The organism is Nonlabens sp. Asnod2-A12 (genome assembly GCF_045063745.1).
Classification (GTDB): domain Bacteria; phylum Bacteroidota; class Bacteroidia; order Flavobacteriales; family Flavobacteriaceae; genus Nonlabens; species Nonlabens xylanidelens.
In genome coordinates, this window is record NZ_JBEFOB010000003.1 from 576716 (window position 1) to 1038088 (window position 461373).

A 461373-nucleotide genomic window follows, 5' to 3' on the forward strand; every position below is an offset into this window, starting at 1 on the left:
CGAGAACACAAAAAACTATAAAAACTAAATATTTCATTTAATGAGAATTAAAAAGCCTATGTAAAATACATAGGCTTTCATTTATTAATAAGTCGCAGATAGATTATTTACCTAACATACCGTCTTTAAGATCATCATCTGCAGGGTCTTCACCTAACCAGATACCGAATAAACCTTTCTTAAATTTTAATCCAGCGATAGTACCTAAGTCTTTACCGTTTTTAGAAACCTTAGTTCCTGTTCCTGGAGCATAAGCGATTTCAAAATGATCGCCCTTTACGATTGCTTCACTAAAAAGACCGATAAATTTATTGATTTCAGATTGAATAGCTGCTCTTTCACTATCGGTACAGCTATCGCCGAAACCATCTTCTACAGCACTTTTCATTTTACTTTGTGTTACTTTACTATCTGTAATGTCCAGGGTAATTGCCATAGCCTGATCTGCACTTACTAGAGTAGATCCATTACTACTCTTTGTTGTAGTGTATAAAGCACCTACATAAAGCTCAAACCATAATTTCTGTCTTACACCAGCTCCATTTAAAGAAAGCTCTTGACCAGATACAGTTAAGTTTTTTTCTATAGATACGCCTTCGATAGTTTGCTGTGCAGTTGCAGTATATGTTCCTAAAAGAGCCATAACTGCTAAAAGTAATTTTTTCATTTTTAAATATTTTAGTTCTTAAATATACTACACAGATTTCAAATTCCGTGCCTTTAATGATCTAAGTGATGCATTTAATTCAAATCCTAGTAATAAAAGATTAGAATTGAGCCATATATAAACCATAAGAATAAGTAACGCTCCTATCGATCCATAGATCTCGTTATAAGAAGAAAAGTTATCTATATAAATACCGTATAGATATGAGAATATTATAATTAAAAATGTGGTTACTAGCGCGCCTATAGATAAAAAACTACTGGTTCTTCCATCTTTTGTACCGGTGTAATAGAGCGTACATATAAACATGAATAACATGATTATTAAAGTTACATACCTCAATAACTTAAGCCATATCTCCATAGAATCTTCGGTCATGAAATCTCTACTGCGCAATTCTGATATCCAGTACTCTACCACACCAGCTAATACAACACCTAGAAAAAGAAAGACAACTAACATAATAGAAACAGCAATGGCTACTACATACTGTCTAAAGAAACCACGGTTTAACTCTGAATGAAAGCTGCGCTCAAAACCATTAAATATCGCATTGATACCGTTTGCCATTAGAAACAAAGAGGTTAAAAATGCTACGGTAAGTAAACCGCTATTCCCTTGTAAAGCAATTTCTTTAAAAATGTTATCAAATGCACCTGCTGCCTGTGCCGGTAACAAATCATTTACAAAGAGTAATACCTCTTCTTGAAAATTATCTATTTCTATAAAAGGAATTAAGTTAAGTATAAATAGAATAAAAGGAAACAGTGCCATGAAAAAGCTATAAGAAATAGCACTAGCACGGGCAGAAAATGCTCCTTGAACAATACCTAAGTAGTAGGTCTCGCATAAATCCCAAGCGGTCATTCCTTCAAATCCAGGAAGTTTCCACTTGTCAATTAATGCCACTATCCACGATACTACAGGTATGCGGTCTACTATCTTTTTTACTTTACTCATGCACCGCTTTAAGACTTAAATCTAGGTTATACACACTATGGGTAAGCGCACCACTAGAAATAAAATCTACACCACATTCTGCATATTTTCTTGCAGTATCTTGTGTTATACCACCACTACTTTCTGTCAGACATTGATCACCTATTAACTCTACCGCTTTTCTAGTATCTTCATAATTAAAATTATCTATAAGAATGCGGTAAACACCGTCATTAGTAAGGATTTCCTTAATCTCTTCTAGATCTCTAGCTTCTACGATAATTTTAAGATCGCGATTTGTATCTTTTAGATATTGTTTTGTTTTCTGAATGGCTTTTGAAACACCGCCAGCAAAATCGATGTGATTATCCTTGAGCATTATCACGTCGTATAATCCATATCTGTGGTTAACGCCGCCACCTATTACTACCGCCCATTTTTCTAGTATACGTATTCCAGGTGTGGTTTTACGAGTGTCTAGAATCTTTGTTCCTGTACCTTCTAATAGGTCTACAAATAATTTAGTTTTTGTAGCAATCGCACTCATACGCTGCATGGCATTTAACGCCAGACGTTCTGCTTTTAAGATGGATTGTGAAGAACCGGTTACATAAAATGCCTCGTCACCATATTTTACAGGGCTACCATCTTCTATTCTAACGTCTATCTGTAATGTAGGATCTACTTCTTTGAATACCGCTTTCGCGAAAGCGACACCTGCCAAAATCCCATCGTCCTTAACTAGCAATCTTGCCTTACCTACAGCTGTAGCAGGTATACAGGACAAACTACTATGATCTCCATCACCTACATCTTCTCTCAATGCATTTTGGATAATGCGTTTAATTTCTTCTTGTGCTTCTTTTGAATTGTAGTCCATCGTGTTTATTTACATATCAAAAATAAGGCATTCCTTTATTATGTTAGAATATTTGGTCCATGCTTTTCATAGTTCACTCAATCAAATGGGCAGTTCACTCATTTAAGCTATAAATTAATGCTTAAAGGTTAGAAATTGTATCAAAATTAAACGGCATGTTAATTGAGAATCTTATTTCTCTACAAAACCTAACCTTATGAAAAAGTACTGCAATACATTTCTCGCGTTTTTATTCTTATTCTCACTTTACACTACTGCACAGCAATCTCCTGTTCTTAAAGTAGGTGATAAAGAAGTAGGTCTCTCAAAATTAGATATAAATGTTAAGGTCACCGGTAACCGAGTGGTAACTACTTTTGATATGTTGTTTTACAATCCTACTTCTCAAATACTAGAAGGAGAGCTTAATTTCCCACTAGGTGATGGTCATGAAGTGTCGCGTTTTGCCCTAGACGTAAATGGCAAATTAAGAGAAGCCGTAGTGGTAGATAAAGAATTGGGACGTATAGCCTTTGAAGAAGTGGTACGTCGCGGTGTAGATCCTGCATTATTAGAAAAAGGAACAGGAAATAATTATAAAGCACGCATCTATCCTATTCCTGCAAATGGTCATAAACGCGTAATTCTAGCCTACGAACAAGAACTTACCTATGAAAATGAAGCACATTATTACCAGCTACCGCTAAGATTCAAGAACACTATAGACGATTTTCATTTAAGAATAGAGTTTCTAGACCAGTCCAAAAAACCTTTATTAGTAGATGGACAGTTATCTGGGTTAAAATTCACGGACTGGCAACATAATTATGTGACCGACCTGAGATTAGAAAAATTTAAGGCAGATACCAACCTTAAAATCAAAATACCTACAGATATTCAAAATGATCAACTAACGGTATCTGGAGATCATTTCTATTATTACCAGACATTTTCTAACTTAAAAAAGAAACGTGCCTCTATGAAGGAAGTAACTCTTTTATGGGATGCATCACTATCTATGAAAGATCGTGAGATAGAAAAAGAGCTCGCTTTTTTAGATCTTTTCTTTAAAGAAAATCAAGATATTAAAGTAAACCTAGAGATTTTTAGTAATAAAATAATGACCAATTTATCTGGTATCAAAATTAGAAATGGAAAATGGAATAATATAAAAGAGATCTTAAAAAATCAAACTTATGATGGTGGTACAGATTACGGCACAATAGTTAAAACATCTAAAACAGATGCTTACCTCCTATTTACCGATGGTTTAAAAACACTGAGCAATTCTGACTTTTATCAAGATGCACCAGTATTTGTGATTAATAGTTTAAAAAAATCTAATACACCATTATTAAAAGAGTGGACTCGAGCATCTAGTGGTAATTACATAAATCTTGTTACTGATGATACTGCAGCTGCTTATGATATGATTAAATATCAGTCGTTAGAATATTTAGGTTATGCGTCAAATAATAAACAAATAGAAATATTACCTAGAGCGACTCAGTTTATTGATAATAACTTCAGTCTTTATGGTAAAAATGTAAATGCAGGAGAATCTATAGATCTACTTTATGGATATAATGGAAAGGTAACCTTAAGAAAAACCATTAAAATAAGTAAGGATTTAAATAACCAAAACCAGATTAAAAAATACTGGGCACAGCAAAAAATCGCAGAGCTTGCTTTAAATAAAAAAGAGAACAAAAAAGCAATAACAGATCTTGCTGTACAGTACCAACTCGTTACCGATTATACTTCTCTTATCGTTCTAGAAGAAGTACGTGATTACCTAAGGTATAAAATAGAACCGCCTGCCGAATTAAAGCAGGAATACGATCTAGCCATCGCACAAATGAAAAGAGATTCTATAGCTATGGCAAATAATAAAGTTCAATTTAAAAGTAAGAAAGAAGTCAGTGACTGGTCACCTCGAGATGCTCCTATACAAAGTGAAATTGTAGACAGACCTAACTCTAGCGTAATCCAAAGATTACAAGGTCAAGTATCAAGGATACATGTTGAATCAAGTTCTGGACAGCCAAGAGCTAATAGTAATATTCAAGTTAGAGAAACGAGTACAATTAGCGGATTAATAAATTCAGAAGACTACGAAGCTGCTCCAGACATGCAAGCTCCAAGATCGTTAGAAACCGAGCCAGAGTTAGATGAAATAGTTGTCGTTTCAGGGCAAGATGAGAACACCGGTAGAACCAATAGACAGAATCGATTTAGAGCAGAGCAAGAACGCAAAAAGCAAGTATTAAAACAGCTGGTAGTATCCAATAGAAAAGTGCAAGTTCCTTATTTAACAGCATTGAGAGCTACTAACAGTATAGAAGCAGCCTATCAATTGTATTTGACTAACAGAGAAGATTATAAAGAACAGCCTGCATATTTTATAGATGTAGCTAACTTTTTTAGAAAAGAAAGAAACAATACCCTTTTTGCAGACCGTATTCTATCCAACGTGGCAGAGATTGATTTTGACAATTATGAATTGCTAAAAGTTTATGGTTATCAGTTAGAAAAGGAAGCAAAATTATATGAAGCTATTTTTATCTTTAATCGTGTATTAGAATTGCGTCCAGAAGATTCTCAATCTTACAGAGATCTCGCGATTGCATATGAAACTGCTGGACTTTGCAATAAAGCATATGCTTTATACCACGATATTATTACTGGTGAAATCTATGAAAATGGAAATCGCAGAGTATTTCCTTCTATGGAAAGCATCTCTAGGACAGAGCTTAAAAGGCTAGCAAGCAAATACCAAGACGATTTAAAAGATGTAACAGTAAATAAAGAACTTTTAAAAGAAGAAACCTATGATCTTAGAATCTTAGTAGACTGGAATCATAACGATACCGATATAGATTTACACATCGTAGATCCTAATCTAGAAGAATGTTTTTACAGTCATCCTAATACAAAAATGGGCGGACAGTTAAGCAAAGACATGACTCAAGGTTTTGGTCCAGAGCAATTCACACTAAGTCAAGCCAAAAAAGGAGATTATTACATCAAAGTAAAATACTATGGAGATCGTTATCAAAAAGTAGAGAATCCTACTTTTATGAAAATCACACTAATCAGAAATTATGGGAGACCTAACGAAACTAAAGAGCTTAAATTAATACGTTTAACACACAAAGACGATATAGAAGTTGTTGCGAAAATTACTATTTAAGGTATTTGATTCAGCTTATTAAATAGGTTCTCCATAAAATATTGACATCACCAATTACTTTTTAAAAGCTCCTCGCCTTAGAAAAGGCGAGGACAGATTTATCAGCAAAGCTGCAAATCAGGAGTGGTTGAAAGGTGGTAGTACATAACTTAACAATTTATATTTATGGATAAAATTTGTTTGGATTCCAAAAATCACCGCATCAACCTTTCCGTCTTTGTCGCTGCGCGCCAAATCCACCTTTCCTTTCTAAGGAAAGGAGCTTTTAGAATTGTAATTAAAAAAAACTATTCCATTAACTTTGCAACATGAAAATTACACTTCTCGCCGTAGGTAAAACAGACGATTCTCGCATAGACCAACTCACTCAAATGTATGTAGACCGATTAGGTCATTACATTAATTTTGATCTTGAGATCATACCAGATCTTAAAAAGACTAAGAATCTAAGCGAAGACCAACAAAAGAACGAAGAAGGAAAATTGATCTTAAACAAGCTAGAAAAGAGTGATTTTGTAACCCTACTAGATGAAAAAGGCAAGAAGTACACCAGCATGCAATTTGCAGAGTTGATCAATAAAAGAAGTGTTTCTGGTTTAAAGAGATTGGTATTTATAATCGGTGGTCCTTATGGTTTCTCTCCAGACGTTTATTCTAGGGCAAATTCTAAATTGTCCCTAAGCGACATGACTTTCTCTCATCAAATGGTCCGTTTATTTGCTGTAGAACAAATTTACAGAGCATTTACCATTTTGAGAAATGAACCTTATCATCATGAGTAGGTTTACAGTATTGAAATTTTATCATCCCTGAAATCATGAAAATAAAGTTTTTAAAAGGTATTATTTTGAAGTCTACTATCTAATTATTTTAAATATCAATAATTTCATATCATAATCATGATACCACAATTCAAAAATTTTAATCTAATAATCTGGGGAGTTTTATTAGTGGCCTTAGATTTTTCCTTCTCGTCAACGAGAAATGGAGTAGGTATCAAATTTGACATCTTGAATGATTTTATAGGTAGTATTATGATCTATCTGAGTCTGTTGAAAATTTCTAAAATCAAAGTAGAAGAACCTTCTTTCAATAACAAAATGAACTATATCTTAACTATTTCTATATTATATATTTTTTATAGTATTTCAAATTTTTTGATATTTCCAATGATTGCATGGGTAAGTTTTTTCAAAAATGTTCTTTTACTAGTGTTTTTATCAGGTACTATATTATTCTTAGATGTTATGACTATAATTAGCAAAGAGAAATCTTTTAATTTATCAAGGGACAATTTTATCCTTACTAAAAAATTGTTTTTTTGGATAAATTTATTACCACTTTCTATTTATATAATTTTTGCAGTTTTGAACAATTTAAATAGAAGTTATCAATATAATTTACTTAATGAGATAAATTTTAGAGCAGGAATAATTATCATTTTAATATTATTTATACCGAATATTCACTTAATATTTTCATTAATTAGGTTGAAAAAAGAAAATAAAGAAAAGTATTAAACCTATAATAATGATATAATGTTTCTTAGAAACTTATTATTCTATATTTCTTAATCAATATTGGAAATTATTTTCACTCAAATATTCTATAACTACTAAGTCTTAAGCCTTCACTTTTACTGCCCATAACCTTACTGTTTAATCAAATGCCATTAAACTTCAAAATTCATTATTCAATATTCGACATTCTTTAAAGTTCGAGTTCATTTTCTCAACTCTTTACTTAATTTCTTGTAAAATGCCGCTAGAACCATTCCTTCCTAGCTTATTTTTGTAAGACTTTTATGAGAAAAATATCTAACAAAACAATTCAGGATTTAGAATTTGATGTAGTACTACAGCAGGCTAGCACTTATTGTATTACAGAAGATGGTAAAACTGCCATTACTACTTTAAAACCTTTTACAAAACGCTTCTTAATAGAAAGAGAACTAGCCTTTACTAATGAGTATTTATGGTCTTTTTCTAGCGAGCATCGCATACCTAATCATGGCTTTGATCTGATAGAAAAAGAGCTACAGTTATTAGGCATCGATAACAGTACCCTGGATAAAGAAAGTATAAGAAGACTAGCCGTATTACCACGTACCGTAAACGAGCACATTAAATTCTTTAAGAAACTACAAGAGTTTTTCCCACAATTATACAAGCGTCTAGAACACATTACTTATAACGATATGATACCTACACAGGTAGATCTCGTTATGGACCGTTTTGGTGATATTAAAAATGACGCATCACCACATTTAAAAAACATTAGACGCGAGATGAATACCGTGCGAGGCCAGCTTAACGGTAGCTTTGGTCAGGCACTAAGTCATTATGGACAACTGGATTATCTAGATGAAATAAGAGAATCTGTAGTAGAAAACCGCCGTGTACTGGCCGTAAAAGCCATGTACAGACGCAAGGTAAAAGGTAAAATGATGGGTAGCTCTAAGACTGGAAGCATCTCCTACATTGAACCAGAACGCGTGTTAACGCTTTCGCGAAAGCTGTCAGAATTAGAAATAGAAGAACTAGAAGAAATCCAGAGAATTCTTAAAGAACTGACTGATTTTTTACGTGCCTTTATCCCAGAATTTGAAGAGTACAGAACCTATCTTACTCATACAGACGTCATAGCTGCAAAGGCTAAATATGGTCGTAAAATAAAAGGATGTTTACCCATGATGGTAGACCATCAAGAACTAGAACTGGTAGACGCTTATCACCCTTTATTATGGGTAGCAAATAATGAGCGTGGCGAGACTACCTATGCGCAAACCATAAGACTAGCTCCAGATAATAGAATTATAGTTATTTCTGGACCTAACGCAGGTGGTAAGTCCATTACTTTAAAGACTATAGGTTTACTTCAATTAATGATACAGACTGGTATGTTAATACCGGTACATGAAAAAAGTAGAATTTGCGTTTTTGAGCACGTACTTACAGACATAGGTGATAATCAAAGTATTGACAACCATTTAAGTACGTACAGTTATCGTTTAAAAAACATGCGCGGTTTTCTTAAAACGGCCAACGATAAAACGCTTTTCTTAATCGATGAATTCGGTACAGGATCTGACCCAGAACTAGGTGGCGCCCTGGCAGAAAGTATGCTAGAAGAGTTAAACAGCCGCAAGTCCTATGGTATCATTACCACGCATTATACAAATTTAAAGATGCTTGCAAACGAGTTGCCAGAAATGACTAATGCAAACATGCTCTTTGATTCTAGAACTTTGGAGCCTATTTATCAGTTACAATTAGGTGAGGCCGGTAGCTCATTTACCTTTGAAGTAGCACAAAAGAATGGTATTCCTTATTCGTTAATTAATAAGGCAAAGAAAAAAGTAGAACGAGGCAAAATACGTTTTGACAAGTCTATCGCAGCTTTACAGAAAGAAAGATCTAACCTGCGACGCAATAATGAGAGCCTACAAAATAAAGAGGTAAAAGCAACGCAGCGTGCTAATAAACTAGAAGATACACAAGAACGTGTGCAGCAAAAACTGCAAGATTTTCAAGAACTCTATGACGGTTACCAGCGTTATATTCAACTAGGTAAAAAATTTGATGGCCTGGCAGAAGCTTTTGAAAACAACAAAAAGAAAAAGCTATTACTAGACGAGCTTATGAAGCTGGTCATTACAGAAAATGTAAAACGTAAACCTGCAAAAAAAGAGGCTGCTCCTAACCGCAAAGCTGCAAAACAACAAAAAGGGAAACAAAAACAGGTAGAACACGAAGTAATACAAAAGGTTCAAAAAATAAGAACCGAAAAGATAAAAGCCAAAGTATCTCAAGTAAAAGAAGAAAAGGTACCAGATGTAGTCTTAAAATTAAATGACCGCGTGCGACTTTCTGGTTCTAAATCTATAGGTACCATAGACCAGATTGAAAAAGGAAAAGCAACGGTTAATTATGGCTTTTTCACGACTTTAGTTGCTCTAGAACAACTAGAAAAAGTAGGGAAATAAATGGAACGCAATCATGATATAGTATTATTTGATGGGGTTTGCAATCTTTGCAATAGTGCCATCTTATTTATTATAAAACGTGATAGAAAGGATCGTTTTAGATTTGCACCATTAGATAGCGATATAGGAAAAGAGTTACTTTCTCAACATCATATGGATTCTTCTAAGATAGATTCTATCGTATTGGTTAGTGGTGATTCCGCTTTCGCGAAAGCGGATGCCGCATTAAACATTGCAAAACATTTAAATCATTTGTGGCCAATACTCTACGTGTTTAAGATCGTACCTAGTTTTATATCTGACAAAATTTATGATTTTATTGCTAGAAATCGCTATAAATGGTTTGGTAAAAAAGAGAGTTGCATGATTCCTACACCAAATTTAACATCTAAGTTCCTATAGAAACTCTTCTAAACGTTAATTATTTAACGGTTTGATAGTATATTTAGCGCAAATATATTTACGTGAAAAATTTTTGGCCTGGATTATTAATATTCCTACTCTATTGCATGGGCTGCCTACTTGTATTGGGTTATTTCTTAGGTGATTTAAAAAGCGATGGTGTGCATGTACCAGCATTAAATGATACAGTAAATAAAAGCACCTCTATTTCTACAAATCCTATTGAGATTACCTCTTTAAAACCAAAAGAAGAAACAACTTTTAAAGAAGAGCTAAATACAATAGATACTGTAGTTGTAAAACCTAGTATCGTTACAAATGATTCTGTAAGTCTTTCAACTAAAACAGACACTAAAAACGATTTAAATATAGAACAAACCTCTACCGAATATGAGGCATTACCGTTCTCTGTATTTAATGAAGCAAAAGAAGTGCTCGTACCTTGTAATCTATTTGCTTTAATTTATGAAAATCGCAATAAAGTAAAAATTCCATACGGTTGTATAAATTATGGCGTGGAGATCAAAAAAATATTAAGTCTACACAAAGAATCTTCACTTACCATTACCGGCTATAGCTCTCCAGAAGAACCGTCTACTCTAGGTAAACAGCGTGCAGAGTATCTAAAAAAGTTACTGGTAGGAATAGGTATCGATAGATCTAGATTACATACTAATGCTTCTTTTCAAGATATCAATTATGTAAATGGTAAAGCAAATGGTGGTATTTTAATGCGCATAAACAATAGCGATTCCTTACCTATTACTTCTAGTATTTCTACTGCGCCTGCAAATAAAGAAATAACTGTCCAGACTACACGACCTACTGGTCCTTATGCTTATAAGAAATTCACCTCTGGTTATCAAGGAGATTACTTTTATGGGAACCAGTCTTTTACTTCTTATGTTAGTCAAATTAAAACCTATCTTAAGGATAACCCAAGTAAGAAAATTGAAATATATACTTATACAGATTCTGTAGGTAACGCTATCGATAATATGTCTATATCAAAAGCAAATTCTGCAACAGCGCAACGTATAGTTGCTCAATCTGGTATACCTGCTTATAAAATTAAATCAATATCTATGGGTGAAAAAGCCGTAAATGCCAGCGGTAGTAGTAAGTGTGTTATTTTAAAAGTTAAATAAAGTAGTTATGGAATTTATAGAAAATAACAGCAGTCTACTTCTGGTCATTTTTTTAATGATGTTAGGCGCATTTATAATAGGTTTTCTTTCTGGAAAATCTGGTATAGATACTACTGCTGCCGTTGTGAACAAAGAGTATACTCAAGAAAAGACTATTACCAGCACTATTACTACAGCTAAGAACACGATTACAAATCCAGATGACACCGACTTGCATCGTGTAGAAATAGCAGATATAAGTGAACCTGGTAAAATAAGAGCTATGAAAACCAGAGAACGTGCTGGTAGATTGAGCCAAGAAGTAAAAACGGAAATGGCTAATAAAACGATAGACTTCTCTAACATAGGCATAGGAGATAAATCACAAGCAGATGATTTTAAAAAGATAGTAGGTATAGGCAGCTTTGTAGAAGAGAAACTAAATACAATAGGTATTTATAACTACTCACAACTAGCTCAAATGACTGATGCAGATATCAATGCAATAACTAAAGTGATTGAGTTTTTTCCTGGTAGAATACACCGCGACGACTGGAAAGGACAGGCTAGAGATTTAATGACAAGTAAACAGAGCAGTACGGAAGTATAACTTTAAATACATCTACTTATTAAAATCCAAGTACAAAATAAACAAACTCTATGGATACCTACTAATAGAGCTAGTTTTCTCATTACTAGGTATCTCAAACTTATTCTATCAAGATAACATCTGGTGGACGCATTATATGCAACTATTATTTGGGTTATTATTTATAAGCTATTTTCTATACGGCTTATGGGGTCAGTATCTTACTATACAAAGTAAATCGGTAAGCTAAACTCCTTTGGGATTCCTATAAAAATGAATCTAAGCGATGTCATCTGGATTAAAAAATTCAATAAAGATTACACCTTAATTACCGAAGATAAAGAGTTTAAAATTAAAACAGACTGGATAGAAAAGTCCTCACTTTTAAAATTAAATAATGTGTTGCAGCAACTGGATTTACCTGTAGATAAAACTCCTTTTCACAGTAAATAGAAAGTACTACTTTTCTGTTTTCTTATTTTGCCAGTAATAGTAAACTCCTACTAGCTCGGTGAGAAAGCCTATTATTATCATACCCTTTGCTCCTAATATCTCAGTAAGGTACATGACAACACCTAATAAAACTATGATGCTGCCTAGAGCGATCATATAAATAGATCCTTTTTTATTCATACGGTAAAAATAAAGCCTTCTCGATAATTACCGAGAAGGCTTTGTTATAATTTTAAAATTCTGAATCTAGAAACTAAATCCTACTTGAAAACTAAACCTCAGTCCATCTTCTCCAGTAAATAAATTAAATGTGGCACCTATTGCATTAGAACTGTTTACCCAAAAACCACCACCGAAATCGTTATGCCATTTATCACTACTCTCACCATCTTGCCACACACGACCTACGTCTGCTCCACCGAATATTCCAATTTGCAACGGTACAAATCCTGTCTTAAACTCGTTAAAACTATATCTTACATCTGCACTACCAGCAAGAGCACTCTCTCCAGAGAATCGTTGTGTACGATAACCTCTTAAACCATTATTTTGTCCTACTTGAGCACTTTGATAAAACTGGTAATCGTCACCTATATTAAAAGTAGCTTGTGTAAGCGTTTTAAGAACTAGACTACGGCTGCGGTTTAATGCATTATAGAAACCTAGTTTAGGTTTAATAAAACCAAATGTATTTCCTAAGTCATCTTTATCTGCATTTATTCCTGCTACTATGTCAAAAATCATCCCTCGTGTTGGGTTCAATTTATTATCATAACTCTCATAATTGTAACCTCCATTTAATTCTAAGAACCACTTACGTTCAAAAAACTCAGGATCTTCCTCTGGCGTAGCAAATTGAGTTTCTAAGAATCTACCTTCATCTTCTTCTATTTCAAAACTCTGTATTTCTATACCACCTTTCACATTAGAACCGTATTCTCCTTTATAGCTAACACCTACTCCACCAGAGATCTCACTTAATCTCACACGATTAAAGTCAAAGTCTAAATCATCGTCTAGGTTTACCGTTTCATTTCCAAAACCGAAGAAATTCTCTGCAAACGTTGGGTTCGAGAACCTTGCTTTTACCGTAAGATTCATTTGATTAAATACACCTGCAAATGTTCCATTATAGTTGATATCAAAACCTTCTGTAGCAAAGTAATAACCTGCTCTTATTTGATGTACTCTAGTATTAGGGTTGCGGTTAAAGCCGTTTACAGTAAATGTATTTTGAACACCTATTTTAAAACCATCATCAGGATTAAAGCCTATAGCTGGTGTTAGTACATTTGATTTTAAAATACTCTTGCGTGGGTCGTACAAGTTTCTGTTATAACTGTCAGATAATCTAACTCTAGCACCGCCTTTATCTGTAAAAGTGTTCTTCTTAGTTTTATGATCATAAATAGAAATAGACTTTCCATTTTCTAGGTTATAAATATCATTATTTTGTCCACCTATTATTCTAACTTTTATACGGTCTTTACCACTTCCTACGGCCTCTATTATATCATCATCATCTAGTGCATATACCCAGATCTCTTTTGTGTCTTCCGCAAGGAATAAACGATCTACAACGACATCAGCTTTTTTACCATCTTTATTTCTAAAAATAGTTACTCTAGTCTTTCCGTCTTCTACTCTATCTACAACTACAAAGTCATCCTTATCTGTACCTGTTACAATAGCTAGATCTGATAAATAGTCATAATAACGCTCAGCAATTTTCACAATATTACCACGACGTATTTTCATGTTATTGATAATCTTCTGTGTGGATTCATCCGGATAAATTTCGGCAGGAAGTTCCTTAAACGCAGCTTCTATAGCCTCGTCACTTAAATTATCTTGTATAAATTGTGCTTGTTCTATCCACATGTCTCTGTCTGCTTCTTGAGCAAGACTGCGGTCTAGGTAAGATGCTGCACTATTGAACCATTTTACATTATCTAACTCTTCGTCATAAGTAGCAAACTGTTTAGTTATACCTATCATAGTTCTTAAAGTTGCAAATAAAGCACCATCAAAGTTAGAAAACACCTGATCCCTATCTCTAGGAATAGGTTTAAATGTACTGTTTCCATCCTTTTTAAACTGTGCCCATCTCCATTGATCCTGGTGTCTGTCCCAGTCTCCTAATAACATATCAAACATACGCGCTCTCACAAATGCTTCTTGATCTATTTTGTATTTTTCGTCCTCTCTTATTTTCTCAAAAATATCTGCGGTACTTTCTATATCGTCAGATTTCCCAAAACTAGGAATGTCTTTTTGATTCTCTTCTGGTCGTTCTACAAGCATATAAAGCTCGTCTCCATAATCGTTATTGTAATTTCCTAAAGCCTCTTGTTTAGGCACAAAATAAATTTCTGGATTGGTATGATACACGCCTATTGCATCACTTAATTTAGGCAATGTTAATGCCGCATATGGATGGGCAGCGGTATAGAAGTCAAAAAGAAGATCTTCGGCCGTCGTGTCTTCAAAAGATTCTGCTACGGTGTTTTCTTTAAAAACCGTAGTCTGTAAAAACTGCACGGCACTTTTCTTAAGTGCTCTTAGATTATATTCTTTTCCATCTTTTGCAACGAGTCTCAAAGAGCGAGTTTGGTGACCACCACCAGCTCTTTCTACTACTAGCCCACCTTTTAAGGTATCTAAAATTGCAACCTTTGCATTGATTTTAGTTCCGTAAAGATCTCTATATTTATTACCCCAGACAGATTCAAACACTGCGCTTTTTTCTACTCTTTCTTGATCGTATATACTCGCTTTCGCGAAAGCGGGATACTCATCTGGCAATGTCTCTAAATCAAACTCTACTGGTTTTTTAATAGCCTCATAAGTGAAAAGCAACTTTTCTTTTCCATTCTCAAAACCATAGTATCGCACCCAGCTACTGCCATCTTTCATAACATCTAGTCGAGCAAATCCCATACCACCGTAAGAAAATAAACCGTCATTACTTAGGGTTGCATAACTCTCCTTTGCACCACTACCAGAAACTATCTGTCGTATTCCATCATTTTCTATGTACTGTAAAGTATGCTCATGACCACTAGCAAAAATTATTCTAGGCGCAGCAGATGCTCTCGCTAGAGTAGTAATTCTATTAGTCATTTCTTGATATCTCTTATTCTGTTTATCTTGAGCACTAACACCACCACTAGTTCTAATTTGTGTGGCTAGTGAACCTAAAATAGGAATAGGTAATGCAGACTGTGATGGATATAAATGCTTAATTGCTGCATACTGCCCACCGTGTACACCGTTAGTAAATAATGGATGGTGTAATGCAAAAACTATAGTCTTATCCTGATTTTTCTTTAACTCGCCTTCTATCTCTAAGAAAAATTGCTCTCTTGTCTTAATTTGATCGCAGTTATCATTAATAGTTGGGTGATCATCCCATTTTGCAAGATACCACTGGCTGTCTACTATAATAAGTTGAATTTGCTTATTAATGTCAATACTATTAATAGGACAACCTACTTTAGGTTCCCAAATATTTTTATTATCCAGCGCCTTTTCTATGTAATCTTTTTCTCTATTTACATTATCTAGTCCTTCATCGTACCAGTCATGATTACCTGGTATAAAAACTGTAGAACCTTGAAATACTTTTGCCACATCTATTTGAGCATTCAGATGATTTTCGGCAACAGGTCTAAACTCGGTATCCTTTTCTGGCATACCTACTGGATAGATATTATCACCTAAAAATATAAGATGATCATTCTCTGTTTTTTGAGATTTAATATAACTTTCTAGCGCTATTAAACCATCACTTTTACCACCTATGGGAGACTTACCTACATCACCTATAAGATAGAATGACTTTTCTATTTCTAGCCCAGAAGGGAATTGCTCTTGAATCTCTTCTTTATATTGAGCTTTAAAACTGGCACATCCAGTAATAATTATTGCTATTAATAATAAAAGAATGTTATTTTTAGTCATAAGTTTGAGAATCATATTAATTTTAGCCCAAACAATAGGAATGAGCGATATTTTAAAAATTACTGACGATTTTGTATTAAATCTGTTAAAAAACCATCTCGATGAAAAATATGTGTATCATAATTATACACATACTCGACGAGTTGTTAAAAGTACACAGGAAATAATCGACAATTCTGAAATCAATGTTAAAGAGCAAAAAGGACTTCTACTTGCAGCATGGCTGCACGATACCGGTTATATTAAAGGTGCTGAAGGACATGAAGAAGAAAGCGCGCGCATCGCTGAGGAGTTTTTAAAAGAACAAAATGAAGATCAAAACTCTATAGACCTTGTTAAAAGACTTATTCTAGCGACTAAATTTAGCGGTGTTCCTGAATGTCCTCTAGAAGAAATTATTAGAGATGCAGACGCATCACACTTTGCTAAGGATTATTATAATGAAACTAGTGAGTTATTAAAACGCGAACTTAAACTAAGAGGTCGCGACTATACTGGTAAACAATGGCGCAAAGAGAACATAAAGGTTTTTACAGAAAAGCACCGTTATTACAGCGCTTATGCGATTAAAAACTGGAATACCGCAAAAAATAACAACCTACTTGACCTTATTAAAGCCAAAAAGAAAAAGAAAAATAAGATTGAAAAGGAACAGGTAAAAGTAGACCTTAAAAACCAGAGTCCAGAAAGGGCTATACAGACTCTTTTTAGAACCACGTTACGTAATCACATCAAGTTAAGTGATATTGCAGACACTAAGGCAAACATACTGCTGTCGGTAAATGCTATTATTATATCTCTAGCTCTAGCAAACATTATCCCTAAGCTGGATCAAATATCTAACCGTCATTTATTATGGCCTACTCTAGTTTTGATATTATTTTCTGTTGCGAGCATTGTTCTTTCTATTATGTCTACACGTCCTAATGTAACGAGTGGAGAATTTACAGATGAGCAAGTTCAAAAACGCGAAGTAAACCTACTCTTTTTCGGGAATTTTCATAAAGTCCCTTTTAAGAGATATGAAAAAGCAATAATGGGCTTACTAGATAATAAAGAAGAAGTTTACCAGTCTTTGCTTAAAGACTTATGGTTATTAGGTCTGGTATTGAACAGAAAGTATACTTTATTAAGATGGACGTACACCATCTTTATGGTAGGTATCATAACAAGTGTAATCGCTTTTATACTAGCTTTCTACACAACAGATTTTGAACAATTTACAAATGCAATTCCTTAACAAGGTCTTCATAAGTAAGTGTCCCACTGGCTACCTTCACGTCATAAAGTACATTTACTCTTAACGCTTTTAATCCTACAACACCTTGAACATCTTCTAGTTCGAGGTGTTCTATTTCTTTACCTAAAAGATTATTGTACTGTAAGAAACTAATATAACGCATGTACTCACGTTCTGTTTCTTTATTCGTATAAACGATAGCGATTTTACCTTTTTGGGTAATGCGCTCATCGGTTCCTTTAATATTAGCTTTATCTATACGCTTTTTGATCACCTCATAACGCGCATTGTAAGCACCATCTACATCAAAACGTTTTTCATCAATACGATATCTGATGCTTAGTGTGTTATCAAAAACTAAAATCATACTAGCCGCCTCTATTACGGTAGGCAAATTTTCTTGAACCGAATAGAATTTGTTCTCCATCTCTATCATGGTCTGTAATTGCCATAATCTCAAGTTGTATAAATAAACAACGTTAAATTCTTGATCTACAGCAACACTACTACCTACATAAATATTATGTTCTACACCATCGGTTTTAAAACGCTCAAAAAAGTGAGGGAATATTTCTTGAGCTTCTAACTGTCTTCTATCTATACATGCAGACAGAGATTCATTAATCGCTTGTACAGTGTTATCATAATCGTTTCTAGTTTTATAAATAACACCACTAGATTCGTCTATTTCTAATTGATAATCACCTACCATCTCTACAATTTTAGGAGATAATTGCATGAGGTGTTCCATTACAGGATTTATTTCTTCTGTAAGCAACTTAATGATATCTCTTTCAGAATTTGCATCTATACTGCCACTTTCTAATTCTTTGCGATATTCTAGTACACGATACGAGATTTGATCGTAGATGGGTAATTTTTCATACGCTTTCGCGAAAGCGAATATTTCACAAACCTTATCGAGTTGATTAAGTAAATCAAATTTAATAGCCTCGTTGCGAGCGTCACTACTACCTACTATATCAATCTGGCCGTATAATGGATGTACATCTTCAAATTTTACATCTTTAAAAGATTCACTTTGAGAATTGCGAGCACGAGCTTTTAATATTCTACGAGCTTCTCTCTCAAATTTCCATTGTACACTAGAATGTATAGAAGTACACTCTGTCTGTATTAACGCTTTTACACTGTTTTCATATTCCTGCTCTGTACGTATCAAAGCTGCTTTAATATAGCCAGCAATACTGTCTATTTTTATGACATTAAAACTGTTAAGAGCAAATTTCTTTTTACTGACTATTTCTAGTATTCCTATTAACTTTTTTGACTTTGTAATAGGATAAAAAATAGCACTTTTAATATCGTTTTTAAGCAGATTATCTGTTAGAAATTTATTTTGAATTTTTGCTCCATAATCTTCTACATCAGTGATAACTAACGGCTCAAATTCTTCTATTAAGAGTTGATAACTATGTGCACAAAGAGCGTTATCACAGTGTTTCTCATGACTGTCTGCAAGTAAAAAACTTTCTGAATCATGATAACCTACAGACTCAAATGTTTTATCATAATTATCATAAGACGTAAATCCTACACGTAGATTTTCTAAGTTAAAAATGTTTCTAAAAATAGATTCCATTTTTTCTGTCTGGTCCTTCTTACTATTAGTAGAATCTAAGAGAACCGTTTTTAAGTCAGAAATTGCGGCATCCATAGTAACGTCAGTAAAATTAACGATACCAAAGCCATTAAAAGTATAACTACCTTTAGGAAAACCTTTTTTCCATAACTCTTCATCATCAGGAGATCTAAGGAGGTTTTTTATGTCTTTTTCAGATAATCGATAACGTTCATCGTTTAATTCTATATCTACAAAATCTGCATTATAAGCGACGCGATATGTTCGGTTAACACCATTTGCGTCAGGTATTTTTATTAATATAGGTCTACCTAAATCAATAGATTTACCATATAACTGATTGAGTATAACACCACAAGACATTCTAAAAGTGTCAAATGAGTTATCTGTCATGATGAGCAGCTTAAAATCTTCTCCAGCATCTTTAAATATATTTTTAAGACGCTCTGTTTTATTAAATAAAATATCAGAAAACGGTATGGTTGCTGCTTTTATCTCATTAAGAGTCAGGGCTGCTGGAAAAAGATCTGAGAGTAAAACATTAATAGACTCTTTATGTATAGCAAGCTCATCTTCTTGAATACCATTAACAAGCTCTTCATGCTCATCTACATATTGAAGTATAGACGAGATGTATAATTTCTTAAAATTACTCTCTTCATGCTGTAAACGAGTGACATACTGATCTACAACCTTTTTAAAGGTTAAGTTCACATTCATATATCCACCGTCGTAATTTCTTCTCATATTACAAAGATACCTTATCTCTTTAATCACCATAGATTATGGTGTTAATTTTTGATTTCTTTAACCAGTACTTTACACATAAATCAATTATTTTAGCCGAAAATCCAATTTCATGAAGTACGCACTGATTCTTTTCACCTTTTTTGCCATAAACCAATGTAATGAAAAAGCAAAAGAAACGCATTTTATAGATGGTAACGCACCTGGAGTAGCAAACGGTATGCGTGTTTACATGAATGCACTGGATGAAAACGGTCGTTCCATTCCTGTAGATACCAACATTGTAATGAACGAGAAATTCTTCTTTGACAAAAAAGAAGAATTAGAATCAGAACAAATGAGGTTCCTTACCATAGATGGTAGTGAGGGAAACATCGTTCTTTTAATTAAAAATGAAAATATCCAAGTAAACGTAAAGAAGGATTCTCTATTTGCTAGTGAAGTAACCGGTAGTGCCTCTAACAAGGCTCTAGAAGATTTTAAATCTAAACAAGCTGCGTATACTGTAAAAGCAAAGTCTTTTAATACACAAAGATCTACAGCTATGAAAAGTCAGGATGTAGAATCCATGACTAGTGTTAATAATCAATGGATGGCGGCAGAGCTAGATTTTAAATCGTACTCTACAAATTTAATAACTACTAATAATAAGAGTATCGTTGCTCCTATGATTTTAGGTGAATTACTTAAAAACAAATTAGTAGATTCTAAAGGTGCTCGTGAACTTTACAACACCTTTGACCCTAGTATTCAAAATTCTTTAATGGCTACTAGAATTGATATGTATTTAAGTAAGGAAGAGTCTGTAGCTATAGGAGCAAAAGCCCCTGACTTTGAAGGAGCAGATCCTGATGGTAAAATGATCAAACTTAATGAAGTATTAGGTAAAGTTACATTGATTGATTTTTGGGCATCCTGGTGTGGACCATGTAGACGTGAAAATCCTAATGTAGTGGCAGCTTATAACAAATACCACGACAAAGGTTTTAACATCATAAGTGTATCTCTAGATCGTAAAGGTGGTGATAAGGCATGGAAAGCTGCTATCATTAAAGATAAAATGGACTGGAATCACGTTTCTAGGTTGCAGTACTTTGGACCGATAGCACAATTATATAATGTAAGTGCTATTCCTTCTACCTTTTTACTAGATGAAAATGGAATTATTATAGAGACCAATCTTAGAGGACAGCAATTACACGATAAACTAGAGGAGCTTTTAAACTAATAGAATCTGGGTATCTAGCGATTTCCTGTAAATCGCATTAAAATAAACAATACAATTATCGCGGCTAGTAAACCTATCGCGGTGATGGTATTGGTGTACACTACATCAAAATCGTAAACTAATGTTAGTATAAAACCGGCTACTGCTCCACCAAAATGAGCATCGTGCCCTATATTATCGTTTAATTTTTTCATTCCATAGAAGGAGTATATTAAGTATCCAATTCCAAAAACATAACCTGGTACAAAATATATAGTCATTCCTGGATCTAGAAGAATACCGCTATAAATAATTCCTGAAACCGCACCACTAGCACCTAGCGCGCTATAGTGATACTCATCTTTATGAAATAAATAGCTCAAAAAATTACCTCCTAGAAGACTGACTAAATAAATAATTAGAAATTTTATATCGCCTAATTCCTTGACTACTGCACCAGAAAAGAAAAATAGTGTCAACATGTTAAAGAAAAGATGACGCTGGTCTGCATGCAAGAAACCACTCGTAAAAAAGCGCCATTGCTCACCTCTCTCTATTCCTGCAATATTGAAAAGGTATTTACTTCTAAAACTATAATCTTGAAATCCTTTGAAGCTAATAATTAAATTAGCAGCTATTACAACTATAGTGACTATATCTAGATTGTACATGTTTAAATTTATAAGATACAAGATAGTATATTTGTTTAAAATTCATAGATGCAAGCCTTGGCTTTTTACCTTATATACCCCATTCTTTGGGTGATCTCTAGATTACCTTTTCCTATAGTCTATTTAATAAGTGATTTCTTCTACTTTATCACCTATTATGTAATCGGTTACCGCAAAGAGGTTATTAGGAATAATATCAAAACTGCTTTTCCAGAAAAGGACGATAAAGAGATCACTAGGTTAGCTAAAAAAAGCACCCAACACTTTTGCGACATTTTTATAGAGATGATAAAATCTATGGGAATGAGTAAAGAATCTATGAAAAAGAGATTTACTTGTAGCAATCCTGAAATGGTTAACGCTTTCGCGAAAGCGAAACAACCCATAATAATAATGTTCGGACATCAAGCTAGTTATGAATGGACTATGGTTCTAGATGACGTGTTAGATTATAAAGTTTATGCGGTATATAAACCTCTTAAAAATAAGAAGTTCAATGATCTTATAGTTAACATAAGAAAAAAGTTTAATAGTGAAATGGTAGCAATGAAACAAGCTACGGCACTTATGAGCAAATCTGTAGAAAATGAAGCAGCCTTATTTGCATTAATTGCAGACCAATCTCCTAAAGCTGGACGTGCACAATATTTTACTAATTTCTTTAATAAACCTAGTGCAGTTTTTAAAGGCGCAGAGCGTATTGCTATAGAGCACGGTACTGCAGTAGTATTTCTTAAAGTAAAGAAAGTTAAACGAGGTTATTACGAGACGGAATTTGTGACCATATCAAAAAATGGATCAGATACAAAGGACTGGGAAATAACCGATAAATTTTTCCAGTTGCTTGAAGAACAAATCGTCAAGCAACCAGAATATTATTTATGGTCTCACAAGAGATGGAAATCTACTCTTGAGAATACTAAGCGTGCTGTTGAGCTATCACCTCTAATTCAGCAATAAAACGATCTGCTAGATCATCTGCTGTTTTTTGAGATGGTGCTTCTGTATAGATACGTATAATAGGTTCTGTATTTGATTTTCTCATGTGTACCCACTGGTCTGCAAAATCTATTTTTATACCGTCTATGCTTGTTACCTCTTCGCTCTTATATTGAGTATGAATATCTTCTAAAATAGCATCTACTGGCATTCCTTTTACCAGCTGTACTTTTTTCTTACTCATAAAATAAGATGGGTAACTAGCTCTTAATTCACTTACTTTCATTTTCTTTTCTGTAAGTAAAGAGAGAAACATAGCAACACCTACTAATGCATCGCGACCGTAATGAGAATCTGGATAGATAATACCACCATTACCTTCTCCACCTATAACAGCGCCTTGATCTTTCATTTTTTGAACGACGTTCACCTCTCCTACTGCAGCAGCATAATAGATACCACCGTGCTTTTCTGTCACATCTCTCAATGCTCTGGAAGAAGACAGGTTAGAAACGGTATTACCTTTATTATGTCCTAGAATATAATCTGCACAAGCTACAAGTGTGTATTCTTCTCCAAACATTTCTCCAGTCTCATCTACAAATGCCAGCCTATCCACATCTGGATCTACCGTTATACCAAAGTGTGCGTTGTGTGTCTTTACCGCTTTACATAAATCTCCTAAATGTTCTTTAAGAGGTTCTGGATTGTGAGGGAAATGCCCGGTAGGATCGCAGTACAACTCTACCACTTCTACTCCTAGCGCTTTACATAGTGCAGGGATAGCAATACCACCTGTACTATTTACACCATCTACAACAACTTTAAAACCAGCTGCTTTTATAGCATCTATTTGTGTAACTGGCATATCCAGCACCATTTTGATATGTCTGTCGATATAATTTTCTATGACTTCTACCGTTCCTAGGTCATCAACATCTGCATAACTGAAATCTTCTTTCTCTGCAGAATCTAGTATTTTCTGTCCTTCAGCACCGTTTAAGAATTCTCCTTTATTATTTAATAATTTTAAAGCATTCCATTGCTTAGGGTTATGACTTGCTGTTAAAATAATACCACCATCGGCATTTTCATTAGGCACAGCCAGTTCTACTGTAGGCGTGGTACTTAAACCTAAATCAACAATATGGCATCCCATACCTATTAAGGTATTTTGCACCAGTGACTGTATCATCGCACCACTTATTCTAGCATCTCTACCTATTACAACTTTAGGGGCTGATTTTCCAGAATTTTCTTTGATCCATATAGCATATGCACTGGCAAATTTTACAGCATCTAGTGGTGTAAGGTTATCGCCAGGTGCACCACCTATGGTACCACGTATTCCTGATATAGATTTTATAAGAGTCATTATATATTACTTTACATTTACAACAAAAGTAATCTTTCTAAAAAGCAATCCCCAATTAAGCCTATGAATTATCTCGCTCACATATATTTATCAAAAGAAGACAAAGAGTTAAGAATAGGAAATTTTATAGCAGATTCTGTCAGAGGTAAAAACTTTAGCATGTTTCCTGATCGTGTGGCACAAGGAATTATACTGCATAGACATATTGATACTTTTACAGACACACATCCTATAGTACGACAAAGTAAGGATTTAATAAGAGGTGAATATGGACACTGGAGCAGTGTAATAGTAGATATTTATTACGATCATTTTCTAGCTGCAAACTGGTCAGATTTTCACAACCAGCCTCTAGATGAATATGTGCAAGGTTTTTACAAGGACTTGCATGATAGTTATAGTATTTTACCAGATAAAGTACAAAAATTCTTACCTTATATGGTAGAGCAAAATTGGATTAATAGTTATGCAACTGTAGATGGTATTTCTAGAATTTTTCATCAAATGAATGAAAGAACTAAAGGAAGAAGTAAAATGAACTTTGCTCCCATAGATTTAATGAAGTATTACAATGAACTAGAGCGTCACTTCAGAGCATTTTTTGAAGATCTAGAGTTTCATGTTAAGCAACGTATGTTAGAGTTGTAAGAAAGCAAGCGTTTTAAAACGTATCTCTTTATTTTGGAGATTACTTTAATGAAAATATGATTTTGTTTACTCTTTTACTCGTACTCGGTACTAGTTACAAACTAGCACTAGCCGTTGTGTGTATTGGCGCCAGCAAGGGATTTTAAACCATCAACTATTCTGATCCATTACCAATCATCCTCAATATCTTCTATAATCGGACATTGTTCAGAAAAATCGGAATCCCTTTCGATTATAAAAGGGTTTTCAAGTTTATTACTCATATAAAAACTACCATGTTTTATTAAGTCTGTTAATTTTTCTATTTCCCATTCGGTTTTATCAATATTAGATCCAAAAAAGAAAGCATCTTCTTCTCCATTAGATATTTCAAAAGTATTTGAATAATTTTTATTACCTAAAAAAAGAGTGTCCTTATTATGTGTTATAAATAAATTTTTGTGCTCATTTTTTATAATTACCGTCTCATTTGAAAAATTACTTACGCCAATATGAATTTCTATATATGGGCTTGAAAACGGAGGAGTATTTTCGCCATAATTCCTAATTTGTAAACACTTTAAACTATAGTTAACTTTACTTCTATTACAAGAAACTAGGGCCAGTCCAAAAATTAATATAAAGATGTATTTCATAATTTACCTATTTTAACTACAAACTCTTTTCTTTTTGATTCTCTCAACTCTTGGTCTTCAATTCCCTTAATCATATCAAAGATTGCATTAGTTGTATTAGTCTGTTAATTCTCAGCTGTATTTTATAGTATTCTGAGAAAATTTCTGTATCATAAATATTTAAATGTATTAATATAGCCCTTGCTAGCGCTAGTGCTCGTTTCTAACGAGTACCAAACCAACCAATTAAGAATAGAGTTTAATCAATTCTATAAAACGCTACATAAAAGTAAAACATAAATTTAGACTTAAAAAAACATTACTAACTTTCTTTACTTTACTCTTTTGCTAATGCTCGATACCAGTTAAAAACTGGCACTAGCGGCTTTGGATACTGGTGCCAGCAGGAGACAAAACTATTAATGGAAAGCAGTTGTTGTAAAACAGTCTCTAGTTCTTACTAAGTTTCTAAAAAAAACACATGTATCATTTCTTAGAGATAGATCTTTGGAGTATAGATTTACCATGACATCTATCTCATCCATTTGCATTCTGTTATTTACATCGAATTGAAAGTTTAAATTATTCTTCCTTTGTAACATAAACGTGTCTACATCTTTATATATAGGGTATATATTTATGCTATCTATGTACAAATTTCTCAAGTCTAAAGACCTAATTCTAATATTTAATGAACTGTTCGTTGGATGATCATGTAATTCGCAGTCTAACTCCATAAAAGATGATTGATATTCTTTATTTAGATAATAAACATTACATTTTTCACAGGAAATCAATAAAGTCAATAATACAAAAATTAATAAGGAACTGAATTTACGCATATTTCATAGTTGTTTTGAAAGTCAAGCCGTCAGGCGATTAATTTAGGTAGGATTATCTTATCAAATTATTTCTGTGGCTTTATTTTTCTTTTTTCAACAGTCGTATTATCAATATTAACTTCATTTCTTTCAGGCTCTATTTTTTTATTATGCACTTCAAGTATTACATTTATAATAGATTTAGTCATAGCTTTAGTATCCTTTCCCTTGCTAGCGCTAGTGCTCGTTTCTAACGAGTACCAAACCAACCAATTAAGAATAGAGTTTAATCAATTCTATAAAACGCTAGATAAAAGTAAAACATAAATTTAGACTTAAAAAAAACATTACTAGCTTTCTTTACTTTACTCTTTTGCTAATGCTCGGTACCAGTTAAAAACTGGCACTAGCGGTCTTGTATAGTTGCCTATCAGAAATATTATTACAAAGTGATTTTTGTATCTAGAGTTTAATGTAAAGTAACCTATGTTAGAATTATCACTTTAAAAAAACAGAACAAAAAAAAGGGCTGTCTTGCGACAGCCCTTTTAATACATTTTTTTGAAACTAACTAGTGACTAGTTGTTGATCAAACGGAATTCAGTACGACGGTTTGCTCTGTGCTCACGCTCAGTACAAGAAACACCATCAGCACATCTGTTCTTTAAACGAGTCTCACCATAACCGTTAGCTACGATACGAGATGCGTTGATACCTTTAGAGATAAGGTAGTTTGCTACAGACTGTGCACGTCTTTCAGATAGAGCTTGGTTAGAAGTTCTAGATCCTTTAGAGTCAGTATGAGAAGCAACTTCTACTTTAGAACCAGCAGTACTGTTAAGAGCAGAAAGAAGTTTAGCGTCGATTTCTCTTTTGTCAGCAGCAGTTAATGTAGAGCTACCAGTTGCCCAGTTGATCGCAAGACCATTGTACTCAACTAATTTACAGTCTACCTCAGACCATACAGTAAGACCACCTTTAGAAACTAATCTCTCACGAGATACAGACTTAGATGTAGAAGGAACAACGTTTTCAGTTGTAGAAGCATCAGACTTTAATACAGTCTTAGTAATGTTAGCATATTCTGCAGGAATTTCAATTTCTTCAACTCTAGCTGGTTGATCAACAACACGTACAGTATAAGTACCTGACTGCTCAGCTACTGGAGTACGGTTAAAAGATGCATCACTTGCAAGAGTAGTTAAAGATACAGTAGTATACTCAGCTGGGTAACCTTTATAACACCAGTAACGACAGTCATCTGGGTTAGAAGAAGTACATTCTGCTGGTGGTACTGAACTCATTTCCCATTGTGCATAAGCTGGCTTCACCTCTACAGTTTCAGTAGTTTTACCAAAAGTAGCTGGAGTAATAGAAATAGTAGAACCTGCTTGTTTCTTAAGGTAAGTTCTAGTTTCAGTCTTATAAGTTGCAGGAATTACTCTTAATTTCTTAGAAGCTTCTTTTACAAGAACTCTTTCTGTAACAGTTTCATAAGTTGCAGGAACAACTTTTAATGTCTTATAAGCTGGTGTTGCCACTAAACTTATAGTTTCATTTTCATAAACGTCAGGCGTTGTACAACGTACATAACATTTACCTGGCTCTGGGTTAGTAGGTAAATCTTGAGCAAAAGCAAAACTTCCTGCCGCGATAGCTACTAAGGATAGTACTAATTTTTTCATTTGGAATAAATTTGATTAATAATTATGGTTCAAAGGTCTTTTAAATTTAGAGTAATCCAATTAAATACCTAGTAAAAATAACCCCTCTTAGATGAAAGCACTAATATTATCGATGAAACACATTTTAACAGTGTGTCTTATAGTTTTGTTATAAAATTCTTAAATAATTGGATTACCGCAATATGATCCTTATGAGTGTAATCTAAATGCGTTACTAATCTCAATTTACCTTGCCCCATATTGCTAATAATCAAATTATTACTACTACAGTAATCCATTACTTGCAATTCATCTTCTACCTCAAAGATCACTATATTAGTCTCTACCTCTTCTACTTTGATAACATAAGGTAAAGTTTTAAGTACCTCTCCTAATTCTTTGGCTCTATCGTGATCTTGTTTTAATCTATCTATATTATGGTCTAATGCATAAATAGCTGCTGCTGCCATATACCCTACTTGTCTCATGCCACCACCTAGTACTTTGCGCACACGCATCGCTTTTTTCATGATCTCCTTCTTACCAGTGAGAACGGTCCCTAGCGGTGTCCCCATTCCTTTAGAAAAACACACAGAAATAGTATCAAATATTTCTCCATATTCTTTTGGATCCTGACCGGTCGCTACCAGAGCATTCCATAAACGAGCTCCATCTAGGTGCAGTCCTAGATTATGGTCGTCACACACTTTTCTTACCTCCTTAAATGTGCTCATATCATAACAGGCACCGCCACCTTTATTGGTTGTATTCTCTAAACAAACTAACGTTGTTAAAGCACTGTGATAAAAATCTGGCGGATTTATAGCCTCCATTACCTGAGCTGCCGTAACCATACCACGATCGCCATCTAATAATCTACAAGAAACACCACTATTAAAAGAAGCGCCACCACCTTCATAATTAAATACATGAGCATATTTATCACATATCAATTGCTCTCCTGGCTGAGTATGCATTTTAATAGCCGCCTGATTTGCCATACTACCAGTAGGAAAAAACAAGGCATCTTCCATACCGAACATTTCTGCAACACGTCTCTCTAATTCGTTAACCGTAGGATCTTCCTTATACACATCATCTCCTACTTCCGCTTGGAACATGGCTTGCATCATTTCTTTGCTAGGTTTTGTTACGGTATCACTTCTTAAATCTATCATATGTTTATGTTCTAGTTACGCTTTCGCGAAAGCGAGATAAAAATAATATCTATACCATATATATGTATCTATAATGGCAAAGAATTTAATTCTATTTTTGCAATCGCCGAAAATAGAACTATGATTACTGCCGAACAGGTTAAAGAATTACAAGAACGTGTTGAAAAACTGAAGGATTATCTACAAATTGATGCCAAACAAATTGAGATAACTAACCTAGAAGAGAAGACCTTTTCACCAGATTTTTGGAATACGCCCAAAGATGCAGAGGTCATCATGAAACTATTGCGTACTAAAAAGCAATGGACTACAGATTATGCTACCGCAGTAACTCTTACAGAAGATCTTGAAGTACTCTTTGAATTCTTTAAAGAAGGTGAGGCTAGTGAAGAAGATGTAATGGCAAAGTACAATGCCACAAATGACCTGATTGAAAAGCTAGAGTTTAAAAACATGCTTTCTAACGAGGGTGATGACATGAGTGCTGTCCTACAAATTACTGCCGGCGCTGGTGGTACAGAGTCTTGTGACTGGGCAGAGATGCTTATGAGAATGTACATGATGTGGGCAGAGAAGAATGGTTATAAGGTTAAGGAACTTAACTTTCAGGCAGGTGATGTGGCCGGTATTAAAACCGTTACTCTAGAGATAGAAGGTGATTATAGTTTTGGCTGGTTAAAAAGTGAAAATGGTGTACATAGATTGGTACGTATATCTCCTTTTGACTCTAATGCAAAACGACATACCTCTTTTGCATCTGTATATGTATATCCTCTTGCAGACGATTCTATAGAAATAGACATTAACCCAGCAGATATTAATTGGGATTTTGCTAGATCTAGTGGTGCTGGTGGTCAAAACGTGAATAAAGTAGAGACTAAGGCCATACTTACTCACCACCCATCTGGTATAGTAATTCATAATTCTGAAACGCGCTCTCAACTAGAAAACCGTGAAAAAGCGATGCAAATGCTTAAATCACAACTTTTTGAAATAGAATTGCAAAAACGTAATGCCGCGAGACAAGAGATAGAAGCTGGTAAGATGAAAATAGAATGGGGTTCTCAAATACGTAATTATGTATTGCATCCCTATAAACTTATTAAAGATGTGAGAACAGGACATGAAACTGGTAATACAGACGCTGTTCTTAACGGTGATATAGACGCTTTTCTTAAAGCTTTCTTAATGGAAAGTAGTAAAGAAAAGCCTAGTGACGAGCTTTAACGTAACTTTAGCAAAGTCTGATTAACCCTTCAGATAGATTTGCCGTCTTAGAAGAAACTTTAAGATTGTTATGAAAAAAATTATTACGTTACTCCTGTTGTTAACGGCGACATTGGGTTATTCACAAAATTCAAATCCCATTACCATTAAGGGTAAATTAGTAGATAAAACTTCTGGTGAGGCGCTAGAATTTGCTACTATTTCATTTATTAGTGCTACTCCTGATAAATCTCCACAAGGTGGTGTTACTGACCTAGATGGTAATTATCAATTTAATGTTACTCCTGGTACTTATACTATTAAGTGGGAATACATCACTTTTAAAAGTCTTATTAAAACAGGCCAGGTTATTGACGCAAATCAAGATTATGGAACTATCGCTCTAGAACAAGACGTTGCAGAGTTAGATGGTGTACTGATCGTAGCAGAAAAAACTACTGTGGACATACGTCTTGATAAAAAAATCTACAACATAGGGAAAGATTTAACTGTACGTGGTGGTAGCGCAAGTGATGTGCTAGATAACGTGCCGTCTGTATCTGTAGATGTAGAAGGAAATGTGGCGTTGAGAGGTAATGATGATGTTACTATTTTAATAGATGGTAGACCGAGTGCTCTCGTAGGATTTAACGGTGCAGAGGCATTAAGACAAATTCCAGCAGATGCGATTGAAAAAATAGAAGTTATAACAGCACCTAGTGCAAGGTATGATGCAGAAGGTACTGCTGGTATCTTAAATATAATTCTAAGAAAAAATAAACTTTTAGGTTTTAACGGTACCCTGCAATTAGATACTGGTTATAACCCACAATTAGGCCTTTCTTTCAATGGTAACTACCGTACTGAAAAATGGAACTTTTTCACCAACACTGGTTTTAGATACAGAGAGACTCCTGGTAACTCTACAACAAATACAGAATATCCAGTCGGTACGGCATTAAATACGTTTGTGAATGAAGAGCGTGATTTTGACCGATTAGGTAGAAACTTCTTTACAAGTCTAGGTGCTGAGTATTTTATAAATGACCAGTCTAGTATAGTTGCAAACATCGTTTACCGTCTAGGTAATGATGACGATGTGAACACAAACGTTATTGAACGTCTGGATGAAAATGGAAATTTAAATGAAGCTACCACACGTGTAGAGGCTGAAGCTGAAGACGATACTAGAGTACAATACTCTCTTGATTACAAGAATGATCTAGATGATAATGGTCAGAAAATTACAGCTAGCATACAGTACTCTACTTCTATCAGTGATCAAAATGCAAACATTCTAGAAACTGAAACTACTACTAACACAATTAATGATGTAGAACGCACATTTACTGATGAAGATGAGCAAAATGCTACAGCGCAATTTGATTATGTTTTACCTATAGGAGAAGACACGCAGTTTGAGGCTGGTTATAGAGGTAACTACCGTGATATTAGCAACTCTTTTTTCTTAGAAGAAATAGCACAAGATGACTTACCTAATGGACCGCTACTTCCAGATGCTGGACTTAACAATACCTTTGATTACGAAGAGTTAGTAAACGCAGTTTATAGTCAGTACGGTAAAGAATTTGGTAAATTTTCTTTCCTTGCAGGTTTGAGATTTGAGCAAACTAATGTTACTATTAAACAAGCTACTAGTAATACAGAAGATAAGAAAGACTACAGCAGCCTCTTCCCTACTCTGAACTTAGGATATGAGTTACAAGACGGTGAAAATATTACTTTAGGGTATAACAGACGTGTAAGAAGACCTCGAGGACGTTTCTTAAACCCTTTCCCAAGTAGATCTAGTGAGTCTAACGTGTTTCAAGGAAATGTAGATCTAGACCCTACTTTTACTAATTCCATAGATTTAGGTTATTTAAGAAGATGGAGTAAATTTACTTTTAATACCTCTATCTATTATAATCGTAGTGATGATAATTGGGAATTTATTCAAGAAGACACAGGTGCTGTAACCGATAATGGTGACCCAATCATAAGACGTACACCAGTAAACCTATCTACACAAGAACGTATAGGTTATGAATTAACTATGATGTACAGACCTTTTAAATGGTGGACTATTAATACAGACTTCAATTTATACAGAGCAACTACCGATGGAGATTTTGGAGGTCAAAATTTTGATTTTGAAAACACTTCATACTTTGCTAGACTGAACCAAAAATTCAGTATCCCATCTGGAATTGATCTGCAGACTAGATTAAATTATCGTGGTGCTTCAGAAAATGCACAAACGACTACCGATGGTATTTTTACTATGAATCTAGCAGCAAGTAAAGACATTTTAGGTGACGATGCTACAATATCTCTTAACGTAAGTGATTTATTTAATAGTCGTAAAAGACAAAGTACTACAATCACTGACGACTTCACAACAGACAGTGAATTTCAATGGAGAGAGAGACAAGTGAATTTAAGCTTTGTTTATAGATTTAATCAAAAGAAGAAAAATGCTCGTAATGGCGGTGCCAACGGTGGTGGCGGTGAGGATTTTGAATTTGAAGGATAAACCTTAACTTCTTTTAAGAACATATCGTATTTAATTAACAATATATAAACTTAACCAATAATTTAACTAGTAGATATTTGTAAAAAATTAAATCAATTATGAAAAAAGTATTTTTTACAGTGATGTTAGTAATAGGTGCAGTAGCCATGAGTGAAGCACAAGAAGTTTCTAAAAATGCGATAGGAATACGTACTGGTGATGGTGACGGTTTTGGTACTGAAATTTCTTACCAAAGGGCTTTAAGCGATAACAATAGATTAGAAATAGATCTAGGTTATGAAAGTGGAGATAATTTTGATGGTTTTAAAGCGACAGGATTATACCAGTGGATGTGGAACATAGAAGGTGGTTTTAACTGGTATGCAGGTGCTGGTGGTGGACTAGGAACTATTAGTCTAGACGACGATTTCCCTGGAAGAAACAACTTTGATGATGATTCTGAAACTTTCATTTTTGCAGCTGGACAAGTAGGTATAGAATACAACTTTGACATTCCATTACTACTTTCTCTAGACGTACGACCAGAGTTTTACTTTGGTGATTTTAGAGATGGAAATGATCTAGATATCGCCTTAGGAATAAGATATCAGTTCTAGAACAGACGTATGATAAACATACTAAAAACGGCGATCATTTCTGATCGCCGTTTTTTTTTATGGTATATATTTCCTGTTACTATTTAACAGTCACCTTTATGGAGTCGGCAGGCTGGTTAGCTAGTAGTACTATTCCTGGTGTTGTCATTCCCATGGTTACCATATCTTGTGGTGCAGGAGATTGAGTATAAATTATATATTTGACTACTTCACTCTTGTTCACCTTTACTTTGGTAAAAGAAAAGCCTCCAGTAGATTTCTGCCCCATTGCAGCAACGATAACAGACTGCTTTTTAAAATCTATAACCGGTAGTTCTAAATGTGGTGATCTCGTTTCATTTAATTGCTCATAAAGTGCTACTAACTCTTTTTCATTATCAATCACATAAGCACTTTCTACTGTAATATTAGTATTGCTTTCTTTAAGAATAGTAATAAAATCCTCGCCGCCAGATTTAAGAGTCTGGTTCACTAATTCTTTTTTGCTACAGCACGAGCTTAGACTAATTAGGCTTAGTGCCAGCAAGCACGTTTTCATATAATTTTTCATATTGTGGTATTATATTTAGTATGTCGTATTGTTCCGCTTTCGCGAAAGCGGCATTCTTAAAATCACTTAAAACCTGATCATCTTTTAAGATCTTAATAGCATTTGCTGCCATCTCATCTATATCACCTACATTGCTTGTAAAACCAGAAACACCATCTTCATTCACCTCTGGAAGACCACCGGTGTTAGAAGAAATTACTGGTGTGCGATTTGCCATAGCTTCTAGCGCTGCGAGTCCAAAACTTTCTTTTTTTGAAGGCAATAAAAACAAGTCCGAAAAGCAAAGGATGCGGTCTATTTCTGTACTGTTTCCTACCCACTTAATTTTCATTTTTAAGCCTGCTTTATTTGCATATTCTTCTGCAGCAAATCGTTCTGGGCCATCACCTACCATAATGAGTATAGAAGGGATTTCTTTTTGAACCTTCTCAAATATTTTGATAATATCCATCACCCTTTTAACTGGGCGCATGTTAGATACATGAGTGATAATGCGCTCTTCTGGAAAAGCCATTACAGACCTGTCACAATCCTTAAACTCGGTCTTATACAAAGACATATCTATAAAATTGGGAACTACATCTATCTCCTTCTTTATGTCAAAAAGCTTTAATGTATCTCTCTTTAAACTAGCTGATACAGATGTAACCGCATCACTATTATTAATACTAAAAGTAACCGAAGGCTTATAAACAGGATGGTTACCAACCAGTGTAATATCTGTACCATGCAACGTGGTGACCATAGGTATTATGATGCCTTGTTCTTTTAACATTTGTTGCGCCATGTAACCTGCATAAGCATGCGGTATGGCATAATGTACATGAAGTAATTCTATGCCATATTCTTGAACTACATTAACCAGTTTACTAGATAATGCAAGGTCATAGGGCTGGTAATGAAATAAAGGATACTCTTCTACATTTACCTCATGAAAGAATATATTTCTAGATAACAACTCTAGTCGTACCGGTTGTTTATAAGTAACAAAATGAACTTCGTGCCCACGTTGAGCGAGTGCGGTACCCAACATGGTAGCAACTACTCCACTACCACCGAAGGTAGGATAACAAACTATAGCTAGTTTCATTAGTATATTTTTAGTCTATGATCGAGTCATAGATTATTTGCTGTATGTTAGTTCTTATATTTTCTTTAATGATAAACCTGTTTCCAGCATCTGGATGCACGCGGTTAGATAAAAATACATAAACTATTTCTTCTTCAGGATCTGCCCAGGTGTAAGCACCGGTAAATCCACTGTGACCAAAACTACTTTTACCTACACAACCACAAGTAGGTCCAGATACTTTTAATTGTGGTTTATCAAATCCTACACCACGTCTCACATCGTTTTCACAGTAATAACAGGTATTAAACTTATCTATGGTTTCTGGTGTAAAATACTGTCTACCACCATAGGTACCGCCTTGCATGTACATTTGCATCATTTTTGCCACATCATTTGCTGTAGAAAATAATCCTGCATGACCACCTATTCCGCCCTGCATGGCAGCGCCTTGATCATGTACATAACCATGTACGAGTTGTCTTCTAAAAAGGGTATCGTTTTCTGTAGGAACAATTTGATTCAAAGGAAATTTGTCACGTGGTAAATATCCAGTACGATTCATACCCAGAGATTCATAAAAATGATTCTGAGTTAATTCATCTAGGTTTTTATTATAATGCTTTTCAATATATTTTTTCATTAAGTAATAAGGAAGATCACTGTACTTATATTCTAGCTTTTTTCTTAAATCACTTGTTTTAATACGATTAAATATCGTGTCTTGTACCTGTATATTTGTGTACATTCCATTTGCCACCTGTATATCAAACCCTTGCTGCGGTCCATTGCTGTAGTATTTTGATAACGGCAGTTTAGTTAATGAATCTAGCGTGTAGATATAAAACGGTATCCATGGCTTAAAACGACCATAATGTGACAGCATTTGTTTTACCGTGATTTGTTCTTTATTAGAACTAGTCAAGTCTATATCTAATTTAGAAATAGAATCGTCTAGAGATACTACATGAGACTCTTCTAACTCCATAACCAGCGGTAATGTTCCCAGAATTTTAGTAACCGATGCGATATCGTACACATCACTCTCATTTACTTTGCTTTTTTTATTATAAGTATGGTAACCATATGTTTTATCTAGAATCACTTTACCGTGTCTAGCCACTAAAATTTGCATACCTGGCGCTCCTTTTCCATCTATGGTATACTTAGCAATACTATCTATTTTTGCCACCATACGAGAGTCTAACCCTACACTAGATGGATTATGTCCATAAGAAAGTCGCTTCACATTCTTTACTTTAATACCATCATTAACATTAAATAATCCAGAACTTACTGGCAATGTACCTACAGCATCTCTCGCGCCAAAAATAATTTGCGCACTCACCTCTTGGCTCATTTTGCTATTTTGATAAGACATGACTATACCCTCAAAGTTTTCGGTAGTTTTAATCTGATCTAGCATATAGGGTCTCACAAAACCATCAAAAACTACATCGTGTTTTCTTGCTATTTCATACAACCACGTTAGCTCGTGCTGTTTTAATCGGTATGATTTCCATGGATTTGCATTACTTCTATGCAGCCCTATAATAACCGTATTGTATTTTTCTAGCATAGTAAGTAGCACATTTAACTTATCTGCTACTACCTTATCGACATTAGTATACCTATTCAATTCTTTAAAAAACACATCTCCACTATCATCTCCTAATTCCACATAAGCGATTTTTTTAGTTTCTAGGTTTTGAAGAGGTAAGATATTATTCTTATTTTTCAGTACTGTAATTGCCTTAGATATAGCATTTTCATACACCACGTCATCTTGCTCTGTATTTAAATCCTTTACTAGATTAGAAATAACAATAGGCTTGTATTCATGAAGACCTACCACATACTTAGACATTAAAATTTTCTTTACAGAATAAGCTAGGCGTTCTTCTGTTACATCACCACTTGCAATTGCTTCTGTGATTTTTGCGATAGACTTCGGTATATTTTCAGAAATAAGCAAGACATCATTACCAGCTTTAAAAGCTGCAAGATCAATCTCTCCAGGTGCGCTGAAGTTACTTGCACCCTTCATATTAAGAGCATCAGTAAAAATAAGACCGTTAAAACCTAATTTAGTTTTCAATATATCGGTCACCACTTTATGGCTTATGCTTGTAGGATAACCAGCACGAGGTTCTAGACTAGGTATATTTAAATGTGCTATCATCACACTAGCCATACCTTCCTTAATCAACTTTCTATAAGGATATAATTCTACACTATCTATACGCTCTGCACTAAAATCTACCGTAGGCAACGTCTTGTGACTGTCTTGATCTGTATCTCCATGACCAGGAAAATGCTTTGCACAAGCTAGTGTACCAGTACTTTGCATTCCTTTCATAAAAGCACCAGCTTTATCCGTCACATTGTACATGTCTTCACCAAAACTTCTATTCCCTATAATAGGGTTCTTAGGATTTGTATTGATATCTACATCAGGAGCAAAATTGATATGAACGCCCAGTCTTTTACAGTGCTCACCTATACGCTGTCCCACTTCATAACTAGAAGTATTACCTGGCGTTGCACCCAGCGTCATATTCCATGGGAAAGCATACGTATCTTCTAGACGCATGGAGAGACCCCATTCTGCATCCATTGCGATTAACATTTTAGTCTTAGATTTTGCTTGTAACTCGTTAGTTAAATAAGCTTGTTCTACAGGACCACCTTTAGAAAAAATAACACCACCTATTTTATGTTTCTCTACCAGATTGCGCACATGGTCTTCATGAGCTTTTCCTTTATTAGAAAACATATCTACCATAAACAGCTGCCCTATCCTTTCTTTTTGAGATAGACTGTTATAAACACTATCTACCCAATGCATTTGGGCGATAGAATCTGCAGCAATAAGAGGCTTGTTATTAGTTAATTGCGCTTGTGATGTGTACGCTTTCGCGAAAGCTAACACTACCAAAAGCAATGATGCATTTTTAAATTTCATATAATATATCCAGAATTTTAAATAAGGAAACCAAGAATCGTTCCTTACTCGAAAGATACCGAAAAACAAAAGGACTGCATAAAAAAACCAGCTTAAAAGTAAGCTGGTTTTTAACTGTTTTATGAACTAAAATTATACCTTAAAGACACTCACAAGTGCAACTATCTCCTTCAAAAAAATCACTGCTGTGATGATAACTCGCAATACCGTCTGGACAGATAAATTGTGCTGTTTCTAAACACTCTTCAGAACTTTTAGCATTCAGGTAACTGAAACTAACTGTCGATATCATGATCAATATCATGGAGATCGCTATAACCACTTTAAATTTATCGATAAAGGCGATTACTCTAGTCATAACAAAAGGAGTTTTCTAGAAAAATCTAGAATGCCAGCTATCGCTTGCCGGTACTTCCCAGTGTTCTTTATATTCTCCTACTGTTTCTACTAGATTATTAAAAACTATGGTTTTAGGAGAAACCGATTTTGCTTTACACATTTTTTTAAAATCTGCTAGATCTTTATGTGCGACATACTGCCCATTTTTAAAAGTAACATTCATCTTATCCATTAAATCCACACGATATGCTTTTTCTATAGACTGTATAAAACGCACACTTGCATCTATAGAACAACCTGTCGCTCCAGCCTCTGACTGGTCCAGACCTATCACTATAAATCTATTATATGGATAGTCTACACCTGCTCTAAGATCTTTACCATGAGCAGTCCACTTCTGTAAAAAATTATCCATTTGTGGTTTTAGCTCATTGATCTCATCAGTTGTAAAAGGTCTATTTGCTTGGTAAATCCATACTCTAGCATCGTCTGGAAGATCTTTGAAATTTGCGTGCATAATTTATTTTTTTGCTTTTAAAGTAAAGTAACTCATTAAAAATAATAAAACCCCAAACAAAAGAGAAGAGAGCAAAGAAGCCTTGAGGTTAAAGGGCTCGTCATCAAAAAAGTAATCATACGACTCCATAATACAAGTAAATATTACCGTAACCGTAATGGTATAAATCAATCTCGCTTTAAGAGATGCTCTATTCTGTTTATTTGTAAACATTACTTTTTCTTTTTATTTATGGAATAACCAGAACTAAAAAAGCCAAAGATAAACATCGCTATGAAAAAGAAAATGTAGTATCCCCAATCAAAGTCTGCCATATCAAAAACGGTAAATATGATGTAACAAAATAAAGTAGTTAAACCAGAGCTTAATAATGCGTAGATAAAACGTGTCTTTACTGGCACTCTATCAAAGTTAAATAAACTCATTATTTTTTATTTTTACTGCTATTTCTCATGGACCACCATATAATACCAGCTACTAATAAACCGAACATTATAAAATCTACAGCAAACTTGAGAATGCTAAAACCTGTATCTTCAGTAATTTGATAAAATATAGACATGATTATGGCATACACAAGACCACCGAATGCTCCTGATAACACAATACTTTTATAATCTAATTTCTCTTTCAATTACTCTTCTATTGTATCAATTCTATCCAGAACTAACATGTTGCGGTATTCCCCTATACGTGGGTCATAAATATCGAGTTCCATTGCGGTAAATACATAAGATTTCTTACCCTTTACAGCGTCTTCTAGTAACTCGTCATTATCCACATAAGTAAGCCATAAAACTTTATGTCTGCGGCCGTCTTCATCTTTTATTTCAAAAGTGGTGAATTTCTTATCGTCAGATTTTACTATTTTACCTGTAAACTCGATGTATTCTTGCTCATCGTATTCTTCTTCTTCAGATGATACTTGTGCTTGTCTAACATCTCTAGCTATCATCATAAAAATAGGTAAAGCCTCTTCACATGTTGATGCTAGTGTTACACCTACCTGCTTTCCTATGTTAAGAGATTTCTGCGGATTTGTTATATCAAGTCCTTTTTCATTAAAATATTCCTGATCATTTGAATACACTTGCATGATACAACGACCAAATTCTAATTCTGCTTTTTCTCTTGTATCAAGACCTTCTTTACCTTCAATACATTCACAAACACCATTAGATAGTTTTGTTATTGCTTCTTTGTCAAATTCCTGTGCATTTACAACTACTGTTGCAAGAAATGCGATACTAAGTAATAATAAATTTCTCATTTATAAATCTGCTGCGCTTGCTATTAATTCTGCTACATCCATTACCTCTACCTGACCTTCTTTTTCTACTGCCTTAACACCGTCTGTAATCATTGTGTTACAGAAAGGACATCCTGCAGCAATAATCTCTGCACCAGTATCTACCGCTTCTTCTGTACGTTCTACGTTTATGTCTTTATTACCTTCTTCTGGTTCTTTAAACATTTGTGCACCACCAGCACCACAACATAAACCGTTGCGACGGCTGCGTTTCATTTCTATAAGTGCTGCGTCTAGTTTTTCTATTAAATCACGTGGCGCTTCATAAATCTCATTTGCGCGGCCTAAATAACATGGATCGTGATATGTGATTTTTTTACCTTTAAATTTCCCACCTTCGATAGTTAATTTACCGTCTGCGATTAAATCTTTAAGAAAAGAAGTGTGGTGTACTACTTCATAGTTACCGCCTAATTCTGGGTATTCATTTTTAAGCGTATTAAAACAGTGTGGACATGCCGTTACTATTTTTTTAATACCATATCCATTCAACACCTCGATATTCATCATGGCTTGCATCTGGAATAAGAACTCATTACCAGCACGTTTTGCAGGATCTCCAGAACAACTTTCTTCTGCTCCTAAAACTGCAAATTCTACACCTGCCTTATTTAAAAGCTTTACAAAAGCCTTTGTTATTTTCTTTGCTCTATCATCAAAACTACCGCTGCATCCTACCCAAAACAAAACCTCTGGTTGTTTGCCTTGCGCTATAAATTCTGCTGCTGTAGGTACTACTAAATTATTACTCATATCTTAAAAATTAAGAATCCAAACAGTATGAATTCAGAATAGGTATAAATTTTTATTATTAATTAGAGGGATCTCGCTTTCGCGAAAGCGAATCCTACAAATTATTTATGGTTTTTAAAAACCTCTATAGTCACTTCTTTTTCTACCAGGTGTGTAAACTCACCTGTATAACGTGTCGCTCTTACCATGTGGTTATCTATCCAGTGGTAATTACCTCCTCTAGGTTTACCCATTAATAAACTATGAAATTTAAATCCATGTTTATTTAACCAGTCTGTAGTCACCTCGCGGTGTTCTTCTGTTCTAGAAGTAAAGAAGCAAATCACATGACCTTGATCATACCATTCATTAAGCGTTTTTAAAGCATCAGGAAATGGTGCACAAGTCGCCATTCTTTCTGGTTCTTCATTAGGCACATCTTCTGTAATGGTACCGTCTATATCGATTAAATAATTCTTTACTCCTTCTGGAAGTACTGGACTAGCTAGAGATCCATCTTCATTAAGGGCTTCATTAAACTGTTCTTCACTCATAATTTACTCTTTTGACCAGTTTAAACGGTCCATTTGGTTATACGGCCATGGCGCACCATTGTTCTCTATGTTACCCATAGTAACATTAAGTTCTGTAGGTGCCGCACTATTTTCTAATACTAAATATCTTCTCATCTCCATTATGATACTTAATGGATCGATACCTATAGGACAAGCCTCTACACATGCGTTACATGTAGTACAAGCCCATAATTCTTCTGGTGTGATGTAGTCGTTTAACAAGGTCTTACCGTCATCTTTCCACTCACCTTCTTTATTTATTACCGCACCTACATCTTCTAGTCTATCACGAGTTTCCATCATGATTTTACGCGGGCTTAATTTCTTACCAGTAATATTTGCTGGACACTCTGACGTACAACGTCCACATTCTGTACAGGTATATGCGTTAAGTAATTGTACTTGATCGAGATCAAAAATATCATTTGCTCCTAGCGCTGCAGGAACTTCGTCTGCCTCACTTGGATCTGGTGCTGCAAATGGATCTGCATCTGGATCCATCATCATTTTTACTTCTTTAGTAACAGCCTCCATGTTAGTCAACTGCCCTTTAGGGGTAAGTTTTGCAAAATATACATTTGGAAAAGCAAGCATAATGTGTAAATGCTTAGACCAGTACAAGTAGTTTAAGAAAATAAGAATACCTACGATGTGCAACCACCAGCAAGTTCTTTCAATAATATGTAAAGTTTCAAAACTTAGACCATCAAATAACGGCGCTATAAAACCACTGATAGGAAAACTACCTGCGTTGATATAATGTAATGCTGCCTCGCTAGTAAACTGTCCTGCAAGAACACCTTGTTGTATGGTAAAGTCTGCTGCGTTCATGGTTAAAAACAACGACATTAAAACTACTTCAAAATAAAGAATATAATTGGCATCATTTTTAGGCCAGCCTTTAAGCTCTCCCATAATGAAACGTTTAATGTTCATTACATTTCTTCTTATCCAGAAAACGATAACAGATGCTAGAACTAAAAATGCAAGGATTTCAAATGTTGCTATCAAGAAATCGTACACACCACCTAAGAAAGGTGCAAATATTCTGTGCTGTCCTGTAATACCATCGATAATGATTTCTAGAACCTCTATGTTAATAATCACAAAACCTACATAAACTACTATATGCAAGAAACCAGCAACTGGACGGCGCACCATTTTAGATTGCCCTAAAGCGATACGTGCCATTTGTGCAAATCGTTCTCCTTTACGGTCAGAGCGATCTACTTCTTTTCCTAGCTTAATATTGCGAATCATTTTTTTAATATTGCTCGCAAAAAATCCTACTCCAGCAATAAGGAGTAATGTAAAAATAATATTAGGTATATATTCCATGGTCAATTATTGATCTCTATCTTCTGGTTTTTCATACTCTCCAGGCTTTTTTCCAAATACAGAAAAATGCACATAACGCTTAGGATTCAATTTGATATCCTGCATCAACATTTCTGCCTGTCGTGTGGTTCTTTCTAAGTTGTTATAAAGTTTATCATCGGTCATTAATTTACCGAGACTTCCTTTACCTGATGCTACATCATCTAAAACTACATTAAATTTAGAAATTGCATTTTCTAATTCTTTTACCGTACCAGCTATTTCCACTTGTGCTAGTGTGTCAGATATAGCGGCAAAGTTTCTGGTAGTCACATCTAGATTCTTAATCGTACTATTAAGTTCTGTTTTATTATCGGCTAGTAAAGAGCTTGCATTTTTAGAAAGTCCTCTTATTTCTACAAGCGTTTTATTTACTTCGTCTAGGCTGTTAGTAATCGCAAGTCTAGTATCTGGATTTAGTGTTTGATTTACTGCAGATAGAACAGAGTCTGCATTAACAATCATGCTTTCTATCTTATCCTTTAAAGGTAAAAATTCTTCCATAACCTTACCCTGTAATCCCTCGTCTGTACTAGATTTAAGAGTATCACCAGGTTGCGCAGGTCTTGCTTTACTTTGATAATTAGGTACAATCGCTAGTGCTTTACCACCTATAATACTGGTGCTGTAAACAGAAGCTACACTTTCTGAAGAGAATTTGAAAGATTCATTTACATGAAACTTAACCAGCAATCTACCAGAACTGTCTAAAAAGTCTATGTTATCGATATTACCGACACGTAAACCGTTAATAGTCACTGGTGCAGACGACGTAAGCCCTTCTACATTATCATACACGGCATAGAAGGAACGATCATCACTCAAAAGATTGCGACCTTTTAAATATTGATACCCAAAAATAAAGAGTGCTATTGCTCCCACAGTAAGCATTCCAACTTTAATTTCCTTTGAAAATTTCATTTATATCCTTTTCTACGAAGGTAAAGATACGGCAAGCTTAATTTATATGGACTAACATTTTTTTATGAGTTATCACAACCTGCGACGTTCTCCATTCTCATAAATCACGATAAACGCTGATTTATAACCCTTTGCGATGGCTTTTTTACGCAAATCAGACGCCTCTTTTAAGCTAGAAAAATTACCAGTAAAGTATCGATATATACCACCATCCTTCTCTCTAGAGATTTCTGGCAGCTTATTAAAGTTGTAAGACTTTGCTGCAAGCCTCTTACTACTCGCACTTATTTGCACCTTATAAATAGCATTACTAGCGGCTGGTTTTATAACCGTAGGACTAGAAGTATCTATTTGTTCTACTTCAAAAAGGTTGATATCTCTATTTTTTTGATAATCCAGTACCGCGTCATAAATAGATGCTGCTACTTTTTTCTGTCCAGCGCTGCTTTTAAGAAAGGTGCGCTCCTCTTTATTAGTTAGAAAACCAGTTTCTATAAGGACACTAGGCATATAAGAAAGTCTCAGTACCGCAAATCCTGCTTGCTTCACACCTCTATTCTTGCGCTTTAAATCTTCGGCAAATCGTTTTTGAACGTTTGCACCCATTTCTATACTATTATCCAGGTATTCTTCTTGAATCATAAGATTAGTAGCAAAGCTAGATGGATCATTGGGGTCAAAACCCACATACTTTTCCTTATAATCTTCTTCTAATAAAATAACAGAATTCTCTCGTTGCACCACTTCTAGATTATCTGCATTTCTATGTATTCCTAGCACCCATGTTTCATTTCCTTTGGCCTGTGTTGCCGCAGCTGCGTTACAGTGTACCGACACAAAAAGGTCTGCTTTTGCATTATTTGCTATGTCTGCTCGTTGATATAATTCTAGAAATTTATCTGTCGTACGTGTGTAAACCACTTTAATATCGGCATGCGACTCGAGTTGTTTTCCCAGTATTTTAACAACCTTAAGCGCTATATCCGACTCTTTTGTATTGGCTACAAATTTACCAGAGTCCTTACCACCATGGCCTGCATCCAGTACAACGGTAAAAACCTTTTTAACATTAGTTTTTGTAGAATCGATGGGTATATTTGCAATCGATAACACTGGTATAATAATTAAGGCAATAATAAGATATAACTTCGTTTTCATATTAAACTTATGAGTTGTGAATGTGTTGTTTATTAATTCGCTTTCGCGAAAGCGTAATTATCAAAAAACGCTTAAAATTTATATGTAGTTTTGACATTTCAAAAACCAGACCATTTCTAACAACGAAAATAGTACAACCTAGATTGCATTTACATTTAAAGCATATAATTTTTTTAACGCTCTTTTTATTAAGTGCTGCTACTGCAATAGCACAAGAGCTACCAGAAACTGGTACACCTATACCAGCACCAGCGCCACAACCTACTGAAAAAGAAGCAGAAAAAAAGCCTGCCAAAACTGTGGTTAATATAGAGGACCTTAAAAAAGAGAACGACACCGTCGTTAACGATTCTATAAAAAAGCCCAAAGCAGTTCTAGAATACGTAGTAGAATCTACCGCAAAGGACTATAAACGCATCGATAGAAGAGCAAATACCGTTACCCTTTATAACGAGGCAAAAATCACTTATGGAGACATTACCATAGAAGCCGGTACCATAATTATTAATAACAATACTGGTAATATAACAGCCTATGGTATCGTGCAAGATTCTCTAGGTTACACACAAAAACCGGTCTTTACACAAGGTACCAATGTGGTTAAACCAGACTCTATAGTATTTAATAAAGATTCTCAAAAAGCGCTTACCTATAATTCTAGCACCACACAAGGAGAGTTTAATGTCGTGGCAGACGTGACTAAGAAGGTAAACGATTCTGTTTTCTACATGAAAAACGCACGTTTTACCACTTCTAAGAATCCAGATAATCCAGAATATTATTTCCTGGCACGTAAAATAAAATTTGTCCCAGGTAAAAAGATCGTCACCGGTCTGGTAAACATGTACATTGCAGACGTGCCTACACCGCTAGGTTTACCATTTGCTTATTTCCCTATGACTACAGAGCGCAAGAGTGGTGTCGTTATCCCATCCTTCGGTAACAACAACACGCAGGGATATTTTTTACAAAACGGTGGTTACTATTTTGCCGTTAACGACTACATGGACCTTACCGTATTAGGAGACTATTTTACAAACGGTAGTTATGGTGCACGAGTAGAGAGCAATTACCGCGTGCGGTATAAATATAACGGTAGTTTAAGATTCCTTTTTGAAAACCAACTGCAAAGCGAGCGTGGTTTTTCTGACTTTTCACAAACCTCTCGTTACAACATTAACTGGCAGCACTCACAAGACAGCAAGTCCAGTCCTAGTTCCACATTTAGCGCCAGTGTAAACCTGGGTAGTAGTGAGTTTTATAGAGAGTCCTTTAACCAGATCAACCAGAGCGCCACACTAGTAAACAACCTGAGCAGTTCCATATCCTATTCAAAATCCTTCAGTGGAGAGCCGCAAGTAAATTTGAGCGCCAGTATAACACAAAACCAAAACACCAACACAGACGTCGTTAACCTAACCCTACCTACTCTACAAGGTAGTGTCTCTAGAGTCTATCCATTTGCACCCAAAGAAGGTGTAAAAAAAGGAGTGATTCAAAATATAAATTTACAGTACAATTTAAGAGGTGAAAATCGTATTACCACAAATGGAGACGATTTCCTGACAGAAAAAATGTTTGACAACGCCGTTTCTGGTTTACAACACAGCATACCGGTAGCGACTAACTTTAAAGCAGGCTACTTCAGTTTCAGTGCCAATGCCAACTTTCAAGAAAACTGGGTGTTTGAAACCTTCAGACAGAAATTTGTAGAAGATGAAGACGGTGTTTTTGAAACCGTGACAGACACCATAAGCGGTTTTGACGCATACCGCACCTATAGTTATGGAGCCAGTGTAGGTACTACCGTTTATGGTAGCTGGAAATCAAAAAATCCAGAATCAAAAATACAGGCCGTACGTCACATCATACGTCCTAATTTAAGCTACAGTGCAAATCCTAGTTTTGACCAATACTACGACCGTATATTAACAGAGCAAGGTCTAGACGCTCCTAGCGAAGAAGAGCAATTCTTCAGCCGTTTTGAAGGAACCTTGTTTGGTGCACCAGGACGTAATTTTTCTAGTAGCGTTAGTCTAGGTATACAAAACAACATAGAGGCCAAAGTGCGCGATCGCGATTCTACAAAAACCGATCTACGCAAGGTACAAGTACTTAAATCACTATCCTTTAACACCTCATACAACATTGCAGGAGATTCCCTTAACTGGAGTCCAGTTACCCTACGTGGTGTCATACCCATAACTAAGAACATAGACCTTAACTTTGACGCAAATCTAGATCCCTATGCCCTAGATAATAATAACAACCGCATCGATACCTTTAATATAGATAATGGCGGTAGTTTATTTAGACTTACACGAGCAGGAATACGTACCAGTTTTAAACTGAGTAGTGAAGACTTTAAAAAAGGCGATAAAGACAGCGATAAAGAAAAATCTAACGAGCGCACCCAGCAAAATGGTGGTCGCGATGACGACCTCTTCGGCCAGTCCATAGACTACAGTCGCGAGCAAAAACAAGAGCCTGTAAAGCAAGACGTAGACGTAAATAAAGACCGCTATAAATTTGATTTACCGTGGTCACTCAACTTTGCCTACACCATGACCTATAACAACGCACAGCGCCAGAACGAGATCAACCAGCAAAGTCTTATGGTAAGCGGTGACCTAGAACTGTCCCCACGATGGTCCATAGGTGGTAACACCGGTTATGATTTTGCAAATAAAGGTGTGTCCTTTACCACATTACGTTTTCAGCGCGATCTAGAGAGTTTTACCATGAGTTTTAACTGGACACCTATAGGTACCAGTAACAGCTGGTTCTTCTTTATAGGGATAAAAGCAAGCGCCTTGAGCGATATTAAATGGGACCAGCGCAAACAGCCAGACCCAACATTTTAATACCCCAATAAACAGCAGCACCTACCCTACAGTCTAGACACATAAAATAACTATACTATAGATACCGCTTGCGCGAAAGCGGAACATCTAACCAACACATTACAACACAACACACACCTATAAGACCAACCAGATGCGTTGGTCTTTTTTAGGTCTAGAAATGAAAGAAACTCTAGTCGATATTAAACGTTTAATAATAAAAAGTTCTTATATACACCTAAAACCGCAATACATAAAATGTCACAAAAAAGTTCTTATATACAACCCATATGGCAGGGTTAGTGAATGGTTTTTTAGTACATTGCTCATATATAACAGTTAGCAAAAATTAGAAAGAACTATGTCATTTAAGTTAGACAGCGAATTAAATGAAAACCAAATTGAATCAGATGTAGCTTCTTATTTAGGATATGTTACACCTCTTTGGTCTCGTAGATTTCGACTTATATCAGTAGATGAACAAACAACAGGTGCTGATAAATTATTTAGAAGATTTATTCCAATTTATTTACAATTCAAAGTTTCTCAAGGATTAAACCCAAAAGCAAATATTCTTGAAAGGTATAGAAAATATCCACTTGCAAATATTATTAAATATAGAAAACGAAATGAATTAGGTGGAAATCCAATTTTATATTTTCAATTAAGAAGAATGGCAAATCGTGCGACTGATTTTCAGCACAATATACTTTTTAGACTAAATAATCAACCAAATCAATTTGCTCTTTATATTGCACCTTTGACATTAGAACTAGATGAATATGAAAAGTTAATGAACCAAGATTGGTACAGACGGTTTTTACCATATGAACCATTCAACTCTAGAAATTCTGAAATTTTCGATTCTAGTTTTGGTAGGAGTTTTGATTTAGGTACTAATCCATTTTTAAGGCATCACATTTCTATTCCACCACATAAAATCACAAATACACACAAACATCACTATTCTTATTCTAAAAGCGGAGGAAATGTAGCTTGGCACGGAGGAGAAACGTTGGAAAATGATTATAGATTATCCAATCAAATTTCAAAGATTTTAAATTATGCTAATGAAAGAAAAGATTTTGGAATAAATCAAAGGAGTTATATAAATTTTATAAATGAATTTGAAAGGAAGAACTCTGTTTTTTACAATGATGAATATGACTCAAATGAAAATCCATTTGAAAGGATATTTGAGTTTACCAGAAAACTGAAAGCTGAACATCAAATTCACACAATGTTTTTGAGTTATTACGAAAAATAACTTTTGCTAACACCGTATATAATTTATTGCTAGTTCTAGCCTACTTACGAAAATCCTCGCGGATTTTCTATTCGGTTTTTATTTGCTAAATTAGGTGCTTAAACACGCAACAAACCATATACAAACACGTTGTACAGCATTTGAACACAGATGAAAATTTTAGATAAAGAAATAGAAACCGACTACAAAAATCGAATTAACCGAGTTTTTGAATTTATTGACCAAAACTTGGAATCGGATTTATCTTTGAACACTGTTTCAGAAGTTGCTTTTTTCTCACCATTTCATTTTCATAGAATTTTCAAATTTATTACTGAAGAAACGCTAAATGAATATGTGACAAGACGGAGAATTGAAAAATCAGCTTTGGATTTACTGCATAAAAACATCACGACAACAGAAATAGCGCACAAATACGGTTTTAGTGATAATTCATCATATTCAAGAGCTTTTAAAAAATATTTTGGAATAAGTCCAACCGGATTTATAAAAGAAAACCCAAATAGACATAGCAAGATTCGTCAACTAAAAAGCAAGAACGGACAAGAATATCCTGACTATGAAAAATACATTTGCATCATTGATAATCTAAAAAAATGGACAGAAATGAATGCAAAAATTGAAATTAAAGAAACACCTGAATTGAATTTAGCTGGAGTAACTCACGTTGGAATAAACGGAATTGAAAACGCTTTTGAAAAACTCACGAAATGGGCAATTCCCAAAGGTTTGCTTAATAATTCAGAAACAAAAATGGGTAGGATTTTCTACGATAGTTTCAAAGTTACTGAACCTAATAAGGTACGTATGAGTATATTTTTAGCAACTAACGAGCCTTTTGAAACAGAAGGTGAGATTAATAAATTGACTATTAAGAAAGGGAAATGTATTGTTGGTCGTTTTGAAATTACACCTAATGAATTCGAAAAATCTTGGACAAGTCTTTTCATTTGGATGAATGAAAACGGATATAAAAAGAGCATAGAAAATCCATTTGAAATTTATCACAATGATTATAGGGAACATCCCGAGAATAAATTCATAGTTGATTTAAATATACTAATCGAATAAAAACGCTGTACAACACGGTATAAAAAACATAGGGCGTTTGTGTTAAACCGAAAGGTCTGTGAGTATTAACAAAATCCGCTAAATATAAAATTTGACGTTTATAATGGAAAAGATAAAAGCAAAATATTTATATTTAGCTAAGTAATAAACCGAAACGAAAGTGCTTATCACCTGCCCTACGATTTCTTATACTTAACGTTATGCCCAAGCAAAAACCTAGAACATATTTATGAAAATTAATGCGAAAGAATATTTAAAGGAATTTGCAGAATCACAACCTGATTGGCTAAAGTTCTTAATTTATGAAGTCATTGAATCTAATGGAAATATTTCTGATGATAAAAAACTAGAAGTATATAATAATTTAATAAATGGCTCCACTTTAACCATTAATGAGCCTAACATAAATGATAGTAATTCTAGTGAGGAAATTCGCATAATATCATTAGAACATAATAAAGGTGTAAATGCTTTAAAGCAATCTCAAACTATTAAGTTCCAAAATGATGTTACTATACTGTATGGATTAAATGGAGCAGGAAAAAGTAGTTACTTTAAGGTTTTAAATGAAATTGTAGGAGGAAATCAAAAGAAGAAAGTTTCTTCTAACATATACTTAGAGAATCCAATAACAATTGATGTAAATATATCTTTTAAAGAAAAGAACAAATCAATTCAAACAATAAACTGGGACGGGAATACTCGCTCACTTGACATCTTAAACAAGTGTAAAGTTTTTGACTCTTCATATCTCAACGGTTTGTTAGAAACTCGAAAAGCTGACAGCACTTTAATACAACCATTAGGGTTAAATCTCTTTTCAAGCTTGGTAGTTTTAATTGATAAATTTAAAAAACAACTCAATGATAATGCTGACAAGAAACGATTAGAAAAACCAACACTAGAGTTGAAATATTTTCAAAATGAAATAAAGACTTCATTTGAAAATAATCAAATTTCTGATTCAATAAAAACACAAATTGAAAATTTATTTGATTTTACAGCAGAAAGTACTGATAATCTAATCAAAGTAAAAAAAGAAATTGAAGATTTAAAACAAATAAATATTCAAGATAAAATCAAGCTTAAACAGAGTGATAAATCAGATATTGAGAGCATTAAAACATATATAGAAAATACTCACAAAAAATTATCTGAATTTCGTAACAATATTAAAATTGAATTAGAATCAATAACAAAACACAAGGAAGCTAACGAATTAGCTAAAAAACAATTCGAAATTTTATCTACAATTCCAAATAATGACAATTCTGAATGGAAAGAATTTATTCAATCTGGCGAAAAATATACATCAAAAGTAGAAGATAGTGATAAAATATGTATTTATTGTCGTCAAACTTTACGAGACGAAAATGCAACGGCATTAATTAGAGCTTATGGCAATTATTTAAAAGATGAATCTGAACAAAAATTAAATAATTCTATAAAAACAATAAATCAACTAAAAAAGAATATTGAAGCTTTCTCAACATCATTGATAATTAAAAAGAATATTCAAGATATTTTAGATAAAAACAAACTTGAAGGAAATAATGAATCGTTTTACAGTGTAATTTTAAAAACAAATACTCAGTTCACTTTAGAGAGAGAGAAATTAATCGAACAAATTAAGGTTGGAAATTTCAAACTCGAAAACGACTTACCTACTATTGAAATTATTACTAGCAAACTAAATTCTATTTCCGTATCTATAAAAAAAGAAATTGATACGTTATCGGATGATAAAACTAAAAAAGTAAGTAGGATTGAAAAACTAGAAACCTCATTAAAAAGACTTCAAGAAAACGAATCTATAAATAAACAGAAAGAGAACATTAAAAAATGGTTTGAAGCCGATATTTTAGAAAATAAAATAAGAAAAAAAGCCTCAAAAATTAACACTAGAAGTATTACAGAGCTATCCAAACAAGCACATAGTCAACTATTAACAGAAACTCTTAAAGAGAGTTTTAAAGAAGAGTTAAGTTTTCTTGGTTATAATAATTTAAAAGTAAAAATAGAGAATGCTCAAGGCGGTAAAGGAACTTCAAGTACTAAATTAATGCTTTCGAAAAGTAACGATATTAAAACTATATTAAGTGAGGGAGAACAAAAGGCAGTTGTATTAGCATTATTTATTGCGGAAGCAAAAATTCAAAAAAGTAAAAACCCAATAATACTTGACGACCCAGTCAATAGTCTTGACCATAGAATAGCAGGGAAATTCGCTCAAAGATTATTAAAGTTAGAAAATCAAGTAATTTTATTTAACCATAATCGCTTATTCCTTGATGCTTTTGAAACTTCAAAAGAAAACCATATATGTAAAACTATAGATTCAGACTGTAATAAATCTAAAGGGAAACATATAAGAGTATATCAAGTCAATAGTGAAGGTCAAAATATAAAGGGGGTTTTAAGAAACTATAAATCTAACAAGGCAAAAGAGCATTTATCGGAAATTAAAAGATTGTTGCAAAACTCTCCGTTTGAAGAAGAAATGAAAACAGCTAGTTTATTAAGAAAAACCGTTGAATGTGTAATAGATGAAGTCGTATTTAATAATCAACTACCAACAAAATATAGTAATAAAAATAGTCGAATAGCTTGGGCAGAACTTAAAAAGCTAAAGAATGATAATGAAACAATTGACAAACTCGAAAATATTCACGGCAGAGCATCTGGAGGAGAAATGCACAATGGAACTGAAAATAATGAAAACCCAATAGAACTTGAAGAATTTACAACTATGGTTTCTGTTATTGAAAACATTATGAACTAAAAAAAGCCAGGGCATAACAATGTATAAAAAACATAGGGCGGTTTAGGCTTCCCGAAAGGTCTGTGTTTATTTACAAAGTCGCCAAATATAAAATTTGGCATTTTCAACAAAAAGATAAAAGCAAAATATTATATTTGGCTTAGTACCAAACCGAAACGTATCGCTTATCTCCTGCCCTACGTTTCTTATACTAACCGTTAGCTGTAATTACCACGATTGTAAATAAATGAAGTCAAGAAATGCTTTTAAAAGTGACATTGTATATATTTTGTTAATTGATGAATATGAAAAAAATCAATTACCTTTTTTGTTTCCCCAAAATATCAATAGCTCTTCATTAGACTGTTTAAAATTCTTTCCGAAAAATCTATTTCAATTAGAAAACCCAGAATATTATCTAATCAATGAAATAAATGATATTAAATCCAAACCATATAGAATATCCTTCTTTAAAAGAACTGACACTACCGAACTATTAAAATTTATAAAGGGCACTAAAAACCTAAAAATACTACTTCTAGAGGATGAAAAAGACAAGGTTTTAAAGTCAGAGTTAGAAAAACAAAATGACTTTTTAACAAGAATCCTAAATATCGACAACTCGGAATTTGGTTACGAAATTAATTCACTCTTGGATAGATTAATTTTAGAAAAAAATGAAATATTCGGAGCTTTAAAAATTAAAAACGAGGTAAGCGAGTATTTAAGCATAAATTTAGAAACATCTCAATTAAAGACATATGATTACTTCATACCAACTAAAAATAATTATTTAATTTATAATAATCTTATTGGTAATTTCTCTTTCAACTATGATACAGAAGAAGACATTGTTGAAAAAGAGGTAGAAAAAGCACTCAAAGAAAGTAATTCATTCAATAGATTAAATTTATATTTAAAACAGATTGAAAGTTTTGATTTCCTGACTAAAACTTACAGTAGAGCTTCTTTCCCTTTACCATATACTTTTGACGTTAAACCTATTATTTTTTGTTTGCCTTTTAACAACCCTGATATTTTAGATTTCTTTCCTGAAAATAAAGATAAAGACTTAAAAAAGAGGATTGCTACTATCCAAGTTGAGCAAACAACCAATTATATTAATGTGTTTGAAACAAATAGTGATGAAAACATTACAAGTGAGCATATAGTAGTTAACGCTGGTGCTCAATTTATTAAACAAAAATTTCACTTTCTAGACAGTATTGGTTTTTTAACTTCAAGTTTCAGCTTCTCACCTTACGTAAGACTTCCGTTATTAGGCAAATCAATTTATCGAGAACTATCCTTTTTAGCGCCTCAACATTTTCATAAATTCCTCACTTTAAAATCTCAAAATAAATTAAGTGACACAATATTTAAAATTGGAGACAAAATATCTAGTAAAATTTTTAGTGAGAAATTTAAAAACAATTTAAGAAAAAGAAACTCGCAAATAATAGGTATTAGTGACCTTCCACTTGAATGGATTAGAATAAATAAAATCCCTTTATCATTCACTCACGATATCACTAGATTACCAGAGACAACTCACAACAACTTAATACAATCATATGCTTTCAATTCAGTTCTTGACTTTGAAGTCAAACAAGATATAATAAAAAGGACTTTAGTTATTGTTGGAACTGAAGATATTGAGTTTAAAAAATGGAGAGAACTAATTGACAAGTCCTCAAAAGAAAAAGGATTCACAATCAAAACTTGTTTAACAGTAAAAGACTTTGTCAAAACCGTACTTAAATTTAGGCCTGATTTTTTGATTATTGATAGTCACGCAGATTTTAATTCAACAAATAAACAGACATTTATAAAAATTGGAAATGAAGAGCTTACTCACGATGATATTATTAACAATTTAATTACAGTACCATTAGTATTTCTTTCTGCTTGTGGTACATCACCAACATATGGAACATTCAATACGATAGCGAATGCCTTTTTACAAATGGGAGCAAAATCTGTTACTTCAACTTATTTGCCTATTGATATTGACAGTTCAACAATGATTTATTTAACCATTTTAAACAACTTGGATTCTGTAGCAAAAAAAGGTAGTTTCAACAACTGGCTTGAATATATATGCTATAATGTTAGGTCATCTTTATTGCATCGAACCTTTGTTCCACTTATAGACGAAAGTCCTGAATATGAAAAGATATACCACGATTTAATACAAAAAATACTATACTTTAAAGAACGTCCGAACATATTCAATGAAGTACAAAAAATTCAACAACAGATACCTAGAAAGATATTTAATCAAAATAAGTCTAAAATTTATGAATTCTTATATTACACTAATATTGGAAGAGGAGATTTAGTTTTATTTGAGAAATATAAAGACGTATTTGAAAAAATAAACTACAGCTAACAAAGAACTGTGGTAAAAAACAAGCGAATTTCACTTAATTTCTAACCAGTACACTTCTATATCCGTCATCGTATATTAATCCTGATTTTGCTATGGCAAAAGCCTGTTTTAAGAGCTTATTACAGACAGCTATCAAAGCTAGTTTTTTACTCTTTCCTTTGGCTACTATTCGATCGTAAATTGCCTTGCATGCTTTGTTGTATTTACAAGCATTAAAACTGCACATAAACAGTAGGTTTCTTAACTTCTGGTTACCTATTTTACTTATTCGAGCTCTTCCATTTATACTCGTTCCGCTTTGCTTTATTATAGGTGTTAATCCAGAATAACTGCATAGCTCACGTAAATCATGCATAATTAATTGCTGGCTTCTAGCCTACTTACGAAAATCCTCGCGGACTTTCTATCTGTGATTATTTACTAAATTAGTTGCTTGAAACACGCAACAAACCATATACAACAACGTTGTACAACATTTGAAAAAACATCGAGAATGAAATTTAAACTACTGATTTTAAGTCTTCTTTTAGGCAATATAATTTACTCTCAAACAGAAAAAGATTCACTTTTACAAAAAGACATTATCAATTTAATTGAAGAAATGGAATTTATGTATGGTTATGACCAAACTTTGCGTGAATACATAATTTTTAAAACTTTTGACAAGTCAGAAACTGACAGAATTGAAAACCTACCTGATAGTTTAAGGGTGTCAGAAATGAATAAACGACAGTTTGAATCCGATAGCATAGGAAAACTAATTTGGAAGAAATATATCAATCCAAAAGATGCCGAACATACTGAAAGAATGATTGAAATCACAAAAAAATATGGTTTCCCCAGTTTAAATCGTATTAAGAAATATTATGACAAAGAATTTATAGACCCAGAATTTAATCCATATATCTTATTAGTTCACGCACCAAAAAAGTATTGGGATGAATTAAAGTTACTAATGAAAAATGAATTGGATATTGGAAGAATAGATAAATGTACTTACGGACATTTATTATGGCACTTTACTGGAAGAAAAAGTTTCCAGCCAATGTTAGATAATGGATACGAATTAGTTGAAGAAAATGGAAAAAAAAGATTAAAATCAACCTGTGAATAAAAAACGTTGGGTAACAAAGAACTGTGGTAAAATACAAGTGAATTTCACTTAATTTCAAACAAGTATACTTCTATATCTATTATCATATAGCAACTTACTCCTGCTCTATCATTTATACTACTTGTAAGGTGAATGAATATCAAATTTGATTTGTACTTTCACATCTACAACCAAAACAACAGCATACCAATGGGGTGCCTCACTCGCATTATACCTTTGGCTGATGTGAAATATTAGGAAAAAAGAGCATTTTTTCGGATATTTATAAAATTAAATTAATTAGAAATGGCAACAGTAGATAACATACGAAACGGATTGATTGACAAAATACTATCAATTAAAAATGAAGACTTTTTAGTCGCTCTTGACAAACTAATTACATCAAGTTCTTCAGAATCTGACACAATTGAATTAACAAAAGAACAAAAAACAATGTTGGATATGAGCGAACAGGACATCAAAAACGGAAAATTAATTTCCCAAGATGCTATGAATAAAAGGAATTTGGAATGGCTAAACGCAATGTAATTTGGACTCGAACTGCTGACATTCAATTCGTGGGAATTTTAAAATATTGGGTTGAAAGAAATAAGTCAAATACTTACTCAAAAAAACTAATAGAATTAGTATCTGAAAGAACAACTCAAATAGCGGAAGAACCTTTAATTTATAAAGAAACTGATTTTAAGGATACAAGAGTTGCTTCTTTAGGTAATTTCAGTATTTATTATAAATTTAATGACAAAGAAATCATTATCACTGCCTTTTGGGATAATAGACAGAATCCTAAAAAACTGTTGAAAATATTAGAAAATAATAAATAACATTGCCTAACAAAGAACTGTGGTAAAAAACAAGCGAATTTTACTTAATTTCTAACCAGTACACTTCTATATCCGTCGTCATCATATATTAATCCTGCTTTTGCTATAGCAAAAGCCTGTTTTAAGACTCCAAAATTACTAATCGGCCTGAACGGGCAAAGGTGTAAAACGCCTTGTCTTAAATCCGGTGCATACTTGCTTTTGTCATGCTGCCACAAATAACTGGCGTGAACAAAGCATAAAGCGTATCAAGCGTTTTAAACGCTACCTGTGAGGCTGTATAATTCATAATTAGTCTATCTTTAAAATCCTAAATTAACATCTCTAACATTGGGATACAAAGCAAAACGCCTCACACGCTTTATGCTTTGCCCGTTATGTGCAAGCTAAAATGACGAACGCACAACAAAATATCGAAACACCATTCAACAAGGAATTCTGCACTCGACTTGAATACCGAATTTGTCACGAATTGGAAAAATCGACTAACCCAGAATTAAAAGGATTTTGGTGTGATGGAGTTTCTTGGTTTCCTACCGAAAATCAGTTGACTAAAAAACACGTGAATGACAAACGGAAAATAGAAACTAAAGCGTGGATTGGAAAAACTGGACAAATGGAATTTAAGGCGACAGTTTATTTTGGAAAAAAAGCATTGAGCAAATATGCTAAAGGAATGGAATTGACTGAATGCATTCCTGATTTGGAATCTCAATCTGAATGGATTGAGATTGATTTAGAAAACAAAAACATTGAAATAAAAATAGGCTAGTTCAATGAAATTCTGACTAAACCAAGTTGGTTCAAAACAGCAATCCGAATATTTTTAGTGTGTATAATTTTAGGAACTGAATTTTCAGATTTTATACCAATTGACCAATTTTATTACGGAGTCTATAATACAGCTTGGTTTTCAACAGTAGTTGCTATCGTTTTGATTTTAGTCCGAATTGGAAAATATAGTTTCGGAAAAATAAATGATTGGAAACTGAATAAAGCCAGCAGGTAACAAAGAACTGTGGTAAAAAACAAGTGAATTTCACTTCATTTCTAACAACTACACTTCTATCCATTATTATATAGTAACTTACTCCTGCTCCACCATTCATGCTACATGTGAGAAGTATGAATTCTAAATTTGTTTTGTACTTCCACATCTAAAACTTAACCAAAACAACAGTATACCAATAAAGTGGCTTACTGGTATTGTGCCTTTGATTGTTGTAATACATTTGAAGGTGATTCGTAATTGATGTATATTTGCACCAAATAATTGAGTTATGTCAAGACAAAGTATATCATTTACAGAACCTAACGACGAATGGCTGAAAGCACAAGTCAATGGAAAAGAATATTCAAGCAAAAGCGAATTAGTAAACGATTTAATTAGGCAAGCTAGAAAACAACAAGTCGAAATTGACTGGATACGAACTAAATTGGAAAAAGCGGAAAATAACGGATTTACAAGCGAATCAAAAAATGAAATTTTAGCTCAATCAAAAACTTTATTGAATGGCTAAATATCGATTAAGTAACGAAGCTAAAAATGACTTAATCCGAATCCATCACTATGGAGTTAAAAAATTTGGAATGACTCAAGCGGATAAGTATTTTGAATCATTCTTTAAATATTTTGAAATTATATCCCAAAGGCCTTTTTCATTCGAGTCCGTTGATTATATAAAAAAAGACTACAGAAGATGTGTTTGCGGAATAGATAGTATTTACTATAAAATAAATAATGACATTGTTGAAATAATGGCAATTGTCGGAAGACAAGATTTAAACAACATACTGTAATCTCAATAAAAGAAACTGTTGCCAACAAAGAACTGTGGTAAAAAACAAGTGAATTTCACTCAATTTCTAACTAGTACACTTCTATCCATTATTAAATAGCAATTTACTCCTGCTCCACCATTCATGCTACATGTGAGAAGTATGAATTCTAAAATTGTTTTGTACTTTCACATCTACAACTTTAGGTAATACAAACAACTAAGTGAATTCATTTCTAGTTGTATCTATAGCTATTGTGTTAATTAGTTTAACCATATGGAAAATTTGAATAAAATAGAACAAGAACTTAATTTGAATTTTCCATCTATTTATAAAAAGTTCTATTTGGAATGTCAAAAATCTGTTCCAAAGGGTATAGTTGGAACTGACTTATTTCACAATAAAAGTGAGCTAAAAGAATGGGCTTTAGAATTGTTAGAAGAAGATAATGCTGAAAACTTTCTGACTGACAATGACTTTGTTTTTATGATGCACCAAGGATATATGTTTTGGTATTTTAAGATAGATGGAAATGAAAATCCAAGTGTTTATTTTTATCGAGAAATGAGCTTAAAACCAGATAAACTAACTGATTTAAAAACATTTCTATTGGAATATCCGAAAAACTAAAATGTCAAATGCAAAAAACAAATTCTAAATTCTTAAAAAATCAATTAGAAAAATTTCTATCAGAGAATGAGGTAGAAAACTTCATAATGGAAAATTTTGAGGAAATAGAATACATTATCAAATATGACCCAACTGAAAAACAAGAATCCAAAACAAATTCGGATGATATTATGAAATTATGGTCTTTACCAAACGTAATTGGAAAGCAATTAAATTTGAATGACGTTTGTGAAAGGTTAGTTACCTACAAAAATGAAATTCCTCTTTGGATAAAAATAGAATCAACGGATGACAATAATGTTTTGAAGTTATTAATAAGTAAAAGATTTAGAAAAATAAAAATAATAGATGAATGGCACAAAGACAATGAATATAAACCCATTCTAATAGATAAAACATCATACAATCGATTAGACGACTCTAATTTAAACAAATAGAAAAGAGACCATCAAAAATAAAAACACACCTTCAATAGTTCTTAGTTGTCTTTTAACCTAATCATAAATATATCATGCCTACTTTTTTCTTTAATCACATAGCGCTTTCTGTAACAGATGTGGATACATCTGTTGCGTTTTATCAAAAAGTCCTCCAGTTAGAAGAGATCGAGAATACTGCCTCTGACTCAAAAACGAGATGGTTGTCCCTTAATGAAGGCAGACAATTGCACTTGATTCCACGACCTGATTTTCAAATAAAAATTAATAAAGCCGTACATTTTGCTTTAACCACAACTGACCTAGACTCCTTTATAAATACCTTAAAAGAATTGGACGTGGAATACTCAGACTGGTTAAACACACCTAACAAAGATTACATACGCAAGGATGGAATAAGACAGGTTTACTTTCAAGACCCAGATGGGTACTGGATTGAAATTAACGAGGCTATTTAATACAGCATTTCACAGGCATCCATTTTTTAATTAGAAAATCCTAGACTTTTTAAGTAAATACTCTTCTGTAAGAAACAATTTTAGTACTACTCTACTTCTACTGCTATACTGGCGGTTCTCATACATAACGATTTAAAAACACTACTACTTTCCTGTTATGCTTTGATGTGATAAAATCAATTTTATATTCATGCCGTGCGCACACACGCTATATATTTAATTGCTTAATTTAGTACTATTATCAATAGTTGTTACTCGCTTACTTTTTTTACCAAAATAACCTTGCGGTTAAAGCCGTTACTATTCTCAGATATACCTTTAGGATTAATTATGAAAAGCAAACTGAATTTTTTACTCCTTATCACAACTATTATAATTTCCTTTTCATGTAAAAATGAAAAAGAGGTTATTTTAAAAGAATCCATAGATACTTTAAAGTCAGATGTTTCAAAGGATAAACTTCAGACTATAATAAAAAGTAACTTTACCACTACACATACTCCTCGTAAATTGAGTAGTGACTACACCATTCACTCCATAGAACACAATGATGTACTAGACGATACTGAAAAAGACACTACTTATACCATAGGTAACAACCGATACATGATAGCTAAAAAAGGTTATTTACTATTTAATAATCATAAGATCGAGCTAGAAAATGAAATGAGAATAGAAAAGGCATTTCTAACTGAAGACAAGAATAATATATTCTTATTCTATACCTATGCCGATTATGATTCTGCAGGTAGTAGAGCCTTGTCGATCGACAAAGAATCTTTAGAGATAAAATGGAATCAACATATAGGCGCTTTTAATTTATCAAAACCGGTAATAGATCATGATGTGGTTTATATTTCTTCTTTTGGGCATTTCAGTAAATTATCATTAAAAACTGGTGAGTTTTATTGGAGATTAGACGATTTATATGAAAAGTATAAAATGAATAATTTAATACAACTTATCACTTACGACAGTATAAATCTATACATTTATCCTGAACGCCATCCATCAAAAAGTTATGATAGCTTATTTGTAAACGACGTGACTGGAAAAATAATTAAGGACCACGCAATAGACCGCGCTTCTAAGAACTAAGAGTGACGCATGATAATTCTCAATTGCTATGTGCTTTTCAAAATAAGACTATAGCTATTTGTAGTATAAACTTAATGGAATGCCTTATTTGCGTTATATCTTTGACTTCTTCCTTCAATTAACAAAAGCAAAGCAAGAGGCTACAAATAATATTAATTATTACTTTATAAAAACCCCATGATCATAGAACAAGAAGAAAAATTTAAAGAAGTACATTCTAAAATAGAAGGAGAAATAACCGAACAGAGCTTCTTTAATATGTTCTTAAAGTTATATCCTGACGTGTGGAAAAAGCATAAAATTATGTTTTCTAAATTTAATAGGAGTAAACAATTCGGCCAGACTATTCCGTTACCCAAACCTGAAGTTTCGTTGAGAAAAGAAATTAGAACGTATTTATTAAAACTAAAAAAGCAGAGCTAATTCTGTTAAGACACTGATTGCGTGGGATATATAGAATTCTATTAAATTTATCGTATTAATTCTCAATTACAGGCTTTGCCCTACCTACCTAGTTCATTTATCATATAAATATTAAGATTATTCTTGTCTCGCTTTCGCGAAAGCGGAACTTAAATCATTCCCTTTACTACCCTATCTACATTCATGAAACTAATAAAACCCCATAAAAACCAGACGGTAGTTTTTATGGGGTTTCTGTAGAATTTATAAAGGAATCACTTATAACTCATATGCCATAACGATATTCTTCTCGTTCTTAACGGCTGTTTCTATTTTCATGGTTCCTTCCATTTTAAGTTGGGTATGCCAGCTCAATGCTTTGGACAGTATGTGCGGTGTGTGGCCGCCCAGTGCATAGGCTTCTTCAAAATAACTAAGAAGCTGTGTTCTATAATCTGGATGTACACAGTTTTTAATGATTAAAAGCGCTCTTTCTATAGGCGCGAGACCTCTTATGTCTGCCAGGCCTTGTTCTGTAACGAGTATATCTACATCGTGTTCTGTATGGTCTGTGTGCGATACCATAGGTACTATGTGAGATATTTTACCTTCTTTTGATATGGAAGGACAGGCAAAAATACTGAGGTATCCATTTCTAGCAAAATCACCAGAACCGCCTATTCCATTCATCATATTAGTACCTAGAATATGGGTAGAATTTACATTTCCATAGATATCAAATTCTATGGCGGTGTTGATTCCTATAATTCCTAGACGGCTTATAACCTCTGCAGCGTTGCTTATATTTTGAGGTCTAAGTAGTAGTTTTTCTTTATAATCTTCAAAATTTGCAAAGATTTTATTAGAACATTCTTCGGTCACAGTTATGGAAGAGGCAGATGCAAAGAGGAGTTTTCCTGAATCAAAAAGCTCAAAGGTGCTGTCTTGCAATACTTCTGAATACATGGTTAGGTTTTTGAACCTGCTGTTTGTAAAACCAGATAAAATAGCGTTAGCTGTTTTACCTATTCCGGCTTGTAAAGGCAATAGAGATTCTGTTAACCTGCCCTCTTCTACTTCTTTATCTAGAAAATCTAGTATATGTTTTGATATAGCCTTAGTCTTATCATCTGGTGCAGAGATTACTGCTGGACTATCTGGTACTTGTGTATAAACTATAGCTACTACTTTATCGGTATCTATTTTAATGAATGGATCTCCTATTCTAGTGTCTGAATTTACTACCGATATGACCTCTCTATTAGGTTGTTTCTTTAAGGTTTTCACATCGTGAATACCGATTAAACTTTCTGGAAAGGATGTGTTTACTTCTATAATTATTTTATCTGCATTATCTGTAAATGCTGGAGAGTTACCTACAGATGTGGTAGGTATAATGTAACCATCTTCTGTAATTGCGACAGCTTCTATAATAGCAACATCGATTTTAAAGGTATCTATTTTCTGTAGCATGTCTGCCGTCTGTCCTAGATGTTGATCTACATACAGTACCTCGTGATTATTAATGCTTTTTCTAAGTGTTGGGTCTGCCTGAAAAGGCATTCTTTTATATAGTGCGCCGTTTTTTGCAAGGTCTGCATCAGTGTCATAACCTAATGATGCACCGCTTAAAACGGTTACTTTAATATCTTCGGTAAGTGCTCTTTTTGCCACCATAGGTAAAACAGACTTACTGTCACCAGCTTTTGTAAAACCACTTACTCCTAAAATATCTTTATCATTAATTAAAAAAGCGGCCTGTTCTGGTGTCTGAATTTTATCTAAATAAGGGGCATATTTTATTCTTTCCATAATATGATGATTTTATAATTTTAGGGTTAAATAATTCTGTATTTATATAAAATAAGACTGCAAAATGAGTTTTTAATAAAATACAATCGCAATTTATGTAAGATATTCAATGTCTTTTTATTGATTAAAGACAATGTTTTATTAATTTAGTGCATTCAAGTAAAAAAGTCATTTTATGGATAACAAGTATTATTTAACCGAGGTAGATAAAGTTTCTAAAAGTATATTTTGTTATCACAATCCTATGGACTCTATTTTAATAGAACACCATAGTCATAAAAAAGGACAATTTTTATATACAGAAGGTGGTGTGGTACATGTAAAAACAGATACCAGAATGTATTATTTACCTGCTAGACATTATATGTGGATACCTGCAGGTGTGCGACATTCTATCTACCCTAGTTCTCCTAAGGTGATTATGAGAAATTTATACTTTCCTATTAAGAAAAGTGCTAATGAGTTTTATAAAAAAGAAGGCATCTATCACATTAATAACCTTTTAATGGAACTGTTGCTTTATACTAAAAACTGGAATGGCGATATAAGAAAATCTCAAAAAAATAAATACCCTATAGTAAATGCGTTTAAAACCTTGCTAGAACAAAGTGTTTCTAATTCATTACATCTAGAACTACCACACCCTACTGACACTAAATTAATAGGTATTACCACTTACCTATCTGATAAGATAGACGAAGAACATTTGTTACCTAGCCTGGCATCAAAATTTAGCATGACAGATAAGTCTCTATATCGTCTTTTTAAGAAAGATCTAGGCATGTCGTTTATTAAATATTACACGCAATTGAGAATCTTTAAATCTCTAGAATATCTAGTAAACTCTGATTATAATATATCACAAATAGCAAATATGGTAGGTTATAGCAGCTTACCTACTTTTAGTAACACCTTCAGTAAAGTTATGGGTAAGCGCCCGTCAGAATACAGAAGGTCTAATGAGATTTATATGTAGTTTTAGCTTACCAGTTGTGAAACTTATCATTTTCAAGTTGAAACGTTATAAAACTGCCAAAATATGATGCTTGTATTATTTCTGTGATAGTTTGTTTCTATTTTTCGCTTTAAGCGCTATAAATCAACAATATACTGTATATAGTATACCACCTGTTTTGATATAAAGTGTCTATATAATGTACAAAAATGAAATTATGAGTCCTACAATTAAAGCGATAAGCATCTTAAGTATCTATTTATTCCTAGCCTGTAAAACCGATAAGGATACTGCGATAGAAACCAAAACAGAAACGAAGGTTAGTAAGAATGATGTCGTTACTGATAAAGAATTTAACGATTACTGGTATTCTGGCACTGCAGAGTTGAATAGTTACGACCTGAAGCAATCACGTTATGGAGATATACGCGCGGGCGAGGTAGTTCTAGTTTTTGTAACAGAACCTTTTTCTTTAAATAAGCAAGTAAAGTTAGATCACCCACAAGAGGCTGGTGATGATAATGTGTCTGTCATGAAGCTTAACCATGTTAGAAAATTTACTACCGGTGTTTATGATTATTCTATTGTTAGTTCTAGTTTCACGCCCGTAAACACAGCAAAATATCCACATACTTTAAAATTAAACACGAGTATACAAGAATGGTGTGGGCATACTTTTACTCAATTAAATCTAGAAGAGGACTCTTATAAATTTAAGCAATTTTCTTATTTTGAAGCAGACGGTGATACAGAGAAAAATATTCCTGCTGCGATGTTAGAAGAAGAATTAATGACACGTTTAAGATTAAATAAAGGACAGTTACCTACTGGGGATATTGATTTAATCTTCTCTACCATTTACAGTCGTTTTGCATACAAGAAATTGCAACCTGCAAAAGCTAAAATAAGTAAAACTGAAACTGCTGGTCTATCTAAATATTCTATCGAGTATGTAAATTATGATAGAAAAATTACCATAGACGTACAAAAAGAATTCCCTTATAAGATCATGTCATGGACAGAAGATGATGGTGATGGACTTGTTACTGAGGCTACTTTAAAGAAAAGTATCAATGAGCCCTACTGGGAACAAAAAAAACTGTCTGATGAATCTAAAAGAGAAGAATTACAACTTAAGAATTAGATAAATATATACTTTTAATACATTTATTTTAATCTCTAGTAATCTTATTATAAGAATACTAGAGATTTTTATATAAAAATGTTAATCTATTGATTAAACCTTTAAACATTTTTACAGTCTAAACTTGAATCGAATAAATTGCTTTATGAGTATGTATAGGATGTGTGCATCAATTTTGATAAAAAACATCTTTACTGTTCAAATGCGATTCTCACTTTTCATAAAGAAGAGCAAGCAGTAATAACATTTACTAAAGCAATCGATTACCCAATAAGTACTAGTTATAATAGTATCTCAGCCCAGATAATATTATAAGTAGACAGCCTTTCTTTTCCCTATCCAAAACTAAGTTGTTTACTCTAGCCCATAGTTTCATTTTATGAAACTATGGGCTTTTGATGTGTCCGTTATGAATAAATCCACTGTTAAAGTAACTACAAAGAGACTAATGGAACTATAAAAATGTGGTAATTATGACCTTTGAAAGATTCAAAAAGTGAATTAAAACTATCCTTAACCATCAATTTTAACCCAAAACGACTATGAAAAAGCTCATTTTATTAACCGCAGCATGTACCACTATACTATTTGCTAGTTGTAAGAATAAACCTGATGAAACTACGGTTACAACCGCTCAAAAAGAAGTGACCACAGCATCTGTTCAAGAAGAAAAGAACGAATTAAAATTTACCAATGAACAATTTTATGATGCCGATGGAAATTTTCTAGAAGAAAAAGCAAAGGATGCACTTATAGAAATGCTAGAATATCATGATTACCCTATATTTGATGGATTGAGAGAAAAGATATGGTTAACAGATTATAATAAAGGTAACTATCTAGAACTAGGACTAGCGTCTGTCATGTTTGTGAATAATGAAACTGATCAATACATGTTAATGGACATCTTTTTATTACCTGGACAGATGTTAGGAGAACACATGCATTATGCTGCAAAGGGTAATCCAGCAAAAATGGAAGGCTGGTTAATAAGACATGGAAAAAGCTATATAGTAGGTGTAGGAGAAGATAACAGCGATCAATTCCCACAAGTGATAGTACCTAATTCACATTGGGATGGAAAAACGACTACTCATCATATTATAGAAGCCTTTGAAGGTGATTTTGCAAAATTAGCTGAAGTAGAATCGGCACACTGGCAAATGGCTGGACCAGATGGTGCAGTAATTACCGAGGTAGGAAATGTACATACTAATGAAGGAGTGCGTAGGTCTGATCCTGCGATGAATTAATAAAACAAAAAACTAGAATAAATGAACATCCAGAAACAATTGATAACCTTACTTTTTATAACAGTAAGTAGTATTGCGCTAGCTCAAGAAACTAAAAACCAGATTCAGGCAGATTTTACAAATTACCTGAATTCTATCGTGAATATGGAGCTAGAAAAATCTCTAGATTATATGCCTACAGAGTTTTTTGACATTATTCCTAAAGCAAAAATGCTGGAAGTAATGAAGCAAACTTTCAATAATCCAGATATGGAGATAGATATAAAGAACCCTACTATTTTAAAAATAGACGATGCTCAAAAAATAGAAAACAAGTATTATTCCCTTCTCACCTATTCTAGCCAGATGGACATGAAAATTAATGGTGAAGAACAAGAAACTGAAGAAGATAAAAAACTACGTATAAGCATGACCAAAACTGCTTTTCAACAAAGCTTTGGAGCAGAAAACGTAGTTTATAATGATACCACTGGATTTTTTGAAATTCAATCTCAAAAAGATGTTTATGGAATATCTGATAATGGTAAAACCGGATGGAAATTCTTAGTATTAGAAAAGAATCAAAAAGTTATTTTAGAAAAATTACTTCCTGCACAGTTAATTCAGGATCTATAATATTGATGATTTATAAAATTTTAAAACCTACAGTCTCTATAACTAGAAGCTGTAGGTTTTTATTTTATGATGATATGAAATATTAATTTGAGAGTTTAAATAGTATAAATTTACCTTCATAAGAACGACTCATGAATTGGATTCTTTTAATTATCGCCGGTCTATTTGAGATAGGTTTTGCTACCTGTCTGGGTAAAGCAAAAGAAGCCACTGGCACCACAGCTATATACTGGTATCTAGGTTTTGTTATTTGCCTAGCTATAAGTATGACTTTACTTATTAAAGCGTCTCGAGAAATCCCAATAGGTACCGCATATGCTGTCTGGACTGGTATAGGTGCAGTAGGAACGGTTACTTTGGGTATCTTAGTATTCAATGAACCTGCTACTTACTGGAGACTCTTTTTTATTACTACATTAATCATTTCTATAGTTGGTTTAAAATTTGTATCTAACTAGTTCCACCTACCCTATTCTCTATTGTTATTGAGATTCTACCCTATTTACGCTCATATTTTAATTACAAATTACATAAATAGCTATTAATTAAAATTTTAACTTATTTATTGTTGGTTTTATTCCGCTTTCGCGAAAGCGAGATCATTAAATAATTGTTAAACACTTTATAATAACTAAACGATAGGTTAGTTTTGTACCGTAGTTAGAACTAATGGCTAGAAAAAAAGAATATAACGAGAGTGAAGTAGTTGAAAAGGCGATGAACCTATTTTGGCGCAATGGTTATGAAACCACTTCTATGCAGATGCTTGAAAAAGAAATGGGCATCAATAAATTTTCTATATATTCTAGTTTTGGAAGTAAGCATGGATTGTTCTTGGAGAGTTTAAATTGTTACAAAACAAAGGTAAACGAGATTCTAGAGAAGTTTAAAAATGCTGATAATGGTATAGAAGATGTAAAGCAATTTTTCTATGATTCTGTAAATATTAATTACAAAGGCTTTCATCAAAAAGGCTGTCTTGTAACTAATACGTACAATGAATTTTCTGAAAGCGAAGATGAATTAATTAAAGAACAAATGGGTTCTTTTATGGAACATCTCAAATCTTTAATCATAGAAAAATTAAAAACAGATACTTCTAAAAGTGAAGAACTGGTGCTTAAACAAGCTAACTATCTATTGCTCGCAAAGCATGGCCTAGCTGCCGCTTCTAGAGTAAATAGCAAACAAGAAATTGAAGATTACATAGAAATGACTTTCTATAATTTATAACTATTTTTTTTACACTATAACTAAATGATTGTTTAGTTATAATTAACATAAACAACATAAAAATTAAAATTATGACAACTTTAAAAGTTCACAACATCGAGAGTGCTCCAGAAGAGAGTAAACCATTATTAGAAGGATCACAGAAATCGTTTGGAATGATACCAGGTTTACACGGTGTTCTTGCCGCGTCTCCACAATTACTTAAGGCGTATCAGCAACTTCATGAATTATTCATGAATTCATCTTTCAACACAGATGAGTTAACGGTGGTATGGCAAACGATAAATGTAGAGCATGGATGTCATTACTGTGTACCAGCACATACAGGAATCGCAAAAATGATGAAAGTAGATGACGCTATCACAGAAGCATTACGTAATGAAACACCACTAGCAGATTCTAAACTAGAGGCACTACGTACATTTACATTATCTCTAGTACGCAATCGTGGTAACGTTTCTCAAGAAGACCTAGACACATTCTATGCTGCAGGTTATGGAGAGCAACAAGTACTGGATATTATCTTAGGATTATCGCAAAAAGTAATTAGCAATTATACAAATCACATCGCAAACACACCTGTAGATGCTGCATTTGAAAAATTTGCTTGGAAAAAATAAAATGTAAATCCCCTTAAATACATTTTTAAACGGTAGACCTTCCTTGAGCAATTTAGGAAGGTTTGCTATTTAATAGATTTAGTAAACTTAAAAAAAACAAAATTATGAGTATTTCCATCGAGAATAAAGTAGCTTTAGTAACTGGTGCAAATCGAGGAATAGGTAAAGCAATAGTGGAGTCGTTTTTAAAACACGGTGCAAAAAAAGTTTATCTAGCTGTACGAGATATTAATTCTACTAAGGAACTAGAAGATGCTTATGGCGACCAAGTAGTTACCGTACAAGCAGATGTATCTAGTACAGAATCTATTAATGCACTTGCTCAACAAACTAGTGATGTAGAAATAGTAGTGAATAACGCAGGTATAGGAAACCCACAAGGTACTCTAGGTGAAGATGTAGAAAAAGATTTTGAAAATCAACTGCAGGTAAATGCATTTGGTTTACTACGTGTTGCAAATGCTTTTGCTCAAACACTAGAAGATAAAAAAGGCGCATTAGTACAATTAAATTCTATCGCTTCTATGAAGAATTTTTCTCAACTCTCTACCTATTCTGCTTCAAAAGCGGCTTCTTATTCTTTAACACAAGGTTTAAGAACAGAATTAGGTCCTAAAGGTGTGAGCATATTAAGTGTACATCCTGGACCTATAGATACGGACATGGCAGCAACAGCTGGTTTTGAAAATGCATCATCAACAACTGATGTTTCTGAAGGTATCATGAAAGCGTTAGAAGCTGGCGATTTTCACTTATTTCCAGACGAAATGGCAAAACAAGTAGAGAGCGCTTATGAAGGGTTTTCTGAAAATGTAGTCTTAGCAGACTTCTCTTAATATTAATAATCTCAAAAAATAAAATAATGATTAAGGTATCTGTAATGTATCCGAACAGCAAAGATGTAAAGTTTGATACAGAGTATTATAAAAACAACCACTTACCTATGGTTGCTAATAAATTAGGTGACGCATTAAAAGGTCTAGAACTAGATCTAGGTATAGCAAGTAAAACTCCTGGAGAGTTAGCTCCTTATGTGGTTATTGCACATTTAAAATTTGATGATGTAGCTTCGTTTCAAGCGGCATTTGGTCCACACGCGGCAGTTTTTGCAGCAGATGTAGAGAATTACAGTAATGTACAAGCCGATCTACAGATAAGCGAACTGGTAACTTTTTAAAGATGAAAGAAAAATTAAAAATTGACATTGTTTCTGACGTAGTATGCCCATGGTGTACCATAGGTTATAAACGATTAGAAAAAGCTATAAATGAGCTAGGAATTCAAGATCAAGTTACTATAGAATGGCAACCTTTTGAATTAAATCCTAACATGCCTGTTACTGGTCAAGATTTAACAGAGCATATTGCTGAAAAGTACGGTTCTACTCTACAACAACAAAAAGATTCACGACAGCATATGTCTGACGCTGGAGAAGAACTAGGATTTACTTTTGATTATTTTGATGGTATGAAAATGGTAAACACCTTTGACGCTCATATTCTTCTAGAATATGCAAAAGAATTTGATAAACAAACTGAACTAAAAATGCGATTTACAACAGCATTTTTTAGTGAACGTAAAGATGTATCAAAAAGAGATGTACTTAAAGAAGCTCTAATAGATGTAGGCCTAAATGCTGAAGAAGGACTGGCAAGACTAGAAAGTGACGAAGCTCGTAACGAGGTTAGAACTACTCAAAGCTACTGGCAAAATCTAGGAGTAACATCTGTTCCTACTATAGTTTTTGACAGAAAAAGTGCCGTTACTGGAGCACAACCTGTAGATACTTTTAAACAAGTTCTTAATGAATTAATGAAAGAAGATTAACACACCATGTATCTTCAAACATCTAATCATTTATAAATTAAAAATAGATCTAATCCATTTAAAATGGATTAGATCTATTATAATACTATATCAACTCATTCATAACTCCATAAAACTATTACCACTATGAAACTTAACTTACTTACTTTATCATTATGCTTTTTACTACTAGCTTGTAATGATAATAAACATGCAACAACAGCTCAAGAAATAGAGCCTGAACCAACTCAAGAATTCCAGAATAAAGGCCATGAACTGGTGTATCAAATGGTTCAAAAAGTAGGTGATTATCAAAAGTTACTGGATAAAAAAGATGTCTCTTACACTTTAACTTACCGCACAGCAGACGGAAAACTTGATGTCACCAACGAGAAATATATTTTTGATGGAGAACTTTCTTATGGATATTACCATAAACATGAAAGAACTCTTCCTGATCTAGACGGTATTATTGAGCAAGGATTTGACGGTAATGATTACTGGTTAAAGAATAATGAAGAGCAAATAATTGAGCAAAAGTATCTGGACAAAGTAAAATTTAACAGACCTACTAATTTCTATTGGTTTGCCATGATGCCTAAATTATTAGATGACAACCTTGTGTATGAATATGTAGAATCAAAAACCATAAACGATAAAGAATATGATGTAGTTAAGGTTTCTTTTAACCTAGCCGAAAAGAAAGCTACTGATATTTATCAGGTTTATATCAACAAAGAAACCGGTCTAGTAGATCAGTTTCTATTTACTGTCGCAGATTACAATGTCATAGAGACTCCAGCTTTAATGCAAGTTGAATATGAAAATATAGATGGAGTATTATTACCTACCACTAGAAAATATAAAAAATCTTCATGGGATGCTATCGTGACAGACGCTCCATGGGTACAAGTAAACTGGACTGATATTAAATTTAATAACGGTTTTACTTTAAGCGATTTTCAATTATAATTTGACAAAAGTCTAACAGTATTATTTAAGAGGTTTAATTAAATTTAAACCTCTTTCTTATTTAAAAAAAACAAGATTTATGCAACCTTTGACAAGACCCAAAGTATTATTCTTTGATGTAAATGAAACTTTATTAGATATAAGCCCTTTAAAAGTTGAAATAGGTAAAACTTTAAATGGCAGGGAAGATTTGCTATCATTATGGTTTACCACTATGTTACAGTATTCATTAGTTGCATCAGCAGGTGATCAATATGAGCATTTTAGTTCCATAGGTGCAGCAACGTTACAAATGGTTGCCGCAAATAACGATATAGAGTTATCTCAAGAAGAAGCTAGAGATGTAGTAGTAAAGTCATTAAGAAGTTTATCTGCACATCCTGAAGTTAAAGGAGCACTGTCTCAATTAAAGGAAAATGGGTACAAATTAGTTTCATACACTAATTCCTCAAACGAAGGAGTAAAAAAACAGTTTGAAAATGCTGGTCTCACTTCGTACTTTGATGAAATGCTTAGTATAGAAGATGCAGGTAAATTCAAACCATTTAAACAGGCTTATAATTGGGCAGCAAATAAAATGAACGTCTCACCAGAAGAATGTATGCTGGTCGCAGCACATGGTTGGGATGTTGCAGGCGCCATGTGGGCCGGTTGGAGAGCTGCCTTTATAGCCAGACCTGGACAACAACAGTTTCCCCTTGCTGGTAAAACTGAAATACATGCAACCGATTTACAAAAAGCAACCGATATATTAGTAACCTACAAATAGATATTAAGATCTAAAAAACAGTTGTCACCTTTACCTTAATGATCATGAATAGATAAATTAAAGTTTCCACTACCTTTACTTATCTTAATATACCATAAATCATGAATACATTTATTTCTATTTTAATAGCTTTTATAGCTTTTTTACACCTTTACATCATGTATTTTGAGATGTTTGCTTGGGAAACTAAAGGTCGTAAAGTATTTAGTGATTTTCCAAAAGAATTATTCGGACAGACTACTGCGATGGCAGCTAATCAAGGACTGTACAATGGTTTTCTCGCAGCTGGTTTAATATGGACATTCTTCATAGAAAACGAAGCATGGAAAGATAACGTGAGTTTATTCTTTCTAGCCTGTATTGCAATAGCAGGTATTTACGGAGCCCTTACAGTCAGTAAGAAAATTATATTTGTACAAACCGTTCCTGCTGCACTAACTATTATTTTAATTTTAGTATTCTAAAAGTATCGTTATTGATTAAGAAGGTTATTAATTTCACTGCAAAAGTTATTCTAGTAAGCTCCATACTTATTAGTCTTCTGTTTTTTTGCGGTTATAAATATGTAGAATACCACCTAAAAAAATCTCTTAGCACACCTTTACATCACATAGAATCAGATATTCATAAAACAAAACCCTTACCAGATAATATTCTCGACACATTTAATGAAATGTATAAAACAAAACATGTAATCAGTTACATTAATGAGTCATTATTTGAAAATCGTAGTGGTAAATATATGAGTGAAGAGACAGCACAACTAATAATAGTTCATTATTCTAGTGGGCAAAATAGATATGGATTTCCTAAACTAGTTCTAGCGCATCAATTAGAACAGCAGTTTTCAGATGATCAGTTACTCGCATTTTACGCAAGTAATTTTGACTTTTTAAATAACAATACAGGCTTTTACAGCGCATCGTTACACTATTTTGATAAGAAGTTAGAAGACTTAAATAAAAGAGAGGCTGCCACATTAATTTTAATGCTGGACAACCCTAGAATGTATCATCCACATAGAGCATCTGCTCTAGAACGACTTAACCAGCGGTTAGAACTATTAGGTTATTAGAAAGATCCTTATGTAAAAATTATATAAACTAAAAACGCCTCGCAAATTGCGAGGCGTTTTGTATAAATAAAAATCGAGAAGATTACTTCTTGAATTTTGCGTATTTGTTTTTGAACTTGTCGATACGTCCTGCAGTATCAATAAGTTTGCTCTCCCCAGTATAGAATGGGTGAGAAGTACGAGAAATTTCCAATTTGATTAATGGATATTCAGTTCCTTCAAACTCAATTGTTTCACTAGTGTTAGCAGTAGACTTAGTTATGAATACGTCTTCGTTAGACATGTCCTTAAATGCTACTAATCTATAATTCTCTGGGTGTATTCCTTTTTGCATGACTTAAATTCTTATTCTTTTGCGGCTGCAAATTTAACTGTTTTTATTTAAATAACAACCTTTTAATCCTAAATTAATTTAAAGCAAATGTAACTCATAAAACCATAGTTCCTAGCTTTATATTTGCAAACTCAATTAAAAATCTTTTTAGTGGACAAAACGATCAAAAGAAATTCCTTTATTTTAGGAACCGTAGGCGCATTAATCACGCTAGCAATTTACATATACATGTGGCAAGCACAGGATTATTTAAATCCTTTGTTAAACACTTCCATATACCTTTACCCTATTCTTATAGGTGTCCTCGCACAAGTATGGGGTAGACTCGCTTTAAAAGGTAATGTTTCTTTTAAACAAGTCGTTCTAGCCTACTTCATTTGTATTCTCATGATTTTTATAACCGAGTCTGTTACATATTACATTTTACTTAATCATGTAGACACAAATGCAAAACAAATATTACTAGACGCATGGCGTGGAATTACCGAAAAAGGACAAAACAGCCTTGCAAAAAGTGATGTATTTAAAGCCCCTACTTATTCTCTATCAGAATTTGCATTAGGTTTTGCTACTAAAACACTCATGTTTACCGTACCAGGTTTAATCACAGGTTTAATAATCAGTAAAATACCACAAACTGGTAAGTAATTATTTGATCGTTATATTTGAAACATACAACATGACACTTTTAAATGAATAATTTAATAAAAGAAATACCGGTTAAGTATGGCCTTATAGGTTTTACCTTAATTATCGTCGCTTACTTTGCTATGTGGCAAATAGATCTAGGACTGTTCTTAAATCCATTAATCACTTATCCTATATCTATTATTGTTTTCATACTAGGTGTGGTGTCACAAACACAAGCAAAAAAGCAGCTAGAAGGTTACCTAAGTTTTGGAACTGCCCTACTCTATTTCATATTCACCGTTGCCATTGCCCTTTTAGGTTATGTTATTGCTGGTTTATTAATCTTTAACATCATCGATCCTGGTGCAAAAGAAGAACTGGTAGAACTAAGTATAGAAGCAGCCATGGAAATGAGTAGTACCATATTAAGTTGGTTCGGTATGGAAGACATTTCAGGTCAGGTATCAGAAGAGCAAATACGCCAGCAAATGAAATTTAGCCCTACACCATTTGGTTATGCCAGTCTTATAATAGGCTACATAGGTAATATTATTATGTTTACCGTAGGTGGCCTAATTTCTAGTCTTATCATTAAAAAAGAAAAACCTTACGAGTTTGAATAAAATGGACCTTTCCATAGTCATCCCATTACTCAATGAGGCAGACTCCATCCCAGAATTACAATCCTGGATAAACCGTGTAATGCAAACCACGGACTTATCTTATGAAGTGATTTATATAGATGACGGTAGTACAGATAGCAGTTGGAGTATAATAAGTACGCTTTCGCGAAAGCGAGAACAAGAAAATTCTCGTAACCCAATAAAAGGTATTAAATTCCAGGCCAATTACGGAAAATCACAAGCCTTACACGCTGGTTTTAAGATGACACAAGGTAACGTAGTCATTACTATGGATGCAGATTTACAGGATTCTCCAGACGAGATTCCTGAACTTTACAAGATGATTACCGTAGGAAATCACGACCTAGTAAGCGGCTGGAAAAAGAAACGCTATGATAGTGTTATTTCAAAAAATCTACCTAGCAAATTATTCAATTGGGCAGCGCGTAAAACTAGCGGTGTACAACTTAATGATTTTAACTGCGGTCTTAAAGCATATAAAAGTGCGGTCGTAAAAAATATCGATGTACATGGTGAGATGCACCGTTACATACCAGTGCTTTCTAAAAACGCTGGTTTTACAGACATTACAGAAAAAGAAGTCATTCATCAGGCACGTAAATATGGTACTACTAAGTTTGGTTATGAGCGATTCATAAACGGTTTTCTAGACCTTATAACTATAGCTTTTATATCTAAATACGGTAAACGACCTATGCACCTTTTTGGCACTCTAGGTGTTATCACGTTTATGATAGGTTTTATAACAGCAGGATATGTAGGTGTTTCAAAATTGTACCGCATGGCTGTAGACCTTCCTTATATTCTAGTTACTGATAATCCATGGTTCTTTATTGCACTTACCACTATGGTTTTAGGTACGCTTTTCTTTATAGCTGGTTTTTTAGGCGAGTTAATTTTAAGAAATGGTAATCAAGGCGATCGCTATAAAATTGCTGAAGAAATTTAACACCACCTGTTTACTTAGAACATCGAGATTAAATTTTAAAAGCCTTTTCTATTTGATATGGAGAAGGCTTTTTACTATTCATTTAAATAATAATAAAGCAACAATAGCAGACTATGCAACAACTTAAAACAACAACAAAGACTGCTCAGTAATTCTTATCTTTGTATTTAGAATACAAGCCAACAACACATGAATAAAGAACAGATCTTAAAAACCGCACAATCTTGGACTCAAGCACCTTTTGATGAGTCTACTGTAACACGTACTCTAGCATTAATCACTGCAAATAATGACGAGTTTCAAGAATCTTTCTATAAAGATCTAGAATTTGGTACAGGTGGTATGCGTGGTGTCATGGGTGTTGGGACTAATCGTATCAATAAATATACACTTGGTAAAAACACACAAGGTCTTTCTCAATACTTAAATAAGCAGTTTCCTGACGAGCAAGTAAAAGTAGCTATAGCCTATGATTGCCGTCATAATTCTAAAGAACTGGCACAAGTAGTTGCAAACGTTTTTAGTGCAAACGGCATTCACGTGTATCTGTTTCCAGACTTGCGCCCTACTCCATTGCTTTCTTATACGCTAAAAGCAAAGGACTGTCATGCAGGTATTGTATTAACGGCTAGTCACAATCCGCCAGAGTATAATGGCTATAAAGTGTACTGGCAAGATGGCGGACAACTCGTACCACCACAAGACAAAGAAATATTAGATTTAATCGGTTCATTAGAATTTGCCGATGTGAATTTTAATGGTAATCCAGAGTTAATAGAATTACTAACTGATGCAGACGATAATGTATTTATAGACGACAGCATAAAAGCAGGTAAAATAGCAGGAGATGTAGATCGCTCTCAATTAAAAATAGTTTTTACTAGCCTACATGGTACTAGTATTACTTTAATTCCAGAAACTTTAAAACGTGCTGGATACACAAATGTGCATATCGTAGAAGAACAAGCCGTACCTAATGGTGATTTCCCTACGGTAAAATCTCCTAATCCAGAAGAGCCAGAAGCGCTTAAAATGGCAGTAGATCTTGCAAATGAGATCGATGCTGACATGGTCATAGGTACAGATCCAGATTCTGACAGATTAGGTATTGCTGTGCGCGATACAGATGGTAACATGAAATTACTTAACGGTAACCAGACCATGGTTGCCATGACCGATTTTTTATTAAAGCAAAGCGATATAAAAGCGATGAAAGATCCGTTTATAGGATCTACTATCGTTTCTACACCTATGATGCACGATCTAGCGCATGCATATGACGTAGAATGTAAAGAAGGTCTTACTGGTTTTAAGTGGATTGCAAAAATGATTAAAGACCATCCACAACAGCACTTTATAGGTGGTGGCGAGGAAAGCTTTGGTTACATGGTAGGCGATTTTGTACGTGATAAAGATGCGGTTACTGCATGTTTACTAGCTTGTGAGATGTATGCTTTTGCAAAATCAAATTCATCGACCGTTTATCAAGAGTTGATAAAACTATATCTTAAATACGGTGTGTATCAAGAGAAATTAGTCTCTCTAGTTAAGAAAGGAATCTCTGGAGCTGCAGAGATTAAACAAATGATGATAGATCTAAGAGAAAACCCTCCTAAACAAATAGGCGGACAAGATGTCATTATAGTAGAAGATTATGCTGCAAGCACTAGAGAAAACAAGCATTTGAATAAAACTGAAACTCTTGATATTCCTAAATCTAATGTTTTAATCTTTTATCTAGCAGATGGCTCAAAGATTGCAGCACGACCTAGCGGTACAGAACCTAAAATAAAGTTCTATATCTCTGTAAAAACAGCGCTGGACAAAGTGGAAAATTACACCCTAATCCAGACACAATTAGAAGATAAAATTAAAGGCATTCTTGCCAGTTTTGATATTTAATAAATGAATTATTTTAAAGAGATTTTACAGTATGCTAGGCCTTATAAGCGTCATGGAATACTGAATATTATTTGTAATATATTTTATGCACTTTTCGGCGCATTAAGTTTTGTTTCATTGATTCCTATGTTAGATGTCCTATTTGACAAAACTCAAGCAGTAAACATTGCTCCTACTTGGGAAGGTATCAACCACACAATGGATTATGTTAAAGGCTATTTAGGCTACTACATCACTACACAAACTGATGGAAAAGAACAAGCATTAATCATTGTAATATCTCTAGTATTAATTCTTTTCTTTCTCAAAAACCTTTTCGGTTACCTAGGAATGTATTTTATCGCTTACCTAAGAAATGGTGTTTTAAGAGATATCAGAAATGACTTATTTTCAAAAATAGTTCACCTACCTATTTCTTACTTCTCTGAAAAGCGTAAAGGAGATGTTATTGCTAGAACCAGTGCTGACGTGTTACAGATACAGAATAGCTTTCTTTCTATTTTAGAACTCATTGTTAAAGAGCCTCTAAATATCATTTTCACACTAGCCATTATGTTAGTGATGAGTGCAAAACTCACCGTCTTCATGTTGATCTTTTTACCTGTTTCTGGATTCTTAATTTCAAGATTAGGTAAAAAATTAAAACAACGCAGTGGTCAGGTTCAAAAAGAGCAAGGTTATTTTCTTTCCTTGTTAGAAGAAACCTTAAGTGGTTTAAAAGTGATTAAAGGTTTCAATGCCGAAGATAGATTGAGCGAAAGCTTTCAAAATAGTACCAATAGAATGTACCGATTTGCAGTAAAATTAAATCACCGTAAAGGTTTTGCAAGTCCTGTAAGTGAGTTCTTAGGAATTTTAGTTATTGGAATTCTATTATGGTTCGGTGGTCGTCTAGTGTTAATTGAAGAATCAATCGATCCTACCACATTTATTGGGTTTATGGTACTTGCTTATAATATATTGACTCCAGCTAAGGCACTTTCTAAAGCTAGTTATCAAATTAAAGAAGGTAATGCAAGTGCAGAGCGTGTTCTAGAAATACTGCATACTAAAAATGAGATTGAAGATAAAGAAGGAGCTGTTTCTATTCCCGCTTTCGCGAAAGCGGTAAACGTAAACAACATCACGTTTTCTTATCAAGATGAACCTGTTCTAAAGAATTTCTCGCTTAATATACCTAAAGGAACTAGTGTTGCTCTAGTAGGACAAAGTGGTTCTGGAAAGAGTACGATTGCAAATCTATTGACCAGATTTTACGATGTAGAAAATGGTACTATTACTATAGATGGGCAAAATATTAAGGACGTAACTCTTAAGAGTTTGCGTGATCAAATGGCTATCGTTACTCAAGATTCTATCTTATTTAATGACACTATCGCAACTAATGTAGCACTAAGTGATAAAAATGCTACTGAAGAACAGATTACCGATGCTTTAAAAATTGCCAATGCTTGGGAATTTGTCAAAGACTTGCCAGAAGGTATTCATACCAACATAGGTGACAGCGGTAATAAATTAAGTGGTGGACAGAAACAACGACTTTCTATAGCGCGTGCGGTTCTTAAAAATGCTCCTATCCTAATTCTAGATGAGGCAACTAGCGCACTGGATACGGAAAGTGAACGACTGGTTCAAGATGCTCTTGAAAAAGTTATGAAAAATAGAACCTCTATCGTTATTGCTCACAGACTGTCTACTATTCAAAATGCAGACCATATAGTAGTGATGAAAAAAGGAGAAATAGTAGAACAAGGTACGCACAGTGATTTATTATCTAAAGAAGGTCTATACCATGGTCTTGTAGGTATGCAAAGTCTTGTTTAATTAAAAATTAAAAACATGAAAAATTTAATTCTTTTAGTAACATTTCTCGTTGTCACTATTAATGTAACAACGGCTCAAGAATCTGTAGCATCTTTAATGGACAAAGCTCTTAGTGAAGCAGTAGAATCTGATAAGCATGTGATGGTAAAATTTGAGGCATCTTGGTGTGGCTGGTGTCATCGCATGACTAAGCAGTTAAAAGACCCTGCCATCGCTTCTTATATAGAAGAAAATTATGTGTTGCTACCTATTGTTGTTTTTGAAAATGGGGATAACATAAAACTAGAAAACCCTGGATCTAGAGAATTAATTACTAGTTATAAAGGCGCTAGTGCTGGTTTGCCTTTTTGGGTGATACTAGACGCGAGTGGTACAATAATAACGACTTCTTTTAATGAAAAAGGAGATAACCTAGGCTGTCCAGCATCTAAAGACGAAGTGGCTAGTTTTATTAAAAAATTAAAAGCTACATCTAATTTAACTGCTGATAATGAGGCCTTAATAACTAAGATCTTTACAAAGAGTTAATTAACTGATTTTTAAAACATACTCTTTAATGAGTTCTATTTTACGCCGATTTAATTCTGAAGAAGAAAGGATAGATGCACCTCAAAAATTCACATTCCCTTTTCTTTACGAACCACATCCACTTGCTTTAAAAGCAGCGACACAACTAAGAAATTTTTTAGATGGTCTAGATAATTGGTTTTTTGATTTAAATCTAGGTCCAGAAGATTATCAGCATCCCTTAGGGAAAATGTTTGGGGTACTTGTCGTTAGAGATAAAGAAGGTAAATTAGGACATTTATGGGCACATTCTGGGGTTATAAACGGAGAACAAAAAGAGACTGAATTTGCTCCTTTAGTTTTTAATATGTTTCAGGAAGATGGTCTTTATGCCAAAGAAAATGGTATTTTAAGTACGCTCACTTCTACCTTAGAATCACTAGAGAACGACACAGACTACCTTGCCAATAAGAAAAGGCTAGAAAAACTAAAGGTTGAAAATGAACTTTTAATTTATAATCAGCGTAAAAAACATTCAAACCTCAAAGCAGAACGTAAGAAAATAAAGGAAGAAGTAAAATCTACACTAAGTAAAGTAGATTTTCAAAAATTAATAGACAGCCATCAAACAGCTGGTATGCATGCAAAATTCTTGCTTAAAGAATATAAAGTATATCTAGATTCAAAAGTCGTCCCTCTAGAAAAGGCTATTGCTACTGTTCAAAATGAAATAGACCAAATTAAGTTAGATCGTAAAAACCTGTCTAATAAACTGCAGACTTGGATTTTTGAAAATTATAATTTTTTAAATGCAAACGGTGAGCATAAAAATGCTATTGAGCTTTTTAAAAACATACCTCCTTACTTACCACCATCTGGAACTGGAGATTGTGCCGCGCCTAAATTATTACAATATGCTTATTTAAATGATTTACAGCCGCTCGCCATGGCAGAATTTTGGTACGGTGAGTCTTTAAAATCACAAATACGTAAACATGGTCACTTCTACCCATCTTGCCGTTCTAAATGTGAACCAGTTTTAGGACATATGCTACAGGGTCTAGACGTAGACGATAATCCTATGCTAGAAAACCCTGCTATAGGTAAAGAACTATCCCTTATTTATGAAGACGATTACCTTATGGCTGTTAATAAGCCCGAAGAGTTTCTCTCAGTACGAGGTAAGGTCATAGACGACTCTGTAGAATCTAGAATGAAACAACGTTTTCCAGATGCCACAGGACCATTAATTGTACACAGATTAGACATGAGTACATCAGGTGTTTTATTACTTACTAAGTCCCTAGATATTCATAAAAAGGTCCAAGATCAATTTGAAAGACGTACGGTTAAAAAACGATATATTGCTTTATTAGACGGTATGGTAAAAGAAGATAGTGGTTATATATCTCTAGCTTTAAGAGTAGATCTGGATAATAGACCTTTTCAAATGGTCGACCCTGAATACGGTAAAAACGCTCGTACAAGATATGAAGTTATAGAACGTAAAGATGGTAAAACTAGAGTGCACTTCTACCCTATTACAGGACGCACCCACCAGTTGCGTGTACATGCATCCCATCCATTAGGATTAAACTGTCCTATTGTAGGTGATGATTTATATGGTTTTAAACAAGACCGCTTATACTTGCATGCCGAGCAGTTAGAATTTATACATCCTGTAACTTTACAGCCTGTCATTTTAAATGTTCCTGCACCATTTTAAATAATTATTCTTCTTGTGAATAACTAGCTGGCATTCCTATTTTAAGACCTATTTAGTCATCGTATTTTTACGGTAAATCTCTATTTTATGTCTCAAGAATTTAATTGGTTGTTATTTTTAATCATCGGTGTGGTGATAGGTGCTGTAGTAGCGTGGTTTTTTGCAAAAACTCGCTTTGCCGGAACTCTCAATGTACTAGAGTCAGAAAAAGGGCAATTAAATAGCCAGCTATCTCAATTACAACCTGCGATACAAGAACGTGATCGTTTAAAACATGAGAACAGTCAGTACAGTGCACAATTAGCGCAAAAACTTGAGAGCCAGCAAGAATTAAGTTCGAGACTAGAAAAACTTGATAAAGAATATCGTGAGGTAGCTATCGAGAAGGAGAATCTTAATGTATTACTAGCTGAGCAACGTACCGCTTTTGCGAAAGCGGAAGAAAAACACACAGAAGCACAAGGAGAGATTGAGAAATTAAACGAGAAATTTACCAAGGAATTTGAGAACCTTGCTAACAAAATCTTAGACGAGAAAAGCACCAAATTTACCGATCAAAACAAGAAGAATATCGAACAAATTTTGAGTCCGTTACAGGAGAAGATTCAAAGTTTTGAAAAACGAGTGGAAGATACTCACAAAGACACTATCGATAGACAAAGTTCTTTAAGACAACAAATATTAGGTCTTAAAGAATTGAATCAACAAATGAGTAAAGAAACGAGCAACCTGACCAAAGCTTTAAAAGGAGATGCTAAAATGCGCGGTAACTGGGGAGAATTAGTCCTAGAACGTGTCTTAGAAAAATCTGGCTTAGAAAAAGGATCTGAGTATGAGGTACAACAAACTATTAAAACTGAAGATGGCAGGACCCTGTTTCCTGATGTAGTCGTAAATCTACCTGGCGGTAAGAAAATGGTTATCGATTCTAAGGTATCGCTCAATGCTTATGAACGCTTTATTAATGAAGAAGATGAAGATCTACAACAACGTTATTTAAAAGAACACGTTGCTTCTCTTAAAAAACACGTCGCAGATTTATCTGGAAAAAGCTATCATGATTACCACATCGATAGCCCAGACTTTGTACTTCTTTTTGTACCTATAGAACCAGCATTTGCCATGGCGTTAAATTATGATGGAAATCTATACAGTGAGGCATTTGATAAGAATATAGTTATAGTTACACCTACCACTCTATTAGCGACATTACGTACTATAGACACGATGTGGCAAAATGAAAAACAACAAAAAAACGCACTAGACATAGCAACAGCTGCTGGTGCTTTGTACGATAAATTTGTAGGTCTTACAGAAGATTTAATTAAAGTAGGTTCACAACTAGATACGGTTAAAAAATCTTATTCTGCTAGTATGAATAAACTTACTGAAGGTTCTGGAAACCTAGTAGGTCGTATAGAACGTTTAAAAAGATTAGGTGCCAAAGCCAATAAATCTCTGAATGAAAAACTGGTAAATCGTGCTATAGAAAGTGATCCAGATTTTCTAGAAGCTAGTGACGAAGAACAACGACTAAACTTATAATATTACACTATTACGTAATAATAACCAAATATTACACAATAACGTAATAAAATACAATTATTACACTTTTATGTAATAAATACAAATATTACCTAATAATGTAATATATTTGAATTATTACACTTTTACGTAATAATTTAAAAGTAGTTTATGCAAGTAGTCTTAGCAGGTGATATAATAGGTTCTCAAAAGAACCAGCCAGATGATTATCTCAAGATCATAGAGCCTATTTTAAAAGTACATTCTAAAAATGGAATGTATCAAATATATCGTGGCGATAGTTTTCAAGTATGGATGGACAGTCCAGAGCAAGGTTTATTAACCTGTCTTAAATTAAAAACTGCGTTGAGAAAAACCGGTATGCTAGATGTAAGAATAGCAATAGGTGTAGGCGACGTACAAGTTATAGATAATGATATTGCAAAATCTTCTGGAAATGCTCTAACACAATCTGGAGAGTTATTAGATTCATTAAAGAATAAGGAGCAAAACATTATGGTAAGAAGTGGAAACCCACTGGATTATTATATGAATACTGCATTAAAAATTGCTCTTATTTATATGGATGATTGGACAGAGAATGCAGCTGCCATTTTATATGAAGTTTATAAAAACCCTACTATTACCCAACAAGAAATGGGTGATAAATTAGGTATTAAGCAAGCCACTGCTAGCCGCAGACTAGATCGTGCCCATTATAAAGAGACAGACGCACTTCTACATTTATTTAAACAATACTATAAAGACGTGAGCCATGGAAGTATTAATTAAGTTACTAATAGCACACTTTTTAGGTGATTTTATTCTACAGACTAATAATTTTACTAAACAAAAAGAAAAACACCAGCTACGCTCCTACCACCTCTATGTTCATGCGGCAATTCATGCACTGTTGTCCTGGATTCTTCTTTGGGATTTAAAATACTGGTATGTGGCCCTTATCATTTTAGTAACACATTTTTTAATAGATGCAGGTAAACTATATTTCACCACTAAGAAAAACAGCCGCTGGTTATTTACCATAGATCAAATAGCTCATATTTTAATACTCGTAGTTCTAGCAACAAATACATCGGGAATTAACTTTATTATAAATGAACAGTTTTTACAAATACTATGGCCATTAATCTTATGTGTATTATTTCTTACTAGTCCTGTAGCCATCATGCTTAAAATATTTTTTACTAGATGGACTTTAACAGAAGACGACACCGGAATTTATGGACTTAAAAATGCTGGGAAATGGATAGGTATGTTAGAGCGATTGCTTATATTCTTATTTATTATAACAGACCATTTTAGCGCTGTAGGATTATTATTAACTGCAAAATCTGTTTTTAGATTTGGTGATTTAAGTAAGGCAAAAAATATGAAGCTCACAGAGTACGTATTAATAGGTACATTGCTTAGCTTTGGAATCGCAATTCTAACCGGATTGTTATTTAAAAATTACATGATATGAAAAAGATTTTAGGAGTCATACTTACCACAATATTACTACTAGCCGTTATATGGTATGCATTTATATATTTCGCTAGCTATTCTGATGGGTACCGTAGTGGAGAATTAATTAAGTTTACACATAAAGGTTTTGTCGTTAAAACCTGGGAAGGCGAGATCTCGCAAGGTATAAGCGGTGCACAAATTTTCTCTTTCTCTGTAATGGATAATCAACCAGAGATTATCGAAAAACTCAAGGAATATCAAGGTAAATATGTGAAGTTAAAGTATGAAGAGAAATTTGGAACTTTCTTCTTCTGGGGTGATACAAAATACTTTATTACCGAGGTTACTAAAGAAAATAGCCCACATTTTAATCGAGATTAATGATGGGAATTCCGCTTTCGCGAAAGCGGAACACTTATCCAATTAATTCTCTTAACAACAAGCACATTTTATGAAAGATACTTTTAAATCTCCAGAACAATCTAGAGTCATGTTATCCTTATTAATGTTACCATCTAATGCCAATTTTTCTGGTAAAATTCATGGAGGTTATGTTCTTTCTCTAATAGATCAAATTGCATTTGCTTGTGCGTCAAAACACAGTGGTGTCTACTGCGTTACAGCAAGTGTGGATGTTGTAGATTTTTTAGCTCCTATAGAAGTAGGCGAAATGTTAACCTTAAAAGCATCTGTAAACTATGTAGGTAAATCTTCTATGGTAGTAGGTATACGTGTAGATGCAGAGAACATACAAACTGGTGTGACAAAGCACTGTAATTCTTCTTTTTTAACTATGGTTGCCAAAGATGAAAATGGTAAAACCGTACCTGTTCCTGGACTTAAAATAAGTAACGAGACTCATGTACGCAGGTTTGCTAGAGCCATAAAAAGAAAACAAATTAAACAAAAAAGCGCCCAAGAAATCGCTGCTGCAAACTTCTCTGACGCTAGTTATAAGGAAGAATTAAAAAATTACAATGTAGAGATTGTTCTTTAAAAAAAACACCTACTTCTAACTCTGTTTATTATAATTAATAGGCAACAGCTTTTTCCTGTTGGGATTCAAATACATAGCCTTGTAATTTTTGTAACGTATTTAATTTTTGATCTGTATTGATCAATAATGATATATTATTATTGCTACCACCATATGAGATCATGCGTACAGGTACATCTTGTAATACTTGAAATAAATGTGGTGTGTCTTCATGATAAATAATATTATTACCTACCAGACACACGATACTCATACCTTGATCTACATCTACACTAGCTATCTTCTCTAGTTCTTCTACTATAGCATCCAGATGTAATGGATTATCTATGGTAAGAGAAACAGCTATTTCTGATGTGGTAATCATGTCTATCGAGGTCTCGTATTTTTCAAAAATTTCAAATACTTTTTTAAGAAAACCATGTGCTTGTAACATTCTTGCAGATTTTATCTTAATGGCATAGATGCCGTCTTTTGCCGCGATAGCCTTGATTCCTTCTCCATGAACATGATGTGTTATTAAAGTACCATAAGAATCTGGAGACATGGTATTTTTTAAACGTACAGGAATGTTAAGATCTTTTACAGGTATAACCGTTTGAGGATGTAAAATTTTGGCTCCGAAATAAGCAAGCTCTGCCGCTTCATCAAAAGATATGTTTGAAATAGCAGTCGTATTTTCTACAAAACGAGGGTCGTTATTGTGGAAACCATCGATGTCCGTCCATATTTGTACTTCGTCTGCCTCAATGGCTGCTCCTACTATAGAAGCTGTATAATCACTACCACCACGTTGTAAATTAGATACATTACCCTGAACATCTAGACATATAAAGCCTTGAGTAATGTAAATATCTGCCTCACTATTTTCATTTAAAATCCTATCTAGATTTTGTTTGATATAAAAAGAATCTGGCTCGTCATTATTATCGATACGCATAAAATCTAAAGCAGGTAATAATGCAGCGTTAATACCTTCTTGCTTTAAAAATCTACTGAATAGAAAGGTAGACAATAGTTCTCCTTGAGCAACTATTTGATTATAAATCAATGTAGTATGCTCTGAGCCTACAAGCTCTATTAAATTTGTAAAAACATCATTTACATATTCTTGAGATTCCTTAATAAGCACACTATCATTTAATAATTGCTCTATAGTAATTTGATAACTACTAGCCAGTTGTTGTATAAGAATAAGTGCAGATTCTTTTTCATTTAAGCGTATCTGTTCAGATATTTCTACCAAAGCATTTGTAGTACCAGACATAGCAGATAGTACCACCACTTTCTTAGTACCATCATTAATGATGTTTTTTACATGAGTCATGTTTTCTACAGAACCTACTGAAGTACCACCAAATTTTAAAACTAGCATTTTATTAATTTTTAGGTAAAAATACAGCCACTCCTATGGTAAAAGAAAAAATATAACAAAATTAGTTTAATTTTGCACAAGCTGTTAAATAGTTAACAATATGAAAACCATAGCAGATTGTGTTGAAGAGATTTTAGTCACTCAACCATTTCTAGAAGAAGCATTATCTAGACGTATCATTAATTTCTCTGCCCTAGCAGAAGAATTACAAGAGCCCATAAGTGGCATGCTTAGAAAACCAGTGAAAACTGGTGCCATTATGATGGCGTTGCGACGTTACAATCCGCCCAAAGATTTGAGGCATTCTAATAACTTAAAGTCTATTTTAAATAATCTAGGAGATATAACAGTACGATCTAACCTTATCGATTTTACCTTTAAAAATTCTAGCACCTTATTCTTAAGTCATAGTAAGATTCTAGAGTCCATAAACACAACTATTTTTTATGGATTTTCTAAAGGAATACATGAAAGTAACCTGGTTATATCCATGAGTGAGAAGGAAAAAATACAATCTCAATTTGCCGATGAGATCATGACGAGCACACAAGACAATTTAAGCGCCATAAGTATTGCTTTACCAGAAAATAACACTCAAGTTCCTGGTTTATATTATCAAATATTTAAACGTTTTGCATGGGAAGGAATCTCATTGCATGAGGTTATTTCTACCACAAACGAGTTCAGTGTACTCGTGGAAAATGATACGGTAGACAAAGCATTTTCGGCTATTAAAAAGTTGGGATACACCTAGTACTTACCATTTAATAAATAAAATATTGACATACAAAAAATAAAAAAAAAGCCTGAATCAAATTGATTCAGGCTTTTTTTTGAGCGCTTTAAATCTACCTTTACTCTACTCTCGTTGCGTTCATTTCGTTGAAAAAGAAGTCATCATTAGGCACGTCAAAGGTGATACCAGTAACTTTACCATAAGCATCACTCTCAAATTTTACAGTGCCAAAACTAAACCATGCCTGCGGCTCGTCCCAATGGATTTCATAAGCATCATAATTAAAATGTGAGAGCGTACTATTTAATAATGGCGTGTGTTCCCATAATAACTTAAGTTCACCATTCAATTCTTTTACTTCAAAGTTTCCATAAATATCGGCATGATACCTTCCTATAATTGCTGCTTTCTTTAAAGTAGGTTGCGTTCCCTTAACTTGTTTTGCTTTTCTGTCTGCTATTCTAGTGTCGCCCGCTTTCCATTTATCATAACCGTCTAACATTTCTTTACTCCAGTCTTTCTTATCCCGATTTAAGAAACGATCAAAGACGTAATAAGCAATAGCATTAGTCGGTGCTTTTACCCCATTAGTAAGTACTACAACACCTAGGTTCTCATCTGGTAGCATTTGTACCGTAGATATCATACCATCATAACCACCACCGTGACGTACTCTAAAATTGCCCTGATAATCTCCAAGAAACCATCCCAATCCATAACCAGCATATTGAGAACCGGTAGAATTACGATTTACTTGATTTACCCCAAAGCTATTATGTAAATTCCACATGTTATTGCGATTCTGCTCAGAGAATAACGTGTCGTTTTTCTTAGTAACTCCATGATTCATATTAAGAATCATCCATTTACTCATGTCATGAACACTAGAAATAATACCACCAGTAGACTGCACATTATCCCATCCTACCCATGGAATCGTATAATTCTTATTATTCTCATCCATAGCATGTGGAGTCGCTACATTCTTATTGTTACCAAAATCCTTAACACTCACCACCGTATCATCCATCTCTAGAGGTTTCAAAATACGCTCTGTAACATTATCCTTAAAACTCTTACCAGTAACTTTTTCTATCAATGCTCCAGCGGTAATAAACATCAAATTAGAATATCCATAACCAGCCCTAAAATCATAAGCTTGCGGCACAAACTTGATGCGTTTTACCACTTCTTCTGTACTCAACTCTGACTTATACCAGATACCATCACCAGAAAACGTACCTAAACCTACATTATGACTCAATAAATCCTCTACAGTAACCATTCTACTTATTGCAGGATCATACACTTCAAAATAAGGTAAGTGATCCTGTACTTTATCCTTCCAGTTCACCTTACCTTCTTCTACCAATTGCGCCATTATTGCCGCAGTAAAAGCTTTGGTGTTACTTGCAATAGCATAAAGAGTATGCTCATCTGGTTTGCGGTTTTCATTCACATCCATCTGGCCATACCCTTTTTCAAAGACTATTTTACCATCTTTAACAATACCCACACTCAATCCAGGAATATTCCAGTCCTTTTGCGTTTGAGAAATGTATTGATCTAGCTTTTTGTAATTGACCTTTTGAGCAAATACCGCTGTAGAAACAAATAGAATAGATAGAAAGAGAATCTTTTTCATGAGTTGAATTTATGGTATGAAGATAAGGGTTGTTTCGCTTTCGCGAAAGCGTGTAAGTTTGAATAATCGTTCAAAGAATTAACAGTAAAGGCAAAATACAATTGGTTAAGTTATCTTTATGAATCGAACGGTCAATTTTAATCTCGACATGAAAAAAGGATATCTTACTCGTTACCAAGGCTATGAAAAGCATCTAAGAAAATATTTAAAACGTAAATTTTGGAAAGGTGAGCGATTTGAAGAGAAGAAGGAGATCAAAAAACATGTCAATTGAGTGTAACAGAATGAAAAACTATTTAGCAAAATATCTATCTAAATCTACATTTTAAAAAAGCTTTTAATTTTGAAAAAAAACTTTTAATACTAGCCTTAATATTTCAGGCAGGCATTTTAAACGCTCAGAAAACTCAATCTGAATTGATAATAGGAACTTGGAGGTTTGAAAAGAATTGTGATTTAAGAACAAGACAAGAAAAAGTTAAATATTCTAACATTCCCTATTGCCCTCGAGAGACAGATACCAATTCTGGAAATACAGACAGAGTCTTTAAATCAAATAATCAGTTTGAATTTTATGAAACTCAATTTGGTATTTATAAGATAAAAAATAATGTACTAATAATTGAACATAGAATTTTACAAGAACATGCAAATCTAAATCCAGATGCAATAAAACGTTATCTTAAAAGAAAATTAATTGAGAAAAAAGATGATGGATTTTATTATTACAAACCTCAAATGTTAAGTATAAAATCAATTTCAGATGATCAAATCGAATTTGGTTCTGATAAACAATATACTATATGGAAACGCATAGATTAAGTCGTGAATAAATTAACCGAATATCCCACCAATAAGATTTTTGACCGACTTATAGATAATAAGTCAACTAATAATTATTTGAACTATATCAGTGAGCTAAGAAAACGAAAAACTAAAGAAATTTACAAACGTTGCTTATTATTAATAGAAAAAGGCTCAGATAAAGAGAAAATCATAGGGATCGATGTTATATCTCAATTTGGTTTTAATCCAAGGCTGTTTCAAAAAAGAACTCTAAAGATTTATTTTGATCTATTAAAAACAGAGACCAACAAACGTGTTATAGAATCTACCCTATTTGGAATAAGCTGGAACAATGAAAATATAACAGATAAACAACTGTCTATTATTTGCTATTATGTTGAGCATAAAAGTGCATATGTGAGATATGCTTTGACATATGCACTTTGTAGAATAGAGAAAGATAAAGCAATAGATACATTGATTAAATTATCAACTGATCGAGATGTTGATATAAGGGATTATGCCACCTTTGGTTTGGGCAGTCAGAATGAACTAGACAACCATAAAATAAGAACTGCCTTATGGGATAGAGTTAAAGATAAAGATCAAGGTGTTAGACTTGAAGCTATTTCTGGACTAGCCCAGAGAAAAGATAAAAATATTATTGAGATCCTTAAAAAGGAGTACTCCAGCATTCCTTATCATAATCTTTCACATATATTAGAATGTATAGAATATTTAAACGACAAGAGTTTTATCCCTATTCTAGAGAGCACGAAATTTGAAGATAAAAGGTTCGAAGAATATGGTGAAAAATGGATTATTAAAACTCTAGAGAAGTTACAAAGTAATTGACTTTACATCTAAGACTTATGAAATAATGTCTCTTATAAGTAAATAACAAATCAAAGCAAGTACTGCAAAGAAATAAAACCTATTAGTAAAATACTTCTTATAATAAAAATTAGGCTTACTTATTCCTTTAGAACTATTCTCTAATTCATGCTCAAAAGTTCTAGGCTGCATGAGAATATCTTTGGTTAAATAAGACAACTCTTTGTCATTAACAGAATTATTTGAGATAACATAATCCTGATAAGATTGACGCTTTATTTTTATAAAAATAATAATTAAAAATACGGCTATCGCTGTAAATGTGCCAACTTGATATACCTGAACAAATCCATCATTCAAATTTGAAAATATGAAATTAAAATCAGTATATGAAGATGATGGTTCCATATACGTTTGACTTAAATAAGTATAATTTTCGTTCATAATTTACATATACTTTAAAGATAGTAAAATTTTTAAATCGTATCTCTGAAAAGTAAATAGTAAATTAAAGCAAGTACTGCAAAGAAATAGAACCTATTTGTAAAATACTTCTTAGAATAAAAACTAGGCTTACTTATTCCTTTAGAACTATTCTTTAACTCATGCTCAAAAGTTCTAGGCTGCATGAGAATATCTTTGGTTAAATAAGATAATTCTTTATCATTACTAGAATCATTTGAGATAACATAGTCCTGATAAGATTGTTTTTTTACTTTGAAATAGACGAAAACCAATAACAAAGAAATCAATACAAATATGAATGCTTAATGACTCTGTACTAAAGTAGGGTCACTAAACAAACCTCTATAATAATTACCCATACAATTCATATCAAAAATTTTAATAAAGATAAGTGTTTTAAAAATAAAGGTTAAACCCTAGATAATTAAAGATTAGGAACTAAACATCCACTTAATCCACTTACCTTTTACACTATTGGGATTTGTTTGATTGCGATTTTTAAATACTCTATATATTCTTATAGGCACTCTATTATCAATATCTTCTCCTTTCCACTTTTCTTGATTCTTAAAAGTCTTTGTTTGTTGTAAAGTATAAATAATAGTTGAATCAGAAATTTGTTTATCTGCATAAACTCTTATGTGAAACCATTCATCAATCATTTCGTCATGATCCTCTATTTCGTAATGTGTATTAGGGCGAATACTATCTTTAAAGCTTTTTATATTTGATTTCATTGAGTTCAAGTTATTTGACAATTCCGTCCTAGATATAATCGTACCGTCTGTTTTACCCATAAAAATCTTTAGTCCATACTTGGGAATTGTCTGTAAAGTCTTAACCGAATCATTTTCAGGCAAATGAAATTTAAAATTAAACTTTCTACGTAAATACTCTTCATAACTGTTTACTTTTATAAGGCTAAAATCTTGAGAGTTATAAATAGATTTCCAAGTAGCATAAATGCTATCGTTAGATTCAGATAATTTATAATTAACAAGTATACTTCTGTCTCTAAATTCCCAGATGGAATCTTCATAATAATCTAATATAGGAATATCAAATTCAATTTTTGATCTCGTTGCGTCATAAATAACCATTTCTTCATAAACATAAAGAGTATCATTTCTAAAGTTCCATTGATCATATTCATTTTCTAAATTGAACCAAGTTCCTTGAAATCTTCCCTCTGCTTCTTTTTGTCCACAAGAGCAAAGTAAGACTAGTAAAAATATTATTATTACGTAAAAGGATGTTTTCAAATTGCTGTTTTTTTTAAACTAAAAATAAGTAATTTATATAAAGTAAGATTCAAAAGTATCTATCTTTCGCGAAAGCGAAACCACAACTTAAAACAAAAAGCCCTAAAAGCTTCAAACTTTTAGGGCTTTGATTTATAATACTGTTGTCAGTCTGAGCTTGTCGAAGACGAGTTGAAATCCAAATATTAAATCAACTTCGACAAGCTCAGTTTGACACCTGCATAAGTAAATTACTTACTCAAATACATTCTACGTCTTGCGTACAAGTCATAAAAAGCATCGTCTTTAAGACTGTCTATGAATAGAATACTTTCTCCAGTAGATTTCATTTCTGGTCCTAGACGTTTATCTACGTTAGGAAACTTATTGAAAGAGAATACCGGTTGCTTGATCGCATAACCATCTAACTGCGGATTAAAATCAAAGTCAGTTACCTTATTATGACCTAACATAACCTTTGTTGCATAGTTTACATAAGGTTCTTTGTATGCTTTGGCAATAAATGGTACCGTACGAGATGCTCTAGGATTTGCTTCAATGATGTATACTTTTTCATCCTTGATCGCAAACTGTATGTTAATCAACCCTACTGTATCTAGCGCAAGTGCTATCTTCTTAGTATGATCTTTAATTTGCTGCATTACCAGGTCACCTAGGTTAAATGGTGGTAACAACGCATTTGAATCTCCAGAATGGACACCACATGGTTCTATGTGCTCCATTATACCAATAATATAAACATTCTCTCCGTCACAAATTGCGTCTGCCTCTGCCTCTATCGCTCCATCCAGATAATGGTCTAATAAAAGTACATTGTTAGGTATCTTTTTTAAAATATCTACAACGTGCTCTTCTAACTCGTCTTTATTGATAACGATTTTCATCCCTTGACCACCTAATACATAAGAAGGTCTAACTAAGATAGGAAAATCTAATTTCTCAGCTACTTGAAGAGCCTCAGCTGGTGTAGTTGCTGTTGCAAATTCAGGGAAAGGAATGTTATTCTTAAGTAACATTTCAGAGAACAACCCACGATCTTCGGCAAGATCTAGAGCTTTATAACTAGTTCCTAAAATCTTAATACCGTAACGTTCTAGTTTTTCAGCTAGCTTTAAAGCCGTCTGTCCACCTAGTTGTACGATAACACCTTCTGGCTTTTCATGACGTATAATGTCATAAATATGTTCCCAAAATACAGGTTCAAAATATAATTTATCTGCCGTATCAAAATCGGTAGAAACCGTTTCTGGATTACAGTTAATCATGATCGTTTCATAACCACATTCTTGCGCTGCATAAACTCCATGCACACAACAGTAGTCAAATTCTATTCCCTGTCCGATACGGTTAGGACCAGAACCTAGAACAATTACTTTCTTTTTGTCAGATACCACGCTTTCATTTTGCACGTAGCGCTCTCCATCTGCAGTTTCTATATCTGCCTCAAATGTGGAGTAATAATATGGTGTATCTGCTTTAAATTCTGCGGCACAAGTATCAACGAGTTTATAAACTCTATTGATTTTCATTTCCTCACGTAAATTATATACCTCTGACTCGAGACATCCTAACATATGCGCGATCTGGCGGTCTGCAAATCCTTTTTGTTTTGCTTCTAGTAGTAGCTTTCGCGAAAGCGTGCCCACATCATACTTCCCTATTTCTTTTTCTAATAAGAAGAGTTCTTCAAACTGCTTTAAGTACCACATGTCTATTTTAGTAATCTCAAAGATTCTATCTAATGAGATTCCCATAGCTACTGCATCATACAGAGCAAAAACACGATCCCAACTTGCGTTAGTTAGTTTTTCAATCACCTGATTATAATCCGTATAACCTTTACCGTCTGCTCCTAAACCATTACGTTTAATTTCTAGTGACTGTGTCGCTTTATGAAGTGCTTCTTGGAAAGAACGACCTATTCCCATTACCTCTCCTACGGCTTTCATTTGAAGACCTAGAGTACGATCAGATCCTTCAAACTTATCAAAGTTCCAACGTGGGATTTTTACAATTACATAATCTAAAGTAGGCTCAAAAAGCGCTGATGTATTACCGGTAATTTGATTATTTAACTCGTCTAGTGTGTAACCTAGCGCTAGTTTAGTAGCAATTTTTGCAATAGGGTAACCTGTCGCTTTACTTGCTAGTGCAGAAGATCTAGATACACGAGGGTTGATCTCGATAGCGATAATCTCTTCTTTCTCATCTGGACTTACTGCAAACTGTACGTTACATCCACCTTCAAATTCACCTATACTACGCATCATGTGGATAGCCATGTCACGCATTTTCTGGAAAGTGCGGTCTGATAGCGTCATGGCAGGAGCTACTGTAATAGAATCTCCTGTATGGATTCCCATAGGATCCATATTTTCAATAGTACAAATAATGACTACGTTATCATTCTTATCGCGTAGTAATTCTAATTCATATTCTTTCCAGCCCAGTAAGGCTTTATCGATCATTACCTCGTGAATAGGAGAAACCTCTAAACCTACGGTTAATAATTCGTCATAATCTTCTTCATTATGGACAATAGCTGCACCAGCACCGCCTAGAGTAAAAGAAGAACGTATACATAAAGGAAAACCAAATTCTTGAGCAATTTCCTTTCCTTTTAAGAAAGAAGTAGCAGTGGCTTGTGGCGCCATACCTACTCCTATTTCACCCATCAACAATCTGAATTTCTCTCTGTCCTCAGTAATGTTAATTGCATCGATATCTACACCGATCATATCTACGTTATGATCTTCCCAAATACCTTTTTCCTGCGCCTCAATACAAAGGTTTAACGCTGTCTGTCCACCCATAGTAGGAAGTACAGCATCAATTTGTGGGTGCTCTTTAAGGATTTGTTTAAGTGAAGTAGTTGTTAATGGTAAAAGGTACACATGATCTGCCATAGAAGGGTCAGTCATGATAGTTGCCGGATTTGAATTAATTAAAATGGTCTCTATTCCTTCTTCTCTTAGAGATCTTAAAGATTGAGAACCTGCATAATCAAACTCACACGCTTGACCTATGATTATAGGCCCGCTACCTATTAATAAAATGGATTTGAGGTCTTTTCTTTTTGGCATTATAAAGTGATTTTATGGGACTTAGGTAATTTGGTAATAGGGTACAAAAAAAGGCGTCAATTCTAATGAATTAACGCCTAAAGTATAATTAAAGATAAATCATATTATCTTTTGTGTCTTCTTTCAGTAGAAACAGATAATTTTTTACGTCCTTTAGCTCGGCGACGAGCAAGAACTTTACGACCGTTTGCAGAAGCCATGCGCTCTCTGAAACCGTGCTTGTTTCTTCTTTTCCTTTTACTTGGTTGGTATGTTCTTTTCTGTGCCATAGCTTGAAATCTGTATCTATATAATAAAAAGGCTTTAAACCTTAGATTTTAATCGGCTGCAAATATAACAACTCTTATTTTACTTACAACAGGAAATTCACTTTTTTTGAAAATATTTTTCTACTAATTCCTAATCAGTTTCATTTTCAGCTTTAAAGATAATGATAAGATCAATACCTATCTAATAGCTAAGTAATAAAATTTTAAAACTAACATTTCAGTTCTTATCTAGCAACAGCTTTGTATCTATTCCTTGTCTAGACTATTATATTTAAGACTCTTTACTATAGTTTACTATTCTGTCTATCCAATCCTATTGTATATAGTTTAAAACATAATATTACTTCTACTCTTCAAAAACGGTAATTTATATTTGAATTTACAGTAACCGACAAAAGACTTTAATCACTTTACTTTTAAAGGTTATATCCATTTACAGAATAAAACACTACCCTTTCCTGAAAACAAAAACTCCTTAAATCCTTATCTTTGCAAACTTCAAAACACACCTATAATGTTTAACAAAAACATCAAACTGGTTATCACTGCTATTATTGTAGCATATGCCATATATCAATTTACTAGAAACGAGATTCTTACAGGAATTTTCTTAATCTTATTTTCAGGAATCTTCATATTTCTTTACTTTAAAAACGAAATGATTTTACTTGCATTTAATCGTTTAAGAAAGCAAGATTTTCCAGGTGCAAAAAAATGGTTAGATAAAATAACAGATCCAGAAGCAGCTCTAGTACAAAAGCAACAAGGTTATTATAACTATTTACACGGTCTTATGATTTCTCAAGAAAACATGACCAAAGCCGAAAAATACTTTAAAAAAGCTATCACATTAGGTCTTAACATGGATCAAGATCTTGCGGTTGCCAAATTAAACCTAGCAGGTATCTCTATGATGAAGCGTCGCAAACGTGAAGCTACTGCCCTACTTAGTGAAGCAAAGAAACTAGATAAACAAGGAATGCTAGCCGATCAAATTAAAATGATGAAGCAGCAAATGAAGAAGATTTAATTTTTCTTAGAATATATTAAACAAACAAAAGCCCAATCTTGCGATTGGGCTTTTGTTGTTTACAGTAAATAATTTTACTAAAACTCAAACACCTTTCCATCCATCGCTAGCTCACTGTTCTCAAAGACTTCTCTGGCCTCTGACCTGAAGAGCTCATAATCACCATAACGTGATGAGTAATGTCCTAAAATAAGAGTTCCTACCTGCGCTTTTAAAGCAATAGTTGCAGCCTGCTCTGCAGTACTATGCTTTGTTCTATCGCAAAGATCTTCGTGCGCTTTTAAAAAGGTGCTTTCATGATACAAAGCTGTAACACCTGTAATCTGCGGTACGATATCTTCTTTGTAAACCGTATCACTACAAAATGCATAACTTTTAGGCTTATCACCATCCATAGTCAACTCTTCATTTGCAATCAGCTCGCCGTTATCTAAAGTAACATCATAACCTTGTTTTACCTTACGATAATAGGCCTGATCTACTCCATATTCTTCACAAGCGACTATATCCAGACGCCTGTCACCTGGCTTTTCTTGAAATAAGAAACCGTGTGTAAATACACGATGCTCCAGTGGTATAGTTGTTACCGTTAGAGAATCATCTTCTAGTAGAAGTTGTGGGATGTTTTCTACGCTTTCGCGAAAGCGTAAATCAAAAGCTGTATAAACTTTTGCTAACTTTAATTGGATTAAAATCAACTCTTTAATCCCTTTAGGACCATAAATAGTTAACTCAGAATCACGACTTAATAAACAAAATGTAGAAATTAAACCTATCAATCCATATACATGATCGCCATGTAAATGTGAAATAAAAATATGCTTGATACGAGCAAACTTAATACGATTTTTACGCAACGCCATTTGCGTACCTTCTCCACAATCTATGAGAAATAAATGACCTTTCATCTCTAGAATTTGAGCCGTAGGACGTGCGTTATCTCGAGGTGTTGCGCTGTGACAACCAAGTATTGTTAATTTCAAATTGTGTGTTTTAATGCTATAAATAGCGTTTTAGAGCAAATAGAAGGTACCGCTGCAGCGTCATGGCAAATAGATCTAAAAGCCTAGATCGCGTTCAATCTCTTCCATCTCTATCACATCTTGTGCTTCTTGAATAGTAGGCACAATCATTAACTCTTCTGGAATCTCATCTATAGAAATGGCAGTATTTACCATTACAAAAGATTGCTTAGAAGCCCTGTGACTATTACTCAATTCTAAAAAGGAAATTAAATCCATTAAAGATGCTTTATCATACTGTAGTAGATCAACGACTACATTCTTACCAGTAAATTGGTCATTTATTCGGTTTAAAAATGAAGCGAAATCTTTAATATCATCTCGCTCATCTTTTAGTACTATATACTTATCGTGTTCTTCACTAATCATTTCTTCTAATTTTTGCAGCTACTAAATATAAAACTGCCATTCTAATAGCGACACCATTTTCTACCTGATTCAAAATAATAGCTTGATCAGAGTCTGCGACGTCACTTGTAATTTCTACACCTCTATTAATAGGTCCAGGATGCATGATTACGATATCTTTTTTAAGACTGTCTAACAATTCTCGATTTACACCATATTGCTGTACATATTCTCTAACACTTGGGAAATAAGAAATATCCATACGCTCGTTTTGAACGCGTAGCATATTTGCTACATCACACCATTCTAGAGCTTTTTTGAGATTAAGCTCCACTTTCACTCCTAGAGATTCAATATGTTTAGGTAAAAGAGTCGCAGGACCACAAACCATAACCTCGGCTCCTAGTTTCTTAAGACAGTAAATGTTTGATAACGCTACACGACTGTGTAAAATATCTCCCACTATAACTACTTTCTTACCTTTAAGACTACCTAATTTTTCTTTTATGGAATAACTATCCAGTAACGCTTGAGTAGGATGCTCATGAGCGCCATCTCCTGCATTTACTATTCTAGCGTCTACATGCTTAGAAAGAAAGACTCCAGCACCAGGATGAGGATGCCTCATCACGACTAGATCTACCTTCATAGCTAGAATATTATTTACTGTATCAACTAAGGTCTCTCCTTTCTTAACTGAACTTTGTGCCGCACTGAAGTTAATCACATCTGCACTTAATCTTTTTTCAGCAAGTTCAAAAGACAGTTTTGTTCTTGTAGAGTTTTCAAAAAAGAGATTTGCTATGGTAATATCTCTTAAAGAAGGAACCTTTTTAATAGGTCTGTTGATGACTTCCTTAAACTGATCTGCAGTTTTGTGAATTAAATTGATATCCTCAACGGTAAGGTATTTAATCCCTAAAACATTATCAACACTCAACTCACTCATTAGTCTTCATTTTTTAAAAGGTAAACAGCATCTTCTCCTCCATTCTCTTTCCAGAGCACTTTTACTTTTTGATTATTTATTGCATCTACCTGTCTGCCATTATAATCTGGCTGTATAGGTAAATGTCTAGAAAATCTTCTATCGATAAGAGTTAACAACTCTATAGTATCTGGCCTACCAAAAGATTGCAAAGCTGTAAGTGCTGCGCGTATACTTCTACCAGTATATAATACATCATCCACAATTACTACACGCTTATTTTCTACTAAAAAATTAATCTCTGTAGAATTTGCTTTTAATGGCTCATCATTTCTTCTGAAGTCATCTCTATAGAAAGTAATATCTAACAAACCAGTTTTTAAGTTTTTAATCTTATAGTTGGTTTTTAAAATCTCAGCAAGTCTATTCAGTAAAAAACTACCTCTAGGCTGTAAACCTACAAGGGCCGTATTTTCAAATGTGTCGTGATTTTCAATTAATTGGCAAGCTAATCTGTGAAGTATAATATCCAGAGCTGCGGCGTCGAGAAGTAATTTTTGACTCATGAAACCAATTTAATTTCAAAATTATAGCAGTAAAATTACTGCCCATACTAGCAAAGATAAGTATTTTGAACTGTCCTTAAAGTCTGTATTTTATTTATTGAAATAAAAAAGGAAGTTTACATAAAAATGCCTCCTATTAACCACAAAACAAAAGCATAAATCTGGTTAAAAAACTTCGTATCTGTAAGGCCAACTATCAAATACGTGACCACATTTATATTTTAATTGTGCACTATCACACAACCAGCATCTTTATAATCGAATAAAAAAAAGAAATAAAAAAACCCTTATCAGAAAACTGATAAGGGTTTTAAAGTTTAGAATTTAAAAACTATTACTAGTTCTTACCTTCCATTCTATCTTTAAGTGCTTGTAACTTAGAGTTTGCATCACCTAATGTAGGCTTAGACTCTTCAGCAGACTTAGCAGCTGCTTGTTGTACATTCTTAGCTTCTTCTTCTTTATGAAGAATCATGTGAGAACCTACTACACGCTTAAATTCTTTGTTGAATTCAATGATCTGGATTTGCGCCTTCTCACCTTTCTTCAATTTAGAACCATCTTCTTTTTCTAAGTGACGTGTTGGAATAAACACAGAGATATCTTCATTAAAGTTAACTACAGCACCTTTGTCTACAGTTTCAGTAATTTCAATATCGTGAGTTGTTCCTACACCGAATTCACCTTCGTACTTATCCCATGGGTTAGGCATAGTTTGCTTATGACCTAGAGATAATTTACGTCCTTCTACGTCTAGTTCAAGAACCACTACCTCTAGTGTATCTCCTACTGCACAGAATTCAGATGGGTGCTTCACTTTCTTAGTCCAAGAAAGGTCAGAGATGTAAATTAATCCATCAACACCTTCTTCAAGTTCTACAAATACACCGAAGTTAGTAAAGTTTCTTACTGTACCAGAGTGCTTAGAACCTACAGGATACTTAGTAGTAATGTCAGTCCATGGATCTGGGTGAAGTTGCTTCATACCTAGAGACATCTTACGATCTTCTCTATCAATAGTAAGAACCTCAGCATCGATGATATCACCTACTTTTACGAAGTCACCAGCACTTCTTAAGTGCGTAGACCATGACATTTCAGAAACGTGAACAAGTCCTTCAACTCCTTCTTCTACTTCTACAAATGCACCGTAATCAGCAATAACAACTACTTTACCTTTTACTTTATCTCCAGTTTTGATCTTGTCAGAAAGAGCTTCCCATGGGTGAGCTTCTAATTGCTTAAGACCTAATTGGATACGAGATTTATCTTCGTCAAAGTCAAGGATTACCACGTTAAGTGTCTGATCTAGTTCTACAACCTCATTAGGGTGGTTGATACGTGACCAAGAAAGGTCAGTAATGTGAACAAGTCCATCAACACCACCTAGATCAACAAATACACCGTAAGAAGTAATGTTTTTAACAACACCTTCAAGTACCTGTCCTTTTTCTAGACGAGAGATAATCTCTTTCTTCTGCTCTTCGATATCTGCTTCGATAAGCGCTTTGTGAGATACTACAACGTTTTTGAATTCGTGGTTGATTTTCACAACTTTAAATTCCATTGTTTTATCTACGTACTGGTCATAATCACGGATAGGCTTCACATCAATTTGTGAACCTGGTAAGAATGCTTCGATACCGAATACATCTACGATCATACCACCTTTAGTACGACATTTAACGTAACCGTTTACGATTTCGCCAGTGTCATGTGCATTGTTAACGCGTTCCCAAGCCTTGATAAGACGTGCTTTACGGTGAGAAAGGATCAATTGTCCAGTCGCATCTTCACGTACATCTACAAGAACCTCAACCTTATCACCTTCTTTAAGGTTCTGGTTGTAACGGAATTCGTTAAGAGAAATAGCACCTTCAGACTTTGCGTTAATATCAATGATAGCATCACGATCAGTAATCTTGATAACTACACCTTCAATTACATCAGTATCGATAGTGTCAACAAAGTTGTCAGATACTAATTTTTCAAAAGCCTTTAATTGCTCCTCATCAACTTTTTCGATTCCTTCACTATAACGTTCCCAGTCAAAAGAGTCTAGAAATGCAGTAGGATCTTCTTGTTGTGGAGAAGTAATTACTGGAGTTTTTTTCTCAGTTTGAGCGTCTGCTACACCATCTTGTGAAGCGTCCCACTCTTTGTTTGTTTGATTTTCAGCCATAATAGGTTGCTGATTAAAATTTGTATTCTAAAAAAGTAGCGGAAACTTATAGAACCTTTTAAAGAAGAGTTATATAAATATTTGATTCCCAACCGGTTTCCTTATTCTCGATTTGGGTTTGCAAAAGTACATCCTTTTTTAATCATTAACAATACTTAAGTCTATGAAAATCTAGTTTTTAAAGCAACTTGTTTTACCCTATTACAACTACGTTACCTTTTAATCCTTTTTATAACTTGCCACCTTCTATTTTTACACCATGAGACTAGCTATTTATATCACTTTATTATTAGTTGCATGTTACATAGCATACCGCATTGCGCAGCGCATGGCAAGCGATAAAGATCCTGATGAAAAGCCTGGATGCATAATGGTGGGTTATGTCACATTAGTCTACCTGTGTATGTGCGCACTTTCTTTTACATTTTTAAGCTTAACATTATCTGGACTATATGGTAACGTGGTACATCACAGGTATGAAGCAACAGTAATTGATGTAAGAACATATGAAAGTGAAGACAGTGATGGGAACACTACAACCATGTACGCACCTACCGTACAGTTTACTACCGATCAAGGAGACGTTATAACTAGAGAATTAAACATAAGCTCTGGAGAACCTTATCAAAATGGAGAAATACACCCAGTTTCTTATAATCAAGAAACTAATGACCTAGACTCAAGATCGATAGCTAGTGTAGTACTGATGTTAGCCGGCTTACTCATGTCATTGTTCTTACTAGGCTACGTAATTATAGGTATTGCTTATGCTTTTTATATACCTATAGGAATAAACGGCATGGAATACACCGCTTTTATATTCGTTTACATTCTTATGCCGCTGGGCATGATAGGTATGAATGCTGGACTTATTTACTATGTGGTGCAGCGTCTTACCACAGGTTATAAGTCCGACCAGCCTATTTGGGTTCTTATAGTAGTTATTTTTTTCATTATTGTATTAACCCTTAGCAAAATATCTATAATCAAAATCATGCTATCTAAAAATAAAAAATAAAAGCTTTTTTTTTTTAAATTCCGCTTTCGCGAAAGCGGAACTCATAAAGGTATCTCAATTATCTTTCAATCAGAAAAGAACTACAAAAACTTCATTATTCTTGAATCTTCAACTATTATAACATGCGACAAGCCTTTATCCTACTATTTATATCTACGTTCCTTACAGTTAGCTACAGCCAAAATACGATAATACCAGATATACTTTTTGAGCAAGAGTTAATCAATAGTGGTTATGATAACATACTAGATGGACAGGTCACTACTGCAAACATAAACACTATAACTGTTCTAAATATACCTACAGGAAACATCACAGATTTATCTGGTATACAAGACTTTACTTCCCTCAGAACGTTAAGATGCACAGGTAACATGATAACTACATTAGATTTAACAAATCTTAGCTCTCTAGAAGATTTGAATGTTTCTAACAATTTAATCACATCATTACTTTTACCTAACAGTATTATCGAAGTAAATGCCGCTAATAATCAACTGACTGGGATAGACCTTTCAACTCACAACAACCTTATTGAATTAAATATTGAAGAAAATCAATTCACTAGTTTTAATTCTGGAGTAGCAGATCTGGAAATTCTTAATCTATCTCAAAATCAATTAAGCACATTAAATTTACCTATATTGAGTAGCTTGACAGACTTAGACTTATCCAATAATCTTTTTACCAGTCTAGATTTTTCAAATAACCTTGCTCTTACAGATTTAACGTTATCAAATAACGCACTTACAGCACTTGATATCTCACTAAATATACAGTTAGAATTATTAAGAGCTGCTAATTGCACTCTTAACTCCTTAGACCTATCTTTAAATACAGCATTAGTAAGAGTACTCATTAATGGCAATCAACTTTCTACAATAGATTTATTTTCTAACCTAGCACTAGAAGACATTAATATAGGAGCTAACCCAATCACTTCAGTCGGAATGGGATCTAAACCTGTCTTAGAAAAATTTAGTGCTGACAACTGTGACATAACAAACATTGATTTTACCCAAGCTCCTTTACTCGAATATATAGGTTTTGAAAGCAACCAATTAACTACCGTTGATTTATCACAAAATCTAGTTCTAAACAGGTGTTGGATACGAAGAAACAATTTGATAAATATGGATTTTTCCAACAATCCGTTGATGCGTAGTATCAACCTTTCTACAAATCAATTAACATCATTAACACCTCCTCCTTCCACAACAACACTGACTTATTTTGCTATGGGTGGAAATTTATTAAGTGATCCCGCTATTTTAAATTCTTTTAATACTTATCCCAATCTAAGTATAGTAGATATAGGTAACAATAATTTTTCTGGCACACTACCTAACCTTACCGGCTTGCCTAGTTTAAGCTATTATATTTTCAGTAATAACAGTTTTCAATTTGGGGATTTTGAAAATGAGCACATTTACTACAGAGATAATATTTCAGTAAGTCCATTTTATTCTAATGAACCTCAAGAAAAAATTAACACTATAGATATTATTAATGCAAACACTGGAGGTAACGTTACAATGACGACTACAGCTTCAGGAGCTCAAAATCATTATGACTGGTTTAAAGATGGTAACAGCATCGCAGGTGCTCCAGACAACGATACATATATTATTACCAACTTACAATCAACTGATGCAGGTATCTACCACTGCGAGGTAAGTAGCGATATAGTGGTGAGCCCTAATAATGGACAACAGCTAGTTTTAGAAAGAAATGAAATCACTCTTATAATTAACAGCTTTGTACCTAATTGTACTTCTATTATTTCTCCTGCAGATAACGACATTGATGTAACCATAGACACTAACATAGATTGGAATACAGAAGCTACTGCCACTGGTTATTTACTTTCCATAGGAACAACAACTGGCGCTACAGATATATTAAATAATTTTGATAATGGTAATTCTACTTCTTATAATCCGCCAATGGATTTTCTAGAAGACACAACTTATTATGTTACAATAACTCCTTATAACACCGCTGGAAACGCAACTGGCTGTGCAGAAACTAGTTTCACAACTGAAACTTTACCTGTCGGTTGTCCACATCCTGTATCTATATTAAATAACCAAATTAACATATCACTGGATGAAACAATTACATGGTTCCCTGCTTTTAATGCTGATAGTTATTTAATTTTTATAGGTACAGGCTTACCTGGAGCATCAAATATTTTTTCTGGAACAATTAATAATGCGACTTTTTTAAGCTTAATGTCAGATCTCCCTGCTAACACATTAATTTTAGTAGAGATACAAGCTTTTAATAGTATTTCTGGCGAGAGTGGCTGCATTAACGGATTTTCATTTACAACTGCTGAGGCAATCCCTAATTGTGCAACGCTTATCTCACCTACAGATAATGATATTGATGTAACCTTAGACACTAACATAGATTGGAATGCAGAAGCTATTGCCACTGGCTATTTACTATCTATAGGAACAACACCTGGCACTACAGATATATTAAATAATTTTGATAATGGTAATTCTACGTCTTATAATCCGCCAATGGATTTTCTAGAAGACACAACTTATTATGTTACAATAACTCCTTATAATACCGTTGGAAACGCAACTGGCTGTACGGAAACTAGTTTTACTACGGAAATTATTACTTCAGCACCTAATTGTAATTCTATTATCTCACCTGCAGACAATGATATTGATGTAGCCTTAGACACTAACATAGATTGGAATACAGAAGCAACTGCAACTGGCTATTTACTATCTATAGGAACAACACCTGGTGCTACGGATATATTAAATAATTTTGATAATGGTAATTCTACGTTTTATAATCCGCCAGTGGATTTTCTAGAAGGCACGGATTATTTCGTAACGATTACACCCTATAATGCGGTAGGAAACGCAACTGGCTGTAATGAAACTAATTTCACTACAGAGATTATTCCAACAGCACCTAACTGTACATCAATTATCTCACCTGCAGATGATGCTGAAAATATTCCTATAAACATGCCGATTAGTTGGAATTTCTCACCTAATTCTACGGGCTATTTTATTTCTATAGGAACAACAATAGGTGGTAATGAAATCGTAGACAATTTTGATAATGGAAATGACGTAACCTATAATCACCCACAGAGTTACCCAGATAATACAACACTTTATGTTACCATAATTCCATATAACAATATAGGAAATGCCATAAATTGTAATATTACATCATTTACAACAGCCAATTTAGAACTGATAATCCCCAAATATTTCACACCTAATCAAGATGGCTTTCATGATAATTGGTTAATTGAAGATCCTACTTCTAAGATAGCAACCGTCTCTATATTTGACAGATATGGGAAATTAATTAAGAAAATAGATCGCGCTCCATTTTTATGGGACGGATTATTCAACTCGCAAGAATTAGTTTCTAGTGATTATTGGCATCAAATCACATTATTAGACGGTAAGACTCTTTCTGGGCATTTTACATTAAAAAGATAATTTGAAAATTCCGCTTTCGCGAAAGCGGAACTCATAACAAACTCACTCATCGCATACGGTGTTTTAAACACTCAAAAACCCCTTTTACTAATTATCACTAGTAGTTTCTATTCTATTCGTATAGTTTTAATCAAAGATTTAATACTATTTAAATAAAATCAAACGTTTGTTGATCCTGATTGGAATCAAGGATTAAGATTATTTAAATAAAACCTCGCAGGTGACTAAAATGATTGACTTAAAAGCCAGAAGTATGATCATTATCTGCGAGGTTATTTATAGATGGAGTACCTTTAATACCTCAACTTAAGATAACACATGACCTCAACAGCAACCACACCGCAAGAATACATAATCCAATTACCGGAGGAGCGCAAAAAACCTATAAGTGATTTACGTGAAGTGGTTCTTAATAATTTACCTGCAGGATTTGAAGAAGGAATGCTTTATGGTATGCTGGGCTATTATGTTCCTAAAGAAGTTTATGAAGCAGGTTACCACGTAGGTAAAGAATGGACGCCATTACCATTTATAAATATCGCTTCTCAAAAAAACTTTATCGCTTTATATCATTCTGGTATTTATGCAAATCCAGAATTGATGGAATGGTTTAAAGAAGAATATCCCAAACATTCTAAGTACAAACTGGATATGGGTAAAAGTTGCATCCGCTTTAAGAAGGTAGATGATATCCCACTAGATCTTATTGCAGAGTTGTGTCGTAAAATGACACCGAAACAATGGGTGGAGATTTATGAGAGTGTAATTAAGAAGTAATCATGAAAAAACCAGAATTTTTATATCTATTGCTTGGAGCTAGTTTTGTTTCATATCGTTTTGCAAAAAGCTTTGTAAAGGATAAATTAAAATCAGATTTTAGATATGATATTATTTTGAATTATTCAAATGATGATACTGCTATGGAACAGTTTGATTTTTATCCAGAGGATAATGATAAAAGATTTTTCAACCTTAATGAGAACGAAGTTGTCGATATATTATGTAGAAAAAACAAAGTTCCCGTATGGATAGATATTTCAGTATGTAAAGTAGATCGAAAATTTACAACATTCAATTTATTATGCGCAGGACGATACTCTGATAATCCTGATGAATATTATTATAAGAAAAATGGTTCAGGCCCATTCGGTATTAAAAGCCCAAATTTCCCACCTGGACATAATAAAGATAAAAAATTTAAGCTCAAGAATTCTAATCAATTAAAGTTTTAAAAATATCAACTTTCTAACCAAGGGGAAATAGGTTAACCTAGAGACAAAAAAGGCAACACCAAAGGAGCAATTAAAATGGCTTGATGCGATTATAGAAAAAGAACTAAGCTTTTTCAACAGCAATCTCAGCCCAAGAGACTAACAATTCAAATTGTTCTTCTCTCGTCATTTTTGAAGTATCTAATAATTTTGCTTCTGGCAACTGTATAAGCGGACTATCTTCTCTTGTAGAATCTATATGATCTCTTCCTATTACATTTTCTAGCACTTCTTCTAGGGAGACGTCATCACCTCTTTCTAGCAACTCTGCATAACGTCGTTGTGCACGTACTTCTGGTGCTGCCGTCATAAAAACTTTAAGCTCTGCATCTGGAAAAACAACACTTCCTATGTCACGACCATCCATAACGATACCTTTCTCCTCACCCATTGCTTTTTGTTGTTCTACCAGCTTTGCACGCACTTCAGATATTTCTGCTACTTTACTTACTATACCACTTACTTCCAGCGTGCGTATTTGCTTTTCTATATTCTCACCATTTAAATACACATCTGCACGATCTGTGTCTTTATTGTATTTAAAACTGATATGAATATCTGGTAAAGATTCAACTAGCTTTTCAATATCTAAAGAACCTTTTACGAGCAAGTTTTCGCGTAAAGCGTAAAAAGAAACCGCTCTATACATCGCACCAGTATCTACATAGACATATTGCAATTTTACAGCAAGTTGTTTTGCTGCTGTACTTTTACCAGTACTAGAATGTCCATCTATAGCGATTGTAATTTTCTTACTCATTTATTGCAAATTTATATTAACCCCAAAAAGGCTCGTATGTGACGCTAGTGTATACCTAGCATGCGTGTAACTAAATCTTAAATTATTCATTTTTAAAGAAAAACCAGCACTCACACCAGAAAAAGCTCTCGTGTTCTCTATGCGCAATTCTTCGGCTCTTCTAAAACTGTATCCTAAACGTACTTCAAAAACTTGTTCTGGAAAAATCTCTAATCCTAATACGGTATGTCTCAAAGCATTGTTAATAAATCCAGGTTTCTCATCTGTCACATTACCATCTAGATCTGTTTGCGCGTTTGCCTCATTAACAAAGGCTATATTCCATTGTTGTAAATTTTCTAGAGTGACGTGCAGTCTTAAAGGAAGGTACTTCATGTTATTAGAAAAACCAGCCGATATCTCCAAAGGAAGATCTTCATAAATCTCATTATAAGGTGTAAATTGTGTCCCTAGATTACGTACAACTACCGCTGCACGTATAGCCTTATCTTCATTATAATATAAGAAACCTATATCTACCGCTCCACCAAAGGATGTGTAGATATCTAATTTTGAAGAAATGAATTTCAAGTTAGCCCCTACATAAAAGTCAGACCACGGTATATTATAAGCATAACCCATAGAGACGGCCACCTCACTACCACCGAATTCTCCGGTAGAGTTACCTTGCTCGTCAAAACCATCAAATTTCCCGTAATTTAGGTAAGTAACACCGGCATGAAAGGTTTGCACGTGTCTATCCCAGGTATAAGCATAACTAGCAGTACCATAATTTACATCTCCTAAATAATTGACATAATTGACCTGTAACTGATTATCCATTTTAGGATTAATAGTTGCCGGATTCAGGATTCCCGACGTAGGATCATAATCTACAGCAGTAAGTACCCTACCACCTAGAGCTGCTTGCTTTGTTCCAGATACCAAGTTTAAGAACTGGTATGTAGATTTTCCTCCTATTTGCGCTTTCGCGAAAGCGGAACATAACAAAATAACAAGAAACAAGTGACGCATCAATGGTTTTTCAATAACTGCAAATGAATAACGCTTGCAAGTTTAATTTATTTTTATGTGAAGTAAGGTATTTTAAAGTTTAATCTACTGCCTCTATGCGTACTATTCCATCTTCTTCTATGGATAATAGTTTCACATCCTGCAATTGGTTTACAAATTCTGGATTCCAGTAAGTTTTTACTTTTACATAATTCTCTGTAAATCCATGAATAAAGCCCTCTTTATTCTCTGCTTCCCATAATACTGTTTTAGTCTTCCCTAACTGACTTTCATAAAAAGAACGGCGTTTCTTTACAGACAGACCACGTAGCATTTTAGATCTTTTTTTACGTACATTAATAGGTACAGCACCTTCCATAGTAGCGGCTGGTGTGTTTTCTCTTTCTGAGTACGTGAACACATGTAGATATGAGAGATCTAGTTCACTTAAATAATTATAAGTATCTAGAAAATGGTCGTCTGTCTCTCCTGGAAATCCTACTATCACATCTACACCTATACAACAGTCTGGCATCACTTCTTTAATCTTACTGACACGATCTGTATATAACTCTCGATTATAGCGACGCTTCATCTTACCTAACAACTCATTATTCCCTACCTGTAATGGTATATGGAAATGAGGCACAAAGGCATTTGCTCCTGAGACAAATTCTATAGTCTCATTCTTCAATAAGTTAGGTTCTATAGAAGAAATACGTAAACGCTCTATTCCTTTTACTGTATCCAGTGCATGAACTAGATCTAGAAAAGTATGCTCATGACGTTTATTACCATGCTCGCCTTTTCCATAATCACCTATATTAACACCTGTAAGGACTATTTCTTTAATTCCTTGCTCGCTTATCTGTCTTGCATTATCCATTACATTTTGTAAAGTATCACTACGCGAGATTCCACGAGCTAGCGGTATGGTGCAGTATGTACATTTATAATCACAACCGTCCTGCACTTTTAGAAAAGCCCTAGTTCTATCACCTATAGAGTAAGATCCTACGTAAAAATCTGCCTCATCTATTTCACAAGAATGTACTTGTGCTGGTTCTTCCTTAGATAGCTGATTGAGATAATCGGTAATTTTAAATTTTTCTGTAGCACCTAGAACAAGATCTACGCCATCTACAGCGGCCAGTTCTTCTGGTTTTAATTGCGCATAACAACCTACTGCTATAACAAAAGCATCTTCATTTATCTTCTGCGCTTTTTTAACCACAGATTTAAAACGTTTATCTGCATTTTCTGTAACACTGCAGGTATTCACCACATAGATGTCTGCTTTTTCTTCGAAGTCTACTCTACCAAAACCTTCTTGTTCAAAAGAACGTGCAATGGTACTGGTCTCACTAAAATTAAGTTTACAACCTAATGTGTAAAAAGCGACTGATTTTGTAGCTGTCTCTACGGGCATATTCTGTTATGATTTAAGGGCTGCAAAGATAGTTTTTTAGTCGCAGAATTTTATTGCTACTACAGAGACTGTTTTACGGTACTGGTTATGATGTTGTTTCCGCTTTCGCGAAAGCGAGTTCTCCATCAAAAAAACAAGATAATTTAAAGCGATAGAATTAATTTTATTCTTCTGTATCATAAAAAAATTGCTCTCTCCATATTTTACCGTTTTTTACCTGATACACTCCTATTTCATTCATTTGAGAACGATGACCGCTAGGTTTGTGCGTCGTATCCATCCAAAAGGTAACAGCAAAATGACCGTCTGCAACTACAGGATCTGACACCTTATTGCCATGTACTTCAAAATTTTCTTTCCACCACTGCCCTTTTTTCTGTAAACCATCAAAACCTTTTACTTCTTTCATAGGCTCTGACATTTCTACACTGGTTATTTCTGGACTGTACAACTCTTCATAAGCTTTATGCTCTTCATTATTACGGCAGTATGCTACTAGTTGGTTTGCTACTTCTCTGGTGGTCATGATAGTATATTTTATATTAAGCACTTAAATGTACCCTTTTTATTTTTATAGGAGCAACTTATTTAACGGTATTTAAGTAGAGATAACAGTTTACCTAGTGCATATAATTTAATAGAATGAAAAGTTAACAAATCTTGTTATAAATCCACAGGGTTCACGACCTTTGTAGTATGAAAATGAAAGCCGAAAAGAAATTTACACTAGGTCTTAAATTACCCACTGATCCACGATGGGCAGATATTTCTACCATAAGCCTACAACACATTCTTACCGACCATGCTTTTTGTGAACAAAAGGCAACAAGTAATATTATATCGTTAATACAACAATATTCTGAACGTGAAGGTATTGTAGAACTCTTATCACCTGTAGTTACTGAAGAATGGGGCCATTTTAGAATGGTTATTGCAAAGTTAAAAGAACGAGGTCTGGAACTAGGTTTACAAAGACAGGATGAATATGTAAAAAAACTGGTCAAAGGAAAGAAAAAAGGCCAAAGCCGTGAAGGGTATTTTCTAGATCAACTACTTATTTGTGCCATGATAGAAGCTCGCAGTTGTGAGCGTTTTAAAACATTGTGGCAAAATCTAGATGATACAGATTTACAAGAGTTCTATTATAAATTTATGGTTGCCGAAGCCTCTCATTACAAACTCTTTTTAGAACTTGCAAAAATGCATTTTCCTGAAGATGACGTCATGGTACGCTGGAACTACTGGTTAGATTATGAAGCTAGCTTTATAAGCGATCTAGAAGTACGTGGTGATAGGTTACATTAATTAAAAAGGTTACAAAAGAAACGATTGCAATGAATAAAACTATTCAAAATTTCTTCTCAGAAAAAAGATACCGTCAGTGGCTATCTCTCAGCATCTTACTTATTTATCTTATAGTTATCGCTGGCGCTGTGGTGCGCATGACTGGTAGCGGCATGGGGTGTCCAGACTGGCCTAAGTGTTTTGGTTATTTAATACCACCGACAGAGCAATCTCAAATAGAGTTCTCACCAGAAACACCGTACAAAGAAGGAATGGTGATTATAGTAGACGAAGAACTGCGTGTAGCCAAAGATGATTTTTTCTCTACAAAAACCTTTTCTGAAAAAAATTGGGAGCCTTATACTAAACATGACTATGCTCTTTTTAATGTTTACCACACCTGGACGGAGTATGTTAACCGACTGGTAGGCGCACTAGGTGGTCTGGTAGTTTTGATCATGTTTATATTTTCATTGCGTTATTTAAAGAAGAGACCATGGATAACTATTTTAAGCTTTGTGGCTGTAATATCCATGGTGGTGCAGGCTGTCATAGGTAAAATAGTTGTAGACACTCATTTATCTCCAGCATTGATCACCTTTCATATGATAGTAGCGTTACTTATTGTAGGATTATTGATTTATCTATTACATGAGGTAAAACCTATTGATTACCGTTTTAAATCTAATAAGAAAATGGCTCAATTTGCTGCTTTACTTATTATTCTAACTCTCGTACAAGTAGCCATGGGGACACAGGTTAGACAGTTTATAGACCATCAAGTAGATTTACTAGGCTATCCATTAAGCTCTACATGGTTAGAAAATGGACCGTTAGTTTTTATTATACATAGAAGTTACTCTATTTTATTAGTAATCGCACACATTTGGTTTTTCTACCAGATGATACAGAATTTTCAACATCCTAAAACTCCATACTATTTACTGGCAAGTTTATTTGTTATTACTATTTTAAGCGGTGTTTTTATGAATTACCTAGATTTCCCTTTTGGTTCTCAGGCAGTTCATTTAGTTATCGCCTCTTTAATCTTAGGCGTACAGTTCTATTTATGGATGCGATTAAGGGTCGCACTAAAATCATAATATAAACAGCACAATAAGTAACATGTGTCACATAAGTTACTATAGATAAAGACTAACTTTATATCAAATAATTAAGAACCCACACAATATTAAAATTATACACCATGAAAAATACCAACTTAATAGGACTCGACAGCGACAAAGCAAAAGAACTAGCTGAAAAATTAAATGAACTTCTAGCTAATTACTCCATATTCTATCAAAACACCAGAGGTTATCACTGGAATATTAAAGGAGAAAAGTTTTTTGAACTACACGTAAAATTTGAAGAATTATACAATGACCTTGTTCTTAAAATAGATGAAGTTGCTGAAAGAATCCTGACCCTAGGTCACACTCCTAAACACAATTATGCAGATTATAGAGCTGCTTCTCAAATTAAAGAAAGCGCACAAGTAAGTGATGGTATTGTAGCTGTAGAAGACATTTTATCTTCTTTTCAAACTATAATTATCCTTCAACGTGAATTACTTTCCCTTTCTTCTGATGCTGACGACGAAGGTACTAGCGCCTTAATGAGTGATTACATAAGCTCACAAGAAAAACTAGTATGGATGTATTCTTCATTCTTAAATAAATAAAAAATGTAAACCATTATTTATATAGAAATAAAACTCTCATAATCCTTAACAAGATTACGAGAGTTTTTTTTTATGAAATTCTTATCAAATATTTGAGCTTTCCATGAACTATATCTGTCAATCTAACGTTTTAAATAAAAGCATTAAACAACATACTCATGGCAGAACAGGTAAGAATATACACAGCAAGTGCTATAACAATTAACAGACTAGCACAATTACTAGAAGAACAAAACATACCTTCTATTATAAAAAACAATCAAGAATCTGGTAGACTAGCCGGTTTTGGCACCACAGCAGAAAGTGTAGAACTATACATTCTAGATACTGATGTAGAAAAAGCGCAAAAAGTAGTAGATGTTTTTAAATCAGTTAACAACATTTAGAAATGTACTTATCCATAATATAATAGAACTTATTTTCCCATGTTATTTAACAGGTTAAATACTGAAATTCCTACTAATCATAATAACATAGATCAGGTTCAAAATTCATATCTTTGCCATCCTTAAAAATTGAAGTAAATGATCTATAGATTAAGAGTTCTTCTTGATGCAAATGACGACTGTTTTAGAGACATAGAAATTGATGCTAACAGCACACTTGAAGAGTTTCACAACGTTATTGTACAGTCCTTTCAACTAGAAGGAGATGAAATGGCTAGTTTCTACGCTAGTGATGAAGAATGGAATCAAGGTGAAGAGTATTGCCTATTTGATATGAGTGGCGGTATGGCACCAGTTAAGAAAATGGCCGACACTTTATTAGAAAACGCCATGAGTAAAACTAAGACTAGGATGATCTATATTTATGACTTCTTAAGTCTATGGACGTTCTCTGTAGAACTAGCAGATATTGTTAGCAATGTATCTGGAACAGCCTATCCACAGGTAATATTTTCTGTAGGTGAATTACCTGATAACGCTCCTGACAAAGAGTTTGAAGCAGACCCTCGTTTTCATGAAGATGGAGAAGAAGAATATCGTGGTGATATAGATGATGGTGATGACGAGTTCTATGATGAGCATTCCTTTGACGAAAACGACCTATACTAGCCTATGATTAATTTATTTAACACTAGAATTGAAAACCTAGCCATACATCGTGTAGGTAATAAGAATAAAGGAGAACATCTTCTTACGTCAGATAACACCACACCGCTAGATGACGAGATGCATTCTCTTTTAAAGGAATATTTTTTAAAATCTTTCCGCTCTAAAGAAGAGGCTTATTATAGTTTCACACATGAAGATGACTTAGAGTTTCATGAGATGTACGCTTACGCGAAAGCGATATTCTCAACACCAGCTTCTTTACTAGAAAATAGTAAAAAGATGGCAAAACACTTATACCAGCAGTCAGACCATCCACACATAAGAAGTGGTGAGATATACATATGTTACTTTGATAATGTAATGGTGGACAACAATAAAACTGATGCAATAGGTATTTTTAAGAGTGAGATAAAACAAGAGTTTTTACAATTTGAAGAAGGAGAGTCTGATTTAAAGATGATCTTACAACAAGGAGTGAACTTAAATAAACTTGATAAAGGTGCCATCATATTTAATGTCGAAGAAGAAGTAGGGTACAAAATCCTTTCTGTAGATTCTAACCGTTATGATGCAAAATACTGGCTAGAGAGTTTCCTAGGTGTAGATGTTTTTGAAGATGAAAACTTCTTTACTAAGAAATATTTGAAATTTTGTCAAGACTTTGCAAAAGACGTGGTTTTACCTGCAGAGGATAAGAAGGAAGAAGTAATGTTTATGAATCGTGCAGTAAATCATTTTGCAAAAAATGACACTTTTGAAGAATCTGCCTTTTTAAATGAAACATTAGATAACCCAGATCTAATTCCAGAATTTAAAAATTATAAAGTAGATCAAGGTGCAAAACACTCTATAGAAGATGTGTCTAGTTTTCCTATCTCTAACACTGCAGTAAGTGCAGCTCGTAAAGGAATAAAAAGTGTTATTAATCTAGACACTCATGTTCAAATAAAAATGGACTTTACTAATCCTGATAGTGCAGATAAGTTTATTGAAAAAGGATGGGACGAAGAAAAACAGATGTATTACTATCTAGTTTACTTTAATCGTGAAGAAAAGAAATAAACTTTTTTACCCATACTTAAAAAATTAAAAAATGTCTCTAACGTACTTAAAGTCGTTAGAGATATTTTTATTTAATGGTCTAGATCATGGTAATTTCTCTTCACAAACTCCATAGCTGTATTTAAAATACCTCCCATACTTCTTGCCGTTTTAAATTTAACATCACCGGTAAATTCATGTAATTCTCTTTTAAGCTGTTTAAACTTTACAGGCGTCGATATAAAGTCGGCTCTCATACATTTGATAAGTTGTTTATACCTGGTTTGTGTATTAATTAAACGCTTTGCGATCAAGGCGCGTTCTTCTTTTTTATATTGTTCTATACTGGCGCTTTTTAAACACTCTGCAACATTAGTTACCATAGGAAGGTTTTCCTTAAAAAACTGTGGTCGATACACTTTTAATTTACCTTCATAAGATTGCTGGTCAAAATCTATCGCACGTATAGCATAACTTACTCTATCAAAATCATGCGTTGGAATAACTACATAGTTGTAAGAACGCATATCACCTAATAAGCGTATCAAACAACGTTCATTAAATTTTACAAACTCCTTTGCTATTTGAGTAAGCTCCTGGTGATCGCAACCATCCATATAATCTGCAATAAATTCATCACCTGGTATACCTGCTATATGCTCTTCTATGAGAGTGTCTTTGTAAACTAAAAAATTAATACGGTGTGGTGAGAGTAAATGTTCTAACTCTAACCCATAAACGCGAGAGGCATCAGCTTTTTTTACATAAAAATAAGTAAAAGCATCATTAAGAATATTACTCACCTTGATACGGAATGGTTTTGTATTTCCAAAGGTGCAATAATCAACCGCATCGACACTTAAGTAATCTAGAGTCTCATCACGTCCATCACTATGTAGAATATCATAAATTCTTTTAAGGTGTCTATCTATATGCTCTCTATCAGAGTCAGAATAATAGCATCTCACCCACAAAGTATCTTCATCATTCTTATCATACACCGTTATACAACCAGCAAACCTAAGTAAATCATCATACGAAACAGGTATACTAGTAGCTCGATTATACCGCTTCACATAGTCTGATAATGAACTACCTATAGGAAATGTAGGCTTCTTATTTGATAATAATTTATCATTGAGAATCTTTTCTGACATAATTACAGTAACATTTTTCGTTTCTTGCAGTCACATAATACAACAAAAAAACCTCATTCATGGAAACCATCCTTGAAATTAACCAACTTCACAAAACATATGGCGCATTAACAGCGGTAGACCATATTTCATTTAAAATTAAAAAAGGCCATGTCTATGGAATACTAGGACCTAACGGTAGTGGTAAATCCACAACTCTAGGAATGGTGCTCAATGTGGTAAACCCCACTAGCGGTGAGTATAAATGGTTTGAGGGATCTACATCAAATCACGACGCTCTCAAAAGAATAGGTGCTATTATTGAGAGACCTAACTTCTACCCTAGCATGAGTGCTATTCAAAATCTAGAGTTAGTTTGCAAAATTAAAAATATAGACAAATCTAAGATTGAAGAAAAGCTAGCTGTAGTAGATCTTTTAAATCGCAGCCATTCTAAATTCAGTACGTATTCATTAGGGATGAAACAACGTCTTGCAATCGCAAGTGCGCTACTTAATGATCCTGAGATATTAATTCTAGATGAACCCACTAATGGACTAGACCCACAAGGTATAAGACAAATTAGAGACATCATACAAAAGATCGCTTCAAACGGTACCACTATATTACTTGCCTCTCACCTACTTGACGAAGTTGAAAAAGTATGTACCGATGTTATTGTTTTGAGATTAGGTAAAATGCTTTATGCAGGACCAGTAGATGAAATGAACAGAAATCACGGTTCTATATTTATAGATGCTAGTGATAGAAAAGCTTTACATAGTTTTATTGAGAACAAGCCTTATGCCGGTACCATCACTACACATGATAACGGCCTAGAAGTAAAACTTTATGAACCAGTTGATAATGCACAAATCAATAAAGAAGCATTTGAGAGCGGTATTATTCTAAGCAAATTAGTGCATAGAAAACAAAGCCTAGAAGACCAATTCATCGAGTTAACTAACAAAAACTAATCCACGCCATGAAAAGATTATTAGATATAGAATTTCACAAATTCAGATATAGTAAAAGCAGTATAGTACTTACCATTATTTATTTATTGATTATTTCGATAGCCATGCTAGTTGGTATAATCCCTTTCCGGTTCGGTCCGATTGAAGGTAGTATTGCAGATTTAGGCATTTTCAATTTCCCCTTGGTTTGGCATATCTCAACCTATTGTTTAAGTTTTTTAAAAATATTAATTGCAATAGTAATTGTCTCTTTAACAGCCAACGAATACAGTAACAGAACAATAAAGCAGAATTTAATAGATGGAATGAGTAAAAAAGAAATGATTCTTTCCAAATTTTATTTAGCATTTGTTCTGGCTTTGTTAACCACTGTTGTTGTATTTATTGCCTCATTAATATTAGGCTTAATTTACTCTGACTTTGACGAGCCTTCTATAATTTTCTCACAAATGGGCTATTTAGGGGCATTCTTCTTAGCGCATTTAGTATTCTTTTGCTTCTGTTTATTTGCTGGTATTCTAGTCAAAAGAAGCGCCTTTGCCATAGGATTTGTCATAATATGGTGGATTTTTGAAGTAATTTTAAATGGAGTAGCTTTTGTAATCGATAAAACCTATGGAACTGAAATTTACAATTGGTTAATTCATATTTTACCACTTAACGCTATGTCAAATCTAATCAAAGAGCCAGGATCTAAAGTAGACCTAGTTCAATCTTCACTAAATCAATTAACATTTGATGGCATTGAATTTACCTACGACATAGAATGGATAGATGTAGCATCTGTATGCATATGGAGTACATTATTTATTTATATGTCCTACGCATTATTAAAAAGGAGAGATTTGTAAAATACAATTAACATAATCTACTTATAAAACGTCGCTATAATTAATTTTATAGCGACGTTTTCATTATTATTCATTTGCTTAAAATCAGGAAATGTTAAAAGAGTCTCAATTGTGATATGTGTGCATTAAATTCGCACTATGCAGAAAAAGAAATTCTTTCATGCCATTTCAATATTGGTAATATTATTTAGTTTTAGTTTAGTTAATGCTCAATTAGAAGCCTCAAATTGGTATTTTGGTTTTAATGCAGGTATAAACTTCGATCCTGCTACCGGTGCTGTTACCGCTTTGACAAATGGTCAAGTATCTACTAATGAAGGTTGCGCCAGCATATCTGACGAAAATGGCCAACTTCTTTTCTATACGGACGGATCTACTGTATACGATAGTTCGCACAACATCATGGTTAACGGTGTGGGATTAAGAGGTAATCCATCTAGTACACAAAGCGCTATTATCATACCAAAACCACAGGACCCAAATATCTATTATATTTTCACAGTAGATGTTCCAGCCTTCGGTGGTTCTGATGGGATACATTATTATGAAGTAGACATGACTGGAAACCTAGGTCTTGGAGAGGTAGTTACAAATATTGCAAACCCTCCACAATTAATTGGTCAGGCTGCAGAAAAACTAACGGCAATTAATCATTCCGTTAACGATGAAATTCTAGTAACAGCTATGGCAAACGCATCTGGATTTGGTGCCTATAACTCCTTTTTCACTTATACTGTAAGTGCCGCCGGTGTTAATTTAACTCCAGTAATATCCACTGTAGCTACTTCTACCACTGAAAGAAGAGGAAATTTAAAAATATCTCCAGACGGTAGATATATGGTTTCTTGTAATATGAATTCAGGTACATTTATCTATGATTATGACCAAAGCTCTGGTGTTGTTTCTAATGAACGTAGACTATCCTTCAGCGGTGCAAATCAAGCTGGATATGGAGTAGAATTTTCTCCTGATGGTAGCCTTTTGTATGTTACCGCATCTAACGATGCTGGAGGATCTGGTGCTGCAAACCATACCTCTACCCTATATCAGTACCAACTTACCAACACTAACTTAGTAAATCCTATTGTTTTCGGTACCGTTATAGACACAAGACAGGGATATCGTGGTTCTTTACAGTTAGGAATAGATGGCAAAATCTACAGAGCCATATCAGATTCTTATGATATCGGTAGACCTTTTTTAGGAGTAATCAATAACCCAAATACAGTAGGAACAGGATGTAATTACCAACATGATGCCATACCACTTTCTGGACGTGCATCAACACAAGGATTACCACCTTTTATTCAAAGTTTCTTTGCTCTTATAGATGTAGAAAATCTATGTCTAGGAGATGGTACCACCTTTGAATTTCAATCAGATACACCACCAGATGCAGTTTTATGGGATTTTGGAGATGGAAATACTTCTACTCAAGAAAACCCAACACATACATATGCAGCAGCTAGAATTTATAATGTTGTACTTTCTCTTACCAGTGGAGGTAGCACCAGAATATATCGTAAAAACGTTCAAATTTATGAATCTCCAGTAGCAAACCCAATATCAGATCAGGCTGCTTGTGATATAGATCAAGATGGCATGGCTACTTTTGATTTAGATAACACTGCAACACCAGAAATTTTAGGATCACAAAGTGACATAACTTACACAGTAAGGTACTTCACAAATCAAAGAAATGCAGACGATAACTTAAACCCTATCACTACTCCTTATGAATCAAATATCGCTAACCAAAGCCTAATCGCTAGAATCTATAATTCTAATAATGCTGCATGTTATGAAACTTTAAGTTTTAACCTAGAAATATTTGATCAACCTATTTCTAATGCAGTAAATGAATTAGAAGAATGCGATGATGATTTTGATGGAATCATAGACTTTAACCTTAGTGATCAGACACCATTAATTCTAGGAACTCAAAATTCAAGTGATTTTAATGTTTCTTACCATACTTCACAAAACGATGCAGATTTAGGCACTAACCCATTACCTAATACGTATAGAAACAACACTCCTTTTAATGAAACGGTCTTTGTGCGTGTAGAAAATGTATTATCTAACAGTTGTGCCGACACTACACAATTCTTTGAATTAATAGTTAACCCTAAACCTGTCGCATTAGACTTTACTGCTTTTCAATGTGATGAAGACGGCACCGTAGATGGCAGAACCATTTTTAGTTTTGAGAGTTTTAGCAATTCAATTAGTGATAATGCAACAGGAGTTTCTGTTACTTATTTCATCAATCAAAATGATGCAGATAATGACGTGAATCCTTTAAACAGCACTAGTTACACTAACTTAACACCTATGCAAACTATAGTTGCCAGAGTTACTAACGATATTACAGGCTGTTTCACAACCTCGATGGTCACCTTATCTGTAAGTGCTAGCGATGCTCAAGACACCACACTTTCCACTTGTGATGATGACGGTATAGAAGATGGTTTTTCAGAATTTGATTTAACTACAGCGAGTAGCAATGTACTTATTAATGCACCAGCTGATGTAACACTCAACTATTACCTCACTCTCAACGATGCTCTAACAGAACAAAATGTTCTACCTATTGCATACACAAATACTACAGCAAATAACCAGACCATTTATGCAAGAGCAGAATCTCCTGATGGTAACTGTTTTGGAATAAGTGAAGTAGAACTTATAGTTAATCCACTTCCCGTGATTGAACTTACAGAGCTGTATGATTATTGTGGTAATAACCCACAAGCATTAGTTATAGATAGTGGTATTATAACTGGTTCTATTACAGATTACACCTATTCTTGGAGCACAGGAGAAACTACAGAGTCTATATCTGTAACTAATGGAGGTGATTATACTGTAACGGTAAGCAATTCTGATGGATGTACTAGACAGCGATTAGTTACGGTAATTATCAGTGAACCTGCAACTATAAACAGTATAGAAGTAGTAAATGCTGGCACTAATGATTCTGGAAGTGCAACTATTAATGCAAGCGGTCTAGGAGACTACGAGTACCGCATAAGTCTAGATGAACCTTTTCAAGACAGCCCTATCTTTGATAACATTGCACCAGGTTTCTATACTGCTTATGTAAGAGATAGAAATGGTTGTGGAACTACTACACAAGATTTCAGTATTGTGGGTTACCCTAGATATTTTACTCCTAATAATGATGGGTTTCATGATTACTGGCAGTTAATAGGTGTTTCTGTAGTTTTTGAACCTAATAGCGAGATTTACATATTTGATCGTTATGGTAAATTACTCAAACAACTATCTCCACAAGGTCCTGGCTGGGATGGAAACTATAACGGCACGCCATTACCATCTAGTGATTACTGGTTTAAGGCAACTTTAATAGATGGGACTACCTTCTCATCTCACTTTACGTTAAAAAGATAAATTATGATTGCCTATTTTTACAATAGAGCAATGAAGTATATATTTTATTTATTAATTTTTATCTGTTCCGCTTTCGCGAAAGCGCAACTAGAATCATCCTATTGGTATTTTGGTATCAATGCAGGTATCGATTTCACATCTGGTAATGCTGTGGCTGTAGATAATGGTCAGTTAGTAACTGGAGAAGGTTGCGCAACGATTTCAGATCCTTTTGGAAATTTATTATTTTACACAGATGGCTCTTTAATTTATGATGCAAACCATGTAATCATGCCTAACGGGACTGGTTTAAAGGGAAATTCTTCCAGTACAAGTAGTGCCATAATAGTACCTTTACCTGGCAATTCTAGTATTTACTATGTTTTTACAGTAGACACAGATGACTCCTTATATCGCAATACAGAAGGGTTGCATTATTCTATAGTAGACATGACACTTAATAATGGCACAGGTGATGTAGATCCTTTTAATAAAAACATCAATCTACTACCCATCACATCAGAAAAACTTACAGCTATTACAAATGCCGCAGGAGACGGTTTCTGGATTATATCACAATTTGAAGGTACATTTTATTCTTATGAACTTACAGTTAGTGGACTTAACACAACTCCAGTATCTTCTCAAGTCGCTCCTTTCATAGAATTAATTAACTCCACAGTTACAAATGTAGATGTTGCTGCAATGAGAGGTTATATAAAAATAAATGCGAGAGGTAACAAACTAGCCGCAGCTCATTTTTCAAATAACACCACAGCCGAGTTTTCTGGTATAACAAATGTACTAACAGCTAGAAGTCTTGCATATACTAACGGTGGTGAACTTTATCTCTATGATTTTGACAATTCAACTGGCGTGGTTTCTAATCCACAGGCGTTGCTGACACGATCTGATGGTGGTTCTATTTATGGAGTTGAATTTTCTGGAAATGGTCAGTTCTTATATGCCGAAGTAGACTACATGAATGCATCTACAACACAAATTTTTGATTTTTTAAGAGGAGAAATCATTCAGTACGATTTAACTTCTAATAATATAGCTGCCAGCGCACAAGTAATACATGATGATAACATTACACCTTTTAGAGGTGCTTTGCAATTAGGACTTGATAATAAAATTTACCATAGTAGAATACAACAAAACGCTTTAAGCGTTATAAATAATCCCGATACTATCGGTGTTGGTTCTAATTATGAATACAACTCATTCCCTTTATCTCCTAATACAGTTGCATGGTATGGACTACCCATATTTGTACAATCATTTTTACTTAATGGAGAGATCGAGACTATGGATCACTGTTTTGGTGAGCCCCAAGATTTTAGTATTCAAACTGCTGCAAGCATAGTATCAATAAATTGGGATTTTGATGATATAGATTCAGGAATAAACAATTTTTCAAACGACTTAACACCTACTCATCTATTCTCTGCTCCTGGCACCTACACTGTTACAGCGACAGTAGAAACGTTAGTACAAACATTTACAATAACGCAAGATGTCGTTGTTTTTAACTCTGTACAAATCAATGATTTCCAACCTATTATTGAAGAGTGTGAGCTTGGTTTTGACAAAGCTGTTTTTGATTTAACACAAATAGCAGAACAGATAAATAACAATTCAAATCAAGAAGTTACCTTTTTCGAATCTGAAGCTGATGCTCTTGAAAACATAAATCAAATCCTTAACCCAAGCAGTTATACAAATCTTTATTTAACTCAAGAAATCTTTGTTAGGGTATCTACTTTAAATTGTTTTGATGTCTTTTCTTTCAAAATAATTACAAAACTCTGTGAAATTGAGGTTTTTAACGTCATAACACCTGACGGTGATGGATTAAATGATACGTTTATCGTTTCTGGCCTATATAATATTTATGATAAACATAAAATGTATATATTTAGCCGGTACGGACAAAAGATTTGGGAAGGAAATAACATAACTGGTGGATGGGACGGCACATCAAATACTGGTTTATTTCATACTAATGACATTTTGCCGACAGGTACATATTTTTATGTATTAGAATTAAATGAACCTAACATAAAGCCCAAAGCCGGTTATGTTTATTTAAGATAGCAAAAACTACAATCCAATTAACTACAAAAAAATGAAAAAACTTTTCCTCCTAACCTTAACTTTTTTATTAAGTTTTCAAATCAATGCACAAATGGAAGCCTCATGGTGGATTTTTGGTAATGGTGCTGGCTTAGAGTTTACACCTAATCCTCAAGTTAGATCTACCGCACCTTTTTTATTAGCGTCGGGCTATAATCAAGAAGAAGGTGTTGCAAGTATTTCTGATGATGCAGGGAATTTGCTTTTTTTCACTAACGGTAGTGACGTATGGAATAGAAATGGTTCTATTATGCCAAATGGTTCTGGCCTATTAGGAAACGCATCTTCCACACAAGCAGCTATAATTGTTAAAGCACCAGAAACACCAGGTGTTTATTTCATCTTTACCGTTGGTACCGCAAGTGGAGGTGGGCCATTAGCCTACTCAAGAGTAGAGATGTCTTTAAATGGTGGACTAGGTGACGTAGTTTCTGGTGTAAAAAATATCATATTACTTCAGAGTAGTGCCGAAAAAGTATCGGCAACTATCAAAACTGGATCAAACAACGCATATGTAATGACTTTTGCAGAAAGAAATGCTACAGCAACCTCTGCAGGAACTGGTAATTACGATTCTTTATTTACTTGGGAAGTTAGAGGAATCCCAGGTGCGGGAATATCATTTGTTGCAGCTACCCCTATTCCTCAAGCAGCAAACGGTAACTTACCTTATTACACAACTACTTTGGCAAGTGCTACCAGTGTAAACGGAATGCTAAGAACATCACCGGATGGAACCAAGATCGCTATTGCAAATAACAATTTCGGTACTCCTAGTGTAACATCAGGGTCTGGTTGTTATTTATATGAATTTAATCCAGGAAACGGTCAGTTTGCTGGTGCTGGTTTACAATTGGATGCTGGAGCAGTTTATGGTGTAGAATTTTCTAAAACTTCGCAATACCTTTACTGTGAAACAGGATCTAGATTTGGTACGGTAACAAGAGACGTCTTTCAATTTGATTTATGTGACACTAATAATATAATCGCTTCTAAAAATACTTTAGCAACTGGCGCTCCAGATGGTAGAGGTACTTTACAATTAGGTCCTGATGGAATTATTTATGCAGCAAGAGCTGACAGTAATTTCTTAGGCGCTATTTTAAATGCTGATAGAGCCACAGCCACTTATGTATCGGATTATATCGATTTAAGCCCAGGAATAAGTAGAGAGGGTTTACCTGTATTTATTCAATCTGATTTTCAAAGTTCATTTGTTGCAAATGATCAATGTCAAGGTGATATTACCGAATTTGAATTAGCATGTCTACCACAAGTAGCAGCATCTATGTGGGATTTTGGTGATGGAAACACGCTTTCAGTTACTGGTCCTGGTGTAGTTCAAAACACCTACGCAACTGCAGGAACCTATACTGTTAGTGTAAATGTTACCGATGTTTCTGGAGATATAAGAGATTTTGTTCAAGATATAGTTATATACGAAAATGGAATCGTAGATCCTATTGACACTACATTATTAGATTACTGTGATGACGATAATTCTGGTTCAGAAATTGTTGACTTAACGCAATTCACAGCAGATGTATTAGGTACTCAAGACGCAGCAACCTTCAATATCTCTTACCACCCTACTCAAACAGATGCTGAAATGGACACAAATCCTTTACCAGATAATTATGATGTAAGCGTAGGTACTGTACAAGTTTGGGTAAGAATCGCAAACAACACCTCTCCTATAGACGACGGTTGTAGTGCTGTAGCATCATTTGACCTTACCGTTAGCACAACGCCTAGTGTTTCAAATATCCCAGATTTTGAGCTATGTGATGACTCTAGCGAGGATGGTATAGAAGATTTTGATCTTGCAGGTTACCTAAGTGTTATAGAGAATACCGCTGGTAACCCAGTAGACGTAAGCTATACCTACCACCCTACACAAATGGATGCTGACATGAATACCGCAGCAATAGATACAACTGTACCTTTTACAAACACTACATCACCTCAAATTGTATTTGTAAGACTACAGAATACAAATGAAGCTGACTGTTTTGGAACAGCACCTATAAGTTTGATCGTTCAAGATTTACCATCTATTTCTACACCGATGAATATTGAAGTATGTGATGATGCACCATTAGATGGTAGTAGTGACTTTATATTATCAGATCAAGATAACAACGTAGACCCTACTGGATTAAATACTGTTTCTTACTACAATAGTCTTAGTGATGCAGACTCTGGTAACAATCCTTTACCTAACACATATAATGTAACAGGTTCTGAAGAAATCTTTGTGAGATCAGAAACACCAGACGGTTGTTTCAACACGACTAGTTTTATGATAACAGTACAAGCTGCTCCATCTATAGGTAATGCTCCAGATCTTACTAATATATGTGATGATAGTGTTGATTTAAACCAAAACCTTTTTGAGCTATCTGTACAAGACGATATCATTCTTAACGGAAATAGCGCTACAGACTTTACAATAAGTTACTATACCACAGATGCAGACGCTCAAGCTGGTGTTAACGCATTACCTACTACTTATGTGGTTCCTTTTCAAGCTGGAACAACTTCTGATTTATTGTTTGCTAGATTAGAAGATAATGTTACAGGATGTTTCAACACTTCTCAATTTACCATCATATTTGAGAGATGTGAAATCATCTTCCCAGAAGGTTTCTCTCCTAATAACGATGGAATAAATGATACATTCTCTATTCCTGGACTTGCTGAACAATACGATAACTTTAGTCTTCAAATATTCAACCGTAATGGATCAGTTGTTTATGAAACAGCTGCTAGCAATTATGTTGAATTTGCAGGAATACCTAATAGCGGTGTATTATCTGGCGATGGCTTACTACCTACCGGAGTTTACTTTTACGTTATTAAATATAATGACGCAGACATAGAAGACACAGCTAGTTGGGTCTATATCAACTACTAAATAAATAGAATTAATAAATTATCAAAATCCTAGTTTTAATTAACTAGGATTTTGATAATTTATCTTTAAGCTGTACTGTTAGTTCCGCTTTCGCGAAAGCGAGACTGAATAAATTACACTTGAAACTATATCGTTTGAAATTTTACAATATTTTACTATGCATGCATAACAAAAATTACTATATTGCAGTATATTTATAATTATGAGAGATAAAACAATCGATTACATTCTTAGAGCTACATGGATGTCAGTTTCTAAAATGTATAATGAACAAGCTGCTGTTAAGGGCAGTACTATGTCTACAGGGTTTGCTCTTATTAGTATAGATCCAGAAACAGGAACACCTAGTACAGCTTTAGGACCTAAAATGGGAATGGAAGCTACTTCTCTATCACGTACACTTAAAATGATGGAGAATAAAGGTCTCATAGAAAGACGTAGAAATCCAGAAGATGGAAGAAGTGTATTGATTCATCTGACAGATTTCGGCGCTGAAATGAGAGAATTTTCAAAGTCAGTTGTTAAAACTTTTGACCAAGTCGTTAAAAATGAGATTGAACCAGAAAAAATAGATACCTTTCTAGAAGTTGCGTTTAAAATTAACGAAATAGTAAACTCTAAAAAAATCTTCAAAAAAAAAGCTCTATTAGCTCAAAAATAATATGGGAAAACGTAGAATAAAACATGTAACCGTAATAGGTTCTGGTATCATGGGAAGTGGAATTGCTTGCCATTTTGCAAACATAGGTTGTGAAGTACTCCTACTGGACATAGTCCCAAGAGAACTTACTGACAAAGAAAAGGCCAAAGGTCTAACTCTAGAGGACAAGGTAGTTCGTAACCGTATGGTTAACGATAACCTTACAGCTTCTGTAAAGAGTAAACCGGCACCTTTATACAATAACTCATTTGTAAACAGAATTTCTACAGGAAATTTAACTGATGACTTATCTAAAATTAAAGACACCGACTGGATTATTGAAGTCGTTGTTGAAAGATTAGATATTAAAAAATCTGTTTTTGAACAAATTGAGAAGTACCGTAAACCTGGTACTTTAATTACATCAAATACTTCTGGTATTCCTATCTCTTTCATGAATGAAGGACGTAGTGAAGATTTCCAGAAGCACTTTGCAGTAACACACTTTTTCAATCCGCCGAGATATTTAAAATTATTTGAAGTTGTTCCAGGTCCTAATTGTGATCCTGAGGTTACTGACTTCTTAATGGAATATGGAGAGAAATACTTAGGTAAGACATCAGTTCTTGCAAAGGATACTCCTGCATTTATAGGAAACCGTATCGGTATATTCTCTATTCAGAGTTTGTTCCATACCGTTAAAGAAATGGGTCTTACCGTTTCTGAGGTAGATAAACTTACTGGTCCTGTCATAGGACGTGCTAAGTCTGCCACTTTTAGAACTGTAGACGTTGTTGGACTAGATACACTTGTACATGTTGCAAATGGTGTTTATGAAAACTGCCCAGAAGACGAGCATAAAGACACCTTTAAATTACCAGAATTCATCAACACCATGATGGAGAACAAGTGGTTGGGTTCTAAAACAAAGCAAGGATTCTATAAAAAGAACGTTACTAAAGAAGGTAAGAAAGAGATTCTAGCATTAGATCTAGACTCTATGGAGTACATAAAACAGCCACGTGCTAAGTTTGCTACTCTAGAATTAACTAAATCAATAGATAATGTAGCAGATCGTTTTCCTGTATTAATTAAAGGAAAAGATAAAGCTGGTGATTTCTATAGAAAATCATTTGCTTCACTATTTGCATACGTACAACATAGAATTCCTGAAATAAGTGATGAATTGTACCGTATAGACGATGCGATGAGTGCAGGTTTTGGTTGGGAACATGGACCATATCAGGTTTGGGATGCCGTAGGTGTTGCAAAAGGTGTGGAGTTAATGGAAGCAATCGGTAAAAAACCAGCTGCTTGGGTTACAGAAATGCTAGAGAAAGGATTTGAATCTTTCTATACAGTAAAAGATGGCTCTACCTACTACTACTCTATCCCAGATAAAGATTATGTAAAGAAACCAGGTCAGGATGGATTTATCATTCTAGATAATTTACGTGCAAATGCCCCAGTCTTCAAAAATTCTGGTGTAACTGTACATGATATAGGTGACGGTATCCTTAATGTAGAATTTACTTCTAAGATGAATTCTATAGGTGGTGACGTACTTGCTGGTATGAATAAAGCTATTGATATCGCCGAAGATCGTTTTGACGGTTTAGTAGTAGCAAATAATGGTGCTAACTTCTCTGTAGGAGCAAATATCGGTATGATATTTATGATGGCTGTAGAGCAGGAATATGATGAGCTGAATATGGCTATCAAACAATTCCAAGATACAGTTATGAGATTGCGTTACAGTAGTATTCCTACTATCGTTGCGCCGCATCAAATGGCATTAGGTGGTGGTTGTGAAATGACCATGCACTCTGACGTTGCTGTTGCTAGTGCAGAGACTTACATCGGTCTAGTAGAATTTGGTGTAGGTGTAATCCCTGGTGGTGGTGGATCAAAAGAGATGGCACTAAGAGCTAGTGACACTTTTGAGAAAAATGACGTAGAACTAAATAGACTTAGAGAATACTTCCTTACTATAGGAACAGCTAAAGTTGCAACAAGTGCTTATGAAGCATACGATCTAGGCATCTTGAGAAAAGGTGTGGATCATGTTGTTGTAAACGATAACAGACGTATTGCTTTTGCAAAAGCACAAGCGAGACTTCTAGCTGACAAAGGTTACACACAACCTGCTATGCGCAAGGATATAAAAGTATTGGGCCAGCAAGCATTAGGAATGTTCTTAGTAGGAACTGACGCGATGAAAGCTGGAAAATATATAAGCGAGCACGACTTAAAAATCGCAAATAAACTAGCTTATGTAATGGCAGGTGGTGATTTAAGTGCCCCTACCCTTGTCTCTGAACAGTATTTATTAGACCTAGAACGTGAAGCATTCTTAAGTCTTACTGGAGAGAGAAAAACACTGGAGAGACTTCAACACATGATCCAGAAAGGTAAACCTTTAAGAAACTAAGAAAATGACAAACGCATATATAGTTGCCGCAAAAAGAACGGCAGTAGGAAAATCAGGTCGTGGGGTTTTTAGATTTAAAAGACCAGACGAGCTAGCAGCAGAAACTATTCAAGGAATGTTAAAAGACCTTCCTGATTTTGATAAAGGTCGCATCGATGACATGATCATAGGTAATGCGATGCCAGAGGCTGAGCAAGGACTTAACATGGCACGTCAGATATCACTTCTAGCATTAGAAAGAGTAGACATTCCAGGTATAAGTATCAATAGATGGTGTGCATCTGGACTAGATGCTATCGGTGCAGCCGTAGCTAGAGTACAATCTGGTATGGCACAATGTATCGTTGCCGGTGGTGTAGAAAGCATGAGTTATGTTCCTATGGGTGGTTATAAACCTGCTCCAGCTTATAGCCTGGCAAAGCAAGGTCATGAAGACTACTACTGGGGAATGGGACTTACTGCTGAAGAAGTAGCTAATGATTATAAGGTTTCTAGAGAAGAGCAAGATCAATTTGCTTATGACTCTCACATGAAAGCCTTAAAAGCACAAGCTGAAAATCGTTTCCAAGATCAAATTGTTCCTATCGATGTAGAAGAAACTTATCTAGACGAGAACGGTAAAAAGAAAACTAGAACCTATACAGTAACTAAAGATGAAGGACCTAGAAAAGGTACAAATCTAGAGGCGCTGGCAAGATTACGTCCAGTATTTGCTGCAGGTGGTAGTGTTACAGCTGGTAACTCTTCTCAAACTAGTGATGGTGCTGCTTTTACACTTGTAATGAGTGAAGAAATGGTAAATGAATTAGGTATAAAGCCTATTGCAAAACTAGTAAGCTTTGCCGTAGCAGCTGTAGAACCTAGAGTTATGGGTATTGCGCCTATAGAAGCTATTCCAAAGGCATTAAAACAAGCAGGTCTTAAAAAAGAAGACATGGCTCTTATTGAGTTAAATGAAGCTTTTGCAAGTCAGTCTGTTGCTGTGGTTAGAGAACTAGGTCTTAATAAAGACATCGTTAACGTTAACGGTGGTGCTATCGCACTAGGTCATCCACTAGGTTGTTCAGGAGCAAAACTATCTGTGCAAATCTTTGATGAGATGCGCAAGAGAGGAAACCAAGGAAAACACTGTATGGTTACCATGTGTGTAGGTACTGGACAAGGTGCTGCTGGTATTTTTGAGTTTTTAAATTAAGAATTACGCTTTCGCGAAAGCGAGATAACAATACATATTATGTCAACAGAAAATAAAATAGAAATGATACGCGGTGGACAATTCATCGTGAAAGAAACAAATCCATCAGAAGTATTTACTCCAGAAGACTTCTCTGATGAACAAAAGATGATGCGCGAGAGTGTACAGGAATTTGTAGACAAAGAGATCGTTCCTAATAAAGACCGATTTGAAAAGAAAGACTATGCACTTACTGAAGAAGTAATGCGCAAAGCTGGAGAAATGGGATTCTTAGGTGTCGCTGTTCCAGAAGAGTATGATGGTCTAGGTATGGGCTTTGTCTCTACTATGTTAGTTTGTGATTATATTTCTGGTGCAACTGGATCTATCGCAACAGCTTTTGGAGCACATACAGGAATAGGTACTATGCCTATTACACTATATGGTACTGAAGAGCAAAAGAAAAAATACGTTCCTAAACTTGCTACTGGTGAGTGGTTTGGAGCTTATTGTTTAACAGAGCCTGGTGCAGGGTCTGATGCAAATTCTGGTAAGACAAAAGCAGAGCTTACTGCAGATGGAAAACACTACAAGATCAATGGTCAAAAAATGTGGATTTCAAATGCTGGTTTCTGTAATGTATTTGTAGTATTTGCACGTCTAGAAGATGATAAAAACATTACTGGATTTATCGTAGAAAACGATCCTAGTAATGGGATTACTATGGGAGAAGAAGAACACAAATTAGGTATTCACTCCTCTTCTACTCGTCAGGTATTCTTTAATGACTGCCTAGTTCCTGTAGAAAATATGCTTGCTGGTCGTGGTGAAGGTTTTAAAATTGCGATGAATGCATTAAATGTAGGTCGTATAAAACTGGCTGCAGCATGTCTAGATGCACAACGTCGTGTAATTACACTTGCTACTAATTATGCTAATGAGCGTGAGCAGTTTAAAACTCCTATCGCAAAATTTGGAGCTATAAGAAAGAAACTTGCTGAAATGGCTGTTAATGCTTATGTGGGTGAAAGTGCTTCTTATCGCGCAGCAAAAGATGTAGAAAACCGCATCCACTTGCGTCAGGAAGAAGGTGCAACGTTTGCAGAGGCTGAATTGAAAGGTGTTGAAGAATTTGCTATAGAATGCTCTATTCTTAAGGTTGCTGTATCTGAGGATATGCAAGCATGTAGTGATGAAGGTATACAAATCTATGGTGGTATGGGCTTCAGTGCAGATGCTCCTATGGAGGCTGCATGGAGAGATGCTCGTATCTCACGTATTTATGAAGGTACTAACGAGATTAACCGTATGCTAGCAGTAGGAATGTTAGTTAAAAAAGCGATGAAAGGTCACGTTAACTTACTAGAGCCAGCAATGGCAGTAGGAAATGAACTTACTTCTATTCCTTCTTTTGAAACACCAGATTTTTCAGAGCCATTATCTGAAGAAATGGATATGGTTAAGAAACTTAAAAAAGTATTCTTAATGGTTGCAGGAAGCGCGGTGCAAAAATTCGGTCCAGCACTAGAAGAGCACCAGCAATTATTAATTGCAGCGTCAGATATTCTTATCGAGATCTATATGGCAGAGAGTGCTATTCTTAGAACTCAAAAGAACATCGCTCGTACTAGTGTAGAAGAGCAAAAAGAGCAAATTGCAATGTCTCAATATTACTTATATCAAGCGTCTAAAATTATCCAGGCAAGAGCTGAAGAAGGTATTTCTAGCTTTGCTGAAGGTGATGAACAACGCATGATGCTTATGGGACTTAAACGTTTCACTAAATATACAAATCTACCTAACATTGTAGCTCTAAGAGATACTATCGCAGATAAGGTGACTGAAGCTAATAAGTACCCTTTCTAGTATTCTAGAAAATTTTAAATGAACTAAAGCCGCTATTGGATTTTCCAAATAGCGGCTTTTTAATTAAATAGAAATCATTTATTAAAATTAAATCATAAAGTTCCCAACTATTAACAAATCATAAACAAGGTTTTTCGAGGCTTATTCTACTTTTGTTCTATATGAAAGAAATATTAGACAACTTTAATGTTGAAAAAGGATTTGAGCTAATTTTAGAATACGGTATTCCGTTAGTAAAAGCGATTCTAATTTTTATTGTAGGAAGGTGGTTAATTAAGAAAGCTCTGAAGCTAACGAGAAAAATAATGTTAGCTAGAGATTACGATATAACTTTAGAAAAATTCTTACTCAATTTAATTAAATGGGGACTTTGGATTTTACTTATTATAACGGTAGTAGGAACACTAGGTATACAAACAACTAGTTTTGCCGCGGTTATTGCAGCTGCAGGGCTAGCTATCGGGCTAGCGTTACAAGGATCGTTGTCTAATTTTGCTGGTGGCGTGTTACTATTATTATTTAAACCTTTTAAAATAGGAGACACTATCGAGGCTCAAGGTGTTTTAGGTACTATTAAAGAAATAGATATCTTACAAACTAAAATAATAACTCCACAACGCAAACTGGCTATTATTCCTAACGGTCCATTGTTGAACGGGAATATTATTAATTTTAATGCAGAAGGTATTTTAAGATGTGACACCACCATAGGTGTAAGTTATGACGCAAATATTACACAAACTTTAGAAGCGTTGCGCAAACTAGTAGAAGACCATCCTCTTGTACTTAAAGACCCTGCACCACAAATAATGGTGGCTGCAAATGCTGACAGCTCCATTAATATTAATGTAAGACCTTATACACTCACAGATGACATGTGGACAGTGTATTGGTATCTGCAAGAAAACTTTAAACCTACTCTAGATGCCATAGGTGTTGATATACCTTACCCACATCAAGTAGAGATTCAGAAAAAAGGATAAAGTAAACTCCTTGAATAATTATTAAAACCGCTCTTATGGAGCGGTTTTTTTGTATCTAATATTTTAACAATTTAGATTAACAACAAAAAGTCTGTTAAAATGTGTTTTTAACCGATAAAACGTAATTCTTAAAAAAACAGATCATCCTTTTTTAATTCCTATTTTTTACTAGTTAATTTTGAATTCAACAAACAAAAACATTAGTAAAAATGATTCAAGAACCTGTAGTACAAGCAGACAATTTAGACCTAAATATAAGTCCTGACGGATTTAGCTTAGAAAACATTACTGGTTATGCCCTAGAATATGGTATACCACTTTTAAAAGCTATTTTAATTTACATAATTGGTGCATTTATCATTAAAAAGCTAGTAAAAGTTACTAGTAAATTAATGGATAAAAGAGATTATGACGTTACCTTAAAGAAATTCTTAACCAGTTTACTTAAATGGGTTTTAACCATACTTCTTATAGTAACAGTAGCAGGTACATTAGGAATTGAGACAGCTAGTTTTGCTGCTATTCTTGCCGCAGCTGGTCTTGCAATAGGACTTGCTTTACAAGGTTCTCTATCTAACTTTGCTGGTGGTGTTCTTATCTTAATTTTTAAACCTTATAAAATAGGTGATCTAGTAGAGGCACAAGGAGAATTAGGTGTTGTGAAAGAGATCGACATATTAGTTACTAAATTAATAACCCCTGCAAACAAACTTGCTCTTATACCTAATGGCCCTATGGCAAACGGTAACATCATAAATTATACTGCCGAAGGTAAAATGAGAGTAGATACTACTGTAGGAATAGGATATGGTGAAGACATGAAACAAGCTAAAGATGCTTTACTTGCCATGTTAGAATCTAACCCTAAAGTACTTAAAGATCCAGCACCATCTGTAAACGTTAGTGAACTTGCAGAAAGTTCTGTTAATCTAGCTGTAAGACCTTACTGTGCACCAGAAGACTATTGGGATGTTTATTTCTGGACTATAGAAAATACAAAACTTGTACTAGATAGAGAGAAAATTGAAATTCCTTATCCTCACGCAGTGGAGATACACAAAGAGGCTTAATATCCTTTCTTATCATTACTAGAATAGCTTATGCACTTAGTGCATAAGCTATTTTTGTTTTCATTAATATGAATACTTTAAACTGTAGTAACTAACTCGTGGCGCTTTACCAGCTACTTGTAAATAAGCTCCTGTTTTAAAGTAAAAATCTCCATCTTTTTCTAACCACTTGTTATCTACCGTATAAATTTTAGTCTTTGACTTTCCGGTATTGATATTCTTCACATAAACGCTAATTTGATTACCAGATTCTAAAATTTCTAGTTTACAATAGAGCTCATGCCCATCTCTAAAACCAACTAAATAATCATTTGTTGATTCTCCTTCATATTTAATGTACGTATCGGTAAGTACTGCTCTCAATTCATTTTCACCTGTGTATTCTACTCTAAATAGAGGCCTTCCTACACCTTGAGCATCATTATGTATTTGTGCTAAGGTTACTCCTTTTCTATCATTAGAATTAGGTAGATTTTCAAATTTTGCTTGAAACCTCAAGATACTTTGATCATTAAGCTTCAAGTTTTTGAGCTGTCTAAACTCTACGCGATCATTCTTATCGTCAGTTGCTTGTAAAACCATGGCGTCACCACAAACTTTAAAAATAGTATCATCACAAAAAGTATCTAATTTTTTAAACTCTTCCCTACTCTTTCCACCGTTCTTATATTGTTGCAATTTTGAGTCTGTTAGCACTGTTTTAAATTGGTCTAGATGTATTGGTTTTTTTTCGTCACAAGAAAAACACTCCTTTATATCCTCATGAAGTGGTAATATAAATGGCGATTCTGCATCTTTTACATTAGTACTGTCTATAGATTTACTTGCCCCACCACATGAAACTAGTAGACCAGTTAAAACTACACCTGATATCAAAAATATCTTATTATAATTTTTCTTTTTTATTCTTTGAATCATCGATTTATTTTAAAATTATATTTAGCTGTAAATCTACAGTATCTGTGATTTATTTCTATTAATTTTTTTATAGGCATTATAAAGACTTTAAAAAGTGTGTGATTTCTCTAAATAATCCGGTGTAGTAAATTAAGAACATGTACTTTTTTAAGGTTCTAGAGGTATATAAATTCCGCTTTCGCGAAAGCGTGCTTATAAAGTATCCTTTTAACAATTTCATAGAACATCATAAATTCATAGCTCTTATCTTAGTAGCTAAATTTTTAAACATGAAAAACCTATTAATACTATCTCTATTTTGTAGTTACTTATCTATTGCACAAGTACCTACAGACCATCAAATGGACTTATACACTATCATTGATGAAGTAAGTGCAGATAGAATCGAGAACGACGTGCGTACACTAGCCGATTTTGGAACAAGAAATACATTTTCTGATACGGTTTCTAACACGAGAGGAATAGGCGCAGCAAGGAGATGGATCAAGGCACAATTTGATCAAATATCAAAAGAATGTGGTGACTGTCTAGAGGTGTTCTATCAAAAAGATTTCGTTTCTACTGATATGGGTAGTCGCATACCTAAAGATGCTTGGGTAGTAAATGTGGTTGCTATTCAAAGAGGTACCTCTAGTCCTAATGATATGGTGATGATGAGTGGTGACATAGATTCTCGCGCTAGCGATACTATGGACTTTACAACAGATGCGCCAGGTGCAAACGATAATGCTAGTGGTATGGCAGGTACTATAGAAGCTGCGCGAGTTTTGAGCAAACGCAAGTTTAAGAACAGTATCGTTTATGTAGGTTTAAGTGGTGAGGAACAAGGCCTTTTTGGAGGAAAAGGACTGGCCGAATACGCTAAAAAGAAAAAATGGAATGTCATAGGGTTTTTAAATAACGATATGATAGGAAATATAGAAGGTGTAGATGGCGTAATCGACAACAGGGAATTTAGAATTTTTTCTGAACCTACAGATCCTACTGAGACAGAACGACAGCGTAATGGTCGCAGATTTTATGGTGGTGAAGTAGATGGAATTTCTAGACAACTAGCTCGATACATACATAAATCAGTAAAGACTTACATGCCAGAAATGAAGCCTATGATGGTTTATAGACTGGACCGTTTTGGGAGAGGTGGTCATCACAGACCTTTTGCAGATCTAGGTTTCCCTGGAATACGAATTATGGAAGCACATGAAAATTACACCCAACAACACCAAGATATAAGAACAGAAAACGGTATAGCATATGGTGATGTCGTAGAGCATGTTAATTTCCCTTATGCTAGAAAATTAACTGCTGTAAATGCTATTAACCTAGCTCAACTGGCATGGGCTCCTAGCAGACCTCAAAATGTTAAAATAGGTGGTATAGTAGAAGCTCATGTGAAATTTAAATGGGACAAAGTAAAAGATGCCGTAGGATATAAAATTTACTGGAGAGATACTACTAGTCCTACCTGGGATAACTCGCGATATGTAGGTGATGTAAACGCATTTACTTTAAAAGGAATAGTAATCGACAACTCCTTTTTTGGTATAGCTGCAATAGGAAAAGATGGTATAGAGAGTATGGTCAGTTTTCCTAGTGGTACTTTTAGATAATTAGATGCTACATGTAAAATAAAAACTATTTAACATGTAGTAATTACTCTACAACATGTCTATTAAAGAATATGAAAAATAGGCTTCTTCCCACATAATTAACCATCGTTAAATAAAACTGCTGTTTCACTCTGTTTTTTTAACAAAAAATACCCATTAATGGGTATTTTTTAAAGGTTTAATTAGACTTAATTTTACTCATGTGTTATAGACTAACCAACCAAATAACACAAAGAATTTTAGGGGGAAGAAAGCTCATTAATAATGACTTTCTCTAAAACTGCCGGATCTAATCTGGCAGTTTTTATTTACACCTATTTTAAAATATTTCTTATTTTCATTTAATTGTAGACTATTTATTTCGTGTATGATATGCGATACCTAGTCTAGTATATCTTTTCTAACTAAGATCTTTTTCAATAATCGTATCTTTGATATATAATTAGACCCTAAATGAAAGCTTTCAAGTACATTTTTATACTAATATTAATCGTCATCATAGGAGGTGCTATCTATTTTTCATTAAAAGATGGAAAATATGATATAACAGAATCTCGTATTATCGCAGCACCACCATCCCTTATCTATGATCAACTAGCAGATTTTAAAGAATGGGATAACTGGAATCCATGGTTAGAAGATGAAGAAATAACCTCTACAATGGGTACACAAACTAAAGGTGTAGATGGTAATTATTCTTTTACAGATCCTTATGGTAATGGTAAAATGACTATAACAGGAATAGAGCCTAATAAGTATGTGGCTATGAATATGTTCTATGATAATGGTATGACTAGTTCTAACAGTGATGTAATCATGGATCTAGAACGCGTCGAAAATGGTACTAAAGTAACATGGAATATTAAGAGTGAACAAGGTCTATTAGATAAAGTAATGACTACCGTATTAGGCTTTAATATGGAAGATGAAATTAAACCTAAGTATACTGCAGGTTTAGAAAATCTAGACAACTATGTGAATAACCAAATGTCTGTACACCAAGTTCATGTAGACGGTATTATTGAAACTGGAGGTGGTTACTTTTTATACATGTCATCTAGTACAAAGAGAGAAAAATTGCAAATTGTAAAATCTCAAATGCTTCAAAACATTATGTCTTACATGAATCGCAATCATATCGATATGTACGGCATGCCACGTGTGGTATATGAAAAGATAGATCCTACTAATAATAGTGTTTTATTCTCTGCAGCACTTCCTGTTGAAAATAGAGAGATTACTGCTACTAACAGTAATATCCTATCTAGTTACCAAGAACCTGGAAAAGCAGTGAAAATCACTCTTAATGGTGCGTATAGCAACCTCGCTGAGGCATGGAGAAAAGGTGAAGAATTTATATCTCAAAACGGACTGGTAAAAGCAATAGCGTCTCCTTATGAAATATATAAAACGGACCCTATGCTTACTCCTAACCCAGCAGATTATCGTACTGAAATTTATATACCTATAGAATAAATGAAGTCGTTTTTATTTGTTTTTATAGGCGGTGGACTAGGAAGTAGCTTAAGGTTTTATTTTTCCTTAATAGAGAACAGTAATACACTAAAATGGATTCCTACCATAGGTGTCAATATATTAGGTTGCTTACTGCTAGGTGGTTTTTTAGCAGCGTTTCATAGAGAGCAATTATCCCATCAGTGGTATGTATTGTTAGGTGTAGGTTTTTGTGGTGGACTTACCACGTTTTCTACATTTAGTGCTGAGTTGTTTTTACTACTCAAAAACGGCTCTTATGCATCTGCAATATGGTATTTGATACTAAGTATAAGTTTAGGAATAATAGCTGCTGGTGCTAGTTATAAATTAACCGAGGCATTTTTATTAAAATCTTAATTAAGAAGCACTTACTTTTTTATTTTTTGTCTTTACTCTCAAAGCACGATTACCAGCAAATAATAATTTACCTAGTAACATAATGATCAATACATCTGCAGAGATGAGAAATACTATTCTTAAAAATGTAGTTAATGGTGTAGTTAGATAAAAACCTGCCATTCCAGAGATAAGTGTTACTATACTAACAATTAAAATAATCCTATTCATGAGTTTTAGTTTGGTTTCCCAAAAATCGATAAGAAGTATAATTCCTACAGTTAATATGAAATCAATTGTTTCTAATTTAACTAATAATGCCAATTTAATCTTAATGGCATTGTTAGTCATATCTCTAAGTTCTTGCAATAACTCTAGCAAAACAGAGACACCGGTACCAAAAGAAGAATTACCAACACCTCAACCCATAGAAAACGCGTACAACGTAGGCTTTCTAATAATGGACGGTACTTTTAACACAGAACTCACTGCACCGTTTGATATATTTCAACACACTAAATACCGTGAAGGCATAAAACCTATGAATGTCTTTTTGGTTGCGCAAACTATGGATGCGGTCACTACATTTGAAGGAATAAGAATATTACCTGACTATACATTTGATAACGCGCCTAATATAGATATACTCGTAGTTCCCAGTGCAGAGCATCATCTAGATAAAGATTTAGATAACGTTACCATGATCAACTTTGTAAAACAAGTAAGTGAAAATGCCATGTATATCACGTCCCATTGTGATGGTGCATTTGTACTAGCACAAGCAGGAATCTTAGACGATAAAGTAAGTACAACCTTCCCGTCAGATATCGATCAAATGAAAGATCGTTTCCCTCAGTTAGATATAAGAAAAAATATATGGTTTGTACATGATCAAAATGTAATTACCAGCGCTGGCGGTGCGAGATCTTTTGAGGCTGCCATGTATCTATGCGATGTACTTTATGGATCTGAAATTACTCAATCTCTTGCTGGTGGACTAGTTCTAGATTATGAACTGGATAAATACCCTCACTTAATAATTGAATCTGAAAAAACAGAATAGATTACTATTATCTATTTCACATTCTGTACTTAAATTTTAGAATAGATCTCAAATATCTAACAGAGATTGTAAATCAGTAGTTTTCAATTGATTTTTTGCTTGTTTCCAGTCATCTTCATCTGGTTCAATCGGTTTTTGTTGATCTGCAAGTTTTGGCTCATAGGTTAAAACTGCCCAAGACGGAAAGTGGTCACTGTCAAAATCTGCACCAGTACCTGCTTTCTTTAATCTAAATTCTGGAGAGATAAGTATGTGATCTAGTGGCCACCTCATCAATGGATACTGTGCGTGGTAGGTGCTATAAAACCCTCTTCCTATTCTCAAATCTAATAATTTACCTACTGTTTTAGTCAGTTGGGTGCTATGAGACCAAGCCACATCATTGAAATCACCTAGAACTATTACAGGTATTTTAGACTTATTACTTGCGATAGCAGTAAGCATTAACTCCTTATCACGGTCTGTACTTAAAGGATTGTGCTGCGGCATGGGTGGTGTAGGATGTATCGCATATAATTGAAATAAATTTCCATTCTTCATCCTGACTTTAGCATCAATAGAAGGTATTTCTGGATCTACTTGAAATTTAATTCTCGTGTCTGATAATTCTAACTTAGAATACACTAGCATACCATAAGTATTCTCCTGTGGTTGCTCCACTTTAAAAGGATATGAATCGCCTATTCTATTTTTTATAGCATCACTCCACCTATCATTAGTCTCTGTAAAAACAATTAAATCTGGTTCTTTAGATTCTATTTCTTTAAATAATTCTTCTGTGTTTTTATTTTCTTGCAACACATTTGCCGTATAAATACTAATGTAATTATCCTCAGAAATAGCAGAAGAGCTGTCTTCCACTTCTACCGGATATAACGGTGTGTAATCAACTATTTTAAAAAATTGAAAGGCAAAACAACCTAATAAGACCGTTATATATGCATAATCATTAATCCATTTAGGCTTAAATGTAAAGAAATAAAGTAGAATTGCTAATAAAGTAAAAGCGGTAAGTTGAAGATGTGGAAAATCAAAAACTCTTATCCACCAGTAGTCTGCAGCGATAAGAGGCAGTAAACTTAAAAGTGCTGCGACTAGTCCTAACACTTGAAATACTTTTCTCCACATAATATTTTTAAAACAAATATAATATCAGATTGAAAGTAACTCTTTATGTTTTAGAAAGATTTAAAAGTTTTTAAGTTAAAAACCGTCATTATATTGATTTTTAGGAGCGTTAAAATTATCACTTCCTAATCCTTTAGGATTAACACCCCATTGATTAGCTCCATACTTGCTGTCTTCCGTTAAGAAAATTAATAACATAATACTTGCTACCGGAACAAATCCTAATAGAAAACTCCATCCAGATCTACTAGTATCATGTAATCTTCTAACTGTAACTGCTACACTAGGTACAATGGTTGCCAGCACATAAAGAATATAAATGATCAATAAAACAACACGCATTTCTTTAACAGATCCTAATAACATAAATATGAAAAAGAAGAAAAACAAAACTATGAAGTTGAACAATCTAAAATACCAATATTCTGACCTGCGAGCTCTTCCTGTAAAGTTTGCATAATTAGTAAAACACTTGCCTATCATCTCAAACATACCTGCATCATTAGTTGCAGCCGGCTGGTACTCTTCTCTACCTCTTCTTTGACGGTAAGTGTTATTATTGTTATCGAAATTATCCATTATTCTATCTATTTAAAAAAAGGTACAATATAGTATTTTTAAATATTCCGCTTTCGCGAAAGCGGACAAAGCAAAAAACTCTTAGAACGGATAACCTATAGCAAAGTTGAACACGGGATTTTCTACATCAAAATTCCAACGTTCATTTTCTGGAAGCGATGGATCGTGCCATGGAGCAGCTAGGTCAAAACGTATCACAAATCCTTGAACATCTACACGCATTCCTACTCCTGCACCTATACCTAGTTCATTCAAAAAATTACTACTGAACTCGCCACCATCTAAACCGTTTCCTGCGGTAGACCATACATTACCTGCATCCATAAAAAGAGCACCTTTAACATAGCCATAAATAGGAAAACGGTACTCTACGTTTGCCTCTAGACGCACATTACCAGATTGATCAAAGAAAGAGCTATCATCTTCATTATCTGCAGTGTAGGTACCTGGCCCCAAAGATCTAGTTCTAAAAGCGCGCACACTATACGCTCCACCAGAAAAATACTGTTTACTAAATGGCAAGACATCGCTGTTACCAAAAGGTAATCCATAACCGGCAAAGAATCGTGTAGCTATTCTAGATTCTTCATTTAACAGATAATGAAATCTAAAGTCCACATCGGCCTTTGCGTATTGTGCATATTCTAATCCTAAGAACTCTTTCTTACCTAGATCATTTTCTTGAGCTAATAAACTAATGCTATTACCAGCAACATCTACAGTACTATTCACATAGTACAAGGCTCTCTTGCTCTGACTCAACATACCGTTATAAGTAAACGAATAAGTTAATCCAGAAATAAATTGTTGATCAAAACTACTTTGTAAAAATGCGTTATCGTCTAGTATAGCTTGAAATTCTTCAGATATATTTGTGGGTCTCACATAGTTAATCGACACCGGATTTAACTCGTGCGTTACATATTTATTTGCTTGCCACACATAACCAAAACTACCGGAAAAAGTTAGTAAACTGTACAACTGGCTACGGTTTAAGATCGATGCATTAAGACTGGTTTTAGTTTTAGGAATGGCATACTCAAAGTAATCACTATCTACCTTAAAAGGAGCTAACACACGTGGGAAAATTAAGTCTGCACCTAGGCCAAATTCTGTACTAGTCAGACCACCACTACTGTTACCAGCTACTTGCACTTCATAAGTTCCTGTAGCTTTAATATTCAGAGTCTCTCCACCTTTAAATAAATTACGATTAGAAAAAGTAAGTCCTAATGTAGGACCAGAGAAATCATTTGATTTAGTTACCGCTTGCAATTCGGCACGTATGGCTCTTTTATTTAAAGGAGATAAAAATATGTTTGCTTCTAAGTAATTAAGACTATCTGTTTGCTCTCCATCTATTTCTGTATATTCTATATTGACAAATTTATAAGCACCTATGGAGCCTAAACGCCTGCTAGTAGCTTTAGATTTTTCTGGGTTATACAAATCACCTTTCTCTAAAAGTATAAAAGGATCTAATCGATCTGGTCTGAAGAAATCTGATTCTTGAATAAAGTCTTTATTTGCATAACGTACGGTATCTACCTTAACAGTATCATTGTTAGTGACGTTATATGGAAAAACATTTACGGACTTTATTTGATATGGTTTTATAGCCTTTGTAGGTACATCTTGTTTCAATTTTAAAAACAGATCAAATTTTCTATTTTTATATTGATTAGTGTCTGCCTGAAATATTAAAAAACCAGAATTGAAATTATAATACCCCTTATCCTTTAAATTTAAATCAATACGTTCCCTTTCCAGCTTCAAAGCAGATAAATCAAAACGAGAATCTACTTTTATAGGAGTGTTTTTTATCTGATCTTCTAACACTTTATAAAATGGAATAGAGTCACGATCTACCTGATAAGTTTTCATACGATATGGATTAGGTAAAGTAACATTGTACGATACGTTACCTTCCTTTGCTTCTTCATCCTTTAGGGTTTTAGACGATATATTACTAAAGAAAAATCCTCTATTTTCTAATCTATTGCGCAATAAATCTCTAGTCGCTTCTTCCTCTACATCACTTAAATAAACAGGCTTCTCTCCTATTTTCTTGTTTAAAAATCTTGCAATAAATCCCGCACTATCTTTATTCACTTTATAGTAATAATGCAATCCTGGACGCATTCCTAGAAACTTTGAATTAGGTTGTGGAGAAAGTGTTGCTTCTAGCTCTAATTTAAGAGCAGCTACATTTTTAACATCTGTCAGGGAATCTAATTTTATATCAAGTGAAGAGCCCGTAAATAACAATTCATCTTCTGGCACGTATTTCTTTACCGCACATGAAGACGCTATAAGAACAATACTTATAACTAAAATGGTTTTTATGTAATTATTTAAATTCAAGTGCTTTGATTTAGTTTTTATTTCCTTCAGTTGTTTTACTCTCGCTGTCCTCTTTCTTCTTTAATTCTTCCTCTTCTTCTTTTCTAGCTTTTTGATCCTCGGCTAGAACCGTCTTTGCAAATAGGTTTTTAAATTCATTAAATTCTTTGGTAAAGATTAATGAAATACCACTTACTACTAGCTGTCCATCTACCACGTTATCATATTGATTGCGACGGAAACCTTTTAATCTCCACTGACCAGCTTGTGTCAACAAATATTCTAGACTTACATTACCTATCACAGGCGCTTCTTCTCCATCTTGCGCACTACCTTGAATATCTACTTCACTACCTACACTTACAATTAATCTATCATCTAATAATTTTTTACTTGCCGTTACATCTAATTGTGTTCTTTCCTGTCCACTACCGCTAGCATAGTCTGTATAACTATCTAACCCAAAGTTGAAATCTATACCTGTTTTACCTAATAATTGCCCACCATACTGATTTAATTGATCGCTCAAAGCCTGGTTTAAGTTATCTCTAGCAATAGTTGCCGTTCCTCCATTACTACCATCGGTACCACTAGTAGGGAAAAATTTATTAAGAACAAGAAGAGAAAATACTTGCTTATTTAATTCCTGATCTTGAGTATTAACTTGTTGTAACCTACTGTACACTTCTCCTCCCAAAGCACCTTGTTCATCTTCTGGTAAATCTAATTTAAAACTAATTTCAGGCTTCAGCAGCTCTCCATCAATATTCAAATACACTACAAAAGGTAATCTCTGACGGTATTTTTCTTGCGTTGCTAGATCTGCACCACTGGTCTGACTAGCCATTATCGCACTTGCGCTAGTCTCTACTTTATAAATAGCGCTTACATCTAGAATGGCATCAAATGGATCACCAGACCAGGTAACGCTACCACCTTTTGCTAGATCAAAACGTCTAGAAACAATGTCGTAAAGATTAAATTGATAAAAACCCTCAGAAATCTCATACCTTCCTGCAAGTGTCATTCTACCATTAGGCGTCATTCTATATTTAAAATCTCCATCTCCAGAAATTTGAAGTTGATCTCCTGTATCTGGATCTATTATTACCGTGACCTTTGCGTCACTGCGTACTTTAAAATTTGCAGTAATATCAAACCCTGTTAACGTCGCAGACTCTTCTTCTGTTTGTGTAAGAATAGCATCTGGATTCACCTTATTTACAAATTGCACAATACCATCACGCTCTACCACATCTAACTCTGTCGCTGGTAAAACATAAGTTACATCAGTTACATTCTTTACCGTTACATCTAGATCTATTACAGGAACGTCTGTATTACCAGTTATTTTTGCACTGGCATCAAAGGTAGCCTTACCATAATACAGGTCATTATCCTTTTCAGTACTATTAAGCGCTGTAAAATTAACTGCCTTTAAGTCTAAATCTAGAGTCGGTTGTAATAGGTTTTCTGTTCCTATAGTTCCATCTATGGTAAATGGATTACCATTTGCATCTGTAATAGATAGGTTGTTCATATAAACACCATCATTATCTATTTTAATTTCTTCATTTTTAAAAGTGAAACTAGTGTCTAGCATAGAAACACTAGCCGTTGCATTATTAAACTTTAAAACCCCATCATACTCAGGGTTTGCAGTCGTACCTGCTACTTTAAACGTTCCATTTATAGAACCACTACCATCTTTAAGAAATCCATCAGAAATACCAGCCAGTGTGCTCATCGCGACTTTATTTATATCTAGATCTAAGTTTAATTTTGCAGCAACTTCATTTGCCTCATAATCTCCATCCAGCACTATATCAACATCTTCACCCTTTACACTCATATTCATATCGTACTTAGATGCGTCTAGTGATTTTGCATCTAACTTTAATATTCCTAATGGTGTTTCCATAGCATGAAAATCCTCTATCTGTAAATCTGCAATAAAACCTGTTGCTCCATAAATATCATCTAGGACAAATTCTCCATTCACCTTTCCTGTAGCTAGTTTTTCATCAGAATTTAAGAAACTTAGCAATCCTTGTAATCTAAAATTATTGATCAACATCGCCACATGTTCATTTGTAGTGTTTGGTCTATCAGACCTTAATTCTATACTTTGATCTCCGTTAGTCAACTTAAAATCATTAAATAAAACCTTACTTTCTCCTACAGCTATTTCATTATTTGACGGTATGGTCCAGGGTTGCTTGTTAAGAATAAGATCATCTACAGAAAGGTTAAAAATGAGATTCTCTAGACCGTTTTGATCTCGCTTTCGCGAAAGCGTGCTAGCAAAATGCATCAACTTCTCCTCATCATCATAAGAGGTAAAGTCTAGGTTTAACGTGTTACCTGCTACTATACCAGTCATCGCAGTACGTTTAATATTAACTGGACCTGATGCTATTTTCTTAAAACCTAATTGAAATTTAAGATTTTGAGCATCTGACGCTGATGAGATTACTAGGCTGTCTACCTCACTATCTGCATATTTTAAATAAGCCACTTTTACGTCACTATTTAATCTACGTTCTTTTTCATCAAAATCTACAGCTATATTTATGGTATCTAGCGCTTGCAACCCTGGTAAGATGACATCTCTTAAAATAGGTGCTGGACTTATATTTCCTTTAATCTTCATAACCACAGGTTGTGCAGTATCTATTGCTGTACTAGTAGTTAGATATCTATTAATATGACGTTCTAAGGCAACGGTTAGATTTTCTGGATCTACATTAGACCTTAACTCTAGATCTAACATCTTATTATGTATATCTACCGATGTAGAATCTGGTTGTACAAATGCAGCAACATCTACATTTCCTAACAAATACGACTGATTATCAAAAACAGCAATACCATCTCCTATGGTAGAATTAACTTTATAATTAACTCCATCACCTTCATAAGAAACACCTATGTTACCAGCTGCTTTCACATTTTGAGAAGTAATACCAAAGGCTCTTAAATCTACACCTACCACATTTATTTGTGCATTTGCTTTGGTTATATCGGTATCGAGAGTAGCGTCTGCAGTTAGAGATATATTGATATTATCATCTCTATACTCGGTGCTTACATCTCCTTTTCCATTCTTCATCTTTCCTTCTATAGGAATGTTTTTTAATGGATAATCGTTATAAGAAAAGTTTAGAATCTCACCTTTTAAAACTGCATCCAGCGTACTGATGTCATTACCGCTACCACTTGTTTTTAATTCTAGACTTAAATTACCTAGCCCTTCCATAGCTAGCATTTTATTAAGATTAAGTGTGTCTAATTTTACACCTGCGTTAAACTCTATAATCTTATCATTTTTAAAAGAACCATCTAGCGCGATAGCCCCATAACTGGTGGTTAGATTTGCCTTTGTTTTTACATCTGTAATAGTACCAGAGGCACTTGCTTTAAGTCTCGCATTTTCTGGTAATGTAATTCCTAGATCTTCTTCTTTTACAAAATTGAGTATGGTAGCTCTCGTGGTTACCGCATTAATGGTATCGATATTAAAAGCCAGTTGATCTACATCTGTCACGTTTTCTAACCTACCACTTGCATTTATCGATGTAGAGGCACCCCAGTTTACTATAAAACTGTCTAAATTTAAATTTCTTGTACTACCACTGGTTATCAATTTACCATTAAATGGTTTTTGAGCTAGTTTACTTACATACTCGTTTTGTGCCAATTCTGGCACAAACGCATAAACATCACTTAGATCAAAATTGTATTGCGCTGCATTAATCTGGACGTTTAAAGATTCTGGATTATTTATCAACGCATCTAAATTTGGGTAACCTAAATTTAAATCAGCAGATAAAGAACTTTTATTTACACTAGCATATAAACTGTTCACATTTAATTTCTCATCTGTGATACTAATAGAACCTTTCAAATCATTTACACTTAAACCAGAAATCTCTTTTAATTTTAATTCATTAATGGTTACCGCTGCTTTATGATCTCCTAAATTAAAATCACTTAGACCTACTGTAATATCTTGTAAAGAAATGGCATCTGGATTAAGCTCATTTCCAGAAGGTAGAGCGCCATTTACTGTATATAAAAAGTTATTATTTTTAAAGTCTAGCTTTTTTAAAGCTACTTTCATGTCTGGCCATTGAAAAGTAGTAGGATCATTAGATTCTACCGGCGCTGTAGTATTTGCAGCCACATTACTCATATGCACCGCTACATTACTGTCTTCTAAATTAAAATAAGAAACCAGTATATCACTACTCTCTACATTTGCCTTAGGTATGGAGGTTTCCATAATACCGAAGTCCGTACGTAAAACAATACCATCTGGCTCAGAATTATAATTCATCACCACATTATCCAGTCTTATCTTACCTGCTTTGAGTAATGGCAATGGAGAATCGTCTGCACTATCGGTTATGGATTCGGCTAGGTTGGTATCTTTAGTGGGGTCTGTATCTTGTTCCGCTTTCGCGAAAGCGGTAACCACATCTTTCTCATAGTTAACAACAGCATTTTTGAGAGTCAAAGTCTCTATATCTACTATCATTTTATCTAGATCTAAGGTATTCATCTCTAGAAACAGCTCGTCAAAATTTGCACTAGCGTCCATTTCATCAACCTGATCTTTATAAATAATATCAAAATTAGAAAGATAAATAGTCCCTATTTTAATATCTAACGGTTCACTAGTAGCCGTGGTATCTGGTGTAGTTGCAAATGCATCTATTAAAAATTCATAATTAAAACCACTTGCAGAATCAATTCTTTTAACTCGAGCGGTAAGTCCATGCCACTCTACGTCATCTATTTCAAAAACTGAACCTTTGATGAGCGGCAGTAATGCAACATTTGCTTCAAGACTCTTAGAATATACCAGCGTATCATTTTTAACATCGCCTAGATAAAGACCTTCTACCCTAATATCTCCGTCAAATGTTATGAAAGCACCATCAAGTTGCACATCTGTACCAGTTTTACCTTTTACATAAGAAACCGCCTGATCTATAATTATACTTTGTCCCCATGGACTGCGTATAAATAGTAGCAACAAAATAAGAACTATTAAAACACCTAACATAGTGCGCGCAATCCTGCGCAGCCACCTATATTTCTTCCCTTTTTGAGGTGTTTTTTTGTCTTCTTTTTCTGCCAATTTTATATGTAGGAATTTGTTTACCCAACCGGATTGCAAGTTGATAAAATACCAACGTATTAACAGAATTATCTACGATAAAGTTGTGTTAAGAATAAAAAACTGATTTTTAGTCTATTTTTTCGATATTGAAGCTCGTTTGATTCTTAAGAATAGTAATACTCAAACTTTGTGGTGCCATATCACTTTTTGAAATACCTAATCCATAATATTGATAAGCATCTAGATTCATTAATTTTGAGAAGGAAACTGTATTTACTGTTCTGTTTAATGGGGCTTTGATCTTAGCATCATTAATCGCATTATTATTTTTAAATAAATAGAACTCTATTTCACTTGCCCCATTGTCATTATTCTTACGATAAGTAATAGTAAAAGTTACTCTATATAAACCTGCTACTTCTGGCCTTAGTGAAAAATTATTACCATCATTCACACGCACGTTGGACGTTGCTAGTCCAGCAGAGTTAGTATTTATACTTGTAAAAGTATACTGTTGTAAATTGCTATTCCAGTCGTTATTAATAGTTAATTGCCCATAAGCTTTAGTATCTACAGTGCCTGGCGCACTGACTTCATTGACTCCTAATTTGATCCAGCTATTGTTCCAAAAGTAAAAACCTGAGTCTGTACCGTTATTTGCCGCATCTGTATTCCATACTACAAGTCCCGTAGCAGGATTATTAACCGGTTGTGCTTCTGACAGGTTTTTTAAATCCATACGTGGAAATAAAACTCCTTTGTCTTCAGAACTGATATCTAGTATGGCAGACTGGTCTGGATTCTGCACATTTAAACCTACTTGAGCGTTAACAAAACCTAGTGATAAGGCACATAGAATTGCCATTAAATAATTTTTCATTTTTCTTTTCATTATGGAAATAGTAGCCACATAAACGTACCATAACGCCACAACAGATGTGAAAATTTAGTTAAACTCTACAGTAAATGATACTTTATCGATTAACGGTAAATAGCAAGCTATGACTAGCCTAAGAGCTGAAAAAATGTCTGATTTATTATATTGTCACCTTACCTCATCAACATGACAGGTCTATGACACCTGTGTAGAATTAAACTACTTATTTGATAGATAAATTACTTAATAGAAGAAATTTAAACAGACTTGTTGAACACCATTTTTTCATGAATATAAGTTTTGATGTACCACAAAAAATTAGTTTAAAAAAAATCCCAATCACCTGATAACTATGCGGTTTTTTTAGGACGTTCTCCTAGATCATATTTAAAACCTAACCCTATAACCTGACGTATTTGGAATCCTTTAGTGGTATTATCGTCATAGATAGCCTGAAATTCAAAATTACCACTGATGTACTTATTTACCTTTAAAAATAAATTAAGGTTATAATCTATATCAATATTTTCTGGATCTGCGAGGTAATCACTGTATAGACTCAACACATTTTCCATTTGAATATTCTTTGCTACTTCAAATTTTGTATAACCTCTAAAAGAGGCACCTACTTCCCATCGCGTTGTCCTATTAGCCTCTACACCAAAAAATGGTTCATATGCCTCAACAGCTACAGGGTCATTCATATCTACATCAGTAAAATTTGAAGATACTTTGATTAACCTTGTTGTGGCAGGAGCAATATTGAAATTGAAATTTTTAGACTTTTTCCATAGAAAACCTAATCCTAATTGAAAGTAAGAAGGAGAAAAACTGCCAGAGGTCTCGCGACGTCTTTGAACCGTTCTCGTAAGACCGTCATCGCCTGTCTCCTCTTCTGTAAAGAATTCATAACCAGAAATAAACTGAGATCTAAAATTAAAAATCGTACTGTAATTCCAGAAACTTTGATTGATTTGATTACCTAGAATACTATTTAACTCTAATCGATCAGTAGTCTTACGTATATATCGCTGATCTTTAACTTGAGAAAGACCAAAATCAGTAATCAATTTAGTATCCCATGAAAGCTTTTTACGCTTATACTGTATGTCATAACTGATTCCTAGGTTACCTGAAACATTAGTAACCCCACCACCTTGCCAGTCTGCATTAAACGCACTTTGATTAAATATAAAACTAACTCTACCCCACGACATCCAGTTAGGTTGTTTTACAGGAGGAATACTGTCCTGCGCAACAGTCATACTGGTAATTAAACAAAATAAAATGGAGAAAAAATAGGACTTCAAACTAGTAAATTATGCGTTTGAAACAAATATATTAAACCCAAAATAGAGACTATAACCTTATCAAAACTTTAAGTTTTCTTTAAGTTTTGTGTTGTTGTCGCTTTCGCGAAAGCGGAACAAAAAAAGCCTCTTCTATTAAGAAAAGGCTTATCATATTATTGGAATACATGAGAAATTTACTCCACTACTAACTTCTCTATTTTCTGGCCTACGTTGCTTTTTATAGTTACAAAGTAAATCCCTGAAGACAACTCTCCTATTTCTAGACGTTGCTCGTTTGCAGCGCCTGTATATTGTGTTGCTGTGATCATTCTACCATTCATATCAGTAATGCTGATGCTCTCTATGGCGTTATTTGCTGTCGCATGAATAAAACTATTTGCTGGATTAGGATAAATGGAGATACTACTATCTGTAGCTTCTCCTACGCTTGCTGTACTCATGATACTTACTGTCTCTGTATTGGTTACAATTGGAGCGTTGAAATCAAAGAAAATATCAGCAGTATTATCAAAAGTATCTCCTGCAACAAGAGTATTTAAAGTTTTGATTTTAAATAATACATAACCATCGTTAGTCGCATCATTGAAATCTAGATTGATATTTTCATGAATGAATTCTACTACATTTCCTTCTCTTATTCTCGTATAATAATCGTGACTACCACCTAAAGGTATCAAAGTCGTGATATCAAATTGGCTTAAATCAATTTCATCTTTAACAACGATGTTCACCGCACTAGCCGTACCTGTATTCTCAAAACGGATCATATAATGAACATATTCTCCAACATCTGCTGGATCGATGGTTTTACCTTCTAGACAGGTTTTATCATTGGGATCGTAAGAGTTGACAACCGTTTGATCAAAAACCATTGTATTATCTGCAGGCATGGCGTCTGTTCCAGTTCCAATAACTACTCCAGTGAAAGTGAGAACATCTCCATCATTTAGCGGATTTGTTGTTTGTGTAGGTGTGTTCATGGTCATTGTAAACAGAAATTCTTCCATCTGGAAAGGTTGTAAGTTACTCACTGACCAACTCAACTGATTAGTTGCAGGAGTTACTGCTATAGGTATTGAAGATAATAAATTCATAAAATCTTCTTCAAAATCTAGAGTTACCATTCCACTTGTTGTAACGTTTCCTTTGTTCTTCACAACAACTTTATAGTCCGTATCAAATCCTGGTCGTGCTTGTTCTAATGGTACCACTATTACTTCTAGGTCTTCTATAGAACCATTTGCCGTGACACAAAAGTCTTGAGTAAATGGACTTGCTTGGGTTGGGAAATCAACTACTACGTTTGCTGGTGAGAAATTCCAGTAGGTTGGATTTTCTGGGATTGGGGTTACCGTAAAAATACCATTTGGCATATTAACAAAGTAAGAGCCCGTATTTCCACTTAAAAAATTGAAGTTAAAATTTAATGATGAGACATTAAATTGTGAATTTGAAAACAATGGATCTGAAATGCTACATCCATCAGAGCCTAAATCCAGAGTTGCGATTCCATTTACAGTATTAAAGGTGTTAGCATACACTTGGACAGCGACATTAGGCAGACCTTCACGAGACCTTGTGCCATTTGCTAAAGGAATAGCATCATCAACATAATTTGCAAAAGTTCCAATTTGGGTTGGATTTTCAATTACACCTAACCATGGTTGACAATTTCTTGCAAAATAAATCTTACCATTCGGAGCTAGTTGTAAAGAACCTCGGGAAGAAGGTGATCCGGTAGACCCTCCCAAAAAATAAGGGTTTTGATTCCAATTTGAACTTCCGTTAATTTCATATTGAAAAATTTCTCTTTGATTTGTTATACCACATGCGTTGCTAGAATTTTCTGTATTTGAATTAACATATAGAAGTCTAGAGTCAGGCGAAAATTCAATTCCATAAAATCGATTGAATGCTGTAGAACTTGTTAACCTTATTGGATTGGAAATAGCTCCCGTAATCGGATCAAAATCAGTCAGAAAGGCACCGTTAATATCACCTACACTAGTGTTAGCAATCTTGCTACCATCTGGCGATATTTTAAGCATTCCTCGTTCATCTGTTAAAACTGAAGTAGCAGTCAAAGCAGAAACGGTAGGATTGGTAATATCAATCGAACTATTAATCAAAGGGTAAGAAAAATATATCCCATTGTTAAAAGTAACTATCCAATTTACAGTTACCAATGGGTTAATATAGGCAGTTACTTTTTCTTGAGCACTTTGATTCATGGAGATATTCTTTCTGGAAACATCGACATCTCCAAGTCCATTATCTAATGTCATATCCACAACACTGTAAGACAAACCGGTATTTCCATTTACCGTGAATATTAAAAATTCATTAGTTGTGGTTCTATTTCTAACAATAAGTTGCTGTGCTGAGGATGAGCTTCCGCTTAATCCTTGTCCATTAGTCATAACGATATGATTCTTATTCCAAACGGAAGTACCATCCGTATAAAATAACAAATTCCCAAGATCATCACTAATAGCACTACAACTTTCTATTGTGTTCAATTGACCATCATTTAAGACTGTAGGCGGAGAGGTTGAAAAATCGAGGCCTGCATTTTCTCCAAAATACCAAAATCTACCATGATTTTGAGCTATCAACAAATTTGAAAAAAATAGAAACGTAACGCCAAGTAAGATACTTCTCATAGTGATTGATTGATTGATTGATTGATTTGCATAATAGATGCAATTTCTCTTAAAAAGTTGCGTAGAAATATAAAATTTATTTCACAATCAACTTCTCCACCTTTTGCCCTACTTCACTTTGAATAGTCACAAAGTAAATTCCAGCACTAAGGTTTTCTAAAGAAATACGTTGCTCTGTTCCATTTCCTGTAAAATTATTTTGAGATAACATTCTTCCATTAATATCAACTATAGCAAAGCTCTCTAAACGGTTGGCAGCGGTTAGATTCATAAAACTAGTTGCTGGATTGGGATACACCTTTATACTTGTGTCTGTCGTCTCACTTATACTCAAAGGAGTCATTATGGTTACAACTTCTGTATTTGTAACTATAGGTGCATTAAAATCAAAGAAAATATCAGCAGTATTATCAAAAGTATCTCCTGCAACAAGAGTATTTAAAGTTTTGATTTTAAATAATACATAACCATCGTTAGTCGCATCATTAAAATCTAGATTGATGTCTTCGTGAATAAACTCAACCACATTGTTATCTCGTACACGAGTATAATAATCGTGACTACCACCTAGCGGAATCAATGTTGTGATATCAAACTGACTTAAATCAATTTCATCTTTTACAACGATATTCACCGCACTAGCCGTACCTGTATTTTCAAAACGAATCATATAATGAACATATTCTCCAACATCTGCTGGATCGATGGTTTTACCTTCTAGACAGGTTTTATCATTAGGATCATAAGAGTTGACAACGGTTTGATCAAAAACCATTGTGTTATCTGCTGGCATGGCGTCTGTTCCAGTTCCCGTAACTACTCCTGTAAAAGTTAGAATATCATTACCGTTTAATGGATTGGTTGTTTGTGTAGGTGTATTCAAGGTCATGGTAAATTCATACTCTTCCATCTGGAAAGGCTGTAAATTACTCACAGACCAACTCAACTGATTAGTTGCAGGAGTTGCTGCCGTAGGCGTTGAAGAAAGTAAATTCATGAAATCTTCTTCAAAATCTAATGTCACTGTTCCACTGGTCGTAACATTTCCTTTGTTTTTAACTACCACTTTATAATCGGTATCAAAACCTGGTCGTGCTTGTTCTAATGGAACTACGATTACTTCTAGGTCTTCTATGGAACCATTTGCAGTGACACAAAAATCTTGTGTAAATGGACTGGTTTGGGTTGGAAAATCTACAACTACACTTGATGGTGAGAAGTTCCAGTAGGTTGGGTTTTCTGGGTTTGGGGAGATGGTATGTTGACCGTCGAGAACAGATAATGAGTAAAAGCCATCTGTATTTGAAGAAAATAAACCAGAATTTAATGCGTCACTAACTGTATAAACTAAATTTGAAAAAATAGGATCACTGGTAGTACAACCATTATTATTTAAATCTATAGTTGAAAAACCACTTACCTCATGACTTATTCCACCTGTTGTAAATGAACAATAAGAGTTAATTTCTAAATTAGGAAACGTAAAATCAAGAATATTCATATTTTCGATCTCATCATCATCTACACATAAGTATCTGAATTGAGCTGGAGAAGGATGGTTTGTAACTTTAATCCCTGTATTAGTGTGATTATAGTTAGGTGACCCATTTTTTAGATTCAAAATTTCTAATGGAACATTACTAGCTGTCAATGAACTAAAAAGTGGATTATTACTAAAATCTAGCTCAGTTAATAAGCTATTACTACAACCTAAACTTCGAAAATTTGGTGAATTAGAAACATCAAGAGAAGTAATCGGTACTTGGTAAACAGTTAATGATTCCAAGCCTACTAAATTTGAAGAATCAAAGTTGGTCAAAGGGTTCCAAGTTAAATTAACCGAAATAATATTGGAATTAGATCCGTTGAGTTGAGTTAGATTATTACCAGATAAGTCTAGATATCTCAGAGCTGTAAATCCTGATATATCAAATGAAGAGATTCCATTATGGAGATAACCTAATTGATTTAATGTACTAAAACTACTGTTGAAGTTTGATAAAGGAATATTAATATCTTGTAATATTAAATTGGTCAAATTGGTAAATGAAGGCGTTATCAAATTTGAGATTGACCCATCTCTAATTTGAATGTCTTCAAGACTAGCATTGTTAGATAGATCTAAATTATTGGTGTTAAAATTAGTTAGTTGTAAATAGTTTAGTAGTGCATTGTTGGAAACATCAAGATTACTGAGAGTCATGTCCGTGAACGAAATCCTCTCTAGTGTGAGATTTGAACTCAAATCTAAATTATTTATTGGAACGTTATTTAAAGAAATAAATTCTAGAACACTAAAAGAATTAGTGTTCAATTGGTTGAGATTAGATGCATCTCTAACACTTAGGTTTTCAAGATTGACACTTGTCAAATTCAAAGACGAGTTAGGATAACCTCTTACATTAAAATTTTTCAAGGCTGGCAAACCTGAAATATTATAACTCGCTATATTATCATGAGAAACAGCAAGTGATATTAACATGTTTAAATTAATTAAATCTAAAGAATTGATGTTGGGACAATTGGTTCCTGTACAATTCATGGAAAAGTATTGCAAGCTATTATGATTTGCTATATTAATCTGAGAAATTAAATTATCATTTAATTCTAATTTTTGGAGACTAGAAGGAAGAATACTTGCATTGATATATGTTACTGAAGTATCTTCCATTTCCAATTCAGTAAGATTAGAGAAAAATTCTATCCCTGATAAATCATCTATGGACATTCCAGTTACATACATTTTACCGACATTTTGAGCTTCAGATATTTGAATACTTGAATCATTATTAATGTCTATACTCCCCAAGCCATTTCCATTCAAATTTCTCATGCAATAGCAATTCAATAAATAATTTTCAAGATCCGGATCGGTAAATGAGATATCCTGTGCTGAAGTAAATTGCATACTTACAAGCATTAATAAAATTGATAATAAAGTAAAGTTTTTCATTTTGGGCGGTTTTGGATTTCCCTAAATTACTTTACTTTTCGAATCATAAAATTTTCTTAAACTTCTTTAACACGCATTTAACTACTTAATTATCATTTGATAACAAATTAATAAAATCTTAAATTTATTTGGTAATAGAAACCTATTCAAATTACTATTTCAACATTCTTACCTATTTAAAATAATTATATCTTATTCGCTTTCGCGAAAGCGGAAAAAAAAAAGCCTCTTCTATTAAGAAAAGGCTTATCATATTATTGGAATACATGAGAAATTTACTCCACTACTAACTTCTCTATTTTCTGGCCTGCGTTGCTTTTTATAATTACAAAGTAAATCCCTGAAGACAACTCCCCTATTTCTAGACGTTGCTCGTTTGCAGCGCCTGTATATTGTGTTGCGGTGATCATTCTACCATTAATATCGGTAATACTGATGCTCTCTATGGCGTTATTTGCTGTCGCATGAATAAAACTATTTACTGGATTAGGATAAATGGAGATACTGCTATCTGTAACTTCTCCCACACTTGCTGTACTCATTATACTTACTGTCTCTGTATTGGTTACAATTGGAGCGTTGAAATCAAAAAAGATATCAGCAGTATTATCAAAAGTGTCTCCAGCAACTAAGATGCTTAAAGTTTTGATTTTAAATAATACATAACCATCGTTAGTCGCATCATTAAAATCTAGATTGATATTTTCATGAATAAACTCAACCACATTGTTATCTCGTACACGAGTATAATAATCGTGACTACCACCTAGCGGAATCAAAGTAGTAATATCGAATTGAGCCAAATCAATTTCATCCTTTACAACGATATTCACCGCACTAGCCGTACCTGTATTCTCAAAACGAATCATATAATGAACATATTCTCCAACATCGCTTGGGTCAATAGTTTTACCTTCTAGACAGGTTTTATCATTTGGGTCATAAGAATTCACAACCGTTTGATCAAAAACCATTGTATTATCTGCTGGCATGGCGTCTGTTCCAGTTCCCGTAACTACTCCTGTAAAAGTTAGAATATCATTACCGTTTAATGGATTGGTTGTTTGTGTAGGTGTATTCAAGGTCATGGTAAATTCATACTCTTCCATCTGGAAAGGCTGTAAATTACTCACTGACCAACTCAACTGATTAGTTGCAGGAGTTGCTGCCGTAGGCGTTGAAGAAAGTAAATTAATGAAATCTTCTTCAAAATCTAATGTCACTGTTCCACTTGTTGTAACGTTTCCTTTGTTTTTAACTACCACTTTATAATCGGTATCAAAACCTGGTCTTGCTTGTTCAAGTGGTACAACTATTACTTCTAGATCTTCTATGGAACCATTTGCAGTGACACAAAAATCTTGTGTAAATGGACTGGTTTGGGTTGGGAAATCTACAACTACACTTGATGGTGAGAAGTTCCAGTAGGTTGGGTTTTCTGGGTTTGGAGTGATGGTGTGTTGTCCGTCTGCGACTGGTACATAATATGCTCCTTGCTGATTTGAAGAAATGGAGCCTGAGATTGTTCCATCTGTTGCCGTAAAGTTAAAGTTTGGGAATACTGGATCAGTTGGGTCACAGCCGTTGTTATCAATGTCCACAGATATATTTCCTTCTATTTCATTGAAAGTTCCACCTGGTGTGAAGGAGCAGTAGGAGTTGACAACAACAGTTGAGTTAGGATTAAATCTAGTGGCATCCGATACTATTCTTAACCTATCAACCTCATCAACGCAAATGTGTTCTAAGAAAACACATCCATTAACTCCAAAATATAACCACTCACTTTGTGTTCTTCCAGCTTTCACATTTACAGAAACTAAATTTTGATTTTCATCTAAATCAAGTGTTCGTAAATTAATATTATTCTCTAAATTAATTGCCAAAATATTATTACTCCATAAATTTAAAGCTTCTAAAAGAACATTATTCGTTAGATCTATTTGAGTTAGATTGTTGAAATCAAGCATTGCATATTTCAAATTAATATTCGTATTTAAATCTAATTGCGACAAAGAATTATAGCTCAAATCTATACTTTCTACATCTTGTAAACCTGTAAGATTTATCAACGTCAAATTATTATAAGGAGCATGTATTTCTTTAAGAAAATTATTAGCACTCAAATCAATATTTGAAAAATTATTATTAGTTAAATCTACCAACTCCAAGCTATTATTATTACTAAGATCAATGGTAGTGAGACTATTATTTGATAAGTATAAATTTAATAAATTCGGTAATCCTGTTAAATCGATTGTGGTAAAATTGTTACCTCCTAGTTTTAATTCTAACAAATTTGTCAATCCATTTAAATTGATTGTGGAAAGACTGTTGGCAGCAAGATTCAGTTCGGACAAGTTTGTTAATCCACTCAAATCAAATCCTGTTAAAGATTGATTATTCCAATGTAAGGTTTCTAGATTAGAATAATTAGAGAAATTAACATTCGATGGACTTAGCATAGCAATATTATCAAAATATAAATTTTTCAAACTATTATCATCATAGAGAACGATATTACTTAAAACAGACATGTCTTTAACTCTAACAGTCTCTATATGTAAAGCATTTGATAAATCTAATGAGGTAATATCAACCCCTATTACTTCTATTTCTTTCAAAGTATTGGTAGTAGGTAAACCCAATATAAATGACGAAGCAACTAAAGAACCGTCAAATCTAAAATATTCTAAATTTTGACAGTTTGAAATATCTAAAGAATTCATGAAACCTGAACGGAAACTGAAATTAAGAAGAGAAGGTAAACTAGGTAAAACCAAGTCTCGAAAACCAGAACCAGAATTAGTATCCGGTGCATATAAATTTAAACTCTCTAAATTATTACAGCCAGTTATATCAAAATTGTTCAATGATGTACTTAAACCAACATTTATAAAATTTAAAGATTGCATATTATTAAAATCCGCATTATTTAATAAGTTTGTTGAGGTGTCAATCAATTCTAACGATGAAAAAAATTGAATCCCTGTCAAATCATTTACATTATTATTCACTAAGTATAAATGTGTAACATTATTAGCCTCAATCATCGAAATCTCTCCATCACCATCAGTATCAACAACTGTATCCCCAAGACCATCTTGATCTGTATCTGAAACTAGACCATTAACTAATTGAAGTTTTAAATTTAAATCAGGTATATTAATTATTTGAGAAAAACTCAAAAAAGAACTTACAATTAACACTAAACATAGATATCCTTTCATTTGGTTTGGTTTTCTACAAAAAAACTAAAACTAATAATACTTTCCTAAGTAAATCATTTAATAAATTAAATAATACAATATGAATCAAGGTATTAATCAACCCTTTGATGTTGAAATTAGTTCATAATTATTATCGCTTTCGCGAAAGCGGAACAAAAAAAGCCTCTTCTATTAAGAAAAGGCTTATCATATTATTGGAATACATGAGAAATTTACTCCACTACTAACTTCTCTATTTTCTGGCCTGCGTTGCTTTTTATAGTTACAAAGTAAATCCCTGAAGACAACTCCCCTATTTCTAGACGTTGCTCGTTTGCAGCGCCTGTATATTGTGTTGCGGTGATCATTCTACCATTAATATCGGTAACACTGATGCTCTCTATGGCGTTATTTGCTGTCGCATGAATAAAACTATTTGCTGGATTAGGATAAATGGAGATACTGCTATCTGTAACTCCTCCCACACTTGCTGTACTCATTATACTTACTGTCTCTGTATTGGTTACAATTGGAGCGTTGAAATCAAAAAAGATATCAGCAGTATTATCAAAAGTGTCTCCAGCAACTAAGGTGCTTAAAGTTTTAATTTTAAACAATACATAACCATCGTTAGTCGCATCGTTAAAATCTAGATTGATGTCTTCATGAATAAACTCAACCACATTGTTATCTCGTACACGAGTATAATAATCGTGACTACCACCTAAAGGTATCAAAGTTGAGATATCAAACTGACTTAAATCAATTTCATCTTTAACAACGATATTCACTGCACTAGCCGTACCTGTATTCTCAAAACGAATCATATAATGAACATATTCTCCAACATCGCTTGGGTCAATAGTTTTACCTTCTAGACAGGTTTTATCATTTGGGTCATAAGAATTCACAACCGTTTGATCAAAAACCATTGTATTATCTGCTGGCATGGCGTCTGTTCCAGTTCCCGTAACTACTCCTGTAAAAGTTAGAATATCATTACCGTTTAATGGATTGGTTGTTTGTGTAGGTGTATTCAAGGTCATGGTAAATTCATACTCTTCCATCTGGAAAGGCTGTAAATTACTCACTGACCAACTCAACTGATTAGTTGCAGGAGTTGCTGCCGTAGGCGTTGAAGAAAGTAAATTAATGAAATCTTCTTCAAAATCTAATGTCACTGTTCCACTTGTTGTAACGTTTCCTTTGTTTTTAACTACCACTTTATAATCGGTATCAAATCCTGGTCGTGCTTGTTCAAGTGGTACAACTATTACTTCTAGATCTTCGTTCACTCCATTTGCCGTGACACAAAAATCTTGGGTGAACGGACTGGTTTGGTTTGGAAAATCTACAACTACACTTGATGGAGAGAAATTCCAGTAGCTTGGGTTTTCTGGATTTGGGGTGATGGTATAGTTACCATCTACTACAGCCGTAGCATAAAGCCCAGAATTATTTCTTGAAAATAATTGATTCTGATAAATACTATTATCCATACTAAAGGAAAGGTTAGTAAAGTTAATATCATTAATATCGCAACCATTATTGTTGCTATCCAAAATAGCTGAACCAGATAAATTATTGTACACTGGTCCTGGTGTAAAATTACAATAGTCATTAAAAACCAAGTTTCTATTCCAACGAGTTAAAAAATTCTGATCTATGTTTTGTCGCGTTTGATTTGAAAAATTGTTAGGAACGCATATATATTTCAAACTTCTCAAATCACTAGTTACTAGACTATTTGACGTTATATTAATTAAATTTTCATTTAAATTTTGCTGTCCTTTAAGATTTAAATTAGTAAAATTATTACCTTCAATCGTATATTCTACTGTCAAATTAGGTACTGTTTCCCACTTAAATGCATTCGAAAGATCTAAATTTAAATTACCTTCAAAATCAATATTAACATTTTTCAATGATCTATCTGAAGAATTGATAGGAGTGTAATTAGATTTATTATCTTGTAAGTTTAAAACAGTTCTTATATTTTTAAATTCAATGGTATTTGGGAACAGTGCAATGGATTCATCTATTGTATTGTTTTCGAAATTAAGGTTACGATATCCATTAATCATAAGTATCGTACTGATTAAATTATTATTAAAATTTAACGTTGAAATATTAGTTCCTTGCGCTATTGTATTACCTGATGCTCCATATTTAATACTGTTTAGGCCAACTTGTTTGAAGTTACTATTGGTTACATTCAAGATCGTATTACTAAGGTTACCACCAATAATATCCAAATTTACATTTTGAACATTATAAACTGGTTGTACGCTAAACACTCCAGTTAAGTCCTTCCTATTAAGCGATAATGATGAATCATAAGTGTTATTATAAAATATTGAATTTAATGTATTGACATTTGTAACATTAAGTGTGTTCAGCATTTGACCACCTCTAATTAATATTCTATCCATATCAATATTATTAATTGATACGCTAGAAAGATTCGGCGAACTAAGCTCTAGTTGCTCCAAACTGGATCCACTACTTATATTTACTGCATTTGAAAAATACCCTTCCATGGTCAAATGTCTTAAGTTTTGAGGCCAGACACCTGTTATGTTATCTATATTACTATTATAGATAGATAAGTATCTAATTTCAGTCAACCTTGATATATTAAAATCTGAATTGCTAAATTGAGTTTCATTAGAACCAGACTGATTGTTAGAACCAACTATTAAAGAATATAAACTTTTAGGAGGCAGTTCATTCAAATCAAAATTATTACCACTATCATTTATTCTTAATGAATTTAAATGTTGAGAGCTTTGATCAAAAGTAGGTGGCTGTGCAAAATTAACACTGCCCATGTTTATATAAGTTAATTTTTTGAATCTTGAAAAATCTATTACCAAATTATTACAGTTAGAAATTGTTATGGATTCAACGTCATCAGGTAATAAATTAAAGTCAAAATTGTCCCAATCTCTAATATGTACCGTTTTAAGACCTTTAATTCTGATAATATCCGCAATCATAGTTTGAACTTGTGCAGCACTTCTACCTCTAATTATTTCATAATACCATAATCTTATTTTATCAGCATTTAAAAATTCACTTTCATCACTCAAATCATAATTACCATAGAAAACATGACCAGCAGAAGACCTAGACCAAGCATTGTTCATTGAAATATCTACACCAGTTTTAATTTCAAAAGGACCGAACCAATCCGTGCTTCCATTTGAACAATTAGCCCTAAGATAATAGTCGTAATATCCATCAGGTACACTGACGTTAAAAGTTGTAATTGAGTTGGCAACAATAGTTCCATCAATACTTGGATCGAATCCTCTGCCACCGTAAATTAATTCATAATTTGAATTAAATGAATTATTATTAGATGTAAAATTAGAAGTAAAACCATTTCCAGTATCTGTAGTAACTACATTTTGGATCGTTTCACATACGTCACAATTTGCGACATAAACAACTGTTTTCACACTGTATTCGTCCAGATTATTATTATTTTTAGTTCTTGAGCCATATACTTCAATACCAGATGAATTAGTAATCTGTATAGATGTACTAGGCATTTGTACAGCATAAATTACAGTATGAGGTTTAATAATTTTAATTATATCTCCATCATTTATGTTTGTTAACGTGTAAGTATTTTGAAAGTTAGAACCTAGCGGATAATTAACATCGTTAACATAAACTAATATGTAAGGACTATTAGTTAAATTAATATTGAAATCACATTGAGAAAAACTGAAGCTAGAACTAACTAAAAATAACAGAAGTAATAATTTTTTCATCTTAACAAATTTTCACAAAAAAAAACGAAAATAAATGATAATCCTATTTTGTCGGAAAAATACTTATATAGTTTATAATAAAATCGTTGAATAGCAAAAAAAAAGTTAATTAACTACTCGTTGATAAATCTTTCTCGACCTTCTTTCGAACTGACATTTTAGATTAGCATTGAGAGAATCCACTCTGTAACATATTGACATCGTTAAAAAAAAGCGCAAATCTTTCGATTTGCGCTTTTAAAAACTTGTAATTTGTATGGTTGCTCTTTATCAAGCTTTGAGAAAGATACAGATCCTGATATTCATCGGGATAAGCGATTCACACGCTAGCAAAGCTAGCGGTTCACTGCTTACATATTACGTCTATACTGTCCTCCTACTTCAAACAATGCATCGGTAATTTGTCCTAGTGTACAAATCTTTGTCGCTTCCATTAAATGTTCAAAAATGTTGCCTTGTTGCACGGCTGCTTCTTGTATTTTAGATAATTGATCTTGTTGCGCTTTCGCGAAAGCGGAATGTAAATTATCCTTAGTAGCAATTTGTGCTTGCTTCTCTTCTTCTGTGGCACGCACTACCTCAGCTGGTAAAACGGTTGGGCTACCCTTTGAACTTAAGAAAGTATTTACTCCGATTATAGGGAACTCACCAGTGTGTTTCAACATCTCGTAATGCATGGATTCTTCTTGAATCTTACTGCGCTGGTACATGGTTTCCATCGCTCCTAGTACGCCACCACGTTCTGTAATTCTATCAAATTCTTCTAATACAGCAGCTTCTACAAGATCAGTCAACTCTTCAATGATAAACGCTCCTTGAATAGGGTTTTCATTTTTGGCAAGACCTAATTCCTTATTGATAATTAATTGAATGGCCATCGCACGTCTTACAGATTCTTCTGTCGGTGTTGTGATCGCCTCGTCATAAGCGTTTGTGTGTAACGAGTTACAGTTATCATTTATCGCATACAGCGCTTGTAAGGTCGTACGTATATCGTTAAAATCTATCTCTTGTGCATGTAAAGAACGACCACTAGTCTGAATGTGGTATTTCAACATTTGTGCACGAGAGTTGGCTCCGTATTTATTTTTCATGGCTTTGGCCCAAATCTTTCTCGCCACACGACCTATTACAGAGTATTCAGGATCGATACCGTTTGAGAAGAAGAAACTTAGGTTAGGACCGAATTTATTGATATCCATTCCGCGACTCAAGTAATATTCTACATAAGTGAATCCGTTTGCTAGTGTGAAAGCCAATTGTGTGATAGGATTTGCTCCAGCCTCGGCAATGTGATATCCTGAAATCGATACACTATAGAAGTTACGTACTTTTTCTTCAATGAAATACTGTTGTACATCACCCATTAAACGCAACGCAAATTCTGTAGAGAAAATACAAGTGTTTTGTGCCTGATCTTCTTTAAGTATATCTGCCTGAACGGTTCCACGCACTTGTGCAAGAGTTTCTATCTTAATGCGATTATAGTCTGCAGGATCTAGAATTTGATCTCCTGTAAGACCTAAAAGCATTAAACCAAGACCATCATTTCCTTCTGGTAGTTTACTAGTGTCTACCGCACCGTTTTTAGAATATACTTTTTCGCCTTGAGCGTTTAAGTAAGAAGGACGTTCTACATTGTTATCGTCATATACTTCTTTAAGCTTTGCCTCTACTTTATCGCCTAGTCCGTTTTCTGTAATGAATCGTTCACAGTTCTGGTCTATCGCAGCATTCATAAAGAACCCTAATAACATAGGTGCAGGACCATTAATAGTCATAGAAACCGAAGTCATGGCGTGTGATAAATCAAAACCAGAATACAATTTCTTTGCGTCATCTAGACAGCAAATACTTACTCCTGCATTACCGATTTTACCATAAATATCTGGTCGTAATCCTGGATCGTTACCATATAAGGTTACACTATCAAATGCAGTACTCAAACGTTTTGCTGGCATGCCTAAACTCACATAGTGAAAACGCTTGTTTGTACGTTCTGGTCCACCTTCTCCAGCAAACATTCTGGTAGGATCTTCTCCAGTACGTTTAAACGGATACAATCCTGCTGTGTAAGGAAATTCTCCTGGCACATTTTCTTGTAAACACCATTTTAAAATATCACCCCAAGCACTGTACTTAGGTAGTGCCACTTTAGGAATCATTTTATGAGAAAGCGACTCTGTATGCGTTTCAATTTTAATGACCTTGTCACGTACTTGAAATTCATAAATAGGTTGCTTGTATTTATTCACCTTTGCATCCCAACCGGTAATTACTTCCCAATTATATGGATCAAGGTCTTTTAATGATTTATTGAATTGTGCAATAAGAAGATTCATGAAATCTGTATCTTCTGTTAGAACGAGAGATAAAATGTACTCTTCATTTAATCCTTTATCGGTAATTAAACGCTCTCTGTTTTCTACCGCAGGTGCGTTTTCGTTTTGATCTATTAAAGTTTGTACAGTTTGAAAAACACCATATAATTTTTGTGCCACGGTAGACTGTGTAGCAGCAGTATTATCATAAGCTCTATTACTTTCGGCTATCTCGCTTAGGTAACGTGTTCTAGATGGTGGAATAACAAATATCTTTTCACTTTGTGCTTTGTTAAGCTCATTTTTAGAACTTAAATCCACACCTGTTTTCTCAGTTACCTCAGCCATTAACGCTTCATATAACGCATTCATTCCTGGATCGTTAAATTGGCTTGCTATAGTTCCATGCACTGGAAGAGTTGCTGGATCTGTTTCCCAAAGATTATGATTGCGCTGGAATTGTTTTTTTACATCACGCAGTGCGTCTAGTGAACCACGTTTATCAAATTTGTTGATGGCTACCACATTTGCAAAATCTAGCATGTCGATTTTCTCTAGTTGTGTGGCTGCTCCAAACTCTGGAGTCATTACATATAAAGACACATCACTGTGTTCTAAAATCTCTGTATCACTCTGCCCTATTCCACTCGTTTCTAGAATGATTAGGTCATACTTTGCAGCTTTCAAAACATCTACAGCTTCTTGTACATGCTTAGAAAGAGCTAAATTAGACTGTCTCGTTGCAAGAGATCTCATATAAACACGGTCGTTATTGATCGCATTCATACGTATTCTATCTCCTAATAAAGCACCACCTGTTTTACGCTTTGATGGATCTACAGAGATAACACCTATATTTTTTTCAGGGAAATCGATTAGGAATCTGCGTATCAATTCATCTACTAGAGATGATTTACCAGATCCACCGGTTCCTGTAATTCCTAAAACTGGCGTTCCTGCAAGTTCTTCTGCGTTGAATTTAAATTCTTCTTGGAATTCTTCATGTCTGTTCTCTGCAAGTGATATCAATCTTGCAATAGTAGGTACATGCTTCTCTTCTAGTAATTCTTTTGTTGAGAGGTTTTTTCCTTGTTTCGCTTTCGCGAAAGCGGGAACAGCAACATCACATCGTTGCACAAGATCATTAATCATACCTTGTAAACCCATCGCACGACCGTCATCTGGAGCATAAATACGAGTGATTCCATAATCCATCAAATCCTTAATCTCTGACGGTAGAATTACACCACCACCACCACCAAAAATCTTGATGTGACCAGCTCCTTTTTCTACTAGTAAATCACGCATGTACTTAAAGTACTCGTTATGACCACCTTGATAAGAAGTCATTGCGATACCACTTGCATCTTCTTGAATAGCAGTATTTACTACTTCTTCTACACTTCTATCGTGTCCTAAATGTATTACCTCACAACCGGTAGATTGAATGATACGACGCATGATATTAATCGCGGCATCGTGACCGTCAAAAAGACTCGCAGCCGTTACTATACGTACTTTATTTACTGGAATATAGGGAGTTTGATCTTGCATTATTAAATTCACATTTTATATGGCTCAAATTTACGAAAACGATAGCGTATCTACCTACCTTATCAACTAAATCCTTCCCAAATTCTATCTAATAAATCGATTATTGTTTGTAATTTTAATGTTCATGTGGTACCTCATTATCTTTTCTATAATTTTTCTATTCTTATACTTGAGGTATACCATAAAAGCACAGAAAGTAGTTTCTACCGCACTTGTTTTAAGCAAACGTCAGAAAATACTCAATTCTATTCTTATATGGACTATTCCCTTTGTCTGGTATTATCTTATGAAGGATTTTATAAGAATAGATAGACGCACCATGACTAAAAAACGTAGAGACCGACTGATAAGAAAGCAAAGTGGCGGCTTTTATGAAAGCGGTTTAGGTCATGGTGGCGGTACAGGATAACTTATATTAAACTTTTTATCTTTTCCCAAGTCTTAAACACTAGCTACCAAACTATTATAAATGAAAAATCTTTATACTTACCTTATTCTTATATCTCTAATTATTATCTCCTGCAGTTCTACTGATGATTCTAGCGATGACGAAATAATTATAGACCCTATAAAAACTAGTTATTTCCCACCATTAACTGGAGATACATGGGAAACTACTTCCTTATCTGATTTGCAATGGAATGCTCAAAAAGCTACGGAACTAAATACCTTTCTAGAGCAAAATGAGACAAGAGCTTTTATAGTTCTGGTAAATGGTAAAATAGTTGTTGAAGAATACTGGAATACAGACTTATCTGGTCAGCCATTTGATAAGGATAGCAACTGGTACTGGGCAAGTGCTGGTAAATCACTTGCAGCTACTGCAGTAGGTATCGCACAAGAAGAAGGTTATTTAAATATAAATGATAAAACATCTGACTACCTAGGTAATGGGTGGACTAACATGCCGCAGGATAAAGAAGACTTAATTACTATTAAAAACAGTTTAACACAAACCACTGGTATTGATTACAATGTGACAAATCCAGACTGTACAGCACCAGCATGTTTTGATTATTTAACAGATGCTGACGATCAATGGTATTATCACAACGGTACCTATCAAATACTACACAACGTATTAGAGTCTGCTACAGGTATGACTAATAATGAATATACTACCACAGCCATAAATGATAAAATAGGAATGGACGGCCAGTGGACAGATACTGCATTATTTGATAATTTATATGTGAGCACAGCTAGAAGTGCAGCACGTTTTGGACTATTAACTTTAAATGAAGGAAATTGGGATGGAACAACCGTTTTAGGCGATTCTAATTATGTAAACGCTATGACTAGTACTTCTCAATCCATAAATCCTTCCTATGGATATTTATGGTGGTTAAATGGTAAAAACTCTGTTGTTTTCCCAGGGTCAACTACATCATTTAATTCTTCTGTAACACCATCTGCACCGGTAGATATGATTAGTGCGTTAGGTAAAAACGGTCAGTTTATAGATGTTGTCCCTAGTTTAAAGATGGTTGTTATACGCATGGGAAATGAACCTTCTGGAAATTTAGTTCCAGTAATTTTTCATGATGAAATGTGGGAAAAAATTATGGAAGTGATAGATTAATAAAACAACTAAAGTTTTGTTACATACTACCTAACTGAAAGGTCTGGATACTATTTTTGATTTGATTAGAAACAGACTTTGAAAAACTACAGAAGATTTGCCAGAATAGGTATAGCAACTAAAGGTGCAGTGTTTTTATTAATGGGTATCATGGCATTAATAACAGCATTTCAACTTACCTATGCACTTAAAAGTGGTGACGATGTGCTCAAATGGATATCTCATTTAAGTTTTGGGTGGTTTTTACTTTTATTAATGAGTATAGGACTAGCTGGTTATATTTTCTCCAGATTCTATCTTACCTTCAATAGAGGTGATTATGATGGTGATGATGGTAAGCCTACCTTCCGTAGAGTGGCTTATTTTATTAATGGTATAGGTTATTTTCTACTCTTTTTTACTTGTCTCAAATTACTATTCGGTATGCCGGATGATGATGGTAACTCGGGCTGGAAAATTATGCTACTACAGTCTATTTGGGGTAAAATAATAGTCTTTATCATTTCTATAGGACTAGCCGTTAGTGCAATTAATGAATGGTGGATATCTTTCTCTACCATGATGGATAAGATGACTCACAAAGAAAATTTAACTGACAGCCAATACAAGTATTTAATGCTATTAGGACGTATAGGTAGATTTAGTCGTGGTGTTGTCTTTGCTGTATTTGCCTACATCTTAGGGAGATCTGCTATTTACAATATGGCAAACTTACCCAAAGGAGCCGACGCAGCATTTGCATTTATGCATGTGGAATATGGCGCTATAATAATGGGACTCACCTCTACCGGCGTTCTTTTTTACGGTTTATTCTTAATCCTTAGTTCTAAATATAGAAACATACCTATAAGATAACTCATATGGAAAATCTTGCTCCTTATAATAAAATTCACAAGACCATCTTACCGGCAGTACTTACCTTTATAGTATGCCTCATTCTTATCACGTTACTGCAGGATTATTTATTAGTAGTCGGTCCTGTCGTGCTTATCACCATAATTATAGGTTATTTCATCGCGCTACGATCGTTTAATCAAAATTCAAATGCGTTCTATGATACTAGTTTTCTATATCTAATTGATAAAAGGGGAACTCATAAAATAAATCTTGCCAATATAAGCAGTATTACCACAACACCTTCTGGTATTAAAATTATGGGATTTTTACTGTACAGTTATACCATTTATTATAACGGCGATAGAAATAATCTAAACTCTTATTCTTTTATGGTTAGTACAGCAAACTCAAATATCGAGGCATTTGAAAAGCACATGGCTCATTGCTACCCTAATACTAGAATAGATTCATTTTAGTTTTTATAATCTCGCTTTCGCGAAAGCGGAATTTTAACACAACCATCCTACCCAATATCATTTTATAACTAAACAACTCATGTGAAAGGTTTTTCTTACTGAAATCACAGTGGAATCAAGAGAAAGTGTTAGGAAACGTTATAAATCTTCACAAAAAATTAAGATTTGAAACTTCTATCTTCACACACTGTATGAAAAAGAACTTTATCACCTCTATCATTGCGCTATTATTCCTATCAACTGCGGTTGCACAAGAAAATAGACTCGCTCACAAACAGCCCAATACTGCTGAAATTTATCACAACATTGAAAAACTAGGTTTTCTAGGTACTGCTCTATTTATAGCAGCTCACCCAGATGACGAGAACACGCGGCTTATCTCCTGGCTAGCAAATGATAAAATGGCACGCACTGCCTATTTATCATTAACACGTGGTGATGGTGGTCAGAACCTTATAGGACCTCAATTACGTGAACAATTAGGTATGATACGTACTCAAGAATTGTTAGAAGCTAGAAACATCGATGGTGGGCAACAGTTTTTTACACGTGCAAATGATTTTGGTTATTCTAAGCATCCTGATGAGACCTTAGAGATATGGGATGAGCAAGCCGTTATGGAAGACATGGTACGCATTATCAGAGAATTTAAACCAGATGTGGTTATCAACAGGTTCAATCACCGTACTCCTGGTACTACACACGGTCACCACACTACAAGTGCCATGTTGAGTATGAAGGTTTTTGATCTCGCAGCAAATAAAAACAGTTATCCTAATCAGTTAGAAAATCTTGACACCTGGCAAGCACAACGTGTATTTTTTAATACCAGCTGGTGGTTTTATGGTAGTCAAGAGGCATTTGACGCCGCAGATAAAACTAACTTATTAGAAATAGAAGCAGGAACTTACTACCCTTACAAAGGTCTTTCTAACAGCGAGATTGCTGCGTTGAGTAGAAGCCAGCATAAATCACAAGGTTTTGGTAGTACAGGGTCTCGTGGTTCACAAACAGAGTATTTAGAATTTTTAAAAGGCTCTTTCCCGAGTGACAAGTCAGATTTATTTTCTGGCATAAATACCACTTGGACCAGAGTAAAAGGAGGAAGTCGTGTACAGACTTTGCTTAATTCTATTATCGCAAATTATAATTTTAAAAAACCTACAGAGAGTATTCCTGCCCTGTTAGAGTTGAGAAGTAAAATTGAAAAATTAAAAGAAGATCACTGGAAAAACATCAAACTAGCAGAATTAGATCAAGTCATTCTAGATATTACAGGTGTATATCTAGAGGCGAGCATTAATACAGCTACAGCTACTGCAGGAGAAAATCTGAAGGTAAAAGTGGAAATGACTAATCGTTCTAATCAAAATTATGAGGTAACTCTTTTACCTAATAAGTTAATGGAGGTAGATAAAAGTCAAGTATCACTAAATGCAGCAAAAAGTTTCACCCTAGATGCTACTTTAAAGATACCAGCAGTTTATGAGGCTAGTTCTCCTTATTACTTGAAAGAAAAATCTACCTTAGGTATGTATCAATTTAAGGATAGAACCTTAACTGGTAAACCAGAAACTGGTGCTGAATTTGTAGTACGCACTATTCTTAAAATAAACAACACAGAGTTATATAGAGAAATCCCTATCATACATAAACGCACTGACCCTGTACGCGGCGAGGTTAATGAACCTTTTCACATCGTTCCAGAAGTTGCCGTAAGTATCGAGAATCCTGTTTATGTTTTTTCTGGAAATTCTACCCAACCTATTCAGGTTACCGTAAAAGCTAATAAAGCATTATCAACAGGTACCTTAGAATTATGTCACCCTGATGGATGGAATATTACACCTAGAGATTTTAATCTAACTGAACTTAAAAAAGGAGAAGAAAGAACATTTATTTTTAATGTACAGCCACCTAAAAATGCGTCCAGAGGTGTTGTATCTGGACTAGTTAAAATAGGGGCAAAAACCTACTCTCAAGAAGTAATTAAAATAGATTATGATCATATTCCTGACCAGCAATTAGTAAGAAACAATGAATCTCAAGTAGTAAAACCAGGTCTAGTAAATAGCGCGCGCACCGTTGCTTATATTAATGGTGCTGGTGACGACGTTGCACAAGCTATAGAAGCTATAGGTAGCAAGGTATTTAAATTTGAACCTAGTGAAGTACCTAACGACCTTTCTAAATATGACGCGGTAGTAGTAGGTATTAGAGCTTTTAATGTTGCAAAAGAAGACATGGCAGCTTTACAACCTAGACTCGATACCTATGTAAAAAATGGTGGTACCTTAATGATGCAGTACAATACTAATAGAAGAATTAGTCCAGATGCATTGGGGCCTTTACCTATTACGCTTTCGCGAAAGCGAGTGACCGATGAAAATGCAACAGTAACCATATTAAAACCTCAACATAAGATCATGTCTGCACCTAATGCGATAACTTCTAAAGATTTTGAAGATTGGGTACAAGAACGAGGTCTTTATTTCCCTACAAAATGGGATGCTGCCTTCACACCTATTTTAGGAATGCACGATAAGCAAGAAGAAATGACTACGGGAAGTCTTATTGTTGCAGAATATGGTGATGGACATATTATCTACACCGGATTAAGTCTCTTTAGAGAATTACCTGCTGGTGTTTCTGGAGCTTATAAATTACTGGCAAATATGATAAGTCTAGGAGTAGAAAATCAACCTATTGAAAACAAAGATGGCCAAAGAAAACTCTAAAAAATGGAACCGTGTGTATGCACTGGTGATTATAGCAAACCTAGTTTTTGCAATTTTGTTTTACATTTTAAGCTCAGTTTATGGAGGTAATTGATTGGTTCATACTAGTAAGTACCCTAGCGTTTATAGTCCTTTATGGTGTTTATAAAACAAGAGGAAGACAAACCAGCGAAGAGTATATAAAAGGTGGAGATGCCCGCTGGTGGACTGTAGGTCTATCGGTAATGGCCACACAGGCTAGCGCTATTACATTTTTGAGTACGCCTGGACAGGCTTATACAGACGGTTTAGAGTTTGTGCAGTTCTATTTTGGTTTACCTATAGCTATTATTATCATATGCGTCACCTTTATACCTATTTATCACAGGCTTAAAGTTTATACCGCTTATGAGTTTCTAGAAAAGCGATTTGATTTAAAAACAAGATCGTTAGCTTCTATATTATTCTTAATACAACGTGGTCTTGCAGCAGGAATTACGATTTATGCACCTGCCATAATACTAAGCGCTGTACTGGATTGGGAATTAAAATACTTAAATATAATTATAGGTATTCTGGTTATTATTTATACTGTTTCTGGTGGTACAAAGGCCGTTAATGTGACTCAAAAACAGCAAATGATAATTATCATGGCTGGTATGGTTACCGCATTTGTACTTATAGTAACACAACTACCAGATAATGTAAGTTTTGATAACGCGCTTACTATGGCTGGTAGTGCTGATAAAATGAAAGTCCTTGACTTTGACTTTTCTCTTAACGATAGGTATAACGTATGGAGTGCTTTATTTGGAGCTACATTTTTAATGCTTAGTTATTTTGGTACCGACCAGTCACAAGTACAACGTTATCTCTCTGGTAAATCTATAAAGCAAATGCGTATAGGACTACTGTTTAATGGATTACTTAAAGTACCTATGCAGTTCTTTATACTCATGGTAGGTGTGATGGTATTTGTATTTTATCAATTTAATTCTACACCTCTTAACTTTAATCCTGCGGCAGAAAAAGCTGTTAAAGAAAGTCTATATGCAGGAGAATACAGCAGACTAGAATCGAGTCATGAAGAAATCCTGAATGAAAAACAGGAAGTTCAAAAAAATTATGCAGCAGCTTTGAGCACCTCTTCTGAAGATGTAGGTAATTATGAAATCGCTTTAGATTATCTAAGAACACAAGAAGAAACCAATAGACAAAAAGCAAGAGAATTAATTAATAAAGCAGACGAAGGTATTGAGACTAATGACAAGGACTTTGTCTTCATTCATTTTATATTAAATCATTTACCTAAAGGCTTAATAGGGCTTTTACTAGCTGTTATCCTGAGTGCTGCTATGAGTTCTACCGCGTCAGAATTAAATGCATTAAGCTCTACCACTGCTGTAGATATTTATAAAAGATACAGCACAAAAGAAAAAGATGACGACCATTATGTAAACATGAGTAAATGGTTCACGCTTATGTGGGGAGTTATAGCCATAGGGTTTGCTAGTTTTGTATCGTTATTTGATAACCTCATACAGTTAGTTAATTTTATAGGTTCTATATTTTACGGTACTATTCTAGGAATATTCTTAGTTGCTTTTTACTTTAAAAAAATCAAAGGTCAAGCTATTTTTATTGCTGCAATAATTTCTCAATTCGTAGTATTCACTTGTGCTATACTTCATGAATTTGTAGAAGGAATAGAGATATTGCCTTTCTTATGGTTGAATCCGCTAGGTGCTATTCTTACTATTACCCTAGCCTTAATTATAAGCTCGGTGAATAAAGAAGATAATAGTATTTTTGAGTTTCAAAAGAATTAAAGCATGAACAAGTATTTCTACCACGATAGTTTTAGAGAATTCGGTCCTTTTACACCACAAGAATTACTCGATAAAAATATACGTCCTGATTATAAGTTAAGACTAGATGGAACGTCAGAATTAAAGCCTGCTAGAGAGGTTATAGAGGTTGCTAATTTATTTAAGCAAAAACAAAACACCCAACAGCAACCGTATCAAAATACTACTCACATACCCCAACAGCCTAATCCTGTAAGTAATAATCAACAAGCGGCACCACAAACATTTGAGCGTGACTTAAGTTTTGAGCAACAAAGTTATCAAGGAACTCAAAATAATTCTAGTAATCAAATTAACTATACTGCAGCACCACAATCTGTAGGATGGCGACCTAAACTGTTACTAGCGATTATTTCTTTCTGGTTGTTCGATAACTTATTGGATTGGTTATTTACATCATTATCTATAGAATTTTGGCATGGTCCAGGACAGGCTATTCGTATTTTTATAAACATTCTTTTTGCTTTTATACCTTTACTATTAGCTATATGTATCAAAAAATCTAGCTTGCGTATTATAGCTATAGTATTTGCTGTAATCATCGTCATCAGCCAGTTAGCACGCCAGGTATACTGGTTAGTTAATTAATTAACTGATTCATTTATAACTTATAAAAGCCGTTTGATAGTATTATCAAACGGCTTTTATATTTCACAACCTTTGTGTATGTAACAGTAGAAGTCTATCATAAAATCCATCTCTCCTATTGATAACATTTAGATCTAGCTATCAGATAGTTCTTACTCCTACTTTGAATAGATGAATAAAAATAATCCTGTAAGACATAAAAAAACCGCCTAGAAATATTCTAGACGGTTTCGTGTGCGTTTCGCTTTCGCGAAAGCGGTGGCTATTCCAAATTAAAATTTATATTCTAAGCTAGTAGTTAGCCTAAATTCTGACGGTGTACTTATATTGTCAGCCTCATAAGGCTTCACATGATAATAAATTGATGGCTCTACATTAAAGTAAAACTTTTTATATAGCTTAAATCGAGCTGGCAAGGAAAGGTGTGCAGATACTCCAAAATCAAATAACGTATTAGACTCTCCTACCTCTAGATCTCCCACGTTTGATTTAAATGTAATACTATCTTCTAATAATACTCTAGACTGAACACCTACCATTAATCCAAAATCAACTTTTTTCTTATATAGTGAATACCTTAATTGTAAAGGAAACTCGATATATGTAAACTCTTGAAATATGTCTATATCTGTCGCAGTACTTAAGTAAACACTCACCACTGTAGGGTCTGCTTTATAACTAACATATTGCAATCGCTCTAAATTGATAGATGTGTTTTCTAACTGTGTCGTTTGACCGTATTTCACATAATTAATACCTACTCTTAAGGTATGCTTAGAGTCTTGTGGACTATAATGAAATGCTAATCCATAGTTAAAATTAGTATCTCTATTTACCTGATTTCCATCTAGTCTATTATCTATTAAAGATGTTTTACCAAAATTATCATAAGAGTTAACTATCCCAGAAACACTAACACTCCATGGGCTTACATACGGTTTAGTTATAGTGTCTTTCTTTCTTTCTTTTTTATTTCGCTTTCTTTTCTTCTTTTGTTTCTCCTTTTGATTAACCGATAAAGAATCTTCTACAGCACCCTCTGTTTCTGTGCTATTTTTCAAAATCAACGCGTTTTCTATATCTGAAAAATCTCGTTTAGTATTCAAATCCTCTTTTAGAATATCAGAATCATTTTGATCTATATTAGGTTGATTATATTCATTTTGATCCTCATGAATGGACATAGCTATGCTAGAATTAGTTGCTATAGGAGCACTAGATCTTGAATATGAGTTGGAATTATTTTGAGAATAAGAAGCTGCATCAGTATTTGCTTTCTTATCCACATCGTCATCCATAGAAATTGCAATCGCATCGTTGTAAGAATCAGACACGCCTGGTAGGTGATTACTTTCATTTAAGTTATTATCAGTAGTTTCTTTTAACAGATAGTCAGGATCTTCATTTTCAAGCGTTTGTTTTTCTGAAATAGAACTTTCTACATTAGTCTCCTTACTAGACACTTCATGCTTAGAATTATATACTGATGAGAAGTGATAAAAACTACCACCTAATAAAATACCTATAAGTAATGTACCTACAGTCCCGTACCAAAACCAAAAAGGTAATATTCTTCTTTTCTTTTTTTCTTGTAAACTTTCTTCCAGTCTATCCCATAACTGCTCGCTAGGAGTAACATTCAATGAGTCCAACTGGTTTTTTATTACAGAGCCTATTTCTTTCTTAGTTCCCATAAGATCCATTTTTTGAGTTAACATTTAATTTCTGAAGATTTTCTTTAAGGATAACCTTTGCTCTATGTAAATTAGACTTTGACGTACCTATTGTAATATCAAGCATTTCAGAAATTTCTTTATGTGTGTAATTATCCATTTGGTATAGATTAAAGACCATTCTATATCTATCTGGAAGATTTTGCACTGCATTAAGTATTACTTGTAAAGAAGTTTGATCTAGAGTTGTCTCCTCCACCATCACGTCTTCAGTTATTTCTTCATTGATAAGCACGTTAAATTTAGATTGCTTTTTAAATGAAGTAATCGCTTTATTAATGACTATACGTTTCATCCATCCTTCAAAACTGCCTTTACCTTTGTACTTTTTAATAGTAGTAAAAATAACCATGAAAGAATCGTGCAGGTTATCCTCTGCTTCTTCTCTATTTCTGCTGTACTTTAAGCTAAGAACAAAGAGTCGGTCTTTATAGATATTATAGAGCTCTTTTTGAGCTCTAATATCATCCTTTTTACATAATTTGAGAAGTTCGTTTAATTTCAAGATTGGTTAATTCAAATAGATTATAAATGTAATTATACTTATAAGTATGGAACAGTTAAAAAGGTTGCGTTTAAAAATAAAAAACCGCCCAGAAATATTCTGGACGGTTTGATGTATGTTTCGCTTTCGCGAAAGCGGTATGTAATAAAAGATAATTACATCTTTGCGCCCCATTCTTTAAGGCTGTCTTCATTTAGTTTTACATAGTCAGCATTCTTAGCTTTTTTTGCTAATTCTAATGATGTCTTTGCACTCGCAATTGCTGCAGATTTGTTACCCATCTTTGCCTCGATAAGAGATTTTCTTCTGTGCATCCAGAATGCGTCTGGATTTGCTTCTACTGCTTTTGTAATCCACTGGTGAGCTTGTGGAAGATCTTTATTTGCATCTAAGTAAAATGTAGCAGCGCTGTAATAATCGTTTGCAGCTGGTCCTGCCATTACTTTATCAATACTAGCTTGCGTTTTTGCAGCTGTAGGTACTGTAAATGGAACAGCAACCATAGTCTCATCCCACATCATTTGTAAGTGAGCACCATCCATAGTAAGCTCGTTAATTGCCATAGTCCAGCTTTCTTGAGCATTTTTAAGTTTAGAAACCTCTACTGTAGTAGTAGCAACAACTTTAGAATCATCCCATTTTTCTGGTGTACCCCAGTTAGATGTGTCGCTATATAACATTACTGTCCATTCTTTTTTACCTGGCTTTGTAAAAACAGCATAAGTTCCTGCCTTTACATCAGTTCCTGCAAAATTAACATCGTCTGAAAAAGTTATTTTAGAGTTAGCGTTTGCGCCGGTTCTCCATAATGTCTCAAATGGTACTAAATCACCAAAGATATCTCTACCTCTTTTAGCTGGTCTAGAATAATCTAAAGTAACCTCTGTAAGTCCTACAGTTTGTACTGTTTTTGCACTAGGACTAGGTTGTGGAGCTTCGATCTGAGCGTTAACTGTTGTAGCCACAAGCATTAAGCTCAAAACAAATAATAATTTTTTCATTGTGATAATTTTTAATATTTAAAGTCTGTAAATGTCGGTGATTTAGTCTTTTAAAAATGTTAGAATTTTCTTAACTAACACCTTTTGCACTAGAGAAAAAGATCATTTTTATAGCCACTATAATTAGTATAACTCCAAATATCTTTTTCAATAATTGTTGATCAATGTTAAGAGCTAACTTAGACCCAAAGTAACCACCTATTACAAAGGTAACTGCGATAAAAGGGACATAACGCCAGTCTAGACCTTCATTAACTTGTAATCCATTTTTATGGTATGTATAAGCAGCAAGTAATGTAACTGGGACTGCTAGAACTGCTAGACTCATTCCCTGCGCCTGGTGCTGGCTATATCCTAAAAACCAAATAGCGAGTGGTACCATAATAACACCACCACCTACTCCTACACTTCCACTTAAAAATCCTGCTAGTAAACCTAATAACAATAAGAGCAATATAATTTCTAACGTCATTTTTTTTCTTTTCATATTTATAATAAAGGAGCCCACAATCGACAAAAAGACTCTTTGATTTTATTCCATTTATTTCTTTTAAGCCATTTAACTATGACCACTTCTTCACAGTGTTCTAGATCTAACTTAAACTGATTGTTCAATTCATGAGATATTTCTTTGTCAAAAATAAGTGCATTAATCTCAAAATTGATGTCAAAACTGCGATAATCCATATTTGAAGTCCCTATTGTTGAGAATTCCTCATCTACCACCATGGTTTTTGCGTGCAACATGCCTTTATGATACCAGTAAATTTTTGCACCACTTTCTAATATTTCTCTAAAATAAGAACGACTGGCAAATCTTGCTGCCCAACTATCTCCTTTTTTAGGCACCATAATCTCTACTTCTATTCCTGCTCTCGCTGCACTTTTTAATGCTGTTAAAATAGCCTCATTAGGAATAAAGTAAGGTGTGGTAATTTTAATATTATGACTAGCCGTAGTAATGGCTATAAAAATAGCTTCCATAATATTAGCCCAATCGGTATCTGGACCGCTAGCCGCTATTTGAACTGCTTTATTTACTTTTTCATCTATCTCTGGAAAATAGCTGTCTGGCAACTCAATGATGGTTTTTTCATTTATATGATCGCTAACAAAATACCAGTTAAGCAACCACTGCGCTTGCATGGTTTTTACAGCGTGTCCTTCTATTCTTAAATGAGTATCTCTCCAGTAATCCTCACTAGAATCGTCTACTGTGTTTACATAATCATCACTTACATTTACACCACCTAAATAGCCTATGTGTCCATCTACGATACATATTTTGCGATGGTCTCGATAGTTAGCCTTACGAGTAAAGTTAGAAAATATAACAGGCATAAATGCATGAAAATCAATTCCTGCTGCTCGCATTTCAGCTTTTGCCTTACGGGATAAATCGCTACCTACCGAGTCGTAGATAAGCTTTACTTCTACACCTCTTTTTCTAGCATCTATCAATTTATTTATAAATGCATTACCTATAAGGTCGTCTTTAATAATAAAGTACTCGAGGTGTATATGATTTGTAGCCTTATCTAAGTCTTCAAAAATGTATTTAAAGGTGTTCTCTCCGTTAATAAGAACTTTAAGGTCATTTTTAAGAGTTAATGAAGACGATTGATTTTGATTTAATAACCTGACTAGCTTTACACGATTATCTAAAAAATCATCTTCGTACTCTGATAATTTTTGATCTGATAGATGTAAACGTTTCTCCCATGATTTAATTAGGTGATGTCCTGCTAGATCTTTGCGCTTAAAAATTTTAGACTTTCTATATTCCATTCCAAAAAAGTAATAGATCGCAAGACCTACAAATGGAAAGGTGATCAGAAATAGTAAAGAAGATAGCGTCTTTCTAGGGTTTTGATTGCTACGTATTAGAAAAAAAGCTGCACCTAATGCAACCACATAATTTATAATTAGTAGCTCCATGAACCAGTTAGAGAGAAACCAGTCTAACATAATTTAGTTATAATATCCCTCTTCAGGAATTTGGATTAAGTATTCTTTACCTGATTTGTTATTCAGTTTAGGCTCTCTTAACCACGGATTGTGAATTTTAAGAATTTTATAGTTGATGTTGTTAGCTTTCGCGAAAGCGGAAAGGTCATCTACCTGATAATCTACTAAAACATTCTTAGTAGGTATGGTGTCATAACCATGACTAGGATCTACATTAAAACCAAAGTTTTTAGGATTTTTCAAGATCTCTTTAATAGCTAATATTCTGAAAACATATCTACCTGTTTCTTGACCTAAAAGTAGGTCATAGTAACTAGAAACATCTTGGGCATTTAATTGTTTATTAATACCTCCATTACCTGCGTTATAAGCGGCACCTGCAAGTGTCCAACTGCCAAATTTTTCTTTGCTTTGTTTAAGATAATCACAAGCCGCCTTAGTAGCCATTTCTAGGTGGTAACGCTCGTCTACATTATCATTAACCTCTAGACCTAGTTCTTTTCCTGTACCTCTCATGATTTGCCAGAAACCTTTTGCTCCTGCTGGAGATGTAACGTTTTGTAATCCACTTTCTATAACTGCTAGATATTTAAAATCATCTGGCACACCATTTTCTGCTAGAATAGGTTCTATAATAGGAAAGTATTTTTGAGCTCTTTTTATAAGTAAAATACCGTTAGATTGCCAGTAAGTATTTACTAAAAACTCTCTATCTACTCGTTCTCTTATATCTGGCTGGTGCAATGGCACAGCCTCTCCTGCAAAGTCTAGACTCTTAGGCAATTGTACACTGTACACGTTATAATCTTCTACTCTTTTATCGTTATCATTACTTTTATAACTGGTGGCAGCTGTTGTTGTACTTTGTGAATTTGTGGTGCTAGATGCACTGCTAGAATCACCATCCTGTTGTATGGCACCTATGGTGAATATAAAAACAACTGCGATTCCTGCTCCTAAAAATATCTTTTTCATATCTAACTATAATTATGGGTTAAAGATATAAAACATGCGAGTATTAAAGCATTACAAACAGTTAAGCTTTATAATATTTTAAGAAAGTATGATATCTGGTAAATGTTCATTGAACCACCTAAATCTATTAATAATCATAATGTGTGTACCACCGGGCACGATAATACAGTCCTTTATATATTTAATAGGAAAAATGGGATCTTCATCACCATGAATGTGTATGGAATTTAAAAGTGCCTCTTCTTGTTCCCAATTTAAGATAGTATCTAGGGCCCAATTAAGGTATATTCTATTATTAACTGAAAGGTATTTTTTATAAAGTTCTATCTTTTTAGGTGCAAAACCAGGATTATATTTAACGAGTAAATCAAAATTTTCTACCAGTCTAGTAGGTAATATTTTATGAAGTCCAGTCGCTTTAGAAAAACGCATTCTTCTTGGAAATTCTTTCTTTGATTTAACAGTAGATATTAAAATAACTTTTTCTACATCTATCTGTTTGGCCATTTCTTGAACTATAACACCACCAAAGGAAACCCCTATCAACACAGGACTTTCATGCTTAACATGCGTTAACAACCTCGTTACATAATCCCTCAGAGGTTCTTTCACTTTAGGGATAATCCATTCTAGTTTATGGACGGTAAAATCTTTCTCTGGTAATTTTAAATTTTCAAAAATTAATGGAGAAGCTGCCATACCTGGCATTAAATAAACATGCTTCATAATTTAAGGAAACGCTGTCATTTCAGCGCTTTAACATTTTTAATGGTTTTATGACACAAATTTTAAGGTATCTTTACAAGATATTAAGTGAAAATTTTTACTCACGACACTAATCAGCCATAAAGTTAACTTTTAAATATTAGTGCTTATCTATTTTTTAGATATTAAATGAGTTAAAAAAAAGAATATGGAACCTTCTACTACTCTAGAAATTACTGACAATGCTTTTTTGCGTCAGTATGAATGTCGCAAAGGCGATATTTTTGCAAAAATTGAATATTCTCAACAAGAGAGAAAAATATTCTTAACTAAATACATTGTACCAGAAGATCTGGAGGATGATTTAGATTTTAGAAACGAATTCTTAACCGGCGTTTTTGATAACATAAGAGATGAAAAAGAACTAAAAGTTGTTCCTACACATCCTAAAATTGCAGGTTTTGTTCGTAAATTTAGAAACAAATATAAAGATATGCTACCGGTAGGAATAGCTATCTAAAGATTTTACCCCAATAATTATTTAGAATTTAAAGGCTTTTACTTAGGTAAGAGCCTTTATTAGTACATTCTTATTCTAATGAAGACGTTGCCATTCTAATCTAGCTTTTTCTAGATCTTCTGGCACATCGATGCCTATACTCAAGTGACTAGTAGGAATCATCTTAATTTTTTTACCGTGTTCTAGATATCTTATACATTCTATCTTTTCAGATAATTCTAGCGGTGTAGGCGACTGATTATAAAAATCTAATAAAGCACTTTTTCTAAAAGCATAAATACCTATGTGTTTATAAACAGGCTGTTTAACAGCTTTGTCTCTAGGAAAAGGAATCACAGAACGTGAAAAATAAAGAGCATTACTATTTAAATCTGTTATTACCTTTACATTATTAGGGTTTTCAATATCCTCTATTTCAGTAATTTCATGCATTAATGATGCTAGTGAGATCTCCTGATCCTTATCGTTTTCAAAAACCGCAATCAGTTTTTTAAGATCTGTTTGATTTGTAAACGGCTCATCGCCTTGTACGTTAATCACTATATCTGCCTCATAGCTCTCTACAGCCTCTGCAATGCGGTCACTACCAGTTTCATGGTTTTTTTGAGACATTACTGCTTCTCCACCGTTACTAATAATCTCGTTATAAATCACATCACTATCTGTCGCAACAAGAACCTGATCAAATAACCCAGTGTGCAATGCAGCCTCATACGTGCGCATAATGACTGTTTTACCACAAAGGTCTTTCATTAATTTACCAGGAAATCTACTGGCTTCAAAACGTGCTGGAATTACGGCTATTTTTTTCAAAAGATATTTTAAAATTTAAAACAATAGAAATTACTTATTTTTAATAAGAACTCCTTCATTACGAAACAAAGTTACTATTTCTTCTGTCTTATCTCGCTCTAAAACGTAAAGAGTCCTACGTGTTCTGTTTTTTAATTTTATTGCTAGTCCTATAGAATTATTGCCTTTACTATAAATGAGGTATTTAATTTCAGATAAAGCTATTTTAGACTTTCCTGTTAAAAGAAAAAAATTAAAAATAGCTAGAATAGGAAATATGATTAATGGAGTAACAGTTAACCAATTTAATTCATCAAAATTTAAATAATTTATAATAGCTAAAAATATCATTAATAAATTAATTACCTGAAAGATAACTAGTTGCTTCTTAACATTATCTTCTATTTCAAAAAGCTGTAAATCTTTATCATAATTGACTTGAGAAATTTGATAACTGAATAAATCTTTAAGTTTAGATAACATTTGACAATTGAATTTTATAAATATTTCTTTTCATTTTAAAACCAAGATGATTTCTCTTTAATCTCTATACCATGACTTTTAAAAAGCTCTACTTGTTCATCAAATTGCGATAAATTATAGTGATATAACACTCTACGCCTTTTATTATTTAACCTGATACTACCTGTAGCACTGGTTGTAGACTTGCGATAGCTTACCGATTTAATCTGGTCTAGAGGTATGGTTGCATATGCATTATTATTTACAAAACCTAAAATCAACATAGCTGTAAAAAATATAGCAAGTACTAAATAAAATAAATTGAGATTATCAGATTTAAAATATCCTGAAAGCGAGAAAAACAGCATGCTTACAGACAGTATTCTCAACATCCAGACTTGCCCCTTTGCATGATCATCTATTTCAAAACATTGCCTGTCTGGATCAAAGGCTATTGTAGAATTCTTATCTGTAAATAGTTTTTTGACGCTTTTAAACATTTTTTTTATTATCACTTTTAATAATTGAGCGGTACTAGTGGCAATATACTTTCTACTCTCTTGACCTCAAAATCGTTCTCTTCCATGAATTGCACAAAATTTAAACGATGTGCTTCATGATTAAAAATGACGTTACGATACTTGCCGTTTTTTAGTCTAATCATGGTTTGTTTTACTCTTTTATTATTTCTAAATAAAAGATAATCTACCTCTGCCCTTTGTATTTCATTCTTTAATGTATGAGTTTGAAACATAACCACTATTACTATGGTTGAAAATAACAATAACGCATAACTGAATATTTTAAAATACATACCCCAATTATTCACTGTCAGTAATAGATTAAGACTTCCGAAAAACATTAAGCAAATGCTCAACCAAAATCTATTTTTTACATTATCATTTATTAAAAGTGCTTTTTTATCTTCACTAAATCGATAAACAGCATTCTTAGGTCTCAAGTATTTAAACATATCTATTTGTTAGTTTTATCTCGCTTTCGCGAAAGCGGAATTATCATAAAACATTATCTATTAATAACGACTTCTTGCTTTTTCTTATTAAAAATTCTCTTATACAACTTTCTAATACCTATCAAAAGGAAGAACACAATTACGACAGCTAGTGGTGCAAATATTATAGAGACTAAGGATAGCATGCCACTAAAACCAGCCTCGGCAGTGCTTACTATGGGATTTGCAAAACCTCCTGTTGTAGAAGTACTCATTGCTCTCGCTCCAGATGTGGTGGTAGAAATAGCGGCTGCAGTACCACCACCTGCGATAATAGCCATAGTCCATGTAAAAACTGGATTCATATCTCCCATGACACTTACCATTACCGCAGTACCTGCTATGGCGGCTAGTGGTACAGAAATAGTGTCTAGCAAATTATCTATATAAGGTATGTAATATGCAAGTATCTCCACTATTGCGGCTACTCCTAGTACGATCACAGCGGTAAGACTACCTGCCCACTGCCAGCTCTCATTAAGTGGTATGACGTCAAAGTAAGCTGCGAGACTTGCACATAGTAATGGTATAAAAACTCTAAAACCAGCACTAGCGGCTAGTCCTACACCTAAACAAATGCTAAAAATAATTTCAAACATATTAATCCTCTATAAAATGATCGTTTTTAAAACCTATAAGATACAAATTTGTTTTGGCACGTGTCACTGCCGTGTACAACCATCTTAAATATCCTTTATCTGGTCCGTCTGGTAAATAGGGTTGTTCTATAATCACGTTTTCCCACTGTCCACCCTGTGACTTATGACAGGTTATCGCATATGAAAATTTAACCTGTAAGGCATTAAAGAAAGGGTTTTCTTTTATCTCTTTGTACTGTTTATATTTAGGCAACTTTAAATAATCCATACGCACTTCTTGATAGAGTTTATTGCTCTCTTCATAAGTAAGCGATGGAGTTTCTGATGTTAATGTGTCTAGTAAAAGTACGGTTTCAAATTCTTTCATATTAGGGTAATCTACCATTCTCACCTTTACCTCTGCAAAATGAAAGCCATAAATGTTTTTAAAAGCAAAAATTTCTAAAACCTCTACAATATCACCATTTGCAATAAAACCGGCATCGCTAGATGGTTGCAACCAGTGATAGTTATTCTTTACGACCATTAAATAGTCCCCAGGCGATAGCTCGTTTTCATTAAATAGAATGCGAGACCTTATTTGTTCATTATAAAGATTTGCTCTTTTATTAGAACGTACGATTATAGCCGTCTCTTCATGTCCATGAAAATCATAAGCACTATTGATAGCATCCATAATTTCATGACCATCTATAAGCCTGTTAATGTCTGTAAATCTTTCTACGTCAAATTTAAAGTCAAAGTTCTCCTCTAGAATATGGTTACGTATAGTAGTCGCATTGAGTAAAATACCAGAGTTCTCACTTTGTCGTTTTACCTCGTCCAATTCTATTTCTGTGACTTCTTTTAAATAACGCTGTTCTATAAGCTGGCTGTCTAGCGCAGGAGAGACATCTAGTTTAACAGGCGGTAATTGAGCCGTATCTCCTATAATCATCAATTTACAGTTCACACCGCTATATACATATTCTATAAGGTCGTCTAATAAAGAACCATTACCACCGAACATTTTATTCTCTGCAGCAACATCAGGAATCATCGATGCTTCATCGACAACAAATAATGCGTTGCGATGCTTATTTTGTTTTAAAGTAAACTGTACTCCACCGCTTCCTTGTCCCTTAGGATAGTAAATTTCTCTGTGAATGGTTGCTGCTTGTTTATTTGCATAATTACTTATCACTTTTGCAGCTCTACCAGTCGGTGCTAGAAGAACACAGTTCATTTTGAGCTTCCAAATACTCTTAACAATCGTACTTGTTAAGGTAGTTTTACCTGTACCGGCATAACCACGCAACATAAATAACCGATCTTTATTTTTATCTAAAATAAAATCGGCCAGATACTCTAGCGCTCTATCTTGCTCATTTGTAGGTTTAAACGGAAAATCTAATAGTAATACTTTGTAAAATTCTTGTGGTGTCATTGCAAATTGTGGAAAACTGAGTATAAACTTAACTCAAATTTCATATCTCAAGCTAGGATGAGTGAAAAAAAATTGTAGATTTGTTTGCTTTGAAAAATAGCATTAAACCATTAATAGTATGTTCAATTTAATTATATCAGTTGTTTTAGGTCTAATAGTACTAATCCTACTAGCCGTATTCATAAACAAGATTCCTAAAAAGTTTCACCCTATCATTATCATCGCCTTATTAGCGGTAAGTGGATTCTTTGGGTACAAACTTTACAAATCTATCGAAGAGCCAGTAAAATTTGCCGAAGCAAAAGAAGAACGCTACATGCAAATAGTTAGTCAACTAGTAAAATTACGTGAAGCACAAAATGCTCACAAATCAATTACTGGTACGTATTCAAATGACATTAACAAACTAGCTCGTTTTGTAGACACCGCAAAATTTGCACTTACTCAAAAACGTGATAGTACTGTAATTGATGAAGAGCGTAACCTTAAATTTAGACTACGTGCAAATGACCCTAATGGTTATAAGAAAGAAATTACAATAACAGACACATTAGGATTTACATCTGTAAAAGATTCTCTTTTCAGAGATGTAGATGTTTCTCAATTATTAAAGTATCAAGTAGCTGGAACACCTGGTTCTATAGAGCTTAAAACTGATGTAGTAATAGACAAAGAGAATAGAGTTCCTGTTTTCCGTGCGGTAGCAGATAAGAAAGACATTCTTTTTGATCAACCAGAAAGACTAGTAAAAGACGAATTAGAGATTAAGAGTGTAGAAGCGATCGATGGTCCTACTATTTTTGTAGGTAGCCTAGATGAGATTACTACTAGTGGTAACTGGCCGAGACAGTATGCACCTAACAACAACTAGTCCTAACGACACCATAAAGAAACTGTCCGTCCTGATTCATCAGGATGGACTTTCTTTTTATACCTATAACTCAACAGGAATTATAGATTCTTTACATAAAGAATTTAAGCACAGTGCAAATCCTATTGAGATTTTACAAATTATTGAGACTTGTTTTAGAGAAGAGTCTTTTTTGGATTCCGCTTTCGCGAAAGCTACCCTACTCTACCACCACAACATTTTTACAAGCGTCCCTGCACTTTTATACAATGAAGACCATGCAGCAGATTACCTTAAATACAATGCTAGAATTCTTGAGACAGATGTATTAAGTGTAGATGAAAACCTGGGTGAAACAGGTGTAAATACCGTTTACATAGCCTATTCTAACATAAATAATTACTTCTTTGAACGTTATGGAAGTTATGAATACTATCATTACAGCTCTCGTATTCTAGAGGCAAGAAGTAAATCTACCATAGCATTACAACCACAAGTTTATCTAGATATAAAAGACAGTCATTTTTACCTTTCTATTTTTAACAAAGGAAAACTAGTCGCACATAATCTTTTCCCTCATGATGCGATAGAAGACATTTTATACTACACTATGTTTACCACACACCACAATGACCTCGATCCAGAGACCATGAAAATGGTGGTATGTAGTGAAGAAAAAAACGAGGCACTCTTAGAGCTATTATACACCTACGTGCGATACGTAACTCAAGAAGAAAATTACCCAAATTACCTAGAACAAATCATATGCGTATAATATCTGGAACACATAAAGGACGTCGTATATCGGCACCTAAAAATTTACCTGTAAGACCTACTACAGATATGTCAAAGGAGGCTTTATTTAATATATTGCGTCATAAGATTCATATTCATGATATAAAAATGTTAGAGCTATTTGCTGGTAGTGGTAATATGGCTTATGAATTTTGTAGTCGCGGCGCTGGTAGCGTTCTAGCAGTAGATCAACACTATCCATGTATTGCATTTATTAAAAAAACTGCCGAAGAACTAGATTTCCCGATAGACACTATCAAGGCAGATGTTTTTAAGTTTATAGAAAAACATAAAGGAAAGTACGACATCATCTTTGCCGATCCTCCTTATGCGCTAGAAGAAGAAGACTTTCTTAAATTACCAGAATATGTATTTAAGAACGAGCTTCTATCTGAAGATGGAATACTAATCATTGAGCATTCAAAGCATACCTCTCTATCGAGTCATGAACATTTTGATAACGAGCGCCGTTATGGCGGTACCGTTTTCAGTTTCTTTAATGGACCTAGTAGTGAGGAAGAAGAGTAGTGAAATATTGAAAGTATTTTTAATTATAATAGGCTCTATAGTAGGTCTGATAATTATAATATTCTTGATTTTCATTGGCATATTTTTCTATTATACTTATCAGGACCACCGATTTGGAACTTATGAAATCCCTGAAAAATATGAGTATTTAAAGAAACCAATACCCTATTTAAATTATGCACAGAAAGATTCATTACACCATATTCATAAAGAAAGTAACGACCTATTAGTTATAGGTGATGGTTATAGTGGCTACACGTTTTATAGTTGGTACCAACCTAGTTCTAAAGGAACCCTATTTATAAAAGGCTATGAAACAGAACGTAACATAGAATTAATGCCTGAATTACTTAAGGATCGAACTTCTATAATTATAGACGCAACTAATAATTTATATCAATTGCGTTCTGAAGAAACAGCCATTCACGAAGGTACATTTGATAAGTTTTATCCTGCAAGATTTGAATTATGGTTTCAATCTAACAATGAAATACTTCCAGCTGTAAAAATCATTGAAAAAGAATACCTAATAGATGGTTGGGATAGATAATAAAGTAAAAGTTTTAAATACCCTCATATGATAAAGTCTACTTTTCTAATTTTACTATTTATAACATTAAACGGCTGCAGTATTTTCAACAAAAAAGAGCTGCACCTTAACGGGCCTACTGTTGAACAAGCTTAAAATATAAATAAAACCACAGATAAATTTGTGGATGGAATATATGCAGAAAGCGGTAATGAGACTAGTTTATCGCATACTTTAGAATATTCTCCTAAAAATATTTACTTTATAAACTATACACCTGTTATAGTTGCAAGAGACTTTAAACACCTATCAAGAGAAGTAAGTCCAATAGGTGATCCTGTAATTAGTGTAGAGTTACACGAAAGTGCTCACGATAAATGGTATGAAGCTACAAAAAAAGCATTTCAAAATAAAAGCCCTTTATTCGTTATAGTTAACGGTAAAGTAGTAAGCGCACCGATGGTAAATAGTGGCCCTATTTCTGGAGGGCGACTTCAAATAAGTGGTGATTTTACTATGGATCAAGTAAGTGATATCATAGCTGGAATTAAAGAACGTAATTCTAAAATATAAAAATAGCAGGTCTATAAGCCGGATTCTGTTCTTCAATTGCTTGAATACCTCATCATTTATCTAGAATAACAATTACTTGTTATCTCAAACTGCCTACCCTTCAGAATCGCGCGGATAGCGCTCGAGCTCTGATTTACGCGACATTTCACCACATAGAGTTTACCTGGTTTCACTACAGCATTACCTGTACATACTTTCTGTTGCACTTGTCCTATCTCGTTTACACAAAAGTGAAAACAAAACGACGGCCGTTAGCCGCTATGTTATCCTACGGTGTCCGGACTTTCCTACCTTGTTTACACAAGATCGATAAGGCGACCTGCTATGCTGCAAAACTAGTTAATAAATGTTGATAATTTACAGAAATTATACTCTTAGAAAGTAAGGCTATACGATCATAGCAAAGTATCTTTGACCTATGGAACCATTTATAGTATCAGCTAGAAAATACCGCCCTGAGACATTTGAAGATGTCGTAGGTCAAGGCGCTATTACACAGACACTAGAGAATGCAATTAAAAGCAATCACCTAGCACAAGCATTGTTATTTACTGGTCCCAGAGGTGTAGGAAAAACTACCTGTGCACGTATTCTAGCAAAAAAGATCAACCATGAAAGTGGAGAATATGATCCCGATGAAGATTTTGCCTTTAACATATTTGAACTGGATGCTGCCTCTAACAATGGTGTAGACCAGATAAGAAGTATAGTAGATCAAGTACGTATACCACCACAAGTAGGTAAGTACAAAATCTATATTATTGATGAGGTACACATGTTATCAAATGCAGCTTTTAATGCGTTTCTTAAAACACTAGAAGAGCCGCCAGCACATGCTATCTTCATTCTAGCAACTACAGAGAAGCATAAGATCATACCTACGATTTTATCTAGATGTCAAATTTTTGATTTTAAACGCATTACTGTAAGCGCCATGCGTGAACATTTAAAGCGTATTTCTATTAAAGAAGGTATTACTGCCGAAGAAGATGCGCTACAAATTATAGCTCAAAAAGCAGATGGAGCGCTAAGAGATTCCCTTTCTATATTTGATCGCGTAGTTAGCTTTTCTGGTAAAGAACTTACCGTTAAGGCAGTTACTGAAAATCTAAACGTACTCGATAGAGAGACTTACTTTAAAGTCACAGATTTATTACTAGAAAACAACATCCCGCAATTACTGGTAGATTATGATGTTATCATGACTAAGGGTTTTGATGGACAGCATTTTGTAAGTGGTCTTGCCTCACATTTCAGAGACTTAATGGTCTGCAAAGATGAGCGTACTATCGAATTATTAGAAGTAGGAGATCAAACTAAAAATAAATACTTAGAACAAGCTAGAAACGTTGATCTTAACTTTTTAAGGAAGGCAATAGAAATAGCAAACCAGGCCGATTTTAATTATCGAGCCAGTCGCAACCAGCGCCTTTTAGTTGAATTAACTCTCATGCAGCTTGCCTCCATCACCTCTGATGAAGCAAAAAAAAAAATGATGTAAACTACATCATCCCTGCAACACACTTTAATGATACAGCGATTCAACAGACTAGTACAGCAAAAACTGTATCTAGCAAAGAGAGCCACAATACACCAGAAGTAACCTCTCCTAATTCTCCACCTACTGAGAATTCAGGAAATTATAAACAGACCCAATCTACAACACAGCAAACTGCTGTAGTTAATGAACCTCCTGCAGAAAAATCAACCAACACCACTATTACTAGCGCACCATCACCTGCAGTGTCTGGATCACTAGAAGAAGCAAGAAAAGCTTTGTTTGCCAAGAGCAAGAAAAAGGTGAGCGGCCTATCCATACAAGGAATAGAGGCTAAAAAGGTTCACATTGCAAGTATTCAAGGTAAGCAAGTCGTTCATGATAAACTACCAGAAGAAGATTTTACTCAAGAACAATTAACCAATGTCTGGATAAAATATGTAGAGCATTTAACAGAAAGAGGGCAGCTTATTCTAGCCAGTATAATAAATGCTGACAGACCTGTTTTAGAAGGTACTACCATAAAACTAAGATTCCCTAATCAATCTATGAAAGAAGATCTTGAAAAGTCACAAGGTCAGATATTAGAATATTTAAAACGAGAACTCAATAATTACCTTATAGATTTTAAAATAGCCGTCGATAAAAGCGTTACTAAAAAATACGTTTATACAGACCAAGATAAATTTTCTAAACTAGTAGAGAAAAACCCTGCAGTAGACCTATTGAGAAGAACATTTGACCTAGATTTTTAAAATTAAAATTTTACGCACAAAAAAAAGCCTCTTAAAAAATTAAGAGGCTTTTTTTATATAGTATATATACAGAAGTGTAACTTATAATTTATAAGAAACCCCTAGTTGAAACCATCTGTTGTTTGCATCTTCTAATTCTGCAAATTCTCTATCAAAGATATTAGAAAGCCCATAACCATAACGTACATCTACTGCCCAGTTTTCATCCATCTTATAACCTATACCACCTACTGCAGCAAAGTCATAGTTATAATAATCGTTATTATCTCTCTCTGTTACATTAACACCTGCTTGAGGTCCTAACAAAATGAATAAACGACGTCCTAAGTCTAATCTAGCTAGAACCGACACTTGTAACCAGTTTGTTTTTAACTGTACATTATCTCCATTTTCAAGTCTTAACTCTTTTTCATTTACACCCAAGGCAGACACACCTAATTCTGGCTGTAAAGAAAAGCTATCACTCAAAGCTACTTGTGCAAAAAAACTTGCATGAAGCCCTACTCTACTATCTATATCATCCCACTTTTCATTACCTCCTGAAAGGGTTGAATAATTTGCACCTAAACGAAATCCATAAAAAACGTCTTGAGATCTTTGAGCAGTAGCCGTAGCTCCACAAAAAATAATGCTAACTAATAGTAAAAATTTTTTCATTTTTAAATATTTAATTGTCAAAGTTAATCTAACTATATTCTAAAGTAATAAATTAAACATGTAAACGTTTGAGATTATCGATTATCTGCATTAAAAATCGATTTAATAATACCATCTGTTAATCCTATTTTAGGAACATAAATATTTTTTGCCTTACTCCACTTCATAGCACGTAGATATATGCGACAGGCAGGTATTATTACATCAGCTCTATCATGATTTAAATTAAGATGATAAACGCGCTCTTCATAATTATAATTTTGCAATTGCTCATAATAATTTACTAGATAAAAATAAGAAATAGGCTTGCCCACTCTTTTACCACTACTTTTAAATATATTATTTATGTTCCCACCAGACCCTATAAGATCTATATGATCATATGCATTAGTTATTTTTTTAATCCAGCCTTCTGCCTCGTCCCACAAAGATTTACTTACCATATCATTAAGCAATCTGACCGTACCTATTTTAAAAGATTTTGAAACAATCTCTTTACCATAGGCAAATAGAGTAAATTCTGTACTACCTCCACCCACATCTACATATAAATACACCTTTTCTTGATCAATAACAGCATGTAAATCGGTCATAGCTATAATTGCAGCCTCATGAGAGCCATCTATAATCTCTATATTGATACCTGATTCTGCCTTAATTTTTGCAACGACATCTGTACCATTTAGCGCTTCCCTCATTGCACTAGTGGCATATGCTTTATACGTTTTCACCTTGTGGACACCCATTAATAACTGATATGACTTCATAGAATCTACCATTCTATCAATGTTCTCTTGAGATATCTTTCCGTTAACAAAAACATCTTGTCCCAATCTTATAGGTACCCTAACTAGACTCGTTTTCTTGAATACAGGCGGCTCGTCATTATAGAGAGTTACTGTAGCTATCAATAACCTTATTGCATTAGAACCTATATCTATCGCTCCATATTTTTTAATTTCAAACGCCATTAATCTGTAATTTGATTTTTATAATATTGATATGTTGCATATTGTGATCGAACAGGCTTATCGTCGTTAGTGACATAATTATTAAGCTGGTCAGCACAAATCTCTCTCGCTTTTACATTATCACTCCAGCATATATCCATGGTTTCTATAATCTCCTTCTTGATATCTTCGTCATAAATAGGACAAGCTATCTCTACCCTACTATCTAAATTACGCGCCATAAAATCTGCACTAGAGATATATAGGTCGTTTTCGCCTTGATTATAAAATCTATAAACACGTGGGTGTTCTAGGAATCTATCAACAACACTGATTACTTTAATATTTTCGCTCATTCCTTTAACACCAGGAATTAAACAACATATACCGCGTATTATTAATTCTATTTTCACTCCTGCATTAGAAGCTTCATAGAACAAGTCTATCATTTTTAAATCTGAGAAAGAATTTACTTTGGCACGTATTTTTGCTGGTTTTCCCGCTTTCGCGAAAGCGATCTCACGACGTACTAAACGTTCAATTCCATTTCTAAGATAGTTAGGAGAAACTAGTAGATGTTTATACCTATGTTGCTTATAATTAACTTCAAAGAAATCAAAAACACGTTCTACTTCTTTTAAAATCTTACGATTTGCAGTAAACAAAGTGTAATCGGTATAAATTCCTGCTGTAGATTCATTAAAATTACCTGTGGAAATGAATCCATATCTAGAAATTTTACCTTCTTCTTCTCTCGTTATACAACATGCTTTACAGTGTACTTTTAAACCAGGTACACCGAATATCATACGCACACCTTCTTCCTGCATCAACTCTGCATAATTAATATTTGCTTGTTCATCAAACCTGGCTTGTAGCTCAATAGAAACGGTTACTTTTTTACCGTTTTTAACAGCGTTGATAAGTGAACCAGCAATTTGAGAAACTTCAGCCAGTCTATAGATCGTTATCTTTATGGTTCTCACTTTAGGATCTAGAGCTGCTTCTCTTAAAAATTTAGTTGTATTTGAAAATGTGTGGTAAGGCGTATATTGAAGAATATCTTTTTGAGCAATTCTTTCTAATAAAGAACCTCGAATCTTAACATCTTTAATAGGCAATGCCGGCAATTTCTCATAGAGTAAATCTGTTCTTCCTAGACTTGGAAATTTAAGATAATCTCTTCTATTGTGATAACGACCGCCTGGTATAATGCTATCATTATTATCAATTTGTAATTTATCTTTGATAAGAGTCAGTGTATCTTCATGTATATTCCTATCATATACAAAGCGCACAGGATCACCGTCTTTACGATCGTGAACACTGCGACGTATTTTTTCTAATAGACTCTTTTTAAGATCTAACTCCATATCTAACTCTGCATCTAGTGTTACCTTAATCATATGAGCTTCTATCTCTTTATAATCAAAAATATTAAAGATGTAATGCATACGATGCCTTATCAAGTCATCAATTAATATGATATATTGCTTATCATCACCTTCTATTTGAGGTAGTACGACAAATCTATTTAGGTACTTAGGCTTTTCTATTAGGGCATACCTTATACTTTCATCTGTCATAACCATACGCACAGCGAGATATCCGAATCCATCTCTTAAATGAGGGAAATCTACATGATCGTTAATCATTATCGTACTTATAGCCGGACTAATTTTATCATTAAAATAATTCCTAATAAAACTCTCGTGCTCGGTAAGCACCTCAGTTTCATCCACTATAATAATACTCTCATGTTTTAGTTCTTCTTCAAGCTCTGCAAGGACATTAAAACTACGTGCCTGGTCAACAATAACCATCTCGTTAATCTTCTGTAATAACTCTTCAGCTGTAATCCCACCTAGTGATTTTGTAGCATTTTTACCTGCTCTTTGAATGCGCTGTATAGTCGCATAACGCACCTTAAAGAACTCATCTAGATTATTTGAGAATATACCTAAGAACCTTAAACGTTCAATAAGTGGTACTTTTTTATCACTAGCCTCTTGTAAAACTCTAGCATTAAATCGCAGCCAGCTTAATTCTCTATTATAGTATTGGTTCATCTTATTAATTTCGGGAATATGTGAAACTTAGTACTTCCTTTTTCTAAAGATTTCCATGAATTAGTCTCAAAATCTATAGCAACTACTCCAGCGGTAGGAACATTATCAAATCTAGTAGTACCCAGTAAATTTACTAAATCAGTTATTCCATTATTATGACTAAATATAACTAAAGTCTCTACACTATCGTCACAAGTGGATATTACTTCTAACAACTCTTGCGCATTAAAAGTATACAAATCTCGTTTCAATTTAAGAGTACTTAATTGATAATCCATATACTCAGTAACTAATGTAGCCGTTTGCAAAGCTCTAGCCGCTGTGCTGGTCCAGACCAAATCTGGATTTATTTGAGCTGTTTTCAACGCTTTACCTATAAGGTGTGCATCTTCTATACCACGTTGAGTGAGTACCCTATCGTGATCTCTAACTTGCAGCTCCCATGAGGACTTGCCATGACGTATTACAATTAGTTTTTTCATTAAGGCTGTAATCTTTTAAACGACCAATTCTCTTCTAACTTTTCATATAAAATACGGTCATGAAGTCTATTGGGTCTTCCTTGCCAAAACTCAAAAGTTAAAGCGTCACAAGAATAGCCACCCCAGAAATCTGGCAATGGAACATCAACTCCATCAAATTTTTGTTCAAAATGCAATAATTGTTTTTCTAACTCTTCTCTAGATGAAATTGAATTACTTTGACTGCTTGCCCATGCTCCTATCTGGCTTCCTCTAGGTCTAGATCTAAAATAAGATAACGATTTTTCTCTAGAAACTTTTGTAACGTTTGCTTTTATTACAATTTGTCTTTCTAATGAAGGCCAGAAGAAATGTAAACTAACTTTATTATAAGCATCCATTGCCATTCCTTTTTCTGAAGAATAGTTAGAATAAAAAAGGAACTTTTTATCGACTATTTCTTTAAGCAGAACAATACGAGATTTAGGAAAGCCGTCTACACCTAATGTACAAAGACTCATTGCATTTGCTTCATCCACTTGAATATTATCTTTTGCATCTTGAAACCAAGAGTCAAATAATTCATAAGGGCTAGCAGGCAGTATAGTCTCTAGCAAAGCATCTTTGTCGTATGATTTACGCAGGTTTTGAAGGTCTCTTTGCATATAATTTATTGTTTTATGCAATTTACATTAATTGCAACTTTTGTAATATGAAACAATTATTAAATATCATTATCAATTTAATAAATTCTTCAATACAATCACCACAAATACAGATACACCTAAAGCATCAAGTAAGGCTCACGATACATATGTAAAAAAAAAGATGTTCCTAATTAAATAAGAATTCCGTAGAATCAACTTATTTAAAACAAACTAGAATGGTGAAAATTAAATAAACTGGAAGAAAAAAAGCATCGATAAAAGTGAAAATTATCTAAGATAAAAAGAGAAGTCCTACCCTATAAAACAAAAAAACCGTTTTCATCGTAAGATGAAAACGGTAATTACAAAAGCCTTACGACTTTTAGTCGGGGTGGCAGGATTCGAACCTGCGACCTCCTCGTCCCAAACGAGGCGCGATGACCGGGCTACGCTACACCCCGATTTTTATTTATATCAGTTTCGGTTCTGATGTACTAACCTTGTATATTAATACCTAAATTCAAATATTAAAGAGGTTAATTTTGCGGAGAGACAGGGACTCGAACCCTGGCGACGGTTGCCCGTCGACAGATTAGCAATCTGCTCCATTACCACTCTGGCACCTCTCCTAATATGTTAATGAACTCGCTTCGTTTCCGTAAGCGGTTGCAAATTTAAGTCTACTTTCTGTTTCTCACAAATAAAAAGAACTTTTTTTTCAAAAATTATTCTGGATATTCTATTCTAACATGATAAATACTAGCTAACTTCTTTTTAATCACTGCTTTAATCAATTCAATCTGTTTAAAAGTAATATTTGCATTTAAGAACTGACCGCTATCCACTTGTCCCTCTATAATCTTATCTACTAAATTGTCTATCTTAATAGAAGTAGGATTCTTTAAACTTTTTGAAGCTGCCTCTACACTATCTGAAATCATAAGTATAGCAGTTTCTTGACTAAATGGTCTAGGACCTGGATATCTAAAGCTATCTTTATCTACGTCGGGATTATCCTCTTTTGCTTTGGAATAGAAATAATACACCAAACTATCTCCGTGGTGTGTTCTAATAAAATCTATAATTCTATCTGGCAAGTTGTATTTACGAGCGATTTCTATACCATTAATGGTATGATCTATAATAATTCTAGCGCTATCTTCTGGATCTAAATCATTGTGTGGATTAATACCGCTTCCTTGATTTTCGGTGAAATAGGTTGGATTCTTCATTTTACCTATATCGTGATAAAGCGCTCCTACCCTAACTAGCATTGCATTTGCTCCTATTTCATTAGCTATGGTTTCGGCAATATTTGCCACATTTAAAGAATGGTGAAAAGTTCCAGGAGCTTTATTAGATAGTTCTTTAAGAAGTCGTGAATTAGTATCACTAAGCTCTAACAAAGAAACATCACTTACCAATCCAAATATTTTCTCAAATATGTAAATAAGAGGCCAAACAAACAGCATTGCCAAACCACACAGGACAAAGTAACCTAAACGCCCCCATTCCCATCCTACAATACCTCCTTGATTTATTGCATAAAAAGCAAAATAAGATACAAAATACACTCCAATTATCTGTGCAACAGTCAGAAATAGATTTGCTCTTTTATATATTTCCTTACCTGAGAGAATTGTCACTATACCTGACATCATTTGAAGAAAAAGATACTCATCACTATTAGGTACTATAAAACTTAAGATAAAAATAGTTACCACATGAGTAAACAAACCCAATCTAGCATCAAAAAAAGCTTTAAGTACTAGAGGAAGAATACATACAGGAACTACATATATGTACTCTACATTAATATTGACTACTGTCGCTGTTAATACTACAATTAATCCAACATTAAAAAATATAAAAAACAACTTCCTGAAATTAGAAAAAATATCTTGACGATACCTCCATAAGAACAATAACAGCATTGCATATGCCATACCTACTAAAATAATATAACCGGTAAGCTTCCAATTATACTGGGAATCTGTCCAAGTTTGTGATTTATAGGTATTATTTAATGTATTTAATATTAAGAGCTTTTGCCCTTCCACTATTTCGCCTTGAGCGATAATACGAGCACCTTGAGTAACTAAGCCTCTGGTAGTTAAAATCTTGCTTAATTCTTCCTTTATAGCTATGTCAGTTAATTCTTTATCAAAAACAACATTAGACTCAATAGAACTAAGTAGGCTAGATAATAAAACTGTTTTATTTAAACTTGGATTACTAGTTAGAAGATTTTTACTACTTATTAAATCGCTTAGCTCATTTGGTAAATAAATATTACCATAACTGGAAGATATCACTTCATTATTTGCAGTTAAAACAACAGGCTGATTATCATCAAGATCTAATGGAACTTCAAGATAACCGACTTTGTACAACTTATTTAATATAGATTTCACATCCTTTAAAAGAAGCTTATACTCATCGCTATTTAAAGAATCGGTACTAGGATTATATTTTGATAACCACTTATTATAAACCTTATCTTTAATATTATTGTCTACTTTAAAATAACGTGGCGTCTTAGCAGAAACTGCTTGTTGTTCTAACAATAAAGCTTGTTCTCCTTTTTCTATAGGAAAGGAAAAGGGAGCGTATAGAGTCTCATAATCCCATGGTTCACCCTGGTTATAATCATATTTAAAACGATTATTATTAGGAAACACATAAACAGTCAATGCTGTACAAAAACATAGTAAAATGATTTTATAAACAAGACTTTGATAATTGTACAATCTATTCATTACGTGATGCAAAGAAGACAAATTAACGACTATAGTTTTAATAAACCATTAATATAGTCACACAAATGAGTGTTTGGTAGACCAGTTAGACCTAAATTACTTATTAAATTCATTATTTTTGCAGTATAAAAATCAAGACATGAAAAAAGTAGTTATAGTATCTTATGCAAGAACTCCTATAGGAAGTTTTATGGGGAAATTATCATCAGTTCCAGCCACAAAACTAGGATCTGTAGCTATTAAAGGTGCACTAGATAAAATTTCTTTGGAGCCCAACCTTGTAGACGAGGTATTAATGGGTAACGTAGTGCAAGCAGGTACTGGACAAGCTCCAGCTAGACAGGCAGCATTAGGAGCAGGAATATCTATAGACACACCAGCATCTACTATCAATAAGGTTTGTGCAAGTGGAATGAAGACTATTATGATGGCTGCTCAATCTATTGCCTTAGGAGATAACGATATCGTTATTGCCGGAGGAATGGAAAACATGAGCATGATACCACATTATGTACATATGAGAAATGGTCAAAAATTTGGACCAACTACTCTAGTAGACGGTATGCAAAAAGACGGACTAGTTGACGCATACAGTCAAGAAGCTATGGGAACTTGTGCTGACCTATGCGCAACAGACCACAGTTTTACTCGTGAAGACCAAGATGAATTTGCCATACAATCTTATGAACGCTCTAAAGCTGCATGGGAATCTGGTAAGTTTAACGACGAAGTTGTACCAGTAGCTGTTCCACAAAGAAGAGGAGACGATGTAATAGTCGATACAGACGAGGAGTTTTCTAATGTAAAAATGGAAAAAATACCTGCATTGCGACCTGCTTTTTCTAAAGACGGTACTGTAACTGCAGCAAACGCCTCTACTATTAACGATGGTGCCGCAGCACTAGTTTTAATGAGTGAAGAAAAAGCAAATGAATTAGGATTAACTGCACTAGCAACTATAATAGGTTATGCTGATGCTGCACAAGAGCCTAAATATTTTACAACAGCTCCTGCCAAAGCGCTTCCTAAAGCTCTTAATAAAGCAGGTGTAGCTATAAGTGATGTAGATTACTTTGAATTTAATGAAGCATTTGCTGTAGTAGGCTTAGCTAACATGAAAATATTAGGTCTTAATGACAGTAATGTAAATGTATACGGTGGTGCTGTTTCTTTAGGACATCCTCTAGGTTGTAGTGGTGCTAGAATAGTAACGACACTCATGAGTGTCTTAAGACAAGAGAAAGGAAAGATAGGCGCTGCAGCTATCTGTAATGGTGGCGGTGGCGCAAGTGCAATCGTGATACAATCGTAAGTTAAGAATCTATGAGATACGGTGTCTGTCCGATTTCTATTGCTCCTTTAAGGTTAGAAACTAGTGATGCCAGCGAGATGGTATCACAAGTTCTCTATGGAGAATTATTTAAGGTATTAGAAAAAAGAAAGAAATGGTCTAAAATTAGACTTGCTCATGATAATTATGAAGGCTGGATTGATAACAAACAGTTCAAAGAAATTGAATCTGAACAATACCAACACTTTGTAAAGCACTCAAAATTTTATTCTAAAGATTTAATATCTCATTTAACACATGAGGACAAAACATTGAGCACACTAACCATAGGTGCTCAAGTAAGCTCCACATCGTTATTAAAAGACACTTTTCAAAACGACATAAACACAGTTATACTTGGTAGTTCTAACCTTATCAATAACGCTTTATTATTTCTTAACACTCCTTATTTATGGGGCGGCAGGACACCACTAGGCATAGACTGTAGTGGTTTTACTCAGTTAATATATAGACTAAGTGGTTTTGACCTATTAAGAGATGCTAGCCAGCAAGCTACACAAGGTGAAGTGTTGAGCTTTATAGAAGAAGCTGAACCAGGCGACCTTGCTTTTTTTGATAATAATGAAGGTAAAATTACACACGTTGGAATAATAATGAGTGATAATTATATCATACATGCTCATGGTAAAGTAAGAATAGATCGCTTAGACCAGAGTGGTATTTTTAATATTGAAGAAAACATTCATACTCACAAGTTGAGAGTTATTAAGAAAATAATATAAATAAAAAAGCTCTTGAATAAATCAAGAGCTTTTTTTTCTATTCCGCTTTCGCAAAAGCGTTATAAATACTTACATCTTAGATTTAATTTGTGCAGACTTATCTGTCATACCTAAAAAGTCATACAGACTAACTAAGGTTGCCATCACACCTTTATCCTCTGGCTTTAAATCATGTGCCTTTTCTAAATAAGAAACCGCTTGAGTATAAAACTCCTTTTGCTCTGCAGCAGTTGTCGTCTCTAAATTGCCTGTTTCTAGATAAGCATTCGATAAATTTACTAAAGCATAATAGTTTTTAGACTCTAACTTAAGGCTAGATTTAAAGTAACGTATTGCACTTTCATAATTCTTTTTCTCTATTGCCGCAGCTCCTAGATTATCAAAAACCTTAGGATCAGTTATATCAGAGTCCATATTCTCTATAGCTTCTTTGTACTCCTCCATCATTCCTAAAGTTAATAATACATCTGGCTTAACTAACTTAAGAGACTGATCGTTAGGATGAGCATTAAGAGCTGTTTCATAAACCTCTTTTGCCTTAACCTTGTCCTCTTTATTCACATGTAACCATACCGTTTTAAGAACAATATCACCTAAATTAGAATTACTTTTTTCTAAAGCAGGATTTGTATGAGTTTTTGCTTTTACCGAATAATCTCTCACTTTTTCATTAGAAAATTGCTCCACTACACCATTTAAATTAGTCGCTACATAAGTAGTTTTTACTCCTGTATATCCTTTTTCTAAAAGTGATGAATATTTTTCTAAAGCCACATCAAATTTAGAACTACTATAAGCAAGATTACCTGCATTATAAAGCATATCTAAATTCTCTGGATTACTTTCATACAACTCATCTACCAGTTTCAACGCCATATCTGCATCACCACTAGCTACTTTATCATTTGCAATTTGAAGCTTACTTTTGAGAATTAAATTTTCTAAAATTGGCTCAAACTTCAAGTTCGAATAACCCAATTCTTTAGACTTTGCGATAGCAGACTCTGCTTTACGCAAATCATCAAGATTTACTGGCTGTCCACCTGAAAGGTCCATATAATTTGCACCTTTGAAAAATTGATAAGCTCCTGCGTATTCTGCTTCTACAGAATTCTCATCTATAGAATTAAATAATTCCTGTGCTTTGCTGAATTCTCCTTTTTCTACTGCCTTAGTAATTTTCTTAATCTCCTTTTTCTGAGCAACAGCCATAGAGGCTATTGCTAGAAAAGTTATTGTTAATTTAAATTTCATAATAATATTTTGAATTTATTCTTCGCTATCATCTACTTCAAGATCTGTTCCATCTTCTTGAGCGGCAATTACGCTTTCATCAGACTCTATCTCTTCTTCATCTTCATCCTTTACCACCTTTGCAACGGCTGCAATAGAATCATTTCCTTTAAGATTAATAAGACGGACACCTTGTGTCGCACGTCCCATTACTCTTAAATCTGCGACATTCATACGTATAGCTACTCCTGATTTATTGATAATCATAAGACCATCTTTATCATTCACATTTTTAAGCGCTACTAGACCACCTGTTTTTTCAGTAACCGATATAGTTTTAACACCTTTACCACCACGATTAGTCTCACGATAATCATCTAGGCTAGAACGTTTTCCATATCCTTTTTCTGAAACAACAAGAATATTAGAATCCATATCGTTTACAGCAACCATTCCTATTACCTCGTCCTCGTCGTCAGATAATCTAATACCTCTTACACCACTGGCATTTCTACCCATAGGTCTTGTTTTAGACTCGTCAAAACGTATAGCTTTACCACTCTTTAAACCTAACATAACATGACTGTCTCCAGTGGTTAGTTTTGCTTCTAAAAGTGTATCTCCATCTCTAACGGTAATAGCATTAATACCGTTTGATCTTGGTCTAGAATATTGTTCTAAAGATGTTTTCTTAACCACACCTTTCTTTGTACACATAATCACAAAATGACTATTAATGTATTCTTTATCTTTAATATCCTGAGTACAAATTACTGCCTTAACATTATCATCTTGTTCAATGTTAATAAGGTTTTGAATAGCACGACCTTTAGAGGTTTTACTACCTTCAGGAATTTCATAAACTCGCATCCAGAAACACTTACCTTTTTCAGTAAAGAATAACATGTACTGGTGATTAGTCCCCACAAATAGATCTACTAAGAAATCTTCATCTCTAGTAGTACTTGCTTTTTGACCTACTCCACCACGGTTTTGTGTTTTATATTCTGTAAGGCTTGTTCTTTTAATGTAACCAGCATGAGATATAGTTATAACTACCTGCTCATCTGGGATCATGTCCTCTATACTTAGATCACCACCAGCATATTCAATTTTTGAACGACGCTCATCACCAAATTTCTCTTGAACTTCAATAAGTTCATCTTTGATAATTTGCATACGACGTTCTTTCTTTGCAAGAATATCTTTTAAGTCAGCAATAGTTTCCATTAACTCACTGTACTCGTTACGCAACTTATCCTGCTCTAGACCAGTTAATTGTCTAAGACGCATTTCAACAATAGCACGTGCCTGAATTTCTGAAAGTTCAAATCTCTCGATTAACTTCCCACGAGCCTCTTCACCATTTTTACTAGATCTTATTAAAGCAATAACCTCATCGATGTTATCACTAGCAATAATTAATCCTTCTAAAATATGTGCTCTTTCTTCAGCCTTGCGTAGTTCATATTCTGTTCTACGTGTTACTACTTCATGCCTATGCTCTACAAAGTAGTGAATCATCTCTTTTACATTAAGTAATTGAGGACGACCATTAACAAGAGCAATATTATTTACACTAAAACTAGATTGAAGCGCAGTATGCTTATAAAGTTTATTAATAACAATATTAGGTATAGCATCGCGCTTTAATACATAAACGATACGCATACCTTTTCTATCAGACTCATCTCTAATAGAGGCAATACCTTCTAGCTTTTTATCATTAATAAGGTCGGCAGTTTTCTTAATCATATCTGCCTTGTTTACCTGGTATGGTAATTCATCAACGATTATACATTCACGACCTTTTACTTCTTCTATTCTTACACGACCACGTATTTTAATACGTCCACGACCGGTATGAAATGCATCTTTAACACCATCATAACCATAAATGATACCACCAGTAGGAAAGTCTGGTGCTTTGATGTGCGTTATCAACTCTTCTATCTCAATATCATTATTCTCGATATAGGCAATTGTACCATCCACGACTTCAGTTAAGTTGTGAGGAGGCATATTAGTCGCCATACCTACGGCTATACCACTAGCACCATTAACAAGAAGATTAGGAATTTTTGTAGGTAAAACTGTAGGCTCTGATAAGGTATCATCAAAATTCAGTTGTGTATCAACTGTTTCTTTATCGATATCAGCAAGCATCTCTTCAGATATCTTGCGCATTTTTGCTTCAGTATAACGCATTGCAGCTGGTGGGTCACCATCTACACTACCAAAGTTACCCTGACCATCTACCATCATATAACGCAATGACCATTCTTGAGCCATACGCACCATAGTATCGTAAACAGATGTATCACCATGTGGGTGATACTTACCTAGTACCTCACCTACTATTCTTGCACTTTTTTTGTAACCTCTATTAGAAAGTACACCCAGTTCATACATACCGTAAAGAACCCTTCTGTGTACTGGTTTTAGTCCATCTCGCACATCTGGCAGTGCACGTGACACTATGACTGACATCGAGTAATCGATGTATGCTGACTTCATTTCATCCTCGATATTAATCGGGATTAACTTTTCTCCATCTGCCATGTAAATCAGATTATATTAAATTAGTTATTTTAACAACTAGCAATTTAAGGAAATCGCTAGTAATAATAAGGTGTTGATACGGTTTTAGCTCTGTTTTTATTAACACTTTTAAACCTTCTCTGTGAATAAGTTTTATCAGTATATATAATAAGGTAAAGCACTGTAAATGTTACGCTTTCGCGAAAGCGAACAAAGTATTAACCCTTTTTTATATTACGGAATGCTTTTTGAAAGAATAAATTCAATACTTTTAAACGAAAGAAGCAATATGGACGATAATTTTTCACCAAGAGTTAAGGACGTGATCGCCTATAGCAAAGAAGAGGCGTTGCGATTAGGTCACGATTTTATAGGTACAGAACATTTAATGTTAGGATTACTGCGAGATGGAGATGGAAAAGCGATTGAGATTTTAAATAATCTATCGGTAGATCTTGATAACCTGCGCCGTAAAGTTGAGATATTAAGTCCAGCAAACCCTAATATAACAGCTGCAGTAAACGAGAAGAAGAATTTGCATCTTACTCGACAGGCAGAGCGTGCACTGAAAACTACATTTTTAGAAGCAAAACTTTTTCAAAGCACATCTATTAATACGGCTCATCTATTATTATGTATTTTACGTAATGAGAATGACCCAACTACAAAACTTTTAAATAAGCTAAGTGTAGACTATGATAATGTGAAGGATGAATTTAAAATGATTCTATCACAAGAAGATGGTTATATAGAAGACGTAAGCGCACAATCATTTAGTGACGATGACGCAGGAGAAGAAATGCACGATGGCGGTAAAGAGAATTTATTCTCACCATCTGGCGATAAGAAAACAAATAAGAAGTCTAAAACTCCGGTTCTAGATAACTTTGGTCGTGATCTTACTAGAATGGCCGAGGATGATAAACTAGATCCTGTAGTAGGTCGTACAGAAGAAATACAGCGTGTTTCACAAATTTTGAGTCGTCGTAAGAAAAACAACCCTTTATTAATAGGAGAACCTGGTGTAGGTAAAAGTGCCATAGCCGAAGGTCTAGCCTTACGTATCGTACAAAAAAAGGTATCTCGTATTCTCTATGATAAACGTGTTATTACTCTAGATCTTGCTAGCCTAGTTGCTGGTACTAAATACAGAGGGCAGTTTGAAGAGCGCATGAAAGCGGTTATGAATGAATTAGAGAAAAATGATGATATCATTCTTTTCATAGACGAAATTCATACCATAGTAGGCGCTGGTGGTGCAGCTGGGTCTCTAGACGCATCTAACATGTTTAAACCTGCACTTGCTCGTGGTGAGTTGCAATGTATAGGAGCCACTACTCTAGATGAATATAGAAATAGTATTGAAAAGGATGGCGCTCTAGAAAGACGTTTTCAAAAAGTAATGGTAGAGCCTACTTCGGTTGAAGAAACTATTACTATTCTTAATAATATTAAGGCAAAATATGAAGACCATCATAATGTGATTTATACCCCAGAGGCTATTGAAGCCTGTGTGAAGTTAACTAATCGCTATATGACAGATCGTTTTCTACCAGACAAGGCTATTGATGCGCTTGATGAAGCAGGATCTCGTATTCACATTACTAATATAGAGGTACCTGAACAAATAGTTGAAATAGAAAAACAACTAGAAGATGTTAAGAAAGAAAAGAATAACGTCGTTAAAAAGCAGAAATATGAACAAGCTGCAAAATTAAGAGACGATGAGAAGAAGTTAGAACAACAGCTGGAAGAAGCGCAAAATGCGTGGGAAGAAGCTTCTAAACTTCATAAAGACACGGTAACTGAAGAAAATGTTGCCGAAGTAGTGAGCATGATGACTGGAATACCTGTTAATCGTATCGCTACTAAAGAGTTAAAGAAATTAAGTAATCTTAATAGCACTATTGCAGATCTAGTTATAGGTCAAGATAAAGCGGTGAAACAAGTTGTAAAAGCCATACAACGTAATAGAGCTGGATTAAAAGACCCTAATAAACCAATAGGTTCTTTCATATTCTTAGGACAGACTGGTGTAGGTAAGACACAACTAGCAAAAGTTCTAGCAAACGAATTATTTGATTCTGAGAATTCACTTATACGTATTGATATGAGTGAATACATGGAGAAATTTGCTATTTCTAGACTAGTAGGAGCACCTCCAGGATATGTAGGTTATGAAGAAGGTGGACAGCTTACTGAAAAAGTAAGACGTAAACCGTATGCGGTTATACTTCTAGATGAGATAGAAAAAGCGCATCCTGACGTGTTTAATATGTTACTGCAGGTTCTTGATGACGGTTTCTTAACAGACAGTTTAGGAAGAAAAATTGATTTTAGAAATACTATCATCATAATGACTTCTAACGTAGGCGCTAGAAAACTGAAAGACTTTGGTGCGTCTGGTGTAGGATTCGGTACTGCAGCCCGCAAAATGGCCGAAGACGACAACGCTCGTGGAGTTATACAAGCAGCATTAAAGAAAACCTTTGCACCAGAATTCTTAAACAGAATAGATGATGTAATCGTATTCAACTCTTTAGAAAAAGATGATATTCATAAAATTATAGATATTGAACTAGCTAAGTTATTTACTAGAATCAAAGGTCTAGGGTACAATCTTTCTCTTAGTGATGAGGCAAAAGACTACATTGTAGAAAAAGGTTTTGACAAAGAGTACGGTGCACGTCCACTTAAAAGAGCTATTCAAAAACATATAGAAGACGCTCTTGCTGAAGAAATAGTAAACAGTCAGCTTAGTGAAGGTGATTCTATTTTTATGAATTTTGATAAAGAAGAAGATAAACTAGTGATAAAAATTGAAAAAGAATCTGAAGAACAGTCTGCAGAGTAATTTTCAAAATAATTTCTTTAAAACGAGTCTTAAGATGTATTTCTTAAGACTCGTTTTTTTTATGATCTGTTGTTTTATGTTATTTTTATCATGAAATATGAAAAAACATATAAGCAATCCTTTAGTGAAAACGAGGTGAAAAAGACATATTCATACTCTTTTTAGGTCTTAAAACTATCAATTAAGTAGTTGATCGATTAATCTTTGGTTACATTTTTTATTATGCACGCATAGTAAAAAGCACTTATATTTGCACCTCGATTTAAGAATTGAATTATGAATATTTTAGAATTAGGGTTCGGAAAATTTGAATTACATAAAGATATAATTATAGGTATAATTAATGAAGGTATACACTTTAATATGGCTCTTAACTCCATACTTAACGATGAGATTATTGCTCATTATGGTACCGAGCAAAAATTAGGATATATAAGTATGCGCGAGAATAGTTACAGCATAGATCCTATGGTGCATTTATATAATACAAAACATCAAAATTTAAGAAGTATAAGTATAGTGGAGAGCAATTCTCAAATTATAAGCTCTGTAGATCTAGAGAGTAAGTTCTTTAAACCTGGAAAGCTACAATCTTTTTTCAATAAAGAACATGCCATCAACTGGACCAACTCTCAATTACTCAATTAAAAAAAAGAGGTGAACTATAGTAACGTTCACCTCTTTTCTTAATTTATTATTTCTAGGTCCAAAGCTGTAGAATCCATTAACTCTCTAGCTAGTTGAATATCTCCATACATGACTCTATCCGTGTCGTAAAAAGGTACAGAACTGCGCAGTAGCATAACTATAGATTCTAAAAAGTCAGATGTTTTCTTGCCTTGAAATTCTAATGCTTGTGTACCACTTATAAGTTCTATGGCAAGTACTGTTTTTATATTATCAATTATTTTATAAGCCTTAGTTGCAGCATTTGCCCCCATACTTACATGATCTTCTTGCCCGTTAGAACTAACGATACTATCTGTAGAAGCTGGATTTGCAAGATGTCTATTCTGACTTACTATACTTGCTGCGGTATATTGAATAATCATTAAACCACTATTTAAACCGGCATTATTACATAAGAAAGGTGGTAAACCACGAGTACCGCTCATTAATTGAAATATTCTACGCTCACTAATGCTCGCTATTTCACTCATTGCTATAGAAAGAAAATCTAGAGCTAGAGCAAGTGGTTGTCCATGAAAATTACCACCAGATATAATGGTGTCAGATTCTGGAAATACATTAGGATTATCGGTAACTGAGTTACATTCTGTCACTATTGTTTTAATAACATGATCTAGTGTGTCCTTTGTAGCACCATGAACTTGTGGTGTGCATCTAAAACTATAAGGATCTTGTACATTCTCTTTTTTACCAGACGCTATCTGACTGTCTTCTAATAAATCGCGGATAATGGAAGCACTCTTAAGCTGTCCTTTGTGTGGTCTTATCAAGTGAATTCGCTCGTCAAAGGGTGACATATTACAAGAAAAACCATCTAAAGATATAGCGGTAGTCACATGTGACCAGTACCATAGATTTTGAGATTCTAGACTTAAATAAACTCCATAAGCTAACATGAATTGAGTACCATTAATAAGAGCTAGACCTTCCTTAGACTGTAATTGGAGAGAATCCCATCCCATAAGATCATTGATTTCAGCACCAGTATATCGTTTTCCTAGGTAAGAAACCTCTCCTAATCCTATTAAGGGTAAAGCAAGATGTGCTAGTGGTGCAAGATCTCCAGATGCTCCTAAAGAACCTTGTTGATAAACTACTGGATGCACTCCTGCATTGTAAAAATCAATTAATCTCTGTATTACAGCTATACTTATTCCACTATGTCCATAGCTTAAACTTTGAACTTTAAGAAAAAGCATCAATCTCACTATCTTTTCTGGAACCTCTTCTCCTGCCCCACATGCATGTGACATAATTAGATTATGTTGCAACTGCGTTAGTTGATCACTCTCTATCTGGGTATTACACAAAGAACCAAATCCTGTATTGATACCGTAAGTAGGTTTGCTATTTGTATCGCCAAAGTTTTTATCTAAATAATCTCTACATTCCTTTACGGCTTGTGCAGCGTTATCTGATAATTTTAGAGCTGTAACATTATTTACTATGTGCTGTAAATCTTTTAAACTTAAACGTTTTGAAGAAATTTCGTGTGTCATGATGGGCTGTTTAGACTGCGGCAATATTAAACAAAAAGTTTAACTCTGTGGTTGCGCTTGTTGCTCTTGCGCCGGATTTCTAAATAACTGGAGTATACTAGAACCTATAAAATTAGATATTATGGAAGCCTTAAGACCTTCATGTGCATATGTTTGTGATGCTAGATCGCCACTGGCTCCATGTAAATACACAGAGAATGCAGCTGCCGTAAGTGGGTCATATCCTTGTGCAAGGAATGAAGCTATAATACCACTCAACACATCGCCACTACCTGCAGTTGCCATTCCAGGATTTCCTGTACTGTTAACATACTGACCAGAACCTGCGACAGTAATAGTATGTGCTCCTTTTAATACAAGAATTACATTGTTTTTCTTAGAAAACTCTTGTGCTTTTTCTAACCTTGTATAACTATTATCCCACTCACCTATCAACTTTTTAAGCTCACCATCGTGAGGAGTTAAAATAGAATCTTTAGGTATATCTTTTATTAATTCTGGATGCTTTGCTAGAATTTGAATTCCGTCAGCATCAATAACCATAGGAGTAGATTGTTCTTTTACCGCTTTCGCGAAAGCGGAACACGTATCCTTCTCCACACCTATTCCAGGACCTATGCACAAAACTGCATTCTTAATAGGATTATTAAAATCTGTGATATAATCGTCACCATCACTTTCTACCGTCATTACCTCTGGCAAAGAAGATTGCATTATAAAATTACCGTCTTCTGGGATATAGGCCGTCACTTTACCTGCTCCTGCATTTATGGCTGCTCCTGCACAAAGTACAGCGGCACCCATCTTACCTTTACTACCAGCAAATGTTAACACGTGACCATAATCTCCTTTATAAGAAAATTTCTCTCGAGGTTGATACATATTTTGAGCGGCCTCTCTAGTAATCAATTGAGCTATTGGCGCTGCTGCCATTAAATACTCAGGATCTAACCCTATATTAATCACCTCAAAAGTACCGGTGTACTGACCGGTTTCTGGAAGGAAAAAAGATAGTTTAGGCGTTTGAAAAGTAAAGGTATGGTCTGCCTGTAAGATGGTATCATCAGTTTTATGTGCTGTATTTGCATACAGGCCACTAGGCATATCGATAGCAACTTTAAATGCTTTCACACTATTTAAATAGACTATTAAATCTGCCATCCAGCCATCTACCGGTCTATTAATTCCTGTACCAAAGATGGCATCTATAATAAAGTCCTGAGGTGTGATTTCTGGAAAATCTTCTTTACAGCTCAATAACACCGGCCACTCGTTAGTCACATCTTTTATACGGTCATAGTTTACTAAAAAGTCTGGAGACCTTTTTTTACTACAATTAGTGACATAAACTTTTACATGGTAACCATGTTGTATCATGTGTCTAGCTATCGCAAGACCATCACCACCGTTATTTCCTATCCCACAAAAGATTTTTACAGGTACTGGTGCACCATTTAATCGTTGATGGAGTCTTTCAAAAACGAGTGTTGCCACACGCTCCATTAAGTCGTTACTAGATATTTGTTGTTTATTAATTGTAGACAGATCAGCTTCTGCCAGTTGTTGTGCGCTTAGAATTTTCAAAGTGTCAATTTTATGAACCTGCAAGTTAATGAAATCGAGTGTAAAGCTATTTAATTAGAATTGTGAATTAGTTAGCATTTTCAGAATCTAAAAAGGTGTGCTATTTAAAGGAGAAATCTCTACATTTGAACTCGTAAAAATTAGAATATGAAAAATACCGCGCTTACCGCTATACATGAATCATTAGGAGCAAAAATGGTTCCTTTTGCTGGATATAATATGCCTGTTCAATATGAAGGTGTTAATATAGAACACCAGACTGTTAGAGATAACGTGGGTGTTTTTGACGTTTCTCACATGGGAGAATTTTTAATTTCTGGACCTGAGGCTTTAAATCTAGTTCAAAAAGTATCTTCTAATGACGCGTCTAAACTTACAGTAGGAAGAGCTCAATATAGTTACCTACCTAACGCTACTGGCGGTATAGTAGATGACATGATTGTTTATAAAATCAAAGAAGAGCAATATTTACTAGTAGTAAATGCTTCTAATATTGATAAAGATTGGGATCACATTACCTCTCATAATACCATGAATGCAGACATGAAAAATCTTTCTGAAGATTATTCACTTCTTGCTATTCAAGGACCTAAAGCTGTAGAAGCAATGCAATCGCTTACTTCTGTAGATTTAAGTGCTATTAAATTTTATCACTTTGAAGTATCTGACTTTGCAGGTATAGAAAACGTAATCATTAGTGCAACTGGTTATACAGGTTCTGGTGGTTTTGAGATATATTGTAAAAACACTGAGGTAGAACAAATCTGGAATAAGGTTTTTGAAGCTGGAGCAGATTATGGTATCAAACCTATAGGTCTTGCTGCACGTGATACCTTGAGATTAGAAATGGGTTACTGTCTTTATGGTAATGATATAGACGACACCACTTCTCCATATGAAGCTGGACTAGGATGGGTTACAAAATTCACTAAAGATTTTGTAAACCACGAGCAGTTATTAGAACACAAAGAAAAAGGTGTAGACAGAAAATTAATCGCCTTTGAAATGGACGAGCGCGCTATACCTCGTGGTGGTTATGAAATTAAAGATAGCAGCCAGCAAGATTTAGGAATAGTTACCAGTGGTACTATGTCTCCATCTATGGGAATAGGAATAGGAATGGGTTATGTACCACCTATTTTTGCAACTCCTGGTAGTAAAATACACATACAAATTAGAAAAAAGTTAGTACCTGCCACAGTAGTAAAACTACCTTTTTATAAAAAGTAAATCTTACATTTTTGAATAGAATCTTAATACTAGGCGGAAGCGGCTTTATAGGGAATGCCCTTTATAAAGAGCTTGCGCCTTTTTTTGATGTACATGCTACCTATAAAACAGATAGTAAAGTCTTTGAAAAAAATAAGCATTTTCATCAATTTGATTATGAATTAGAAAGCCTAGACGTATTACTAGATAATTTAAAACCTAAATTTATAGTAACCGCCGTAAGAGGTAATGTGAATAGTCTTTTAAGAATGCATTTTGAGATATCTGACTACATAGATAATCGAGATTGTAAGGTGATTTTTCTATCTAGTGCAAACGTTTTTGACCGTTTTACTAACTACCCAAGTTATGAGTATGATAAAACACTATCCGAAAGTATTTATGGCCGTTTTAAAATAAGAATTGAAAATGAGCTGCTTAGAAAACCAGTTTCCAAGTACGTGATTTGTAGAATACCTATGATTTACGGTACCGGCTCACCACGCCTTAATGAGATCAAAGATCAACTTAAGAGAAATGAAGCTATCGAGGTCTTTCCTAATGTGGTTATTAACGCGACACATATTAAAAAACTAGTACAACAACTCCACTATATTATTAACAGACGTCGCCGTGGTATTTTTCACCTAGGTAGTCGCAATCTTATCCACCATATAGATTTAGTAAGTGATATTTGTGAGCGACTGGGCACTCCTACTCCTTTATTAAAGCAGGTCTTTGATTCTAATGAAGATAGACATCTAGCTGTATTACCTAAAGATAATTTACTTCCTAAACATCTTCAACTTACCATAGAAGATGTGGTAGAAAGTAGTATTGCTCTATAAAAAACCCTAAAGAAGATTAATTTTAGTTCCGCTTTCGCGAAAGCGGAATTTATACAAACACTACTCTACTCTTCTACCTTATTGTTAGTATTACTCAACATCTTAAAAGTAAAACCAGCTAATAAAGTAATAACAATTCCCATAACCACCCAAAGCCACCATTCGTTTTCAAATAAAGGTGATACTTGAGTGGGCTTGATTTTATCAATAGCCACTTCTTTACCTAACCCTAAACTCGTTAACTGAGCAGGAATGGTGTTTTTAAATTTCTGTATATCATAATTAGGTCGGTAAGCTGATGCATTTCCATAAGCAAGTACATAATCTGCTGGCTGGGTGAATCTAGCTATTAATTCATGTTTATAGCCTTCTACTACTACTGATGTAATGTCTAGTGCTTGATTATCGTCATTTAAAACAGATATTCTAAATTTTTGAGCAATCGTCTTATCAATCTTAAACTCATTAGATTCTAATGAATTAAGAGTCGCTGTGCGTATGTTACGGTAGTTATATTTCCACCCTTTTTCTGTATGAATACTGTCTGATAAATAAGATATATTAATAGTTCTAAAGTAATCATAATTTGCATCTACAAGAACTTTAAGACGACTTACAGGAACTTTATTTTCTAACTCAAATTCAAACACACTCGACTTTGAACTCTTATCTTCCTTGAGTTTCATAGTTTTAACACGATGCTTTACTACCTCACCATCTATAAGCTTATCCATAGATATTAAAGCAGATTCCAACACAGGCTGTTGATCACTTCTTACTAGCACACGGAAATATCGATAACTAGATTCTGGTAAAACCAATTCTGTAAATGAATACACAGAGGTCGTGTTGTGAATGTCTAGTATTCTATAATCTTCTAGAATCGTAAACCACTGTTTTAAGTGTTGGCTACCTTCTAGGTCTACCTTCCAGTCAAAATTTGTATCCTTAAATGACAACTGTATGTTATTAATGCTAGTCGGTGCGTCTAACTTAAAGGTAAAGTAATAACCTTTATCAGTTTTTGAGGTATTAATAATCTCAAAAGGATGTTTTTGAGAAATGGTCTTTTCCTTATTAATCTTTAAAATATAAGGAACCTCGATAGTATCTAGCGCTGTAGATATTCCATAAATTCTCATATCATTTAAAGATGGAGATACCTTACTAAATACATCATCTGGTACCGTAACCGTATGCCAATCCTCTTTTACAGAATCTAGAGATCTTTTATAATCGTACTCTTTTAATTGAGCAAATGATATAACGCTAACTAACAGCGTTAAAACAGTAAAAAGTTTAATCTTCCTTTTCATTATAATTGATTTGGTTCTTGTATTTATTATAAAGGAATGAGATAATTAAAAGCAATATTCCTAGAGATACAAATACGATAGTTTTTGAGATAGTGTTTAAATGCGCAATGTCATAGAAGAAAAGTTTTATTAGGGTAATACCGAATAATCCCATACCGCCTATTCTTAAATAAGGTTTGTTTTTTAATATTCCAAAACCTATCAATAAGAAAGAATAGACGCCCCATAATATACTCAGACCTAATTTATAAGCATCTGTTGCGCCTGCTATATCGAGCCAGTGTATTAACTCACTACTTATTATCCATACTATACTTATATGTAGAATAAGATCATAGGCGATTTTAAAGCCTTTGGCTATTTCTGACTTCTTTATAAATCGATATAAAGTGAGCATCGCAAAGGCTACAAAAGCAAATGATATATAACGTATAAGAAGATAGAAAATACCTCTATTATAATATTCTGATGTGGATAAATAGGCTTCTCTTAAATCACTTAAAGAATACAAACCTTGTACTAGGAAGATAAATACAGTTAATACCGTAAATATCAATCCAGCGTTTTCTAGAACGTTATTTTTAATTTTCTTGTAATTAAAATAAGATAATAAACCTATAAATAAGAGTGTGTAATTAATTATCCATATAGATTTGAAATCCTTGATACTAGAATCAAATACACTATTTGCATAAGGACTAGATCCTTCAGGTAGTCGAACTCGAGAAGTATCATACCATTGATCAAAGTAAAATTCTATTTCAAGTCTAAATGCACAGTACAACGTAAAAATTAAAACAGAAGGTATGGCATACATAGCCATTTTATAAAAAATACCGTCTTTAGAAAGTGCCGATACAAAAGTTTCTTTCCTTTGAAGATAAACTATAAATCCTAGTGCCGCTACAAATAGCATAGAACTCATAAAACTTATATTCAACAAAGGAATAATATCGCTATAAGATTCTATATCATAAATATTATAATCATTATCCCAATCTTGAAACAGGCTTAAAGTCGCCAGTAGCATAATGGGGTAAGATAGCTTTTCATAAATCTCAATTTTCTTTGAGGTCCCTAACCAGAATAGCAATACTGCTTGTGCCGTCCATAATAAAGTCACCCAGTTGCCATCTAACTGCACAGGTATAGCAATAGATATAAAAGCAAGTACTAATGCTGTGGCTAGATAAAACAATTTTCTATCGCTTTTCTTCTGTTTATAAATGACTGTTGCCACCGCAAAATGAACTACCGCGTTACACAATGTAAATAGACCTAGGTAATGTTCTCCTGTTTCATTATCACTTAAGATAGCAAATCCTAAACCGTAGAAAACAAAAGAGTTTAAGAGCAGTAAAACAATATCTGAAACTGCAAACGATTCTTTCTTAACCAGTTTATACGAGAGAAAAGTAAGGTAGAATATGATGAAGAAAACAAGTAAAAACCCTAACGCAAGAGTAAAGTGTTCTTGATCCTTATAATCCATTATCATCCAAGAGATAAAAATTAACCAAGTGAAAGCAAACGAAGAATAATATAAAGGTTTCCAGTATTTTTTAAAGGCTAGAATGAGTATCCCTATATTAATAATCGCTATATAACTAAACAATATTTCTACCTGACCAGAACCATTACTTAGTAAAAATGGAACTGCATAAGCGCCCACCAGTCCTAGATGCGCGATAATTTGTTTATTATAATTAAGCGAGGCGACTATGGTAAACCCAGTAAACACCACCATGAGAATAAAGGCGACTGTTTGCGGTATTAGTTCATAAAAACTGTAGGCAAAGAAAGTAATAAAGTAAAGTATTACTATCGCTCCACTTACCAACACAGCACTATAAGATTCATATTTCTGTTTTAATTTCATTCCAAAACCGAACAAACCTATTGCAGACAAATACCCTAAAATAATTCTAGTTAGTGGACTTATTAAATCATTCTCAATAGAATACTTTGCTCCTATCCCTACACCTATAACCGTTATAAGAATACCTATTTTATTCAATAAGTTTTCACCTATAAATTTTTCTAGATTAGATTTTTTAAGTGGTGATTTCTTTTTAGGTTGCTGTATGGGTTTTTGATAATTTACAGTCTTCTTACTAGGTACTGCATCCCAATTATCATTTGATGCAGACTGACTTTGCTGCGGCTGATTTTGCTGCGGCTGATTTTGCTGCTGCTGCTGCTGCTGTTGATTAGAAAATTCCCAATCTGCCATGGGATTATTAGATACAGCATCTGTTTCTGTAACGGTAGGTTTTTCTACCTCTAATTTTTCTTGCTCATTGCTAGCTTGTGCAGCAGACTGTAATTGATTAAGCTGTGTTTTTAACTCATATATCTCGTACTTAAAAGCCTCTTGCTTTTTAGAAAGAATTGCTAATTTTTCAATCAGCTGATTAATAACATCTTGTTGATCTGCCATAAGAGTGTGGTTGGGCTAGATATAGTTGTAAGCTATATCTAGTGCTAATGTAAGTAAAAACTCATGGAACTAAGTACAATCTATGTAGTTACAGGTAAAATCTGGGATACAAAAAGCTCTCTTTTTTTACCGTAAAATAAAAAAGTGCCAATTCTTTAAATTGACACTTTGTAATTTTTATCTTTTCTAAAAAAATTATGGAATATAACGATCATTACCCCATTCTGGAGCACGTTTTTCTAAGAACGCTTCTCTACCTTCTCTAGCCTCGTCAGTCATGTAGATAAGACGTGTCATTTCTCCAGCAAACACCTGTTGTCCTACCATACCGTCATCAGTTGCGTTAAGAGCAAATTTTGCCATTTTTATAGCAATAGGAGATTTTTTAAGTATTTCTTGTCCCCAGTCATAAGCCGTCTGGTCCAGTTCTTCATGCGGTACAACCGCATTTACCATTCCCATATCCATTGCTTCTTGAGCACTATACGTACGACCTAAAAAGAAAATCTCGCGAGCTTTTTTCTGCCCTACCATTTTTGCTAGGTATGCACTACCATAACCAGCATCTACACTAGCTACATCAGTGTCAGTCTGTTTAAAAACACCATGTTCTTTACTCGCTATAGTCATGTCACATACCACATGTAAACTGTGTCCACCACCTACAGCCCAACCAGGTACTGCACAAATAACCACTTTAGGCATAAAACGTATCATGCGCTGCACTTCTAGAATATTTAATCTACCAGTACCAGAGTCATCTTTATAGCCATCGTGTCCACGAGCATTTTGATCACCACCACTACAAAAAGCCCAACCACCATCTTTCTTAGAAGGTCCTTCTCCAGTGAGAATAACCACACCTATAGAAAGATCTTCTTGTGCGTCATAAAAAGCCTTAATAAGCTCGCTCACCGTTTTAGGTCTAAAAGCATTGCGCACCTCAGGTCTATTAAAAGCTATACGGGCTATACCGTCTGCTTTTTTATAAGTAATATCTTCAAATTCTATTGCTGTTTTCCAGTTAATGGACATATGATTCAGTTTTTATACAAATATAAGGTCTATCCTATTTATACCACACACGTAACACTTGAATCATATACACATGACCACCGTGCATGTTCAGTCTATTTTGCTTTTTATCATTTTTTACGTGAGGGTGTTTAGGCACCACCACCGTTTCTATATTTATAATCTCGTTATTATAATTTTTTCTAGTCCATTCATTTAATCGCACCATAACTTGGTTTTGATTTTCATAAACCCTTCCTGTCCAAAATTTCTTCTCTAAAACCTGAGGCTCAAAATCTATAAAGTGTATTTCGTTTGTCATACTTTATATGTATCGGTAAAATGATATTTGTTACGCTTTCGCGAAAGCGAGTTTCATCAAGTCATCCTTACCGTTCATAGAATCAGAAAGTACTATCATCTAATCACCGTGTGTAAGAACCTTATCTGTCAGTAATTTAGCATAGGAGTTCATCAGTTGTAGGGGATTGATGAATTAACATAATCGAGGCAGATGCATCTGTCTCGATTTTTTGTTTAAGAAATTCATGTTAATGTTCTACAAAACAGAATTTCAAGTCGTAAATTTGTAATATGAGCGAGGATAAAAAACCAGATTACGTAGTATATGATGAAGAGACAGGAACTTATAATGCTGCACTTCTTCCCTATTCTAGTGGTGTTGCCGCTCCTAAAATTACCACTCCAGATATTACCTCATGGAAACAGACTAACATTAATAAAGTCAACCATGAAATCAAATCCCAATTTGACCAACTTAAAGAGCAATATGATGCTATGGTTAAAAAATTTGAGGATAACCAATTGGTCTATGGAGCAAAATTCTCTTTTGAACCTATAGTGGGCGAAATCTATCACCTATATAAAGGACGTAAAGATGGACAGCCATTCTTATCTGTCATCGATCCCTCAGAATGTTCTTGGGATTTTGTGGGTACTTATAGACTTACTTCTGAAAAACTTTGGGAAGAAATAAACGCTTAATTTCTATCACCACCTTTCAACACATCTTATCGATTTGTATAATAATTGATTAACCACCTGATTTAATTGTGTTTAATTAATTATTTCATATTATTCAACTAAAATATTAGTTTAAACTAAATAGTTAGTTTAAGTTTGAACTAAGAACTTAGTTAAATATGAAAACACTTACCACTGCCGAAGAAGAGATAATGCAACACCTATGGTCGCTTAAAGAAGCAAACGTAGCGAGCATTATAGAAAAAATGAAATCTCCTAAACCTGCCTACAATACCGTTTCTACCATAATTAGAATTTTAGAGAACAAAGGTTTTGTGGATTATCGCAAAGAAGGTCGTGGACATATCTATTTTCCTAAAGTAAATAAAGAAGCCTACACTGCTGCCACTGCTGGTAAACTAGCTAGTAATTACTTTAAAGGTTCTTTTAAAAATATGGTGTCTTTCTTTATGGAACAAGAAGACCTAAGTGTACAAGACCTAGAAGAGATATTAAATGATATTAATAAGAAGAAATCATGATAGACTACTTATTAACTGTTCTCATATTACATGTTTGTGCATTTGCCATATATGAATTGCTTCTTAAAACCACCACTTTTTTAAATGGCAATCGCTCCTATCTTTTGATCGTTCCAGTAATAATATGGTTCATCCCTCTTATAAATATTGATTCTTTGAATCAAGAACCAATTGTAGAAGAAATTCTAGTTCAAAATTCTACGGTACAAGAAGAGCTTAACATAAGTCCTGTAGATTATCAAGCTATTGAAATCCCTACTGAATTGAAAACTAAAGAAGAAACTTCAATTACCTTTTCTTGGTGGTGGGTTTACTTCTTAGGAGTAGGGATATCACTGACTTATTTTATAAAATCCTTTTATAATTTAAGAAAGGTAAAAAGTAAAGGAACTTTAAAAGAACTTAACGGTGTTAGGTACTATCAAATCAATGATAGTAAAATAGCACTGTCATTTGTAGGCTCTATTTTAATAGGTGATCAAATAAAAAAAGAACATCTACCAGCTATACTCAATCATGAGCATATTCACATTATTGAAAAGCATCATCTTGACTTAATATTCTATCAATTATTGAACATAATGATCTGGTTCAACCCTTTTAATTATTTTTTCTTAAAAAGATTAAAATTAGTCCACGAACTTTTAGCAGATCGTATGGTTGCCGAGTCGTTTGGAATAAAAAACTATGCACATTTATTATTAAAAGAAACCTTTGACACCAATGAAATACAGTTTGTCAATATGTTTTTCAGCTTTAAAACTATTAAAACCAGAATATCTATGTTACACAAAGAATCTACACCTAAAATTGCCAAAATACGATATGCAACTTTATTAATCGTTCTATTATCTGCTGTTGTTTATACCTCATGCACTACTGCCAAAGAGAAAGAATTGAGCCTTGAAGAACAAATAAGTAATCTAGATAAAAGGCTGAAATCTTCTGACTCTGTAAGCTTTAAGAATATTAAAGCTATTTATGGCTTGCTAAGTAAAGGCTATACTTTTGAAGAAGGGGCAGAATATGCTCAACTTATAAATGAAGAAGATGAGAAAATGCAACGAGAATTTGAAAAATCTCCAGAAGGTGTTGCTTTAAAATTAGAATTAGATAGTATCGCATCTAATAGAAAAATGGATGATGCTATTTTAAAAAGTTTAAAGGCAAAAGATATAACTAGTAAGGAGTATGCAGAATTTATAAAATGGCTAAACGATAGTATCGATACCTCAAATATGAAAATATCTGTAAATCCTAAAAACTAACTATCCATTAACTACAGAAAATTGATTTGCTCCATAATTAAAATTATTATTCCGCTTTTGCGAAAGCGGAATTTAAAATAAAATCATGATACAACATATCTTACACAGCTCTTTACTTGCCGTATTATTATATGGTGTTTACCATCTTTTTCTAAGAAAAGAAACGTTTTTTCAATGGAATAGAGCTTATTTACTAGCTATTCCTTTGCTTAGCATAACCATTCCGTTTTTGAGCGCGCCTTTTTCTATAGACATGACTCCAACGGTAATCGATGAGGTAGTACCACTCGCATCGGTAGATATAGGTAATGTATCTATGATAAGTGAACAACCTATTACCATAAAGACATCAAAACCTATTGATTACAAAATGATCGCCGTGAGTATATATAGTATAGGTGCATTTATCAGTCTTCTCTTTTTTCTATATAATGTGGCCAGCATAAAAGAGATGATTAGGTTAGGAACAACTCATTTCAAAGATGGAATATGGATCACTAAAACATCTCAAAAACTTACTGCTTTTTCATTTTTTAAAAATATAGTGATAGATGAAAATCTAGACCCTAAAAAGGTAGATGAAATATTAAATCATGAAATTATCCATGTAAAACAATGCCATTCTTGGGACCTGATGGCCTATGAGGTGTATAAAATCATTTTCTGGTTCCACCCTATTTGTTATATCGCACAAAAAGAATTAAAACAAGTCCATGAATACATCGTGGATGATGTTCTAATTAAAAATCAAGAATCAATAACCTATCAAGAGTCTTTATTAAAAACTGTTTTTGGAGCAGAACAATTTTCACTTGCTAGCTCTTATTTCAATAAATCACTTTTAAAAAACCGAATCCTTATGTTACAAAAAAAGAAAAGTACCGCAAAAGCTTTATTTAAACTAGCTTTCTTATTTCCTATAGTATTGGGTAGTTTGATTTTTACAACTTGTACTCAGGATGTGGAAGAGTTAAGTAATTTAGACACACCTGAGAAGGTTTTAAATGATTCAAGACTAGAATTTTTACCAAGGCTCTCTACTTTTGAATACGGAAAAAAAGATTTTTATAAAGGATTAAATGATGATGATATTGCTTTTTATCATTCCTATTATGATAATCTTTTAAACAATAATAATTTAAAAATTTCTTCTAAAGAAGATATTTTTAAATTGATGCACTCACCAGAAGGAAAAAAACATCTTGAAATCACTTCTATAATTAATGCTAATTCTAAGACATTAATTGTAGACGACGTGAACACCAATTTTCATATTCTAACAATTCATGAATCACCAGATGGTGAACCATCATTTTCTGGTGGTCCTACAGCATGGGATTCTAATGCTACTGATGATCTTGTTGATATTTATTTGAAAGGAATAAACAAAAATCGTGTATCTGACTTAACAGAAACAGAATATAGAGGCTTGGTCAAATTAATTGAAAGAAAGGTTACGTCTATTGAACCTTCTTCTAGTGCTGAAACCTATCTTCCTTTTTAATCTATTCCACTTTCGCGAAAGCGAAACAACAACAATCAAAGCGATTCTTTACTAAAAAGAATCGCTTTTATATTTTATAGCTAAAAATATTAGCAATGTAACCATTTGAATAACAGTATTATAAATTAAAATCGAATATTATTTGTTTATTTTACTGTAACAATTGAAAAGCGTGGTCGTCTATTAGATATAACCACAAAATAATAATATTATGAAAACTTCAACAGGATTTTTAAACGGAAACCAACAGACTACTAACAGAACAAGCAATGCAACTACTTTTTCTGATTCATGGAACTCTAGACGTCGTTATAGATAATTTAAACCTCAACTCTTAAAACTTTTATTATGAAAATTTCACAAAAAATATTGAGCCTTAACTCTGACTTTCCTATCCTATCTAGAAATAGATCTATAGATGAGAATAACCCTTTTAATGAAAACATGGAAGCCACAAATACCTTCTTTTTATGCTAGGCAGCATGAAGCCGCAAAGACATCTAGATAATTTTGAATTAGCCTTCTTAAATCTTTTTACTTTGCCTGATAGACTTCACAAAACCACCAAAAACAACTGAATCCCTTAGTTAGCGCTAAGGGATTTTTACTTTTATTAACGTTTTGGCAGCTGGTAACAATTATTTTTAAGCCAAATTACTGATTATGAAACATCTCTTCACTCTTTTACTACTTGCTACTCTTGTTTTAAGTTGTAAAAATGAATCTAAATCAAATGAAGCTATTGTGGCTATACAGACTAATAGCAACACCATTACTAGTATAAATAGTAATCAACAAATACCACTTGTTGAAAACATACCACTTATTGAAGATCAAAAAAAGTATACGGTTACACCTGTAATTGAGGGATTAAACAATGCCTGGGGAATGACATGGTTGCCTAATGGTGATCTTATCTACACAGAAAAAGAAGGAAAACTCTATCGATATGATGGTACAAAATCTATAGAAATCACTGGTTTACCTGAGGTATATTTACGTGGTCAAGGTGGTTTACTCGATGTAATAACACATCCAGAATTTGATAAAAATGGGCGCATTTACATTTCTTATGCAAGTGCAGAAGGTGAAGGATCTGGCGGGAACACGGCTATTGCTACGGCTGTTCTTAACAATGATCAATTAACAGATTTAAAAGTACTTTACAAAGCGACACCTAATACTAGAAAAGGACAGCATTTTGGCTCTCGATTTGCTTGGGATAGTGATGGTTATTTATACTTTTCTATAGGTGAGCGCGGAGAACGAGATGTGAATCCGCAGGATTTGAGTCGCGATGGTGGTAAAATATACAGACTGCATGACGATGGTAGCGTGCCTGCTGATAACCCTTTTATAGATATCACTGGTGCAAAAACTGCTGCTTTTACTTATGGAAATAGGAATCCGCAAGGGATTACCGTACATCCTAACACAGGTGAAATAGTGAGTCATGAACATGGTCCACAAGGTGGTGACGAGATAAATTTTGTCAAACCTGGCCGCAATTATGGCTGGCCAGTAATAAGCTATGGAGAAAATTATGGCGGTGGAAAATTTGCCGAAAGTACTGCTAAGCAAGGAATGGAACAACCTTTCTATTATTGGGTGCCTAGTATTGCACCTAGCGGATTTGCTATTCTAGATAACACGGCTTATGGCGACTGGAATGGAAATTACTTAGTAGGTTCTTTAAAGTTTCAATACTTAGAAATGCTTTATGTAAATGATAATGCAGTTACAAAAAGAGAAAAACTAGTAGATGGTATAGGACGTCTACGCAATGTAAAAATAGGGCCAGATGGCTTTATTTATATAAGTGTAGAAGGAAAAGGTATTTTTAAAATCACAAAGTAATTTACAGTTTTATGTAATCCATTTAAAGGTACGGTCAGATAAATAAACCGTTTTTACTCGATAAAAATTGTGCCTTTTAAACCTTTCCATTTACAAATGGAATTGTATTTTTAAACATCAAGAAAACCATTATGAAATACGTATATCTATTACTACTAGCCATCGCTATAACTAGCTGCGGTAATGATAAAAGAAAATCTACATTAGGTAGTAATAATGTAGAGACTACACCTACTACACCGCTAGAAAAAAGTGTAAAACGTGGAGAAGATATCTTCGGCGAGTTGTGTGTTACCTGTCACATGCCTACTGGTAAAGGTGTCCCGGGCGCATTCCCACCACTTAACCCATCGGACTGGTTAACTAACAAACGTATAGCAAGTATACATGCAGTAAAATATGGTCTTAAAGGAGAAATTACCGTAAATGGTGCTGCATATAATAGTGTCATGCTGCCATTAGGACTAGATGATAAAGAAGTAGCAGATGTTATGAATTATGCCATACAGACCTGGAACACTGGAGATATGGTTACAGAAGAAGAGGTTAAGGCTGTGGAGAAGTAATGAAATACCTTCTTTTCCTTTTTATTCTATTTGCTTTTATTTCTTGTGAGGAAAAGATTGATAATAAGCAACTGCCTTATGGATATTATGAGGATAATCATTGGGAAGATTTAAAGTCTTATAATTTAAATGGTAAGGTAAAAAGTAGAGATTCCTATTATCTAGAGGTATACGATTATCCTAGCAGCTTGACGCTAAAAGACTCTATCCCAAAAAAATACTACTCCATAAAATTTAATGATAAAGGCTACCTAACTTATAGAAAAGGAAATAATTGGCCTATAGAAATAGATACTACAATAACTATTTTCAAATACCATTATCCTGAAAGTTTTGAGGCAGTTAACTTAGCAATCATAGAATCTGGTAATAAAAAAAAAGTATTTACTTGGGATGAACTAGATAGAGTTACTGCGATTAAGTATTTTGATAATAAACAAGATTCTATTCCCACTTCGATAAAACGTTTTGAATATTTAAAGGAGACTAAATTTAAAACTAAGGATTCTGATCATGAAGGTGATAATAGTATTACATCTTACATTAGTTTCAATTTTGATGAAGAACAAAAGTTTATAGGATGGGAACAATATTGGGGTAATCCATTAAGATTAGCAGAATCTCTACAAATAAATTATGATAAAAATCATATACCTGTTTCTACTATTAGGTATGAGAAATTTTATGATTCAGTCTTACCGACCACATTTAAATCTAAATTATATCTAAATAAAAAAAATCAAGAAGTGGATCACGTATTCTATAATAAAGATAGCACCGCTATATTGAAGAAGTTTGTTTTCAAGTATAATGAGTATGATCGATTAATATTCAAAGAATATCGTGATAACGAGAGTAAGAGGTATGAAATTAATGAGTATAACTATGAAAATGATTTATTAAGATCTGAAAAATATACTAGATGGGAACCAGCTAGAGATACGGTAATAACTAAAACTTTATTCAAATATGACAATCAAAATAATTGTATTGAAGAGCTCCATTATTTAGTAGAATCGAGCACAAGTTACAGTACTTCAAAAACTAAAAAATCCCATCTCTTTTCAAGAGATGGGATTTTTACTATATAATTATATCTAGTTCTAGTTATAGATAGATTCTTTACCGTGGTGTACACAAAGCATGTAATAAATAATAGCGCGATACTTAGCACGCTCACTTTTACCATACTTCTCAATTACAGCTTCTACAGATGCCATAAGGTCATCTCCAGTAAGTCCTAATTTTTTCTGTAAATAATTTTTTACTACACGTTCCATTTCTGTTTTCTCAGCACTTACAGTTTCAGCATCTCTATTATAAATAGATGGACCTAATCCTTTAGTTACTTTTCTAAGAAGTTCTTCATCTAGCTTACCGCCTACTTTTTCTTTGTATGCTGCTATATATTTCTCTACTCTTTCATCAAATTTACTCATAATGTTTATCTTGAAGTATTAGTTATTAAGTTAAAAGTATGCCTTAAAGATAACAAGTTAAGTTCTATTTTAAAAATTTAAAGTAATCTAGAAGAACGGTATCATTTATCTGTCTAGGTGTAAATACTTCTAACAACTGCGGTCCTTTATTACTAGTAAACAATAGGTTGCACGCTTTCGCGAAAGCGGACTCTTCACTAACACTTTGATAATTCACACCATGCATTTTACAAAGGTGTACTGCCGTTAAATCATGTTGAGTTTCAAAATAAGTCTGAAACTCGTCAGTCTCTTTATGACCTGGTAAAATCCTGAATATCCCACCACCAGAGTTATTTATGACTATAATCTTAAAGTTATCAGGTATATAGTTATTCCATAACGCATTAGAATCATAGAAAAAGCTTAAATCTCCTGTTATAAAAACTACTTGCCTATCGCTAGCCATTGCCGCTCCTATCGCTGTACTCGTACTACCGTCTATACCACTAGTACCTCGATTAGAAAAAACAGTGTGTGACTCATTCATCTGGAATAACTGCGCATACCTTATCGTGCTGCTGTTACCTAACTGTAGTACTATATTATCTGGTAAACTAGGGAAAATATGTTCAAAAGCTTTAAAATCTGACCACGGCATTTGCGCAAAGTAATCCTGCCTTTTAACTAGGTAATTTTTGAAATGTGACAGCCATCTATCTTGATAGTTACTATCTATATAGTCTTTAGGTAGCTGTTGTACCCATTTTTGTGGTTTTACCTTAATATGTCCTGCTAGCTTAAAGAACGTATCATAGGCACGTCTTTTACCGACGTGATAATGTACTTTAGTCTCAAAGCGTCTTAGGTATTGTTTTATCTTTTTAGATACAATCATACCGCCTATAGTGATAACTAGGTCTGGCTGCAGGTCTTTTATCTGGTCATCTTCCTTTTCTATAGGAGCAATTAAGGTGTCTATTCCCCATATTACCTTTTCATGAACCACATTACTACTCACCTCACTCATTACAAGAACACTAGGGTCACTGGTAAGTATATCTAGGTCTGCATTATCAAACACCGGCGGATTCAATGTCGCGAGAATGACTAGTTTCCTTTGAGCGCTCTTCCATTGATCTATAAAGCTATCTGGTATCTCGCTAAATTCATTCTTCAATAAATCAATAACCTTAACCTCTAAAGATGGCTTTTCTACTTTATTATATAACGGTTCTTCAAATGGTATATTAATATGTACCGGTCCATGCTGAGAAATAGCAGTGTTAATCGCTTTATTGATTAATCGCTCGTTAGTCGCGATACCTTCTTGGTTATCAATAGATGATAACATCTCTAACTGCGTATCATATAAAATATGATTTGCATACACACCTTGTTGTCTTATAGTCTGGCCGTCACCTATATCGATTTTATGAGGCGGACGGTCTGCACTGAGAACTATTAAGGGGATTTCAGAATAATAAGCTTCTGTAACCGCAGGGTAGTAATTTAAAAGTGCACTACCACTAGTACATAATACAGCAACAGGTTCTTGTAATTGTTGCGCCATACCTAATGCCACATGAGCTGCACAACGCTCATCTACAATACTGTAACAATTAAAATAATCGTTTTCTGAAAAACCTATTGTTAAAGGCGCATTTCTAGAACCTGGAGAAATGACAATGTTTTTAATACCTCTTTCTTTAAAAAGAAGTACAACCTGCTGGGCATGTAGAATTTCTGGATACATATATAACAAAGGTAAAGATGCCAGTCGCCGCATACAACATACTTAACAGCTTCTTCTCATAAAATTAGATTCCTATTTTTGAAACCTTAACAAATTCACCAGTATCCTGCGTTACAGCACCTCCATATGGCACTATTGTGTACGAAATCACCTCAAAAGATACTTTTAAACAAGTGATGTGCAGAGATAATAACATTGAACATAGTCTCTACCATCGATCAATAACTTCGCCCGTTACTACTCAGCTATACAATTGTCTTTTTATCTATATAATACTGAGTATTAAAAGTTCAAATGCAAGATTTAGAAATTTGCCCTAGTTTATTTCATTAAAAATAACTAAGTTTAAGTTCTATTAAACCAGCCCTAACTATGATTATAATTAAATATCTTGTTTTTTATACGTTTGTAGGATTCTACCAGTCTACAGTTTTTATAAAGTCTTCTATAAGAGCAGCTATAAACTACATTAGATCGTTAAATGAAAGTCGTAATGAGCAAGGACAGGTTGTAGGTTTTAAAACGACACTGTTACGAACAGCATTTAGAAGTATTCTTTAACAGCACTGTTTATACTAACTTTTTCATAGTGGATAGCTTGTTGAGCGTTTCCTCAAATTCTGCATTTGGATCACTCAATGCTGTAACACCACCACCTACATAGATATCTACTTGATCATCATGCAGCTCCATACATCTTAAGTTCACAAAATAACTCGCGCTGCCCTTGTCCACCATACCTAAATAACCAGTGTAGAAAGAACGATCATAATTTTCGTTCTTATTGATAAAGTCCAGAGACTCATTTCTAGGCATACCACATACCGCAGGTGTAGGATGCAATGCATCGATAAATATATTCTTATCCTTAGAATTTACCGTGGCAGTGATATCTGTTCTTAAATGAATAAGTTTACCAGCACGTACCGTTTTAACGTCTGATTCTTGAATGTTATCAGCACCACTTTCTTGTAAATTATGAATTATAAAATCGGTAACTAATCGTTGTTCTTCTAGCTCTTTTTTACCCCAAATATGTTCTTCATTTTCTTGATAAAGAGCCGTACCAGCTAGGGACATTGTTTTAAGTTTTACACCATCTATTTGGACCAAAACCTCTGGAGTTGCACCTACCCATTTCCCTACTTTAGGATGATAAAAAAAGTAACAATTTGCTGCTGGATATGCATCTAGTAAATCAGTTAAAATCTCTGTATCTGATTTTGAATTTTGAAAAGATTGCTTGCGCGAAAGAACAACCTTTTTCAAACTAGATTCTTTTAATCTAAGAACCGCCTTTGCCACTAGATTTGTGTACCTTTTTTGCTCCTCGCCATCTACTAAACGTACTGCATTTAAAAGTTCTTTGGGCGTTGAGTTCGTATTTTTATAAGTAAAGTTATAATCTTCTTGAGCTATTATAAAAACCTGGTCTTCTGATTTTTGAAATTTCGAAAAAACACCATAAGTCATGTTGTCAGGTGCGCTTTTATGCCATTTTTGATCTCGTTGTGAGAGTATGCGCACAGTATCGCTATTCACCTGTCTAATTAACAAGAAAGGTAGTTCTTTTTTAAGTAGTAATGCCGTGTATGAGAGTAAATTTTCGCGCAAGCGGTATAGGAATAATAGTGAGTAAAAGTGTTATTTTTTGAGAGCTATGGTGGTTAATTTACATATAGAAACAAGCCTCTCTTCTTCATCTGTAATTTTGATTTCCCAGAGCTGTGTTGTTCTTCCTTTATGTAAAAAACGGGCCGTTGCAAACACGTGTCCATCTTTCTTAGATCGCGTGTGGTTTGCACTTATTTCTAGACCTCTAATCGCAAAGTTATCGGTATCTAAAAACATATAACTAGCAGCACTACCTACACTCTCGGCAAGAGCAACACTTGCACCTCCATGCAACACTCCATCTGGCTGATGCACTTTGTGAGTTACTGGCATTCTAGCCGTTAAAAAATCTTCTCCTACATCAATAAAATCGATGTCTAACGTCTCCATGAGTGTATTGCGGCAAATAGCATTACAACGCTGTAGTATATCTTCTTTGTCCATATCTTTACCAAAAATAAGTCATACCGATAGAAAAAATGGTAAAAACAGTTTCCTATACTCATACTAATTCTTACGAGACACTTTTTGAATTAACAGATAAGACTAAAAATATCTGGATATGCTTTCATGGTTTAGGTTATCTAGCTACCTATTTTAAACGTTATTTTGAAGGCTTAGATTCTCAAGAGAACTATGTAATCGTTTTACAGGCTCCGTCTAAATCTTATATAGGTAAAGGCTTTAAACACGTAGGTGCATGCTGGTTAACAAAGGTGGACACGACTCAAGAAATGGGTAACAACCTCAACTATATTCATGAAGTACTTAAAACCGAAAATCTCATAGGTGATCCACGTGTTTTATTAATGGGATACTCTCAAGGAGTTTCTATCGCTACTCGATTTTTAAAATCTTACCATCATAAAATAAAAGCGCTTATCATGCATAGCGGCAGCATACCAGCAGAACTAGACGCTAGTGATGGCAAGCATTTTAGAGACACCTGTTCTAGATTCATTCACATAGCAGGAACGCTAGACGAATATTCTAATGAAGAAGTAATAAAAAGGGAAAGTAAAAAGATAGAACTTCTCTTTGGTACAAAATGTGAGTTATACCAACCAGAAATTAAACATGTGGTACACGTACCACTTATTTTAGAAATTGCTAAAAGTCTATAAACATGGAAATCATCTTTGCTACACATAATCAGAATAAATTAAAAGAAGTACAAGCGTTAATGCCTTCTTACATCAAACTTATAAGCTTAGAAGATCTAGGTTTTGATGAGGACATACCAGAAACATCAGGTACAATTGCTGGTAACGCCATTCAAAAGGTGGAGTATTTAAAAAACAGATTTCAACAACCCATTTTTGCAGACGATACTGGACTGCTGGTTGAAGCGCTAGGTGGAGAACCTGGTGTGTACAGTGCGAGATATGCTGGCGAACAAAAAAGCAGCGAAGACAACATGGATTTATTGCTTAAAAAGTTAACAAACAATAACAATAGGTCTGCGCGCTTTGTCACTGCTATTGCCTTAGATTTGAATAATAATCAAACTCTCTTTGAAGGAGTTTGTGAAGGTTCTATTTTGTTAGAAAGAAGTGGTTCAAAAGGTTTTGGCTACGACCCTATTTTCCAGCCAGACGGCTATGAAAAATCCTTTGCAGAAATGACTCTTACAGAAAAAGGTGCTATAAGTCATAGAGCAAAGGCTCTGAGAAAGCTCATAGACTACCTGAAAGAAGTTAATTAAATTATAAATTCACTTTAAATAAGCACATTAGCTTAATTTAGCTCAGATAATTATGAAATTACAACACTACATCCTACTCTTCTGCTTTACCTTAAGTATTTCAATTAGTAATGCTCAAGAAGAGAAATCAGAAAGCAAAACTACTTCTCCCATATCTGGCATGGTAAAGGGAAAAGTTCTTAACGCAAAAGATAATACCATTCTTGAGAACGTTAACATCGTTAACTTAAATCAGATCAAAGGTACCATTACCACTAAGGAAGGACTATTTAAAATCGCTGCCAAGGTAAATGATACGTTATACTTTTCTTATTTAGGTTTTGAAACCATTAATGTAAGAGTTACTGAGGATTGGTTAAAATTTGGTGATGTTACTATTTCTATGACAGAAAAAGGTATCGCACTAGACGAAGTAACGGTTACAGAGACTTCTCTTACAGGTTTCTTAGAAATAGATGCAAAGCGTGCTCCTATTTATGCTACTAGAAGATATAAGATAAGTGGTCTACCTAAAGGTTATGAAGCTGGTGACAGTGAACCTGGTGCTATTACAAATGTTCTAGAAAGTGTATTTAATCCTGCAGATTTCCTTTACAACACCTTTGGTAAAAAAGGAAAATCTATGCGCAAGCTAAGACAGGTAAAACAACAAGACGAGATTAGAAACTTACTACAAAGTAAATACGACAGAGAGACTCTGATGAATTTACTTCAACTAGACAAAGTTGATATAGATGGAATCCTTAGAAATTGCCAATATTCTAAGCAGTTTATTGAAACTGCAAACGATCTTCAAATACTAGATGCTATCAGCGAGTGTTATGAAGAATACAAGATATTGAAGACTTCTAAAGACAAAAATAAAAAATAACCAAAATCAAACTTGTGAATTACAATCACCTATTATCTTATGCTCTTGCAGCTACCCTTTTAACCAGCTGCATTAACATGAAAGGAAAAGACGGCGAACCTGGAAAAAGTGGAGAGCCTGGAATTAATGGACAAACTGGAGAAGATGGTGCCGATGGTATGTCTGGAAATACCGTTAGAGATTACTCGCAAGTAGACATCATGTCTTATGCAAACACGATTACTGAAAAGGAATTAAAAGAACAACTCTATTTTTATGCAAGTGATGAAATGGAAGGCCGCGCTACTGGTAGTCCAGGTCAAAAAAGAGCTGTAAACTACTTAAGAGAGCAATACAAAAAAATGGGCGTTGCAGGCGGTGGAGAAAATGGAGATTATTTTCAAATCGTACCTGGAAAAGCATTTGGAAAACCTGAACTTTCTTCAGAAAATGTACTTGCTTTTATAGAAGGAACTGAATTTCCTGATGAAATCCTTGTCATCTCTGCTCACCTTGATCACGTAGGTATGCACGATGGAAAAGTTTTTAATGGCGCTGATGATGATGGTAGTGGTACCATCGCTCTACTAGAAATTGCTGAAGCCTTTAAACAAGCGGCAAATGACGGTTATGGTCCTAAAAGATCCATTCTTTTTCTTCATGTAACTGGAGAAGAAATAGGTCTTAAAGGAAGTAAGTATTATGCAAACAACCCTATCTACCCTATGGCTAACACCATTGCAGATCTTAATATAGATATGATAGGTAGAATAGACCCTGCACAAAAGGACAATCCAGATTACGTTTACCTAATAGGTAGTGACATGCTCTCTCAAGACTTACACGATATCTCTGAGGCAGCAAACAAGAAATCTGTTAATATGAGACTTGATTACTCTTACAACGGTAAGGACGACCCTAATCGTTTTTACTACCGTAGTGATCATTACAATTTTGCAAAGAACGACGTGCCTGTAATTTTCTATTTTAACGGTACTCATGAAGATTATCACAAAGCAACTGATACTCCTGATAAAATTGAATACAAATTATATCAAAGAAGAGCTAAGTTAATTTTTGTAACCGCATGGGATGTGGCAAATGCAGATAAAAGACCTGCACTTACAGATAAATAAGAAGTATTATATTTGATACAACACAAAGCGTTAACTTTTAAGTTAGCGCTTTTTTTATTTTACATTATGTTATACTGGTTTCATAAGGCAGTAAATTTTATAGCGAGCCTATTCTTAATAATTTGCATGCTATACACGGCAATTTTATTTATCGGCTTATTAAAAGGAGTTCCTAAAACAGAAGTAACCATTGATTTTCTACATAGAAGCTCCATAAGTTACCTTTTTGCACTACTCCTGCTTTGGGACCCTAAATCAATCAGAGAACACCCTGAAGTTGATTTACTCCGACTACGCACTTTTCGACTTCAAAAAGAAATGATCTCTAAAAGAAATAAAAGCCCTTTTCTTAAACGTCTTATGACACTTCTATTAATTTTAAATTTATTTTTCTGGCTTATATATGTGGCATAAAAAAAGGCACGATTTACATCGCACCTTTTTTTGATATGTGTTCCGCTTTCGCGAAAGCGGTATAAATACAATTATTCTGAATCAGATTCTGCTGCGGCCTCTATACCTGCAAATTCTTGCTGTATAGACATCCTAAGACGACGGTAATAGTCTTCTTCTAACCAATCCTTATAGTTGTTAGTATTATTGATAATACAGTATGCATAACGTCTAATACGATCTTTAATATCTTCTTTCAGTAATTTTGCTAAAATACGAGCGTCAAAAACGTCCTCACTATTCTCTACACACCACTGCACGTGTTGCGCGATAGACTCATCCAGTACGTCTTTAGACTTACGGTTTTCCTTGGTAATACGTTTATAGGCTCCTTTGATATCAAAGGTAAACTCTGTAGTATTAGGAAATTCTGCTTTTGTAGAATCTGGTAGAGTATAAACAAAGTTGCGTTCTATCTCTTCGTCAGACACAATGTTCTCCACATAGAAATCTGGAGATCTAAACACTTGCTGCCAGTCTACAGGCTCATTCCATAAACCAAAACGAGCAACATTGTTACCTAAATCAATGATTTGGAATTCTTTTTTATCCTTAAGAACACGAGAACCACGACCTATCATTTGATAATAAAGAGTCAGTGACTTTGTCGCTCTATTTAAAACGATACACTCTACACTAGGCTCATCAAATCCAGTAGTTAATATACTTACTGAGGTTAAAACCGCATCTGGCTTTTCTTTAAACCATCTTAGAATCTCTTTACGCTCTTCCTTAGTATTAGTATTATCTAAGTGTCTTATCTCTATTCCCGCACGTCTGAAGGTGTCCTCTACCTCAATACTGGTTCTAATACCGTTATTAAAAATAAGAGTCTTTTTACCTTTTGCTACTTCATTATACGACTGGATCAATTTATCCTGCATGGTTGTCGCAGTATAAAGTTTTTCACTTGATTTTACCGTATAATCTCCATTCATACCTATGGTAAGGCCACTTAAACCTACATCATAAGTATGCGTTACTGCTTGTGCAAGAAACCCTTTTTCTACTAGAGATGTAATGCTATTACCTACTATAAGCTCTCTATAGTTATCCTTCATAGGCAACTTAAAGTTAGAACTTAAAGGAGTCGCTGTAACACCTAGCATGAAACAGTGATCAAAGTACTTAAATAATTTTCTAAAACTATTGTAATGCGCCTCATCAATAATAACTAGACCTATGTCATCTAGTTCTAGTTTATCATCTTGAATACGGTTATTCAAGGTCTCTACCATGGCTACAAAACACTCATAATCCTTCTGGTCATCTAATTCTTTAACCTTAGAATTAATCACTTTGTTCTTTACATCAAAACCATTAAGCATTTTTGACGTTTGCTTACACAGCTCAATACGGTGTGTAAGGATAACCACTTTCTTACCTTTTTCTCTGATGTACCTGCGTACAATTTCAGAAAAGACCACTGTTTTCCCTCCACCTGTAGGCAACTGATATAGAAGGTTATAATCGTCTTTTTGATTGTTTATACGATCAAAAATCGCTTCCAGATCGCGTTCTTGATAATCGTATAAAGATTTAATCTTACTTTCTTTTTTCATCGTCATTACTCTGGATTTCATTTTTGAGATTTGCAAAAATACTGCTTTTTTAAGGTTATTATCCTTTGTTTACTGTTAAGAATCTTAGATAATTTTAATTGATAAGATTTTAACGTGATAAAATAGGTTTTAGTAGTAATTTTGTCTTACCAAAACAAACAGATAAGTGGAACATTCAACGACTAAGAAAAAACCATGGTTTCAACCAGATCGCGCTCATAAATACTATAAGCTTACCGGCTTCTATAAATTTGTGGTCGATAGTATCAAGAAATCCATGCCACCTGTTTTAGTAGTGGTTGCTATTCTAGCCGTTGTTCATTTTACCGTAGATGGTGGTTTAATGGGCTTACTAGAACTTGCTGTAGAAAAGCTACCTGACTATGGTGTTTTAGGTTTTTTCTATGTATCAGAAACTGTTTTAGGATTAATCCCACCAGAATTATTTATAGCATGGGCTGGAGAGACGGCTACTCCTGTACTTAATCTATTTCTTATCGCATTGTTTTCATATCTAGGTGGTTTTACATCGTACTGGATCGGAAGAAGAGCTTTAAAAATACCTAGTTTACATAATTACCTAGAAGTAAAAATGGCCAAACAACTTGTTATGGCTAGAAAATGGGGTGGCGTTCTTATAGCCGTAGGTGCTTTATTACCACTTCCTTTTTCTATGGCTAGTCTGGTCGCTGGTATGTTACGTTATCCAGTTAAAAATTGGGCACTTGTAGGTTTGTTGCGTTTCATACGTTTTGCTCTTTATGGTGCAGCTATATTTTCTTTAGTATAGATTTAATGCGGTTCCGCTTTCGCGAAAGCGAGAAAATTATTCTGACTTTTCTTTAAAACTAATACTTAAGAAGCGTAAATCGCCTCTACAGGTTTTGTACTCACGTGCGTTAATCTCAATGAAAACCTCACGAATAGCTTCTAGATGTCATAAATCCTTAGTTAAAAGAACATAATAAGCTTTTTACAAGTTTGGTATAATTAAGCATTATAGACTGCGTGTAAATTTATGTATTTGACTTTTGAGAAATTTAGTGACTTTAAACAATACCATTAAACTCTTTATTCTCGCATACATTTCAACCTCATTAAGGTTTTAACAGCATTTCCTATAGTAGTTAGTTATAAACTGCCATTGAGAATTATTTTGGAAATTTGCTCTATGTGTTATAGGTTAGAAAATTCTTAAACAAAAAAAGCACCTACTTGCGTAGGTGCTTTCTATTCATCTAGAAGAATAAGAACTAATTAGTTCTTGTTCATTTCAGTTTCTTTCTTTGCATTTTCTTTTGCTTCTTCCATTCCTTTTTCTACCATATCAAAGAATTGGTCTAACTTAGGAAGAACAACGATTCTAGTACGTCTATTCTTAGAACGTCCCTCTGCAGTGTCGTTACTGGCAACTGGAATGTAGTAAGATCTACCTGCTGCAGTCATGCGCTCTGGCGCTACACTAAACTCCTCTTGCAATACTCTAGTTACGGCAGTTGCTCTAGCTGTACTTAACGCCCAGTTATCAGAAAATTTTGCAGACGATATAGGCTGGTTATCTGTATGACCTTCTACCATGATGTCTATTTCTGGCTTATCGTTAACTACTTTTGCAACCTTACCTAAAACCACTTTTGCATTATTATTAATTCTATCGCTACCACTAGAGAACAATAATTTATCAGAAATAGAGATGTAAACCACACCTTTCTCTACATTAACATTAATATCCTCATCTTGTAGATTACCTAGAGAGCTCTTTAAACTAGTAACTAGCGCAAGTGTTACACTATCTTTCTTTGTAATGGCATCGTTTAAAGATTTGATTTGCAGATCTTTTTCTCTGATACTCTCTAAAGAACGTTCTAAATTACGACTACCTTGAGTTGATAACGTTACTAACTCACCTTGGTTATTTAAAAGTGCGCTATTAGAATTCTTTAAAGTAGCTATCTGGTCTTTAAGTGCTTCTAGTCTAGCTTGTGATGCTTTTTCATCAGATAGACATGCATTTAATTTTACTGTAGCGGTATCTAATAGCTCTTTAGTTTCTTGCTGTTTTGCGAGTGCTGCCTCAAGATCTTTTTTAGATGCACATGACACTAAAAGTCCACCTGCAAGCAACATTAAAAATATTTTTTTCATTTTAATATGAGATTTTATGTGTTGTTTTATTAATGTTATTAATGTTAAATAACAGATCAAAATTAATGATATTCAACTGTTGTACATGATCATTAACAAGGATTTAAGTTATTTAAGGTTATTACTATACTGCTTATTACCTTTTATAAAATACTGATAAACAATACTTAATTGTGCGTTTTGAGCACTATTATTTTTTATTAAACGTTTTACTGATTTTCTCTTTCTAAACAGTGGTATTAACTTTAAGTAGAAGTAAAAATGAGCTTTGAGAACAGCCATAAAATGAGCCAATTTAAATTCTATTAGAAATTTAAAAGCAGCTATCCCATCGAGCACCATTCTAATAAACAAGGTACCAATCCAGAAACTAGAACGGTCATTTTTTATTATATTATATAAACTGTTTCTAAAATTATAAAAGGTCTTGCGTGGATTAATTGTTGCCAGCGTGCCACCACCTAAGTGATAAACTACGGAGTCTGGCTGATAACTAATTGTATAACCTGCGTGACGCAATCGCCAGCATAAATCTATCTCTTCTTGATGTGCAAAATAATCTTCGTCTAGACCTTCTACTTCTTTAAATGAACTGACTCTCAAAAACAGACAAGCTCCACTAGCCCAATCTAAATTTACTACAGTATCATACTGTCCTAGATCTTGTTCTATGGCATCAAAAATGCGGCCTCTACAGTATGGGTAAGCATAACGATCTAAGAATCCACCTGCTGCGCCCGCGTATTCAAAGTAATCTTTGCGCTTATCATCTAAAATTTTTGGCTGACACGCAGCTAGACTGCTGTCTGTTTGAAACCTATTTGCAATCACGTCACACCAGCCTGCAGTTACAGCGACATCACTGTTTAATAAACAGACTACCTCTTCTTGAACACTTTTCAAGGCGACGTTATATCCACCTGCATAACCGCGATTTTCATCCATCGCAATTATTTTAACTTCTGGATAGGTGGCTGTAGTCCATGGAATAGAGTTATCTGTAGAGGCATTATCTGCTAGGTAGATAACGTGATCTTTACTGTGCTCTACAACGCTAGGTAAATAGGTCTTGAGCAGGTCTACCCCATTCCAATTTAATATGACTATTGCTATTTTCATAAAACGTATTCTGGTAAGTCTGCTATAAAATTATAGGTTTGATTCTCGTAATCCATAGTACAAAAATAATGTTCCAGACCGTTAGTCACCATTAAGTATTTAGCATTTAACGCCAGGTTATATCGCGCAATTTGATCAAAAACAGATTGATCTATCTTAATTTCTGGGGCTTTACACTCTACTATTAAATGTATAGAACCATCTGTGTTATAACTGATAATGTCATATCTCTTTGTAGTTCCTGCGATTATCAACTGCTTTTCTACGTTAATGAGATTATGCGGTATTCGTTTTTGCGTAAGCAGAAACAAAACAACATGTTGTCTCACCCATTCTTCTGGTGTTAGAATGATAAATTTTTTCCTGATCTGGTCAAAGATAGCACGTCCTTTTTCAGTACTTTTGACTCTGAAATTTCCAGCTGGTAGTCGCAATGGCTTCATAACGCAATATTACAAAAACCACAACAGCTCTCGATGAGTGACGCTACAAACATTCTTGCCGATTTAAAACAAAAGCGATATGCTCCTGTATACTTTTTATGCGGTAGCGAACCCTATTTTATAGATCAAGTTAGTGATTATATAGAGGACAACGTCTTGGACGAAGGTGAAAAAGGCTTTAATCAGACGGTTATTTATGGTAAAGATACTACCATGTCCGAGGTTTTAGAAAACGCAAAGCGTTTCCCGATGATGTCAGAGCATCAGGTTATTATAGTTAAAGAAGCACAACATTTAACTAAACAACTAGCACAACTAGAAAGTTACATTGAGCAACCGCAAACGACTACTATTCTCGTTTTTGCTTACAAATACAAAACGCCTGACGGTCGCAGCAAGATTACTAAATTGCTTAAAAAACATGCTGTTTACATGGAAAGTAAACCGCTTTATGAGAATAAAGTTCCTGCTTTTGTAACTGGTCGTTTAAAAGAAATGGGATATCAAATCGATCCTAATGCGACTAGAATGTTAGTTGAATTTCTAGGAACTGATCTAGGAAAAATAAATAACGAACTTTCTAAGCTCGCGATAGTACACTCTAAAGACCGACCTATCACGCCACAAGTTATTGAGGACAACATAGGTATTTCTAAGGATTATAACAATTTTGAATTGCGCAAAGCCATGGGAATGCGTGATGTGGTTAAAGTTCATAAAATAATCAATTATTTTGCAGATAACCCAAAGGATAATCCGCTGGTGTTGACTACCGCACAGTTGTATAGTTTTTTTACTCAGCTGTTGAAAGTGCACACTATTAAGGATAAGAATCCGCAAGCGGTGGCAAAGGCTGCTGGTGTGAATCCATTTTTTGTTCAAGAAATTATCACTGCTGCAAAGAATTACCCTATGAAATACTGCAGTCGCGCCATAAAACTCATCAGAGATATGGACGTAAAATCAAAAGGTGTAGGAACACATCAAGCAAATCATCACGATTTATTGAAAGAAGCAATGGTAAATATCATGTCAAAGTAATGGCTAGTACAAAATTAAAAGCTTGGATAAGTGCTGCGAGATTGAGGACCTTACCATTGAGCATTAGTGGGATTTTGGTGGGAAGTACGTTTGCTTATTTGAACTCATCATATTTAAAAGCTATGGGTAAATGGCTTATAAATTCATCTAATGAGAACTCCGGTATATCAAGATTAGCTAATGTTTTTGAATATAGTTTTAATTTCAATTTTTACATTCCTATTCTAGCTTTAATAACTACTTTAGGATTTCAAGTACTTTCTAATTTTGCAAACGATTATGGCGATGGTGTAAAAGGAACAGATAACGAAGATAGAATAGGTCCTATGCGTGCTTTACAAAGCGGTATCATTTCGCCGAAAGAGATGAAACGAGCCATGGTCATCACAGCTGTTCTTACTTTAATCAGTGCAATCGCCTTAATTTATGTAAGTCTAGGAATAGATAAATTATTAATCTCTTTATTCTTTTTAGTATTAGGTATCGCAGCTATATGGGCAGCGATAAAATATACGGTAGGCGATAATGCTTATGGCTATCGTGGTCTAGGCGATGTTTTTGTTTTTATATTTTTTGGTCCTGTTAGTGTTATGGGTATTTATTTTCTAATTACTAAAGGACTAGAATGGATCATGATTTTCCCTTCTATCACAGTGGGGCTGCTAAGTGTTGCTGTTCTTAATCTCAATAACATGAGAGATATCGAGAGCGATAAGAAAGCTGGTAAGAATACTATTGTAGTAAAGATGGGACTTGCTAAAGCTAAGTTGGTTCATTATGGGTTTGTAGTTATTGCTTTTTTATGTGCGGTTTTTGCAACTACAAACACCTATTTTTTTCAAGTTTATTTGAAATATCAATTACACGAAACTAATAGAATAAACAGTTTAATCGGTAAAAATGCTAATCAGATTGAATATAACTGGTTCTCGATCACAAATTACAATCCAGAATTTGGGATAACTCTCATCGCTTTCTTACCACTCCTAGCCTTCATCCCATTATTCATACATTTATTTAAAGTAAAAAGAACAGAGTCTCCAGCTCTACTCGATCCTGAGTTGAAGAAAGTAGCGCTTTCTACCTTCTTTTTTGCGGTTTTATGTATTATAAGTGTTGCCGTAATTACAAGGCATTAAGAGTGAATTAACACTACTTTTTTAACATTTATAGTCTATTTATTCCAACTACAGCAGTTAAATCGTTGATACTTATGTTAACCTTTAGTTTAAAATTTTAAACAAATTTAACATTTACTATTCACAGCATAATAGTATTAGAACGTATCTTTAACTACAATAAAAAACACCCCTATTCAACAAAACTACTTTAACTAAAAATCTTGAAAATTATGGCTAGAGCTATGTTTGAGTATACCAAAACAATACTCGAGAAAGTAAGTTTTAACCCAACCCTATTTTGCAAGGAATTACAAAAAGCAGTTGATCGTCTATTACCTTTTGAAATAGTAGAACTTGAAATCTGGATTAAACAGCTTGTATTACAAAATCCAGACTTGCAAACTTGTGTATTGATATCAAAGGAATAAACACCTATTTATTAAAACTTAAAAAGGCTAGTTACTTCATTTAAACATGAAGTAACTAGCCTTTTTTTTATTCAATAATTAAGATTTATTTACCTGATATAGGACTTACTATTTGCACGTTTTGAAAAGCAATAGCACCTTTAATAACTCCGGTTATTACATTTTGTAACGCTTCTATAATTTGCATTTTCAACTCGCTTTTATGAAAAATAAGACTCACCTCACGAGCAGGAGAAGGATCTTCAAAAAATCTAAGATTCTCCTTTTTATGCTCTGGTAAATCCATCGTGTTTAAATAAGGTAATAAAGTCATTCCTAGACCTTCGTCAGCTAGTTTTATTAAAGTTTCAAAACTACCGCTCTCTAACATAAAACGCTCTCCATCTGTATCTCTAGAATTACGACATAAATTAAGAATACTATCCTTAAAACAGTGCCCGTCTTCTAATAGAAGCAAGTCATCTACATTAATCTCATCTACCTTAATTTTTGTTTTAGGCTTACCAGATAATCTAGGATCATAAGCTACAAAAGGCTCATAATATAGAACTCTTTCTTTAATAAAGTCATTTTTTAAAGGAGTCGCAGCTATTGCAGCATCGATACTTCCATCAAGTAGGCTATCTATAATACTCTCTGTAGTAAGTTCTTCTATGCGCAGTTTTACCTTAGGATATTTATTTACAAAATTAGCTAGAAACATAGGTAATAACGTAGGCATTACCGTAGGTATCACTCCTATTTTAAACTCGCCACCTATAAAACCTTTTTCTTGATCTACTATGTCTTGAATACGGTCACTTTCATTAACTATATTACGCGCCTGGTTAACGATCTTCTTACCAGTTTCTGTAAGCTCGATAGGTTTTTTACTTCTATCAAATATTTGAACATCTAGCTCATCTTCTAGCTTCTGTATTTGCATACTTAATGTGGGCTGTGTTACAAAAACCTTATCTGCCGCTTTGGTGAAATTTTGATATTGAGCAACAGCAAGAACATATTTTAACTGGGTAATCGTCATGATAGATATTTTAAACAAAAATAAGTAATGTCATTTGATAAATCTATTACGATATCAATCTATTTTATTTAGTTAAATGAGCTTTGGGGATTATCTTTATGATGGATTGTATTCCGCTTTCGCGAAAGCGAGACCAACAACAATAACCTTCTTAAATTCAAACAACTATGTTTAAAGAATTATCAAGAACCCTAGGTACCATTTGTGCACTCGTACTCGCCATGATCGTTGTGATTTTTAGCACAGCATTTATTATCTCTGGAGAAGAATCTACTTATTACAAGCAAGAATCACCAGAACAGATCATAGATACAGTACTTAAAATAGCTTTAACTGAACAACAAAAAAAAGGAAAATCGCTTTTTAAAACCAATTGTGCAGCATGTCATAAACTTTTTAAAAAAGCCGTAGGACCAGGATTATATGGTGTGACAGATCGTTATGAAAAAGAATGGCTTTATAAATGGATCCATAATAGTGCTGCACTCATAAAATCTGGCGATGTACAAGCGGTTGCTTTATATAATGAATACAATCAGGCTAATATGAATTCTTTTCCTAATCTAACTAAAGAAGATATAGACGCTATCCTAGATTATATAGAATCCTCTAAGAATTAACAAGACATTCATACAGCATCGATAGGTAAATTGTAACTTTATCGTCTTAATAACTAAATAAAACACATGGCAACTATTACTATAGGAGGTAACGAGATATCTACAAGCGGTTCACTACCAGCAGTAGGATCACAAGCACCAGATTTTAAACTTAAAAAAGCAGACCTATCTGAGGCTTCTTTAAATGATTATAAAGGAAAACGAGTTGTACTTAACATTTTCCCTAGTATAGATACAGACGTTTGTGCAACATCTGTAAAAAATTTCAATAAAAGAGCTACAGAGCTAGATAATACTGCGGTTTTATGTATTTCTAGAGATACTCCTTTTGCACAAAAGCGTTTTGCAAGTGATGAAGGATTAGAGAATGTAGAGAATTTAAGCGATGTGCTAGACGGTACATTTGGTAACGACTATGGACTTACTATGACTTCTGGACCACTTGCTGGTTTTCATTCTAGAGCTGTGGTTGTTCTTAATGAAGAAGGAAAAGTAATTTATAATGAACAAGTTCCTGAAATTGCAGACGAACCTAACTATCTTGCTGCACTTAAAACGTTATTATAATTGAGTGCATCAAAATTTATTATTGGTAGATGTAAAGCGATGGGATATGCCCTTAAAGGCGCCATCATCCTTATCAAAACAGAAGCCAGTATACAAGTACAAGCCGCAATAGCCATTATTATGACTATTGCCGGCTTTTATTTTAATATTACTGCAACCGAGTGGATTGCTCAAACCTTGTGCATAGGACTTATTATGGGACTAGAAGGTATGAACACCACTGCAGAGGCTATTGCCGACTTTATTCATCCAGATTTTCATGAGAAAATAGGTCACATTAAAGATATAGCCGCTGGTGCCGTGGTAATTACTGCCATCGCATCTAGTATTGTGGGCGGTATTATTTATATTCCTTATATCCTTGCGCTGTTTAATTAATAGCGGTTTTAAAGGATAAATTACGACTGTTAACAATCAAGTTAAATGTGTTCTACTATTACCGTGCAATATTCTTATTTTTGCTCGTTCACTATCATACATGGCGCGTAAAAAAACAACATCTAAGAAAACTACTGCAAAGGCCAGTAAACCATTCCAGCTACCTAATTTAAAGCTCAATAGATTACAAGAGGTAATCGTAGGGAGCGCACTAATAGTAGTCGGTTTATTACTGCTTTTTTCTTTTATATCTTATCTATTCACTGGCGCACAAGATCAAAGTGTACTGGTAGAATTAGGCAGCCGTACTACAGAAACTAAGAACTGGATAAGCCAGCTAGGTGCATGGCTAGGACACACCTTTGTTTATAAAGGATTTGGTATCCCTGCTTTTTCCATTTCGGTTCTAACCATAATCTCTGGAATATTTTTATTTGCAACTGGTGATAATGTGTTCTCGCTTTCGCGAAAGCGAATCTCAAATCTATGGTTCTGGGGATTATTATTAATGCTCTGGCTATCTATCTTTTTAGGATTTTTTCACAATACAAATGCATTATTAGGTGGTAAGGTAGGTTATGAATTAAATGATTTCTTACAAGACTATTTAGGCTTATTAGGCGCTATACTTGTTATGTTCTTTATAGCGATAGTCTATGTAGTATTGAGACTTAAACTGACACCAGAGTTGATAACTGCTTATTTCTCTAAAAAAGCTACAGAGGTTAAGGAAGGTTTTGAAAATATAGAGACTACAGACGAAGAAAGCGATTGGGAAAAAGCTACTGTAGAAGGTAATCCTGCTCCGGACATAGATCAAACCACTACCCCAGCAACAGCGACAGAAGAGCCTAAAAATACTGTAGAACTGTCGGACGATGGTATGCAAGTTACGGTACCAGAAGAAGAAACTGTTCCAGAACCTGTTCTTAAAAAAGTTGTTGCTCCTAAAGATGAGAATGACATAGGAATGGAAATCGAGCAAACGCTGGATGAGGAAGAGGTAATCGACAATAAAGCTAATAAATTAGTAGAAGATTTTGGAGAGTTTGATCCTACTCTAGAGTTAAGCAACTTCCAGTTTCCACCACTAGATCTTTTAAAAGATTATACTAAAGGTAAAACGATAACTATTAATGAAGAAGAGTTACAAGCCAACAAAGACCGTATTGTAGAAACTCTTAAGAATTATAAAATAGGTATTGCAAAAATAAGTGCCACGGTAGGTCCTACGGTTACTCTATATGAAATAGTACCTGAGGCAGGAATACGTATTTCAAAAATTAAGAATCTAGAAGATGATATTGCGCTATCTCTTGCCGCATTAGGTATACGTATTATCGCTCCTATTCCAGGAAAAGGAACTATAGGTATAGAAGTTCCTAACCAGAATCCATCTATAGTATCGATGAGATCTGTGGTTGCGTCTCCTAAATTTCAAAATGCCGAGATGGAATTACCTATCGCATTTGGTAAAACCATTTCTAACGAGACCTTTGTAGTAGATCTTGCAAAAATGCCTCACCTACTTATGGCCGGTGCAACAGGACAAGGTAAGTCAGTAGGACTAAATGCTATTCTTACTTCACTACTCTATTCAAAACACCCTGCCGAGGTTAAATTTGTACTCGTAGATCCTAAAAAGGTAGAGCTTACTTTATTTAACAAAATAGAACGTCATTATCTAGCTAAGTTACCTGATAGTGAAGAGGCTATAATCACAGACAACTCTAAGGTAATCAATACCCTGAATAGCCTTTGTATAGAGATGGATCAACGTTATGACATTCTTAAGGATGCCATGTGCCGTAACTTAAAGGAGTATAATGCAAAGTTTAAAGCTAGAAAATTAAATCCTGCAAATGGTCATAAATTTCTACCTTATATAGTTCTGGTAGTAGATGAATTTGCCGATTTAATCATGACGGCTGGTAAAGAGGTAGAAACCCCTATTGCGAGACTTGCACAACTAGCTCGTGCGATAGGTATTCACTTAATTATCGCAACGCAACGTCCATCTGTAAACGTGATTACAGGTATGATTAAGGCTAACTTCCCAGCACGTATCTCTTTTAGAGTGATGCAAAAAGTCGATTCTCGTACTATTCTAGATAGCGGTGGTGCAGACCAGTTGATAGGTCGTGGAGACATGCTTTACACTGCTGGAAACGAATTGATACGTATACAATGTGCATTTGTTGACACACCAGAAGTAGAAAAAATTACCGATTTTATAGGTAATCAAAAAGCATATCCTGATGCGCATATTTTACCTGAATATGTAGGTGAAGATGGTGGCACGAGTATTGATAATAATATTGATGAGAGAGATGCTAAGTTTAGAGACGCAGCAGAAATAATAGTTATTGCCCAACAAGGTAGTGCCTCTTTATTACAACGTAAATTGAAACTAGGTTACAATCGTGCTGGTAGAATTATAGACCAATTAGAAGCTGCTGGTATAGTCGGTGGATTTGAAGGTAGTAAAGCTAGACAGGTTTTAATCCCAGATCTCACGTCTCTAGAAGTATTTTTAAATGAAGAACAAAACAAATAAATAAGTACAATGAAAAATTATTTCCTTTCTGTTTTTATGATTTTTGCTTTCGCGCAAGCGGTTACAGCACAAGATGCTAAGGCAGATAAATTATTAAGTGAAGTAGCCCAAAAATTCAAGTCTTACAAAAATGTAGCATTTACCTATAAAGGCAATTTTAAAAACCCTAAAACGAGCACAGACATGGATGTGCAAGGTGATGCAAAGCTAGAAGGAGAAAAGTACAATGTGAATTTTCTAGGTACTACTTACATATTTGACGGTGCAAAACAATATGCGGTAAACTCTGAAGATGAAGAAGTGACTATTTCTAAAGTAAGTAATGACGGTGACCAAATGATCACACCATCTAATATCTTAACTTTTTATGAAAAAGGTTATTCTAAAAAATGGGATATCGTACAAAATGAAGGTGGTAGAAAAATTCAATTCATAAGACTTACTCCTATAAAATCTAACTCTGAATATAAAAATGTTTTACTAGGTATAGATGCAAACACAAAGCATATTTACAAAGCCATTATTACAGAAAACTCTGGAACAGTAGCTACATTTACATTAAAGTCTTTAAAGACTAATGAACCTTTACCTAAGAATTCTTTTACCTTTGATAAAAATCAGTACAAAAACTGGTTGATTCAAGAGATGAACTAAATTGAAGATATTAGATCGATACATATTAAGCCAATACATAAAGACGTTTTTAAGCGTCTTTATTGTGTTAATGTTTATTCTTATCCTGCAAGCTATATGGTTATATATCAAAGAGCTGGCTGGTAAAGATCTCGATGTATTAACTATTGCAAAATTCTTATACTACTCTACTCCTGTTGCGGTGCCTATCGCTCTACCTTTAAGTGTGCTATTGGCAGCCATATTGGTTTTTGGTAAAATGGCTGAGAATTATGAATTTGCCGCTATGAAATCTAACGGGATTTCACTGCAACGAGCTATGCGCTCCCTAACCTTTGTTATTCTAGGTATAGGAATTACTTCTTTCTTATTTGCTAATTCTGTCATTCCATGGGGATATTTTAAACAGAGAAATCTGCGAGGTAATATTGCAAAAATGAAACCTGCCATGGCTATAGGTCAGGGAACATTTAATCAATTAGGTGATATAAATATTAAAGTGGGAGAAAAGTCCGGAGAAAACGGTGAGTTTTTAACCGACGTGATTATCCATAAAAAAAATCCAAGGAAAAACGGTAATTATACCGTTATCAAAAGTAAAAGCGGTGAGTTAAAAAGTTCTTTAAAATCTAATATCATTCAACTGGTTCTAGAAGATGGAAATTATTATGAAGACCTTTTTATAACAGAGCCTAAAAAAGCGAAAACGTCTCCATTTGTAAAAACAGAGTTTAAAGAATATGCTCTAAACATAGATGTATCTAAATTAAATCAAGTCGATATAGATGATGAGTCGGTGACTGATAATCATAGAATGCTTAAAATTAATGAGCTGTATAATCGTATCGACACTTTCTCTCTTGCACTTACTAATAACTATAAAATATATAGAAGTAACCAGCATAGAACGTGGGCACCCAGTACTATGGATCGTACTGCTGCGTTAGATACCATTAGAGAAAATCCTAAAGATTTGCTTGCCAGCCTTAAAATATTTGACCAGCGTAGAGCACTAGATGTCGCGATGAGTAAAGTGCGCAGCCAGAAAGCAGCAGTTCAAAATAGAGAAGATCAAATTAAAGGTGAGAAATCTAGACTTGCAAAACATGAAATAGAAATTCACAAGAAATACGTGTTAGGTGTAGCCTGTATTATACTGTTTTTTATAGGTGCTCCACTAGGTGCAATTATAAGAAAAGGTGGCATGGGACTGCCACTAGTAGTCGCTACCTTATTCTTTTTAACCTATCATTTCATTGGTATTTTTGCAGAAAAAGCAGCTACTGAGGGCGCATTCCCTGCATGGTTAGGTGCATGGTTGAGTACATTTATTCTATTCCCTATAGGTATCTACCTTACCTACAGAGCAACGACAGACCAGGGTATCTTTAGTAATGAATTCAGCTTTAAGAAGCTGTTCTCAAAGTTTAAAAAACGCCCAAAATCGCCTCACGCTGCAGCTTAATCATTATCTTTGTAAGGAAGTCTTAAATACTTAAATAATCGTATCTAAGATGTTTTTTTTAAATCAATAACTCCTTATGATTACTCAAGAAAAAGCCGCTCCTACCTTTCAATTAGACCGCATAGAAGATGCTATAGAAGATATAAAAAATGGTAAAGCCATTATAGTTGTAGATGATGAAAATCGTGAGAACGAGGGTGACTTTGTTGCCAGCGCTAGATCTGCAACACCAGAATTAGTGAATTTTATGGCCACACATGGGCGTGGATTAATTTGCGCACCTATTACCGCATCTAGATGTAAAGAACTAGATCTAGCCATGATGGTAGTAAATAATTCTGATCCTATGGAAACGGCTTTTACCGTTTCAGTAGATTTAAGAGGTCACGGTGTGACCACTGGAATAAGTGCGGGAGATAGAGCTTTAACTCTACAAGCGATCATTGATAAAGACACACAACCACACGATTTAAGTAAACCTGGACATATTTTTCCTCTTAAGGCAAAAGATGGCGGTGTTCTAAGAAGAACAGGACATACAGAGGCAGCCATTGATTTTGCAAGACTTGCTGGTCATGAACCTGCAGGGTTTATAGTAGAAATCATGAATGAAGATGGTAGCATGGCACGTCTACCACAATTAATAGAAGTAGCAAAAAAACACAACCTTAAATTAGTATCTATAGAAGATCTTGTTGCTTACAGGATGAAACATGATAGCCTTATCGTAAAGAAAGAGGACTTTATGTTGAAAACACGTTTTGGTGAGTACCGTTTACGTGCATATCAACAAACAACTAACGATCAAATTCACATAGCACTTACTCTAGGTGATTGGGAAAAAGAAGAAACCGTTCTTACACGTATGAATTCTACACAGGTAAATAATGACCTATTCTCTACCCTTACTAGCGATGCCGACAGAAAGATAGACGCAATGTTTAATCAATTAAACAAAGAAGGGAAAGGCGCGATAGTATTCATTAACCAGCAGTTTGAGCCAGAAAACATGTTAGGTAGATTAGAAGAGCTTAAAGATCTACAAGAAAACGGTGGTATTAAAGCTCCTAGACGCAATCTTGATAATAAAGATTATGGAATAGGCGCGCAAATACTTCATGATTTAGACATTACTAAAATTAAGTTGATGACTAACTCTGAGCAAAGTAAACGCATAGGTATTATAGGTTATGGATTAGAAATCATGGATACTATATCTTATTAGTTTAATTAAAATACCGCTTTCACGAAAGCGAGACCAACATCATGGCATTTAATAAAATAACAGAGCAAGATTCTCATTACAATCATCTAGAAAAGATGAGTCCTAGAGAGTTATTACGTAGTATTAATGAACAAGATCAAACAGTAGCAATTGCTGTAGAAAAGGTAATACCACTTATTGAGTCACTCGTAATAGAAATTGTTTCTAAAATGAAAACTGGTGGCCGTCTATTTTATATAGGCGCTGGAACTAGTGGTCGATTAGGTGTACTAGACGCTAGTGAATGTCCACCGACATTCGGTGTTTCTTATGATAAAATCATAGGTATTATTGCCGGTGGTGATACAGCAATTAGAAAAGCTGTAGAAAATGCTGAAGATGATGAAAAACAAGCACTTAAAGATCTAGAAAACTACCAAATAACTAATAAAGATGTAGTTATAGGAATAGCCGCTAGCGGCACTACACCATATGTCATAGGCAGTCTAGAAAGTTGCAATAAAATGGGAATTACCACTGGATGCATTACTTGTAATCCAGGCAGTCCATTAGATCAAGTTGCCACACATCCTATAGCAGTAATTGTGGGCCCTGAATTCATTACCGGCAGCAGCAGGATGAAAGCTGGTACAGCGCAAAAAATGATTCTTAACATGATCAGTACCAGTGTTATGATTCAATTAGGCCATATAAAAGGTAATAAAATGGTCGATATGCAGTTAAGTAATGATAAGCTAGTAGATCGAGGTACACGTATGATTATGGAAGCGACAGGTGTAAATTATGAAATTGCTAGAAAGTTATTAATCGATCATGGTAGTGTAAGAAACGCTATTGAACATCAAGGAATTTGTTAACATTATGTCGCAAACATCTACAGATAGAGAGGTCTTAGGTAAAGGAATTAAAAAGCTTGCTATAAGCGTACTTTTTCTATTTGCTGGCCCTATCCTTATATATATAGGAGCAGGGTCTGAACATCCTATTATTTTTTTAATGCCAGGAATAGCATTTGCATTACTGGCCATAGTATTTATATTTCAAGGAATCAATCTTATATTAGATTCTATGTTTAAATCAAATAAAACAAGATGATTAAAAGACACCTATTGCTAGCATTTCTCATAGTTTTAACCAGCTGTAAAACAACCGAAAAAGAAAAAGAAGATAGCATTGAAGAAAACACAGAAAACGTATTATCTATTGAGGGCAAAGTCTCTAATCCAGAAGGAATAAATGGTGAAATCAATATTATGGGCTATTTTGTTGAACCTATAATAGGTGGAGAAATAGCTAATAATGGTACTTTTAAAATTGAATTACCTCAGGATTTTGATGCCATCACACGTAATTCTTTTAACACCTATAACTCTTCTCCTGATGCAGAATACAACCTAGAATTCACTAGCGCATTAGATAGTTTTCCAAATGCTAGCGAGCTAGATTTTACTGGTAAAAAAGAATTAATAGCCTATGCTGGTAAGTTCTTTAGATTTGAAATAATATCACCAGAAAAAACTCATTATATATTTTCTAGTTCGAGCAAAAACTTTGTGGACTACGCAGTTGGAAAAAGTGATGCTACTCCAGAAAAAGGATATCACTATTATTACATTTATGCCAAAGGTCCTATCTCTATCATAGGTGAACAAGTTTCAGAAAATCTTTTTGAAGATGACTCTAACGAAATTTATTCTAGAATAGATTCTTATCAATTAGACATTCAGGAAGGATGGAATTTAATTAAATACGAGGTACTTTCTTTAAAAAATAGCTCAACTGGAAAAGCTGCTATTACAGAAACTGAAGTATCTACAGAAGATTTAACAAGTACTAAAATGACCTGGCTGGTTGAATAGATCAAAAAAAGCACCTGAAAAAACGTTAAACGCATGTTAATGTCGACGAAATGCAATTGCTAAATTGCTGTTTTTCAATTAATTATGTTTTTAAGTGTTGAAAATCGATTAAATAACACCTTAGAGCGAAAAAAACGACTATTTTAAACTCTAACTTTACTTTTATCGTAGTTTTGCCATGTAAAATAAACATGATGAAAAAACTATTACCTTTATTTATAGCCGCATTTACAATCGTTTCTTGTTCTGTAGAAGAGACTAATGAAGATAGAGCAGATCTTGTAGATGTAACAGCATTAAGCGAAGAAAGATTTATCAACTTTATGGAAGAAGACGCGTTATCTAACGGTTTAGTTCCTGAAGCAATTAATCCAGACGCATCTGTTTACCCTTATGATATCGAGTCTATTGTTGCTGTAAGTGATTTAAATAAATTATTGCCTATTACTAACCCAGAATTTGGTAACTGTGTAGATCAAGATGGTATTGACCCTGCAACTGGAGAAAGCGCTCTTAACCTAAAAATAGCTAAAGTACAAGATGGTATTTTAGGAGGTCTTATAAGCAATAACACAAGATTTACATATACATTAGAATCAACAGATGGATGGTTTATTTACTCTGTATTTATGAATATCGATGAAGATTGTGATGATCTTCCGTTAAGTGCAGACGGTACTCCTAACGTATGTCGTTTCAACATTAGAAACTGTTTCGGTAGTAGAAAGACTAAAGTTACTTATACTTTTTCTGACAGCTGTATAGATGAATGTACTTGTAACTCTGTTTACGCTGTACTATACAGACTTAACAGTCATGGTTGTATCAGTGAAAGAAAAGGTATCTGGCTAGATGGTGATCAAGTTGGTGACTCAGTAGGTACTACTAACTCTTTCTGTAAAGATGATTGCGGGACAGGAGGAATCTCTAACGATAACTAGTATTGAATTATAAAGATTCAACTCTTACATAAATTTAAAAAGCGTCCTTGGGGACGCTTTTTTTTGTTTATAATATAATTAATCTAAAAAGAAACGTTTAGTTAAAGCATGATGCATTTTCGTAATTTTGAACTCTCTAAAAACACCATCTTGAAAAAACTTCTTTTCTTTATATTCATATCACTTTCATATACTACCATTGCACAGGAAACAGTAAATGATTCTTTAATTAATGTAACTGGTGGTCTAAGAGAAATTAATGAAGACCTTTTTCCTGGCGCGGTAATTTATTCTGGTAATGATAGAAAACAAGTATTTGTACAACACAAAGGCATAGAAATGTGGTGTGACCGAGCTGTTTTATATCAGAAAGATAACTTTATAAGAATATTTAGAAACGTACGTATACATCAAGGTGATTCTATAAAAATGAGCTCTGAATATGCAGAATATAATGGTACTTCTCAACTAGCATTTGCAAGTGGTGATGTTTTTATGAGAAACCCAGAGACGACACTCAAAACAGACACCTTATTCTTTGATCGTGCAAAGCAAGAAGCTTATTATAGAAGTGGCGGTACTGTAAAAGACACTGCTAGTACTTTAGAGAGCAGGATCGGACGTTATTTTATTAAAGAAAAACGTTATCAGTTTCTTGATGACGTAAGAGTGAGAAATCCAGAATATACCATAGATAGTAATCACCTTAACTTCTATACCGACACAGGACATACTAGAATGTATGGACCATCTACTATAAAAGGAAAAACTAGTACCGTATATTGTGAAAGAGGTTTTTATGACACTAGAAATGACGAAGGTTACTTTATAAAGAACTCCAGGATAGACTATAACAATAGAACAGTAACTGGAGATAGCCTTTACTTTAATAGAGGCAGGTCATTTGCAAGTGCAACTAATAATATAGTGGTAACCGACACAATAAATAAATCTATTATTAAAGGGCATTATGCAGAAGTGTATCGAGCAAAAGATTCTGTCTTTATAACTAAAAGAGCCGTTGCGATTTCTATTCAAGATCAAGATAGTGTATACATACATGCAGATAGACTCATGGTCACAGGTCCCGAAAATGATAGAATAGTAAGAGGTTTTTATGATGTACGTTTATTTAAAAGCAACCTTAGTGGTAGATGTGACTCGATAGTCACTAGGCAAAGTACTGGACTTACTAAAATGATTACTAAACCAGTGTTGTGGAGTGGTAACAGCCAGATGACAGGAGATAGCATACATATTCAAAGCAACACCTTAACAGAGCGCCTGGACAGTTTGCACGTCTTCTATAATGCATTTATAGTAGACCAAGATAGTAGCGGTGGTTTTAATCAAATAAAAGGAAAAGAACTTATTGGTAAATTCAATGATTCTAGTCAATTAGAAGTCGTCAATATTAATAAAAATGTTGAAAATTTAATCTATTCACGCAATGACAAACAAGAATTAATAGGTATAAACAAAGGTACTAGCGGTAGAATGGAGATTCTTTTTGAAAATAAAGAAATGACCGTTATCACAAATTATGATGATCCAGACGATAAGACATACCCTCCAGAAGAATTACCTGAAAATGCTCGAACTTTAAGAGGCTTTAAATGGCGAGGCGATGAAAGAATAATATCAAAAGAAGATCTTTTCAGAGGCAAACCAAAACCTATTTTAACCTCAATTCAAGGGATACCATTACCTGATATCGAAGAGGATTTCTTCAAAAAAGAAACACCATTTAACATCAATAAGAACTCAAGATTAAAAGAAGAAGATCTTAAAACCAGATCTACAGATACTCCTGATGCTATAAAGGAAGAGAAAGAAAATGAAGGATGATTTTTATAAATACCAAGCACAAACAACACCCTATGCACCAGGAATAGAGATATCCAGTGCAAAGGGAAATTATATCTATGATAAATCTGGCAAGAAATACTTAGATATGGTTGCAGGTGTAAGTGCACTACCATTAGGACATTGTCACCCTGCCGTTGTAAAAGCGATAAAACAACAAGTAGATCAATATATGCATGTCATGGTTTATGGAGAGTATGCTCAAGAACCAGCTGTATTATTATGTAAAAAAATAGACTCTCTCCTACCGGCTCCATTAGAAACCACTTATCTAGTAAATAGCGGTACCGAGGCTATAGAAGCTGCTATAAAACTAGCACGTAAAGTGACTGGAAAATCTCAAATCATCGCTATGAGAAACGCCTATCACGGTAATACGTTAGGGTCACTGAGCCTAATGGACTTTGAAGAGCGCAAAGCACCTTTCAGACCTTTGCTTCCAGGTATATCACATATCAATTTTAATTGCCTTCAAGATTTAAAAAAGATTAATGAAAATACCGCAGCTGTAATTATAGAAAGTATTCAAGGCGGTGCTGGCTTTAAAATACCTAATAAAATATGGGCACAAGAACTAAGTAAACGCTGTAAAGCAACAAATACCTTGCTCATTATAGACGAGATACAACCTGGTATAGGCCGCACAGGTAGCATGTTTTACTTCACTCAGTTAGACATTGTACCAGATATTGTCGTGACCGGCAAAGGACTCGCAGGAGGCCTTCCCATTGGCGCATTAACTGCGAGTAGAGAACATATGTCACAATTATCAAACTCACCCATGTTAGGACACATTACCACATTCGGAGGACATCCTGTAATCGCAGCGGCTGCACTAGCTACTTTACAAGAGGTTGAAAATGGTGGATACCTGTCAGAAATGTTAGATAAAGAGTTACGCTTTCGCGAAAGCTTAACACACAAAAACATTAAGGAAGTAAGAGGTAAAGGCCTTATGCTTATAGCTTTATTGCCCGATGATAAGTTTACAACTCAAATAGTAGAGGAATGTAGAAATCGCGGTGTGATTTTTTTCTTATTATTATTTGAAAAACGAGCTATTAGGATCACTCCACCGTATACTATAACAAATTCAGAAATAGAATTTGCATGTCAAACACTTATAGAAGTTACTGAAAACTTCTATTCCAATTAACCCTAAAAGACTCTGTTTATAAGTTGTTGACAAGAGAAATCTTGTTTTTGCCTATAATTTGGCAAAAAAATTGAACTTAGTAAAACAAGAATTTTTAATATTCTATGTATGCATTTTGATTTAAATGGTGATGAAGGTTTGAGCATAAAAAAGTTTGAACTCATGTTAAAGTCCAATGAAGTTGGATTCTTTGACAGTGGAGAATTTGAAGAGATAATAGAACATTATCTCGATGAAGGAAAAATGGTTCTAGCCCGAAAAGCTATTAGTTTAGGTATATCACAGCATCCATCTTCTGCAAATTTGAAGCTATTCAAAGCAGAGATGTATATTTTTGACGATCAATTCTCTCAAGCCGAAGAGGTTCTTAATGAGTTATTTGAACTAGAACCTCAAAATGCCGAAGTTTACATACAAAAAGCTAATATTTTTTCTAAAACAGAAAGACATGATAAAGCGATACATCTACTCAAGATAGCTCTAGATTTAACACTAGATCAAGCAGATGTCTATAATCTTATAGGAATGGAATTTCTTTTTATAGAAGATTATTCAAATGCTAAGGTTAATTTTATGAAATGTCTCGAGCTAGATGACACAGATTACTCTGCTCTTTACAACATCATTTATTGTTTTGATTTTTTACAAGAACATCAACAGGCTATAGATTTTTTAAACTTATTCTTAAATAAAAACCCATATAGTGAGGTGGCCTGGCACCAAGTAGGTAAACAGTATTTTGACATAAAAATGTATGAGAAATCACTAGCTGCTTTTGAATTTGCGATCATATCAGATGATCATTTTGTGGGTGCTTATTTAGAAAAAGGAAAGGTTCTTGAAAAACTAGGCAGGTATAATGAAGCAATAGAAAATTATCAAATTACTTTAAAACTCGATGACCCAACATCATTTGCTTACTTGCGATTAGGTAAATGCTTTGAAAAACTAGGCGTAGATGAAAAAGCCATACATTATTTTAAAGAAACCGTTAAAGAAGATCCTTTGCTAGATAAGGGATGGTTAGCCATAGTAAATTTTTACACCCAACGTCTCGATTTTCAAAAAGCATTGACGTACATTGAAAAAGCAACAGAAGTAGACAGCGACAATGCTTTGTATTGGACAAAATATGCAGCTATAAACAGAAGGCTCAATTTTATTGAAGAGGCAGAATACGGCTTCAGGAAAGCTATTGAATTAGGTAATTATGAACTCTCTACATGGATTGATAGATGTGACCTTCTATTATTTTTAGGCGAGTTAGATACCGCAATAGTAAATGTCGAAAATGGATTAGAATTTTACCCACAAGAAGCAGGACTTCTTTACAGAATTGCCGGACTTTATTTGAAAAGTGGTGATTTAATAAAAGGAAAGTTTCATTTACAAAATGCTTTAAAAAATAATGCGGAATACAAAACTATTCTAGAAGAGCTATTCCCTAATGAATACCTACTTCTTGATGTTCAAAAATTATTAAATAATTAAATTATGTTTTTCTTTAACAAATCTGTTTTTTTAGTCGATTTCTTAGAAGACGTCGTTGATATTCACAATCACATACTACCAGGCATAGATGATGGATCAAAAGACCTAGAAACCACCTTAGAAATGATAGGAGCTTTTAAAGAATTAGGTTTTAGAAGTTGTATTGCAACACCTCATACCATGGAAGATTATTATGGGAATGATGCAAAAGGGATTACTGAGAAATTTAATCAAACAAAATTAGCCTTAGACGCAAGCAATCATAGAGGTTTTATTATTTCTACTGCTTCCGAATACATGATGGATGGTGAATTTGAAAACCTAATTGATACTAATAATTATTTATGTCTTCATAAGAACTACATCCTGACGGAGTTATCTTATTTTCAAAAACCTAACAACCTTGAGGAGTTAGTTTTTAAAATGTGTCAAAAAGATTTAAAACCTATACTAGCACACCCAGAGAGGTATAGATATATAAAATCTATAGATGCCTATCAAGATTTAAAAGATCGAGGATTTGAATTACAACTCAATTTACTTTCCTTAACAGAACATTATGGAGAAGATTCTTTTCAAAAATCAAAATCACTTCTAGATAAAGGGATGTATGAGTTCATAGGAACAGATGCTCACAAGCCATCACACCTAGAAAAAATAAAAACTATAAAAATTAAAAAGAATCAAATTGATTCAATAAAAAAGCTTGTGGAAAACCACAAGCTTATATTTAATATTTAATATTTAATATAGGAAAATCTTATTCAAAAGATTTTCCTTTTGAAAATTTCTTTTTCAAGAGATCTAACCAAGTTTTCTTTTCCTCTCCATAAGCATATCCATACTTATTACCATAACCGAAGTTAGCTAACTTAACGTTGTTTACAACTACCGCTACATTACTTAATTTACCATCATCAATAGTATCTGCAACAAATTCTAATAATGAAGTGTCTGTATAATTTGCTCTTGTAACATAAGTTGTAACATCAGCATACTTATTAATCAACAATGTATCGGTTACCAATATAGTAGGTGCACTATCAATAATTACCAGATCATATAAAGACTTAGCTTCTTCAAATAAGTCCTTAGTTCTATCTTGCATCCACAATTCTGCAGGATTAGGTGGTATAGCACCAGAAAGAATGATATCGAGGTTAGGATTAACCTTAGAGGTCATTGCTAACTCTTCTACAGTCAGTTGATCATTTGTAAGGTATTCTGTAACCCCTTTTGTTCTCTTTGATACGTTAGGTAAATACCTATGTAATTGAGGGTTTCTAATATCACCACCTATAAGCAATACTTTCTTCCCAGAGTATGCAAATGTATTTGAAACGTTATAAGAAACAAGTGTCTTCCCTTCACCCTTGATGGTAGAAGTTACCAAAATGATTTTAGTACCATCATGATTTAAAGCATTCAACTTATATTGAAGGTTCGTTCTTATAATTCTAAAAGACTCAGCTAAGACAGATCTATCGTTAGGCACAATATAGTCGACACTATCCTTGTCTAACTTAGGTACTTCACCTAAAATATTAGCATTAGGTAATCCTCTCTCTACATCATTTCTAGACTCAATTTTATTATAGAAAATGGACCTTCCATAAATTATCGCACCAGGAAGAATGAAACCTATCAACATCATAGCTAAATAAACAATCTTTGGTTTAGGTGATACTGGATCCTTAGAGGCGAGTGCAAAATCTACAATCTTCGCTTTAGGTGCAGTAACTGCTAAAGAAATAGCAGTTGTTTCTTTCTTCTCATTTAATAATAAATAAATAGCTTCGACAACTTCTCTGTCTCTTTCTATATATCTAGCTATTCGTTCGTTTTCAGGAACTGTAGAAATTTTACCAGAAACAGAACCTAACTCTCTAGTCAGACTTTGTTTTTGAATTTCAATAGAATTAATAGTATTATTTAGAGATAAAAGAATAGCCTGTTTCAAGCTATCAATTTCATCCATTAATCTTCTAAGAATAGGGTTATCTGCTGTAGCATTATCCTTATACCTATTGTATTCTTGAACCAATGAATTATAACTAGAAGAAGCCTGTTGAATGTTTAGATTTTGTAACCCAATATTTTCAGGAATAAAATCATAACTCTCTTTATTCAATTTGTCCTTTATCAACCTCGCTATTTCTAGTTGAGTTTTAGATTCAATCAATTCTCTAGTAATTCCAGCAGAAGACTGTAGATTTAACGCAGACTCAGCTACTAAATCAGTTAATCTCTCCGTAGTTTTAAAAGTTTGTATTCCACGTTCTAAACTATCGAGGTCTTTTTGAATATCGGCAAGGCGTTCATCAATGAATTTGGCCGTATTTTGAGCCACTTGATTCTTATCTTTTATAGCATCTTCATTAAAAACAACTACCAGATTATTAAGAATATCTTCAGCTTTCTCCTTTACTGGATCTACTAAAGTAATTTCTAGAACACTACCTCTTTTATCAGCTTTAGAAATGTTAAGTTTAGATTTGAGAGATTTGGTAACGTCATTAATCGGCTTTATCGAAACCAATAAGTCTTTCCAGTTTTTATCTTCTACTTCATTAGTTTGGGAACTACCTCTTGAATGATCAAAATCAGGTACTACTAATAAATTTAATTCAGCCAACTTAAAGGATGCACCGTAATCATGTGTCACATAATTTAAATCTTCAACGAATTTAATATCAAACTTAGTTTCATCTACATATCTAATCATTAAATCTATCGACTCAGAAATTGTATTAGATAATGAATCATTTAAAATCGATAGTTTAATAGGACTATTCTTATAGATATTGGTAGACTTAATATTTCCTGTTCGCGTATAAACAATATTTAAATCCAGATTAGTCACAACATCATTAATAAGCTTGTTAGAATTTAAGATTTCCATCTCGTTTTCTACAGTATTGAAAGAGCCTCCCAATACATCTATATCTCCTAATGCAGAAAGCTCAGATAATCCACCACCACTCTGAGTATCTTTTATTAAAATTTTTGTTGAAGCTACATATTCTTTACTAGCGTATCTTAAATAAACGAAACCCAATAATAAAAAAATAAAAACACTAATAATAAACCACGGCCAATATCTTAGATATTGGTTAATTTGATCTTTAAGTGAAAGAGCTTGATTAGCTTCTATGTTTGTAGTACTCATAAATTAATTTCTTGAAAGAATCACTATTAGTGATAGTAAAACAGAAGCTACCGAAACGTAGAGAGAGGCGTTTCTATTAAAACCTGCAGCTTGTACTTGAGCATTATTAGGTTCCACTATGATCACATCATTTTGTTGAAGGTAGTAATATTCTGAGTCTATAAAATCAGATTTAGTAAGATCTAATTTATGGACCTTTTGAACACCATCCACATCTCTTAAAACGGTAATATTTTTTCTATTCCCATAAATAGTTAAATCCCCAGCCATACCTATAGCCTGAAGTAAAGTAATACGGTTGTAATCAAAATTATAATTTCCTGGTCGAGTCACCTCACCTAATACGGTGATCTTAAAATTAACAACTCTCAAGTCTACTGTTGCATCCTTAACATATTCTGCTCTCAATCTATTTTGAATAGTATCAGTTAAGTCTTTTCGGCTTATTCCTGCAGCCTTTATATCACCTAATAAAGGGAATGAAATATTACCTTCATTATTAACGAGGTAACCTAGAAGTTTATTTTGAGAAGCGATCGTCAAATCGTTATTAGCTGTTGGGTTAACTACTTGATTAAAAGGCTGTACTAGTTTCATATTCTCACTAGTTACAATAATTCTAAGAATATCATCCTTTTTTATAATGGATTCATAATTCAATTCTCTTTCTGTTAACGCAGAGTCAATATCTTGAACATAAAGAATCTTATCTTTTGACACACAAGAGGTGACCAAAGCGATAAAAATTAATATTAAAGATGATTTAATTAAAACATTTTTCATTTTGCAAAGATACTTAATTCTATAATTTCACTTTCTTATCTAGCAATTCAAATACACTGTTTTTACTAATAAATTCAGGCACCATTTGCTTTATTTTCATAACAACTAAATCATCATTAAAATTGTGAGTTGCTGCTTCAATTTCTTTTAGATAATGTGTCACATTTTCATAACTGTAAGGTTCATCCTTAGCAATCATAATCTTTTGATGATGTGTCGGTAAGGTCTTAGAATCATCACTTAACAACTCTTCATATAATTTCTCACCAGGCCTCAAGCCTATAATTTTTATATCAATCTCATCATAAGGTTTAAAGCCGGAAAGCTTTATCATACGCTGCGCAAGATCCATAATACGTACCGGTTTCCCCATATCAAAAACAAAGATCTCACCTCCATTACCCATGGTACCAGCTTGCAACACGAGTTGACAAGCCTCTGGTATAGTCATGAAGTATCTTATAATATCTTGATGTGTAACCGTTACAGGACCGCCACTTTCTATCTGCTTTTTAAAATAAGGAATTACAGATCCATTGGATCCTAACACATTACCAAATCTTGTAGTAATAAACTTAGTAGTACCAGTAGAATGTTGTTGTAAAGATTGTACATAAATCTCTGCTGCTCTTTTACTAGCACCCATCACATTAGTAGGGTTTACAGCCTTATCCGTACTCACCATTACAAATCTATCTATACCCTTACTCACTGCTAGGTTTGCTAGATTTACGGTACCTAAAATATTAACAAACACGGCTTCTCGAGGATTAGATTCAATCATAGGAACATGCTTATATGCTGCAGCATGAAAAACAACTGAGATATCATTAGCTTCAAATATACTTTCTAACCTCTCCCTACGTCTTACATCTGCAAGGATAAACTTATAAACTACGTTCGGAAACTTTTCTTTTAACTCTAACTCTAGATCGTATAAAGGAGACTCGGCTTGATCTAATATAAGTACACACTTCGGATTATAATCAGAAACTTGTCTTACGATCTCACTTCCTATAGAACCTGCTCCACCAGTTATCATGACAACTCTATCTTCTAAATAATTTGAAATCTGACTATCATCTAAATGTATAGCATCTCTTTCTAAAAGATCTTCAATTTGAATTTCTTTGATTTTTGTACTAACATCTTCCTTATCTGTCCATTGTGTGATATCAGGAACATTAAATATTTTCAAGTCGTTTGCTAGCGCTTTATCTACCAACTCGTTTTTTTGAGCAATAGACAACTGAGAACCTGCGATAATAAGTCCATTCACCTTCATAGGTGCGATTTTATCATAAAACTTGCTACCGTACTTAATAATAGGCTTCCCTAAAATCTTAATACGTTGATGATCGTTTTTAAAAGAAATAAAACCAGCTAGATTAAAGCTTTGTGTTTTTGAAGTTGTTAAAGCTTCAGCAAGTGCGATGCTATCGTCATTTACACCTACTATTAAAACGTCATATATCTTCTGTTTTCCATGAGATATATAGGAGTACAATCGCTTAACTAAAATCCTGAATAACAATAAAGCTACAAAGGTAGTTGTCATATTAATAATCAGAAATGGCATTAAAAATATTTTCTGATCAAATAGAAAATAATAACCATAATTTACAACAACTATTACTGTAGTACTAGCTACACATGCAAATGCTATTTTAAAAATATCTACAAAGGTACTGTGCCTAATAAGGCCAGAATAGGTACTGAATATAAAGAAGGACGCTAGGTATACAAGAGTAAAGAATGCTGCCTGTTGATATATAGACAGTACTTGATAAAAAGTAGTAGCAATATTATCTACTATTAAAAACGAAATATAGAAAGACACCACAACTAGAAAAACATCTATTGCGACTACCATCCAACGTGGTAAATACCTCAAATTTTTGAATTGAAGAGAATTATCTCCATTCCAAAAGATTTGAGCCAATCTATTTTTAAAGTATTCTATTTTCATTTTCCCTTGCGGCAAAAATAGTATAAAAAAAAGGGCAATGCGTTAAACATTGCCCTTAATTTACATAAGTATTAGTAGTCTATTATTTACGTAACATTTTTTTACCACCTATACACAAACCTGCTACTGCTGCTATTAACAGTCCAGGTAATGCCGCTACGTCTTCTACTTCTGGATCAAATGCTGCCTGAGCACTTGCTACGCTTGAAAATGCGACTATAACTATAATTGTAAGTAAAACCTTTTTTATTTTCATGATTAGTTTTTTATAAATTTCTTAATTGCCCCAGTATTGTTTTGTTCTATTTTAAGTAGATAAATTCCTTTTTTAAGGTTATTCATGTTTAAAATAGTTTCCTTGCCGTTAGTCGATTCCTTTTGGTAAGAACTAACTAATTGACCTAATGTATTAAAAATAGAAACCTGAACAGACTCACCTGCGATTAGGTTTCCGATAGTAACACTATCTCCGTTTACTGGATTAGGATATACTTGTACCGCTTCCGCGAAAGCGATATCTCCAACAGACAACGTGCTGTTTAAAAACTTTAATTCAAATCTATTTTCGTCTACACTAGCAGCATTAGCACTATCAAAACTAACACTCACTAAATTACTACCATTTACCATTAAAGTCTCAGTCCCTAAGAAATGATCTACAAATAAGGTTTGAAGATTAGTAAAAGAATTATCGATATCAAAAGTGTAATTATTAGCGGTTAAACCATTTAATTTCAACGGTATTAACTCACTATCCACAGGCGCTACTCTTTCCACAATACTTAATGACGAGTTTAATGCCTCTACAGACAAGTTCTCATCAGGATTCTGAAGTTTTACAGCACCGCTTGCACTAACTGCACTAGATGCATTCAAATTAAATGATATTAAAACACCATCTCTAGCTTTACCTGAAGCCAATTCTTGATCTGTATATAGAGAAACAGATATCTGCTCATTTACATTAGAATTACGATAGGTATTAGTCGTTTCAAAGTTTGTTGACTTATAAGATTCTTTAAAAGAAATGCTTGGTGCAAGTGCAGCAGCATTACTTCCATCTTCGGCAGTAGTTACAAAAAATGCCTGACCTGGTTGTACGAACTCACTAACTTCAGATGTTGCATTACTATTTCCTAATACAAAATTATGAGTCACATAAGCACCTCTAGTACCTATAGTTGGGTCCCAAGCATAATATTCACTTACATCGATATCCTCTGTATCAGCATCATTTAAAACACTATTTAAATTTACTTGTGCTTGGTATGGATTACCTACAAAGTTAAAACCACCTTCTGTAGTGGATAAATTTGATGTTGTAAAATCTCCCAAAGACAAAGATCCGTTAGAAATCAATGTAGTACTAGATGGTAAAGCACCAGCTGTTGTTAAAGAAACACTGCGATCTCCTCTAATTAATACACGTATAGCATCACCTGCAGCTAAACTAGTAGAATTTGTAGCAGAAGTACTTTCCCAAAGCTGTGTATCTTCATTAAAGCTAAATGCAGATGGATTATTAGAACCAGACACATCAAAACCGTCAGCCATTGATCCACCTGTAATATGTGTACCATTTCCTGCTATATAACCTGCATCACCTACACTTAAGCCAGCTTGCTGCCAGTTATCATAAACACTACCTGTCATATTCACAGAAGACCCTATAAATCTAAACGCTCTTTGGGCTGGATAAAATTGCTCTACTTTTACGTCTCCAGTTACTGTACCAGCGATCACCTCTCTTACTACAGCGCTTTTACTATCAATAGATTTCAAAGTCAAATTATCATTTGTTGCTAAATCTCCTGAAACTAATTTTAAGAAACCATTCAATTCAGTCGTATTGTTCAAATTCACATCACCTAATAAAGTTAATGATTCTAAAACTCCACTTAAATTAATCTTTTGACTAGAAGGGTTGGCAATCAGTTGAATATTATCCAAAGCAATCTCATCAGAAGAATTACTTCCACTATCTGCAGAAGACCATGCTAACACATAAGTATCGCCTGCAGCGATATTTAAACCTGTTAGATCCATTGCTATTGCATTGCGTTTCCATTCTTCAATAACATCTTGTCCTAGCATAGAAGAAAGTGCCGCATCAGTCACCTCAATAAGAGAAGATGTATCTGCACCGTGAGAAAATCTAAAATCATTTGCTCTATTCTCATTATCAAAAACATAAAAATCATAAGCTACAGATAAATCTGTAACTACAGCTCCTGTGTTGTTAGTAAACTGAAAGAAGATAGTACCAGGTGTAAAGTCACTACCTGTAGGTTGTACTCCTAAAGCATAATCTCCTGCAGCTACTTCAAATGCATATATACCACCACTTGAAACGCCACCGTCAGAAACTCCTTTTCCAAAATCATTACCTGACTGCTCATCTCCAAAGTTAGTTGTCGCATCTTGTAAACCATCAATTGCAAAAGCATCTGCATCTAGTTGTCCAACTGCAGGTACAGTTACAAATCCTGAACCATCAAAAGGTCCATTATTTACATTTACTACCGTATTATCAAAATCAATTAAATAGGCTGTATCTACAACATCTATTTGAAGACCTTGAGGTTGAGGATCTAATACTATGTAATTCTGCTCTGAACTAGTTGCCGTTTCTGGTGACGCATTTGCATCTATAGCAACTATTTGATAATACACAGTTGTCCCATCTACTTGCGCTGGGATAGTTGCCTGATAGGTATCACCACTAGATAATACCATAGCTACAGGAGTCTGATCATAAATACCAGAGGCAAAACCATATTGCAGTTCTACACTATTCAAACCATCTGCATCAGTAACATCTACATTTACCGTCACCACATCTGTAGAAGTTGGAGCAACTGGACTATTTGAGATATTTGCTATAGAAGGTGCAAGATTTGCACTGGCTGGTAAGGTAGTAATCTCTATTTCTTCCACTACCCATTCTTCAGCACCTAATCCTGTGTTATCATATAAAAATGCTATATAAGCCTGACCTTGAATAGCAGAAGCATCAACCATTGTTGTAGAAGATGCAGAAGCTGAATTACTTGAAGAAGTATTATTAGGATCAAAAACTAGTTCTGTCCAAGTAGCCATAGTTGGATCTCCCGATCCATCATAATCTGTAGAATATCTCAATAAGAATTCTCCTGCTTCATTTATACTATTACCAAAACGTTCTGAAGTGGTTACTTCTATTTGATTAAGACTTGCTACTGTAGGGAAATCGACAGGAACTTCTGTAATTAACCAATCTATATCTTCCGTACCACCAAAACCATTCATAGTATAAGCTCCAGAACTACAAACCCATACATCATCACCAGCTTGATCAAAAGCGACCCATTTATTATCAGCACAATCATCAAAACTCTCTATATAAGGTAAAGAAATAGGTGCAATATCATCTTCTAAAACCGTTAGTGTAAATGTATTATTTGTACCAGCAGCAGCCATATCGCCACCCACTATATTTTGAATCTCAAAAGTAAAATCTTTATCTAGTTCTTCAATCATATCATCAGTAACCGTTACCGTCACGATTTGATTCATTGAACTACCTGCAAGAAATGTAACCGATTGAGTAGTATAATTATTAATACTACTAGCCGTACCAGATGTAAGAACAACATCTGCCGTGGTAGCATTACTTGTAGACTCATTAGAAATAGAAACCGTAAGATCTACAGTACCAGCATCTTCATTTACCGTTAAAGAGTTAGGATCAAACTGCAGTGATGTCGTTGCCGGGCCAGCAGTCATGTAAGTAACATCAAAAGTATCTATATAGATTCTGTTTCCACTACCACTCTCTCGTTGAAAAAATTCTACTTGAGAAAGTCCATTGATTCCATTTATACTATAAGTACTACCACCTGCAACATTTATAGTTGTACCACTGTCCACAATAAATCCAGCATCTCCTATTCTAGATGAAGCATTTACGGTAACATCAGTGATAACTACTCCATTATTAGCATAAATCACAATAGAACCTCCTTTAGTATCACTTTGGTAAAGTCTCAATTGACTACTAAAGATTCCTGGATTTGAAGATCCAGAATTTTTAAAACTCCCAAAACCAATATTTGCGTCGAGAGCAACTCCTGGTGCAGCAGAATTCAAGCCGGCAGAAGCTCCTGAACTTGAAAAATCATAAGAAACGGTGGTCTGACCATTTGAAATGATTGCGGCACAAAACGCCACTAATAGTAATATTTTTTTCATAATATTTGTTTAAGGTCGTAAAAGTAATTCCATTATCTTTTTATAGGAATTTACTTAGATTAACTCTTCGTTAAGATATGAAATATGCCTGCAAAAAAAATGGATCAAGAATCTATATAGCAACATCTCTTTGTCGTACAAAAAGATGCTTTTAACTATTGATCCGACGTAAAAGCAATACAGCCGGTGTTTTGAAACACCGGCTGTATTCATATGTAAAAAATATAAGCGTTTTATTTGCTGAATAAAGTCTTTATGGAAACAGAGATTCTATCTCTATCTGCATCAGTTAAATTAGAACCAGACGGCAAGCACAATCCATTTTTAAATAAAGTTTCACAAACTTTATTACCATAATAAGGATAATCCTTATAAAGTGGTTGCATGTGCATAGGCTTCCATAAGGGTCTAGATTCTATGTTATCTTTTTCTAAAGCGAGTCTTATATCTTCTCTAGTAATACCACCTGTTTTTGATGCGTCTACTAGAATAGCACTCAACCAGTGGTTAGAGCGTACCGTATCATCTTGCTCTTTAAGCACCTCAATACCTTCAATGTTTTTAAAAATATCTTGATAAAAGGCGTTCATAGCTCTTCTTAAGTCGATATGTTTATCAAGAACTTCCATTTGTCCTCTACCTATACCAGCGCTTACGTTACTCATGCGATAGTTATAACCTACCTCACTATGTTGATAATGTGGCGCCGCATCACGAGCTTGTGTTGCTAGAAAAATGGCCTTATCTTTTACTTCTTTGGTCTTACATACCATGGCACCACCACCACTAGTGGTTATAATTTTATTTCCATTGAAACTCAATATTCCATAGTCACCAAAAGTTCCACATTTCTGACCTTTGTAAGTACTTCCTAAAGCCTCTGCACTGTCTTCTATAATTGGTATTTGTTTCGCTTTCGCGAAAGCGTGAATCTCATCAACCATATACGGCATACCATATAAATGCACCGCTAGAATGGCTTTGGGCTTTTTACCGTTTGCAATGCGATCTTCTACAGCCTGCATCAATGCTTGTGGACACATATTCCAAGTTTGCTCTTCACTATCTACCATAATAGGAATAGCACCTAAATACAGTACTGGATTTGTAGTACCACAAAAAGTAAAGCTTTGACATATCACCTCGTCACCTGAACCTACACCAGCCTGAACAAGCGCTAGGTGTATAGCAGCAGTACCACTACTTAGGGCAGCCACATGAGAATCCTGACCTTGATAAGATTCTAAATCCTTTTCAAAACCAGTAACGTTAGGTCCTAATGGAGCGACCCAATTGGTATCAAAAGCTTCTTTTACAAATCCGCGTTCTGCACCACCCATGTGTGGTGAAGAAAGCCATATTTTATCTTGAGACATAGTCGTATTTTATTTAAGCAAAGATAGTTTAGTTAAAAAGAGATTTAATAGTTAGCCCTATGATTTTTAAATCATATCCGACACTACGCTTTTTTAGGTAGTCTAGGTTCATGTTCACTTTATCAGGAAATATAACAGTATCATTATATAAAAGAGGCTCTATTTGTTGAGCAAGCAGTTGCTCCTCGTTACGGTACTTAATTGCCGCTAGGCTGGTTAAACCTGGTTTAAGTACAAGTACTTTCCTTTGTTCATCTTTTAGCACATCATAATAACCAGGTACATCTGGTCTTGGCCCTACAAAGGACATGTCACCTTTCAGTATATTTATTAATTGAGGTAATTCGTCAATTTTAGTTTTTCTTAGAATTTTACCAATTGAAGTTACTTTACCATCTTTCATAGTTTGTAACTTATAAATGGTGAATGGGTTACCATGCTGCCCTATTCTTATTTGTGTAAAAACACCAGTAGATCTCGTAGATAATGCTGCTAATAACAGTGAAATAAATAAAAATGGAAGGAGTGCAAGTAATAGAAAAATAGCGAGTATAAAATCCAAAATAGACTTCATACTGCGACCTTACTTCAATTCAATAGTAACAGCACCCCAAGAATATCCTACACCAAAACCAGCTAACAATATCTTTTCTCCCGATTTAATACTATTTTCATCTTGTAAGGTTCTAAGAGCTATTTGAATCGTTGAAGAAACTGTATTCCCACAAAAATCCATACGTACTGGAAAACGATCTTTCTCTACCTTAATCTTTTTTCTTAAATGATTTAGCATATAAGCATTTGCTTGATGAAATACGAAATGTTGTATATCATCCATATCTAATTCATTCTTCTGAATATTATTTTCGACAAGTTTAGGCACGTTAAGTGAAGTGAAATTAAAAATTTCAGGACCGTTCATAAATAAATCTGCGTCAGATGATGTATTGCCATAATCATCCTTTATTTCTTCATTTAGTAATTCTGGTTGTCTCATTCCACCAGCTTTGACTATTAAATTTTCTGCACCAGAACCATCAGTTCCGAGATCAAATTGACCAATTTTTGCAGATAACCCAATAGATTCACTTGATATTAATGTTGCACTTGCTGCATCTCCAAAAATTGTACGATTACCTTTATCCGATTTATTTAAAAATTTACTATAAGTTTCTCCACAAACAAGCAAAACCTTTTTTGCTATACCAGAAGCTACCAAACCTTTAGCTAAACTTAATCCATAAATAAAACCAGAACAACCTAAATTAAAATCTAATGCTCCGCATGATTTTCTTAAGCCTAGTTTATCTTGTATAATACAAGCACTAGTAGGTAAAAAGTAATCAGGGCTTTGTGTACAAAACAGTAAATAATCAATTGAATCTGCTTGAACACCATATTCTTCAAATAGCTGATTTGCTGCTTTAACTCCCATATCTAAAGAAGTTTCATCTTCTCCAGCTATGTGACGTTCATTTATACCAATTTTTTTAGCTATTTTCTCTACACTCCATTCTGGAAATTCTGTGGCAAGATCTTCATTTGTTAGAATTTTCTCCGGTAAATAATAACTAATATGATTTATATACGATTCTATCATTTTAATGTAAGCCCTCCATCTAATTTAATATCTGTTCCTGTCATCCATTTAGAAGCTGGTGATAAAAGAAATATCACAGTTGAAGCAACGTCTTCTGGTCTACCGTAATCACCTAACGGATACTTTTTTTTATCCATTTTGATATCTTCCGAGCTACTATCAATCGAATTAATCAAATCTGTTTCTATCATTCCTGGAAGAACTGTATTTACTCGTATACCTTTTCCAGCAAGTTCTAATGCCATTGTTTTTGCAAGGCCGCAAATAGCACTTTTTGATGCAGAATAAGATGCACCTCCAATAAAGGTTACCTTAGGTCCAGAAATAGATGAAATAAAAACTATGGAAGAGTTTTTATAAATCTTTTTCTTTTTTATAATTTTCTTAGTAAATAATGCTGGGGCTATAAAATTAGTATTTAACATATCCTCCAAATCCTCTTTTTTCAAAAAAGAAAAAAGTTGAGACTGGGCAATTCCTGCAGAATGAACGATTCCATCGATCTTATCTAATTTATCAACAAACATATCGACATCAACATCTTGATTAAGATCTAAAGAAAAATAAACATGTCCTTCATTTTCTAAAGAATCTAGTGTTTCTTTTAATCTTTTCTCATTTCTGCCTAGCAAAATAACCTTCGCTCCAAATTGAGAGCACATAATAGCCGTCGCGCGCCCTATTCCTGAAGATGCGCCTGTTACAATAATAACTTTATCTTTAAGTGAAAATAAATTATTCATCTACTTCTATATTTAATGTGTAAAAATCTTTATTTAAGTCTAAAATTACATTAGCCCAAGAAAGTCCCACTCCAAATCCACAACAAAAAACTTTATTATTTTTATGAATATCCTTTTTCAACTGAGTCGTTATTGTTAAAGGAATCGTTGTACTGCTCGTATTTGCATAATCATAAAGTGAATATGGAACTTTTTCTGATTCTATTTTAAGTTTTTTTCTGATTTTTTCATTCATAAACATATTAGCTTGATGAAAAATGAAATAATCAAAATCATCAACCACCTGATCTACATTACTTAAGAATAACTTAATAGATTTAGGAACTTTACTTATACCAAATGAAAAAACATCCATTCCATCTAAATATAATGAAGGTTTAGTAGTACTAGGCTTAATCCCATCATTTTCAGTCATAGCTCTAAAGCCTCCTGTCTCAACTTTTATTGCTTCGGCCCCACCTCCATCAGAATTTAAATCAAAAACAAATTTTCCTTCTTTAGATTTTGAAATAAGAGTAGCGCTACCAGCATCCCCAAACAAAGGGTAAGTAGCTGAATCACTCGTAGAACATAATTTTGAAACTGTATCGCCTACTAACAATAAAGCTTTAGCATTTGGATTCTTAGAATTATTTAGAATACTTGTTATAGTGGACAAACCATATACATAACCAGAACATCCCATATTCATATCGAATGCAGCAACATTTGATCCAAGACCTAGCTTATGCTGAAGGATTGGTGATGTAGCAGGAAGAATATAGTCTGGAGTTTGAGAAACGAAAACTAAAATTTCAATATCTTCTCTAAACGCCTGGAATTGTTCTAAAAGATTTACAGCTGCAATATAACAAAGATCTGAAGTTGTTGTAGTATCACTTGCTAATCGTCTATACCTGATCCCTGTAGTTTTAAGAATCTTCTCTCCTTGTTCTTTTTCTATATTTGGATCATTAAGATTATCAATTCTATTTTTAGGAACAGCTGTTACTATACCATTAATTAAAACACCTGATATTTCAACTATAGCCATACTATTATTCTGTTACTTTTTTGTATAATTCTTCTATTGTACTTGCATTTTTTATTACATCTCCATTTATAGTTTTTTCAAATTCATCATCTACCATCGCTATAATAGATAATGCAATCATACTATCCCACTCATCAAGATCCTTAAATAAAGTAGTTGCTTCAAAAACGACATCTTCCGATTCGTCAAATTGTTCTGCAAATAACTCTGTAAACTGTTGTAATGACTTCATTTTATTTAAATTTTAATTTATTTTTTTTCCTGGAACACCAAAATAAACACGCTTATTTGATATACTTTTTGTGATAAAAGTAAATCCATTAATTTTATTTTCATCTCCTACTTTTTTACCCTGAATTATAGAAGCACTCATTCCCCAAAAATTGTCATTCCCGATTAAGATATCACCAGATATCTGTACTCTAGGCATAAAAACGTTACCACTACCTATCACCGTATCGTGACCTACTGCACAGTAAGTATTCATAAAGTTAAAATCTCCTATCTCTACATCACAAGAAATGAAACAGCCATAGGCTATAAGATTTCCTTTTCCAAGTAAAACACCCTTGGTTATATGTGCATTAGGGTGAATGATATTAGGATAACTTAAACATTTATTCCCTTCTATTTTATTCAAAATTTGCTTTTTCACTTTTGTGTCTCCTAGACCAAAAACAACACCTAAATCTTCTGTACGATGTAATAAGTCCTCTATTTTCCCCAGACATGATAAATCATCTACAATGATATGTCCCTTAGGATATGCATCATCATAGTATCCAATTAATTCTAATTTGTTCAAAGATACAGCGTTTATATCATCTATAAGATACTTTACTTCACGCCCTAATCCTCCTGCTCCTATTATTGCTATTTTTTTCATATTTCCTAACCTTCAAATCTTGTTGTAGTAGCTTGTCCTTTAGTATTAATATTGTCAGATTTAATTACTTTTTCAACCGTTTTAAGTAATATTTTAATATCTAAAATAAACGATTGATGATCTACATACCAAACGTCTAATTTAAATTTTTCTTCCCAACTTATAGCATTACGACCATTTACTTGAGCCCAACCAGTAATCCCAGGTTTTACATCATGTCTTCTTGACTGTTCTTTTGAATATAATTCTAAATAAGAGGGAAGTAACGGCCTAGGTCCTACTATACTCATATCACCTTTAATCACATTAAGTAATTGAGGAATTTCATCTAGTGATGTTTTTCTTACTATTTTACCTACTGTGGTTAATCTTATTTCATCAGATAAAAGGTTGCCTTCTTTATCCTTTTTATCATTCATTGTTTTAAACTTGATAATCTTAAAAAGATTACCATGCTTACCAGGCCTCGTTTGAAAGAAAAATGGCTTTCCTGAGTTTGCTATTGCTAAGAAGATAACGAGAACCACGAGAACAGGAAAGAGTAATCCTAATGCTACAAATGCCACTGAAAAATCTAAAATAAACTTTAATATCTTATACATTTTATTAATTTGTTGATTCTATTAATGATTCATATTCTTTTAAAATTTCATTCCATATTTCTTTGCGATCGTAATTCTGAACTATTCTTGTTCTCGTGTTTTTTTTCAAAATGGCAAATAGCTCCTGATCATTAAACATTTCTTCCATAGCTTTTTCTAGAGGAAGATGCTGTTTTACTGGTACAATAAGCCCATTCATACCATTTTCAATTATTTCATTACAGCCATTAATATTAGAAACTACACATGGTAACTCCATAGCTGCCGCCTGCAATACAACGTTAGGAAAACCCTCTCTATAAGAAGGAAAGACTAAAGCATTTGAGGCTGCAAAATACGGACGCACATCAGTTTGATATCCTGTTGCTATAATTTTAGGGTGTTCATTAATATGTTTTAAAGTTATTGAATCTAAAGGATCTAGTTCTGTTTCTAAAGGACCTACTAGTAACAATGATACTGTATCATGACTAATTGAAATAGATACAAAAGCTTTAACTAGTTCATTTATTCCTTTATCACCTACCAATCTACCAACAAAAATGAATACAAAATCTTCAGAAGGAATGCTAAGTGACTCCTTTAAAACCGAGCTGTCATTTACAGAATACCTAGTAGGATCAAAGAATGTCGTATCTATACCGTTTGAACTACCATTTCCAATAATCTTAATTTTGGCTGTTGATGTTAATTTCTCTTCAACTATAAAATCCTTTAGTCCTTGTGAATTAGGATAAACTTTTGTAGCACATTCATAAGTTAGCTTTTCAACAATGTTTAAAACCTTTCTTTTTATTCCTCCAGCTTCCATTAACGGTAGTCCAGCTACAGTATGAAGTCTAATAGGCACTCTAGCAATATATGCAGATAACATACCTACAATACCAGCTTTGGGAGTATGAGAATGAACAATTTGAGGCTTTTCTTTTCTTAAGTATTTAACTAGTTTAAAAACAGCAACTAGATCCTTTAAAGGTGTAATTTTCCTTGTAAGTTCTAAATAGTGCGTTTTCACACCTTCCTTATCACCATAAACATTAAGCCGCTTATCCTCTGAAGAAATTGCAGTGACATCAAAGTGTTTACTCATAAAAGAAAGTTGACCTTCTAAAAGTTTTTCTAAAGAAATAGGGACCGTTGTGATACGTACTAACTTATGCCTCATTTAAAAGTTTTTTATAAAAATTAATATAATGCAGAACCATCTTATTTATATCAAAATCTTTTGCCCTTTCTAGTGACAAAATTGACATTTTTTCATAAAATTCTTCATCATCATAAAGCTTCAAAATCTCTTTTTTCAAATCATCTACATTGTTTTTCTCAAACAACAATCCATAACCTTTAACAATCTCTCTTACCCCAACTATATCACTAGCAATAACAGGAAGACCAGCTGCCATACCTTCCACTATTGCTAATCCAAAACCTTCACGATTGGATGATAAAATAGAAACGTCTGCATAGTTTAATAGTTGTGCAATATCATAACGATTACCTAAGAATACAACTCGATTATCCAACTTCAATGATCTAACCAACTTTTTATACTCTTCAATAAGAGTACCATCACCCACTAAAATTAATTTTATTCGTTCTGGTAATAATGGTAAACACCTAATAATTGATGCTTGATCCTTTTCTTTACGAAAACTAGAAATTTGAATTAACTTAAAATCCTCTTGTTTAAAAAACGAATAATTTCTGTGTAAACTAGAACTAAATGCCTTAACATCAATTCCATTATTTATTACAACTATACCCTTAAAAACATTCAAATGTTTTTCAAGACTTATCTTAACATCTATAGTAATACAAACTATTTGATCAATCTTTTTATAAATAAATCTATCAATTATTTTGAATAATACCCTATCTCTTCTTCGATTTCCTGTACTATGTTCTGTATAAATTAATTTAACTCTAGAAAAGCTAATGCACTTAGCTATAACTACCCAATAAAGTGCGGGAAATAAATGAACATGGATTAAATCATATTTTTTAAAAAAAGGAATAATTTTAAATATCAAAAAAGGATTGTAAATACTACCAGAAGTTAAACCTGTAATATTACTAGACGATTTAGTCTCTAACACATTCCAAAACTCTGTCTTTTCTGATTTTAACGATAAAACATCTACGGTTATTTTTTGTTTTTGATATAATGGAATACTATCGGCTACTAACTTCTCAGCTCCTCCAGTTGATAGGCTATTAATGATATGAAGTACTCTCATTATGTATATAGATTAATTTTGCAGCTCCTCTTGACCATTCACACTCTTAACATCTACACTTCCTAAGATTAAAAAAATAAGATAAAAGATTATGACATCGTTTAAACCTGTGAAAAAAAGTTTATCTGAAATCCCTCTTATCAGTAACACAAGTAATAGTCCTTTATAAAACAAGTCTCCTGCTTTTTTAAACAAGGCTTTAAAAATATAAAAAAAGATAATTAGTGAAAAAATACCGAAGTAATAATGTGCATTTAGAAATGAATTATGCAAATTAAATTCAAGATCTGCGTAAACACTATTATTGTCTAACGGAACACCGAGGATAAAATTAAATATATTATCAGACATGTCATTCAAATAATTAAATACAACAAGTTCTCTCGAAGAGTCATCTAACCCTCTATCCCTTAATTTAAACAAAGATAAATCTATAAATTTAGTTACCATAAGCTGTAGTCCATAAGCAGCAGAAATTATAGATGTAATGAGTAATAGAACTCCATATTTAAAAGTTTTTATGAAATTAATTTTTCTTAATTTCATAAAAACAATTAATGATAATAGTAAGGCTGAAGTTAAAATCCCAGCCCTACCTATACAATATAAAGATATAGTCATAGAAAGTAAAGCTGGCCATAATGGAATTTTTTTCTGGTATCTATATTTTTCAATATAATAATGTATTACTAAAATAAGGCAGTAAAAACTAACTATATTTCTACTTCTATTTACGAAAATATCATTTGCATCACCACCAGGAATTACATGCTGCAAAACAACAGCTGAATAGATAACTAAAAGTATTAGCTGTATCTGTGAGCCTATTTTTTTTTGCTGATATGATAATAATAGAATAGGATAGAACATAAAAAAGAGTCCTAAACTGGCATTATTATACGAATCACGCAAAACAAAACTGATCATCGATATGAGACTAAGAAGAACAAAAAATTTAACTTTGTTAAAATTTGCTTTCAAGAATTTAAATTCAAGAACAGAGATAATCACTAAGTACATTAGTATGATCTCTTTTGGAAAAAGATCTGGATTTATAAGTATCCCGTAAAATATCAAAAAATAAATAATAATGTAGAGCTTATATTTTAGAAGTTCAATTTTCATAGCTCAACAATTTTAACTCCTCTTTCTTTCAATATTTTATAACCTTTTTTAGGATTATCGATCATATCTCTATCTCCTACTGCTATACATATAACATTACAACCTTGGAGATTAATCAAAACAGTACTAAAAAAACTATAAATGATAAAGTTTACATTAGGAGAATCTTTCATACAAGTTAATATATAATCTTCAAATAGTAATTTAGAACTTATTATTTTTATCGATGAACTTAAAGACACGTCTTCTCTAGGATGTGGATAATACTCATCCACTTCTAAATTCCTTAATACAGCCTCTACAAAATCATAATCAGCATCTTTTTTTACTTCGAAAACAGGTTGTCCAACAAAGATTTTTCTAATCTCACTTTTATTACCGTTCGTTAATTCTTCCCTATTAAAAAAATTGAATTTTATCAACTTCTCAGGTGTAACAAATGGATTATTATCAAAAATAGTAAAATGCTTGTCTATCTTATTTCTAATATTAGTAGGATTACTTTCAACTTGGAATAAAAAATCCTTCAATTTAATCGAAAGTGATTTTTGCTTAATGTAATAATGACCTGATTCTGTAAGATTAGCAAGACCATCATCAAAAGAATATAAGTTTTGATAAGGTAATTTGTCAATTAATAGATGAATTAAACTATTATCAATTCCAGCTACAAACAGCTTATTAATTTCGATTTTCTTTAAATATCGTGCAACTATAAGTTCAAATCGAAAAAAATCAAGAACAGATCCTATTTTAGAAAACTTCATAGGTTTAAAAAACAAACATCTGTCAACTTTAGCTATCAAAAGGTTGTTATAATAAACTAATTTATCTGTATTGTTCTCATTTAATATAATGACGTAAAAATTTTCATCTTTGTAAATATCAACTATATATGTAGCTAACATAACTTGGAATACATTTTTGCATACTAAAACATTTGATTTTTTCATAAAAGATATAAGGTACTATTTAGAAGTTCTAAAGAATTCCAACCAAGGCATGTCGTAAACCTTATTACTATAATAAGCGACTAAAAGAAGGTTAATAAAACTAATACATACTGTAGAGTATGCGGCACCGATTGCACCTATTTTATTTATTAAAAGATAACTAAGAACTACTTGAAGAGACGCACAGAAAAAAGTTATCATAGCAAGATACTTTGTTTTTTTGACAAAGAAAATATAGTTGACAAAAAACAAATATATTCCTTGAAAAGTTTGAGACAAAATTGCCCAGAAAATAAATTCGGAAGCGCTAGCATACTTATCAGAAAAAAAATATTTTAAAATAAAATTTGAGCCTATAGTAAAAACAATGCACATAACGAGTAAACCTACTATTCCATAATAAGCTAATTTAACAAGACCTACTTTATTTTGATTTAACTTTTCAATGTTTTTTTCAGTTAACAATTTATACATGTAAGGTAGAAAAGCATTATTAAATGATAAGGTAAGGAATGAAATTAATATACCAAATTGAAATCCTGTCGCATATAAGCCTGTTTCAGCTTCGCCAATATATTTAGTGATAAATATTCTATCAACACCTGACCTCAACCAAAAACTCAATGAATGAGGGATTAAAGGTAAACCGAAAGCTAAAATAGCGATGATATAAGTTTTATCATAGTTGAACTTTAGGTAACCACGACTATAAATAATATATAAACTTAAAAAACCAAAAAGCAAACTAGCTATAAACATTCCATCTACTCTACCTATCCAGCCCATTTTATAAACAACAACAAGTGTTAATGATAATCCAATGTCTAAAACAGTTTTAGAAATTTCATAAACCCCAAAGCTAAATGGTTTATCTTCTAATCTCAACAACGTCAAATTTATGGTTGTGAAAGCAGAAGTCAGAGCCATTAGAACACTTAAATATTGGTATGTTTTGGGCAGTTTAAAAAAGGAATAAATTGTTTCATTTAAAAAAAATATTCCAATTATTAATATTAAACTCGATATAAGTATAAGTAGTATCCCATTAAAAATATACTTTGATAAATCTATTTTAGACAGTGTAAAATAATTAACACTAATAGCTCCATTTAATCCTAAAATTACAAATATGGATATTATAGATAATAGAACACTATAATTTGCAACAATACCATAATCACTTGGTATTAAATAATAACTAAGAACAGGTAAAATTAAAAAAGGAACAGCTTTATTAATCGCAGCACATAAAGTATATGTTAAACTTGATTTAAGCAACGGATGCTTAAGAATTTTATTAATATTCATTAACCTGATAATTGAAATAAACAGCCATAATTTTTGTGCTTCAGGCTTTAGTCATTAAAAAATGGGCATAATTAAAATCATCGATATCATCAATATCTATTGAACTGCTTCTATCCATAACATATCCATAAGAGCGTTCTGAGTAATATTTATTCTTAATTAATAAGTCTCTTTTGAATACATATATAGCACCATTAGGATAATATGTTGTTTTAATATCTTGCCTATTCTTAAGAAAATCACCTTCAAAAATATTTACAAATTTACCATCATCCTTAATTTCTTTATGCCAAAATATGGAATGAGATTCTTTACAATAGCTAATAACTGAATCGGCATTTTTATTAATAAATAGTTCTATTGCTTCGTCAATATGATGGCTTTTTCGCAATGGACTTGTGGGCTGTAAGACCACTAGATTTCTTACATTAGTAACATTCTCTTGATCAAAACGGTCTATTACATAATTAAGCACATCAATAGATCTAGAGGAATCTGTAGCTAAATTGTCAGGTCTAAGATAAGGAACTTGTGCTCCAAATTGTTTTGCTATTTTTGCTATATTAGGATCATCTGTACTAACTATTACCTCACTTATATGTTTAGAGTTTAATGCTGCTTCTACAGTATAAGCAATCATTGGTTTTCCCGCTAATAACTTTATATTCTTTCCAATTAGTCCTTTAGAACCGCCTCGTGCAGGTATGATTGCAATCATAATTTATGCTTGATAAATTCTTGAGCTTGTTTATAATCAGACGGTTTACCTATATCTATCCAAAATCCTAATATCGGATCAAATACTAATTTACCACCATCTGCAACCAATTTTTCCATTACGTCCGTAATATCACAATATTCATTTTTAGTCATTTGATCTATTAATGATTTCTTTAAGATATAAATACCAGCATTTGATTGGTAAATATAAGAAGGCTTTTCTTTGAAATCTGTTACTATATTATCATCTGTTTCAAACACAGCATAAGGTACATCTACTTTATATTCGGTAGAGGCTACTACCATATCTGCTTTTTCTTGAAGTAATAGTAAATACATCTCTTCAAAGTTAACGCTAGTAAACAAGTCACTATTCATAAGCAAAACGTGATCTGTATTGAATTTATCAACTAGTTTTAACGCTCCAGCTGTACCTAATGGTTCGTCTTCCCAAATGTACTCTATACTTATACCTTTTGAAGAACCATCACCAAAATAGTTTTCTAATTGTTCTCCCAAATATTTAACAGAAATATAGATTTTCTTTATTCCATAACTGATTAAGCGATCTATGTTGTGCTCTATTATAGGTTTACCTCCTAATGGCAGCATAGGTTTTGGTATCGTATCAGTTAATGGACTTAATCTTTTACCTCTACCTCCAGCCATTATCATACATTCCAATGGTAGCGTGGATTTTATTATATCTAAGTCAAAAACTCTGGATAATGTTCCATTTATATTTAATACTGGTAAGATTTTAATATTTTTATCTCTATAAGCTGATAAATCTATAAAGCCATTATTTTCAATATGATGGATAAAATTTTTATAACAAATTTCTTCAACTGATTTATTAAGATCTTGATCTAGAGACAATGACCTTCTTATATCTCCGTCAGTTATCGAGCCTATAATTTTATTCTCTTCATCTTTGACAAATAGTATTAATCTACTTATTTGTCTTATTTGATTAAGCTTATTAAGCGCATCTAGAACAGTCGATTTTGACTGAATAGTTATTTGGTTCAAGTCCATAAATTATTATTTTGGTAGGTCGTAGAAAGGCTTTTTCAATGATGACATATTAATACTCTTTAAAACATTAATAATTTGTTGAGTCGCTGTACCGTTTCCATATATATGAGTTTGGGTTTTAATTGCTTTCGCAAAAGCGTCACCTAAACCAGTCTTTAATGCTTTTTTTATATCTTCAAGTTCATTTGTGCATTGTATCACACTCTCTGATAGTAAACGTCCTGTCTGACGATCACCTATATTTATAGTAGGTATGTTGAAATACGGCACTTCTAGTATACCACTTGAACTATTCCCCAAGACTAAATCTACGTTTTCAAGCATACTGAAATACCTGAGTTGTCCTAACGACATAACTCCTATGGATTTAGAATTATTTAATGATGTATACTCATTAATCATTTTATTAATGATTTTTCCATCCTTATCTGAATTTGAATGTGTAAAGATCAAGAATGTGTCCTCTAGTTCATCGAGTGCTTTTAAAATAGCTTTAAACTGTTTTGCAGCACTAGAAGATTCTAAAGTTACTGGATGATAAGTAATTAGTATATTCTTCTTATTAAACTTAAAATTCAAATCATCTTCAAGTTCTTTATCACTCATTAAAGCTAAGCTCTTAATAGAATCTATGCCTATAGCTCCTACATCAAAGACCCTACTGGGATGTTCTCCTAGTTGTATAACTCTATTTCTATATTCACTTGCAGCGGTGAAATGAAGGTAGCTCATTTTAGTTATACTATGCCTTATACTTTCGTCATAAGCTCCTATAGTTGTTTCTCCTCCATGGATATGGATAATAGGTAAGTTTGCCACAGTAGCGGCTATGGCAGCACCTAACATTTCTGTTCTATCTCCTAAAATTACTAGAAAATCAGGTGAATCTTCGTCAATAACTTTTGAAAAGCCTTCTATAGCCTTAGATATTGTTCTACTAATGGCAATACTATCGTCTCCTTCATCTAAGCAAGGAAAGGAGTAATCAATTTTAAAACCTGAGTTGATAATCTCATTAATAGTATTTCCAAATCTATCGGACAAATGCATTGCAGTGACCCAAAGAGACAACTTAAAAAAATCATCATTTTTTAGCTCTTGAATCAATGGTCTTAACAAACCAAAGTCTGCTCTAGTTCCTGTGGCTACGGCAACTTTCATTTACAGTTTTATTAAATCATCGATGATATAATCCTTATTTGATGTAGATCCTAAGACCTCATCCCAATTCATAGGGCTTATTCCTGTTCCTGGTCTTTTAATGCCTATATTATCTATAGTTAATACTTCACCACTTTTTATAGGAGCTATAGCTACAATACTTTTTCTAGCTACCGGCCTATTTTTAAATTCTGATGGTGACGGTTCTTTAATACCTGAACCACTAATAGCCGTTTCAATATTCCTAATGGATTCTACCATTTGCTTGAGTTCAAGTGGTTCTAATGATGCACGATGATCAGGACCTGGTAAATTTCTATCTAAGGTAAAATGTTTTTCAATTACTGTTGCTCCTAGAGCCGTGGCAGCCACAGGAACTTCAATTCCTAATGTATGATCTGAATATCCTACCGAAACATTTAATTTCCTTTGTATATCTAACATTGCTAGTAAATTAACATCCTTCATAGGAGTTGGATACTCTGTATTACAATGTAAAATAGTTATATTTTCTTTTAAAACACCACAATCAAGCATTACCTTAAAAGCATCAGTAACTTCTTCCATAGAGGCCATTCCTGTACTTAAAATTATTTCTTTAAAGTTTTTTGCCATAGCTCTTAAATATGGCAAATTAGTTAACTCTCCAGATGGAACTTTGGCTAATTTGATTCCTATATTTTTTAAAAATAACAGACTATCAATGTCGAAACCAGTAGATAAGAATTTTACATTTCGTTTTTCACAATGTTTCATTAATTCAAAATGCATTTGCTCTGATAGCTCTAATTTTTTAAGCATATCAAATTGACTACTGTTGTCATTTGTGTTTTCTACTTGGTAATCAGCTTTTTTAGAGTCTTGAGTGACCAGTTTATTTGCTTTAAAGGTTTGAAATTTTACATAATCTACCTTAGCATCTGCAGCAGCATCTATTAGCTTCTTTGCTTTTTCGACATCACCATTATGGTTTACACCTGCCTCTGCAATAATAATTATTTTTTTCATAACATTCTTAAAGGGTTTCCAACCCATTTGCTATTATCAGGAATATCTCTAGTAACGACAGATCCAGCACCTATTATCACATTATCTCCCACAACTACACCTGGAGTAATCACAGCATTTGCCCCTATAAGAGTACTCTCGCCTATAGATACATTACCAGTTAATACAGCATTTGGAGCGATATGACTGTAAGCACCAATAACACACTCGTGTTCTATAGTTGCACCACTATTTATTATACATCCTTTTTTAATTAAAGCCCTGCTATTCACAATAGCTCCTGGAGCAATAAAAGTACTATACTCTATCATTGCCTTGTTTGAAACAATAGAGTTGGGATCTATTAATGTAAATTGATTTAATTTTTTAGATTCGAAAAACTCAACTAGTTTTTTCCTAATTTTATTATCTCCTACTGTAGGAAACACAAAATGAGAATCATCCATAAAATCGAGATCTGCATTCTGTTCATTTCCGAAATATTTTAAATCATAAAAATTCATAGAACCAGAACAGCGTTTAAAATCAAAATATCCTAAAACATTTATCTTTAGTTTAACCATTGTATCTAGAACTACAAAAGAATGTCCTGAATATCCTAAAATATAAACGTTTTTATTCAACAACACTGCTAGGAATATTGACAACTCGTTGTGAAAGCCACCTCGCATTGTCTAGATTAGTTTTCTGGCAACCTTTAAACATCACCATTTCCGTCATTAATTCCCATATGGGACGACACATGACCCCAGCCTCGTTAAGTTCTGTTAAAAAAGTTTGTTGTTGTTCTTTGTTTTCTAAAATTACCGCATTTAACCAGAAATTACTTTTTTCGTCAGCACGCTCTTCAAAAAAATTCATATCAATAGAACTAAAGAACTCTTGATAAGCTGATGCTAATTTTCGTTTTTGAATAAGTATAAATTCTAAGTTTTCCATTTGAGCCAAACCTAACGCAGCATTAAGATTAGGCATTCTATAATTATAACCTACCTGATCATGCACGTAATTCCACTTATGAGGTATTTTAGCTTGAGTACTTAGATGCTTTAATTTATCTGCTAAATCTTCATCATCAGTTATAACAGCACCACCACCACCTGTAGTGATCGTTTTATTACCATTAAAACTAAATGTCCCCATAAGTCCAAATGTCCCTAAAGACTTACCTTTATACGAACTACCTATGGCCTCAGCTGCATCCTCGATAAGAATTATATGGTGTTTGTCACATATACTTTTAATTTCATCAATACGAGCAGAATGACCAAATGTGTGCATAGGTAGACAAGCTCTTATTTTTTTTCCAGTACTTTTATTAAAACAAATATCATCTTTTAGAATAGTATTTTCATCTAAAAATTTTGATAAGGATAAAGGAGACATTCCCATGGTATCTTTATCTACATCTACAAAAACAGGTGATGCATGAGCATAAGAAATGGCATTAACCGTTGCTATAAATGTTAATGGTTGTGTAATGACTTCGTCGCCAGCTTCAACACCACTTGCTACCAATGCCAAATGTATAGCGTTAGTACCGTTTACACAAACGATACATCTTTTGGCACCTGTAAAATCCGCTATGGACTGTTCAAAATCATTTACAAATTGACCTACACTAGATACATATGTAGAATCTATACACTCTAAAACATATTTTTTTTCATTTCCTGAGAAATGAGGTATATGCAATGGTATAAATTCTTTCTGTTCATGAAACAGATCTCTTACTTTCTGAATTACTTTATTATAATTACCCATTATATTACATTTTACTATCTAAAAACTTACCTTTTTCTTCATGACTAAAATTAGGTAAAGTTTGTTTAAATAATTCTACAATTTGAGATTTTTGCCACTTCCTGGATTCTTTCAATTCATTTATAACAGATTCAAAGTGCCTTATTTTATCATCATTATCTAAATAATCGTTTTTAATAACTCCTAAATTCTCAAAACGCTCTAAGTCTATATTCTCATTTTCAGTATAAAATTCTTCATATGACTTTTCTCCTGTTGTATCTGACACAGTAAAATAACATGGCCACTTACCTTGTTGAGGCAAAGTATTTATAAGATCTCTTGCTTCTTGTTCAGATTCACATAGATGCGGTTCATAGCCTTTCTGTTTGAGATAGTTTACAGCAATATCTGCAAAAGATATAAGATCGAGACCTTGATCCAGATCTGGAAAGAAAATATCTCTATTTTCACCTAATAAACAAGACAATAAACACAGCTCTCCAGCTTCCTGTGGCACTACAAAATAACGTGTAACATCTGTAGGTGCTACTATGGGTTGTAATTTTTCTATTCTCTTGTTAAAACCATGAAGCAAAGATCCATCAGAAAAAGCAACATTTGCAAATCGAGCAGTTGAAATATTTAAATCCTGACTAGCTTTCATGATAAACATTTCCATAATTCTTTTTGAGGCACCCATCATATTAACAGGGTTTGCAGCCTTATCTGTAGAAACACAAAAATATTTTGAAACTCCTTTTTCTATAGATTGCTGTATTGATTTATATGTATTAAAAATATTAACATTAATCATGCGCATTAATGTAAAAGGATCCTTTTCACTGCGCACGTGCTTTAAAGCACTTAAGTTTAAAACATAATTGTAATTACCATCTACATCTATAAAGGCATCATATTCTAAACTACCTATATCTAATGCGAAAGTTTGGAAATCTCCTTCAATATAGCCAAAAGAACTTCTTATATCTCTAACAAGTTCAACAAGATTATTTTCACTTATATCGACCACGTGCAATTTTTTCGGATTTCTCTTAAAAATCTCCTTAACCACCGCCTGCCCAATGGAACCAGCACCACCAAGAACAAGAAAAGAGCTCGTACTCACTTTCTCCGTTAATATATTTTTATATTGTTCAATATCTTTCTCAAAAAGAAGATGATCACGTCCTATTAAATTAAGTACATTCATTATTTAAAGATTTCAAGTTATAGTTTAATTCAACTGTTGTAATGATTAAAACATTGTTTTAAATATTAATCATTTCATTAGCTTATGGATATACTCTTCTTTGTTTAAGTCATTTGTTATTTAGGGTATGGGGCCATTATATAGAAATCTTAGTCTATTATTTTAATAAAATTGGTTACCAATTGTGACTTTCACATTTAACAAAAATTATCAATTTAAAAATTCGAAAATCTATTTCAAAATTTAAAGCTACTATATAGTTGAGTCTTTGTTTCCATTAATTACCAAAGAAGAAAGTGATGTGAGCATCATAATCATTCTAAACAACTACTCAGCTAGCCCTTATATCTACTTCAATCTATTTATCATAACCTAGTATACAAAAATGCTATTCAATATAAGTCACTTTTAAGCAATCAATCGTTGAATATTAAACCGCTTTTAAGTAAATTTATAGATTATAATCTCTTATCTGCCTTATCTCCTAATACACCTTTAACATCATAAATAGCAACAACTTCTTTTGACAAAACATCTAGAGAAAGTTCTACAAACTCCTTATGAGCAACTGCAAGGATGATAGAGTCATAGGTTTTATCGTCTAATGATGTCAAATTACGCACCCCATATTCACGCTCTACTTCGTCAGGATTTGCTAGTGGATCATAAATAGTCACATCTACACCAAATTCTTTAAGATTAGATATCACATCAATAACCTTTGTATTTCTTACATCTGGACAGTTTTCTTTAAATGTAATTCCTAATACTAATGCTTTAGCATTCTTTACTTTGATATCTTTAGAAAGCATCAATTTAACTACCTCTCCAGCAACATAACTACCCATACCGTCATTCATTCTTCTACCTGCAAGAATAATTTCTGGGTGATAGCCTACTTCTTGTGCTTTTTGAGCTAGATAATATGGATCTACACCTATACAATGACCACCTACTAAACCTGGTGAAAAAGGAAGGAAATTCCACTTTGTGTTTGCAGCAGCAAGAACATCACTTGTATTAATTTCTAAACTATTAAATATTTTTGCTAGTTCGTTTACAAAAGCGATATTAATATCTCTTTGAGAGTTTTCTATGACTTTAGCAGCTTCTGCCACCTTAATGGTAGGTGCAAGATGTGTTCCTGCAGTAATAACATCTTTGTAAAGCGCATCTACTTCAACTCCTATTTCTGGATTACTACCAGAAGTTACTTTTAGAATTTTTTCTACGGTATGCTTCTTATCGCCTGGATTAATACGCTCTGGAGAATACCCTACAAAAAAGTCTACATTAAATTTAAGGCCACTTATTTTTTCTAAAACCGGCACACACTCTTCCTCTGTCGCTCCAGGATACACAGTCGATTCATAAACTACTATGTCTCCTTTTTTTAAGACTCTACCTACTGTTTCACTTGCTTTATAAAGCGGTGTTAGTATAGGACGGTTATTCTTGTCTACAGGTGTAGGCACAGTCACTATATACACACTAGAATCCTCTATATCATTACTATCTGTAGTACAATACAAGCCATTCTCATTGTTTTTTTCTTTTTTAAGTACTGCGGTAAGCACTTCATTTTCTACTTCTAGTGTGCTGTCTACACCAGTATTTAACTCTGCAACTCTTGGTTTATTGATATCAAAACCTATTACATTATATTTAGTTGCAAAAAGTCTAGCTAGAGGTAAACCTACATATCCTAAACCTATTATAGTTATTTTTTTTCTCATGATAACTTGGTTGATTGTTTTGCTTTAGCGAAAGTGGTATTATAATTACAGGTTAGACCAATACCATTCTACTGCCTCATCTAGCCCAGCCTTCAAATTAAATTGAGGTTGATATTCCAATAATCTTTTTGCTTTATCAATAGATGCCAAAGAATGAGGTACATCTCCTGCTCTTAAAGGACCATAAATAGTTTGTACGTCTAAAATAGTTTTGTCATGCTTAGATAACGACTGTTTTAATAAATCGATCAACATATTAAGATCAGTACGATCCCCATAAGCAACGTTAAAAACGGTATTTACCGCTTCAGGATGATCTGCAAGCATCGCTTTTTCATTTGCTTGAATTACATTATCTATGTAAGTAAAATCTCTAGAATAGGTGCCATCTCCATTAATAGTAGGAGATTGTTTATTCATTAATTGCTTAGTAAAAAGGGGAATCACAGCAGCATAAGCACCATTAGGATCTTGTTTGCGACCAAAGACATTAAAATATCTTAATCCTATGGTATTTAAACCGTAGGTTTTATAAAATACATCTGCATAGAGCTCATTCACATATTTTGTGATTGCATAGGGAGATAATGGTTTTCCTATCACTTCTTCTACCTTAGGCAAACTTTTAGAATCTCCATAAGTAGAAGAACTCGCAGCATAAACCATTTTTTTGACACCTGCCTCTTTACAAGCTACCAGCATATTTAAAAAGCCGCCTACATTAACATCGTTAGAAGTTATAGGGTCTTTTATCGATCTAGGAACACTACCTAAAGCTGCCTGATGTAATACATAATCTCTTCCTAAAACTGCCTTATGACAAGTGTCTAGATCACGTATATCTCCTTTTAAAAAAGAAAAATTATCTTTATCTTGAAGAGGTTCTATATTACTCATATGACCTGTAGCAAGATTATCAAGACCTAACACATCGTGTCCTTTCCCAACAAAATATTCACAAAGATTACTACCTATAAATCCCGCAGCACCAGTAATTAGTATTTTAAATTTCATGTAAACCCCTAGTTTCTAACCCCTACCGAAAGAGATAATAATTATTTTTTATTCAATTTGCAAATATACTAAGTTTTATAAGAGAAATGCACCACTCCTTTTAAGATAGTGTTACCAAATCAGATTTATTATAAACATGTTAACCCTTCCCTATAGTATAAACATCAAAACCTATTTGCTTCATTTTTTCATGATCTAGAAGCATACGTCCATCAAACAAAAATGCTGGTTTAAGCATGTGTTCATAAATCTGTTTCCAATCGTATTGCACAAACTCGTCCCACTCTGTTAAGACAGCTGTTGCATGAGCATTTTCTACAGCTTTCATAGGGTTGTTTTCTACCTTAAGCAACCTTCTATTCTCCTCATCGCTTCTAGTCCCTAAATAATTAAGATCACTGTAAATTTGCTCGTTGGTCACCTTAGGATCATAAACAGTAACTTCTGCCTGCTCATTCAACAAGTAATCTGCAACATAGATAGCAGCAGACTCACGAGTGTCATTTGTATCTTTTTTAAAAGCCCATCCTAAAAGAGTGATCTTTTTTCCTGAAACTGTATTAAAAAGAGTCTTAACAATTTTCTTTGCAAATCGCCTTTTTTGATGATCATTCATTATAATCACTTGCTCCCAATAATCTGCAACCTCTTGCAGTCCATAAGTTTGAGCTATATAAACTAAATTTAAAATATCTTTCTGAAAGCAAGACCCTCCAAAACCGACTGAAGACTGCAAGAATTTAGCACCTATACGGGAATCTGTCCCAATAGCACGAGCGACTTCATTAACATCTGCCTCAGTTACTTCGCATAATTCGGACAGTGCATTTATACTACTGACACGTTGAGCTAAAAAAGCATTTGCAGTAAGCTTAGATAATTCTGAAGACCATACGTTTGTCGTCAATATTCTTTCTTGAGACACCCAATTTGAATACACATCAACCAAAGCCTGTTGTGCTTTCTTACCTTTCTCTGTATTCTCAGCCCCTATAAGAACTCTGTCTGGATTCAATAAATCACTCACCGCAGTTCCTTCAGCAAGAAACTCAGGGTTAGATAAAATATCAAAATGAACTCCATTACCTGTATTATCGAGGATACTTCTCAATGCTTCGGCTGTTCTAACAGGCAACGTAGATTTCTCAACAATTATTTTATCCGTAGTCGCTACCTCGGCAATTTGCCTAGCACACAATTCGATGTATTTCAAGTCTGCAGCCATTCCTTTCCCTACTCCATAAGTTTTTGTAGGAGTATTGACAGAAATAAATATCATATCTGCATCAAGAATTGCTTGATTTACATCTGTAGTAAAGAATAAATTCTTACCACGAGTCTTTTTAACAAGGTCTGACAATCCAGGCTCATAAATAGGAATATTACTGACATCAGGATCGTTCCAAGAATCAATTCTCTTTTTATTAATATCTACTACGTTTACTTTTATATGAGGGCACTTTGCGGCTATCATAGTCATAGTAGGACCTCCTACATAACCAGCCCCAATACAACATATATTACTTACTTTCATAATCATTTTCTTTACTTAAGGATCTTTTGTCAAAAATCGATTTCCATCTCCTAAACCTACAACCGATAAACAAAAGTAATTTGTTTTTATTACTCCTATCGGATAGATCATAGAAATATGACACTTATTCTATTTTTTAATACGTAAAACTACTTGCTTTATATAATCATAGTAATCCCCTTTTAAGTCTTTAACCTGCAATTGCAATTCTTCTGGAGATATCCATTTCTGCATTAACGCTATTTCTTCTAAGCAAGAAATTTTGAGCCCTGTTCTTTTTTCTACAGCTTTCACAAATTCTGTAGCTTCTGTCAAAGCCTCGTGCGTACCAGTGTCTAACCAAGCAAAACCACGACTTAAAATTTGCATATCAAGACATTCTTCTTTTAAGTAATACTGATTTACGGCAGTGATCTCTAGCTCTCCTCTTTTAGATGGCTGAAGTCCTTTAGCTATTTTTATAACTGAATTAGGATAAAAATAAAGTCCGACAACTGCATAGTTAGAATTGGGTTTCTCTGGTTTCTCCTCGATACTCGTTACATTTCCTTGCTTATTAAAAGTCGCAACACCATAACGCTCAGGATCTTTTACATAGTTACCAAAAACAACTGCCACATGATCCTTCTCTACTTTTTGAACTGCGCGTTCTAATAAATCAGAAAAACCGGCACCATGAAAAATATTATCTCCTAGCACCAATGCTACAGAATCATCACCTATAAAATCTTCTCCTAATATAAAAGCTTGTGCAAGTCCATCAGGACTAGGCTGCACCATATATTCTATTTGTATACCAAACTTACTACCATCACCTAATAAGCGTTCAAAATTATGAATATCACTAGGGGTAGAAATTAATAGAACTTCCTTAATCCCTGCCTGCATAAGAACAGACAGTGGATAGTACACCATAGGCTTATCATAAATAGGTAACAATTGTTTACTGACCACTAGGGTTAATGGATGCAATCGTGTACCAGATCCACCTGCTAGAATAATTCCTTTCATAATTATTGGTATTGGTTTTTATAATAATCTTGATATGTTCCAGTCGTGATGTTCTTTAACCACTTATCGTTATTTAGATACCAGTTAATGGTGCGTTCTAATCCTTCTTCAAAATCAAGTGATGGCACCCAATTGAGTTCTTTACTTATTTTAGTCGCATCGATAGCATAGCGCAAATCATGTCCCGGCCTATCCTTAACAAAAGTAATAAGCTTTTCACTTTCACCCACATCGTTACTCAAAGCCTCGTCCATCTTCTTACAAAGCAACTTTACTAAATCAATATTTTTCCATTCGTTATGACCTCCTATATTATAAGTCTCGCCTTTTTTACCATTATGAAAAATAACATCAATAGCTCTGGCATGATCTTCTACAAACAGCCAATCCCTAGTGTAATTACCATCTCCATAAACAGGTAAAGGCTTTTCTTCTATGATATTGTTTATGAATAAAGGAATTAATTTTTCAGGAAACTGAAAAGAACCGTAATTATTAGAACAATTAGAGATGACAATAGGTAATTTATAGGTCTCTCCATAAGCTCGAACAAAATGATCTGAACTAGCCTTTGAGGCAGAATATGGAGAATTAGGATCGTAAGAAGTTTCTTCAGTAAACAAACCAGTTGCACCGAGAGAACCATATACTTCATCGGTGCTTATGTGATAGAAAACACCATCAGAATCTGTTTTGTGCTTTTTGTAGGACTCTAGTAAATTAAGAGTTCCTATTATATTAGTTTTTGCAAAGGATAATGGATCTTTAATAGAACGATCTACATGAGACTCTGCAGCTAGATGAATAACACTATCAAATCTTAATTCTTCAAAAACTTTATCCAACTCCACCTCGTCCGTTATATCAAGTTTAAGAAAATGATAATTAGCAGCCTCTTCTATATCTGTAAGATTTTCCAGATTCCCAGCATAGGTAAGCGCATCAAAATTATAAACCTCATATTGAGGATATTTATTTACAAATAAACGTGCCACATGCGACCCTATAAACCCAGCACCACCAGTAATCAATATTTTTTTGCCCATATAATTTAAAGTATAATCTTATAACAGTATCGTTTTCGCGAAAGCAAAATCAACATAAACAACAAATCTACAAACATCTTTTAACGAATAGTAATATATCCATACACAATTAAAACACATCATAATTACTAGATAGTAGAGGCAACACAATCAACCTCGTTTAAAAAATACTTTAATTTTACAAAAATTTAAAACTTTAAACCAATGGTGTTTTCAATATATTTATATATTTGCATTTGAAAGCAAGTTAAAATACTTATGAAAAAATTAGTTACATTATCATTTATAGCATTAGGGTTTTTAACCTCTACTGCTCAGACTACAGAAGAAGTAGAATCTGTATCAAACGGACCAGAACTTAAAAAATGGGCCATAGACCTAGGTGCTGGAATTAATAAACCAGTAAGACCATTATCTAGTGGTGCATTTGTCAACACACCATCACTTTACCAAGTTGATTTAGGTGTAAGATACATGTTCAACAACAAATTTGGTGTTAATGCTGACTTCGGTTATGACAATATCGAAGGAGATAAAGAAAGTATTGATTTTGAATCAGACTACTACAGATTTACACTGGAAGGTGTTGTTAATGCTGCAGAGATATTAGGAGCAAGAGAATGGACACAACGTTTTGGTTTATTATTACATGGTGGTATGGGAGTTTCTTTTCTTAAAGGATCTGACGCACGTTATCAAGATACAGACCACATGCTTAACTTCCAAGCAGGTGTTACTCCACAAATTAAGTTAACTAATAGTTTAGCTTTATTCGGAGATCTTTCTATTTTAGGTCACGTAAGACAAGACTTAACATTTGATGGTGTTGACAGAGGTGTAAAAAGAGGTTTTGACGGTTTTCTTGTTAACGCATCTGTTGGTATTACTTTATACTTAGGATCTGGAGATACTCCAGCTGATTTTGCGGAAAGCCCAATCAACGCTAAAGTTGAAGACATCGCTGCTAAAATGGAGAAAATGGCTCAAGAAAATGGTGATGATGACCAAGATGGTGTACCAAACTATTTAGATAGAGACAACAATACTGAAAGTGGTGTTCGTGTAGACAGTAAGGGTCGTGCAATTGACTTGAACAAAAACGGTATTCCAGATGATATGGAAAGCGCTTTAGATTCTCGTTTTGCTACACCTTCTGACTTACAAACTGCAATCGCTGGTAACAACGGTGCTAATGGTAACAATAAGAACCTTGTGAAGCAATTAATCAACGAAGGTTATGTAAATGTATATTTCAAGTTTAATAGTACTAAGCCAGCTACTTTCTCTTTAGGAGCTATTAATACTATCGTTCAATACATGAAAGATAACCCAAGTGCAACTGCTACTCTTACAGGTTTTGCTGATGAGATAGGAAGTCCTGCTTATAACAAAAACCTATCTGAGCGTCGTGCTAAGATGGTTAACGATGTATTAACTGCTGCTGGTATCGACGCAAGTCGTTTAAGCCATAATGGTGACGGTGAAGATGCATCTGTTGATAAGAACAGTGCTGAAGCTAGACAATTAGTAAGAAGAGTTACTTTTAGAGTTAACTAATATTACTCAAGTCATATTAAATTTAAAAGAGCCGCAAATTGCGGCTCTTTTTTTATGTCTAATTTTAAAATAGCCATTGAATTATCAAGGTTTTATATAGCTAAATATCTACTTACTTACTTACTTACTGATTAACATGTTAAACATCGCTATAACAGACACTCCATAACATCAACATAGCCAATACCAATTCTTAAACTAGAATAAGATATATCTATCTATCGAATTCAAATAGCTACACAAATCATCTTATCAAGGCATCTTGTCATCACTTCATAAGGATAAATTATAAGGCTATCAAGCTACTCTTCTCATTGAACCAGTTAACTCGGTACCAAGCAGATTATCAACTTCTCATATTTACCTTCTTTAAATAAGAATTTAACAACCTATATTTAACATATAAAAAAAGGTTACCGAGCAAACGATAACCTTTTAACCATGTAATCTATACAAAAGCCATTACTGCTTTTTACTCTGTATGTATGCTTTTACTTGTTTTTCTAATACAGTTAATGGTAATGCTCCACTAGTAAGAATTACATCATGAAACTCCTTGATGTCAAAATCATCACCCAGCTCAGCCTTCGCCATTTTTCTTAAGTCTAAAATCTTATTCATACCAACTTTATAAGCAGTCGCCTGAGACGGCATAACTATATGGCGTTCCACCATCTTCACAGCATCTATCTCTGCATTAGGAGTATTAATTACATAATATTTAATCCCATCATCCCTACTCCATTTTTTGGTATGGATTCCTGTGTCGACAACAAGTCTACAAGCCCTCCACAACTCCATAGCTAATCTACCAAAATCACTATAAGGATCTTCATACTTTCCTATTTCCTTAGGTATCAATTCAGAATAAAGTCCCCAACCTTCTACATAAGCCGTATAGAAACTATGTTTTCTAAAATCTGGTATTCCTTCTAATTCTTGCGCAATAGCAATTTGCATGTGATGCCCTGGTATTCCTTCATGGTAAGCTAAAGCTTCCATCTGATAACTAGGCATTGCTTTCATTTTATATAAATTAGCATAATAAGTTCCTGGCCTACTTCCATCGATAGCTGGCTGTTGATAGAATGCTTTTCCTGCACTTGCCTCACGGAAAGCCTCTACAGCTTTTACCTTAATATCTGCTTTGGGCTTCGTAATAAACAACTGGTCCAGATCTCCTTTCATATCTTCTATGATAGCAGTAGCTTCTTTAAGATACTCTGCTTTTCCAGAAGCATCATCACTATAATAAAACTGCTCATCTTCTCTCATAAACTTGAAAAAATCATGAAGGGAACCATCAAAATTCACTTTCTTCATAATTTCTTCCATTTCTCCATGTATACGCGCCACTTCAGAAAGACCTAATTTATGAATTTCATCTGCTGTCATATCAGTGGTCGTAGTTTGTTGTAAAGCATATTCATAAAACTCATCACCTTTAGGAAATTTCCATACACCATCTTCCAAAGTTGCTCTTTGTTGCTGATTTTCTAAAGTCGCTATTAATGTTTTATAACCTGATTCTACTTCGTTTTGAAGTGCCAGTACAGCTTCTTCTTCTAGTTGTTTTCTCTCTTCTGAAGACAGCTTTAATTTAGAAATCTTATTTAAAAAATCTTCCATTAACGTGCTGTTATTTTTACTATCGTTAAACGGATAGCCATCTATAACATTTCTACTGTCCTTTAGTACATGATGAAACACAAAGCGTGGCATCATAATACCATTATACTCTCTTAACTTTAAGTTCTCAGATAGTTGCTCAAAAAGTGGCTGGATTCCTTTTAATCTAGATATATACGCCTTAGCATCCGAAACGTTATCTATCCTGTGTTGATTTATTAAAAACGCAGGGATTTCAGACTGCATTCCGTGCATTTGATTTACTGGATAAGTATATAATCTGTAATCAAAGTTTGCGATTCCTTGTTTCTGCTTTTGATAATACAAGTCATAACTCAATCGATCCTGGCCGGAAAGTCCTTCTTTATGAATAGAATCTCTTAAATAAGCTAACCTTCTTTCTGCTATCTTCTTAGATTCTAGCTCGTGGTCTGATGATATATCTGTCCACTTTCCATAATTCTCTTTGCTTCCCATAGAAGTTTGCATCTGTGGATCACGAGATAAATCTTCCTGAAATTGAACCGCTAGCCAGTCATTAAATTGGGCAGCTTTTTCTGTACTATTTGCTTTTACAAAAGCGGTATCTTTTCCTTCTTCTTTACAAGAAATAAGCAGCACCAGCGCCACTATAACTATTATTTGTTTCATAAATATATATTGAACCCTAAAGATACTCTAACAAAAAAACCGATTCAAAATTGAATCGGTTTTTAAGATTTTTTTAAGGTTATTAAATTATTTTTTTAAGCCTTTCTTTAACCACGCTGCATATTCTTCAATATTTGGGGTGTAATCTATGGGGTTATGATCTTCAAGTTTATTTCCGTTTTTATCTAAAATAGCGTAATAGGGTTGAGCTGCTATACTATACTCACGTTTCTGAAATTCATACCACTTATCCCCTATTGTCCTTACTTTTCCATCTAAAATTTCAGACTCATATTGCTCATTTAGTGGCAAATTATTAGCATCATCTACATATAAAGAAATAAGCACATACTCTTCCTTTAACATTGTTAAAACACGTGGATCTGACCAGACTCTCTCCTCCATCTTACGACAGTTCACACAAGCCCAACCAGTAAAATCTAACAATACTGGTTTACCCACTTTTTTAGCATAAGAAACACCTAATTCATAATCATCAAAAGCTATAATATCATGCACCGTTAAATGTGCTCCTTCAGGAAGAATTAAATTAGGATCTAACTCCCTATAACCAACGCCTCTAGGAGATTCAGCATAGTTTAATGGTGGCGTAAATCCAGATACAATTTGAACAGGTGCTCCCCATAAACCAGGAATTAAATAAATTGTAAAGGATAAAACAATAAGACCTAACAATAATCTCCCTACTGAAATATGACTCTCAGGACCATCATGCGGTAGTCTTATTTTACCAAAAAGATATAATGAAAGACCTCCAAAAACAGCTATCCATAATGCTATGAACACTTCTCTATCCACAAAATGGAATTGATAGACTAAATCTGCCGATGATAAGAATTTTAAAGCGAGTGCTAATTCTAAAAAACCTAAAACAACTTTTACTGTATTTAACCAGCCACCTGATTTAGGCAAAGAATTCATCCATCCTGGAAAAATAGCAAATAAAGTAAATGGTAAAGCTAGTGCTAGTGAAAAACCAAACATTCCTACGATAGGAGCAATACCACCTTTTGACGAAGATTCTATAATTAATGACCCTACAATAGGCCCTGTACAAGAAAATGATATAATAGCTAACGCCAAGGCCATGAAAAAGATTCCTATTACTCCTCCTTTATTTGAATTAGCATCCATTTTGTTAGCCCATGATTGAGGCAATGTAATTTCAAATGCACCTAAAAAGGAAGCCGCAAAAACCACTAGAATAGTGAAGAAGGTCATATTCACCCATACATTAGTTGCAAGAGCATGTAATATTCTATCACCAAATACTGCTACAACAACAGTCCCTAGTAAAACATAAACTACTATTATAAAAAAACCATACAAAAAAGCTTTACCTATTCCCGATGCTCTATTAGCACTTTGTTTAGTAAAGAAACTAACCGTAAGCGGTATCATAGGAAACACGCACGGTGTAAGAAGCGCTGCAAAGCCAGAAAGAAATGCAACTATAAAAATACCCCAAAGACTACGATCCTCATCTTCTCCCTGAGTATCATCTTTTAATTCTTCGTTATTTTTTTTTTTAGTTTCTTCTTCTTTTACCTTTTCAGTATCTGTCGCAAGATTTTTATGAATTTTTTTCTCCTTAATAGAAGATGCGTCTGGCGCACCAGCAACTATAGGTTCTTTATCATCATCAAGATATTTTTCTATAATATCAAATGCTCCTGCAGGTATTACTGCATCAGGTTTTATTTTAAAACTCACGCCTTTATCTGTAGGACGCAAACACATCTCATCATCACAAGTTTGATAAAAAGCACTTGCAATTATATATTCTAGATCTGAATCTAAAACCTTTATCTTCTGTTTAAAAACAGCTATATCAGTAAATTCATATACATTAAATTCCCATATATCAGAATAAGCAGTGTAAGATCCTGTTTCTTTATTCTCTCCTATCAATTCTATTTTACCTTCTACATCATAGAAACTAATGCTGGTAGGTATAGGACCAGAATTCTCTTCTGGCAATATAACTTGAGAATTAATGTGCCAGCCAGGTTCCATGGTGGCAGTTGTAATTAATTCATATTCATTATCTGTCAACTTTATTACCTCACCAGACCATGAAACAGGATCTTCTTGGGCCGTTAATTGTAAAGAAACTAAAGCTATTAAAGCAAAGAGAAGTTTTCTCATAGTTTTATTGTTATTTCTATAATGGATTGTGTTCTACTCGTTATCGTATGGTGTTGACTGGCTCTTTTTCCTACCAGCCATATAAGGTCGTTACCACTTGTCAATACTAAGGCTTTTTCTCGTTTTAAAGAAGAGATTTTACTATCCGTTAATAAATCACTTATTAACTTACTTCCTTTCATTCCATATGGCTGCATGCGGTCTCCGTGCTGCCATGTTCTTAATATTAACGGCATTATTAACTTACTAGTGTCTATAAATAATTTATTCTTACTACTATTATTCTTCACATAAGTAAGTAAATCGTCATTCTCTATATGTTTTATTTCTAAACAGACCTCCGTGATCGTAACAGCTGTAGTTGTTTCATCAATTTCTATGTACACTTCATTGATATGATTTGCCTCAGAAAGAATTAAAACATCACGATCTTTTACCAACCTCATCTCACCAGATTTAATAGTTTTCCCATTCTCAGAATCTAAGAGTTTTACCGCGTCCTGTATATTAAAACGATAGTCTTTTAGAAGTTCAAAAAGATAAGCATCTGGTTTTAAAGTCTCTTTTAATAACTCGATATTAATTTCTAGGTTACCTGAGACTGTTTTAGTTCCGCTTTCGCGAAAGCGTGCCACCTCAACATCTTGCAACATTTCTGAGTTTTTTAGATAGCTCAAAGTACTAGAAAAATTACCCTCGAGATGTGGTAACGCATCATGAAGTAAAGGAATTACATCGTGTCTTAATTTATTGCGTAAATATTTAGTAGAGCTATTACTACTGTCCTCACGCCACGCTATACGGTTATGTGTAGCATAATCACTTATCTGCTCTCTAGAAAAAGGCAATAAAGGTCTAGAAATAAAACCATTGCGCTCTCTTATCCCTGTAAGTCCATGCAGTCCCGCGCCGCGTCCTAGATTAATTAAAAATGTCTCTAATTGATCATCTAGATGGTGTGCCACGAGAATATGCTGGAACTTCTTATCTACAGCGATTTTATCAAAAGCATCGTACCTTAAGTCTCTAGCAGCCATTTGAATAGATATATTTCTATCTTGAGCTACTTGCGATGTATTAAAATGTAACACATGTAGTTTACGCTCCAAATTTGCAGCCATTTCTTCTATAAAAAACTGATCTCCATCACTTTCTGAATCTCTTAAATGGAAATTACAGTGAATGAGTTCAAAATTTAAGTCCAATTGATGTAGCAAATGAGCTAAAACCGTACTGTCTTTTCCACCACTTATTGCAACGGCAATAGATGTTGTAAAAAATTCTGAAAAATGGATTTGTATATGATTTTTAAACGCTGCTAGCATGGTACAAATTTAATCAAAGTACACGCCTTGTAGCGCTAGTACTTCTATTAATGCTTTGGCTTTTAAAAAACATTCTTCATATTCTTTTTCTGGTACTGCAGCTGCTGTTATGGCGCTGCCTACAGAAAAGGATAATGATTTGGATTTTTCATTATATAAAATAGTACGTATAACCACGTTAAAATCAAAATCGTCTTGAGGTGTAAAGTAGCCTATTGCGCCACTGTACAGTCCTCGTTTAAAAGATTCATTTTGTTCAATGATTTCCATGGCACTTATTTTAGGCGCTCCGGTCATACTACCCATGGGAAATGTGCTGGTTATAGCGTCTATAGAATCATATTTACTATCTAGTTGCGACACTATTGTACTTATCATTTGATGTACTTGCTTAAAGGCGTACATTCCAAAAAGCTCTTCTACTTGCACACTGCCTTTTACAGCAGTTTTAGAAAGATCATTGCGTACTAGATCTACGATCATTACATTTTCTGATCGTTCTTTAGGATCGTGAAAAAGCAATTCCTTTAGCTTTTCATCTTCAACGAGATGAGCAGACCTTCTTGCGGTCCCTTTAATGGGTTGAGAAACCAACTGCCTATCTGTTTTCTTTAAATAACGTTCTGGGCTGGCACATATCGCATAGTGCTCATTAAATCTAGCATAAACAGCAAATGGTGGCTCGCTTATTTGATTTAATTCATGAAATGCTTTTTGAGTATCTAGCTCTACCTCTTGTGCATAAAACTGAGTGCAAAAATTTGCTTCATAAATATCACCTCTACGTATGTGATCTAAAAAAGTATGCGCTTTATTTAAATAATCTTCTTTAGTATCTCTAGCTTTTAAAGGCACTGGTCTTATTACTTTTTTAAACGAAGTAAGTGAATGAGTTTCTATCTTTGAGATTAGTTTTTGCGCCGCAGGTTGTGAGGTAATAAAAGAATGTAATTTTAGCTCATTTGGAGAAATCTCAAAAACTAATTCTGGTACAAAAAAGCTTAAATCTGGAAACTCTAGAAGGTCTTGTTTTTCTGTTTTCAGATATTCTAATTCATTTTTAAGGTCATAACCTAGAAAACCGAACATCCAGTCTTTATATTCTCTCTTAAAAGCAGCTAACTGTTCAAATGCCTTTCCTGTTTTACAAGTTATACTATCTATAGCACCTACACCTATAAGTGTTTCATAAGTATCATGTTTAAGATTACCCTGATTGCTTTCTAGATAAACGAGGTGTTTTTCTGATTTAAAAAACGACAGCAATTTCTTTTTAAAAATAGCAGCATCTTCTAAGGCAAAACGATGGAGTTCTCTTTGTTTCATGATCTAACAAAGGTAAGAGTTGTAGAGAAAGCAAAAAGCTATTTCTTACAGAAATAGCTTTTACTTAATTTGAAATATTTTAGATATTCTTAGAAACGATATTGTATACTACCCCTTAAAAAGAAAGGTGTTCCTGGTGTGAAATGAATCTCTTCTACAGATTGTGCCTCGCTAGCAAGTCTAGATTCTGTTGCAAACTGTGTTTCATTCCACTCTACATCAAATAGATTCTGTACAGCCATACCTAGTCTTAGGTTATCAGTAAGGTCATAGTTGACATTAAAGTCTGCTACAAAATAGCCCTCTGCAACGATGCTGTTATCTTCATTTGCAGCTCTATCACCTATATAGCGGTAACGTAGTCCGGCATTAAATCGTTTATAATCTTTAAGACTGATACCACCTGTAGAAGTAAATTCTGGTGCTAGTGGTATATAATCTGCGCCGTCTGGCTCATTAATCGCCCTAGCGTGTGCATAATTAAGATTAGTATCTAAAAACAAGAAGTCTGTAAGCTGGTATTTTACACCTAGGTCAAAACCATAACGCTCTGTCTCACCACTAGGCTCTACAATACCTGCATCACCTACATAGACAAATTCTTGTTCTAAAAACAAGTACCATAACGCTCCATTAACCACTAGGTTATCACTAGCTTTCCATACAGTACCAAGATCAGATCCATATGATTTAGGTAAAATATCATCTGCTCCATTTTCTAATACTACTCTAGTATCATTACTGTGCATTCCTACCCCATTGTGCAAGTAAACTTTTACATTATCACTTACCTCATAATTAAAATTCAATTTAGGCAATAATGCTGTAGCAGTTTGTGACTGTGTATCAAAAGTTTCAGTTAAAGCATCTTTATAGACAAATTTGAATCGCTCTAATCTTAATCCTGCATCTATTAACAATTTATTTACCGATAATTCTGCACCCACAAAGAGTGAAGAATTGGTTTCATTGATATCACCTAATTGTATATTTTCAAGCGTTGTTCTTCTATTTAAAGTTCTTGATAATCCTGATGCATCAGTTCTATCATTTCTTAAACCAAAACCTGCTATAAGACTTAGGTCATTTGCACCTAGTTGAGTTTCATAAGAATATTTAGTTTTAAAACCAGCTAAGTCACGAGATTCTTGCTGCTGTATCTGATCTCCATTTATAGGATCTTCTAAAAAGAATGTAAAATTTGAATACAATAGAAAATCATAATGAGAATAAAACATGGTAGTTTCTAACTGTTCTTTATCACTTATGTCCATGTCATAATTAAGTACCACGTTAGTTCTAGATGTAGAACCACCTTCTGTGTCGTCTATAGAACCAAAACGGTCTATTAAACCACTATCTACAGCACGTTGTGGTATCTGTCCACTCGCGTCCCACTCACTATCAAAATGAGATAAACTTAAACTTAGTCTATTACCTGAATCTGTAGTATGGTGTAATTTACCAAACAGATTAATTCTATCAAAATTTTGTGGACTATCATACGGCCCATCAAAGGTTAAATACTCTGTAGCAACATAAGCTGTCGTATGAGAATTATCAACCAATTGTACCAGACCTAAGTAACGCTGGTGGTTAAAATCACCTATCTCTACACTTATTTTGCTCTCGTCTAGATAACTTTTAGTTTTAAAATCTACATGTCCTGCGGTAGCAAAGTTACCTACACTCTCATCATAACTACCTACTCCATAAGAAATGTTATTGATAGTTTCTGGTATAAGAAAATGAAGATCTGCATATCCTTGTCCATGTGCATGAGACACCATGTTTACCGGCATTCCATCTACATTAATAGCGATATCTGTACCGTGATCTATATCAAAACCTCTTAGGAAAATTTGCTCTGCTTTACCACCACCAGCATGTTGTCCTATAAATAGTCCAGGTACTGTTCTCAGGATTTCTTGAGAAGACGTTACAGGATTGATTTGTAAATCTACATTTGCTAGTACATTAAGTGTCTCTACATCGTTACTTATAGTAATCGCATCTAGATTTAAAGAAGATGGACTCAATGTAATTTGTAAAATATCTTTATGGTTAGTTACCACGATAGAACTGGCCTCATAACCTATATGTGAAAATCTCAGCTCTTCTTCCTGCTCTACATTGTCTATGGTAAAAAAGCCTTTGGCATTTGAATGTGTGTGTGTACCAGATTTTACATGTAAAACATAAACATCTTTTAATGGTTGTCCATTAATATCTTTAATAAAACCAGTAATTGTATGGGCAGCAATAAACTGTGTAGAAAAGAAAAAGGCAATAAATAATACCGCTTTCGCGAAAGCGGAATAAGAAAAAATAATTTTCATAAATCTGTTAAGTTAGTTGTACTAAATACGTAACTAGATCTTAAAGAGTTTGCTAATGAAATGTTAATAGATCAAAAAAAAGCCGATTCATAAAGAACCGGCTTAAATAAAAATAATGTTTTTAAATCTACATGTGTAGAGCTCTATCGTCAGTTGCAGCAAGCGCTGCTTCCTTAACAGCTTCAGAATAAGTAGGATGTGCATGTGACATTCTAGCTATATCTTCGGCACTGGCTCTAAATTCCATTGCAGTAACTCCTTCGGCAATTAAATCTGCCGCTCTTGCACCTATCATGTGTACTCCTAGAACTTCGTCTGTAGTTTTATCTGCAAGGATTTTTACTAATCCGTCGATATCTCCAGAGGCACGAGATCTACCTAATGCACGCATAGGGAATGATCCTGCTTTATATTCTACACCAGCTTCTTTTAATTCTTCTTCTGTTTTACCTACACTAGCTACTTCTGGCCATGTATAAACTACATTAGGAATTAAGTTATAGTTAATGTGTGGTTTTTGACCTGCAATAGTTTCTGCTACAAAAGTTCCTTCTTCTTCAGCTTTATGAGCTAGCATGGTACCACGCACTACGTCACCTATAGCATATATGTTAGAAACGTTAGTCTGTAAATGCTCATTTACTTCTACCTGTCCACGCTCGTTAATTTTAACTCCTGCAGCAGTAGCGTTTAATTTATCAGTATAAGGACGTCTACCTACAGAAACTAGACAGTAATCACCTTCAAAGGTAACTTCTTCTCCTTTTTTGTTTTTTGCAGTTACAGTAACTGTATCTCCATTGCGCTCTACTTTATTAACCGCATGAGATAAATTGAATTTAATTTTTTGCTTTTTAAGAACCTTCATTAATTCTTTAGAAAGCACCTTATCCATCGCTGGTGTGATACGGTCTGCATATTCAATAACAGTAACCTCAGCACCTAGTCTTTTATAAACTTGTCCTAATTCTAGACCTATAACACCACCACCTATTACGATCATGTGTTTAGGAATTTCTTTAAGAACTAGCGCTTCTGTAGAAGTGATTACTCTTTCTTTATCTAGTGTGATAAATGGTAATGTCGCAGGTTTTGAACCTGTAGCGATAATAGTATGTTTTGCTTCTATCGTCTGTGACGTCTCACCATCTATTTTTATGTGTGTAGCATCTACAAAAGATCCCATACCTGTAAACACATCGATCTCGTTTTTCTTCATCAAGAATTGTACACCATCACATGTCTGGTCTACAACTTTCTTTTTACGAGCGATCATCTTCTCAAAGTTGATCTTTATATCTCCAGGAATCTCGATACCATGGTCAGAAAAATGCTTCATAGCATCGTCATAATGGTGAGAAGAATCTAGAAGTGCCTTTGAAGGGATACAACCTACATTAAGACATGTACCACCTAAGGTATTATACTTTTCTATAATGGCAGTTTTCATGCCTAGTTGTGCACAGCGTATTGCGGCTACATAGCCACCAGGTCCAGAACCTATTATTGCTACATCGTACGTACTCATAAGAGTTGGGTTTTATTATACATTAAAGTATATCAAAGATACCAAAAACAAGGCTTAAACAAGGTGTGTTTTTGTATTAATGTACCACCTTTATCATTCAAAAGTTGATATAAATACAACAAAGTGACTATGAAAAGATAATGTACATCTATCAGTGACTATTACTTCAGTTTACTATTTATTTTTTTCTTTTGGTAAGGTCTTATTATTACTCTTGCAGCTCTATCAAAATTGAAATAGTTATAAATCCAATTGAGAAACACTACTAATCTATTTCTTACACCTACTAAAAAGTATAAGTGAACTCCTAACCAAGTAATCCATGCAAGAAAACCGCCAAGGGTAAAGTTTTTCACGTCTGCCACGGCTTTATTTCTACCTATGGTTGCCATGCTACCTTTATCGAGGTAAGAAAACTCCTTTAATGGCTGGTTATTTACTAAGCGTTTAAAGTTTTTTACTAGCAATTTACCTTGTTGTATTGCTGGTTGCGCAACTTGTGGATGTCCTTTAGGGAATTCTTCGGTTTTCATTAATGCAATATCTCCTATTGCAAAAATACCTTCATAACCTTCTACTCGATTCATTTTATCTACTAGAAAACGTTGTGAACGCTCATCCACGCTTTCTTCTCGCAGTCCTTTAATAGGATTACCTATTACTCCAGCACTCCATATAAAAGTATATGCAACTATTTGAAGATCTGTATTAGTAAGAACGGTTTCTTCTTCATAATTCTTAACCAATACATTAAGATGAATTTGCACTCCTAATTTCCTTAAGTATTTCTCTGCTTTTTGTGAGGCTTTTTCACTCATACTAGCGAGTACACGATCTGAGCCATCTAACAAATGAATTTCCATTAACTCTGGATTGAGGTCTGGATAATCATTCTTGAGTACTCCTTTCTTAAATTCTGCAAAAGCACCAGCTAGTTCTACACCAGTAGGTCCTCCACCAGATAGCACGATGCGCATTAATTTCTTTTGCTCTTCTACATCATTAGTTAATGTTGCTTTTTCTAGATTTTGCAGCATATAACTTCTTATGTTGAGCGCTTGTGGCACACTCTTCATTTGTAAAGAAGCTTCTTCTAGATCTTTATTACCAAAGAAATTTGTTTTTGTTCCAGTTGCAATTACCAGGTAATCATAACTTACATCACCTATAGAACTGCATACTATTTTCTTATCAGGATCTATGGAGTTTACTTCACCTAATCTAAATAAGAAATTCTTCCTATCCTCCACCAGCCCTCGCAATGGGAATGCTATAGAATCAGGTTCTAAACCACTAGTGGCCACCTGATACATTAATGGTTGAAAATTGTGATAATTATGACGGTCTATAAGTACGACTTGAAAATTTTGTTTGGTTAGCTTTCGCGAAAGCGTAACACCACCAAAACCACCGCCCACAACAATTACTCGTGGTAAATCTGACTGTGGAATATTCATCTTATGAAGTTTTAACAAAGATAATTTAGAAAGAGTGATTTATCCTTTGATTAACATTCTTTTCTATAATTGTAACGTTTTAAAAAAATGAAGGACTTATTAAGTAACCAAGCCAATTAAAAGTGAGTAAAAAACTCGAAGAAGAATTTGTTAAACAGCTAGAAGAGAATCAGAATATAGTCCACAAAATATGTAGGCTGTATACTAATGATCAAGATGCGCACAACGACCTGTTTCAGGAAGTGACCATACAACTGTGGCGTGCTTATCCTAAATTTAGAGGTGATGCTAAATTTAGTACCTGGATGTATAGAGTTGCGTTGAACACGGCAATTACACTATATCGCAAGTCTACACGTAGGGTGAAGACACAGGATTATGATTCTGTCCAATTTAAAATCGCTGACAGACCAGAAGATGATGAGCAAATGGAGCAACTTACTTTACTGTACGGCGCGGTAAAACAATTAAATGATATAGAAAAAGCACTGGTTTTTCTATATCTAGAGGATAAAAATTACAGAGAAATAGCCGAAACAATGGGAATCTCTGAAGTAAATGCAAGGGTGAAGATGAACAGGATTAAAACGAAATTAACTAACATTATAAATCCATAAAATCATGGATCAACTAGATATACTTAAACAAAACTGGCAGTCGCAAACCGGTAATGCCCCTCAATTTTCTAAAGAACAATTAGGTGGTTTATTAGCTAGAAAATCAAGCAGTATTGTAAAATGGTTGTTTATTATCGCTATAATGGAGTTTGCGCTATTTATAGTCTTAGGCCTATTCTCCCATTTTGGAAATGAAGAGAACAATACTGTAGAATTAATAGGAAAACCGTTTTACTATGGTTCTATGATAGTCCACTATGTAGTGATTGTATTTTTTATATTTCTATTTTATAAAAATTATAAAAACATCTCTACATCGCAGCCTACTAGAAGTTTAATGAATAGAATACTCAAGACCAGGCGCACCATGAAGTGGTACATATGGTATAACCTGGTTTATATGATGGTAGTAGGAATGATAGGCGCGGTGCTTATTATACCTAACGACCCTAGGATGTCCGAAGTATTAAATTCGCCTAATTTCATAGGTCATGAAACTGCCTTTTATGCCACTTTCTTAGGTCTAACATTTGTTATGTTTTTAGTAATGTGTGTCATTATGTATCTTATTTATCAATTAATTTATGGAATATTATTACGTAAGTTAAAACGCAATTATAATGAGTTGAAACGTATGGAGGTATAACCCATCATTAAGTTCTGAAAAACAGTAAAGCTCGTTTATCTATTACTTAGATAAACGAGCTTTATTGATTTAATAACCTTTCTAGCTACCTACACTATTTACAATTCTCTATTAAAGTAAACTTGTTTTTCTTCATTGAACTCTGTTGGTCTATTACCAGTCACATCCATTTGTAGTCTCATCTTATCATCACTAATAAATTGAGCAATACAGAGCATCTTTTTTTGTTTTCCTGATTCAAATTCAGTTAATATAATGTCTAATTGTATAGGAGTGGTCTCTTCAAAAATCTGGTAAGTCATGCTTACTCTTTTTCCATTTATTACAAAATCTTTACCTCCATAAGGATCATCGAGACTACCTAGCATCACATAGCCCTCTTTATCAAATTCTATAAAACCCTTTTCTTTTTCATCTATCCACTTACCTATAAACTGATCTCTATCATTGATAGTGGTTAGGGATAAAAATGGAATGGCTATTAATAGTAATAAGAATTTCTTCATGATGTGGTTTAATTAATTGCTACAATTTACGATAAAGCAAAAAAATGCGGCCTATGGCCGCATTTTTTTTACTCTAATATGTTAATCAAATATTCTAGAATTTATATCCTACAGATAAATGAACAGTTCCTGGTAACTGACTTCTATCACTACCGTCTGACTCATTATCAAATATATCAGAAAATCCGTAAGTAAAAGTACCTTTAAAGTAAAGGTTGTATTCTTTTAAGTCATAACCGAAACCTGCTGTACCAGCAAAGTTAGTATTTACTGTATCTTCTAATTCTACTGCATCACCGTCATCTATAGTAGCCTCTCCTTTAAGAAGGAAACCTATTTGTGGACCAAAGTGAACACTAAAGTTATTAAATGCATAATATTTAAACTGTAATGGCACATTGATGTATTGTAATTTTACATCAGTATCCGTACCTAAGCTGTTTGGAAATTCTTCACCTTCTACAGAATAAAGTAAACTACCTTCATAAGACCATTTATCTGCAAATGGTAGCTCTACTACTCCACCTACATGAAAACCGGTTCTACTATCTTCAAAACCACTACCGCCTAGGTTGTCTATTTTTGAAAAGTTAACACCACCTATAACACCATAGGTTACATCTTGGGCTGTTGCTGTAAAAGTTGCTAGAAACAAAGCAATTAAAGAAAAATAAATAGATTTCATTTGTTAGTTTTTGGAATGATTAGTTCAAATATATAAAAATGCTTCTTTATATCTGCTCAATCTTAAAAGAGATGTATTCTCAATCACATAATCGGCAAACAATTACATTTAAAAGAGATAATAATTAGATTTCTTTCTATACTCTATCGTTAAGAATTAAATCTAGCCAATTCTTACAATTATTTCAACCTCTTTTTTCTATTAGCCTCATAATCGGTAAAAATCATTTCTCCTAGGCCTTGTAATCCTGTGAAGAATGCTTTTCCTTGATTAGCCTCTGTAAATTGATCTACAAATCTCTGTAAGTAAGGATCATTTGCAATCATGAACGTAGTAATAGGAATGTGCAACCTTCTTGCTTGCGCCGCCATAGTATAACATTTCTCTACAATGTATTCATCTAGTCCATTTGAGTTTTTATAATACGTACCATCTTTTAATCGCAAGCAACTAGGCTTACCATCTGTAATCATAAAGATCTGTTTATTCGTATTACGTTTTCTTCTTAAAATATCCATGGCTAGTTGTAAACCTGCCACCGTATTGGTATGATAAGGTCCTACTTTAAGATAAGGAAGATCTGCTATTTTAATAGGCCATGAATCGTTACCAAAAACAATAATATCGAGCGTGTCCTTAGGGTATCGAGTCGTTATTAACTCTGCCAGTGCCATGGCTACCTTTTTTGCAGGTGTGATTCTATCTTCTCCATAAAGAATCATAGAATGCGAGATATCAATCATAAGCACCGTACTCATTTGTGCTTTAAACTGCGAGTCTTCTACAACTAGATCATCTTCTGTCAGATTAAAATTACCCATCCCATGGTTGATCTGTGCGTTGCGCAAACTCTCTGTCATAGATATACTATCCAGACCATCACCAAATCTATAAGGACGGTAATCACCACTGTGCTCATCGCCTTGTCCTAGCTTACCAGATTTATGGTTACCGCTAGCACCTTTACGCATATTACCAAAGATCTGGTCTAGCGCATGTTTACGCAATAACTGTTCTGTCTTTGCAGTAATAGAAAAACGTCCTGGTCTATCACCATCACCTTCTTCTCCTTCTCTATTTTCGTCGTTAGGGTCAAATTCTTCTTTGATGTAACCGCGTGCTTTAAGATCTTCTATAAAATCTTCAATCGTATATTCTGGTGTGGTAAGCTTGTATTCTTTATCCAGCTCTCTTAACCATTCTATCGCCTCATCAAAATCTCCAGATGTATGAGTTATTAACTCTTTAAAGATACCGAATAACTTATCAAAAGGGTCTTTTTCCTTTTCATTATAGAATTCAAATTTAAAACCTAGTCTTTCTTGTGCCATTTTTTAAAAGTAAAGTACAAACAGATAAAACCGAATAATCTATCTGTATTTAACATTGGTTTGTGTTAAATACACGATTTGAGGAACAATTTTAGACTTTACTTACTTAAAAGTACGTATTTTACGATAAGTTAATGTGTTTTCGCTTTCGCGAAAGCGTAACGAACACTATTTTTGCAGCCGTTCAAAAAACAAGAAAATGACTAAACACGCTTGGCACGACGTAAGTTACGGAGCAGATGCACCAGGAAATGTAACTGGAATTATAGAAATCCCTAAGAATACAAGAGCAAAATATGAGTTAGATAAGGAATCTGGAATGTTAATTCTAGACCGTGTGATCTACTCTTCTATGTATTATCCTACTAACTACGGTTTTATTCCACAAACTTATTGTGATGATAACGACCCACTAGATATATTAGTTCTTTCTCAAATCGAGATTGTACCTATGTGTCTTGTAGAATGTAAAGTTATAGGTGTTATGCAAATGCTAGACGGTGGTGAAATGGATGATAAAATTATCGCTGTTGCTGCAAACGATATGTCTGTTGCTCACTTTAATGACATCGAGGAACTTCCTGAATTTTGGAAAAAAGAAATGCGCAATTTCTTCCAAGACTATAAGAAATTAGAAAACAAAGAAGTAAGCGTAGACGAATTTCAAGGCCGTGAAAAGGCACTAGAAATAGTAAACCAATCTATTGAAGATTACAAGAAAAAATTCGGTACTAAGTAATTAGTTACTAATTGAATTTAAAAAAATCCTCAATGAAAACAAAGTTTTCATTGAGGATTTTTAGTTTAGAGAATTTTGAATTAACATCTCTAATCGCAGTGTAGAACTGAAATTCCTAACTATTATTAGAGACAGAGACTATTTAAATAATTTTAGTGAAAATACTGGCAGATCCCTGATAATTTGCTAACGCAAATTTCTGTGGTATTACTTACCGCTACCTTTAAACTGCTGGTCTTTGCTAGCAAATAGTACGTTAAAAGTAGTAAGGCTACCATAAATACGAGTAATGTATTGCTGTAAATCTATCTTAAGCTGGTCGTCCAGGTCTTTAGAACTATTTATCTTTTGCTCCATAACTCTTAAACGGTCGCGCAACATAACTATCTTATGCCAAAAGGTATTGATAGGTATTTCTTTGTCTGCGAGATTAGAATCTGCAGGTCTTAGAATCATAGTACCATTTTTATATTTATCAGCTAGTGCTACTACCTGACTCACATCGCTGAATCTTTCTAGGATTTCACGTAGTGACTTCTCAACATCATAGAAACTTACGGTATCAACGTCGTCCTCACAAGCTTCTATCACCTCAAAATCTGTATCTAGAGGTATGGTTTCTAATCCATCTTTCTGAAAGGTTACCCAATACATAGTCGCAGTAACGTTAGTCACTACTCCAAAGCCATACTCGGCATGATTGATTCTTGATCCTATTCCTAATAATTTCATATAATATATTTATCTAAGTTTTTCTAAGTTTATCTTTGCCCTAAATTGATAAATTAATCCCGATTTGAAAAAGATATTTCGTTTTTTATTAAAAAGTATTTTAGCTATTCTAGCAATCGTACTTATTGCCGTTATAACGCTCAAACTTATTTATAATGAAGATGTACCTCAAGGAACATCAGGCAAACCAGCAGATGATCTAGCTTTTAAAATTCTTGAAGCCATAGACCATAAACAGTTTACAGAAGCTCGTGAAATTCACTGGACTTTTAGAGGAGTGAATAGATATGAATGGAAAGTACAGCAAAATCTAGTTGATGTTTACTGGGATAACTATAGAGTTTCTTATCAAACACAGTTTCCTAAAATTAGTTTTGCTTTTAAGGATGGAAAGACATTAAAAGGAAAAGAAAAAGATGATGCTATCGCATATGCTGCAAAGAATTTTAATAATGATAGTTTCTGGGTAGTTGCACCGCATAAGGTATTAGATATAGGTACTACTAGAGAACTTATAACTGAAGATGGCAAGGAGAAACTATTAGTAAAATATAATTCGGGAGGTACTACTCCTGGAGATGCTTATTTATGGGAAGTAGATGAAAACTATCGCCCTACATCGTTTAAAATGTGGGTAAGCATCCTGCCTCTAGATGGTCTAGAAGCAAAATGGAGTGATTGGGAAATGACAGCTGGTGATTTTCCTCTAGCACAAAAGCGTAGTATTTTAGGAATTACAATACCTGTTACAGACCTAAAAGTGAATCCATAACCTTCTTTTTATGATCTTGTTCTTCTTTTTCTTTCATCTCTAGCTCTATAGCCTGGTGGGTGGTCCATAGGTTATAATAATCTGCAGAGAATTTATTGTAGTATAAAGAATAAAACAAACCTACTTTAAGAATAAGAGTATAACTATGGGTTAATGCTGTCTGTATATCACCGGTATAATGAAAAAGAGCTGTAAAAAAAACTCCTAGAACAATAGCCCCTATTAAACTCTTTCTAGCGTACAAGCCTGTAAGAATCATTAAGGCTATAAAGAACTCTAAGAGAGGTACTATAGGTGTAAAATTTGCTAAGAAACCTAATTCACTTCCTTGTGGCACATATTGAACTGCTAGCTGTATAAACTCATCATAATTAACCAAGTTAACTATAGCATGAATGAGTAAATAAGAGCCTAAACCAACCCTAACAATTAAGTAAGTAATTGTTTTCCAATTATTTTGAGAAGAATAAAATTGCGTCATGATAAACCCTTATTAAACAAAGAATTACAAGCGAAAATAAAAATCTAGAGTTAATTTATAGTTAAGAAAATGTCTATTTCGACCAATTTCCTAAATAACTGATCAAAACTACAACACTACTACCTCTCATCGATCATCACTATCTTCTAACTCAAATAACTCTTCTACAGAAACCTTAAACGTTCTCGCAATTTTTAATGCTAATACAGTAGATGGCACGTATCGATTTTTTTCTATAGAATTTATAGTCTGTCTAGAAACTCCTATTGCTTCAGAAAGATCTGCTTGGGTCATTTTATGGATGGCGCGCTGCACATGGATGGTGTTTTTCATTATAATTCTTGTTTAAAACGCCAGTAATTAATCAAATACATGATCTGGAAAAGAAAAATAGAAAGCATCCCATAATCCATAAAATCTAGCTGAGATCCAGAACGAAATAAACTACTTAACAAAAAGTTTAAAAATGGTGTGACAATAACTAGAATCATACCATACATAAAAGCATAAGCCATTGCTTTGTGACGTAAATTAAGCAATCGCTCATCTGGAAATTTATCTCTACTAATTATAATGAATAGAAAACCTAAAAGAATTAAATGGCCAGCCATACCGGTTGCAACTTCTTCACTTAGAAATTGTTGGTATTCTTTAAGAAAGAATAATACTATTCCACATAAAATAGGAAGTATAGCTACCCATTTCATGTAATGCGGTAATAATAAAAAATCTCCTTTTCTTACTTTATCTAATTGTTTATCGTTCATTACAATTGCTTTTTAAAAATGTTGAAATACATCAAATAATAAAATAAATAGGACGACATGATAAAAAAGAAACTTTGATATTCCCATTCTAGAATATCCTTATAAAAACTGTTTAGTATAATATTAATAAAAGGCTGTATCAATAACATTCCCGTACCCAACACAAAGGCAAATGCAAATGCTCTATAACGTAACTGATTTGTACGCTCATCTTCATGTTTATCTCGAGACAGTGCTAAAATGAACAAGCCAATTAGAACAAGATGCATACACAGGTCTTTATAAAATAACCTCAACTCATCGCCTTGATAATAGACTATCAACATACCAATGATCGCGCTAATTGAAATACCTACTCCTATCCATTTAAAAGAAGTAGGCAGCAAAGGAAATACGCCGCCTTTCTTTTCAAATTCACAAAATTTATTCAAAACAGAATTCTTCATAACGTAAAGTATTTTTATTATAATGACAAATATACTTTACATTTAGTAAAATACACTTATTTTATCTACATTATTTTTATAAGAATGATTTCATAACATAAAAAACACGCAACCTACTCTAAAACTAAACTTATCGGAATTGAATAAAGGTCAAGTGTCTCTATTCAAATGGATATGAATAAATAAATAGTCTTAAATTAGAGAAGTATAAAAACCCAACTCTCCACAGCATTTTAAGTAAGCTTTAATTCTATTTCTAGTTCATTAGAATTAACTTCGCAAGATTGCAATATACTATGGCGTACACTGACGAAATTATTGAAGTAAAAGGAGCTCGTGTTCATAATTTAAAGGACATCGATGTAAATATTCCTAGAGAGAAACTTGTGGTTATAACTGGTCTCTCTGGTTCTGGTAAATCATCGCTAGCTTTTGACACTATCTATGCCGAAGGTCAACGACGTTACATAGAAACCTTCAGCGCATATGCGAGACAGTTTCTAGGCGGTCTAGAACGTCCCGATGTAGATAAAATAGATGGACTCTCTCCTGTTATAGCCATAGAACAAAAGACAACGAGTAAAAGTCCACGAAGTACAGTCGGTACTATTACAGAGATCTATGATTTTTTAAGATTACTATACGCTCGTGCTAGCGACGCCTATTCTTACAACACAGGTAAGAAAATGGTAAGTTATAGCGATGAGCAAATACGCGATCTTATTATAGAAGAATATAAAGGCCAGCGAATTAACATACTTGCACCTGCCATAAGAGGTAGAAAAGGTCACTATAGAGAACTCTTTGAACAAATAGCAAAACAAGGGTTTGTAAAAGTACGATGTGATAATGTCATAGTAGATATTACTAAGGGTATGAAACTGGACCGTTATAAGGTCCACGACATTGAAATAGTAATCGATAGATTACAAGTAGGCGACACTGAAGAAGATATTAAAAGGCTAGACGAGTCTATTAAAACTGCGATGTACCATGGTAACGACATCACGATGATTGTACCACATGGTGAAAAAGAAGGTCGTTTTTTCTCTCGTACGTTAATGTGTCCAGAAACTGGAATCTCATATCCTGAGCCAGAACCTAATAACTTTTCTTTTAATAGTCCTAAAGGTGCCTGTCCTAAATGTAATGGTATAGGTACACTCTATCAGGTAAATGAAAACAAAATCATACCAGACCGCAGTCTTTCTATTACTAAAGGTGGTCTTGCCCCATATCCTGACAATAAAAAGAACTGGATTTATAAACAGCTAGAATTAATTGCCCAAAAGTTTGATTTTAAACTAACAGATCCGCTAGATAAAATACCTGCAGCAGCCATAGAAATGATTCTTTACGGTGGCAAAGAAAGTCTAGAGGTAGATAGCAAGAACTTAGGTGTTAAACGCAGTTATAAAATAGATTTTGAAGGGCTTGCAAACTTCATAGAGCAAACCTATAACAATAACGACAGTACTAGTTTACAACGTTGGGCAAAAGAATTCATGGATAACGTGACCTGCCCTAATTGTGAAGGATCGAGATTGCGTAAAGAAAGTCTTTATTTCCGTGTTAACGAGAAGAATATTGCCCAACTGGCTCAAATGGATATCGTCCAGCTGGTAGAATGGTTTGAATCTTTAAATGGCACGCTTTCGCGAAAGCAACAACAAATAGCTACTGAACTACTTAAAGAAATAAGAGAACGATTACAGTTTTTACTAGATGTAGGTCTCGATTATTTATCACTAAACAGAAGTGCCAAAACACTTTCTGGTGGTGAAGCACAACGTATACGCCTGGCCACTCAAATAGGTTCTCAGTTAGTAGGAGTTTTATACATTCTAGATGAGCCGAGTATAGGATTGCACCAGCGCGATAATGAAAAACTTATTAATTCTCTAGTTGCCCTGCGAGATACCGGAAATTCTGTAATCGTGGTAGAACATGATAAGGATATGATCGAGCGAGCAGATCATGTCATAGATATAGGTCCTCGAGCAGGAAAATATGGTGGTGAAATCATTAGTGAAGGCTCACCGCAGGAGATTTTAAAACACGACACGTTAACAGCTCAATATCTCAACGGTAAAAGAGAAATAGCCGTACCTAAAAAACGTCGTAAAGGAAATGGTAAAAAAATATCGCTTAAAGGTTGTACTGGAAATAACCTAAAAGATGTTTCTATAGACCTACCTCTAGGCCAGATGATAGGTGTAACTGGTGTTTCAGGAAGTGGTAAATCTACTCTTATAAATGAGACGCTTTATCCTATTATGAATGCGCATTTCTTTAATGGAGTTAAAGTACCGATGCCTTATAAAAGCATCAAGGGACTAGATAATTGTGATAAAGTGATTGATATTAATCAAAGCCCTATAGGTAGAACACCACGATCTAATCCTGCTACTTACACTAAAACATTTGACGAAATAAGATCCTTATTTGCCAAAACACCTGAGGCATTAATACGTGGTTATAAGCCAGGTCGTTTTAGTTTTAATGTAACTGGTGGACGTTGTGAAACCTGTAAAGGTGGTGGCTTAAGAGTTATAGAAATGAACTTTCTTCCAGATGTATATGTGACTTGTGAAACCTGTCAAGGAAAACGTTTTAATAGAGAAACTCTAGAAATACGGTATAAAGGGAAATCTATAAGTGATGTTCTTAATATGACCATTACAGAAGCGACAGACTTCTTTGAGCCTATCCCTAAAATATACCGCAAATTAAAAACTATAAAAGATGTAGGACTAGGCTACATTACTTTAGGACAACAGTCTACTACTCTATCCGGTGGTGAAGCGCAACGTATTAAACTAGCTAGCGAACTCTCTAAAAGAGATACTGGTAACACATTTTACATACTAGATGAGCCTACTACAGGGCTTCATTTTGAAGATGTTGCTGTTCTTATGGATGTTCTTAATAAACTAGTTGATAAAGGTAATACGGTTCTAGTTATAGAACACAACATGGACGTTATCAAAATATGTGACTATCTTATAGATGTAGGTCCAGAAGGAGGCCGTGGTGGTGGTAATATAATCACAAAAGGAACACCTGAACAAGTTGCCAAACATAAGACGAGTCATACCGCTAGGTTTTTGAAGAAGGAGCTGAATTAAGCAAGCAGTTTAATCTTCATTTTTTACAATACTATTCATAATGGACATACCAAGTATTTGAATTGGCATCGTCTAAATCTGATCGGGAAGTTTTTGTTAGGTTGTAGATGTAGAGATAGAACTAGCGTCTTTTCAACCTTTCCGACCAAACTTCACTACTGCTCACTTTTCCCTCTTTTCCTCGTCTAAGGAAAAGATCTTTTTTATTTAAAACTCCTCACCTTAGAAAAGCGAGGACAGATTAGTTTCTAAACTTTAGCGGCGATGCAATCAGGAGTGGTTGAGACATTACTAGATTACAAACCAAGAGTTACTTCTTTTTTCAAAATATATTAAAACAAAAAATCCTCAATCAAAAGATTGAGGATTTTAAAAACTATTTAAAGAAGCTTACTTCTTCTTATTCTTTTGTTGTTCTTCTTGTTGTGCTTGTGCTTGCTCCATAATCTCTGACATCTTGCTAGCAAAACGGCCTTTCTTTTTCTTAGGCTTTGCTTTTGCCTTTTCAATTTTAGCAAGAACCTTATCCTTATCAATGATTACATGCTTAATCACTAACATAATACCGATGGTAATTAAGTTAGATATAAAGTAATACAATGATAGTCCACTTGCATATTTATTAAAGAATACCAGCATGAACAATGGAGATAGATACATGATAAACTTCATGTTAGGCATACCAGGCTGTTGTGCTGCTTGCATATTTTGCCCAGTAGTCATCTTCATATAGAAAAAGATAGATATAGAAGCAAGAATAGGAAATAGACTCACGTGATCACCATAAAATGGTATTTTAAAACCTTCTGGGAATTGATAGATAACATCATAACTAGATAAATCATCTGCCCAAAGAAAACTTTTCTGTCTTAATTCAAATGCTGTAGGGAAAAACTTAAAGAGTGCAAAGAATACAGGCATTTGTAACAATGCTGGTAAACAACCACTCAATGGGCTGGCACCTGCCTCACTTTGAACCTTCATGGTTTCCTGCTGCTTTTTCATTGCATTATCCTTGTACTTTTCTGCAATTCTATTTAATTCTGGACGTAGAATTTTCATCTTTGCCTGAGTTAAATAACTCTTATATAATACTGGAGATAATACCAGTCTTACACAAATAGTAAGTAGTATAATAGCAAGTCCATAAGGAATACCTAATCCATCAGAACTACTTAAGAATGTAAATAACGGTCTTATCGCCCATTCATTAATAAAACCAAAAATTCCCCATCCTAGATCTACTACTTCGTCAAGATTGCGATCATATCCATCTAAGATTTCAAAATCTGTAGGACCAAAATACCAGTCCATATTGTAAGCTAGTTCACCACCGGCATAATCCAACTGCACTTTAGAAGTAAACCTCTTAGTTAGCTCATTTTGCTCGTCATCTTCACTGGTATTATTATAAGACTTTAATAAACCACTTTTGAAAGGTGTGTCTGTTAAAAGTATAGAAGAGAAGAAATGCTCTTTGTAAGCGATATAGGTAATATCTTCAGCATCTTCCTCAGCGTTTTCGCCTTGACCTGTGTAGTCATCACTACCTCCATCGTATTCAAACTTAATCTCTGTATAACGACTCTCTGTAGATATACTTTTTGAACGACGATATGCTTGTAATTCCCAATTAAGGGCAACTTCTTCAGATGTATTTGCTACTTGCGCTAGACCTTGAGAACGGATGTTGAAATCCATCATATAATCGTCTGGCTGTAACTCATATCTAAATTCTATAGATGCACCACTTGCTGGACTAGCTGTAAGACTTAAAACCTTATTTGCTCCATTTTGTGAAGTTTTAGGTGTAAAAACCATGTCCTTAGTATGCACTTTACGTCCATCTTTAGTCATGAATTCTAAATCAAAATTATGATCACCACCTTTAACTAGGTATACCGGTAAAGAGTCATAAGTTTTGAAACTTTTTAATAATGCTTCATCAATTAAAGCTCCTTTAGTATTGATTTTAAAATCAACTAAATTGTTATTAAACTCTAGCACTTCACCTTTAGAATCTCCTGGTGTTAGCGCTGTATCATTTAATGTAACTGGCTGGTTTGAATTTGAAACAACTTCACTCGTTTGTGATGTATCTTCTGTTCCTTGCTGGTCTTCTTGGTTTCTGAAAAGCATAAATGCAACTATCCCAAAAATTAGGGCTAATCCTAGCATACTTTTCCAGTCCGTCTTTTTCTCTTCCATACTTTTGCCCGTTGGGGCGATTAATTTACTTGGTATTTAAAATGGATATTGTTCTCGCTTTCGCGAAAGCGAAACTTATATCTTATTTTTCTTTAATTTAAAATCTCCTGCTGCCTTTACAAAAGATGTAAATAATGGGTGTGGTGCAGCAACGGTACTTTTATATTCTGGATGGTATTGAACCCCTATAAACCAAGGATGATCTTCTACCTCTACCGTTTCTACCAGGTTAGATTTAGGATTTACTCCTGTGGTCTTAAGTCCAGCGTTTTCTAATTGCTCTCTATAATCATTATTATATTCATAACGGTGTCTATGACGCTCGCTTATCATTTTAGAACCGTAAATATTTTTTATTTCACCACCTATTAGCTCACAATCCCAAGCTCCTAGACGCATGGTACCACCCATGTTCATAATATTCTTTTGATCTTCCATGAGTGAAATAACTGGATTTGCAGTTTTCTCATCCATCTCTATAGAGTTAGAGTCTTTAATTCCTAAAACGTTACGAGAATATTCAATAACTGCCATTTGCATTCCTAAACAAATTCCAAAAAATGGTAATTTATTCTCTCTTGCATAGCGTACTGCCTCTATCTTACCTTCTATACCGCGCTCTCCAAAACCAGGAGCAACTAGTACGGCGTCTAGATGAGATAGTTTTTTCTCTACGTTATCTACTTCCAGATATTCACTATGTATAGATTCTATTTTTACTTTAATCTCGTTTGCAGCACCGGCGTGTATAAATGCTTCTAAAATAGATTTATAAGAATCTTGTAACTCTACATATTTACCTATCAGTCCTATGGTAACGGTACTTTTAGGATTTTTATGTCTTTGTACAAATTCATTCCAGCTTCTTAAATCTGGCTGATCTTTTGTATCTATATCTAGATTTTTAATGACAACACGATCTAGTCCTTCTAATAACATTTTATTAGGAACGTCATAAATGGTTTCTACATCGATAGACTGGATTACTGCTTCTTGCTTAACATTACAGAAACGCGCAAGCTTGGTACGTATCTCGTCAGATATTTCATGCTCTGTACGACATACAAGAATATCTGCTTGTACACCACTCTCCATAAGAGTCTTAACGCTATGTTGAGTAGGTTTAGTTTTTAACTCACCTGCAGCACTTAAATATGGTATTAAAGTTAAGTGTATCACTAGAGAATTGCGTTCTCCTAGCTCCCACTGTAACTGTCTTACACTTTCTATATAAGGTAATGATTCTATATCTCCTACGGTACCACCTATCTCTGTGATAACAACATCATAATCACCAGATTTACCAAGAATCTGTATACGTTGTTTAATCTCGTCTGTAATATGAGGTATAACTTGCACCGTTTTACCTAAAAACTCACCTCGTCTTTCTTTCTGAATAACACTTTGATAAATTCTTCCCGTGGTAACATTATTAGCCTGAGAAGTATTAACGTTAAGAAAACGCTCGTAGTGACCTAGGTCTAAATCTGTTTCTGCACCGTCTTCTGTTACGTAGCATTCTCCATGCTCATAAGGATTAAGGGTCCCTGGATCCACATTTATATACGGATCTAACTTCTGTATAGTAACCCTTAAACCTCTAGCTTGCAGTAATTTTGCTAATGAAGCTGCGATTATTCCCTTTCCTAAAGAAGAGGTTACTCCACCTGTTACAAATATATACTTTGCGTGTGCCATAGTTATGTTTTAAGAGTTTTAAAAACAGCTGCAAAAGTAGGTATTTTGAAGAAGAGAAACGAGAACTTTTAATCTTAAATAGAAAAGCTTAAAACTACAAAAGCCAGCAATTACTTGCTGGCTTTTTATTATATAAAATTAATAGAGATTAATCTACTACTATCTTTTGAGTTACTGTACGATTTCCATCTACTATGTTTACTAAATACATACCAGCAGATACAGCACCTAAATTAATATTTTGATTGAAACTATTTGAAGTCTCATAAGATCTTTTAAATACAGATCTACCACTTAAATCAAATACGGTAATACCTACATTATTACTTGATGCGTTATCAAACAATACATTAAAGTTACCATTACTAGGATTAGGATATATAGACAAATTATCTAATTCAAAAGATTCATTACTCAATGGAGTTACGTTTTGCACACATACTTCTAAGGACCAACTGTTCAATGTACCTAAATCTGCATCTCCGTTATCAGATACACGCAATGTCCAATCTCCATTTGCTGCAACTCCATTAAATACTGAAAAAGATTCAGAAGGAGCAAAATTACCTACAGTAGGCTGTCTACAAAGTATAGTCGCTCCACCATCTTCAAATGTAGCAGCCACATCATTTTGATTTGCACACTCTCTATTCCATGCAACAGCTTGATTACGACCTGAAGGGGCAGCAATTGAAAAAATTAAATCTTGTATGTAGGTATGTGAAATATCAACACCTAGTTTTATACTTTCAACATTATCTGTAAGCGGTATATTTAAAGTAGAAAAAATACCACTTGCGTTATTATCAGGAATAGAGGTACCTAAAGCACCAGACTGATACGTTGTACAAGTTATTTGAACATCTGCATTAATATTAAATTCTGTATTATTTAATGCAAAGAAAATATTACCAGCGCCCTCTATCATTATTCTACAACTTGGAGACACGATTCCTGAAGGTACAGTTAACGCATAAGAACCTGTATTAGGCACATTTGATGCTAGTACTGTATCAAAATTTGAACCTCCGTCAGTAGAAAGAAGTATATTGACATTTGCAGTATTAATAGTATTTGCATCTGTACCAGCTACATCCCATGTAATATTTTCAACTGTATTAGGCAACCATACAACACCACCTGTATTTTGTGAAGTAACTCTAAAGGGTCCTGCGTTTGCATCTACCTGTACTATCATTTCATCACTGTTGGTCTGCCCGCCTCTTGTGTCATTATCTCTTACGGTTAAATCAAATGTTTGCACACGACTAACAGAGGATAGTTTTTCCCATTGTGTAGAATTACCTCCATTAACTAGTAATTCTTCTAATCTAGGGATATATCTTACTTTATCAGAAGTACCTTCAAATGATCTCACCATAGGGCCTGTTGCATTTGTTTCTTGAGGTAAACCAGTAACAGTACTTAAATCATTTTGTTCCCACGTATAGGTATGCGTAGAAGTTCCATCTACATCAGTTGAATTACCAACTAATTTATAAGGAGTGTTTCTAGGAATAATATAATCACTGTCTGCTATAGCAACAGGAGCTGAATTACCTGTTAAAGTTGTTTGAGCACAAGTACCTAAACCAGACGATATATTATTAAAAATACTATTCAAACTACCTTGATGAAAATATGCGTCACTATTATTTTGAACATTTTGTGGTGTACAAATACCAGCATATGCCATTATTGTTGATCCACTACCTGGTTCAAAAGCATTATTTGCAGATCTATTTCCTCCAGCACAATTTGCTGCATCACCGTTAAATGAATGTGGAGCACCCATTTGATGACCTAATTCATGAGCTACAAAATCAATATCAAAAGGATCACCCACTGGTGCAGCACTACCTGTTACACCTTGCGCTTTTCTATTCGTACATGGAGACGCTAGTGAAGCTAGCCCACCACCTCCTGTAGAGAAAATATGACCTATATCATAGTTACCAAAACCTATAATAGCATCTATAGCAGCTTGATTTTCTCCTAAAATGGCACCCGGGGAACTATTTGAGAAATTATCTGAATCTATAGAAATTAACGCCGTATTATTAGCAACAAGAGTCATCGTTACACTTAAATCTCTCTCATAAATAAAGTTATTACGAGTCATAGTAACTATAATAGCCGCTACAACAGCATTTCTTTTAGCTAGAATAGGGTCGGTTGATACCACACCAGCTCTAAGCCAATGAAATTGAGAATACTCTACAGTGGTAGAGATAGCTAATCTAAAATCTCTTAACAAACCATCGTTTGCATTTTTAACATCAAAAGTATGCTCTGGACCAATAAATCTTTGATTCAGGTCATATGTGTCCTCAACATGACATTCCCAGTGATCACCATGATTAATTAAATCACTTTTCTTATAAACTACAACAGATGAATTATCAAAAGAATAGGAATCTACAAATTGAGTACCTAATCTAGGAGAAAACATCATTCCATGAAAACCCTGAGAGGTAATAGAAAATCTAACTTGACTATCTGCATCGTTTACACTTTGACCTACATAAGATCTAAAATCTGCATACTCAGCCTGTAACTCAGGAGCCATTACACTTGCCTCTTTTACTCTAAAAAACTCTATTCCATTAGTGGTAGGGTATTCTATAATTACCGTAGACAGGTTTGAATCAACACCTCTTTGTGGTGCGTTTTGTAATTGAGCTTTAAGGGCTGAAAGATCAATTCTATAATAAGAAGCTACTGTTGGATCTGTTTTTCTAGTCCACTGTACCTCTGATGCGAGATCAGATTCAGTTACTTGTGACCAAGTACTTTTGCTTTTTTGAGCTGATGATGGTAACATTGCACCAATTATAAATAGAAGTGCTGTCATCCATAACTTGTAATTTTTAAACATGCTTTGAATTTTAGAAAACAATAATAAGGGAAAATGATCACAATTTTGTGTTATCAATAGTGTATCTGCTAATTTATCATGATATTTATAATTATGCTTTCGCGAAAGCGTAACTAAACAAAAAATAATTATCTATTTTTAAACTTCATTAAAAACATCTTACATGTATAAATACACGCTTCTAATTGCAATGATATTATTGATTTCATCCTGTAAATCTAATCAGCAAATCACCACAAAATCTGATCAAGAAATATCATGCCCTATAGACGGAACCTGTTCTTTTGAAGTACTTAAAAATAAAGAACTTTTAATTCTAGAAGATGAGTTTAAAAACACTTACCACGAATTAATACCTGCAGATGGTAAAGTGGTTCTAAAATATGAATACAAGAGAAATACCAATCCTGAAATTAGTGATGATAATTATTCTGAAATAATTTTTATAGAAATAGACGAGAACATTACAGATTTAGATCTAACAGATCAGTTCTTAGGTAACGCTAAAGTCAGTTATAACAGACTATGCTTTTGTAGAGGAGCAACAGGAATTTATAAAGTAAAAAAGGGTCATCTTAAAATTTCTAAAGACGATAAAAAATATGAATTGGCTTTAGACTTTATGGTAGAAGAAGTGCCGCAAGTAGTCACTTCTATTAAGGAATCTTTTGAACTATAAGAAACCTAAGACTCTGCACTAGTTTTAAAGAGTTCTTCCTTAATTTTTATGGACCAGATTTCTTGAGCATCTTTTATTAATCCATGGTTAGTCTCTCGATCATATGTAGACTGTAGTTGCTGACGATCTTTTTCAAACTTCCTAAAAATGAAATCAATTTCCTTTTTAGGATTTTTTTGAGGAACGTATTTTGTAAAAGCCGCTCTTAATTTACGCGCATATAACTCTGATATATCCCAATGCAATTGCTCATGGGCAAGTAATGCAGCGTTACTTTCATTGATGTTTTTTTTCCAACTTAATTGAGGATAAAAATAACTAGTAACCTGTACATCTACCTTTAAATCACCATCTATACTTTTAGAAGAAAAACTATATCCCATACCACAATTAACACTCGCAAAATGATGAGCTCCCTGAGGCGGTACTCCTTTAAAATCTTGCCAAGTTAATTGAGAGTGTTCTTGATAAGAAAATCGTTCTCTTGGATCATCATTAAAATTAAATGATAATATAAGGAGGATACAAGAGAACAAAATCTTCATTTAGCTCCAGTTAAAAGTAATATTCTTAACAATATCTGGATGTAGACTATTGTGCACTGGGCAAGTATTCCCGACGCGTTCAAGAATTAATTGCGCTCTTTTATCACAACCACCCTTCATATCTAGCACTACATCTATTTGAGAAATACGTCGTGGATTAGCATCCATGATCTTAGTAACCTGTGCTTTACTACCAGAAAGTTCTATCCCCATATCAGCAGCTTTAATGCCCATTACAGTAAGCATACAACTGGCTAGACCAGTAGCAACTGTATCTGTAGGAGAGAAAGCCTCTCCTTTACCTTGATTATCTACAGGTGCATCTGTTAAGAATGAATTACCACTTTTAAGATGTGTAGATTCACATCTTAAATTACCTTTATACTCTACAGTAGAAGTCATAGTTACTCTTTATTAGTAATAGTATTAATATCTAATTCTTTGATGCTTAGATCTTCTTGATACTGCAAGATATACATCGCCTCATTATAAAAACCAGAAGATGACTTTTTAGAATAATCAAACTTATTCTCTGTCATAACAGTTCTTCCATTTCTCATTGCGCTTTCATAAAGGTCTGAAGAGCTAGCCTGTCTTAAAATAAGATCCAGAGTAACATCAAAACCTCTTACCGCATAAGAATTAGGCGTGATACTATGTGTAGAATAATACTTTTTTATAAAAGAATTATCCTCTTCACTTTCTTTATACATACTAGGATACACAAAGTTTAATTGTGCCAACTTTGCATTAGGTAAATCCATTTCTTCAAAGTTATCTAAACCGAACATCGTTATCTTATGAGAGTCTGCTTTAGCAGAATAATTTGTGATGGCATCAGTAATAAAACCAACATTATCTACTGCCAGTATAACTACATTCTCAACATCTGCTTGAAGTTCTTTAATATAGTTAATGCTGAAAATGTAATTCTTTTTTGAATTAGGCACTAACACATTTGCTGATGGTAATATAGAAGTGAATTCATTTCTCAATTTAGGATTATTATTATCTGTAACGATAATTACATGTTTTCCTTTAGAGTACGCTACTATAAAATCTTTAAACTGCTGTTTGAGCATGTCATTACTAGGTCTAGCCTGAAATAAATTGCGATACAGTTTTACATTAGTATTAGTTAGAGGTGATATAACAGGAACATCAATACGTTTTATTTCCTTTGCCGTTTCCACAACGTTATCAGACATAAGCGGTCCTAAAACTGCATTATAATCAGCAAAATCAGTCGCATTAAGAATGTTCTTAGTAGTCTGTAGGCTCTTTTGAGTATCATAGACATCATAATCTACAGGGATACCTAACGCATTTGCACTGTCCACAGCTATTTTTACACCACTGTAAAAATCCAAAGCAATACGCATAGTTCTATCTGCTTTTAAAAGATCTCGATTTGCGTTTCCATCTGTCTTATGAATTGAAAATGGTAGCATAACAGCAATGCGCTGTCTTTTAAAATTCCTCAAACTATCTATCAATCTAGCTGTCGTATTTACACTTGATTTCACGACTACTTCTTTTCCATAATCCGGATTAGGAATAGTCACTTTCATACCTTCTTTAAGTCCATCTTTTAATTGTGGATTAAGAGCTAGTAAAGAATCCTCACTTATACCAGACAGCTTCTTTAATGAATACATACCCATCTTTTTAGGTATAGCATACTCTACCATTAACGGTTGCTCATTTTTAGAATCAGAAATTACTTGTTCCGGCATTGAATCTGTATCAACAGTAATTCCTTTAGGCACATTTAAAATCATTCCAGGACGCAAATCTTTAACATCAGGATTAAGCTCTAAAAGCTCCTTAGCCTTGATACCATGTTTTGTGGCAATACCATACATTCCTTCACTAGGCTTTACTAAATACTTACCATCTGGTAAGTTTGTAGGGTCTAAAACAGGTTCCTTAGGTTCTGAATCTTGAACAGAAAGCTCTACTTCTTCAAAAATTGGTATTTGTATCTTATCTCCTTTTCTTAAAGGATTTGAATACAACTCTTTATTTGCCTCCTTAATATCTAACTCTGTGATATTATATTTTTTTGAAAGGCTATAAAGCGTCTCTTTGCGTCTTACTCTGTGCTTTTTATACTTTTCTACTCTTCTTTGAGTAAGTACGGTATTTTGAGCTGGTATTAAAAGTACCTGACCATACTTTAATCCCGACTTTAAATCAGGATTAAGCTCTAATAATTGCTCAGAAGTTACTTTATACTTTTGAGTAAGGGTATAGATAGTCTCTCCTTGCTCTACCGTATGTTGTTTGTAATTTTGCATGAATGCGGCATCCGCTTTCGCGAAAGCGAAACACATACAAATTATTATAAAAATATTTTTCATCTTGTTTTTATTCCCATTCTATAGTTGCTGGCGGCTTTGAACTGATGTCATACACCACTCTATTAACGCCTTTAACTTTATTTATTATTTCATTACTAGTTGCCTGCAAAAACTCATAAGGTAAGTTTACCCAGTCTGCAGTCATACCGTCTGTACTTTCTACCGCTCTTAAAGCGACACACTTTTCATAAGTACGCTCATCTCCCATTACTCCTACGCTATTTACTGGTAGTAAAATAGCGCCGGCTTGCCATACCTTATCGTATAAATCCCATTTTTTTAAATTATTTATAAAAACAGCATCAACTTCTTGAAGTATACTTACTTTTTCTGGTGTGATATCTCCTAGAATTCTAATAGCTAGCCCTGGTCCAGGAAATGGATGTCTACCTAAAAGCTCTGCAGCCATACCCATAGATTTACCTACTCTACGTACTTCATCTTTAAATAGTGCTTTTAAAGGTTCTACAATTTTAAGCTTCATAAAGTCTGGTAATCCACCAACATTGTGATGTGATTTTATAGTCGCACTAGGCCCACCGGTTGCACTTACACTTTCTATCACATCTGGATAGATAGTACCTTGTGCGAGCCAGGTTACATTTTTAACCTCGTGTGCCTCATCATCAAAAACTTCTATAAATACACGTCCTATTGCTTTACGTTTTAATTCTGGATCACTTAATCCCTTAAGGGCATCCATAAATCGTGCCGAAGCGTCTACTCCTTTTACGTTAAGTCCCATACCTTCATATTGCTTTAAGACTTGAGTGTACTCATCTTTACGCAATAATCCATTATTTACAAAAATACAGTAGAGGTTTTTACCTATCGCTTTGTGCAATAACATCGCTGCAACCGAAGAATCTACTCCTCCAGAAAGACCTAAAACCACACGATCTTCTCCGATTTGTTTTTGTAATTGATCTACAGTTTCTTCAACAAAACTATCTGGAGTCCAGTCTGGTGTAACGTTTGCAATCTTTATTAAGAAATTCTCTAACAGCTGCTTACCATCTGTAGAATGATATACCTCTGGATGAAACTGTATCGCATAGGTAGATTCACCTTGTATTTTATAGGCTGCATTTTTCACGTCATGAGTACTAGCGAGTAACATACCGTTTTCTGGCAATTGCTTAATAGTATCACTATGACTCATCCATACTTGACTACCAGCTTCTATACCTTCTAAGAACAAATCATTTTCTACAAAAGATAAATTTGCACGACCATATTCTCTAGTGCTAGACGCACCTACTTCACCTCCATGAAAATGTGCTAAATACTGCGCGCCATAACAAACTCCCAGAAGAGGCTTCTTACCTCTTATTTCATTAAGATCTACATGAAAAGCGTCTTCAGATCTTACAGACATAGGACTGCCGGAAAGAATGATAGCTTTATACTGATCTAAATCTGTAGGAACTTTGTTGAAAGGGTGGATTTCAGAATAGATGTTTAATTCTCTTACTCTGCGCGCAATTAATTGTGTGTATTGCGATCCAAAATCTAATATTAATATCTTGTCGTGTTGCATGAGCAAATTTACTTTTTTAATATCTAAAGTTTAAGGATATGACACACTTTTGTTAACGTGTTTTCAAAAGAAAAATCAGGTCTCTTATTAGCTTTCTAGACTGTTACAATTCTATGACACTAAATCTCTGATCTAGAGGATCTAGACTTTCTTTAATTTTAGAAATAAAAGAAGGCCCGTATTCTTGATAAAATAATGAAAAGTTAGTTTGCCTTTCTTGTAGACTATCATTAGGAAACAACTCTTTTTTAAGCTCCAGTGCTCTATCTAAATGATCTTTAAGTTTTCTCTTTTGCGCTTTGAGCAGTCTAGACTCTAGATGTTCTAGACCTTTAATTTGCTTATGCTCTTGAGCCTTTACCGCATTTTCAAAAGACTGCTCTGTTAATCTTGCGATTTTAAAAAGTTCTTCAAACTGCTTTTTAAGATGTTCTTTTTGAGTAGTAAAATCTATCTCTATGTCGCTTATTTTATTAGTTAAGAGCGTCGTTAACTCATGATCTTCTTTAAATAAATCCCAGATCTCTAATTTTAACCTGTTTACTTTATCTAATTGCTTTGAAGTAACTAATAAAGCAGAGTTGCGCATGAGTAGTATAGGGAATGTTACTTGTTGCGAATTAAAATACTGCTTCAATTCTAACCAGTATGCCATCTCACCACCACCACCTATATAACACAAATTAGGAAGCACTACTTCTTGATAAAGTGGCCTCATAATAACATTAGGTGAAAATCTTTCTGGATGATCTTGTAATTCTTTAAGAATCTCTTCTTTTGTAAATGCAATGTTAGAATCATCTATAGAATAAGCACCATCCTTTTCTATTATACGTTTGCGATAAGAATCAGTTAAGTAGAATAAATTAATCTCTCGAGGATTAACTTGTACTTTATATTCATGTGGCCAGCTATCTAAGGTATGACTCACCTCCTTAAAACTAGTCTGGGAGATTAATTCTTCTTTAAAATAAGGAATTGCAAGTGCTTTTAATTTGCTATCATCTGCATCTAGAATTACGAGGCCATCTTCTTTAAATAATTCATGCGCTATTACTCTAGTCGCATTTGCAAGGTTAGAATTATTTAAATACCCTTTTTCAAAAAGACTTATTACTTTTTGAGCATTGTCATGTTTACCTAACAGTTTTTTAAAAACTTCTAGAACATCTTCCAGACCATCTGTAGAAAGCCTTCCTACACCACCATAAGAATCACGGTTATAAACTACCTTTTTATCACCATAATTAAAATATTGAATCTCTTCAAAATCATGATCTTCAGTTGCCATCCAGTATACCGGAACAAAATTATACTCTGGATATTTATGTGATAGTGTTTTACATAAATTAATGGTAGATATTATTTTATATAAAAAATATAATGGTCCTGTAAATAAATTGAGCTGGTGCCCAGTAGTTACGGTAAACGTATGTTGTTTACCCAGCAAATTAATGTTTAATTGCGTTTTATCTTTATCTTCTATACTCTCGTACTGCGACACAAGTACGTCTTGCAAGACTTCTCTTCTATTCTGTAGTGGATCCCATTCCTTTTTTTTCTCAACTATCTGATCTCTAAAATTGTCTAATTTTGGAAATCGATGATATAAAGGTTTTACATGTTCTTTTTGATCGAGATAATCAGACATTAAATCTGAAAAATATCTAATAGACGTGTAAGATTGGTGTTTTGAACTCATAGATTTATAGTCTCCTCAAATATAGGAGTTGAACTGTGAAATAAATCCTAAGATTTTAAAGTAAGTAGGATCTTAATGCATGTTTCGCTTTCGCGAAAGCGAAACACACCATCTAATTATAATTAAGATTATTTAGAATCTGTTTTATTTTATACTTTAGGTCTTCACCGGTGTCGTAAATCATTTGCTCATCTGTCGGAAAGTTCACAGATCTAGGATTCAAAGTTTCTAGATAATTTGCATCAAGAGCTCTTCTATCCCCATAAACAGAACCATAGATATAGGTGAAAATAAAGTTACTAGCTACAGGGAAACGATCTACTGTTTGCGATGTTCTATTATCAATTAACTGAACAACTGCATTAACGTTTGATTCTTTAAATTGCGTATTTTGAACGACACTAGCCTTAATGGTGACAAATTTATCTCTTTTTATATCGTTACCTAAACTGTCCTTTTTCACGTTGCCATTTGCATCATATTCATAGATATAGCCATCTTGTACGAGTCTTTCTTTATGCAACTCTTTTTTAGAAACTTGTTCTGGAGACATAACAATGCGGTCTATAATTATATCTATGTTATAATCATAATCCAACTCTACTATCTCGTTGTTATGATATTGAGTCCACTGATCGTTAATACCATAGGTAGAGAAATTAAGTAATTCTTCTTCTAGCAATTGTGGCAATACTGTTTGTGACTGATTTTTAAGATTTACCATAATGTAATGAGTTCCTTTCTCTAGGGCTTTTTTCATTAAATCACGAGTATCTTTAAAATTAGGATTGATCTTTTCTAAATAAATCAAATCATTATAGACACTTCTTGCTTCTATAGTATTTGCAGTTCTCAGAGCCGTTTTTGAATTAATAAGTAAATAATCAGAAAGGTCATTTTTAGATGCAATTATATTAGCATTGTAATTTTCAAAGTCAAAATCAACTGTTTCATTCTCTTTTATCAAGGTTAAAGGCAACAAAGGTTTTATCTTATCCTGTCGTTGATCCATACCTACATAGGTTTCATATATAGATTCTAGTACAGCAGGATTATTATCTAACTGCCACCTTTGTAATAAAACCTGGTCCTGAGCAACTGCCTTCATATAGGCTTGCTTTAAAAGAGGTATGTATTCTTGATTTCTTTTAGCTGTTTTACCTTCTATTAATTTATTAACAGCGATATCTATCGCTTGGTCATAGTTACCTTGGTTTAAAGCAGTTTCTGTTTCTTTTAAACTACTACACGAGATAATTAAGACAGTAAACAGAAGGTAAATTATAGTTTTTTTCATTTACTTTTTCTTAGGCTCATAAATAGGTAGAAGAGTATTAGATACTTCTCCAAACCCTATACGTAGTTCTCCTTTATGACAGTAACCTCTCATGGTAACGGTATCATAATCTTGAATGAATTTACGCTCTGTACCATCATTAAGTTGGATAGGCTTTTCACCTCTCCAGCTTAATTCTAACATCGAACCATAAGAATCCTTAGTAGGGCCTGAAATAGTACCGCTTCCCATTAAATCACCACTATTAACAGAACAACCGTTTACCGTATGATGCGCTAGTTGTTGTGAAATATTCCAATAAAGATGTTTAAAGTTTGATTTACAGACTGTGGTAGGTGTTCCTTGTTGTGGTGTAATATCTACCTCTAGATTGATATCAAAACTGCTATCTTCTTTTGAATCTAGATAATCTAAAACTGGTTTCTCGCGTTTAGGACTATTAGTTCTAAAAGGCTCTAATGCATCTAACGTTACAATCCATGGAGAGATAGAACTCGCAAAGTTTTTTGCTAAAAATGGTCCTAGTGGAACATATTCCCACTTTTGAATATCTCTAGCGCTCCAGTCGTTAAGAATAACCATACCAAAAATATAATCCTCTGCCTCATTAACAGGCACTGGATGTCCTAAATTATTAGCATCTGTTGTAATGAATGCCATTTCTAATTCAAAGTCTACTAATTTAGATGGACCAAATACTGGTTGCTCTGACCCTGCTGGCATAGTCTGACCTTGTGGTCGGTGTATAGAAATATTAGAAGGTATAACAGAACTGGATCTACCATGATAAGCTACTGGCATGTGTAACCAATTTGGTAAAAGTGCATTATCAGGATCTCTAAACATTGTACCTACATTTGTAGCATGCTCTTTACTACTATAGAAATCAGTATAATCACCTATTAAAACAGGTAACTGCATCTCCACTTCGTCGATAGGAAAGATTATACGGTCTCTATCAGATTTATTATCACGTAGTTCAGAATTTTCTTTATCAAAGATATCACCTATTCTATTACGCACAAGACGCCACGTTTTCTTCCCGTCAGAAATAAAATCATTAAGTGTGTCCTGCATAAACATATCGTCAGTTAATGGCACACTCTCAAAGTAACCCATCTCCTGCAATGCACCTAGATCTATGGCATAATCGCCTATTCTAGTACCTATAGTAATAACGTTATCCCTAGTAAGGAAAACGCCGAATGGTATATTTTGAATAGGGAAATGAGTATCTCTATTATATCCTATCCATGAACTTCTCTTTGGGTCATTTGTTTTATTAGGCATCTGTATCTTGATTTCTTGTTAAAAAGTAGTATTCAAATATATTATATAAGAATTGGTTGATAGCATATGTAGCTTATTTTTGTAACAAAATATTTAAAATGGCTTACAACGATAATGAAATCTTTAACTTGATTGAAGATGAGAGAATCCGTCAAACAAAAGGTATCGAATTAATTGCTAGTGAAAACTATGTAAGTGATGATGTACTTGCTGCTGCAGGTTCTATTTTAACTAACAAATATGCCGAAGGATATCCTGGAAAAAGATATTATGGAGGATGCGAGGTAGTCGATGAAATAGAGAATATCGCTATCGACAGAGCTAAAGAATTATTTAATGCAGAATATATAAATGTGCAACCACACTCTGGTAGCCAGGCTAACACAGCTGTATATCATGCCTGTTTGAATCCTGGAGATAAAATTCTAGGTTTTGATCTATCTCATGGAGGTCACCTAACACATGGTTCACCAGTTAACTTTTCAGGTAAACTCTACAAAAACGCCTTTTACGGTGTTGAAAAAGAAACTGGTAGATTAGACTACGATAAAATAGAAGAAATAGCTGTAAAAGAACAGCCTAAACTAATTATCGCTGGTGCTTCAGCTTATAGTAGAGAAATAGATTATAAAAGGTTTAGAGATATCGCAGACAAAGTAGGTGCAATTCTTATGGCAGACATTGCACATCCTGCAGGTCTTATCGCCAAAGGAATCATGATGGACGCAGTAGTTCATGCACACATTTGCACAACTACTACACATAAAACTTTGAGAGGTCCTAGAGGAGGAATGATTATAATGGGTAAAGATTTTGAAAATCCATTCGGTCAGAAATTAAAAAATGGAAACTTAAAGAAAATGTCTAGCTTACTAAACAGTGGGGTATTTCCAGGTAATCAAGGCGGACCTTTAGAACACATTATAGCAGCAAAAGCAGTAGCGTTTAAAGAGGCACTTTCAGAAGATTTCTTACACTACATGGTTCAAGTAAAGAAAAATGCAGAAGTTATGGCAGCAGAATTTGTTGCTAGAGGTTATGATATTATTTCAGGTGGTACAGATAATCACATGATGCTTATAGACCTAAGAAATAAAAACATTAACGGTAAAGAAGCTGAGGCATTACTAGGACAAATACACATCACTGTAAACAAAAACATGGTTCCTTTTGATACAGAGTCTCCATTTGTAACCAGTGGAATTCGTATTGGTACAGCAGCAATAACGACAAGAGGTCTAAAAGAAGATAGTATGAAAACTATCGTTGATCTAATAGATCGTTGTTTAACAGGTAATCCAGATAATTTATCTAAACTAGAAGACGAAGTATACACCATAACTGAAGGATTACCATTATTCAAAGCTTAGTAAAAAAATATTTTTCCATCGATTATTAAAAGCAATGCTCGCATTATGATCGTAGTAAATCAAAGCTCAATAACGTCACTGGCGTAATTGAGCTTTTTTTTGTGCTCATATATACTCAAACTATATCAGCAACCCATAAACCCAAAATTAATATTTGACAGTTTAAATTTTTAATATCGCTTTCGCGAAAGTGAAATACCGAACAACTTAAGTGGCAAAAGCCAGTCACATTAAATAAGAAATAAAATATCCTAGCTTCTTGAATAGTTTAGTAATCTACTCAAAATAACGAAATCAAAAAAAACAAAATATTTCTATTATCAAATTGAGTAATGAGTAATGAGTAATGAAACCAAAAAAAAATTATAATTTAACAATTCCTATACTACAACTGTTTTCTCTACTAGAAACAACTATATTTTTTTCATTATAATACAATTCAAGATTTAATTACAAAATCTTTTATCTAGATTGACTAAAAAATTTAAGACAGAAACTATTATCAACATATGTTTTTCTTAGAAATCTTCGAAAATTTAAGCTTATAAATTTTTCTGATCTTGATATCATATGCTTATTCTACTTTGCCAACTAGCATATCAAAAACTATTACTTTCTTAATTGATCATTCTACTAGATGTTCAACTCTAGTTTTTGATTCTAAAGCCATAATTTAGTATTTAGGTGTTCTCTAAAAAAGTTTCATACATATACGTTTCCTAAATCAAAAGTTTCATATTTATCCAAGCATATGGTAATTCTTAATCTAGTTAAAGTATAACATTTTAAAATAGGAATACAACCTAATAAGTTGTCCTGATTCATTTAAATCCACTACCTGATAATCAAACAAAAGCGAAAGAAATTTAGAGGTACCATACACATAACTAATAATTACAAGTGTTTCCATTACACTGTAGTTTTATTGTGTATCAATGTTAGGATAAGACATGTATAAACAAAAAAACCCTTGTCTAATTGACAAGGGTTTAAAAGAAGGCGGCGACATACTCTCCCACAAATAGCAGTACCATCTGCGCAAATGGGCTTAACTTCTCTGTTCGGAAAGGTAAGAGGTGAGCCCCATTTACGGACATTTATTATGGCACTTTACTGGAAGAAAAAGTTTCCAGCCAATGTTAGATAATGGATACGAATTAGTTGAAGAAAATGGAAAAAAAAGATTAAAATCAACCTGTGAATAAAAAACGTTGTACAACAAAGAACTGTGGTAAAAAACAAGCGAATTTCACTTAATTTCTAACAAGTACACTTCTATATCCGTCATCGTATATTAATCCTGATTTTGCTATAGCAAAAGCCTGTTTTTAGACTCCCAAACTACTAATTGGCCTGAACGGGCAAAGGCGTAAAACGTCTCGTCTTAAATCCGGTGCATACTTGTTTTAGTCATGCTGCCACAAATAACTGGCGTGAACAAAGCATAAAGCGTATCAGGCGTTTTAAAGGCTATCTGTGAGGCTGTATAATTCAAAATTAGTATATCTTTAAAATCCTAAACTAACATCTCAAACATTGGGATACAAAGCAAAACGCCTCACACGCCTTATACCTTTGCCCGTTCTACACCATTTAAAGAAACTATGAGAATACTAATAACATTATCGCTTTTTATTTCAGCAATTGCATTCGGACAAAACGAAAGCGGAATTGATATTACTAAATCGGAACGAACTCTTATTGGAAAATGGGAATATATAAAAACCATTGACAAAGAGTATAATTCTATCCAACATACTATTAGAAAGTATCCAAATGGAAAAGAAATGAAAATTGTTGCAAGTGGACCAGAAATTACTATAAATAAAGATGGAACTTACATCAAAGTTTTCACACCTGAAAATTCAGATACAGGTAATTGGAGGATAAAATCCGAAAACGAAATCGAATATGAAATGGTCATTCCAAAAGATTCAAGACAAGGAAGACTAATACTTCAAACCCAAAAATTGTTACCTAATAAAAAATGGAGAAAAGATAATAATGGGAATTTTCTTGATGCATCTTCTGACAAAATTATTGAACTGACAGAAACGGAAATGAAAGTTGAATATGAAAAGAAATATTATTTGATTTATAAAAAGACCGCAAAAATCACTTCAGTTAATGAACAATTTGACTTTCTAAACGATTGTGTGGAAGTATTTTCAAAGTTAAATGAAAGCATCAATGAATTCTATTCAATACTCGAAAACAATACAAATTCTGAAATATTAAAAACCAATATTACAACGTATAATAATGAATTAGTTTTATTCTCTTTAAATAAACTATCAAAACATACTAAAAGTGAAAATAGCAATATCAAAGAAGTAGCAACTGATTTAACAAATTTAACGACTGATTTGGTTAAAATGAACTACGAATATTTGAATTATGTAACGAATTCAAAGTATTCAGAGAAAGAATTAAAGAAAAAAAATAAATCTTTAGTTGAACAAAATAAATTTACGTCAAACTTTTATAGAGAAATTTCTCTTGGAATTTGTATGACTTTAGTAAAAAGTAATCCTAATAAAAAAGAAGACAAACAGTTTTCTGAATTAACTTTAAATCAACGAGATTTATTAAATAATAGGCTGAAACAGAAATTAGGAGTATCAGTAAAAAAAGGAACTAAAATAGAAAGCAAAAATTCTTTTGAACATTCATTAAGAATTATTTACGAATTTTTAAATATGGAATGGGAATTTGAAAAAGAATAAAAACGGTGTAGAACAACGTGTATAATTAATGGCTTGTTCTCGCCAACTTACGAAAATCCTCGCGGACTTTCTTTGTCCGTAATTATTTACTAAATTAGTCGCTTAACCACGCAACTAACCATACACAAACACGTTAGGTACAATATGAACAAAACTTTGAGACTAATTTTATCAATTGGAATTTTGACATTATTTCTGGCCCAAACCGGATTTAGCCAATCGATTGAAAAATTTGTCGACTCGACAATCAAAGTTGATAGTTTAAATGTTCCGACTGATTTAAATCAACCTTATTTTCCGAAAGAAATGTTTCCTGAAGTTAGTACTGATTGGATTAAGAAAAATGACTCAAGTTATACGATTAAAACAAAAACAATAAAGGGGACTTATGACGAATTTGTTGTGGATTGGTATTCAAAACATCTTCACGCAATGAAAGAACCTTTGTTGTTTAATAGAAAAATTGACAAAGAAATTTATCGTTTTACTTGGTTAAGGACATTTGACAAACCAATGACCTTTAGAATTGAAAAAAGAAATGACAGATATATTCTTTATTGGAAATTGCTAAATGGTACTGGTGGATACGAACCAGGAGAAATAGAAATTGAGCGACTGAAAATACTAACCGAAAAAGAATGGACTGAATTTATCCAACTTATCGGAAAAGCGGATTTTTGGAATATGGATTTAGGTCGTAGCTCAATCGGAAATGATGGTTCTGAATGGATAATGGAAGGAGTTAATAAAAACGATTATAGAGTAGTTAGTGTTTGGTCACCAAGTAAAGGGAATTTTTATAACGCTTGCGATTATCTAATTTCTTTAACGAATTTTAAAATGTCGGAAAAGAAAAAATATTAAAATACTGTGCCTAACAAAGAACTGCACTAAAAAAACAAGTGAATTTCACTTAATTTCTAACCAGTACACTTCTATATCCGTCATCGTATATTAATCCTGATTTTGCTATAGCAAAAGCCTGTTTTAAGACTCCCAAACTACTAATTGGCCTGAACAGGCAAAGGTGTAAAACACCTCGTCTTAAATCCGGTGCATACTTGCTTTTGTCATGCTGCCACAAATAACTGGCGTGAACAAAGCATAAAGCTTATCAGGCGTTTTAAAGGCTACCTGTGAGGCTGTATAATTCAAAATTAATCTATCTTTAAAATCCTAAATTAACATCTCTAACATTGGGATACAAAGCAAAACGCCTCACACGCCTTATACCTTTGACCGTTGTGAGTAATTAATCGCCAACCTACAAAATTATTTTAAATGACTAAATTCAATTCTATTTTCCCAATATTTCTGATAATTTTCTTAATATTTAGCTGTAAAGAAAATGTTGATGAAAAAAATTCCGAGATTAGCCAATCTGTAATAATTGCTGGAGAATTTTATAATTTTCAGTCTGTAGATTCTTTGTCTAATATTGGAATATATGTTCAAGACTATATAACAAAGGACATTACAAATACTGAAAAACAATTAGATAGTTTAGGAAGGTTTAAATTTGAATTTGAAATCACCGAGCAACAAGGTGTAATGTTAATTCACAATACAATCATAGATTTAATCGTTAGGCCTGGAGATAGTTTGTTTCTAGAAATTGATGCGAAATCTAAACGTAGAAAAGACATTTTAGAGCATCTTAAAGTTTCTGGAACTGCAGCTAATATAAATAAAAATGTTATAGACTTTTTTTATAATGACCCAATCGATTATGAGATATTTCAAAACAATCGAAGAAATCTAAATCCAAACGAATTTAAAACATATCGTGATAGTATTTATTTAGTTCAATCTAGTTACTGTGACAGTTTACTATCTAATGATTCATTCTCAAAACCTTTTACAAATTGGTTAGAGGCTCAGAAATTATTTGCTCTACCAAACAATTATAGTCTATTTGAATTTTATTTTGACTATAAAAATGACCTTAAATTGGAATTAAAAAATAACGACTTAACACGGTTAACTAAATTCAACATAAATGATATACCGCAAGTTTTACAAAAACATAGGATAAATACTATCGCATCTAACAGTATTCCTAAAAAGCTTTTAGATAATACTTTAATATATTCACAAAAAGGAGCTTCTAATTTGGAACCAAATGAAACATACAGCTTCTATCTCAAAAAGATAATTGAAATATATTCTGATAAACCTGAATTACTAAAGTTAATGGTAAATGATTTCACAAAATCAAATCTAAATATAGAAAATATAGAATTATATGAAGACAATAGAATAGTAATAGATAGCATTCTGTTTAAAACCGATTTTGAGAGTTCTTTAAAAGAAAAATATGAGAGTTTAAAAAAGCGAATTAACAACCCACAATTTACCGATAAAATAAACTTAAAAGAATATTCATCATCTAACATTGACAGCTTACTTCAAACAATTATATCAGAAGCTAATGGAAAACCGATTTACATTGATAATTGGGCAACTTGGTGTCAACCTTGTTTATCTGAATTCAAGGAAAATACCCCAAAATTAATGAGTCAATTTGATGGTAAAATTGAGTTTGTGTTTTTATGCTATAAATCTGAGAAAGCACAATGGAAATCGACAATTTCAAAATATAAGTTAGAAGGTAAACATTACTTTATTGAGAAAAACCAGATAGAAGATTTAACAAATCTATTTTCTCTTAATGGTTTTCCAACTTATACAATAATTAACCAAAAAGGGGAAATAATACACACAGACAATGGTTATCGACCTAGTAATCCTAAAACAACCGAACTATTAGAAAATCTATTAAAAAAATAACTACTCACAACAGTGTATAAAAAAACATAGGGCATTTGTGGCTTAACCGAAAGTCTGTGTTTAATTATAAAGTCCGCTAAATATAAAATTTGGCGTTTATAACAGAAAAGATAAAAGCAAAATATTTATATTTAGCTAAGTAATAAACCGAAACGTAAGTACTTATCACCTGCCCTACGATTTCTTATACTTAACGTTATGTGTCATTAAAAAAAACTGAGATGAGAAAACATTATATAACTTTAATTCTCCTTCTATGTTGCTGCTTTGTTAATGCACAATTAGAAATGAGAATAAATCCTTACATAAAAGGAACAATCATAATGCAAAATGATAGTATTAGAGATGGCTTTATAAAATTAGAAGATTCAGCATTTCGTGTAAGATTTAAATTAGATGAAAGTCAAAAAGGTAAAAAGAAAATTGATTACAAAAAGATAAAAAAAATTGTATTATCAAAAGATACGCCTAACCAACGAGAATTTTATTACAAAAAAACTAACGCTAATAAATATCTAAAATTTGTAGAATTATTACATCGTTCGAAATATGATATTTATGTCAATTCTAGTAATGACTTAAGTTTGTTTTATAAAGATGTTGACAGAAGTAACATAGGAGATTTTCTATCTTTCGGCACGGATTTTATTAATCAACCTTATCGCTCAAATTCAGAAATAAAAAAGTATTTGATGCAGGTAAAGAATCCTAAGTATCTATTGAAAATAGATGACTCTGATGAATTACAATTTATTTATTCAAATAGAAAACTTAGAAAATATGCTGAAAAGTTTTTTAAAGGATGCGAAGAACTAATTAAAAAAATAAAAGATAAAGAATACAAGACAGATGATATTATTGAAATAATAGATTTTTATAACTCTTGTAACGATGAAAACACAGAGCGGAATTAACGACACATAACAAAGAACTGTGGTAAAAAACAAGCGAATTTCACTTAATTTCTAACCAGTACACTTCTATATCCATCATCGTATATTAATCCTGATTTTGCTATGGCAAAAGCCTGTTTTAAGAGCTTATTACAGACAACTATTAAGGCTAGTTTTTTACTCTTTCCTTTGGCTACTATTCGATCGTAAATTGCCGTGCATGCTTTGTTGTATTTACAAGCATTAAAACTGCACATAAACAGTAGGTTTCTTAACTTCTGTTTACCTATTTTACTTATTCGAGCTCTTCCATTTATGCTCGTTCCGCTTTGCCTTATTATAGGTATTAATCCAGCATAACTGCATAGTTCAAGTAAATCATGTATAATTAATTGCTGGCTTCTAGCCTTATTACGAAAGTCCTCGCGGACTTTCTATCTGTGATTTATTTGCTAACTTTAGTGCTTAAACACGCAACGAAATCATACACAAACACGTTAGCAATAATTTGGAATGACAAAAAAAATCTGGAATTATATAACGAATAACAAAACGATTAGCTTGCTGAATCTAATAGTTTTACTGATTTTGATTGTTCCTTACTCGTATTCATACAGTCATACCCACGAAATGGAACAGTTGCATTGGATTCCGAATTACATATTTCAAGAAGTTGATTTGTTTTTATTTTATATACCTATTCTGATTTTAATAATCGGATATCAAATTAATAAAAAAATTATCTGGAAAAAAACTCTTCTGATTTTGATGTTAATTATTTTTCTCTTGTATTTTTTCGGAGCTATAGCTTCATTATCATTTCCGATTCAAGACTATTCACTAGGACTTGGGAGTTTATTATTACTGACTTTATTTCCTTTGACAGCAATAATATATAAGATTGAGCAACACAAAAGAAATAAAAAAATTATTGCTAACACGGTATAAAAAACATAGGGCATTTGTGGCTTAACCGAAAGTCTGTGTTTATTTATAAAGTCCGCTAAATATAAAATTTGGCATTTATAATAGAAAAGATAAAAGCAAAATATTTATATTTAGCTAAGTAATAAACCGAAACGAAGGTGCTTATCACCTGCCCTACGTTTCTTATACTGAACTTTGTGCGTCATTAGAGCAAACCGCTTCATACTGAAAACCTAAAAGTTTATGAATAAATACTTTCGAATAATAATTGTGTTGATATTTTGTTTTTTCTCATCCATTTGTTTTTCACAAGATTATTTAGTGACAAACGAAAACGACACTATTTATGGGAAAATTGAATGGAAAACCAATACAACAGTCTACATAGAAAACAAAGATGGTAAACAGAGGTTTAGAGCAAATGAGGCTAAAGGTTTTAAGCGAGGAGATTTCAAGTTTTCCTCTGTCAAAACAAGTATTCCAGAATTTCTTTTGGAGGTAAAAAAAGGTAAAATCTCATATTACAAAGAATCACATTTGAAATCGAGATTTACTTTGAATTATGTAAGACAAGTTTTTCTAGAATACAATGACAAAATTTATCCTATTGATGTTGATACGAACATTAAAGGAAGTGGATTCATAACCAATATATTTGGAGATATACAAGGTGCTGGTCAATTGGAATTTTACTCTTCAAATTTCAAATGGAGTTTTTATCAGATTTTAGGAAAAGAACATACTTTGTATCAACTCATTAAAAAGAACAATTATACATTTGAGGACATAGAGTTACTTGTTGATTTAGCGAATATCTCAATCGAAAATAAATCTGACTTTGAAAAACGCATAGATACTACATTAAAAAGCGGATATGCTCAAGGTTATGTAATTAAGAAAGAAAAAGATACAATTTTTGGTTCAATAAAAATGAACGGAAGATTTGTTTTGAGTGACAAAGTCAATTTCATTTCAAAAAGCGGAACAGAATCAAGTTATGACCCTAAAGAATTAATTGAGTTCAAAATTAATAATAGAACATATAAAAATGTTCAAATTAAAAACAAGTTAAAACACCTTGTTGAAATGATTGAGGGAGAAATTTCAATGTATCGTGATTTAAAAAAAGGACAAAGTTATTTGACTAAAGACTTCAAAGAATTTATAGCTGTCGACAAAAAAGAAAAATATCTGGAGTTACTTAAAGACAAACCTGAAATTTATAAACGAATCATCGATAACGAATACAAATATTTTGAAATTAAAAGTATTGTGAAATTATATAATAACGCACCACAACAAAGAACTGTGGTAAAAAACAAGTGAATTTCACTTCATTTCTAACCAATACACTTCTATATCCATCATCATATATTAATCCTGATTTTGCTATGGCAAAAGCCTTTTTTAAGAGCTTGTTACAGACAGCTATTAAGGCTAGTTTTTTACTCTTTCCTTTGGCTACTATCCGATCGTAAATTGCCTTGCATGCTTTGTTGTGTTTACAAGCATTAAAACTGCACATAAACAGTAATTTATCTCTTTTTTAAATTAAACTATTTAGAAAAAAAAGTGTCGAATAAACAAAATGTTTATAATGAAAAATTACTTAGTTTTAATACTCATTTGTTTATGTCAACAGCTCTTTGCTCAAGAAAACAACAACCAATTAACCGCTACCATAATTGGATCTGGTTCTCCTAAATTTAATACAGAACGTTCTGGACCTGCGGTATTAATATCCTATAAAGACACGAATATTTTGATAGATATGGGGAATGGTACTCAAGCCAATCTCAACAAATTGAACCTAAAAGTTAAAGACCTTGATGGTTTGCTTTTTACTCATCATCATTTAGATCACAACGAGGAGTTTGCCCCTATTTTTATTCAATCGCTGCTAGGCAGAAATAAAATAATTATTGCTGGTCCAAAACAAACAACCTCAATAATTGATAATATTCTTGAAAGTTATGAGGAAGATATTGAATATAGACTCTCAAAGTCAGGACGAAGATTAAGTAATGTTAAAGCCAACTTCATCGCTAAAAACTTGACAGGAAACACCCCATTAAACATAGGAGATATAAAAATCACATATACCGCTGTAAATCATACGATAGAAACCTTAGCCTATCGTTTTGATGCAGGTGGTGAATCTATTGTAATTTCTGGAGATTTAACATACTCGCAATCCTTACCTATTTTGGCTAACAATGCCGATTATTTAATAATGGATTCTGGTGGAGCTATTGAATTAGGAAAAAATAGAAATACTACAAGAAATAATAAAAATAGAAGCGATACTAAGACTAAAGAAAAAGCACACGTCAATTTGAAGGAAAGTTCACTAATGGCAAAAGAAGCCAATGTTAAAAATTTAGTATTAACGCATTTCAACTTTACAAATGTTGATGAAGAAAACACAACTGCAGAAATTCGCAAAAACTATGTGGGCACAGTTCTATATGCTAAAGACCTGATGGTATTACCCTTAGTAAATGATATTCATAATCATAATGGCATATCACACTCGCACAATAATGAACACTTGCCAGAAATAAAGAACTCTAACAAGGAAAAATTACCACTTCAAAGTGAAGTTTCTATAACAGAAGATAAAAAGAACGATGTTAGAATTATAAAATCCAATGCCATTCCAAATCATACTGTTGGTCAATTTCCTACTAAAGGAAATCCAAACACAATTACAGAACAAAACAAGGAATATTCTATTGATTTGACACCAACATTAGCAAACAAAATCACCTATGTTTATGATTTAGGAATTGATAAGGGAAGACCAAGTTATGTATTTGGTGTTGCTATTAACGGCGTAAAATTTGAGCCTTCTGCCAACGAATATTTTAGAAACGTAGAATCAAATGAACCTAATTACGAATGGACGCTAGAACCTTTGAGTGAAGAAGTTAACTTAGGTGAAGATTATAACAATGCCCATGTTCAACCCAATGGAGAATACCATTACCATGGAACACCTACTGGTTTGGTTGCCAATTTTGATAACAACAAAATGTCTTTAGTGGGTTGGGCTGCTGATGGATATCCGATGTATTATAAAATGGGTTATGCAGACCCAATGGATGCAAATAGCCGTGTTATTCAATTAAAATCTAGTTATATTTTAAAACGAGGTGAAAGACCAGGTGATGGTATTTCTGCACCAAATGGAACGTACTCTGGAAAATATGTGCGTGATTACGAATACCAGAATGACTATGGCGATTTAGATGAATGCAACGGAAGAACTGGAGTAACTCCAGAATTTCCAAATGGCACATATTATTATGTAGTTTCTGACGAATTTCCTTCCGCTAGCAGGTGTTTTATGGGAACACCAAGTAATGATTTTAAAATTGGTGGAGGAAGAAAACAGCAAACAGTCCAAGGGCAAAATAAACCACAGCAAAGACAACAATCATCACAAAATCAAGGAGGTAAAAAATCTGCAAATTTTAGTGATATGCTCAAAAAAATGGACTCCAATAATGATGGGAAAATATCCATATCTGAAGCCAAAGGAAATCTAAAACAAAATTTTCAGAATAGAGACAAAAACAAAGATGGTTATATCACACAAGATGAAATGACAAGAAGAAACTGACAAAAACTGGTTACCATGAAGAACCGCTCTAAAAAAACAAGCTAATTTTACTTCATTTCTAACAAGAACACTTCTATATCCATCATCATATATGAAACCTGATTTTGCTATTATACAGGAATATTAACTTACTCCTGCTCTATCGTTTATAAGACCTGTGAGGCACATGAATTCTAAAATAGTTTTGTACTTTCACATCTACAACCTTAACCAAAGCAACAGCATACCAATGGAATGCCTCATTCGCATTATACCTTTGGCTGTTTTAGTGCATTTGAGAAACCAATGAACAGAGAGAAAAATATTTGTATAGAATGTGAATCTGAATACTTTAAAGATAGTTCGAAAATGACAGATTTATGCCCAGATTGCACTCATCATCTATATGATTATCCAAATTGTGAGCATGAATTTGAAAACGAAAATTGTTCAAAATGTGGTTGGAATGGTAAGACATCAAAATATTTAACTTAATGAAACCTGAATTAAAATATATCGAATTGAAAAGTGGATTTGGAGATACTGGACCTGCTTGGATTGGAATAGCGGAATTCTCAAAATCTGGTCGAACTGTGTATTTTAATGGAAAAGCTCTTAAAAGCTCAAATGCACAAGGAATCGCTGGAAACTACTATGACATAGAAAACGGAGATGAATATTGGATTTCAGGAATAAAGAAAAACGGAACTGACCGACATTGGGCTGGAGGCGGAAAGATAATGATTGACCGAAAAGTTGTAGACTTATATTTAAGCCTGGTTGACTTCAATGTTTTAGATAAAAATCGATTCGAATTGACAGATATTATCGCAACTGACAAACAAAAATTTGCAGAAATAGAAAATAAAAAACTTAATTAAAACCTTGACAATAAATAAATTACATAAATTTTATAAACTGATTGCATATTTTTTAATTGCAATAAGTATCATTTTGGTTTTAACACCGATTGACAACTTATTAATTCAAGACAAATTCGGAATTGTTTTAGTTATGAATATTGGTTTTCATATGTTTTATCACCTAATTAGTATTTTACCATTAAAACAATTGAATTGGATTAAAGTCAATTCAACAGTACAAAATATTGCTTTCAAGGGTATTATGTTAATGTCCTATTTTATTCCTATTGCTTGTATTTTGGCTTCAGTTATTATTATTACGGAATCATTTTCAAATCAAGAATATTACAAACTGACTGTACTATTAGTTTTTTCGGGAGTAATACTTGGAGCTCTAAAATTGAATTTGAAATTAAAGAGTTGGAGAAAAAACACACTACAACAAAGAACCGCTCTAAAAAACAAGTGAATTTCATTTCTAACAAGAACACTTCTATATCCATCATCATATATGAAACCTGATTTTGCTATTGTAAAAGCATAATCAACATATTTCTGGTTTACCATAAGTTTCTCCTTTTTGTAGGAAAGCCTAGATTAATTTGCGATACTTTGTTCTATTTCAAATAAAATGAATTGGTTCAATTGTGGTCCATAAAGACTGAAGTTATTATCGGCTACCACGACTAGAGAGCGGTTGCCGTTTTTAAAATCTGGCCCGAGGGTAATTCCTTCTATATTATCGACCACAGCGTTAGTTAATTGAGCTCTTATGGTTTCAAAATTAAAGAGCAACTTCTTAGTTACACCAGTATAGTTACTGCCTTTTAAACTTTTTATATCTCTTACATCAGTAGCATTAGTCGCATCTACCAGGTATATTTTTACCGTATTACCACCATCCTTATATCCCATAGAATAAGATCGTTCTAAAACTAAGAATTTGTTTAGCTCATATTCTACAAGCTCTACAAGACCGTTAATCTCAAATGTAGTACCGTTTATAGCAGGACGCTCCACTTTATCCAGAGCATAAACTATTTCTTTCTCAAAGCGTCCAGTCTCCTTATTGATATAAGCTATTCTCACAGGAGAATTATTTTCTTCTACAGTAGGTTCTGTTCCATCTTCTTTTAAAGGCAATTCCATAGCGACCCAATAACCTTTTTTATCTAGGCTCAACGACACACCTTCAAAAACCCCATTGTGGTGCGGTCCATAACCTGCCTGGTTACTAGGTAAAAAACGACTGGCTAGTGGTATCTCTTTTACTAACTTACCGCTAGAATTTACCATATGTACAAAGGGTTTTACACCTTTCTTTATATTTCCCTCACTGGTCCAGACAAAGTTACCGTTATCATACCTTATCGATTCTGGGTCTACTGTCCCGTTAGGTATAACTATTCCATGACTATCCTTAAATTTTATAAGCTCATTGAGAGCTATAGAATTAAAACCCTTGTGATTATAAGAAATATCCATTTTATAAAATCTAGGCAGGTCTGTATCATCACTTATAGCATACCAGGCACCATTTCCATAATCTATACCTGATAAGCCTCCTACTCTAGTGTTCTCAAAAATGGTAGTATCTGGCAATACATATTCGTCAATAAATCTTAAGCTAATCGGTGTGTCGGCAGGTTTTAATTTTGTGGTATTTCCACAAGAAACCACCATCATTAAAATAAGAAATACAAAAAAGGTTTTTACTAGTTGAATCATCCTTATATCTTTAAAGAAACTAGAGTCTCTTAGCGCAAATTTAATCTTCATATCAACATCTATATATGAAAATCTATAGACATCATTTTTATACCCAACCACATGCAATTATAGAATAGATATAAATGTCAAAGGTACTACCATACCGCCATGATTTTAAGTTATGAAGCTACTTTTACCTCATCACCACCTATAGGAATATCCCATTGCTACAACACACCAGTTAGTTACAAGTTCTTTAAAATAGATACACATTAAAACGACTCACTTCATAACAACTACTTTAAAACCAAAATATCTTACTTTTATACACTGCTACTCATGGCACCTAGAACAATCGTGCAGGCGATTATATAGAACCATGCCGTTATCCACCTAAGTCAGTAAGTTATTATCTCTATGCGCGTTATTAAGCAAATTCTTATTTACCTATTATGGTATCTAGTGGCACTATTTCTAGGCTTTTTGCACATGCGCATTATGCTAGGACCACAACCTGAATATAACGATGGAATTCTGTCTATATTTAATTGGGTATATGAGGCAGCTTTAATAGTCAGCACGAGTATAATGGGCAGCATTATCGCAGTTCTATTTATTCTTTTTGACCTCTTTTATTTACGTAAAAAATTATCAGGAAAATCACATCACCTCATCACACGCCTTGCAGTTATGGTAGTCATAGCTTTAATTGTGATAGGATTTCATTATTTACACGATTTTATATTTAATGTCGTCTAGTTACTTTTTGAGAGTATTAATAGATGGATGTTTATCTCGCTTTCGCGAAAGCGGAATTAAAACCAACTCATTAACCATTTAAACACTCCATACCTAGTACAAAATCACGTGCTACTCTTTGCACCTAGACCATTCTCTCAAAACGCTCTACATAAAGACTATGTTAGAGACAACAGCATGTAGAAAAAGTAAATTTTATCTATTAAGAAATAATAGACTTCTTGAATTGTTGTGGTGTCATTAATTCCATTTTCTTAAACTGTCTATTAAAATAACTCGTGTTATTAAATCCAGATTTAAAGGCAATCTCTGACATTCTAAAATCTTCAGAACTCTTAATGAGCTTCTTAGAGAATTTAATCTTCTCAGAATTGATGTAATCTATGGGAGATATGCCCAGTGTATTCTTAAACTGTTTATGGAAATTAGAGGTGCTCATGTAGGCCTTTTTGGCAAGTAGATCTACGTTTATGTCCTTATTAGTCAGGTTATCCTTAATAAATTTGATAACCGTACCTATTCTGGTATCATTAAAAATTTGATGTGGATCGTTTATGATCAGTGACTTTGCCTTAGTCTGTAACAGTCTTACTATCAACTCTTGAATCATTAAATCTAGCAACACATCCTTAGACTTATTGTTATTAGTAAACGTATAGGTAAGGCGTTCTATAAGGTGATTTACATCTGTATTATTAATTAAATGAGAGGCAGTCTGGTCCAGGTCCCAATTGTTATTCTCATTTTCTATAGCCACATGCTGATTGAACTTTTCTACTACTTCATTGATCTTAAAAGCATCTATACCTAGTGCGAGGCACTGTGTAGGGTTATCGCTAGTAGCTATAGGGAAATCTATGACCATCTCTTTATGTGTAGGCATTACTACAGACTCTCCTGGAAAAAAATCAAAGGATTCAAAACCCTCAAGATGCATCACTTTCTTACCGGTGAGCATGCTGGCTATTATAGGAAAATCAAAGGTGAGCGATACTTTCTCTGCAAAGGCATGGGTTTCATATATATTAAGCTCTGCATAGTCAGCATTATACGTCGTTCTATTCTCTACGAGAGTAGTGATTTTTCTAACGTTATTATGTTGATTTAAAATGGGCTTCATACTCAATATTACAAAATTTTAGAACAAGAATTGCTAAATAATAGATATGTTCAAAATTTTGATCTATATGTTCAAGAAAATTAGGATATGATAAAATAACTTTAACAAAACTAAAGATACCATAATCTTTAAGTATAAAAATTACCTTATTACTAATTAAATACCTATTCAAATGAGTTATTCAAAACCTAAGTTTAAAGAAAAGTATTCTAATTTTATCAATGGAAAATTTGTCGCACCGCTGGGTGGACAATATTTTGATAACACCTCTCCTATTGATAATAGTCTTATAGCCCAATATCCTAGATCACAAAAAGAAGATGTAGAACTAGCACTAGATGCAGCAAATGCAGCAAAGGAAGCCTGGGGAAACACGTCTGCCACAGAGCGTTCTAATCTATTAAATAAAGTAGCCGATATCATAGAAGCAAATCTTGAAGAATTTGCGATAGTAGAAACTTGTGATAATGGTAAACCTATACGTGAGACCTTAAATGCAGATATACCACTTGCCATAGATCACTGGCGTTATTTTGCTGCCTGTATACGATCTGAAGAAGGAAGCGCGTCTGAACTGGACCAGCACACCTTATCCATGAATATCAAAGAACCTCTAGGTGTTATAGGACAAATTATACCCTGGAATTTCCCTTTACTCATGTTATCATGGAAATTACCACCAGCACTAGTAACAGGTAATTGCGTGGTCTTAAAACCTGCAGAGCAAACACCATCTAGTGCGACATTATTAATGGAAAAAATAGCCGATGTCTTCCCTCCAGGAGTGATTAATATCGTACATGGTTTTGGTCCTGAAGCAGGTAAACCTCTAGCCTCTAGTGCAAAGGTAGATAAGGTGGCTTTTACAGGAGAAACCACAACAGGACAGTTAATCATGCAGTATGCTTCTAAGAACTTAAATCCTGTAACTATGGAATTAGGTGGTAAGTCTCCTAATGTGTTCTTTAACTCTGTTATGGACCATGACGATGCTTATCTAGATAAAGCTGTAGAAGGTGCTGTACTGTTTGCTTTTAATAAAGGTGAAGTATGTACCTGCCCATCTAGATTACTCGTACAAGAAGATATATATGACGCTTTTATGGAACGTGTGGTAGATAGAACTAATGCTATTATACAAGGCAATCCATATGAACTTTCTACTCAAGTAGGTGCGCAGGCGTCCAAAGATCAATATGAGAAAATACAGTCTTACTTTAAAATAGGTAAAGAAGAAGGTGCCAAAGTATTAACCGGTGGAGATGCTAACCATCTAGAAGATAATCTAGCAAACGGTTTTTACATACAGCCTACGATACTAGAAGGACATAACAAGATGCGTGTTTTTCAAGAAGAGATCTTTGGTCCTGTACTATGTGTGACTAAATTTAAAGATGAAGCCGAGGCTATAGAAATAGCAAACGATACACTTTATGGTCTAGGTGCTGGAGTATGGACTCGTGATGCACACCAACTGTATCAAATACCTAGAGCTATAAAAGCTGGTCGTGTATGGGTGAACTGTTATCATGCTTATCCTGCACATGCACCATTCGGTGGTTATAAGAAATCAGGTTTCGGTAGAGAAAATCATGTGATGATGTTGAATTACTACAGACAGACTAAAAACATGCTTATCTCTTATGATAAGAATAAATTAGGCTTCTTTTAGAAACAAACTTTAAATAATTTAAAAGGCTGGATAAAGAAAAGTCCAGCCTTTTTTTTAATCATTTCAATTATGGAAAGAATAGCAATAACACCAGAGGCTGCAAAGATTCTAGAACAATTAAAGGAAAAACACGGCGAGTTGATATTTCATCAAAGTGGTGGCTGTTGTGATGGGTCTGCTCCTATGGTTTTTGAAAAAGGAGATATGTATCTGGATGATAGCGATGTACTCTTAGGTACTTTAAATGATGTAAATTTTTATATGAATCAAGATCAATTTGAATACTGGAAACACACGCATTTAACGGTAGACATTACAGAAGGTCGTGGAGCAAGTTTCTCACTAGAAATACCGCTAGGATTGCGGTTTTTTATTCACTCAAGACTTTTAACAAAAGAAGAACGAGTTGCTTTAAATCAGTAAATAACATAGAAAAACAAATCCTAAAACACCTCATATAACCTTGTTACTATTACACCTTTACCTGGTTCTAATGTGGTGCGTATTAATAGAGTTTCTTTCTTTACCTTAAAATGAAATGGCGCAGCGGTTAATTGAATACCGCTTTGCTGTTTAAGACGTATGCCTTGTCCTGAAATGATGTCTTTATTGGCTATAAAATCCTGTTCCGGTAAGTGTTCTGTTAGGATAACATACTTATAGTCTTGTAATTTATTAACGATGGAAGAGACTTCGTCGTTAGACAGGTGTTGTAAAACCTGCCTGATAATAACGCAATTTGCTGCTGGTAATGGATCTACTGCAATGTCTAGACAGTAAAAATCTAGATTATCCTGTTTAAAATTGGTTTTATTATATTCAATAAGATCTGCTACTATATCTACCGCTTCATATCTTTTTACATAAGGAAGAAGTTGTTTTCCTATATTAAAATCGCCACAACCTAAATCGCATACCGTAATCGGTTCTTCAAATGATTTAAAAAAAGAACTTACCGCATTAATGTATGGTGTCACAATCTGTAAATCATGAGAACCATCTCCAGAATAAAATGGAGAACTGTTATTACCCCATAAATTCTTTTCATACACCTGATTCATAGCCATTCTAGTAGGCCATGGTGTTTTAATTCTTTTGGTCTTTTCTTCTTTCATAATTTAAATCTACTAGCACTACTCTATCGATATATTTTTAAATTAAAGATTTATCTCCAATTGATCTTCATGAAGTTTTTATTTTTGATAAAATCAGCAGGTATTTTTTCTAGTATTTCATCTCTCAGTGCTTCAATTAAAATGTCTTTAGAAAAAGAATGATGTGTCACCATACTTACTTCTCTTATAGGTTTAGGCTCTACAAATGGAATGCTACAACCAGCATCTTTAGGACTTATGGCCATTTCTGGTACTAAGGTATAACCGCCATAATTATCAACCATTTTTTTTAAAGCCTCTATAGAACCACTCTGAAATTTTATGCTCTTATTATTATCTGTGTTATTACATATGTTTAAAACCTGATTTCTAAAACAATGCCCATTTTCTAATAACCAGACGTTTTTTATACTTTCAATTTCTCCTGCAGTGATGCTTGATTTATTTTTGAGTTTATCACTATTCTGTCCATAGAATACAAAAGGTTCATTATACATTTTAATTTCCCTAATAGACGGCTCGTTTAATGGAGTCACTAAAATCCCTAAATCTATTTCTTTCTTTTGCAATGCAGCGATAATATCATCTGATTGCATTTCTTTAATTTTAAGTACAGCATTAGGATATTTATCTGAAAAAGAACCTGAAATGAGTGGTATAAGGTATGGAGATATGGTAGGTATAATTCCCATTCTATATACACCATCTATATTATTAAGCTCTGTCGTCACCATATTTTTAAGGTCACCTACTTCTCGCAGTATAACTTTGGATTTTTGAATAAACATGACACCTAATTCTGTAGGTTGAAATGGTGATTTTCTTTTATCAAAAATAGAAAAGCCTATCTCGTCCTCTAATTTTTTAACCTGTATAGTAATAGTAGGTTGAGTAACAAAACACTTATCTGCAGCTGTTACAAAATGCCTGTAGGTATCCAAAGCCACTACATATTCTAATTGTTGTAAAGTCATTTTATTAATTTAATCAATACAAATATAAAAACTATTAATTTGATTAATAAGTTAAACGCTCAGATATTTGCCACCTCAATTAACAACGTAATAATAAAGATGAAAAAACTAGTTACTTTAATCGCAATTTCCATAGGCTTGCTTGCAACTGCACAAAACAGCAACGAGAGCACTATGACTACTAATAATGGTGCTCCTGTAGGAGATAATCAAAACTCTAAAACTGTAGGGGAATACGGTCCTGTTTTATTAGAAGATATACATCTAGTAGAAAAACTAGCTGCCTTTGATAGAGAGCGCATACCAGAAAGAGTAGTACACCCTAGAGGTGCAGGTGCATCAGGATACTTTGAAGCAACCAAAGATATGTCTGATTATACAAAAGCAGTATTATTTTCTAATGCTGGTAAAAAGACAGATCTAGCCGTACGTTTCTCTACGGTAATACATGGTAAAGGATCTCCAGAAACGGCTAGAGACCCACGTGGATTTGCTGTAAAATTTTATACAGAACAAGGTAATTATGATATCGTAGGGAATAATCTACCTATATTCTTTATCAGAGATGCCATTAAATTCCCAGACATGGTGCATTCTTTAAAACCATCTCCAGTTACAAATAAGCAAGATCCTAATAGAATCTTTGACTTCTTTTCAAATGTTCCAGAAGCGACACACATGTTTACAAGACTTTATACCGATTTAGGGATTCCTAAAGGTTACCAGTTTATGAATGGAAGTAGTGTACATGGTTATAAGTGGATTAATAAAGCTGGAAAAGTAACTTATGTAAAATATTCATGGGTTTCTAAACAAGGAGAAAAAAATCTAACCGTTGAAGAAGCATCTGCACAACAAGGTAAAGACTGGCAACATGCCACAGTAAGTTTACGTAAAGATATAGCAGACGGTAATTTCCCTCAATGGGATTTATATGTTCAAATGATAGAGCCTAAAGATCTTCATTCCTTTGATTTCTGGCCACTAGACGCGACAAAAGACTGGCCTGCAGATAAAATTGAAAAAATCAAAATTGGGACAATGACATTAAACCAGAATCCGATTAACTATTTTGAGCAAGTGGAGAGTATTGCATTTTCGCCTGGAGCGTTAATACCTGGAGTAGAACCATCTGAAGATAAGTTATTACAAGGTAGATTATTCTCTTACTTTGATACACAAAGACATAGATTAGGTCCTAATTTCCAACAACTAACGATTAACAAACCTCTAGAAGAACCTAACAACTACAACTCTGACAGTTGGGGTAGTTATGGTAATAAAAGGTTTAAAAATCCTGATGTAAACTACCAGCCTAGTACAAGGGTAGATTTAAAAGAAGATACTCAATACAAGCAATCTGAAACAACGCTGTCTGATGTGACTATTACACAAAAGAAAATTACAAAGACCAATGATTTTGCACAAGCTGGTGATTTTTATAGATCTCTATCAAAAGGAGAACAAGATAATTTAATCAAAAACTTAGCTGGTGATTTAGGTCAGGTAACTGATAGAGCTATTAAAATGAAGATGATTACCTTTTTCTATAAAGCAGACAGGAATTACGGTATAAGAGTCGCTGAGGCTCTAGGTTTCTCAGCAAAAGATTTTAGAAATTAAAAATAAATTTTAAAAAGAGGATGCATTAAAACGTCCTCTTTTTTATCTCAATTATTATGAAACATATCATTACATTAATCTTATTAATTATGACTGCAACCCTAAACGCACAGTCCATTTTTGAGTACTCAAGAAATGGAGATATAAAAAATCTAGAAGCACTTTATCAGGTAAGTAACGATACCATTAATAGTGTGGACAGTAAAGGTTTTACACCATTAATACTTTCTGCATATAATAATCAAACAGAAACTGTTTCTTTTCTTGTAAACAAAAAAGCAAATCTTAATGCAAAAGACCTATCAGGTAATACAGCATTAATGGGAGTTTGTTTTAAAGGAAGTTTTGAAATCGCAAAACTACTTATCGACAATGGTGCGGATGTTGATCAGCAAAATTTTAACGATGCAACAGCATTGATATATGCCAGCACCTTTGGACATACAGAGATCGTAAAATATTTACTAACTCATAATGCAGATAAGACCATTCTAGATAATAGAGGGAATACGGCTCTTAAACATGCTCAAATGCAAGGCAACACCGAGATAGTAGAACTATTAAAATAAAATTACTTAGTTAAGTTAGTTATGTTTTTTCACAATTAAGTAAAGAAAAGCTCTAGATATCTAGAGCTTTTTGCATTTATAGCTATGAACTACGTCTTTGTCTTTTACGCCTTTTCACACGCCATGGGGCGTTTAATATTAGGCATTTCTAATTACGATATTAACTCCTTATCAAATTTGTAAAACCACCACCATATGAATTCATAATAACTCTATCACTTATTAGCATTATGGTAATCTATAGGTCTTTTTTAATGCGTTAACTTTGCTTTTTCTAATAATAATCACATCCTTATATTTTAAAATGAAGCTTGAAGTTTCTAAAAATATAAAACGATGTCGCTTAATAAATAAACACCCACATGGAATCAACTGACTTAATGAACATCATTCAAGGAATTCCCAAGGCAGAACTTCATTTACATATAGAAGGTAGTTTTGAACCTGAATTGATGTTTCAAATAGCCAAAAGAAATAATATCACTCTAAATTATGAATCTATAAATGCTTTAAAAAAAGCCTATAAATTTAATAACCTGCAGGAATTTCTAGACATCTACTACACAGGTGCTCAAGTACTTTTAAAGGAAGAAGATTTTTATGACCTTACTTGGGCTTATTTAACTAAAGTACACAGTCAGAATGTGGTACATGTAGAGGTATTTTTTGATCCACAAACGCATACAGAAAGAGGTGTTGATTTTAAAGTAGCTATTACTGGTATTTATAAAGCTCTAGAAAAAGCTAAGGAAGAATTACACATATCCTATCGATTAATCATGTCCTATTTAAGGCACATGACAGAAGAAGAAGCATTTAAAACTCTTGAAGAATCTTTACCATTTAAAGACTGGATTCATGGTATAGGCCTGGACTCTTCTGAGGTAGGAAATCCTCCTAGTAAATTTAAAGAGGTCTTTAAGGCGTCTGCAGCACAAGGCTATAAACTTGTTGCTCATGCAGGAGAAGAAGGCCCAGCAGACTATATCTGGGAAGCTCTAGACGTTCTTAATGTAGTAAGAATAGACCACGGTAATAGATGTTTAAGTGATGACGCACTGGTAGACAGATTATTAAAAGAGAACATGGCTCTTACCTTGTGTCCTTTAAGTAATCTAGAGCTTAAAGTGATAGATAAACTAGAGGATCATCCGGTTGCAAAAATGCTAGATAAAGGTATTCTAGCCACCATACATTCTGACGACCCTGCTTACTTTGGTGGTTATATGAATGAGAATTATTATGAAACAGCAAAGGCTTTAAACTTAACTAAGGATCAATTACAACAACTGGCTATCAATGCCTTTGAGGCAAGCTGGTTAAATGATAGCGATAAGAAAAAGCACATTACTGATGTGAAAAATTATTTCCTTTCATTAAATTAATATAGATCGATTGCCCTACTCTTACCGGTGCTCTACTCTATCTTTAGAAGGTGGATATCATAAAAAAGGCTCACATGAATGTGAGCCTTTTTTTATTTATTATAAGGAGTGAAATGTTATTTATTGGCTTTGAAACTAGCTCTTTCTAGTTCTATTTTACTCAACAACTCCAATTGATCTTTCTCAAAAAGATCGTCCATATTAAATAGTTCAGGATCTATTTTTGTCGATTTATAATTATTGTAATCCTGTATAATTACACCGTTTTTGTTTCTACGGTTTACGCTTTCGCGAAAGCGATAACCACATTCTTCTTCACAGTAAGAATACGCTAGATAATCGATAAGGTGGTCTTGCTGGTTGATCCAGTAAACAAAAACGTCTTCATGATCTTCTCCACCACCTTCTTCATTAAAAGTTACTTCTATTTCATGATATGACTTTCCTTTAATGCTGTCTTGTCCTATGTATTTTAGGTTAATAGCATCGCCATCTAGACTATAAGGAAGCTGGGCAAAATATATAACAGAGTTAAGACTCGCACTGTATCGCTGGGATAAAGAGTCTGGTAAATTAATCTTTGCATCATTGCTATAACGGTAAAAACCACTGTTGTTAAGTCTATCTAGAATAGCGTCCTCACCTATCGTTAGATGACGTTCATAATTATAATTACCGCCTTCTCTTTTTACAGAATAATCTATACCTCTAAATGTAAAATCTAGCTTCCCTTGTGATGCAAGGTCCGTCCCATGAGCTTTCATGGTTTCCATCATTATCGATCGAGGGTCTGGTGTATTAGAATCGCAAGAAATAAGAATCGCTGCGCTGCAAATAAATAGTAAAAAAATCTTTCTCATTTCACAAAGATATAAGAGAATCCCTAAAGGATTAAGGTATATTTGTCCTTTAATTATGGATTTTAAGAACAAAATAGAAATCAAGAATCGTAAAGCGCGATTTGAATACGAGATTCTTGATAAATACACCGCTGGTATTGTACTAGCAGGAACTGAGATAAAAGCTATACGATTAGGTAAAGCAAGTATCGCCGAGGGTTTTTGCGAGTTCAAGAATAATGAATTGTTTATTATTAATATGACAGTTCAAGAATACTCTCATGCTACTTATTTTAATCATGCGCCTAAACAAGAACGTAAATTACTTCTTAACCGTAAAGAATTAAAAAAACTAGAAAAAGGCGTTGCTAACTCTGGTAACACTATTGTACCGCTGCGCTTATTTGTTAATCAAAAAGGTCTAGCCAAAATAGATATCGCCCTAGCTAAAGGTAAAAAATTACACGACAAAAGAGAAACTCTTAAGGATCGTGATAATAAAAAACGCCTGGATCAGATTAAAAAAGAATTTAGAACATAATGGTTCTATTTATTATTTATTTATTTTTTAAGCAACTGTCTCTGTATCAAACCCTTTTGACTTCCAACTGCGTTGCATAATCTGTTTTCTCTTCGGCTGAAGGGAAAGGCCGGACTGAGATTGGATTGCTACATTCTGATTATTTAAAATTTGTTGCGATAAAAGCTTTCCCTAGCCCTAAAGGGTAGGTTTCTATTTCTTTATTCTAAAAAATACAACTTTATTTTCCGCATCCTTTAAGGTTGAGAAGCGTTAAATTCATGAATTAAATAAGAAGTCTGCAGGGATGGTAAAATAGAAACCGTGAACATTTCATGATAACTAAAAGTTATTTTTGTTTTTAATAAAACTACTTTTATGAAATCCTATATTCTACTCTTTACTCGTTTGTTATTAGGTATTATTTTATTCTGGCAAGGATTAGGTAAAATAGCTACATGGGGAATTGATAATGTATACAAAAATGGTTTTGCTAGTTTTGAAGATAGTTTCTTACCCAACTTTGTGTTGAAATTTACAGTTTACTTTACTTCTTATGGAGAGTTTCTCACAGGAATTCTACTCGTATTAGGCTTTTTCAGAAAGCTATCTTATGGTGTAATCGCTCTTATTCTTTTAATTGTTTCTTTCGGTCATGGTATGCAATCTCCTATATGGGATTTACAAAATGTTTTTATACGAGCGGTATTACTAGTTTTTATAGCATGGTTTTATAAAGACGACTCTTTAAACATAGATAGGTTTCTATTCAAAAATAAAGAGGTCGTTTAAATCAAAATTTCTTAATTAAAAAAACACCGCGTCAAACCTTTTTGGTTTGCAACTGCGTTGCATAACTTGTTTTCCCTTCGGCTGAAGGGAAAGGTTGGACTAAGATTAGATTACAATCTTATGGTTTGATTACTAGCAATTATAAAGAACTTGCTGTGGTATAAAGCTTTCCCTTTTTCTAAAAGTAATTTTTACCGAAACCTTTCCCTAGCCCTAAAGGGTAGGTTTCTATTTCTTTATTCTAAAAAAAATACAACTTTATTTTCCGCACCCTTTAGGGTTGGGGAACGGAAAATTATCAAATTTAACAAGGGGTTTGCAGTGATGTAATTGACTTTTTTTTCAACCTATTTGTATACTTTTTCAAATCTCAGGCAACTATTTTAAAAATTCTTCGTCTTAACATTAGATAATTGTCATTAACACAATAACTTTATAGTCCGTTGTTTATTTGCAATCAACTAACAAACCACCAAGATGAATTACATTATTAAAACTACGATTACTTTTATTATCGGCATGTTGTTTTCTGTTTATGCACATGCACAATTAACAGGAACATTAACCGACTCAAATGAAGATCCCATTGCCTTTGCTTCTATATATATAAAAGGAACGTACAAAGGGACTACCACTAACCAGAATGGTAATTACACACTTAAACTAGATGGTTTTAAAGACTACGAGATCGTCTATCAGTCTCTGGGTTATCGACCTAAAACTATTCAAATTTCTTTTACTCAAAATGGCCAGGTGCAAAATGTATCTCTAGAAGAAGAGGTGGCATCTCTTGATGCGGTTATTGTAAATTCAGATGAAAATCCTGCCGACCGTGTGATACGAGAAGCGATCAAGAACAGAGAGATGAATCGTAAAAAGTTCTCAAGTTATAAAGCAGATTTTTACTCACGTGGAATATGGCGTATGAAAGATGTTCCAGAAAAATTTATGGGACAAGAAGTAGGTGATCTAGAAGGATCGCTAGATTCTTTATCACGCAGCGGTGTCGTTTACTTATCAGAAACGGTATCTGAAATAGCTTATGAAGCACCAGATAATTTTAAGGAACATATTATCGCTAGTAAAATATCTGGAGATGATAACGGTTTCAGTGCTAATAGTGCCGAAGAAGCTAATTTTGATTTCTATAACAACAATATAAATCTTAACAACCGTATCGTATCCCCTATTGCCGACTATGCTTTTGGGTATTACAAGTATAAATTATTAGGTACTTTTTATGACGAGAATAAATTCTTAATTAATAAAATAGAAGTGATCTCTAAACGTCCTAAGGATAACACTTTTAACGGTATTATTTATATAGTAGAAGATCAATGGACTATTTATGGTCTAGAAATGACCACTTTAGGTGAGAACATAAACGTACCTGTCATTGAGAATCTTACTTTTAATCAAGACTTTACATATGAGCCTAGCAGTGGTGACTGGGTAAAAAGGTCACAAAGTATTGACTTTATTTTCGCCTTTTTGGGTTTTAAAGGTAATGGTAGGTTTATAGCAAATTATACCAATTATAATTTTAAACCTGACTTTAACAAAGATTCATTCGGTCCAGAAGTATTAAGCTTTGAACTAGATGCAAATAAGAAAGATAGCACTTACTGGAGTAAAAAACGCCCTGTACCACTTACTGTAGAAGAATCTAATAATTATGTACGTAAAGACAGTATCGCTGCTGTGCGCAACGACCCTAAGTATAAAGACAGCGTGGACAGAGTGAATAATAAATTTCATATTCTAGACCCATTAACTGGTTACACTTATAGAAACAGTAAGAAAAATGAGAGTTTCAGCTATAATGGGTTATTAAATCCAGGTAGTTTTAAAGGTTTTAATACAGTCCAAGGATATGTAGTAGGTACCGGTTTTAGTTACTCAAAAGGTTATGATGACGACTATAACCGCAGTCTTTATGTAACTAGTAATATCAACTATGGAATATCTGATGACAGATTGCGATACACAGCGCGAGCTAATTACAGATTTAATAGAACTAATAGAAGAAACTTATCTGTTTATGGTGGTACAGAAGCAAGACAAATCAATAATTCAAACCCTATAAGTGGTCTAGAAAACACTATTTCTAGTCTCGCATTTGAACGTAACTATGCTAAGTTTTATGAAGTAGACTATGCCGGTGCTAGTTATTCTGAAGAAATTGCAAATGGCTTTTTCTTAAGTGGTAGACTGGATTATGAAAGACGTCAGGGACTTAATAACACCACAGACCAGGTATGGTTTACTCAAAGTGATGTGGATTACACGAGTAACAATCCGCTGGGGTTAGATAATAACCAAGTGGCTACTATAGATGACCATGAACTAGTTAAAATAGGTCTAGGTCTAACTATACGTCCAGGTCAGAAATTCCAAAGTTATCCTGATCAAAAGTATAATATACGTAATGAAAAATACCCTACTATATCTCTAAATTATGAAGGTGCTGTAGCTGCTAGTAATAGCGATTATAACTTTCACCAGTTAAGAGCAAGTATTTATCAAAGTTTTGATATGGGCAACTTAGGTCGCAGTAGTTATTGGGTTAATGGTGGTACCTTCTTAGATGGTGATGACATTTCCTTTGTAGACTACCAGCACTTTAATGGTAATCGATTAAGATATAAGTTACAAGCCCTTAATCCTTATGGTTTTGGCTTGCTTAACTACTATGACTACAGTACAAATGGAGACTATGCACAAGTACACTTACAGCACGATTTTAAAGGTTTTGTACTAGGTAAAGTACCAGGATTAAATCGTTTAAACTACGACCTCATTTTAAGTGGTAAAGCTCTATTTACAGACCGCAAACCGTATTTTGAGGCTAGTGCAGGAATAGATAATATCGGTTTTGGTAAATTCCGTCCTTTCCGTGTGGATTATGTTTACAGCATGACTAGTGGTCGCAATTATGGTGCTTTTGTGGTAGGTATTAACTTTGGGTTATAGATGGATATTAATTCCGCTTTCGCGAAAGCGGATACCTAACAAGCACTTTTAAAACAGTACAGATAATAGAAAAGACCAACTTAATAAGTTGGTCTTTTTTTGTTGTTGTGAATTCAAATAAGTAATAGAATTAAAACCAAATCTTAAAGTGAATATTGATAAAATAAAAAACACCTCTTTATTTGCATAAAGAGGTGTTTTATTAAAATACGAATGTCAATTTACTATTAAAGTCCTTCTTTAAGCTCTGCAATAGTTTTTGCCATTACTACACCAGGTAATTTTACCGGTGCTGCAACCTCAGCTATAAAAGTTCCTTTTACTTCTCCTCTTTTGTAAGTTGTAAAACCGATACGGTATAAACCTGCAGTAAGAGCTTTAGTCGGGCTACCTACTTCACTCTTATATCTTAATAAAGAGTTGTAACTGCTACCACTAGGTTGCTTAGGCATTTCACTACTGTCATCATTACTAGCTAGCGTAGTCCACGTTGCGCTTTTTACACCTTCTTCTGTAACATTTTCTTTTTGAAAAATAGTAGAACGCTCTAGAGTGATGTACGTATCAAAGAAATCTTCAGAAGATGCATTTTCTTTATAAGCAGCAGACTGTATTGCTTTCTTAATTTTGTTTTTTCCTACTGGAGATACCATTCTTACACCTAATTCTGGCGCTACAGCTGGTACCCATACATAAATGTAATAGAATTTCTTGCCATCTTCTACCGCGTCTTCATTACCTGGAGCTGCATACCCTACATAAGAGATTACATCTGTATAAGGTACTTTGATAGTTTTAGGTCCGATCTTTTTTTCGATAGAACTTCCGAATTTTTTCATTTTTTGAGCTTCTGCATTGAACATTGCACAGAAAGCAAATACTGATAATACTACTAATTTAATTTTCATAATCTTTTAGTTAATTTGTTAATTATTAGGACACTCGTTATTTTAATTTAATTCAAAGGTTACAGTAACGCTATGTGGCTGTAAGGTCGTTGTACCATAGCTTTGTAAATATTGTGAGTTTGTATTTTGATCTGTTATACTCACAATTTCACCTATCGACTTATTCATTTTTCCAGCGATGGCTGTTGCTCTTTCTCTTGCGTTTGCAATAGCTTTTACAGAAAGATCTACTAGGTCTTGATCTGTTAACGCTGTTGTTTCTACCTCGATATTTGCAATAGACATTCCTGCAGACTTCAGATTTAATATCTTTCTTACCTCTTCTTTATTAGAGGTTTTTAAAAAATAATATGCTGATTCCCTGTTCTGGCTATAAGCCATAGAAAACTCGTAATAGGTATTTCTTTTAAACCTATTAAAATCAATGTCTAGGTCTTTAAGTTTTTTAATTACGTTTTGTTTTACCACTTTTAATGAGGTAGCTTCTACCTCTGCAGAGCCTTCATAAACTAATACTTGTTGTAGTGCGATGAGAACTACATAGTTCTCATCGACTAAATTTTTATCAGTTTCACCGATTACTGTAATGGTGTTTTCTTTTTCTTGAGAGTTTGCTATAATGGCAAGCAATAAGGCTATTATGTATAGGAGCTTTTTCATAAGAAAAATTGTTTATTTTGTTCTTAAAAGAATAAGATAGAAGCAACTATCATCCATGCACCTACAAATATTCCTACTATACCTAACTTACCTTGTTTAGGTGCTAGTTTTGCTCTTAAAGCATTTGCTTTTTCCTTAGCAGCTTCGTTTTTAGATAATACGTATTTGTTAATAAGGCTAAATCCTAACATGAATCCTAAAACAGCTTCTACTATACTACCTGCTAGTAATGTTACCCACCAGATAGGGAATGTAGAAATCCAACCTAGGTTTAAAATAGAAAAAATAATTCCCCATATACCATAAAAGCAAAAGATCATACCTATCCATCCTTGGTAAGGCTCTATTTTTTCTAAAAGTTCTTTGGCATTAGGTTTTTTTGATAATAACAAAGATGGTACTGCGATGATGCTTAATAAGATTAGTGTAATTCCGAAAATCATAATGTTTGTTTTTAAGGTTAAATTTGTTTGTTTTATAATTGAAACATCTGGTTTATTTTAAGTTGATGTCTCTCATATTTCTTCTGCAAATTTATGTTGCTACTACAGTTTAAATAACCCCTTATTAAGTGAAAACGTATACCCTGAAAACAGGGTGTTTTAACATAACAGCTTGTAAAACAATAGCTTAAAATTATATTTATTTACGATTACCGATTATAAAATCCATTTTAAATTTGGATTAAATGGAAAAACATAATTTTTTATATTTTGATGAATTGATCGCATTAATCTATCACTCTAAATACCAGTATTTAAAACCATATAGAAATAGAAAAGAGCTCTACAAATGATATAGAACTCTTTTTATAATAGGATATAGTATGAATGTCTTTTTTAAGAAACGTAACCTTTTTTAATAGCATATTTAGTCAATCCTGCTAGGTTTCTTACATTCAGTTTAGTAATTAGATTCTTGCGGTAACTTTCTATGGTGTGTTTACTTAAAAAGAGCTTATCTGCTATCTCTTGGGTTGTATATTCTTCAGCAATCAAGGAAATGACTTCTACTTCTCTTTTAGTCAGTTTTATTTCTTGATCTTTATTTTTTTCAAATTTATTTTTAAGATAGATATCTTTAATCTCTTTTGAGAAGTACTTTTCGCCACTTAGAATAGTTTCTATAGCTTTTAAGAATTCTTCTTTTTGTGCATTTTTCTGTAAATAACCATCTACATTACTCTCAATAAGCTCGTCGATAATATCTGGAGTGTTATGCATACTCACGACTAGAGTTTTTACCGTACTCGATGTTTTTTTAATCCACTTATTTAATGCTATACCATCTACTTCTGGCATGGTAACATCTGTAATAACCAGATCTATCTTTTCGTCTTTATTAATAGTCATATACTTTTGAACATGACCACCGTGTTTTCCTGTATATAAGATGTTATAATTACTCTCTGTTTTAAGAATGCTTAATAAACCATCTAAAAACATTTTATGATCGTCAGCTATAATAAGATTATGCTTCATTTCTTTCTTCTTTAAAAGGAATCTCTATATTGATATTCACACCTCTATTAGGTTGAGAATCTATATGTAAAATTCCGTTATAGTTTTCTACTCTATTCTTAATATTTGTTAATCCTATACCTAATGTGGTCATAGCGATATCAAAACCAACACCGTCATCTTCATAAACAAAGAATAAGGACTCATTTAAAAGGTCTAGTTGTATATCTATTGTTTTTGCCTGAGCATATTTAAGCGTGTTGGTAGTTAATTCTTGAAAAATAGAGAACATTTCATTTTGTAAAACCTTATTCAACTTATTAATCTTTTCTTCGTCAAAAAAAGATATATTAAAAGTTATTTCACTGGCTTCTTCCACCTTGTTGATGTATTCTTTAACTAAAAATACAAAGTCGTTTTCTCTTATTTTTTTAGGTAATAAATTATGAGATAAATTTCTTACCTGCTCATAAGTATCATCTAGCTGGCTGTAAATTAACTTTAATTTATCTGGGTGATTAGATAGCTGGCTAAACTGTAATTTAATAGCCGCTAGATTACCACCTACACTATCATGCATCTCTTGTGCTATCTTCTTACGTTCTTGATCTTGCCCTCTTACCGCTGCTTTAATCAATTTAATTTCTTGGTCTTTTTTTAATGAAAGTACCTGTTGCTCATTTATTTCTTTCTCTTTTAAGTTTAATAAACTTTGAGCTTGTAGTTTTTGATAATAGTTAATTAACAATCCAAAAATAGGAACCAATAAAATAAAAAATGCAGCAAGCACTACATATTTGATAGTCTTCTCTCTATCTAATTCTACTGCCTTTAAGGCCTCCTTTTCCTTAAGTAAAATAATTTCATTTTTACGGCGCTCTACACCATTTTGTAGCTGTAAAACTTGATTCTCATTTTGTTTTGCAATAATGGATTGTTGCAGTTTAATCTTTTCTAAATCTGCATCTTTGTTCTTTAAATTTAAACTCTTATTTAGGTTTTCAATTTTTAATAACTTGATCGTTTTTTCTTTTTCTAGAGTTTTAAACCTCACCTCTAGTCTATTCAGTTGTTTTTCGGTTATGGAATTATCTATAGAGTCTTTGATTTTCTGATACATTTTACCATAATTATAGGCATTTCTATAATCACCTTTTCTAGCCATTAATTTCTCTAACATTAAATAGCTATTCATTTCTATGTCTAGATTACCTAAATTCATAGACTTAACTAGTGCGCTAGAAAAAATTAAAGATGCCTGACTATCATTTTTTTGATCGTATAAAATGGTTCCTATTTTACCAAGAGCAATAAGCTCGATATCAGAAAATCTATTTTTAAAACTAATATCCTTTGCGTCATAATAAGCTGTAAGTGCCTTATCTATTTCTCCTCTATTGATATGGTTATCACCTATATTAATGATCACATTAACTAGTGCCTGTTTTCTAAAATCCTCTTTCTCACAAATGGCTTTTGCTTTCTGTAAATAGGTATTAGAGATTTCATATTGGGACAGAGAAGAATAAATCGAACCTAAATTGATGTAGCTGCCTAAAATAATCTCTTCATCATTAGAAAATTTTATACATTTTTTTAATAGGTCTAGTGCCTCTTCATTTTTTCCTAATGTAACATAAGTACTAGCTAGTCCATGTAAATGAGAATAGTAAAGATTAGTTTCTTTATACTTTTCACTTAATTGAGCACCCTTAATATGCCAGTTTTTACTTTCCTGATATAAACCTTTATTTTTATTATTTAAAGCCAGTAATTGATAAGATAATATAGTGAGCCGTATACCTAAAGAATCGCTAACTGTATTCTTGCCCTTAAGCGCTTCATACGTATAATAGATAGAAGAATCTGTACTTACATATTTGTTATGGTAATAAGCCAGCAGCAAATGAGTATTAGTAATCGACTTTTTAAACTTAAAGTTTTTAAGAGCACGATGTGCTTCTTTATATGCCTTATTATCCTCGCCATTATTATAGTAATAAAACAACTTATCTACTATTTCATCCTCTGTTTCAACACTATAATCAGTTAGTTGCCCCATACATAGTGATGCATAGCATAAAAAGAATAAAGCTAGTATGTATTTGGGCCTAAAAAGCATGCACAAATGTAGGTATTGCATTACTCAAAAACATCCCAAAATACAGGGGTTTATTGATTTTTTATCAAATCAAAAAACAACTTTTTCACACGTCTTAAATAAGAGATACACATTCTCATTTTTTTCTAAGTACACATCACTAAAACTAAAAACAAAGTAATGATTATCTCTAAAATCACTAACTTCACAGTCTATAATTAAAGAAAGTACAGCTCTTATAATAAAACAGGTCTTTAGATCTATTAATTTACTGAACCAGCACTTATTACGACTTTAATACATTTCTTAATAAGTGATTAAAGATTAATAAACAGAATTAAAATAAAGTAAGATAAAATGAAAAAAATTGCCCTATTACTATTCGTTGCAGGTTTAACATTCTCTTGTACAGAAAAAAAAGAAGAAAAAGCAACTGAAGAAGTCGCTACAGAAAAAACAACAGAGACTACCTATAACTATAAATCTGACCAGACTACTTTAACATGGACAGCTTATAAAACACCCCAAAAAGTAGGAGTTTCAGGTACCTTTGACACAATTAAAGTTACTGGTAATAAAGCATCTAATAATGCTGAAGAAGTACTAGCCGGTGCTGCATTTAAAATAGACGGACTTTCTGTTAATTCAAAAAATGAAATACGTGATCCTAAACTAGTAGAGTTTTTCTTTAAAAACCTAGTAAACCCTACGTTTAATGGTGAATTCGGTACATTTAACAATGGTACTGTAGATGTTACATTGAACTTCAATGAAGTAGAAAAAGTAATTCCATTTACGTATACACTAGTAGAAAATAAGTTAACTATTAATGGTACTATCGACATGATAGAAGACTTTAATGCTACAAAATCATTTGACGCTATTCATGAAGCATGTAAAGAATTGCACAATGGTAAAACATGGCCAGATGTAGCTATAGAAGTTGTAGCACAATTATAAAAAACAAAATCTTTTATAGATTTAAAGCTCATAGATTCACAAACATGAATTTATGAGCTTTTTTATTAATTCTATTTGTAGCTTTGAATAGAAGATTATTAAATGATTTTTTTCCTGAAAAAGAAGAAGAAAATTAAAGTAATAGTTTGATATTGATCTCGCTTTCGCGAAAGCGGAACAAAAAAAAGCCTCCTTGCTTTATACATTCTTAGCTTAAAAAACAACTTTACTCATTACTACTAGAGCTTAAACACCACAACAAATGAAATTAAAAAGAAATCTAATCTATACAGTGCTACTTCTCAATAGCTTGATCTTAATAAACTGTAAATCTGAAGAGAAAGACCAAAATAATTCTGAATACTCTACATATAAATCACCTAGCGAGGTGTTATCTATCATAGAAGAAAGTACCATTACTCTAGGTAACGGAGATTATATTAAGGATATCAAAGATTTTACTCATGAAGATTATTTTTATACGGTAAATGATGGTGAAGATTGGATAGTTTATAAAACACCGAACTCGGGCGGCACGACAAAAAACTCTAGCAATACCAGGTCTGAATTGCGCCTTAAGGATGAGTGGATTCCAGAAAATGGAGGTCAATTATCTGGCACCTTAAAAGTAACACACGTATCTACTAACGGAGATGCTAGAGTTGCAGCAGCCTATTCTGTCGTGGTAGGTCAAATACACAGTAAAGAAGGAAACGAGAATGAACCTATTAAAATATTTTACAAAAAATTCCCTGGCCATACTAAGGGTTCTGTTTTTTGGAATTATGAAATCAATACCAAAGATGATAATTCAAAAAGATGGGATTATTCTACTGCGGTATGGGGTTATGACATGTCTGTAGTAGGTCCAGAATCAAATACAGCACCAGAAGAACCGGCAGATGGGATAGAATTAGGTGAAGAATTCAGCTATGTAATAAATGTCTCAGACGGTATTATGGAACTTACTTTTACCAGTCCAGGACACGAAACGGTTAATTTTTCTAAGGACTTACTACATACAGAATTTGCTGCCAAAGAAGATCTCCCTAAACAAATAACGACACTGTATGCCTCTATAGGTAGAGACGGCACAGAGATGGCACATTCTTATGCAGGAGAAATTCAGTATTTTAAACAAGGTGCTTACAATCAAGCTAATGGAAAGGACCCTGAAAAAAACATCGTATGGAATACAGGGTCTGACATTTATAATGGCGATTTAAAAAAACAGTATGAAAACGGTAGTTATGCCGAAGTATGGTTTAAAAAAGCTAGCCATAAAGTAAATAAGGCTAGTAAATAACAAGAAGAAAAAGCTGTTAAAGAGAGGTAATCGATATCTTAATCTCTCTTTATACGTTTCATGAATTCTATAATATAAGGCTTAACTAATTCAGGTCGTCCCCATGAAATTTCATGACCTGTATTAGGTATGGTGATAATCTCTATATTAGGAAAAACACGTTCTGTATATGACACATTTATATAAGGGACAAGATCATCTTTATCTCCATGTATGTGCATGATAGGAACAGTCACTTTTTCCCAATCTTTTTCTATTAAAGCAAGTTCTTGTGCATGCGTGGTTTTCTCATCTCCAGCAACATGATAGCCGGTAGGCACTAACCAGCGCGTTAACCAGTATTGTGTAAGGTCAGACTGCCATACTCTTTGTTCATTATCTGGATCTATGGCTGGCGATACCATCATCACACCTTTTACGTTTTCATTTTCTAAAGATAATCTTGCAGCTAGTGGTCCTCCATAAGAAGCGCCTATTACAATCATATTTTTTAAATTAAGAGAACTTACTACTTCATTCATGACCTTGGCTTGCGTATCTATAGAAGTTAATGACTCACCAAAGTTAGAATACCCATAACCTGGTCTGTCTATAGCATGTAGGTTTGCCTTGTTGTACAATAAACTATCTTTAAGATAACGTCTCCAGGCACTTAGCGAACTAGGAGAACCGTGTAAAAAAACGAGATTGATATCATTATCTTCTTTTGTAACACTTTGAATACGCACATTAAGGTCTAGACTATCTATAGCTACATAAGAGATATGAGATAGAGCGTCTATCTTAGAAAAGGAGGTTGTTATTTCTTCATCATTTAAACGGTATTGTAAACTGCTACAAGAGGTTAAAAACAAACCACCTATTACTATTAAAAATATGTTTTTCATAAAAAGGTGTATCACTAAGCCCAGCGGTAATGTATCAAACAGATATCACAAACGACAGGTTCCTTTTCATAAATTTTACTTAAGAAAAACGTAGTAAAATAACACGATAATAATGATTACTCTAAAATTTTAATTCTTACCACCTAAAAATGGTACAAATCTAAACTCGCCAAAGGTTTCCTTTGAAAAGTCTGTTGCGCTTTCTCTAATAATTAAAGTCATAATTTGTGGGTCACTACCTACTGGAATCACTAGCCTACCTCCTATTTTTAGTTGGCTTAATAATGTTTGAGGTATTTCTGGTGCTCCACAAGTAACGATAATAGAATCAAAAGGAGCCTCTTCTGGCAGTCCTTTGTAACCATCGCCAAAAACGTATTTCCTAGGTCGGTAATTCAGTTTTCTAAAAAGTAAATTGGTTTTCTTGTACAGTTCATTCTGTCGCTCTATCGTATAAATTTGAGCTTTCATTTCTAACAGTACAGCACATTGATAACCACTACCTGTTCCTATTTCTAGAACCTTATCTCCTGGTTTTAATTGCAGTAACTGACTTTGAAAAGCAACCGTATATGGGTGCGATATCGTCTGGTCTGCTCCTATAGGAAAAGCCTTATTCTGGTAAGCATGCTCTAAGAATGAACTGTCTAGAAATAAGTGTCTAGGTACTTTATTCATCGCATCTAGAACAGACTCATCAGTTATTCCCTTTGAACGCATCAACTCTACCAGCTGGCGTCGTTTTCCTTTATGTATGTAATTATCTTTGATAGGGTCAAAAATAGTTTCCTACATTCTATTTTCAATTGAAAAAGTCCAACTATTTTTCAACAAAAGATTGTCAATTAAATGGGATAAGATTCTGTTTACTCATTTTTATTTAACAATCATTTCCCTATTTTTACAAAAACGCAATTACTATGCTTAAAGCAGGAGTTCTCGGTGCTGGTCACCTAGGTAAAATTCACCTTAAATTATTACAACAAAGCGAGCGCTATGATTTGGTAGGTTTTTATGATGCAAATCCTGAGCACGCTGCACAAATAGAGGCAGATTTAGGTTACAAATATTTTTCTGACATTGATGAGTTAATCGCTGCTTGCGATATGATAGACGTAGTCACTCCTACTTCTTACCATCATCAAAGTGGTGTAAAAGTTCTAGAGGCAGGAAAACATTTATTCATAGAAAAACCGATTACTGTAACCGTAGAAGAAGCAAATGAATTGATCTCGCTTTCGCGAAAGCGGAACCTAAAAGGTCAAGTTGGACAAGTAGAACGTTTTAACCCAGCATTTAGATCGGTAAGTGATCGCATAGAAAGTCCTATGTTTATTGAAACACATCGCCTAGCAGAGTTTAATCCTCGCGGTACAGATGTAAGTGTGGTACTAGATTTAATGATACATGATATAGATGCTATTCTTAGTGTGGTAAACAGCCCAGTTAAGAATGTGAGCGCTAGTGGAGTTTCTGTAATCTCTGAAACTCCAGATATCGCAAACGCGCGTATAGAGTTTGAAAATGGATGTGTGGCAAATCTTACTGCCAGCCGCATCAGTTTAAAACAAATGCGTAAAGCCCGCTTTTTCCAAAAAGACGCTTACATATCGGTAGATTTTTTAACTAAAAAGGTAGAAGTGGTACGCATGAAAAATGCTCCAGAAGTTCCAGGAGATTTTGATATGATTTTACAAAATGCCGAAGGAATCAAAAAACAAATCTATTTTGACAATCCAGATGTAGCAGATAATAACGCCATTCTAGATGAATTAGAAACCTTTGCAGACGCTATAGAAAATGATACCAGACCTATCGTTAACCTAGAAGATGGTACTGCAGCACTAGATGTAGCTTTAAAAATAATTAAAGAGTTTAAGTCTTTATAGATAGTAACTCGATATTATAAATATAATTAAATATTCTGCATTGTAGGCAGGATGATAATCATAAATTAAAAACTAATTACTTCATATTGTGATGGTTTAAATGTTTTCACAAGAGTAATTATTACTAATAAGAAAAATGAAAAACATTACAGTTATAGGTGCAGGAACCATGGGAAATGGAATCGCACACACATTTGCTCAATCAGGATTTAAGGTTGCTCTAGTAGATATTTCTCAAGAAAATATCGATAGAGGTTTAAACACCATCGCAAAAAACCTAGATCGCATGATTGCCAAAGAGCGTATCACAGAGGCTGATAAAGCTACCACTCTAGGCAATATTACTTCTTATCTAGATTTAAAAGCTGGTGTTGCACAAGCAGATCTAGTGGTAGAGGCAGCAACTGAAAATGTGAACCTGAAACTAAAAATATTTGGTGATATGGATGAATTTGCTCCAGCAAATTGTATTCTATCTACTAACACGTCTTCTATATCTATTACTCAAATCGCAGCGGTAACAAAACGTCCAGAAAAAGTAATAGGAATGCACTTTATGAATCCAGTGCCTATTATGAAACTGGTAGAAATCATAAGAGGTTATTCTACTAGTGACGAGGTTACTAAGACCATCATGGAACTTTCTAAGCAGCTGGGTAAAACACCTACAGAGGTTAATGATTATCCAGGTTTTGTAGCAAACCGTATATTAATGCCTATGATTAACGAGGCTATTGAAACACTTTATAATGGTGTGGCTGGTGTAGAAGAAATAGACACAGTAATGAAATTAGGTATGGCACACCCTATGGGTCCATTACAACTAGCAGATTTTATAGGTCTAGACGTTTGTCTTTCTATTCTTAACGTGATGCACGACGGATTTAAAAATCCTAAATATGCACCATGTCCACTGTTAGTTAATATGGTTATGGCTGGTAAAAAAGGTGTGAAATCTGGAGAAGGTTTCTACGACTACTCTACTTCTAGAAAAGCAGAGGTTGTAAGTGCTAGTTTTAAATAATTAGAAAATGAGAAGAATTGTAATTTTAATTTGTATTGTTTTAAGTTTTAACTCTTGTGATAAACTCGATAACTATTCACAAAATAAGGATGATTTTGATGGTGTCACTATTTACAAAGTTGATAAGAATCATATGCTTAAAGAAATTGGACAATTATTTATGAAGTCTAATAAAGACGTCTCTATTAGTAAAGGTTATTCTTTTGAAAATAATAAAAAATTCCATTATCTAAACATCAATTTAAATGAAGGTTCAGTTAATAATCTATCCGACTCCACAGTCGTTTCTTTAGGGAATAAAGCACTCCATATTTTAGAAAATGAAATTATTAATTTTAAAGAATATAAAAGGGCAGACGTAATTTTCTCATCTCGTATCAAACATGATGAAACAAGTATTGTGAATAAAAAAATAGTCAGGATTAAATCTACTGAATCTAAGTTGTAAATAATGCCCACAATAAAACCATTTAAAGGAGTACGAGCTACCGCAGATAAGGTTGCGCATGTAATATCGCGCACTTATCAAGATTATGGTAAGAAAGAACTTAAGGCGCAGCTCAAGTACAATCCTTACAGCTTTTTACAAATTTTAAATCCTGGTTATAAATTTAATCAAGAGATAACTGGACTGGACCGGTACAGTCTCGTTAGAAATAGATATTTAGAATTCAAAGAAGAAGGATATCTATTAGAAGATGAAAAGGCTGCTTTTTACATTTATGAAAACATAGATCCGCATCACAGTTATACTGGTATCATAGCTGGTACGAGCACAGATGATTACCTTAATAATAAAATTAAAAAGCATGAGGATACTTTAAGTTTAAAAGAAAATCTCTTTAAAAATTATTTAAAGGCCGCTGGTTTTAATGCAGAGCCTGTTTTACTTACCTATGAAGATAGATCTGAGATCAATCAACTAATAGCCGAAGTTAAAACTACTGCTCCAGATCAACATTTTTCTACCACAGATTTTAACTCGCATAAAATATGGCCGGTTATAAATCCTCAATTAATAGAAAAGATAGAAAAAGAATTTAAAGAACTCTCACAACTTTACATTGCAGACGGTCACCACCGCAGCGCTAGTTCTAGCCTACTGGCACAAGAAATGGGCGATGAAAAAGAGAGTTATAAATTTTTCATGAGTCTTCTCATAGCAGAAAGTCAGCTTAACATTTACGAATTTAACAGACAGATAAAAGATCTTAATGGTCTTAATAAGCAAGAGTTTCTCATGAAACTCGATCAACATTTTAGAATACAAAATCGCGGTTTAGAACTCTATAGACCTTCTAAGAAACACCATTTTAGCATGTATCTAGATGGAGAGTTTTACAGTCTTTATTTGCGTAAAGGACTTTTAAAAGAGTTGACTCCTTTGCAGGATCTAGATCCGCAGTTGTTGTATGATCTTATTTTAGATCCTATTTTGGGTATTAAAGATTTACGCACAGACAGTCGCATACAGTACAGTTATGGAAAACATGACTTAATGCACATGAAAGAACGTGTGGATAAAAGAGAATTCAAAGTTGGTTTCGGCTTATTTCCTACTACGGTAGAGCAAATGAAATCCATAGCCGATGCAGATTTGAGAATGCCGCCCAAGAGTACGTATATACGCCCCAAACTACCTAGTGGTTTGATAATTTATGAATTTTAAACATGAGCACAATTAAAGAATCTCTGTTACGCTTTCGCGAAAGCGTGCAACCAAAAGCTACTCTAGTAGCAGTAAGTAAAACCAAACCTATAAGTGATCTAGAAGAGGCTTATGAAGTTGGTCAACGCATTTTTGGTGAGAATAAGATTCAAGAAATGACCGAAAAATGGGAAACGCTACCCAAAGATATTGAGTGGCACATGATAGGTCACACACAACGAAATAAGGTGAAATATATGGCGCCTTATGTTCACTTAATTCACAGTGTAGACTCACCTAGATTGCTTAAAGAAATTAATAAACAGGCTAAGAATAACGATCGTGTCATTAATTGTTTATTACAAGTGCATATTGCTCAAGAAGAATCAAAATTTGGTTTTGATGAGCAAGAGTTGATTACTCTTTTAAACGATGCTGCTTTTAAAGAATATGAAAACATTCAAATTAAAGGCCTCATGGGAATGGCTACTTTTACCGATAATGAAAACCAAGTGCGTGCAGAATTTAAAAGTCTAGCTGCTACTTTTAATAAAATTAAAACAGAAAACTTGTTAGATTCTAGACATGAATTTACAGAATTATCTATGGGTATGACTGGTGATTATAAAATAGCTCTAGAAGAGGGCTCTACTATGGTACGCATAGGTAGTGCCATATTCGGCAATAGGAATTATTAATATTAATAAGCTTAAAAGTCATGGAGCTATCCCTTAGTATACCAGCACTATTATTTCCAGCGATTTCACTAACCATGCTAGCATATAACGCTAGATATCTGGTAATTGCTACGTTAATAAGAAATTTACATGGTCAATATGAAGAAAACTCATCAGAAACTATAAGATTACAAGTTGAAAAATTAAGCAAACGATTAACGCTCATAAAAAACATGCAGGCGGTTGCTATTTTTAGCTTTTTACTAGCGGTGACAACTATGTTGCTTATTTATATTGAACAGAGTTTTATAGCCAATATCGTTTTTGGTTTGAGCCTTATTGCTTTGATGATCTCATTGATATTATCTTTTATAGAGGTTCAAATTTCTACCAAAGCATTAAGTATACAATTACAAAATATAGAAAAGAAAGAGAAATAAACAGATAGCGCACGTTCTAGAATAATTTTAAAAGCCTTGTGAATTTGTTTTCACAAGGCTTTCATATGTTGCTACTACAATGTTTAATAGTGCTAAAATTAAGATAAAACATCTTTTATAACTAAACGATTGTTTAGCTTAGCATCATATTACACAAACAATTAATATAAAAACAAATAATAATGAAAAATATAACCTCAAAATCCATTAATATATTATCTATTCTAGCTATGACATTTTTTGCGATTCCTAAGTTATTAGGACAGCCTACAAGCGTGGCAGGATTTAAACAATTTGAAAAAGTCATTCCTTTAGATGCAGAATTCTTCATGATCTTTACTGGAATATCAGAATTAAGTATGGCGATACTTATTCTATATTTTGCGATTACTCATAAAATAAAAGTTGGAATGTTTGCCTATGCATTTTTATTGATCACCATGATAACAGCATTAGGCTTGGAATTTATTGCTAGACCAGAACCTAAAATGGTATTAGTAATTATCGCAATTGTACTGGTCATATTTTCAGTGTATCAACTCCTCACGTTAAAAAATAAAGTAGTTGTGTAAGAAGTTACTATTGTAAGCTTAAGACCATAAAAAAAATGGAATTGAAACAAGAATTTCTTATCGGACAGAATAATTTCTATTTAGAAAAATCTAAATGTGTAATTGAATATGATAAAAATAAAGTGATTGACTTCACATTTGTTGGAAACAATGAACGTTTTGAAACTCTTGAAGAAAATGATGATTTTGAATTCAAAGACTTCATATATCCTCCAGAATTATATATTAGAAACCTTAATTTATCAAAAAATATGCAAAGTTTAATCACAGAAAACAATCATTTAGATTCTGAAATTGGGCTTTACTTTGGTGAACACGGAATGTTTGTTGGCGAGGTTTATGTGAAAAACAATTATATTAGAATTATTGGATTTGGAGAAGTATATGGTGAAAAATATCCTGTGAAAATTAACTATACGCTATAATGCCTAAGCAATAAAACAACAGGTAAAACTACATTTCTTAAAAGCACTTATCATAGTACAGTAACTCTAATTTTTTAATCTAATATGTATCTATTAGATATAAACCACCCTTCTAATGTTTATGTTTACATCTATCTAAAACTAGTTTCTATTAATAAATTATGAAAAACATACCTCATAAAGAGAATCAAATTCATTGCGTTAGTAATTTTGAAGACTTTATAAGTGCTTCCTTTCATAAAAAAATGAATGCGATTTGCTGGAATCGTGATTTAGTAGGTGATTTTTCTGAGATCGTTAGCAAGTTAGAATCAAATGAGAACATAGTCGAGATTCTACCAGATAATCTATTAGCACTTCAACTAAGTGAGCAAGGGCAACTGGCTCGTAACATACTTTTAGAAGATTTAAAGACCTTAAAAGATCTGGGCACATCTCCTACTCTTAACCTAATTGAGTTCTACGATAGAGACGATAGTTATCCACCCTTCCCAACAGATGTGTACTCTTTTCATGTAGATCGTTCTCCTATACCAGTAGACACTATTTTGTGCACCTATTATGGCGCATCAAGTGAAATAGTACCCAATTCACAAGCCGTACAAAAAATCCAGATTCCAGAAATACGCGAGGAACTTAAAAAATTACACGACAAATCAGAAGAAGATTTTGAAACCTTTTTAAGTGACAATTTCTTTGACCTACATTATCAAGAAACACCTGAATCACAACCTGTAAAATTAGAATTAGGTAACCTATACAGATTAGCTATAGATCATCCTGAGAGCAAAGTCCTACCTTGCGTACATCGTGCTCCAAAAGAAAAAAACGGAGAGAAAAGGTTATTGCTTATTTGTTAAAGACATTTATTGAATACAACGAATTGAACAGCTGTTATCAAAAATTAGATAGATTATACTAAAAAAAATAAAGCCTTGTGAAATGAACTTCACAAGGCTTATTATATTAAGGGATTCTATAAATTTAAAAGTATTAGGCTCTCGTTACTTTAAGCACTTTACTTAAATCATAACCACCGAATTTTTTCATATAAGATCTTGTAGAGCTACCATAAGCGTCTCTATTACTCTTGCGTCCATTTGATTTAAGAAATTTCTTCACACCACCTGGTCCAGATAAATGTGCAGCAGCAAGAATACCGCTCTCTGTTACTTCTACACCAGCAATAGTTTTTCCCTCATATTTCTCTATATAAGGTTTCAAAATCTTATGGTTGTATCGTAAATTTTGAATAAAGACTCTTTCTTGTAACCTTACTGACTTTAAAAAAGCAGTAGTATCTGTTACACCAAAATGTCTAAGCGTGACAGCACCGAACTGGTACTTACCCATGTAACCTAAAGTATTTACACGCCAGTGTTGACCTCTAGATTCTTTAAAAGCTAGTGCTTCCTTGAATGAAATAAAACTATCTGCACTGGACGTAGCCAGCGAGTAGTCTCGTAGATTCAAGTCTTCACTCTTTTCTTCGTTTTCTGTTTCTTCAAAAGGTCCCATTTCTAAAACCTCTTTTACAGCAGCTTTTTCAGAGTTGCTATTTGAAGAATCGGACTTTATATATTTAAAAGCCGAAAAGCTCATCAACAACACTGCTGGATAAGCAATAAAATTCACATATTGTGATCTCATAAATTTTGTTTCCGAAAGGTTACTGTCACACCTTTCTATAACGCGGCGCAAATTTACGACACTATCTCGCTTATTTGTTAGATCGATGTTAAAGAACTGATTTAAGGCACTATATCCTTAAAAAAAGACATTTTAAGCGGTCGTTAGTCTTTTAAACGATAGAAATGAGGTCAGTCATCTATATAACACGAGATTTAAGTAACAAAGGATAAACGAAATCTTTACAGATCTAGTAGAAATGCATTTAAAATTAACAAATAATAACATCTAGCACTACTTAATGGAATATGAAGCGCTATTAATCAATCGATTGCATGGTATTAACTCTATCTATTATTCTTTGCTATCCACCTTCTATAAGCCGCAGCATTACGATTGTGTTGCGCAAGAGTTTTGGCAAATTTATGATATCCAAAATTCTCAACATTTGCTACAAAATATAAGTAGTCGTGCTTTTCTGGATTGAGTACCGCATTGATCGCAGTTAAATCTGGAGTAACTATAGGACCTGGAGGCAGGCTAGAATATCTATACGTATTGTATGGATTATCTATTTCTAGATGTACATAAAGCACTTGCTTAATTTGTTGTTCAAAATCATTTTCAGATTTTTTCTTTGCATATATAACCGTAGGATCTGCATCGAGTTTTATACCTCTCGCAAGTCGATTAAGGTAAACACCTGCTACTCTAGGCATTTCGTCTACTTTGGCAGTTTCTTTTTGTACTATAGAAGCAAGCGTGTACACTTCACTAGGTGATAGATCTAGCTTTTTTGCTTTTGCAAGTTTTTCTGCCGTCCAGAATTGTTTGTGGTAAGACAGCATTTTATCTCTAAAACGCTCTGCACTCGTATTCCAGTAGGTCTCATAAGAATTAGGTAAATAGATACTCAAAGCTGTATTTTCATCCAGTCCATTTTCTTTTAAAAATACTGGATCTTTCATAGCCTTAAGTAAAGTCAGGCTATCCGGTTCTATTTGTTGTGATAGACGTCCTGCAAGGTTTTCTACACGTTCTTGATTATTAAAAGTGACCTTAATAGGCATGTTCTGACTGCGCACGGTATTTATAATATCGTTATTGCTAGAACCTTTTTTAATCAAAAATCTACCAGATTTTATATTCTCGTTATATTTCTTTTTAACTGCTGTGGTGTGTAAGTTGTCACGATCCTTTACAGCATCTGCTATAATAAGAAATGCGGTATTATAATCTGCATCACTAGGGATAAAAACCTCATAGGTTTCCGTTTCAAAATTAGTGTTAGAACCGAATAATATTGAGTAAATATTATAAGCAAAAATGCCCATAATTACCAGTCCCACGAGTACAATACCTAGGATGATTTTTTTATAATTCTTATTCATTGATCAGTTGGTAAAGGTGTTCGTTTTTATATGATTTTTCTGTGGCGATCCAGTCTTTTTTTATTCCGCTTTCGCGAAAGCGTAACTTTTCAAACAATTTGCGACTGGCTAGATTATCCTCACTTATACTCGCATATAATTGATGTAATCTAAGGTGTTTAAAAGCATAATTTATCATGAGTTCTAGTCCAGAAGTAGCTAGACCACGTGCACGGTCTGACTCTTGAGAGATAATTATACCTACTCCTGCACGTTTATGATAAGGGTCAAAATCATAAAGATCTACAACTCCTTTAATTTCATTATTTAAATTGCAAATGGCGAGACGTAATTGTTTTACCTCATAAATATCGCGGTGCGCATTTTCTAGATATTCTCTAATGGTAAATTTAGAATAAGGAGTTATGGTATGACCGAATTCCCATAGCTCTGGATTGTTCTCTAATGCATAGATAAAATCTAGATCTTCTGGATCTACTGCCCTCAACTCACATAAATCGTTTTTTAACATCATACGGCTATCGCTCCTTTAAAAACTTGCGTTGCAGGACCGGTTAACCATATATCAGTATATCCTTGAGGAGATGGCTGGTATTTCACTTTTAAAGTACCGCCAGGTGTAAGAAGTGACACCTCGTTATTTTGTGTTTGTTGTGTGTTATGCATGGCAAGAGCTACTGCTGTAACACCTGTACCACAACTTAGAGTCTCATCTTCTACTCCACGCTCATAGGTGCGTACTTTAAATACGTTACCACCTTGTGGTTCTACAAAATTTATGTTTGCACCTTCTTTTCCATAAAGATCATTACGCAGGTGCCTACCTTGTGTAAAAACATCTGTATGATCTATGTTATCAGTTAATTGAACATGGTGCGGTGAACCTGTGTTAGTGAAAATATGTCCATCAAAGACTTGTACCACAGGCACATCTGTCATTTGTAAACTTACCTCTCCATTATCAAATAAATGAGCATGATGTAAACCGTCTGTAGCCTCAAAACTTGCGGTATCTTTTACGATGCCTAAGTGTTGTGCAAAACTAACTAGACAGCGACCACCATTACCACACATAGAGCTCTCGTTACCGTCTGCATTATAATAAACCATGGTAAAGTCTAACGTATCGTGGTTTTCTAACAGCATTAAACCGTCTGCTCCTATACCAAATTTACGATCGCAAAGCTTCTCAATAAGTTTAGTGTCTGTTTTATCAAAATGTAAGTCGCGATTATCTAGGATAACAAAGTCGTTACCTGTTCCTTGATACTTGTAGAATGTGATCGTTTTCATTCTTGCAAAAATACAGCAAGTCATTCAATTCTCTTAATGTTAAACAGCGTTAAACCTATTTTTTAAACACAATTCTATATGTAATTTTAGGTTATAGATATAAATAAACAAATTGCACATGAAATCATTTATCAAAACATTAGGGATAGCCGTCCTAGGTGGCGCGGTTGTTTTAGGATCTTATAAATTCTTTTTTGAAGAAAATTTTCAAAAATCTATATATACAGAACAAGCAACTACAGGAGAAAACCCTGTACCCATAAGCCCAGTAAATTATGTAAACGCAACATCTATAGCAGGTGTAGATTTTACAGAAGCTGCTGAAAAAACTGTACACGCCGTGGTACACGTAAAAAACAAAACGGTTGCCAGAGTAAGACAGTCCTGGTCTGATTTAAGAAATGGACGTGTACCTTATAGAGAAGCGATAGGAACTGGTAGTGGTGTCATTATTACTGAAGATGGTTATATAGTGACTAATAATCATGTTATTGATAACGCTCGCGAACTTGAAGTGACTTTAAATAATAACAAAACCTATAAAGCAAAACTGATAGGTACAGAACCTAATAGTGATATCGCTTTATTAAAAATAGAGACAGACGAGGCCTTGCCATATATTGTTTTTGGCGATTCTGACCAGACTAAAATAGGAGAATGGGTTCTTGCAGTAGGTAATCCTTTTAACCTTACTAGTACAGTAACCGCAGGAATAGTAAGTGCCAAAGGTCGTGATCTCGATGCGACTGATGCTAACCAGCAAAGTTTTATTCAAACTGATGCTGCTGTAAATCCAGGTAATTCTGGTGGTGCGCTGGTTAATACTAATGGAGAGTTGATAGGAATTAATACAGCTATCGCGTCTAAAACTGGTTCTTATGTAGGATACTCATTTGCGGTGCCATCTAATAATGCTCGTAAAATCATTAATGACATTATAGAATTCGGTTTTGTACAAAAAGGAATGCTAGGTATACGTGGTGGTGACCTTAACGGCAACATTGCAGACGAATTAGGTATAGATGAAAGTGAAGGAATTATAGTATCTGACGTAGTAGAAGATAGTGGTGCGTTTAATGCAGGACTGCGCAAAGGTGATGTCATTACTATGATAGATAATATTAAGATCACAAAATTCTCTGAGCTTACTGGTTATGTAACTAGTAAAAATCCTGGCGATGTAGTAGTGGCAAATATTATTAGAGATGGAAAAATAAGTCAAATAAATATAGAGCTGACTAAAAACAATACGGTTAGTATTCCATCTATAGAAATGGATTTACGTAACTTAACTAAATCAGATCGTAGCAAGTATAAAATTAAAGAAGGTGTAAAAATAGAACGCACTACTGGAGGTCTCGCAAGGTATGATATGAGAGATTATGTTATCACCAAAATCAATGATACAGAAGTTACAAATATAGATGACGTACAAAATGTATTGAGAAGTGTTAATCCTAATGCGACGCTATTGATTCAAATGAAAAACAGCGCTGGTGAAATAGAACGTTTTAGATATACGCTGGATTAAGTTTAAGTTTAAGTTTAAGTTTAAGTTTAAGTTTAAGTTTAAGTTTAAGTTTAAGTTTAAGTTTAAGTTTAAAAATGCAAAATCTCCAGATAGCTACTTAGTTATTTGGAGATTTTTTTTATGCTACTAGTTTATATTCTGGATAGGTTTCTTCTAGGTATTCTTCCATCTTTTTAGGTATAACCACTTGCATAACGTATAACATGACACACATCAACACAAATAGAAAACTAATGATTCTTACAACCCAAAGATTCATGCTTGCAAATGAATTTGTATTGGGAATAAGCATATTAAAAAAATGAATAGGTATTAACCCTAAACCAAAACCTGCTCCATGCTGCATAATGATATCTTTAAACAGCCATTTCTTCTCATCACTTTCTTGACTTCTTTTTCTCTCTCTAAAATAAGAAACAGATAGTTTAATAAAATAGCCAATAAATAGAATTACTATTACCGCACTCAAATAATCTGCAGAGACACTTATTAATCTCAATAGATAGAAAGTTGCTACGCTAAATAAAATAAGCAATAAGATTTTAGGTAACTTAAAAAACTCTAAGGTATGTTTCCATATTAGTTTAGAGTACTTCTTACCTAATGATTTCTGGCGTTCTTCTACCACATCCATAAATCCGAACACGCCAAATTTTTTAAACTCTATCTGTAGCGCTTTTTCAAAACTTAGATCTGGGTTTTCTTCCCATTGATATTCTATTCCATTTGCTAGATGATCAACCAACTCTGATTGAAGATCATACCATTCTACATAATGTTTTTGAGTAAATGCAAATAACTCTTCTATATGTTCTTGAGTTAATTTATTCATTAAAATGATAGTTTAGGGTTAATAATAGCCTGCATATTCTCCATATATTCCTTTAATTCTTGCATCATATTCACAGCCTCTTTTTCACCTTGTGGGGTGAGGGAATAATATTTTCTAACACGATTCTCGACTTTCTCTGCTTCTACTTTTAAATGACCTTCAGATTGTAATTTATGTAAAGAAGGATAAAGAGCTCCTTCTTTAACATCCATTGTACCGTTAGTTAATTCTTTTACTCTTTGAGTAATTTCATAACCATACATCTTCCCTTCTTGCTCTAGCAGGCGCATGATTATAGTGGTTAAACTACCTCTGTATAATTTGTTATTTGACATACCTAAGTTTCTTAGGTACAAACATACATAAGAATCTTAGGTAACAATAATTTTTATTGAAAAAATTGTATTTTTAAGAAATAGCGAGAGTAATAAAATTATAAATAATCAACTTTTATGGTAGTTAAGAGCAGTTTTATGAGTTCCGCTTTCGCGAAAGCGAATCTATAACCATCACAAATCAATAAATAAATTAAACAAAACACATAAATAAGTCGAAATAAATTCTACTATAACGTTATAGTATTATTACTTTTGCAAAAAATTAAACACACTAAACCCACATTTATGAGTAACCAAGTAGATACTTATGAAAAAGAGCTCGCTTTTCAAACTGACAGGCGACGTGCAGCTGTTGCATTTATTAAAGTCGTAAGCGACCTATGGTATGACCGTTCTATAGAACTGGTACTATTTAGAAATCAGCTTATTGATAGAAACGTAAGCGAGATCATCAACCTACATGAGTATGCTGGTGAATTTGTACAAAAACCTATTTCGGTTTTTGATAGTGTGGAGATCGCACAAGCTATTCTATCTCTAGACTTACCACCTTCTAAACTAGACATAGGTAAACTTACTTATGAATACCATCTAGAAGAAAACGAGATGCAGGATGCCATGGCTTTTGTCATGAGTAAACTGGGTGACGCACAAAAAACTGAAGAAATCACTCCTAAGGACGTGGTGCTTTATGGTTTTGGTAGAATAGGCCGTTTACTTGCTAGAGAGTTAATGAGCAAGGCTGGAAAAGGCAGCCAGTTAAGACTACGTGCCATAGTAACTCGTGGCGCTATTACAGAATCTGTTCTTGAAAAACGTGCTTCTCTTCTTGCACAAGATAGTGTACATGGAGATTTTTCTGGTACGGTAAGCTATGACCTAGAACAAGAGTCTCTTATTGTTAACGGGACGACTGTAAAAGTAATAAGCGCAAACGCGCCAGAAGACATAGATTATACAGCATACGGTATTAACGATGCTCTTATTATAGATAATACTGGTGCTTTTAGAGACGACGTGGCACTAGCCCGCCATCTAGAGGCAAAAGGTGCACATAAAGTACTACTTACTGCACCAGGAAAAGGTATTCCTAATATAGTACACGGTGTTAACCAGTTAGAGAACAACCCTGATCAAGTAGATATATTTTCTGCAGCAAGTTGTACGACTAATGCTATAACGCCTGTTTTAAAGGCGATAGAAGACAGTTTTGGTGTTGTAAAAGGACATTTAGAAACGATACATGCATATACTAATGATCAAAATCTAGTAGATAACATGCATAGTAAGTACCGTCGTGGACGCGCTGCGGCACTTAATATGGTTATTACAGAAACTGGTGCTGGAAAAGCAGTAAGCAAGGCATTACCTTCTTTTGAAGGTAAACTTACCTCTAACGCTATACGTGTTCCTGTACCTAATGGTTCTCTTGCAATTCTTAATCTAGAATTAGAAACTGCCACCTCTAAGGACGCTCTTAATGCTACCATTAAGAAATATGCTCTAGAAGGTGATCTAGTGGAACAAATCAAGTATTCTATTGATAACGAGCTAGTTTCTAGTGACATTATAGGTTCTAACGCACCGTCTATTTATGACTCTAACGCAACTATAGTAGGTCCAGATGGAAAAAATGCAATAGTTTATGTATGGTATGATAATGAATATGGATATAGCCACCAGGTGATTAGACTGGCTAAATATATCGCAAAAGTAAGACGTTTTACTTATTACTAATTTTTTATAAATTGCTTTCAAATTTGCTAAAGCGTGAAAAAGCCATCTCAATAAGAGATGGCTTTTTAGTTAAATTACTTTTTTGATAAGTGTTCCGCTTTCGCGAAAGCGAATACATTTCAAAATCTATCTTACAAAGTCTCATTTTTATTAAATTTGATTATGGTCTATACAATTTTATAGTCACCGTATTTAAAGTTAATGGTTACTTCATGAGAATATTCAAATATTGGGCAACTGCCTCTAGAGTTTTACATATAGATGATTTTACACAGGAATCAACTGTTTATGGTGGGTCAGATATTTCTATAGAGCATGCTAGAGAAGATGCAGAACAAAGACTCGATAAAGCAGCTGCTAAGATTCAGGAGAAAATAAATAGAGTATTTAATAACGACCCTAGTTATGAGGTCGATATTAGGGAGGAAATCATAGAAAAAATAGACAGTAATAATATTATAACACGTAATAGGTATGGTGCACAGGTTCTCAATTCTACAGATACCATGTTTATAGATGTAGATAGTTACAAGTTAAGCTTCATGAAAATCTTTTTCAGACGTGGTAAAACAAATAAAGATTTTATGCTAGCAGGAATAGAAAAAGCTGCTGCAAAGAGTGTTTATAGTCAGTTGGGTTTTAGAATTTATGAAACTTATAAAGGTTATCGCGTTTTAGTAAGTGGATTTCATTATCCCGTGAGAAGCATAGAGACTAAATCCATTTTAAAAGATTTTAACGGTGACCGACTCTACAATTACATGTGTGAAAAACAAAATTGCTATCGGGCAAGATTAACCCCAAAACCTAATCGTGTCGAACAAAAATTACCTAGAATTATTTTTCCTGATCGTACATATGAACAGCAAAATGTTCTCGATAAATGGCTGGATGAATATAGATATAAAAGTCAGCGATATTCTACATGTAACCTTGTTAAAGAAATAGGCTTTATTTCTTCTACGCGAGTTATAGAATATCATGATAGAATAAGTAAAGTAAATAGTAACTTTCCACTAGCTTAAAAGAGTAAAAATAGCATAAAAAAATCCATCTCAAATTGAGATGGATTTTTATTAAATGCTAGATTTTATATCACTAAAATTTTATACCGTTGCGGTACTCATGGTATCTAAGGCTTTACTTATTAAAGTATCTCCTTTTATAATTTCAAAGGTTTCTTTATTTGCCGTATCATCGTGTAATGCTCGAGTTAATGTTTGTGCCACATCTGCTCTTGAGATTTCACCATGTTTATTTAATTTATGTGAGAGTTCAATATGGTTAGAGGCATTATCATTAATCAAAGAACCTGGTCTAACTATCGTATAGTTGAGACCACTGTTTTTCAAATAAACATCAGCATTATGTTTTGCTTTTAAATACTCTACTAATTGGTCTGCCTCTTCTGGATTATCTGCTCCCATAGAACTAAGCATCACAAATTTTTTAATGTCATTTGTTATAGCCCCATCGACTACCTTCTTTGCTCCTTCTTGATCTATCTCGACTACTTTTTTACCACCAGAACCTGCAGCAAAAATTACTTTATCAATATTTTTAAACGTATGAGAAATATCTTGAGAAAGGTCGCCCATTACCCATTTAACATTTTGAGCTTCAAATTGTGCCTTTTGCTCTTCTTTACGTATCATGGCTACCGGCTCAAAATATTGAGACTCATTTAAAAGATTTACTATTTGTTTTCCTGTGGTACCTGTTGCACCTGCTACTAATACTTTTTCCATGTTTTCAAGATACTAAATACAGCTGTTCTAACAGCTTGTCTAATAGTTTTTAACCTCATTTTAGGCACTTATTAACTATGCCTTATTCTTTTATTAAGCTGCATTTAACGTATTCACCATGCGTTCATTTTTTGTAACTTACGCAGCTATTAAAACTTGTATTTTTACCATAGCCATATATTAAACTAATAAACCCTGCAGCGCTTGAATAGCTTTGACAAATTTCTCCATAGAATAGGTATCATATCGTTCTTTACTATAGAATTACCTATAAGCGCATATGATTTTGCGCGCAAATTAGGTGAAATGACTTTATATAGTGAGATAGGCTGGTTTACAGATCTAGAAGATCTCTTCTCGTCTGACTATAGAAGATATAAAGGTCTAGTAGTTAATAGTCATTTTAGAATTAAACATAAAGCGGCTTTCTTAGATTTTGGAAAACATACTGCCATAGGTACTGGTTATGTTATAGAAACGGAAGAAGGCATTAAAATAACCGTTAAGGTAAACTCTTTTAAAATCGCAATTTTTATTTACATGATTATGGCAAGTTTGTACTGTATTATCGTGTTGTTAAGTATGATATTTAGTGTAATAACAGATAGTGCCATTGCTCTAATAATACTGCCTTTTATAATCTTGTTTGCCAGTATAGCCATTGTATTACCTTTTATTTTATTGCGCAATAGCACACGTAGAATGCATGATTTTTATCAAGGACAGTTTTATTACTTTGCTCAATAAATATCAATATGCATCTTAAACCACTTACCTCACTTAGGTTTTTATTTGCATTAATGGTATTTGTATCACATTTAAATTTTTTAAAAAATTCTAATCATATATGGTTGCGCGATACTTATAACACTATTCTATCACAAGGTTATATTGGTGTCAGTTTCTTTTTTATCTTAAGCGGTTTTATACTTACCCATGTTTATCGTTTTAAACTAGATAGCAATGCGACAGCAAGAAGGAGTTTTTTTATAGCAAGACTAGCACGAGTTTATCCTTTACATCTTGCTACTTTTTTAATCGCAATACCTTTAATGTTCTGGGGTCAAGAAATTACTATAAGAGGTTTATTATTGGGGTTGTCTAACGTTACTTTAACCCAAAGTTTCATACCTATAAAAGAACTTTACTTTTCTTTTAACGGACCATCATGGAGTATTTCTTGCGAGGCTTTCTTTTATTTATGTTTCCCTTATTTACTAATTCTTTTCAATAAACTAGGTAAATTTAAATACTACCTAACCGCAATTTTAGCATCTATTATCATCATTCTAACTAACTATATAAGTCCGAACTTGCAGCATGGTTTATTTTACATCAATCCACTATTTAGAATAGTTGATTTCATCTTAGGCATTGTAATATATGATTTGTATATAAATCTAAAAAATCAAAAAACGTTAGTAGATTTTACTATACTAGAGTTTCTTTCTATTGCGATTTTTGTATTGTTTTTCAGTTTACGAGATAGTGTTACAGATACATCTTTATACAGTATTTTTTATTGGATCCCTATAATGACCATCATTCTAATATTTGCTTTTCAACAAGGAGCAATTTCTAAAATTCTAAGTCATAAATATGCCATATGGTTAGGAGAGATAAGTTTTGGCTTCTACATGATACACCATCTAGTAATGAGATACTTTATACTAGGTAATGGTAAATTTGAATTAATCACTAATCACTATCTAATCATAATATTATTGTTTACAATAACCGTTATAGCTGCTGCTGCAAGCCATCGTTATTTTGAAACCCCTTTAAACCGTTGGATTAGAAATAAAAACTAATTTTAATCTTCTGTTATAATTACAGATCAACCATATAACAAATGATATTTATTTTTGGTACCAAACCAGTATTACTTAACGAGATCACGCCTAAATCCATTAAATGTAATTTCTGTGAATCTCAAGGAACTGTAACCTTAATATCTCGCAGTTCTCACACTCATCTATATTATATACCTATGTTTCCCTTAGGTATAAAAATTTCTGCTTATTGTCACGACTGTACCTATGAGGCAAATCAAAATGAATTCCCTCAAAATTATTACAGCCATATAGACCTATTAAAAAATGATAGCAAAACACCATTTTGGCAATTTACGGGCGTTGCTATTATAATTATTGCTATAATCCTAGGCATAGGAAGGTCACGATATGTTGAAAATAGAGATGCAGCATATATCGCAACACCAGCTATAGGTGATGTATATCATTATAAAACAGGTTACAGCCAGTATTCTACAATGAAAGTTGTATCAATTAATTATGATTCTATCTTTTACATCCATAATGATATGGAGGCAGATAGGTATAACATGTTATCAGAACTTAATGTAGAAGAAAATTATGGTGATGATATTTATTATATTCTAAATAGTGAATTAGATAGCATGCAAAACGCAAATGCCCTAATAGATATAATAAGAGCAGAAGATTAATAATACCACATTATTAAACCAGCTTCATCTTTGCTTTTAAAACCTTAGAAGCTTGTGTATAACCGCCATTTTCTCCATCTAGAAAATGAATATGATAGTCATCAATGGCTGTTACAAAACAAGATAAAACACTACTGCTACTACTGTAATATCCATAATTTATTAAATGATCATTTTCTAACCCATCTAGATATTCTAGTAGTTGCTCTCTTTGCTCCACATTTCCAGTAATCACAGTATTAATAGAACCATCTAATAATAACGTCTCTGTAAGTTGAATCAAGTCATTGATATAGTTTTTACCTTTTTTAGTGTTTTTAGTAAACCAGCCACCCATTACACCACGCCACCAGCTAGAAACCAACTTGCTAGGTGTAACATTTTTAAATTTCATTTTTACTTCAGCCTTAATCCTACTTAGACTATTGACCATCTTTAATCGTTTTGCGACAATAGGATGGCGTATGGTATCATCTCCATATATTAATTCGATTTTCTCTAAAATCTGACTATATAAACTAGATTGATCCTCTACTTTTCTGGCCTTAATTATTAAGGAAATAATCTCATTTTTATTATCCGGCGGGCTTATTTTATCCCACTTGCACTCCATTCCGTTAAGGTCGAGATTAAAATTAAATTGCTCTATAGCTGTTACTGGAGGTGAGGCTTTGATTTCATTTTCTGCCATTTGTAATGCATTACCTAATATAACAGGCATTAAATGGAGATCGTTTCGCTTGTACTTTAATATTTTAAGAGACGCTCCTTTATCAACCATTTCTCCAACTTTACGGTACCCTACTCTTAAAAAGAAATCAAAAGAAATAGAACACCTCTCTTGGTGTAGATTTAAAGCAAACAAACATTCATTTAAGATCTCATTAGGGACTATAAGTGTTGCTCCATCACCTCCAAAGAAAAAAGGAATCTCAACACCCTTTGCTCGAGAAATATTAAGACAGGCAACTATACTACCAGTAGCTGCTAGATTAACAAGCTGTTGCTTTCCAGCTTGTACAGCTTGTGTAGATTTTTCTACATCGGTTACAATTATATTCCACGAGTTTGGAACATCAGTAAAAGCTTCTTCATCATTTATCAGTTCATGAATAGAACCATAATGTAAATGTAAGTTAGAATAAAATAATGTATCTGTAGCGGCCATACTCAAAATTACATGAATTTATGTATTCTTATATCACAAGGTAGTATTAAAATCTCTTAACCATTTAATATCATTGAATCTAGAGCATTAATAGTACTTTTGCAGAAACCCCTATTAAAATGAAAAAATTATACTTTTTACTAATTGTTGTTCTCGCTTTCGCGAAAGCGGAATCACAAGTAGTCATAAACGAATTAGATGCAGATACCCCTAGCACAAACGATAGGCAATTTGTTGAATTAAAATCTGATGTACCATTTTATCAGTTAGATGGTTTCGTATTGGTGTTTTTTAATGGTTCTACAAGCTCTAGCACAGGAATGGGGCGTAGTTATTACACAGTAGATCTCGATGGTCTTGTGACAGATGACAATGGTTTAGTTGTCTTAGGTAGCTCTCTAGTTTCACCAGTTCCAGATCGTTATATAGCAGAAAGTAACATACAACTAGGTGCAGATGCTGTAGCAATTTACAGAGGTGACGATACAGACTGGCCAGATAGAACATTCCCATCCCAAGTAAATCTAGTTGATGCATTAATTTATGACACTGATGATGCTGATAACGTAGCATTGATGACATTTTTAGGTATTACAGTTCAATACAATGAAAATGAAAACGGTAATAAAACAACAGAATCGGTACAACGTAAAACAGATGGGACATATGAAACTAAAAGCCCTACACCGCACTCATTAAACAATTCTACAATACCTACCTATAATGGTGTTAGTTTCACAACTAGTAAAACAGAGCTTACCGAACCTGATACATTTGACATTACCTTCACACTAACCGAGGCACCTACCACGGATTTTACCCTAGGTTTTAATTTTGATAACCAAGGCTTTGATGCAAATGACTTTACAGGAGCTTCTTCATTTACTATTCCAGCTGGTCAGACCAGTACAACACTAAGTTTTACCATTACCGACGATGCAATAGATGAGGGTGATGAGTCTTTACGTATCAACTTAGATGATAATTTACCAACAGGTTTTAAGAGATTAAAAGATCTTGAAGAACTAGCAGTGATTGATAATGATTTTCAAGTAGCAACATACGGTACTCCACTAGCACCTACATATGGTATTGTAGCTAGCACTGCACCGAGTGATTATTATAATAGTTTAAATAATCTAGCATCGCCACAACTAGAAACGGCTATTACAGCACTCATTTCTGAGGAAAACGTAGTGCGTATCCATACATACAATGATGTGACAGAGATATTAAAAAAATCAGATGTATCTCCTTTAAACTCTAACAACGTATGGTTAATGTATACGGAACAAGAACGTAGAGTAATCGACTTTCAAACAGGTAGTACAAATACAGGTAAATGGAATAGAGAACACATTTGGTCTAGATCAAGAGGCCCGTTTTCATCAATTGAATACGACGAGATTACAGACGGCATGTCTGTATGGACAGAAACTAACGCAGATAGTTTAAGACATGGAAATAGTGATGCACACCATTTAAGAGCTGCAGACGGTCCAGAAAACAGTTCTAGAGGTAATAATGATTTCCCAGAATATAATGGTCCTATAGGATCTCAAGGTAGCTGGCATGGTGACGTTGCTCGCGCCTTATTTTATATGGATTTAAGATACACTAATCTTGCTATGGCAAATGGTAATCCTGCAAACACAACAACTGGACAAATAGGTGACTTAGCAACATTAATTCAATGGCACAGAAATGATCCACCAGATGATTTTGAAATGAATCGTAATAATGTGATTTATACGTGGCAAAACAATAGAAATCCATTCATCGATAATCCCGAATTGGTAGAATTAATTTACGGTAATAACATTGGTCAAAATTTTACACTCACCCAAGAATCAGAAGTTTTATCTCAAATAGTTGTGACGCCTAATCCATCAATTAACCATTTCACTATTTCCAATGTAAAAGAGCCTGTAGATGTTATTATTTACGATTCTTTTGGTAGAATTGTAAGAACTGAAAACATAACAAATACAATTAGAATAAATCATAACTTAACAACTGGTATGTACCTAGCAAAACTAAGTGAAGGTGATAATTCTAAAGTCGTAAAGTTATTAGTAAGATAATTTCAATTTTAAAATATTGATTTGGTCCTATATAGATTATTAAAATCTCAATGAATTTAGATTCATTGAGATTTTTTTTATTTATTATTTACAAGTAACTTATCTTAATAATCCAATTATTGAGGGCTAGAGATAAGAGTAAAAGATGTTTTTTAAATAGAATATATTAATCAACAAGTACAATCTTTGACTTAACACTTTGTATTTTTCTATTAATGAAAACATTGCTATTAGTATTCCAATACCTCAATTAGTAATAGTTTTTTCTTCTCGAGGCAATACTTCTCTATCTTTATTGGTTTAAAAACATTTTTATCTAGTATAACTTAACACCATTTAAAACTGTAGTTTTCTGTCTCTGAATAATAAATAACAGCAATAAAAGTATAGTGCGAGTGAGGGATTCCATTAGTATACTGTTGTTTTGATAATGGTTGTAGGTGTGAAAACAAAAAGCTAATTTATAATTCATACATGTCAAAAGAACCATTTGGAATGCGTTATTCAATTGAAACTTTTGTTCGAGACATTATTTGTGGCAGTATTGCTTGCTATACATCAGGTTATTAGACTCTAAATATTATCCACCTTTGTCTGTTCACGCCAATTAGTAGTTTTGGAGTCTTAAAATTGTTAATTTGTTTAGCCTAATCATGGCTTTGTGTTTTTTATGAATATCGTGTAGAATAATTTTAATTAGCTAAAGGATTAAATTAACATACTATAGTGTAATAATTTGACAACATATAATTGGCCTGAACTAATCTCTATGACTACTGATTTTTAATAAATATGTATACCCCAAAAATCAAAACTAAACATTCATATATGAACCCAGCATAAAACAAACAATAAAACAAACAATAAAACTTACTCAACAACTCTCTATACAAGCTTATAATTATTCTAGATGAACAAACTCATAACATTATTCATTCTAGCACGGACATGTATAAACAAAAAAAACCCTTGTCTAATTGACAAGGGTTTAAAAGAAGGCGGCGACATACTCTCCCACAAATAGCAGTACCATCTGCGCAAATGGGCTTAACTTCTCTGTTCGGAAAGGTAAGAGGTGAGCCCCATCTTCAAATACCTTAGCTAAAATCTTACTGCAAATCTTCACGACTCACTAACTGATCTTTTAACCTATCTGAAGAACATTTGCCTCGTTAAACATTTAGCTGTTTTCCTAAGCGGCTGCAAATATACAACCCCTTTTGTTTAAATTCCTAACTTTTTATTAATAAAATCGAAATAAAAACAAAGCAATTAATTAATCCTTTACTAAACAACATCTTACAATATATTAAAATTAAAGAAACATTACCTCAGCTAGAAAACCCTTATAAAATAACATTATCTTCATCTCGAGGAGAAGCCAACAAATATTTATACCTGTAATACATTAATCCAAATGAAAGAGTTAAACCTGTTAATAATCCAAGTCCTTGTGTGTCGAAATGAAATTGACAAATTTTATATAATAAAAAAAATCCCATCTCAAAAGAGATAGGATTTTTTCTATGTTTAAAACTATTAAAGTAATTAGTCCCATTTAGAACCAAAAAACTTAGATCGCTTTCCTTTATTACCACCAGAATCATTAGAACCAGAATTATCTCTTCTAGGCTTAGAATCACGATCTCTAAAACTACTACCGGAACGAGAATCATCATTAGATCTAGAACTACGACCTTTAAACCCTCCGCCAGAGCTAGAACTATCATCACGACGACCTCTATGACTGCTACCGCCTCCAGAATCTCCATCTCTACGACGGCCTTTGAAACCACCGCCAGATCTAGAATCCCCATCTCTACGACCTTTGTAACCACCTCTACCGCGGCCACCATCACGTCCTCCACGATCTCTCGATTCTCTCACTTCACCTTCGTGTACATTTGCTCTGATCTCACGTTTATTACGTTCTTGCCCATTCAACTTCTCCATTTGAGAGGCTACTTCTTCCTTTACATCCATAAAAGAATGGGCACCATCTAAAACAATACGACCTATGTCATTTCCTGAAATACCAGTTACATCACATACAAAACCTAATAACGCTCCTTTATTCACATCATCTTTGCGACCTAAGTTAATAAAATAGGTCTTCATCCCATCTTCCTTACCTCTGGATCTCGGCTTTCTTTCACGGTACTCACCTCTATCCTCGCGCGGCTTTGAATTATCATTAAGATCTGTAATAGAATTACGCTTATAAATCTTATTAAACTCTTGACTTAAAAACTTACCTATCAACTCTTCTTTAGTAATATCTTCAAGACTAGTTTTTACTTCATCAAGAAGCTCATCGCTAATTTTATCATTAACTTCTAGATCTTTTATACCTTCTGTCCATTTAGTAATACGTCTAGCAGTTATCGCTTCTAACGCAGGAATCTCAGATCTTTCAAATTTAATAGAAAGCTTACTTTCCATATATCTCATCTTACGAATATCACCTTTAGTAATAAACGCAATAGATTCTCCTTTTTTACCTGCACGAGCGGTACGACCAGAACGGTGTGTATAAAATTCTGGATCTTCTGGTAACGCAAAATGAATTACATGTGTAATGTCTTCTACATCAATACCACGAGCAGCAACATCTGTAGCTATCAACAATTTTAGATTTTTATTTCTAAAACGTTTCATAGCCGCGTCACGCTGTGCTTGTGACATATCTCCATGAAGTGCTTCTGTTGCATAACCGTTGTTATTCAACTCGTCTGCAACTTGTTGTGTATCTCTTTTTGTACGACAAAATACTACACCAAACATATCTTGATTAAAATCAAGCATTCTTCTTAGAGCTTCTGTTTTATCTCGAGCTTTAAGTTGAACAAATTGGTGAGATATATTTGTGTTTACTATGTTCTCGCGGTTGATACGTACCTCTTCTGGATTTACCATGTACGTATCTACTATCTTCTTGATCTCTCTTGCCATTGTAGCAGAGAACAACCAGATATTACGACCTACATCTGTCTTAGAAAGAATAAAATCAATGTCTTCACGGAAACCCATGTTCAACATCTCATCTGCTTCATCAAGAATCAAGAATCTCAACGCATCGAGTTTTACCTCACGACGTTTCATAAGATCCATAAGACGCCCTGGAGTTGCCACAATCACTTGTGCTCCACGTCTAATGTCTTTGATCTGACCCATGATATTTGCTCCTCCAAAAACAGGTACGACATTAAGTCTTCCCATTTTTTGAGACATCGCTTCTATCTGACGACAAATTTGTTGTGCTAATTCACGCGTTGGGGCTAGTATAAGTGCCTGCGTGTCTCTTGAGCTGGTATCCATTAACTCTAATAATGGTATACCGAATGCTGCGGTTTTCCCTGTACCAGTCTGCGCCAGACCTATAAAATCACCATCATGCTTAAGCAATAATGGAATAGCTTGCTGCTGAATCTCCGTAGGAGTTTCAAAACCCATTTCAGCAAGACCGTCTAATAACGGTTGTGATAGACCTAAGTCTTCAAAATTTTTCAAATAACTGTGTTTAATTATTTTGCAAAAGTACGACTAATAAATGAATTTTTTATTATATGGAAATTTTATAGATATAATATCGCAGTTTTAGTATAAAAACTCTTAACAACACAAGCTATTAAATTTAGACGTAAAACCATAAGCTCTCTCTCTTTTTACTGTACAAATTGTGTAAATTCTTCTATACTTTTTCTCTCTGGTACACCTAAAGAACCTACCGCATCATTATCATAAGTACCTATATAAAAGAAACCTAAAAACTCCTCTCTATCATCTACCGTGATTTTTGAAAATTTTGACATGTCTGCAAATGGTTTAGGAGAACTCCAGTAACATCCATACCCAAGATCGTGTGTAGTAAGCCACATATTTTGCACACTCATACTTACAGCGGCTATTTCCTCCCATTCTGGTATCGACTCTCTTACATCTCTAGATTTAAAAATCAAAATCATCGCAGAGGTTACTTCTAGTTTTTCTTGAAGTTTTTTAAGTTTAAGTGGTACTGCTTTATCAGTAGATAGACTAAACTGCTCAACCATAAAGTTCCCTAAATCTATCAAGGCATTTCCTTGTAATACTTTATAACGCCATGGTTCTGTTTTTCTATGATTAGGTGCCCATCTTGCACTCTCTAAAATTTTCAATAAATCAGATTGCGGTATAACTCCATTTGTATATTGTGCAGGAAAAATACTGCGACGTGTCTGGATTAATTGTTTTAATGTCTTTTTCATGAATTAAAGATAATGGTTGTTACGCTTTCGCGAAAGCAAAAATTTAAAAACACCTTTTCCTAATACTTAAGTTGAATCAAAGCAAAGGCATTATTAAAGAGTAAAATAAATTATCCATCATTATAGAACTACATTAAAATGGATTAGTTAACATAAATTACCGTTTTCTCGGAATAATTGAAAGAGCTTGCCGAATTAGAACATAAGAATAACTTATGGAATTGTGTTTTTATTATTATTTTAGACCTGAATTATAAACCAACTAAAAGAGTAACAATGGCAGAAAACGTAGTACCATTATCAGACGCCCAAAAATGGGTAGCAAATTGGAGAAGTAGTGAAAATAAAATTCTTGGAAACACCATAAAGGCATATGAAGCTCCTGGAGTAGATTTTGCAGAAACTCTAGCAGAGTCTGGTGCGGTAAACACAAGACTATACCTAGCAATAGACGGCAAAGGAACATTAAAAACGCTAATAGTAGGCGTTGATAAAAATGGTAAGGATATGATAGATGCTACTAAGGAATGGTTTATCTATGATGCTACCTCTACTATTCCTCCTAAAGAAGGAGATGTTAACAGTCCTTTAATGACTTTGGAATAGCTCAATATGTGGATTGAAATCTATAAATATTTATTTAATTTCTATTTATTTTTTTTGCTGTTGAATATCTGCGGATATTCAGCAGCAATATTTTTAGGAGGGAAAAAATTTATCCCTATTTTATTGTATTTAATGGGTGCGTTGATGGCTGAAACAGGTACTTATTTAATTCGAGAAGATATTATTACAATATTCGGTGAGGTTACCAATGCTCCTTTCAACACCTTATTCTTAACGATACAGTTTCTAAGTTTCTCGTATTTTTATAAAACAAATATTAAAAACATCTGGTTTCAAAAGTACTTTTACATAATTTTTTGCATGATAAGTGTAATCGCCTATTCTATTTATATCATTGATTTAAATACCTTTATGACTCACAATCCATGGTTAAGTTTTATTACTCTACCCTTTCTTTTATCATTAAGTACCGTATATTTTTATGATTTATTAAAAGGTGAAAAAGGTTACATATTTATCAATATAGGTATTTATATGGTCACAAGTTGCACTCTTATTTTTCTAAGTTCTGCAACATTTTATGAAAATATAAATTATGACTTGTTACTTATTAAGAAGAGTTTACACATTACCCCTATTCTTTTACTTCATACCTTACTTTTTTATCAAATCTACCTCTCTTTTAATAAAAGAAAAGAAACAGTCATAGTGGTAAAATAAATGAATAATTTGCTATGTTTTCTATATTGCCTAAGCAGCTTCACTTTAAAACAGATTAGTTTAACTTAACAGTCCTAAAAATACAATACTTAAAATGTATTTTGATGAGGCTATCTAAGTCCAGCGCCATTGAATGAAATTTATGATATTCTAATAGTATGCTATTACATTCTAATAGGCATAAACTTAATATTCTACGCAGTTGCCGTAGCTAGTGGCTATCGTATTTTTAAATATTTATTAATTTACTTAATAACTGCAGCTAGTACAGAAGTACTTTCTAACTTAATAAGGAACGACGTTATTCTTTTTTTAGGAGAAAAAACTAATGCTCCATTTTACTTCTTCTTTATTGTTTTACAATTTATAGCCTTTTCATTATTTTATAAAAATGTCTTGCATAAAAGAAGGTTCTCTTATTTGTTAAATGCTTTTATTACAGTCATTCTATTCATTACAGCCCTTCCATATCTCATAGATTATAAACTCATTATGACATTTACTCCATGGGCGGCCTTTATCACCTTACCCATACTATTATTAATGAGCACTGTCTATTTCACAGATTTATTAAAGAATAGGTATGGTTATCCATTCATTAACATAGGGATATTTTTAATGATAGGTTGTTCATTAATCAATTTTGTGACATTTCCATTTCAAGCAGGAATAGAAGATCACATTAACAAATTAAAACTTTTACTACATATACTGCCATTACTAAGTTTACATCTTTTATTTTTATACCAATGTTTACTCTACTTCAAATCTCAAATACAACCATCAACTATGTAGCGATAGGATTGATGCTTTTTATCATTTTATTCTCTGTCGGGATGGTTATTTTTTTCTTGCTTTCGCGAAAGCGGATAACCAAAGCAGATCTAGAGGTAAGAGATACTAAAATTAAAGCTCAGGAAGATGTCATAGAGGCAACTTTATTAACTCAAGAGAAAGAACGACATCGTATTGCAAGAGAATTACATGATGAGATAAGTGCAAAACTTAATGTTATTTCTTTAAACACAAATTTACTTACTGATACTACCTTAAGTAAAGATGACCGTGATTTACTGCTAAATCGTATTCAAAATGCTACTGCAAAAACACTAGAAAATGCTCGTAGGCTAGCACATGATTTATTACCACCGGTTTTGGAAAGATTTGGTTTGTGCCAGGCGCTTACAGAACTCGTGGATTCCATACATAACGATCAATTAAAAATAAACTTTGATTGCGATTGGGATGAGTCTGTATTAACCTCTGACCAGCAGTTACATACTTATAGGATAGTACAGGAATTATTCAATAACTCACTCAAATATAGTCAGGCAAACCATATCCATCTATCGTTAACTACAAGTAACGTAAAAAGCATGGTTTACCGTGATAACGGTATAGGTTTTCAGGAGAATACAGGGAAAGGATTAGGGACTAGTAACATCAACAGTCGTGTTTCTATTTTAAGAGGAAGTATGACATTAGAAACCTCTATTAATCAAGGGGTTTTATATACCTTTGAATTCCCAACTAACCCCTAGATACTTATGATTAACCTTGCTCTAGCAGACGATGAGACCTTATTTCTAGAAACATTGAGTTTTATGCTGAATAGAAACGCTCATTTCAATGTCCTCTTTACCGCAACTAACGGTCAGGAAATGATAGACCAGCTTAATGACTGTGTTGTGATGCCTGATGTTATTATTACCGATTTAAAAATGCCTGTTCTTAATGGTATAGAGGCTACTAAAAAAATACACAAAGACTACCCTGGTCTTAAAGTGATTGCTCTATCTAGTTATGACACTGATGTTTTTATTTCTAACATGTTAGGCGTAGGAGCGGTTTCTTACCTAGTAAAAAACTCTAAACCAGAAGAGGTGTACAAGACTATTAAAGAAGTACATGAAAAAGGATTTTATTATAATGAAAAGCTACTGGCTATATTACATGAGAATTCACAAAACCAAAACTTTAAGAAAAGTGCTCTAGATAAAAAATTAATCAGCGACAGGGAAAAAGAAGTATTAGAATTAATTTGCAAGCAACACACTACTAAAGAAATAGCAGACTTATTATTTATATCTACTCGTACCGTGGACAGACATAGAGATAGTTTATTAGATAAAACAGATAGTCGCAACGTTGCCGGACTGGTAGCATTTGCTATTCAAAACAGTCTTATCAACCTTAAATAAAACATGTCGTTCTTAAAATGGGTATTTATACTCATGTGTAGAATTACAAATCGGTATACATTTACAATGTAAATAAAAATGATTTTAAGTGGTAGTTCAGGGGACCACTTATACATCAAGAAAAAAGTTTCATTGTAGGGAATGAGATTTAAATGGGACTTCGGTCCCATTTTTCATTTACTAATACCATTAGTTATTTATTGATTCTATTGCCTCATTCTATATCTACATCCATAGATCTACTCCTGCTAAGTGACTGTTACAGATTAATTTAACCATTCATCTAAAACATAGCTAGTTACTAGAGTTATGTTATGTATAAGATGGTAATATGCCTTTTTTTAATCTTATATTCGTCCTAATATTGAATGTATAACGAGTAGAATTAGGGATTTACATGTTATAAATCAAAATTACCAACTTCTAAAAAAAGTTGAAAAATGGAGCCAAGGCTCCATTTTTTTTCTTTAAACTGCTTTTTACAACTTTTTAACTGATTATTCATTAAAACGTTATCTGACAGTTCACAAACTTTAAAATTAAGCACAACTTTCTTACATTTAGGAAATAAACCAACTTCATGCTTACAAAAGTTTATGGTAGTGCCGTTTTTGGCGTTGAGGCTACTACTATTACCGTAGAGGTAAATGCCGATAAAGGAATAGGATACCACCTAGTAGGATTACCAGATAAAGCAATAAGTGAGAGCTCTTATCGAATCACTGCTGCTCTGAAAAATGTAGGTTATAAAATGCCTGGTAAGAAACTAATTTTAAATCTCTCTCCTGCCGATCTTAGAAAAGAAGGTAGCGCATATGATCTACCGCTAGCATTAGGAATACTTAATGCATCTGGACAGATCACTACCGACCTTTTCAAAGACTACATTATCATGGGAGAATTATCCCTAGATGGACAGCTACAGCCTATAAGAGGCGCATTACCCATTGCTATTAAAGCCAGAGAAGAAGGTTATAAGGGTTTTATATTACCCAAGCAAAACGCTAGAGAAGCTGCTATAGTAGATAATCTAAATGTCTATGGAGTAGATAATATTCTAGAAGTCATAGAATTTTTTAATGGTGAAAAAGAACTTGAACCTACCGTGGTAGATACTAGAGATGAATTTTTCCAAGCACTAGAACATCCAGAATTTGACTTTGCAGATGTAAAAGGACAAGAATCTATTAAAAGATGTATGGAAATAGCAGCAGCTGGTGGACATAACATTATATTAATAGGACCACCAGGTGCTGGTAAAACGATGTTGGCCAAAAGGCTACCATCCATCCTACCACCTATGACACTACATGAAGCATTAGAGACTACAAAAATTCATAGTGTCGCCGGTCGTACACAAGAAAAAGCAGGGTTAATTGCCCAGCGCCCGTTTAGGAGTCCGCATCATACGATATCAGATGTTGCTCTAGTAGGTGGTGGTGCTTATCCACAACCTGGTGAAATATCGCTGAGTCATAACGGTGTTCTATTTCTAGACGAGTTGCCAGAATTTAAACGCACCGTACTGGAAGTAATGAGGCAACCACTAGAAGATAGAGAAGTAACTATTTCTAGAGCAAAATTTACAGTGACTTATCCTTCTAGCTTTATGTTAGTGGCTAGTATGAATCCTAGTCCTGGCGGTTACTTTAACGACCCTAATGCACCAGTACAAAGCAGTCCTGCAGAGATGCAACGCTATCTCAGTAAAATATCTGGTCCACTACTCGACCGTATAGACATACACATAGAAGTGACACCAGTACCTTTTGAAAAATTAACAGAAGAACGACTGGCCGAAAGATCTACCGTAATTAGAAAACGAGTTACTGCAGCGAGAGATTTACAAACTGCACGATTTAAAGAAAGTGAAAAAACACATTATAATGCACAAATGACGGTTAAGGATATAAGAAAACACTGTGTACTCGATGCAGCAAGCAAAGAAATGCTCAAAAATGCTATGGAACGTTTAAATCTAAGCGCCAGAGCATATGACCGTATTCTTAAAGTAGCTCGCACGATTGCAGACCTTGATGCGGTGGAAACCATAAACGGCACACATATAGCAGAGGCTATCCAGTACCGCAGTCTCGATCGAGACGGATGGCTAGGTTAACCTTTTATATTAAACATCGATAAACGGTGGCTTTAATCACTTTTAACATAAGTAATTGACTATTTTTTCAAGCCATTTAACAACTTTAGTTAATTATTTTTTTTATCTTCAATCTTAAATCAACTCCATATGTCTACAATTACTTTACTACCTTTAACAGATCTGAGAGAATCTTTTGATGACGATAAGGATATTCTAGTATCCGTACTAGATATGTTTATGGAAGAAGTGCCCGAAGATTATGAACTCCTCAAGCAACAAGTTAAATCTGGTAACTATACAGCTGCAGGTATGCAGGCACACAAAATAAAATCTAGTTATAGGACACTAGGTATTAATGATATGGCTAGCATATTACAAGAGATAGAAACTCGCGCAAAAAAAAATGAAGATATCCCATTGATAAATAGTTTACTAGAACAATTTAGTCAAAACTATGATCAGGTAAATGAACAAATACTTTATACTAAAGAAAACCTTTAGGCCTCGATAAAGTCTTTGTATTCTTTAAAAAAGGCCTCCATTCTATCCATATATTTAAAAAAGAACTCATAGACTTCTGGCCAGTCCGTTTTTTTTTGAATTTTTACGCCCTCGTGCATGACAAAAATACGAGATATAATCTTGCCAGATTCTAGCATATAAGCATCGTCATAGATAAGGTCATTACTTACCTCTTCTAACATGACAGCCTTTAAACTTATAAATTTATCATAGTAATACGATCTAATAAGATCGTCATCATGGGTAATATCTATAGAAACCAAAACTCTACGGTCTTCAAATGAAAATTTGAGCACCACATCCTTTAATTTTGTGTCGTACAACATCCACTTGCGATCATATCGTTTACCGAACATGGTCCAGAATTGTTGCCTTACGTTTCTTGCTTCTTCTTTTGAGTACATTTTGCAATAATACGGGATTTTACATCTTAGAATTTTTGAATTACTCAATTTTTAGAGAATAAATGAATCTGTGCAAATTTTAAGCAGGTAACTCCTCGCTTATTTTTACCTTTACCATATGTATAAAAATGATACCATTGTTGCGCTTGCCACTCCTGCAGGAACAGGCGCTATTGCTGTTATAAGACTATCAGGACCAGACGCACATGTTATTGCAGGTGCTATTTTTGTTCCCGCTTTCGCGAAAGCGGAACCTACACCATCTCAGGAAACCTATAACCATCTAGGTGCAAATACCGTCACCCTAGGTCACATATATGATGAAAATCGAGTAATAGACGAGGTTTTATTAACCAAATTTGTTGCTCCTAGATCCTACACTGGTGAGCATGTAGTAGAAATATCCTGCCATGGATCTATTTATATACAACAAGAAGTCATAGCCGTATGCCTTAAAAAAGGGGCACGCATGGCACAAGCAGGTGAGTTTACTTTACAGGCTTTTTTAAATGCAAAAATGGATCTATCACAAGCAGAAGCTGTGGCAGATTTAATTGCGAGTGAAAGTGAAACCGCACACCAGATTGCGATACAACAAATGCGTGGTGGTTTTTCTGGAGAATTGAAAGATTTGAGATCTCAATTACTCAACTTTGCTAGTTTAATAGAATTAGAGCTAGATTTTAGTGAAGAAGATGTCGCCTTTGCAAACCGTGACGACCTGCGTACCTTATTGAGTAAAAGTCAGCAAACGTTGCGCAAATTGATTGATTCATTTGCATTAGGAAATGTTTTAAAAACAGGTATTCCTGTGGCCATAGTTGGAGAACCTAATGTGGGTAAATCTACTTTATTAAATGCTTTGTTAAATGAGGAGAAAGCAATAGTAAGTGATATAGCAGGTACCACACGAGATGCTATAGAAGACGAGATCAATATAGATGGAGTACGTTTTAGACTTATAGATACCGCAGGAATACGAGAGACCACAGACGCTATAGAAGGTATGGGAATAGAGCGTTCTTATGCCAAAGCTGAGCAGTCTAAACTGGTACTCTATCTACTAGATGCGACACAATTAAACACCTCACCTAGAATTATGCACTGTTTATTGCGCATACAACTGATGAGAGAAAAATTTCCTGATAAACCTCTAGTAGTTATCCTGAACAAATTAGATCAAATTACCGGTCTAGAACATGCCGAAATCACTAAACAAATAAGTACCAAATCACCAGATACCATTCTTATATCACTAAGTGCCAAATCACGTACAGGCGTAGAAGAATTAAAAACCGCGTTAGTACAAAGTTTTAATAGCGGTGCACTATCTCAAGATGAATCTATAGTGAGTAACGCAAGACATTATGATGCTTTACAACAAGCTTACAGTTCATTAATAGAAGTACAAGAAGGAATAGAAAACGACATTTCTAGCGAGTTTCTAGCCATAGACATACGCGCCACAGCAGAGTCTCTAGGCATTATCACCGGAGAAATAACAAGCGATGAGCTGCTTGGGAATATATTCAGTCAGTTTTGTATTGGGAAGTAGTAGCACACTTAAAAGTGATGTTTAAAATTTAAAATGAGACCTAACTTATATTTAAAATTTAGTTAGGTATTATACCCTATTACCTACAGTTATGTAAAACAGTAGGTTATAAGAAACATCGATATAGTTTATAGTCTGGTATTAATCTTATAAATCTAGTTACCCTGTCATTCCCTGCACAAAAACTTGTACAAATTCTCGCATCTTATCAAGTATACGCTCACCTATTTCCCTTGCTTTTAATATACTAGGTCTATTGTCTAAGCATTTAAAAATATCATCGCGCAGTGGTTCTCTACCATAATTAGTATAACTTTCTATCAGTGCTTTAAACTGCTTTTGATCTAGTTGTTCTTCTTCACACATTTTAGAGAGTGCCATGATTTTTTCATCATGCCAGAAACGTTCAAACTCATCTTGTATCGCATCTATATCGCTGATGTGTGGTAAATTTTCTTCTATAAACTTCTCTATCAGTTCGCGTTTGCTACGCAACTCAATATCTCCAGAAAGCATGTCGATGATCCCCTGCTGGCGCCAGCAGGGGTTACACCTACATAAAGCGTCGTATTATTTTTATTAGTCATTATGTAAACGTATCCTGGTTTCATAAAATCATTTTTTCTCGTCATTGCGAGGAGCGATAGCGACGAAGCAATCTCCTGTAATACAACACCTACCTCACCTTCTATTCCCTTTACGCAAAGATTTCTATTCACCATGCAACACCGCAGCGCTTTGCAGGTTGAGTCGTTGCTCACTTGCGGCAGATTGCCACGCTCGTGCCTCGCTCGCAATGACTACACAAACAACTGCTGCAACAGCCCTTTTTTAAATTCTTTAATTCTGTTTTTTTCTAGGGTTCCATTCCACTAATAACCCAATCAACTCATCAATTTCAACTTGTATTTTTTGGTAAACCTGCAGACTTTCTTGCTCTTTACCTCTTATCATATGATATTTAAAAATTTTACCCTTAGAGGAAACAGGATATTTAAAGGCTATATAAAAGTCTTTAGGTTTAAGCTGATTTACCTCGAAAAAAGGAATAAAACTATCAGAATTGTATACCTGATTTTTTATTGCCTTTAATAACTTAGGTGTATACAAATCCTCATGTTTTTTTAGTGATTGATAAAGCTCCTCTAAATTGTGATTTGTACCAAACTTAATTCCTCTTTCTTGTAACAGACCTTTCATGAATAATTCTAAACCATGATAATAATTAAACAATATAGGAATACCAATTCTATTATCATTCCATCTTATTTGTTCATTAAATGCTTTGTCCTCTTATCCCTCATCAAGGCTTTCATCATAGTCTACTGTTATAGAATTTTTATTCCCTTGACGAATCATCTCACCAATTGAATTGCGCACCAGATTAAAAAAATTATGGGCCATAGGTAGGTAATTATATTTAAATGTTTCCATATCTACACAAACAACTGTTGCAACAGCCCTTTTTTAAATTCTTGTGTTTGATTTATTCTTAACTGTATTTCTGACTGTTTACTCATCTCTTATAATTAAGTCCTGCCAATCAGGATTTATACTTTCTATTAATGTTATTTTCTTTGCTCTATTACCAGCTTTTAATTGTTTCTCTCTAGTAATAGCATCACCTATCATTTGATGCGCCTCGTGATAGACTAATTTATTCAAATTATATCGCGCCGTAAATGATTTAGGATCCTTTTTACTTTTATGTTCTTTAACACGTCGCTCTAGGTCTGAAGTTACACCTACATAAAGCGTCGTGTTATTCTTATTAGCCATTATGTAAACGTATCCTGGTTTCATAAAATCATTTTTTCTCGTCATTGCGAGGAGCGATAGCGACGAAGCAATCTCCTGCAATTCAATACCTACCTCACCTTCTATTCCCTTTAAGCAAGGATGTCTATTCACCATGCAACATCGCAGCGCTTTGCCAGTTCACTATACAGCTCGCTAGGTTTTAAGAAATAACCTAATTTATCGAGTGCTTCAAAACGTATCGCTTCTAGCAATTCTGTCGCCTGTGGATGTTGCTCTACGGTTTCATAATCCAGACCGTCAGGTTGCAAGATCACGTTTACATAGAGTTCCATCTTGCGACTCAGGTATTTATAAAATATAAAACCTAGTATATAATCTCTAAAATCGTCTGCATCCATATTACCACGCAGGTCGTTTGCAATATTCCAGAGCGTTTGTTTGAGTATTTGTTGTTTTTCTTCTTCTTACATTTAGGGTACTATTTGTGTGTTGTAATTCCGCTTTCGCGAAAGCGAGATAAAGATAAGTTTCTATATAAAGAATCTCTTACATTTCTTCATAAACCTGTTTCCAGCTTAAGGTTTCTCTTTTGGTCTCACCATTAGCAGTAATTACTATTTGCAAACCGTCATCAGTCACAAAAATTTTAAATACTATGTCTGCGTCACCTATAAGATTGTCTATTTCTTCTACATCTCCATTAACACTTATTTCATCTGTCAATTTTGTCATGAACATAGTGGTCAGCGCAATTAAATTATCACGATGTACCATACAATCCTGAGGCATTTGTGCTTTTAAATACATTTGAATAGACGTATCGTTTTCTCTGATAATCATAAACTCTTCGATGACATAATCATCTCCGACTATTTCTATCATAGGCTCTGCTAATTCTTTTTTGTAATCTGTTTGAGCAACAGCTGTTAAGGATAAAAACACAAAACTGATGGATAATAAAATACTTTTCATTCTAATATTAATTTGGGTTGGTTGACATTAAAAAACCCTAAAACACACTTATCCAATGATGTAGGAAAAAGTGAGTTTTAGGGGATTGTGAAGATAAGAATTTATAGTACAAATTCATTTTCAAGGAAATAAAAACCTACAGCATATTAAACTAAATCTGGAGCGCAAGGCGAGTTATCACCATAGGGTTCTATATATTTCCAGAACGCTTTTCCTGCGCTGTTTAAATAATTCATGGAGTAGTTATACTTTGTATTAGACCCTACTCGATACAAATACTCACTACAGCCATAGGAATATTTACTCTTAAAACAAACTACGGCATAATATACCGTGCTGTAATCTATAGTGGCTTCATAAAATGTAACCTTGGTCACGGCAGTGCTCAAAGGACTGGTATAGGTAGAACCATAATAATTCTCATCTAGATAATCTATTTGTTCCTGACAAGTTTGAGAAAAAACCATGCTTGTTAAAAACAATAATGTAATGGTGGTCAATAGGGTTTTCATGTGGTTTATTTAAGTATAAAATCTTTAATTACTTTGTCCATATTAGTAGGAAGACCTGCTGTTTTAATCTCATACTTCTGTACTCCCATAGCATCAAACCATTCACTCCAGTATTTTCTGATAACATCTTCTTCGTATGGGTTTTTATTATCAGGGTTAATTCCTAGAACTAAAACCTCTAAATTATCAAGGCCTTTTGTTGCAGGAATGAAGCCATACTTATTATCATTAAATTTCTCTTCCCATTTACTAGTATTTAAACCATTTGCTCTTATCGTTTTAGGTGTTATATAGGTACTTTTATTTTCTTCTTTAAACTTACTGTTCTCATGATATATGTATCCATCTGTGAGTACTACAAGAATGTTTCTATGATTTTCTTCCATGCAATAATCACGTGCCTTTGATTTGAAAAATTTCCAGGTGTCCGAGCCTATATACTTACTGTCTTCAATTGCTAGTTTATATATTTCAATAGGCGTGGTAGAATATGTTTTCTTAACCTGTTCAATCTTATCAATAGTAGTAGTCTTTCTCGTAAATGAATACTTTAGTGCCGCTGACATATCATTAATATTTGAATTTAAAGGTTCTGGGTCAAAAAACACTTGAATCTTATCATTCATCAATCTTACTTTTTTACTTCTTAAATGGGAATAAAAAGCATCAGACACAGACTGAATATAAGCAGCATCTCGCTCATAAAAATCCATTGTCGGATTAGGATATTTTTTAGGATCTATTCTATCTGATAGATCTAAGAGAAAACTAACATTTAAGTCTTGATTACCTGTATTTGTTTTTTCAGCAACTTCAATTAACGCAAAGTCATCGATTTCTAATTCTTCATTTCCTGACACATCAGATTTACAGTAAGAGAATAGCATAACTATTGCCATAACAGCTGTGAAACGAGTTAAATTCTTTTGTATATTATATAATTTCATAAGATTTTTTTTATGTGTAAACAACATTTTGGTGATCTGCCTCAGATAAATTAAGTTTATTTAAATGCTCATTTGCAACTACTTCGCAGCTCTCTCTTAAATCATCTAATTGTTTATTTGGAAATTTCAATTCAGAATTTATTGCTTGGTACCATCCTTTCATATACTGAAAATGATAATGAAGGTATTCTTTAACAGGAAAAATAAAACCATCAATTTTAGATTGAAGTTCAGCTATCTTACCCTCTATTTCAGAAATATCATGTTTGAGCTTATCAACTTTTTCAATAAGTTCCTTCTTTTTATCCTCATCATTTTTGATCGCCTCTTTTTTAGAACGAATGAAGTTTTTGATTTTATCAACATTCTCATGTTCTTTCATGACAAAGTCAAATACTAATCCCCAAATCACATAAACCACAAAACCAGCGAATATGATCCCCCAGAAATTAACACTCTGCAAAGCATCATTTGCAGTAAATGATTGACCTGGTAACGCGTTAAAGTCAAATATTTTTTTCTCAATTAAGTAGGCTAGAATAACATCAAACAAAAATGTCAAAACAAATAACAGTATTAACTTTAATGCCCCTTTCCAGCCTTTTTCTTTCTGAAACATATGAACTAGATAACCAAGACCCATAAACACAAATGGAATAGTCCCTACAAAAACAGCTTCTAATAATCCATCATTTAAAGCTTTACTTAGAGCTTCTGCATCAAAAATAGCAGCTGTTAAACTTCCATCCTCAAAATTTTTAAAAAAGGATGAGTAAGAAGCAGAAATATAAAATACAAAGAGATAAATGGTTATAGGAAGTAATAATATAAGACCTATGTAAAACTGAGCTTTAGGCCTTTTATCTGCATCTATTCCATATTTATCAGGATTCTGTTTCACGTCTACGATTTCATGCTTATGTCTATCTATGTCATCAGCTTTAGTTTTTATCTGACCGTCATAAATTGATAAAGCAGTTTCCAACTTCCTTAAATTTGTTTTCTCCTGTTCTTGATTTTGCTTGTGTGGCTGTTTCAGTATCTCTTGCTCGTTTAATTGTTTTCTACACAAGTCTTCAAAGCTGTTATATAAATCACGTAGTGCCATTCCTAGAGTCAACGGTTCTCCTAAAGCCTTAGCAGAATCTCCATATCCAGATTGATAATAAGTTATACGGACTTGCTCTCTAGCTTCTTTTGTATCTACCTCATTCTCTACAGGAAGTTTAATCTCATTCTTTGTTTTGAATAAATTTTTTATCGCGCTCATAATATTAAGAATTTATACTATTAATGATCTCTTCCTTACTAACACCATTATTTGCTGACTCCAGTAAATAATCGGCTAGGGCTTCGATATTTTCATCTAAAAACCCAAATTTCTTACAGTATTTTTTAAGAGCAACATATTCATCTTCATCCACTTTACCATCTGCCCAAATCATGATAGCCAAATCATACAAGTATTCTACGCGCGTTTCAATAGATTCTGGAATGGATACACTAGCAGATGGGTTGAGCAGAATACCATCTAATTGTTCTTTGGTAAGCCCTCTGTCACTGGCAAATTTGTATAACATTTCTAACTCTAATTTATCAAAGTTGTCATCTGCAAATGCAATCTGATAAAGACGGAGAAAATGACCTTTTAATTCATTGGTTATCATAAGGTTGGTTATTAAATTATTTTTTTTTAATTTATTAATTGACAATTCAAAAACAAACCTAAACCTATCTCTTATCATTCCTTTACGGTATCCCGTAACGTGGAGTTGATTTGTTATAAATATCTTTGTGCGGTTCTTATTTTAGTGGCTTTACTATTTGAGATCGATTTGTTTTTTTTTAATTCCGCTTTCGCGAAAGCGAGATCAACAACCTACTTAACACCTTTTATATAATGAGTTTAAAGCATCTGTTTCTTTTACTGTTTTTCTTATTAAGCATGCCTAACTTAGTGAGTGCACAGGAAGAGATCGCTCTAGTTTCATGGAATATCAGAGATTTTGGTAAAACAAAGTCGGCTGAAGAAATAGAACAGATAGGTAACATTTTAAAGGAATATGATGTGATTGCTGTACAGGAAGTGGTGTCTGGTTATGGCGGCTCGCAAGCGGTGGCTAGACTGGCAGATTACCTTAATAGGACGGGAAGCAAGTGGGATTATTCTATAAGTAATCCTACTAAAAGTCCTAAATACAAAACGGAGAAGTATGCCTTTTTATGGAAAACGAACAAGCTAAAAGTTATAGTAAAGGCAAAACTGATTACTGATCTGGATGAATGTGTCTATAGAGAACCGTATCAAGTAAAATTGGAGTCTAAGAAGGGATCGAAGGGTTCTTTTACTTTGCTTAATTATCACTCTAGAAAACATAGTGAGCAACCTGAAATAGAGGTGAGTTGTATAAACGATTATATGATGAATCATAAGGACGAGAATATAATCCTTGCTGGTGATTTTAATTTAACGATAGATCACAATGTATTTGATAAAATAAAGAACGATTCTTATAAAGCATGTTTAAATGGAGATAGAACGACCTTAAAACGATTGTGTAAAGACGGTAATTATTTGAATCATGCTATAGATAATATTATCTACAACGTTGCAAAAAATGAGTTGATGGATTGCGGCACCATAGACTTTGTGCAAGAGTGTGATCAACTAGAATCTATGAGAACGCTGTCTGATCATTTACCGGTTTATATGAGGTTTAAAAGCAATTGAATTATCCAAATCGTATACCTATAAAAAACTCATTTCTTATCGGTAAATAGAAACATGATTATTTAAATAACTAATGGTCACTCTATATCGTAAGAATCTCTACAAGAACACAAGTAATTACATGATGTATTAATAATACAATCTAAAATCGAGCAATTTACTAAGCTGGTGATGTTTATAGAACAGACGTTCTACGACTTGTTTTAAATCGTCATTTTCATAGAATAGACTGAAGAATACACGGTCGATGGTGAAGGCGCTAGTCATGTGAGGTGAAGGAACTCCATAACCAGAAATGGCGCGAGCACCTGTAACGTCTAGAAAATACTGAGATTCATCTGCAGTGAGATCGAGTACTTTTTTATTTGCTATATGAATCAGCTTTCCTTCCATTTTACCTTCAAAAAGTTCTGCTATTTCTTCTATGCTGTAGTAATAACCGTTTATTAATATATTGTTAGCTTCTCCTGGTAGGACCAGATAAATGATCTCGTAATCTTTAAAATTATGATCTTCATAAAGCAAGTGATTGATACTTTCTTCTAGATCTTCTATGGTATCGCAGGCCTTATAAATACTATTGATATTTTGATTTAACGTCATATCTTCTAGAATGGTAAGCACCTCTGTCGTCTCAGTCAAAGTAGCGTCTGGAACGACCTCTAGACAATAAATGAAATTTTCAATATCGGTTATGGGTACTTCTAATTCATTCATGGTCTGGGATTCTTTTTTTACTATACAGCTTCTTTAAGTCGACTATGCCTTCATAGCCTTGCAAATTATTGCTTTTTATTTTTAGAATACAAAATGATATGCATGTTCTTCTAGTCACTGTTTCCATTTATCTTTTACTAATTCATAAATATGTATGAAAATTTATCAAAGTAGAAACATCGGTTTTTACCTCACTTTTTTAAATCAATCGTTTCAAAACCGATTTAGTTATCATTTGTTTTAAAACTAAAGAACAATAGTATTAATGTGTCGCATGAAGTAAGTAGTCTCAAATAAAGCTAGACAGATTTAAAAGGTTTTATCTAATATTGAATTGATATACAAAGAAGTATTGCGTCTAAAGGTGATCTTAATGTGATAAATTTTGAGTAAATTTTACCTTTCTTAAAAAGCAACCAACCTCGTTATGATTACTATAAGTTTATACCGAACATACCTATATTCCGTATTTATGTTTATGATAAGACATTTGAATTTTTATTCAAGATCAGGCTCCTCTATGCTTAGTTTAAAATATAATTTGAAAAACTTTATATAATGGAGCATTGGTATCTACCCATAACTATCATACCAGGAATAGGTCTTTTGATTCTATCGACATCTAATTTAATGGTCGCGCTTAGTGATGAGTTGGACAAATTAATAACTAATTGTAAGGACGATAATTTAATAAGTCGCAAACTGAGACAGTTAAAATTATTGAATAGAGCTATGATTTACTTTTATATAGCGGTCTTCTTATTACTCATTTCAGGAGTGATTGCTGGTATAAATCAAAGCTATAAAATAGCAACCTATTTAGGAGTTTGTGCGATTGCTGTAGCAACGTTTGGGCTTGTATCATTGATTATATATTCAACTAGATCTGTGAATATTCATCAAAATCAATTTAAAAATAGATCTAATTAAATCAACTTAATTATGGATAATAAAAAGTGGTATAAAGTTTTAGATAATAGAAATACCTTGCCCGAAGGACGTGTACAAACCGTAACTGCTGGTCATCAAGGTATTTGTTTAACACATTATGATGGTAAATTTTCAGCGCTAGATAACGCCTGTCCACATCAAGGCGGTCCTCTAGGAGAAGGTTCTATAGAAAACGGTATGCTGCGATGTCCGTGGCACGGTTGGGATTTTGACCCTTGCAATGGTCAGTCGCCAGGTGGTCATGATGATAGTATTATCACCTTTGAAGTAAAAGAAGAAGGCGACGCCATTTATGTTGCCATACCAGAAGAAGAGTCTCACAAAGACACGATATCTGACGTGATGATAGAAACCATGGTAAACTGGGGCATAGACACCGTTTTTGGAATGGTAGGACATAGTAATCTTGCTGTGGCAGATGCTATGCGCCGACAAGAAGAGAAAGGAAAACTACAGTTTTTTGGGATAAGACATGAAGGCGCCGCAGCGTTTGCAGCATCTGGTTATGCAAAACTAACTGGAAAACCTGCTGCATGTTTTGGGATAGCTGGTCCTGGTGCAACCAATATGTTTACAGGAATGTGGGATGCCAAAGTAGATCGAGCACCTATGCTAGCCCTTTCTGGACAAGTAAATACACAAGTAGTAGGAACAGGAGCTTTTCAAGAAGTGGATCTCGTTAAGGCTTTTGACAGTGTTACACAATTTAATCATGCGGTTCATTTAAACTCTAATCATAGTGAGTTAATGTCTCAAGCTGTAAAAACTGCGTTGATCAAAAGAGATGTGGTACACTTAACTTTTCCTGATGAAGTAGCCTTTACTGAAAAGCCAGAACATGCCGTAGCTCAAACACCAGAAAATAGAATTACCCCTTTTAATATATCGCCTCCCAAGGAAATGGTAGAAAAGGCGGTTAACTTACTTAAGAAAGCAAAAAGACCTGTAATTATAGTAGGCCATGGAGCACGTTTTGAGATGGATGCTATTACCGCTTTCGCGAAAGCGTTAAACTGTCCAGTCATAACCACGTTTAAAGCAAAAGGATTAATAGCAGACAGTCATCCATTAGGTTGTGGTGTGCTAGGAAGAAGCGGTACTCCTATCGCATCTTGGTTTATGAATGAATGTGATCTAATGCTCGTTTTAGGCGCATCGTTCTCTAACCATACTGGAATAACACCTAAGAAACCTATTATCCAGGTAGATTACGATCCTATGGCATTGAGTAAACACCATAAGGTAGATGTGGCATTATGGGGAGAGATTTCTGAAACGCTTCATATTATCACTACTCAAACTAAAGATAAAACTGCAGCCATAGATCAGACCGAAGAAATTAAAGAACGATGGAAACTATGGAGAGAAGAAAAAGAAAGTCGCTTAAAGGACTGTGGTAATGGATTGAGCTCTATTTCTGTATTTAACGCAATGAATAAAGTTACTCCAGATAACGCTGTTATAGCGGTAGATGTAGGTAACAACACCTACTCTTTTGGAAGGTATTTTGAACCGACAAATCAAGCCGTATTAATGTCTGGATATTTAGGCTCTATAGGATTTGCTTTACCAGCAGCTATGGGAGCATGGGCTGCCCAAGGTGATAAAAGACCTATATGGTCTGTGTCTGGTGATGCTGGTCTAGGACAGTACCTAGCCGAAATAAATACACTAGTCAAGTACAATATGAATATTAAACACGTCGTGCTTAATAATTCTGAACTAGGAAAAATATCTAAGGAACAACGTGCTGCCGAGGTAGATGTTTGGCAAACATCGCTCTCTAACCCAAGCTTTGCAAAGTATGCAGAGAATTGCGGCGCTCTAGGAATACGTGTAGAAAAGTTAGAAGATCTAGTTCCAGCAATGGAAAAACTACGTGATCATGATGGTCCTGCACTACTAGAAATTATTACAGATGTAAATTTGATTTAAATCTTTGATAAAATGGCAACTACGAGAGTTGTTGCCATTTTTAAATAAATTTTAAAAATTACGACAGCATCTAAAGTTTTAAAAGTTGCTACGTTAATTAAAGAAAGAATAAGATAATTATGATTAAGAAGATGAAATTGAGTTTCGGCTTTATATTATTACTATGTTTTAGTACCGCTCTAAATGCACAAGATTTATCAAGCCTTTTTGGGCAACTAGATGAATCTGTAGTAACTATAGAGGTTGTTGAATATAAGGTACAAAACCAGCAAGTAACTAGTTCAGGTGGTTTAGGATCTGGTGTTATTATAAGTAAGGAAGGTTTAATTCTTACGGCTGCACACGTGGTGGAGTCTGCAAACGAGATCTCTGTTAAACTTCAAAATGGAATAGCCTTCTCGGCAGATGTGATATCCAGCTCTAAAGCCGCAGATGTAGCCCTACTTAAACTAAGAACGATTCCTACTGGTTTACAACCTGCTGTAATAGGAGATTCTAATAAATCAAAGGTAGGAGAACAAATACTTGTTATAGGTGCACCTCGTGGACTTGAGCATTCTTTATCTGTAGGTCACATAAGTAGAAAAGTCGATAAAAACATGATAGCAAATGGAGAAATGGCTGGCTTTATACAGACAGATGCTTCTATAAATCAAGGTAACTCTGGCGGGCCTATGTTTAATGTAAAAGGAGAAGTTATAGGTGTGGTAAGCTTTATTCTTACTAATAGTGGTGGTTTTGAAGGTTTAGGATTTGCCGTAGACACTAATACTATAAAAAAAGTACTGTTTGATGTAAATAGTTTTTGGACTGGTTTTGATGGATTATTTTTAAACGAAGGACTAGCAGGCATATTTAATACTCCACAGAAATCTGGTGTATTGATACAACGTGTTCTTCCTAATTCATTTGCTGACAAAATAGGATTGAAACCAGGTGTTATACAAGCTGAAATTTTAGGACAAAAACTATGGTTAGGTGGTGATATAATTTTGAGTATTCAAGGTTTAAGTTGCAACAGTCCTCATGATCTAGGTTCTATTAAAAAACAAATAGAAAATCTCAATGAAGGTGATAAAGTACTTATTAAAGTTTTGAGAAAAGGAAAAGTACTGACTCTAGAAGCTAACTTTTAGTAGTCTTATGAAATTACTATCTATAATTAACTGGAACACGATAACGAGCAACAAGTATTTGATTGCTCTAGTTGCTGCATTCAACTTTTTATTGACTCCTATTCATGTAGCAATAAGTAGCCTTACACCTGGTTATGTTATAGTAATTAATTATACATTAGTCATATTGAGCAGTTCATTACTGGCCTCTAAAAAAAGTGCTAAATTAGTTACCTATGTGATAGGTATTTTAACTTTACTAGCTATATGGTTAGAACTATCTAACCAGAATTCTGATCCTATATTAATATATAGATTAACGACTTCACTCCTACTTTTTTCTTGTTTTGGTGTTATATTAATAAGACAGCTATTAAAAATAAAGAAGGTAAACCTACAGTTTATCTTAGGTCCATTACTCGGTTTTCTTTACTTGGGAATTATAGGAGGTATTTTTTTTGAATCTATACATTTAATAGATCCTAATTCATTTGAATTAATAAAGGGGAACTCTGGTTTTAGTTTTTACTATTTTAGTTTCATCAGTATAACAACAGTAGGTTATGGTGATATTACTCCAATTAGTGCACCTGCACAATCACTTACTCTAGTGATGAATATAATAGGTCAGTTTTATCTCGCTATAGTGATAGCCGTATTTGTAGGGAAATATATTAATACTAAATAAAAATAAAATGTTCGAGTCATTCAGTATCGTATTTACTATTGCAGCATTTTTTAGCTACATTAATTATAAGTGGTTAAAATTACCTACTACCATAGGTTTAATGATTTTAAGCTTGCTACTCATTATCCCTATCACTTTAAGTAAGTCTATCTTTCCTGAGTTTTATAAATTCTTTTGTGACATCATTGTTAATGCAGATTTTAAAACACTTTTATTAGATGGTATATTGAGTTTCTTATTATTTGCAGGAGCGCTGCATGTTAACCTTGCCGCACTAGCCAAAGAAAAGAAATCAATCATCTTATTTGCAACTTTAGGAGTTCTTATATCTACCGTTATAGTAGGTACTTTAACTTATTTTGCAGCACAACTATTTGATTTAGATTTACTTTTTATACATGCACTTCTTTTTGGAGCTTTAATATCACCTACTGATCCTATCGCTGTTATGGCTATTTTAAAGAAAGCTAATATTGCCGAAAGTCTAGGAATTAAAATAGAAGGAGAGTCGCTTTTTAATGATGGTATAGGCGTGGTTGTTTTCTCTGGAATACTCATAATAGCATCTGTTACTGGAGAATTTAATAGTACCGAAATAGGAACTGAAATAGGCATTCTATTTTTAGAAGAAGCTGTAGGCGGCATACTTTATGGATTATTGATAGGTTTTATAGGCTTAAAATGTATGCAGTCCTTAAATGATAACCCACAACTTGCCGTAATGATGAGTCTTGCTGTAGTAATGGGTGGAACAGCAGGAGCCTTTTTAATGCATACCTCTGCTCCACTAGCTATGGTAGTCGCAGGATTATTAATCGGTAACAAAATCCATGTTAGTGAAAATAAAAGTGAAGTACAAATAGCTATCAATTCATTTTGGGCCATTCTAGACGACGTTTTTAACGGTATTCTATTTGTACTAATAGGTCTTGCCATTCACTTATTAGATTTTACTAGCAGTTATGTCTACCTAGGTGTAATAACAATTATCATTGTGTTGTTAGCAAGATTTATTTCTGTGTTCTTACCTTATTCTTTACTTAAACATGAAGAAGATAAACCTATTAAAACCATTGCTATATTGACCTGGGGTGGTTTACGTGGTGGTATTTCTATAGCACTAGCATTAAGTTTAAGTGATCAGTATTCTGGGAATCTTATTTTGCATATTACCTATATTATCGTCATTTTTTCAATTATAATACAAGGATTAAGTATAGGTACCGTTGCTCAAAAATTATATAAGAAGGAATAGAAGGATACTATTTATCGTTACATCTTATATTACTTCTAGGATGACTAATTAAGTACGTCAATATATTTAGAATCTATGAAAAAACAATTTATTTGGTAGTAATGCGGGATACCGTAAATAAAAAATTTAGAGTAAAAGTATGTTTGTCGCATAGTCGGAACATACCGAAAAACGACTTTAACCAGAAGTAGGCTATTTCTAAATTTTATTTTCATGAAAAGAATTTTATTCACTTTTCTTATTGCCACATTATTTTTAACCAGTTGTGCGACACATACAGGCGTACCTAAAAACTACATTCAAAACTCTACCGAAGTTGTTCTTACACAGAATAATTTTAAAGTGATTGAAATAGTAAAAGGAGAAGCAGAAGCTTCTTATTTTCTAGGTTTTGGAGGTTTAGGAAGAAACGGACTTGTTGCCGAAGCCAAAGCAGATATGTTATCTACTGCAAACCTAGAAGGAAATTCACGTACTATAATTAACGAGGTTGTGGAGGTAAAAACATCTGGAATTTTCCTATTTACTAAATACAAGGTTATAGTTTCTGGTCAAGTAATTGAATTTACTGAATAATACAGACTACCCAATTCATTTATAAAAGCACCCAATCAATGGGTGCTTTTTTATTTCCTTTTTATTCTACACAAATATGTGTATCAATCATGTAGCCTGAAATAGGTTTAAGGGTTTTACCTGTCTCTGGATGCAGCCCTAAACCTGTAAAGTACTCTAACTGTTTATCACCATTCTTTCCATACCAGACTAGAACGCTACCATCTGGATGAAAGAAATCAGTGAGGCAGGTTACTTTTATTTTCCTGAATGATAAAATGCGATCTTCTTTATATAATTTTAATTGTTTTATGTCATATTTCTTGGCGTCAAAATCTACTTCAGTATAGCGGTCTTCTTTCCAGACCATCCATCGCTGTCTGGTCGTATAATTATATAGCCAGAATAAAAGAATACACATTACACCTATCAAAACGTAAAATCTATAGTTTCTTAAAATAGACTTTTTAGGCAATTTCTCTACAGCCGATTTTACTACAGTAGATTCTATTATAATAGGTCCATCCACTTCTAGTGTATCATTTCTATTTACAAAATCCTGATAATTTTCATATCCTAAATAATGACATAAACCTGTAATAACATCCACTTGTTTGATTCTTATATCTCCAGCGTCGTGCTCTAGTTTTTGTGCTGCACTTCTATAATCTCTCAGGCTACGTTCACCTAAATTAAAGTCCATCTTTTCGTCTAAATAGCTAGATATTTCTGTCGCTTTTTCAGTAATAGAAGGCTTAATTATGCCTTTATTTTTGATTTCTTGTTCCGCTTTCGCGAAAGCGTGCATTATTAAAATTTTATTCATACTACTGATTAACAGATTATTAAATCAAGGAAAGTTATTGGAAAAAGATTTCCTGAATATTTCCAAACAGTTTCCCACGCTCTTCCTATGGGACAGAAACAATAGACTTTTATTTGTCCCAGAATTAATGACCGCCTTACTCGCAATAGGGCTTGCGATAATCAATTCTATCATGGAGTTGCCAGGTAATTGAGATGACCATTTGGGAAGTAATTATCTCTTTTACTCGTGCCAGTTCCTACTTCCCTAAGAAGAACAAACTCTTCTAAATAAAGCAAGTGTTGCTATAAAAAATATTCTGAGAAAATCTCGGACAGCCACACCTATGCCCAATTTTAAACACTCCAAATATGAAAAAATTATTATTAATAGTCCTTACGGTATCCCTCAATCTGGCATTATTTTCTTGTACTCCAGATAAAATTATAGAAGAAACTACAGAGGTACAAGCCTGTTGTGATGACGAAGGAACTATAGAGTTACCACCGCCACCACCACCAGCAGATGAGTCTGAAGATTAATCGCTAGTTGTAAAATTTGTTATTACATTAGAGGAATGAAACTAACCTTTACTTCATTCCTCTTTTTATTTTTCACCTATCTCATAACAAACTCGTTACATGCACAAAGTACAGATTCTACACAATACTATGTGAGACTAATTAAGAATCCTAAACAGAGTAACGATCTTGCTAGGGCTTATAAATATTTTTCTAAACAAAAAATTAAACATTATAAGGCTGGATTATTTCTAAAAGAAATATACGACAATCAAAATCTTGCTGAAATTCAAAAAGAACTAGGTTTAATCTATGAGAGTGAACGGTTAAATGTAGAAACCTTAAGATTGATAGATCGATTAGAAAAAAAGACGCCCTGGACGGACCATTGTTATTTAAAAACTATTAATGAGTTAGGAATACTCTATAGAGAAAAGAAGGATTATACAGAGGCTTTATCTTTTTATGACGAGGCATTAAATAAGGTTAAACTACCTAAAAATATTTCTACTCTTTTAAATAATAAAGGACGCACTTATGAATCTCTAGAACAACTGGAAAAGGCAAAAGGTTTTTATGAAAAGGCTTATGATATAGCCATAGAGGTTAATGATTCTAGCAAAATAGCAAGATCACTAAGTAATCTAAGTTATGTAAAATCAAAATTAAATATTCCTGGTGCCGAAGAGGGATTACTAGAGGCACTTAACATAAGGCGTAAAGGGAAAAACAGTAACGCATTAGGTTCTAGTTATACGCATTTAACTAAATATTATTTGAGTAAAAAAGATACCTTGAATATGTCCAAATATTCAGATCTTTTTTTAAACATGGCTTATAAAAATGGAGCTATACGACAGCTAGAAAGTGCTTTACGTTTAAAAATACAAATAGGAGACTCTAATAATGCAAAAGAATATTTGCGTTTAAGCGATAGCCTAATTACCATAAACAAGACAAAACTCAACAATTTTAATCACTACGTTTATCAATACAATAAGAAAGAGAAAGATCTACAAGACAGTAAATTAAAAAATGAGAGATTGATCTATCTCTTGTTATTTATAGCATTAGGAGCTGTTTCTATCTATTTTATCTTAAAGTATAAACACAGGAAGGAAAAATTCCAAGAAATATATAATACAGAAACACGCATCTCGAGAAAAATCCATGATGAAGTTGCAAATGATGTTTACCATGTAATGACCCAATTACAAGATTCTCCAGAAACTAACAAAACTTTACTAGACCATTTAGAAGATATTTATAAGCGTACTAGAGATATTTCTAGAGAGAATAGCTCTATAGATCTTAATATTAACTTTAAAGATTTAATAAGCGATCTTTTATTAAGTTATAAGACTGAGAGGATTAATGTCCTATCCATGGGAATACAACAAATTAACTGGCAACACTTAAATAATTTACAAAAGTCTACTATTTATAGGGTATTACAAGAATTACTGACCAATACAAATAAACATAGTCAGGCCTCTATTATTGTGATAAACTTCAGCTATACTGGTAAATCTATTGTTATTAATTATAAGGATAATGGTATAGGAACAGAATTAATTAAAGGAAATGGATTGCAGAATACGGAAAACCGTATTCATTCCATAAATGGATCTATTACTTTTGAATCTGAAACAGAAAAAGGGTTCAAAGCAATAATAACTATTTAGAATATGTTTAAGAAAGTATTAATTTCAGATGACTTTGGTAGTATCAATAAAGGTGTCCTGACAGTTTTAAATCAGGCAGGTATTAACAATGTAAAACAAGTGCAATACTGTGACGATGCTTATCTAGAAATAAAAAGTGCTATCAAGAATAATGTTCCTTATGATTTATTTATAACAGATCTTAATTTTAAAACAGACCATCGTGCTCAAAAATACGGCTCTGGAGAGGCTATTACAGAGCAATTAAGAAAAGAATACCCTACTCTGAAGATGATTACTTACTCTGTTGAAGACCGATTACAAAAGGTACGTCACCTTATCAATAATATAGAAGTTAATGCATTTGTATGTAAGGGTAGAAATGGATTGCTAGATTTATCAAAAGCTATCGATAGTGTTTATAAAAACGAGCTTTTCTTATCTGATCAGGTTAAGCAAGCATTACATTCTAGAAACGAACTAGAAATAGTGGACTATGATATTCACCTGCTTACACAACTATCTCTAGGGCATTCTAAAGACGCTATAAGTAATTATTTTAAGGAGAATGGCATAGCTCCTAATAGTCTAAGCTCAATAGAAAAAAGACAAGGTAAATTACTTATTCAATTTAGAGCTAGCAATGCTATACACTTGATAAGTATTGTTAAAGATCTAGGTTTGATATAATATCACACCTAGTGTCTTTCTAAAATAAATTAGAAATGATTAAAACGAAATCAATTCAATGAAGTCGTACTAAGTATTTAAATTAAAGATAATTTATTTTTAATCAGGAATATTACTTACAAAGTGTTTAAAATAAACTTGATAGTAGAGTTTTTTCTGATAGGACTTACTACCAGAAGATCGTTTTTTCTTAATTTTTTCTACACCTATGTAAGTTGCTATGGCAATAGCAAATAGTATAGCAATAATTAAAATTAAATACGTATCCATATAAAAGTAAACTGGCAGATCTAAAAAACTCTAAAGTTGTAGATCTTTATAGTTTGCAAATTAAAACCCTAGTCTTTAAAACATTAATCCTGTAGGTATAAGTTTACCGTTATTCGTTAAGTCGCCAGGAATATAGGATTATAAACAGAAGAACGAGATTTTTTTTGAAAAGATTCTCTTCCAGCCTGCACAGATATCAAAACCCTATATAATCTAAAATACTGTTTGGACGTTATTATTTAGCTCTTATTTAATGAGGCCTCTTAATGTAGTTTAAAGAAAAATAAGAATTTAAATGACTAAATGAGGGATACCGTAAAAATATATCAAATCGTACCTTTATGTTTGTACCGTTAGATTAATCAGAAGATTAATTTATATTAAGGGGAAGTTAAAGCACATACTTTTAAAGTATGTGCTTTTTTATTTTGAGAAAGATTGTTTCTTATAATAAACCACCAAATAAAACGTGACATGCTACAAAAGCAATAACAGATAGGATAATACCTATTAAAAACACATGAAAAGAATGTCTTAATAATTTGAATTTATGATTCATGGTTTTACCTAAATGAAAAGTATCTTTTGCAATAGTTTTATATAACTCATCACCTTCATTCATTAAAGAAGTGATTTCATTTACATAATCATCTTCTTCCATATTTTGAAAATTACCATAGAACATCAAATTTCTAGACTTTTCATTTCCATGAACTAATTCTGGACGCGTTGCAAAAATTGCAAAGGTTATAGAAGCAAGATTAGTAAGTAACATCATAATCACAGGATAAATAAGGTGAGGATCATTTTTAAGCTGTCCCATTACCGTACCTAGAATTAATGATAAAATCAAAGCATTAATAGAAATCAAGATGTTAGATTTTTTATCTATCATCGAGTTTAACGTGTATTGATTTTTAGAAAGTAGTCTAAATAAAGTCTCTACACCACGCTCAGATCTAGGTTCTAATTTAGCTAGTTTTTTCTTGAGCGCTTTTAACTTCTCCTTATCCACATTTAATTCGGTCATTAAATATTTCTCTTCTTCTTTTCTTATCTGTTTATCACTCATGAGATGTTGTTATCTATCTTATGTATTAAGATGCTAAAAATACCTGAATAGCTTCTTTGAAAAATGTAGTCGCCTGACTAGCAGTCTCACCTGCAGCAGGTAAAATGGCACCTTTAAATCCTTCTTTACTCCATTTTCCTCTAGATAAATCAGCATAATTTGCTGTTTCCATCTGTCCGTTATTATTATAACCACTAATATAGAAATAATGAACTGGGCTTACCGTATCAGGTATAGCTAGACCAAAACCTATGGATATATCACTATCTGGAAACTTAGTATAAATACCAGAATCAAAATGATGTGGCCACACTCTTATACTCGTATTCAGATTAAAATCTGCGTTTATTTGCTCTAGGCTTAATTGAATTTGTGTTCTTAAGTTTTTTAAATCTACTAATTCTTTAGGATCTTCTAACTTAAATGTGAATGAGCTATCTATTTTATAAGGTAAATCATAATGTAGGTTATAAGAATACGTTTTATTTAATGCCTTTCGAGCAGTCTCTGTAATCCATTTTAAAACATCTTCATGTGTAGACCCATCGAGATTATAAACGATAGAGCTCGATTTTGATTTCCATTCTAGTGAGAAATCTACGTAATTTAAAAACAATTGGTCTCCATGGTCTGATAAAAGATGTGTTTCTAAACTACCTCTTTCTATATCAAAACCTAGATTAGTATGACTATCATCTGCTTTTTTTTCTAAGAAACTTATTCCTGCAGCTGCTAGATATTGAGCAGCTAGATGCATTTGCTTTTTCATTATTTTATTTTTTAAATTCCAGCGTAATTAATACCTGTTAATAAGTGCATATCTCTATCAAATGTAGATAGGTCTTCTTGATTAAACTTTGTTATATCATCATATCCACACGCTCTCGCTACTACTTTAATAAGGTTATTTGTTGCGTCAAAGTAGTTGTGCAATTGCTTTGCAGAACTGTCTATAATTAAACGACTACGCAAAGATTCTTTTTGAGTTGCAATACCTACTGGACAGTTATTACTACCACAAGCACGCATTCCTAAACAACCTATAGCTTGTAATGCCGAGTTAGATACCGCAATAGCATCTGCTCCCAACATTAGTGCTTTAGAAAAGTCTTCGGCAACCCTTAATCCACCAGTAATAACTAAGGTTACATCTGTAGCACCTACTTTATCTAAATATTTACGCGCTCTAGCAAGTGCTGGAATAGTAGGTACATTGATATGATCTCTTAAAATAGTAGGAGCAGATCCTGTTCCACCTCCACGACCATCGAGTATAATGTAATCTACACCTACATCTAGAGCAAACTGAATGTCCTTCTCAATATGGCTGGCTGCGATCTTAAATCCTATTGGGATTCCACCTGTGCGTTCTCTTACCGCTTTCGCGAAAGCTTTAAAATCATCTACCCCATGGAAAGTAGGAAAAGTTGCAGGAGATATAGCCGTCTCTCCTTCTTTAAGTCCTCTTACTTCAGCTATTTCTTTACTTACTTTACTACCAGGTAAATGTCCACCTGTTCCTGTTTTTGCACCTTGACCTCCTTTAAAATGGAACGCCTGTACATTATCTAATTTATCCCAAGAGAATCCAAATTGAGCTGAAGCTAGTTCATAAAAGTATTTTGAATTGCTAGCTTGTTCTTCTGGTAACATACCTCCTTCTCCAGAGCATATTCCTGTACCAGCGAGTTGGGCTCCCTTAGACAAAGCAATTTTTGCCTCACGAGATAAGGCTCCAAAACTCATATCACTTACAAATAGAGGAATGTCAAGAACTAGAGGCTTTTTTGCATTAGGGCCTATTACTACTTCAGTTGCTACAGCATCTTCATCTAGTAAAGGTCTGGTAGCTAGTTGTGCCGGTAAAAATTGGATATCATTCCATTTAGGCAGTGTGTTTCTATCCACACCCATGGAGGCAGAAAAACCATGATGCCCTATATTCTTTAATCCATTTTGAGCCAATTCTTTTATATAACCTGTATAAGGTTCTGTTTCTTCTGGGTGCGTGTCTGCATAAGCACCTAGATAACTATCTCTATTAAAAGGTTGTGGATTATTAACTAGATAAGCGTCTATTTCAAACTCATCTACCATTAAATCATCACCTTCTATCTTAGTAGAAAATTTATGTAAAACTTCTTTGTTATTATACTCTGACACACCAGAATCCACTCTATAATCCCAACCGTGTACACCACAAATAAGATTATGACCGTCTACATGACCGTCTGACATTAATGCACCTCTATGTAAACATCTACCGTATAAAACAGAGATATCATCATCAAACATGACTATTACTAGATCCAATCCATTAACTAATGCATGAACAGGTTGTTTATTTATTAATTGACTTATTTGCGCTATAACTTTTGCTTTTTTCATAAGTATCTATTGTATCGATTAAAGATTAATTTTAAAATGCAAACCCTAATACAAAGGAAATTTGCCCACCGTCTGAACTACCGTAATATCCTAAGTTTGCTGTAAATGTGTCCAGTCCACTTATCCAGAAAGATCCTCCTACACTGTTGTGCCATTTATCTGAAGTATCGTTTTCTTCCCAAACACGTCCATAATCAAACCCACCGGTAACCCCATATTTGAATGGTAATACACTTGTTTTAAATTTACCAAGTTCTAATCTTACATCTGTATTATGGTAAGCGGCATATTTACCGATAAATCTTTCTTTTCTAAATCCTCTTAGACTAGCTCCTCCACCTATTTGTGCAGCATGATACAATTCAAAGTTATCTCCTAAAATAGCATCACCTCCTATTTTTGAAGCTAATACTAACGTTGCACTTCTATTAAGTCTATGGTCTATTGCAAGGTGTGGTTTTAAATAACCGAATTTATTATCAGAACCTGCACCACTATCTACATTTGCTTTATATCCTGCTGTAAGACCTACATCTAGTCCCATAGTAGGAAAAGCTGCGTCATCCTTATTTTTATAAGAATAATTAACCTCAGCACCTACATATGTTTGCTCGTCAAAAAGTGTAGAATTTGCTGGCAAGATATTGATAAATCTATCTGCTACATTTTCTACTTCAAAAGTTTCTATTAATGGTTTAAAGTAGAAGGAACCACCGTCTCTACCTTTCCAAATTAAAGAAATAGCAGCACTCCACTCTCTTATACTCACACGGTTAAAATCTATCTCCACAGCATCTTTATCATATGTAGACTCGTTTCCAAAACCAAAGAAGTTCTGTGCAAAATTAGGGCTGGTATATTTTCCTTCTACTCCAAAGTTCCAATTATGAAAGATATTAGAGAACTCTCCTTTATAACCGATATCATATCCAGAATTACCTGTATAGTAAGAAGCACTTAAGCTATGCTTAGTAGTAAATGGATTGCGTTGTAAACCATAGGTAGTAAAGTTATCTACAAAACCTATTTGAAGTCCATCATCTGCATTTACTCCTATCACTGGTATTATTTGATTGATACTATACTTTCTTTTTTTGTAATCGTAGTTATTGATTTCATAATCATCAACTAACCATTTTTTTGATTTCTTGTTTACAATTGTATTGTTTTTACCTGCGTAGTCATAAATTTTAACCTTCTTAGTATTGTCAAAGTTATAGGTGTCATTTTTCTTACCTCCCATGATTTTAATTTTGATCAAATCTTTTCCTTCACCAGTGACATTAAAAGTGTCTTTACCGTCTAAACCGTATAACCAGATTTCCTTAGTCTCTTCTTTATTAAAGGTTCTATTAAAAACACCTATGTCTTTTCTATGAACACTTAAGGTCGTCTCTCCATTAGGCAGTCGTACAATCTCAAAAACATCAGCTTTATTAGTTCCAGTAACTACCTGATGTCTATTCACATAACTGTAATACTCTTGTGCTATCTTAACTATATTACCACGTCTACCTTTTAATTTTCTTTTAATATCTTCTATAGTTTGCCCTTTTATTTCTTCTGGTAAGTTTTTAAAAGCCTCTTCTATAATCTCGTCTGTCATCCCATTTTGTAAAGATTTTGCTTCTCTTTCCCAATCTTGCCAGTTCGACTGATTAATAAATGTCATATCTAATGGGTAAGGTTCAAAACTAAACCATTTAGGACTAGGCAACTCTTCATCAAATGATTGCATCATACGTATACTAGGAATCGCAAAACGTAAAAAGCTTAACATACTACCATCAAAGACAGAAAAAGCTTGATCTCTATCTCTAGGTATAGGTTTACACAATTCTGTACCATCTTCATTTTTGTATAAAGCCCAACGCCATTGATCTTCATGTCTATCCCAATCACCTATAAGCATATCAAATAAACGTGCTCTGATGTAAGAAGGCTCATCTACTACTTCTTTTCCTGTCTTGTGAATTTCTTGTAATACGTCTGAAGTACTTAATATTTTATCTGGCTTACCAAAACTAGCTAGATCTACATGACCAGATTCTACTCGCTCTTCAATTAGGTATAATTCATCTCCATACTCGTCGTTATAAACTCCTAATTTTTCTTGTTTAGGAATGTAAAATAATTCTGGATTTGTATGAAAAACATCAACCGCATCTGCCAGAGTACCAATAGTCGTAGGTGTATAAGGATGTGCCGTTGTATAGAAATCATGTAGGAAACCGTCTGCATAACTGCCCTCAAGGTCTTCTTCTACATATTTATCTTTAAAAGCAGTAGACTGCAAGAATTTTATAGCACTTTTACGTAGAGCACGCATTACATATTGCTTGCCATCTTTAGTTTCTAATCTTAATGATTTTGATTGATGTCCACCACCACGCCTTACTGGTGTCAAGCCTCCATATAAAGTATCTATAAATGCTACTTTAGCATCTACTGGCTTACTGTAAAACTCTCTATAGTGTTCTCCCCAAACGGCTTTATAAAACTTACTTTTTTCTGTTTCTTCTTCAGAATATACCGTAGATGTATATGTTTTACCAAAGCTGCTTTCTTCTTTAAAGTCTGTAAACAATTCATCTTCAACTGGTCGTATAACCTCTATAGTACGAGGCGATTCTACACCTTGAAAAGAGACATTAACAGCTCCATCTTTCAATAAGTCTATACGCACATATCCATTCTCCCTAGATGCATAATCATCTTCAGTTACAGGAGATGCTTTTGTCGTTTTGCCAGCTGCTCCACTAATTATTTGTGGTAAACCGAATTTATTTATGTACTGTAAATTTGCATCGTGACCAGACACAAAAAAGATATTATCTGTCTGTCTAGCTAGAGTTATAATACGGTTTCTGAATTTTCTATTTTGTTTGTTTTGAAAATCATTTAATGAAGTACCTCCTACTCTAGCTAAAAAACCGTCATTAGTATTAGAAAATATAGGATGATGTGATGCCACCATTATCGTTTTTCCCTGAGCTTTTTTAATAATGCTTTCAAATTCTAAGAAAAACTGAGTCTTGTTTTTAATATCACAATCTTCATTCAAATAAATATGATCATTCCAATCTTCTAAAAACCATTGAGAATCGATCGTTATTAAAACAACATCTTCAGTAAGGTCTTTATCTTTGATAGGACAACCATCATTAGGATAAAACTTTGCTTCACTATTTTTTTGAATATATTTTTCTAAGTCTCTAACACCTCTATGTCCATAAGTTGCCCATTCATTATTTCCCGGAGCAAAGTAAACATCTCCATTAAACTCTGATACTTCTTTTAATTGAGCGTCTATAAAAGGATTTTCATTCTTTGAATAACCTTTTTCATGCACTGCATTACCCAGCAGTAACATTTTTGATTTCTTTAGTGTGCTAGCTTCTTTATTTATTTGTTTAATAATGGTAAGATCGCTTGCTGAGCTTGTATTTGCGGTAACAAAAACAGATGTCTCTACTTTTTGTCCCAACGCCGCATATCCTGCTAATAAAGCTAGACCGCATACTATGCTTTTAAGTAATTTAAGGGGTTTCATACTTTTTGAGATTTTCACATGTCAAGTGAACAGTTATTAAATTTATTATATAATTAAAAGCCTCCAGAAGCTTTTTTTAAATTGTTGATCGTCGATATATGTTTTGAATTATAATCTATCAATTCATCTTTTCTCATATTACTCATAACATTACTAACAGTTTGCCTAGACGTATTAGTAAGGTTTGATATATCCTTATGCGATAATAGATTTTTTGCCGTGAACGTACCGTCACTGTTCTCTTCTCCAAATTCTCTTACATAGTAAAAAACGAACTCCTTAATTCTAGTAGAACTGTCTTTATATAAAAGATCGCTTAAACGCGTTTCTAATTTTTTAATACGTAGACCTTGAATCTTTATTAATCCATTCTTGAGAGATGAATGTTTTTCTATTAATTCTTCCATTTTATCAGAAACAATAAAACATATAATAGATTCTTCTAAAGCATAAGCAACTTCTTTAATAGTCTTACCTTCTTCAAACAATGATAACTCACCAAAGATATTACCACGTTTTACTATACACTTTACATTACCAGAAGAACCATCTACTATTTTAACGGTGCCTTTTTTGAGAAAAAAAACACAGTTCTTATTTAACTTGTCAAATTCTATACGAGCTCCTTTCTCTATATTTTCCATTTCAGGAATCTCACTCAATTGCATCATCGAAGCCTTACTTAATTTACTAAATAAATTAAAACCTTCTAAAAACCAATACTTTGTAAACCTATTCAAATTTGGATATTTTATGTTAAAAAATAAAAATAAACTATTTATTAATGAATAAGATGGAGTATATAGCGCATTCTTACTTCACACGACATGTTGATTGATTTATAGTAGTAATATTTACGAAAAACGCAATTAATTTAATAAAAACAGAAAGATTTGTAAAATATAACAGTCTCTTTTAAAAAATAAAAAATAATTTCAAAAGAGACTGTTTAAATAATGTATGTATTTTAAATTAAAGCTTAGTCACCTTAAGGTAACTACTATCAGAGAGTAATCCTCCTACAGCAACTCCGCTTGTTATAACAAAGTCTATTTCTTCAGAGGCATCAGTAATTGTAACTATCGCAGACTGTGTGTTCACTCCAGTAACTATTACACCTAAACCTAGTCCTAATGATATGGTATTTGCCGATCCAGCTATAGAAGTAGGGCATACTATACCATCAACACGTACATCCCAGCCTAATAGTAAATTAGGACTTGTACTTAGCTTTGATTCTATCTCATAATTTCCTGGCGGTAAATGCAATTTATCACCTACAAAATAAGCTCCTAAAATATTATTAAATTTTAAATCTGGAAAATTAAAAACCGTACCAGTTAATCCGATAGACCCTCCAGATTTACCACAAAGCATAGTACTGTTCTCTACCATAACTTTAGACCAACTGGATAAAGAACTGTTCCAAAAGTAAAACCCAGGAGAGTTACTATCTTCTGTAGTCGTTAAATAAACTAGCATACCGTCTTGATCACTTGTGGGGTTCACCAGTGGAAAAGCATCGATACGAGGCACAAGTATACCATCTGTATTTTCTGGTGCTGCAGGATTTGCTACTCCTATATCTAGAGTTGCTTTAGGAATTTCTGTATTGATTCCTACTTGTGCATTACAAAATAAAGTTACAATGAATAAAATTGAGAATAGCGTTATAGTTTTCATAATAGTTGAATTGGTTTTATGACAAAAAAGATATTTATGGCAGGTATTTACACTAATTAGATAAAACACTTATTAATACGTCTAAATACACAATATCGGTACAATTTTAAATAAACAAGTTTTAATGAACAAGAATAAACACTAAATACCAACTATAATTAACTAGTGTTAAAATAAAAATCCGACGAGAAGTAATCGTTCGATAAATGGATACATATTCCATGTATTACAAACCGAAGTTCAAATCGTTTGCAAGAGGAATTGAAGAATAAATTAAATATGAAAAATTTACTATAATTTTAGAACAAGAGAAGTCAAGAACTAATTACATCTCTCGTAATAAGGCTTGTAATAAATGCTCTGTATCATACGGCTTTACTATAATAGAATTAACACCATGTCGGTATACTTCTTTTTCTGGGTCAACAAAATTAGTTGCTGTAAGAGCTATTATAGGCGTCTCTACGTCAAATTCTCTTATTCTACGAGTAGCCTCTATACCATTCATAACAGGCATATTTATATCCATTAGGATAAAATCAAATGATTCCTTCTCTACCATATCCACTGCCTCCTTACCATTACTAGCAGTACGATGCATCATGTCATGTTGCTCTAAGACCTTTTGAGTAACTAGCTGATTGATCTTATTATCATCTACTATTAACACCTTTTTACCTTCTAATGATTTAACATCTATAGATGGAGCTTCTTTATTAATAGCCTCTAGGCATCCCTCTTTAATGTCTAACGTAAAAGAGAACGTAGTACCTTTATTATAAATGCTATTCATTTTTAAAGAACTCCCTAATATGCTCAATATTTTATTTACGATAGGCAGTCCTAAACCAGTACCTGCTACATCTTCATCATAAGAGTCTTTTACTTGTGTAAACTCTTCAAAAATCCCTTTTTGATGATCTGGGTGTATCCCTTTACCAGAATCTTTAACTTCAAAGTACAGTTTTAAATTATTTCCTTTGTGCTCTTTTTTAATCACCGTTAAGGATATAAAACCATCTTCAGTAAATTTACTAGCATTACTCATCAAGTTCATAAGTACTTGAGATATTTTAATCTTATCTCCGTATAAAGCTACTGGTACTCCTGGATCTAATGACTTAGTAACTATATTATTATGTTTTTCATTTAAGAAAGTAAACGTTTGTATAATATTCTTTAATAAAATAGATAGATTAAAATGAACCTCTGTTAATCTATGTCCTTCTTTAGAAGAAAACTTGTTGATATGAAGCACATCATTAACCAAAGCAAGTAAATAGTCTGCTGAAAATTTTAAAGATTTAAATTCACTTTTAAAATCTGCTAGCCTAGGATCTTTTAAAAAAGTGGCAGACAGACCTACAATACCATAAAGTGGGGTACGTAATTCATGACTAATAGTAGATAAAAATCTTGTATTACTGTTAGCTAGCTCTTCTGACTTTTCCTTAGCTTCTAAATACTGTTTGTTTTTGAGAATTAAACCCTTTACTAATCTATCTCTTTTATTTTTTGCTTTTAAAAGTAAAATCGCAACTAATAATAATAATGCTGCAACTACTATGAAAAATAATAATAACATTTTACCTACAGATGCTTTTTGAGTCACTAACTGATTTTCTAATTGAGACTCTCTTAAATCTTGTACCACATTATCTAGATGTAGTTCTACACGCGCTATTTGTTGTTGTTTAACTGTTTCTTTTTCATTTCTCAAATCTTTTAAAGAATCATAAACCTTATGCACTTCGTTCAACTTCTTGTAGTCTTTAATAGCCTCATAACCTGCCATTAAGTGTTTGTAGTTTCCGAATTTATAATTCTCATCAATATATTTTTGATACTTAAGAGATTCTAGTGTAAGATCAATGGACTCTTGTGGTTTATTTTCTAGTAAAGCTAGACCAGCTTTAATATAAGTGGTCGTAGCTATGAATGTTTTACGACGACCATCCATTTCTTTTAAATAGATTTGATCTTCTATCTTACTTAGAAAATGTTTAGTAAGTTCTACGTTCTCTAGACCTACATATAACTCTGCTAGATTATGATTTATAATAAAGTTGAGCTCAACAGATTTATTACCTTTATAATTATAATCAAGTCCTTTTCTAAAGTAAGCGGCAGCTTTTACTCTATCTTCTGTAAAATAAGTATTACCCAAATTCACATACATAGTTACTATACCTAGTGTATCGTTTTTCTTTTTTGCCAGTTCAAGTGCTTGAGAAAAAAATACATCTGCTCTTTCTAGATCGTCTAATCTTACAAAAGAATTACCTAATAAATTACGTAGTTTTAATTCTGTTTCATAAGAATCTATTTCTTTTGCATTTCTTATTAATTCTGGTGTCTCTTGAAGTATTTTTTCATAAACCCCATCATTAAAATAAGTCAACATTATTTTAGTAATAGAATCTAATTCTTTCTGATTAAAGTTGGAGGTTTGTTCATGTACTTGAGCGTATGCATCCAAGTCATCAGAGTATTGAGCAGTAGAATTGCTTACTTTAAATAGAACTAAGAAAAATGTTACAAAATAAAGGACTTTCGTCATTTTTTGATTTATAAATTAAATATTAACACCTACCCACCTAAGCTACTATTAATAAAATTATTAATTAATAATTAGGTAAAATAAAAATAAAAAAACTACATACAAAAAACACAACCTTCTGTTTATCAAATACTTATATTTCGTATTAGTTTTACTTAAAATGACACTTTAACTATATCACTTATTTTTTCAGAGTTAAACAGTTTTTGTCTAAAGAAAACAAGCGTTTTTCAAACATAAAGTTCGCATGTAAAATATAACAGCCTTAAATTGATACGTACCACATTTGTCCAATTTAAAGAGTGTGTTTTATAATAATTACGCTTTCGCGAAAGCGTAAAAACAAAAATCCCTAAACAACTATCTTACTTCTATATTACTAGAAATAAGATCATCATTTAGGGGACTGCTAAGATAAGAATATTTAAAAGAATTGTCATAATCTATATTATCCAGAAAGGACTTTTTTTTAAGTTTTTGAGACATTTATTTTACTTGTAAAAAAGCGACTGTATCAATGCATACACCTAAATGTAACAAAGTATTATTAAAAAATTAGTTACATGATATGGTTAGTTTTTCATATTAAATAAGTGATAAAAAAAACGGCTGTAAAAATATTTTACAGCCGTTTAAGAATATGTAAATCTATTTTATTCTTTTACATCCTTAAGTAGTTCTATAATGGCTCGATCTAATTGTTGATCCATACCGTTATCGATCTTACCAGGCATATTTTTAACCGTGATTAAAGGCTCTGTCTGATTGTTTTCCATCCAGTTTCCATTCCTATCTTTGGCACTTATAGGGACTACACCCCAATAAGAACCGTCTGGTAGACCTTCCCAACCTGCAAAACTACAAGTCCCAGGTGTAGGCATACCTACTGTTTTACCTATTTTAAGATCTGTATAACCGCAAGCAAAACAATGACCGTCACTATATTGGGCCTCATTAATCATAGCTAGTGTAGGTTTCACCCATCTTGAGGTAGGTTCTCCTCCTACAATCTTATCCTCAGTCTCATAGGTAATAAATGGCGTGCCGGTAAAGAACATAGCGAGGTCTGCAACGAGGTCTCCACCACCATTAAAACGAGTATCAATAATCATCGCTTTACGGTCAAAGTATTTACCCATCATTTTTTCATAAATATCACGATAAGGCCCATCTCCCATACCTGGTATATGTACATAGCCCAGTTGCCCATTACTTTTTTCAGTAACTTCTTCTTCATTTTGCTTTACCCATCTCTTATAAAGAAGTCTATTTTGAGCACCTAGACTTATAGGTTTTACGGTAATAGTCTTATTCTTTTTACTCTCAGGATCATTAATTTCTAATAAAGTAAATTTTCCTGATTTACGATTTAAGTATTGTGCGATATCCTTAGTAGCACTTACGGTCTCGCCATCTATTTTTTCAATGATCATCCCTGCTTTTATATCAAAGCCAGATTTATCTAGTGGACCACCTTTAATCACCTCTGTTATCTTTATTCCATCAGTTTTATGATTATAATCCATAAATATTCCTAAGGATGCGGTAGCATCTTTATTCTTCATGGTAATACTCGCACCACCAGCACCGGCATGAGATACATTAAGCTCTCCTAACATTTCTGACAGTAACTCTGTAAACTCATAACTATTCCCTACAAATGGTAAATGTTTACCATATTCTTTTTTCATTAAGTCCCAGTCTATACCATGAAAATCTGGATGGTAAAAAATAGCATTAGTACGTATCCATACATGATCAAACATGGCCTGACGCTCTGCAACGGCATCATACTCCATCTCTCCAGATATTTTTACTCCTGTTTTTTTACTCTTTCCTAAATCTATTTTAGAAATACTACCACTACTTAAAAGAAATAGGTTTTTCTGTTCTTTATCCCATTGTAAACTACCAGAAGAAGCGTTAAGTTTTATCGCCATCTTAGTTTCCTTAGTTCTCAGGTCTGTCATCCATAGATTTAGTTTACCTTCAAATCTAGTGAGGTAATACAACTTGTTACCATCTTTAGATAGTATGGCATCTCTAAGACTAGAGGAGTGAATGGTAAAACGTTTTGTTCTATCCTTCATCTCTTCCCAATCAAATTCTAGATTTTTTATTGTATCCTTTTTCTTTCCTTTATCTCCTTTTTTCTTCTTCTTATCTTTTTTCTTATCGTCATCTTCTTTCTTTGAGTCGTCAGATAGTTTCTTGATTTCTTTATGAAGTGCATATTCCTCTTTACTTAGGTTAAACTCGTCCCACGCATCTTGTGTAAAGAACATACTGTACACATCGCTTTGAGAAGAACCGCTAGTAGCATAAGACTTTAAACCATCACGATTAGAAAACCATATCATTTGCTTACCACCATTTACCCACTGCGGGCTCGAGTCATAATAACCACTCTCATTAAGATTGACTCTTTTAGATCCATCTGCTGCGAGTAAAAGAATCTCACTATTATTGAGTGATAAACCCCAGTCCATAAGCAACCATTTACTATCTGGACTCCATGTAAAGTTTTTATCTCCATCTCTCATGTGAAACAAATCTTTAGGCGTCATTAAAGTAACCTCATCACCACTTTTTACATCTTTTATTTTAAGAGTACGTCTGTCTTCAATAAAAGCAAGTTTCTTACCATCTGGTGAGTATTTTGCTAGATAATTATCTTTACCGTTTTCTAGTACAGCGATTTCCTTTATTAAGGTAGACGCAAAGAAAAATGGCTCTTCTTTGCGCGTCTTTTCTGTTTTATAGATACTCCATTTACCATTGCGCTCACTACTGTAAACTATTGACTTCCCTTCTGGTCCCCAGGTTACAAAACTTTCTGCCTCGGGCGTGTTGGTAATTCTCTTAGTAAAAGACTCGTCTACTGAGGTTACAAAAACCTCTCCTCGAGCTATAAAAGCAATTTCTTTACCATCTGGAGACACTTCCATTTCACTCACACCGCCATTTATGGAAATAAACTTATCGCTATTACTTATGGCTTGTGTAGTAATATTTACTTGAAGTTTTTTAGGTGCTTCTCCTTCTTTCATGGTATAAAGTTTACCATCTTGACTAAAACTTAATATTCCATTACCATAAGAGAGAAAACGCACAGGATGTAGATCAAATGATGTCAGCTGTTCTCTTTTAGAATTATCTGCCAGATATACTTTAAAGATATTAAAATTACCACTGCTCTCACTCAAGTAATAAAAAGCATCTTCTTTATCATTAAAAACCGGCATTCTATCTTCTCCTTTATAGCCAGTAAGCATTTTATGCGTGTTGGTCACAACATCATAACTCCATATATCTCTAGCAATACTAGACTCTTGGTGTTTTCTCCATATATTCTCACCACCTTTTTTATCATGATATAAAATCGTTTTACCGTCTTTACTCATATTTAAAAATTCTGCCGGAATAGTAAATACTTGATCTACTCTACCACCAGTCACCGGCACTTTATAAACTTCTGGTTGAGATCCTGTAGGATACTGTCTGTGATTTACGGCATCCATGCGCACGGCACCGAATAAAACCTCTTTATCATCATGAGAAAAAGTAAACGGCTGCTCGTCTGTAGAATGATAAGTAAGTCTGGTCGCTGCACCTCCATTTGCACTCATTACATACACATCAAAATTACCATAACGATTAGAGGCAAACGCTATTTGTTTCCCATCCTTACTCCACACTGCCTGATAATCATGCGCTTCATGAAAAGTTAACTGCTGCGCATCTCCACCTTGAGAGGCCACCTTGTATAAATCTCCTTTATAAGTAAAAACGATTTGAGAACCATCTGGTGATATGGTGTTGTGTCGCAGCCATCCTGCATCTTGTTGTGCGTGTACTGCTGCCATGGTAAGTAGCAATACCCATGAAAAAATGGATTTCATAAATTTAAATTATTGGTTTGGAATGATGTCATTAGTTACTCTAATAGACTCTATCTAGATTAAAAAGTTACACTTTACAATTGAATAAACTTTTAAAAGTGGGATACGTGTTCCGCTTTCGCGAAAGCGGAATTAAAATCAATGATAATTCTACTATTCTAGCCTTGTGCATCTAGATAAACCCAGTGATCTTTTTCTTTACAAAAACGAGAATTTTCTTCTATAATCTGCACACTTCCATTTTCTATGAAAAAGGCTTTAAAATAAACAGTTCCCGTAGAATCACTCACCGTTCCCGCAGTATGATTAATGACGTCTAGTTTCACCCATTCTACAGTTTTGGTCCATCGAGCTGTTTCTTTATCCTCTCTCTTTGATGGTCTGGTGCTGCTGTGATGGCTCTTGCTTAAATAATCTATATCTCCTAGAACAAAGGCGCTATACCTAGACCTCATCAACTCTCGAGCTGTTGTTGCGTTAAAAATATCCTGATGTACTTTTTTACAACAGTCTTTATAAAGTTTTTCTGGGTTACAAGGACACTTCATATTATTCGCTTTTTACTTTTAATTAAGTAACTCTTTATTCTCACTTATTCTATAGGCCTGTTCCATTCCTAGAAACTCAGGATCTCCATGCTTCTCTGACCAGAAACCGTCTAACAAATCTGTAGACAGACATTTGTAAACCACTACACCTTTAAAAACAATAGCGTCTTCTCCTTTATAATTAAAATTAATCACGAGTATTTGATCTTTAAAAAAACCGGTTCCTTCTTGCAATTGGTTACCGCTTATGCGCCATTGCGCGATGATTCTGTTATTAGAATCGATAGACAAGGTAAGTTCTCCTTCATAACTGCTTTTAAAAGCGTCTTGATTATGACCTTTTATGATATAATTTCCTGCTAGATCTCCTACAGTCATGCTATTCCGTTTTTAATGCAAATGTAAGTTCTATCGCTTTGACATCTATAACAACTACCTTTGCAACTATATTAAATGACCATGGCTAAGAAAGGAAGAGAAAAAAACACAAAGAATAAAGGAAAGCATAGTGTTCTAGTAGAACGTGTAAAGAACAAAAAACGCAAAGAAAAAGAAGACCGTAAGGCTAGACTTAAGGCTATTACAAAAGCCGCTCAAAAAGCCAGTCAAGAAGAAAAATAGTATTTATTTAAGATAAATGAACTGTTTCATGTCTTTTAATAACTTCATTTTATCAATTTGTGAGCTAAAACTGTTCTAATTTTGAGTAGTTTTAATCCTCTATTTAAATGTCATTAAAAAATTTCTTTTTGTTTTTATCTACCAGCCTATTGCTAAGCAGTTGCTCTGTAAAAAAGTTTAAGAACTTAGATTATAAAGCGCCGCAAATAAAAGAAACGCCTGCACCTACTTTAAATGTTTTTTCTAAGAGAAAACCTACAGACTCTTTACAACCTGTATTAATTTTTGTTTACGGTGGTAACTGGAACAGTGGTAAAAAGGAAATTTATAATCGTATAGGTCGCAACTTTGCTAACAACGATGTTACGGTAGTAATACCTGATTATACTAAAAGTCCTGTCGCTAGTTATGACGACATGACTCTTCAAATAGCGCAGGCTATTAAATGGACTCTAGAAAACATTAAAAACTATTCTGGAGATCCTAACCAGATTTACATAACTGGTCACAGTGCTGGTGCTCATCTTGCGGCACTAGCTGTTATGAATAAAAAATACCAGACAGACTCTAGCGATATAAAAGGTATTATATTTAATGATGCTGCTGGTCTAGATATGTATACTTATTTTTTAGAAAATAAACCTACAGAAAAAGACGATTACATAAGTACATGGACTCTCAATCCTGAAACATGGAAAGAAGCCTCTCCATATTATTATATAGATGAGACTACACCAGAAATTAAAATATATAACGGTACAAAAACTTATCCATCTATATTAGAAGGTAACGAGTTGTTTCTTGAGAAACTACAAGATTACCAGCCCAAAGCACATATTAATTATCTGGATAAAAAACACTCTGCTATGGTGATACAAATGTTTTTCCCATGGAATGACATGATAGACGAGATAGTAGATTTCATGAAGCAATAAAACTAAATCCATCCAGTAGGTGGTACTATTACATATGATTAATCTAGAGATTTCAAATAGTTTTTACAACTCACTGCCTAAAGATCCTATAGAAGACAACTATACTCGTCAGGTAAACAATGCAGCTTATTCACTAGCGACTCCTTTAAAATTCTCTGAAAGTAGTTTTATTCATGTATCAAAACTAGCAACAGAATTAGGCTTTACAGAAGAACAAATACAGTCGCCAGAATTTCTTAAACTATTTACTGGACAATATACATATCCTAATACAAGGCCATATGCAATGGCATATGCTGGGCATCAATTTGGCAACTGGGCCGGACAGTTAGGTGATGGTCGTGCTATTAATCTCTTTGAAATAGTGCACAATAATAATCGATGGGCTTTTCAATTAAAAGGTGCTGGACCTACACCTTATTCTCGTCGTGGTGATGGACTTGCTGTTCTTAGATCTAGCATAAGAGAACACCTTTGTAGTGAGGCTATGTATCATTTAGGCATACCTACTACTCGATCATTATCACTTTCTTTAAGTGGAGAAGAAGTATTGCGCGATATGCTTTACGATGGTAATGCTGCTTATGAAAAAGGCGCTATAGTATGTCGTGTGGCACCCAGTTTCATACGGTTCGGTAATTTTGAGCTAGCCGCAGCTCAAAGCGATAACGATTTACTTAAAAAACTAACCGATTATACCATCGCTACTTTTTTTACTGATATTACCTCTACTGGTAGAGATGCTTACTTACAATTCTTTAAAGAAGTTACAGACCGTACTCTAGAAATGATCATGCACTGGCAACGTGTGGGCTTTGTACATGGTGTTATGAATACCGATAACATGTCCATTCTAGGACTTACTATAGATTATGGGCCTTATGGATGGTTAGAACCTTATGATCATGGCTGGACACCTAATACTACAGATAATCAGTTTAAAAGATACAGGTATGGCGCACAACCAGAAATGGGGTTGTGGAATCTTTTACAACTAGCAAATTCCCTGTTTCCATTAATTGAAGACGCTGCACCTTTACAAGATATTCTAGACAGTTATAAAACTAATTATCAAGTGCAATATCTGGAATTGATGATGGATAAAATAGGTGTTTATCATGCAAATAATCAAGATCGCGATTTGATACAGTCTCTAGAAGAAAACCTTCATTTACATGAAACTGACATGACTATTTTTTATAGAGAGCTAAGTAAAATTAACACAGAAACTACTATAGAAAATGCCTTTGCAATAATTTCTGCTGCTTTTTATAATCGAGAAGATTTATCTGAATTACATAAAGACACTTGGCTGGCATGGTTAACAGACTATGTGGCTAGACTGCAGTTTGATATGGAGCAAAGTGATGGTGATAAATCAGCTTTCACAATAGCGAGAACAGAAAAAATGAATGCTATCAACCCCAAGTACGTATTAAGAAACTACATCTCTCAATTAGTTATAGAAGATGCTGAAAAAGGAGATTACCAACTGCTTAACGAGGTGTATGCCATGTTGCAAAATCCATATGAAGAACAGCCAGAATACAATAAATGGTATGCCTTGCGTCCAGAATGGGCACGTTCTAAGATAGGTTGCAGTAAACTGAGCTGTAGTAGTTAAAAGAATTAGACTTAGATTATGGTTATAGATATTTTCTCATATTCCTTCATCTAACGAGATGGTATATTCATGCCATGAACTACACCCTTTAAATAATCCCTATTTAGATTCCTTTAACATATCCTCAAATTAGCTCTATAATTTAGGGGTTAGCTAGTTTTTTATAATTAGCTCAGTATTACTGGCGATGTATCATGTAACCCATAGAAATTTAATTTATGGAAAAGAAATCTATAAGGTTTTTGTGCATGTTCATTTTGTCATTTTTTTGGTTTTGTGCAAGTTATGCTCAAGAAGAAGAAAAAGAAAAGTCTCCAGTAAAGCTGAGTGGTAGCATTGGTTTTTTCTATGACTACTATTATTTTTATGAAAATAACTACTCCTCTTTTAGACCCAGATATCCTGAAAATTTACTGCGTCTCAATGCTCAAGTCAATTTACAACTAGGTAAACATTTTAGTCTTCCGTTCAGTGTAAATGTGACTAATCAAAAAGTACTTTACAACCTACCCAGTCTGCCAGAAGAAAGTGCGTTAGATTATTTACAAAATCCTGCAAATAATATAAGTATCAACCCTAAGTATAAATGGGCACAAGCCTTTATAGGTACTCAGACACCACTCTACTCTACATTATCTACAGGTGACATTCCTATTTTTGGCGCAGGTATAGAAATCAATCCAGGTAAATTTATACTGTCTGCTACTTTTGGTAAATCGCAGCGTGCCATAGAGCCTAATATTACACTTAATATACCAGGTGCTTATGAGCAAAACATAGTTGCCGCACGTATAGGTGTAGGGAAACTAGAAGGATCTAAGTTTACCATAAATGTGGTAAAAATAGAAGACGATCTTACATCGGTAAATACGGCACCTATAGGTGTGGACCCTATCGAGGGTTTTACCATATCACCCTATGCAGAATTTAAAATATTTGAGAAATTAAAGATCAGTACAGAAACGGCAGGTTCTATCTATACCAGCGACCTATTAAACGTAGGTGTCATAGATGCAGAGTTTATAAACGACCTTGCTGATTATATTACTATAAACGCCAGTTCTACCGCAGACTTTGCACACAATTCTAGAATAGACTGGAAGGGCGACACCTTTCAACTAGGTGGTGAGGTTAAATATGTAGGACCAGGATTTTTACCTGTAGGATATCGATTTATAGAACGTGACATTCTAGATTATAAGATAAATACCGGATTAAATTTATTTAAGAAAAAGGTAAATCTTACTGGTAGTTTTGGAATACGTACTAATAATCTTAATGACACAAAACTATCCTCATCAGAACGTGTGATTACTAACGCAAATCTTTTTGCGCAGGTTACAGAGGGCTTTTCCATCAACTTAAATTACAGCAATTTTGGCTTTAATAATGATGCCAGCATTCTCAATCAGCGCATCGAGCTGGTAAATAATTCCATTACTGTATCTCCAGTTTACACTTGGAAGAATGAAAAATACAACCACCTCATCGCTGGAAATGTCGCTCTAAGTAGTTTTGAGCAATTTGATGTGGTTAGTAACGCTTTCGCGAAAGCGGAAAACTCCACCTACTCCTTAAACTACAATCTAGCTTTTTTAAAAATGCCACTTCAGATAGGTGCACAGGCCATCTACCTAGAAAACCAAATACCTACAGGTGATTTTAACATGCTTAATTATGGAATTACCAGTAGCTATAAACTGCTAGATAAAAAGTTAACACCATCTCTAGGGTTAAACATAGCACATATAGATATGACCGGTTTTACTACCGATTATAGGACAAGTCTACATGTTAAAATAGCATACAAATGGACCAAAAAACTAACCTTAAAGTTACAGTCAAGATATTCATATTTCAAGTATGGCACATCTAGACCTAATGCCACACTAGACCAAAATAGAGTACAATTTTCTGTACAACAACGATTTTAAAAAACTGAATTATGAAAAGAGTTTTTATTTTATGTATGCTACTACTACAAGTTATGGTAGGACATGCGCAGTTGCAAGCCACTCTAAATGTAGATTCTAACCCAACTCCTGAATTGAGCGAATGGGTGAATAGAAATGATCTCGCGATTCTAACGGTTACTAATCCAGTCGCCGGAACAAATATAGATTACCAGATTAAAGTCAGTTTACTACTAGATGGTGATGTAAAATTAACAACTGACAATACAGTACCATTTATGGTCGCTGATTTTGGCACCGAAACATTCCTTGCAGATGAATTGATCCCTTACAACGCAATCCAATTTATAGACACTAGTTTTAGAGATCAAGTGACTCGCACGGGACTTTTACCTCCAGGATCCTACAGTTTTTGTATAGAATTACTAGGTGGATCTGGTGAAAGTCTTACTAGGCCAGAGCAAATCTGTCGTTCTATGATTATCACAGATTATCAAATGCCAGAGTTGTTAGACCCTGTAGATAATAGGTCTATAGATCCTATTTTAATTAATAGTATCATGTTTAAATGGACACCACTAGCACCTATGCCAGACGTACGATCAGGTCTGGTCTATCTTATTGCTGTGAGCGAGGTACAACCTGGACAGACACTTAGCCAGGCTTTTAGTGTGAACTATCCTATTATAGAAGAAGAAGTCAGTTTTGGAACGCAATTTACATGGCCTACAGACATTGAAGCACCAGATGAAGACCAACAATATGTATGGGGTATAAAACCCATGACTGATAATGGCAGTACCTACCGTGCGCAGAATAACGGTTTTGTAGACTATGGTGTATTTACCATACGCGGTACTGATAACGATAACATTACTACTCGATCTAATGAACAAACTATCATTAATTGTAATGTAAATAACAACGATCTTAATGATCAATTATTTATTATAGAGAGCTCTAGCGAGTCCACTATCGATTTACATGGTATTAGTGCAATGCAAAATATGTATTGGCTTAATGCTGCAGGAACTATAGATCCTACAAAGTACCAATTGATTACTAGAATAGACTGGGGTTGTTCTCACCCCATGGAGATGATTCCATTCAATACATCTTCAAAATCTCATGATTATAATAATAGTAATGATAACAGTATTATTCCTGCCGACATAAAAGTTAGTATGGAATTAAGGCCTATTGCTGCAGGGCTAACACCTTGTTCTATAGAGGTAATAAAGACTATAGATGCGACTACACGAGAAATAAATCAACTCTGTGAATTCCCATCTCAAAGAGATTTTGAAAGTGCTATAAACTTCGTAACTACCAGTTCAAGCCCAGACCCTTTGCACATATCATTATCTGATATAGGTGCATTTACTAGCCTGTTAGAACAAGAATTAAGATCAGGATCTAATACGGCTACATTCCGTACAGAGTTATTGATCAATTATGATAACGGTGTACATTACAATCCTATAGTAGCTACAAATGGCCAGGCTATGATTGTAGACCATACTTACACAGTAAATTGTATAACTGGTAACGATTACCCAACTGAGGTCTGTTTTACCTATACGGTAGAAAAAAATCTAAATGGAGAGCGTACAATTTGTGAACAGACTTATTGCTTACCATTACCTAATGATACCATAGTAGCACTCGATCAATTAGTAAACCCAGAAAGCGCTATCGACGAAGAATCAGATACAAATCCAAATGCTTCTTTAGGAGATCAATGTGAATGCTTAAATGGTAATAGTATATCCATAGCTGACTTGGAAATGAGATACAGTATCAACGATGCAGGAGATGAACAAACTCTATACATAGTAGGTTCTGATGTGGAACTTCAAAGGATCATAAACTGTATGACCACAATAAAAACATTTGATAGCACTCAGAATGTCAATAATGATCCAGAATTTAATCATCAATCACAATTTTTCACAGGTACAGTAACCCATGATTGGGAAGACCCTAATGACGCCGTTGACACTGACTATATTCACACTTATAATACTGCAGTTAATGATATTTCTGGACTTCCAGAATTTGTAACCGTGACTTATACTATTGAAAATTCAAATGCTGGAATCAATTGTACGTTTACACAAGAAGTTCCATTACCTACTGATGATCTTAATATGCCAGATGGAAATACTATTGAAAACTCTGAAGATGAGGAAGATTGTGAATGCGATCTTACACCATTAGTAGAACCTGTTGTTACAATAGAACAATTAGAGCCCAATACCTATCCTAGAAAACTAAGTCTCACTAATATAACAGCATTGAGAGATTATTTAATCAACTGTAAATCTACATACAATTCAAATCCAAATGATTACACTATTGAAACAAGTATCAACTGGGGTGAAGATCATGATGATGAACCTATCACAGGTAATGATGCTTTTGAGCATCAATACAGCGCTGGATCTCACGAGATTCCTGAAGAAATTTGTATCACTTACACCATAAGCCCTGTAGACGGTATAGATGGTGAACCTTGTGTGAAGGAATATTGCATAGATGTTCCTACTAGTTTTCAAGACTTAAACACTAGTGATACACCTACAGAATCTATCGCTGTAGGAGAAACTATTCACGCTGGTCTAGGTCACGAATTTGAAGTTCTAGTTACTGAAGTGGCAGTAGACTCTACTAATAATCTTACTGGAAAAGGTACCGTAGAAGTAGGATGGTTAGGATCTAGAGTGGCTGTAAATTTTAATAACATAACTATAGATGCTAATAAAAACTTACTTACAGGAAAAATACTAGGTGCGATTTATGAAGCACCTGCTCCTGTTTATCCTCTAGCGTGGGGTGAAGAAATTCTAGGTAATGGATTAGGAGGAAACACAGCTGCAGCCACTGTAGAAGATTGGGCAAACCCAATTGTATCAGATGTAGTAGACTGGGCAAATGATACGGCAGGTGATGCTGTAGATTGGGTTAATAGTACAGCAGGTACATCGATCAATTCACCGCAAATAGGATCTACACCTCAAATAGATGCGCAATCTACTCCGGTAAAATTACCTCTAGGTGTTAATTATGCAAATGGTGATCAATTTGCCATCACTGAAATGGTTTTTAGACCCAACCTGTCTGAGTTTAATATGGTTGCCGCAAAGAACACGCCACCTAGCTGGCAAGGTCCTGGTGAAGATCCACAACTTATCGGTTTTATAGCGAGAAATATAAAATTTCATCCTACTAGTGTAGAGATACCGCCAGAAAGATTAGAACTGCTAGAAGATGTAGAGGTAGGTAACATGAACAATAAAATTACATTTAAGTTCATAAGCCCTGCTAGTAATCCGCAAGGAGGTTGTTATATAGAATGGGATGAAAATGGTTTTTCACAATTCGGTATCGAGTTAGAAAGCACATTCACTAGAGAATGGTTAACGCCTATACCAGATGATGGTTCTTCTAGAACTACCGCGACATTCCAAGCTATAGTACAAAACTGGGATGATATGGTTTTAACTGGTAATCTAGAAGAATGTGAAATAGTAGATTCTCAAGGTATGACCATTTATGCAGGTAATATCTCGTTTGACATGTCAGATACCTTAAACCCTAATAACTTACAAGCTGCAAGTGATTTCCCATCAAATTACACAGGAGAAAACACAGTACTATTTAGAGGTTTCCATATGGAGCAACTTACAGTCGGAATGCCTACCTCATGGCAAACTAATAACAACGGAGTACCTCAACTCTCTATTTATGATATGATCATAAATGACACTGGTCTTACTATGGTTGCCGAAGCTGAAAACGTAGCTGCATTTAGGGGAGCAAATGTCGCCGACTTAATTGCAAGTATTGATACCGTAAGAGTGGATATAAGAAGTAGTTCTTTTCATGATGCTTATGTGAAAGGAAAAATAGGCTTACCTGTTAGCAAAGGAGATTCTATTCAAAATCCGTTAAAGTACAAAGCCCTTTTTACAACCGCTACTACTCCATCTTCTTTCCAGTTAACAATTGAACCTACTGGACCTATTAATGCCAATTTATTAAAAGGTAGCATGGAGTTAACGCCTAACTCTAATATTGTAGCTTGGGTAGATAATAATAAAAAAACATTTGATATTGATTTGAATGGAACTTTTGTCTGGGATAATGTAAAGCTAGGACCAGTTAAAAATGTCAATATGGAATTAGGTTTTCAAGGTATTGAAATGAACTATGACTCAAGTTTATCCAGTGAAAAATTCAAATTTGAACCTGGAACTTGGGCTTTTGCGAGTCCTCAAAAAATGTTATCTAATTTTCCAGTAACCATATCTAATATAGACTTTGAAACCAAATCAAACTCTGGAAATCAATTGATACATGGTGACCTTACTTTTGATGTTATTTTTAACTTAACAGAAGACATAGGTGGACAGACTAAGATGGCAGTAGAGCTTGCCATTGAAGATAATCCAGGTGGTACTGGCACACAAAAATTCAAACCTAAATATTTAAGTACTGGAATAGACGCAATTTCTATTTATGCTCATTTACCTGCAGTTTCTATAGATGGGACTTTAGAGTTTAGAAATGACGATCCTGTTTATGGTAATGGATTTAAAGGGACTTTAGAAGCTTCTTTTAAAACACCTAGCATAGGAATATCTGCTTTGGCAGAATTTGGTAACACCAGTTATTTAAATAATGGCACCACTTACAGATACTGGCGTATAGAAGCTGCAGCAAAATTCTCACCTGGATTACCTTTTTTACCTGGTCTAGCATTTAACGGTTTTGGTGGTGGGGCCTACAAAAACATGGAAGGTACATTAGAACCATCTAGCGGTAATATTCCAGCTCATTATACTTTTTCACCTAAAAAAGGAAATCTAGGTTTTAAGGTAGAGGCTACTATAGCTAACTCTGCCAGTCCAGATTCTTTTAATGCAGATATAGGTTTAAATGGTCAATTCTCGCAATCACAAGGATTAATAAATATAGGCTTTACTGGAGATTTTTATATAGGCGGCCCTATAACTCCTCAATCTGAAAGAGATGAAGCTCAAGTAAAAGGAAGTGTCCTAGCTGATTATAATTTCCCTGATAAACACTTTACACTTAATGTTGATGCAAATGTGAATACTGAAAACATTTACACACCAAATCCAGCAAATTTAAATGTAGATATTAATGGAACTACTAACCTGTGGCATTTCAAATTCGGACAGCCATCAGCATTAAATACAGTTAATGTTTTTGGAATTTCTTTATATGAATATTTGACATTTGGAAATAATATAGAATCGCCAGATGGCTTTACTCCCATTTTCAAAAATGGTTGGGCAGGAGTTTTTAATGGAGATCAACCAGGTATTCCTGTAACAAGTGGTGTAGATAGCAACTCAGCGTTAGGAAAAGGTTTTGCCTTCGGTATCGGATTTCAATTTGAAAAGAATATTAATAAAAATGTTGTAGGAAACTATGATATCAATTTAGACCTAGCTGCAGGAGCAGAAATTAACCTAAGTATGATGAAGAAACTAGGTGTTAATTGTGCGGATTCTAGTAAAGAGTTTGGCCTTAATGGTTGGAGAGCTAGAGGTTCACTTGGCTTTTATGCTTCCATAGATGCTTATGTTTCTAAAAATTCTGATAGATGGGATTTATTAAACATTAAAGCTGGTGGATGGCTAGATGGAAAATTCCCTGGCCCTACTTATGTAATAGGAGAAGTAAGAGCAGATGTTAAAATAGGTGGTATAACTAAAAGAGTTCATAATATTCAAGGAGACTGCGGAAGATGTAGAGATGAAGGTAATCATGTTAATTATCTTCATTCATGGTCACATGGAAAAATTGGTAGACCACTGAAAACCTGTCAGCATTGGGAAACCATCTATTTAGTGAATAGAAGTTTTCAATCTAACTTTGAATGGGGAACGGACTGTAATGGAAGTGCTCCTACTCCAACAGAAACTTTTGATCAAGAAGATGCTGCTGGAGATCAAGCACAAAGATTGATCACTTATATCCATCCAGATCCACCTACTGTAACTTACAATTTTCCAGTTGATCAGCCTATTGCGGTTAAATTTGGTTTAAGTCCCGAAGATGAATTTGATGTAGGAGAACAACAAGATACAGGAGCTGTTGTAAATAGAACTTTTAAACTAGATCGCGAGGTAAAGTTATATATAGACGCACAAGGTGACAATAACTTTGTAGAAATCCCTAGAGCAAGTATGTATGGTGGTAATGCTAGCCCTACAGGATTAATTAAACATGACAATAATCTTGGAGAAGAACTTTACGTAATAGGTACCGTGTCCGTTCAAAATTTGAATGCTGCAGCAAATGTAAATTTAGCTTTATCACCTAGTACAGGAAACAATACCGGTAACTCTAATAATGGCCATGTATCAAGTAATTCTTCACAAGTGGCAAATATGCCCATGGCTACTATGGGAAGTACAGGTCTTAATACAGGCGCTTTTTCAAGTAATACACTAGCAAGTACATTAAATGCACCAGCAGTCATGTATCCTGCGCCACCATCTTCATCTGGACCAGCAGTAACACCACCGCCACCAGGTGGCAGTTCTGGCCCGGCAAATTATGGCACCTTACCACCAGCGGCACCACCGGTGGTAAATGAACTTCAAGTAGACAAAACTTATAAAATAATAGTAATTGCCACCCTTAAAGAAAAAATCAACAACAGTTGGGTAAACGCAACCGATTCTAATGGAAATGCGGTTACAGAAACAAAGGAGAAAACGGTAAGAACTGGACCTATGCAAGCAGTAGATCTAACTGCTGGCGCTATTAATACCAGGTTAAATGTCGTTGAACCATCTGGTGGTAACACAGGTAATAATCCTAATCCACCAGCTAGTATGTTTACAAGATCTAGAGCTACGGCGGTTAATGGAAACGTACTGGCAGGTAATAGAGCCATGCGCAGCCGCAATTAAATGACTCATTAAAAAGTATAAGTTGATCAAACTATAAAAGCTAAAAAATGAAAAAATATATAATCATAATTGTCCTTGCCCTATTCTCCATTCCTAGTATGGCACAATTCACAGAAGATGTTAAACCTTCTAGTACCATAAATGTAATAGGAAGATATACGGATAATGCCGTAGAGCTTATTTATTTCCCTGATAAAAACAAAGCACTTTATCAAGGTCTTAAAAAAGGTTTTATTATTGAACGAGCAGAATTTTCAGAATCTAGTGACACGTTATCCTATAAAAAAATAGCTGAAGTATTTCCTTATGAAGAAGACGCATGGAGCACATTAATGGCTAACAGTAAAGAAGAAACTAAAAAGGATATTACCCTTGCAAAAGAGTTTTACGATAATAGGGAAAAACAAAGTGGTGGTAAATTTTCCTTTGATGAGGGAATTAAAGAAATGCAAGAACAAAAGTTTAAAGAAGATTTTGAGTACATTATTTTTGTTATGAATGCCATAAAAAACAACACTATTGCTCGTGCACTAGCATTATCTTATACTGATAAAACTGTCGAAGAAAATAAGGAATATGTGTACCGTATTTCTTTAAAAGAAAAGCTAGAAAATTATACCGTAGGACAAGGCATGTATCTTATGGAAACCCTGAAGGAAAGTGATAAGGTGGAACGTGATATATATGTAAAAACATGGGACAAAAAGTTGACATTTATATGGGAAGAAAATGACATGATCACTGGTGCTCATGTAGAACGTAAAAATAACGCTACAGGAGAATTTGAATTATTAAATAAGAAACCTGTTTTAAAATCAGACCCTACTTCTACTAGAAATAGTTATACCGATCAAAATCTTACCAACTATACCAACTATGAATACCGTTTTTATGGAATCAACCCTTTTGGAGAAAAGGCCTATTTTGGCACAGCAAGCGGAATGCCTAAAGATTTAACGCCACCAGTTAATCCAGCCATAGTTAGTGGAAAAAATAATAAGCCCGAAGAGATAAAAATCATATGGAAAATGCCTGTTATGGCACCAGATTTAAAAGGTTTTGTAGTAGCTCGTTCAACTAAAAATAAAGGTGATTTTAAACTTCTACATTCTAAATTACTTCCTAAAAATACCACTAGCTATATTGATAAAACATTTCATAAAGAAAAAGATAATTATTATGTCGTACAGGCCATAGATACCACTGGTAATATAAGCTCTTCTAGTCCCTATTTTGTGACTGTAATAGACTCTATTCCACCTGTAAAACCTAACTTTATCTCAGGTAAAATTGATTCATTAGGAATTGTAACCTTGGACATAGAATTGAATAAAGAGCGTGATTTAATGGGGTACCGCCTTTTTAGATCTAATGCTCCAGAACATGAATTTTCTGTAATAAATGAGGGGTTTCATGAAAAAGACACCATTTATACTAAAGCTCTTAGTGTTTTTAAAGATACTGTCACCCTAAAATCCTTAACACCATACATTTATTATAAGATCAAGGCTTTAGATTATAATTTTAATCAGTCTCCTTATTCTGACATATTAAAAGTAAAACGACCTGACTTAATACCACCAGAAACTCCGGTCTTTAAAAACGTAAAAGTAGGTAAAGAAGATATCGAGTTAGAGTTTATACTAAGCTCAAATGAAGATGTTATAGAGCAAACTTTATACAGAAAACTAGACCTTAAGAAAGAATGGATAAAACATGCTTCCTTAAAAAATGAGCAAACTACGTATATCGATAAAGAAGTAGAAACAGGAGTCAAATATTTTTACACCTTACGTGCAAAAGATGATAGCGATAACTACTCTGACTACTCCATTCCAGTAATGGGTAAACCCTATGATGATGGTAATCGCCCTGGAGTAAAGAATCTACAAATAAATAGAGAAAAAGATCAAGTTTACTTACAGTGGGATTATGAGCAAATGAATGAAAATACCTTCTTTGTGATTTACAAAAAGAATAAAAAAGGACAATTTATTCAACATGATAGAAGTCTAGAGTTACGCTTTCGCGAAAGCGAGAACAACACAAGCTCCTATGCCATAAAAGTGTTTACCAAAGATGGTGGACAGTCTAAATTGAGTGAAGAAGTGAGCATTAAGTAGTACATTAGTTCTAATGATCAGAATATGGATCTTTCTAGCCTTTCTATGTGCCATAAATATGTGCACTGGACAGTCTTGTATTAACTATTCTGAAAAAGACGGTTTACCCAGTAATCATGTGTATAAAATAACACAAGACATCCATGGTTTTATATGGATCGCTACAGATGAAGGTCTGGTGAAATATAATGGTACTGAATTTAAAACATTTACCACTAAAGACGGTTTACCTACTAACGATATCTGGAATCTATTTCCTGGAGCCGATGGTAAATTATGGTACATAGCAAAAAGTACGAGCCTAGGTTATATACTGGATGATGTGATTTATGACTATAGTAATGAGCAAGAAGAAATTATTCTAGATCCTATTTTTGCAGGTTTTACTGGTAATAAGGTCATATTATCTGACTCACATCTCTCACATACTTTAAATGACCAGTTACTGTGGCAATTAAAGTATTACAATCCCAAAGAACGTTATCAAAATTTTGCCTACTTACTGAATGATACCTATCAAGGTCTGGCTATTGAAAAACTTGTTCACAAAGGTAAAATGGCCGTAATTACTAAAGATCATGAGTATATAAGTATAGATAACTCTGCCTTAAACTCAGACAGTTATTCTAGAAGCCAAATAACTGATAGCCTTTTTGTTACTAACAGTTTTCATTCTTATGCCTTTCTAAACTTAAATAATTTAATGGCCAAAGAATACACCTATCAAGAACAGTTAGGAATACCTTCTTTAAAATATGGTCGCATTCATCTAGTGAATGGAAAACTGCAATTAACTGGTGAGAATGTAGTTGCTATTTTGGACCAAAAATTAAAACCTGAAAAAGTTATTCCTATACCTGCCGCATGGAGATCGCATTTTTCATTTATTGATAAAGAAAATACGATATGGGTAGCCACTTTTACAGACGGCATTTACAAATATTCTTTAAATGAACAGCGTGTCGCTACACAACTAGAACCCTATAAAATCAATGACATAACTCAAGTAAATGATGATATTATCGCACTAGTTAATGGAAAAGGGTTTTATAAATATAATGACTCCTTAAATCTCTTTAAACCCTACATAGATAGTGATAAATTTCTCTATAAATCTAAATACATAAAGGATTATAACACGGCCTATTATATTACAAAAAACAACATCTTCACCTTAAAAAATGGTGTATTAAAAGACACCGTATTTCCAGATGTTAATGAAACCGCAAGATCTGTTTCTATGTACGATGGCTCTTTATACGGTCATTATACTACAGGTTTAAAAAAAATAGACCCTGCCAGTCTCAAAGTGCTTAAAGTTTATTATTTAAAAGGAATACGTAATGAGGTTACTTTTAAAGATAACATTATCGTTGCTGCATCAAATGGATTGTATCATTTAAAATCTGACGAGTTAACTAGAATTGAAGCACTTTCAGATTTTAAAAAACCAGTTACTGACTTAATAACCATAGAAAAAGAGAAGCTATTAATTACGACTAGTGGATATGGCGTTTACTGGACCGATTTAAATTCTATTTATTTATTAAAAGGCAGTGAATATCTCAAATCTAATAATCCGTTTTACCAAGATAATCAGTTATATCTCCCTACTAATAAAGGTGTTTACAATTATGAGTATAAGGATGGGAAATTCAGTTTGCAGCACATATGGGATAATACAAATGGTCTACCTACTAATAAAATAAACGGTATTCACAGAATAGATAACCAGTTACTCGTTGCAACTAATAAAGGTATCATCAATTTACCTATAGATTTTAAAACGCATCAACGTCTGTTAGATCTATATGTTGAGACTGCCAGTTACAATAAGAATAATTTAAAAATATCTAACCATGTAGATTACAACAGTAATAGTGACTTGCAGCTGGTTATAAAGAGTATTGATTATAGAAATAATCAAAAACCAGCTTATCAATATAGATTAATGCCTGCTCAAACAGATTGGGTAATGTCCAGTTCTTCAAATTTAAGCTTTACAGACTTAACGCCAGGAGATTATAAACTAGAATTGCGCATTGATCAGGTAACAAATTCTTTTGATTTTGTGGTAGAACCTAGATGGTATCAGACCTGGTGGTTTTATGTAATCGCATTTTTGCTTTTTATTTTATTAGTGATAATCATTACAAAGACCATTACAAAAAAATCCGAAAAAAAGAAAACTAAGAACCTTTTTCAGGCAAAAAAACTATCAGAATTGCAACTTAAAGCACTGCGATCTCAAATGAATCCGCATTTTGTTTTTAATTCCTTAACTGCTATACAGTATTATATAAATGAAAATGATTTTGAAACTTCAGACACTTATCTCGTAAAGTTCTCTAGATTAATTAGAGAGTTTTTTGAAATGTCCAAAGAACACCTAGTAAGTGTAGACAGAGAGATTAAATTATTAAACAACTATTTATCTCTAGAACAATTAAGATTTAAGGGGAAATTAAACTACATCTTTGAAATAGACCCAGAACTAGATCTTACTGATAAATTGCCCAGCATGCTTTTACAACCTATTGTAGAAAACGCCGTTAATCACGGTATCTTTAATAAAGAAACGGCAGGTACTGTTCTCATTAAGTTTACACGCATAGACTCTAACGAGATAGAAATATGCATAGTAGATAATGGTAAAGGATACAAAGCTACTCAAGAAGATGGCAGGTATAAATCTACATCTGTATTAGATGATCGATTAAAATATTTACGTGAGACAGGAGATTGGGAAATAACTGTAAAACGTGAAGATGCATTTTCACACAAAAAAGATAAAGGTCACCAGGTTCTATTCCATCTTAAAAAATTAAACAATGAAAACATATAGCGCTATTATCGTTGATGATGAGTTCTCAGCATTGCAAAATTTACATAATAAGATACTAAAAATGAGTAGTCAGGTAACTGTTATAGATACCTTTCAAGACCCTAAACTTGCCGTAAAATCTATCATAAAAAACACTCCAGATCTTTTATTTCTGGATATTCAAATGCCTGGAATGAC

At 33.7% G+C, this 461373-nt stretch carries 400 protein-coding genes, 2 tRNA genes, 1 other RNA gene and 4 pseudogenes (2 of these 407 only partly in view); 207 read left to right on the plus strand and 200 right to left on the minus strand.

All coding sequences use genetic code 11. The annotated features are described in order from the left end of the window. From ACJJVJ_RS02710 to nadC, 4 genes are all read right to left on the minus strand, one after another. Positions 1 to 37: the beginning of a DUF2147 domain-containing protein gene (locus tag ACJJVJ_RS02710; protein ID WP_405368808.1), read on the minus strand. The gene continues 389 nt to the left of window position 1, outside the view; the window shows 37 of its 426 coding nt (coding positions 1-37); its start codon is at positions 35 to 37; its stop codon lies beyond the left edge, outside the window. A 66-nt stretch (positions 38 to 103) separates the two neighbouring features. Further along, on the minus strand, positions 104 to 667 hold the full coding sequence (locus tag ACJJVJ_RS02715; protein WP_104515045.1) for a chalcone isomerase family protein: 564 nt from the start codon (positions 665 to 667) through the stop codon (positions 104 to 106). 27 nt (positions 668 to 694) lie between these two features. After that, complete coding sequence (locus ACJJVJ_RS02720; RefSeq protein WP_104515046.1) at positions 695 to 1627, minus strand: YihY/virulence factor BrkB family protein; 933 nt, start codon at positions 1625 to 1627, stop codon at positions 695 to 697. Beyond that, positions 1620 to 2486: a carboxylating nicotinate-nucleotide diphosphorylase gene (nadC, locus tag ACJJVJ_RS02725; protein ID WP_104515047.1), complete on the minus strand. Its 867-nt coding sequence runs from the start codon at positions 2484 to 2486 to the stop codon at positions 1620 to 1622. Before nadC ends, ACJJVJ_RS02720 begins: the two co-directional genes overlap by 8 nt. A 196-nt stretch (positions 2487 to 2682) precedes the next feature. On the opposite strand from nadC, the gene ACJJVJ_RS02730 reads away from it, so the two are divergent. The 8 genes from ACJJVJ_RS02730 (at position 2683) to ACJJVJ_RS02765 (ending at position 12214) form a co-directional block, all read left to right on the plus strand. Next, positions 2683 to 5658 (plus strand): VIT domain-containing protein, encoded by a 2976-nt coding sequence (locus ACJJVJ_RS02730; protein ID WP_405368811.1) that lies wholly within the window; start codon positions 2683 to 2685, stop codon positions 5656 to 5658. Positions 5659 to 5966: 308 nt separating this feature from the next. Further along, on the plus strand, positions 5967 to 6440 hold the full coding sequence (rlmH, locus tag ACJJVJ_RS02735; RefSeq protein ID WP_405368812.1) for a 23S rRNA (pseudouridine(1915)-N(3))-methyltransferase RlmH: 474 nt from the start codon (positions 5967 to 5969) through the stop codon (positions 6438 to 6440). 117 nt (positions 6441 to 6557) lie between these two features. Further along, positions 6558 to 7178: a hypothetical protein gene (locus ACJJVJ_RS02740; RefSeq protein WP_405368814.1), complete on the plus strand. Its 621-nt coding sequence runs from the start codon at positions 6558 to 6560 to the stop codon at positions 7176 to 7178. 284 nt (positions 7179 to 7462) lie between these two features. Continuing rightward, on the plus strand, positions 7463 to 9643 hold the full coding sequence (locus ACJJVJ_RS02745; RefSeq protein WP_405368816.1) for an endonuclease MutS2: 2181 nt from the start codon (positions 7463 to 7465) through the stop codon (positions 9641 to 9643). After that, complete coding sequence (locus tag ACJJVJ_RS02750; RefSeq protein ID WP_104515053.1) at positions 9644 to 10045, plus strand: thiol-disulfide oxidoreductase DCC family protein; 402 nt, start codon at positions 9644 to 9646, stop codon at positions 10043 to 10045. Between the two features lie 62 nt (positions 10046 to 10107). Next, positions 10108 to 11193, plus strand: coding sequence for an OmpA family protein (locus tag ACJJVJ_RS02755; RefSeq protein ID WP_405368818.1), 1086 nt, complete (start codon positions 10108 to 10110; stop codon positions 11191 to 11193). A 7-nt stretch (positions 11194 to 11200) separates the two neighbouring features. Then, complete coding sequence (locus ACJJVJ_RS02760; protein ID WP_104515055.1) at positions 11201 to 11782, plus strand: hypothetical protein; 582 nt, start codon at positions 11201 to 11203, stop codon at positions 11780 to 11782. Positions 11783 to 12034: 252 nt separating this feature from the next. Next, a complete protein-coding gene (locus ACJJVJ_RS02765) occupies positions 12035 to 12214 on the plus strand; it encodes a hypothetical protein (RefSeq protein WP_405368820.1) in 180 nt (59 codons plus the stop codon). A gap of 6 nt (positions 12215 to 12220) precedes the next feature. Here ACJJVJ_RS02765 and ACJJVJ_RS02770 read toward each other — a convergent pair whose 3' ends face one another. Both ACJJVJ_RS02770 and ACJJVJ_RS02775 read right to left on the minus strand, forming a co-directional pair. Beyond that, positions 12221 to 12394, minus strand: coding sequence for a hypothetical protein (locus ACJJVJ_RS02770; protein ID WP_170034541.1), 174 nt, complete (start codon positions 12392 to 12394; stop codon positions 12221 to 12223). A gap of 66 nt (positions 12395 to 12460) precedes the next feature. Continuing rightward, positions 12461 to 16177, minus strand: coding sequence for a metallophosphoesterase (locus ACJJVJ_RS02775; RefSeq protein ID WP_405368822.1), 3717 nt, complete (start codon positions 16175 to 16177; stop codon positions 12461 to 12463). A gap of 40 nt (positions 16178 to 16217) precedes the next feature. Between ACJJVJ_RS02775 and ACJJVJ_RS02780 the strand changes: the two genes are divergently transcribed. Further along, positions 16218 to 17417 carry a Pycsar system effector family protein gene (locus tag ACJJVJ_RS02780; RefSeq protein WP_104515058.1) on the plus strand — a complete coding sequence of 400 codons (1200 nt, stop codon included), beginning with the start codon at positions 16218 to 16220 and terminating at the stop codon, positions 17415 to 17417. Here ACJJVJ_RS02780 and ACJJVJ_RS02785 read toward each other — a convergent pair. Further along, positions 17398 to 19767 carry a GAF domain-containing protein gene (locus tag ACJJVJ_RS02785; protein WP_405368824.1) on the minus strand — a complete coding sequence of 790 codons (2370 nt, stop codon included), beginning with the start codon at positions 19765 to 19767 and terminating at the stop codon, positions 17398 to 17400. The genes ACJJVJ_RS02780 and ACJJVJ_RS02785 overlap by 20 nt on opposite strands. A 112-nt stretch (positions 19768 to 19879) precedes the next feature. Between ACJJVJ_RS02785 and ACJJVJ_RS02790 the strand changes: the two genes are divergently transcribed. Next, on the plus strand, positions 19880 to 20995 hold the full coding sequence (locus ACJJVJ_RS02790; RefSeq protein ID WP_405368826.1) for a redoxin domain-containing protein: 1116 nt from the start codon (positions 19880 to 19882) through the stop codon (positions 20993 to 20995). Between the two features lie 14 nt (positions 20996 to 21009). Here ACJJVJ_RS02790 and ACJJVJ_RS02795 read toward each other — a convergent pair whose 3' ends face one another. Next, positions 21010 to 21645, minus strand: coding sequence for a rhomboid family intramembrane serine protease (locus ACJJVJ_RS02795; RefSeq protein WP_405368828.1), 636 nt, complete (start codon positions 21643 to 21645; stop codon positions 21010 to 21012). A 48-nt stretch (positions 21646 to 21693) separates the two neighbouring features. On the opposite strand from ACJJVJ_RS02795, the gene ACJJVJ_RS02800 reads away from it, so the two are divergent. Next, positions 21694 to 22605, plus strand: a complete 912-nt coding sequence (locus tag ACJJVJ_RS02800; protein WP_405368830.1) for a lysophospholipid acyltransferase family protein — start codon at positions 21694 to 21696, stop codon at positions 22603 to 22605. On the opposite strand, the gene glmM is transcribed toward ACJJVJ_RS02800, so the two are convergent. After that, complete coding sequence (gene glmM / locus ACJJVJ_RS02805; protein WP_104515063.1) at positions 22565 to 23959, minus strand: phosphoglucosamine mutase; 1395 nt, start codon at positions 23957 to 23959, stop codon at positions 22565 to 22567. The genes ACJJVJ_RS02800 and glmM overlap by 41 nt on opposite strands. A gap of 63 nt (positions 23960 to 24022) precedes the next feature. On the opposite strand from glmM, the gene ACJJVJ_RS02810 reads away from it, so the two are divergent. Continuing rightward, positions 24023 to 24607, plus strand: coding sequence for an ACP phosphodiesterase (locus tag ACJJVJ_RS02810; RefSeq protein ID WP_405368833.1), 585 nt, complete (start codon positions 24023 to 24025; stop codon positions 24605 to 24607). A gap of 167 nt (positions 24608 to 24774) precedes the next feature. Here ACJJVJ_RS02810 and ACJJVJ_RS02815 read toward each other — a convergent pair whose 3' ends face one another. The 3 genes from ACJJVJ_RS02815 to ACJJVJ_RS02825 all read right to left on the minus strand — a co-directional run bounded on the left by ACJJVJ_RS02815 (position 24775) and on the right by ACJJVJ_RS02825 (position 28884). Next, positions 24775 to 25242: a hypothetical protein gene (locus ACJJVJ_RS02815; protein ID WP_405368835.1), complete on the minus strand. Its 468-nt coding sequence runs from the start codon at positions 25240 to 25242 to the stop codon at positions 24775 to 24777. Positions 25243 to 26620: 1378 nt separating this feature from the next. Continuing rightward, positions 26621 to 27727 carry an OmpA family protein gene (locus tag ACJJVJ_RS02820; RefSeq protein WP_405368837.1) on the minus strand — a complete coding sequence of 369 codons (1107 nt, stop codon included), beginning with the start codon at positions 27725 to 27727 and terminating at the stop codon, positions 26621 to 26623. 137 nt (positions 27728 to 27864) lie between these two features. Beyond that, a complete protein-coding gene (locus tag ACJJVJ_RS02825) occupies positions 27865 to 28884 on the minus strand; it encodes a threonine aldolase family protein (RefSeq protein ID WP_405368839.1) in 1020 nt (339 codons plus the stop codon). Between the two features lie 120 nt (positions 28885 to 29004). Between ACJJVJ_RS02825 and prfB the strand changes: the two genes are divergently transcribed. From prfB to ACJJVJ_RS02840, 3 genes are all read left to right on the plus strand, one after another. After that, on the plus strand, positions 29005 to 30111 hold the full coding sequence (gene prfB, locus ACJJVJ_RS02830) for a peptide chain release factor 2 (protein ID WP_104515069.1): 1107 nt from the start codon (positions 29005 to 29007) through the stop codon (positions 30109 to 30111). Positions 30112 to 30181: 70 nt separating this feature from the next. Further along, positions 30182 to 32626, plus strand: a complete 2445-nt coding sequence (locus ACJJVJ_RS02835) for a TonB-dependent receptor domain-containing protein (protein WP_405368841.1) — start codon at positions 30182 to 30184, stop codon at positions 32624 to 32626. Positions 32627 to 32724: 98 nt separating this feature from the next. Further along, entirely contained in the window at positions 32725 to 33222 is a 498-nt protein-coding gene (locus tag ACJJVJ_RS02840) for a hypothetical protein (RefSeq protein WP_104515071.1), read from the plus strand. Between the two features lie 79 nt (positions 33223 to 33301). Here ACJJVJ_RS02840 and ACJJVJ_RS02845 read toward each other — a convergent pair whose 3' ends face one another. The 14 genes from ACJJVJ_RS02845 to ACJJVJ_RS02910 form a co-directional block, all read right to left on the minus strand. Next, positions 33302 to 33694, minus strand: a complete 393-nt coding sequence (locus ACJJVJ_RS02845) for a protease complex subunit PrcB family protein (RefSeq protein WP_405368843.1) — start codon at positions 33692 to 33694, stop codon at positions 33302 to 33304. Between the two features lie 31 nt (positions 33695 to 33725). Further along, positions 33726 to 34862, minus strand: a complete 1137-nt coding sequence (bshA, locus tag ACJJVJ_RS02850; protein WP_405368845.1) for an N-acetyl-alpha-D-glucosaminyl L-malate synthase BshA — start codon at positions 34860 to 34862, stop codon at positions 33726 to 33728. 10 nt (positions 34863 to 34872) lie between these two features. Further along, positions 34873 to 37806, minus strand: a complete 2934-nt coding sequence (locus ACJJVJ_RS02855) for a glycoside hydrolase family 3 N-terminal domain-containing protein (RefSeq protein WP_405368847.1) — start codon at positions 37804 to 37806, stop codon at positions 34873 to 34875. A gap of 139 nt (positions 37807 to 37945) precedes the next feature. Further along, positions 37946 to 38164 carry a hypothetical protein gene (locus ACJJVJ_RS02860; RefSeq protein WP_405368849.1) on the minus strand — a complete coding sequence of 73 codons (219 nt, stop codon included), beginning with the start codon at positions 38162 to 38164 and terminating at the stop codon, positions 37946 to 37948. A 15-nt stretch (positions 38165 to 38179) separates the two neighbouring features. Continuing rightward, positions 38180 to 38662 carry an ABC transporter ATPase gene (locus ACJJVJ_RS02865; protein WP_348115875.1) on the minus strand — a complete coding sequence of 161 codons (483 nt, stop codon included), beginning with the start codon at positions 38660 to 38662 and terminating at the stop codon, positions 38180 to 38182. Between the two features lie 3 nt (positions 38663 to 38665). Continuing rightward, entirely contained in the window at positions 38666 to 38875 is a 210-nt protein-coding gene (locus tag ACJJVJ_RS02870; protein ID WP_146080379.1) for a hypothetical protein, read from the minus strand. Continuing rightward, positions 38875 to 39087, minus strand: a complete 213-nt coding sequence (locus ACJJVJ_RS02875; RefSeq protein WP_104515076.1) for a hypothetical protein — start codon at positions 39085 to 39087, stop codon at positions 38875 to 38877. The genes ACJJVJ_RS02870 and ACJJVJ_RS02875 overlap by 1 nt, the downstream gene beginning before the upstream one ends. Continuing rightward, positions 39087 to 39296, minus strand: coding sequence for a hypothetical protein (locus tag ACJJVJ_RS02880; RefSeq protein WP_104515077.1), 210 nt, complete (start codon positions 39294 to 39296; stop codon positions 39087 to 39089). Before ACJJVJ_RS02880 ends, ACJJVJ_RS02875 begins: the two co-directional genes overlap by 1 nt. Beyond that, complete coding sequence (locus ACJJVJ_RS02885; RefSeq protein WP_405368852.1) at positions 39297 to 39932, minus strand: hypothetical protein; 636 nt, start codon at positions 39930 to 39932, stop codon at positions 39297 to 39299. Continuing rightward, the gene (locus ACJJVJ_RS02890; RefSeq protein ID WP_405368854.1) at positions 39933 to 40724 is read right to left on the minus strand and encodes a (Fe-S)-binding protein; all 792 of its coding nucleotides are present in this window, start codon (positions 40722 to 40724) and stop codon (positions 39933 to 39935) included. Positions 40725 to 40825: 101 nt separating this feature from the next. After that, positions 40826 to 41257, minus strand: coding sequence for a phosphoheptose isomerase (locus ACJJVJ_RS02895; protein ID WP_104515080.1), 432 nt, complete (start codon positions 41255 to 41257; stop codon positions 40826 to 40828). A gap of 3 nt (positions 41258 to 41260) precedes the next feature. Then, complete coding sequence (locus ACJJVJ_RS02900) at positions 41261 to 42616, minus strand: 4Fe-4S dicluster domain-containing protein (protein WP_405368856.1); 1356 nt, start codon at positions 42614 to 42616, stop codon at positions 41261 to 41263. A gap of 6 nt (positions 42617 to 42622) precedes the next feature. Continuing rightward, complete coding sequence (locus tag ACJJVJ_RS02905; protein ID WP_104515082.1) at positions 42623 to 43576, minus strand: MlaD family protein; 954 nt, start codon at positions 43574 to 43576, stop codon at positions 42623 to 42625. A gap of 72 nt (positions 43577 to 43648) precedes the next feature. Further along, complete coding sequence (locus tag ACJJVJ_RS02910) at positions 43649 to 44734, minus strand: N-acetylmuramoyl-L-alanine amidase (protein WP_405368858.1); 1086 nt, start codon at positions 44732 to 44734, stop codon at positions 43649 to 43651. Positions 44735 to 44877: 143 nt separating this feature from the next. Here ACJJVJ_RS02910 and ACJJVJ_RS02915 point away from each other — a divergent pair, with 143 nt between their 5' ends. The 5 genes from ACJJVJ_RS02915 to ACJJVJ_RS02935 all read left to right on the plus strand — a co-directional run bounded on the left by ACJJVJ_RS02915 (position 44878) and on the right by ACJJVJ_RS02935 (position 55068). Beyond that, a complete protein-coding gene (locus tag ACJJVJ_RS02915; protein WP_405368860.1) occupies positions 44878 to 47598 on the plus strand; it encodes a putative LPS assembly protein LptD in 2721 nt (906 codons plus the stop codon). 340 nt (positions 47599 to 47938) lie between these two features. Further along, the gene (locus ACJJVJ_RS02920; protein ID WP_405368861.1) at positions 47939 to 48844 is read left to right on the plus strand and encodes a hypothetical protein; all 906 of its coding nucleotides are present in this window, start codon (positions 47939 to 47941) and stop codon (positions 48842 to 48844) included. Positions 48845 to 48994: 150 nt separating this feature from the next. Beyond that, the gene (locus tag ACJJVJ_RS02925; RefSeq protein ID WP_405368863.1) at positions 48995 to 49915 is read left to right on the plus strand and encodes a GyrI-like domain-containing protein; all 921 of its coding nucleotides are present in this window, start codon (positions 48995 to 48997) and stop codon (positions 49913 to 49915) included. Between the two features lie 229 nt (positions 49916 to 50144). Continuing rightward, positions 50145 to 52697, plus strand: a complete 2553-nt coding sequence (locus ACJJVJ_RS02930; RefSeq protein WP_405368865.1) for a hypothetical protein — start codon at positions 50145 to 50147, stop codon at positions 52695 to 52697. 226 nt (positions 52698 to 52923) lie between these two features. Further along, positions 52924 to 55068: a CHAT domain-containing protein gene (locus ACJJVJ_RS02935; protein ID WP_405368866.1), complete on the plus strand. Its 2145-nt coding sequence runs from the start codon at positions 52924 to 52926 to the stop codon at positions 55066 to 55068. 34 nt (positions 55069 to 55102) lie between these two features. On the opposite strand, the pseudogene ACJJVJ_RS02940 reads toward ACJJVJ_RS02935, so the two are convergent. Next, a pseudogene (locus ACJJVJ_RS02940) lies at positions 55103 to 55408 on the minus strand (transposase); the annotation flags it as partial. 153 nt (positions 55409 to 55561) lie between these two features. Between ACJJVJ_RS02940 and ACJJVJ_RS02945 the strand changes: the two are divergent. The 11 genes from ACJJVJ_RS02945 to ACJJVJ_RS02995 all read left to right on the plus strand — a co-directional run bounded on the left by ACJJVJ_RS02945 (position 55562) and on the right by ACJJVJ_RS02995 (position 61831). Then, positions 55562 to 56182, plus strand: a complete 621-nt coding sequence (locus tag ACJJVJ_RS02945; protein ID WP_405368868.1) for a hypothetical protein — start codon at positions 55562 to 55564, stop codon at positions 56180 to 56182. Between the two features lie 285 nt (positions 56183 to 56467). Continuing rightward, entirely contained in the window at positions 56468 to 56710 is a 243-nt protein-coding gene (locus tag ACJJVJ_RS02950; protein WP_405368870.1) for a hypothetical protein, read from the plus strand. Then, positions 56692 to 57006 carry a type II toxin-antitoxin system RelE/ParE family toxin gene (locus tag ACJJVJ_RS02955; protein WP_405368872.1) on the plus strand — a complete coding sequence of 105 codons (315 nt, stop codon included), beginning with the start codon at positions 56692 to 56694 and terminating at the stop codon, positions 57004 to 57006. Before ACJJVJ_RS02950 ends, ACJJVJ_RS02955 begins: the two co-directional genes overlap by 19 nt. A 391-nt stretch (positions 57007 to 57397) precedes the next feature. Continuing rightward, positions 57398 to 57778 carry a hypothetical protein gene (locus ACJJVJ_RS02960; protein WP_405368874.1) on the plus strand — a complete coding sequence of 127 codons (381 nt, stop codon included), beginning with the start codon at positions 57398 to 57400 and terminating at the stop codon, positions 57776 to 57778. Between the two features lie 508 nt (positions 57779 to 58286). After that, the gene (locus ACJJVJ_RS02965) at positions 58287 to 58526 is read left to right on the plus strand and encodes a type II toxin-antitoxin system ParD family antitoxin (RefSeq protein ID WP_405368876.1); all 240 of its coding nucleotides are present in this window, start codon (positions 58287 to 58289) and stop codon (positions 58524 to 58526) included. Next, the gene (locus tag ACJJVJ_RS02970; RefSeq protein ID WP_405368878.1) at positions 58519 to 58806 is read left to right on the plus strand and encodes a type II toxin-antitoxin system RelE/ParE family toxin; all 288 of its coding nucleotides are present in this window, start codon (positions 58519 to 58521) and stop codon (positions 58804 to 58806) included. Before ACJJVJ_RS02965 ends, ACJJVJ_RS02970 begins: the two co-directional genes overlap by 8 nt. 255 nt (positions 58807 to 59061) lie before the next feature. Beyond that, positions 59062 to 59415: an SMI1/KNR4 family protein gene (locus ACJJVJ_RS02975; RefSeq protein ID WP_405368880.1), complete on the plus strand. Its 354-nt coding sequence runs from the start codon at positions 59062 to 59064 to the stop codon at positions 59413 to 59415. An 8-nt stretch (positions 59416 to 59423) separates the two neighbouring features. Beyond that, the gene (locus tag ACJJVJ_RS02980; protein WP_405368882.1) at positions 59424 to 59852 is read left to right on the plus strand and encodes a hypothetical protein; all 429 of its coding nucleotides are present in this window, start codon (positions 59424 to 59426) and stop codon (positions 59850 to 59852) included. A gap of 74 nt (positions 59853 to 59926) precedes the next feature. Then, complete coding sequence (locus ACJJVJ_RS02985) at positions 59927 to 60310, plus strand: VOC family protein (protein ID WP_405368883.1); 384 nt, start codon at positions 59927 to 59929, stop codon at positions 60308 to 60310. Positions 60311 to 60640: 330 nt separating this feature from the next. Beyond that, positions 60641 to 61408 carry a hypothetical protein gene (locus ACJJVJ_RS02990; RefSeq protein ID WP_405368885.1) on the plus strand — a complete coding sequence of 256 codons (768 nt, stop codon included), beginning with the start codon at positions 60641 to 60643 and terminating at the stop codon, positions 61406 to 61408. A gap of 177 nt (positions 61409 to 61585) precedes the next feature. Further along, positions 61586 to 61831, plus strand: a complete 246-nt coding sequence (locus ACJJVJ_RS02995; RefSeq protein ID WP_104515106.1) for a hypothetical protein — start codon at positions 61586 to 61588, stop codon at positions 61829 to 61831. A gap of 258 nt (positions 61832 to 62089) precedes the next feature. Here ACJJVJ_RS02995 and ACJJVJ_RS03000 read toward each other — a convergent pair whose 3' ends face one another. Next, positions 62090 to 63622 carry a succinate CoA transferase gene (locus tag ACJJVJ_RS03000; RefSeq protein ID WP_405368887.1) on the minus strand — a complete coding sequence of 511 codons (1533 nt, stop codon included), beginning with the start codon at positions 63620 to 63622 and terminating at the stop codon, positions 62090 to 62092. Positions 63623 to 63797: 175 nt separating this feature from the next. Between ACJJVJ_RS03000 and ACJJVJ_RS03005 the strand changes: the two genes are divergently transcribed. From ACJJVJ_RS03005 to ACJJVJ_RS03070, 14 genes are all read left to right on the plus strand, one after another. Next, a complete protein-coding gene (locus ACJJVJ_RS03005; protein WP_104515108.1) occupies positions 63798 to 64598 on the plus strand; it encodes an AraC family transcriptional regulator in 801 nt (266 codons plus the stop codon). 196 nt (positions 64599 to 64794) lie between these two features. Next, positions 64795 to 65721, plus strand: coding sequence for a septum formation inhibitor Maf (locus ACJJVJ_RS03010; RefSeq protein ID WP_405368889.1), 927 nt, complete (start codon positions 64795 to 64797; stop codon positions 65719 to 65721). 542 nt (positions 65722 to 66263) lie between these two features. Next, positions 66264 to 66974 (plus strand): hypothetical protein, encoded by a 711-nt coding sequence (locus tag ACJJVJ_RS03015; protein WP_405368890.1) that lies wholly within the window; start codon positions 66264 to 66266, stop codon positions 66972 to 66974. A 21-nt stretch (positions 66975 to 66995) separates the two neighbouring features. Then, a complete protein-coding gene (locus ACJJVJ_RS03020; RefSeq protein ID WP_405368892.1) occupies positions 66996 to 67589 on the plus strand; it encodes a hypothetical protein in 594 nt (197 codons plus the stop codon). A 131-nt stretch (positions 67590 to 67720) separates the two neighbouring features. Beyond that, a complete protein-coding gene (locus tag ACJJVJ_RS03025) occupies positions 67721 to 68047 on the plus strand; it encodes a DMT family transporter (RefSeq protein WP_405368894.1) in 327 nt (108 codons plus the stop codon). A 211-nt stretch (positions 68048 to 68258) separates the two neighbouring features. Beyond that, complete coding sequence (locus tag ACJJVJ_RS03030; RefSeq protein ID WP_405368896.1) at positions 68259 to 68822, plus strand: TetR/AcrR family transcriptional regulator; 564 nt, start codon at positions 68259 to 68261, stop codon at positions 68820 to 68822. Positions 68823 to 68893: 71 nt separating this feature from the next. Next, on the plus strand, positions 68894 to 69442 hold the full coding sequence (locus tag ACJJVJ_RS03035; protein ID WP_104515113.1) for a carboxymuconolactone decarboxylase family protein: 549 nt from the start codon (positions 68894 to 68896) through the stop codon (positions 69440 to 69442). A gap of 104 nt (positions 69443 to 69546) precedes the next feature. Then, positions 69547 to 70278, plus strand: coding sequence for an SDR family oxidoreductase (locus ACJJVJ_RS03040; RefSeq protein ID WP_405368898.1), 732 nt, complete (start codon positions 69547 to 69549; stop codon positions 70276 to 70278). 26 nt (positions 70279 to 70304) lie between these two features. Further along, positions 70305 to 70619: an EthD family reductase gene (locus ACJJVJ_RS03045; RefSeq protein WP_405368900.1), complete on the plus strand. Its 315-nt coding sequence runs from the start codon at positions 70305 to 70307 to the stop codon at positions 70617 to 70619. Between the two features lie 2 nt (positions 70620 to 70621). Further along, positions 70622 to 71269 carry a DsbA family protein gene (locus tag ACJJVJ_RS03050; RefSeq protein ID WP_405368901.1) on the plus strand — a complete coding sequence of 216 codons (648 nt, stop codon included), beginning with the start codon at positions 70622 to 70624 and terminating at the stop codon, positions 71267 to 71269. A gap of 126 nt (positions 71270 to 71395) precedes the next feature. Continuing rightward, positions 71396 to 72220 (plus strand): DUF6503 family protein, encoded by an 825-nt coding sequence (locus ACJJVJ_RS03055; protein WP_405368903.1) that lies wholly within the window; start codon positions 71396 to 71398, stop codon positions 72218 to 72220. Positions 72221 to 72299: 79 nt separating this feature from the next. Further along, complete coding sequence (locus ACJJVJ_RS03060) at positions 72300 to 72989, plus strand: haloacid dehalogenase type II (protein ID WP_405368905.1); 690 nt, start codon at positions 72300 to 72302, stop codon at positions 72987 to 72989. Positions 72990 to 73090: 101 nt separating this feature from the next. Beyond that, positions 73091 to 73453 (plus strand): DUF1304 domain-containing protein, encoded by a 363-nt coding sequence (locus ACJJVJ_RS03065; protein ID WP_405368906.1) that lies wholly within the window; start codon positions 73091 to 73093, stop codon positions 73451 to 73453. 11 nt (positions 73454 to 73464) lie between these two features. After that, positions 73465 to 74064: a transglycosylase domain-containing protein gene (locus ACJJVJ_RS03070; protein WP_405368908.1), complete on the plus strand. Its 600-nt coding sequence runs from the start codon at positions 73465 to 73467 to the stop codon at positions 74062 to 74064. 82 nt (positions 74065 to 74146) lie between these two features. Here the strand turns inward: ACJJVJ_RS03070 and ACJJVJ_RS03075 are convergent, their stop codons facing one another. Beyond that, a complete protein-coding gene (locus tag ACJJVJ_RS03075; RefSeq protein WP_104515121.1) occupies positions 74147 to 74398 on the minus strand; it encodes a type B 50S ribosomal protein L31 in 252 nt (83 codons plus the stop codon). A 150-nt stretch (positions 74399 to 74548) separates the two neighbouring features. Between ACJJVJ_RS03075 and ACJJVJ_RS03080 the strand changes: the two genes are divergently transcribed. The 12 genes from ACJJVJ_RS03080 to ACJJVJ_RS03135 all read left to right on the plus strand — a co-directional run bounded on the left by ACJJVJ_RS03080 (position 74549) and on the right by ACJJVJ_RS03135 (position 86568). Beyond that, positions 74549 to 75046: a DUF4199 family protein gene (locus ACJJVJ_RS03080; RefSeq protein ID WP_170034547.1), complete on the plus strand. Its 498-nt coding sequence runs from the start codon at positions 74549 to 74551 to the stop codon at positions 75044 to 75046. Positions 75047 to 75090: 44 nt separating this feature from the next. Further along, positions 75091 to 75651: a DUF4199 domain-containing protein gene (locus ACJJVJ_RS03085; RefSeq protein ID WP_405368910.1), complete on the plus strand. Its 561-nt coding sequence runs from the start codon at positions 75091 to 75093 to the stop codon at positions 75649 to 75651. Between the two features lies 1 nt (position 75652). Further along, on the plus strand, positions 75653 to 76621 hold the full coding sequence (locus tag ACJJVJ_RS03090; RefSeq protein WP_405371223.1) for a glycosyltransferase family 2 protein: 969 nt from the start codon (positions 75653 to 75655) through the stop codon (positions 76619 to 76621). A 189-nt stretch (positions 76622 to 76810) separates the two neighbouring features. Continuing rightward, positions 76811 to 78523 carry a phospho-sugar mutase gene (locus ACJJVJ_RS03095; protein WP_405368911.1) on the plus strand — a complete coding sequence of 571 codons (1713 nt, stop codon included), beginning with the start codon at positions 76811 to 76813 and terminating at the stop codon, positions 78521 to 78523. 3 nt (positions 78524 to 78526) lie between these two features. Continuing rightward, complete coding sequence (locus ACJJVJ_RS03100; protein ID WP_405368913.1) at positions 78527 to 80347, plus strand: ABC transporter ATP-binding protein; 1821 nt, start codon at positions 78527 to 78529, stop codon at positions 80345 to 80347. 15 nt (positions 80348 to 80362) lie between these two features. Further along, a complete protein-coding gene (locus ACJJVJ_RS03105; protein ID WP_104515127.1) occupies positions 80363 to 80875 on the plus strand; it encodes a thioredoxin family protein in 513 nt (170 codons plus the stop codon). 28 nt (positions 80876 to 80903) lie between these two features. Then, positions 80904 to 82580, plus strand: a complete 1677-nt coding sequence (locus ACJJVJ_RS03110) for an RluA family pseudouridine synthase (protein WP_405368916.1) — start codon at positions 80904 to 80906, stop codon at positions 82578 to 82580. A gap of 87 nt (positions 82581 to 82667) precedes the next feature. After that, entirely contained in the window at positions 82668 to 84125 is a 1458-nt protein-coding gene (gene rmuC / locus ACJJVJ_RS03115) for a DNA recombination protein RmuC (RefSeq protein WP_405368917.1), read from the plus strand. Positions 84126 to 84275: 150 nt separating this feature from the next. After that, a complete protein-coding gene (locus tag ACJJVJ_RS03120; protein ID WP_104515130.1) occupies positions 84276 to 84896 on the plus strand; it encodes a winged helix-turn-helix transcriptional regulator in 621 nt (206 codons plus the stop codon). Beyond that, on the plus strand, positions 84880 to 85587 hold the full coding sequence (locus ACJJVJ_RS03125; protein WP_405368919.1) for a DUF3307 domain-containing protein: 708 nt from the start codon (positions 84880 to 84882) through the stop codon (positions 85585 to 85587). Before ACJJVJ_RS03120 ends, ACJJVJ_RS03125 begins: the two co-directional genes overlap by 17 nt. Then, the gene (locus ACJJVJ_RS03130) at positions 85584 to 85952 is read left to right on the plus strand and encodes a 6-phosphogluconate dehydrogenase (RefSeq protein ID WP_104515132.1); all 369 of its coding nucleotides are present in this window, start codon (positions 85584 to 85586) and stop codon (positions 85950 to 85952) included. Before ACJJVJ_RS03125 ends, ACJJVJ_RS03130 begins: the two co-directional genes overlap by 4 nt. A 70-nt stretch (positions 85953 to 86022) precedes the next feature. Continuing rightward, entirely contained in the window at positions 86023 to 86568 is a 546-nt protein-coding gene (locus tag ACJJVJ_RS03135) for an acyl-CoA thioesterase (RefSeq protein ID WP_104515133.1), read from the plus strand. 34 nt (positions 86569 to 86602) lie between these two features. Here ACJJVJ_RS03135 and ACJJVJ_RS03140 read toward each other — a convergent pair whose 3' ends face one another. Then, entirely contained in the window at positions 86603 to 87940 is a 1338-nt protein-coding gene (locus ACJJVJ_RS03140; RefSeq protein ID WP_405368922.1) for an aspartate kinase, read from the minus strand. 100 nt (positions 87941 to 88040) lie between these two features. Between ACJJVJ_RS03140 and ACJJVJ_RS03145 the strand changes: the two genes are divergently transcribed. Continuing rightward, complete coding sequence (locus ACJJVJ_RS03145) at positions 88041 to 88694, plus strand: hypothetical protein (RefSeq protein ID WP_104515135.1); 654 nt, start codon at positions 88041 to 88043, stop codon at positions 88692 to 88694. A 100-nt stretch (positions 88695 to 88794) separates the two neighbouring features. Here the strand turns inward: ACJJVJ_RS03145 and ACJJVJ_RS03150 are convergent, their stop codons facing one another. Then, positions 88795 to 90321, minus strand: a complete 1527-nt coding sequence (locus tag ACJJVJ_RS03150; RefSeq protein WP_405368924.1) for a serine hydrolase — start codon at positions 90319 to 90321, stop codon at positions 88795 to 88797. A 118-nt stretch (positions 90322 to 90439) separates the two neighbouring features. Here ACJJVJ_RS03150 and ACJJVJ_RS03155 point away from each other — a divergent pair, with 118 nt between their 5' ends. The 3 genes from ACJJVJ_RS03155 to ACJJVJ_RS03165 all read left to right on the plus strand — a co-directional run bounded on the left by ACJJVJ_RS03155 (position 90440) and on the right by ACJJVJ_RS03165 (position 91962). Then, positions 90440 to 90595 (plus strand): hypothetical protein, encoded by a 156-nt coding sequence (locus ACJJVJ_RS03155; RefSeq protein ID WP_405368926.1) that lies wholly within the window; start codon positions 90440 to 90442, stop codon positions 90593 to 90595. Between the two features lie 143 nt (positions 90596 to 90738). Then, complete coding sequence (locus ACJJVJ_RS03160; protein WP_405368928.1) at positions 90739 to 91143, plus strand: hypothetical protein; 405 nt, start codon at positions 90739 to 90741, stop codon at positions 91141 to 91143. Between the two features lie 3 nt (positions 91144 to 91146). Further along, the gene (locus tag ACJJVJ_RS03165; protein WP_405368929.1) at positions 91147 to 91962 is read left to right on the plus strand and encodes a HEAT repeat domain-containing protein; all 816 of its coding nucleotides are present in this window, start codon (positions 91147 to 91149) and stop codon (positions 91960 to 91962) included. Between the two features lie 15 nt (positions 91963 to 91977). Here the strand turns inward: ACJJVJ_RS03165 and ACJJVJ_RS03170 are convergent, their stop codons facing one another. From ACJJVJ_RS03170 to rpmH, 4 genes are all read right to left on the minus strand, one after another. Then, entirely contained in the window at positions 91978 to 92349 is a 372-nt protein-coding gene (locus tag ACJJVJ_RS03170; protein WP_405368931.1) for a hypothetical protein, read from the minus strand. Between the two features lie 488 nt (positions 92350 to 92837). After that, positions 92838 to 93668, minus strand: coding sequence for a hypothetical protein (locus ACJJVJ_RS03175; RefSeq protein WP_405368933.1), 831 nt, complete (start codon positions 93666 to 93668; stop codon positions 92838 to 92840). Positions 93669 to 93898: 230 nt separating this feature from the next. Beyond that, positions 93899 to 96751, minus strand: a complete 2853-nt coding sequence (carB, locus tag ACJJVJ_RS03180) for a carbamoyl-phosphate synthase large subunit (protein ID WP_104515142.1) — start codon at positions 96749 to 96751, stop codon at positions 93899 to 93901. Between the two features lie 104 nt (positions 96752 to 96855). Continuing rightward, positions 96856 to 97020, minus strand: a complete 165-nt coding sequence (gene rpmH / locus ACJJVJ_RS03185; protein WP_082438615.1) for a 50S ribosomal protein L34 — start codon at positions 97018 to 97020, stop codon at positions 96856 to 96858. 514 nt (positions 97021 to 97534) lie between these two features. On the opposite strand from rpmH, the gene ACJJVJ_RS03190 reads away from it, so the two are divergent. Continuing rightward, entirely contained in the window at positions 97535 to 98050 is a 516-nt protein-coding gene (locus tag ACJJVJ_RS03190; protein ID WP_405368936.1) for a DUF2892 domain-containing protein, read from the plus strand. A gap of 77 nt (positions 98051 to 98127) precedes the next feature. On the opposite strand, the gene ACJJVJ_RS03195 is transcribed toward ACJJVJ_RS03190, so the two are convergent. From ACJJVJ_RS03195 to rpsA, 5 genes are all read right to left on the minus strand, one after another. Then, the gene (locus ACJJVJ_RS03195; protein ID WP_405368937.1) at positions 98128 to 99033 is read right to left on the minus strand and encodes a ribonuclease Z; all 906 of its coding nucleotides are present in this window, start codon (positions 99031 to 99033) and stop codon (positions 98128 to 98130) included. A gap of 75 nt (positions 99034 to 99108) precedes the next feature. Beyond that, complete coding sequence (locus ACJJVJ_RS03200) at positions 99109 to 99441, minus strand: ribonuclease Z (protein ID WP_405368939.1); 333 nt, start codon at positions 99439 to 99441, stop codon at positions 99109 to 99111. Beyond that, positions 99434 to 100369, minus strand: coding sequence for an aspartate carbamoyltransferase catalytic subunit (locus ACJJVJ_RS03205; RefSeq protein ID WP_405368941.1), 936 nt, complete (start codon positions 100367 to 100369; stop codon positions 99434 to 99436). The genes ACJJVJ_RS03200 and ACJJVJ_RS03205 overlap by 8 nt, the downstream gene beginning before the upstream one ends. Next, positions 100369 to 100914: a bifunctional pyr operon transcriptional regulator/uracil phosphoribosyltransferase PyrR gene (gene pyrR / locus ACJJVJ_RS03210; protein ID WP_104515148.1), complete on the minus strand. Its 546-nt coding sequence runs from the start codon at positions 100912 to 100914 to the stop codon at positions 100369 to 100371. The genes ACJJVJ_RS03205 and pyrR overlap by 1 nt, the downstream gene beginning before the upstream one ends. Before the next feature lie 337 nt (positions 100915 to 101251). Continuing rightward, positions 101252 to 103096 (minus strand): 30S ribosomal protein S1, encoded by a 1845-nt coding sequence (gene rpsA / locus ACJJVJ_RS03215; protein WP_405368943.1) that lies wholly within the window; start codon positions 103094 to 103096, stop codon positions 101252 to 101254. Positions 103097 to 103355: 259 nt separating this feature from the next. Between rpsA and ACJJVJ_RS03220 the strand changes: the two genes are divergently transcribed. The 4 genes from ACJJVJ_RS03220 (at position 103356) to ACJJVJ_RS03235 (ending at position 108834) form a co-directional block, all read left to right on the plus strand. Then, on the plus strand, positions 103356 to 104114 hold the full coding sequence (locus ACJJVJ_RS03220; RefSeq protein WP_405368945.1) for a DUF3592 domain-containing protein: 759 nt from the start codon (positions 103356 to 103358) through the stop codon (positions 104112 to 104114). Between the two features lie 122 nt (positions 104115 to 104236). Beyond that, positions 104237 to 107602 (plus strand): T9SS type B sorting domain-containing protein, encoded by a 3366-nt coding sequence (locus ACJJVJ_RS03225; RefSeq protein WP_405368947.1) that lies wholly within the window; start codon positions 104237 to 104239, stop codon positions 107600 to 107602. 318 nt (positions 107603 to 107920) lie between these two features. Continuing rightward, the gene (locus ACJJVJ_RS03230) at positions 107921 to 108379 is read left to right on the plus strand and encodes a DUF1801 domain-containing protein (protein ID WP_405368949.1); all 459 of its coding nucleotides are present in this window, start codon (positions 107921 to 107923) and stop codon (positions 108377 to 108379) included. 2 nt (positions 108380 to 108381) lie between these two features. After that, positions 108382 to 108834, plus strand: a complete 453-nt coding sequence (locus ACJJVJ_RS03235) for a hypothetical protein (RefSeq protein WP_405368950.1) — start codon at positions 108382 to 108384, stop codon at positions 108832 to 108834. Between the two features lie 103 nt (positions 108835 to 108937). Here the strand turns inward: ACJJVJ_RS03235 and cmk are convergent, their stop codons facing one another. The 4 genes from cmk to ACJJVJ_RS03255 all read right to left on the minus strand — a co-directional run bounded on the left by cmk (position 108938) and on the right by ACJJVJ_RS03255 (position 112581). After that, complete coding sequence (cmk, locus tag ACJJVJ_RS03240) at positions 108938 to 109633, minus strand: (d)CMP kinase (protein ID WP_405368951.1); 696 nt, start codon at positions 109631 to 109633, stop codon at positions 108938 to 108940. Continuing rightward, positions 109634 to 110647 (minus strand): type IX secretion system protein PorQ, encoded by a 1014-nt coding sequence (gene porQ, locus ACJJVJ_RS03245; RefSeq protein WP_104515155.1) that lies wholly within the window; start codon positions 110645 to 110647, stop codon positions 109634 to 109636. Positions 110648 to 110726: 79 nt separating this feature from the next. Then, positions 110727 to 112055, minus strand: a complete 1329-nt coding sequence (gene mtaB / locus ACJJVJ_RS03250) for a tRNA (N(6)-L-threonylcarbamoyladenosine(37)-C(2))-methylthiotransferase MtaB (protein ID WP_405368953.1) — start codon at positions 112053 to 112055, stop codon at positions 110727 to 110729. Between the two features lie 163 nt (positions 112056 to 112218). Then, positions 112219 to 112581 carry a nuclear transport factor 2 family protein gene (locus ACJJVJ_RS03255; protein WP_104515157.1) on the minus strand — a complete coding sequence of 121 codons (363 nt, stop codon included), beginning with the start codon at positions 112579 to 112581 and terminating at the stop codon, positions 112219 to 112221. Between the two features lie 170 nt (positions 112582 to 112751). Here ACJJVJ_RS03255 and ACJJVJ_RS03260 point away from each other — a divergent pair, with 170 nt between their 5' ends. From ACJJVJ_RS03260 to ACJJVJ_RS03285, 6 genes are all read left to right on the plus strand, one after another. Next, the gene (locus ACJJVJ_RS03260; protein WP_104515158.1) at positions 112752 to 113360 is read left to right on the plus strand and encodes a tRNA-(ms[2]io[6]A)-hydroxylase; all 609 of its coding nucleotides are present in this window, start codon (positions 112752 to 112754) and stop codon (positions 113358 to 113360) included. Between the two features lie 29 nt (positions 113361 to 113389). Continuing rightward, on the plus strand, positions 113390 to 114442 hold the full coding sequence (locus tag ACJJVJ_RS03265) for a COX15/CtaA family protein (protein ID WP_405368956.1): 1053 nt from the start codon (positions 113390 to 113392) through the stop codon (positions 114440 to 114442). A 104-nt stretch (positions 114443 to 114546) separates the two neighbouring features. Further along, entirely contained in the window at positions 114547 to 115023 is a 477-nt protein-coding gene (locus tag ACJJVJ_RS03270; protein WP_104515160.1) for a Dps family protein, read from the plus strand. 158 nt (positions 115024 to 115181) lie between these two features. Continuing rightward, positions 115182 to 115409 carry a putative signal transducing protein gene (locus ACJJVJ_RS03275; protein WP_104515161.1) on the plus strand — a complete coding sequence of 76 codons (228 nt, stop codon included), beginning with the start codon at positions 115182 to 115184 and terminating at the stop codon, positions 115407 to 115409. 138 nt (positions 115410 to 115547) lie between these two features. Beyond that, positions 115548 to 116078: an IS1096 element passenger TnpR family protein gene (locus ACJJVJ_RS03280; protein ID WP_104515162.1), complete on the plus strand. Its 531-nt coding sequence runs from the start codon at positions 115548 to 115550 to the stop codon at positions 116076 to 116078. Positions 116079 to 116081: 3 nt separating this feature from the next. After that, positions 116082 to 117140 carry a nucleoid-associated protein gene (locus ACJJVJ_RS03285; protein ID WP_104515163.1) on the plus strand — a complete coding sequence of 353 codons (1059 nt, stop codon included), beginning with the start codon at positions 116082 to 116084 and terminating at the stop codon, positions 117138 to 117140. A gap of 71 nt (positions 117141 to 117211) precedes the next feature. Here the strand turns inward: ACJJVJ_RS03285 and ACJJVJ_RS03290 are convergent, their stop codons facing one another. Next, the gene (locus tag ACJJVJ_RS03290; protein ID WP_104515164.1) at positions 117212 to 118276 is read right to left on the minus strand and encodes a hypothetical protein; all 1065 of its coding nucleotides are present in this window, start codon (positions 118274 to 118276) and stop codon (positions 117212 to 117214) included. Positions 118277 to 118335: 59 nt separating this feature from the next. On the opposite strand from ACJJVJ_RS03290, the gene ACJJVJ_RS03295 reads away from it, so the two are divergent. The 11 genes from ACJJVJ_RS03295 (at position 118336) to ACJJVJ_RS03345 (ending at position 136696) form a co-directional block, all read left to right on the plus strand. After that, complete coding sequence (locus ACJJVJ_RS03295; RefSeq protein WP_405368959.1) at positions 118336 to 119232, plus strand: ABC transporter ATP-binding protein; 897 nt, start codon at positions 118336 to 118338, stop codon at positions 119230 to 119232. Positions 119233 to 119240: 8 nt separating this feature from the next. Continuing rightward, complete coding sequence (locus ACJJVJ_RS03300; protein WP_405368961.1) at positions 119241 to 120083, plus strand: ABC transporter permease; 843 nt, start codon at positions 119241 to 119243, stop codon at positions 120081 to 120083. A 138-nt stretch (positions 120084 to 120221) separates the two neighbouring features. Further along, entirely contained in the window at positions 120222 to 123497 is a 3276-nt protein-coding gene (locus ACJJVJ_RS03305; protein WP_405368962.1) for a T9SS type B sorting domain-containing protein, read from the plus strand. A 30-nt stretch (positions 123498 to 123527) separates the two neighbouring features. Beyond that, positions 123528 to 125576 (plus strand): gliding motility-associated C-terminal domain-containing protein, encoded by a 2049-nt coding sequence (locus ACJJVJ_RS03310; RefSeq protein WP_405368963.1) that lies wholly within the window; start codon positions 123528 to 123530, stop codon positions 125574 to 125576. Positions 125577 to 125607: 31 nt separating this feature from the next. Beyond that, entirely contained in the window at positions 125608 to 128532 is a 2925-nt protein-coding gene (locus ACJJVJ_RS03315; RefSeq protein ID WP_405368965.1) for a gliding motility-associated C-terminal domain-containing protein, read from the plus strand. A 202-nt stretch (positions 128533 to 128734) separates the two neighbouring features. Next, on the plus strand, positions 128735 to 129193 hold the full coding sequence (locus ACJJVJ_RS03320) for a MarR family winged helix-turn-helix transcriptional regulator (RefSeq protein ID WP_104515169.1): 459 nt from the start codon (positions 128735 to 128737) through the stop codon (positions 129191 to 129193). Between the two features lies 1 nt (position 129194). Beyond that, positions 129195 to 131603, plus strand: coding sequence for a 3-hydroxyacyl-CoA dehydrogenase/enoyl-CoA hydratase family protein (locus ACJJVJ_RS03325; RefSeq protein WP_405368967.1), 2409 nt, complete (start codon positions 129195 to 129197; stop codon positions 131601 to 131603). 4 nt (positions 131604 to 131607) lie between these two features. Continuing rightward, entirely contained in the window at positions 131608 to 132798 is a 1191-nt protein-coding gene (locus ACJJVJ_RS03330) for an acetyl-CoA C-acyltransferase (RefSeq protein WP_104515171.1), read from the plus strand. A gap of 39 nt (positions 132799 to 132837) precedes the next feature. Continuing rightward, positions 132838 to 134643, plus strand: coding sequence for an acyl-CoA dehydrogenase family protein (locus tag ACJJVJ_RS03335; RefSeq protein ID WP_104515172.1), 1806 nt, complete (start codon positions 132838 to 132840; stop codon positions 134641 to 134643). 161 nt (positions 134644 to 134804) lie between these two features. Then, positions 134805 to 135626 (plus strand): mechanosensitive ion channel family protein, encoded by an 822-nt coding sequence (locus ACJJVJ_RS03340; RefSeq protein ID WP_405368970.1) that lies wholly within the window; start codon positions 134805 to 134807, stop codon positions 135624 to 135626. A 209-nt stretch (positions 135627 to 135835) separates the two neighbouring features. Continuing rightward, complete coding sequence (locus ACJJVJ_RS03345) at positions 135836 to 136696, plus strand: mechanosensitive ion channel family protein (RefSeq protein WP_104515174.1); 861 nt, start codon at positions 135836 to 135838, stop codon at positions 136694 to 136696. 63 nt (positions 136697 to 136759) lie between these two features. Here the strand turns inward: ACJJVJ_RS03345 and ACJJVJ_RS03350 are convergent, their stop codons facing one another. Continuing rightward, positions 136760 to 137614: a polysaccharide lyase family 7 protein gene (locus ACJJVJ_RS03350; protein ID WP_104515175.1), complete on the minus strand. Its 855-nt coding sequence runs from the start codon at positions 137612 to 137614 to the stop codon at positions 136760 to 136762. Between the two features lie 76 nt (positions 137615 to 137690). Further along, on the minus strand, positions 137691 to 137834 hold the full coding sequence (locus ACJJVJ_RS03355; RefSeq protein ID WP_405368972.1) for a hypothetical protein: 144 nt from the start codon (positions 137832 to 137834) through the stop codon (positions 137691 to 137693). Positions 137835 to 137883: 49 nt separating this feature from the next. Here ACJJVJ_RS03355 and ACJJVJ_RS03360 point away from each other — a divergent pair, with 49 nt between their 5' ends. The 3 genes from ACJJVJ_RS03360 to crcB all read left to right on the plus strand — a co-directional run bounded on the left by ACJJVJ_RS03360 (position 137884) and on the right by crcB (position 141078). Further along, positions 137884 to 139224, plus strand: a complete 1341-nt coding sequence (locus tag ACJJVJ_RS03360; RefSeq protein WP_405368974.1) for a M28 family peptidase — start codon at positions 137884 to 137886, stop codon at positions 139222 to 139224. Positions 139225 to 139677: 453 nt separating this feature from the next. Next, positions 139678 to 140700: an SRPBCC family protein gene (locus ACJJVJ_RS03365; RefSeq protein ID WP_405368975.1), complete on the plus strand. Its 1023-nt coding sequence runs from the start codon at positions 139678 to 139680 to the stop codon at positions 140698 to 140700. Continuing rightward, on the plus strand, positions 140701 to 141078 hold the full coding sequence (crcB, locus tag ACJJVJ_RS03370) for a fluoride efflux transporter CrcB (protein WP_405368977.1): 378 nt from the start codon (positions 140701 to 140703) through the stop codon (positions 141076 to 141078). It begins immediately after the preceding gene. Here the strand turns inward: crcB and ACJJVJ_RS03375 are convergent, their stop codons facing one another. Next, positions 141079 to 141288 (minus strand): hypothetical protein, encoded by a 210-nt coding sequence (locus tag ACJJVJ_RS03375; protein WP_405368979.1) that lies wholly within the window; start codon positions 141286 to 141288, stop codon positions 141079 to 141081. It abuts the gene before it with no gap. Positions 141289 to 141343: 55 nt separating this feature from the next. Here ACJJVJ_RS03375 and ACJJVJ_RS03380 point away from each other — a divergent pair, with 55 nt between their 5' ends. Further along, entirely contained in the window at positions 141344 to 142120 is a 777-nt protein-coding gene (locus ACJJVJ_RS03380; RefSeq protein WP_405368981.1) for a DJ-1/PfpI family protein, read from the plus strand. 48 nt (positions 142121 to 142168) lie between these two features. Here ACJJVJ_RS03380 and ACJJVJ_RS03385 read toward each other — a convergent pair whose 3' ends face one another. The 11 genes from ACJJVJ_RS03385 to ACJJVJ_RS03435 form a co-directional block, all read right to left on the minus strand. Beyond that, the gene (locus ACJJVJ_RS03385) at positions 142169 to 143248 is read right to left on the minus strand and encodes an endonuclease/exonuclease/phosphatase family protein (RefSeq protein ID WP_405368983.1); all 1080 of its coding nucleotides are present in this window, start codon (positions 143246 to 143248) and stop codon (positions 142169 to 142171) included. 75 nt (positions 143249 to 143323) lie between these two features. Then, complete coding sequence (locus tag ACJJVJ_RS03390) at positions 143324 to 143827, minus strand: DUF805 domain-containing protein (protein WP_405368985.1); 504 nt, start codon at positions 143825 to 143827, stop codon at positions 143324 to 143326. A gap of 81 nt (positions 143828 to 143908) precedes the next feature. Then, a complete protein-coding gene (locus tag ACJJVJ_RS03395) occupies positions 143909 to 146191 on the minus strand; it encodes a BamA/TamA family outer membrane protein (RefSeq protein ID WP_405368986.1) in 2283 nt (760 codons plus the stop codon). 10 nt (positions 146192 to 146201) lie between these two features. Next, positions 146202 to 151316 (minus strand): translocation/assembly module TamB domain-containing protein, encoded by a 5115-nt coding sequence (locus ACJJVJ_RS03400; protein WP_405368988.1) that lies wholly within the window; start codon positions 151314 to 151316, stop codon positions 146202 to 146204. 109 nt (positions 151317 to 151425) lie between these two features. Continuing rightward, positions 151426 to 152178, minus strand: coding sequence for a hypothetical protein (locus ACJJVJ_RS03405; protein WP_405368990.1), 753 nt, complete (start codon positions 152176 to 152178; stop codon positions 151426 to 151428). 347 nt (positions 152179 to 152525) lie between these two features. Next, a complete protein-coding gene (locus ACJJVJ_RS03410; protein ID WP_405368991.1) occupies positions 152526 to 153440 on the minus strand; it encodes a DUF3078 domain-containing protein in 915 nt (304 codons plus the stop codon). A gap of 221 nt (positions 153441 to 153661) precedes the next feature. Further along, the gene (locus ACJJVJ_RS03415) at positions 153662 to 156151 is read right to left on the minus strand and encodes a T9SS type A sorting domain-containing protein (RefSeq protein WP_405368993.1); all 2490 of its coding nucleotides are present in this window, start codon (positions 156149 to 156151) and stop codon (positions 153662 to 153664) included. Between the two features lie 76 nt (positions 156152 to 156227). Continuing rightward, positions 156228 to 159104, minus strand: a complete 2877-nt coding sequence (locus tag ACJJVJ_RS03420) for a T9SS type A sorting domain-containing protein (protein WP_405368995.1) — start codon at positions 159102 to 159104, stop codon at positions 156228 to 156230. A 275-nt stretch (positions 159105 to 159379) separates the two neighbouring features. Further along, entirely contained in the window at positions 159380 to 162334 is a 2955-nt protein-coding gene (locus ACJJVJ_RS03425) for a T9SS type A sorting domain-containing protein (RefSeq protein ID WP_405368996.1), read from the minus strand. Positions 162335 to 162546: 212 nt separating this feature from the next. Beyond that, the gene (locus tag ACJJVJ_RS03430) at positions 162547 to 166095 is read right to left on the minus strand and encodes a T9SS type A sorting domain-containing protein (protein ID WP_405368998.1); all 3549 of its coding nucleotides are present in this window, start codon (positions 166093 to 166095) and stop codon (positions 162547 to 162549) included. A 350-nt stretch (positions 166096 to 166445) separates the two neighbouring features. Continuing rightward, positions 166446 to 169970, minus strand: coding sequence for a methylmalonyl-CoA mutase family protein (locus tag ACJJVJ_RS03435; protein WP_405369000.1), 3525 nt, complete (start codon positions 169968 to 169970; stop codon positions 166446 to 166448). A 124-nt stretch (positions 169971 to 170094) separates the two neighbouring features. Here ACJJVJ_RS03435 and ACJJVJ_RS03440 point away from each other — a divergent pair, with 124 nt between their 5' ends. From ACJJVJ_RS03440 to ACJJVJ_RS03470, 7 genes are all read left to right on the plus strand, one after another. Then, positions 170095 to 170379 (plus strand): hypothetical protein, encoded by a 285-nt coding sequence (locus ACJJVJ_RS03440; protein WP_405369002.1) that lies wholly within the window; start codon positions 170095 to 170097, stop codon positions 170377 to 170379. Between the two features lie 60 nt (positions 170380 to 170439). Beyond that, on the plus strand, positions 170440 to 171552 hold the full coding sequence (locus ACJJVJ_RS03445; RefSeq protein ID WP_405369004.1) for a serine hydrolase domain-containing protein: 1113 nt from the start codon (positions 170440 to 170442) through the stop codon (positions 171550 to 171552). A 78-nt stretch (positions 171553 to 171630) separates the two neighbouring features. Then, complete coding sequence (locus tag ACJJVJ_RS03450; RefSeq protein WP_405369006.1) at positions 171631 to 172407, plus strand: DUF1206 domain-containing protein; 777 nt, start codon at positions 171631 to 171633, stop codon at positions 172405 to 172407. Positions 172408 to 172412: 5 nt separating this feature from the next. After that, positions 172413 to 172865 (plus strand): hypothetical protein, encoded by a 453-nt coding sequence (locus tag ACJJVJ_RS03455; protein ID WP_104516346.1) that lies wholly within the window; start codon positions 172413 to 172415, stop codon positions 172863 to 172865. A 191-nt stretch (positions 172866 to 173056) separates the two neighbouring features. Continuing rightward, positions 173057 to 175603 carry a PIG-L family deacetylase gene (locus ACJJVJ_RS03460; RefSeq protein ID WP_405369008.1) on the plus strand — a complete coding sequence of 849 codons (2547 nt, stop codon included), beginning with the start codon at positions 173057 to 173059 and terminating at the stop codon, positions 175601 to 175603. Positions 175604 to 175683: 80 nt separating this feature from the next. Continuing rightward, positions 175684 to 177411, plus strand: a complete 1728-nt coding sequence (locus ACJJVJ_RS03465; RefSeq protein ID WP_405369010.1) for a sodium:solute symporter — start codon at positions 175684 to 175686, stop codon at positions 177409 to 177411. 3 nt (positions 177412 to 177414) lie between these two features. After that, complete coding sequence (locus ACJJVJ_RS03470) at positions 177415 to 178038, plus strand: hypothetical protein (RefSeq protein WP_405369011.1); 624 nt, start codon at positions 177415 to 177417, stop codon at positions 178036 to 178038. A 272-nt stretch (positions 178039 to 178310) separates the two neighbouring features. Here the strand turns inward: ACJJVJ_RS03470 and ACJJVJ_RS03475 are convergent, their stop codons facing one another. The 7 genes from ACJJVJ_RS03475 to ACJJVJ_RS03505 form a co-directional block, all read right to left on the minus strand. Further along, complete coding sequence (locus ACJJVJ_RS03475) at positions 178311 to 179732, minus strand: hypothetical protein (protein ID WP_405369013.1); 1422 nt, start codon at positions 179730 to 179732, stop codon at positions 178311 to 178313. Next, entirely contained in the window at positions 179722 to 180276 is a 555-nt protein-coding gene (locus tag ACJJVJ_RS03480) for an RNA polymerase sigma factor (protein WP_104516337.1), read from the minus strand. Before ACJJVJ_RS03480 ends, ACJJVJ_RS03475 begins: the two co-directional genes overlap by 11 nt. A gap of 155 nt (positions 180277 to 180431) precedes the next feature. Further along, positions 180432 to 181277 (minus strand): DUF2911 domain-containing protein, encoded by an 846-nt coding sequence (locus tag ACJJVJ_RS03485; protein WP_405369015.1) that lies wholly within the window; start codon positions 181275 to 181277, stop codon positions 180432 to 180434. Between the two features lie 70 nt (positions 181278 to 181347). Beyond that, positions 181348 to 181749 carry a sulfite exporter TauE/SafE family protein gene (locus tag ACJJVJ_RS03490; protein ID WP_245890736.1) on the minus strand — a complete coding sequence of 134 codons (402 nt, stop codon included), beginning with the start codon at positions 181747 to 181749 and terminating at the stop codon, positions 181348 to 181350. 17 nt (positions 181750 to 181766) lie between these two features. Further along, positions 181767 to 183245, minus strand: a complete 1479-nt coding sequence (gene cls / locus ACJJVJ_RS03495) for a cardiolipin synthase (RefSeq protein WP_405369018.1) — start codon at positions 183243 to 183245, stop codon at positions 181767 to 181769. A 3-nt stretch (positions 183246 to 183248) separates the two neighbouring features. Then, complete coding sequence (locus tag ACJJVJ_RS03500) at positions 183249 to 184220, minus strand: lytic transglycosylase domain-containing protein (protein WP_405369019.1); 972 nt, start codon at positions 184218 to 184220, stop codon at positions 183249 to 183251. Positions 184221 to 184298: 78 nt separating this feature from the next. Beyond that, positions 184299 to 184946: an alpha/beta hydrolase gene (locus tag ACJJVJ_RS03505; RefSeq protein WP_405369021.1), complete on the minus strand. Its 648-nt coding sequence runs from the start codon at positions 184944 to 184946 to the stop codon at positions 184299 to 184301. 187 nt (positions 184947 to 185133) lie between these two features. Here ACJJVJ_RS03505 and ACJJVJ_RS03510 point away from each other — a divergent pair, with 187 nt between their 5' ends. Then, positions 185134 to 185445 carry an N-acetyltransferase gene (locus ACJJVJ_RS03510; protein WP_104516328.1) on the plus strand — a complete coding sequence of 104 codons (312 nt, stop codon included), beginning with the start codon at positions 185134 to 185136 and terminating at the stop codon, positions 185443 to 185445. Between the two features lie 75 nt (positions 185446 to 185520). Here ACJJVJ_RS03510 and kdsB read toward each other — a convergent pair whose 3' ends face one another. Genes kdsB through ACJJVJ_RS03540 form a run of 6 tightly spaced genes read right to left on the minus strand, consistent with a single transcriptional unit; the run spans position 185521 to position 189736 of the window. Next, positions 185521 to 186258, minus strand: coding sequence for a 3-deoxy-manno-octulosonate cytidylyltransferase (gene kdsB, locus ACJJVJ_RS03515; RefSeq protein ID WP_405369023.1), 738 nt, complete (start codon positions 186256 to 186258; stop codon positions 185521 to 185523). 30 nt (positions 186259 to 186288) lie between these two features. Next, positions 186289 to 186720 carry a hypothetical protein gene (locus ACJJVJ_RS03520; protein ID WP_405369024.1) on the minus strand — a complete coding sequence of 144 codons (432 nt, stop codon included), beginning with the start codon at positions 186718 to 186720 and terminating at the stop codon, positions 186289 to 186291. 35 nt (positions 186721 to 186755) lie between these two features. Beyond that, the gene (locus tag ACJJVJ_RS03525) at positions 186756 to 187199 is read right to left on the minus strand and encodes a hypothetical protein (RefSeq protein ID WP_405369026.1); all 444 of its coding nucleotides are present in this window, start codon (positions 187197 to 187199) and stop codon (positions 186756 to 186758) included. A gap of 17 nt (positions 187200 to 187216) precedes the next feature. Beyond that, entirely contained in the window at positions 187217 to 187672 is a 456-nt protein-coding gene (locus ACJJVJ_RS03530; protein WP_405369027.1) for a hypothetical protein, read from the minus strand. 53 nt (positions 187673 to 187725) lie between these two features. Further along, complete coding sequence (locus tag ACJJVJ_RS03535; protein ID WP_405369029.1) at positions 187726 to 188310, minus strand: DUF4126 domain-containing protein; 585 nt, start codon at positions 188308 to 188310, stop codon at positions 187726 to 187728. A 1-nt stretch (position 188311) separates the two neighbouring features. Further along, positions 188312 to 189736: an ATP-dependent RecD-like DNA helicase gene (locus ACJJVJ_RS03540; RefSeq protein ID WP_104516316.1), complete on the minus strand. Its 1425-nt coding sequence runs from the start codon at positions 189734 to 189736 to the stop codon at positions 188312 to 188314. A 118-nt stretch (positions 189737 to 189854) separates the two neighbouring features. Here ACJJVJ_RS03540 and ACJJVJ_RS03545 point away from each other — a divergent pair, with 118 nt between their 5' ends. From ACJJVJ_RS03545 to ACJJVJ_RS03565, 5 genes are all read left to right on the plus strand, one after another. Further along, positions 189855 to 190607, plus strand: a complete 753-nt coding sequence (locus ACJJVJ_RS03545) for a hypothetical protein (protein ID WP_245890735.1) — start codon at positions 189855 to 189857, stop codon at positions 190605 to 190607. Then, complete coding sequence (locus tag ACJJVJ_RS03550) at positions 190552 to 191361, plus strand: DUF3822 family protein (RefSeq protein WP_405369032.1); 810 nt, start codon at positions 190552 to 190554, stop codon at positions 191359 to 191361. Before ACJJVJ_RS03545 ends, ACJJVJ_RS03550 begins: the two co-directional genes overlap by 56 nt. After that, entirely contained in the window at positions 191352 to 191909 is a 558-nt protein-coding gene (gene rsmD, locus ACJJVJ_RS03555; RefSeq protein ID WP_405369034.1) for a 16S rRNA (guanine(966)-N(2))-methyltransferase RsmD, read from the plus strand. The genes ACJJVJ_RS03550 and rsmD overlap by 10 nt, the downstream gene beginning before the upstream one ends. Before the next feature lie 64 nt (positions 191910 to 191973). Next, positions 191974 to 192459 carry a hypothetical protein gene (locus ACJJVJ_RS03560; RefSeq protein WP_405369036.1) on the plus strand — a complete coding sequence of 162 codons (486 nt, stop codon included), beginning with the start codon at positions 191974 to 191976 and terminating at the stop codon, positions 192457 to 192459. A 162-nt stretch (positions 192460 to 192621) separates the two neighbouring features. After that, positions 192622 to 193011, plus strand: a complete 390-nt coding sequence (locus ACJJVJ_RS03565) for a SecDF P1 head subdomain-containing protein (RefSeq protein ID WP_405369038.1) — start codon at positions 192622 to 192624, stop codon at positions 193009 to 193011. Here ACJJVJ_RS03565 and rnpB read toward each other — a convergent pair. Further along, positions 193010 to 193337: RNase P RNA component class A (rnpB, locus tag ACJJVJ_RS03570), an RNA gene on the minus strand. The genes ACJJVJ_RS03565 and rnpB overlap by 2 nt on opposite strands. A 92-nt stretch (positions 193338 to 193429) precedes the next feature. On the opposite strand from rnpB, the pseudogene ACJJVJ_RS03575 reads away from it, so the two are divergent. Beyond that, positions 193430 to 195264, plus strand: a pseudogene (locus tag ACJJVJ_RS03575) (DNA polymerase III subunit gamma/tau). 81 nt (positions 195265 to 195345) lie between these two features. On the opposite strand, the gene ACJJVJ_RS03580 reads toward ACJJVJ_RS03575, so the two are convergent. The 8 genes from ACJJVJ_RS03580 to ACJJVJ_RS03615 all read right to left on the minus strand — a co-directional run bounded on the left by ACJJVJ_RS03580 (position 195346) and on the right by ACJJVJ_RS03615 (position 202807). Next, positions 195346 to 195921, minus strand: coding sequence for a porin family protein (locus ACJJVJ_RS03580; RefSeq protein WP_104516308.1), 576 nt, complete (start codon positions 195919 to 195921; stop codon positions 195346 to 195348). A gap of 74 nt (positions 195922 to 195995) precedes the next feature. Next, positions 195996 to 196892 (minus strand): Ppx/GppA phosphatase family protein, encoded by an 897-nt coding sequence (locus ACJJVJ_RS03585; protein WP_405369040.1) that lies wholly within the window; start codon positions 196890 to 196892, stop codon positions 195996 to 195998. Beyond that, on the minus strand, positions 196892 to 198940 hold the full coding sequence (ppk1, locus tag ACJJVJ_RS03590) for a polyphosphate kinase 1 (RefSeq protein ID WP_405369042.1): 2049 nt from the start codon (positions 198938 to 198940) through the stop codon (positions 196892 to 196894). The genes ACJJVJ_RS03585 and ppk1 overlap by 1 nt, the downstream gene beginning before the upstream one ends. Further along, positions 198937 to 199422 carry a SixA phosphatase family protein gene (locus ACJJVJ_RS03595; protein ID WP_405369044.1) on the minus strand — a complete coding sequence of 162 codons (486 nt, stop codon included), beginning with the start codon at positions 199420 to 199422 and terminating at the stop codon, positions 198937 to 198939. The genes ppk1 and ACJJVJ_RS03595 overlap by 4 nt, the downstream gene beginning before the upstream one ends. After that, positions 199422 to 200066, minus strand: coding sequence for a pyridoxamine 5'-phosphate oxidase (gene pdxH, locus ACJJVJ_RS03600; protein ID WP_405369045.1), 645 nt, complete (start codon positions 200064 to 200066; stop codon positions 199422 to 199424). The genes ACJJVJ_RS03595 and pdxH overlap by 1 nt, the downstream gene beginning before the upstream one ends. 368 nt (positions 200067 to 200434) lie before the next feature. Continuing rightward, positions 200435 to 200509 (minus strand) — tRNA-Pro (locus tag ACJJVJ_RS03605). Between the two features lie 84 nt (positions 200510 to 200593). After that, positions 200594 to 200677, minus strand: a tRNA-Ser gene (locus ACJJVJ_RS03610). Between the two features lie 96 nt (positions 200678 to 200773). Next, a complete protein-coding gene (locus tag ACJJVJ_RS03615) occupies positions 200774 to 202807 on the minus strand; it encodes an HD family phosphohydrolase (protein ID WP_405369047.1) in 2034 nt (677 codons plus the stop codon). A gap of 139 nt (positions 202808 to 202946) precedes the next feature. On the opposite strand from ACJJVJ_RS03615, the gene ACJJVJ_RS03620 reads away from it, so the two are divergent. Next, entirely contained in the window at positions 202947 to 204119 is a 1173-nt protein-coding gene (locus ACJJVJ_RS03620; RefSeq protein ID WP_405369049.1) for an acetyl-CoA C-acyltransferase, read from the plus strand. 11 nt (positions 204120 to 204130) lie between these two features. Next, complete coding sequence (locus ACJJVJ_RS03625; RefSeq protein WP_405369051.1) at positions 204131 to 204880, plus strand: NlpC/P60 family protein; 750 nt, start codon at positions 204131 to 204133, stop codon at positions 204878 to 204880. 69 nt (positions 204881 to 204949) lie between these two features. On the opposite strand, the gene ACJJVJ_RS03630 is transcribed toward ACJJVJ_RS03625, so the two are convergent. Then, positions 204950 to 206134, minus strand: a complete 1185-nt coding sequence (locus ACJJVJ_RS03630; protein ID WP_405369052.1) for a tetratricopeptide repeat protein — start codon at positions 206132 to 206134, stop codon at positions 204950 to 204952. 15 nt (positions 206135 to 206149) lie between these two features. Continuing rightward, positions 206150 to 208675: a DNA gyrase subunit A gene (gyrA, locus tag ACJJVJ_RS03635; protein ID WP_104516292.1), complete on the minus strand. Its 2526-nt coding sequence runs from the start codon at positions 208673 to 208675 to the stop codon at positions 206150 to 206152. Positions 208676 to 208943: 268 nt separating this feature from the next. On the opposite strand from gyrA, the gene ACJJVJ_RS03640 reads away from it, so the two are divergent. Next, positions 208944 to 211508, plus strand: a complete 2565-nt coding sequence (locus ACJJVJ_RS03640; RefSeq protein ID WP_405369054.1) for an ATP-dependent Clp protease ATP-binding subunit — start codon at positions 208944 to 208946, stop codon at positions 211506 to 211508. A 276-nt stretch (positions 211509 to 211784) separates the two neighbouring features. Continuing rightward, positions 211785 to 212156, plus strand: coding sequence for a hypothetical protein (locus tag ACJJVJ_RS03645; RefSeq protein WP_104516291.1), 372 nt, complete (start codon positions 211785 to 211787; stop codon positions 212154 to 212156). Between the two features lie 38 nt (positions 212157 to 212194). Here the strand turns inward: ACJJVJ_RS03645 and hutH are convergent, their stop codons facing one another. Together hutH and ACJJVJ_RS03655 are read right to left on the minus strand one after the other, a co-directional pair. Beyond that, positions 212195 to 213697: a histidine ammonia-lyase gene (gene hutH, locus ACJJVJ_RS03650; RefSeq protein ID WP_405369055.1), complete on the minus strand. Its 1503-nt coding sequence runs from the start codon at positions 213695 to 213697 to the stop codon at positions 212195 to 212197. Between the two features lie 39 nt (positions 213698 to 213736). Then, on the minus strand, positions 213737 to 215281 hold the full coding sequence (locus tag ACJJVJ_RS03655; RefSeq protein ID WP_405369057.1) for an NAD(P)H-hydrate dehydratase: 1545 nt from the start codon (positions 215279 to 215281) through the stop codon (positions 213737 to 213739). Positions 215282 to 215428: 147 nt separating this feature from the next. On the opposite strand from ACJJVJ_RS03655, the gene gcvT reads away from it, so the two are divergent. Further along, positions 215429 to 216511, plus strand: a complete 1083-nt coding sequence (gene gcvT, locus ACJJVJ_RS03660; protein WP_104516287.1) for a glycine cleavage system aminomethyltransferase GcvT — start codon at positions 215429 to 215431, stop codon at positions 216509 to 216511. Positions 216512 to 216522: 11 nt separating this feature from the next. Continuing rightward, on the plus strand, positions 216523 to 217338 hold the full coding sequence (locus ACJJVJ_RS03665; protein ID WP_405369059.1) for a sugar nucleotide-binding protein: 816 nt from the start codon (positions 216523 to 216525) through the stop codon (positions 217336 to 217338). 65 nt (positions 217339 to 217403) lie between these two features. Here the strand turns inward: ACJJVJ_RS03665 and ACJJVJ_RS03670 are convergent, their stop codons facing one another. From ACJJVJ_RS03670 to ACJJVJ_RS03685, 4 genes are all read right to left on the minus strand, one after another. Then, on the minus strand, positions 217404 to 218654 hold the full coding sequence (locus ACJJVJ_RS03670) for a DUF3999 family protein (protein WP_405369061.1): 1251 nt from the start codon (positions 218652 to 218654) through the stop codon (positions 217404 to 217406). Further along, positions 218638 to 221094: a DUF2339 domain-containing protein gene (locus tag ACJJVJ_RS03675; RefSeq protein WP_405369063.1), complete on the minus strand. Its 2457-nt coding sequence runs from the start codon at positions 221092 to 221094 to the stop codon at positions 218638 to 218640. Before ACJJVJ_RS03675 ends, ACJJVJ_RS03670 begins: the two co-directional genes overlap by 17 nt. 195 nt (positions 221095 to 221289) lie before the next feature. Further along, positions 221290 to 222129 carry a 1,4-dihydroxy-2-naphthoyl-CoA synthase gene (locus ACJJVJ_RS03680; RefSeq protein WP_405369065.1) on the minus strand — a complete coding sequence of 280 codons (840 nt, stop codon included), beginning with the start codon at positions 222127 to 222129 and terminating at the stop codon, positions 221290 to 221292. A gap of 34 nt (positions 222130 to 222163) precedes the next feature. After that, positions 222164 to 222430, minus strand: a complete 267-nt coding sequence (locus tag ACJJVJ_RS03685) for a hypothetical protein (protein WP_405369067.1) — start codon at positions 222428 to 222430, stop codon at positions 222164 to 222166. A 272-nt stretch (positions 222431 to 222702) separates the two neighbouring features. Between ACJJVJ_RS03685 and ACJJVJ_RS03690 the strand changes: the two genes are divergently transcribed. The 8 genes from ACJJVJ_RS03690 (at position 222703) to ACJJVJ_RS03725 (ending at position 229920) form a co-directional block, all read left to right on the plus strand. Continuing rightward, positions 222703 to 223113 carry a DUF2452 domain-containing protein gene (locus ACJJVJ_RS03690; RefSeq protein WP_405369068.1) on the plus strand — a complete coding sequence of 137 codons (411 nt, stop codon included), beginning with the start codon at positions 222703 to 222705 and terminating at the stop codon, positions 223111 to 223113. A gap of 158 nt (positions 223114 to 223271) precedes the next feature. Next, on the plus strand, positions 223272 to 223634 hold the full coding sequence (locus tag ACJJVJ_RS03695) for a BlaI/MecI/CopY family transcriptional regulator (protein ID WP_298952622.1): 363 nt from the start codon (positions 223272 to 223274) through the stop codon (positions 223632 to 223634). Beyond that, a complete protein-coding gene (locus tag ACJJVJ_RS03700) occupies positions 223631 to 224902 on the plus strand; it encodes a M56 family metallopeptidase (RefSeq protein ID WP_405369071.1) in 1272 nt (423 codons plus the stop codon). Before ACJJVJ_RS03695 ends, ACJJVJ_RS03700 begins: the two co-directional genes overlap by 4 nt. Positions 224903 to 224987: 85 nt before the next feature. Next, complete coding sequence (locus ACJJVJ_RS03705; protein ID WP_405369073.1) at positions 224988 to 226406, plus strand: M56 family metallopeptidase; 1419 nt, start codon at positions 224988 to 224990, stop codon at positions 226404 to 226406. Between the two features lie 348 nt (positions 226407 to 226754). Continuing rightward, positions 226755 to 226883, plus strand: coding sequence for a hypothetical protein (locus ACJJVJ_RS03710; RefSeq protein ID WP_262497522.1), 129 nt, complete (start codon positions 226755 to 226757; stop codon positions 226881 to 226883). A 186-nt stretch (positions 226884 to 227069) separates the two neighbouring features. Then, positions 227070 to 228263 carry a PQQ-dependent sugar dehydrogenase gene (locus tag ACJJVJ_RS03715; RefSeq protein ID WP_405369075.1) on the plus strand — a complete coding sequence of 398 codons (1194 nt, stop codon included), beginning with the start codon at positions 227070 to 227072 and terminating at the stop codon, positions 228261 to 228263. 131 nt (positions 228264 to 228394) lie between these two features. Further along, positions 228395 to 228829 carry a c-type cytochrome gene (locus tag ACJJVJ_RS03720; RefSeq protein WP_405369076.1) on the plus strand — a complete coding sequence of 145 codons (435 nt, stop codon included), beginning with the start codon at positions 228395 to 228397 and terminating at the stop codon, positions 228827 to 228829. After that, the gene (locus tag ACJJVJ_RS03725) at positions 228829 to 229920 is read left to right on the plus strand and encodes a hypothetical protein (RefSeq protein ID WP_405369077.1); all 1092 of its coding nucleotides are present in this window, start codon (positions 228829 to 228831) and stop codon (positions 229918 to 229920) included. The genes ACJJVJ_RS03720 and ACJJVJ_RS03725 overlap by 1 nt, the downstream gene beginning before the upstream one ends. Positions 229921 to 229932: 12 nt before the next feature. Here ACJJVJ_RS03725 and ACJJVJ_RS03730 read toward each other — a convergent pair whose 3' ends face one another. Then, entirely contained in the window at positions 229933 to 230268 is a 336-nt protein-coding gene (locus tag ACJJVJ_RS03730) for a DUF2853 family protein (protein ID WP_405369078.1), read from the minus strand. Between the two features lie 64 nt (positions 230269 to 230332). After that, entirely contained in the window at positions 230333 to 232003 is a 1671-nt protein-coding gene (gene menD, locus ACJJVJ_RS03735) for a 2-succinyl-5-enolpyruvyl-6-hydroxy-3-cyclohexene-1-carboxylic-acid synthase (protein WP_405369080.1), read from the minus strand. Between the two features lie 372 nt (positions 232004 to 232375). Between menD and ACJJVJ_RS03740 the strand changes: the two genes are divergently transcribed. Beyond that, positions 232376 to 232564 carry a hypothetical protein gene (locus ACJJVJ_RS03740; RefSeq protein ID WP_105023025.1) on the plus strand — a complete coding sequence of 63 codons (189 nt, stop codon included), beginning with the start codon at positions 232376 to 232378 and terminating at the stop codon, positions 232562 to 232564. 9 nt (positions 232565 to 232573) lie between these two features. Here the strand turns inward: ACJJVJ_RS03740 and ACJJVJ_RS03745 are convergent, their stop codons facing one another. After that, positions 232574 to 233617: an isochorismate synthase gene (locus ACJJVJ_RS03745; RefSeq protein WP_405369082.1), complete on the minus strand. Its 1044-nt coding sequence runs from the start codon at positions 233615 to 233617 to the stop codon at positions 232574 to 232576. Between the two features lie 30 nt (positions 233618 to 233647). Further along, positions 233648 to 234061, minus strand: coding sequence for a hotdog fold thioesterase (locus ACJJVJ_RS03750; protein ID WP_405369084.1), 414 nt, complete (start codon positions 234059 to 234061; stop codon positions 233648 to 233650). A 35-nt stretch (positions 234062 to 234096) separates the two neighbouring features. Here ACJJVJ_RS03750 and ACJJVJ_RS03755 point away from each other — a divergent pair, with 35 nt between their 5' ends. The 4 genes from ACJJVJ_RS03755 (at position 234097) to ACJJVJ_RS03770 (ending at position 237308) form a co-directional block, all read left to right on the plus strand. After that, positions 234097 to 234741: an alpha/beta hydrolase gene (locus ACJJVJ_RS03755; RefSeq protein ID WP_405369086.1), complete on the plus strand. Its 645-nt coding sequence runs from the start codon at positions 234097 to 234099 to the stop codon at positions 234739 to 234741. Between the two features lie 2 nt (positions 234742 to 234743). Next, complete coding sequence (locus ACJJVJ_RS03760; RefSeq protein ID WP_405369088.1) at positions 234744 to 235322, plus strand: non-canonical purine NTP diphosphatase; 579 nt, start codon at positions 234744 to 234746, stop codon at positions 235320 to 235322. Positions 235323 to 235374: 52 nt separating this feature from the next. Beyond that, a complete protein-coding gene (locus tag ACJJVJ_RS03765; RefSeq protein WP_104516256.1) occupies positions 235375 to 236193 on the plus strand; it encodes a carboxypeptidase-like regulatory domain-containing protein in 819 nt (272 codons plus the stop codon). Between the two features lie 158 nt (positions 236194 to 236351). After that, positions 236352 to 237308 carry a M28 family metallopeptidase gene (locus ACJJVJ_RS03770; protein ID WP_405371225.1) on the plus strand — a complete coding sequence of 319 codons (957 nt, stop codon included), beginning with the start codon at positions 236352 to 236354 and terminating at the stop codon, positions 237306 to 237308. A gap of 485 nt (positions 237309 to 237793) precedes the next feature. Here the strand turns inward: ACJJVJ_RS03770 and ACJJVJ_RS03775 are convergent, their stop codons facing one another. Then, positions 237794 to 239344, minus strand: a complete 1551-nt coding sequence (locus ACJJVJ_RS03775; protein WP_245890732.1) for a DEAD/DEAH box helicase — start codon at positions 239342 to 239344, stop codon at positions 237794 to 237796. 145 nt (positions 239345 to 239489) lie between these two features. On the opposite strand from ACJJVJ_RS03775, the gene ACJJVJ_RS03780 reads away from it, so the two are divergent. After that, complete coding sequence (locus ACJJVJ_RS03780; RefSeq protein WP_104516252.1) at positions 239490 to 240113, plus strand: YqaA family protein; 624 nt, start codon at positions 239490 to 239492, stop codon at positions 240111 to 240113. A gap of 467 nt (positions 240114 to 240580) precedes the next feature. Here ACJJVJ_RS03780 and ACJJVJ_RS03785 read toward each other — a convergent pair whose 3' ends face one another. The 3 genes from ACJJVJ_RS03785 to ACJJVJ_RS03795 all read right to left on the minus strand — a co-directional run bounded on the left by ACJJVJ_RS03785 (position 240581) and on the right by ACJJVJ_RS03795 (position 243030). Beyond that, on the minus strand, positions 240581 to 241468 hold the full coding sequence (locus tag ACJJVJ_RS03785; protein WP_405369090.1) for a flagellar motor protein MotB: 888 nt from the start codon (positions 241466 to 241468) through the stop codon (positions 240581 to 240583). 108 nt (positions 241469 to 241576) lie between these two features. Beyond that, complete coding sequence (locus ACJJVJ_RS03790; protein ID WP_405369091.1) at positions 241577 to 242587, minus strand: glycosyltransferase family 2 protein; 1011 nt, start codon at positions 242585 to 242587, stop codon at positions 241577 to 241579. Beyond that, the gene (locus tag ACJJVJ_RS03795; RefSeq protein WP_104516249.1) at positions 242584 to 243030 is read right to left on the minus strand and encodes a type I restriction enzyme HsdR N-terminal domain-containing protein; all 447 of its coding nucleotides are present in this window, start codon (positions 243028 to 243030) and stop codon (positions 242584 to 242586) included. The genes ACJJVJ_RS03790 and ACJJVJ_RS03795 overlap by 4 nt, the downstream gene beginning before the upstream one ends. A gap of 33 nt (positions 243031 to 243063) precedes the next feature. Here ACJJVJ_RS03795 and holA point away from each other — a divergent pair, with 33 nt between their 5' ends. The 3 genes from holA (at position 243064) to ACJJVJ_RS03810 (ending at position 245620) form a co-directional block, all read left to right on the plus strand. After that, positions 243064 to 244071, plus strand: a complete 1008-nt coding sequence (gene holA / locus ACJJVJ_RS03800) for a DNA polymerase III subunit delta (protein WP_405369093.1) — start codon at positions 243064 to 243066, stop codon at positions 244069 to 244071. After that, positions 244071 to 245210: a 1,4-dihydroxy-2-naphthoate octaprenyltransferase gene (gene menA, locus ACJJVJ_RS03805; protein WP_405369095.1), complete on the plus strand. Its 1140-nt coding sequence runs from the start codon at positions 244071 to 244073 to the stop codon at positions 245208 to 245210. The genes holA and menA overlap by 1 nt, the downstream gene beginning before the upstream one ends. A gap of 212 nt (positions 245211 to 245422) precedes the next feature. After that, complete coding sequence (locus ACJJVJ_RS03810) at positions 245423 to 245620, plus strand: hypothetical protein (protein WP_104516246.1); 198 nt, start codon at positions 245423 to 245425, stop codon at positions 245618 to 245620. Positions 245621 to 245705: 85 nt separating this feature from the next. On the opposite strand, the gene ACJJVJ_RS03815 is transcribed toward ACJJVJ_RS03810, so the two are convergent. Next, complete coding sequence (locus tag ACJJVJ_RS03815) at positions 245706 to 246644, minus strand: hydrogen peroxide-inducible genes activator (RefSeq protein WP_104516245.1); 939 nt, start codon at positions 246642 to 246644, stop codon at positions 245706 to 245708. Positions 246645 to 246811: 167 nt separating this feature from the next. On the opposite strand from ACJJVJ_RS03815, the gene ACJJVJ_RS03820 reads away from it, so the two are divergent. The 15 genes from ACJJVJ_RS03820 (at position 246812) to ACJJVJ_RS03890 (ending at position 262143) form a co-directional block, all read left to right on the plus strand. Then, positions 246812 to 247264, plus strand: a complete 453-nt coding sequence (locus tag ACJJVJ_RS03820) for a c-type cytochrome (protein WP_405369098.1) — start codon at positions 246812 to 246814, stop codon at positions 247262 to 247264. Positions 247265 to 247330: 66 nt separating this feature from the next. Next, entirely contained in the window at positions 247331 to 247831 is a 501-nt protein-coding gene (tpx, locus tag ACJJVJ_RS03825; RefSeq protein WP_405369099.1) for a thiol peroxidase, read from the plus strand. Beyond that, positions 247832 to 248209 carry a diacylglycerol kinase gene (locus ACJJVJ_RS03830; protein ID WP_245890730.1) on the plus strand — a complete coding sequence of 126 codons (378 nt, stop codon included), beginning with the start codon at positions 247832 to 247834 and terminating at the stop codon, positions 248207 to 248209. It abuts the gene before it with no gap. A 100-nt stretch (positions 248210 to 248309) separates the two neighbouring features. Continuing rightward, entirely contained in the window at positions 248310 to 250766 is a 2457-nt protein-coding gene (locus tag ACJJVJ_RS03835) for a DNA translocase FtsK (protein WP_405369102.1), read from the plus strand. Between the two features lie 9 nt (positions 250767 to 250775). Next, on the plus strand, positions 250776 to 251420 hold the full coding sequence (locus tag ACJJVJ_RS03840; protein ID WP_405369104.1) for a LolA family protein: 645 nt from the start codon (positions 250776 to 250778) through the stop codon (positions 251418 to 251420). Between the two features lies 1 nt (position 251421). Next, positions 251422 to 252864: an LptF/LptG family permease gene (locus ACJJVJ_RS03845; protein ID WP_405369106.1), complete on the plus strand. Its 1443-nt coding sequence runs from the start codon at positions 251422 to 251424 to the stop codon at positions 252862 to 252864. 76 nt (positions 252865 to 252940) lie between these two features. After that, positions 252941 to 254089, plus strand: coding sequence for a 3,4-dihydroxy-2-butanone-4-phosphate synthase (gene ribB, locus ACJJVJ_RS03850; RefSeq protein ID WP_104516239.1), 1149 nt, complete (start codon positions 252941 to 252943; stop codon positions 254087 to 254089). Positions 254090 to 254130: 41 nt separating this feature from the next. Then, a complete protein-coding gene (gene murQ, locus ACJJVJ_RS03855; RefSeq protein WP_405369109.1) occupies positions 254131 to 254946 on the plus strand; it encodes an N-acetylmuramic acid 6-phosphate etherase in 816 nt (271 codons plus the stop codon). A gap of 4 nt (positions 254947 to 254950) precedes the next feature. After that, positions 254951 to 255184 (plus strand): DUF6095 family protein, encoded by a 234-nt coding sequence (locus ACJJVJ_RS03860; protein WP_104516237.1) that lies wholly within the window; start codon positions 254951 to 254953, stop codon positions 255182 to 255184. Then, on the plus strand, positions 255181 to 255948 hold the full coding sequence (locus ACJJVJ_RS03865; RefSeq protein ID WP_405369111.1) for a hypothetical protein: 768 nt from the start codon (positions 255181 to 255183) through the stop codon (positions 255946 to 255948). The genes ACJJVJ_RS03860 and ACJJVJ_RS03865 overlap by 4 nt, the downstream gene beginning before the upstream one ends. Before the next feature lie 194 nt (positions 255949 to 256142). Continuing rightward, the gene (locus tag ACJJVJ_RS03870; RefSeq protein WP_405369113.1) at positions 256143 to 256889 is read left to right on the plus strand and encodes a hypothetical protein; all 747 of its coding nucleotides are present in this window, start codon (positions 256143 to 256145) and stop codon (positions 256887 to 256889) included. Between the two features lie 150 nt (positions 256890 to 257039). Beyond that, positions 257040 to 258737, plus strand: a complete 1698-nt coding sequence (locus tag ACJJVJ_RS03875) for an OstA-like protein (protein ID WP_405369115.1) — start codon at positions 257040 to 257042, stop codon at positions 258735 to 258737. Beyond that, positions 258727 to 259911 carry an aspartate aminotransferase family protein gene (locus ACJJVJ_RS03880; RefSeq protein WP_405369117.1) on the plus strand — a complete coding sequence of 395 codons (1185 nt, stop codon included), beginning with the start codon at positions 258727 to 258729 and terminating at the stop codon, positions 259909 to 259911. The genes ACJJVJ_RS03875 and ACJJVJ_RS03880 overlap by 11 nt, the downstream gene beginning before the upstream one ends. Positions 259912 to 260019: 108 nt before the next feature. Then, a complete protein-coding gene (locus ACJJVJ_RS03885; protein ID WP_405369119.1) occupies positions 260020 to 261402 on the plus strand; it encodes a tetratricopeptide repeat protein in 1383 nt (460 codons plus the stop codon). Between the two features lie 3 nt (positions 261403 to 261405). Continuing rightward, the gene (locus ACJJVJ_RS03890) at positions 261406 to 262143 is read left to right on the plus strand and encodes a tyrosine-protein phosphatase (RefSeq protein WP_405369121.1); all 738 of its coding nucleotides are present in this window, start codon (positions 261406 to 261408) and stop codon (positions 262141 to 262143) included. 19 nt (positions 262144 to 262162) lie between these two features. Here ACJJVJ_RS03890 and ACJJVJ_RS03895 read toward each other — a convergent pair whose 3' ends face one another. From ACJJVJ_RS03895 to rfbB, 30 genes are all read right to left on the minus strand, one after another. Beyond that, the gene (locus ACJJVJ_RS03895) at positions 262163 to 264571 is read right to left on the minus strand and encodes a GumC family protein (protein ID WP_405369123.1); all 2409 of its coding nucleotides are present in this window, start codon (positions 264569 to 264571) and stop codon (positions 262163 to 262165) included. 3 nt (positions 264572 to 264574) lie between these two features. Then, entirely contained in the window at positions 264575 to 265354 is a 780-nt protein-coding gene (locus tag ACJJVJ_RS03900) for a polysaccharide biosynthesis/export family protein (protein WP_405369125.1), read from the minus strand. 19 nt (positions 265355 to 265373) lie between these two features. After that, the gene (locus ACJJVJ_RS03905) at positions 265374 to 267296 is read right to left on the minus strand and encodes a polysaccharide biosynthesis protein (protein ID WP_405369127.1); all 1923 of its coding nucleotides are present in this window, start codon (positions 267294 to 267296) and stop codon (positions 265374 to 265376) included. Between the two features lie 109 nt (positions 267297 to 267405). Beyond that, positions 267406 to 267579, minus strand: coding sequence for a hypothetical protein (locus ACJJVJ_RS03910; RefSeq protein ID WP_405369129.1), 174 nt, complete (start codon positions 267577 to 267579; stop codon positions 267406 to 267408). 2 nt (positions 267580 to 267581) lie between these two features. Then, positions 267582 to 271553 carry a T9SS type A sorting domain-containing protein gene (locus tag ACJJVJ_RS03915; RefSeq protein WP_405369131.1) on the minus strand — a complete coding sequence of 1324 codons (3972 nt, stop codon included), beginning with the start codon at positions 271551 to 271553 and terminating at the stop codon, positions 267582 to 267584. Positions 271554 to 271786: 233 nt separating this feature from the next. Continuing rightward, positions 271787 to 272929 carry a DegT/DnrJ/EryC1/StrS family aminotransferase gene (locus tag ACJJVJ_RS03920; RefSeq protein WP_405369133.1) on the minus strand — a complete coding sequence of 381 codons (1143 nt, stop codon included), beginning with the start codon at positions 272927 to 272929 and terminating at the stop codon, positions 271787 to 271789. A gap of 28 nt (positions 272930 to 272957) precedes the next feature. Beyond that, complete coding sequence (locus tag ACJJVJ_RS03925; protein ID WP_405369135.1) at positions 272958 to 273503, minus strand: sugar transferase; 546 nt, start codon at positions 273501 to 273503, stop codon at positions 272958 to 272960. Between the two features lie 9 nt (positions 273504 to 273512). Beyond that, positions 273513 to 274529, minus strand: a complete 1017-nt coding sequence (locus ACJJVJ_RS03930) for a 3-oxoacyl-ACP synthase III family protein (RefSeq protein ID WP_405369137.1) — start codon at positions 274527 to 274529, stop codon at positions 273513 to 273515. Then, the gene (locus ACJJVJ_RS03935) at positions 274526 to 275272 is read right to left on the minus strand and encodes an SDR family NAD(P)-dependent oxidoreductase (RefSeq protein ID WP_405369139.1); all 747 of its coding nucleotides are present in this window, start codon (positions 275270 to 275272) and stop codon (positions 274526 to 274528) included. The genes ACJJVJ_RS03930 and ACJJVJ_RS03935 overlap by 4 nt, the downstream gene beginning before the upstream one ends. Beyond that, the gene (locus ACJJVJ_RS03940) at positions 275265 to 276305 is read right to left on the minus strand and encodes a 3-oxoacyl-ACP synthase III family protein (protein ID WP_405369141.1); all 1041 of its coding nucleotides are present in this window, start codon (positions 276303 to 276305) and stop codon (positions 275265 to 275267) included. The genes ACJJVJ_RS03935 and ACJJVJ_RS03940 overlap by 8 nt, the downstream gene beginning before the upstream one ends. Positions 276306 to 276309: 4 nt before the next feature. Continuing rightward, positions 276310 to 276537 (minus strand): acyl carrier protein, encoded by a 228-nt coding sequence (locus tag ACJJVJ_RS03945; protein WP_405369143.1) that lies wholly within the window; start codon positions 276535 to 276537, stop codon positions 276310 to 276312. Between the two features lie 12 nt (positions 276538 to 276549). Continuing rightward, positions 276550 to 277191: an acetyltransferase gene (locus ACJJVJ_RS03950; RefSeq protein WP_405369145.1), complete on the minus strand. Its 642-nt coding sequence runs from the start codon at positions 277189 to 277191 to the stop codon at positions 276550 to 276552. Positions 277192 to 277196: 5 nt separating this feature from the next. Beyond that, positions 277197 to 277793 carry a sugar transferase gene (locus ACJJVJ_RS03955; protein ID WP_405369147.1) on the minus strand — a complete coding sequence of 199 codons (597 nt, stop codon included), beginning with the start codon at positions 277791 to 277793 and terminating at the stop codon, positions 277197 to 277199. A gap of 4 nt (positions 277794 to 277797) precedes the next feature. Then, complete coding sequence (locus tag ACJJVJ_RS03960) at positions 277798 to 278958, minus strand: glycosyltransferase family 4 protein (protein WP_405369149.1); 1161 nt, start codon at positions 278956 to 278958, stop codon at positions 277798 to 277800. Next, on the minus strand, positions 278948 to 280030 hold the full coding sequence (locus tag ACJJVJ_RS03965; RefSeq protein ID WP_405369151.1) for a glycosyltransferase: 1083 nt from the start codon (positions 280028 to 280030) through the stop codon (positions 278948 to 278950). The genes ACJJVJ_RS03960 and ACJJVJ_RS03965 overlap by 11 nt, the downstream gene beginning before the upstream one ends. Before the next feature lie 12 nt (positions 280031 to 280042). Then, the gene (locus ACJJVJ_RS03970) at positions 280043 to 281155 is read right to left on the minus strand and encodes a hypothetical protein (protein WP_405369153.1); all 1113 of its coding nucleotides are present in this window, start codon (positions 281153 to 281155) and stop codon (positions 280043 to 280045) included. Further along, positions 281152 to 282108 (minus strand): glycosyltransferase family 52, encoded by a 957-nt coding sequence (locus ACJJVJ_RS03975; protein ID WP_405369155.1) that lies wholly within the window; start codon positions 282106 to 282108, stop codon positions 281152 to 281154. The genes ACJJVJ_RS03970 and ACJJVJ_RS03975 overlap by 4 nt, the downstream gene beginning before the upstream one ends. Before the next feature lie 15 nt (positions 282109 to 282123). Further along, positions 282124 to 283416: a lipopolysaccharide biosynthesis protein gene (locus tag ACJJVJ_RS03980; RefSeq protein ID WP_405369157.1), complete on the minus strand. Its 1293-nt coding sequence runs from the start codon at positions 283414 to 283416 to the stop codon at positions 282124 to 282126. Positions 283417 to 283456: 40 nt separating this feature from the next. Next, positions 283457 to 284134 (minus strand): cytidylyltransferase domain-containing protein, encoded by a 678-nt coding sequence (locus ACJJVJ_RS03985; RefSeq protein WP_405369159.1) that lies wholly within the window; start codon positions 284132 to 284134, stop codon positions 283457 to 283459. Beyond that, entirely contained in the window at positions 284131 to 285174 is a 1044-nt protein-coding gene (locus tag ACJJVJ_RS03990; RefSeq protein WP_405369161.1) for a nucleotidyltransferase family protein, read from the minus strand. Before ACJJVJ_RS03990 ends, ACJJVJ_RS03985 begins: the two co-directional genes overlap by 4 nt. 6 nt (positions 285175 to 285180) lie before the next feature. Beyond that, on the minus strand, positions 285181 to 286335 hold the full coding sequence (gene neuC / locus ACJJVJ_RS03995; protein WP_405369163.1) for a UDP-N-acetylglucosamine 2-epimerase: 1155 nt from the start codon (positions 286333 to 286335) through the stop codon (positions 285181 to 285183). Further along, complete coding sequence (neuB, locus tag ACJJVJ_RS04000) at positions 286336 to 287343, minus strand: N-acetylneuraminate synthase (RefSeq protein WP_405369165.1); 1008 nt, start codon at positions 287341 to 287343, stop codon at positions 286336 to 286338. Further along, positions 287340 to 288014, minus strand: coding sequence for an acetyltransferase (locus tag ACJJVJ_RS04005; protein ID WP_405369167.1), 675 nt, complete (start codon positions 288012 to 288014; stop codon positions 287340 to 287342). Before ACJJVJ_RS04005 ends, neuB begins: the two co-directional genes overlap by 4 nt. Next, complete coding sequence (locus ACJJVJ_RS04010) at positions 287959 to 289107, minus strand: LegC family aminotransferase (RefSeq protein WP_405369169.1); 1149 nt, start codon at positions 289105 to 289107, stop codon at positions 287959 to 287961. The genes ACJJVJ_RS04005 and ACJJVJ_RS04010 overlap by 56 nt, the downstream gene beginning before the upstream one ends. A 4-nt stretch (positions 289108 to 289111) precedes the next feature. Next, positions 289112 to 290299 carry a UDP-N-acetylglucosamine 4,6-dehydratase gene (locus ACJJVJ_RS04015; RefSeq protein WP_405369170.1) on the minus strand — a complete coding sequence of 396 codons (1188 nt, stop codon included), beginning with the start codon at positions 290297 to 290299 and terminating at the stop codon, positions 289112 to 289114. A gap of 458 nt (positions 290300 to 290757) precedes the next feature. Next, entirely contained in the window at positions 290758 to 292035 is a 1278-nt protein-coding gene (locus tag ACJJVJ_RS04020; RefSeq protein WP_405369172.1) for a nucleotide sugar dehydrogenase, read from the minus strand. A 45-nt stretch (positions 292036 to 292080) separates the two neighbouring features. Then, complete coding sequence (locus ACJJVJ_RS04025; protein ID WP_405369174.1) at positions 292081 to 293049, minus strand: SDR family oxidoreductase; 969 nt, start codon at positions 293047 to 293049, stop codon at positions 292081 to 292083. 139 nt (positions 293050 to 293188) lie between these two features. After that, positions 293189 to 294583 carry a nucleotide sugar dehydrogenase gene (locus ACJJVJ_RS04030; RefSeq protein ID WP_405369176.1) on the minus strand — a complete coding sequence of 465 codons (1395 nt, stop codon included), beginning with the start codon at positions 294581 to 294583 and terminating at the stop codon, positions 293189 to 293191. A gap of 129 nt (positions 294584 to 294712) precedes the next feature. Next, a complete protein-coding gene (gene rfbA, locus ACJJVJ_RS04035) occupies positions 294713 to 295594 on the minus strand; it encodes a glucose-1-phosphate thymidylyltransferase RfbA (RefSeq protein WP_405369178.1) in 882 nt (293 codons plus the stop codon). 2 nt (positions 295595 to 295596) lie between these two features. Then, complete coding sequence (gene rfbB, locus ACJJVJ_RS04040; protein ID WP_405369180.1) at positions 295597 to 296640, minus strand: dTDP-glucose 4,6-dehydratase; 1044 nt, start codon at positions 296638 to 296640, stop codon at positions 295597 to 295599. Between the two features lie 258 nt (positions 296641 to 296898). On the opposite strand from rfbB, the gene ACJJVJ_RS04045 reads away from it, so the two are divergent. Next, a complete protein-coding gene (locus ACJJVJ_RS04045) occupies positions 296899 to 298197 on the plus strand; it encodes an OmpA family protein (protein WP_405369181.1) in 1299 nt (432 codons plus the stop codon). 462 nt (positions 298198 to 298659) lie between these two features. Here the strand turns inward: ACJJVJ_RS04045 and ACJJVJ_RS04050 are convergent, their stop codons facing one another. From ACJJVJ_RS04050 to ACJJVJ_RS04080, 7 genes are all read right to left on the minus strand, one after another. After that, positions 298660 to 300477 carry a DUF885 domain-containing protein gene (locus ACJJVJ_RS04050; protein WP_405369183.1) on the minus strand — a complete coding sequence of 606 codons (1818 nt, stop codon included), beginning with the start codon at positions 300475 to 300477 and terminating at the stop codon, positions 298660 to 298662. A gap of 87 nt (positions 300478 to 300564) precedes the next feature. After that, entirely contained in the window at positions 300565 to 302646 is a 2082-nt protein-coding gene (locus ACJJVJ_RS04055; protein ID WP_405369184.1) for a protein-disulfide reductase DsbD family protein, read from the minus strand. After that, positions 302643 to 303971, minus strand: a complete 1329-nt coding sequence (gene tilS / locus ACJJVJ_RS04060) for a tRNA lysidine(34) synthetase TilS (protein ID WP_405369186.1) — start codon at positions 303969 to 303971, stop codon at positions 302643 to 302645. The genes ACJJVJ_RS04055 and tilS overlap by 4 nt, the downstream gene beginning before the upstream one ends. A 9-nt stretch (positions 303972 to 303980) precedes the next feature. Then, on the minus strand, positions 303981 to 305297 hold the full coding sequence (locus ACJJVJ_RS04065; RefSeq protein WP_405369188.1) for an anthranilate synthase component I family protein: 1317 nt from the start codon (positions 305295 to 305297) through the stop codon (positions 303981 to 303983). A gap of 89 nt (positions 305298 to 305386) precedes the next feature. Then, positions 305387 to 307636 carry a TonB-dependent receptor gene (locus ACJJVJ_RS04070; RefSeq protein WP_405369190.1) on the minus strand — a complete coding sequence of 750 codons (2250 nt, stop codon included), beginning with the start codon at positions 307634 to 307636 and terminating at the stop codon, positions 305387 to 305389. 127 nt (positions 307637 to 307763) lie between these two features. Next, positions 307764 to 309164, minus strand: coding sequence for a dihydrolipoyl dehydrogenase (gene lpdA, locus ACJJVJ_RS04075; protein ID WP_298955899.1), 1401 nt, complete (start codon positions 309162 to 309164; stop codon positions 307764 to 307766). Positions 309165 to 309325: 161 nt separating this feature from the next. Continuing rightward, positions 309326 to 310621, minus strand: a complete 1296-nt coding sequence (locus ACJJVJ_RS04080) for an NAD(P)/FAD-dependent oxidoreductase (protein WP_405369193.1) — start codon at positions 310619 to 310621, stop codon at positions 309326 to 309328. A 122-nt stretch (positions 310622 to 310743) separates the two neighbouring features. Between ACJJVJ_RS04080 and ACJJVJ_RS04085 the strand changes: the two genes are divergently transcribed. Further along, positions 310744 to 311238, plus strand: coding sequence for an RNA polymerase sigma factor (locus ACJJVJ_RS04085; protein ID WP_104516204.1), 495 nt, complete (start codon positions 310744 to 310746; stop codon positions 311236 to 311238). Positions 311239 to 311242: 4 nt separating this feature from the next. Next, positions 311243 to 311884 carry a hypothetical protein gene (locus ACJJVJ_RS04090; RefSeq protein WP_405369195.1) on the plus strand — a complete coding sequence of 214 codons (642 nt, stop codon included), beginning with the start codon at positions 311243 to 311245 and terminating at the stop codon, positions 311882 to 311884. Between the two features lie 98 nt (positions 311885 to 311982). Here ACJJVJ_RS04090 and ACJJVJ_RS04095 read toward each other — a convergent pair whose 3' ends face one another. The 3 genes from ACJJVJ_RS04095 to ACJJVJ_RS04105 form a co-directional block, all read right to left on the minus strand. Next, the gene (locus ACJJVJ_RS04095) at positions 311983 to 312390 is read right to left on the minus strand and encodes a hypothetical protein (protein WP_104516202.1); all 408 of its coding nucleotides are present in this window, start codon (positions 312388 to 312390) and stop codon (positions 311983 to 311985) included. A 94-nt stretch (positions 312391 to 312484) separates the two neighbouring features. Then, positions 312485 to 313075, minus strand: a complete 591-nt coding sequence (locus ACJJVJ_RS04100; RefSeq protein ID WP_405369197.1) for a porin family protein — start codon at positions 313073 to 313075, stop codon at positions 312485 to 312487. 179 nt (positions 313076 to 313254) lie between these two features. Further along, positions 313255 to 314406, minus strand: a complete 1152-nt coding sequence (locus tag ACJJVJ_RS04105) for a vWA domain-containing protein (RefSeq protein ID WP_405369199.1) — start codon at positions 314404 to 314406, stop codon at positions 313255 to 313257. Positions 314407 to 314605: 199 nt separating this feature from the next. On the opposite strand from ACJJVJ_RS04105, the gene ACJJVJ_RS04110 reads away from it, so the two are divergent. Continuing rightward, positions 314606 to 315145, plus strand: coding sequence for an inorganic diphosphatase (locus ACJJVJ_RS04110; protein WP_104516198.1), 540 nt, complete (start codon positions 314606 to 314608; stop codon positions 315143 to 315145). Positions 315146 to 315352: 207 nt separating this feature from the next. On the opposite strand, the gene ACJJVJ_RS04115 is transcribed toward ACJJVJ_RS04110, so the two are convergent. Next, positions 315353 to 315877: a hypothetical protein gene (locus tag ACJJVJ_RS04115; RefSeq protein WP_405369201.1), complete on the minus strand. Its 525-nt coding sequence runs from the start codon at positions 315875 to 315877 to the stop codon at positions 315353 to 315355. Positions 315878 to 315941: 64 nt separating this feature from the next. On the opposite strand from ACJJVJ_RS04115, the gene ACJJVJ_RS04120 reads away from it, so the two are divergent. Next, positions 315942 to 316649, plus strand: a complete 708-nt coding sequence (locus tag ACJJVJ_RS04120) for a hypothetical protein (protein ID WP_405369203.1) — start codon at positions 315942 to 315944, stop codon at positions 316647 to 316649. Here ACJJVJ_RS04120 and ACJJVJ_RS04125 read toward each other — a convergent pair. From ACJJVJ_RS04125 to ACJJVJ_RS04140, 4 genes are all read right to left on the minus strand, one after another. Beyond that, positions 316624 to 317130, minus strand: a complete 507-nt coding sequence (locus tag ACJJVJ_RS04125) for a DoxX family protein (protein WP_405369205.1) — start codon at positions 317128 to 317130, stop codon at positions 316624 to 316626. The two genes, ACJJVJ_RS04120 and ACJJVJ_RS04125, sit on opposite strands and share 26 nt — an antisense overlap. A 126-nt stretch (positions 317131 to 317256) precedes the next feature. Next, complete coding sequence (locus tag ACJJVJ_RS04130; protein WP_405369207.1) at positions 317257 to 317463, minus strand: helix-turn-helix transcriptional regulator; 207 nt, start codon at positions 317461 to 317463, stop codon at positions 317257 to 317259. Next, complete coding sequence (locus ACJJVJ_RS04135; RefSeq protein WP_405369209.1) at positions 317463 to 317897, minus strand: hypothetical protein; 435 nt, start codon at positions 317895 to 317897, stop codon at positions 317463 to 317465. Before ACJJVJ_RS04135 ends, ACJJVJ_RS04130 begins: the two co-directional genes overlap by 1 nt. Beyond that, positions 317897 to 318343: a hypothetical protein gene (locus ACJJVJ_RS04140; RefSeq protein WP_405369211.1), complete on the minus strand. Its 447-nt coding sequence runs from the start codon at positions 318341 to 318343 to the stop codon at positions 317897 to 317899. The genes ACJJVJ_RS04135 and ACJJVJ_RS04140 overlap by 1 nt, the downstream gene beginning before the upstream one ends. 296 nt (positions 318344 to 318639) lie before the next feature. Between ACJJVJ_RS04140 and uvrA the strand changes: the two genes are divergently transcribed. After that, positions 318640 to 321471, plus strand: a complete 2832-nt coding sequence (gene uvrA / locus ACJJVJ_RS04145; protein WP_405369213.1) for an excinuclease ABC subunit UvrA — start codon at positions 318640 to 318642, stop codon at positions 321469 to 321471. A 390-nt stretch (positions 321472 to 321861) separates the two neighbouring features. Here the strand turns inward: uvrA and yidC are convergent, their stop codons facing one another. The 3 genes from yidC to ACJJVJ_RS04160 form a co-directional block, all read right to left on the minus strand. Then, positions 321862 to 323679, minus strand: a complete 1818-nt coding sequence (gene yidC, locus ACJJVJ_RS04150) for a membrane protein insertase YidC (RefSeq protein WP_405369214.1) — start codon at positions 323677 to 323679, stop codon at positions 321862 to 321864. A gap of 75 nt (positions 323680 to 323754) precedes the next feature. Further along, positions 323755 to 325377 (minus strand): CTP synthase, encoded by a 1623-nt coding sequence (locus ACJJVJ_RS04155; RefSeq protein WP_405369216.1) that lies wholly within the window; start codon positions 325375 to 325377, stop codon positions 323755 to 323757. 148 nt (positions 325378 to 325525) lie between these two features. Next, positions 325526 to 328255: a reprolysin-like metallopeptidase gene (locus ACJJVJ_RS04160; protein WP_405369218.1), complete on the minus strand. Its 2730-nt coding sequence runs from the start codon at positions 328253 to 328255 to the stop codon at positions 325526 to 325528. 163 nt (positions 328256 to 328418) lie between these two features. Between ACJJVJ_RS04160 and ACJJVJ_RS04165 the strand changes: the two genes are divergently transcribed. Then, a complete protein-coding gene (locus tag ACJJVJ_RS04165) occupies positions 328419 to 328934 on the plus strand; it encodes a hypothetical protein (RefSeq protein ID WP_405369220.1) in 516 nt (171 codons plus the stop codon). 5 nt (positions 328935 to 328939) lie between these two features. On the opposite strand, the gene ACJJVJ_RS04170 is transcribed toward ACJJVJ_RS04165, so the two are convergent. The 7 genes from ACJJVJ_RS04170 to fahA form a co-directional block, all read right to left on the minus strand. Further along, positions 328940 to 329479, minus strand: a complete 540-nt coding sequence (locus tag ACJJVJ_RS04170; protein WP_405369222.1) for a DUF922 domain-containing protein — start codon at positions 329477 to 329479, stop codon at positions 328940 to 328942. Continuing rightward, positions 329480 to 329881 (minus strand): OsmC family protein, encoded by a 402-nt coding sequence (locus ACJJVJ_RS04175; protein WP_104516188.1) that lies wholly within the window; start codon positions 329879 to 329881, stop codon positions 329480 to 329482. A 2-nt stretch (positions 329882 to 329883) separates the two neighbouring features. After that, positions 329884 to 331842, minus strand: a complete 1959-nt coding sequence (locus tag ACJJVJ_RS04180) for a LysM peptidoglycan-binding domain-containing protein (protein ID WP_405369224.1) — start codon at positions 331840 to 331842, stop codon at positions 329884 to 329886. Positions 331843 to 331849: 7 nt separating this feature from the next. Continuing rightward, positions 331850 to 333382: a glutamine-hydrolyzing GMP synthase gene (gene guaA / locus ACJJVJ_RS04185; protein WP_405369226.1), complete on the minus strand. Its 1533-nt coding sequence runs from the start codon at positions 333380 to 333382 to the stop codon at positions 331850 to 331852. A 103-nt stretch (positions 333383 to 333485) separates the two neighbouring features. After that, the gene (gene bshC / locus ACJJVJ_RS04190; RefSeq protein ID WP_405369228.1) at positions 333486 to 335084 is read right to left on the minus strand and encodes a bacillithiol biosynthesis cysteine-adding enzyme BshC; all 1599 of its coding nucleotides are present in this window, start codon (positions 335082 to 335084) and stop codon (positions 333486 to 333488) included. 112 nt (positions 335085 to 335196) lie between these two features. Next, entirely contained in the window at positions 335197 to 336381 is a 1185-nt protein-coding gene (locus tag ACJJVJ_RS04195) for a hypothetical protein (RefSeq protein WP_405369230.1), read from the minus strand. Then, positions 336382 to 337671 (minus strand): fumarylacetoacetase, encoded by a 1290-nt coding sequence (fahA, locus tag ACJJVJ_RS04200; RefSeq protein WP_104516183.1) that lies wholly within the window; start codon positions 337669 to 337671, stop codon positions 336382 to 336384. Between the two features lie 98 nt (positions 337672 to 337769). On the opposite strand from fahA, the gene glyA reads away from it, so the two are divergent. From glyA to ACJJVJ_RS04225, 5 genes are all read left to right on the plus strand, one after another. After that, a complete protein-coding gene (gene glyA, locus ACJJVJ_RS04205; protein WP_405369232.1) occupies positions 337770 to 339041 on the plus strand; it encodes a serine hydroxymethyltransferase in 1272 nt (423 codons plus the stop codon). A gap of 1604 nt (positions 339042 to 340645) precedes the next feature. Continuing rightward, the gene (locus tag ACJJVJ_RS04210) at positions 340646 to 341767 is read left to right on the plus strand and encodes a hypothetical protein (protein WP_405369234.1); all 1122 of its coding nucleotides are present in this window, start codon (positions 340646 to 340648) and stop codon (positions 341765 to 341767) included. Positions 341768 to 341923: 156 nt separating this feature from the next. Next, the gene (locus tag ACJJVJ_RS04215) at positions 341924 to 342631 is read left to right on the plus strand and encodes a hypothetical protein (protein WP_405369236.1); all 708 of its coding nucleotides are present in this window, start codon (positions 341924 to 341926) and stop codon (positions 342629 to 342631) included. 417 nt (positions 342632 to 343048) lie between these two features. After that, the gene (locus ACJJVJ_RS04220) at positions 343049 to 344557 is read left to right on the plus strand and encodes a TlpA family protein disulfide reductase (protein WP_405369238.1); all 1509 of its coding nucleotides are present in this window, start codon (positions 343049 to 343051) and stop codon (positions 344555 to 344557) included. Positions 344558 to 344778: 221 nt separating this feature from the next. Next, complete coding sequence (locus ACJJVJ_RS04225; protein WP_405369240.1) at positions 344779 to 345471, plus strand: hypothetical protein; 693 nt, start codon at positions 344779 to 344781, stop codon at positions 345469 to 345471. A 44-nt stretch (positions 345472 to 345515) separates the two neighbouring features. On the opposite strand, the pseudogene ACJJVJ_RS04230 reads toward ACJJVJ_RS04225, so the two are convergent. Continuing rightward, a pseudogene (locus ACJJVJ_RS04230) lies at positions 345516 to 345821 on the minus strand (transposase); the annotation flags it as partial. Positions 345822 to 346080: 259 nt separating this feature from the next. Between ACJJVJ_RS04230 and ACJJVJ_RS04235 the strand changes: the two are divergent. Further along, positions 346081 to 346398, plus strand: a complete 318-nt coding sequence (locus ACJJVJ_RS04235) for a hypothetical protein (RefSeq protein WP_405369242.1) — start codon at positions 346081 to 346083, stop codon at positions 346396 to 346398. A gap of 222 nt (positions 346399 to 346620) precedes the next feature. After that, a complete protein-coding gene (locus ACJJVJ_RS04240) occupies positions 346621 to 347703 on the plus strand; it encodes a hypothetical protein (RefSeq protein WP_405369244.1) in 1083 nt (360 codons plus the stop codon). Positions 347704 to 347716: 13 nt separating this feature from the next. Here the strand turns inward: ACJJVJ_RS04240 and ACJJVJ_RS04245 are convergent. After that, positions 347717 to 347923 (minus strand): annotated as a pseudogene (locus ACJJVJ_RS04245) (IS110 family transposase); the annotation flags it as partial. Between the two features lie 51 nt (positions 347924 to 347974). Here ACJJVJ_RS04245 and ACJJVJ_RS04250 point away from each other — a divergent pair. Further along, entirely contained in the window at positions 347975 to 350002 is a 2028-nt protein-coding gene (locus ACJJVJ_RS04250) for a YHYH protein (RefSeq protein WP_405369246.1), read from the plus strand. Positions 350003 to 350475: 473 nt separating this feature from the next. Beyond that, positions 350476 to 350862, plus strand: a complete 387-nt coding sequence (locus tag ACJJVJ_RS04255) for a mannose-1-phosphate guanylyltransferase (RefSeq protein ID WP_405369248.1) — start codon at positions 350476 to 350478, stop codon at positions 350860 to 350862. 579 nt (positions 350863 to 351441) lie between these two features. On the opposite strand, the gene ACJJVJ_RS04260 is transcribed toward ACJJVJ_RS04255, so the two are convergent. Further along, positions 351442 to 352623: an esterase-like activity of phytase family protein gene (locus ACJJVJ_RS04260; RefSeq protein WP_405369250.1), complete on the minus strand. Its 1182-nt coding sequence runs from the start codon at positions 352621 to 352623 to the stop codon at positions 351442 to 351444. Positions 352624 to 352971: 348 nt separating this feature from the next. Between ACJJVJ_RS04260 and ACJJVJ_RS04265 the strand changes: the two genes are divergently transcribed. Beyond that, a complete protein-coding gene (locus ACJJVJ_RS04265) occupies positions 352972 to 353313 on the plus strand; it encodes a hypothetical protein (protein ID WP_405369252.1) in 342 nt (113 codons plus the stop codon). Positions 353314 to 353515: 202 nt separating this feature from the next. Here the strand turns inward: ACJJVJ_RS04265 and ACJJVJ_RS04270 are convergent, their stop codons facing one another. Continuing rightward, the gene (locus tag ACJJVJ_RS04270) at positions 353516 to 354433 is read right to left on the minus strand and encodes an AraC family transcriptional regulator (RefSeq protein WP_104516724.1); all 918 of its coding nucleotides are present in this window, start codon (positions 354431 to 354433) and stop codon (positions 353516 to 353518) included. A 172-nt stretch (positions 354434 to 354605) separates the two neighbouring features. Here ACJJVJ_RS04270 and ACJJVJ_RS04275 point away from each other — a divergent pair, with 172 nt between their 5' ends. Both ACJJVJ_RS04275 and ACJJVJ_RS04280 read left to right on the plus strand, forming a co-directional pair. Further along, positions 354606 to 356105 carry an aldehyde dehydrogenase family protein gene (locus tag ACJJVJ_RS04275; protein WP_405369254.1) on the plus strand — a complete coding sequence of 500 codons (1500 nt, stop codon included), beginning with the start codon at positions 354606 to 354608 and terminating at the stop codon, positions 356103 to 356105. A 69-nt stretch (positions 356106 to 356174) separates the two neighbouring features. After that, positions 356175 to 356528, plus strand: coding sequence for a DUF779 domain-containing protein (locus ACJJVJ_RS04280; RefSeq protein ID WP_405369256.1), 354 nt, complete (start codon positions 356175 to 356177; stop codon positions 356526 to 356528). A 20-nt stretch (positions 356529 to 356548) separates the two neighbouring features. Here ACJJVJ_RS04280 and ACJJVJ_RS04285 read toward each other — a convergent pair whose 3' ends face one another. Next, complete coding sequence (locus tag ACJJVJ_RS04285; protein WP_405369258.1) at positions 356549 to 357220, minus strand: methyltransferase domain-containing protein; 672 nt, start codon at positions 357218 to 357220, stop codon at positions 356549 to 356551. Between the two features lie 50 nt (positions 357221 to 357270). Further along, positions 357271 to 358194 (minus strand): LysR substrate-binding domain-containing protein, encoded by a 924-nt coding sequence (locus ACJJVJ_RS04290; RefSeq protein ID WP_405369259.1) that lies wholly within the window; start codon positions 358192 to 358194, stop codon positions 357271 to 357273. A 99-nt stretch (positions 358195 to 358293) separates the two neighbouring features. On the opposite strand from ACJJVJ_RS04290, the gene ACJJVJ_RS04295 reads away from it, so the two are divergent. The 3 genes from ACJJVJ_RS04295 to ACJJVJ_RS04305 all read left to right on the plus strand — a co-directional run bounded on the left by ACJJVJ_RS04295 (position 358294) and on the right by ACJJVJ_RS04305 (position 361771). Next, complete coding sequence (locus tag ACJJVJ_RS04295; RefSeq protein ID WP_405369261.1) at positions 358294 to 359817, plus strand: catalase; 1524 nt, start codon at positions 358294 to 358296, stop codon at positions 359815 to 359817. An 89-nt stretch (positions 359818 to 359906) separates the two neighbouring features. After that, positions 359907 to 360386, plus strand: coding sequence for an ankyrin repeat domain-containing protein (locus ACJJVJ_RS04300; RefSeq protein ID WP_405369263.1), 480 nt, complete (start codon positions 359907 to 359909; stop codon positions 360384 to 360386). A gap of 362 nt (positions 360387 to 360748) precedes the next feature. Further along, a complete protein-coding gene (locus ACJJVJ_RS04305; protein WP_405369265.1) occupies positions 360749 to 361771 on the plus strand; it encodes an adenosine deaminase in 1023 nt (340 codons plus the stop codon). Positions 361772 to 361887: 116 nt separating this feature from the next. Here ACJJVJ_RS04305 and ACJJVJ_RS04310 read toward each other — a convergent pair whose 3' ends face one another. Beyond that, the gene (locus tag ACJJVJ_RS04310; RefSeq protein WP_405369267.1) at positions 361888 to 362631 is read right to left on the minus strand and encodes a DUF6503 family protein; all 744 of its coding nucleotides are present in this window, start codon (positions 362629 to 362631) and stop codon (positions 361888 to 361890) included. 55 nt (positions 362632 to 362686) lie between these two features. On the opposite strand from ACJJVJ_RS04310, the gene smpB reads away from it, so the two are divergent. The 3 genes from smpB to ACJJVJ_RS04325 all read left to right on the plus strand — a co-directional run bounded on the left by smpB (position 362687) and on the right by ACJJVJ_RS04325 (position 366895). After that, entirely contained in the window at positions 362687 to 363151 is a 465-nt protein-coding gene (gene smpB / locus ACJJVJ_RS04315; RefSeq protein WP_104516734.1) for an SsrA-binding protein SmpB, read from the plus strand. Between the two features lie 357 nt (positions 363152 to 363508). Next, positions 363509 to 363922 (plus strand): DoxX family protein, encoded by a 414-nt coding sequence (locus ACJJVJ_RS04320; protein ID WP_405369269.1) that lies wholly within the window; start codon positions 363509 to 363511, stop codon positions 363920 to 363922. A 477-nt stretch (positions 363923 to 364399) separates the two neighbouring features. Next, positions 364400 to 366895 carry a DUF5686 and carboxypeptidase regulatory-like domain-containing protein gene (locus ACJJVJ_RS04325; protein WP_405369271.1) on the plus strand — a complete coding sequence of 832 codons (2496 nt, stop codon included), beginning with the start codon at positions 364400 to 364402 and terminating at the stop codon, positions 366893 to 366895. Between the two features lie 227 nt (positions 366896 to 367122). On the opposite strand, the gene ACJJVJ_RS04330 is transcribed toward ACJJVJ_RS04325, so the two are convergent. The 5 genes from ACJJVJ_RS04330 to ACJJVJ_RS04350 all read right to left on the minus strand — a co-directional run bounded on the left by ACJJVJ_RS04330 (position 367123) and on the right by ACJJVJ_RS04350 (position 371985). Next, positions 367123 to 367803 (minus strand): Lipl32 family lipoprotein, encoded by a 681-nt coding sequence (locus tag ACJJVJ_RS04330; RefSeq protein ID WP_405369273.1) that lies wholly within the window; start codon positions 367801 to 367803, stop codon positions 367123 to 367125. Between the two features lie 42 nt (positions 367804 to 367845). Further along, entirely contained in the window at positions 367846 to 368463 is a 618-nt protein-coding gene (locus ACJJVJ_RS04335) for an SIMPL domain-containing protein (protein WP_405369274.1), read from the minus strand. Between the two features lie 23 nt (positions 368464 to 368486). Further along, positions 368487 to 368906, minus strand: coding sequence for a hypothetical protein (locus ACJJVJ_RS04340; RefSeq protein WP_348115399.1), 420 nt, complete (start codon positions 368904 to 368906; stop codon positions 368487 to 368489). A 396-nt stretch (positions 368907 to 369302) separates the two neighbouring features. Then, positions 369303 to 369944 (minus strand): response regulator, encoded by a 642-nt coding sequence (locus ACJJVJ_RS04345; protein WP_405369277.1) that lies wholly within the window; start codon positions 369942 to 369944, stop codon positions 369303 to 369305. Then, entirely contained in the window at positions 369934 to 371985 is a 2052-nt protein-coding gene (locus ACJJVJ_RS04350) for a tetratricopeptide repeat protein (RefSeq protein WP_405369279.1), read from the minus strand. The genes ACJJVJ_RS04345 and ACJJVJ_RS04350 overlap by 11 nt, the downstream gene beginning before the upstream one ends. Positions 371986 to 372381: 396 nt before the next feature. Here ACJJVJ_RS04350 and ACJJVJ_RS04355 point away from each other — a divergent pair, with 396 nt between their 5' ends. Both ACJJVJ_RS04355 and ACJJVJ_RS04360 read left to right on the plus strand, forming a co-directional pair. Further along, the gene (locus ACJJVJ_RS04355) at positions 372382 to 372984 is read left to right on the plus strand and encodes a YceI family protein (protein WP_104516738.1); all 603 of its coding nucleotides are present in this window, start codon (positions 372382 to 372384) and stop codon (positions 372982 to 372984) included. A 262-nt stretch (positions 372985 to 373246) separates the two neighbouring features. Beyond that, positions 373247 to 374290 (plus strand): polysaccharide lyase family 7 protein, encoded by a 1044-nt coding sequence (locus tag ACJJVJ_RS04360; protein ID WP_405369281.1) that lies wholly within the window; start codon positions 373247 to 373249, stop codon positions 374288 to 374290. A 38-nt stretch (positions 374291 to 374328) separates the two neighbouring features. Here ACJJVJ_RS04360 and ACJJVJ_RS04365 read toward each other — a convergent pair whose 3' ends face one another. Both ACJJVJ_RS04365 and ACJJVJ_RS04370 read right to left on the minus strand, forming a co-directional pair. Next, on the minus strand, positions 374329 to 375177 hold the full coding sequence (locus ACJJVJ_RS04365; protein ID WP_405369283.1) for an alpha/beta fold hydrolase: 849 nt from the start codon (positions 375175 to 375177) through the stop codon (positions 374329 to 374331). Between the two features lie 129 nt (positions 375178 to 375306). Then, entirely contained in the window at positions 375307 to 375948 is a 642-nt protein-coding gene (locus ACJJVJ_RS04370) for a protein-L-isoaspartate(D-aspartate) O-methyltransferase (RefSeq protein ID WP_405371227.1), read from the minus strand. 149 nt (positions 375949 to 376097) lie between these two features. Between ACJJVJ_RS04370 and ACJJVJ_RS04375 the strand changes: the two genes are divergently transcribed. The 9 genes from ACJJVJ_RS04375 to ACJJVJ_RS04415 all read left to right on the plus strand — a co-directional run bounded on the left by ACJJVJ_RS04375 (position 376098) and on the right by ACJJVJ_RS04415 (position 382712). After that, on the plus strand, positions 376098 to 377066 hold the full coding sequence (locus ACJJVJ_RS04375; RefSeq protein ID WP_405369285.1) for a Gfo/Idh/MocA family protein: 969 nt from the start codon (positions 376098 to 376100) through the stop codon (positions 377064 to 377066). 136 nt (positions 377067 to 377202) lie between these two features. Then, the gene (locus tag ACJJVJ_RS04380) at positions 377203 to 378090 is read left to right on the plus strand and encodes a 3-hydroxyacyl-CoA dehydrogenase family protein (RefSeq protein ID WP_405369286.1); all 888 of its coding nucleotides are present in this window, start codon (positions 377203 to 377205) and stop codon (positions 378088 to 378090) included. A 7-nt stretch (positions 378091 to 378097) separates the two neighbouring features. Further along, complete coding sequence (locus ACJJVJ_RS04385) at positions 378098 to 378538, plus strand: hypothetical protein (protein WP_405369287.1); 441 nt, start codon at positions 378098 to 378100, stop codon at positions 378536 to 378538. 3 nt (positions 378539 to 378541) lie between these two features. Then, a complete protein-coding gene (locus ACJJVJ_RS04390) occupies positions 378542 to 379759 on the plus strand; it encodes a DUF1015 domain-containing protein (RefSeq protein WP_405369288.1) in 1218 nt (405 codons plus the stop codon). 2 nt (positions 379760 to 379761) lie between these two features. Further along, positions 379762 to 380436: a YggS family pyridoxal phosphate-dependent enzyme gene (locus ACJJVJ_RS04395; protein ID WP_405369289.1), complete on the plus strand. Its 675-nt coding sequence runs from the start codon at positions 379762 to 379764 to the stop codon at positions 380434 to 380436. 20 nt (positions 380437 to 380456) lie between these two features. Then, positions 380457 to 380855, plus strand: a complete 399-nt coding sequence (locus ACJJVJ_RS04400) for a DUF2721 domain-containing protein (protein ID WP_405369290.1) — start codon at positions 380457 to 380459, stop codon at positions 380853 to 380855. Between the two features lie 182 nt (positions 380856 to 381037). Beyond that, positions 381038 to 381427 carry a hypothetical protein gene (locus tag ACJJVJ_RS04405; protein WP_405369291.1) on the plus strand — a complete coding sequence of 130 codons (390 nt, stop codon included), beginning with the start codon at positions 381038 to 381040 and terminating at the stop codon, positions 381425 to 381427. A 41-nt stretch (positions 381428 to 381468) separates the two neighbouring features. Then, positions 381469 to 381852 carry a hypothetical protein gene (locus tag ACJJVJ_RS04410; RefSeq protein WP_405369292.1) on the plus strand — a complete coding sequence of 128 codons (384 nt, stop codon included), beginning with the start codon at positions 381469 to 381471 and terminating at the stop codon, positions 381850 to 381852. A gap of 161 nt (positions 381853 to 382013) precedes the next feature. Further along, on the plus strand, positions 382014 to 382712 hold the full coding sequence (locus ACJJVJ_RS04415) for a hypothetical protein (RefSeq protein WP_405369293.1): 699 nt from the start codon (positions 382014 to 382016) through the stop codon (positions 382710 to 382712). 133 nt (positions 382713 to 382845) lie between these two features. Here the strand turns inward: ACJJVJ_RS04415 and ACJJVJ_RS04420 are convergent, their stop codons facing one another. From ACJJVJ_RS04420 to dapF, 4 genes are all read right to left on the minus strand, one after another. Beyond that, entirely contained in the window at positions 382846 to 383502 is a 657-nt protein-coding gene (locus ACJJVJ_RS04420; protein ID WP_405369294.1) for a peptidoglycan-binding protein LysM, read from the minus strand. Positions 383503 to 383828: 326 nt separating this feature from the next. Next, positions 383829 to 384872: an endolytic transglycosylase MltG gene (gene mltG, locus ACJJVJ_RS04425; protein WP_405369295.1), complete on the minus strand. Its 1044-nt coding sequence runs from the start codon at positions 384870 to 384872 to the stop codon at positions 383829 to 383831. Then, the gene (locus tag ACJJVJ_RS04430) at positions 384865 to 385386 is read right to left on the minus strand and encodes a GNAT family N-acetyltransferase (RefSeq protein WP_405369296.1); all 522 of its coding nucleotides are present in this window, start codon (positions 385384 to 385386) and stop codon (positions 384865 to 384867) included. Before ACJJVJ_RS04430 ends, mltG begins: the two co-directional genes overlap by 8 nt. Then, positions 385383 to 386165 (minus strand): diaminopimelate epimerase, encoded by a 783-nt coding sequence (dapF, locus tag ACJJVJ_RS04435; protein WP_405369297.1) that lies wholly within the window; start codon positions 386163 to 386165, stop codon positions 385383 to 385385. The genes ACJJVJ_RS04430 and dapF overlap by 4 nt, the downstream gene beginning before the upstream one ends. 118 nt (positions 386166 to 386283) lie before the next feature. On the opposite strand from dapF, the gene ACJJVJ_RS04440 reads away from it, so the two are divergent. After that, positions 386284 to 387696: a trypsin-like peptidase domain-containing protein gene (locus tag ACJJVJ_RS04440; RefSeq protein WP_405369298.1), complete on the plus strand. Its 1413-nt coding sequence runs from the start codon at positions 386284 to 386286 to the stop codon at positions 387694 to 387696. Positions 387697 to 387814: 118 nt separating this feature from the next. Here ACJJVJ_RS04440 and ACJJVJ_RS04445 read toward each other — a convergent pair whose 3' ends face one another. Then, a complete protein-coding gene (locus ACJJVJ_RS04445) occupies positions 387815 to 388528 on the minus strand; it encodes a hypothetical protein (protein ID WP_405369299.1) in 714 nt (237 codons plus the stop codon). Further along, positions 388528 to 388863 (minus strand): PadR family transcriptional regulator, encoded by a 336-nt coding sequence (locus tag ACJJVJ_RS04450; RefSeq protein ID WP_104516756.1) that lies wholly within the window; start codon positions 388861 to 388863, stop codon positions 388528 to 388530. The genes ACJJVJ_RS04445 and ACJJVJ_RS04450 overlap by 1 nt, the downstream gene beginning before the upstream one ends. A gap of 288 nt (positions 388864 to 389151) precedes the next feature. On the opposite strand from ACJJVJ_RS04450, the gene ACJJVJ_RS04455 reads away from it, so the two are divergent. After that, positions 389152 to 390603, plus strand: coding sequence for a glyceraldehyde-3-phosphate dehydrogenase (locus ACJJVJ_RS04455; RefSeq protein ID WP_104516757.1), 1452 nt, complete (start codon positions 389152 to 389154; stop codon positions 390601 to 390603). Positions 390604 to 390815: 212 nt separating this feature from the next. Next, entirely contained in the window at positions 390816 to 391628 is an 813-nt protein-coding gene (locus ACJJVJ_RS04460) for a hypothetical protein (protein ID WP_405369300.1), read from the plus strand. A gap of 81 nt (positions 391629 to 391709) precedes the next feature. On the opposite strand, the gene ACJJVJ_RS04465 is transcribed toward ACJJVJ_RS04460, so the two are convergent. Further along, positions 391710 to 392351: an SDR family oxidoreductase gene (locus ACJJVJ_RS04465; protein ID WP_104516759.1), complete on the minus strand. Its 642-nt coding sequence runs from the start codon at positions 392349 to 392351 to the stop codon at positions 391710 to 391712. A gap of 204 nt (positions 392352 to 392555) precedes the next feature. On the opposite strand from ACJJVJ_RS04465, the gene ACJJVJ_RS04470 reads away from it, so the two are divergent. From ACJJVJ_RS04470 to ACJJVJ_RS04480, 3 genes are read left to right on the plus strand one after another with little or no spacing between them, the layout of a single operon-like run. Beyond that, positions 392556 to 393098 (plus strand): hypothetical protein, encoded by a 543-nt coding sequence (locus ACJJVJ_RS04470; protein WP_405369301.1) that lies wholly within the window; start codon positions 392556 to 392558, stop codon positions 393096 to 393098. Between the two features lie 8 nt (positions 393099 to 393106). Next, positions 393107 to 394162 carry an acyltransferase family protein gene (locus ACJJVJ_RS04475; RefSeq protein ID WP_405369302.1) on the plus strand — a complete coding sequence of 352 codons (1056 nt, stop codon included), beginning with the start codon at positions 393107 to 393109 and terminating at the stop codon, positions 394160 to 394162. 41 nt (positions 394163 to 394203) lie between these two features. Continuing rightward, entirely contained in the window at positions 394204 to 394818 is a 615-nt protein-coding gene (locus ACJJVJ_RS04480; protein ID WP_405369303.1) for a hypothetical protein, read from the plus strand. A 13-nt stretch (positions 394819 to 394831) separates the two neighbouring features. Here ACJJVJ_RS04480 and ACJJVJ_RS04485 read toward each other — a convergent pair whose 3' ends face one another. Continuing rightward, positions 394832 to 395986, minus strand: a complete 1155-nt coding sequence (locus ACJJVJ_RS04485) for a DUF3095 family protein (protein ID WP_405369304.1) — start codon at positions 395984 to 395986, stop codon at positions 394832 to 394834. Positions 395987 to 396105: 119 nt separating this feature from the next. On the opposite strand from ACJJVJ_RS04485, the gene ACJJVJ_RS04490 reads away from it, so the two are divergent. Next, the gene (locus ACJJVJ_RS04490; RefSeq protein WP_405369305.1) at positions 396106 to 398070 is read left to right on the plus strand and encodes an endonuclease; all 1965 of its coding nucleotides are present in this window, start codon (positions 396106 to 396108) and stop codon (positions 398068 to 398070) included. A gap of 1548 nt (positions 398071 to 399618) precedes the next feature. On the opposite strand, the gene ACJJVJ_RS04495 is transcribed toward ACJJVJ_RS04490, so the two are convergent. Both ACJJVJ_RS04495 and ACJJVJ_RS04500 read right to left on the minus strand, forming a co-directional pair. Beyond that, positions 399619 to 401580 (minus strand): DEAD/DEAH box helicase, encoded by a 1962-nt coding sequence (locus tag ACJJVJ_RS04495; RefSeq protein WP_405369306.1) that lies wholly within the window; start codon positions 401578 to 401580, stop codon positions 399619 to 399621. A gap of 155 nt (positions 401581 to 401735) precedes the next feature. After that, positions 401736 to 402317, minus strand: coding sequence for a nitroreductase (locus ACJJVJ_RS04500; protein ID WP_405369307.1), 582 nt, complete (start codon positions 402315 to 402317; stop codon positions 401736 to 401738). A gap of 276 nt (positions 402318 to 402593) precedes the next feature. Here ACJJVJ_RS04500 and ACJJVJ_RS04505 point away from each other — a divergent pair, with 276 nt between their 5' ends. The 6 genes from ACJJVJ_RS04505 to ACJJVJ_RS04530 all read left to right on the plus strand — a co-directional run bounded on the left by ACJJVJ_RS04505 (position 402594) and on the right by ACJJVJ_RS04530 (position 408407). Further along, a complete protein-coding gene (locus ACJJVJ_RS04505; protein ID WP_146080387.1) occupies positions 402594 to 402923 on the plus strand; it encodes a hypothetical protein in 330 nt (109 codons plus the stop codon). An 810-nt stretch (positions 402924 to 403733) separates the two neighbouring features. Beyond that, on the plus strand, positions 403734 to 404399 hold the full coding sequence (locus ACJJVJ_RS04510; protein ID WP_405369308.1) for a hypothetical protein: 666 nt from the start codon (positions 403734 to 403736) through the stop codon (positions 404397 to 404399). Next, on the plus strand, positions 404354 to 405145 hold the full coding sequence (locus tag ACJJVJ_RS04515) for a sensor histidine kinase (RefSeq protein ID WP_405369309.1): 792 nt from the start codon (positions 404354 to 404356) through the stop codon (positions 405143 to 405145). The genes ACJJVJ_RS04510 and ACJJVJ_RS04515 overlap by 46 nt, the downstream gene beginning before the upstream one ends. A 6-nt stretch (positions 405146 to 405151) precedes the next feature. Then, entirely contained in the window at positions 405152 to 405805 is a 654-nt protein-coding gene (locus ACJJVJ_RS04520; protein WP_405369310.1) for a response regulator, read from the plus strand. 580 nt (positions 405806 to 406385) lie between these two features. Then, positions 406386 to 407924, plus strand: a complete 1539-nt coding sequence (locus tag ACJJVJ_RS04525) for a YifB family Mg chelatase-like AAA ATPase (protein ID WP_104515217.1) — start codon at positions 406386 to 406388, stop codon at positions 407922 to 407924. Positions 407925 to 408053: 129 nt separating this feature from the next. Continuing rightward, complete coding sequence (locus ACJJVJ_RS04530; protein WP_104515218.1) at positions 408054 to 408407, plus strand: Hpt domain-containing protein; 354 nt, start codon at positions 408054 to 408056, stop codon at positions 408405 to 408407. Here the strand turns inward: ACJJVJ_RS04530 and ACJJVJ_RS04535 are convergent. Continuing rightward, on the minus strand, positions 408404 to 408832 hold the full coding sequence (locus tag ACJJVJ_RS04535) for a DUF4268 domain-containing protein (protein ID WP_405369311.1): 429 nt from the start codon (positions 408830 to 408832) through the stop codon (positions 408404 to 408406). The two genes, ACJJVJ_RS04530 and ACJJVJ_RS04535, sit on opposite strands and share 4 nt — an antisense overlap. 118 nt (positions 408833 to 408950) lie before the next feature. Here ACJJVJ_RS04535 and mnmE point away from each other — a divergent pair, with 118 nt between their 5' ends. Then, positions 408951 to 410387 carry a tRNA uridine-5-carboxymethylaminomethyl(34) synthesis GTPase MnmE gene (gene mnmE / locus ACJJVJ_RS04540; protein ID WP_405369312.1) on the plus strand — a complete coding sequence of 479 codons (1437 nt, stop codon included), beginning with the start codon at positions 408951 to 408953 and terminating at the stop codon, positions 410385 to 410387. Positions 410388 to 410546: 159 nt separating this feature from the next. On the opposite strand, the gene ACJJVJ_RS04545 is transcribed toward mnmE, so the two are convergent. The 9 genes from ACJJVJ_RS04545 to ACJJVJ_RS04585 form a co-directional block, all read right to left on the minus strand. Then, positions 410547 to 410912: a type I restriction endonuclease subunit R, EcoR124 family gene (locus tag ACJJVJ_RS04545; protein ID WP_405371229.1), complete on the minus strand. Its 366-nt coding sequence runs from the start codon at positions 410910 to 410912 to the stop codon at positions 410547 to 410549. Positions 410913 to 411227: 315 nt separating this feature from the next. Further along, positions 411228 to 411587, minus strand: coding sequence for a hypothetical protein (locus ACJJVJ_RS04550; RefSeq protein ID WP_405369313.1), 360 nt, complete (start codon positions 411585 to 411587; stop codon positions 411228 to 411230). 312 nt (positions 411588 to 411899) lie between these two features. Beyond that, positions 411900 to 412190 carry a GIY-YIG nuclease family protein gene (locus tag ACJJVJ_RS04555; RefSeq protein ID WP_405369314.1) on the minus strand — a complete coding sequence of 97 codons (291 nt, stop codon included), beginning with the start codon at positions 412188 to 412190 and terminating at the stop codon, positions 411900 to 411902. A 104-nt stretch (positions 412191 to 412294) separates the two neighbouring features. After that, the gene (locus ACJJVJ_RS04560) at positions 412295 to 412546 is read right to left on the minus strand and encodes a type I restriction-modification system subunit M N-terminal domain-containing protein (protein WP_405369315.1); all 252 of its coding nucleotides are present in this window, start codon (positions 412544 to 412546) and stop codon (positions 412295 to 412297) included. 148 nt (positions 412547 to 412694) lie between these two features. Beyond that, on the minus strand, positions 412695 to 413120 hold the full coding sequence (locus ACJJVJ_RS04565; RefSeq protein WP_405369316.1) for a hypothetical protein: 426 nt from the start codon (positions 413118 to 413120) through the stop codon (positions 412695 to 412697). A gap of 146 nt (positions 413121 to 413266) precedes the next feature. After that, entirely contained in the window at positions 413267 to 413632 is a 366-nt protein-coding gene (locus tag ACJJVJ_RS04570; protein WP_405369317.1) for a hypothetical protein, read from the minus strand. Between the two features lie 5 nt (positions 413633 to 413637). Further along, a complete protein-coding gene (locus tag ACJJVJ_RS04575; RefSeq protein WP_405369318.1) occupies positions 413638 to 414579 on the minus strand; it encodes a hypothetical protein in 942 nt (313 codons plus the stop codon). Positions 414580 to 414589: 10 nt separating this feature from the next. Next, entirely contained in the window at positions 414590 to 415849 is a 1260-nt protein-coding gene (locus ACJJVJ_RS04580; RefSeq protein WP_405369319.1) for an ABC transporter permease, read from the minus strand. Between the two features lie 4 nt (positions 415850 to 415853). Continuing rightward, on the minus strand, positions 415854 to 416324 hold the full coding sequence (locus ACJJVJ_RS04585; RefSeq protein WP_405369320.1) for a hypothetical protein: 471 nt from the start codon (positions 416322 to 416324) through the stop codon (positions 415854 to 415856). 155 nt (positions 416325 to 416479) lie between these two features. Between ACJJVJ_RS04585 and ACJJVJ_RS04590 the strand changes: the two genes are divergently transcribed. Continuing rightward, positions 416480 to 417310 (plus strand): endonuclease/exonuclease/phosphatase family protein, encoded by an 831-nt coding sequence (locus tag ACJJVJ_RS04590; RefSeq protein WP_405369321.1) that lies wholly within the window; start codon positions 416480 to 416482, stop codon positions 417308 to 417310. Between the two features lie 129 nt (positions 417311 to 417439). Here the strand turns inward: ACJJVJ_RS04590 and ACJJVJ_RS04595 are convergent, their stop codons facing one another. Continuing rightward, a complete protein-coding gene (locus ACJJVJ_RS04595) occupies positions 417440 to 418027 on the minus strand; it encodes a DUF6642 family protein (protein ID WP_104515227.1) in 588 nt (195 codons plus the stop codon). 558 nt (positions 418028 to 418585) lie between these two features. On the opposite strand from ACJJVJ_RS04595, the gene ACJJVJ_RS04600 reads away from it, so the two are divergent. From ACJJVJ_RS04600 to ACJJVJ_RS04625, 6 genes are all read left to right on the plus strand, one after another. Continuing rightward, positions 418586 to 418957 (plus strand): DUF2721 domain-containing protein, encoded by a 372-nt coding sequence (locus ACJJVJ_RS04600; RefSeq protein ID WP_042246560.1) that lies wholly within the window; start codon positions 418586 to 418588, stop codon positions 418955 to 418957. 12 nt (positions 418958 to 418969) lie between these two features. Continuing rightward, a complete protein-coding gene (locus ACJJVJ_RS04605; protein WP_405369322.1) occupies positions 418970 to 420913 on the plus strand; it encodes a thiamine pyrophosphate-binding protein in 1944 nt (647 codons plus the stop codon). A gap of 119 nt (positions 420914 to 421032) precedes the next feature. After that, positions 421033 to 422049 (plus strand): S1C family serine protease, encoded by a 1017-nt coding sequence (locus ACJJVJ_RS04610; protein WP_405369323.1) that lies wholly within the window; start codon positions 421033 to 421035, stop codon positions 422047 to 422049. Positions 422050 to 422056: 7 nt separating this feature from the next. Continuing rightward, the gene (locus ACJJVJ_RS04615; RefSeq protein ID WP_405369324.1) at positions 422057 to 422716 is read left to right on the plus strand and encodes an ion channel; all 660 of its coding nucleotides are present in this window, start codon (positions 422057 to 422059) and stop codon (positions 422714 to 422716) included. A gap of 7 nt (positions 422717 to 422723) precedes the next feature. Beyond that, positions 422724 to 423971: a cation:proton antiporter gene (locus tag ACJJVJ_RS04620; RefSeq protein WP_405369325.1), complete on the plus strand. Its 1248-nt coding sequence runs from the start codon at positions 422724 to 422726 to the stop codon at positions 423969 to 423971. A 213-nt stretch (positions 423972 to 424184) separates the two neighbouring features. Next, positions 424185 to 424547 (plus strand): DUF6567 family protein, encoded by a 363-nt coding sequence (locus ACJJVJ_RS04625; RefSeq protein ID WP_405369326.1) that lies wholly within the window; start codon positions 424185 to 424187, stop codon positions 424545 to 424547. A gap of 61 nt (positions 424548 to 424608) precedes the next feature. Here the strand turns inward: ACJJVJ_RS04625 and ACJJVJ_RS04630 are convergent, their stop codons facing one another. Then, positions 424609 to 425352, minus strand: coding sequence for a hypothetical protein (locus ACJJVJ_RS04630; RefSeq protein WP_405369327.1), 744 nt, complete (start codon positions 425350 to 425352; stop codon positions 424609 to 424611). Positions 425353 to 425702: 350 nt separating this feature from the next. On the opposite strand from ACJJVJ_RS04630, the gene ACJJVJ_RS04635 reads away from it, so the two are divergent. From ACJJVJ_RS04635 to ACJJVJ_RS04645, 3 genes are read left to right on the plus strand one after another with little or no spacing between them, the layout of a single operon-like run. After that, entirely contained in the window at positions 425703 to 425873 is a 171-nt protein-coding gene (locus tag ACJJVJ_RS04635) for a hypothetical protein (RefSeq protein WP_170034558.1), read from the plus strand. A gap of 35 nt (positions 425874 to 425908) precedes the next feature. Continuing rightward, positions 425909 to 427537 carry a tetratricopeptide repeat-containing sensor histidine kinase gene (locus tag ACJJVJ_RS04640; protein ID WP_104515234.1) on the plus strand — a complete coding sequence of 543 codons (1629 nt, stop codon included), beginning with the start codon at positions 425909 to 425911 and terminating at the stop codon, positions 427535 to 427537. A gap of 3 nt (positions 427538 to 427540) precedes the next feature. After that, positions 427541 to 428206 (plus strand): response regulator transcription factor, encoded by a 666-nt coding sequence (locus tag ACJJVJ_RS04645; RefSeq protein ID WP_104515235.1) that lies wholly within the window; start codon positions 427541 to 427543, stop codon positions 428204 to 428206. Positions 428207 to 428305: 99 nt separating this feature from the next. Here the strand turns inward: ACJJVJ_RS04645 and ACJJVJ_RS04650 are convergent, their stop codons facing one another. From ACJJVJ_RS04650 to ACJJVJ_RS04700, 11 genes are all read right to left on the minus strand, one after another. Next, entirely contained in the window at positions 428306 to 428476 is a 171-nt protein-coding gene (locus ACJJVJ_RS04650; protein ID WP_170034560.1) for a hypothetical protein, read from the minus strand. 445 nt (positions 428477 to 428921) lie between these two features. Beyond that, entirely contained in the window at positions 428922 to 429548 is a 627-nt protein-coding gene (locus ACJJVJ_RS04655; RefSeq protein WP_405369328.1) for a Pycsar system effector family protein, read from the minus strand. Between the two features lie 25 nt (positions 429549 to 429573). Beyond that, positions 429574 to 430317, minus strand: coding sequence for a hypothetical protein (locus ACJJVJ_RS04660; protein WP_405369329.1), 744 nt, complete (start codon positions 430315 to 430317; stop codon positions 429574 to 429576). 11 nt (positions 430318 to 430328) lie between these two features. Next, on the minus strand, positions 430329 to 431936 hold the full coding sequence (locus tag ACJJVJ_RS04665; RefSeq protein WP_405369330.1) for a glutamate synthase-related protein: 1608 nt from the start codon (positions 431934 to 431936) through the stop codon (positions 430329 to 430331). A gap of 31 nt (positions 431937 to 431967) precedes the next feature. Next, positions 431968 to 435489, minus strand: coding sequence for a metallophosphatase (locus ACJJVJ_RS04670; RefSeq protein ID WP_405369331.1), 3522 nt, complete (start codon positions 435487 to 435489; stop codon positions 431968 to 431970). Between the two features lie 53 nt (positions 435490 to 435542). Then, complete coding sequence (locus tag ACJJVJ_RS04675) at positions 435543 to 436229, minus strand: Crp/Fnr family transcriptional regulator (protein ID WP_405369332.1); 687 nt, start codon at positions 436227 to 436229, stop codon at positions 435543 to 435545. 232 nt (positions 436230 to 436461) lie between these two features. After that, positions 436462 to 437172 carry a hypothetical protein gene (locus tag ACJJVJ_RS04680; RefSeq protein ID WP_405369333.1) on the minus strand — a complete coding sequence of 237 codons (711 nt, stop codon included), beginning with the start codon at positions 437170 to 437172 and terminating at the stop codon, positions 436462 to 436464. Positions 437173 to 437497: 325 nt separating this feature from the next. Then, positions 437498 to 439732, minus strand: coding sequence for a response regulator (locus ACJJVJ_RS04685; RefSeq protein WP_405369334.1), 2235 nt, complete (start codon positions 439730 to 439732; stop codon positions 437498 to 437500). A 653-nt stretch (positions 439733 to 440385) separates the two neighbouring features. Beyond that, positions 440386 to 443634, minus strand: a complete 3249-nt coding sequence (locus ACJJVJ_RS04690) for a S41 family peptidase (RefSeq protein WP_405369335.1) — start codon at positions 443632 to 443634, stop codon at positions 440386 to 440388. Between the two features lie 158 nt (positions 443635 to 443792). Next, on the minus strand, positions 443793 to 444182 hold the full coding sequence (locus ACJJVJ_RS04695) for a YchJ family protein (RefSeq protein ID WP_405369336.1): 390 nt from the start codon (positions 444180 to 444182) through the stop codon (positions 443793 to 443795). A gap of 18 nt (positions 444183 to 444200) precedes the next feature. Beyond that, a complete protein-coding gene (locus ACJJVJ_RS04700; RefSeq protein ID WP_104515245.1) occupies positions 444201 to 444560 on the minus strand; it encodes a hypothetical protein in 360 nt (119 codons plus the stop codon). An 81-nt stretch (positions 444561 to 444641) separates the two neighbouring features. Here ACJJVJ_RS04700 and ACJJVJ_RS04705 point away from each other — a divergent pair, with 81 nt between their 5' ends. From ACJJVJ_RS04705 to ACJJVJ_RS04740, 8 genes are all read left to right on the plus strand, one after another. After that, positions 444642 to 444803: a hypothetical protein gene (locus tag ACJJVJ_RS04705; protein ID WP_170034564.1), complete on the plus strand. Its 162-nt coding sequence runs from the start codon at positions 444642 to 444644 to the stop codon at positions 444801 to 444803. Positions 444804 to 444910: 107 nt separating this feature from the next. Continuing rightward, positions 444911 to 445738 (plus strand): alpha/beta hydrolase, encoded by an 828-nt coding sequence (locus ACJJVJ_RS04710; protein ID WP_405369337.1) that lies wholly within the window; start codon positions 444911 to 444913, stop codon positions 445736 to 445738. Positions 445739 to 445772: 34 nt separating this feature from the next. Continuing rightward, positions 445773 to 447362 carry a protein adenylyltransferase SelO gene (locus ACJJVJ_RS04715; protein WP_405369338.1) on the plus strand — a complete coding sequence of 530 codons (1590 nt, stop codon included), beginning with the start codon at positions 445773 to 445775 and terminating at the stop codon, positions 447360 to 447362. A 248-nt stretch (positions 447363 to 447610) separates the two neighbouring features. Then, positions 447611 to 449296: a hypothetical protein gene (locus ACJJVJ_RS04720; protein ID WP_405369339.1), complete on the plus strand. Its 1686-nt coding sequence runs from the start codon at positions 447611 to 447613 to the stop codon at positions 449294 to 449296. Positions 449297 to 449307: 11 nt separating this feature from the next. After that, a complete protein-coding gene (locus tag ACJJVJ_RS04725) occupies positions 449308 to 456228 on the plus strand; it encodes a hypothetical protein (protein ID WP_405369340.1) in 6921 nt (2306 codons plus the stop codon). Positions 456229 to 456275: 47 nt separating this feature from the next. After that, complete coding sequence (locus tag ACJJVJ_RS04730; RefSeq protein ID WP_405369341.1) at positions 456276 to 458351, plus strand: fibronectin type III domain-containing protein; 2076 nt, start codon at positions 456276 to 456278, stop codon at positions 458349 to 458351. Positions 458352 to 458364: 13 nt separating this feature from the next. Further along, positions 458365 to 461196, plus strand: coding sequence for a sensor histidine kinase (locus tag ACJJVJ_RS04735; protein WP_405369342.1), 2832 nt, complete (start codon positions 458365 to 458367; stop codon positions 461194 to 461196). Further along, positions 461183 to 461373 carry the 5' end (the start) of a LytR/AlgR family response regulator transcription factor gene (locus tag ACJJVJ_RS04740; protein WP_405369343.1) on the plus strand. 547 nt of this gene lie beyond the right edge of the window, so the window shows 191 of its 738 coding nt (coding positions 1-191); it begins with the start codon at positions 461183 to 461185; the stop codon falls past the right edge of the window. Before ACJJVJ_RS04735 ends, ACJJVJ_RS04740 begins: the two co-directional genes overlap by 14 nt.

Coding starts and splice junctions, on each gene's coding strand:
- ACJJVJ_RS02715 (WP_104515045.1), bottom strand. CDS start 667: ATGAAAAAATTACTTTTAGCAGTTATGGCTCTTTTAGGAACATATACT.
- ACJJVJ_RS02720 (WP_104515046.1), bottom strand. CDS start 1,627: ATGAGTAAAGTAAAAAAGATAGTAGACCGCATACCTGTAGTATCGTGG.
- nadC (WP_104515047.1), bottom strand. CDS start 2,486: ATGGACTACAATTCAAAAGAAGCACAAGAAGAAATTAAACGCATTATC.
- ACJJVJ_RS02730 (WP_405368811.1), top strand. CDS start 2,683: ATGAAAAAGTACTGCAATACATTTCTCGCGTTTTTATTCTTATTCTCA.
- rlmH (WP_405368812.1), top strand. CDS start 5,967: ATGAAAATTACACTTCTCGCCGTAGGTAAAACAGACGATTCTCGCATA.
- ACJJVJ_RS02740 (WP_405368814.1), top strand. CDS start 6,558: ATGATACCACAATTCAAAAATTTTAATCTAATAATCTGGGGAGTTTTA.
- ACJJVJ_RS02745 (WP_405368816.1), top strand. CDS start 7,463: ATGAGAAAAATATCTAACAAAACAATTCAGGATTTAGAATTTGATGTA.
- ACJJVJ_RS02750 (WP_104515053.1), top strand. CDS start 9,644: ATGGAACGCAATCATGATATAGTATTATTTGATGGGGTTTGCAATCTT.
- ACJJVJ_RS02760 (WP_104515055.1), top strand. CDS start 11,201: ATGGAATTTATAGAAAATAACAGCAGTCTACTTCTGGTCATTTTTTTA.
- ACJJVJ_RS02765 (WP_405368820.1), top strand. CDS start 12,035: ATGAATCTAAGCGATGTCATCTGGATTAAAAAATTCAATAAAGATTAC.
- ACJJVJ_RS02770 (WP_170034541.1), bottom strand. CDS start 12,394: ATGAATAAAAAAGGATCTATTTATATGATCGCTCTAGGCAGCATCATA.
- ACJJVJ_RS02775 (WP_405368822.1), bottom strand. CDS start 16,177: ATGACTAAAAATAACATTCTTTTATTATTAATAGCAATAATTATTACT.
- ACJJVJ_RS02780 (WP_104515058.1), top strand. CDS start 16,218: ATGAGCGATATTTTAAAAATTACTGACGATTTTGTATTAAATCTGTTA.
- ACJJVJ_RS02785 (WP_405368824.1), bottom strand. CDS start 19,767: ATGAGAAGAAATTACGACGGTGGATATATGAATGTGAACTTAACCTTT.
- ACJJVJ_RS02790 (WP_405368826.1), top strand. CDS start 19,880: ATGAAGTACGCACTGATTCTTTTCACCTTTTTTGCCATAAACCAATGT.
- ACJJVJ_RS02795 (WP_405368828.1), bottom strand. CDS start 21,645: ATGTACAATCTAGATATAGTCACTATAGTTGTAATAGCTGCTAATTTA.
- ACJJVJ_RS02800 (WP_405368830.1), top strand. CDS start 21,694: ATGCAAGCCTTGGCTTTTTACCTTATATACCCCATTCTTTGGGTGATC.
- glmM (WP_104515063.1), bottom strand. CDS start 23,959: ATGACTCTTATAAAATCTATATCAGGAATACGTGGTACCATAGGTGGT.
- ACJJVJ_RS02810 (WP_405368833.1), top strand. CDS start 24,023: ATGAATTATCTCGCTCACATATATTTATCAAAAGAAGACAAAGAGTTA.
- ACJJVJ_RS02815 (WP_405368835.1), bottom strand. CDS start 25,242: ATGAAATACATCTTTATATTAATTTTTGGACTGGCCCTAGTTTCTTGT.
- ACJJVJ_RS02820 (WP_405368837.1), bottom strand. CDS start 27,727: ATGAAAAAATTAGTACTATCCTTAGTAGCTATCGCGGCAGGAAGTTTT.
- ACJJVJ_RS02825 (WP_405368839.1), bottom strand. CDS start 28,884: ATGATAGATTTAAGAAGTGATACCGTAACAAAACCTAGCAAAGAAATG.
- prfB (WP_104515069.1), top strand. CDS start 29,005: ATGATTACTGCCGAACAGGTTAAAGAATTACAAGAACGTGTTGAAAAA.
- ACJJVJ_RS02835 (WP_405368841.1), top strand. CDS start 30,182: ATGAAAAAAATTATTACGTTACTCCTGTTGTTAACGGCGACATTGGGT.
- ACJJVJ_RS02840 (WP_104515071.1), top strand. CDS start 32,725: ATGAAAAAAGTATTTTTTACAGTGATGTTAGTAATAGGTGCAGTAGCC.
- bshA (WP_405368845.1), bottom strand. CDS start 34,862: ATGAAACTAGCTATAGTTTGTTATCCTACCTTCGGTGGTAGTGGAGTA.
- ACJJVJ_RS02855 (WP_405368847.1), bottom strand. CDS start 37,806: ATGAAATTTAAAAATGCATCATTGCTTTTGGTAGTGTTAGCTTTCGCG.
- ACJJVJ_RS02860 (WP_405368849.1), bottom strand. CDS start 38,164: ATGACTAGAGTAATCGCCTTTATCGATAAATTTAAAGTGGTTATAGCG.
- ACJJVJ_RS02865 (WP_348115875.1), bottom strand. CDS start 38,662: ATGCACGCAAATTTCAAAGATCTTCCAGACGATGCTAGAGTATGGATT.
- ACJJVJ_RS02870 (WP_146080379.1), bottom strand. CDS start 38,875: ATGTTTACAAATAAACAGAATAGAGCATCTCTTAAAGCGAGATTGATT.
- ACJJVJ_RS02875 (WP_104515076.1), bottom strand. CDS start 39,087: ATGAGTTTATTTAACTTTGATAGAGTGCCAGTAAAGACACGTTTTATC.
- ACJJVJ_RS02885 (WP_405368852.1), bottom strand. CDS start 39,932: ATGAGAAATTTATTATTACTTAGTATCGCATTTCTTGCAACAGTAGTT.
- ACJJVJ_RS02890 (WP_405368854.1), bottom strand. CDS start 40,724: ATGAGTAATAATTTAGTAGTACCTACAGCAGCAGAATTTATAGCGCAA.
- ACJJVJ_RS02895 (WP_104515080.1), bottom strand. CDS start 41,257: ATGAGTGAAGAACAGTTTAATGAAGCCCTTAATGAAGATGGATCTCTA.
- ACJJVJ_RS02900 (WP_405368856.1), bottom strand. CDS start 42,616: ATGGAATATATACCTAATATTATTTTTACATTACTCCTTATTGCTGGA.
- ACJJVJ_RS02905 (WP_104515082.1), bottom strand. CDS start 43,576: ATGAAATTTTCAAAGGAAATTAAAGTTGGAATGCTTACTGTGGGAGCA.
- ACJJVJ_RS02910 (WP_405368858.1), bottom strand. CDS start 44,734: ATGAAAACGAAGTTATATCTTATTATTGCCTTAATTATTATACCAGTG.
- ACJJVJ_RS02920 (WP_405368861.1), top strand. CDS start 47,939: ATGTCATTTAAGTTAGACAGCGAATTAAATGAAAACCAAATTGAATCA.
- ACJJVJ_RS02925 (WP_405368863.1), top strand. CDS start 48,995: ATGAAAATTTTAGATAAAGAAATAGAAACCGACTACAAAAATCGAATT.
- ACJJVJ_RS02930 (WP_405368865.1), top strand. CDS start 50,145: ATGAAAATTAATGCGAAAGAATATTTAAAGGAATTTGCAGAATCACAA.
- ACJJVJ_RS02935 (WP_405368866.1), top strand. CDS start 52,924: ATGAAGTCAAGAAATGCTTTTAAAAGTGACATTGTATATATTTTGTTA.
- ACJJVJ_RS02945 (WP_405368868.1), top strand. CDS start 55,562: ATGAAATTTAAACTACTGATTTTAAGTCTTCTTTTAGGCAATATAATT.
- ACJJVJ_RS02950 (WP_405368870.1), top strand. CDS start 56,468: ATGGCAACAGTAGATAACATACGAAACGGATTGATTGACAAAATACTA.
- ACJJVJ_RS02955 (WP_405368872.1), top strand. CDS start 56,692: ATGGCTAAACGCAATGTAATTTGGACTCGAACTGCTGACATTCAATTC.
- ACJJVJ_RS02960 (WP_405368874.1), top strand. CDS start 57,398: ATGACGAACGCACAACAAAATATCGAAACACCATTCAACAAGGAATTC.
- ACJJVJ_RS02965 (WP_405368876.1), top strand. CDS start 58,287: ATGTCAAGACAAAGTATATCATTTACAGAACCTAACGACGAATGGCTG.
- ACJJVJ_RS02970 (WP_405368878.1), top strand. CDS start 58,519: ATGGCTAAATATCGATTAAGTAACGAAGCTAAAAATGACTTAATCCGA.
- ACJJVJ_RS02975 (WP_405368880.1), top strand. CDS start 59,062: ATGGAAAATTTGAATAAAATAGAACAAGAACTTAATTTGAATTTTCCA.
- ACJJVJ_RS02980 (WP_405368882.1), top strand. CDS start 59,424: ATGCAAAAAACAAATTCTAAATTCTTAAAAAATCAATTAGAAAAATTT.
- ACJJVJ_RS02985 (WP_405368883.1), top strand. CDS start 59,927: ATGCCTACTTTTTTCTTTAATCACATAGCGCTTTCTGTAACAGATGTG.
- ACJJVJ_RS02990 (WP_405368885.1), top strand. CDS start 60,641: ATGAAAAGCAAACTGAATTTTTTACTCCTTATCACAACTATTATAATT.
- ACJJVJ_RS02995 (WP_104515106.1), top strand. CDS start 61,586: ATGATCATAGAACAAGAAGAAAAATTTAAAGAAGTACATTCTAAAATA.
- ACJJVJ_RS03000 (WP_405368887.1), bottom strand. CDS start 63,622: ATGGAAAGAATAAAATATGCCCCTTATTTAGATAAAATTCAGACACCA.
- ACJJVJ_RS03005 (WP_104515108.1), top strand. CDS start 63,798: ATGGATAACAAGTATTATTTAACCGAGGTAGATAAAGTTTCTAAAAGT.
- ACJJVJ_RS03010 (WP_405368889.1), top strand. CDS start 64,795: ATGAGTCCTACAATTAAAGCGATAAGCATCTTAAGTATCTATTTATTC.
- ACJJVJ_RS03015 (WP_405368890.1), top strand. CDS start 66,264: ATGAAAAAGCTCATTTTATTAACCGCAGCATGTACCACTATACTATTT.
- ACJJVJ_RS03020 (WP_405368892.1), top strand. CDS start 66,996: ATGAACATCCAGAAACAATTGATAACCTTACTTTTTATAACAGTAAGT.
- ACJJVJ_RS03025 (WP_405368894.1), top strand. CDS start 67,721: ATGAATTGGATTCTTTTAATTATCGCCGGTCTATTTGAGATAGGTTTT.
- ACJJVJ_RS03030 (WP_405368896.1), top strand. CDS start 68,259: ATGGCTAGAAAAAAAGAATATAACGAGAGTGAAGTAGTTGAAAAGGCG.
- ACJJVJ_RS03035 (WP_104515113.1), top strand. CDS start 68,894: ATGACAACTTTAAAAGTTCACAACATCGAGAGTGCTCCAGAAGAGAGT.
- ACJJVJ_RS03040 (WP_405368898.1), top strand. CDS start 69,547: ATGAGTATTTCCATCGAGAATAAAGTAGCTTTAGTAACTGGTGCAAAT.
- ACJJVJ_RS03045 (WP_405368900.1), top strand. CDS start 70,305: ATGATTAAGGTATCTGTAATGTATCCGAACAGCAAAGATGTAAAGTTT.
- ACJJVJ_RS03050 (WP_405368901.1), top strand. CDS start 70,622: ATGAAAGAAAAATTAAAAATTGACATTGTTTCTGACGTAGTATGCCCA.
- ACJJVJ_RS03055 (WP_405368903.1), top strand. CDS start 71,396: ATGAAACTTAACTTACTTACTTTATCATTATGCTTTTTACTACTAGCT.
- ACJJVJ_RS03060 (WP_405368905.1), top strand. CDS start 72,300: ATGCAACCTTTGACAAGACCCAAAGTATTATTCTTTGATGTAAATGAA.
- ACJJVJ_RS03065 (WP_405368906.1), top strand. CDS start 73,091: ATGAATACATTTATTTCTATTTTAATAGCTTTTATAGCTTTTTTACAC.
- ACJJVJ_RS03075 (WP_104515121.1), bottom strand. CDS start 74,398: ATGCAAAAAGGAATACACCCAGAGAATTATAGATTAGTAGCATTTAAG.
- ACJJVJ_RS03085 (WP_405368910.1), top strand. CDS start 75,091: ATGAATAATTTAATAAAAGAAATACCGGTTAAGTATGGCCTTATAGGT.
- ACJJVJ_RS03090 (WP_405371223.1), top strand. CDS start 75,653: ATGGACCTTTCCATAGTCATCCCATTACTCAATGAGGCAGACTCCATC.
- ACJJVJ_RS03095 (WP_405368911.1), top strand. CDS start 76,811: ATGAATAAAGAACAGATCTTAAAAACCGCACAATCTTGGACTCAAGCA.
- ACJJVJ_RS03100 (WP_405368913.1), top strand. CDS start 78,527: ATGAATTATTTTAAAGAGATTTTACAGTATGCTAGGCCTTATAAGCGT.
- ACJJVJ_RS03105 (WP_104515127.1), top strand. CDS start 80,363: ATGAAAAATTTAATTCTTTTAGTAACATTTCTCGTTGTCACTATTAAT.
- ACJJVJ_RS03110 (WP_405368916.1), top strand. CDS start 80,904: ATGAGTTCTATTTTACGCCGATTTAATTCTGAAGAAGAAAGGATAGAT.
- rmuC (WP_405368917.1), top strand. CDS start 82,668: ATGTCTCAAGAATTTAATTGGTTGTTATTTTTAATCATCGGTGTGGTG.
- ACJJVJ_RS03120 (WP_104515130.1), top strand. CDS start 84,276: ATGCAAGTAGTCTTAGCAGGTGATATAATAGGTTCTCAAAAGAACCAG.
- ACJJVJ_RS03125 (WP_405368919.1), top strand. CDS start 84,880: ATGGAAGTATTAATTAAGTTACTAATAGCACACTTTTTAGGTGATTTT.
- ACJJVJ_RS03130 (WP_104515132.1), top strand. CDS start 85,584: ATGAAAAAGATTTTAGGAGTCATACTTACCACAATATTACTACTAGCC.
- ACJJVJ_RS03135 (WP_104515133.1), top strand. CDS start 86,023: ATGAAAGATACTTTTAAATCTCCAGAACAATCTAGAGTCATGTTATCC.
- ACJJVJ_RS03140 (WP_405368922.1), bottom strand. CDS start 87,940: ATGCTAGTTTTAAAATTTGGTGGTACTTCAGTAGGTTCTGTAGAAAAC.
- ACJJVJ_RS03145 (WP_104515135.1), top strand. CDS start 88,041: ATGAAAACCATAGCAGATTGTGTTGAAGAGATTTTAGTCACTCAACCA.
- ACJJVJ_RS03150 (WP_405368924.1), bottom strand. CDS start 90,321: ATGAAAAAGATTCTCTTTCTATCTATTCTATTTGTTTCTACAGCGGTA.
- ACJJVJ_RS03155 (WP_405368926.1), top strand. CDS start 90,440: ATGAATCGAACGGTCAATTTTAATCTCGACATGAAAAAAGGATATCTT.
- ACJJVJ_RS03170 (WP_405368931.1), bottom strand. CDS start 92,349: ATGGAACCATCATCTTCATATACTGATTTTAATTTCATATTTTCAAAT.
- carB (WP_104515142.1), bottom strand. CDS start 96,751: ATGCCAAAAAGAAAAGACCTCAAATCCATTTTATTAATAGGTAGCGGG.
- rpmH (WP_082438615.1), bottom strand. CDS start 97,020: ATGGCACAGAAAAGAACATACCAACCAAGTAAAAGGAAAAGAAGAAAC.
- ACJJVJ_RS03190 (WP_405368936.1), top strand. CDS start 97,535: ATGTTTAACAAAAACATCAAACTGGTTATCACTGCTATTATTGTAGCA.
- ACJJVJ_RS03200 (WP_405368939.1), bottom strand. CDS start 99,441: ATGATTAGTGAAGAACACGATAAGTATATAGTACTAAAAGATGAGCGA.
- ACJJVJ_RS03205 (WP_405368941.1), bottom strand. CDS start 100,369: ATGAGTGAGTTGAGTGTTGATAATGTTTTAGGGATTAAATACCTTACC.
- pyrR (WP_104515148.1), bottom strand. CDS start 100,914: ATGAGTCAAAAATTACTTCTCGACGCCGCAGCTCTGGATATTATACTT.
- rpsA (WP_405368943.1), bottom strand. CDS start 103,096: ATGGCTGAAAATCAAACAAACAAAGAGTGGGACGCTTCACAAGATGGT.
- ACJJVJ_RS03220 (WP_405368945.1), top strand. CDS start 103,356: ATGAGACTAGCTATTTATATCACTTTATTATTAGTTGCATGTTACATA.
- ACJJVJ_RS03225 (WP_405368947.1), top strand. CDS start 104,237: ATGCGACAAGCCTTTATCCTACTATTTATATCTACGTTCCTTACAGTT.
- ACJJVJ_RS03230 (WP_405368949.1), top strand. CDS start 107,921: ATGACCTCAACAGCAACCACACCGCAAGAATACATAATCCAATTACCG.
- ACJJVJ_RS03235 (WP_405368950.1), top strand. CDS start 108,382: ATGAAAAAACCAGAATTTTTATATCTATTGCTTGGAGCTAGTTTTGTT.
- cmk (WP_405368951.1), bottom strand. CDS start 109,633: ATGAGTAAGAAAATTACAATCGCTATAGATGGACATTCTAGTACTGGT.
- porQ (WP_104515155.1), bottom strand. CDS start 110,647: ATGCGTCACTTGTTTCTTGTTATTTTGTTATGTTCCGCTTTCGCGAAA.
- mtaB (WP_405368953.1), bottom strand. CDS start 112,055: ATGCCCGTAGAGACAGCTACAAAATCAGTCGCTTTTTACACATTAGGT.
- ACJJVJ_RS03255 (WP_104515157.1), bottom strand. CDS start 112,581: ATGACCACCAGAGAAGTAGCAAACCAACTAGTAGCATACTGCCGTAAT.
- ACJJVJ_RS03260 (WP_104515158.1), top strand. CDS start 112,752: ATGAAAATGAAAGCCGAAAAGAAATTTACACTAGGTCTTAAATTACCC.
- ACJJVJ_RS03265 (WP_405368956.1), top strand. CDS start 113,390: ATGAATAAAACTATTCAAAATTTCTTCTCAGAAAAAAGATACCGTCAG.
- ACJJVJ_RS03270 (WP_104515160.1), top strand. CDS start 114,547: ATGAAAAATACCAACTTAATAGGACTCGACAGCGACAAAGCAAAAGAA.
- ACJJVJ_RS03275 (WP_104515161.1), top strand. CDS start 115,182: ATGGCAGAACAGGTAAGAATATACACAGCAAGTGCTATAACAATTAAC.
- ACJJVJ_RS03280 (WP_104515162.1), top strand. CDS start 115,548: ATGATCTATAGATTAAGAGTTCTTCTTGATGCAAATGACGACTGTTTT.
- ACJJVJ_RS03285 (WP_104515163.1), top strand. CDS start 116,082: ATGATTAATTTATTTAACACTAGAATTGAAAACCTAGCCATACATCGT.
- ACJJVJ_RS03290 (WP_104515164.1), bottom strand. CDS start 118,276: ATGTCAGAAAAGATTCTCAATGATAAATTATTATCAAATAAGAAGCCT.
- ACJJVJ_RS03295 (WP_405368959.1), top strand. CDS start 118,336: ATGGAAACCATCCTTGAAATTAACCAACTTCACAAAACATATGGCGCA.
- ACJJVJ_RS03300 (WP_405368961.1), top strand. CDS start 119,241: ATGAAAAGATTATTAGATATAGAATTTCACAAATTCAGATATAGTAAA.
- ACJJVJ_RS03305 (WP_405368962.1), top strand. CDS start 120,222: ATGCAGAAAAAGAAATTCTTTCATGCCATTTCAATATTGGTAATATTA.
- ACJJVJ_RS03310 (WP_405368963.1), top strand. CDS start 123,528: ATGAAGTATATATTTTATTTATTAATTTTTATCTGTTCCGCTTTCGCG.
- ACJJVJ_RS03315 (WP_405368965.1), top strand. CDS start 125,608: ATGAAAAAACTTTTCCTCCTAACCTTAACTTTTTTATTAAGTTTTCAA.
- ACJJVJ_RS03320 (WP_104515169.1), top strand. CDS start 128,735: ATGAGAGATAAAACAATCGATTACATTCTTAGAGCTACATGGATGTCA.
- ACJJVJ_RS03325 (WP_405368967.1), top strand. CDS start 129,195: ATGGGAAAACGTAGAATAAAACATGTAACCGTAATAGGTTCTGGTATC.
- ACJJVJ_RS03330 (WP_104515171.1), top strand. CDS start 131,608: ATGACAAACGCATATATAGTTGCCGCAAAAAGAACGGCAGTAGGAAAA.
- ACJJVJ_RS03335 (WP_104515172.1), top strand. CDS start 132,838: ATGTCAACAGAAAATAAAATAGAAATGATACGCGGTGGACAATTCATC.
- ACJJVJ_RS03340 (WP_405368970.1), top strand. CDS start 134,805: ATGAAAGAAATATTAGACAACTTTAATGTTGAAAAAGGATTTGAGCTA.
- ACJJVJ_RS03345 (WP_104515174.1), top strand. CDS start 135,836: ATGATTCAAGAACCTGTAGTACAAGCAGACAATTTAGACCTAAATATA.
- ACJJVJ_RS03350 (WP_104515175.1), bottom strand. CDS start 137,614: ATGATTCAAAGAATAAAAAAGAAAAATTATAATAAGATATTTTTGATA.
- ACJJVJ_RS03355 (WP_405368972.1), bottom strand. CDS start 137,834: ATGAAATTGTTAAAAGGATACTTTATAAGCACGCTTTCGCGAAAGCGG.
- ACJJVJ_RS03360 (WP_405368974.1), top strand. CDS start 137,884: ATGAAAAACCTATTAATACTATCTCTATTTTGTAGTTACTTATCTATT.
- ACJJVJ_RS03365 (WP_405368975.1), top strand. CDS start 139,678: ATGAAAGCTTTCAAGTACATTTTTATACTAATATTAATCGTCATCATA.
- crcB (WP_405368977.1), top strand. CDS start 140,701: ATGAAGTCGTTTTTATTTGTTTTTATAGGCGGTGGACTAGGAAGTAGC.
- ACJJVJ_RS03375 (WP_405368979.1), bottom strand. CDS start 141,288: ATGAATAGGATTATTTTAATTGTTAGTATAGTAACACTTATCTCTGGA.
- ACJJVJ_RS03380 (WP_405368981.1), top strand. CDS start 141,344: ATGAAATCAATTGTTTCTAATTTAACTAATAATGCCAATTTAATCTTA.
- ACJJVJ_RS03385 (WP_405368983.1), bottom strand. CDS start 143,248: ATGTGGAGAAAAGTATTTCAAGTGTTAGGACTAGTCGCAGCACTTTTA.
- ACJJVJ_RS03390 (WP_405368985.1), bottom strand. CDS start 143,827: ATGGATAATTTCGATAACAATAATAACACTTACCGTCAAAGAAGAGGT.
- ACJJVJ_RS03405 (WP_405368990.1), bottom strand. CDS start 152,178: ATGAAAAATTATTTAATGGCAATTCTATGTGCCTTATCACTAGGTTTT.
- ACJJVJ_RS03410 (WP_405368991.1), bottom strand. CDS start 153,440: ATGACTGTTGCGCAGGACAGTATTCCTCCTGTAAAACAACCTAACTGG.
- ACJJVJ_RS03415 (WP_405368993.1), bottom strand. CDS start 156,151: ATGAGAAGTATCTTACTTGGCGTTACGTTTCTATTTTTTTCAAATTTG.
- ACJJVJ_RS03420 (WP_405368995.1), bottom strand. CDS start 159,104: ATGAAAAACTTTACTTTATTATCAATTTTATTAATGCTTGTAAGTATG.
- ACJJVJ_RS03425 (WP_405368996.1), bottom strand. CDS start 162,334: ATGAAAGGATATCTATGTTTAGTGTTAATTGTAAGTTCTTTTTTGAGT.
- ACJJVJ_RS03430 (WP_405368998.1), bottom strand. CDS start 166,095: ATGAAAAAATTATTACTTCTGTTATTTTTAGTTAGTTCTAGCTTCAGT.
- ACJJVJ_RS03435 (WP_405369000.1), bottom strand. CDS start 169,970: ATGCAAGATCAAACTCCCTATATTCCAGTAAATAAAGTACGTATAGTA.
- ACJJVJ_RS03440 (WP_405369002.1), top strand. CDS start 170,095: ATGTGGTACCTCATTATCTTTTCTATAATTTTTCTATTCTTATACTTG.
- ACJJVJ_RS03445 (WP_405369004.1), top strand. CDS start 170,440: ATGAAAAATCTTTATACTTACCTTATTCTTATATCTCTAATTATTATC.
- ACJJVJ_RS03455 (WP_104516346.1), top strand. CDS start 172,413: ATGGAAAATCTTGCTCCTTATAATAAAATTCACAAGACCATCTTACCG.
- ACJJVJ_RS03460 (WP_405369008.1), top strand. CDS start 173,057: ATGAAAAAGAACTTTATCACCTCTATCATTGCGCTATTATTCCTATCA.
- ACJJVJ_RS03465 (WP_405369010.1), top strand. CDS start 175,684: ATGGAGGTAATTGATTGGTTCATACTAGTAAGTACCCTAGCGTTTATA.
- ACJJVJ_RS03470 (WP_405369011.1), top strand. CDS start 177,415: ATGAACAAGTATTTCTACCACGATAGTTTTAGAGAATTCGGTCCTTTT.
- ACJJVJ_RS03475 (WP_405369013.1), bottom strand. CDS start 179,732: ATGGGAACTAAGAAAGAAATAGGCTCTGTAATAAAAAACCAGTTGGAC.
- ACJJVJ_RS03485 (WP_405369015.1), bottom strand. CDS start 181,277: ATGAAAAAATTATTATTTGTTTTGAGCTTAATGCTTGTGGCTACAACA.
- ACJJVJ_RS03490 (WP_245890736.1), bottom strand. CDS start 181,749: ATGACGTTAGAAATTATATTGCTCTTATTGTTATTAGGTTTACTAGCA.
- cls (WP_405369018.1), bottom strand. CDS start 183,245: ATGTTAGACTGGTTTCTCTCTAACTGGTTCATGGAGCTACTAATTATA.
- ACJJVJ_RS03500 (WP_405369019.1), bottom strand. CDS start 184,220: ATGAAAAAGATATTTTTAGGAGCAGGAATCGCAGTTGTTTTTATATTC.
- ACJJVJ_RS03505 (WP_405369021.1), bottom strand. CDS start 184,946: ATGAAGCATGTTTATTTAATGCCAGGTATGGCAGCTTCTCCATTAATT.
- ACJJVJ_RS03510 (WP_104516328.1), top strand. CDS start 185,134: ATGGAACCTTCTACTACTCTAGAAATTACTGACAATGCTTTTTTGCGT.
- ACJJVJ_RS03520 (WP_405369024.1), bottom strand. CDS start 186,720: ATGTTATCTAAACTTAAAGATTTATTCAGTTATCAAATTTCTCAAGTC.
- ACJJVJ_RS03525 (WP_405369026.1), bottom strand. CDS start 187,199: ATGTTTAAAAGCGTCAAAAAACTATTTACAGATAAGAATTCTACAATA.
- ACJJVJ_RS03530 (WP_405369027.1), bottom strand. CDS start 187,672: ATGTTTAAATACTTGAGACCTAAGAATGCTGTTTATCGATTTAGTGAA.
- ACJJVJ_RS03535 (WP_405369029.1), bottom strand. CDS start 188,310: ATGTTTGAAATTATTTTTAGCATTTGTTTAGGTGTAGGACTAGCCGCT.
- ACJJVJ_RS03540 (WP_104516316.1), bottom strand. CDS start 189,736: ATGACACCACAAGAATTTTACAAAGTATTACTATTAGATTTTCCGTTT.
- ACJJVJ_RS03545 (WP_245890735.1), top strand. CDS start 189,855: ATGTTCAATTTAATTATATCAGTTGTTTTAGGTCTAATAGTACTAATC.
- ACJJVJ_RS03550 (WP_405369032.1), top strand. CDS start 190,552: ATGAGATTACTACTAGTGGTAACTGGCCGAGACAGTATGCACCTAACA.
- rsmD (WP_405369034.1), top strand. CDS start 191,352: ATGCGTATAATATCTGGAACACATAAAGGACGTCGTATATCGGCACCT.
- ACJJVJ_RS03580 (WP_104516308.1), bottom strand. CDS start 195,921: ATGAAAAAATTTTTACTATTAGTTAGCATTATTTTTTGTGGAGCTACG.
- ACJJVJ_RS03585 (WP_405369040.1), bottom strand. CDS start 196,892: ATGGCGTTTGAAATTAAAAAATATGGAGCGATAGATATAGGTTCTAAT.
- ppk1 (WP_405369042.1), bottom strand. CDS start 198,940: ATGAACCAATACTATAATAGAGAATTAAGCTGGCTGCGATTTAATGCT.
- ACJJVJ_RS03595 (WP_405369044.1), bottom strand. CDS start 199,422: ATGAAAAAACTAATTGTAATACGTCATGGCAAGTCCTCATGGGAGCTG.
- pdxH (WP_405369045.1), bottom strand. CDS start 200,066: ATGCAAAGAGACCTTCAAAACCTGCGTAAATCATACGACAAAGATGCT.
- ACJJVJ_RS03615 (WP_405369047.1), bottom strand. CDS start 202,807: ATGAATAGATTGTACAATTATCAAAGTCTTGTTTATAAAATCATTTTA.
- ACJJVJ_RS03620 (WP_405369049.1), top strand. CDS start 202,947: ATGAAAAAAGTAGTTATAGTATCTTATGCAAGAACTCCTATAGGAAGT.
- ACJJVJ_RS03625 (WP_405369051.1), top strand. CDS start 204,131: ATGAGATACGGTGTCTGTCCGATTTCTATTGCTCCTTTAAGGTTAGAA.
- ACJJVJ_RS03630 (WP_405369052.1), bottom strand. CDS start 206,134: ATGAAATTTAAATTAACAATAACTTTTCTAGCAATAGCCTCTATGGCT.
- gyrA (WP_104516292.1), bottom strand. CDS start 208,675: ATGGCAGATGGAGAAAAGTTAATCCCGATTAATATCGAGGATGAAATG.
- ACJJVJ_RS03640 (WP_405369054.1), top strand. CDS start 208,944: ATGGACGATAATTTTTCACCAAGAGTTAAGGACGTGATCGCCTATAGC.
- ACJJVJ_RS03645 (WP_104516291.1), top strand. CDS start 211,785: ATGAATATTTTAGAATTAGGGTTCGGAAAATTTGAATTACATAAAGAT.
- hutH (WP_405369055.1), bottom strand. CDS start 213,697: ATGACACACGAAATTTCTTCAAAACGTTTAAGTTTAAAAGATTTACAG.
- gcvT (WP_104516287.1), top strand. CDS start 215,429: ATGAAAAATACCGCGCTTACCGCTATACATGAATCATTAGGAGCAAAA.
- ACJJVJ_RS03670 (WP_405369061.1), bottom strand. CDS start 218,654: ATGAAAAGGAAGATTAAACTTTTTACTGTTTTAACGCTGTTAGTTAGC.
- ACJJVJ_RS03675 (WP_405369063.1), bottom strand. CDS start 221,094: ATGGCAGATCAACAAGATGTTATTAATCAGCTGATTGAAAAATTAGCA.
- ACJJVJ_RS03680 (WP_405369065.1), bottom strand. CDS start 222,129: ATGTCCATTAACTGGAAAACAGCAATAGAATTTGAAGATATTACTTAT.
- ACJJVJ_RS03685 (WP_405369067.1), bottom strand. CDS start 222,430: ATGACAAACGAAATACACTTTATAGATTTTGAGCCTCAGGTTTTAGAG.
- ACJJVJ_RS03690 (WP_405369068.1), top strand. CDS start 222,703: ATGAGCGAGGATAAAAAACCAGATTACGTAGTATATGATGAAGAGACA.
- ACJJVJ_RS03695 (WP_298952622.1), top strand. CDS start 223,272: ATGAAAACACTTACCACTGCCGAAGAAGAGATAATGCAACACCTATGG.
- ACJJVJ_RS03700 (WP_405369071.1), top strand. CDS start 223,631: ATGATAGACTACTTATTAACTGTTCTCATATTACATGTTTGTGCATTT.
- ACJJVJ_RS03705 (WP_405369073.1), top strand. CDS start 224,988: ATGATACAACATATCTTACACAGCTCTTTACTTGCCGTATTATTATAT.
- ACJJVJ_RS03710 (WP_262497522.1), top strand. CDS start 226,755: ATGAAAATTTCACAAAAAATATTGAGCCTTAACTCTGACTTTCCTATC.
- ACJJVJ_RS03715 (WP_405369075.1), top strand. CDS start 227,070: ATGAAACATCTCTTCACTCTTTTACTACTTGCTACTCTTGTTTTAAGT.
- ACJJVJ_RS03720 (WP_405369076.1), top strand. CDS start 228,395: ATGAAATACGTATATCTATTACTACTAGCCATCGCTATAACTAGCTGC.
- ACJJVJ_RS03725 (WP_405369077.1), top strand. CDS start 228,829: ATGAAATACCTTCTTTTCCTTTTTATTCTATTTGCTTTTATTTCTTGT.
- ACJJVJ_RS03730 (WP_405369078.1), bottom strand. CDS start 230,268: ATGAGTAAATTTGATGAAAGAGTAGAGAAATATATAGCAGCATACAAA.
- menD (WP_405369080.1), bottom strand. CDS start 232,003: ATGTATCCAGAAATTCTACATGCCCAGCAGGTTGTACTTCTTTTTAAA.
- ACJJVJ_RS03740 (WP_105023025.1), top strand. CDS start 232,376: ATGATTATAATTAAATATCTTGTTTTTTATACGTTTGTAGGATTCTAC.
- ACJJVJ_RS03750 (WP_405369084.1), bottom strand. CDS start 234,061: ATGGACAAAGAAGATATACTACAGCGTTGTAATGCTATTTGCCGCAAT.
- ACJJVJ_RS03755 (WP_405369086.1), top strand. CDS start 234,097: ATGGTAAAAACAGTTTCCTATACTCATACTAATTCTTACGAGACACTT.
- ACJJVJ_RS03760 (WP_405369088.1), top strand. CDS start 234,744: ATGGAAATCATCTTTGCTACACATAATCAGAATAAATTAAAAGAAGTA.
- ACJJVJ_RS03765 (WP_104516256.1), top strand. CDS start 235,375: ATGAAATTACAACACTACATCCTACTCTTCTGCTTTACCTTAAGTATT.
- ACJJVJ_RS03770 (WP_405371225.1), top strand. CDS start 236,352: ATGTCTGGAAATACCGTTAGAGATTACTCGCAAGTAGACATCATGTCT.
- ACJJVJ_RS03775 (WP_245890732.1), bottom strand. CDS start 239,344: ATGAAATCCAGAGTAATGACGATGAAAAAAGAAAGTAAGATTAAATCT.
- ACJJVJ_RS03785 (WP_405369090.1), bottom strand. CDS start 241,468: ATGAAAAAAATATTTTTAATGTTGCTTGCAGGTGGACTTTTAGTGTCA.
- ACJJVJ_RS03790 (WP_405369091.1), bottom strand. CDS start 242,587: ATGAAAATAGCAATAGTCATATTAAATTGGAATGGGGTAGACCTGCTC.
- ACJJVJ_RS03795 (WP_104516249.1), bottom strand. CDS start 243,030: ATGAAGCCATTGCGACTACCAGCTGGAAATTTCAGAGTCAAAAGTACT.
- holA (WP_405369093.1), top strand. CDS start 243,064: ATGAGTGACGCTACAAACATTCTTGCCGATTTAAAACAAAAGCGATAT.
- menA (WP_405369095.1), top strand. CDS start 244,071: ATGGCTAGTACAAAATTAAAAGCTTGGATAAGTGCTGCGAGATTGAGG.
- ACJJVJ_RS03810 (WP_104516246.1), top strand. CDS start 245,423: ATGGCTAGAGCTATGTTTGAGTATACCAAAACAATACTCGAGAAAGTA.
- ACJJVJ_RS03815 (WP_104516245.1), bottom strand. CDS start 246,644: ATGACGATTACCCAGTTAAAATATGTTCTTGCTGTTGCTCAATATCAA.
- ACJJVJ_RS03820 (WP_405369098.1), top strand. CDS start 246,812: ATGTTTAAAGAATTATCAAGAACCCTAGGTACCATTTGTGCACTCGTA.
- tpx (WP_405369099.1), top strand. CDS start 247,331: ATGGCAACTATTACTATAGGAGGTAACGAGATATCTACAAGCGGTTCA.
- ACJJVJ_RS03835 (WP_405369102.1), top strand. CDS start 248,310: ATGGCGCGTAAAAAAACAACATCTAAGAAAACTACTGCAAAGGCCAGT.
- ACJJVJ_RS03840 (WP_405369104.1), top strand. CDS start 250,776: ATGAAAAATTATTTCCTTTCTGTTTTTATGATTTTTGCTTTCGCGCAA.
- ribB (WP_104516239.1), top strand. CDS start 252,941: ATGATTACTCAAGAAAAAGCCGCTCCTACCTTTCAATTAGACCGCATA.
- murQ (WP_405369109.1), top strand. CDS start 254,131: ATGGCATTTAATAAAATAACAGAGCAAGATTCTCATTACAATCATCTA.
- ACJJVJ_RS03860 (WP_104516237.1), top strand. CDS start 254,951: ATGTCGCAAACATCTACAGATAGAGAGGTCTTAGGTAAAGGAATTAAA.
- ACJJVJ_RS03865 (WP_405369111.1), top strand. CDS start 255,181: ATGATTAAAAGACACCTATTGCTAGCATTTCTCATAGTTTTAACCAGC.
- ACJJVJ_RS03870 (WP_405369113.1), top strand. CDS start 256,143: ATGAAAAAACTATTACCTTTATTTATAGCCGCATTTACAATCGTTTCT.
- ACJJVJ_RS03880 (WP_405369117.1), top strand. CDS start 258,727: ATGAAGGATGATTTTTATAAATACCAAGCACAAACAACACCCTATGCA.
- ACJJVJ_RS03885 (WP_405369119.1), top strand. CDS start 260,020: ATGCATTTTGATTTAAATGGTGATGAAGGTTTGAGCATAAAAAAGTTT.
- ACJJVJ_RS03890 (WP_405369121.1), top strand. CDS start 261,406: ATGTTTTTCTTTAACAAATCTGTTTTTTTAGTCGATTTCTTAGAAGAC.
- ACJJVJ_RS03895 (WP_405369123.1), bottom strand. CDS start 264,571: ATGAGTACTACAAACATAGAAGCTAATCAAGCTCTTTCACTTAAAGAT.
- ACJJVJ_RS03900 (WP_405369125.1), bottom strand. CDS start 265,354: ATGAAAAATGTTTTAATTAAATCATCTTTAATATTAATTTTTATCGCT.
- ACJJVJ_RS03910 (WP_405369129.1), bottom strand. CDS start 267,579: ATGAAAATAAAAAAGGTTTTACTTACAATTATAGTTATAGTCGCATTT.
- ACJJVJ_RS03915 (WP_405369131.1), bottom strand. CDS start 271,553: ATGAAAAAAATATTACTATTAGTGGCGTTTTGTGCCGCAATCATTTCA.
- ACJJVJ_RS03920 (WP_405369133.1), bottom strand. CDS start 272,929: ATGTCTCAAGATAAAATATGGCTTTCTTCACCACACATGGGTGGTGCA.
- ACJJVJ_RS03925 (WP_405369135.1), bottom strand. CDS start 273,503: ATGAAGTCTATTTTGGATTTTATACTCGCTATTTTTCTATTACTTGCA.
- ACJJVJ_RS03930 (WP_405369137.1), bottom strand. CDS start 274,529: ATGATAGAATCGTATATAAATCATATTAGTTATTATTTACCGGAGAAA.
- ACJJVJ_RS03935 (WP_405369139.1), bottom strand. CDS start 275,272: ATGAATAATTTATTTTCACTTAAAGATAAAGTTATTATTGTAACAGGC.
- ACJJVJ_RS03940 (WP_405369141.1), bottom strand. CDS start 276,305: ATGGCTATAGTTGAAATATCAGGTGTTTTAATTAATGGTATAGTAACA.
- ACJJVJ_RS03945 (WP_405369143.1), bottom strand. CDS start 276,537: ATGAAGTCATTACAACAGTTTACAGAGTTATTTGCAGAACAATTTGAC.
- ACJJVJ_RS03950 (WP_405369145.1), bottom strand. CDS start 277,191: ATGAAAAAAATAGCAATAATAGGAGCAGGAGGATTAGGGCGTGAAGTA.
- ACJJVJ_RS03955 (WP_405369147.1), bottom strand. CDS start 277,793: ATGTATAAGATATTAAAGTTTATTTTAGATTTTTCAGTGGCATTTGTA.
- ACJJVJ_RS03960 (WP_405369149.1), bottom strand. CDS start 278,958: ATGAGGCATAAGTTAGTACGTATCACAACGGTCCCTATTTCTTTAGAA.
- ACJJVJ_RS03965 (WP_405369151.1), bottom strand. CDS start 280,030: ATGAGAGTACTTCATATCATTAATAGCCTATCAACTGGAGGAGCTGAG.
- ACJJVJ_RS03970 (WP_405369153.1), bottom strand. CDS start 281,155: ATGAAAATTGAACTTCTAAAATATAAGCTCTACATTATTATTTATTTT.
- ACJJVJ_RS03975 (WP_405369155.1), bottom strand. CDS start 282,108: ATGAAAAAATCAAATGTTTTAGTATGCAAAAATGTATTCCAAGTTATG.
- ACJJVJ_RS03980 (WP_405369157.1), bottom strand. CDS start 283,416: ATGAATATTAATAAAATTCTTAAGCATCCGTTGCTTAAATCAAGTTTA.
- ACJJVJ_RS03985 (WP_405369159.1), bottom strand. CDS start 284,134: ATGATTGCAATCATACCTGCACGAGGCGGTTCTAAAGGACTAATTGGA.
- ACJJVJ_RS03990 (WP_405369161.1), bottom strand. CDS start 285,174: ATGGACTTGAACCAAATAACTATTCAGTCAAAATCGACTGTTCTAGAT.
- neuC (WP_405369163.1), bottom strand. CDS start 286,335: ATGAAAGTTGCCGTAGCCACAGGAACTAGAGCAGACTTTGGTTTGTTA.
- neuB (WP_405369165.1), bottom strand. CDS start 287,343: ATGAAAAAAATAATTATTATTGCAGAGGCAGGTGTAAACCATAATGGT.
- ACJJVJ_RS04005 (WP_405369167.1), bottom strand. CDS start 288,014: ATGCGAGGTGGCTTTCACAACGAGTTGTCAATATTCCTAGCAGTGTTG.
- ACJJVJ_RS04010 (WP_405369169.1), bottom strand. CDS start 289,107: ATGGGTAATTATAATAAAGTAATTCAGAAAGTAAGAGATCTGTTTCAT.
- ACJJVJ_RS04015 (WP_405369170.1), bottom strand. CDS start 290,299: ATGAATGTACTTAATTTAATAGGACGTGATCATCTTCTTTTTGAGAAA.
- ACJJVJ_RS04020 (WP_405369172.1), bottom strand. CDS start 292,035: ATGAGAAAAAAAATAACTATAATAGGTTTAGGATATGTAGGTTTACCT.
- ACJJVJ_RS04025 (WP_405369174.1), bottom strand. CDS start 293,049: ATGAAATTTAAAATACTAATTACTGGTGCTGCGGGATTTATAGGTAGT.
- ACJJVJ_RS04030 (WP_405369176.1), bottom strand. CDS start 294,583: ATGAAAGTAAGTAATATATGTTGTATTGGGGCTGGTTATGTAGGAGGT.
- rfbA (WP_405369178.1), bottom strand. CDS start 295,594: ATGAAAGGAATTATTCTAGCAGGTGGATCTGGTACACGATTGCATCCA.
- rfbB (WP_405369180.1), bottom strand. CDS start 296,640: ATGGGCAAAAAAATATTGATTACTGGTGGTGCTGGGTTTATAGGGTCG.
- ACJJVJ_RS04045 (WP_405369181.1), top strand. CDS start 296,899: ATGAAAAAATTAGTTACATTATCATTTATAGCATTAGGGTTTTTAACC.
- ACJJVJ_RS04050 (WP_405369183.1), bottom strand. CDS start 300,477: ATGAAACAAATAATAGTTATAGTGGCGCTGGTGCTGCTTATTTCTTGT.
- ACJJVJ_RS04055 (WP_405369184.1), bottom strand. CDS start 302,646: ATGAGAAAACTTCTCTTTGCTTTAATAGCTTTAGTTTCTTTACAATTA.
- tilS (WP_405369186.1), bottom strand. CDS start 303,971: ATGCTAGCAGCGTTTAAAAATCATATACAAATCCATTTTTCAGAATTT.
- ACJJVJ_RS04065 (WP_405369188.1), bottom strand. CDS start 305,297: ATGAAACAAAGAGAACTCCATCGTTTTGCCTTAGAAGATGCTGCTATT.
- ACJJVJ_RS04070 (WP_405369190.1), bottom strand. CDS start 307,636: ATGAAAATTATTTTTTCTTATTCCGCTTTCGCGAAAGCGGTATTATTT.
- lpdA (WP_298955899.1), bottom strand. CDS start 309,164: ATGAGTACGTACGATGTAGCAATAATAGGTTCTGGACCTGGTGGCTAT.
- ACJJVJ_RS04080 (WP_405369193.1), bottom strand. CDS start 310,621: ATGAATATTCCACAGTCAGATTTACCACGAGTAATTGTTGTGGGCGGT.
- ACJJVJ_RS04090 (WP_405369195.1), top strand. CDS start 311,243: ATGGATCAACTAGATATACTTAAACAAAACTGGCAGTCGCAAACCGGT.
- ACJJVJ_RS04095 (WP_104516202.1), bottom strand. CDS start 312,390: ATGAAGAAATTCTTATTACTATTAATAGCCATTCCATTTTTATCCCTA.
- ACJJVJ_RS04100 (WP_405369197.1), bottom strand. CDS start 313,075: ATGAAATCTATTTATTTTTCTTTAATTGCTTTGTTTCTAGCAACTTTT.
- ACJJVJ_RS04105 (WP_405369199.1), bottom strand. CDS start 314,406: ATGGCACAAGAAAGACTAGGTTTTAAATTTGAATTCTATAATGAAAAG.
- ACJJVJ_RS04110 (WP_104516198.1), top strand. CDS start 314,606: ATGACTAAACACGCTTGGCACGACGTAAGTTACGGAGCAGATGCACCA.
- ACJJVJ_RS04115 (WP_405369201.1), bottom strand. CDS start 315,877: ATGAAATTATTAGGAATAGGATCAAGAATCAATCATGCCGAGTATGGC.
- ACJJVJ_RS04125 (WP_405369205.1), bottom strand. CDS start 317,130: ATGACGCAATTTTATTCTTCTCAAAATAATTGGAAAACAATTACTTAC.
- ACJJVJ_RS04130 (WP_405369207.1), bottom strand. CDS start 317,463: ATGAAAAACACCATCCATGTGCAGCGCGCCATCCATAAAATGACCCAA.
- ACJJVJ_RS04135 (WP_405369209.1), bottom strand. CDS start 317,897: ATGAACGATAAACAATTAGATAAAGTAAGAAAAGGAGATTTTTTATTA.
- ACJJVJ_RS04140 (WP_405369211.1), bottom strand. CDS start 318,343: ATGAAGAATTCTGTTTTGAATAAATTTTGTGAATTTGAAAAGAAAGGC.
- uvrA (WP_405369213.1), top strand. CDS start 318,640: ATGGCGTACACTGACGAAATTATTGAAGTAAAAGGAGCTCGTGTTCAT.
- yidC (WP_405369214.1), bottom strand. CDS start 323,679: ATGGAAGAGAAAAAGACGGACTGGAAAAGTATGCTAGGATTAGCCCTA.
- ACJJVJ_RS04155 (WP_405369216.1), bottom strand. CDS start 325,377: ATGGCACACGCAAAGTATATATTTGTAACAGGTGGAGTAACCTCTTCT.
- ACJJVJ_RS04160 (WP_405369218.1), bottom strand. CDS start 328,255: ATGTTTAAAAATTACAAGTTATGGATGACAGCACTTCTATTTATAATT.
- ACJJVJ_RS04165 (WP_405369220.1), top strand. CDS start 328,419: ATGTATAAATACACGCTTCTAATTGCAATGATATTATTGATTTCATCC.
- ACJJVJ_RS04170 (WP_405369222.1), bottom strand. CDS start 329,479: ATGAAGATTTTGTTCTCTTGTATCCTCCTTATATTATCATTTAATTTT.
- ACJJVJ_RS04175 (WP_104516188.1), bottom strand. CDS start 329,881: ATGACTTCTACTGTAGAGTATAAAGGTAATTTAAGATGTGAATCTACA.
- ACJJVJ_RS04180 (WP_405369224.1), bottom strand. CDS start 331,842: ATGAAAAATATTTTTATAATAATTTGTATGTGTTTCGCTTTCGCGAAA.
- guaA (WP_405369226.1), bottom strand. CDS start 333,382: ATGCAACACGACAAGATATTAATATTAGATTTTGGATCGCAATACACA.
- bshC (WP_405369228.1), bottom strand. CDS start 335,084: ATGAGTTCAAAACACCAATCTTACACGTCTATTAGATATTTTTCAGAT.
- ACJJVJ_RS04195 (WP_405369230.1), bottom strand. CDS start 336,381: ATGAAAAAAACTATAATTTACCTTCTGTTTACTGTCTTAATTATCTCG.
- fahA (WP_104516183.1), bottom strand. CDS start 337,671: ATGCCTAATAAAACAAATGACCCAAAGAGAAGTTCATGGATAGGATAT.
- glyA (WP_405369232.1), top strand. CDS start 337,770: ATGGCTTACAACGATAATGAAATCTTTAACTTGATTGAAGATGAGAGA.
- ACJJVJ_RS04210 (WP_405369234.1), top strand. CDS start 340,646: ATGAGAATACTAATAACATTATCGCTTTTTATTTCAGCAATTGCATTC.
- ACJJVJ_RS04220 (WP_405369238.1), top strand. CDS start 343,049: ATGACTAAATTCAATTCTATTTTCCCAATATTTCTGATAATTTTCTTA.
- ACJJVJ_RS04225 (WP_405369240.1), top strand. CDS start 344,779: ATGAGAAAACATTATATAACTTTAATTCTCCTTCTATGTTGCTGCTTT.
- ACJJVJ_RS04235 (WP_405369242.1), top strand. CDS start 346,081: ATGGAACAGTTGCATTGGATTCCGAATTACATATTTCAAGAAGTTGAT.
- ACJJVJ_RS04240 (WP_405369244.1), top strand. CDS start 346,621: ATGAATAAATACTTTCGAATAATAATTGTGTTGATATTTTGTTTTTTC.
- ACJJVJ_RS04250 (WP_405369246.1), top strand. CDS start 347,975: ATGAAAAATTACTTAGTTTTAATACTCATTTGTTTATGTCAACAGCTC.
- ACJJVJ_RS04255 (WP_405369248.1), top strand. CDS start 350,476: ATGAAACCTGAATTAAAATATATCGAATTGAAAAGTGGATTTGGAGAT.
- ACJJVJ_RS04260 (WP_405369250.1), bottom strand. CDS start 352,623: ATGAAGATTAAATTTGCGCTAAGAGACTCTAGTTTCTTTAAAGATATA.
- ACJJVJ_RS04265 (WP_405369252.1), top strand. CDS start 352,972: ATGCGCGTTATTAAGCAAATTCTTATTTACCTATTATGGTATCTAGTG.
- ACJJVJ_RS04270 (WP_104516724.1), bottom strand. CDS start 354,433: ATGAAGCCCATTTTAAATCAACATAATAACGTTAGAAAAATCACTACT.
- ACJJVJ_RS04275 (WP_405369254.1), top strand. CDS start 354,606: ATGAGTTATTCAAAACCTAAGTTTAAAGAAAAGTATTCTAATTTTATC.
- ACJJVJ_RS04280 (WP_405369256.1), top strand. CDS start 356,175: ATGGAAAGAATAGCAATAACACCAGAGGCTGCAAAGATTCTAGAACAA.
- ACJJVJ_RS04285 (WP_405369258.1), bottom strand. CDS start 357,220: ATGAAAGAAGAAAAGACCAAAAGAATTAAAACACCATGGCCTACTAGA.
- ACJJVJ_RS04290 (WP_405369259.1), bottom strand. CDS start 358,194: ATGACTTTACAACAATTAGAATATGTAGTGGCTTTGGATACCTACAGG.
- ACJJVJ_RS04295 (WP_405369261.1), top strand. CDS start 358,294: ATGAAAAAACTAGTTACTTTAATCGCAATTTCCATAGGCTTGCTTGCA.
- ACJJVJ_RS04300 (WP_405369263.1), top strand. CDS start 359,907: ATGACTGCAACCCTAAACGCACAGTCCATTTTTGAGTACTCAAGAAAT.
- ACJJVJ_RS04305 (WP_405369265.1), top strand. CDS start 360,749: ATGGAATCAACTGACTTAATGAACATCATTCAAGGAATTCCCAAGGCA.
- ACJJVJ_RS04310 (WP_405369267.1), bottom strand. CDS start 362,631: ATGAGAAAGATTTTTTTACTATTTATTTGCAGCGCAGCGATTCTTATT.
- smpB (WP_104516734.1), top strand. CDS start 362,687: ATGGATTTTAAGAACAAAATAGAAATCAAGAATCGTAAAGCGCGATTT.
- ACJJVJ_RS04320 (WP_405369269.1), top strand. CDS start 363,509: ATGAAATCCTATATTCTACTCTTTACTCGTTTGTTATTAGGTATTATT.
- ACJJVJ_RS04325 (WP_405369271.1), top strand. CDS start 364,400: ATGAATTACATTATTAAAACTACGATTACTTTTATTATCGGCATGTTG.
- ACJJVJ_RS04330 (WP_405369273.1), bottom strand. CDS start 367,803: ATGAAAATTAAATTAGTAGTATTATCAGTATTTGCTTTCTGTGCAATG.
- ACJJVJ_RS04335 (WP_405369274.1), bottom strand. CDS start 368,463: ATGAAAAAGCTCCTATACATAATAGCCTTATTGCTTGCCATTATAGCA.
- ACJJVJ_RS04340 (WP_348115399.1), bottom strand. CDS start 368,906: ATGATTTTCGGAATTACACTAATCTTATTAAGCATCATCGCAGTACCA.
- ACJJVJ_RS04345 (WP_405369277.1), bottom strand. CDS start 369,944: ATGAAGCATAATCTTATTATAGCTGACGATCATAAAATGTTTTTAGAT.
- ACJJVJ_RS04350 (WP_405369279.1), bottom strand. CDS start 371,985: ATGGGGCAACTAACTGATTATAGTGTTGAAACAGAGGATGAAATAGTA.
- ACJJVJ_RS04355 (WP_104516738.1), top strand. CDS start 372,382: ATGAAAAAAATTGCCCTATTACTATTCGTTGCAGGTTTAACATTCTCT.
- ACJJVJ_RS04360 (WP_405369281.1), top strand. CDS start 373,247: ATGAAATTAAAAAGAAATCTAATCTATACAGTGCTACTTCTCAATAGC.
- ACJJVJ_RS04365 (WP_405369283.1), bottom strand. CDS start 375,177: ATGAAAAACATATTTTTAATAGTAATAGGTGGTTTGTTTTTAACCTCT.
- ACJJVJ_RS04375 (WP_405369285.1), top strand. CDS start 376,098: ATGCTTAAAGCAGGAGTTCTCGGTGCTGGTCACCTAGGTAAAATTCAC.
- ACJJVJ_RS04380 (WP_405369286.1), top strand. CDS start 377,203: ATGAAAAACATTACAGTTATAGGTGCAGGAACCATGGGAAATGGAATC.
- ACJJVJ_RS04385 (WP_405369287.1), top strand. CDS start 378,098: ATGAGAAGAATTGTAATTTTAATTTGTATTGTTTTAAGTTTTAACTCT.
- ACJJVJ_RS04390 (WP_405369288.1), top strand. CDS start 378,542: ATGCCCACAATAAAACCATTTAAAGGAGTACGAGCTACCGCAGATAAG.
- ACJJVJ_RS04395 (WP_405369289.1), top strand. CDS start 379,762: ATGAGCACAATTAAAGAATCTCTGTTACGCTTTCGCGAAAGCGTGCAA.
- ACJJVJ_RS04400 (WP_405369290.1), top strand. CDS start 380,457: ATGGAGCTATCCCTTAGTATACCAGCACTATTATTTCCAGCGATTTCA.
- ACJJVJ_RS04405 (WP_405369291.1), top strand. CDS start 381,038: ATGAAAAATATAACCTCAAAATCCATTAATATATTATCTATTCTAGCT.
- ACJJVJ_RS04415 (WP_405369293.1), top strand. CDS start 382,014: ATGAAAAACATACCTCATAAAGAGAATCAAATTCATTGCGTTAGTAAT.
- ACJJVJ_RS04420 (WP_405369294.1), bottom strand. CDS start 383,502: ATGAGATCACAATATGTGAATTTTATTGCTTATCCAGCAGTGTTGTTG.
- mltG (WP_405369295.1), bottom strand. CDS start 384,872: ATGAATAAGAATTATAAAAAAATCATCCTAGGTATTGTACTCGTGGGA.
- ACJJVJ_RS04430 (WP_405369296.1), bottom strand. CDS start 385,386: ATGATGTTAAAAAACGATTTATGTGAGTTGAGGGCAGTAGATCCAGAA.
- dapF (WP_405369297.1), bottom strand. CDS start 386,165: ATGAAAACGATCACATTCTACAAGTATCAAGGAACAGGTAACGACTTT.
- ACJJVJ_RS04440 (WP_405369298.1), top strand. CDS start 386,284: ATGAAATCATTTATCAAAACATTAGGGATAGCCGTCCTAGGTGGCGCG.
- ACJJVJ_RS04445 (WP_405369299.1), bottom strand. CDS start 388,528: ATGAATAAATTAACTCAAGAACATATAGAAGAGTTATTTGCATTTACT.
- ACJJVJ_RS04450 (WP_104516756.1), bottom strand. CDS start 388,863: ATGTCAAATAACAAATTATACAGAGGTAGTTTAACCACTATAATCATG.
- ACJJVJ_RS04455 (WP_104516757.1), top strand. CDS start 389,152: ATGAGTAACCAAGTAGATACTTATGAAAAAGAGCTCGCTTTTCAAACT.
- ACJJVJ_RS04460 (WP_405369300.1), top strand. CDS start 390,816: ATGAGAATATTCAAATATTGGGCAACTGCCTCTAGAGTTTTACATATA.
- ACJJVJ_RS04465 (WP_104516759.1), bottom strand. CDS start 392,351: ATGGAAAAAGTATTAGTAGCAGGTGCAACAGGTACCACAGGAAAACAA.
- ACJJVJ_RS04475 (WP_405369302.1), top strand. CDS start 393,107: ATGCATCTTAAACCACTTACCTCACTTAGGTTTTTATTTGCATTAATG.
- ACJJVJ_RS04480 (WP_405369303.1), top strand. CDS start 394,204: ATGATATTTATTTTTGGTACCAAACCAGTATTACTTAACGAGATCACG.
- ACJJVJ_RS04485 (WP_405369304.1), bottom strand. CDS start 395,986: ATGGCCGCTACAGATACATTATTTTATTCTAACTTACATTTACATTAT.
- ACJJVJ_RS04490 (WP_405369305.1), top strand. CDS start 396,106: ATGAAAAAATTATACTTTTTACTAATTGTTGTTCTCGCTTTCGCGAAA.
- ACJJVJ_RS04500 (WP_405369307.1), bottom strand. CDS start 402,317: ATGAAAAAGACATTAAAACAATTAATCCAGACACGTCGCAGTATTTTT.
- ACJJVJ_RS04505 (WP_146080387.1), top strand. CDS start 402,594: ATGGCAGAAAACGTAGTACCATTATCAGACGCCCAAAAATGGGTAGCA.
- ACJJVJ_RS04515 (WP_405369309.1), top strand. CDS start 404,354: ATGTTTACTCTACTTCAAATCTCAAATACAACCATCAACTATGTAGCG.
- ACJJVJ_RS04520 (WP_405369310.1), top strand. CDS start 405,152: ATGATTAACCTTGCTCTAGCAGACGATGAGACCTTATTTCTAGAAACA.
- ACJJVJ_RS04525 (WP_104515217.1), top strand. CDS start 406,386: ATGCTTACAAAAGTTTATGGTAGTGCCGTTTTTGGCGTTGAGGCTACT.
- ACJJVJ_RS04530 (WP_104515218.1), top strand. CDS start 408,054: ATGTCTACAATTACTTTACTACCTTTAACAGATCTGAGAGAATCTTTT.
- ACJJVJ_RS04535 (WP_405369311.1), bottom strand. CDS start 408,832: ATGTACTCAAAAGAAGAAGCAAGAAACGTAAGGCAACAATTCTGGACC.
- mnmE (WP_405369312.1), top strand. CDS start 408,951: ATGTATAAAAATGATACCATTGTTGCGCTTGCCACTCCTGCAGGAACA.
- ACJJVJ_RS04550 (WP_405369313.1), bottom strand. CDS start 411,587: ATGAAAGGTCTGTTACAAGAAAGAGGAATTAAGTTTGGTACAAATCAC.
- ACJJVJ_RS04555 (WP_405369314.1), bottom strand. CDS start 412,190: ATGAAACCAGGATACGTTTACATAATGGCTAATAAGAATAACACGACG.
- ACJJVJ_RS04560 (WP_405369315.1), bottom strand. CDS start 412,546: ATGGATGCAGACGATTTTAGAGATTATATACTAGGTTTTATATTTTAT.
- ACJJVJ_RS04565 (WP_405369316.1), bottom strand. CDS start 413,120: ATGAAAAGTATTTTATTATCCATCAGTTTTGTGTTTTTATCCTTAACA.
- ACJJVJ_RS04570 (WP_405369317.1), bottom strand. CDS start 413,632: ATGAAAACCCTATTGACCACCATTACATTATTGTTTTTAACAAGCATG.
- ACJJVJ_RS04575 (WP_405369318.1), bottom strand. CDS start 414,579: ATGAAATTATATAATATACAAAAGAATTTAACTCGTTTCACAGCTGTT.
- ACJJVJ_RS04580 (WP_405369319.1), bottom strand. CDS start 415,849: ATGAGCGCGATAAAAAATTTATTCAAAACAAAGAATGAGATTAAACTT.
- ACJJVJ_RS04585 (WP_405369320.1), bottom strand. CDS start 416,324: ATGATAAGAGATAGGTTTAGGTTTGTTTTTGAATTGTCAATTAATAAA.
- ACJJVJ_RS04590 (WP_405369321.1), top strand. CDS start 416,480: ATGAGTTTAAAGCATCTGTTTCTTTTACTGTTTTTCTTATTAAGCATG.
- ACJJVJ_RS04595 (WP_104515227.1), bottom strand. CDS start 418,027: ATGAATGAATTAGAAGTACCCATAACCGATATTGAAAATTTCATTTAT.
- ACJJVJ_RS04600 (WP_042246560.1), top strand. CDS start 418,586: ATGGAGCATTGGTATCTACCCATAACTATCATACCAGGAATAGGTCTT.
- ACJJVJ_RS04605 (WP_405369322.1), top strand. CDS start 418,970: ATGGATAATAAAAAGTGGTATAAAGTTTTAGATAATAGAAATACCTTG.
- ACJJVJ_RS04610 (WP_405369323.1), top strand. CDS start 421,033: ATGATTAAGAAGATGAAATTGAGTTTCGGCTTTATATTATTACTATGT.
- ACJJVJ_RS04615 (WP_405369324.1), top strand. CDS start 422,057: ATGAAATTACTATCTATAATTAACTGGAACACGATAACGAGCAACAAG.
- ACJJVJ_RS04620 (WP_405369325.1), top strand. CDS start 422,724: ATGTTCGAGTCATTCAGTATCGTATTTACTATTGCAGCATTTTTTAGC.
- ACJJVJ_RS04625 (WP_405369326.1), top strand. CDS start 424,185: ATGAAAAGAATTTTATTCACTTTTCTTATTGCCACATTATTTTTAACC.
- ACJJVJ_RS04630 (WP_405369327.1), bottom strand. CDS start 425,352: ATGAATAAAATTTTAATAATGCACGCTTTCGCGAAAGCGGAACAAGAA.
- ACJJVJ_RS04635 (WP_170034558.1), top strand. CDS start 425,703: ATGAAAAAATTATTATTAATAGTCCTTACGGTATCCCTCAATCTGGCA.
- ACJJVJ_RS04640 (WP_104515234.1), top strand. CDS start 425,909: ATGAAACTAACCTTTACTTCATTCCTCTTTTTATTTTTCACCTATCTC.
- ACJJVJ_RS04645 (WP_104515235.1), top strand. CDS start 427,541: ATGTTTAAGAAAGTATTAATTTCAGATGACTTTGGTAGTATCAATAAA.
- ACJJVJ_RS04650 (WP_170034560.1), bottom strand. CDS start 428,476: ATGGATACGTATTTAATTTTAATTATTGCTATACTATTTGCTATTGCC.
- ACJJVJ_RS04655 (WP_405369328.1), bottom strand. CDS start 429,548: ATGAGTGATAAACAGATAAGAAAAGAAGAAGAGAAATATTTAATGACC.
- ACJJVJ_RS04660 (WP_405369329.1), bottom strand. CDS start 430,317: ATGAAAAAGCAAATGCATCTAGCTGCTCAATATCTAGCAGCTGCAGGA.
- ACJJVJ_RS04665 (WP_405369330.1), bottom strand. CDS start 431,936: ATGAAAAAAGCAAAAGTTATAGCGCAAATAAGTCAATTAATAAATAAA.
- ACJJVJ_RS04670 (WP_405369331.1), bottom strand. CDS start 435,489: ATGAAACCCCTTAAATTACTTAAAAGCATAGTATGCGGTCTAGCTTTA.
- ACJJVJ_RS04680 (WP_405369333.1), bottom strand. CDS start 437,172: ATGAAAACTATAACGCTATTCTCAATTTTATTCATTGTAACTTTATTT.
- ACJJVJ_RS04685 (WP_405369334.1), bottom strand. CDS start 439,732: ATGACGAAAGTCCTTTATTTTGTAACATTTTTCTTAGTTCTATTTAAA.
- ACJJVJ_RS04690 (WP_405369335.1), bottom strand. CDS start 443,634: ATGAAATCCATTTTTTCATGGGTATTGCTACTTACCATGGCAGCAGTA.
- ACJJVJ_RS04695 (WP_405369336.1), bottom strand. CDS start 444,182: ATGAAGTGTCCTTGTAACCCAGAAAAACTTTATAAAGACTGTTGTAAA.
- ACJJVJ_RS04700 (WP_104515245.1), bottom strand. CDS start 444,560: ATGACTGTAGGAGATCTAGCAGGAAATTATATCATAAAAGGTCATAAT.
- ACJJVJ_RS04705 (WP_170034564.1), top strand. CDS start 444,642: ATGGCTAAGAAAGGAAGAGAAAAAAACACAAAGAATAAAGGAAAGCAT.
- ACJJVJ_RS04710 (WP_405369337.1), top strand. CDS start 444,911: ATGTCATTAAAAAATTTCTTTTTGTTTTTATCTACCAGCCTATTGCTA.
- ACJJVJ_RS04715 (WP_405369338.1), top strand. CDS start 445,773: ATGATTAATCTAGAGATTTCAAATAGTTTTTACAACTCACTGCCTAAA.
- ACJJVJ_RS04720 (WP_405369339.1), top strand. CDS start 447,611: ATGTTCATTTTGTCATTTTTTTGGTTTTGTGCAAGTTATGCTCAAGAA.
- ACJJVJ_RS04725 (WP_405369340.1), top strand. CDS start 449,308: ATGAAAAGAGTTTTTATTTTATGTATGCTACTACTACAAGTTATGGTA.
- ACJJVJ_RS04730 (WP_405369341.1), top strand. CDS start 456,276: ATGAAAAAATATATAATCATAATTGTCCTTGCCCTATTCTCCATTCCT.
- ACJJVJ_RS04735 (WP_405369342.1), top strand. CDS start 458,365: ATGATCAGAATATGGATCTTTCTAGCCTTTCTATGTGCCATAAATATG.